Source organism: Mesorhizobium sp. M0563 (assembly GCF_040321065.1).
GTDB lineage: Bacteria > Pseudomonadota > Alphaproteobacteria > Rhizobiales > Rhizobiaceae > Mesorhizobium.
Genome location: NZ_JAMYQV010000001.1, coordinates 1 through 450,493 on the forward strand (window position 1 = coordinate 1; position 450,493 = coordinate 450,493).

Sequence of the window (450,493 nt, forward strand, 5' to 3'; positions counted from 1 at the left end):
TCGGGGCCCGCTTTTTTTTTTCTAAAACCCACACACACAACAAAAGCTGGGGGGGCGGCCCCGCCCCCCCCGGCGCGCCCCGGCCGGGGTCGGGCCCCGGGGGGGGGGGGGGGGGGGGGCCCCCCCCCCTGCCTGGGGGTGTCGCTACTTCCCGGCGAGGCCTGGAAGCGTGACCTGATAGACCAGGAACATCGTGTCGACATCGGCGCCATCTTCGGCCTTGTAGGCCGCGCCGACCTGGAAGCCGTCCTGGGTGAGAAAGTCATTGTCGTTGGCGACGAACAGGAAATAGTCGTCGGGCCGTGTTGGATCGAGGACGCTCACCACCGACATCGCCTCCCACTTCTCCGAAAGGTTGTTGCGGTCATTGGGCGCGCCATTGTGCAGCCCGAAGCGGCCGAGCTCGGTCTTGTCGTTGATGTCGATGAACGGCGTCAGCTTGGCCGGCGTCACCGAGGGATCGAGCTCACCTTTGGGCGCAACCGGCTTGTCCTTGTCGAACTCGGTGCCGGCGATGTCGGTTGCCGCCGACACATCGACGACGCTGATCTCGCGATAGAGCGAGGTGTCGCCCTTCACCCCCTGGCCGTTGCCGCTGTCGCGCGCCAGCATCAGGAAGGTCTTGTCCGACAGAGCCACGATTTCGCTCTGCGCGGCAATCTTGGTCTTGCCCTTGGCATCGGTGAACACCGGCAGCGGCACAACATATTCATGCGCAAGCTTGAGTTGGGCCGGATCCGAGGCATCGTAGACCAGCGCGCGCGTGTTCTGGCGCGTCGAAGCGGAATCGCCGCCATCCTGCCTGGGGGCCGATTGCAGCACCGCGATCAGGAACTTGCCGTCGGGCGTCAGTGCCATGCCTTCGAGGCCCTGGTTGTTCTGGCGGCCGGTTTCGGGATCCTTCGGATCTGGGTCTGCCGCGCCAGGTCCCGGATTGTTGGACGCGAAGTTCGGCGTTCCATGACGCATCGGACAAGCGCCGCCGGTGGCTGCGTTGCCGACATCAGACGCCCATCGGCGGAGAAGTGGTAGATGTTCGGACCATATTCGTCCGAGATGAACATGGTGCCGTCGGGCAGCCGCACGATCGCCTCGTTATCGAGCGCGAGCTTGCCGTTGGCTTCGGGCAGGATCGGCATGTCGTCGGTCGCTGCGCGCACGCCGTTGAGCGGATCTAGGCCGGTTGCATCGATGCCCTTGTCGTCGGTCAAAAGCATGGTGTCGGCTAGCGTTGCCTTGAGGCCCGACTGTTCCTGGCCGGCGGCTGGCACTGCACCCGGCGCGATCGGGGCGAACTCGAGGGCGATCGTGTTGAGGCGCGGACGGTAATCGGTGGTGCCGACGACATTGTAGCCGCGGTCCGGCAGCAGCCATAGCGAGCCCTTGTAGCCATCGGCGCCATGCGTCCAGCCGGCAGCGTCAATCGCCATGCCCGAGCCGGAGCCAAATGTCTCGCCGAACCTGTCTTTCTGGCTGGCCGGGATGCGGCCGACGCCGACCAGGCCCTTGTTGACGAAGTTGGCGCCGCCGACGGTCGCGGCGTTTTCTGCCAAGGCCGGACTCAAGGCGGTGAACATCGCGAGCGCGACAGCGAGGGGCGCGGTTCGGTGCAGGTTTTTCATGGATATCCTCTTTGAGACAAAGCTGCCGAAGCAGGCGTCGCATCGACATGCCGCCAGCGCTTTCCGAAAAAGGTCTAGGACGCGAACATGATACTTGCGTGACAGAGGGCGCTTGTTCCTTCGTCCCTTGTGGGAGAAGGTGGATCGGCGCGCAGCGCCGAGACGGAAGAGGGGTGCTGGACGGAGTGCATCGGTGCCGAGCTGGAGCACCCTCATCCGACCGAGCTGAGCCTGTCCTCTGGCTTGCCGAAGGCAAGACCCGTGGGCTCGGCCACCTTCTCCCCAAGGGGCCCCAAGGGGAGAAGGGAAGTGCCGCGCTCAATCGCTATCGCGCGCGATAAGCTCCAGCGGCCAGACTTCGCGGATGATGCGAGCGCCTTCGGTGCCGGCGAAGGCCGGAATCGATGCCAGCAGCATTTCGGCCAGCCGCTCGCCCATCGGCTCCAGCGCCGGGCGGAAGCCGGTCAGCGCCGGCGAAAAATAGCGGCAGAGCGGCGTGTCGACGATGACGATCACCGCGATGTCGTGGCCGGGCTTGATTCCCGCCTCGGCCAGAGCCTTGCAGCCGCCAAGCGCCATCGCGTCGTTGTTGAAGATGATGGCGCTCGGCGGGTCCTTGGAGCGCATGACCTTCGGTGTCACCGCGTAGCCGCCGGCCTCGTTGATGAAGCCGTCGGCGATCAACTCGGGGTCGAATTCGATGCCGTGCCGCCGCAACGCCTTGCGATAGCCGGCGAGGAACAGATAGCCGAAATTGAGGTCGAGCGACGGGCGGATGGCGGCGATGCGCCGGTGGCCGCGCGCGACGAGACGATCGACGGCGTCAGCTCCGGCTTTTTCGAAGTCGAGGTCGAGCGAGGGGTAGGCATCGCCGCCGGAACGGCTGCGGCCGAGCGTCGCGAACGGGAAACCGGCCTGGGTCAAATAGTCGATGCGCTCGTCTTCGCGCCGCGTCCAGGCCAGCACCACGGCATCGGCCCGGCGGGTCTCGACGACACGGCGCAGGCGCTCCTGCTGATAGTCGCCTGGCGCGCCCATCACCACGATCAGGTCGAGCCCGCTTTCGGCGAGCTTGGCCTGCAGCCCGGTCAGGAATGGAATGAAGAACGGCTCGCCATACTCCTGGTCGCCCGGATGCGGCTGCAGCATGAAGGCGATCGAATGGGTGGCGCCGCGCCGCAGGCTGCGGCCGGACTGGTTCGGTGAATAGTTCAGTTTCTTGGCCGCATCGAGCACGCGCTGGCGTGTGTCGGCATTGACGTCGGCGCGACCGTTGAGCGCGCGCGACACCGTGCCGATCGAAATGTTCAGGTGACGCGCAAGGTCGTGAATGCTGGACGCCAAAGGACAGTTCTCCCCCTTGCTTGGCTAGCACCGGCTGCTCTCCGGGCCAAGCCGACACCACGATTTTTCGCAACCGGCCAATTGACATTCTACGCCATCGGGTGTGTTCTCGTAAACGTTTACGGAAAAACATTCACGGCCCTGCCGTGAATGCCGTGAGGATCGGTCTGGAGGGGCCGAGAGGGAGGAACACTGGATGATCAATGTCGTCCTGGTCGGCTGCGGAGCGATGAGCAAGGCCTGGCTCGATGCGGCCAGGCAGATCGACGGGCTCGCCATTGTAGGCCTGGTTGATATCGACGCCGAAAGGGCGCGGGCGAGGGCGCGCGAATACGAGCTTTCCGGCGCTGTCATCGGAACCGACCTCGACGCCGTGCTCGACCAGACCAGGCCCGACGCGGTATTCGACGTGGTGGTTCCCGCCGCCCGCCGCGAGGTCGCGTTTTCCGCCTTTGCCCATCATTGCCACCTCTTGACCGAAAAGCCGCTGGCCGACAGCCCGGGCAATGCGCGTGCCATTGTCGAGGCCGCCCGCAGCGCCGGGCGCATCCATGCCGTCGTGCAGAACCGCCGCTATGTCGCCAATGTCAGGCGCATCCGGCGCTTTCTCGCTTCCGGCGTCATTGGTGCTGCGACCAGCATCCACGCCGATTTCTTCGTTGCGCCGCATTTCGGCGGTTTTCGCGAAGAGATGCGCCATGTGCTGCTGCTCGATATGGCGATCCACACATTCGATGCCGCCCGCTACATGGTGGCCGGCGAGCCGGCCGGTGTCCATTGCCAGGAGTGGGAGCCGGCCAATTCCTGGTATCGGCAAGGGTCGTCGGCAACCGCAAGCTTCGACCTCGGCGGCGGCAAGCTGTTCACCTATGCCGGCAGCTGGTGCGCGGCCGGCTTCCGTACCAGTTGGGACAGTACATGGCGTATTGTCGCCGAGCGCGGCAGCATTGTCTGGGACGGCGAGGATGGGCTGAAGGCGGAAGTCGTGCGGCCGGTCCGTGAAGGCCTGTTCGACCGCACCGAACCGATCGCCGTGCCGCCGCTCGACCCGGCCGATCGCGTCGGCGGCCATCTCGGCATCATCCAGGATTTCGTCCGCGCCGTCGAAACCGGCACCGAGCCGGAGACGCGCGGCGCCGACAACATCAAGAGCCTGGCCATGGTTTTCGCTGCGATCGAGAGCGCCGAGACCGGGCGCCGGGTCGCCATCGCTGCACAGGAAGGATCATGATGCCAAACCCGCTGCTCGACATCAGGATCGGCACAATGGTGCGGGCCAATCTCGACGACCCGGCCGCCTATGTCAGGCAGATCCTGCCGCTCGGCTTCGAGAGCATCCAGCCGTTCTTCTGGCAGACGCTGGGCGGCAAGGACATTCCGCGGCTGGCGGGCGAGATCCGCGAGGCGATCGGCGATGCCGATGTCATCGTCTCGTCGATCGGCGTGTTCGGCAATCCGCTGGAGAGCGGCGAGATCGATCGCGGCGTGCTCCAGGCGTGGGAAACGATCATCGACAACGCCCATCTGTTCGGCACCAATATGGTCAGCGGCTTTACCGGCCGCATTCGCGGCAAGCCGCTGCCCGACAGCCTGCCGCGTTTCCGCGAGGTCTGGGGACCCTTGGCCAGGCGCGCCGCCGACAAGGGCGTGCGCATCGCGTTCGAGAACTGCGCCATGGACGGCAACTGGGCCAGCGGCGACTGGAACATCGCCCACAATCCGGACGCCTGGGAGTTGATGTTCAACGAGTTGCCGGACGACAATCTCGGCCTGGAGTGGGAGCCCTGCCACCAGCTGGTCTACCTGATCGATCCGATCCCGCAGATCCGCAAATGGGCGCCGCGCATCTTCCACGTCCATGGCAAGGACGCGACGGTGCGCTGGGACGTGATCCGCGAACATGGCGTGTTCGGTCGCCTGCCGTTCGTCCAGATGCGCACGCCGGGCTTCGGCGACAGCGACTGGACAAGGGTGATCAGCGAGCTGCGGCTGGCCGGCTACAAGGGCGCCATCGACATCGAGGGCTGGCACGACCCGGTCTATCGCGGCGATCTCGAGATCACCGGCCAGGCGCGTGCGCTGGATTATCTCCAACAATGCCGGGGAGGCGCGAGCTACCTGCCGAACCCGGTGTGAGAACTCGGCCGGCGGGAGGTGCCGGCCAGGGAAAGATTGCGGCGCCTTGCCGAAGCGATCGTCGAAACCCCTCGGTTAGCGAGGGAACAAAGGGAGGATAAGTGCATGAGCATTACGATGAGAAGGACAGTTCTGCGCTCGACCGTCGCGGCGGCCGCGATGGCGCTCGCCGCCGCACTCTCGACCTTGCCGGCGCAGGCGCTCGATGCCCAGTGGTGCAAGGATGTCCATATCCGTTTCTTCGTCGGCGGGGCGGAGGGCGATGCCTTCGGCACGATCGTCTATAATGGTGCCAAGCAGGCGGCGGCCGATCTCGGGCCGAAGGTCGACTACATCTTTTCCCAGTGGGATGTCGAGAAGATGGTGCAGCAGTTGCGCGAGGCTGTCGCGGTCAAGCCCCAAGGCATCGCCATGATGGGCCACCCCGGCGACGCTTCGATCATGCCGCTGGCCGAACAGGCACACAAGGACGGTATCAAGATGATGTACCAGAACGTGCCGGTGCCGACGGTCACGGCGGCGTTCGGCGGCGGCTATGTCGGCGCCCAGCAGGAGCAGCAGGGCCGCGCGCTCGGCGCCGAGGCGGTCAAGCTGGCCGGGCTCAAGGCCGGCGACAAGGCGATCATGATCGGCCCGTTCGAAAACGAGAGCCGCGGCGCGCGCGAGCGCGGCACTGTCGCTGCCCTCAAGGAAGCGGGCGTCGAGGTCATACAGCTCTCCTCGCCGCCAAGCGGCGAATGGGCTTCCGACCCCAATCTGGCCATTCCGGTGATCACCGCGGCACTGCTCAACAATCCCGACGTCAAGGCGGTTGGCTATCCCGGCGGGCAGATGCTGGGCAACGTACCGACTTACATGCAGGCGGCGGGCAGGAAGCCGGGCGATATCTTCAACTTCGGCTTCGACACCAGCCCGCAGATCGTCGAGGGCTTCAAGGGCGGCTGGGTGCAACTGACGGCCGACCAGCAGCCGTTCCTGCAGGGATATCTGCCGATCCTCAGCCTCTGCCAGCAAGTGGTGCTGGGTCTGGCGCCGATGAACGTCGACACCGGCGCCGGTTTCGTCACGCCACAGAATTACGAGATCGTCGCCGAGCTCGCCAAGCAGGCGCTGCGCTGACCTCCCAAGCCGTCGGCCGGGATCGAGCCCGGCCGGCGGGACCGCCGGCGAAAAGGCCGGCACGCGAAAATCAAGCGAGGATCGCCATGGCCGAACGCATCATAGAACTGCGCGACATCAGCAAGTCCTATGGCCAGGTCTATGCGCTGGGTGGGGTCAATCTTAGCGTCGATCGCGGCGAGGTGGTCGGCCTGATCGGCGATAATGGCGCCGGCAAGTCGACGCTGATCAAGATCCTGTCTGGCGTGGTCAAGCCGACCAGCGGCGAGATTCTCGTCCGCGGCAAGCCGGTGACCGGATGGAACCCTGCGCGCTCGCGCGACGCCGGCATCGAAACGGTGTTCCAGGACCGGGCGCTCGCCGTGCAGCAGACGATCGTGCGCAATATCTTCATGGGCCGCGAACTCACCGGCTGGCTTGGCTGGCTGAAGGTCAACAAGGAGATCGCGGAGGCGAGCCGGCTGATGCGCGAGATCGGCTTCACCTCGAAAGTGTTCACGCCACAGTCGATCGTCGGCCAGCTCTCGGGCGGCGAACGCCAGGGCGTGGCGATCGCGCGGGCCATCTATAAGAAGGCGGAGCTGATAGTCCTCGACGAACCGACGACCGCGCTATCGCTGACCGAGACCGCCAAGGTCTTCCACTTCGTGCGCCAGGTGCGGGCGAGCGGACGCTCGATCCTGTTCATCGGCCACAACATCCACCACGTCTTCGACATCGCCGATCGCTTCGTGGTGCTGGACCGCGGAAAGGTCGCGCTCACCGCCGACCGGAGCGAGGTCAAGTCGGCCGAGGATCTGATCAATTTCATGGAAGACGTCGCCCACCCCAGCGGATTGCCGGGATTGCACGACGCGGGCGATACGGAGAGGGCGGCACGATGAGCAAGACCATGGAACCCGATCTGCAGAGCCCCCTCGGCACCACGCATGGCGAAACCGCCGGGAAAGAGTGGAGACACCCGTCCGACAATTGGCTGCGCGGGTTCATCCTCGACAACCGCGCCGCACTCGGCACGTTGGCCGTGTTCATCGTTATGATGGCGGTGTTCATGATCGCTAATCCGACGGTCTTCACCACCTGGTATCTTTACAGTTCCGTGCTGACCACGCTGCCGGTGGCGTTGTTCGTGGTGGTGCCGCTGGTCTTCGTCGTCACCTGTGGCGAGATCGACCTGTCGTTTCCGGCGACGATGGGCTTTGCCTCATGGGTGTTCGCGCTGGTCGTGCAGGCCGGCTACGACCCGTTCCTCGGCATCGCCGCCGCAATCGTCACCGGCATGCTGCTCGGCTTCCTGGTCGGCTCGCTGGTCGTCTATGGCGGGCTGTCGTCGCTGATCGCCACGCTCGGCATGAATTTCCTGCTGCGCGGCCTGATCCAGATCATCAACGAGGGCAGGTCGACCGCGCTGACCGGCCTTGCCGACAGCTGGGCCTACAAGATCTTCTCCAGCCAGCTTTACGGCATCCCGGTGCAGATATTCTGGGCCATCGCCTTCGTCGTGCTGTCGGCGCTGCTCTACAACCGCCATCGCTTCGGTGCCCAGGTCAAGGTGGTCGGCGACAATCCCGACAGCGCCCAGCAGATGGGCATCGATGTCAAGCGCGTCAGGGTGAAAGTGTTCGTCTTCGTCGGTATCGGCGCGGCGATCGCCGGCACGTTCTCGGTAATGATCAACTTCACCTGGTGGCCGACGGCGGGCGACGGATACCTGCTGCCGGTGCTGGCATCGGTGTTCGTCGGAGGCACGCCGACCTGGGGCGGCATCGGCACCGTCGTCGGCGGCGCGATCGGCGCGGTTACGGTGTCCTTCATCCAGACCGGCGTCGTCGCGGCGGGACTGAGCGGCTTCTACGTCCAGTTCTTCAACGGGCTGATCATTATCCTGTCGCTGCTCGGCCATAAGTGGAACCAAGCGCGGTATCGGTGACCGGCGGCCTCAAACCCCCGTGACAAACCCGTCCAGCACGCGTTTCTGGCCGGCCTTGTCGAAGTCGATGGTCAGCTTGTTGCCTTCGATGGCCGAGATGTTGCCGTTGCCGAATTTCTGGTGGAAGACGCGGTCGCCAACGCTGAAGGGGGAGGGCGTGTCGGCGACGGATTTGGCGACCAGCTCGCCGTCGATGGTGCGGCCCTTGATCGAGGTGCGGCCGGCACCGTAGCCCGAGTCGGTTTCGCCATAGCCGATGCGCTCGACCTGGTGACCGGAGCGCGTGCCCCAATTGCGGTCGGTCGCCTCGGTGCGGTTCGCTTGAGCGCGCTGCCAGCCCGGCGTCGCATAGGTGTTGGAGAAAGCGCCGGATTTCTCGGCGCCGGAATTGCCGCCAATGTTGTCGAAGCGCGACGCCCCGTAGGGGTTCTGTCTTCCTGCCCCTTGGCCACCACGACCGGAGGCGAAAGAACCACCGCCATAGGCGTTGCCGTAACCGCCATAGGAGTTGCCGCTTTCGGCGACCTCGACATGGGCTTCCGGCAGTTCGTCGAGAAAGCGCGACGGGATAGTCGATTGCCAGAGGCCATGGATGCGGCGGTTGGAGACGAACCACAAATGCAGGTTCTTCTTGGCGCGGGTCAGCCCGACATAGGCAAGGCGGCGCTCTTCCTCCAGGCCGGAGCGGCCGCCCTCGTCGAGTGCGCGCTGATGCGGGAACAGGCCCTCCTCCCAGCCAGGCAGAAAGACGGTCTCGAATTCGAGGCCCTTGGCCGAATGCAGCGTCATGATGTTGACGGCGTCGAGCTCGGCGTTCTGCTCGGCGTCCATGACGAGTGCGACATGTTCGAGGAAGGAGCGCAGCGATTCGTACTCCTCCATGGAGCGGATCAGTTCTTTCAAGTTCTCGAGCCGGCCGGGCGCTTCCACCGAGCGGTCGTTCTTCCACATGTCGGTGTAGCCGCTCTCCTCCAAAATGGTCTCGGCGAGCTCGGTATGCGGGGTGGTTTCCAGAGCCTTCTGCCAGCGTTCGAAATTGGCGGCGACCTCGCGAAGTGCGGCGCGCGGCTTCGGCTTCAGCTCGTCGCTCTCGGCGAGTTTTGCCGCCGCCTCCAGCATCGGGATGCGAAGGGCGCGGGCGGTATCATGGATCTGGCGGATGGTGGCCTCGCCAAGCCCGCGCTTCGGCACGTTGACGATGCGCTCGAAAGCGAGGTCGTCGGCGCCTTGCGCGACGACGCGGAAGAAGGCCAGCGCGTCGCGGATCTCGAGCCGCTCATAGAAGCGCGGGCCGCCGATGACGCGGTAGTTGAGGCCGAGCGTGACGAAGCGGTCCTCGAATTCGCGCATCTGGAAAGACGCGCGGACGAGAATCGCCATATCGTTCAAATTGTGCTTCTGGCGCTGGTAGGCCTCGATGGTCTCGCCGACGGCGCGGGCCTCCTCCTCGGAATCCCAGGCGGCGTGGACATGCACCTTCTCGTCGTCCTCGGCGATCTTCTCGGTAAACAGCGTCTTGCCGAAGCGGCCCTCATTGTGGGCGATGAGATGCGAGGCGGTGCCGAGGATGTGCGCGGTCGAGCGGTAGTTGCGCTCCAGCCGGATGATGGTGGCGCCGGGGAAATCCTTGTCGAAGCGCAGGATGTTGTCGACTTCGGCGCCGCGCCAGCCATAGATCGACTGGTCGTCGTCGCCGACGCAGCAGATGTTAACTTTGCTTTCGCTCACGGCCGCGCGCGAGCTTCGCTCGCTGGCCTCCGCGGGGGCGGCCTGGCCGGCCGACGCCCGGTCGGGCTTGCGGCCTTCGGCCGAAGAGCGCCCAATCTCCCCCGCGAGGGGGGAGATTGGCTTGCCTTGAGGCCGCTGGGCCAGCAGGCGCAGCCACATGTACTGTGCGGTGTTGGTGTCCTGGTACTCGTCGACGAGGATGTAGCGGAAGCGCTTGTGGTATTCCTTCAGCACGTCCGGATTGGCGCGGAAGATGCGGATCGGGTGACATAGGAGATCGCCGAAGTCACAGGCATTCAGCGTCTGCAGCCGCTCCTGATAGGCCTTGTAGAGTTCGCGGCCCTTGCCGTTGGCGAAGGCACGGGCATCGCCCTCGGGGATGTCGGCGGGACCGAGGCCCTTGTTCTTCCAGCCGTCGATCATCTGGGCGAACTGCTTGGCCGGCCAGCGCTTGTCGTCCAGCCCTTCCGCCTGGATGAGCTGTTTGATCAGCCGCACGACATCGTCGGTGTCGAGAATGGTGAAGTCGGATTTGAGCCCGGCCAGCTCGGCATGTCGGCGCAGCAGCTTCACGCCAATCGAGTGGAAGGTGCCGAGCCACGGCATGCCCTCGACATTGCCTTCGCCGATCAACAGGCCGATGCGCTGCTTCATCTCGCGCGCCGCCTTGTTGGTGAAGGTGACGGCGAGGATCTGCGAAGGGAAGGCCTTGCCGGTGGCAAGGATGTGGGCGATGCGGGTGGTCAAGACGCGCGTCTTGCCGGTGCCGGCGCCGGCCAGCACCAGCACCGGGCCTTCGGTGGTTTCCACCGCCAGCCGCTGCTCGGGGTTGAGGCCGTTGAGATAATCGGGCGCGTTGTTTTGATTGCTGCGGGCAGCCATGGCGCGCGCGGCGATGCCCGAGGGGGCCACGGGCCGCGCGTTCGGTTCGTCAAAAAAGGGCATGTCTTCCGAAAAGCCGGACATCTCCCCCCGAATGTAGTGATTCGGCAGCGAAAGGCCAGAAGTGTCTCCGTTTTGTTCTCTGTCCAGCCGGTAGACTCACAATCTGAATGGGTCCGCTAACCAAAACGCCGGGCTTGCGATAGGCCGGCGCCGTAAAACGCCGAGCTTGCTTGACAGGGGAGGCGGGCCGGAGAAAGTTGCGTGGGGGCAGGAACGCAATGCGGGGTTGCCCATGGACGCGTCGCGGAGCGCACCAGTCGAAGGAGCACCGTCTTGGCTGTGGTCATCACCTCCCTGATCCTTTTCCTCATCGGCCTGGCAGTTGGCGGCGGCGGCATCTGGCTCGTGACGCTGGGGGGCAGCTGGTACTATGTCATCGTCGGTCTAGCTTTCCTTGTCGCGGCCTGGCTGCTCTACAGGCGCAGATCCACGGCGCTGTGGCTCTATGCGGCGATCGTGCTCGGCACGCTCGCCTGGGCGGTCTGGGAGGTCGGCTTCGACTGGTGGGAGCTCGGCCCGCGCGGCGGCATCATCGTGCTTGTCGCGCTATGGCTGTTGACGCCATGGGCGCGGCGCGGGCTTACCGGTCCCGACGGACGCGCGCCGCTGATCCTCGCCGTGCTGGCCTCGCTTGCGGTCGCCGGCTATTCGATGACGACCGATCCAAAGGATATTGCGGGTGAACTCAACACCGACAAGGTGACGCCGACGGCCGATCTCGGCGGCAACGTGCCGGCTGGCGAATGGCACTATTACGGTCGCACGCAATATGGCCAGCGTTATTCGCCGCTCGACCAGATCACCGCCGAAAACGTTGCCAATCTGCAGCCGGCCTGGACCTATCGCACCGGCGACGTGAAAGGGCCCGACGACATCGGCGAGACGACCTATCAGGTGACGCCGCTAAAAATCGCCGACACGCTCTACATCTGCACGCCGCATAATTTCGCCATCGCCATCGATGCCGCGAGCGGCAAGGAGAACTGGCGCTTCGATCCGCAGGTCAAGCTCAACAAGGACCGCCAGCACCAGACCTGCCGCGGCGTGTCCTATTATGCCGATGCCAAGGTCGCCGCTGGCCAGCCCTGCGCCACACGCATCTACCTGCCGACATCCGACGCCCGGCTGATCGCGCTCGATGCGGCGAATGGCCAGGTCTGCCCGACTTTCGCCGAAGGCGGCACGCTGAACCTGCTCGCCAACATGCCATATCCGAAGCCGGGCTATTATTATTCGACCTCGGCGCCGCTGATCGTCGCCAACAAGATCATCGTCGGCGGCGCGGTCAACGACAATTATTCGACGCAGGAGCCGTCCGGGGTCATCCGTGCCTACGATGCCGACACCGGCGCGCTGTTGTGGAATTGGGATTCCGGCAATCCGGACCAGACGACGCCGCTGCCGCCGGACCAGACCTACACCAACAACTCACCCAACATGTGGTCGACGGCGAGCGTCGACGAGAAGCTCGGGCTGCTTTATGTGCCGCTCGGCAACAAGACGCCGGACCAACTCGGTGCCGGACGCAGCGCCAATGACGAGAAATTCTCCTCTTCGATCACCGCGCTCGATCTCAACAGCGGACAATTGCGCTGGGTGCGGCAGACCGTGCACCACGATCTCTGGGACATGGACGTGCCGGCGCAGCCGACGCTGGTCGACATCACCACGGAAAGTGGCGTGGTGCCGGCGCTGGTCGGGCCGACCAAGCAGGGCGACCTCTATGTGCTCGACCGGCGCAGCGGCGAGCCGATCGTTCCGGTCAAGGAAGTGCCGGCGCCGGGCGGCGCGATCGAAGGCGACCATACCTCGCCGACGCAGCCGGTCTCGGATCTCAGCTTCAGTCCGAAACCGCTGACCGGCGCGGATATGTGGGGCATCACCATGTTCGACCAGCTGGCCTGCCGGATCGAGCTCCGGAAGTTGCGCTATGAGGGCCGCTACACGCCGCCGTCGCTGCAGGGCTCGCTGATCTACCCCGGCAATTTCGGCACCTTCAACTGGGGCGGCGTGGCAGTCGATCCGGTCCGGCAGGTGATGTTCGGCATGCCGACATACCTGGCGTTCATCTCCAAGCTGGTGCCGCGCGCCGACGTGCCGCCGCCAGGCGACACCAAGGGCAGCGAACAGGGCCTGAACCGCAATGACGGTGCGCCTTACGCAGTGATATTGAAGCCGTTCCTGTCGCCGCTCGGCATTCCCTGCCAGGCGCCGCCCTGGGGCTATGTGGCGGGTGCCGACCTTCGGACCGGCAAGATCGTCTACAAGCATCGCAACGGCACCGTCTACGACATGACGCCGCTGCCGCTGCCGTTCAAGGTCGGCGTGCCCGGCATTGGCGGGCCGATGATCACTGCCGGCGGCGTCGCCTTCCTCGGTGCGGCAGTCGATGACTATGTGCGCGCCTATGACCTGACGACCGGCAAACAGCTCTGGCAGGCGCGGCTGCCGGCGGGCGGGCAGTCGACACCGATGACCTACACGGTAGCCGACGGACGCCAGTTCGTCGTCATCGTTGCCGGCGGCCACGGCTCGGTCGGTACCAAGCCGGGCGACTATGTGATGGCTTATACGCTGCCGAAATAGAGAAGTTCCTTCAGAGCCCGAGATGCCCTTTCAGGTCGGGTACCGATGCAAGTACCTCACTGGTCAGCTGCGGGCCGGCGGCTGCCTCGGCCTGCTGGACCAGCATCGTGCCGGCCTGGCTGATCTGTGCGAGCGTAAGGCCTGATGCCTTGAGTATGGCGACGCCGTTGATCAACGCGCCGGTCTTTTCGCCGAGAGCGCCGCCGAGCGCGCCCTCCAGCGAGGACAGGAGGCCACCACCGGAAGCTGCGCCGGGAGCCATGACATCATATTGCTTGGCCAGGGCGTCGGCTCCCGGGATTTTGGCAAAGAAGCTGGACAGAGTCGTGCCTTCCGCCTCGTGTTCGAGCACCGAGAAAATCGTGCCGGCGATCTTTTCCGTCAAAGCCTGGTTGAGACCGGATTTCTGGGAGACGGTGTTGATGATGTCCTGAACGTCCATGACCTTTCCTCAGGCTTTGGTGTTTGCGGCCGGGTGCCGGTTGACGCGGATTTTGATCAACGATCGTTTGAAGGCGGTGAAGGCAGTGAACCGCAGCGCCAGCAAAGCCATAGCGGCGAGGGCGAACCCACTTGCCAGAAGCGGGGAGGGAAAGGTCATGGGCGTAATTCCTTCGTCGTCAATCAGGCATTCTTTCCTCACCAAATGGCGCGAGCGAGGCCTAGCCTGGTAAGTTTGTTTTATATGGTGGTGCGTGCATTTAGCATTGCCACAAAGGACCAAAATTTAACGACAGTGGGGCGCGCGGCATCACGGCCCTCGTGCAGGGACGTATGGCAGCCTCACTCAGCCGTGACTGGACCAGGCAAGCTTCGGCTCTATGTTGCCGCGGGGGGCGCCGACGAGGAGCGCGCCATGACAATACCTGCCGGACCCACTGCCGCCGAGCCTGTCATTACCCAGGCGATGATCGATGCCTATGACGAATACACGCACCTGACGCTCGACCGGCGGCGCTTCATGGAGCAGTTGACCAGGCTTGCCGGATCGGGTGCGGCAGCGGCCGCGATCGCGCCGCTGCTGGCGGCGAATTCGGCCCAGGCGGCAATCGTCGCCGAAGACGATCCGCGTGTGAAAGGCGAGGACATCAGCTATCCCGGCAGGGGCGGCGAGATGAAGGGCTATCTGGTCAAGCCGGCGGACCAGACCGGCAAGCTTGGCACCGTCATCGTGGTGCACGAGAACAGGGGTCTCAACCCGCATATTCGCGATGTGGCGCGGCGCGTGGCGCTGGAAGGGTTCGTAGCGCTTGCGCCGGACTTCATGACACCGCTCGGCGGCACGCCGGACGATGAAAACAGGGCACGTGACCTGTTTTCCCAGCTCGATCCAGCACAGGTCGCCGCCAATGCCGTGGCAACCGTCACCTACCTCAAAGGCTACAAGGACGGCAACGGCAAGGTCGGCGCCGTCGGCTTCTGCTGGGGCGGCGGCACGGTGAACATGCTGGCCGTCAACGCGCCGGACCTCGCCGCCGCCGTCGCCTATTACGGCATGCAGCCAAAGGCCGAGGACGTGCCGAAGATCAAGGCCGCGCTCATGCTGCATTATGCCGGGCTCGACACCCGCACCAATGCCGGCATCGATGCCTTCAAGAAGGCACTCGACGCGGCTCATGTCGAATACTCGGTCTATGTCTATGAAGGCGCCAACCATGCCTTCAACAACGACACGTCGGCGGCCCGCTACGACAAGAAGGCGGCTGACCTCGCCTGGGGCCGGACGATCGCTTTCCTCAAGGAGAAGCTGGCCTGATCAGGTGGGCGCCGGCGCCGGTTTGTGAAGGGCGGCGCCGGCCACCACCAGCGCGATGCTGATGCAGTCGGTGAGGCTTGGCACCTGCCGCAGCACAATGACGCCGATCAACGTCGCGGTGACCGGCAGCAAAGACAGCATCAGCGCGAAGCTGGAGCGCGGCAGCCGCGACATGGCAAGCTGGTCGCAAATATAGGGAATGACCGACGAGCAGATGCCGACGCCGACCGCCGCAAACAGCAGCGGCGGCGCCGAGAAAGCCGGCAGAGCATCGGCGAAACCGATCGGCAGAACGACGAGAAGGGCGACCGCCATGGCGGCACCCAGCCCGGCGATGCCATCGCCGGCGCCGCCGCGCGCGATACGGTGGCCGAGCACGATGTAGCCAACGAACAGCGTGCCGTTGAGGAAGGCCCAGAACAGGCCGACGGGATCGCTCGACCATTTGACGTCGATCAGCAACAGGGTGCCGGCGACAGCGATTGCGAGGGCGGCGAGATTGCGCGGGCTTCTGAGGCCAACAAGCGCAACGCCGATGGTGCCGACGAATTCGATCGCCGCCACCAGCGAGATCGGCAGCCGGTCGAGCGCCAGGTAAAACGAGCAATTCATCACCCCAAGGCAGACGCCGAAAGCCACAAGCAACAACCGCGTCGAGCGATCGGCGCGGGCGAAGACCGCCCATGGCCGGGTCAATGGGGCAAAGACGAGTGCCGCGGTGGCGATGCGCAGCCAAGCCATGCCCAGCACGCCGACATGCGGGAACAGCAGCACCGCCAAGGCCGGTCCGAGATAGTGGAACACGGCGCTGACGCCGAACCAGAGATGCGGCGGGACCGCGTTTGCCAAGGTAAAGGCGGGGCCGGCGAGTGCCGGACTTGCTGCGGGGGCTTGCGTCCGATCTTGCATGGGATCAGTATCGCAGGCGATTTTTGCCATTGATATGGATGATGGCCGGGCATTGCGGCCATTTCCTTTCCGAAAGCAAGGAGCATTGCGCTGAAACGCCTTCGAAATGAAAATACCGATCTGGACCCGGCGGATCTGAAAATCCTGCGCCTGCTGGAAGAGGATGCGCGCACCAGCACCGCCGAACTGGCGCGATCGGTCGGCCTGTCGGCGCCGAGCGTGGCCGAGCGCATCAAGCGGCTGCAGGAAAGCGGTGTGATCGAGGCCTATACGGTGCGTATCAGTCCGGCGGCGCTCGGCATGAAGCTGTCGGCATGGCTGCGCATCAGGCCGGTGCCGGGGCAACTCGCTGTCGTGGCCGAAATCATCCGCGACCTACCGGAAATCGCCCAATGCGACAGGGTGACCGGCGAAGACTGTTTCATCGCTTTGGCGCATGTCGGCTCGGTCGCCGAGCTCGAGCGGGTGATCGACCGGATCATTCCCCATGCGATGACCAATACGGCGATCATCCAGTCGACGCCGGTAGTGGCACGCTCGCCGCTAGGGGCGGTGAAGCGCCCGGCCTGATGCTAGATTTAAATCTGCGACGTCAGCTCGACCGGGAAATCGTCATTGTCGGCGTCGCGCATGGCGGCGAGGCTGCGGTTGTCCAGCACCTCTGCGATCGCCTGACGCACCTCCAGCATCATGTGCCGGACCTGGCAGGTCGCCTCGTCGCAATCCTCGCAGCGCTGGTATTGTGTGCGGCTGGCGCAAGGGATCGGCGCCAGCGGCCCGTCGAGGACACGCACGACATGGCCGATCTTGATTTCGGAAGCGGGACGGGCGAGGCGGTAACCGCCTTCCTTGCCCTTGCGGCTCTGGACGAAGCCGGCATTGCGCAACTCGCCCAGGATGGCATCCAGGAATTTCTTGGGGATGTTGTTGGCGACCGCAATGTCGTTGACGAATGCGAGCTGGCCGACCGGCAGGCCGGACAGATGCACGAGAGCCTTGAGGCCGTATTTGCCTTTTTTGGTAAGCATGCCCGAGTCAACCCATTAAGCCCCAACCACCCGCATCTGGCGGCTGTTTGTGTGCAAATAATGACGGTTTGGCCGTGCGATGCCGTTCGCGCAGACAGGCCGCCCGAAGACATATTGCGCGCAAACGCGTTGATTCTTCGTAACGTTTTGGAGGGCGGGCGTCCGGAACGGGCGGAGGCCACGTTTTCGGCGAGCAAATGAAGAAAGCCGGCAAACGCCCGCTTTCAATCAGTTCACGAGGTTGCAGACGTCAGCGGCTGCCGTAAGTCTGGTCGAGCAGGCCGCCAGCGGCGAAATGCTCGGCCTGGACCTTGGCCCAGCCGCCGAAGACATCCTCCACCGTCAATAGGCGGACATCGGGAAACTCAGCCTTGTACTTGGCGGCGACCGTCGCGTCGCGGGTCCGCAGGCCGTTGCGGGCGGCGATGTCCTGGCCCTCCAGCGTATAAAGGAAGTCGAGATAGGTCTTGGCGAGGTCGCGCGTGCCATGCTCGTCGGCGATCGTGTCGACGATCGCCACCGGAAACTCGGCCAAAAGGCTGACCGAGGGCGTCACCTGCTCGAATTTGTCCTCGCCATACTCCTTGCGGACGCCGCGCGTTTCCGACTCAAAGGTGATCAGCACGTCGCCGATCTCGCGCTGCACGAAAGTGGTGGTCGCGGCGCGTCCGCCGCTGTCGAAGATCGGTACGTTGTTGAACAGCTTGGTGACGAATTCCTTCACCTTGGCGTCGTCGCCCTTGAAGGCTTCCTTGGCGTAGGCGGTGGCCGCAAGGTAGGTGTACCGGGCATTGCCGGAGGTTTTCGGATTGGGGAAGATCACCTGGACGTCGTCGCGCACGAGATCGTTCCAATCCTTGATGTGCTTCGGATTGCCGGCGCGCACCAGGAAGGAGGGCAGCGAATAGAAGGGCGAGGCGTTGTCGGGAAAATCTTTCTGCCAATCCGCGGAGATGAGACCCTTCCTGACCAGGAAGTCGATGTCGAGGACCTGGTTGAAGGTGACCACATCGGCGCCGAGGCCCTCGGCGATGGCACGTGCCTGCGCAGACGTCCCGGCATGCGACTGATCGATGGTGACGCCTGGGTGGCCGGCGACGAACGCCTTGTTGACCTGCGCAAACAGCTCGCGGCCGACATCGTAAGAAGCGTTCAGCAATTTGTCGGCCGACCAGGCTTGGGAGGATGCGAGGAACAGGCCGGCCAATGTGGCGACGCCAAGCAAAAATCGCTTCATGAAAACAAGGCTCCAATGCGTGCGCTTATTGCCGGACTATAGCGGCAAGGCATTGTGCGCGACGAGGCAGGCAGAGCGGCCGCTCCACGTTGTCGATAGAAGAAATATTCCCGCTGTGGAGGATTTCTAGTTTTTTCTTTCAGGCAGAGTCTTCCGGGCAGCTTGGCAGCGGTGCCGATGCCCTCGGCGTGCACGATGGTTCCCGGCCGGCCAACGCGATGGCGATTGCATCGCCGCGCGGTCTGGCATATACAAATGGTATATACAAGGAGCTATCGTCATGCCTCAACGCCGCCATTCAACAACCCCGCCGAAAGAGGCGAAGCTGTTTCGTAACAATCGCAGTCAGGCGGTGCGCATTCCTGTCGAGTTCGAACTTCCCGGCGAAAAGGTCTTGATCAGTCGTGAAGGCGACCGCCTGATCATCGAGCCGGTTCGCAAACCCGGCCTCACGGCGCTGCTCGCGCAATGGGCGAAAGAGCCGCCCCCCGGTTCCGAGGAGGACTTTCCCGAAGTCGAGGATATGCCTGTCAAATCCGAGGAATTTTTTTGATGCGGTTCATGCTGGACACGAACATTATCAGCGACATGATCCGAAATCCGGCCGGGAAAGCCGCCGCCGCCGCCCTGCGCGTGGGAGACGCCGCCGTGTGTACCAGCATCGTGGTCGCCTCGGAACTGCGATATGGCTGCGCCAGGAAAGAGTCGGCCAAGTTGCTCAAGAAGGTCGAGGAATTGCTGGCTGAGATTCCTGTCTTGCCGCTCGATGTGCCGGTAGATGCCGAGTACGGCGCGATTCGCGCAGAGCTGGAAGGCAGGGGCCAGACCATCGGCCAAAACGACCTTTTTATTGCTGCCCACGCCTATGCACTGGGAACTACCCTGGTGACCGCCAACACCGGCGAGTTCAACCGGATCAAAGGCCTGAAGGTCGAGAACTGGCTGGTGTAGCGCCTAAAAGAGGATCAAGCAGCCGGAAAAAGCTTCCAGCGCCGCGGCCTGAAAGCCACCCGGCTTTTCTGCGCCGCCGGATGGTCGACTGGCAACTCGATCTCGACCCGCTGGCGTTCGCCGCCGATTTCGAGCTCGACCCGCCTGGTGCCGGCGACGCGGCGGCTGGCGACAACCGTGCCGGCGATGCAGCCGTTGCATTCTTCCACCAGATCGACGTCGTGCGGGCGGAAGAACAGCGTCGCTTCACCTTGCGGTGCGTGCGGCGCGGAAAGCCCGATCGGCCGGTCGGCGATCCAGACCTGGCCGTCCTCGACCTTGACCGGGATCGAGCTCGATTCGCCGATGAAGCCATAGACGAAGGGCGAGTTCGGCGTGTCGTAGATCTCGTCGGCGGTGCCAACCTGCTCGATGCGGCCCTGGCTCATCACCACGACGCGGTCGGCAAGCTCCAGCGCCTCTTCCTGGTCATGGGTGACGAAGACCGTGGTGTGGCCGGTGGCGTCGTGGATGTCGCGCAGCCAGCGGCGCAGTTCGCGGCGCACCTGGGCATCGAGCGCGCCGAACGGCTCGTCGAGCAAAAGCACGGCCGGTTCGATCGCCATGGCGCGGGCCAGCGCCACGCGCTGGCGCTGGCCGCCCGAAAGCTGCGCCGGATAGCGTTTTTCCAGACCGGAAAGCTGAACGAGGTTGAGGAGTTCCGAGGCGCGGCGGCGGATTTCCTTCGCCGACGGGCGTGACGGCCCGTGCCGGACCTTGAGTCCGAAGCCGATATTGTCGGCGACCGTCATATGGCGAAACAGCGCGTAATGCTGAAAGACGAAGCCGACATTGCGCTCCTGGATCGACTTTTGCGAGGCATCCTCTTCGCCGAAGAAGATCTTTCCGCGGGTCGGCCGCTCCAACCCGGCAATCAGCCTGAGCAGCGTCGTCTTGCCGGAACCGGATGGCCCCAGCAACGCGATCAACTCACCCGACTTGATGTCGAGCGAAACGTCGTGAAGGGCCGGAAACCGCTCAAACTCCTTGCGCACGTTGGCAACGCGAACTTCCATACAAATCCCTTTTGTAGTTGATGCATGTCGTTATCCCAAAACCGGTTCCCACTTTTGGGCGACATGCATTTTGTCAGTGTCCGCGCGTCGCGGCGATCTCGGCGCCGTAGCGCATCTCGAGAAGTGTTTTCAAGACCAGTGTGACGAGCGCCAGGCCGGCAAGCAGCGAAGCGACGGCAAAGGCGGCGGCGGCATTGTACTCGTTATAAAGGATTTCGACATGCAGCGGCATGGTGTTGGTCAACCCGCGTATGTGGCCGGACACCACCGAGACCGCGCCGAACTCACCCATGGCGCGGGCATTGCACAACAGTACGCCGTAGAGCAATCCCCATTTGACGTTAGGCAACGTCACGTACCAGAACGCCTGCCAGCCATTGGCGCCGAGCGACAGGGCCGCCTCCTCGTCGCCATTGCCCTGCTCCTGCATCAGCGGGATCAATTCGCGGGCGACGAAGGGGAAGGTGACGAAGATGGTGGCCAGCACGATGCCCGGCACGGCAAACAGGATGACGATGCCATGCGCCTTGAGCCAGGCACCGAGCAGGCCTTGCGCGCCGAAGAGGAGTACATAGACCAGGCCGGAAATGACCGGGGAGACCGAAAACGGCAGGTCGATCAGCGTGGTCAGGAACGCCTTGCCCTTGAACTCGAACTTGGCAATCGCCCAGGCGGCGGAAATGCCGAAGACGACGTTGAGCGGCACCGAGATCGCCGCGACCAGAAGCGTCAGGCGGATCGCCGAGCGCGTATCCGGTTCCGACAGCGCCTGTGTGTAGGCCTCGATGCCTTTGGCGAAAGCTTCCTTGAAGACGATGATCAGCGGCAAGAGCAGGAAAATGCCGAGGAAGGCAAAGGTCACGATCATCAGCACGGTTCTCGCCGTGCGGCTTTCGGTCACCGCCGGCGACTGGCTTTCGTGGTGCGGCGCGTAGGATTTGATCTCCGGGTCAGCCATAGCGCTTGCGGCTCCACGTCTGCACCAGGTTGATGACCAGCAGCATCACGAAGGACAGCGCCAGCATGATCGCCGCGATCGCTGTCGCCGCAGCGTAATTATATTCCTCGAGCCTGATGACAATCAGAAGCGGTGCGATCTCGGATTTATAGGGCAGGTTGCCGGCGATGAAGATGACTGAGCCGTACTCGCCGACGCCGCGCGCGAAGGCCAGCGCGAAACCGGTGACGATGGCCGGCGCCAGTCCGGGAAGCAGGACGCGGCTGATGATCTGGAAGCGATTGGCGCCGAGCGTTGCGGCCACTTCCTCGACCTCCTTGTCGATCTCCTCCATGATCGGCTGCACGGTGCGCACGACGAAGGGCAGCCCGATGAAGATCAGCGCAATGACAATGCCGAGTGGCGTATAAGCGACTTTGATGCCGAGCGGCGTCAGCAGGCTGCCGATCCAGCCGTTCGGTGCGTAAAGCGTGGTCAGCGCGATGCCGGCAACCGCCGTCGGCAGCGCAAAGGGCAGGTCGACCATGGCATCGACGATGCGGCGGCCGGGAAAGCTGTAGCGCACCAGCACCCAGGCGACGATCGTGCCGAAGACGACGTTGACGGCGGCGGCAATGAAGGCGGTGCCGAAGCTGATTTCAAGCGCGTTGATGGTGCGGCGGTCGGTGACGATCGCCCAGAAGTCGGTCCAGCCGAGCGCCGCCGAGCGCCAGATCAACCCGGACAGGGGAATGAGGATGATGAGGGTGAGGTAGGCAAGCGAGAAGCCGAGCGTCAATCCGAAACCCGGAATGACGCTCGGCTGCCTGAACCGCCACCCCGCCTTGGCGGGTGCTGTGGTCATGTCGTCCTGATCTAAATGCTACTGGGCCGGCTTATAGATCTGGTCGAATATACCACCGTCGCCGAAATGATAAGGCTGTGCCTTCTTCCAGCCGCCAAAAAGTGGGTCGTCGATGGTGACCAGCTTGATCTCAGGCTGCTTGGCCAGGTCCTCCGCCGGCACCAGGTCGGGCTTCGAAGGGCGATAATGGTTCTTGGCGATGATCGTCTGGCCTTCCTTGGAATAGAGGTAGCTCAGATAGGCTTCGGCAACTTTGCGTGTGCCTTTGGCGTCGACATTGGCGTCGACCACTGCGACCGGCGGCTCGGCCAGGATCGAGGTCGGCGGGTAGACGATATCGAAATTGTCAGCGCCGAACTCGTCGAGCGCCAGATAGGCCTCGTTTTCCCAGGCGAGCAGCACGTCGCCTAGCCCTTTTTGCGCAAAGGTCACGGTGGCGCCGCGCGCACCGGTGTCGAGAACCGGGACATGCGCATAGAGATTGCCAACGAATCCCTTGGTCTTGGCCTCGTCGCCGCCATCCTTGGCGCTGGCATAGGCCCAGGCGGCAAGATAATTCCAGCGCGCGCCGCCGGAGGTCTTCGGATTGGGCGTGATCACCTGGACGTCATCCTTGACCAGATCGCCCCAATCATGAATGCCCTTGGGGTTTCCCTTGCGGACGAGGAAGATGATGGTCGAGGTGTAAGGCGCCGAATTGTTTTCGAATTTCGTCCGCCAGTCGGGATTGATCTTCTTCGTTTTCGAGACAATGGCGTTGATATCGCCTTCGAGCGCCAGCGTCACCACGTCGGCGTCGAGCCCGTCGATCACGGCGCGCGCCTGGGCGCCGGATCCGCCATGCGACTGCTGGATGGTCACCGTCTCGCCTGTCTCGGCCTTCCAGTGGGCGACAAAGGCCTCATCGAATTGCTTGTAGAGCTCACGCGTCGGGTCATAGGACACGTTGAGAATGGTGGTGTCGGCAAACGCGAAACCGAGCGTGCCGAACTGGACCGATGTGGCGACCAGTGCGCCGAGCAGTTTCCTGAAATGAGGTTTGGTCATTTCCGCCTCCGTTGAACTCGCGCCAAATCTACCGAATTGATAGAATTTAGATGCATTCAATGTTGCCTTTTTTGGCCTATTGAAGCAATTTTTCGCCTACTTTCGGCGATGGGAGGAACTATTTTCCCTTGCACGGGACCTGCGCTCCCGACGCGATTATCTAGAGACGGCTAGCTCTTCGGCAATGGCGGCGTCGCGTCCGAACGAGGTTTTGGCGGACTATTCGGCGGTGACGGGAAAGTTGAAGCGCTCTCTTGGAAACGGCTCGTTTTCCAGCGTGAAGTGCCACCATTCGCGTGCGTAATTCTTGAAGCCGCCGGCGCGCATCGCCTCGACAAGTTTTTTGCGGTTTGCCGCCGCTTCACTGGCGATCGGTCGGTGAGCCGTTTCGCTCGTCGGATCGAAACAGTCGAAACCGGTGCCGAAATCCAGCGTGTCGGCATCGGTCGCGCCGCAGGCCGGTTTCGGAGCGCTCTTGCGGTCCGCTCGCGTGATGGCGACATCGACCGTCGATCCGCGCGAATGGGTGGACAGTTCGCCGATATAGCCCTTGGCGATGAGATCCTTGCGCTTGACCTTTGGGTACCATTGCGGGTCCGGTGGTCCGCTCGTTTTTGTCCAGTCACCCATGTCGGAGACAGCACGCGCAGGGCGGTAGCAGTCGAACACGACCAGCGTCAGCCCTCCGGCAGCAATCGCTTTCTGCACTGCGGAAAGCGCTTGCGCCGCTTGGCTGGTGAGGACGCATACCGGCGCATCGTAACCGCTTACCTTGCGATGCAGGAAGTTTTCGAGGCCGGCATAGCGGATATCCTGCCGGATACCGGGATCGATGTCGGCCAGCCGAACAAAGCCGGCGGGGAGGGCGTCAGCAGAGGCCGAGGAAATACCGGCGGCCGAAAGCAAGGCGTAAAACCCAATCCGCTGAATCACCTGCCGGAAACTATTCAAGGGAAACTTTCACTCGACAAAAACCTTCACACTGGCCGCGCGCCCCGCCGCATCGATTACGGTCAGGGTGGAATAGCCGGCGCCGTCCGGCTGCCAGGTCGCGGTGCGCCGCCGGTCGATGCCGACCAGCGGCTTGCCGTTGGCCAGCCAGCGGAACGGTGCGCGGCCGCCTTGCAGCTTGAGCACCAGCGGCGAGGCGTCGGCCGAGGAAGTGCCGAGATCGACACGGGCGCCGTCAGGCGGAAAGACGATGGTTGGTGCAGGTTCGGTCGGCGTCGCCTGCACCAGCCCGTCGACGCCGGCGCCGAAGCGCGTCAGCGTCACCGGCAATTCTTCACGCTTTGGCCGGCGGACGCCGGACGGTTGGCTTGGCAGCGGCACGGCGGCTAGGCTGGAACGGACAAAGCCTTCGAACAGAATGGGCGCGGCCGAGACATAGCCGGACAGACCGGGCACCGCGCCGGCATCGGGGCGGCCGACCCAGACGCCGAGCACATAACGGCCGTCGAAGCCGACCGACCAGGCGTCGCGATAGCCGTAGGAGGTGCCGGTCTTGTAGGCGATGCCGCGTTGGGCGGCACCCTGGGGCGGCTTGACGCCCGACAGGATGTCCGTGATCTGCCAATTCGCCTGACCATCGAGGATGGTGGTGGTCGAGCGTTCGGTGTTCGCCGGCTCCGTGCCGTCATGCAGCGTGTGTGCCTTGCCGCCATTGGCAAGGCCGGCATAGAGTTGGACGAGGTCGCGCAGCGTCACTCCGACGCCACCGAGGCCGATCGCCAGGCCAGGCGCTTCGTTGACGGGCAGTATCGGCATCACGCCTGCCTGGCGAAAGCGCGCCATCAGCCGGGCCGGGCCGACCGCGTCGAGCACGCGGATCGCCGGCACGTTGAGCGACAATTGCAGCGCCTGCCTGATGCTGACATCGCCCTGATAGCCCATGTCGAAGTTCTTCGGCCGGTAACCGGAGAAATCGGCCGGGCTGTCCTCAATCAGCATCTCCTGCGCCACCAGGCCTTGCTCGAAGGCGAGGCCGTAGATGAACGGCTTCAGCGTCGAGCCAGGCGAGCGAACGACCTTGGTCATGTCGATCCAGCCCGAACGGCTGGCATCGAAGAAATCGGCAGAGCCGACCTCGCCAAGAATATCGCCGGTGCGGGCATCGGCCAGCACCATGGCCACCGAGAGGCGAGGGCCGAGCTTGGCGGCGGCATCCTTGGCCACCTGCTCCAGCCCTTCCTGGACACTCTTGCGGATCGTTAGTTGCAGCTTCTGGCCGGGAATGGCCTTGGGCAGCATTGCATAGGCAGCATGAGCAGCGAGCGCCGGCAAGGTCCGCCGCAGCCCCGACACATCGTCGAGCGCGGCTCGCGCGGCCTCGCGTTCGCCGAGCAGGCCTGCCGACACCATGCGGGTCAGCACGCGGTCGCGGGCGGCATGAGCGACTTCGAGGTTGCGGTCAGGGCGTCGCTTTTCCGGCAATTGCGGCAAAGCGACGAGCAGGGCCGCCTCAGAGACCGTCAGCCGCTTCGGCTCCTTGCCGAAATAGGCGAGCGAAGCGGCGCGCACGCCTTCGAGATTGCCGCCATAGGGCGCCAGCGTCAGGTAGCGTTCGAGGATCTCGCGCTTGGACAGCCGCCGTTCTATCTGGACGGCGCGCAGCATCTGTTTGATCTTCGAGCCGAGGCTGCGGCTGTCGCGCGGTTCGATCAGCCGGGCGAGCTGCATCGAGAGCGTCGAACCACCGGAGACGATATGGCCGCTGGTCGCGAACTGTCCGGCCGCACGCGCCAGTGCCAGCACGTCGACGCCTTGATGATCCCAGAAGCGCTTGTCCTCATAGGTGACCAGCATGTCGACGAACTGGTTGTCGACCTGGTCCAGGTTGGTCGCAAGCCGCCAATAGCCATCCGGCGTGGCGAAGGCCCGCAACAGCTGGCCGTCACGGTCCTGCACCTCGGTCGAGACCGTCAGCGCAGCCGGCAGCGGCGGCGGAAAAGCGCGGTCGAGCTGCCAGAGGGCGACAGCGGTGATTGCGGCGAAGGAAATGCCCGCAATGGCCGCTCGGCGGAGGAATCTTTTGGAGAGCACGGCGCCGCCCCTCATCCGCCTGCCGGCACCTTCTCCCCGTGGAGGACGGGGAGAAGGTGAATGGCCGCAACGCTGGCGACCCCCTCTCCCCGTCCTTCACGGGGAGAGGGTAAGGGTGAGGGGCGGCGCGGCATCACGTCGTTACCTGCAGTCAACCGGTCTGCGTCCCTCTCCATCGTTACGGCGCCTTGACCTCCATCATGCCGGTGGCGGTGCGGGCCGAATATTGCGGCCGGTACATGTCCTCGATCGTTGCCGCCGGGTGGGCGTAGATGCCCGGCGTCACCGCGCGCACGACGTAGGCGAGCGTGATGTTGCGGTCGCCGTCGCCGTCGTTCGGATTGAAGGCCGCGACGAAACGGTCGTTGCGGAATTCGAGATGGGCAGCATCGGTCTGCGCCAGCCAGGAGAAGTTCGTCAATTGGGCGCTGGAGACCAGGCCCGGATTGTCGATCTCGAAGCCGGCCGGCAACAGGTCGGTGATCAGCAGCCGCGAAGGCCAGGTGTTCTGCTCGTAAACCTTGAGCACGACGACATAGCGTTCGTTCTGCTTGACCTCCGTCACGTTGGCCTCTGTGCCGTCGAGCTTGTAGTAGGTACGGCTGATGGTAAAGCCGTTGCCGCCGGCCGGCAGAGGCTGGATCGGCGAGGCCACGGTGGTGACGACCGCCTGCAGCGGATTTCTGCCGGTGTTGACGATGGTCAGCGGACTGTCGGCCAGTTCGCCACCGGCGATCTGGTCCGAATAGCCGCCGGCATGCGGTGCGCCGTTGACGGTCAGCGCGATCGAATCATTGCCGGCCTTCAGCGCGCGGGCCGCCAGCAGCATCCAGGACTCGTCCTGGGTGCTGGTCCACCTGGCGTCGGCGCGTTCCCTGGTCACCAGCTGGATCAGCGCCGGCACGATGGTCGGCACCGGCTTGCTTTCCGCGGCAAGCGCCAGGATCGCCGCACCGTCACGCAGCGGCGAGCCATAGTCGGACCGGTAATAGTCATATTCCGGCGTCGACTTGGCCAGTTGCAACGCGGCCTGGAAGGTTGCCTCCGAGCGCTGCGTGTCACCGTAGAGCGCGAGAGAGGCCGCCAGTTGGGCGACGGCCATCGGGCTGGTAAAGGCTTCGAGCTGGGTGTCGGCGTAATAACGCAGATCGCCGACCGAGGCCTTCTTGTTGCGGGCAAGCACATAGAGCGCATAAGCGATCTCACTGCCGCGATCCTGGACGTCCTGGTCGTAGCCGATCGCGTTCTGCAGATTGCTCAGCGCTTGGTTCATCGCCAGGGCCGGCACGTCGTATTTCTGCTCGCGCGCCCGGGTCAGGAAATCGGTGACATAGGCGTCGAGCCACAGATCGCCGGAACCCGGACCCCACAGACCGAAGCTGCCGGCCGAGGCCTGGTAGCTCAGCACCTTGTAGATGGCGTCCTGGACGCGGCCATGCAGATCGGGGTCGCTGGCCATGCCGATGCCGGAAGCCATCTCGTTGACGTATAGAAGCGGCATGGCACGGCTGGTGGTCTGCTCAGCGCAACCATAGGGATAGCGGTCGAGCGTCATCAGCAGCGACGGCACATCGAAGGCAGCTGACTGCGAAACGCCGACGCTCACCGAAGCGCCATCGAGCAGGCTTGCCGCCAACAGTTCCTTGTCGACGCGCAGCGCGCCGCCATTGCCCTTGAGGTCGACGACCATGCGGGTGGTCACCGGCAGTTGCGCCGGGCGCACCGGCACATAGAGCGTCTGCTCGACGGCGGTGCCATCGGCATGCGCAAGCTTGATGGTGATCGAGGCGTTGCCCGCGGTCTGCGCAATCAACGGCACGGTCAGTGTCTGCCGCTTGCCTTTGGCCAGCGTCAGCTTTTCAGGCAAGGCGGCACTGCCGGTAGACAGGTCGCCCGTCGTGTCGATGGTCAGCTTGTAGTCGCCAGCGGGGCCATCGGTGTCGGCGACGTCGAGCCGCATGACGGCGGAATCGCCGGGCGCCAGGAAGCGCGGCAGGCCGGCGGTGATCACCACCGGATCGCGCACGATGACGTCTGACTGGGCATGGCCGACCGCTTCCTTGGTCCAGGCGACGGCCATGACGCGCACGGTGCCGTTGAACTGTGGTATGTCGAAGTCGATCCGCGCCTTGCCGTCGGCGTCGAGCTGGACCGGGCCGGAGAAGAAGGCGACCAGCTTTTCGGTCGGCGGACTGCCTTGCGACTGCATGTTGGCGCCATCGCCGCCAGTGCGCAGCTTGCCGGTCGTGCCCAGCGAGCCGTCGATCAGCCGGCCATAGATGTCGCGAACCTCGAGACCGAGCATGCGCTGGCCGAAGAACCAGTTCTCCGGATCCGGTACCTTGTAGTTGGTCAGGTTGAGGATGCCGACGTCGACGGCCGCGACCATGACATAGGCGTTGGTGCCGGGCTGCACGCCGGCGACGGCGACCGGGATCGACAGCTGCTGGCGCGGCATGGTCTTGTCCGGCGGCGCCAAGCTGACGGCAAGCTTCCGCGAGCCGGGATCGAGCTTCAGCCATTTGACGCCGATGGCGCGCGCCGGCATGCGCGTCTCTTGCGCATCGCCCGGCCTGAACAGCGTTGCCGTGACGTAGGCGCCGGCACCCCAATCGTCGCCGACCGGGATGTCGACGGTGCTGCCGCCGGCCGGCACGCTGGCGGTGACCGTCCTCAAGAGCTTGTCGGCGCCGATGGTGACGAGCAATTCGCCGGCAAAGTGCGGCGACACTTTGAGCTTGGCTACTTCGCCCGCCGCATAGGTGTCCTTGTCGAGCGCTATCTCGAGCCCGTCAGGCGTTTCGGTGGTCGTCGAGCTGACATACCAGCCGGCGTCGAACTCATAGCTGGTCGCCGGGCCTTCCGGATCGGCTGTCTCGATATCGAGCCGGTAGCGGCCCCAGTCGACCGGCAGCGACATGGTAGCCTCGCCATCGGCGCTCAGGTCGACCTGGCCGTTGGCCACCGCCTTGGTGAAGATGACCGGCTCATAGTTCCAGGAATTGCTCGAGCGGTACCACTGGTAGCTGCGCTCGACCTTGACCAGCGACCACTGCGCACCCTTGAGCGCCTCACGCTTGCCGTCGGGGTCGACGGCGATCAGGCTGAACTTGGCCGTGCCGCCTTGCGGCACCTCGTCGCCGTCGAAATCGGGGCGGATGCCGATCATGTGGCCCTGCGGGCGGATGCCGATATTCAGCGAGCGCTCGATCGCACGGCCGCCGGTCTCGCGCAACCGGACCGTGACCTTGGCATCGACCAGCTTGGTGGTGGATGGCAATTGATCGACGGAAACCGGGAAGGTCGCCTTGCCGTCGTCGCCGACCACCGGCAGGCCGGTGAAGGGCGTCACCGTTGGTTCGGCCGACTGTTCGTCGGCCAGACCGAAGGAATAGCCTTTGAAGCGGTCCCAGTCGCGGGCGGTCGACAGCGTCAATTCGCCTTCGAGCGCGAGGCCCGCGGCCAGCGCGCCATAGAGAAAGCGGCCGTCGACGGTGATGTTGGCGGTCTCGCCCTGGGCGATCTCCTGCTTGTCGGCGGACAGGTCGAACTCGATGCGATCCGGGACGAAGTCCTCGACCAGGAACATCTGGCTGGCAACCGCCGCCTGCTTGGGATCGGTGTGGATCGCCACTGTCCAGGTGCCGCGCATGGCGTTGGGTTCCAGCGGCAGGTCGACGGCGTGGCCGCCGGCCGATGCTCCGTCGCTGACGATGCGGCGGTCCTCGACGCCGTCGGGCCGCGAGAAGATGAAGGTGAGCGGCAGGTTCTCGACCGCCTTGGCGGCACTGTCGCGGGCAAGAGCCGAGACGTGGACGTCCTCGCCGGCGCGGTAGATGCCGCGCTCGGTCCAGGCATAGACGTCGAGCGCGCCCGGCGCCGCACGTCCGGCGACGCCGCGGTCGGACAGGTCGAACCCGGCGCGGCCCATATCGAGGAAGACGAAGTCGTCGTCGCCCTGCTTGGCCATCAGCACCGCCGGTGCCATGCCGCTGTCGCCGCGCGTCAGGCCGGGATTGAACACCGCCCGCCCTTCCGCGTCGGTGGTCGCGGTGCCAAGGATCTCGTTGTTCCTGGCCAGCAGCGTCAGCTCGGCGCGGGCAATCGGCTTGGCGGTTGCGAGCGAACGGGCAAAGACGTTCAGCCCATCCTGTCCGGTATAGGTCGACAGGCCGATGTCGGAGACGACGAACCATTGCGTGGCGTGCGAATCATAGTCGTCGCTGCGATCGTTGACGGCTTGTGCGGTCAGCACATAGACGCCGGGCTTGCGCTTCGGCAACGCCTCGTCGATGGGGAAGGAGGTGGTGACTTCCTTGTTGAGGTCGTTGGCGATGTCGAGCTGGCCTTGCCAGACCGGCTCGCCCATCTGTTCGGAGATGTTCGAAATGTCGTAGCCGTCAAGTTGGCGCAGGAACTGATACCCCGACAGAAGCTGGGCCAGCGAGCGGTCGCCGATGCGGAAGAGCTTCATTTCGGCGGCATTCATGTTGACGGTGACGACCGGTATGCCGCGGCGTGCGCCGGCGGGCAGCACGAAGCTGTCGCCGGTGAAGCGGGCCGAAGGCGCGCGGTCCTGCACGTAGATCGACAGTACCACCGGTGCCGCGGTGACCTCGCCAATGGCGGCCGGCAGGCCGGCGCGGAAGGTCACGTCATAATGCTGGCCGTGCTCGAGCCCTTCGACGCAGATCTGCTTGTCCTTGGCTTCGACGCCCTTGGGAGCGGCGTTGTCGACGGTGACGAACTGGGAATAATCGACGCCGGTCTTGACCAACTCCTCGGAGAACTGCGCGCAGATACGCGGCGCGCTGGTGTCGGCATCGACGGTATGATCGATGACGCGGAAGCCCTTGCGGGCCTTGAGATCCTGATAGGCGGCCCTGACCGCCGGCGAATTGACCAAAGCGAGGCTCGCCTCGTAGGCCTGCAGGGCCGGCCTGTAGAGGTCGCGGCGGTCAAGGCCGTCGCCGAGCAGCGCCAGCACGTCGGCGCGCGTCTTGGTGGTGCGCAGCAATTTGTAGGCGTTGAAGGCGGCGGAAGTGGCGTTCGCCGGTAGGGTCGACGGCTCCGAACTGTTGGCGGTCGGATGGACGGCAAGCGTTTCGCGCGCCAGCTCGAGCCAGAGCTGGCCATCGTCCGGCAGCACCGAAACCGCCGCTTCGTATTTGTGCATGGCCGAGCGATGATCGCCCGTCAGCGCCGACTGTTCGGCGGCGGCCCTCAGCGCCGTCAGCCCCTCTGTCGGCTTGGTGTAGGTCGGGCCGGTGAGCTTGTTGCGGTATTGCTGGGCCTGGTCGGCCATCCAGTTGGGGAAGAAGGCGAGTTCGGGTGGCGCGCCGATGTCGGGATCGCCATCGATGTTGACGACCTTGCCGGCGACGGCGCCGCCGAAGGGTTTCAACGAGTTGTAATCGGATTTAAGGAAGCACCATTTGGCCTTGAGGTTGTAGGTGAAGGCACGGCAGGCCGGGTCGCCGAGGCAGGTGGTCTTGCACTGATCGAGGCTGACATTCTGGTCGGATCTGAGATCGAAACCAAAATAGTCGGAATTATCTGATGTCACCACCCGCCGGGCTTCGGCCGCTTGCGCGACACCGCTCCAGGCGAAAAAGAGAAGGAAAAGAATGGATAGACCACGAGCCGCGCGCATTGCCATAAACCCCTCCAGACAAGTGCTTACGTCCAGAAATCTTCAAGCTTCAGTCGCGCTTGTCAACATCAGGACGCGGCAGGATCCGCCTGCCAACGGTTTGCTTTCCGGTCGGTGACCGGTAGTAGCTCCATAGGACAGGGGATCACGCTTTCTTGCGGCGACGCAGAAGGTGTGAGTTCCAAGCCCTGTCTATTTCAGCAATTGGATTGTGGCCCCTTTACGAGTGCTTCAGAACTTCATTCCAATTTTAGGTTTGCGAGCTAGGCTAGGAGCATAATGCCGGCGTATGAAAGGCAGATGTCGGGAGGAACCGCGCCACAGCGCGCGCTTTCGCGCGCCCTGCTTTTCGCTTTGTTGTGCTCGACGGCACTTGTTGCCGAAACCGGAAGTGCGGCAGCCTTCGAGATTTTCGGCATCAAGCTCTGGGGGTCGTCAAAGGACGAAGATGCCGACATCGTCGACCCACTGCGCTATGCCGTGACGATAGAAGCGCCCGACGCCGACGAGGATCTTGCCGAGAAGCTCGAAAACGCCTCGGCGCTGAAAGCCGACGAGGAACACCCGGTATCAGGTTCGCTGGGTCTTTTGGCCAAGGCGCGCAGCGACCGTGAGCAACTTGTCGCCGCGCTCTACGCGGACGCGCGCTACGAGGGTGTCGTCACCATCACTATTCAGGGCAAGCCGCTCGACGATCTGCCGCCCGATGCCGAGTTTTCCGGCCCGCAGCCGATTCCGGTGGTGATAAGCATAGCAGCCGGACCCAAATTCACGCTTGGCAACATCAGGCTGAAAGGCGATGCAGCGGGGCTGGCAAGTGCCGACTTCGGTCTGATCGCCGGCGGTGACGCCAGTTCGGGCGCCGTGCTCAAGGCCGAGGCGGCGATCGTGCGGGCACTCAAGCAAGAAGGCAGGCCGCTGGCCAAGGTGACGGGCCGCGAGATCGTCGCCGAGCACGCCGGTTCGACGCTCGACGTGACGCTCACCGTCGCGGCCGGGCCGGTCGCCGGCTATGGCGACACCACTGTCGAGGGCACCGAAAAGGTCGACCGCGATTTCACCGAATATATGACCGGCCTGAAGCGCGGCCGCCAATATTCGCCCGATGAGATCGACGATGCGCGCGACCGGCTGCTCGGGCTCGAGGTCTTCAACAGCGTGACGGTGAAGGAAGCCGACGCGCTCGACGCCGACGGCAACATCCCGATCGGTGTCCAGGTAAGCGAACGCAAGCCGCGCTATTTCGGCATTGGCGGCAGTTTCTCAAACACCGAAGGGCTGGGCCTCGAAGGCTATTGGGGGCACCGCAATCTGTTTGGCCGCGCCGAAAAGCTGCGCATCGACGGCAAGATCAGCGGCATCGGCAGCAACGACTTGACCCAGCTCAATTATAATGCCGGCGTCATGTTCGAAAAGCCGGGCGTGGTCGGGCCGGCGTCGAAATTCATTGCCAGCGTCAATACCGTGCTGGAGCACCCCGACGCCTACGACCATTTCTCGATCAAGGGCAGCACCGGCCTGTCCTACGAACTCGACAAGAAGCAGACGGTTTCCGCGCAAGTCGCGCTCGACTATTCCAGGATCCACGACGCTTTCGGCAAGCACACCTATCTGATCGCCAGCATTCCGCTGCAATATGTCTACGATAATCGCGACAGCAAGCTCAATCCGACCAGGGGCTTCAGGGTGCTGGCCTATGCCGAGCCGAGCTACGACATTTTGAGCGGGGCTGCGTTCGTCAAGCTGAAGGGCGAGGGGTCGGCCTACCAGTCGCTCGATTCGGCCTCGAAATTCGTTTTCGCCGAACGTGTCGCCATCGGCTCGATCATCGGCGCCGGTCTTCAGGATGTTCCGGCCGACCGCCGCTTCTACTCCGGCGGCGGCGGCTCGGTGCGCGGTTATGCCTATCAGGGCATCGGCCCGAAGGACAGCAACGGAGAGCCGATCGGCGGGCTTTCCTTCTTCGAGACCTCGGTCGAGATGCGCATCGCTGTCACCGACAAGATCGGCGTCGTGCCGTTCGTCGATGCCGGCACGGTGTCCACCAGGCAGGTCCCCGATTTTTCGGACATGAAGGTCGGCGCGGGTGTAGGCTTGCGCTATCTGACGGCGTTCGGGCCGCTGCGCATCGACGCGGCAGTGCCGCTCAACCGCGGCCCCGACGATCCTCATTTCGGCATTTATGCCGGCATCGGCCAGGCATTCTGATGGCAATATTCAGGCGCATCCTCCGTATCCTTTTCTACACGCTGCTCATCGTGGTGGCAGCGGCGGTGGGGGCACTCGTCGTGCTGACCAAAACCGAGCGCGGCCGCGAAAACCTTGCCGGCATCATCTCGACCATGGCCTCGACCGGCGATCGCAAGGTCACTGTCGTCGGCATCGACGGTATCTGGTCGGGCGCGCTGAGGGTCGATCATCTCGTTCTGGAGGATCGCGAAGGCGCCTGGATGGTGGCGCGCAAGGTGGCTGTCGACTGGTCGCCGCTGGCACTCCTGTCGAAGAGCTTCAGCGCCGATCGTATTGGGGCCGAGCGTATCGAGTTGGCAAGGCTGCCGGTGGCCAGCACACAGCCGAGCCAAAGCGGGGCGACCACGCTGCCGGTTTCCATCGACGTCAAGCAGCTCGACCTTCCCGAAATCGCACTCGGGCAGGCTCTGGCCGGCAGCGGTGTCGCCGAGCTGGCAGCCAAGGGAGCGCTCAAGGCGGATGCCTCGCCGCTGGCTATCGAGACCAATCTCAACATCGTTCGCCACGACGGCAAGCAAGGCACAGTCGACGCCAAAGCCCATTTCGCGCCGGCCGACAACAAGCTCGACCTCGACCTCAAGGCATCCGAGCCGGCCGGCGGCATCATCGCCAACCTGCTCAAGCTGCCGGGCACGCCGCCAGTCGACATTGTCGTTTCCGGCACAGGACCGCTCGCCAACTGGAATGGTATTGGGACCTTCGTTGTCGACGGCCGGATCGTCACCCAACTGACCGGTCGCCATCAGCTCACCGACAAGGGTCATTATGTCGAGGCCAACGGCGATGGCGAATTCGAGCGCTTCCTGCCCGAAACCCTGAAACCGCTGTTTGCCGGCAAGACCAGCTTCGACCTCGCCGGCACAGCCACCGCGGCCGGTGGCGTCGATGTCGAGCGCGCCAATATCGACAGCGGCGCCGTGCACGCGACTGCCGCCGGCATTGTCGATCCGAACGGCGCCAGCGATCTTTCGGTGAAACTCGCCGCGAAAGGGCCGCCGATCGTGCTTAGCCTCGGCAGCGAGGCACAGCCGATAACCGTGGCGATCAAGGACGCCACGGCCCGCACTTTCGGCGATGGCAAGGCGCCGATGGTGGATATCGGCGCGTCGCTGGTCTCCGTGGTGGCGGGCGGCACGCGGGTGGACGACCTGATCGGGCAAGTGCATTCTGATGGCTTCGACATCCAGAACCGTAGCGGGCCCGTCACCATCAAGCTGACGGCGGCCGGCCTGAACACCGACGTTGCGACATTGGCGCCGCTGATAACGGGAAGGGTCAGCGCCGGTCTCGCCGGCTCGGTCAGCAAGGAACAGGTCGTTGTCGACCAAGGCACGCTGCGCAGCGACGCGCTCAATGCGTCCGTGACGGCCACTGTGGCGCTGGCCGATCTGTCGATGACGCTCAAGATGAATGCCGACGCGGCTTCGGCGGCGCTGCCGCCGCAGATCAGCTCGGTTCTCGGCGAGCGTGTGCAGTTTTCCGCAACCGCGACACGCGACCCGGACGGTGCGTTCGCCGCCAACGCATTGCAGCTCACCTCCGGTACGCTTAGTGCCAGCGGCACCGCCAGTGCGCAAGGCACCGATATCCGGGCCGATATCAAGGGCACGCTCGGCGACGTGTCGGTACTGTCGCCGCTGGTCGGCGCGAAGGTCGGCGGCGCCGTCGGTTTCGCGCTGACGGCAAGCGGCGCGCGCAGCGCACCGGATTTCTCGGTTTCGGCCAACAGCGACAGCCTGACGGCGTCCGGCCATGCGGTGAAGCAGATCAAGTTGAGCGCGAGCGGCAAGGCCGACATTGCCAGCCCTGCCGCCGATGTCTCGCTGACCGGCTCGGTCGACGACCAGCCGCTCGACCTCAAGGCATCGCTGGTCACCACCGACGGCAAGCGCTCCATCAATGGACTTGCCGTCTCACTGGCCGACAACAAGGTCTCCGGCGACCTCGGGCTCGACGACAACCTGCTGCCGCTCGGCACGTTGAACCTCGATGCCGCGGATATTGCTCCGCTGGCCAGACTTGCCGGCCAAACGGTAGCCGGCGACGTGCGTGGCACGATCCGTTTCGCGAATGACAATGGTGCGCCGACGGTCGCGATCGATGCGACGAGCGCCGCGATTTCGCGCGGCGAACTGGCGGCGAAGACAATCGCCGTCAACGCTCTGGTCGCCAATTATCTCAAAGCCCCGGCGATCTCCGGCAAGATCAAGGCCGACACGATCACCTCCGGAACCACGGTGATCAGCGGCATCGACGTCGACCTGAAGCGCGATGGCGACTGGACCGGCTTTAGCGGCGGCGCCACGGTCGCCGGCATTCCGGCCAGCGCGGCCGGGCGGGTCAGGGTTGCGAACGGCATCACCAGCATCGAGCTTGCCTCCGGCGAGGCGACCATCCGCGGCATCAAGGCAGCGGTCGCGCAGCCATCGGCGCTGACAATCGCCAATGGCATGGTGAGCATAGAGAAACTGGCGCTCGGTGTCGGCGGTGGTTCGGTTGCCGTGTCGGGTACGGCTGGCCAGACGCTCGATCTCGCTGCCACCTTGTCGGCGGTGCCGGCAGCACTTGCCAATGATTTTTCACCGGGCCTCGATGCCGCGGGCACGCTCAGCGGCACCGCGCAAGTCACGGGATCGTCGGCTGCCCCAGACATTCGCTTCAACGCCCGGCTCAGCGGCGGCGAAACCAGCCAGACCCGGCGGGCCGGGCTCGGGCCGCTCAATCTCGATGCGGCTGGCCGTTTCTCGTCGGCCAGCGGCGTCGCCATCGAGCATGCGACGCTTGCCGGCGAGAAAATCTCCGGCAAGGCAGCCGGCACCATCAATCCGAACGGTGCCAGCGATTTCTCGCTCGACCTCGCATCCACCGGCCCGAGCCTGCCGCTTTCGCTCGGCAGCAAGGAGAGCCCGATCAAGCTCGAGCTGCAGACGCTGTCGCTAAAGGCGGCCGGGCAGGGCACCCAGCCGAAGCTCGACATCTCCGCGACGCTGCCATCGGCCGCCACCAATCTAGCTAAGATCGAGGGCATCACGCTTGCGCTGCACTCCGACCGCTTCGACGTGAAAGCCCGGAGCGGGCCGATCTCCGGCTCGGTGACCGCCGAAAAAATCGGCCTCGACAATCCGACCGTCGCGCCGCTGATCGCCGGCAAGGTCACTGCCAAAGTCGCCGGCAGCCTTGCCGCCGACGCTGTCATCATCGATAGCGGCACCGTGACCAGCGACGCGTTGAACAGCGGCTTCAACGGGCGGGTCTCGCTGGCCGACGGCGCCATCGATCTAAATCTCAAGGCGGATGCCGCGTCGGCGGCGCTGCCGGTAGCGGCGCGTGGCATGCTCGCCGAGCGGACGCAACTCAGTGCCGCGCTGAAGCGGGACGCCAACGGCAATGTCACCGCCAACGCGATCAGGCTGTCATCAGGCGCGCTGACCGCAGACGGGCAGGCGAGCCTTGCCGATAACAAGCTGAGCGCCGACGTCAAAGGCGCGCTGGGCGACGTCTCGCTGCTATCCAAGGATGCCAAAGGCGCTATTTCTTTCGCGCTGAATGCGCAAGGCGCCAGCACCGCGCCGTATCTGTCGCTGACTGTCAACAGCGATAGGCTTTCGGTGGCGGCGCGTGAGATCACCGGACTGAAGCTCACCGCCACCGGCAAGGCTGATGCCGCCAACCCGGCGGCGAATGTACAACTCACCGGAAATGTCGCGGGCCAGTCGCTGCAGGGTAGTGCCGTGCTGGCGACATCGGACGGCAAACGCGCCATCAACGGGCTTTTGCTGTCGCTGGGCAAGAACCGTATTTCCGGCGACCTGGCGCTCGACGATGCCTTCGTGCCGGTCGGTACGGTAGCACTGGACCTGCCCGATATCGGTCCGCTTGCTGCCCTGGCACTGGAAAAGGCCGATGGCGATGTGCGCGGCACGATCGCCTTCTCCAAGGCTGGCGCCGTGCCGCAGGTCGCCATCAAGGCGACGACGGGCTCGATCTCGCGCGGCGATGTCTCGGCCAAGGCCGTGACCATCGATGCGCTGATCGCCAACTACCTGGCGGCACCGGTGATCTCCGGAAAAATCCGTGCCGACAGCGTCACTTCCGGCGGCACGGTTATCCGTGGTGTCGACGTCGATCTCAAGCGCGACGGCGAATGGACCGGTTTCTCCGGTGGCGCCACCGTGAAGGATATTCCGCTGAAGGCCGGCGGCCGGGTCAGGGCGGTCAAGGGCACGACGACGGTCGAACTTGCCTCCGGCGAGGCGACCATTCGCGGCATCAAGGCGGCTATCGCCCAGGCCTCGACCATCAACATCGCCAATGGAGTGACCAGCCTCGACAGGCTGGTGCTCAACCTCGGCGGCGGAACGGCGACGGTCACGGGCAAGGCTGGGCAGGCGCTCGACCTCAACGCGACGCTGGCCCGCGTCCCGATCTCGATAGCCAACAGTTTTTCGCCTGGCCTCGATGCCGCCGGCTCCGTCTCGGGCACGGTGAAGGTGACGGGCGCGCCGGCCAATCCGGCCGTCGCCTTCAAGATCGACGCCACAGGCGTTCAGACGTCGCAGACCCGCGGTGCAGGTTTCGGCGGCATGGGCGTTTCGTCTTCAGGTACGTATTCGGGCAACAGACTGACCTTCGACGCCAACATGAGCGATGCCGCCGGCCTTGGCCTCAAGGGCGGCGGCACGATGACGACATCAGGCGCGCCCACCCTTGATCTCAACTTTTCCGGCAAGGTGCCGTTCGCCTTCCTCACCAGGACACTCGCCGCGCAAGGCCTGTCCTTGAGCGGCACGGCCGACGTCGATGTGCAGGTGCGCGGCCCGGCGACGTCGCCGGTGATCTCAGGCACGGTCCGTACGTCAGGCGCCCGCCTGGTCGACGCGCGCTCGGGGCTTGCGATCAACGACATCACCGCCGATGTCGCTATCGGTGGTGGCGTGGCCAGGATCAACCGCCTGACCGGCACGCTGTCGACGCGTGGCAGCCTTTCGGCCAGCGGCACCGTCGGCATCGATCCGGCTAAGGGTTTCCCAGCCGACCTGTCGGTCAAACTGGTCGACGGCCGTTATACCGACGGCAAGGTGGTCACTGCTAACCTCGGCGGCGACCTGACCATCAAGGGACCGCTCACCTCCGGGCCGGTGATTTCCGGTACCGTCAACCTGGCCAAGACCGTCATCACCGTACCCGAAAAGCTGCCCGGCTCGCTGGCCGAGCTCAACGTCAAGCACAAGAATGCGCCGGCAGCCGTGCGTGCGCAGGACAAGGCGTTGCGCCCGGCCGCTGCAAGCAGCGGTGGCGGCGGCAGTGGCCTCAACCTCGACGTCACGATCAATGCGCCGAGCCAGATCTTCATCCAGGGCAGGGGCGTCGACGCCGAGCTCGGCGGTTCGCTGCGGCTGACCGGTCCGGCATCGTCACCCCAGGCGGTCGGCACCTTCACCTTGCGGCGCGGGCGGCTGACGATCCTTGCCAAGCGGCTGACCTTCACCGAAGGCACGGTCGGCTTCTCGGGCTCTCTGGTGCCCTACCTCAACCTTACGGCGCAATCCAAGACAACCAGCGCCACCGTGACCATCGTGGTGTCGGGCGAGGCGACCAACCCGAAATTCACCTTCTCCTCGGTACCCGCGCTGCCGGAGGACGAGGTGCTGGCGCAGCTGATCTTCGGCCGTTCGATGTCGAACCTGTCGCCGCTGCAGATCGCGCAGCTTGCCGAGGCTGCCGGACAACTGGCCGGCGTCGGCGGCTCGACCTCCCTGCTGCAGAACCTGCGCAGCGCGATCGGCGTCGACGATCTCGACGTAATCACCGACGAAGAGGGCGGCACCGCCGTCTCGGCGGGCAAGTATCTCAACGACCGCACTTACGTGACGATCCAGAAGGGCGATAGGCCCGGCTCGGGCAAGGCAACCGTCGATCTCGACGTCGGGCGCGGCGTCAAGCTGCGTGGTGAGGCAACCGACGCCGGCGAAGCCAAAGGCGGTGTTTTCTATGAACGGGAATATTGAAACGGCTGTTCGCGCAGAACAGTTGGTTGCCCGAAGAACGAGCGGCGCAGCAGCAAATGTCCCGGTTTAATTGTCCGTGGAGATTTCGCGCGAAATCCCTGGCGCAGTAGCAAATTTGCGCCAAGACTGTCGTTATCGCGCGAACCGCCCTGCTTTCAAAGTTGCACATTCCTTGGCATGTTCCCAATCCGTGCCGTCTTTGACATCATGGCGCGAATGCGGAATGTTAAAAGGCAGAAAGCCAACAATGGGAGTTAGTCATGACGATCTACAAGAGTAACGGCGACCGCGTTCCCGATCACATCCTGGCCATGGCCGAAGACGCCAAGGCAGGCAAGATGGATCGTCGCGAATTTCTGGCTCTCGCCAGCGTCTTCGGTGCGTCGACGGCGATGGCATATGGCATGCTTGGCCTTGCAGACCCCACGCCGGCCAAGGCGGAAGAGGTCCAGGGCAAGAAAGGCGGCGTATTGAAGGTCGCGCAGTGGATCAAGGATCCGAAGGATCCGCGCAAGTCCGACTGGTCGGAAATCGCCAATGCCGAGCGTCAGGCGCTCGAGCCGCTGGTCAAATATACCACCGAATACACATTCCGCCCCTATCTGCTGGAGAGCTGGGACGTGAATGACGACGCTACCGAATACACGCTGCATGTGCGCAAAGGTGTCACCTGGAACAACGGCGATCCGTTCACCGCAGACGACGTCATCTTCAACCTCAAGCGTTGGGCCGACAAGAAGGCCGAAGGCAATTCTATGCCCGGTCGCCTCGGTTCGCTGGTCAAGGACGACAAGCTGGATGAGAGCGCGGTGACCAAGGTCGACGACCACACGATCAAGCTGACGCTCAGCAAGCCCGATATCGCCCTCATTCCCAACGTGTGCGACTATCCCGGCCTCATCGTCCACAAGACGTTCGACGAAAAAGGCGGCGACTTCAAGTCCTGCCCGATCGGCACTGGGCCGTTCGAGCTGGTCTCTTACGATGTCGGCCAGAAAGTGGTCTACAAGCGTCGTGAAGACAACAAGTGGTGGGATGGCGAGGTCTTCCTCGACGGCATCGAGTTCATCGACTACGGCACCGATCCGGCGGCGATGGTCAGCGCTTTCGAAGCTGGCGAAGTGCACACCAATTTCGAAACCTCGGCCGACTATGTGTCGATCCTCGACGGCATGGACCTGGCGAAGTCCGAGGTCGTCACCGCTTCGACGATCGTCTGCCGCACCAATGTGACCAACAAGCCTTACGGCGACCAGAAGGTTCGCAACGCCCTGCAGCTCGCGGTCGACAACGCTGTCGTCCTCCAGCTCGGCTACGGCAATGCCGGCACGGTTGCCGAGAACCACCATGTCGCCCCGATCCATCCGGAATACTACGAATTGCCGAAGGTTGCTCGCGACCCGGCCAAGGCAAAGGCGTTGATGGCGGAAGCCGGCCAAGCCGATTTCGAGCACGAGCTGATCACGGTCGACGAAGACTGGCACAAGAACACCGGCGATGCGATCGCCGCGCAGATGCGCGACGCCGGCATCAAGGTAAAGCGTACGGTGCTGCCGGGTTCGACCTTCTGGAACGACTGGACGAAGTATCCGCTGTCGATGACCAACTGGAACATGCGGCCGCTCGGCGTCCAGGTTCTGGCGATCGGCTATCGTACAGGTGAAGCCTGGAACGAGACGGCTTGGTCGAATCCCGAGTGGGATGCCAAGCTCAACGCTGCGCTGGCAGTTGCCGACGCCGCCAAGCGCAAGGAAATGATGAAGGATATCGAGCAGATCCTGCAGGATTCCGGCATTATCATCCAGCCTTATTGGCGCAAGCTCTACAGCCATTCGGTCAAGGCGGTGCAGAACTACAAGATGCACCCGACCTTCGAGCGCGACTACGGTAAGGTCTGGCTCGACCAGGCCTGACCGGACGATCCGGAAAGGGGCGTCTGGCCCCTTTCTCTCGCTCGTTGCATGGTCCTTGGACCGGAAGTCGGCGCAGCAAAAAGTTGCGGACTCTTCGGCCGGGGTCTGCAATAAAAAGGGTATTGCATCTGGGACTGGTCTGAAGGCTTGTTCTGCCGCTGGCGGCAGGGCACGGCTTGCAAACCGGTTCCACCCCCCAACCCGACCGGCAGGGGACCGCCATGCTTTCTTTCGTTATCAGGCGTCTCGGCACCATGGCATTGACGATGCTGTGCCTGACGATGATCGTCTTCTTCCTGGTCAATCTCGGGCCCAATCTGAAGAAGCTCGCGATCAGCCAAACCGAAATGCACACATCGGCCGAGCAGCTCGAGGCTTGGCTGGTCAATCATGGCTATCGGCAGAATTTCTTTGTCCGCTACGGACAATGGCTGGGCGTCGTGCCCAAGCAGCCGGTGACCGACCCGGCGACAGGCAAGCCAGCGCAGCGTTTCTCCTTCTGCAACGATCCGGTCGTGCCGACATTTTCCGGCATCCTGCAAGGCGATTTCGGCTGCTCGACCAAATTCAAGACGACGGTCGCCTCGAAACTCTTTCCGGCGCTCAGCGCCACCGGCATCCTGATGCTCTGCGTGCTTGCGGTTATGGTGCCGGTCTCGCTCCTGATCGGCATTCTTGCCGGCATGCGCGAGGGCTCACGCACCGACCGCACATTGTCGGTGGCGTCGATCGCCTCGACGGCGACGCCCGAATATGTTTCGGGCGTCATCTTCACCGTCATCTTCGCCTCCTGGCTCGGCGTGCTGAACGGCTCGGCGGCCTCGGCCAGCCAGGGCATCACCTTCTACAATTTCACCTTGCCGGTGATGACGCTGGCGATCTACGGCATCGGCTACATCGCCCGCATGACCCGCGCCTCGATGGTCGAGGTGATGACGCAGCAATATATCCGAACCGCCCGGCTGAAGGGCCTCTCCTTCGGCAGCGTGGTGGTAAAGCACGCTCTGCGCAACGCGCTGATCGCACCGTTCACGGTCATCATGCTGCAGTTCCCCTGGCTGCTCACCGGCGTCGTCATCGTCGAGGTGATGTTCCGCTACCAGGGGTTCGGCTACACGCTGGTCGAGGCGGCCGGCAACAACGACATCGATCTTCTGCTCGGCTGCTCGCTGGTCTCGGTGTTTATCGTCCTGATCACACAGCTCATCTCCGATGTCGGCTACGCGTTCCTCAATCCGCGCATCAGAGTTCAATAGGAGACCGGGCGGATGCAGGTCGAATATCTCAGCGCCTTCAACGTCGTACTCGGCGTGCTTACCCGCTTCTGGCCGGTCTGGATCGCTCTCGCCCTGGTGATGGGGGCGAGCTTCGGCTACAAGAAGAAGCTTGGCCTTTACGGCCAGCTTTTCGACAGCGGCGTCGGCATCGTCGGCGTCGGCATCTGCCTGTTCTGGCTGTTCACGGCGATCTTCGCATCGACCGTCGCGCCCTTCGATCCGCTCGCCCAGGTGCCGATCATGAAGGACGCGCTGCCGGGCGCGATCGAGCCGGCGTCGAAGCTTGTATACTATTTCGGCGGCGACAAGCTCGCCCGCGACGTGTTCTCCCGCATGGTCTATGGCAGCCAGATCGTGCTGATCATCGCGCCGGCGGCAACCGGCTTTGCACTGATGGTCGGCATCACGCTCGGCCTGCCGGCTGGCTATTACGGCGGCAGGATCGATACGGTGCTCTCCTTCCTCGCCAATTTGGTGCTGGCCTTCCCGGTGATCCTGCTGTTCTACCTCCTGGTGACGCCAGGCATCATGGACACGCCGATCCCCTACGCGATGGCCGGGCTGTTCTTCCTGTTCCCGATCATCTTCTTCAGCGTGCTGTTCTGGACGCGCTACAAGAACCGGCCCGACCGCCTCTATATCCTGCTTGGCCTGACGTTGGTCGTTGGCGGCTGGATCTATGCCGGCCTTGTCTTCGACGCCGATCCGTTCAAGATCATCCACATCGATCCCAACCAGCTCAACATCTTCGTGGCAGTGGTGTTCGCCTCCAGCCCGGGCGTGTTCCGCATCGTGCGCGGCCTGGTCATGGATATCAAAACGCGCGACTATGTTGCGGCGGCGCAGACGCGCGGTGAATCGCCCTGGTACATCATGCTGTGGGAGATATTGCCCAATGCGCGCGGGCCGCTGATCGTCGACGCCTGCCTGCGCATCGGCTACACTACGATCCTGCTCGGCACGCTCGGCTATTTCGGGCTGGGGCTGGCGCCGGAAAGCCCGGACTGGGGCACGGCGATCAAGGATGCCAGCCGGCTGCTGCGCTCTTTCATCCACCCGGCGCTGCCGCCGACGATCGCATTGATGTCGTTCGTGCTCGGCCTCAACCTCCTGGCGGATTCGTTGCGCGAACAGTCGATGAAGGATTGATGCCGGGAAAGATTGAACCGGGAAAGATCGATGCCGGGTTCGGCCCGACATGCCTGCAGAACAAGGATTGGAGCGACCCATGAATGAGGCAGTTCGAAATCCCGCCAAGCCGACCAATGGGCCGATCATCGAGATCGAGAACCTGTCGATCTCCTTCTTCACCCGCAAGGGAGAGATCCCGGCCGTCATGGATTTTTCCTGCACGGTCATGCCCGGCGAGGCGATGGGCATCGTCGGCGAATCCGGCTGCGGCAAGTCGACCGTGTCGCTCGGCATCATGCGCGACCTCTCGAACATCGGAAAGATCGTCGGCGGAAAGATCAAGTTCCAAGGCAAGGACATGGGAGAACTGTCCGACGAGGAACTGCGCGCCATCCGCGGCAACAAGATCGCCATGATCTACCAGGAGCCGATGGCCAGTCTCAACCCGGCGATGAAGGTCGGCCAGCAGCTGATGGAAGTGCCACTGATCCACGACAAGGTATCGAAGGATGAAGCCTATAAACGCGCGTTGGAAATGGTGCGCGCGGTGAAGCTGCCGGATCCCGAGCGCATGATGCGTTCCTACCCACACCAGCTTTCCGGCGGCCAGCAGCAGCGCATCGTCATTGCCATGGCGCTGCTGTCGAAGCCTGCGCTGCTTCTGCTCGACGAGCCGACGACAGCGCTCGACGTGACGGTTGAGGCCGGTATCGTCGATCTGGTCAAGGGGCTGGGCGAGAAGTTCGGGACCTCGATGATCTTCGTGTCGCACAATCTCGGCCTGATCCTGGAGACCTGCGACCGCATCACGGTGATGTATTCGGGCGAAGCGGTGGAGACGGGCAAGATCAAGGACGTCTTCGACCGGATGCGTCATCCCTACACGCAAGGCCTGTTCCGCTCGATCCCGTTGCCGGGCGCCGACAAGAATTCGCGGCCTCTGATATCCATTCCGGGGCAGTTGCCGCTGCCGCACGAGCGGCCGAAGGGCTGCAATTTCGGCCCGCGCTGCCACCATTTCGTCGAGGGCGTCTGCAACGCCGCCGAAATTCCGATGATCGCGGTCGAAGGCCATGACGGGCATTTCTCGCGCTGCGTACGCTTCAACGAGATCGACTGGGAGGCGCTGCCGCCTGGCGCCAAGAAAGTCAACGAGCGCGTGGTGCCCGGTGCGCCGGTGCTCCAGATCGAAGACCTCAGGAAGTACTACAAAGTCGGCGGCAGCGAAGTGTTCGGCTCGAGCGAAGGACGTGTCGTCAAGGCCAACGAGACGATCTCTTTCATGGCGCGCGAATCCGAGACCGTCGCTATCGTTGGCGAATCCGGCTGCGGAAAATCGACCCTGGCCAAGGTATTGCTCGGCCTCGAAACGGCAAGCTCCGGCCGCGTGAAGCTGGGCAACAAGGAAATCCAGTCGACCGGGATCGAGAAGCGCAGCGTCGACACCGTGTCGTCGATCCAGATGGTGTTCCAAAATCCGTTCGACACACTCAATCCCAGCCATTCGGTCGGTTCGCAGATCATCCGTACGCTGGAAAAGTTCAATGTCGGCGACACGGTGGCCGACCGCCGCAAGCGGATGCTGGAACTGCTCGATCTGGTGAAGCTGCCAAGGGCATTCGAGACGCGCAAGCCGCGCCAGCTTTCAGGTGGCCAGAAACAGCGCATCGGCGTGGCGCGGGCCTTTGCCGGCGACGCCAAGGTGGTGGTGGCCGACGAGCCGGTCTCGGCGCTGGATGTGTCCGTCCAGGCGGCGGTGACCGAACTCTTGATGGACATCCAGCGCAAGAACAAGACCACGATGCTGTTCATCAGCCACGATCTGTCGGTGGTGCGCTACATCGCCGACCGCGTCGTCGTCATGTATCTCGGCTATATCGTCGAGCAAGGCACGACCGACCAGATATTTTCGCCGCCCTATCACCCCTATACCGAGGCGCTGCTGTCGGCGATCCCGATTGCCGATACCAGCGTGGTGAAAAGGCATATCGTGCTCGAAGGCGACATTCCGTCGGCGATGAACCCGCCCTCGGGCTGCCCGTTCCAGACGCGCTGCGGCTACAAGAAACTTGTGCCGGACAATCTTTGCGAAACTACGGTGCCGCCGGTCAAAAATCTCGGCGACGGTCATATGAGCCTGTGCTGGCTGGCCGACGACGTGCTGGCAAAAATGGAGCCGGTGATTAAATTCGACAAGGAACACGCGGCGAATGAGGGCGTGCCGGATGATGCAAACCACGGTGTTGGCCCGGGCTTTGCTGGAGATCCGCCCAAGCGCCCGCATGGCAAGACTGGCAGCGTTGAAGCCGATGCCGAGGGTCAGGCAGCGGAGAATGCCGAAGCGGTCGCCAAAGCCCGCCGTCACGAGGTTCGCGACGAGGTTTCAGAGACCGGCGGCATCTCAAGCTCTGCTGATAGCGCAGTGGCACCAATCACGCCGCCGACAGTCGGCGACGGCCGCCAGGCCGAGAACGCCACGCGCAAGCCGCGCAGACCCAAGGGCGGCTAAAATGCCGCTGATGTGCTAGGGCGCGCATTGCCGTAGCTGCGCGGCGTAGTCCTGCGCCATCTGTTCGGTGGCGTGCGCATAGCGCTGCACGTCGGCGCCGCCGCGATTGCCGCGCTTATAGGCATTCCAGCCGAGATAGTAGGCGAGATATAGATTGTAGGTGTCGTTGCGGGGGACGCCGAGTGTGTCGGCGGTCTTGGAATGATACCAGCCGACAAAATCGACGGCATCGGCAAACCTGGTGCGGCGCGCCGCCCAACTGCCGGTCTCGTTCTGGTATTGCGCCCAGGTGCCGTCGAGCGCCTGCGAGAAGCCGGTGGCGCTGGAGATATGTTTCCAGGGAATGAAACCCAGCAGCTTGGTGCGCGGCGGCCGTGCATTGCTCTTAAAGCCGGATTCCTTGCGCACCGTCGCCATCAGTACTGGGACTGGCACCCCATATTTCTGCTCGGCGCGCTGTGCGGCCGCCTGCCAGTTGTCGAACCAGCCATCGTTCTGGTCGAAAACGGCGCAGACATCGTTGATGTGGTTCGGCGGCGTCGCGCAGGCCGAAAGTGCCAGCGGCACGGCAATCGCTACAATTTTACTAAAACTCGACCTACGCATTGGAAGAGCATTAGGCCGAAAACATAAAAGGAATCTTGCTGCGTTCCTTAACGGCTCATCGGCCGCTTTGGCTGGCGCTGAGCAAGTATGAACCTTCCGACATTTGTTGTCGCTTTTACCGATGTGAAATTCCCGGTATGGCGCCTTGGCTAAAATCACGCCCGCAGGTGGCGGATTCTTGACAGCCCGATCTTTGTGCCGGCGCTTTGATGCGCCGCATGAGCGAACCAAGACGCAAGCGCGGCGCCGAGCGAACGAGCAACAGGGGACCCACCGCCATCCCGCAACTGCCGCTCAGGCGGGTGACAAACCCTTATCCGCCGATGGCGATGCTGTCGGCCGACCAGATCGAGGCGATCCACCAGGCGTCGATACATATCCTGGAGAATTTCGGCATTGAGGTGATGAGCCCGCGGGCGCTGTCACTGTTCGAGAAGGCCGGGGCCAAGGTCGATCATGCCTCGATGAACGTCCGCATCGATCGCGGCATGATCGAGGAAGCGCTGAAGACGACACAGTCCAGCTACACTCTGACGCCGCGCAATCCCGCCCATGCCGTCCACCTCGGCGGCAATACCATCAACTTCACGCTCGTCGCCGGGCCGCCCAATGTGCACGACATGGAGCGCGGCCGCCGTGCCGGCAATTTGCGCGATTATTCCGATCTCGTCCGCCTGGCGCAGCATTTCAACTGCATCCACATGCTCGGCAACCAGGTCTGCGCGCCGGTGGAATTGCCGGCGAATTCCCGTCATCTCGACACCTATTTCGCCAATCTGACGCTGACGGACAAAAGCTTTCACGTCTCGGCCATCGGCCGTGGCAGGGCGCTCGACGGCATCAAGATGATGGCAATCGCGCGCGGACTGACGCTTGACGAGATGCGCGACGATCCCGGGGTCACCACGATCATTTCGGTCAACTCGCCGCGCCGCTTCGACGAGATGATGGCCGAGGGGCTGATGACGATGGCCGAGTTCGGCCAGTCGGTGGCGGTGACGCCGTTCACGCTGATGGGAGCGATGAGCCCGGTGACGCTTGCCGGCGCGCTCGCCCAGCAGAATGCCGAGGCGCTGTTTGGCGTTGTGCTGACGCAGCTCGTCCGTCGCGGCGCGCCGGTGATGTATGGCGCCTTCACCTCCAATGTCGATATGAAATCGGGCGCGCCGGCCTTCGGCACGCCTGAAAATACCAAGGCGAACATCGCGTCCGGACAGTTGGCGCGGCGTTACAAGCTGCCTTATCGCACGACACCGGGCTCAGCCTCCAATGCCGCCGACGCGCAAGGCGCCTATGAGACGCTGATGGCGCTGTGGGGCGCGGTGCTAGGCCACGGCAACCTCGTCTATCACGCCGCCGGCTGGCAGGAGGGCGGACTGACTGCATCGTTCGAAAAGTTCATCATCGACGTCGAGATGATCCAGCACATGATGGAGTTTTTGCGCCCGATCGAAGTCAACGAGGCCGAGCTTGCCGTCGAGGCTCTGGGTGCGGTTCCGACCGGCGGCCACTTCTTCGGCGAGCCACACACGCTGGAGCGCTACGCCACGGCCTTCTACCAGCCGATACTGTCCAACTGGCAGAACTACGAGGCCTGGCAGGAGGCCGGTGGGCTCGACGCCACGTCGCGTGCGACCAGGCTGTGGAAGAAGGCGCTGGAGGACTACGCCGAGCCGGTGATGGAAATCTCCAGGCGCGAGGCGCTGGAGGCGTACCTAGCCAAGCGCAAGGAAGCGATCGGGCAGAGCGAGCCTTAAGCACCACTCTTCTCGGATTCATCTTCTTCTCTTCCAGAATCATGAAACCCATCCAACTCTTTGAAATGACGAGAATCCCATGAAATCACATGCAAAGGTCGTGGTTATTGGCGGTGGCGTCGTCGGGTGCTCCGTGCTGTTCCATCTGGCCCGGCACGGCTGGACCGACATCGTGCTCCTGGAGCGCGATGAATTGACCTCCGGCTCGACCTGGCACGCGGCCGGCGGCATGCACACGATCAACGGCGATCCCAATGTCGCCAAGCTGCAGAAATACACGATCTCGCTCTACAAGGAGATTGAGGAACTGTCCGGCCAGGCGACCGGCGTGCATCTGACCGGCGGTGTGCTGCTGGCGGCGACCGAGGCGCGGCTCGACTGGCTGCGCGGCGTTGTCGCCAAGGGCCGCTATCTCGGCATCGAGCTCGAGGAGATATCGCCGGCCGAAGCCGCCGAACTGATGCCTCTGCTCGATCCCAAGCAGTTCGTCGGTGCCGTCCGCAACAAGGAGGATGGCCATCTCGATCCATCCGGCGTTACCCACGCCTACGCCAAGGCCGCGAGGAAGCTTGGGGCCGAGGTTGAGCGCTTCACCAAGGTCGAGGACATCGTGCGGCGCGCCGACGGGCTGTGGCGCGTCATTACCAACAAGGGCGAGGTGGTGGCCGAGCATGTCGTCAACGCCGGCGGCCTGTGGGCGCGCGAGGTCGGCCGCATGGTCGGGCTGGAGCTGCCGGTGCTGGCGATGGAGCACATGTACCTGATCACCGAGGACATGCCGGAAGTCGCCGCCTGGAACCAGAAGACCGGCACGGAAATCATCCATGCAGTCGACTTTGATGGCGAGCTCTATCTGCGTCAGGAGCGCGGCGGCATGCTGATGGGTACTTACGAAAAGGCCAACAAGCCATGGTCCGAGTTCCAGACGCCGTGGAACTTCGGCCACGAGTTGCTCGAGCCCGACGTCGACCGCATCGCGCCATCGCTGGAGGTCGGCTTCCGGCATTTCCCGGCCTTCCAGAACACCGGTATCAAGCAGATCATCAACGGGCCCTTCACCTTCGCGCCGGACGGCAATCCGCTGGTCGGGCCGGTGCGCGGCCTGCCGGGGTTCTGGGTGGCCTGTGGTGTCATGGCCGGGTTCTCACAGGGGGGCGGCGTCGGGCTGGCGCTGTCGAACTGGATGATCGAGGGCGATCCCGGCGCCGACATCTGGGCGATGGATGTGTCGCGCTACGGTGACTGGGCCACGATGGCCTATACCAACGCCAAGGTGCGCGAAAACTATTCGCGGCGGTTTTCGATCCGCTTCCCCAACGAGGAACTGCCCGCTGGACGGCCGCTCAAGACCACACCGGTCTATGATCTCCTGTCGGCCAAAGGCGCGCAATGGGGCGTCGCCTATGGGCTGGAAGTGCCGCTATGGTATGCGCCGGAAGGCGTGAGGGACGAGTTCTCGTGGCGGCGCTCGAGCGATTTCGAGCATGTCGCAAATGAGGTCAAGACCGTTCGAGAAGGCGTTGGCCTGTCGGAGATTTCGAGCTTCGCCAAATACAAGGTGACGGGCGAGGGCGCTGCAGCCTGGCTCGACCGCCTGCTTGCCTGCAAGCTGCCAAGGCCCGGCCGCATGACGCTGGCGCCGATGCTGAAGGAAGACGGCAGGCTGATTGGCGATTTCACGCTAGCCAATCTCAGCAGCCCAAATTCGGAAAGGGACGGCTGGTTCCTGGCCGGCTCCGGCGTCGCCGAGCAGTACCATATGCGCTGGTTCGAAGCGCATCTGCCGAAGGACGGCTCGGTCAGTATCGAAGCGCTGGGAGCAAAACTCACCGGCTTATCGATCGCCGGGCCGAGCACGCGGAACCTTCTTGAAAAGGTCACACGATCTGATGTGTCGAATACGGCCTTTCCGTTCATGGCCATCAGCAAGATGGACATCGGCATGGCGCCGTGTCTGGTCGGGCGTGTCAGCTACACCGGCGATCTCGGCTACGAGATCTGGGTGGCGCCGGAATATCAGCGCGCCGCCTATCAGGCGCTGATGGCGGCGGGCGAAGAATTCGGCATCGGCCTGTTCGGCTCGCGAGCGCTCAACGCATTGCGGCTGGAAAAGAATTACGGCTCATGGGCGCGCGAATACCGGCCGATCTATGGGCCGCTGGAGGCCGGCCTCGATCGCTTCGTCGCCTATGCCAAGGAGGCCGATTTCATCGGCAAGCAGGCGGCGCTGGCAGAGCGCAAGCAAGGCGGCAGACTGCGGCTGCGGGCCTTTGTCGTCGATGCTGTCGATGCCGACGTCATCGGCGACGAACCAATCTGGCATGGCGGCGCCGTGCGCGGCTGGGTCACGTCGGGCGGCTATGCGCATCATTCGAAAAAATCCGTCGCTATCGGCTATGTGCCGAAAGAGATTGCCGACGAAGTCGACGGTTTTGAGATCGAGCTTCTGGGCAAACGCCATGTTGCGCGCATGCAGCCGGTCCCACTGTTCGACGCGAACTTCGAGCGGATGCGTGGGTGAGGTTTCAGGCGCTGCGGCGGTTATCCAGCGCCAATGCGCCGGCGCCGGCGAATACCAGATAGAGGAAGATGAAGCAGAACGATATTGCCGCATCGCCACCATTGTTGACCGGGAAGAAGTCGCGCGGCATGTGCGCCATGAAATAGGCGATCGCCATCTCACCGCTGAGAAGGAATGCCACCGGCCTAGTGAAAAGCCCCAATACCAGCAGGATGCCACCGGCGAATTCCAGGATGGCCGCGGTCAGCGATAGCCCGCTCAGGGCGCCGGCATGGTCGCCGACGGGGAAATTGAACAGCTTTTGCGTACCATGTTCGACGAATTGCAGTGCCGTCACGAAGCGCAATGCGGCCAGAGCCTGCAGCTGATATCTGACAAGACCGTCGAAAAGCTTCATCTAAGACTCCATTTTACCCCCGAACCGGCCATAGATCATCGCCCGACAGGGGACCATTCACTTCGCATGGCCCGCCAGCCACAATCAGTGATTGGAAATGTTCCTCGTTCTTTTAATATTTTTCTCTCTAGGGTTGTATTTTAAATGCTATAGTTGTAGTGATATCCAGACACTCCAAACCATGTGGGTTCCGTTTGCCATGAGAAAAGTCGTCGTCAGCCTATTCGCCATCCTTGCAGGCACCAGCGTCGCCACGGCCGACGATGCCGGCTGTGCTGCCTTCAAATGGCCGGTGACGCGCGAGGAGGCCCTGTTTGCGGCGGCGCCCGCCGCGCAGTCCGGCGCTGACCTTTCGGTCGGCGAGGCTGCAGATGTGGCGTTGGCGCCGGTCGGCACGATCAGCTTCACCGTTCCGCCGGAACGCGCGCCGGCAGCCGGTACATTTGGCGCGATGGCGAGCGTGGCCGTGCCCCCGGAGGGAGAGCTCCAGATCAGCCTGTCTGATGAGGCTTGGATCGATGTCGTTCAGGACGGTAAAGCCGTGAAGTCGGCGGCTTTCAGTGGTATAAAAACCTGTCCGGGGATCCGCAAGAGCGTGCGCTTCAAGCTAGCCGCCGGCCCGGCGACCATCCAGCTCAGCGGCGCCAAGAAGCCCGATCTCAAAGTTTCCGTGCTGACGCCGGAATAGTTCTCAAAGAGCGTAAGGTTGGAGGGACAGCGCCCCTCTCTGTCCTGCCGGACATCTCCCCCACGAGGGGGGAGATCGGTTTTTGCTGCCGGTTTCGCCAATCGCGACGCGACGTTGCTACCGCACCGGTGCCATTAGCGCGAAATGGGCGCCTTGCGGGTCTGTGCACTGCACGATCCAGCTGCCGCCGGGGACCTCCATCGGACCCATCAGGATCTTGCCGCCATTGTCGGTGACGCGCTTGGCTGCCGCGTCGATGCCGGGCACGTTGAAATAGAACTGCCAGACCGGCATCGGGATCTGCTCGGGCTTGTTCATTATGCCGCCAACGGGCTCGCCGCCGAAGGCGAAAAGCTGGTAGACGCCCATCGGACCCATATCCATGGCGTCGCCCTTCTCCCAGCCGAACTGACTGGAATAGAAATCGGACGCCGCCTTCCAGTCTGATGTGTAGAGCTCATGCCAGCCGATGTTGCCGGGTGTCGCCAATGGTAGCGGCGGCTGGTCGGGACCGCTGGGCTGCAGGAAGTTGAACATCGCGCCTTGCGGATCGGCAACGACGGCGAAGCGGCCAACGCCCGGAATGTCGTCTGGCTCGCGGTGAACCGCGCCACCAGCCTTCTTGAGGGAGGCCGTTGCGGCATCGACATCCCTGGTGAGGATATAACCGATCCAGGCCGGCGGCATTCCCATCTTGCGCGCGTCATCGGGCAGCGTCATCAGCCCGCCGACGCCGCGCTCGCCGACATTCATGACGATATAGCGCGGCATGCCCGGCGCCCCGTCGAAAGGCTGCCCCCGCCAGCCTACCACGGCGGTGTAGAACGCCTCGGCGGCGTCGAGATCGGTGGTCATCAGCTCGTACCAGAAGAAGGGCATGGGGGACTGTGGCATTGTCCTGCTCCTTGCGGTTTTTCGATCATGCGCGATCCATTCTAGGACGATCTTCACGACGAAAATCCGACAGCCAACCAAAAAAGATGACGGCAAACCGGAAATGTTACCGGGTTGCGCGCCCTGTGGTTTTCGACTTTGCTTGCAGTCAACGAGGGGTTGTTGATCCATGCGCCGGATGTCGCTCACTTCCGAACTTGTCGCGCTGTGCGACGAGATCAGGTTGATCCATGGCAACGCTCCTGAATGCGGTTCCGTACCTGCTTCGTGACGTATATGGCCGTTTGGAAAAACATGATTATTACAGTCATGTTTGTTGAAGCTTTTCAGTCGCTTGCGCCGAAAATTGACCAATTGATAAAAAAACAAAACGTGCTAGCCTTCCCCAAAACAAGAACATGGGGAACTGACGATGCCAGAAGGCCAGTTCAAGCAAGGCATTGCCGGCGGGCGGCTTTCGCCGGAACAATACGCCGATAATTTCGCCGACCTGCATCCGCCGCTCGATCACCACGAGGCGCTGGTCGAGTCCGACCGCTGCTACTTCTGCTATGACGCGCCGTGCATGAATGCATGCCCGACCTCGATCGACATCCCGCTGTTCATCCGCCAGATTTCGACGGGCAATCCGATCGGCTCAGCCAAGACGATTTTCGACCAGAACATCTTGGGCGGCATGTGCGCCCGCGTCTGCCCGACCGAGACGCTGTGCGAAGAAGTCTGCGTGCGCGAGGTGGCCGAAGGCAAGCCGGTGCAGATCGGTCGCCTGCAGCGCTACGCCACCGATGTCGCCATGGCCGAAAACAAGCAGTTCTACAAGCGCCCCGAACCGACCGGCAAGACGGTCGCCGTGGTCGGCGCCGGACCGGCCGGGCTTGCGGCCGCGCATCGGCTCGCCCGCTACGGCCACGAAGTGACCATTCTGGAAGCCCGCCCGAAGGCCGGCGGCCTTAATGAATACGGTATCGCCGCGTATAAAAGCGTGGACAATTTCGCCCAGGCCGAGGTCGACTATGTCACGTCGATCGGTGGGATCGACATCCAGAACGGCAAGGCGCTCGGCCGTGATTACCAGCTGTCGGACCTGACCCGGAATTACGACGCGGTGTTCCTCGGCATGGGGCTTGCCGGCGTCAATGCCTTGCGAGCGGATGGCGAGGAGGCGCAAGGCGTCACCAATGCTGTCGAGTTCATTGCCGAGCTTCGCCAGGCCAGCGATCTGGCCAGCCTGCCGGTCGGCCGGCGTGTTGTCGTCATCGGCGGCGGCATGACGGCGATCGACGCGGCGGTGCAATCGAAGCTACTCGGGGCCGAAGAGGTGACGATCTGCTACCGGCGCGGCCCGGAGCACATGAACGCCTCCGAATTCGAGCAGGACCTGGCCGCTGCCAACGGCGTCATCATCCGGCACTGGCTGCAGCCGAAGCGGGTCATTGCCGATGGCGGCAAGGTGTCGGCGATCGAGCTCGAATACACCGCGATGGACGGCGACCGGCTCGTCGGCACCGGCGAGCGGCTGACACTGACCGCCGACCAGGTGTTCAAGGCGATCGGCCAGAGTTTTGTCCCGGCTGCGCTCAACGGCAGCGGGGCTTTGCTTGACCTGGAAGCCGGCCGCATCAAGGTCGACGCCGAAGGCCGCACCTCGCTGCCAAACGGCTGGGCCGGCGGCGACTGCATCTTTGGCGGCGACGACCTGACCGTCTCGGCCGTCGCGCAAGGCCGCGACGCGGCGGAAAGCATTCATCGGGCACTGACCTCGAACGGGAGGGCATGAGCATGGCAGACATCCGCAACAATTTCGTCGGCATCAAATCGCCGAACCCGTTCTGGCTGGCCTCGGCGCCGCCGACCGACAAGGCCTATAACGTCATCCGCGCCTTCAAGGCCGGCTGGGGCGGTGTCGTCTGGAAGACGCTCGGCGAAGAGGGTCCGCCGGTCGTCAACGTCAACGGGCCACGCTATGGCGCGATCTGGGGCGCTGATCGTCGCCTGCTTGGCCTGAACAATATCGAGTTGATCACCGATCGCGACCTGCAGGTCAATTTGCGCGAGATCAAGCAGGTCAAGATGGACTGGCCCGACCGGGCGATCGTCGTCTCGCTGATGGTGCCGTGCGAGGAGCATGCCTGGAAGGCGATCCTGCCGGTGGTCGAGGAGACCGGCGCCGATGGTATCGAGCTCAATTTCGGCTGCCCGCACGGCATGTCGGAACGCGGCATGGGTGCGGCGGTCGGTCAGGTGCCGGAATACATCGAAATGGTGGTGCGCTGGTGCAAGGCCAACACCCGCATGCCGGTCATCACCAAGCTGACGCCCAACATCACCGACATACGCAAGCCGGCACGCGCTGCGCTGTCCGGCGGCACCGATGCGGTGTCGCTGATCAACACCATCAATTCGATCACCGGCGTCAATCTCGACAATTTCGCACCGGAGCCGACCATCGACGGCAAGGGTTCGCATGGCGGCTATTGCGGTCCGGCGGTGAAGCCGATCGCGATGAACATGGTGGCCGAGATCGCGCGCGACCCGGAAACGCATGGCCTGCCGATCTCCGGTATCGGCGGCATCACCACCTGGCGCGACGCCGCCGAGTTCATGGCGCTCGGCGCCGGCAATGTGCAGGTGTGCACGGCGGCAATGACCTATGGCTTCAAGATCGTGCAGGAGATGATCGCCGGCCTGGAAAACTGGATGGACGAGAAGGGCCATGCCTCGCTCGACGACATCGTCGGCCGCGCCACGCCCAACGTCACCGACTGGCAGTATCTCAACCTCAACTATATCGCCAAGGCGCATATCGACCAGGACGCCTGTATCAAATGCGGCCGCTGCCACATCGCCTGCGAGGACACCTCGCACCAGGCGATCACCAGCATGGTGGACGGCGTCAGGCATTTCGAGGTGATCGAGGCCGAATGCGTCGGCTGCAATCTCTGCGTCAATGTCTGCCCGGTCGAGAACTGCATCACCATGGAGCCGCTGGCGGTCGGCGTGATGGACCAGCGCACCGGCAAGCCGGTGTCACCGATCTACGCCAACTGGACGACGCATCCGAACAACCCGATGGCCAAGGTGGCGGCGGAATAGCATTGCGAAAAAAAAGCGGCGTTCACGGGCGCCGCTTTTTTAATTTCCCTATTGCGGATAAAGATTATCCACGATAATCTATATCCATGACTAGGAGAGCGAAATGAAGCTGGGTGAGGGCGTCGAAGCGGCCATCCACTGCGCCGCGATGCTTGCTGGCGTTGATGGCGCCGCGACCATGCCGGGTGCTGCCATGGCGGAAGCGTTCGGGCTGTCGCCGAGCTATCTCCTCAAGCATCTCAACATGCTGACGGTGTCGGGCATTCTGGAATCGGTTCCGGGGCCGTCCGGCGGCTACCGGCTGGCGAGGCCGGCGGAACGCATTACGCTGCTCGATATCGTGTTGGCCGTCGAAGGGCGAGAACCGGCCTTTCGCTGCGCCGAAATCCGCCAGCGCGGCCCCGCCAGGCTCGATGCCTCGGTTTATGTCAAACCCTGCGGCATCAAGGTGGCGATGCTGAAGGCCGAGCGTGCCTACCGCGCAGCGCTCGCCGACGCCCGGTTGTCCGACATCGTTGCAGAATACACGGCCGATGCCGATCCCCGTTCGGTCGCCGCCAACTGCGCCTTCGTCGAGCGCCATCAGCGTCCGCAGAAATCAAGTTCAACCAAGCAAGCATGAAAGGCTAAAAACGATGAAAGAGAGGCTGCAATTTTTCGGCGCGGCGCCGGAGATCATGAAGGCGGTGTCGGCGCTCAACAAGGCAGTCGACGAATGCGGGCTCGAAAAAAGCCTGTTGCATCTGATCAAGCTCAGGGCGTCGCAGATCAACGGCTGCTCGTATTGCGTCGAGATGCACAGCCGCGAGGCGCGCCACGACGGCGAGAGCGAGCAGCGGCTCTATCTCGTCTCCGCCTGGAAGGAATCGCCGCTATTTTCAGAGCGCGAACGCGCAGCCTTTGCCTGGACCGACGCGCTGACCAGGATCGCCGACAACGGTGTTTCGGACGAACTCTACGCAAGGACGCTCGAGCATTTTTCGGAGCAGGAGTTGGTCAAGCTGTCGGTTGCACTCGGCATGATCAACACCTGGAACCGACTTTGCGTTCCGTTCCATGCAATCCATCCGATGCCGGCGGTCATGGCCGCTTGAGCATGGACCAGGCGCGCGGCCTGCGTCGTGCGCCTCTTTTCTGCCCAAGGACCAACAGCATGTTTTCAAGCTTTGATAGTGAGATTCTATTCGCGGCCCGCCTGCTGCTCGGCGGCGCCTTTGTCTTTGCCGGCCTGCGCAACATCCAGAACGCGGCGTTCCTGACCCAATTGATGACGACGCGCGGCGTGCCGCAGGCGCGGCTGGTGCTCTGGCTGGGGATCGTCCTGCAGACCGTCACCGGAGCACTGGTGATCGCGGGCATCTGGACCGCTGCCGCCGCTCTGTGCCTGGTGTTGTTCCTTGTCGTTGCTACGCCGATGTTCCATAATTTCTGGGATCATCAGGGTCCCGAGCGCGCGTCCCGCATCAATGGCTTTGTCGGCAACGTCGCGCTGACCGGAGGATTTCTGGCGCTGATCGCGCAGTCGCTTTGAAAGCGATTGCCGCGTAGATGTAGCCGCGTTACGCCGCATACCGCAAGCCGCCGTCGCAGGTCAGGATCTGGCCGGTGACGAAGCTGTTCGAAACCAGGAACGCGATCGCCTCAGCAACGTCCTCGGCGCGGCCGATGCGGCCGACCGGCGTCTTGCCTGCATAATCGGCAAATACCGCATGGCGCTGTTCATCAGGCAAAAAATCCCACCAGGGCGTGTCAATGACGCCCGGCGCCACGACATTGACGCGTAACGGCTTCAGCTCCATTGCCAGGATCGGCACCACGGTCAGCAGCATGCCGTTGACGGCGGCGATGCCGGCGACACCCGGCGCCGACAATTGCGCCGACACCGCCGAGATGAAAGTCACCGAGCCGCCCTTGTTCAGCGTCGGCAAGGCGGCCTGCAGGCAGGAGAGCTGCGGCCGGACCTTCTCGTCGACGCCGCCGCCGATGTCGGTCAGGTCAAGCGTTTCGAACGGGCCGAGCCCCTTGCCGCCGCTGGCGGCCAGCACCAGGTGATCGAAAGGGCCGAGATCGCTGAAAAACCGGCGAACCTCGTCCGGCTTCGCGGCATCGAAGGCAGCTTTTCCGACCGCGCCGCCAAGGCTTTGCCCTGCGTTGTCGAGCCTTTCCCGGTTGCGCCCGGTGATCGTCACCTTCATGCCCGGACCAAGCAGCTTTTTCGCGGTGGCGAGGCCGATGCCGGAGGAGCCGCCGACGACCACAGTGTGCTGCGCTTTCTCGATCATGAATTTTCTCTCTTCGATGTTGCGGAAGCCGGTGCGAGCCCGACAAGACCGAGGCTCAATTCCCGCAATCGACGTCGTGCCTTAGCGTCATAGGCTTGCGCATCGGCGCGGGATTCCCTCTGGCCGTCGAAATAGAGGCCGCTCCGCCCTTCGAGCGCCGGCGATGTGGCGAGATTGATGATGGCTTCGGCGCCGGTTTGGACCGAGCTCCAGGGTGTGACGCCCGCCTGCCGCACCATCGTGGTGTTCATGTAGCTTGCCGGATGCAGGCTGTTGACCGTGACGCCGGTGCCGTTCAGCTGCTCCGCCAGATCGATGGTGAACATGATCTGCGCCAGCTTGCTCTGGCAGTAGGCACGGATGCCGTCATAGGAGCGGGTCAGCATGACATCGTCGAAATCGATCGCCTGCTGGCCTGCCGAGGCGACGTTGACGATGCGCGCCGGCGCGCTGGCCTTGAGCAGCGGCAGCAGCTCCGTGGTGAGCAGGAAGCCGGCGAGATAGTTGACGGCAAAGCGCAGTTCGTAGCTGTCGGCGCTGACCTGTCGTTTGGCGTTGGGGCCGGCGGTGCCGACGCCGGCATTGTTGATGAGGACATCGAGTCGGCCCGTGCGGGCGCGAACAGCCTCGGCGAGGCGGCGGACCTCGGCCAGGGAGGAGAGATCGGCCACGAGCAACTCGGCTTTGCCGCCGGCGGCTTCGATCTCGGCCACGATCGCCTTGCCCCTGGTCGCGTCGCGGCCATGCACCAGGATGCGGGCGCCGCCGGCGCCGAGCCTTTGCGCGACGACACGGCCGACGCCGTCGGTCGACCCGGTGATGAGGATTGTCTTGTCTTTCAGTTCCATGTTCAGAGCCTCCATCTCATCGCTTTGAGCGGAAAGATGGGGCACCAGCCACTTGCCAAACAGTTCAAACTTTATCCTGGTATCGGTACTGCTATAATAGCGGCCATGGATTCCACCGCGCATTCCGCCGAAGACAGCCGCCGCCGCGAGCTCGGCGCCTTCCTGCGTTCGCGGCGCGAAAGGCTGACGCCTTCGGCCACCGGCATCTCGACCGGCTTACGCCGGCGCACGCCCGGGCTGCGGCGCGAGGAGGTGGCGATGATCGCCGGCGTCGGCACGACCTGGTACACCTGGTTGGAGCAGGGCCGCGACGTTCGGCCGTCGGTGGAAGTGCTGACCGCACTCAGCCAGGCGCTGCGCCTGGACGCGGCTGAGCAACGGCATCTGTTTATTCTCGCCGGCCGGCCGCAGCCGGAGCGTCGCGTCGACGCGCCGGAAAAGATCGACGGCCCCTTGCTGCACATGCTGCAGAGCCTGGTCCTGCAGCCGGCCTATGTCGTCGGGCGGCGCTGGGATGTGCTGGCCTGGAACCCGGCGGCGGCAGCCGTGTTCGGCGACTATGGCCTGCTGGAGGGCGATGCCCGCAACATCGTCCATATGGTTTTCACCAGCCCGCAGCATCGGCGCCTGCTCGTCGACTGGGAGGAACTGGCGCGCGCCGTGCTGGCGTCATTCCGGGCGGAAAGCGCGAAGTATGTCGGCGATCCGGATTTCGAGCGGTTGATTGCGCTGATGACGCGTTCAAGCCCGGAGTTCCGCGCCTGGTGGCCGCTGCGCGATGTGGCCCGCAACCTATCGGGTGTGAAGCATGTCAGGCATCCGATAGCGGGCGCCATGGCGTTCGAACATATGAGCCTGTCGATCGACGACGGCTCGGACATGAAGCTGATCGTCTACACGCCGCTCGCCGAGCAGAACTCGATCGCCAAGCTGCAGAAGCTGCTCGATGCGCTGCCGGCCGCGCGGCGCAGCGCGTGAACCATCAAGGCTAGTCTTTCGGCTTCAGCCCGTCGATGAACAGTTGCTCGAGAAACCTTGCGGCATCCTCGAAGCGGCCGTCGCCGCCGCGGTCGGGGCCGAGCACGGCGCGGACCTGGACGTCGAAATCGGCATAATGCTGCGTCGTCGCCCAGATCGAGAAGATCAGGTGCCAGGGGTCGGTGCGGGCAATCTTGCCGGCGCGCATCCAGCCCTTGATGACGTTGGCTTTCTCGTCGACCAGCGTCTTCAACTCACCTTCCAGCATCGGCATGATGCGCGGCGCGCCCTGCAGGATCTCATTAGCGAATAGCCGGCTCTCGCGCGGGAAATCGCGCGCCATTTCGAGCTTGCGCCTGATGTAGTTGCGCAGTTCAGTCAGCGGATCGCCAATGTCGTCGAGTTCGCGCAGCGGCGCCAGCCAGGTGTCGAGAAGCCGTTGCATCAGCGTCTCGTGGATGTCCTCCTTGCGGCGGAAATAATAGAGCAGGTTCGGCTTCGACATGCCGGCGGCTTCGGCGATCTGGTCGATGGTCGAACCGCGAAAACCGTTGGTGGAGAAGACTTCGAGCGCCGCCTCCAGAATGAGCTCGCGCTTTTCCAGCTGGATGCGGGTGCGGCGTGGAGCGGAGCTTTCGACCACCCCCGTCACCTCGAACAACCTTCGCTGTGAGGAGCGTCTGGACCAATTCTCTGGACCAGTTTTTCCCCGCCCTGTGGAGCGCACTTCGAAAGCCGCATTTCCGCTAGTAATCCCTTGACCGCTGATAAGGCGGTGCTAACGTTTGTCCAACCGGTCAAAAATTTGCGTAGCACGAAAACGCAGCAAAGACCAAGTGTTGGAAAGACCAAGCGTTAGCCGCACCGAAACAGGTTACAAGGGGAAGTCTTGGTCATGTCCAACCGGCTGAAAGTCACGCCGAACGATCTCAGCGCATTCTGGATGCCGTTCACGGCAAACCGGCAGTTCAAGCAGGCGCCGCGCATGATGGTGTCGGCCAAGGACATGCATTACACGACCAGCGACGGGCGCAAGGTTCTCGACGGCACCGCCGGCCTGTGGTGCGTCAATGCCGGCCACTGCCGCCCGAAGATCACCGAGGCGATCCAGAGCCAAGCGGCAGAGCTCGACTATGCGCCGGCCTTCCAGATGGGCCACCCGATCGTGTTCGAGCTGGCCAATCGCCTGGTCGACATCGCCCCGAAGGGCATGGACCATGTGTTCTTCACCAATTCCGGCTCGGAATCAGTCGAGACGGCGCTGAAGATGGCGATCGCCTATCACCGCGTAAAAGGCGAGGGCTCGCGCACCCGGCTGATCGGCCGCGAGCGCGGCTATCACGGCGTCAATTTCGGCGGCATCTCGGTCGGCGGCATCGTCACCAACCGCAAGATGTTTGGCACGCTGCTCGGCGGCGTAGATCACATGCCACACACGCATTTGCCGGAAAGGAACTCCTTCACGAAAGGCGTGCCCGAGCATGGCGCGGAACTGGCCAACGAGCTGGAACGCATCGTCGCCTTGCACGACGCGTCGACCATCGCCGCAGTCATCGTCGAACCGGTTGCCGGTTCCACCGGCGTCATCCTGCCGCCGAAGGGCTATCTGCAGAAGCTGCGCGAGATCTGCACCAAGCACGGCATCTTGCTGATCTTCGACGAGGTCATCACCGGTTTTGGCCGCCTCGGCACGCCGTTTGCCGCCGACTATTTCGGTGTCACCCCGGATATCATGACGACGGCCAAGGGCGTCTCCAATGGCGTCATCCCGATGGGCGCGGTGTTCGTCAAGAAGGAAATCCACGACGCCTTCATGACCGGGCCCGAGCATATGATTGAGTTCTTCCACGGCTACACCTATTCGGGCAATCCGATCGCCTGCGCGGCGGCGCTGGGCACACTCGACACCTACAAGGAAGAGGGGCTGCTGACGCGCGGCGAGGAACTGGCGCCGTACTGGGAGGACGCGCTGCACTCGCTGAAGGGCGAACCGAACGTCATCGACATCCGCAACATCGGCCTGATCGGCGCGATCGAGCTGGCGCCGATCGCAGGCCAGCCGACGAAGCGCGCCTTCTCGGCTTTCGTCAAGGCGTTCGAGCGCGGTGCGCTGATCCGCACCACCGGCGACATCATCGCTCTGTCGCCACCGCTCATCATTACCAAGGGCCAGATCAACGAATTGATCGACCATGTGCGCGAAGTGCTGAGGGCGGTGGACTAGATGCTCCCCAACATGTAGGGCGACGACGGGAACCGTCGTCCTAATGTGAGTAAATGAGAGGAACTTGAATGGCCGCCCCCGGCGAGAATCTGCGAATCAATTCAGACCGTTTGTGGGATTCGATAATGGAGATGGCGAAGATCGGCCCCGGCATTGCCGGCGGCAATAATCGCCAGACCGTTACCGACGAGGATGGCGAAGGGCGGCATCTGTTCAAGCGCTGGTGCGATGAGGCGGGGCTCGAAATGGGCGTCGACGAGATGGGCACGATGTTTGCCCGTCGCGAAGGCACCGACCCCAGCCTGCCGCCGGTGTATGTCGGCAGCCATCTCGATACGCAGCCGACCGGCGGCAAGTATGACGGCGTGCTCGGCGTGCTCGGCGGCCTGGAGGTTGTGCGCTCGCTCAACGATCTCGGCATCAAGACCAAGCACCCGATCGTCGTCACCAACTGGACCAACGAGGAAGGCGCGCGCTTTGCGCCGGCGATGATGGCGTCCGGGGTATTCGCCGGCGTGCTCGATCAGGCCGAAATCTATTCGCATGTCGACAAGGACGGCAAGAAATTCGGCGAGGAGCTCGAACGGATCGGCTGGAAGGGCACCGAGAAAGTCGGTGAGCGCAAGATCCACGCCTTCTTCGAATTGCATATCGAGCAGGGCCCGATCCTCGAGGACGAGGGCATCGACATTGGCGTCGTCACCCATGGCCAGGGACTGAAATGGCTGCAGGTGACGCTGACCGGCAGGGAGGCGCATACCGGCTCGACGCCGATGCCGAAGCGGCGCAATGCCGGGCTCGGCATGGCGCGGGTGATCGAGTTGGTGCACGAGATCGCCATGGACTACCAGCCGGACGCCGTTGGCGCGGTCGGCCATATGGAGGTCTATCCGAACTCGCGCAACATCATCGCCGGTCGCACCGTCTTCACCATCGACATCCGCTCACCGGAAAAGGAAGTGCTGGACGCCATGGACGGCCGCATCCGGGAAGGCATCGACACGATCTGCGAGGCGCTCGACATTAAATATCAAATCGAGCAGGTCGGCCATTTCGATCCGGTCACTTTCGACGCGGGCTGCGTCAAGGCGGTGCGGGATGCGGCGGAGCGCCTGGGATATACGCATCGCAACATCGTCTCCGGCGCCGGCCACGACGCCTGCTGGATCAACCGCGTCGCACCGACGGCGATGGTGATGTGTCCCTGCGTCGACGGGCTCAGCCACAACGAGGCCGAGGAGATCACCAAGGAATGGGCAACGGCCGGCGCCGATGTGCTGTTCCACGCGGTGGTCGATACGGCAGTGATTGTCGAATGAAGCCGCGTCGCAATCTTGACGAAGATCGGACGCTTAACGTGCTTCTGGGCTGGAAGGCAGATCAGCCTCCATTTCAAACCTCTCTCGTCGAACAATGCAGCATCGCGTTGGCAACGCCGCTGCGGAACCTTACGGGGGAGCAAATAAGGCTGCTGGTCAGCCAAGGATTCGGGCTGGAATATGTGGTCCCCAAAGCGATATCCATACTGACTGAAAACCCGTTGATCGCAGTGACGTTCCACGATGGCGATCTACTTATGAACTGCCTCAAGATTTCTCCGGAGTTCTGGATGGAAAACCAGGATCTTTGGATTGAGCTTGACGGGATCCTGCGATCGCTTGACCAAACCATGTCAGACATCGGCAAGCATCGGCCACAATTCGATTCCGCCTGGGAAATTTTGAGCGGTCAGGACGCGGGAATCGCAAGATCGAAGAAAGCTTAAGCTTGCCAACGCGGACATATAGGGGAACAAGAAAATGTCCAAAGTCATCAAGAATGGCACCATTGTCACCGCCGACCGGACGTGGAAAGCCGATGTGCTGTTCAGGCACGGCAAGATCGTCGGCATCGGGCCGGATCTGCATGGCGACCATGAGTTCGACGCCAGCGGCTGCTATGTCATGCCGGGCGGCATCGACCCGCATACCCACCTCGAAATGCCGTTCATGGGCACCTATTCGGCCGATGATTTCGAGAGCGGCACCCGCGCCGCGCTCGCCGGCGGCACGACGATGGTCGTCGATTTCTGCCTGCCGGCGCCGCAGCAGTCGCTGCTCGAGGCCTTGCAGATGTGGGACAACAAGACTTCGAAGGCTTCCTGCGATTATTCCTTCCACATGGCGATCACCTGGTGGGGCAAGCAGGTGTTCGACGAGATGGCCACCGTCGTTGACAGGGGCATCACCTCGTTCAAGCATTTCATGGCCTACAAGGGTGCGCTGATGGTCGATGACGACGAGCTGTATTCGTCGTTCCAGCGCTGTGCCGATCTTGGCGCGCTGCCGCTGGTCCATGCCGAGAATGGCGACGTGGTGGCGGCACTGTCGCAGAAGCTGCTGGCGGCGGGCAATAGTGGTCCGGAGGGACACGCCTATTCGCGCCCGCCGGAAGTCGAAGGCGAGGCGACCAATCGTGCCATCATGATCGCCGACATGGCCGGCGTGCCGCTCTATGTCGTGCATGTCTCCTGCGAGCAGGCCCACGAGGCCATCCGCCGGGCGCGCCAGAAAGGCATGCGGGTATTCGGCGAGCCGCTGGTCCAGCACCTGACGCTGGACGAGAGCGAATATTTCAACAAGGACTGGGACCATGCGGCGCGGCGCGTTATGAGCCCGCCCTTCCGCAACAAATGGCATCAGGATTCGCTGTGGGCCGGCCTGCAGGCTGGGTCACTGCAAGTGGTGGCGACCGACCATTGTGCCTTCACCACCAAGCAGAAGCGCAACGGCGTCGGCGACTTCACCAAGATCCCGAATGGCACGGGCGGGCTCGAGGATCGTTTGCCGGTGCTGTGGACGACCGGCGTCAACACCGGCCGGCTGACGATGAACGAGTTCGTCGCGGTGACCTCGACCAACATCGCCAAGATCCTCAACATGTACCCGAAGAAGGGCGCCATCGTCGAAGGCGCGGACGCCGACATCCTTGTCTGGGACCCGAAGCGCAAGAAGAAAATCACGGCCAAGAAGCAGCAGTCGGTCATCGACTACAACGTCTTCGAAGGTTTCGAGGTGACCGGCCTGCCACGCTACGTCTTCTCGCGCGGCGAACTGTCGATCGAGGAAAACGAGGTTAAGGCAAAGCCCGGCCATGGCGAGTTCGTCGCTCGCGAGCCGAACGCGGCGGTCAACCGGGCACTGTCGACCTGGAAGGAAATTTCCGCGCCGCGCAAGGTGGAGCGTACAGGCATCCCGGCGACGGGCGTTTGAGCTTGGCGAGCCACGGAGCGATCATCTCAATGGCCGCGGTGATCCTTGCCTCCGGGCCGGCGGCGGACGTCCTTGCCGGCTCCTTTGGCAATGAGGTCGGTTGCGCTGGTGTACGGCTCGGTTATCAGGACCGCGACGATTATGTCGTGCTGACCGCCGAGGGCGTCGAAACCTATGGCAGCGGCTGCGAGTTCGCACAGCCATTGACGACGACGCCTGGCACCCAGTTGTTGAGCTCCACCTGTTTCGCCGAGGGCGAGGAGGGGACGACCACAGATGTCGTCAAGGTCATCAACAAAGGAGGGGACGGTTTCTTCGTGACCATTCCCGGCCTTGAGGAGATAGGGCCGCTGAAATCATGTTCGTGACGGTGCCGATGACGGCCGCCGCCTCGACCCAGTCCTCAGGCGACCAACCCGTCCAGTTCCGGCAGCAGGACGACGCTTTCCTGTTCGTTGGGATCGGTGCGGGCAATAACCGCCGAGGCGGGGCTGTCGCTCAGATTGGCCGGCAGATGCGGCACACCGGGGGGAATATAGAAAAGATCGCCGGCCTTGACCACGATATGCTGTTCGAGCCGGTCGCCATACCAGGTATGGACTTCGCCGGAGAGCACATAGATCGCGGTTTCATGGTTTTCGTGCATATGCGCCTTGGCGCGGGCGCCCGGAGGCATGGTCAGCAGATGCATGCAGATACCGGAGGAGCCGACTGTTTCGGCGGCGATACCGGCGAAATAGCTCAGGCCCTGCTTGCCTTCATAAGAGCTTTCAGGGCGGATAAGATGGCACGTCGGTTTGGGCGACATCGGGGCAACTCCGGGCGTCTATCTGATGGGACAAGGGCACGTAGAACTGGGGCGCGTAGAACTGGCGCGAGTAGGACTGGGCGAGTGGAAAGCAACATCGGGGTAAAATCAATCGGATTCCGGCCGGTGGCGCAGTGGCCGGAAGCGACAGGCTACGGCCGATGACGGGAGCATCGCCAGCCGTTGTTTCGGCAAGCAAGCTTGGCCTGACCTTCCAGACCAATGACGGTCCGGTGCAGGCGCTGTCGAATGTCGACCTGACCATCGGCAAGGGCGAATTCGTGTCCTTCATCGGGCCCTCCGGCTGCGGCAAGACGACCTTGCTGCGCGTCATCGCCGATCTGGAGAAGCCGACATCGGGAGCCATTTCCGTCAACGGCATGACGCCCGAGCAGGCGCGCCAGCGCCGCGCCTATGGCTATGTCTTCCAGGCGGCCGCACTTTATCCGTGGCGCACGATCGAGCGCAATGTGGCGCTGCCGCTGGAGATCATGGGCCTGTCCAGGGCGGAGCAGGCGGCGCGCATCAAGCGAACCCTCGACCTCGTCAACCTCAGCGGCTTCGAGAAGAAATACCCCTGGCAGCTTTCGGGCGGCATGCAGCAGCGCGCCTCGATCGCACGGGCGCTCGCCTTCGATGCCGACCTTTTGTTGATGGACGAACCGTTCGGCGCGCTGGACGAGATCGTGCGCGACCACCTCAACGAACAACTGCTGGAGCTTTGGGAGCGGACCAACAAGACCATCTGCTTCGTCACCCATTCGATCCCCGAGGCGGTCTATCTGTCGACGCGCATCATCGTCATGTCGCCGCGCCCGGGGCGTGTCAGCGATGTCATAGAATCGACGCTGCCGAAGAAGCGGCCGCTCGATATCCGCGAGACGCCGGAGTTCCTGGCCATCGCGGCACGGGTGCGCGACGGGCTGAGGGCAGGGCACAGCTATGATGATTGAGCGGGATGAGGGTCCTCCTCTCCCCGACGGGGAGAGGGTGGCCGGAGCGAAGCGGAGGTCGGGTGAGGGGGCGGCGCCGACAGATCCAACTAAAAGAAATGTTGGGGCAACCGCTCGTGCCCGAAAGCTCCGGTTTGACGAGACCGAGGCTGAGTACCGGCTTTGGGGGGAACTGAGAGGACGTCATCTCAACGGCTACAAATTTGTGAGGCAGGTGCCGCTTGGCCTTTTCATCGCGGACTTCGTTTGTCGCGAGAAGGGTCTGATTGTTGAAGTCGACGGCAGTCAGCATGCGGATTCTCCAACCGATACGGCGAGAACTGCTTGGCTGAATGGCTATGGCTATTCCGTTCTTCGGTTCTGGAACCATGAAGTTCTGGCCGAACGTCGAGCGGTCCTTGATACGATATTGGCTTGCCTCGACGGAAAGATTTCTACCCCCTCACCCGGCCTCCGCTTCGCTCCGGCCACCCTCTCCCCGTTGGGGAGAGGAGGGCGCCAAGCGCCCGAGGATCGCTAGATGGACTCGTTTCGCGACAAGATCGTTCCCGTGACCTCGATCCTCCTGGGCGTGGTCGTCGTCTGGTACGTCATGGCCGTTGTCCTCAACGCGCCGTTCCAGCGCGATCTCGACCGCCGCGCCAATTTGACACCGGGCATTGTGGAATTCATCGGCAAGACGCTGGCACAACCGAAGCCGACGCTACCGGCGCCACACCAGGTGGCGGTGAATTTTTTCGAAAACACCTTTTTGCGCAGCATCACCTCGAACCGCAGCCTTGTCTACAATGCCTGGGTGACGCTGTCGTCGACGCTGCTCGGCTTTGCCTTCGGCACGGCGCTCGGCATCGTCATCGCCGTCGGCATCGTGCATGTGACGACGCTCGACCGCAGCATGATGCCGTGGATCATCGCCTCGCAGACCATTCCGATCCTGGCGGTGGCGCCGATGATCATTGTCGTGCTGGCGGCGGTCGGCATCACCGGGCTGATCCCGAAAGCGCTGATCTCGACCTATCTGTCGTTCTTCCCGGTGGCGGTTGGCATGGTGAAGGGGCTTCGCTCGCCCGAGCTCACCCATCTCGACCTGATGCATACCTATAATGCCAGTCCCTCGCAGACCTTCTGGAAATTGCGGGTGCCGGCCTCGGTGCCGTTCCTGTTCACCTCGATGAAGGTGGCTGTGGCCGCCAGCCTGGTCGGCGCCATTGTCGGCGAGCTGCCGACCGGCGCCGTCGCCGGCATCGGCGCCAAATTGCTCGCCGGCGCCTACTACAGCCAGACGATCGACATCTGGTCGGCGCTGGTCGCCGGCTCGGTGGTGGCGGCCTTGCTGGTTATGCTGGTCGGCATTGCTGGGCGCCTTGTCGACCGCGCCATGGGCGGGAGGCCGGCATGAGCTCGCTCCTGAGCCTTTCCTCAATCACCCCCCGATCCTGGCAAGGATATGCCGCGCTTATCCTTCTTGTCGGCGCGCTGCTTCTTTGGCCGCTCGTCAGTGCTACGCCCGGTTACGGCATGGCGACTACGGTTTTGATTTTCATTTTGCTGCTCATGGCAATCGAGGCCGACAACTTTCCACCGATGATCGGGGTGGTGTTGCTGTTCCTTGGCGCGCACGGCGCGGCGTGGATGTTGCTCGCCGGCATAACCGGCAATGAGGGCAGCGCTCGTGGCTCCTTCTATCTGCTGCTCGTCGCGGCGTGGTTTTTGGCCTGGCGCTGCGTAACGGTCTTGTCGTCGGTTCGCCCGACGTCGCGCTGGGCGTCAACCGCCTTGCGCCTGATCATTCCAGCCATCTTCGGCGCTTGGATCCTGATCATCTGGGAGGCGGTGACGCGTGGCGCCGGCATTCCCTTCATCCTGTTGCCGCCGCCAAGCGCCATCGGTGCACGCATCGTCGGCTCGCTGCCGGTGCTGGGGGCCGATGTCAGGCAGACCATCTTCAAGGCGGTGATCTTCGGCTATGTCGTGGGCAGCAGCGCCGGCTTCCTCGTTGCCATCGCCGCCGACCGTGTGCCGTTCCTGCGGCGCGGGCTTTTGCCGATCGGCAATATGGTGTCGGCGCTGCCGATCATCGGCGTCGCGCCGATCATGGTCATGTGGTTCGGCTTCGACTGGCAATCCAAGGCAGCCGTGGTCATAATCATGACCTTCTTCCCGATGCTGGTGAACACCGTCGCCGGGCTTACCGCCTCCGGCCATATGGAGCGCGACCTGATGCGCACCTATGCCTCGAGCTACTGGCAGACGCTGTTCAAGCTGCGGCTGCCGGCGGCGGCACCGTTCATCTTCAATGCGTTGAAGATCAATTCGACGCTGGCGCTGATCGGCGCCATCGTCGCCGAGTTCTTCGGCACGCCGGTGGTCGGCATGGGATTCCGCATTTCGACGGAAGTCGGGCGGATGAACATCGACATGGTGTGGGCCGAAATCGCAGTTGCAGCACTTGCGGGTTCGGTCTTTTATGGCGTGGTCGCTCTTTTCGAGAGAGCAATCACGTTTTGGCATCCCTCTGTCCGTGGTGGATAGGGGCGGTGGGTTTAGGGCGCTAACTTCAGAGGGTAAAAACATGAAAAGACTTGTTGTTTCGATGCTGGCCGGCGCGATGTCGCTTGCCGCGTTCCAGGCGGTGGCCGCGGACAAGGTGACGCTGCAGCTGAAATGGGTCACCCAGGCACAGTTCGCCGGCTATTATGTCGCCAAGGCCAAGGGCTTCTATGACGCCGAAGGCCTCGACGTCGACATCAAGCCCGGCGGCCCGGACATCGCACCCGAGCAGGTCATTGCCGGCGGCGGTGCCGACGTCATCGTCGACTGGATGGGCGGCGCGCTGGCTGCACGCGAAAAGGGCGTGCCGCTGGTCAACATCGCCCAGCCGTTCAAGAAGGCCGGCATGGAGCTGGTCTGCCCGAAGGACGGCCCGATCAAGACGGAAGCCGACTTCAAGGGCCATACGCTCGGCGTCTGGTTCTTCGGCAATGAGTATCCTTTCTATGCCTGGATGAACAAGCTTGGCCTCAAGACCGATGGCGGGCCGGACGGCGTCACTGTGCTCAAGCAGAGCTTTGACGTGCAGCCGCTGATCCAGAAGCAGGCGGATTGTATCTCGGTGATGACCTATAACGAATACTGGCAGCTCATCGACGCCGGCTACAAGCCGGAAGAGCTGACCGTCTTCAACTATTCCGCCATGGGCAACGATCTGCTCGAAGACGGGCTCTATGCGTTGGAGGACAAGCTCAAGGATCCGGCCTTCGAGGACAAGATGGTGCGTTTTGTGCGCGCTTCGATGAAGGGTTGGAAATACGCTGTCGACAATTCCGACGAGGCGGCCGGCATCGTCATGGACAATGGCGGCCAGGACGAGAACCACCAGAAGCGGATGATGGGCGAAGTCGCCAAGCTGATCGACAATGCCGACGGCAAGCTCGATCCGGCGACCTACGAGCGCACCGCCAAGGCGCTGCTCGACCAGAAGATCATCACCAAGGAGCCGACCGGCGCCTACACGACCGCGATCACCGACAAGGCGATCAAATAGAGCTATCAAGCAGGCTCTGTTGGAAGACAAAAAGGGGCGGGCGACCGCCCCTTTTTAGTGGGATGTAAAATGAACGTTACCCGCGGAAACATCCGTTCGCAAAATCGTTGTGCCGATGCATCCAACTCAAGGGTGCCACAACGGAGGTTTCCATGCGCATCCAGTCCTTCACGCCGATGCTTTCGGCGCTGGCCATTTCTGCCGCCATCTTCTCGGTGTCACCGGCTCTGGCCGAAACCGTAAAGATGACCGCGACGCTCGATGGTGCTCAGCAGAGCCCGCCCGTCACCACGAAGGGCAAGGGTACCGCCACGCTCAGATTCAACACCGCCACCAAGAAACTCAGCTGGACGGTGAGATATTCCGGCCTCAGCGGGCCGGCGAAGGCCGGGCACATTCACGGCCCGGCGGCAGAGGGTCAAAACGCCGATCCAGTGGTGCCGTTCGAAGGCAAGCTGAAGAGCCCGATCAAGGGTTCGGCGACATTGACCGATGCCCAGGCGACCGATCTTGAGGCGGGCAAATATTACGTCAACATCCACACCGCGGCCCACGCCGACGGCGAGATCCGCGGCCAGATCGAAAAGGTCAAATAGGCAGATCAAGACGACAAAACAGGGCAACCACCCTGTTTGTCAGGCCTTGTCGCGAATCTGGGTCATCGTGCGGGTCGGCGTGATGGCTTCGGGGTCGAGCCTGATCTCGACGATCGACGGCTTGCCGCTAGCACGCGCGCGCTCGAAGGCCGCCGCGAAGTCGGCGGTCTTTTCCACCGTCTCGCCATGGCCGCCATAGGCACGGGCCAAAGCAGCAAAGTCGGGGTTTTTCAGATCGGTGGCGACGACACGGCCGGGATATTCGCGCTCCTGATGCATGCGGATGGTGCCATAAATGCCGTTGTTGACTACGATGACGATGATCGGCAATCCGTATTGTACGGCGGTGGCGAATTCCTGCCCGTTCATCAGGAAACAGCCGTCGCCGGCGAAGGCGATCACGTCGCGGTCGGGGAAAAGCTGTTTGGCGGCGACCGCCGCCGGCGTGCCGTAGCCCATCGAGCCGGAGGTGGGTGCTGCCTGCGTGCCGAAACGCCGGAAGCGATGGTAGCGATGCACCCAGGTGGCGTAGTTGCCGGCGCCATTGGTGAGGATGGCGTCGTCCGGCAGCATCGTTTCGAGATAATTCATGATCGGCCCCATCTGCACGGCGCCGGGGCCGCTCTCCGGAGGCGTCGACCAGTCGAGATAGGCGGTGTGCAGCTTCGCTGCCTCCGCCGCCCACACCGGCGTTGCGGCCGGCTTGCGTTTGGCAAAGGCTTCGACGAAAGCGGCAGGCGAGGTATTGATCGCCAGCGCCGGCCGGTAGACGCGGCCGAGCTCGCCGGCGTCGGCATGGATATGGACCAGCGTCTGGTCGGGGTAGGGGCTCTTCAGCAGCGTGTAGTCGGATGACGGCATCTCGCCCATGCGGCCGCCGATCAGCAGCACAAGGTCGGCCTGCTTGATGGCGGTTGCCACTTTGGGATTGATGCCGATGCCGACATCGCCGGCATAGTTCGCGTGGAGATGGTCGAACAGCATCTGGCGGCGGAAGGAGCAGCCGACCGGCAGCGACCAGGCTTCGGCTATCGTCCGCATCCGTGCAACGGCCTGCGCATCCCAGCGCGTACCGCCAAGGATGACGAACGGCCGCTTTGCCTTGTTGAGCAGCTCGTCCAGCGCGTCGAGCTCGGCTTCGCCAGGCCGCGTCTCGACAGGGGTGTAATGCCGGGCTTCCGGTGCCTCGGCAAGGCTGGTCAGCATGTCCTCGGGCAGCGAGATGACGACCGGGCCCGGGCGGCCGGACGTCGCCACTGCAAATGCCCGTGTGACGAATTCGGGGATGCGCGCGGCGTCGTCGATCTCGACCACCCATTTGGCGATATCGCCGAAGAACCTGACATAGTCGACCTCCTGGAAGGCCTCGCGCCCCTTGGCGTGGCTGGCGACCTGGCCGATGAACAGGATGAGGGGGACCGAATCCTGCATGGCGATGTGGATGCCGGCCGAGGCATTGGTGGCGCCTGGGCCGCGGGTGACGAAGCAGATGCCGGGCCTGCCGGTCAGGCGGCCATGGCAGTCGGCCATCATTGCGGCACCGCCCTCCTGGCGGCAGACGATGGTGCGGATTGGCGAATCATGCAGCGCGTCGAGCACCGCCAGATAGGATTCGCCGGGCACGCAATAGATACGGTCCGTTCCGTTGGCTTCGAGCGCATCGACGATGAGTTGTCCGCCGGTCTTCATTTTCCTGACCTCTCCAGTTCGGCAAGGATTTCTTCGGTGTGTTCGCCGAGACGCGGCGACGGCCGTTCATAGACCAGCGGCGTGCCGGACATGACCATCGGCGCGCGCACCGAGGGCAAGAGATTGCCATGGCCGTCATCGAGGTCGAGCCGCATGCCGCGCGCGATGGTCTGCGGGTCGGCAAACATCTGGCCGATATTGTTGATCGGGCTGGCCGGCACGCCGGCTGTCTCCAGCCTGGCCAGCAGCGGGTCGCGATCGAAGACCTTCAGCGCCTCGACCATGTGCTCGCGCAGCTTTGCCCGGTTGGCGACGCGGGCGGGATTGGTGGCGAAGTCAGGGTTCGACGCCAGCTCCTCGAGGTCGACGGCAGCGCAAAACTTTGCGAACTGGCCGTCATTGCCGACCGCCAGGATGATGTGGCCATTTTTCACCGGCACCACCTCGTAGGGCGCGATGTTCATATGCGCATTGCCCATCTGCACCGGCGACTGTCCGGAGACAAGATAGTTGAGGTTCTGGTTGCCGAGCGTCGAGATCTGGGTGTCGTAGAGCGCCATGTCGATGTGCTGGCCTTCGCCGGTCTTCTCGGCATGGCGAAGCGCCGCCTGGATGGCGATGACCGAATAAAGCCCGGTGAAAACATCTGAAATAGCGACGCCGGCCTTTTGCGGTTCGCGGCCGGCCTCGCCGGTGATCGACATCATGCCGGCCATGCCCTGGATGATGAAATCATAACCGGCGCGCGGCGCATACGGTCCCGACTGGCCAAAACCGGTGATCGAGCAATAGATCAGCCGTGGGTTGATTTCCCTCAGGCTGTCATGGTCGAGGCCGTATTTCTTAAGCCCGCCGACCTTGAAGTTTTCGATCAGCACATCCGATGTCGCGACCAGCCGGCGCACCGTCTCGGCGCCCTCGGGCGTCGAGAAATCGATGGCGATGGAGCGCTTGCCGCGGTTGCAGGAATGGTAATAAGCGGCCGAAAGGTTCTCGCCGTCATGGCCGATGACGAAGGGCGGTCCCCATTTGCGGGTGTCGTCGCCGCCGTCCGGGCTCTCGACCTTGATCACGTCGGCGCCGAGGTCGGCAAGCAACTGCCCGGCCCATGGCCCGGCAAGGATGCGTGCGAGTTCGATGACGCGGATGCCTTTGAGCGGAGGCTCAGTCATGGATCACCTGGTTGATCGAAAGCGCAGCCTCTATCAACCCCGCGCGCCGCTGTCACGGCCCTTGCGATGGGCCAACCGTTACGGCACCCTCAGCACGCGGTCGGCCCAGGCGGCAAAATCCTCCATTATGATGTCTCGGTTGATCTCGTTCAGGCTTTCGTGGCGGGTTTCGGCGTAAACCTTTGAAACGAGATTCGAAAAACCCATCATGTGCATCCGGACGGCAAGATGGCTGACCGCCTTGCCGCCGTCCGAGGCCGGATCCTGCTCGCCTCCGACCAGATTGACGAACAGGTCGCGCCGCACGCCGGAAAAATTGCGGTCGCGGCCGCAATGCAGCGTCATCTTGACGATGTCCTGCCACATCGACACCGATGCGTCCCAGCCGCAGAGCGGGTCGGCGATGTATTTCTCGACTTCGGCGGCATCGCGCGACAGCCAGTCGAAGGGCGTCCGGCGATCGGGCACTGCCTTGCCCCAAGCCCGGAACGTCAGCCGGGGCAGCATGCGCGACGGCACGTCTGAGCCAAGCCGGAACTTTTCCCAGGCAAGCATGCCCAGCGCGATTTGGCCGAGCAGTCCGGCAGAGAAATTGCCGTTCCAGATCGCGGCGGCATGGATGCGCGCCGAGTTGCGGAGGACAAAGTTCAGCGCGACCGACGCGCCCAAGGAGTGACCGAAGGCGATGACCGGCAGGCCGGGCTGTTCCCTGGCGATCAGATCATGGACGGCAGCGACATCGGCGATGACCTTGGCACTTCCATCCGCATCGGCGAACCTGCCAGGTGGCGCGTCGGGCGCCTTGGTGACGCCGTGGCCACGGTGGTCGTGCGCGTAGACCTGGTAGCCGCGCGCGCCGAGGAAATCGGCGAAGCGGGCATAGCGCGCCGCGTGCTCGGCCAACCCGTGATTGATCTGGACAATGGCGCGCGGCTGGCCTGTGGCGTGTTTCACATAAAGGTTGAGCTCGGCGCCGGTCGGCGATGCCAGCATCCTCTGCTTGTCAAATGGCATGTCTCGCTCCCGTCGGCGACTGTTGGGCGACGCAGCGATCGACGTCAAGAGACGTAGGGTACCCATTCGACGCTAGTTGACAGTATGCTGTCAATATGATTACATGACAGCTTACTGTCAATTGGTCAGTAGCAGATTGGGGGTATAACTATGAAAACCACCGGGGCCATTTCGCGGCGTGCAATCTTGCTGGCGGGCTTCGCCTTCACGACGGCCACCCTGTTGCCAGGGATTGCTGCGTTCAGTCAGGAAACCAGGGAGATGACCCATGATGACGTCCACCGTTCCAGGCCCGCAAGGCCAGCTTGCCACTTATAGGATCAACGCCGGCAATGGCCTGCCGATCCTGTTCCTGCATGGAGATTGCAGCCGCGCTTCCCACTGGGACCGGGTGATGCAGCTCTCCGTCGAAGGCCGCGAGGCGGTAGCCTTCGATTTTCGCGGCCATGGCGCCTCCGCGCCGGCGCCGGACGGTGACTATGGCTATGACGGCCGTGCAATGGATGTCGGTGCCGTGGCCGACGCGTTTGGCCTGAAGCGGTTTCTCATTGTCGCGCACAGCGGCGGCGGTGGTGTGGCGCTCGCTTATGCCGCCAGCCATGCCGACCGGGTCGCAGGTGTCTTGCTCGTCGACCCGGCGACCAATCCTCGTGCGCTGCCGCAGGCGATTCGCGACGGCTTTGTCCGCGATCTGGCCGGTCCGCAAGGCCGCGATGTCCTGAACGCCTATTACACGTCGATTGCCGGCCCTAACGCGGCTGTTCGCCAGCGTGTTCTGGCCGATGTGGCAGTGGTCGATCCGGCGGCGAGGGCAGGTGTCGGCAAGGCACTGGCCGAATGGAACCCGGAGCCGGCACTAAATGCGTATCGCGGGCCTATGTTCGTATTGGCTACCGAGGCCAGTGACACTCCAGCCGCGCTCTCCCGGCTGCGCACGGACATTCCGCGCCAGATCGTGGCGGGCAGCGGCCATTGGGTGATGCTTGACAAGCCCGAGGTCGTAGCCGAAGCCGTCAATAATTTCGTCGCGACCATCGAGGCCGGCCAGAAATGACGACCAGGACCGAAGCGGCAAATGTGTTCACGGAACTCGTGCTTGCCGTGTTCAGGATGAACGGCAGTTTTCTGGATGCGGCCGACCGGCTGGCCGCTCCAACCGGGCTGACGGCAGCGCGCTGGCAGGTTTTGGGTGCGGTTTTGAAGGAGCCGAAATCCGTGGCCGACGTCGCCCGCGACATGGGTCTCGCCCGTCAGAGCGTACAGCGGCTGGCCGACATACTGGCTGCGGAGGGGCTTGCCGCCTATGCCGACAACCCAGCGCATCGCCGCGCCAAGCTGTTGTCGATAACCGATGCCGGCCGGGCAGCGGTCAAGAATATCGGCACACGCCAGCATGTTTGGGCGAACCGCGTTTCGGAGGGTATGGACGCCGACGCGCTAAAAGCCTCGCTTGATCTGCTGCGCACCTTGACAGAACGCGTGGAGGCGGGCGGATCCTGATCGACCACACGGGAACCGTCTCAATGCGCTGGCGATTGTTTTTACGGCCGACGAAAGAAATCGTAATTCTGACATGTCGCAAGTTCTAGCTTGCGGCGTGAATACGAGGAGTGCCGGAATGCGGATTTGGGCGATATGGGGGGCGGTGTTTCTTGCGTTTGCTGGCGCAAGCGCGGCGCGGGCCGATGTGAAGATGACCGGCTCTTTCGTCGCCGATGCCGCCTGTCCGGCAACGCAGGCGATCAAGAGCGGCAACAATCCCCGCAACGTCTCGACCGCGGCTGGCCAGAGTTACGATCTGCTGGCCGGCAACAAGGACGCGCCCACGCACTATCTCATCCGCGTTCCGGGCGCCGATCCGGAGCGCCGCTGGGTTAAGATCAGCTGCGGTCACGTTTCGGGCGGCAGCGCGTCGACGATACCGGCTGCACCGGCGCCTGCCGAGCCGAACAAGCCATCGGCGTCCGGAAAGCCGGAATATGTCTTCGCGCTGAGCTGGCAGCCGGCTTTCTGTGAGACCAAATCCAGCAAGACCGAATGCCGGGCGCAGACCGCCGCCGGTTTCGATGCGACCCACTTCACCTTGCATGGGTTGTGGCCGCAACCGAATGGAAATTTCTATTGCCAGGTCGCGGCAAGCGACAAGGCGAACGACGATCCGGCACATTGGCGGGATTTGCCGCCGGTCACGCTGGACCCGAATACGCGATCGGAACTCGACCAGGTGATGCCGGGCACCGCATCCGCCCTCGAAAGGCATGAATGGATCAAGCACGGCACCTGCTACGGCAAGAGTAAGCAGGAGTATTTCTCCGACGCTTTGAACCTGATGCAAGCGGTGAACGCGTCGCCGGTGCGCGATCTCTTCACCAGGAACGTCGGCAAGCAGCTGACGTCCGATCAGATCCGCAGCACCTTCGACAGCGCCTTCGGCAAAGGCGCGGGCGAGCGGGTCCGCGTATCCTGCGTGGTCGATCCTTCGAGCGGCAGGCGGCTGATCGACGAGCTGACGCTCGGCCTGGCCGGCCCGATCGCTTCGAACTCTTCGCTCGGTGCGCTGCTGCTTGCCTCGGCACCGACAGCCAAGGTGGGTTGTCCGAAGGGTACCGTCGACGCCGTCGGGTTCCAGTAAACAGGCCGAACGCGACTGTCGCCTTGCGCCGGGGGTGGTATGGTCTTGAAGGCACACATTCGTAGGGGGTGGCGATGAGTGGCATGACGAACGGGGCGCTGGCGCGGCTGGCGTTCTGGGCCAGGGGCATGACGGCGATCCGAGACGGCCATATGGAATGGCCGGGCTTTTCCTACACCGAAGTGGAGTGGGCGCGCATGACCACGCTGGCCAAACCCATCGGCGGCGGCACCTACCAATTGTTCACGCTGGTCAACGCGGCGATCTTCATCGCCATCGCCGCGCTCGGGATCTTCTGTGTCTTCCTGCCGCTGGCGACGCTGCTGTTCCCGGTATCGGCCGAAACCAGTGCGCTCAAGTTTTCGCTGCTCCTGGCGGCATGCGCCTTGCTGATCATCGGCATCGGCTTGCCGATTTCGCTGCGTCTCTCGACCGCGCTGGTGGCGCCGAAGGCAATGCGGGCCGCGCTTGTCGCCGTGCCCGGCGACCAGATGCTTGCGGCAAAAGTGTCGTGGCAGATCAACCGGATCACGCTCGTGCTTTGCGGCCTGCTGGTGCCGGGCATTCTTCTGTTCATCGCCTACGACATCGATGCCGGCCCGGTCATCGCGGCAATGAAATGGCTGGCGATCGCGCTGATGGCGGTTTCGGTTGCGATCGGCGCATGGCAGCGGCGCAAACAATCCTGATTGCGCCAATCCGAGACCAGAGTGAGCGTTACGCGCCGGCGCTGCGCTCCGGCCTGGTCCATGTGTTGCGCCCGTCTGCTTCGTTGCCACCCGGTTCGCCGACAACACGATCGCGTCCGGTCGATTTGGCCTTGTAGAGACGCTGGTCGGCCAGCGCAAAGAGATCGGCAAGGCAACGGGTCGTCTCGCTGACCGTCGAGATGCCGGCGCTGACGGTGATGTCGAACCGGCTGGTGCTCGCAGACGTCTTGACCGCTTGCCTGACGGTTTCGCCCAGCAGTCTGGCGAGCGGCTGTGGACGCCAGCAGAGGATGGCGAATTCCTCACCGCCGATCCTGAACAATTGATCTTCGGTCCCGACAAGTTCGCCAAGCAAAATCGCCAGGGCTTTCAGCACCTTGTCGCCCTCGGCGTGGCCGAAGCGGTCATTGATCGATTTGAAGTGGTCGACATCGATGATCAGCAGGCTGAGCGGCTTGGCGGTCCGTAGGCTGGTTGCCACGGAGGCCTCGCCATCGCTGTCGAAGCGACCCCTGTGCAGTAGGCCGGTGAGGCCGTCGCGACCGACGTGCTCGATCAGCGCCTCATAGCGCTCGCGATAGGTCAGCGTGTCGAAAATGTCGGAAAGCCCGCGCGGCGCCGGCACCTGCCGCGCCTCGAACCATCTGATGTAGGCGACCAGCATGGTGCTGTAGACCAAGGCCGCTGCCACCTTGGCGAACCAGCCGCCGAAGAACACCGCGACCGGCGCCCCGGTGACGAAATGCAGCGCCGTGAAAAAGCCTGCCTGGTCGAAGGTGAGCACGCACGCGACGGAGACCAGGATGCGCGTGAAAAGCGCTTTGCGCAGATATTTGCCGAGCTTTTCATAGAGCAGGATGATCAGGATGGCGTCGACGAACAGCAGCGTCGTGCCCCACACCATCAGCCAGCCCATCTCGTCGATGAAGCCGATGTCCGGAAGCTTGCCGTCGGGCAGCGGTGCGATGTCGTGCAGGCGCAGGATCAGCACGAGCCCGATCATCAGGGCATTGCCGAGCAGCAGGCCGTAGATGGGCTGGCGGACGGTTGCCGCGTCCTCCTTGATGTAGAGCAGGAGCAGCATGACCAGCTTGCCGGAAAACAGCACAGCCGAACCCGGCGACACCATGCCGAACGGCAGCGCGACGTAGAAGACGCTGGCGAGGTAGGTTTCCAGGAAATGCATAACGCCAAGGGCGCAGACAAAGACGCCGAGGCCGATGCGGCCTCTGAACCGGAAAAGCGTGACCATGATGCCGAAATAGAGAACCGCTTCGGCAAAAAGCAGGAAACTGTTCAGCACGGCCCGATCTCTCTCCCCGAAATCGCGGCTGCCAGCGATTTCCCATCCAAACACTGTTTTGACGCGGAATGGTTAACCGGAGCTTTCGCCCGGGCGCCGGCACGAAATGAAGCGGCTAAGCGTTCGCGGTGCGACCAATTCCGCCTGGGACCAAAACTGTTTGCCGTTCGGGGCCGCATCGCTTACATAGCCCCCAACTTCCATTCAATCCGACATCAGTCGACTTTTCAGGGAAAGCGCGCGTGGCACGCCAGTTCATCTATCACATGGCCGGCCTCAACAAGGCCTACGGCACCAAGAAGGTGCTCGAGAACATCCATCTGTCCTTCTACCCGGACGCCAAGATCGGCATCCTCGGCCCCAACGGCGCCGGCAAGTCGACGATTCTCAAGATCATGGCCGGCATCGACAAGGAGTGGAGCGGCGAGGCCTGGCTGGCCGAAGGCGCGACCGTCGGTTACCTGGCGCAGGAGCCGGCGCTCGATCCGAACAAGAATGTGTTCGAAAACGTCATGGAAGGCGTTGCCGCCAAGACCGCGATCATCGAGCGCTACAACGAATTGATGATGAACTATTCCGACGAGACGGCGGACGAGTCGGCCAAGCTGCAAGACGAGATGGACCGGCTCAATCTGTGGGATCTCGAGCAGCAGGTCGAGATGGCGATGGAGGCACTCGGCTGCCCGCCCAAGGAGGCCGATGTCACCAAGCTGTCGGGCGGCGAACGCCGTCGCGTCGCGCTCTGCCAGCTCTTGCTGCGCCAGCCCGACCTTCTGCTGCTCGACGAGCCGACCAACCATCTCGACGCCGAGACGACGGCGTGGCTGGAAAAGCATCTGCGCGCCTATCCGGGCGCGGTGATGATCATCACCCACGACCGCTACTTCCTCGACAATGTCACCGGCTGGATCCTCGAGCTCGATCGCGGTCGCGGTATCCCGTACGAAGGCAACTACACCAAATATCTCGAAGCCAAGGCCAAGCGGCTCAAGCAGGAAGGCCGCGAGGACGATGCGCGCCAGCGGGCGATCGGCCGCGAGCGCGAGTGGATCCAGTCCAGCCCGAAAGCCCGGCAGACCAAGTCGAAGGCCCGTATCCAGGCGTTCCAGGATCTGCTGGATGCGGCCGACAAGCGGCGTCCGAGCGATACGCAGATCGTCATTCCGCATGGCGAGCGGCTCGGCAATGTGGTGATCGAGGTCGAGGACCTGTCGAAGGGCTTTGGCGACACGCTTTTGATTGACGATCTCGAATTCAAGCTGCCGCCCGGCGGCATCGTCGGCGTCATCGGCCCGAACGGCGCCGGCAAGACGACGCTTTTCCGCATGATCACCGGCCAGGAAAAGCCCGATGCCGGCACCATCCGCGTCGGCGAGACGGTCAAGCTCGGTTATGTCGACCAGAGCCGCGACGCACTCGACCCGACCAAGACGGTCTGGGAAGAGATCTCGGGTGGCGCCGAAGTGGTCAAGCTCGGCAAGTTCGAAGCCAACACCCGCGCCTATTGCGCGTCGTTCAATTTCCGCGGCGGCGATCAGCAGCAGAAGGTCGGCAACCTGTCCGGCGGCCAGCGCAACCGCGTGCATCTGGCCAAGATGCTGAAGACCGGCGGCAATGTGCTGCTGCTCGACGAACCGACCAACGATCTCGATACCGAAACACTTGCGGCACTTGAAGACGCGCTCGAGAGCTTCGCCGGCTGCGCCGTCATCATCTCGCACGATCGCATGTTCCTCGATCGCCTGGCGACGCACATCCTCGCCTTCGAAGGTGACAGCCATGTCGAATGGTTCGAAGGCAATTTCGAGGATTACGAGCAGGACAAGATCCGCCGGCTTGGGCCCGATGCGGTCAATCCGCACAGGATGACGTATAAGCGGCTGACGAGGTAGAGTCTCGATCCGTTGCGGGCGATCGTCGTTTGGCCTAAATTGATCGGATGGAGTTGCCCATGATCACGGTCAAATTACCGCAAAAAGCCGAGAAGCTGCTGGCCGATATTGCCAAGGCCAGCGGCCGTACGATCGATCAGGTCGCAGTTGAAGCGATCCTCGAAACCATTGAGGATTGGCAGGATGCCAGGATTGCGGAGGAACGCCTGAGGGATGACGACGGCGTACGCATTCCGTTGGAAGAGGTGATCCGGAAGCTTGAACTTCGCGAAGTCGAGGAGCGGCACAAGAAACCTGCCGCTGAATGAGTTGGTAGGTCGAGTTTACGCGGCGAGCCGAAAAAGACATTGAAGGGCTTTCACCGAAGGACCAGCGCCGTGTCCTAGAATTCCTGTATCAAAGAGTTTCTGCGCACCCCAATCCAAGAGCACTCGCCAAACGGCTGACTGGGACCAAGGAAGCTTGGCGGTTTCGCGTCGGCGACTACAGAATCATTGCCCAGTTTCAGGACAGCCGGCTCGTCGTGCTGATCGGGAGATAGGCAACCGTCGCGAGATCTATCGATGAATAACAGCATAGCGGTAAAGGCAAAACCCGACTGGTCCGCCGCACTCTACCTGAAATTCGAGGATGAGCGCACGCGGCCGGCGCGCGACCTCCTAGCGCAGGTGCCAGTGCCGGAACCGCGCCGGGTGGTGGACATTGGCTGTGGGCCGGGCAATTCGACCGAATTGCTGGTCGAGCGCTGGCCGCAGGCACAGATCAGCGGCTTCGATACCTCGCCCGACATGATCGAGAAGGCGAAGGCGCGCCTGCCCGGCGTCACCTTTGCCTTGGCGGACGCGGCGACGTGGCAGCCGGCCGAACCGGTCGACGTGATCTTCGCCAATGCAGTGTTTCAGTGGCTACCGGAGCATCCGGCTGTCTTCCAGCGGCTGATAGGATTTTTGGCGCCCGGCGGCGCGCTTGCCGTGCAGATGCCGGACAATATGGGCGAGCCTTCGCACCGGCTGATGCGGGAGACCGCGGCCGAGATGCCGTTCACTGAAAAGTTCGAGCGTGCGGCCCGCGCGCCGCTGCCGCCTGTCGCGTTCTATTACGACCTTTTGTCGCCATTCTCGGATCGGCTCGATATCTGGCACACGATCTACAACCATCCGCTGGCCGATGCCGAGGCGATCGTCGAATGGGTGAAGTCGACGGGGCTGAAGCCGTTCCTCGATCCGCTCGACGAAGGCGAGCGGCAGCTTTTCCTGAAGCGCTACACGGCCAGGATCGCCGAAGCCTATCCGAAAACGGCAAGCGGCAAGGTGTTGCTGCGCTTTCCCCGTGTCTTCATCGTGGCGCGGCGTTCTGCTTAGAAACTCTTAGCTACACCCAAAAACAGCCAGCAGCGGATGCTTGACCGGCTTTCGCCGTCATGCGCATCTCGCTGGGGCAGGGATGGCGGCCCTCATGGGCCATGGGGGGTGGATGATGACACTGAAAACGCTCATTTTCGGCGGCAGCATTTGTGCGGCCGCTGTGCTTGCCTTTCGATATCGGCGCAGGCCAAGCGAGCGCGCTGCTTCACCAGCGATGACGGGTATTTCTCCTGCAGCTATCGGGCGCTGGATGATGCCGGCAGCTTTCGCATCTCGGCGCCGGGCTATCCGACTTACGTCCTGGAGATCGACGACCCGGGTTTTGCCTACGGCTATGTCAATCTCGGCCAGCGCAACGTGCCGCTGCCCGGACAATTCGTGCGCAGCAATGATGACGGTGCCTGCTGGAACAACCCGCAGACCAATACCAAGCTCTGCGCCTGGTAAAGACCCGTTCCAGGGACTTGATTTAAGCCGGCATAAACTGGCTAGGTGCAAAAAGAGGTTGCGCCGAGCTTTTGCGGCGTCGACATGAAGCCGCAACGCCTGCGCACGGGACGAACTGGAAATGCATCGCGTCATCATCAGCGGCATCGGCGTTGAAATCCCCGAAGCGTCGATCACCAATGAGGAGCTCGTCGCCAGCTTCAACACTTGGGTGGACATGGAGAACGTCCGGCGCGAGGTCTCGGGCGAGCCGCTGCTGCAGAAATCGGACAGTGCCTTCATCGTCCACGCCTCGGGCGTCCAGACCCGCCATGTCATCGAACGGGAAGGCATCCTCGACCCGACCCGCATGGCGCCGCGCTTCCCGGCGCGGCCCGACGATGCGCTGTCGCTGGAGGCCGAGTTCGGCATCGCCTCGGCCAGCAAGGCGCTCGATCATGCCGGGCTGAAGCCTGGGGATATCGACCTGGTGATCTGCTCGGCCTCGCACCATCAGCGGCCCTATCCGGCTATCGCCATCGAAATGCAGCAGGCGCTGGGCACGAGAGGCGCCGGCTTCGACATGGGGCTTGGCTGCTCTTCGGCGGCGGTCGCATTGCACATTGCGGTCAATCTGGTGCGGGCAGGGGCGCATAAACGCGTACTGGTGACGACGCCGGAGATCATCACGGGCCACCTCAATTTTCGCGACCGGCAGACGCATTTCATCTTCGGCGACGCGTCCGTGTCGATGATCGTCGAAGGGCTCGCCCAGGGCGAGAAGCGGTCGGGGCGTTTCGAGGTGCTCGACACGCGTGCCTGGACGCAGATGTCGAACAGCATTCGCACCAATCTCGGTTACTATACCCGCGCCACCCAGGACGATCCGTACATGATCGATCTGGAAGGCAATCTGATCAAGCAGATCGGCAACAAGGTGTTCAAGGAAGTCACCGTCGCCGGCCACAAGTTCATCGTCGAATTCCTGGCCGAACACGGGCTGACACCGCAAGCGATCCGGCGCTTCTGGCTGCATCAGGCGAATGCGCGGATGAATGCCATGATCCTGAAATTGTCGTTCGGCCATGACGTCGACCATGACCGCGCGCCGATGGTGCTGGAGCGCCTCGGTAATACTGCCGCCGCCGGTGCCATCATCGCCCTGTCGGAGAACCATGCCGACATGAAGGCCGGCGACTACGGCCTGCTCTGCGCCTTCGGCGCCGGCTACTCGATCGGCGGCGCGCTATTGCGCATGCTTTGACCATTTCGGCGCGAACGGAACCAGCATCGGAACGCGCCGAGCAGAGTCGCATCAGTCCGCTTGATCGGAGCATCAGCGCTTTCGACTGGACCCGATGAGCTGACCGCGGCTAATTGCGCGTATCACGCGAGGAACGAACCCATGCTGGATCTTTTTCCCGAAGCCGAAACTCCGGTCGAGATCGTCCCGGCGCGAAAGCTCACCGCCAGGGTGGCCTCGCTCTATCTCGCACCATTCGATCATTTCGAGACACGGGCGGTGGATAAGTTGCAGCTTGGCTTCGACGGCATTGAAGGCGATTTCCACGCCGGCACGACGCGGCGCTCCGGCGGACGGGAACCCTGGTATCCGCGCGGCACCGAAATGCGCAACGAACGGCAATTGTCGATCGTCGCGGCGGACGAACTGGCAATCGTTGCCGAACGGATGGGCATCGCCGAGATCAAGCCGGAATGGATCGGCGCCAATCTCCTGATCGAAGGCCTGCCGCACCTCTCGATGCTGCCGTCCGGCGCGCTGCTGTTCTTCAAAGGCGGCGCGACTGTCAAGATCGACGCGCAGAACGGGCCTTGCCGCATCGCCGGGCGATCGGTCGCCGAAAATGCCGGGATGGCCGATCACGAGGCCGGCGCGCTGCTGTTCGCGAAAGCGGCGAAGCGTTTGCGCGGCCTCGTCGCCTGGGTCGAGAAGCCCGGCACGATCACGGCCGGCGAGGAGATTTCGGTGCGCGTGCCAGAACAGTGGATTTACCGGGCCTGAAGACTAAAATCTTAGAGGATCAGGGATTGTCTGTTTGTAGTTGGCTGCTGAAACAGCTTCCAATCCATCGCCTTGTTTGGCCGTTTTCTTTGTTCGCCGCAATTTCTTCACCGCAATTCTTGCAACGATAGATGCCGGAATTCGGTGGCTTGCTGCCTGGCGACCATTCGTTGTCGTAAGCAACGCTGTCTTCTTGTGCCGCAAGCTCGGTGTTATCATAACAGTTTCAGGCGTGGCCACGTTTCATCCGCGCCTGCTTAAGGATGGCGCGCCAGCGGATCATGGCGAAGGGAATAGGCTCGTTGTTGTTGGCAATGTGGAAGATCTCGTTGTTGAGGTTCTTCAGCGAGCGCCAGAAATCATAGTCGGTGATGCGTGGGTCAGCCGCCAGCCTGTCCGCCTCGACCTTGATGTCGGTTTTCATGCACGTTCCCCGAACCGCTGCTGCTCCGCCGCCCGTATCGCAATTCGATGCGGATGGTTTTCCAACGCCGCGCTGAGTCGTTCAACGTCTCAATTCGGCTTGTTCACGTTAAAACCTCGGTAAGGTTAACGGCGGTTGGGTTGCGGTTCAAGCCGGCTTACGACGAATACCGATCGAGCGGCCGGCGCGCTCCGGCATCGGCAGGGCGGCATGGGCGGCGCGCATCGCTTCGACATTGGCAAGGACGTCGGCGGGGAAGGGCGCCACCTTCGGGCCAGCCATGTCGACATGCAGCGACAGCGTTTCAGACGTGGCGGCAAGCCAGCCGTCGACATGGCGGATTTCCTGATAGGCCCTCAGCCGCTTGTCGTCATGGTCGAGGAGTTGGAACGAGACCGTGACCTTGTGGTCGAGATGCAGCTCCTGGACGTAGCAGACATGGACTTCCGCGGTGTAGATGGTCAGCCGCCGTTCCCTTACATAGTCCATCCCCATTCCCATCATCTCGAAGGCTTCGTCGGAGCAACGGTCGAACAGCACGTTGTAATAGGCCATGTTGAGATGGCCGTTGTAGTCGATCCAGGCCTTCTCGATGTCCATGGCGCGAGAGACGAAAGGGGCGGGGATGGGCATCGGAAACTTCCTTCTCGTCATGCCGGGATGAGCGTGGACTGGACAGAGCGTGGTCGGTGAGACTACGCATCCCTAGATGCAGAACAAGGGTGGACGCTGGTCCATTCGCGGAGGAATCGATGGCTCTAAGCGACCTCAACCCGGTCGAACGCAACGAGGAAGGCATTGCCGCCGTGCTCGGCATCCTCAAGCAGCGGCTCGGCGAGCGATTCCAGACCGGCCAGGCGATCCGCGCCCAGCACGCGCACACCACGACCTATATCCCGACGCAAGCGCCGGATGGTGTCGCCTTTGCCGAGACGACGGAGGAGGTCCAGGAGATCGTGCGTGCGTGCGCGGCACATCGCGTGCCGGTGATCGCCTTTGGCGTCGGCTCTTCGCTCGAAGGTCACACCAATGCGCCGGGCGGCGGCATCTCGCTCGATACGTCACGCATGAACCGCATCATCGCGGTCAATCCGCAGGACCTCGATTGCATCGTCGAGCCCGGCGTGACGCGCGAGGACCTCAACCGGCATCTGCGCGACACCGGCCTGTTCTTTCCGATCGACCCGGGCGCCAACGCTTCGCTCGGCGGCATGGCGGCGACACGGGCGTCGGGCACCAACGCCGTGCGCTACGGCACGATGCGCGACAACGTCCTGTCACTGACGGCGGTGATGGCCGACGGCGAAGCGGTTACGACCGGAAAGCGCGCCAAGAAAAGCTCGGCCGGCTATGATCTGACGCGGCTGCTGATCGGCTCGGAAGGTACGCTTAGCATCATCACCCAGCTGACCTTGAAGCTGCAGGGCATTCCGCAGGCGATTTCGGGCGGCGTCTGCCCGTTTCCCAGCGTCGAGGCGGCCTGCAACGCGGTGATCGCGACCATCCAGATGGGCATTCCGGTGGCGCGCATCGAATTGGTCAATGCGCTGCAGATGCGAGCGATGAAGACCTATTCGAAGCTCGACTATCCGGAGAGCCCCTGCCTGTTCGTCGAGTTCCACGGCAGCGATGCCAGCGTCGCCGAACAGGCCGAGACTTTCGGCATGATCGCCGAGGAAAATGGCGGCGGCCCGTTCCTGTGGACCAGCATCGCCGAAGAGCGGACAAAATTGTGGAAAGCCAGGCACGATGCCTACTGGTCATCGCTGACGCTGCGGCCGGGCGCCAAGGGCCTGTCGACCGATGTCTGCGTGCCGATCTCGCGCTTTGCCGAATGTGTCACCGAGACCGAGGCGGATATCGCCGAGATGGGCCTGATCGCACCGATCGTCGGCCATGCCGGCGACGGCAATTTCCATGTATTGGTGCTGATGGACGTGGACGACCCGAAGGAGATCGCATTGGCGGAAAAATTCGTGGCGCGGCTCAATATGCGCGCCATCGCCATGGACGGCACCTGCACTGGTGAGCATGGCATAGGGCAGGGCAAGATCGGCTTCCTGCGGCATGAGCTCGGTCATGGCGTCGACATCATGCGCACGATCAAGCAGGCGCTCGACCCGCTGAATATCATGAACCCGGGCAAGATATTGCCGGCCGAATAGTGGAAGAAGATCCAGATGGTCCCTGGCTTGACCGCACCACCATTTGGATCGAGACTCCAAGGACCTGAGAGGCAGGCAGGCGTCACAGACGGAGGAATGGTGTCATGGCGATTTCACGCAAGGAAGAGGCTCGGGCGCTGAGCGCCGACGAACATGCTCTCGTCGAGAAGTCGCACCATCCAGCAGTGCAGCATCTTGCCGACGCCGAACTCGCCAGCCTGGTCAAGCTCCTAAGGGAGCGGCGCGACAAGGCCCAGACCGAGGCGCATCGCCGCCGCCGCGAAATGCGCGGCAAGGGTGCGCCAAAGGGCGCCGGCGCCTCGAAGGCCGATGAAGGTTCGCAGTTGAAGCTGGCGGTTCTGGCGATGACCATGCGGCGGCTCAATGGCGAGGCCGAACGCCGCCGCCAGTTGGCAGCGCGTGTTTCGCTGGTCGAGAATGCACGCAAGGCGCTGTCCATGAAGCAGGGCGCTGCGGCAGACGGTCCCGAGTTCAACACGCGCACCGCGCACAAAGGCATGCGCGCGATCGTGAGCCGGCGGCCCGAGAATCTGATCCGGCCGATGGAACTCGGCCGGCAGCGGCAGGCGGCAAAGGTGGCGCAGGCAAAGCGCGACGCGCGCTGAGTTTTCTTGGCCGCCTTCTTTTGCTCTGGAAACCTGTCTGGCGGAATTGCCTCTTTATCGACACGCTGATGCGGGTAGAGTGCGGCTGATTTTCAATCAACCGCTTCGGAGTTCATGCTCGCACGCCTGTTCGTGATCTTCGGTGGGCTTCTCGTGCTGGTGCTGTGTGCGGCGCTGGTGGTGCCTTACTTTGTCGATTGGACGGGTTACCGTGCCGATTTCGAGCGCGAGGCGAGCGCCGTCCTAGGCCGCAAGGTGACCGTGCGAGGCGATGCAACGGCAAGGCTGCTGCCATTCCCCTCGGTGACCTTTTCCAACGTCGCCGTTGCCGGCGGCCCCAACGGCCAGCCGGCGATGACCGTCGAAACCTTTTCGATGGATGCAGAACTCGCGCCATTCCTGCGCGGCGAGGTGCTGATCTTCGACATGCGTCTGGTGCGGCCGAAGGCGATGATCGACATCGCCGCCGACGGCACGGTCGACTGGACGATACGACCGTCCTCGCCCTTCGATCCTGGCCAGATCTCCATCGAGAAGCTGACGGTGACGGAAGGACAGATCGCGCTCAGCCACGCCGCAGGCGGGCGCAGCCATCTTATTTCCGAGATCAACTCGACGATCTCGGCCAAGTCGCTGGGCGGCCCCTGGCGGATGGACGGCTCCCTGTTGCTGGACGGGTTGCGGACCACGATCGCCGCTTCCACCGGCAAGGCTGAAGCGGACGGGCAAATGCGGCTCAGGCTCAAAGCCGATCCGGATGACTATCCGCTGGTCATCGAGACCGACGGCAATGTGGGCCTCGTCGAGGGCGCCGCGGTCTATTCGGGCCAGTTCAAGATATCGGGCGCAGACCAGACTGTAGCGCAGTTGCGCGGCACCGACGGCGAGGCAGTGAAAGTCAGCGCCGGCAAGCCGGATCCGGGGTTCAGGCTGAACGGCAAGTTTTCGCTCGACCACCAGGAGCTCGGCGTCGACGAGTTCCGCTTCGAGACCGGACCGCTCGGCAATCCTTACACCGCCGACGGCAAGGCTGCGGTCGACCTTGGGCTGAAGCCGCATTTCTCGATCGAGGCCAATGGCGCACAGGTGCAGTTCGACGAGGCCGTGGGGGCGGCGGCCGGTGCCGGATTGACGCTGTCCGAGCGGGTGGCGGCGCTGGAGCAGGCGCTGCTCGATCTGCCGAAGCCGACCATACCGGGCACGGTCGAGGTGAGACTGCCGGCGGTGGTGGCAGGCGACACGACGGTTCGCGACGTGCATCTATCCGCCGAACCGGCCGAGGGCGGCTGGGCGGTGAAATCGCTGGCCGCCACGCTGCCCGGCCGCGCCAAGCTGGAAGCCAATGGCATGGTCAGCGTCGAGGATCATTTTGGATTCACCGGATCGCTGCTTCTGGCTGTGGCGCAGCCCTCCGGCTTTGCCGCCTGGCTGTCGAAGGACGTCGACGAGGCGATCCGCCGCTTGCCGGCCGCCGGCTTCAAGGCAAAAGTAGATTTGAGTGAAAAGCACCAGGCCTTCAGCGATCTCGAACTCATCCTCGGCAAGGCGAAGTTCTCCGGCCGCATCGATTCCACCCAGCCCGAAGACACAAGGCCATCGGTGCTGATGCAACTGGAAGGTGGCGAACTCGACGTCGATGGACTCGCCGCCTTCGCCTCGATCTTCGTCAGCGACAAGGGAGCCAACCGCTTTTCCGACCGCGACCTCGATTTCCAGATCAAGGCCGGGCCGGTCAGCGCAGGTGGGTTGACCGCCGATAGCGTCGACACCGCGCTTAGATTGCGCGACGGGCTGCTTGAGATCGACCGCCTGTCGGTCGGCGGACTTGCCGGCGCCTCTATCAGCGCCACCGGCCGGATCAAGGACTTCCCGGCGAGCCCGACCGGCAAGCTCGACGCCTCGGTGGTCGCCGTCGACCTCAAGCCGCTGATCGACGTCGCCGTCCGGCATTATCCGGACAATGCGGTGCTGAAGGGGCTGGCGGCGCGCGCCGCTGCCTATCCGGAGCTGTTCCAGGATGCGCGTATCGACGCCGTCACGAGTGCCGCAGACAATGGCGACGGTACGACTGGACTGGCAATGAGCGCACAGGGCAGGGCCGGTGGCTCGGCCTTTTCGGCGTCGTTGTCCGGCAAAGGGGCGCTCGACCGGCCTCTCGAAGCGCCGGTGACGTTGACCTTCAATGCAAGGAACGCCGACGCCACCGCACTTCTGGCGCTTTACGGGTTGCCGGCACTGCCACTCGGCATGCTCGGCGAGGCGACCACCGACGTCTCGGCCAAAGGCACGCTTGGCGGCGGCCTGGCGACACGCTTCAGCCTCGCCGGCAACGACTTCAAAGCTAGTTTCGACGGGACAGTTGCCGACACGCCTCAGGGCGCCGCCGCAAAGGGCAAGGTCAGCCTTGAAACGGCCGATATCGAGCCATGGCTGATGACGACCGGCGTCGGCCTGCCTGGCATGGGGACCGGCATGTCGACGTCGCTTGCGGCCGATGCCGACTACGGCAATGGTCTCTTGGTGCTGAGCGGCCTCAGTGGCGCAGCCAATGAAGCGGCGGTTTCCGGTGACGTAAATATCGACGTCAAAGAGGGGCTGCCGCATCTTGCCGGCGCGCTGTCGCTGGACGAGCTGGACCTCGATCCGATGGCGATGATGCTGTTCGGCGACCAGGCCTTCCTTGTCAATGATGGGGCCTGGCCGACGGCACCGTTCAGCCAGAAATCCAGTCTGCCATTTACCGCCGATCTCGATCTGACGGCGGCGTCGCTCGCCACCGGCCCGCTTGCCACCGCCTATGACGCCGCGCTGTCGCTGCAGCTCGACCAGGAGGGTATCCGCGTTTCCGATCTCAAGGCAAAGTTCCTCGGCGGTGTGCTGAGTGGTCTGTTCGAGCTCAAGAACAATGACGGCACCGGGCTTTTCTCCGGCCAGATGAAGCTCGCCGGCGGCGATCTGGCAGCCGTGCTGCCGGAGGCCGGCATCAGCGGAAACGGCGAGTTCACGACGGCGCTGTCGACCAGCGGCAAATCGGTCGACGCGATGGTGGCGGCGCTCTCCGGTTCCGGCACGGCGACGCTGAAGGGCATGACCATTGCCGGCTTCAATCCCGATGCCTTTGGCGCATTCATTGCCAAGGCCGACGCGATAGGGCGCGATATCGACGCGTCGAAGACTGCCGGCTTTGTGCCGCAGATCGCCGCGGCGGGCAGTTTTCCGGCGCAGGACACCGATATTGCCTTCACCATCGCCGGCGGCACGCTGAGGGCGCCGCCGGTCAAATTCGAAAGCCCGGGCGCGACGCTGTCCGCCGACATCACCGCCGATCTGAATACCAGCACCGTCGATGCTAAGGGCGAGATCGCCTACCGGCCCGGCGACGAGGCGCTGGTCGGCTCCGAACCGATTTTGAATTTCAGCGTCGACGGGCCGTTCGGCGCCACCAAACGGCAGTTCGACAGCGAGCCGCTGACACAGTTCCTGACCCAGCGTGCGCTGGAAAAGGAGCAGCAGCGGGTCGAAGCCATGCAAGCCGCACTGCTCGAGAAACAAAGGCTGCGGCGTGAGGTGCGCTACTACGCTGCCCTGCAAACGGAGCGTCAAAGAGCGGCGGAGGAACTGCGCAGGCAACAGGAAGCAGCGCGGCTGAAGGCCGAGGCCGACGCCAAGGCAAAGGCCGAAGCTGAGGCGCAGGCCCAAGCCGAAGCGGAGGCGAGGGCGCAGGCTGAAGCCAAGGCGAAGGCTGAAGCGGACGCCAAGGCAAAGGCCGAAGCTGAGGCGCAGGCCCAAGCCGAAGCGGAGGCCAGGGCGCAGGCTGTAGCCAAGGCGAAAGCGGATGCAGCGGCGAAGGCCGAAGCCGAGGCCAGGGCGAAAGCCGAGGCGGCTGCAAAGGCCAAAGCGGATGCCGAAGCCAAAGCCAAGGCGGCGCAACAGGCTGCCGAGGAAGCAGCGCAGGCCGAAGAACAGCAACGCCAGAGGGCGGAAGAGGCGTTGCGGATAGCCTCGGAAGAGAAGGCAAAGCTCGACGCCGAACGCAAGGCCGCGGCGGAGCAGGCGCAGAAAGCGGAACGGGCGCCACCGGCCGCAAATAACGTGCCACCGCCAGTGCCGCCGCCGCCAAAGCTCAAGTTCGACCCCTCGTCGATCGACGATCTGCTAAAATCACTGAGTGGCGGGTGACGGCGCATCCTTTATGCGCCGCATCCAGCAAGCAAGCGCTTCAGCATCGGCTCGATCCGCCCGAGTTCGTCGAGATGAGCGGCTGACAGATCGGCGAGACTGTCGTCGGCGCGGTCGGTCAGCCGCAGCAGCACGCGGCGGTGGTCCTCCTCGTCGTGGTCCCTCGCGACGAGCCCGGCTTCGCACAGACGGTTGACCATCCGGATGAGTATCTCGAGGGCCTCTCCGACAAGCTGCTGATGGCGAACGTGTCCCATTTGCCCGTCGTCACGCGAGAAAATGCGCGGCTGGTGGGCTATGTCGGCTGGAAGGACCTGATGCGTGTCAGATCGAAGAAGCAGGCCGAAGAACGCGACCGCTCGGCTTTGCTGGGCTTCCGTATCCGGCGCAGGAAACAAGATAGCGTTGCCTGAAGGCTACAACTTGCGGCGCTTGGCCCAGTCCAGCACATAGAGCCTGAGCGCCGAGGAGAGGTTCGCATCGCGCGGGCGGCTCTCGTCGATTTCGGCGACAAGCGCGGCGAGCGTCAATTTTCGCGCGGCCGCGATGGCGACCAGGTCGTCGTAAAAAGGCTTTTCGAGCGAATAGCTGGTGCGGTGGCCGCGAATGGTGACCGAGCGCTTTTCGACCGGGCTCACGCGACCGCCCTCACACTTCAAGCATCGGATTTGTCCGAATCGCCCGATTTTTCCCGGCGATGACTGGCGACGAATTTGTCGGCCTTGTCGGCGATCAGGCGGTCGCGATCCCGGCTGGTTTTGGAACGGCCATGCAGCGCCCGGTTCTGTTCGGCCAGGCGCTCCTTCTCGGCTCGCGCCTTCTGCTTGCGTGCCTGACGGAGATTGACGATCTCGGCCATGTCACGCCGCCCGTTGGGTCACTTCTTGCGGAAGGCGTCGAGCGACACCACGTCGGCCCCCTTGGCGCCGGCGTCGGCCGCGGCAGGCTTCTTTTCCGCCTCAGCGGTTTTCTTCTTCGTCTCAGGCTTTTTCTCGGCGACGATGGCCAGCGGCTCGGGAGCAGGCTTGGCCTTTGTCTCCTGTTCAGCCGGGGTATCCGTCTTGACGTCGAATTCGAGCTCGAAGTTGACGGACGGATCGTAAAAGCCGCGTACGGCCGAGAACGGGATTTCCAGTTTCTCCGGCACGTCGGAAAACGACAGCCCGACCTCGAAGCCGGTGTCGCTCACCTTCAGGTCCCAATATTGGAACTGAATAACGATGGTCATCTGTTCGGGATAGCGTTCGCGCAGCCGCGAAGATACGCGCACGCCCGGCGCGCCGGTGAGAAATGTGATGAAGAAGTGATGGTTGCCTGGGAGACCGGTGCGCGCGACCTCGGCCAGGACCTTGCGCATGACGCCGCGCAACGCCTCCTGGGCCAGAATGTCGTAGCGGATGTGGTCGTCGGCCATGTGGCTGTCGGCTTCCGTTGAATCGTCCTGATAGCTGTAATCAAGCTTGAGCGCGGCGTAAACCGGATATAGATCGCCGGGGTGCGGAAGCGAAGCCTGTTGGCGACGATTTGATCGCCAAACGGCTTTGATCGTCAAGCGCTGGCGAGTACGCCCTGTTTGCTTGCTCGGGCCACAGGCTGCCGCTTGCCGAAGGCGCGCAGGAAGGTGCGCACGCCATTTGTCGCCGATTGCACCACCTCGTCCTCGGTCGGTGTACCGCCGAGCATGAACGTCGTCTGCAACTCGGCATTGGCAAGCGCCATGAACTGGCGCGCTGCGACATCGGGATCGTCGATATCAAGGAAGCCGGCATGAGCGAGGCGGGCGAAACGGGCGGCGATCGCCGGCCATGTCCTGCCCGGTCCTTCTTCGCGCCATTCGGCGAAGAGCTCGGGGTAGCGCTCGCCCTCGCTCTGGATCAGCTTGCGCAGGAATTTTCCGTCGCGGTTGCAGATGCAGTTGTGGTTCATCCGGACGGCAAAGGCGATGAGGTCGGCCTCGAGATCCTTCGGCCGATCGGGAAAAGTGGAGATCGTGGCAAAGATGCCGGCATTGCAACGTTCGGTGAGTTCGCGAACGATAGCAACGAAGAGTTTTTCCTTGTCGCCATGATGATTGTAGATGGTCTGGCGGGAGACGCCGGCTTCGGCGGCAATCATGTCGATATTGGCACCGGCGAAGCTTTCGCGGCAGAAGACCGAGGCGGCGGCGTCGACAATTGACATCCGCTTGGCCTCATGGCCCCGCGGCGGGAAAATGTCAGGAGAAACGTTGGCCTTCATGCAAAACTATATAGAGGTGGTTGACGAATTAGACAAGCCTGTCTAAATTTGTGGACTAACACGAGGGGGTTTCGTTCCGCAGAAGAGTCGGAACTCCACGGGATGGAACGTCCTAGGGTTACACGCCGGCCCGCGGCGGCAACCAGAATTCGAAAGAGCCTGCTATCATGAACGCCAAATTCCTCCGCATTGCGGTCGTGCTCGGCCTATTGTCCGCCATCGGCCCGTTTGCCATCGATATGTATCTTCCGGCCTTGCCGTCGATCGGCGAGGATCTGCATGCCGGCACCGCCGCGGTGCAGATGAGCCTGCTGATCTTCTTTCTTTCCATGGGCTTCGGCCAGATCGTCGTCGGACCGATCTCCGACATGGTCGGCCGCAAGCTGCCGCTCTACGGCGGCCTGGCGCTGTTCATGGTCGGCGGCGTCGGCTCGGCGCTGGCTCCCTCGATCGAATGGCTGATCGCCTTCCGCTTCCTGCAAGGGCTCGGCGCCAGCGCCGGCATGGCCGTGCCGCGCGCGATCGTGCGCGATCTGCATACCGGCACCGAGGCCGCCAAGTTGATGTCGCTGTTAATGCTGGTGTTTTCGGTGTCGCCGATCCTGGCGCCACTGACCGGTAGCCAGATCATCGAGAATTTCGGCTGGCGCGCCGTGTTCTGGACGGTGACGGGCGCGGCCGTGCTCGCCACCATCCTGCTGGCGACCTCGCTCAAGGAGACGCGGCCGGTCGAGGAGCGCGCCGGGTCGTCCTTCGGGACGGCACTTTCCGGCTACCGCTTCCTGATGGGCGACCGCAACTTCCTTGGCCTGACGGCCATCGCCGGCTTCGGCATTGCGAGCTTCTTCGTCTATCTGTCGAGCTCGTCCTTCATCCTGATCGACCATTACGGGCTGTCGCCTTCGGTCTACAGCGTGTTCTTCTCGATCAATGCGGTTGCCTTCATCGGCATGTCGCAGCTGACCGGGTTGCTGTCGGAGCGGTTCGGGCTGCAGCGCGTGGTACGCGTCGCGGTGACCGGCTATGCGACGACGATGGTGGTGTTGTTCGCGGTGATGGCCTCGGGTGTCGACCGGCTCGACGTGATGGCGGCCCTGCTGTTCGTCGGCTACGGTTTCCTCGGCCTGGTTATCCCGACCACGTCGGTGCTGGCCATGGAAGAGCATGGTGAGATCGCCGGCACGGCGTCGGCGCTGATGGGCACGCTGCACTTCGCCATCGGCGCGGTCGCCATGGGTGTCGCCGGCGTGTTCTTTGACGGCACGCCGCTGCCAATGGTGGCGGGCATCACGCTCTGCGCGGCGATCTCCTTCACGCTGGCCAAGGTAACGCTCGGCCGCAGCCGCGAAGCTGCGGAAGCGCCGGCGGAGTAAGCTTCTCCTAGCGAGACAAAAAAGGCCGGGCGATGTTCCCGGCCTTTCACGTTTGCGATCCCGGTTCAAAGCAGCCTATGCCTATATGACGGGTTCAGGACATGCAGCTTCGACATCTCAAGACATTCGTGGCGGTCGCCACCACCTTGAACATCACACGCGCCTCCGAGCGGGTTCATCTTGCCCAATCGAGCGTGACGGAACAGATCCAGGCGCTGGAAGCCGATCTGGGCACGTCGCTGTTCGACAGGTCACGGCGTGCCTTGAAGCTGACGGCGGCGGGACAGCGCCTGCTGGACTACGCAAACGATCTCCTCGACCTCGCGGACGAAGCCCGTTCCGCTGTCGCCGACGCGAGCGGCACGGTTGCCGGTCGCCTGACTGTCGGCGGCCTGGAGACGCTTTGCGTTACGCGCTTGCCAGCCTTGCTGAGCGAATTCCACCGGCGCTATCCAGACGTGGAACTGAACCTCCAGGCGGACGATAGCGGCCGGTTGCGTGCCGGCGTGGCCAGCGGGGCGCTGGACGTGTCTTTGCATTTCGGGGCCGCCCCGGTGGCGGCGCCGGAGCTGCGAAGCGAGCAGGTGGCAGAAGAAGAGCTCGTCATCATAATGCCGGCAAATCACCGGTTGGCCGGATATTCTGCCATAACGCCCGACGATCTGGCTGACGAGGCCTTCCTCGTCACCCAGCCCGGTTGCGTCTACAGGCGGATGTTCGACGAAACGTTTGCCGCAACGTTGCCTGACCGTCCAAAACTGGTCGGCGAGTTCGCCAGCATGGGCGCGATACGGGGCCTTGTTGCAGCCGGTCTTGGATGCGCGCTGGTCCCGCGTCTCGTGGGTTCTGCGGCTGACGCCAATATCGTCGTGCTGCCTTGGGTCGGAAGCAGCCCGGTGACGCCGGTCACCATGGTATGGCGCCACCGGCGCATTCAAGCGCCGGTCTTGCAACTGTTCCTCGCAATGGTTCGCGAGGTCTGGCCATCACTAGACCAATCGCTGGCCACCATCGACATGAAGCACGGTTCCGGTGATGAAGCCGTTATGCATCAGGGACGTGATAGCTTGGGCAACGTCGGCTGCCCGGCCGATCCGGCCGACGAGCAGACGCTTTGCCATGGCGTCCAGCGCAGCCGTCTTTCCGCTGCCGACGACGGCATCCCAAATCGGCGTGTCGACCCAGCCCGGCGAGACGACATTGACGCGGATCGGCGCCAGTTCGACGGCAAGCGCGTAGGCGAGTGAGCCAAGGGCCCCATTAACGGCTGCCACCACCGAGCCTTTCGCCGCCGGACGATAGGCGGCGATGCCCGAGGTCAGCGTGATCGACCCCCTGGGCGTCAGACGAGGCGCGCCGTGTTTGGCGAGAAGAAGCGGCCCGACGATTTTGGAATCCATCACTTTCCGCGCTATCGAGACGTCCATCTCGGGAAGCAACACATAGACGCCGATGATGTCGGCGGCGGTCGAGACGATGTGGTCGAGCGTACCGACGTCCTCGAACAGGCGCTGGACCTCGTCCTCGCTTGTGACGTCGGCTGCGATCGTCCTCAGCCTTTCCGGGTGAGGCAAGTGCTGCCGTGCGGCCGACAACCGGTCCTCGGAGCGGCCGACGATCGTAACCTCGGCGCCGGCAGCAAGCTGCTGTTCGGCAAGCGACAGCCCCATGCCGGAACTGCCGCCAACGATCAGGATGCGTTCGGGTTTTGGCGTGGTTTCCTGGTTCATCTTATCTCCATCAGGTAGCTCGCGGGGCGTGACCGACACGCGGCGAGAAACTGAAGCCTTGTTCGACAAAGGCAGGGGAGAAGGGAAACGGGAAGATACGAATGCTGCCATCGGAGGTTCCGATGATGGAAAGCCCTTGGGTTTTCGCCTCAGCCTGAGACGCCTCAGCCTGAGACGTTGACGATGCGCGATTTTCTGTGTAGCAGCGATCATCATGAAGATCGCAATGGTTCTTGCAGTGGTAGGAAAGCGCACGGGCAGGATGGTGTAACCATCCGGCGACAGCCACCCGTGCGCGACAAACAGGCTCCCGACGGGGCCTTTTTTTATGCCCGAAATTCTTCTTACGCCCGATTTCGGCGATGCCCCGTCAACCCATCCTCATCACGCTACGGGACAGAACCATGACAAGCGATAATTCCATTCAGGATACGAGCAACCGCATGACAGGAGCGGAGATCATTCTCCGCGCACTCAAAGACAATGGTGTGGAGCATATTTTCGGCTATCCCGGCGCGGCTATTTTGCCGATCTATGACGAGATATTCCAGCAGGACGACATCAAGCATATCCTCGTGCGCCATGAACAGGGCGCCGGCCATGCCGCCGAGGGTTACGCCCGGTCCACGGGCAAGGTCGGCGTGATGCTGGTCACGTCAGGCCCAGGCACGACGAATGCCGTGACGCCCCTGCAGGACGCGCTGATGGATTCAGTGCCGATTGTCTGTCTGTCCGGACAAGTGCCGACAACATTGATCGGCTCCGATGCCTTTCAGGAATGTGACACGATTGGCATCACGCGATCCTGCACCAAGCACAACTCTTTGGTCAAAGACGTCAATGACCTGGCGTCAGCGATCCATAGGGCGTTCCACATCGCCCAGTCAGGGCGACCGGGGCCGGTTCTCGTCGACATGCCAAAGGACGTTCTGTTTGCGTCCGGCATGTACACGCCGCCTTCGGACGTTGCTGCGCTGAAAAATTATCAACCGAAGCTGCAGGGCGACATCAACAAGATCGGCCAGGCGATAGCGCTGATGGCCAATGCCAGCCGTCCCGTTATTTATGCCGGCGGCGGCATCGTCAATTCCGGCCCGGAAGCATCGACATTGCTCCGGGAGCTGGTTCAACTGACCGACTTTCCGGTCACCTCGACGCTTATGGGCCTTGGAGCTTACCCCGCCTCCGGCAAGAACTGGCTCAAGATGGTCGGTCTGCATGGTTCCTATGAGGCGAACATGGCGATGCACGATTGCGACGTCATGATCTGTATCGGCGCCCGCTTCGATGACCGCGTGACCTCGCGTGTGGATGCTTTTTCGCCCAACTCCAGGAAGATACATATCGATATAGATCCGTCCTCGATCAACAAGAACGTCCACGCCGATATCGGCATACAAGGCGATGTCGGCAATGTTCTGGGTGACATGGTTCGTCTATGGCGCGCATTATCTCAGAAACCGGATGGAAGTCGCCTTCAGGACTGGTGGAGAAAGATCGCCGCCTGGCGCGCACGCAATTCGTTCTCCTATGAGATGAACAACGACGTGATCATGCCGCAATATGCGGTGCAGCGCCTTTACGAGCTGACGAAGGATCGCGACACATACATCACCACTGAAGTCGGCCAGCATCAGATGTGGGCGGCCCAATTCTACGGCTTCGAAAAGCCGAACCGCTGGATGAGTTCGGGCGGCCTGGGGACGATGGGTTACGGCCTGCCGGCGGCGCTCGGCGTGCAGATCGCTCATCCGGACAGCCTCGTCATCGATATCGCCGGCGACGCGTCGGTTCAGATGACCATGAAAGAGCTGTCGACGGCAGTCCAGTACGACGCGCCGATCAAGATATTCATCCTGAACAACGGATATATGGGCATGGTTCGCCAGTGGCAGCAAATCCTTCATGGCAACCGCCTCGCGCATTCCTATTCCGAGGCCTTGCCCGATTTTGTCAAATTGGCCGAGGCGTTCGGAGCGGTCGGCCTGCGCTGTGACAAACCAGCCGACCTTGACGATGCGATACAGGAAATGATCGACGTGGACCGGCCGGTGCCCCTCGACTGTCGTGTTGCCAAGCTCGCCAATTGTTTTCCGATGATCCGGACGGGCAGAGGGCACAATGAGATGCTGTTGCCCGATGAGGCTACTGGTGAAACATTCGCCGGTGCGATCGACGCGGTCAGCCAGGGGCTGGTATAAACGCCGCGGCGTCTTGAGCGTATCAGGGCGCATAAAAAGCCCAGCCGGCGAGGCCTGCAGCTGCACATATCAAAAAAGGAAGAAATGGAGGTTTCTGTTGCCAGGTACCTCCGAACCCCGCCTAGAAGTGCGAACCACTAGGGCTTGAATTGAAGCTATCGCACCGCTTACGCGGCGAGACGTGCTTCCGCATAGTTGTCGTTGGCAACTATAAGTTTAGCCCGATAACGGTGGTACAATGCCGGGCAAAAGTACGATCTTTACACCTTCGTCGATCCTATTTCGCCCCCAGCAAAAGCCGCTCTTGAGCAGCGGTTTTTGGTGGAGGCGCCGGGTACCGCCCCCGGGTCCGAACGGCTTATTTCATCGCCTGTTTATCACCATAGTCGGTCGAGCCGACGAGGCGAATATAGGGACTGGCGGTGGAAAATGAAAGGCCGGAATGCCACTTTCGTCCGTGTCAAAGTGGATCATCAAGGGGTTGACTTGCAGCCGGTCTCAACCGAAGCTTTGTGGCGGTGAGGAGACCCAGCGCACAGTTGCGGCAGCGCGCCACAATCCTCATCGACCGGATCCCGTGGCGCCGACGAGGGGAAATTCGATGGCCGATTATCTCGCAGACGTAAAAAAATATGATGCGGGGGCGGATGCCGACCCGGTCGCCAAGATCGTCAAGCATCTGGGCATCGCGCTCAGGAACCGCGATTCCTCGCTGGTGTCCTGCACCGACCCGGAGGAACTGAAGCGGGTCAGGAACAGCTGGGTCGCTGGCAAGCTCGGTGTCACCGACGGCGCCAAGGCGGATGCGGCTATCGAAAAGACCTGCAAGGCGATGGCGGCCGACAACAGCAAGAGCCGGGTGACGTTCTATTATCTTGTCGCCAAGGATCTGGGCATGCTCGGCTCGCTCTGAACAAACTCGCCGCTGATGCTGGCGAGGCTTCTGCTGGAATTGTCTCGCTTTGCTGTGTTCGGCCGACGGTCATTCGGCTATGATGGCTGACAACCCGAATCGGACCGGAGCCGATGCGCCAGTATCTCGACCTTCTGAAGCATGTGCTGGAAAACGGCGCAGATCGCGGCGACCGTACCGGCACCGGAACACGCTCGATATTCGGCTACCAGATGCGCTTCGACCTGGCCCGCGGCTTTCCGGTCACCACCACCAAGAAGCTGCACCTCAAGTCGATCATCCATGAGCTTTTGTGGTTCCTGGCCGGCGACACCAACATCAAATATCTCAACGATCACGGCGTCTCGATCTGGGATGAGTGGGCCGACGAGAATGGCGATCTCGGCCCGGTCTATGGCAAGCAATGGCGTTCGTGGCCGGACGGCCATGGCGGCGCCATCGACCAGATTGCGAATCTTCTGAAGGAGATACGCAAAAATCCTAACTCGCGGCGGCTGATCGTTTCGGCGTGGAACCCTGCCGAGGTAGAGGCCATGGCGTTGCCGCCCTGCCACTGCCTGTTCCAGTTCTATGTTTCGGAAGGCAAGCTTTCCTGCCAGCTCTATCAGCGCTCCGCCGACATCTTTCTCGGTGTGCCCTTCAACATCGCTTCCTATGCGTTGCTGACGCTGATGGTGGCGCAGGTGACCGGATTGAAACCCGGCGATTTCATCCACACGCTCGGCGACGCGCATCTTTACTCGAACCATTTCGAGCAGGCGCGCGAACAATTGCGGCGTACGCCCAAGGCGTTGCCGACGCTATGGATCAATCCCGAGGTGAAGGATCTCTTTGCCTTCGGCTTCGAGGATTTCCGGCTCGACAACTATTTCGCCGACGCGACGATCAAGGCGCCGATCGCGGTTTAGCACCCTACCTGACTGTGCATATCGAAATTGCCTACTGCGGCTACGCCCTCGGACGTTGTCAGCATCCATCTTGATCGACCGACGTCTGTGGTGCGCGCAACAGAGTCCGTGCGATATTTTCTTCGACCTCGATACCGCTGTATCTAAGGAGGTTATCGCAGGCGGAGAAAACCGCAGCTCAGAATGCCGTCGCCTGGTAAAGAGCCTTTCCTTGTTATGTTCACATGGATATATCGATGGACGGCTTCGGGCGATCCGAGACGAGGAGAGTTCATGCTGGCGCGCAAAGGTTCGACGACGATTGCCATCGCGGGTCTCGCTGCCATGCTGATGGCCGCGGTGCCGGCGGCCCATGCCGATGACAAGGTGGTCGTGTTTGCCGCGGCGAGCCTGAAGGACGGGCTCGATGCCGTCAACAAGGCCTGCGAGGCCAGTGTCGGCGAGGCGGCAACCATTTCCTACGCGGCGAGCTCGGCGCTGGCCAAGCAGATTGAAAGCGGCGCGCCGGCGGACGTGTTCATCTCGGCCGATCTCGACTGGATGAAATATCTTTCCGACAAGGAGCTGACCAACCCCGACACCGAAGTGAAATTGCTCGGCAACCAGATCGTGCTGATTGCGCCGCAGGATTCCAAAGTTGAAACCAGGATTGAAAAGGGTTTCGATCTTCCCGGGCTCGTGGGTGACGGCAAACTTGCCATGGGCGATTTCAAGGCGGTGCCGGCAGGCAAATACGGCAAGGCGGCGCTCGAATCGCTCGGTGTCTGGTCTTCCGTCGAAGGCAACGTGGCGCAGGCCGAGAATGTGCGCGCCGCCCTAAAGCTGGTGTCGACCGGCGAGGCAGCACTCGGCATCGTCTATGCCACCGACGCGCATGCCGAGCCTGGCGTGAAGGTGGTCGGCACTTTCCCGGACAATACACATCCGCCGATCATCTATCCGGTTGCCCAGCTTGCGGATTCGAAGGGCAAGGATACTCCGGCATTCCTGAAATGCCTGCAATCCGCCAAGGCTGGCGAACTCTTCAAGGCGCAAGGTTTTACAATCCTCGCGCCGAGCAACTGACGAACGGCCCTGACCATGAGCTGGCTGCTGGATCTCGCTCCCGACGAATGGAATGCGGTCCGGCTGTCCATCAAGGTGGCGACCGTAGCGATGATTGCCAGCCTGCCGCCGGGCGTAGCAATCGCCCTTGTGCTCGCCCGCGGCCAGTTCTGGGGCAAGACACTGCTCAACGGGCTGGTGCATCTGCCGCTGATCCTGCCGCCGGTGGTGACCGGCTATTTGCTGCTTTTGAGTTTCGGCAAGCGCGGTCCGGCCGGCGCTTTCCTGGCCGAGCATTTCGGCATCGTTTTTTCCTTCCGCTGGACGGGCGCCGCGCTCGCCTGCGGCGTAATGGGTTTTCCGCTGATGGTGCGGGCGATCCGGCTGTCGATCGAGGCGGTCGACCGTAAAATCGAGGCGGCCGCCGGCACGCTCGGCGCCAATCCATTATGGGTGTTCGGCACGATCACGCTGCCGCTGATCCTGCCCGGCCTGATCGCCGGTGCGATCCTCTCCTTCGCCAAGGCGATGGGCGAATTCGGCGCGACGATCACCTTTGTCTCCAACATTCCGAACGAGACGCAGACGCTGCCATCGGCGATCTACACTTTTACGCAGGTTCCCGGCGGCGACGCCGGCGCGCTCAGGCTGACGCTGATCTCGATCGTCATCTCGATGGCGGCACTGGTCGCCTCGGAAGTGCTGGCGCGACGCGTCGGCCGGCGGATGGACATCGAATGACGGTTCAGGTCGACATCAGCCACCGGCTTGGCGATTTCGCCGTCAATGCCCGCTTCGAAAGCGCCGGGCGGCTGACTGCGCTGTTCGGGCCTTCCGGCTCCGGAAAGACGACGCTGATCAACCTGATTGCCGGGCTGATCCGCCCCGACAAAGGCCGTATCGCGGCCGACGGCCGTGTGCTGGTCGATAGCGATGCCGGCTTGTTCATGCCGAAGCACAAGCGGCGGATCGGCATGGTGTTCCAGGACGCGCGGCTGTTTCCGCATATGAGCGTGGCGAGCAATCTGCGCTATGGCCGCTGGTTCACGCCGGCTGCTGAGCGCTACGCGGATATCAATGGCGTGGTCGAACTGCTCGGGATCGGCCATTTGCTCGACCGGCGGCCGGCAAAACTCTCCGGTGGCGAGAAGCAGCGCGTGGCAATCGGCAGGGCGCTGCTTGCCAGTCCGAAATTGCTGCTGATGGACGAGCCGCTGGCGTCGCTCGACGAGGCGCGCAAGGCCGAGATCTTGCCTTATATCGAGCGGCTGCGCGACGAGACGAAAATCCCGATCGTCTATGTCAGCCACTCGATCGCCGAAGTGGCGCGGTTGGCGAGCGACGTCGTGGTACTGATGCAGGGCAAGGTCGCTGCTTCCGGTCCAACCGGAGCGATCATGCAGCGTCTGGATCTATTGCCGGCCGAAGAGCGCGGCGAGGGCGGTGCCGTGCTGGATACCGCGGTTCTGCGCCACGACGAGGCGTTTGGCATGACCGTGCTTGGCTCGGCGGCGGGCGAGATCCGTGTGCCGCTTCTGGCAACGCCGGTCGGTGCGCCGGTGCGCGTCCGCATCCGCGCCCGCGACGTGATGATCGCCACCGAGCAGCCGGTTGGCCTCAGCGCGCTCAACATATTCCCGGGCACGATCATGGCGATAAAGCCGGGCGAAGGGCCTACGGTCGAGATCGGCATCGACTGCAATGGCGCAACCGTGCTTGCCCGCATCACCGAACAATCGCGGCAGACGCTAGGGCTCCAGCTTGGTCGAAAGGTCTTCGCGGTGGTCAAGACGGTGAGCTTCGACCGGGCGAATACCGGCGCCGGCCTGCCCGCCGAGGCGGATGGGTGAACGGCCGATGATTCGCTATATCGTTTTGGAATAGCGGTATCGCTGGAGAACTTGTAGAATGGTGTGACCGCGGAGGAGCAAATGCCGTCGCTGAGCTTGCGGATAAATCTCGATCCAGATGGCCGCATCGGGCCGGGCAAGATCGAGCTTCTGGAACAGATCGCTGCCTTCGGCTCGATTTCGGCCGCGGCGCGCGGCATGGAGATGTCATACAAGCACGCTTGGGATCTGGTCGAGGACATGAACCGCGTGTTCGGCAAGCCGCTGGTTGCGGCACAGACGGGCGGCAAGAAAGGCGGTGGCGCCCAATTGACGTCGGTCGGGCTTGCGGTGGTCAGCCGCTTCCGCGCCATCGAGCGGGCTGCGTCTTCAGCAGCGGCGGCGCATATGGAGGCGCTGCAGGCCGAGATCGATGCTGCGTGAACTCGGCGGAATTCATGCCGCGCTCAATCCCTGTCACTCCTCAGGCTCGCCCGGCTTGCGCAGCAGATAGGTGTCCATGATCCAGCCTTTTTTCCGGCGTGCCGCCTCACGGATGCTGACGATCTCGTCGCCGACGTCGCCAATCCGGCCCGAGACGACGATCTCGTCGGGTGTGCCGAGATAGGCGCCCCAGTGGACACTAACGTCCTTGTCGGCCAGCGTGTTGAAGGCGCATTTGCCGTCCAGCATGACGATGGTGCTGCCGGCGTTTTCGGGCAGACCTTCCTCGACGAGCCGGCGGCCGGTGGTGATCAAAATGGCGTCGCCGATGCGGTTCAATGCCATTTTGTGACTGGCTGCGAGTGCCTGGATGGCGGTAATGCCAGGGATGACCTCCAGTTCGAACGCGACATTGCCTCTGAGGCGCACGCGCTCCAGGATACGCAGCGCGCTGTCGTAGAGCGAAGGATCGCCCCAGATCAGGAAGGCGCCGCAGCCATCTTCGGGGAGTTCGCCGCGAATCAGGCCTTCATAGATCGCGGCGATCGCCTCGTGCCAGTCGTCGACGGTCGAGCGGTAGGAAGGCGCCGGCTCGGCGCGCACCGGCACATCGAATTCAACGCGGCGCGAGTTCGGATTGATGACGAAGCGGTCGCAGATCTGGCGGCGCAATTCGGCGAGATCGTTCTTCTTCGCGCCCTTGTCGGGGATGAACAGCACGTCGGCCCGATTGAGGCCGTTGATGGCCTGGACCGTCATGTGCTCCGGATTGCCGGCGCCGATGCCGATGACAAGAAGCTTGCGCATGAGCGAACTCCTGCCCGATCGAGACCGGCGTGTCTAGACCGACACGACAAGCCGGCACGCGCCGGCGCGTTTGCCGAAAGGCTTTGAAACGCCACATTGAACGGCTAGAGTCATGTTGGCATTTTCGCCGGGGGAGTTTCCATGTTCCGTTACGTCCTGACCGCAGCCTTGGCGCTCTCGGCTACGCCCGCACTCGCCAATGATTCGGTCGCCGAACTCGGCACCGGTGGGCTGATCCTGTCGCGCAGCGATGCGGTGGCGATGGAAAGCGAGGATCTCTACATCTCGCCGGAAAAGGTGACGGTCGATTACGTCTTCCGCAACAACACCGACAAGGATGTCGATGCGATCGTCGCCTTTCCGATGCCCGACATCGAAGGCGACCCCGAAGAAATACCGGCGATTCCCGAGGCGCAGAGCGACAATTTCCTCGGCTTCGAAGTGACGATCGACGGGGTGCCGGCAAAGCCGCAGCTCGAGCAGAAGGTGTTCGCGCTCGCCATCGACATCGGCGCCGACCTGGAGGCGCAGGGCGTGCCTTTCTATCCATTCGGCGATGCGGCCAAGGCAGCGCTGGCAAAGCTGCCGCAAGCGGTCACCGACGACTGGGTCAACCGCGGCATCATCATCGAAGACACTGCCGATGACGGTTCGGGCATGAAGACCTTCTATACGCCGTTCTGGCAATTGCGCTCGACCTATTGGTGGCGCTCGACCTTTCCGGCCAACAAGGCGGTGCATGTCTCGCATCGCTACAAGCCGAGCGTCGGCGGCACCTCCTCGGTCAGTCTCTTCTATGACGGCCAGTTCCAGGGCCAGTATGCCGCCTACAAGACCCGCTACTGCATGGATGACACGTTCGAGAACGCCGTGCGCAAGGCAGCCAAGGACGATCCCGACGGCTACCCCAAATATTTCGAGAACCGCATCGCCTATATCCTGACCACGGGCGGCAACTGGGCGTCGGGAAACATCGGCACGTTCAAGCTGACCGTCGACAAGGGCGATCCGAAGAACCTGGTCTCGTTTTGCGGCGAAAACGTCAGGAAGATCGGACCGACGACGTTCGAGATGAAGGCGCAGAACTTCTACCCCGAGCGCGACATTGACATATTGCTGCTGGAGCCATCCGATGGCGGGAACGGCGGCTGATGGACCTCGCGATCTACGTCGCCATCGCCGAGAACGGCGTGATCGGGCGCGAGGGTGGGTTGCCGTGGCGGCTTTCCACCGATCTCAAGCGGTTCAAGGCCGATACGATGGGCAAGCCTATCATCATGGGCCGCAAGACCTATGAAGGCATCGGCCGGCCGTTGCCGGGCAGGCTCAACATCGTGGTGACGCGGGACAGGGCATGGCGCGCCGAGGGCGTAGAAGTCGCGCACTCGATCGAGGACGCAATCGCGCTGGCGACGGTGCGCGGGCGCTGCATGGCAGGCGCCGACGAGATCTGCGTCATCGGCGGCGGCGAGATCTATGCTCAGGCGCTGCCGCTGGCCGATCGGCTGCACGTCACCCATGTGCTGGCCGCGGTCGACGGCGACGCTCATTTCCCGCCGATCGACCCGGCACTGTGGCGGATAGTCCACTCACAGGAGGTTGAGGCCGGTGAGAAGGACAGCCATGCGACACGCTATTCGGTTTACGAGCGGCGCCGCGATGTGAATTGAAGACGACAAAGCGTCGCGACAGGTCTAAATGGACCCAAAGGCGGACTGTGACGGCAGCCGATCGCGTTGAAAGCGTGCCGTTGCATCCCTATAGAAGAATAATATTGGATTTTGCGCCGGTGAGCCGGCGCTTGAGGGAATTCCAAGCGAAAGGACATTCATGCCCTGGAACGACAAGAGCGGCGGCGGCGGCCCGTGGGGCGGCGGCAACAATCAGGGACCTTGGGGACAGGGACCCAAGGGACCCAGCGGCCCGCAGGGCTCGCCTCCTGATCTCGAGGATATCATCCGGCGTGGGCAGGACAGGTTGCGGCGCGCACTGCCGGGCGGCGGTGGCGCGAGCCCGGCGGTGTTCGGGCTGATTGCTGCGGCGCTGGTGGTGCTGTGGGCGTTCAAGGCGGTCTACACCGTGCAGCCCGACGAAGTTGCGGTGGAGCTCAGGTTCGGCAAGCCGAAGGCGGAACTCTCGCAGCCTGGCCTGCATTTCCATTGGTGGCCCATTGAAACGGTCGAGACCGCCAACATCGCCGAGCAGCTTGTCAGCATCGGTGGCGGCAGCACCAGCGGCAATGGTCTGATGCTTTCCGGCGATCAGAACATCGTCAACGTGCAATTCTCTGTGGCCTATCAGGTTTCCGACCCGAAGGCCTATCTGTTCGACGTGTCCGACCCCGGCGGCATGCTGCAGCAGGTCGCCGAAAGCGCGATGCGTGAAGCGGTCGGCCGGCGCCCGGCGCAGGACATTTTCCGCGACGACCGGCAAGGAATTGCGGCGTCGGTGCGTGAGATCATCCAGACGACGCTGGACGGCTACAAGGCCGGCCTCAACGTCAACGCCATTTCGATCGAGGATGCCGCGCCGCCGCGCGAGGTGGCGGACGCGTTCGACGAGGTGCAGCGGGCCGAACAGGACGAGGACAAGTTCGTCGAGCAGGCCAATCAGTATTCCAACCAGAAGCTCGGCCAGGCGCGCGGCGCTGCCGCGCAGATCCGCGAAGACGCGGCCGCCTACAAGAACCGGGTCGTGCAGGAGGCCGAAGGCGAGGCGCAGCGCTTCATCTCGGTCTATGACGAATATGCAAAGGCGCCGGAGGTGACGCGCAAGCGGCTTTACCTGGAAACAATGGAGAGGGTGCTGAAGGATTCGAGCAAGGTCATCGTCGAGCAAGGCAATGGGCAAGGGGTCGTTCCCTACCTGCCGCTGCCCGCATTGCAGCAGAAGGCGCCGGCACCGGCCGCCGGAGGAAACCAGTGATGGCCAACCGTCTTCCCGTCATTGCGGTCATCGCCGCGGTCATCCTGTTCCTGCTCTATTCGTCTGTCTTCGTCGTCAATGCGCGCCAGCAGGCGCTGGTGCTCAGGTTCGGCGAAATCGTCGACGTCAAGAACCAGCCAGGCATCTATTTCAAGGCGCCGTTCTCCTTCTTCGATGCCGACACCGTGCAGCTGATCGAAAACAGGGTCCTGCGCTTCGACCTCGATAACATCCGCGTCCAGGTTTCGGGCGGCAAGTTCTATGAGGTCGATGCCTTTATCGCCTATCGTATCTCGGATCCGCGCGTGTTTCGCGCCGCGGTCTCCGGCCAGATCGAACTGGCCGAGGCCCGGCTGAGGACGCGTCTCGACGCCGCCTTGCGCCGCGTCTACGGCCTGCGCGACTTCGAGGCGGCACTCTCGGAAGAGCGCGCCGTGATGATGCGCGAGGTACGCGATCAACTGAGGCCCGACGCCACCTCGCTTGGCCTGCAGATCGAGGATGTCCGCATCCGCCGCACCGATCTCACGGCTGAGGTCTCGCAGCAGACCTTCGACCGCATGAAGGCCGAACGTCTCGCCGAAGCCGAGCGGCTGAGGGCGCGAGGCAATGAGGCAGCGCAGCGGATCAGGGCCCGCGCCGACCGTGAAGTGGTGGAAATCGTCGCCGAAGCGCAAAAAGAGTCTGAAATCCTGCGTGGTGAAGGTGAAGCCCAGCGCAGCGCGACGTTTGCCGGGGCCTATCAGCGCGATCCGGCCTTCTTCGATTTCTATCGATCGATGAATGCCTATGGCACGGCGCTGAACAGCACCGGAACGACGATGGTGCTGTCGCCGAATTCCGAGTTCTTCCGCTTTTTCCGCGACCCGAACAGCAAGGAAACGCTCGCGGCACCGGCGGCACCACCGCCAGCGCCGCCCGCTCCCGCCGCGCCAGCGGCACAGCCAGGCACCGGCCAGTAGGGCCGGTGCAGGGGAAGCCGGCGTAATGGAGGATTTATCCTCTGGCGGTAGCCGTAGCCGCAAACGTGCCTTATTTCTTGCCAACATGACGCGACGCGGCGTTTTTGCCGAAGCGCTTTTTTAGAACACCCGGAGGCCTTTCGATGACATCCACCACCCTTCTGCGTGCAGCGAGGCGGACGTTCATCGCCGGGGCCGCTGCGCTTCTGGTCGGCGCCGTTGCCGTTCCGTCGTTCGTGACGCCGACAGTGGCAGCCGACGGGCCACCCTCGGTTGCCGATCTCGCCGCCGGCCTGCTCGGCGCGGTGGTCAACATCTCGACTTCGCAGACGGTGAAGGGCACGGAGGGTCCGGGCGCCGTGCCGATGCCGCAGCTTCCAGAAGGCTCACCCTTCCAGGACTTCTTCGACGATTTCTTCAAGAACCGCGGCGGCGACAAGGGCGGCGGCGGGCAAAAGGTGCAGTCGCTGGGCTCCGGCTTCGTGGTCGACGCCGAGCAGGGCATCGTGGTGACCAACAACCACGTCATTGCCGATGCCGACGACATCGAGGTGAATTTCTCCGACGGGGTGACGCTCAAGGCGACGCTGGTCGGCACCGACACCAAGACCGACGTCGCGGTGCTGAAGGTCGATCCGAAAGGGCACAAGCTGACAGCGGTGAAGTTCGGCGATTCCAATACGATGCGTGTCGGCGACTGGGTGATGGCGATCGGCAATCCGTTCGGTCTCGGCGGCACGGTGACGGTCGGCATCGTCTCGGCGCGCAATCGCGACATCAATTCCGGCCCGTATGACGACTTCATCCAGACCGATGCCGCGATCAACCGCGGCAATTCCGGCGGACCGCTGTTCAACAGCAGCGGCGAGGTCATCGGCATCAACACGGCAATCATCTCGCCGTCGGGAGGCTCGATCGGCATCGGCTTCTCCATTCCGTCGCAGCTCGCCTCGGGCGTCGTCGACCAGCTTCGCCAGTTCGGCGAGACGCGGCGCGGCTGGCTCGGTGTGCGCATCCAGCCGGTGACCGACGACATTGCCGAAAGCCTGGGCATGGCGACCGCCAAGGGCGCGCTGGTCGCCGGCGTCATCAAGGGCGGACCGGTCGACAACGGCACCATCCAGGCCGGCGACGTCATCATCAAGTTCGACGGCAAGGACATCCATGAAATGCGCGACCTGCCGCGCGTCGTGGCGGAAAGCCCGGTCGGCAAGGCGGTCGACGTGATCATCGTGCGCGAGGGGGTCGAGCAGACCGTGAAGGTGACGCTCGGCCGACTCGAGGACGGCGAAAAGCTTGCCAGCGGCGGTGAAAACGGCAACACCGACCAGGACGATGCCGACAAGGCGCCTGCCGTTTCGACGGCTGCCGTGCTTGGCATGACGATCGGCGAGCTCAACGACGAGACGCGCACGAAATTCGGCATCGCCGCCGACGTCTCCGGCGTCGTCGTGACCGACGTCACCAAGGATTCAGCCGCTGCCGAACGCGGCATCCAGCCGGGCGAGGTGATCACCGAGATCGCGCAGGAATCGGTCGCCACGCCCAAGGACGTCATGGACCGGATCGGCGCGCTGAAGGAGCAAGGGCGCAAGAACGCGCTTTTGATGCTGGCGTCGAAGACCGGCGAGCTGAGGTTTGTGACAATCCGGATGGATTGAGTCCGGAAGAGCCTGTAACACTCTGATCTTGAAAAGAAAAAGGGCGGCTAGCGGGCCGCCCTTTTTCTTGCTTGCCAGTCTGTGCGTGACAGCCTGTAGAAGACATGTCGCCTGAGTGCGGTGTGGCTGTCCGGAACGCCGGGATGGTCGAAATCGGAGGCCGGGTCGGCGATCATGTTCAGGCGCTCCATGACGGCAGTGGACCGGCTGTTATCCTTGACTGCGAAGGACACGATTTCGTCGAGGCCAAGTCTTTCAAAGCCATAGGTGAGCCAGGCATCGGCTGCTTCGGTGACATAGCCGCGGCCCCAGAATTCGGGTGCCAGCCGCCAGCCGATCTCGATCGTGCCGGGCGGCAAGAATGGCAAATGATCGGTTCGGGTTATGCCGACGAAGCCGATGCATTCACCTGTGGCTGTGATCTCAGCGGCCGCGAAGCCGAAGCCGTTGCGATCGATAGCGGCGCGCAACTCCTCCATCTTGGCATCCGACTGGGCACGGTCGCGCCGAAACGGAAAGAATTCCATGACGCGCTCGTCGGAATTGATGCGATGGAAGAGCTCGCGGTCACGATCTTCCCAGTTGCGCAGGATCAGGCGTTCGGTGCGGATCGGCGTCACTCGACAAATTCCTCCCGGCGATAACCCTGCAGATAAAGCAAGGCGGTGAGGTCGCCGTGGTCGATGCGGATCTTTGCCTCGGCTGCCACGGCCGGCTTGGCGTGCAAGGCGACGCCGATGCCGGCAAGACGGATCATGTCGAGATCGTTGGCGCCGTCACCCACGGCAATGGCATCGGCAGGCGTCAGGCCGAGGCGGGCGGAAATCTCGATAAGGGCTTCGGCCTTGGCGGCGCGGCCGAGGATCGGCTCGGCGACCAAGCCGGTGAAGCGGCGATCCTGCTCGATCAGCCGATTGGCGCGATTTTCGTGAAAACCGAGCAATGCTGCGATGCGGGTGGTGAAGATGTCGAAACCACCGGAAATCAGCGCCGTCCACGCGCCGTTGGCCGCCATTGTCTGGACGAGCGTGCGACCGCCGGAGGCAAGCGTCAGGCGATTGTCGATGATGCGGTCGATGATTGCGGCATCGAGACCCTTAAGCAGCGCCACGCGCTCGCGCAAGGCCGGCTCGAATGCGATCTCACCGTTCATCGATCGCGCCGTGATGGCGGCGACGCGATCCTTGACGCCGATCTCGTCGGCAAGCTCGTCGATGCATTCCTGCTCGATCATCGTCGAATCCATGTCGGCGATCAGGACCTTCTTGCGCCTGTTCTCAGCCGGTTGGACGGCCACGTCGATGGGTTCGGAAGCAAGCGCGGCATGCAGGCGGGCCGTTATTTCGGAAGCTTCGGCGGTCTCCGGCAAATCGAGCTCGCAGGCGATGCCTTCGGCCAGCCAGCGAACAGCGCTTGCGCCGACAGACCCAGACGCCATATTCGCTAGCGTCGGCGTCAATGCGCGGCCGGCGGGATGGGATAGAAGCGTGGCGATCAGCATCGAAAATTCCAGCGGACAGGCGGGCGAAGGCCGCGTGAAGAACGCGATCCTGATAGCCGGGCCGACCGCCAGCGGCAAGTCGGCGCTCGCACTCGACCTCGCCGAGCGCAATGGCGGTGTCATCGTCAGCACCGATTCCATGCAAGGCTATTCGGTGCTCGACGTGCTGACGGCGCGGCCGGGTGCTGCCGAACTCGCCCGCGTCCCTCACTTTCTTTATGGACACGTCGATCCGTCCACCGCCTATTCCACCGGCGCCTGGCTGCGTGATGTCATGAAGCTGATCGACGACGGCACGCTTTCGGCGCGGCAAGTGATTTTCGTCGGCGGTACCGGGCTTTATTTCCGGGCGCTCACGGAAGGTATTTCGGAGATGCCCGACATTCCGCAGTCGATCCGCGAGCGCTGGCGCTACGAGCTGCAAGAACAGGGCGCTGTGAGATTGCACCGCATCCTGTTGCGCGAGGATTCTGCGGCCGGCATGATGCTGAGGCCGACGGATGGCCAGCGCATCGTGCGGGCGCTGGAGGTGCTCGACGCGTCGGGCCGCTCCATCCTGGACTGGCAGGCCGCGCGTGGCCAGCCGTTGATCGACAGGAGCAGCGCGCGCTTTTTCTTCATCGAGCCGGAGCGGGCGGCGCTGGTGGAGCGGATCGATGCCCGCTTCGACCGCATGCTGGACAAAGGGGCATTGGACGAGGTGAAGCAGCTTTCGGCGCTCGGCCTCGATCCCGACCTGCCGGCGATGAAGGCGATCGGTGTTCGCGAGCTTCAGGCCGCGCTGGCCGGCGCCATCAGTTTTCCCGAGGCTATCGAGCGTGCGAAGATCGCGACGCGGCAATATGCAAAGCGGCAGGCGACCTGGTTCAGGCACCAATTGGGTCCGGAATGGCACAGGTTGCGTCCCGGTGAGGGGATCAACTGGGTGATCTCACCCCCTCCTTCGAGCGCAACCTGAAAAGTCGACATCGAAGGGACATTTCGCGTTGAAGTTGTCCAGGTTAACTGTCCGTAAGCTCCCGCATGCCATAAGATCGATAGGAACTTTTCAACGGGGAGCAGATGCATTTCCACAAGGCGGAATCAGCGTTTTTCGTCTTTATTTTTGTGATCCTGGCCGCCGGCCTGGTGACGCTTTACGCCTATGGACTCCTGCAAACCCTGGCGGCCGACATTAGCAATACGCCTTCGGAACTCGATGAAATCGTCTATCTCAACAAGCTGCTGTTTGCGATCGGCGTGCTGCTGGCGACTGCGCTGTTCTTCGGCATTTTCTTCATCTATCCGCTGATCCGAAAGCAGGCGACGGAAGAAGGCAAGCTGCGCGCGATGACAGTTTCACTCAGTGCGCGCTCGGAGACGCTGGAGCATGCGGCGCTGACCGACAGCCTCACCGGCATGCAGAATCGGCGCTATTTCGACGATGCGCTGAAAGAATATCTCGAGGAGTTTCGCCGCATCGAAAAACCAGTCGGGCTGATGATCCTCGATCTCGACCACTTCAAGCAGGTCAACGACAGCCACGGCCACGATGTCGGCGACGAGGTGTTGCGGGCCGTCGCCAACTGTCTCAAGGACATGACACGCTATCACGACGTGGTGGCGCGCCTGGGCGGCGAGGAGTTCGCGGTGGTCACGCCCAATATGGACGCCGAGCTGCTATCCAAATTCGCCGAGCGCATCCGCAAGGCGATCGCCAGCATGTCGGTGCTGACAGGCAATGTCCGACTGAAAATCACCACCAGCGTCGGGCTTGCCGTCTGGGACCGCAAGGAAACCGCCGAGGAGTTCTATCGCCGCGCCGACCGCCAGCTCTATGAGGCAAAGAGGCAAGGCCGTAACCGCGTCTGCGCCTGAATCCCGTCATTAAATTCGTGATGCTGGCCGTCTAGTGCCGTTTTCTGTGCTTCCGGTGCTCGCAGACCGACGTCGCCAAATAAGCTGAGACGGCGCCTTGCAAGGCTTGTGGGAGATAGAGGTGTTGCCGTGATCAAATCCGACCTCTCCGATCTTTACCGAGGCTATATTGCATGTCTGAACAAGCAGGATTGGCCAAATCTGGGGCAGTTTGTTCATGATGAAGCGATCCACAACGGTCGGCCGCTCGGATTATCCGGGTACCTCGAAATGTTGGAGAGAGACTTCGATGAAATTCCGGACCTTTACTTCGACATTCGGCTATTGGTTGCCGATCCGCCTTATATAGCGAGCCGGCTAAGCTTCAACTGCACCCCAAGGGGAACGTTCCTTGGGCTCGATGTAAGCGGGAAGAGAATTTGGTTTACCGAGAACGTATTCTATGAGTTTCAGAGAGGGAAAATTCGCCAGGTATGGTCCGTTATAGACAAGGCAGCCATCGAAGTTCAGCTTTGATGGTTGCCGACGCACCGATGAGGTCTGCCTAAACGTCGCTCGGCTCAATCGTTCTGGGGACGCAGGCCGAAGGTCGCCGGCTTGAGGCCGTAGCGCAAGTCGAAATCCTCGTCCCGCTGGGTACGTACGGCCGGCGGTTTGCGATAGTCGGAATCGCCGGCCTGCCGGCCCGGATCAATGACTTCCGCGAACGGCATTGCCTGTTGTGGTCTAGGCACGTTGCGCAGCCGTTCGACGATCGCAACGAGGTCGACATCGTTGCCGGTTTCGGAGGGCAAGGCGTCCTCGCGCTTGGCCGTGCCGGGGATCAAATCCTCGGAGAGTTTTTCGAATTTCATCCGCATCGTCGTCGCCACGCCTTCTCCGAAGGCAATGGCCTCGCGCTGCCCCATGGAAGACAGGAACGCCAGCGTCGAAGCCGAGGAATCGGCGATCGCCGAGCGGATGATCGCCTGGTCCTGCTCATTGGCGAGCCGCATGGCGAAGAACGTCGAGCACTGCGACAGGATGGTCGGATCAAGCTCGCCCGGGCGCTGGGTGACGACGCCGAGATAACAGCCATATTTGCGGCCTTCCTTGGCGATGCGCGACAGCGCGTGCCGGGTCGGCGCGAAACCGAGGCGCGGATCGGCCGGCATATAGCGATGCGCTTCCTCGCACAGGAAGAGCAGCCGCAAGCGGCCTTCGCTCCACAACGCCAGGTCGAACGCCAGCCGCGCCAGCACCGAGCATACGGAATTGACCACCTCGGACGGCATACCGGCCATTTCGAAGCAGGTCACCGGGCGGCCGTGATGCGGCACGCGGAAAATGTTGCCGATCGTCTCGTGAATGGTGTCCTCGATCAGGCGCGAGTTGAACATGAAACGGTAGCGCGGATCGGATGCCGCCGATTCGACACGTGTCTTCAGTGACCTGAGGGTTGGACGATCGTTCTTGCTTTCTAGCAATCCCATGCGTTCGTCGACCAGCTTGATGAGGTCGGCAATGCGATAGGGTACCGGCGCGTCGGCGGTCAGCGCGTCGGTGCTGCGCCGCAGGTAGTTGCCGGTGTTCGGATTGCGATAGAGGTTCTTGGCCGCGGGAATGAGATCGCGCAAGGCGTCGACCTCTTCCGGCACCGTCTCGCGGCCGCGAAACAGCACCTCGGCGAATTCCTCGAGTTTGAACATCCAGAAAGGCAGGTCGAGCGTCGTCGAATCGACCCTGAAGCAATATTCGGGCAAGGACGCGGCGAACTCGTTGTGTGGATCCAGGATGAGCACGCGCAGGTCGGGCCGGGCGGCGATCGACTTGCGCAAGAGCAGCGAGACGGCGGTCGATTTGCCGACCCCGGTCGTGCCGACAATGGCGAAATGGCGCGCCAGCGTATCGTCGATGGCAATATTGGCGTCGATGGCCTCGTCCTGCGACAGCGTGCCGATGGTAATCGAATGACGCCCGGCGAGATCGTAGACGGCCTGCAGGTCGCGGCTGCGGATACGATGGGCAATGGCGCCGATATGCGGATAGGTCGTGATGCCACGGTCGAACACCGGCTTGGCGCCGGGTTCGGCACCGTCGCGCACCTCTCCGATCAATTCGATGCTGACCTCGATCGGATTCTGGCCCTCGCTGCTCCAGGCGCGATCCGACTTGCCGATTTCGTAAACCAGGCCGACGGTTCGTGATGTGCCGAGATTGATCGAGATCATCTTGCCGACGCTCCATAGGCCGGTGACCGTGCCTTCGATATCGTCGGCATAGGCGCTGATGGTGGCTCGCGCGCCATCGCATTGCACGACATTGCCCAGAATCCGCTTGTCGTTCTGCTCCGCCCTGCGGCGCTCCAGCAAAGTCGGTTCACCAATGGAGGTTTCGCGTTCGACGAGCATGGACAGGCCGATCCCCTTTTCCCAAACAATGAGCCTAGGCGAACGGCGTTAAGGTGGGGTGAGGCCGGATGGTTTAGCGGACGTTAAGCGGTTTGCGAAAACTGGACGAAACGGCCGTTGCCGGAGCGCGTGATTTCGCTATAGTGGATGAATGGATAATATAGCGAACGATATCTCATCGATTATCGGCAGAAGGATACACGCCGAAAGGGTGGCTCGCAGCTGGTCTCTCGCGGAACTGGCGGAGGAGTCCGATGTCTCGAAAGCCATGCTGAGCACGATCGAGCGCGGCATGACGAGCCCGACGGCGGCGCTTCTTGTGCGCATTGCGGCCGCGTTCGGCATGACGCTTTCCACTTTGATCGCAAGGGCGGAGTTGCAAGGCGGTGGCCTGCTTCGCGAACGTGACCAGCCGGTCTGGCGCGATCCGTCTACGGGTTATGTGCGGCGGCACCTTTCGCCGGTTTCGGACATGCCGCTCGAACTGATCCGGGTCCAACTGCCGGCGGGCGCCAAGGTGAGCTTCCCGGCGGCCTCCTATGCCTTCATCAGACAACAAATCTGGCTGATCTCCGGGCAGCTTGAATTCATCGAGGGCGACGTCGTTCACAGGCTCGAGCCCGGCGACTGCCTGGCGCTCGGCGCGCCATCCGATTGCGTCTTCCACGCTCCGGGACCGGACGCCGCCGACTATCTGGTTGCATTGGCCAGGAGCTGAGACGATGGCGCGCCGTCCGAAACGCTCCGACAATGGCGGTCCGCCGCTCGACGACTACGACGGTCCGCCTTGGGGCAAGGGAGACCCCTATATCTTTCTTGCCTGGCGGACCGCCCATGCCCAGGCATGGAAAGTGCCGAGCCGCGAGATCATGCTGATGCGGCTGGACAAGGCCGAGCGGCTGGGCCTGACTTATGAGGAATACACGCTCGAACTGCTGGAACGCGGGCGACATCTGCAAGAGGAAGACGCCGAGCGCATCGGGGAAATCCGCCGAGCCAGGAAGCGGAAGCGGACCAGTCATTTCGGCTAACGGTGCAGGCCATGCTGCCGCTCGATGCACTGCCGTTCCCGTTGCACACAGAGGAGACCACATGGATTCAATAGAAATCAACCTGCTCAGCAATACTGCCGGAACGAAAAAAATGCTGGTCGATTTGCTGATCGGCACGGTTGCCGCCGGCGGCTCGGTCAGCTTCATGCATCCCTTGGCGCCGGAGATGGCCGCAGCCTTCTGGAACAAGTCGCTTCAGGCGGTCAACAGAGGCGAAAGGGCGGTGCTCGGGGCCTGGAACGGCGAGGCTCTGGTCGGCACCGTCACCTTGCTGCTCGACTGCCCTCCCAACCAGCCGCACCGGGCCGAGATCGCCAAGCTGATGACCCGCCTCAATTATCGCGGCAAGGGCGTCGCAACCCGCCTGATGGAGGCGGCGGAAGCCGTTGCCATGGAGAAAGGCCGCACGCTGTTGGTGCTGGACACGGCAAAAGAGGAAGGGGCTTCCGGCCTCTATGAAAAGCTCGGCTTCACGCTGGGCGGCGAAATACCAGATTATGCGATGAAGCCGCATGGCGGGCTGACAGGCACCCTCATCTACTGGAAGCGCATTGGTACAGTCTGATCCTGCCCGCGCACATTCGCCGTTGACAGCACCATCAAACCAATTCTATTGTCCGCGACCATGAAAACGGCACTCATTCTCGTAGGAAAGCGCGTGGGCAAGGCGGTGTAACCGCCAGGCGGTGACCTCCCATGCGCAAGACACAGGCTCCCTCGGGGGCCTTTTTTATTGCCCGAAACACGACTAAACGACCAGCAATCGCCCGATGGCGAACAGTACGGGACCAGACCGATGAGCAGTGGACAGAATGAGCGGCGCGAAACGCCAAGAACCGAGATGACTGGCGCCGAAATGGTGGTGCAGGCGCTGAAGGACAATGGCGTCAAGCATGTTTTCGGCTATCCGGGCGGCGCGGTTCTGCCAATCTACGATGAAATCTTCCAGCAGGACGAGGTCGAGCACATCCTCGTTCGCCACGAGCAGGGCGCTGGCCACGCGGCGGAAGGCTATGCGCGCTCGACCGGCAAGGCCGGCGTCATGCTGGTGACCTCCGGGCCGGGCGCGACAAACGCGGTGACGCCATTGCAGGATGCGCTGATGGATTCGATCCCGCTGGTCTGCCTGACCGGCCAGGTGCCGACCTCGCTGATCGGCTCGGATGCGTTCCAGGAGTGCGACACGGTCGGCATCACGCGGCCCTGCACCAAGCACAACTGGCTGGTGAAGGACGTCAACCAGCTCGCGGCAACGATCCACGAGGCCTTCCATGTGGCAACGACAGGGCGCCCCGGTCCGGTCGTCGTCGACATCCCTAAGGACGTTCAGTTCGCCAAGGGCATCTATGTCCCGCCGCAGACGGCGCCGCGCACCAGCTACCAGCCGAAGGTCCAGGGCGACCTGGAGAAGATCAAGGCGGCGGTCGAGCTGATGGCCGGCGCCAGGAGGCCGATCATCTATTCGGGCGGCGGCGTCATCAATTCCGGCCCGGAGGCGAGCCATCTGCTGCGCGAGCTGGTCGACCTGACCGGCTTCCCGATCACCTCGACGCTGATGGGCCTTGGCGCCTATCCGGCGTCGGGCAAGAACTGGATGGGCATGCTCGGCATGCACGGCACCTACGAAGCGAACATGGCGATGCACGATTGCGACGTCATGCTCTGCATCGGCGCGCGCTTCGACGACCGCATCACCGGGCGGCTGACAGCGTTTTCGCCGAATTCGAAGAAGATCCACATCGACATCGACCCGTCTTCGATCAACAAGAACGTCCATACCGACGTGCCGATCATCGGCGATGTCGGCCGTGTGCTGGAGGATCTTGTGCGACTGTGGCGGGCAACCGCCAAGGCCGACAAGAAGGCGCTTCACCCGTGGTGGGAGCAGATCGCCAAATGGCGCGCGCGCGATTCACTCGCCTACAAGATGAACCATGAGGTGATCATGCCGCAATATGCCGTCCAGCGGCTTTATGCGCTGACCAAAGACCTCGACACCTACATCACCACCGAGGTCGGCCAGCACCAGATGTGGGCGGCGCAGCACTATCATTTCGAGAAGCCGAACCGCTGGATGACCTCCGGCGGGCTGGGCACGATGGGCTACGGCCTGCCGGCCGCGCTCGGCGTGCAGATCGCGCACCCGGATGCGCTGGTCATCGATATCGCCGGCGACGCTTCGGTGCAGATGACGATGCAGGAGATGAGCGCGGCGGTACAGCACGAGGCGCCGATCAAGATCTTCATCCTCAACAACCAGTACATGGGCATGGTGCGGCAATGGCAGCAGCTGCTGCACGGCAACCGGCTGTCGCATTCCTATACCGAGGCGATGCCGGATTTCGTCAAGCTCGCCGAAGCCTATGGCGGCCACGGTATTCGCTGCGACAAGCCGGACGAGCTCGATGACGCCATCAAGGAGATGATCGCGGTCAAGAAGCCCGTCCTGTTCGATTGCCGCGTGGCGACGCTCGCCAACTGCTTCCCGATGATCCCGTCCGGCAAGGCGCATAACGAGATGCTGTTGCCTGATGAGGCGACCGACGAAGCTGTCGCCAACGCGATCGACGCCAAGGGCAGGGAACTGGTGTAGCCTGGTTCAAGGAAGCTGTGCGGAAACAGCAGATTAGCACAAAAGTTTGAAATCGAGATTCATGTCATGAACGCACAGTTGCAACCGACCGGCTCCGCCTATTTCATCGCCAAGGAGACGGAAAAACCAGAGAACCACACGCTTTCGGTCCTCGTCGACAACGAGCCGGGCGTGCTTGCCCGGGTCATCGGCCTGTTCTCCGGACGTGGCTACAACATCGAGAGCCTGACGGTCTCGGAAACCGAGCACGAAAAGCACCTGTCGCGCATCACCATCGTGACGCGCGGCACGCCCCACGTGCTGGAGCAGATCAAGCACCAGCTCGAGCGCATCGTGCCGGTGCATCGTGTCGTCGATCTCACCGTGCGATCGCAGGAATTCGGACAGGAGCGGCCATTGGAGCGGGAGCTCGCGCTGGTCAAGGTCGCCGGCACCGGCGAATCCCGCGTCGAGGCGCTCAGGCTCGCCGATGCATTCCGCGCCAGCGTCATCGACGCCAACACCGAGCATTTCATCTTCGAGATTACCGGCAAGGGCTCCAAGCTTGATCAGTTTATCGCCATCATGAAGCCGCTCGGGCTGGTCGAAATCTGCCGTACCGGAGTGGCGGCGATGAACCGCGGCCCGCAAGGGATGTAGTCATCCAGCTTGGCTCTATCTCGTCGCTTTGCCACCGATCGCATTGAATAGGGGAACGGCATGACATTCGACGCATTCTTCGCCCTGCTGGTCTATGCCTTCGTGACCTCGATCACGCCGGGTCCGAACAATTTCATGCTTTTGGCCTCGGGTGTGAATTTCGGCTTGGTCAAGACCGTGCCACACATGCTCGGCATCGGCTTCGGCTTCCTCGTGCTGTTGCTTGCCGTAGGCTTCGGGCTTGGCGCCGTGTTGACGGCCTTTCCGGTGCTGCATACCGGGTTGAAGATCGCCGGCGGCCTCTACCTGCTTTATCTGGCCTGGAAGATCGCCATGTCGCGCTCGCTCGGCGGCGAAGGCGAGGCGAAGGGCCAGCCGATGCGCTTCGTCGAGGCTGCGGCTTTCCAGTGGGTCAATCCTAAGGCCTGGGTGATGGCGATTACGGCCATGGCCGTCTATACCAATCCGGAACGCCCGTTTGTGTCCGTGGTGCTGATCGCGGCCGCTTTCGCCGTCGTCATGCTGCCGAGCATTTCGACTTGGGCCGGTTTCGGCATGGCGCTGCGCGGTTTTCTGGCTGATGCGGTGCGGCTCAAATGGTTCAACATCGCCATGGGCGTGATGCTTGCGGCGACGCTGTGGCCGATGCTGCGTTAGCTGCCGTTTTATTGTGCACTGCACATTAAATCTTCGTAATGACGGCTTTTGGCCCTTTTTCGCCTTCGGCATCCTCTATTATCTGGCAAAAGCGCGGCAAGAGGCTGCGAGTTGAGCTAGACTGCGGCCACCGGATAGCGGCGTGTCGGATCGAGAGGCCTATTGTCGATGCGCGGAAAGATCGTATTTGCGGTGATTGCTGCAGCCTGCGTTGCCGCGGCGGCGTGGCTTTATCATTCGCCCACCGCAATGAGCGGTCTTCAGCAGATGCTGTCGGCGAAGCAGACGACGGCGGCGGCGGACAAGCCCGCTGCAGCGGCAAATGCCGCGCGTTCGACTTCGGTGGTTGCCGCCACCGCCTCGACGGCCGATTTCCCGGTCCGGCGCTATGCCATCGGCTTTGTGTCCTCTCCCGCCGTGGTCAGCATCAACGCACGGGTCTCGAGCCAGATCGTCGCAATCGCGGTCAAGGACGGACAGATGGTGAAGGCCGGCGACCTTCTGTTCTCGCTGGACGATCGCTCATTGAAGGCCCAATTGGCACGCGATCAGGCGACGCTCGCAAAAGACCAGGCGCTGCTTGCCAGCGCCACGGCCGATCTTCAGCGCGCCAAGAATCTCGTCGCCAGGCAGGCCGGAACACAGCAGACCTATGATCAGGCCGTCGCGGCGCAGAAATCCGCCGCGGCCACCGTCGACGCCGATAAGGCGACGATCGATGCGGACGAGGTCCAGCTTGGCTTTGCCACGATCAAAGCGCCGATTTCCGGCAGGCTTGGCGCGGTCAGCGTCGCGGTCGGCGACCTCGTCACCACCAGCAACGGCAGCAGCACGTCGACGCCGCTGGTGACGATCACGCAGGTCGACCCGCTGCAGGTGAACTTCAATCTTCCGGAAAGCGATCTTGCCTTACTGCACAAGGCGCTGGCGGCGCCGCAGCAAGGCGCGGTGACGCTGACCAAGGACGGCGGCCCGAAGCCGATCGGCAAGGGAACGCTGGATTTTGTCGACTCCAGCGTGGACACGGCATCCGGCACGATCGCAACGCGGGCCAGCGTGCCCAACACCGATCTTTCGCTGTGGCCGGGCCAATATGTCAATGTCGTGCTCGATGCCGGCATCATGCCGCAAATGACGTCCGTTCCGACGGTCGCCGTCCAGCCCAGCCAGAAGGGCCCGTTCGTCTATGTGATCAAGCCGGACAACACCGTTGAAATGCGGCCCGTGCAGGTCGCGCTGACAGAAGGCGCCAACACCGCGATCAGCCAAGGATTGAAAAGCGGCGAGCGTGTCGTCGTCGAAGGCCAGACCAAGCTGAAAAACGGCGCGGCGGTGCGCGAAGGCAAGGCCTCGACCGGTACCGGCGACCAGGCGACTCCGAAGGTCGCGGAGGCCGACAGGACGGGCGGAACACAGCCATGATTTCCGAATTCTGCATCCGCAGGCCCGTCGCCACGCTGCTCATGTCGTTCGCCTTGGTTCTGGGCGGGCTATTTGCTTACAAATTCCTGCCGGTCGCGGCGCTGCCAAGCGCGGAATTTCCGGTTGTCAATGTCTCGGCCTCGCTGCCTGGGGCCTCGCCGGAAACCATGGCGACCTCGGTGGCAACGCCGCTGATCAAGCAGTTTGCCACTATCGCCGGCATCGATTCGATCTCGACGACCAATTCGCTCGGCACGACCTCGATTGCCATTCAGTTCGTGCTCAACCGCGACATCGATGCAGCCGCCGCCGATGTGCAGGCGGCGATCGCACGCACGCAACGACAATTGCCGCCGGAGATGACCAGCCCGCCGAGCTATCGCAAGGTCAATCCAGCCGACGCACCGATCCTGCTGATGTCGCTGGTCAGCGACACCATTCCGCTGACCGATCTCGATGCCTTTGCCGAGAATGTGATTTCGCCGTCGCTGTCGACGATCGACGGCGTTGCGCAGGTTTCGATCTACGGCCAGCAGAAATATGCCGTCCGCGTCCAGATCGATCCGACGGCGCTCGCCGCACGCGGCATCTCGATCGACCAGCTGCAGACGGCCATTGCCTCGGCCAACAGCAACACGCCGCTCGGCGTGCTCAAGAACAACAAACAGCAGTTGACCATCACGGCGAACACGCAGCTGACCAATGCGGCGGGATTCTCCAACATCATCATCGCCACCAAGAACGGCCATCCGGTGCGGCTCGGCGAGGTGACCCGCGTCATCGATTCGGTCGAGACCACGACGACGGCAAGCTGGTATGACGGCACCCGCGCCATCATCATGGCGGTGCAGCGTCAGCCGGATGCCAATACCGTCGATGTCGTCGACCGCGTCAAGGCGATGCTGCCTTCCTTCGAGGGTCAGATGCCGGCAGCTGCGAGCATCCAGTTGCTCAACGATCGCTCAACATCGATCCGCGAGGCGGTCGACGACGTGCAGTTCACGCTCCTGCTCACTATCGCGCTGGTGGTGATGGTGATCTTCCTGTTCCTGCGCCGGGTGACGGCGACGGTGATCCCGGCCGTGGCGGTGCCGATTTCGCTCATCGCCACTCTGGGCGTGATGTACCTGTTCGGCTTTTCCATCGACAACATCTCGCTGATGGGACTGACGCTGGCGGTCGGCCTTGTCGTCGACGACGCCATTGTCATGCTGGAAAATATCTTCCGGCATATGGAGGAGGATGGGCTCTCGGCAATGGAGGCGTCGCTCAAGGGCGCCCGCGAAATCGGCTTCACCATCATCTCGATCTCGATCTCGCTGGTCGCCGTGTTCATTCCCGTGCTTTTGATGGGCGGCGTGATCGGGCGCATCTTCAACGAGTTCGCGGTGGTGGTGACGGTCGCCATCCTGGCGTCGATGTTCGTCTCGCTGACGCTGACGCCGATGCTGTGCTCGCGGCTGTTGTCGTTATCGAAAGCCGAGCAGAAAGCAGCGCACGGCGCGGACCATAGGCAAAACGTCTTCATGCGGGGCTATGACCGGCTGCTGACATTCTGCCTGCGCCACAATTTCCTGGTTTTCCTTGTCTTCCTGGTAACCGCCGGGCTGTCGGTGTGGCTGATCCAGATCTCGCCGAAGGGCTTCTTCCCGCAGGAGGATATCGGCCAGGTCTCGGTGACGACCATCGCGCGCCAGGACATCTCCTTCGACGCCATGGTCAAGTTGCAGGGGCAAGTGGCTGATGTCTTCTCCCATTCGCCCTATGTCGCGCATGTCGGCTGGTCGGCGGGCAGTGGAAACAATGCGCTCAACCAAGGCCAGCTGTTTGTACAGCTGAAAGACAAGGACCAGCGCCCCAATATCGACAAGGTGCTTGCGGATCTGCGGCGCCAGCTTGCCAATGTGTCCGGCATCGAAACCTACATGCAACCGGTGCAGAACCTGCGGCTCGGCGCGCGCGCTTCGGCGAGTGCCTACCAGCTTGCCGTGCAGGGCCTCGATACCGGCCTGACGAATGTCTGGGCGCAAAAGTTGACGGACGCGATGGCTGCCGATCATGGCGCCTTCACCGATGTCACCAATGACCTGCAGAACAACGCGTTGCAGGCGACGCTGGTGATCGACCGCGACAAGGCAGCGACGCTTGGCGTCGATACCGACACGTTGCGCTCCAGCCTCTATGGCGGTTTCGGCACCCAGCAGGTGTCGACCATCTTCGGTTCGGCCGACAGCTATAAAGTGGTCATGGAGCTCGACCCGAAGATCGAGTGGTCGCCCGAACGGATGCTGGCGATCAAGGTAAGGACGGTCAGCGGCAGCCTGGTGCCGCTCGGTGCGTTCGCCCGTGTCGATCGGACCGCCGGCGCTTTGACCGTCAATCAGCTCGGCCAGCTTCCGGCAGTGACCATTTCCTACAATCTGCCGCAAGGCGTGGCCCTCGGCGACAGCGTGAGCCACATCAATGCGCTGAAGGACAAGATCGGCATGCCGCCGACGATCTCGACCGCCTTCTCGGGCACGGCGAAGACGTTCCAGGATTCGCTTTCCAACCAGGGGCTGCTGATCGGCGGCGCGATCCTGACCATCTATATCGTGCTCGGCATGCTCTATGAGAGCTTTATCCATCCGCTTACCATCCTGACCGGGCTTCCGTCGGCGGTGCTCGGCGCGCTGGTGGCGCTGCGGCTGGCGGGGATGGATTTGTCGGTGATCGCGGTGATCGGCATCCTGATGCTGATCGGCATCGTCAAGAAGAACGGCATCATGATGATCGACGTGGCGCTCGAGCTCAGGCGCGAGGGAATGTCGCCTGTCGAATCCATCCACAAGGCCTGCCTTATGCGCTTCCGGCCGATCATGATGACCACGCTTGCCGCGCTGATGGGTACCATCCCGATCGCGCTCGGCACCGGCGCCAGCGCGGAATTGCGCCAGCCTCTCGGCGTGGCGGTGGTCGGCGGCCTTGTCGCCTCGCAGGCACTGACGCTGTTCGTCACGCCCGTTATCTACGTCTACATGGAACATTTTTCCGGCTGGCTCGTCAGCGTATGGGCGGGGCACCGGGGCGAGCCGAGCCCGGTCGAGGCGGTCGACCAGCCGTCACTGTTCGACGACGAGGAAGAACCGGTGCCGCAGAAGGCGGCAGCCGAATAGCACTGGGCCAAGCCGTGGTGCTTGCGGCCGGAGGTCCGCGATCGTAATTTGATGCCATGCTGCACAATCACGACCACGACAACGAGCTTGATGCTTTTGCGGCGCGTGTGCGCGCACTGGAGACGATTCTCACCCGCAAGGGGCTGATCGATCCAGCGGCGATCGACGTCATCGTCGATACCTACGAAACCAAGGTCGGGCCGCGCAACGGCGCAAAGGTGGTGGCGAAGGCCTGGGTTGATCCCGGGTTTGCCGCATGGCTGAAGCGTGATGCGACGGCGGCCATCGAATCGCTCGGCCACACCGGCCGGCAAGGCGAACACATGCAGGCGGTGTTCAACACGGCCGACACGCACAACCTCGTCGTCTGCACGCTATGCTCCTGCTATCCATGGTCGGTGCTCGGCCTGCCGCCGGTCTGGTACAAGGCGCCGCCCTACCGTTCGCGCGCGGTGATCGATCCGCGCGGCGTGCTCGACGAATTCGGGCTGACCTTGCCGGCGACGACGGCAATCCGGGTGTGGGATTCGACCGCCGAGCTGCGCTATCTGGTGGTGCCGATGCGGCCCAGGGACACAGAGGGCTGGGATGAGGCACGGCTCGCCGATCTGGTGACGCGCGATGCCATGATCGGCACGGCGCTGGCGCGGGAACCGGCATGAACGGGCCGCAGGATCTCGGCGGCCAGATGGGTTTCGGGCCGGTCGCGCCTGAACAGGACGAACCCTATTTCCATGCCGATTGGGAAAGGCGGGCGCTGGGCGTGACGTTGTGCGCCGGCGCCATGGGCGCCTGGACCATCGACGAGAGCCGGCACGCGCGGGAATCGCTGCACCCGGCCGACTACTATGCGTCGAGTTATTACGAAATCTGGATCAAGGCGCTGGAGGTGTTACTCAAACGCCATGGTTTCGTCAGCGACCGCGATCTGGCCAGGGGCGATGCGGTCGACCCGGCAGCGACACCCAAGCGGGTCCTGAAGGCGCAAGACGTTTCGGCGGTGCTGGCCAAGGGCGGGCCTTGCGACCGGCCGGTCGCCGTCCCGCCGCGATTCAAGGCAGGCGACCTCGTGCGAACCAAGAACTTTCATCCGACCGGCCACACCAGGCTGCCGCGTTACGCGCGTGGCAAGCGAGGCGTCATCGAGGCCATGCGTGACGGCTTCGTTTTTCCCGACACCAATGCGCACGGCCAGGGCGAAAACCCGCAATGGGTCTATACGGTGGCCTTCACCGGCAGCGAAATCTGGGGCGAGGGCGCCGACCCGACACTTGTCGTGTCGATCGATGCCTGGGAGAGCTATCTTGAAGCGGCGTGAGACGGGCTCAGTCGCCATCGCGCTGCCCGCCGGTGTCGAGGCGCCAGTCTTCGCCCAGCCGTGGCAAGCAGAGGCCTTCGCCATGACGGTGGCGCTACACGACAACGGGCTGTTTTCGTGGAGCGAATGGGCGGACGCCTTGTCGGCCGAGGTGAAGCGGCCGGGCGCCGCGCGCGACGGTCATGACTATTACAAGCACTGGCTGGCCGCGCTAGAAAAGCTGCTTTCGGCCAAAGGCGTTGCCGGTAGGAGCGACGTCGACAGCCTTGCTGCTGCCTGGGAACGGGCCGCGCATGCTACGCCGCATGGCAAGCCGATCCTGCTGGAGAACGATCCACAGCGGGCTGGGTAAGCTGTCGTCGCCCGGCGTTGTTCTCTTTACGTTCCTCTTCGTCGCTGATAGCCTGGCCCTGTCGCAGCAGCGTAATTGCAGGCGATGAAGTTGATGGTGACGGCAGTCACCTTGTCTTTCCCTCGCGAATCCGGTCTGTCGCGCTGATGGAATTCTCCCCTCAACAAGACGAGGCGCTGAAGGCGGTGGCCGGCTGGTTGAAAGCCGGCAAGCCGCAGCTGTTCCGGCTGTTCGGCTATGCCGGCACCGGCAAGACGACGCTGGCGCGCTATTTCGCCGAGCATGTCGACGGCCAGGTGCAGTTCGCCGCCTTTACCGGCAAGGCGGCGCAGGTGCTGCGTTCCAAGGGCGCGGTCAATGCCCGCACAATCCATTCGCTGATCTACCGGCCGAAAGGCGAGGAATCGGTAGCGGACGAGGTGACCGGCAAAACCTCGATGTCGCCGACCTTTTCGCTCAACCGGCAGAGCCCGATCTCGCGGGCCAAGCTCGTCGTCATCGACGAATGCTCGATGGTCGACGAGCAGCTTGGCCGTGACCTGATGAGCTTCGGCACGCCGATCCTGGTGCTTGGCGATCCCGGCCAGTTGCCGCCGATCTCCGGCGGCGGCTTCTTCACCGACCATGAGCCGGACATTCTGCTCACCGAAATCCATCGCCAGGCGCGCGACAACCCGATCATCCGGCTTGCGCTCGATGTGCGCGAGGGCCGCGAGTTCATGCGCGGCGACTATGGCGCGGCGCAAGTGATCGGCAAGGAAGACGTCACCCAGGAATTGGTGCTGAAGGCGGACCAGGTGCTGGTCGGCACCAACCGCACGCGCCGTCGCTATAATCAGCGGCTGCGCGAGCTGAAGGGGTTCAACGCCGATTATCCGCAAGCCGGCGACAAGCTGGTCTGCCTGCGCAACGATCCAGCCAAGGGGTTGCTCAACGGCTCGCTGTGGAAGGTGATGACCTCGTCGCGCGAGACGGTCAAGCCCGGCATCAATCTGCTGGTCTCGCCGGAGGAAGACGATCCGGATCGCGGCGTCGCCAAGATCAAACTGCTCAAGGCGGCGTTCGAAGATCCGGACACCGACATTCCCTGGCAGCAGAAGAAGCGCTTCGACGATTTCGATTATGGCTACGCGCTGACCGTGCACAAGGCGCAGGGGTCGCAGTGGAACGAGATCGTGCTTTTCGACGAAAGCTGGGCATTCAAGGAAACCCGGCAGCGTTGGCTCTACACCGCCATCACGCGCGCGGCCGAACGGCTGACGATCGTCCGATAGGGCGGCCGTATCAGCGCTGGGCGATCGGTCTGGCGCCAAGCCATTCCCAGGCGGCGGTTTCGTCCTTAGCCTCGAAATGCCGGAGTTCGATAGGCAAAGAGGCTGGCAAGAAGGCTCTTGCCTCCGCTATCCAGTTCGGCTCACCGACCGCCGCGCAGCGGCCGATATGCTCCACCGCGTGAGCTATGCCCTGTTCGATCGTCTCGTCCGATACGTCGGTCCAGTCGACACCCTCATGATCGATCAGGCGCACCAGCACGTCGATTTTCGTGTGCAGCGCGTAGGCTGCCTCCAGCAATCCGAACAGGTTTTCGGCATCAGCCGCTGCGACATGGCCGACGACATCGATGGCGAAGAGGTCTTCGCGATCGGTATCGATGCGGCGGATCGCCGGCACGGCATCGAGAAAATTCAACAGGAAACTCCTTGCGCTCGATTTTCTTCATTCCCCTGGAACACCTGAAACCCTCTGTCTGTTCCCCTTAAAGGCGCTATAGATGCGCGCCGAGATCAGCCTGGAACCGTGCAAATGCCTGCAAAGCTTTCCGTCAACCTCAATGCCATCGCCATGCTGCGCAACCGGCGCGACCTGCCGTGGCCAAGCGTGACGGGGCTCGGACGCATCGCCCTTGCCGCCGGTGCGCATGGGCTGACGGTGCACCCGCGACCCGACGAGCGGCACACCAGGCATTCCGATCTGCCTGAGATCAGGGCGCTGATCGACGACGAGTTCCCGAGTGCGGAATTCAACATCGAGGGCTATCCGACCGAGGAGTTCCTGGCGCTTGTGGAAAAGCATCAGCCGGAACAGGTGACGCTGGTGCCCGACGACCCGGTGCAGGCGACTTCCGACCATGGCTGGAACTTCGCCGCCGGGGCTGCGTTCCTGACACCGGTCGTCAAGCGCCTGAAGAAGGGAGGCTTTCGCGTATCGCTCTTTTCCGATCCGGATCCCGATGGCGTGAAAGCCGCTCGCGACACCGGCGCCGACCGGATCGAACTCTACACGGGTCCATATGGCAGCTATCATTCCGATTCGGCAAAAGCGGCGAAGGAATTGGAGAAATTGGGAAAGACGGCGGATGCCGCACTTGCTGCAGGGCTCCAGGTCAATGCCGGGCACGACCTTGTGGTGAGCAATTTGCCGGCACTGGCCAGGCGCATCCCGGCATTGGCCGAAGTGTCGATCGGACATGGGTTGACAGCCGATGCGTTGGAGTATGGCATGGCCGCAACGGTCAGGCGGTTTCTGAAGGCTTGTGGCTGGTAGAGAGAGGCGAGCCGATAGGCCGTGCGTTCCCGGCATGGCAGCGCGTCCTTTCCATCCCCGCAGCATAGAGCACCGCACGTCTATGGGAGTGTCGTCCATGGCCCTTGCCAACGCTGGTAGCGAGGCAGAACCCATCGAGCAATCCAGCCACTCCACAGTCGAGCAGCACAGTACCAAGGTGCTGATGCTGGGCGCGCTGGGCGTGGTCTACGGCGATATCGGCACCAGTCCAATTTACGCGTTTCGCGAAGCGCTGCACGCATCGTCGGGACCGGTCGCCCGCAACGACGTCCTCGGCGTGCTGTCGCTTATCGTCTGGGCTCTGACGATCATCGTCACGATAAAATACGTCGCCTTTGTGCTCAGAGCCGACAACAAGGGCGAGGGCGGCACGCTGTCGCTGATGTCGCTTGCGCGCAGCGCTTATCCCAATGGAGCCAAGCTCATCCTGGGGATCGGGCTCTGCGGCGCGGCGCTGTTTTTCGGCGACGCCATTATAACGCCGGCCATCTCCGTGCTTTCGGCGGTCGAAGGCCTGGAAGTGGTGACCCCGACGCTGGAAACTTACGTGGTTCCGATCACGCTGATCATCCTGGCAATGCTTTTTGCCGTGCAACGCTTTGGCACCGGCAGGGTGGCGGCCGTGTTCGGACCGGTGACGGCAGCGTGGTTCCTGGCGATCGGCGCCGCCGGGGTCTACCATCTGCTGGACGACCCGTCGGTCCTGCTGGCGATCAATCCCTATTACGCGGTCGCTTATCTGGCCAATACGCCCACCGGCGCTTTCGTTACGGTCGGGGCGGTGTTCCTGGCGGTCACCGGGGCCGAAGCCCTCTATGTCGATCTCGGTCATTTCGGGCGCAGGCCGATCGTGCTGGCGTGGTTCTCCGTGGTGTTCCCTTGTTTGCTCCTCAACTATTTCGGACAAGGCGCGTTCGTTCTGGCCAACGGCGGCAAACCCACCAATCCATTCTTCCAGATGCTGCCCGATTGGGCGCTGATGCCTATGGTTGGGTTGGCCACGGCAGCGACGGTGATCGCCAGTCAGGCGGTGATCTCCGGCGCTTTCTCGCTGACCCGCCAGGCGGTGCAGCTCAATCTGCTTCCGCGCATCGAGGTGCAGCATACGTCCGAAATGCAATCCGGCCAGATCTACATGCCGCGCGTCAATCTGGTGGTTGCGCTGGGCGTGATGTTGCTGGTGGTCGGCTTTGGCGGTTCGAGTTCGCTGGCTTCCGCCTATGGCATTTCGGTGACTGGCGAAATGCTGATGACAACCATCCTGCTGTTTGTCGTGATGCGGTTCCGGTGGAAATGGCAGCTTGCACTGGCGGCGGCGCTCACACTGCTGTTTGGCACGATCGATACCGGATTTTTCCTCGCAAACATCGTCAAGATCCTCGAAGGCGGGTGGGTCTCGATAACAGTCGCTTGCGCCATGGGGCTGATCATGTCCACATGGATCCGCGGCACCCGCTATTTGTTCGACAAAACCCGCCGGAACGAGATTCCGCTGGATTTCCTTGCCGGCAATCTGCTGAAGAAGAAGCCGCATCTGGTGTCGGGCACCGCAGTGTTCCTGACCAGCGATCCGCTGAGCGCGCCGACCGCGCTGATGCACAGCCTCAAGCACTACAAGGTGCTGCACGAGCAGAATGTCATCCTTTCGGTGGTGACGGCACCGCAGCCGGTTGTGCCCGACAGCGAGCGCGTCAAGATGGAGACGGTCAACGAACTGTTCATGCGGGTGACGCTGACCTTCGGCTATATGGAGCAGCCCAACATCCCGCGTGCGCTGGCGATCTGCCGCAAGCAGGGCTGGAAGTTCGACATCATGACGACATCCTTCTTCCTGTCGCGGCGCTCGCTCAAGACCTCGCCCAATTCCGGCATGCCGGTCTGGCAGGACAAGCTGTTCATCGGCCTGGCGCGCACGGCGGCCGATGCGACGGAATATTTCCAAATCCCGACCGGACGGGTGGTCGAGATCGGGACGCAGGTGGCTATTTGAAAACGTGTCCGTTGCGACATTCCAGGTAGTCTGCCGATGGGACTGAGTCTGCCAAGTCGTGGAGGACTCGCAATATCGGGACGGAGCCATTACGTGACGGCACTTGATATTGCAGCGCAGCAAGCGTAGAGCACCGCCCGCTTATCGGAGTGTCGTCCATGGCCCTTACCAATGCTGGTAACGAGGCAGAACTTGTCGAACAATCGAGCCATTCTGAGGTCGAGCAGCACAGCACCAAGGTGCTGATGCTGGGCGCACTCGGTGTGGTTTACGGCGATATCGGCACCAGCCCGATCTATGCATTCCGAGAGGCGTTGCATGCATCAGCCGGTGGCAACGTCGCCAACCGTGGCGACATCCTGGGCGTACTCTCGCTGATCATCTGGTCGCTGACGATCACCGTCACCATCAAATACATCATGTTCGTGCTTCGTGCCGACAATCGCGGCGAGGGCGGGGTGCTGTCGCTGATGGCGCTGGCGCGCAACAGTTTCCCGACCCGCTCGGCGGTGATCCTCGGCATCGGCATCGTCGGCGCGGCGCTTTTTTTCGGCGACGCAGTCATTACGCCGGCGATCTCGGTGCTGTCGGCGGTCGAAGGCATGAATGTCGTCACGCCGACATTCCAACCCTATGTGGTGCCGCTGACGCTGGCCATCCTGGCGATCGTGTTTGCGGTACAGCGGTTCGGCACCGGCGGCGTAGGATTGGTGTTCGGGCCAGTCACGGCGCTATGGTTCCTGGCCATCGGCCTTTCCGGCATTAACCACATCATCGCCGATCCGGAAATTCTGCTGGCAATCAGCCCGCATTACATCGTGTCGTTCCTGGTCAACTCGCCCGACGTCGCCTTCGTCACGGTTGGTGCGGTCTTCCTCGCCGTTACCGGCGCCGAGGCGCTCTATGCCGATCTCGGCCATTTCGGCCGCAAGCCGATCGTGCTCGCCTGGCTGGCAATCGTGTTCCCTTGTCTGTTGCTCAACTATGTCGGGCAAGGCGCCTTCGTGCTGGCAAATGGCGGCGTTGTCGGTCATCCATTCTTCGAGATGAACCAGGGCTGGACGCTTATTCCGATGGTCGTGCTGGCGACGGCGGCGACCGTGATCGCCAGCCAGGCGGTGATCTCCGGCGCTTTTTCGCTGACCAGACAGGCGGTGCAGCTCAATATGCTGCCGCGCTTCGTCATCCAGCACACGTCGGAAAAACAGTCGGGCCAGATCTATCTGCCGCGCATCAACCTGATGCTGGCGCTGGTGGTGATGTTGCTGGTGGTCGGCTTCGGCGAATCCAGCCGCCTGGCCTCGGCCTACGGTATTTCGGTGACCGGCAACATGCTGGTGACGAACATACTGCTTTTTGTTGTAATGACGCGCATCTGGAAATGGCCGCTCGGCGTCGCGGTCGCCCTGATGGCGGTGTTCGCCTTCGTCGATACCGGCTTCTTTGCAGCCAATATAGTCAAGGTGTTTGAAGGGGGCTGGTCCTCGCTTGCCATTGCCGCGGTTATTGTGCTGACCATGTGGACCTGGATCCGCGGCACCCGCTATTTGTTCGAAAAGACCCGCCGGAACGAGATTCCGCTCGATTTCCTTGCCGGCAATCTGCTGAAGAAGAAGCCGCATCTGGTGTCGGGCACCGCAGTGTTCCTGACCAGCGATCCGCTGAGCGCGCCGACCGCGCTGATGCACAGCCTCAAGCACTACAAGGTGCTGCACGAGCAGAATGTCATCCTTTCGGTGGTGACGGCACCGCAGCCGGTTGTGCCCGACAGCGAGCGCGTCAAGATGGAGACGGTCAACGAACTGTTCATGCGGGTGACGCTGACCTTCGGCTATATGGAGCAGCCCAACATCCCGCGTGCGCTGGCGATCTGCCGCAAGCAGGGCTGGAAGTTCGATATCATGACGACATCCTTCTTCCTGTCGCGGCGCTCGCTCAAGGCCTCGCCCAATTCCGGCATGCCGGTCTGGCAGGACAAGCTGTTCATCGGCCTGGCGCGCTCGGCGGCCGATGCGACGGAATATTTCCAGATCCCGACCGGACGCGTCGTCGAGATCGGGACGCAGGTGGCTATTTGAACAAGCGGCCATGCCCTTCGAAGGGCACGGCCATTTGTGAGGCTCAGTTCACCAGAGCCGCCTTGTTTGCTTCAAGAAATTCCTTCAGCGGCTGCGGCTTCCTGCCGGACAGAGTCTCGACCGCGTCGGTCACCATGCCGATCCGGCCGGAGCGGGTGTTGGTATCGAAGGAAACGATCACGGGCGCAAAAGCTTCGGGAACGCCGGCTGCCTTCAATCCCTCGGTCAGCGCTTCATCCGAAAGCTGGACAACGTCGATCGGCTTGCCGGTGACCTCGGTGACGAGGGCTGCAATCTCGGCCATCGTGTGGGCCTTGGGGCCGGTCAGCGTGTATGTCGTGCTTTCGGTTGCGCTCGAAGCGAGGCCGGCGGCAATCGCGGCAGCCATATCGTCGCGCGCGCCGTGGGCAATGCGGCCGTCTCCAGCGGACGTGTACCACTGCCCAGAGGCGATGGCGTGCGGCAGCGCCAGGAACAGGTTCTCCTGATACCAGCCGTTGCGGAAGATGGTGGAGGGGATACCGCTCGCCTTGATCGCCTGCTCGGTGCCGTGGTGATCGGGCGCAAACAGCACCGGCGATCCTGGCTCCGGATTGGGCATCGATGTGTAGAGCAGATGCGAAACACCCGCGCTTTTTGCGGCGGCGACCGCGGTCTCATGTTGCTTCAGGCGCTTGCCCGGAATGGCGAGCTCGTTTGTCGAAATGATCAGAACCCTGTCGGCGCCGGTAAATGCACTGGCCAACGATGCGGTGTCGTCGAAGTCGACCGTCCTGATGGTGACGCCTCGGGCTGCCAGATCGGCCAGATTTTCCGGATTGCGGGTAGCGGCGATGATGCGCTGAGGGGAGACCTTGAGCGTGTCAAGCAGATGATTGATGACGCCGCGGCCAAGCTGGCCGGAGGCGCCGGTGACGAGAAGGGTGTCGGTCATGAAAGGTCCTGACGTTGCGCCGGAGCGGCGGGTGCATATGTTAGTCTCAAAAAGAGACCAGCACTAAAATAGGAATTGACCCATCCTCGTAAAGAAGGCAGTTTTGCGGGAGGTAGGCACAGCCAGGGAACCAGCCATGGACGGCAAGATCGTCAATCTGAGATCGAAGCTCGAGATCTACAAAGCAGGCAGCGGTGGCGGAAACCTTGCGGATTGCCCGGTTCGCGACGTGATCCAGGGCATAAGCAACAAATGGAGTTCGCTGCTGATGGAGGCCTTGGCCGAGAAGCCGTACCGCTTTGGCGAGTTGCGGCGCCTCGTGCCCGATATTTCACAGCGCATGCTCACCCAGACGCTGCACGATCTGCAGCGCGACGGCTATGTGCATCGCGAGGTTTTTCCGACCAAACCGCCGAGCGTTGAATACAGCCTCACCGATCTCGGGCGCTCGATGTTTGGACCCTTGCACCAGCTGATCCAATGGGCCGAGCTCAATCACGGCGCTGTACGCGAGGCGCGGAAGGTTTTCGATGCTGCCGAAGGCTGAGTCTCAAGGCCGAGACAGCGGCTTGATTTAGCGACAACGTTGAAGGATTGTCCGGCCTGGGTCGGGTTCGGGCAAATGGGCAATTCTCTGGACATCGCGATTGCCGGCGCGGCGATCAGTTACGCGCTCATCGGAACGGACGTATCGATACTGCGCTGAAGGCTTGCGTCCGCGACAGGCTGGTGGCCAGTGGCAAGCATTCCGCCGGAAACGAATATCCTTGCCTCGATGATTACAGGCACTGTGATCAATCCATTCAAGCCGATCGGGCTTGCGGAAGCCCGGTGGCCGGATCGTTTCGGCGGATGATTTCCGAAAAGTGCGAGCCCTTCGCCTGTAGGAATGTATGGAGGCGTTGCGGATAATCGGGAGCGACCGCGTCCTTCACGGATGGGCGTTTGCGCAACGCCTCGCGCCACACCTGGACATGCGGCTTTCCGTCCAGGATGCCGAAATCGCCGATCCGGTCGAAGACGTCGAAATAGCGGAAAATCGGCCCGTAGACCGCGTCGACCAGTGAAAAGCGCTCACCGGCGAACCACGGCCCAACCGCGCCATTCGCCAGTTCCACTTCCAGGCGATCGAACATCGCCGATAGCGCCTCGCTTTCGGCGAGCAACGCGGCTTCCGTAGGCGCTGAATAGAAGCGGCCGATGGCATTGAGGATTGCCGAGCCAAACTCGATCCAGGCGCGATGTCGGGCACGGGCATAGGGATCGGTGGGATGCAGCGGATTGGGCTGGGTTTCCTCGAGGAATTCGAGGATGACGAGCGATTCGAAGATCACCGTTTCCTGGCCGTCATGCTCAACGCGAAGCAGCGGCACCTTGCCGAGCGGCGATATCGCCTTGAACCAGGCAGGCTTGTTGGCGAGATCGACGGCGATGCGCTCGAACGGCACGCCCTTTTCGCGAAGCGAAATCGCCGCGCGCTGCACATAGGGACAAAGATGGTGGCTGACGAGGATGAGCTTGTCGGTCATCTCACTCTCCCCAGACATAGTTCAAGGCGCCGTTCTCGACGCGGGTGGAGAGGAACATCAGGCGGGAGCCCTTCGGCGCTGGGCCTTCGAGGCGATCACCGTTCGCCATGTCGAACGAGGCGCCGTGCCATTGGCAGACGAGCTTGCCGTCCTTGCAGTCGAGCGGGCCACCGAAGTGCAGGCAGACGTTGGCGGCGGCGCGGATACGCTCGCCGCTGCGGTAGACATGGACCTCGCGGCCGAAAAACGGAGCGATCAGGCTGCCTGTTTCCGGAATGTCGGCGATCCTGCAGATTTCATGCTTCATCGGAATTGCCTTTCATGATTGATGCGATTGCATCTATATAGATGCATTTGCATCGATCGTCAAGCTTGATGCAGTTGCATCTATCGCCTACGATGTAATCATGACCGGGATTCCTTCACCTCCAGCAATCAAAGCCTGGGCCCGCCTGATGCGGGTTTCGCGCCAGTTGTTGGAAAGTGCCGAGGACGCGCTGAAGGACAGTGGCCTGCCGCCGCTTGCCTGGTACGACGTGCTGCATGAGCTTGCCGAGGCGGGCGAGGGCGGATTGCGGCCGTTCCAACTCACCGAGCGCACCCTGTTTGCGCAATACAACATCTCGCGGCTGCTGGCGCGGCTCGAAGCCGACGGGCAGGTCGAGAAGCTTCCAGTTGCCGATGACGGCCGCGGGCAAACCATCCGCATCACCGGCAAGGGGCGCGAGACGCGCCGCCGCATGTGGGTCGTCTACGGCCGCTCGATATCGGAGTTGGTCGGCTCCCAGCTTTCCAACGATGATCTGGACACGCTGTCGGCTCTGCTTGGGCGCCTGCGAGATCCGCCCGCCCTGGCGTGACACGCCTTCGTGCCGAAGATGGCGCGGATCTGCGAGGTCAGGCACTGCCCCAAAGGAATGCCAATGTCGCCAGAACCCCAAGCCCGACGCGGACCAGATGCAGATTGCCCCATTTGACGATCATTGTCCGAGCCTCAGGATTGACGGTGTTAGCGTCCATCACCTCCAGCAGCCGATTTGCCGGCATCATCACCAGCAGCGTCCATGGCCAAGGCAGGATGATCAGCACGGCGCCGGCCAGATAAGCGAGATTGCCGGTCTGCCACCACGCGACGAGGCCCAGAATACAGGCGATGACGGCGATCGAGGCCTGCATGGCGGCGCCGCGCTTGTAGAAAGGCTGCCATTCCTGCAGCAATGCTTTGTCATCGAGGCGAAGCCGCGCCGGCTGTTCGGCGACGCTGACGTAGATAGCCGCGCCTGCAAACACAGCGGCAACGGTCAAGGCAAGCAATCCGGCGAGCATGATCCGTGTCTCCCGTAATGCCCCGCATGGAGCAAGCTACAGAAATAAAGGCTTGCGCCGGGTCGGGCAATACGCCATAAAGCCGAACCGTAACGTACGGTACGCTGTCGAGTTCATATCTGAACTGCGGGTGAGTTCGCCTCCTGAGGAAAGACTGTGTTGCACGCTGTGACCGACATCGACACCAGCGAGACGCTGACGGAGCGGCAGAAGGCCGTGCTCGACGCCGCCCTTCGCCTGCTGGTCGAAGAGGGCGATCAGTTGACCATGACCGCCGTGGCGCGGCGGGCGAGCTGCTCGAAGGAGACGCTCTACAAATGGTTCGGCGATCGCGACGGGCTGTTGACGGCAACGGTGCAATGGCAGGCGTCCAAGGTGCGGGTAGTGCCGGTCGACCGCAAGGGACTCGATCTTGCCTCGCTGACGGCGAGCCTCGAACGCTTCGCTTCGGACTGGCTCAGGGTAATTTCGAGCGACACCTCGATCGCGCTGAACCGGGTGGCGGTCGGCCATGCTAGTTCGGGGAAGGACGATCTCGGCGCCATCGTGCTGGAGAACGGCCGCTTCGCGCTGGCCAGGCGGCTGAAGCCGGTGCTGGAGGCAGGCAAGGAAGCTGGTTTCCTCGAGTTTTCCGAGGCTGAGATGGCTTTCCGCACCTTTTTCGGGCTGGTCGCCCGCGACGTGCAGATCCGCCTGCTGCTCGGCGACCGGCTGGAATTGACTGATGCGGCGATCGGCGGCGATGCCGTCCGGGCGACGCAGCAGTTTCTCGCTCTTTACGGGGCAAAAACCGGGCCGCAGGGCCTCTGAATTCAAAACGGGAAGGAAGAAAAATGCGTGTCTATTACGATCGCGACGCCGATCTCAACCTGATCAAAGGCAAGAAGGTTGCCATCATCGGCTATGGCAGCCAGGGCAGGGCGCATGCGCTCAACCTCAAGGATTCCGGCGTCAAGGATATCGCCATTGGCCTCAAGGCCGGCTCGGCGACCGCGAAGAAGGTCGAGGCCGACGGGCTCAAGGTGATGAGTGTGGCCGATGCCGCCAAATGGGCCGACCTGATGATGATGGCGACGCCCGACGAGCTGCAGGCCGACATCTACAGATCAGAGGTCGCGCCGAACATCCGCGACGGCGCGGCGATCGCCTTCGCCCACGGCCTCAACGTGCATTTTGGCCTGATCGAGCCAAAAGCCTCGGTCGACGTCGTCATGATCGCGCCAAAGGGCCCGGGCCACACGGTGCGCGGCGAATACCAGAAGGGCGGCGGCGTGCCGTGCCTGGTCGCGGTCAACCAGGACGCTTCGGGCAATGCGCTCGATTTGGCGCTCTCCTACGCCTGCGGCGTCGGCGGTGGCCGTTCGGGCATCATCGAGACCAATTTCCGCGAGGAGTGCGAGACCGACCTGTTCGGCGAGCAGGTGGTGTTGTGCGGCGGTCTGGTCGAGTTGATCCGCGCCGGTTTCGAGACACTGGTGGAAGCGGGCTATGCGCCGGAAATGGCCTATTTCGAGTGCCTGCACGAGGTCAAGCTAATCGTCGACCTGATCTATGAAGGCGGCATCGCCAACATGAACTATTCGATCTCGAACACCGCCGAATGGGGCGAATACGTCTCGGGTCCGCGCATCATCACCGCCGAGACCAAGGCCGAGATGAAGCGCGTGCTCAAGGACATCCAGACTGGCAAGTTCACCTCGGAATGGATGCAGGAATACCGCGCCGGCATGTCGCGCTTCAAGGGCATCCGCCGCAACAACGACAGCCACCAGATCGAGGAAGTCGGCGCCAAGCTGCGCGCGATGATGCCGTGGATTTCCAAGAACAAGCTGGTCGACAAGGCCAAGAACTGAAGGAAATCCACGTTCGTTTCGTTACGCGTCCTCGGGCTTCGCCCTGCGGGCGCGTGGGAATTTCCAAGAACAAGCTGGTCGACAAGGCCAAGAACTGATCGCAATTTCATTGTCGATCAAGAAAGCCGGCGGAGCGATCCGCCGGCCTTTTTGCGTTGATTTCTCAGCAGGCGCGCTATTCCCGCTGTCGTGGTATGCGTGTGCAGGGCATGGCACAAAATGGCCAAGGGGGTGAGCGTTGGAACTCAAATTTCTGTTGGTCGGGTTTGCCTGCGCGGTTGCCGGCATGCTGTCCCTCGTCACCTTGCTGAAGTGGTGGGAGGTGAGGGCGGTCAGCCGCTGGTCTCCGACGCAGGGAAAGATCATCTCGTCGCGGGTCGAGGCTCGCGAGGTGACCAGTTCGGGATCCGGTTCGGACAGCAGAGGGTCGACCGAGATGCGCAACTTCCCGGCGATCACCTTCGAATACAAGGTGAACGGCAAGAAGTTTCGCAGTTCGCACTACAGCGTGCAGGAGAACCTTGGAAACTTTGCGGTGGCGGAAACCCTTGCGAAATTTCCAAACGGGGCCGGCGTAACCGTCTTCTACAATCCGGCCGATCCAGCCAAGGCCGTGATCGAACGCACCATGCCCGACGGTTCCTTCAAATTCATGGTCCAGCTTTCGGCCGGGTTGGTGGTCGGCGCGCTGGTATTGGTCTTCTCCGTTGGCGGCGTCCTGGAAGCGATCCGGCCGTTTTTGCCCAAGCCGCAGAACCTCGGCGCCGCGGCCCTGCTGCTTTTCATGGGATTGTTTGTCCTGCGCATGGGCTTTGCCCAGAAGTCACTTGCGGAACAGGCGGCCAAATGGCCCATCACGGCAGGACGCATCGACGCCTCGGGCCTGCAGAAATTCGAGACCCGCGACAGGTCCGGAGGCGGCTATCGGCCTTGGCACACAGTTTTCAAATCCCGCATCGTCTACAGCTATAGCGTTGCCGGCCAGCGCTACGCCGCCGATCGCATCGCTTTCGGCGCAAACGTGACGGCGTCGCTGCCGAGCCTCGTCAGCGGTCAATCACAGCGCTACCTCGAGGGCGACAAGGTCGAGGTCTACTACGATCCCGCCAATCCGGCTGCAGCCGTTCTCGAATGCAGGGTGCGTGGGCTTTGGCTACTGTGGATCTGCGCCGCTGGCTTCCTTGGTGGAGCCGCGCTTCTGGTAGGCGTAATCTGAAGCTGCTGTTCTAGATGCTGCATATCCAGCGGAAGAAGGCACCTGTCGTCAGCATCTGACAAGAACTCCGCTGTCGAAGCCAGGCCAGGTCAATCTCACCGTCGTGCCATTGCCAACGATATGGACGAGACGCGAGAACGGCTCTTCGATCGTGGGATCAGAACCGTAGCATTGGCTGGCCCGCGCCACCCAGCCCGTGGATATCTTGCGAAACGTTGCGTGTTCGCAGCCGAAAGCAGGAACCGACAGTGCCTCAGGGTACAATGTGTAAACAGTCTGGCGTTGAACATCCGCGACGGCGGTACAGTTCGATCTGTCCCCGGACCATGTGCCCACATAGGGTTCCGTGGCAAAGGCGCTGCCGCACGAAAATGTTAAGATCGAAATGAGCATCAAGAGATTTCGCATCATCGATTTCTTTCTTTCGACCGGGCCTCGGGTCATGCTAAAGCATCGATGCTTAAACTTCACAATGCTGCTGCTCCAGGGACTCAAATGATCATCCGCAAAGCAGCAGCTATTTTTCTGAGCATGCTGAGCCTGTTGCAAGCAGCGAACGCGACAGAATGTTCGCTCAGCCACGCGACCTATCGCGAGCCGCGTTCGGGAGCGACGATACAGTTCCGGCCCATCGACCGCGAACCGGCCGCGCTGACGACAGAGGTCTTTTCGCTGATCGTGCCCAATACCCCCATTCGTCTGCCATCGGACATCACCTGGACCAATGGCAAGTACTCGTTTCCTGTGGGGACGATTCGGCACACCTGCAACGACGACGATCGTGAGGCGGGTCTCGAGGACGGCACCGGGCTGTGCAGAGTGTGGGATGGGCAGGTCTATGCGTTCAACGCAGGCGGTGCCGAGCAGTTGAGCTCCCTCGAAGCCTCGCCGGCACCAACAGGGTTGCTGCTGCCTGACTTTGGCGCGATTTTTACCGAATGGCCCGATTTCGCCAAAGCCAACCCCGATGGTTCAGCCTGGGATGCCTTTACCTTGACGGGTTGCAGCGATGAATAGCAAGAGACTGCCGGCCTGCATCTGCGCCCTGCCGGTCCTTCTGGCTATGGCCATCGGGGCGCGTGCCGACCAAAGCAAGCCGTCGCGTCCGCCTGTCGACAAATGCACCTGGGAACGGCTGGCGGACAGAGATGTCGGGCTGGCTGCCTGGGTACAGCGCTGCGATTTCGGATTCCGCCAGATCCATTTCGAGCTTGGCGGCAATGCTCTTGCCATCAAATACAGCGATGGCGGGCCGGCCGATCCCGTCGTCGAAGTCTTCAATATGCTGCCGGGCGAGGCCGCTGGCGCCGCGTTGCAGCGAATATACTCGCAGAAGACCGAGAAGGCTGTCAGCACACGTGGCGTGCTCATGCCTTACACCGAAGGGGTCACGCCCACGGGCACCCTGCGGTATGTCTTCAGTCCCGATGCCGTTTATCTCAGTGAATTGAAAGCCGTTGCAGACCCTGACGAGGTCGGCGAACCGCCATGCGGCGAATGGGGCGAAGCCCCGGACGGCATTCAGTATTTCGAGGTACAATCACCCGAGCTGCGAAAGCTTCTGTTCATTCGCGTTGGCCAGGAGGAGCCGCTGTTTGACGAGCAGACACTGCAAGTCCTGCCACCCGGATAGGGCCGGGAACCTCAACCGTAGTGCCAGCTGGGCTTTGGTTCGGTGCCGGTGAACATCACCCCAATTCGGTCCTCGCGGCGCCAGCGGACCTCCGCCTTGTAGGCAATGCCGTAGGTTGGAACGTAGAGCAGGAACTCATCGGGCACGCGCGCGTCGATCGAGACCTTCAATTCGGCACCGCCGGCATGCATGTTGCGCAGCGTGCATGTGACCTCGGAGTTGGTCATGCCGGTCAGGATCGCCGCGCCCTTCAAGACGCGCTGCCGGCGTTTGTCCCTCTGTTCGTCCTCGGCCATCGTACGCAATCCAGCGATCTTTCGCGTCTCGGGCGTTCTGATCGGGAGGATTATTAGACCTGGCTGATAAAAATAGCGTTATCGCTGGTGGAGGCTGGACGATTTTCGCGATTCCTGGCTGAAAGAAAAAGGCGCCGCGAAGCACGGCGCCGAATGATGCTTGTTGTCGGCCTGCTCAGCTATAGGGCGAATAGCATTGCTGGCGCGGGCCGTTGTAGGGCTGGAACGTGTTGTCCCAGGCGCGGTACGACCGGTAGCGATTGTAACACCATTGGACATGCGCGCTGGACAGCCGCTGTGTCCGGTAATAGCGCCGCGGTGGCGGCGCGTCGTAGTAGTTGTAGTTGTTGTACAGGCTGCCAAGGCCGAGCCCCAGGCCCAAGCCAAGAATCGCGGCGCCCGCACCACCATCATCATAGTAGCCGCCACGGTAATGGCGGCGATGATGGCGCCTACGCCAGCTGTCGTCCCAGCCGCCATTGTCCCAGTGTCTCGAAAAATGACGGCCGCGGAAATTGTTGGACCGCCATCTCCAATCATTGTCGCCGTGCCATTGCCGAAAGCCGCGATGGCGCCAACGCCAGATCTGCCTGTCGTTGCCGCCTGCCCAATCTTCACGAATTTGCACGATGTCGGCGGCATTGCCCGCCACCGGCAGCAGGGGTTTGGGCATCGGCCCGGCAAGCGAGGGGGCCGAGAGGCCGGCTATCAGACCGAGGGCCATCAGCCCGGATCTGACGGAAGATAAAAAGAGCGGTTTCATCGCACTCTCCTAAGATTCAGGCCCCACGCCCAGAATACCCAGGGAAGAGCCCATTCATGGAACTTTCCATCTGAACGGAGGATGAACAAAAAAGGTTCCATCAACCATGACGAGCGCGCGGTCAATCGGGGCCGCCTGGGTTCTACGCCCTTGTTTTCGAGCGCGCTTGCGGGCAAAGGTCAAAGCCATGTCGCTGCGCCTTGCCACATTCAACGTCGAAAACCTGATGAACAGGTTTGATTATTCCGGATACCGCAATCAGCTCAACGAAGATCGCACGCTGGCGCTTTTCGACATCCAGAGCGAGGCCGAATACAAGATGCTCGAGCAGGCGCGGGCGATCGCGCAGTCTGACGACACGCGGCAGTTGACGGCACTGGCGATCGCGGCCACCCGCGCCGACATCATCTGCATGCAGGAGGTCGACAATATCGAGGCGCTGAGGGCCTTCGAATATGGCTATCTGTTCAAGATGGTGGGGCAAGGCTACCGGCAGAAATACACCACCGCCGGCAATGATTCGCGCGGCATTGACGTCGCCGTGATGATGCGCAACGAGACCGCGCAGGGCCAGCCGATCGAATTCGTGCGTATGACCAGCTACGCCTATGTCACGTTCGAGCAATTCGGGCTGCACACGGCGGAATTGGCAGCGCTTGGACATCAGGCCAATGAACGCATCTTCCGGCGCGACTGCCTGGAAATCGATCTGACGGTGGCTGGCGCGCCGTTGACACTCTATCTCGTGCATTTCAAGTCGATGGGCTCTCCCCGCAACGGCCTCGACGGCCGTGAAGCAACAATGCCGCTGCGCATCGCCGAGGCGCAAGCGGTGCGGCGGATCATTGAGGAGCGCTTCGGCAAGGACCATGCCGCCGACAAACGCTGGGCAATCTGCGGCGACATGAACGACTACCGGCAGCGCGTGAAGATTACCGGCGATGCCGTCGACGGCTATCGCTTCGAGGTCATCGACGAGACCCGGTCCTGCATCGACGTGCTCACTGCCGGCGGTTTTTGCGAAAACGCGGTCGAGCGGCGGCCGGAAATGGATCGCTGGACTTTCTATCACACGCGCGGACGGGAAGAGCGGCATCTCTGCCAGCTCGACTACATCCTTTTGTCGAGGGCGCTAGCCAGGCAGAACGCCACCGCCGTTCCCGATATCATCCGCAACGGCCAGCCCTGGCGGACCATATTTCCGGCGGGCCAGGAGGTCGAGCGCTTTCCACGCGCCGGGTGGGACCGGCCTAAGGCATCCGACCATTGCCCGGTAGCAATTGCCCTCGACATGGCGTGAGACACGCGTGAGTTTCGACCTGCCGCGCAACGTCATCCTGCCGGTCGATGCCATCGACGTCAGGCTCGATCCCGGCCCACATCCGTTCGAGCGCGATAATGCCGAGGCGATCGCCGCAAACTGGCGGCGTGAGACCGCAGCCAAGCCGGCGCTTTTTGACGGCACCGTGGTGCTGCTTTCCGCTCTCAGCTATCGCGACAATCGCCTCGTCGGCCGCTGCCATGCGGTGCGTTATTCGACCTTCATGCTTTGGCGCAGCAATAGGCAGGTGCCTGGCGCCGAACATGCCTACGCGCACGCCATGCTGGTCGCCGGCGACAACGCGTTGGTGGCGATCCGCATGGCGCCGCATACGGTCAATGCCGGGCGCGTCTACTTCGCCGCCGGTTCGTTCGAGCCAACCGATTTCCACGACGGCCTTGTCGACGTCGACTTCAACATGATCCGCGAGGTGCGGGAAGAGACCGGCCTCGACCTATCAGGTGCGGCACGCGGCAGGCACCATTACGCCCTGTCGACGGCAAGCGGCACGGTGATCTTTCGCCGCTACCGCGAGACGGCCTCCGCCGACGACCTGGCACAGCGGATCAGCGCTTTCGTCGCCGCCGAGTCAGAGCCTGAAATCGAAGGCCCCGTCATCATCCGCAATGCCGCCGATCTGCCGGACGGGCTGATGCCGCATATGAGACCGCTGATCGAATGGCACTTTGCGAGCGAGCAAGGCTTCCGACTCTAACGTCGTAGCCTGCCTTCAATAGCCTTGCGGTCGTTGCGGGCGGCGACAAAATACAACAGCACGCCGAGACCCAGGAGCGCCCCCATCGCCGTTCCCATCGTCTGCCCAATTACCTGCTGGAAGTCAGCGGTGACGCGATCGGGATTCTCCATCCCATAAAGGATCAAATTCCACCAAAGCCCTGCCAAGGCGGCTTCGACGATCACAATCGCCAGAGCCAGTCGCGCTTTCTTGCTCATCCATTGTTCCCCCTTAGTCCCCAACAGCATTGTTATCATTGCAGAATGTGCTGCGACAAGGGCAGGTTGCATAAAAAATCGGCAGCGTCTGGAGGCGACACTTGCTGCAACGCCTACTCATGTCTCAGCGCGTCGATCGGGTTAAGCCGCGCGCCGCGCAGCGCCGGGAAGAAGCCGAACACCATTCCGATCAGCGCGGAGAAGCCGACCGCAAGCAGGATGACCGCCGGGCTTGGCGCAAACGGGATCGTCAGCGTCAGCGAGGCAAGGCCGGCAAGCGCCAGGCCGATCAGGATGCCGATGATGCCGCCAAGCAGCGACAGCACGGTTGCCTCGACCAGGAACTGGATGAGGATATGCTTTTCGTGGGCGCCGATGGCGAGCCTGATGCCGATCTCGCGCGTGCGCTCGGTTACCGACACCAGCATGATGTTCATGATGCCGATGCCGCCGACGAGCAGGCTGACGCCGGCGACGGCGCCGAGCATGCCAGTCATGGTGGTGGTCGCGCTGGCCATGGCATCGGCGATCTGGGTCATGTCGCGGATCGAGAAATCATCGTCACGGTCGGGCGTGATGCGGCGTGTGTCGCGCAAGATGTCCTCGACGCGCTGCTGCAGCACCGTGGTCAGCGTACGGTCGTCGGCGGCGACATAGATCGAGTCGATGTCGCGATTACCGGCAATGCGACGCTGATAGGCGGCAAGCGGCATCAGCACGACATTGTCCTGGTCCTGGCCGAAGCCGGTATAGCCCTTCGGTTCGAGCAGGCCGATGATCTTGCAGGAGGTGCGGTTGACGCGGATGATCTCGCCTTCGGGATCGCCGGCGCCGAAGAACTGCTGGCGCACCGTCTCGCCGACGAGGCAGACGCCGGTGCCGGAGCGGGTTTCCGAATCGCTGAAGGGGCGGCCCGAGACCAGCTTCCAGTCGCGGGCATCGAGATAGGCGCTGTCGGTGCCGGTGACGCCCGAGGTCAGGCTTTCGGTGCCGAAAATGACGCGCACCTGCTTTTGCGACGCCGGCGAGATGGCGCGCGCGCCGTCCAGGTGCGCGACAAGCGCGACGAAGTCCTTGTCGGCAAGAGGCCGGACCACCTGGTCGAGCCCTCCCGGGCCGCCGGGTCCGGCCGGCCGGCCGGAACGAATGACGAGCAGGTTGCTGCCGAGCTTGGAAATGTCGGACTTGACCTTCTCGGTGGTGCCCGAGCCGATGGTCAGCATGGCGATAACGGCGGCGACGCCGATGACGATGCCGAGCAGTGTCAGGAACGAGCGCAGCACGTTGCGGCGGATGGAGCGGAGCGAGAGGCGAACGGTTTCCCAGATCATGGCTAGGCCATCTCGAGATTGGCTGTGTCCGAGGCGACATGGCCATCGAGGAAACGGATCGTGCGCTGCGCACAGCCGGCAACATCGGCTTCGTGCGTGACCATCGCGATGGTCAGACCGAGCTCGGTATTCAACTGCGTCAGGAGCTCCATGATCTCGTGCGTGCGGGCGGTGTCGAGATTGCCGGTCGGTTCGTCGGCGACGAGCAGCGTCGGCCTGGTGACGATGGCGCGCGCGATCGCCACGCGCTGCTGCTGGCCGCCGGACAGCTCGGCCGGCGTATGATGCTCGCGGCCGATAAGGCCGACCTCGGCAAGTGCCTGCATGGCCAGGCCGCGGCGCTCGCGGGCACCGACGCCGCGATAGATCAGCGGCAGTTCGACATTCTCGGCCGCCGTGGTGCGCGGCAACAGATTATAGCCCTGGAAAACGAAGCCGACATAAAGATTGCGCAGCTGAGCACGGCGGTTGCGGTCGAGACGGCCGGCGTCGATGCCTTCGAAGCTGTAGGTCCCGGCCGTCGGCGTGTCGAGGCAGCCAATGATGTTCATGGCCGTCGATTTGCCCGAGCCGGACGGGCCCATGATGGCGACGAATTCGCCGCGCCTGATGGCGAGGTCGACGCCGGCCAGCGCATGCACCCGGGCTTCGCCCTGGCCATAGCTTTTGCAGACCTTGTCGAAGCCGATGAGGGTCGCGCCGGATGCCACGATCAGCTCCTCTGCTGCGAGGCGGTAATGACTTGCGCGCCTTCCTCGAGGCCGGAAACGATCTCGGTCAGTTCGCCATCTGTCGAGCCGACCTTGACGTTGACCGGATGCGGCCGCCCATTCTCCAGCACGTAGAGCGTGCGCGAGCCGTCGGTGGGCTTCGTCGCCGCCTGGCGCTGGCGGTTGCCTCCGGGGCGTCCCATGCGGCCAGTGAACAGGTCGGTGAGGCTCCAACCGCGCTCCGCCGTCTGCGCCGGCCGGTAGCGGAAGGCGATGGACGGCACGGTTAGCACGTTTTTGGCCTGCTTGGTGACGACCGAGACGGTGGCGGTCATGCCGGGCCGCAACAGAAGCTCGCTGTTGTCGACATCCAGCCTTGCATCGTAAGTGACGACGCCGTCGGTAGTGACCGAGGCATAGGAAATGTCGCGGATTTCGGCGTCGAATGGCCGTTCAGGGAACGCATCGACGGTGAAGCGCGCATGCTGGCCGGGTTTGACGGCGCCGATGTCGGCCTCGTCGACCGCAGCCTTCAGCTCCATGTTCTTCAGATCCGCTGCGATGACGAACAGCACCGGCGCCTGCAGCGACGAGGCGACCGTCTGGCCGGGGTCGACCGAGCGCGTCAATATGATGCCGTCGATGGGAGCGTAGATGGTGCTCTTGGCAAGATCCGTCTGCTGTGCCTTGAGATCGGCATTGGCCATGGCGAGGTTGGCTCTGGCGATATCGAGCGCCGCCTTCGAGCGGTCGCGCGTGGCGGTTGCCGCTTCAAGCGACTGGTCCGTCGCCATGCCGCGCTTGGTCAATTGCGCCGCGCGCACCAGGCCCTTTTCGTTTTCGGCCAGGGTCACGGTGGCGTCCTCGACGCTCGCCGCCGCCGCCTTGGCGGAGGCCTGGGCGCGCTCGATCTGGACCTCCAGCTTGGCAGTGTCGAGCGCGGCCAGCACATCGCCCTTCTTCACCAGCTGGTTCTCGTTGACCGAGACCGAGCGGACGACGCCGGAGAGTTCGCTGGAAATATCGACCTGGGTGAGGGGCTGCAGCGTGCCAGTAGCCGAAACCGCGACGGTAAGATCGGCCATGGCAGCCAGTGTCGTGGTATACTCGATCTTGGCGGGCGAGCCCGCGTACCACTCATAGCCGGCAAAAGCCGCGGCGACGGCAAGCAGTGCGAACACTGCGTAAAGCCAACCGCGACGGCGTTTTGTCTTCAGGCCCTGGTGGTCAAGCCCGAGCGCCGTCTCGATGGCGGAAGTGGAATCCGTCTTTGGCAGATTGACAATCTGGTCCACGCCGGACCCCTATGTTCAGTGATGTCCCATCAGTGCACAAATCAGGCCTAATGGTTCAAAATTCAAATTAAATTTCGCTCATGTTGGGAATGAGGCAGAGGACTTACTGAAATGCAGAAGCGGAATTACTTGCTTTACGACGTATTCACCACCACCCGGCTGGCCGGCAATCCGCTGGCCGTGGTACTCGACTGCGACGGGCTGGACGTTGCGGCGATGCAGGCGGTGGCGCGCGAGTTCAACCTGTCCGAAACCGTCTTCGTGCTGCCGCCCGACAACCCGAAGCACCGGGCCCGCATCCGAATCTTCACGCCTGACTATGAAATGCCGTTCGCCGGCCACCCAACTGTCGGCTCGGCGATAGCGCTCGCCGAAATGGCGGGAGAGGCCGCCGGCATCTTCGTGCTCGAGGAGAATATCGGGCCGGTGCGCTGCGCTGTCAGCAAGCACGATGGTTCGACCTTCGCCGAGTTCGACCTGGCAAAACTGCCGGCGCAGCTGGAATTGTCGGCCGATCCCGAGGCCATCGGCGCGGCCCTTGGCCTTGGGCCGCACGAGATCGGCTTCGAGAACCACCGCGTTTCATTCTGGTCGGCGGGCGTGCCCTACGTGACCATCCCCGTCGCTAATCTGGAGGCGGCTGCCCGGATCAGGCTGGACAACCAGGCGTGGTCGGAACTGGCACCACGCAAAAGCGAATGGGCCTTCGCCAGCCCCTATGTCTATTGCCGTGAGACGGTGCACCACGACAGTGCCTTCCATGTCCGCATGATGGTGCCCGGCAATCCGTCCTACGAAGACCCGGCGACCGGCTCGGCGGCGGCCGCGTTCGCCGGCGCGATCATGCATTTCGACGGCCCGACCGACGGCGTTTCACAACTGTGGATCGAGCAGGGGCTGGAGATGGGCCGGCCTTCGCGCATTCGCCTCGAACTGAATGTCGAAGGTGGCAAACTGACGGCCGCCCGCATCGGCGGCCATGCGGTCAAGGCGGCGGAAGGCAGGCTTTTCATCTGACCATGTGCGGCACTTGGGCAATTTGTCGGTAAATGAATCGGCAGGGCTGGACATGGCGGATGTCGGCGGCTATATGCCCGCCAACGCCGGTTTTTCCGGCCGAGTGGGTGCGTAGCTCAGTTGGTAGAGCAGCTGACTCTTAATCAGCGGGTCCACAGTTCAATCCTGTGCGCACCCACCAAAAATCTCCAGGATTTGGTGGAAAGACCTTAACGAGCCGCGGCGCGAGACGGCGTTTTGCCGTCGCACATGTCCGCCAGCGGCTGGTCGACTCGCCCGACTATTGGATAGTGGGCCTCAGATAGGTCAGGATTGCTCGCGTTATGGCTATCACGCGGTCGACGTTATCGAAGTTTGTTTTGCTTTTGCCAGCGATCCATTCGAGTTCAGGATGCCTGGGCAGTCGAAGTGCATGGCATAGCGCCTCGCCCGAGAGACCGCCCAGTCCAAAGGATGTAGGTTCATCGTCTGCGTAGTAAGGGAAGCGAAAATCCAGCCGGATCGGCCCACCATATCCAAGCTTTAGTTTCATCCCGACTAGAACCTCGTGGCCAAAAGCATCTTCCATCATGCCCCTAAAGCTGAGGTCACGAAGAAAATAATCGTGTGACGGTCTATCCAGCCCCATGGAACTCCACAGTCTCCACGTGTGTGCTTTAACTCCTTGTAATTCGTAAGTTTTCTGATCTCGGGGGTGAGGCGCGTGGGCGGATCCGCGTAGCCGGTCTCTTCTCTCCACTCCTCAGCCGCGTTGCGAAAACCCTCAAAAATCCGGACGGTTTCTGGATCCGCGGGTTCCTTGGAAAAGTAGGAAATCCGCTTTTGAGAAATCATCTTGCATAGGTCCTCGACCGAATGGCCTGATCGTTCAGCCCAATCCTCCGTGGCCAACATCCATGGTGAACTGTATGTGAGCCCCGCAAAGGCCCCAGCCTTCCGATCGAAATCGCGGACAATTCGCGCATAGATTTCGCGAATGCCATGCTTCGGGTCACGAAAAGGATATAGCGGTTCATTCATCGCAGCCGTCTGGTCCTTACTTCTCCGAAACACCAGCCTCGGCAAAACTTGCCATGCGGACATGGCATTCCAATGCCGAGCGGACGATGTTGACCGCCAGGCAGGCGCCGGAGCCTTCGCCGAGACGCATGCCGAGATCGAGCAGGGGCGGCAGGCCGAGCGCCTCCAACAGGCGGCGGTGGCCGGACTCGGCCGATACGTGAGCGGCCATGGTGTGGGCAAGGCCGGCGGGATGCAGCGCTGCCAAGGGTGCTGCGGCGGCGGTGCAGACGAAGCCGTCGAGCAGCACCGGCACGCCCAGGTGGCGCGCCGCCAACGTTGCGCCCAAGATCGCCGCAAGCTCGCGGCCGCCGAGGGTGGCCGCTAGCTTCAGCGGATCGGCCAGCGCCGTGGCGTGGCGCTTGAGGCCGGCCTCGATGGCGACGATCTTTCGCACAAGGCCGGCATCGTCGACGCCGGTGCCACGCCCGGTCCATCTTTCCGCTCCGCCGCCGAACAGAGCGGTCGAGATGGCCGCCGCCGGCGTGGTGTTGCCGATACCCATTTCGCCGAAGCAGACAAGGTCGAGTTCCCTGCTGATCGCGTCGTAGCCTGCCGAGACGGCGGCGAGGAAGGCCTCGTCGTCCATCGCCGCGTCTTGCGTGAAATCGCCGGTCGGACGGTCGAGGTCGAGCGGGATAACATCGAGATCGGCGCCGGCGATGCGGGCAAGCTGGTTGATGGCGGCGCCGCCGCCGGCGAAATTCGCCACCATCTGCACGGTGACTTCCGACGGGAAGGCCGACACGCCTTGCGTGGTGACGCCGTGGTTGCCGGCGAAGACGAAGACCTTGACGCGGTCGAGCTTTGGCATGTCGCGGCCCTGCCAGCGCGCCAGCCAGGCGGCTATCGTCTCCAGTCGGCCGAGGCTGCCTTGCGGCTTGGTCAGCGTGTCCTGACGGCGGGCGACGGCATTGGCCGCGGTGTCGCTGCCGTTGGGCAGGTCAAGGCAGGCGGCGCGCAGTTCATCGAGCGATTTGAAAGGCATGGGGACAAAATCTCCGAAACAGAGTCAGGAAAGGGAAACGGAAGCGACGATCAGGATTGCGATCTCGCCGAGCTGCTGGAGGGCACCGACAGTGTCGCCGGTCTGGCCGCCGATCTGGCTGATGCACAGCGCGCGGAAGGCGGCAAACAAAAGCGCAAGCAGGATGAGCGCGAAGATAGCAGCGCCGAACCCAAGCGCCAGCAGCGCGACCGCACCGAGTACGGCACCGATGCCAGCGGTCTCAGTCGTAACCAAGCCTGCTTCGGCCGAGAGGCCGTCGCTGCGAGCCGGCGGCAAAAGGTGCATGAAGGCGCCGAGCAGGCCGCGCGAAGCGGCATGCGCGGCTATGAGGGCCCAGAACACGTAGACCGGGCCGGCGAGTTCGGCGAGCACGGTCCAGCGGATCAGCAGCGAGACAGCAAGTGCACAAGCGCCGTAGGCACCGATGCGGCTGTCGCGCATGATCTCCAGCTTTCTGTCGCGTGTCTTGCCGCCGCCAAAACCGTCGGCGACATCCGAAAGCCCGTCCTCATGCAGACAGCCGGTGGCGAGCAAGATCGCGGCAAGGGTCAATGCGGCGGCAGACCCTCCGGCCAGGCCGAGCCTTGTCCCGATGGCGTAGACCAGCGCACCGGCCAGAGCGACGGCGAGGCCGGCCACGGGCGCCGCCCAGATCGCGGCAGCAAGGCTACGGACGCGGAAGTCGGTTCTCGGCAGCGGCAGCCGGGTGAAGAAGACGAGGCAAAGCGCGATGTCCTCGAAAATCTGCCGTTGCGAGGCCTTCATCCACCCCTCGCAATGGCATGGAAGAAGGTGCCGCTGACATGGCCGCGCCGGTAGCCGGAGGCGCCGAGCGGATTGCCTTGCCCATCGGCGAGGTCGGCCAGCGGCTCGTCATTGCCGGTCGCGATCATCTGCGCATAATGGAATTCGTGGCCGCGGATCAGCGTGCCGTGGCTGCCGAGCGGGCACCCGGAACGCAGCCGCGCCTCGCGGTAGCCGAGATTCATCTTGCGCTTGGCGAAGCTGGTCGAATGACCGAGCAGGCCAAGCATTCGATGCGTCTCGCCCGACGCGTCCTCGAGCGCCTCGCCGAGCACCATGAAGCCGCCGCACTCACCATGCACCGGCCGCGTAGCGGCGAACCGCGCCATGCCGGCTCTGAAATTCGCCGCGGCGGCGAGGCGACCGGCGTGAAGCTCGGGATAGCCGCCGGGCAGCCAACAGACATCGCAATTGTCGCCTGGTGCTTCGTCGGCGAGTGGCGAGAAGGGAATAATCTCGGCGCCGGCCTTGCGCCAATGCATGGCGACATGCGGATAGAGGAAGCTGAAGGCGGCGTCCTCGGCAAGTGCAATGCGCTGGCCGGGGGGCGGCAGCGCGTCGCCGAAATTGCCCGGCGCGGGCGTGAATGGCGCCGCCAGCGCCATGATGGCGTCGAGGTCGAGCGAGCGCTCGACCATGTCGGCCAGCCGGTCGAGGTGCGCCATCAGATTCTCATATTCGCCGGCCTGGACGAGGCCGAGATGGCGTTCGGGCAGGTTGAGCGAGGGATCGCGCAAGATAGCGCCGACGACAGGCAGCCCGAGTGCCTCGATGGCATCGCCGCATAGCCGGCCGTGGCGCTCGCTGCCGAGCCGGTTGAGCACGACCCCCGCCATGCGCACATCCGGATCGTAGGTGGCAAAACCCTTGGCGACGGCCGCTGCCGTGGTCGACTGGCCGGAAACGTCGAGCACCAGCAGCACCGGCAGGCCGTAGAGCCGGGCAAGGTCGGCAGCCGAGCCGGACCGTCCTGGAGCAGCCGGAATCCCGTCGAACAGGCCCATGGCGCTTTCGAGAAAGATAAATTCGGCATCCTCGTTCGCTTCACCAGCCAGCGCGTTGAGCAGGGCAGGCGGCATTGCCCAACTGTCGAGATTGACGCCGGACAGGCCGGTGGCTGCGGCGTGGAAGCCGGGATCGATATAGTCCGGGCCGGATTTGGCGCCGCGCACCTTCAGGCCGCGCCGGGCGAGCGCGCGCAGAATGCCGATGGTGACGCTGGTTTTGCCCGAGCCCGAGCGCGGCGCGCCGATGATGATGGCGCGGGTCATGACTCACCCGCCAATGCCGCGCGCATCGCGACGATGCCGCCAACGACGATCAGCGCCGGCGAGGTCAGACCGGCGGCCGCTGCCTCTTCCGCAATGGTGGCGAGCGTGGCGACGACGATCCGTTCCTGCGGTGTCGTCGCAGCGACAATTACCGCGGCGGGCGTCGAAGGCGCCAGCGCGCCCTCAAGCAGCGAGGCGGCGATCAGCGGCAGATTGGCCATGCCCATATAGATGACCACCGGCTGGCCGGTACGGGCGATGGCCGCCCAGTCGAGATCGTCATCGGTGCCGGCGGCGTGACCGGTCGCCAGGATCAGCGCCTTGTTGATGCCGCGCATGGTGCCGGGAATGCCGGTGGCGGCCAGCGCGCTGAGGCCGGACGTCAGGCCAGGCAGGATGTGGAACGGGATGGTTTCCCCGGCCAGCGCCAGCGCCTCTTCGCCGCCACGCCCGAAAATATAGGGGTCGCCGCCCTTCAGCCTGACGACGCGCCGGCCCTCGCGCGCCAGCCGGACCAGCAGAGCGGTGATGTCGTCCTGCTTCATCGATGGTTTGCCACCGCGCTTGCCGGCATAGAACAGTTCCGCGCCCTCGGCGACGGCGACGACTTCGGGCGAGACCAGCGCGTCATAAACCAGCGCGTCGCACTGTCCGAGGGCGGCCAGCACTTCCAGCGTCAGGCAGCCGGGATCGCCAGGGCCGGCGCCGGCCAGCCAGACATGTCCGGGCTCCAGCTGGCGCGGCTTGAAGTTCAGCCGGGTGAGCGCCTGCTCGACAGTAGTGTTTCTATTGCTGCCGCTCACGATCCGTCTCGTCCGCGAAAACGCCGCTGGTAGTGGGCGTCGTAAAGTGAACTTTCACTAAAATCTTCCGCCGCCAGCGAGCGGCCGACGAAGATGATCGCCGTGCGTTCCATAGGATCCGCGCCTAGCTGCGCCTCAATGGTCGCCAGCGTGCCGGTCAACACCCGCTCGTCCGGCCAGGAGGCGCGGAAGACGATCGCGACTGGGCAGTCGGCGCCGTAGTAGGGCGTCAGCTCGGCGACGACGCGGTCGACAGCGTGGATGGCGAGGTGGATGGCGAGCGTGGCGCCGGTGCGGCCGAAGCCGGCCAGTGTTTCTCCGGGCGGCATTTTCGAGGCGCGGCCGGAGATGCGGGTCAGCACCAGGCTTTGCGCGACTTCCGGAATGGTCAGCTCGCGGCGCAGCGCGGCGGCCGCGGCGGCAAAAGACGGCACGCCCGGCGTCAGCGTGTAAGGGATGCCGTGCTTTTCCAGCCGGCGGATCTGCTCGGCAACGGCGCTCCACACGGAAAGGTCGCCTGAATGGAGGCGGGTGACATCATGGCCGGCCGCGTGGGCTGCCAGATATTCGGCCTCGATCTCGTCGAGTGACATCGGCGCGGTGTCGATCAACATCGTTCCGGGCGCGCAGTGCTGCAACAGCTCCGGCGCGACGATCGATCCGGCATAGAGGCAGACGGGACAACTGCCGAGCAGACGGCTCCCGCGCAAGGTGATCAGATCGGCGGCACCCGGGCCGGCGCCGATGAAATGGACGGTCATACCGCATCTCCGCTGATGGCGATGGCGCAGGTGACAGCACCGAGCACGGTGCGTGGTCCGAGCAGTTTTGCGCCTTTGCCGGCGGCGGCAAGCGCGGAGGCTTCGGAAACCGACGGCGTGCCGGCGTGCTCCTGTGATAGGTTGGAGTGGCTGGTTGTAGATGCAGCTTTGAGTTCGTCCTGCTCGACAACGATCACCGGAAGGCGGAGTTCGCGTCCGGCGGCGAAGATTGCCGCTTCATCCTGCTTGAGAGACGCGGTCGCGAGCGCCGAAAGCGCGGGCAGGGCAAGCCCGTGCGCCTCCAGCGCGGTTTCTACCGCAGCAAGCACGTCGCGTGCGCTGACGCCTTTGCGGCTGCCGATGCCCGCGACCATCATGGCTTCACCCAGCTCCATTGGGTGACCGGCATAGCCGGCCGCCAAGCCTGCATCGAACCGACCGGCGAAGCACGGGATATGGCGATGCGGGTGAGCTCGCCGCCGAGCGCAGCGTGACGGGAAAGCAGCAGTGCCTCCATCTCCAGCGTCACCGCGTTGGCGACGAGGCGGCCGCCGGCGGGTAAGGCATCGATGGCTCTTTCCAGCACGCCGGCATCGCTGCCGCCGCCGCCGATGAAGATCGCCGCCGGCGTTTCCAGTCCGGCAAGAGCTTGCGGTGCCGAACCTTCAACGACGGCGAGACCGGGAACGCCGCAGGCCGCGGCGTTGTGTCGGATGCGCGCGGCGCGGGCCGGATCGGCTTCGACGGCGATGGCGCGCATGGAGGGATGCGCGAGCATCCATTCGACGCCGATGGAGCCGGAGCCGGCGCCAATGTCCCACAGCAGTTCGCCGCGCCTTGGCGCGAGAGCGGACAGGGTGACGGCGCGCACTTCGCGCTTGGTGATCTGGCCGTCGTGCTCGAACAAATGATCGGCAAGGCCCGATGTCAGTGGCAGGACGCGTGCTTGCGGGGTCGAATCAACTTCGATTGCGAGCACGTTGAGTGGGTTGATCTTTTCGAGGTCGAAAGCGCCGGCGTTCGCCGAGCGCAGCCTTTCGTTCTGCCCACCCAGCGCCTCCAGAACCGTCAACCGCGAGGCGCCGAAGCCGAGTTCGGTCATGAGACGGGCAATCGCTTCCGGTGCATCGCTATCCGAGGTCAGCGCCAGAATGCGGGTGCAAGGATGCAGCAACGGCCGGATCAGGTCGAGCGGGCGGCCATGCAGCGAAATGGTCTCGACGTCCTGTAGCGCCCAGCCCAAGCGTGAGGCGGCCAGCGAGAAGGCCGAGGGCGCGGGGATCACCCGCATATCCTCCGCCGCGACCTTGCGGGCGAGGGTGACGCCGACACCGTGGTAGAAGGGATCGCCGGAGGCCAGCACGCAGACGCGTCTGCCGGAGAGCGCCAGCACGTCGCGCATTTCGGCATCGAAAGGCGTCGGCCAGGCGCGCGCTTCACCTTTGGCGAGCGATGCGACGAGGGCCAGGTGGCGCTTGCCGCCGAAAACGAATTCGGCACCCGCGATCAACTGCTTGGCCTCGTCGCCGAGACCCGCTACACCGTCCTCGCCGATGCCGATGATCGTGAGCCATTTTGGAGTGAGCACGGCGGCGCGCGGACCTTCAGCAGGCATGATGACCCACCGCATTCTGATCCTCGGCGGAACCACCGAAGCCCGGCAGGTGGCCGGAATACTCTCGGTGCGCTCCGATCTCGCGATTACGCTGTCGCTGGCCGGCCGCACTGAAAACCCGGCCGCGCAAGGCGTGCCGGTGCGGGTTGGCGGCTTTGGTGGCGTCGACGGGCTGGCGTTGTATCTCCACGAGACGGACGTCGACCTGCTGATCGACGCCACGCATCCCTATGCGGCGCAGATCTCCGCCAATGCGGCGGAAGCAGCGCGCCGATCCGGCGTGCCGATCGTTGCGCTCAAGCGCCCAGGCTGGGAGCCTGCCGAAGGTGACCAGTGGACGCTGGTCGACGGTGTTACCAGCTCGGTGACGGCGCTGGGATCGGCGCAGCGCCGCGTGTTCCTGGCGCTCGGACGGCAGGAGATCACTGCCTTCGAGGCTGCACCCCAGCACCACTATCTCATCCGTAGCGTCGATCCGGTCGAACCAAGACTTACTGTGCCCGACGCGACCTATCTCTTGGCGCGCGGGCCGTTCCAGGAGCCGGACGAACACTCGCTGCTTCAAGAGCACCGCATCGATGTCGTCGTTTCCAAAAACAGCGGCGGCGAAGCGACCTACGGCAAGATCGCCGCAGCGCGGGCGCTCGGCATCGAGGTGGTCATGATCCGCAGGCCGGCGTTGCCGGACGTCACGTCGGCTGAGACGGTCGAATCTCTTGCCGCGATGGTCGATCATTTTCTGGTCGGTCATGTTCTTGGGCCCGCTGCCGACCGTGGCGTATAGACCAGCGCTGGCTTTTCACCGCGCTTGATGATCCGGGTTTCCGGCGAGCCGATGATGATGCAGGTGGCCATATCGGCCTTTTGCGCGTCGGCTTCCGCCAGCAAGAAAACTTCGATGCGCTCGTCGGGACGGCCGGCGGCGCGACCGAAGATCACCGGCGTGGTGCCGGGCAGGATCGCGGCAAGGCACTCGAAGGCGCGGCCAAGCTGCCAGGGGCGTGCCTTGCTGATCGGATTGTAGAGTGCGATGACGAAGCCGGCGCCCGCTGCCGCCAGCAGGCGCAGCTCGATCAAATCCCACGGCTTCAGATTGTCTGACAGCGAGATGGCGCAGAAATCATGGCCGAGCGGCGCGCCGATGCGGGCGGCGACGGCGAGCATGGCGGTGATGCCAGGCACGATGGCGATGTCGACCGCGCGCCACTCGACCGGCCCCGCCTCGATCGCCTCGCAGACGGCCGCCGCCATGGCGAAGACGCCGGGATCGCCGCCCGATACGACCGCGACATCGTGGCCTTCCGCAGCCTTCAGCAGCGCGTCCCTGGAGCGCGTTAGCTCCTCGCGATTGTCGGAAGCGACGCGAATCTGGTCGGGACGCAGATCAAGCCGGTCAAGATAAGGCTTGTAGCCGTAGAAGAATTTCGCCTCGGCGACGGCCCGGCTCGCTTCCGGCGTCACCTGGTCGGCGTTGCCAGGCCCCAGGCCGATGACGGTTAGGCGGCCGCTCATGCTTCGGCTCCCAATGCGCTTGGCCGCCCCGACCAGCCGGCGACCAGCACGATGGCGAAATAAGGCGCCTGGTCGTCCTTTTTGTCGGCGAGCCGCATCGAGACGCCGCCCGGCATGGTGCCGCGCTCGACATAGATGGCCCGTGCCAGCTTGTCGGTCGCCTCCAGCGCACGCCTGATCTTGGGCAAGTTGCGGCCGACCTTCATGATTACGGCGGCATCGGTGTCGGCGAGGCGGCGCGTCAGCTCGAATTCGCTCATCGTGCCCGGCAACACAGTCAGCACGTCGTCGCCCTGGACGATCGGTAGGCCGGTCGCCGACCAGCAGCCGGACATGGCGGTGACGCCGGGAATGACTTCGGTCGGAAAGCGATGCGCCAGCCTGACATGCAGATGCATGTAGGAGCCGTAGAAAAGCGGGTCGCCTTCCGAGAGCACCGCAACCATCCTGCCGGCGCTGAGGTGCTCGGCAACCTTTTCGGCCGACTGCTCGTAGAAATCGGTGATCTGCGAGCGGTAGTCGCCGTGGTCCTTGTCGAGCTCGGTGGTCACCGGATAGAGCAGCGGCAACTCTATCAAATCAGCGCGAAAATGGGCTCCGACGATGGCGCGCGCGTTGCTGTTGTTGCCGCGCTTGGCGAAATGCGCAACGACATCGGCCTCCGCCAGCGCGCGCACTGCCTTCAGCGTCAAAAGTTCTGGGTCGCCAGGACCGGTGCCAACGCCGACCAGCCGACCTCTTACGATCGCATTCATAGGCCCGGCCTCGCCAAAGCGTTGAGCGCGGCGGCGGTCATGGCGCTGCCGCCCAGCCGGCCGCGCACGATGGCGAAGGGCACGCCATAGGAATTTTCGGCCAGCGCATCCTTCGATTCGGCGGCACCGACAAACCCGACCGGCATACCGATGATCGCCGCCGGCTTCGGCGCACCATCGCGCAGCTTTTCCAGCAGATAAAACAGGGCGGTCGGCGCATTGCCGATCGCGACAACCGAACCCGCCATGCGCTCGCCCCACAGGTCGATCGCCGCGGCCGAGCGGGTGTTGCCGATTTTTCTCGCGATGTCGGCGGTCCGCGGATCGCGCAGCGTGCAGGTCACTTCGTTGCCGGCCGGCAGCCGCGCGCGCGTGACGCCATGCGAGACCATCTGTGCGTCGCAGAAAATCGGCGCGCCGGCGCTCAACGCTGTGCGCGCGGCGGCGACGAAATCGCTGGAGAAAACGAAATGCCGCGCAGCCTCGACCTGGCCGCAGGCATGGATCATGCGGATGGCGACATCGGCCTCGGCTTCGGAAAAGCGCGACAGGTCGGCCTCGGCGCGGATGATGGCGAAGGAGCGCTCATAGATCGCCGTGCCATCATGAATATAGTCGTAGGTGATGGGGTTCTGGGCGGGCATGCTCATTCCTGTCGGTAAGCTTTGACGACGCCGGCCGTGCCAAGCCTTGCCAGACAGGCGGCGGCAGTCTCGCCTCGAAGTCGTTTTCTGCGGATTGCCGCTGCAATGCCGCCGATGCCGTGCGCAGCGTCGTCCCCCGGCCTGTATCCGGCGGGCAATGCCTTAGCCGTCCCGTCCACGACAAGTCCGGCTCCGTTTTCGCCGCCGACCAATGTCAGCGCCGCCGGACCGGCATGGGCGCAGCCCTTGGCGCAGCCGGAGATGTGCAGCGTCAAGGAAGAATCGAAGATGTCGCGGTTTTCGAGGGCGATGATCTCGGCGATTTCGCGCGTCGCGATGCGGCCAGAGGCACAGGCGGGAGCACCCGGGCAAGCGGCGATTTTCGTGCGCGGGTCGGCGGCGTCGGTGACGAAGCCGAGGGTTGCGGCGGCTTGGTGGAGCGGCGGGCAGGCCGCTGGCGCGAGGCCGAGGAAAACCAGCGCGCGGCCCGGCGCTAGGCGGATTTCGGTGGCGCCAAGGGCCAGCGCGCTCTGCGCGAGAGCGATGATCTGGTTCGCCGGCATGCTGCCGAAGGGTAGGCCGATGCCGAGGGCGGTTCCGGCTGCAGCCAAGTCGAAAACTCCGATGGGCCGGCGATCCTTCGCGCCCCCCTCTGTCCTGCCGGACATCTCCCCCACTTGGGGGGAGATCGGCAGCTTCGCCGGTGGCTCACTCTTAGCATCCTTATCGATTGGCGAAAGCTGAGATGAGGGCGCAATCTCCCCCCAAGTGGGGGAGATGTCCGGCAGGACAGAGGGGGGCGCGAAGGATCGCCAATTTGCTAGAGATCTCAGCTGTCTTTCTGTCAAATCCCGCGCATGGGCATCGCGCCCCTTTTCGGCAACCATCCTTAGGATCGCAACGGCGATGTCGCAGGCCGCATCTTCCTCGGCCATAATGAGTAGGATCGCAGTCTGACCGTCGCCGGCGATAGCCACCTGCCATTGCGTCCCCGCATCGGTCCGCACCGCAGCCAGCCTGGCATCGGCCGTCACTGCATCCAAGGTCAGCTGTCCGCCACCGTCGACAATCACCGAGACCTTCGGGCCAAGACGCTGCGTGACGCCGGCGCCCTCGATTGCCGCCCGAATCCGCTCCGCTAGCGGGCGCGGATCGGCGATTTCCTCCGGGTCGAGCCCGGCCAGCGGACCAGTCTCGACCGGCACGCCGGTGCGAACGGCAACACCCAGCGCATCGACCTCCATCGCCAGCAGCCGGGCGCTTTCGGGCGTCAGGCCGCGTATCTGCAAGCTGCCGCGGGCGGTCACTTCCATAATGCCGTTGCCGTGGCGCAGGGCGGATTCGCAGAGTCCGATCAACGACTTCGGCAACAGTCCTCCAGCGACCGGATTGAGCCGCACCAGCAGCCCGTCGCCGGTTTGCATCGGTGCCGACAAAGCAGGGCAGGCGCTGCGTCGGGAGAAAGCGTTCATGCCGCCACCCCAAGCGCCTGGGCTTCGGCAATCAGTGCGGCGAGATCGTCATCGATCGAATTGCGCAGCGGATGCCACAGACCGCGCCGTCGTGCCGACATGAAACGTTCGGCCATGACCTTCGCCGCCGACGGGTTCTCGCGCAGGATGAAGGCGCGGACAACGGGGTCGCCCAGATAGGCGTCGTGCACGGCCTCGATCAGCGCGCCAGATATGGCATGAGTGGTCTCGGCAAAGCCGACAAGCCGGTCGACCGTCTCGGCGAATTCCGAGGCGCCGCGCGGCCCGTGGCGCATCTGGCCGGCAATGAAGCGCGGATTGACGGCGCGTGCCCGTACGACGCGGGATACGGCGTCCCCAACCGAGCGTGGCTTGGGCTTTTGCGGATCCGTGGTGTCGAGCACGATCACGTCAGCGTTTTTGCCGAGCGCGGCAAGCGCTGCCGAAAAGCCGCCGATAAAGGCGACGTCGGCCGAGCCTTCGAGGATGTCGCGGCCGGGATCGTCGCCGGTATGAACCAGAAGGTCGGCCTCAGCGATGCGGCCCTCAAAAGCGCCGGGCGCCGAAATGCCTTCGCCCTCGGCGCCGCCATAGGCATGCGAGGTGGCGGCGAGATAGGCGCGGCCGATCTCTTCGCGCGCGGCCCAGTCGCCGCTTGATAGCAAGTCCTCGATGCCGGCGCCGTAAGTGCCGGGCGAGGTGCCGAATATGCGCGGGCTGATCTTGCCGTCTGCACGGGTTCTCGCCGCCAGCGGGTTTTCCGAATCGTCCTCGTCGCGGGTCGCGACGGCGTTGGCGGCGGCATCGATCAGCGCGATCTGGGTTGGGAACATGTCGCGGAACAGGCCGGATATGCGCCAGGTGACGTCGACGCGCGGGCGGCCGAGCGTTGCCGGCGGCAGCACCTCGATGCCGGTGATGCGGCCGGTGGCGGAATCCCATTGCGGCCGGCAGCCCATCAGCGCCAGGCCTTGCGCGATCTCCTCACCGCCGGTGCGCAGCGAGGCCGAGCCCCAGAGGTCGATGACCAGCGAGCGCGGCCAGTCGCCATGCGATTGCATGTAGCTGCGGACGACTTCTTCCGCTGCCACCTTGCCCAGATCATAGGCGGTCGGCGTCGGCATGGTGCGTGGGTCGGCGGTAAACAAATTGCGGCCGGTGGGCAGCACATCGCGCCGGCCACGCGCCGGTGCACCGGCCGGACCGGCGGCGACATGGCGGCCGTCGAGGGCCGCGATGAGTGCTACTTTCTCGGCTGCCGCACTCTGCTCGCGCAAAGGATCGGTTTCGCCCTCAGGCGAGCGACCGTAGATATGCAGGCCGTCCTTGATGGCGAAATCCTTGAGATCGCAGAGCCAGGCGTCGATGCGGCGCAAGGCTTCGTCGGCTGCGTCGGTCCTGGCGACGCCGGCCTCTGAGGCGAGGCCGGTCTTTTCCGCAGTCTCGACGATCAGCTTCGCCAGGCGGTCGCGGCGGCGGCGGTCGAGCCCGTCGGCCTGGGCATATTCGTCAACCAGTCGCTCGAGTTTATGCTGCTCTTCGTCCAGCCCGGCGCCGGTCAGCGGCGGCGGCAGATGGCCAAGCGTGACGGCGGCAATGCGTCGCTTGGCTTGTGCTGCCTCGCCGGGGTTGGAGACGATGAAAGGATAAATGACGGGCAGGGGGCCGGTGACGATTTCGGGAAAGCAGTTTTCGCTGAGCGCCACGGTCTTGCCGGGCAGCCACTCCAGCGTGCCGTGGGCGCCGACATGGATAATTGCATGGATGCCGAGCGACTTACGCAGCCACAAGCCAAAGGCGATCAGTGCATGGCGCGGCGGCAGTGTCGGGTCGTGATAGTCGGCGCGGCGGTCGGCTGAGCGCCCGCGATCAGGGGCGAGGGCTACGGTGATATTGCCGAAGGTGGCGGCGCGGAAGGGGAATTTTGCGGTGGTGGGCGCTTGGACACCCCCCTCTGCCCTGCCGGACATCTCCCCTTCAAGGGGGGAGATTGGCAGTTCGGCTGCCGGCTCTCCCTTAACGCCCTTGGTAGTTGGCGAAAGCAGAGACAACAGCGCAATCTCCCCCCTTGAAGGGGAGATGTCCGGCAGCACAGAGGGGGGTGCCTCGCGCGAACCTGTCTCATCATCCGTATTCCCCCATGCGGCCTCCACCGCAGCGATGGCCGCCGGCGGCAATTCCTTCGAGAAGGTCAGATAATCCTGCAAAGCCAGTCCCTGGTCGGCTGGCTCCAGCACCTCCAGCAACTGACGCGGCGTTTGCGGAATCCCTTCAACGGCGTAGCCCTGTTCGCTCAGGTCGTGCAGCATCGCCAGCACGCTGGACGGCACGTCGAGACCGACGGCATAGCCGGTGCGGCCGGGCGCGCTCGGATAGTCGGGGATCAGGATGGCGAGCTTGCGCTCCGCACGCGGCGTCCGCTGCAGACGCACGAAGGCCTCGATACGGTTCGCGACCTGCGCCACGCGGTCAGGCTCTGGCCGGTTGGCGAAGGCGCGGAAGGCCAATGCCGGATCGATCTCGCTTTCGCTCTTGAAGGAAATGGCGCCGGCCAGGATGCGGCCGTCGAGCTCGGGCAGGACGACATGCATGGCAAGGTCGGCGGGCGCCAGGCCGCGCTGGTTGTTCTGCCAGATGTCGCGGCGGGTGGTCGCGACGACGACCTGGAACACCGGCACTCCGGCGCGGTCGAACAGCGTCTCGACGCCGGGTTCGGCGCCCGAGGCGAAAGCTGTGGCGGTGATGATGGCGGCAGGGTTCAGCGCGGCAAACGCGGTTTCGACAAAGGCGAGCGATGCCGGGTCCTTGAGGCTGGAGACGAAAATAGGCACGGGAACCATGCCGCGTGCGCCCAGCGCTTCGAAAAGCGCGTCGATGGGCGCGACATCGGCGGCGAGCAGCATCGAGCGGTAGAACAGGATGGGGATGATGGGGGCGGGTTCGGCGGACGGTAGGTTTAGGCTGCGTTCCGTCGCGCCCCCCTCTGTCCGGCAGGACAGAGGGGGGCGCGAAGGAATGCCGACGCTTGATAAGTCCATTCTTTCTATAACGCCGCGTCCCGGCTCGTAAAATCCCGCCTTTGGCACGCTGACAGGTTCAGCGACCGCCGCACCCGATCCGGCGAGACTTGCCAACCTCTGCACCAGCGCCGTCATATTCGCCGGGCCACCTTCGCGGAAATAGTCGAGCAGACCATCAAGTTCCTGGCGCGGCAGCGTCGAGCCTTCGATCAGCCGCAAATCCTCGTCGTGGCTCTCGCCCGGTAGGAGCGCCAGCTTAATACCGCGATTTCGCGCGACAACGGCAAGCTGGTCGCAGCCGTAGCGCCACCAGTCGTAACCGCCGAGGATGCGGACCAGGACGACCTTGGCGTGGCGGGCGACGCTGTCGATCCAGAGGTCGACGGACATCGGGTGGCGCAGGTCGCGCAAGGCGGCGAGCCGCATCGACGGCAGGCGGTCCGCATCTGCCTTCCACGCCGCCGCCAGCCCGGCGAGGTCGCTGTCGGTGAGGGACAGCGCCACGACATCCGCAGGCGTTTGCCTGAGATCGACAGGCTCGGCGAGATCGTCGAGCGAGGCGGATGTGGTGGTGAGGATGTGCATCGCGGCTCGTACCTGGGATCAGCCGGCGAGGATACGCTCGATCGCCGGGCGGTTCAGCCCTTTCAGGCCGATGACGACGAGGCGCGAGCGGCGATCGTCTTCAGCGGTCCAGGCGCGGTCGTAATAGTGGTTGACGCGCGGACCGACGGCCTGCAGCAAGAGCCGCATCGGCTTGCCGCCGACGTCGACGAAACCCTTGACGCGCAATACGTTTTCTTCCTCCGCCGCCGTGGCGACGCGTTGTGCCAGCTCGTCCGGGTCGGACACCGACGCAATGTCGATGACGAACGAGTCAAAGTCGTCATGTTCGTGGTCGAGCTCGTCGTCGTGATGGGTCTTGCGGTTCTCGATGTCGTCCTCGACGGCGAGACCAAGGCCGAGCAGCACCGACGGATCGACCTTGCCTTGCGAGGTCGGCACGATCTTCACCGCCCGCGCAACATGCTTGCCGATGACGGCATTGGCGCGCGCCGCGCCGGCTGCGTCCAGCAGGTCGCTCTTCGACAGGATGATCAGGTCGGCACAAGCGAGCTGGTCTTCGAACACCTCCTCGACAGGATCGTCATGGTCGAGCGTCTCGTCCTGCGCGCGCTGCGCCTGCAGGGCGTCCATGTCGTTGGCAACGCGGCCATCAGCCAGCGCCGGCCCGTCGACGACGGCGATGACGCCATCGACCGTGACGCGGCTTTTCACCGACGGCCACTGGAAGGCCTGGACCAGCGGCTTGGGCAGGGCCAGCCCGGACGTCTCGATCAGGATGTGGTCGACCTTCGGCGTCAGCGACAGGATCTGGTCGAGCGCGGGGACAAAGTCGTCGGCGACAGTGCAGCAGATGCAGCCATTGGCCAGCTCGACGATGTTTTCCTCGGGGCAAGTGTCGATGCCGCAGCCCTTCAGGATCTCGCCGTCGATGCCGATATCGCCGAACTCGTTGACGATGATGGCCAGGCGCTTGCCTTTGGCGTTTTCGAGCAAATGGCGGATCAGCGTCGTCTTGCCGGCGCCGAGAAAGCCGGTGACGACGGTGCAGGGGACGCGCGAAACGTTGGCGGCCGAATCTGGGGAAGTCATATCAAGTCCTTCAAAAGGTCGAGGGGAGGGATGCGGGCAACCAAGCCGCGCTTCAGGCAATCGGGACGGCCGCGCCACGGAATGAGGCCGTCCGTCGAAGTAGCGAACAGCTTTGCCCCCGTCACCAGATCGGTGCCGCTGGTCGTGGTCAGGTCGCCGAAGACATAGCTCCAGCAGCCGTCGCGCAGCATCGCGGCGCTGAGCCGGCGCTTGCAATTGCCGAGGCATTCGACGGTGCGGATTTTAATGTTTTCGCTGGAAGCGGCGCGGCGCGTGTGCTCGGCGAGCAGTTCGCCGGCGCGGGGATAAGCGTCCGAACCGGTCTCGTCACGGCAGGACGAGCAGACGATGACGGTAACGCCGGCCGGGGAATCACCATGGCCGGACAATAAATCCGCTGTCTCAGCCGGAAAACTGCTGTCGCGTTCCAAATCAGGCTCCTTGCCCGGAAAACCCGCCAGGCGATCGGATTCTTATGTCCTAGACGGCAGGTCTCCTGGCTCGCGGGTCATCGCCTGGGTGCCGCCTTCCCGGGAATATCCCAGTGGTTTTCGGCCTTGGCTCGTCGCTTACAGTTGCGGGGACAGCCGCGGATTTGAAATCGAGATTTCGCACCGCATTCCCTCTTGGCCCTTGCCGTTGCGGGCAGGGGACCGTCTGGAACGGATTTAGGCTTGTGAAGGCAGTCGTGTCAACGCACGTCTATGACGCGGCGATATCTGCGAGCGGCTGGCCGAGGTCGCCGGCAGCCGTCACCTCGATGCGCTCGAGCCCGAGCCAACCCTGCATCTGCTTCAATTCCTCGAAAAGGGCGGCGGCAGTTTGCGGCGGGGCGCCGGGCTCCGAATAGGCGGCATGGACGCGCAATACGCCGGCCGGGCGGTCGGCCCTGAGGTCGACGCGCCCGACGATGCTGTCGCCGAGCAGGAACGGCAGCACATAATAGCCATACTGGCGCTTTTCGGCCGGCGTGTAGATCTCGATGCGGTAGTGGAAGTCGAACAACCGCTCGGTGCGCGACCGCTCGAAGACGACGGGATCGAACGGCGCAAGCAAGGCGCGCGCCTCGATCCTGCGCGGCAAACGGGCGTCCTTGTGGAGATAGGCTGTTTTGCTCCAGCCTTCGACGCTCACCGGCAACAGGTCGCCAGCCTCGACCAGTTCCTCGATGCGGCCCTTGATGTCGGCGGGCGAGAGGCGGAAATAGTCGCGCAGATCGCCCGCCGTGGCGACGCCATGGGCGCGGGCGGAGATGCGCAGCAGTTCGCGGTGGGCGTCCGCGGGGGACGGAACTGGCAAAGCGAGTACCGTTGGCGGCAGCACGCGCTCCGGCAGATCGTAGAACCGCTCGAAACCACGCCGGTGCGCCGTGGTGATGCGGCCCGCCCAGAACAGCCATTCGAAGGCATGCTTGGCATGGCTCCAGCCCCACCAGCCGCCCGAGCCCTTCTGGCCTTCGAAAGCCGACGCCGCGATCGGGCCTCGTTCAGCGACCTCGCGATAGATGTCCTCAATGTAGGCGGCGTGCTCGCGGCCCCATTTTGCCAGTCCGCTGTACATTTCCTCGCCGCGCTCGGCCCGCCGCATGCGCCAGCGCATCAGCGGATAGGTCTCGACGGGCAAGAACGAGGCTTCATGCGCCCAATATTCGAAGACCATGCGCTTGCGTGTCACCGCGGCGTCGTCGAGCAGCGCCAGCTTGTAGGGGCCAAGCCGCGAATAGAGCGGCATATAATGGGCGCGAACCACGGCGCTGACGGAATCGATCTGCAGCAGGCCGGTACGTGCAAGCACCCGGGCCAGATGCCGGCGGTCAGGCGTGCCGCTGGGGCGCGGGTCATTGAATCCCTGTGCCGCAAGCGCAATGCGACGGGCCAGGGCAAGCGAGATTTTTTCCTTCATGAAGGCGGTATCCGGACGATGTTAGACAGAGAAAATGACCTGCGATTCCGCCCCATGCTAGCAAGGTTTTGGCGGTATCTATGTCAGGAGAGAAAAGTGGAGTGAAAAGTGAAGGAAATCAAACAGGAGCGGATCGGACCAGTTTTCCCGGATATGCCGTCCAGCACCGCGATTTGAACAAGGTTTGACTTGCTTCGCCGAAAGCGCTGCGCTAACCCTCGCCGCGTTGCAGCATAGAGCCCCCTTAAAACGGTTCAGTGGTTAATCTGTCACGCTTCCGCAAGTGGGTCCGGTGCTGTAATCAGAGTGGATTGGCCGCCAACGGAAAACTGCAGCATGAACGCACTTTTAGGTTCGTACCTGCCCATCGTCCTGTTCATCGGCGTGGCGCTGGTCGTCGGCCTGGCGCTGCTCGCCGCACCGTTCCTGGTGGCTTACCGCAACCCCGATCCGGAAAAGCTTTCCGCCTATGAGTGCGGCTTCAACTCGTTCGACGACGCCCGCATGAAGTTCGACATCCGCTTCTACCTGGTGTCGATCCTGTTCATCATCTTCGATCTGGAGGTGGCCTTCCTGTTTCCTTGGGCAGTGTCGTTCAGTCAGATCGGCATGCTCGGTTTCTGGTCGATGATGGTGTTTTTGGCGGTGCTGACCATCGGCTTTGCCTATGAATGGAAAAAAGGAGCGCTGGAATGGGATTGAACGACAGTTCCGGCACGCTCGTCGCGCCGAAGCCCAAGGGCCTCATCGACCCCAACACCGGCAGACCGGTGGGGGAGGATGATCCGTTCTTCCTGGAGATCAACAACGAACTCGCCGACAAGGGTTTTCTCGTCACTTCGACCGAGGCGCTGATCACCTGGGCGCGCAGCGGCTCGTTGATGTTCATGACCTTTGGCCTCGCCTGCTGCGCCGTCGAGATGATCCACACCTCGATGCCACGCTACGACAGCGAGCGTTTCGGTGTCGCGCCGCGCGCGTCTCCGCGCCAGTCCGACATCATGATCGTCGCCGGCACGCTGACCAACAAGATGGCGCCGGCGCTGCGCAAGGTCTACGACCAGATGCCGGAGCCGCGCTACGTCATCTCGATGGGCTCCTGTGCCAATGGCGGCGGCTATTATCATTATTCCTATTCGGTGGTGCGCGGCTGCGACCGCATCGTGCCGGTCGACATCTACGTGCCCGGCTGCCCACCGAGCGCTGAAGCGCTGCTCTACGGCATCCTTCTGCTGCAGAAGAAGATCCGCCGCACCGGCACGATCGAACGGTGAGCGGCATGACCCAGGCGTTGAATGACCTCTCGACCTATCTTGGCGAGAAGCTGACCGGCCGGATCGGCGAAGCGGTGCTCGCCTATGGCGAACTCACTATCTCGGTCGAGCCGCGCGACCTGATCGAGGTGGTGACCTTCCTGCGCGACGACCCGAAATGCCAGTTCATTTCGATCATCGACGTTTGCGGCGCAGATTATCCGTCGCGGGCAAAGCGCTTCGACGTGGTCTATCACCTGCTGTCGCCGAGGCAGAATATCCGCATCCGCATCAAGGTCCAGGCCGACGAAGAGACGCTGGTGCCGTCGATCACCGGCATATATCCCGGCGCGGACTGGTTCGAGCGCGAGACCTACGACCTCTATGGCGTGCTGTTTTCGGGCCATCCCGATCTGCGCCGGATCCTGACCGACTACGGCTTCGAGGGCCATCCGCTGCGCAAGGACTTTCCGCTGACCGGCTTCGTCGAGGTGCGCTACGACGACGAAGCCAAGCGCGTCATCTACGAGCCGGTCGAGCTCAAGCAGGAATTCCGCAATTTCGATTTTCTGTCTCCGTGGGAAGGTACGGATTACGTGCTTCCGGGAGATGAGAAGGCAAAGCAGTAAATGGCTGAAACCTCCGTTCGCAACTTCAATATCAATTTCGGCCCGCAACACCCTGCTGCGCATGGCGTTTTGCGCCTTGTGCTGGAGCTTGACGGAGAAGTCGTCGATCGCGTCGATCCGCATATCGGGCTTTTGCATCGCGGCACGGAAAAGCTGATCGAGCACAAGACTTATCTGCAGGCCGTGCCCTATCTCGACCGGCTCGACTATTGCGCGCCGATGAACCAGGAGCATGCCTTTGCGCTCGCCGCCGAGCGGCTGCTCGGTATCGAGGTGCCGAAGCGCGGGCAGCTTATTCGAGTTCTCTACTCCGAGATCGGCCGCATTATGTCGCACATCCTCAATGTGACGACGCAGGCGATGGATGTCGGCGCGCTGACGCCGCCGCTCTGGGGTTTTGTCGAGCGCGAAAAGCTGATGGTGTTCTATGAGCGCGCCTCGGGCTCGCGCATGCACGCGGCCTATTTCCGGCCGGGCGGCGTCCACCAGGACCTGCCGCAGAAGCTGATCGAGGACATCGGCAAGTGGATCGACCCGTTCCTGAAGTCGGTCGACGACCTCGACGCGCTTTTGACCGGCAACCGCATCTTCAAGCAGCGCAATGTCGACATCGCTACCGTCTCCCTGGCCGACGCTTGGGCCTGGGGCTTTTCCGGCGTCATGGTGCGCGGCTCGGGTGCGCCGTGGGATCTGCGCAAATCGCAGCCCTACGAATGCTATGCCGAGCTGGACTTCGACATTCCGATCGGCAAGAACGGCGACTGCTTCGACCGTTATCTGGTGCGTATGGAAGAGATGCGGCAGTCGGCGAAAATCATGCGCCAGTGCGTCGACCTGTTGCTCGGTAAGGAGGGCAGCGGGCCGGTGTCTAACCTCGACGGCAAGGTGGTGCCGCCGAAGCGCGCGGCGATGAAGCGCTCGATGGAAGCGCTGATCCATCACTTCAAGCTCTACACCGAAGGCTACCGCGTTCCGGCCGGCGAGGTCTATGCCGCGGTCGAGGCGCCGAAGGGCGAGTTCGGTGTCTATCTCGTCTCCGACGGCACCAACAAGCCCTACCGCTGCAAGCTGCGCGCCCCCGGCTTTGCGCATCTGCAAGCGATGGACTTTTTGTGCCGCGGCCACATGTTGGCCGACGTCACCGCCGTTCTCGGCTCCCTCGACATCGTGTTTGGTGAGGTCGATCGGTGAATCGCATTCTGAGCCTCATGTTAATCGTCATTGCTGTCGCAATGCACCCTGCATATGCAATCGAGTGCGGAGCGTCTATCGATGCTTCCGATCTTGTGAAGCAGCACTTCAAGCTGAGCTACGTCACGCTTGGCATGCAAGAAAGTGCGACAGCAGAATCCGCCGATGTCGATGCTTTCTATTTCAAGAGAGATACATGCGAGTGTAGCGTCGCAGCGCCGGATGGCGCGAGTTTCTCTAAGGCGGAGGTATCGGCAGCCGCTTCCGGCAAAACAGGGTTCGCGCGGCTTGTTGCTCGCTTGGCTGGTAAATCCGGCGTTTGCCCGCCTGTCATGACAAATTCGCCGACTTTCCAATGTTTCGACGGTACGGCGAAACTTTGTAAGGAGGCCGCAGCAAGATGACGAACCTATACGTCTTTGGTGAGGTCGATCGCTAAATGTCAGTCCGCCGTCTCGCAGAAGCCAGCCTCCAGCCAGCCTCCTTCGCCTTCAACCGGGCGAATGCGGCAGCGGCGAAGCAGTGGATCAAGCAATATCCGAAGGGGCGCGAGCAATCCGCGATCATCCCCTTGCTGATGCTGGCGCAGGAGCAGGAAGGCTGGGTGACCAAGGCGGCGATCGAGACGATCTCCGACATGCTCGGCATGCCCTATATTCGCGGGCTAGAAGTCGCCACCTTCTATACGCAATACCAGCTCAATCCGGTCGGCACCCGCGCGCATGTCCAGGTCTGCGGCACCACGCCCTGCATGCTGCGCGGCTCGGAATCGCTGATGGATGTGTGCCGCTCGAAGATCCATCACGACCAGTTCCACACCAACGACAAGGGCACGCTGTCGTGGGAGGAGGTCGAATGCCTCGGCGCCTGCGTCAACGCACCGATGGTTATGGTCTTCAAGGACACATACGAGGATTTGACGCCGGAGCGGCTTGCCGAGATCATCGACCTCTATGACGCCGGCAAGGGTGCTTCGGTGACGCCAGGACCGCAAAACGGCCGCGTCACCTCAGAGCCGGCCAGTGGCCTGACGACCCTCAAGAGTGAAAAGGCGATCCTGAAGGCGACCCGCGACCGGGAAACCAGGGCGGCGACCAAGGCCGCCAAGGAAGCGGCGCCGGCGGCTGCCGCCGCAGCACCCGCGGCGCCGGCCCCGCCAGCCGCTTCTGCCGCGCCGGCGCCGGTTGCGCCCTCGAATGCCAGCAAGCCGAAGACCGACGCTGTCGAGACCAGTCCGGCGCTGAAATCGCCATCGGCGACAAAAGTCGCGCCCGCGGCGGAAAAGGCGGCGAGCGTTGCAGCGCCGCTGCATTCGGCCGCCAATGCCAACAAGGCCGAGCCGCAGGTCGAGGACGTCTCGAAACAGCGCAAAGGCCCCAAGAACAAGGCCGAGCCGGCGTCTGCTTTCAAAGCGCCGGAGGCCAAGGTTAAACCGGCGAAGACTGCCGCCAAGGCGGCCACGCCGTCGCCCGGAAACAAAAGCCGGCCGACCGGCAAGAAGCCGGTCTGAGGAACGAGCAATGCTTCAGGACAGAGACCGCATCTTCAACAATATCTACGGCCGCTTCGACAAGTCGCTGGCCGGCGCCATGGCGCGCGGTGCCTGGGACAACACGCCCGGCATCATCGCCAAGGGGCGCGAGTGGATCGTCAATGAGATGAAGGCCAGCGGCCTGCGCGGACGTGGCGGCGCGGGCTTCCCGACCGGGCTGAAATGGTCGTTCATGCCCAAGCAAAGCGACGGCCGGCCGAGCTATCTCGTCGTCAATGCCGACGAGTCCGAGCCCGGCACCTGCAAGGACCGCGACATACTGCGCCACGACCCGCACACGCTGGTCGAAGGCTGCCTGCTTGCGGGCTTCGCCATGGGCGCGGTCGCCGCCTACATCTATGTGCGCGGCGAGTTCATCCGCGAGCGCGAGGCGCTGCAACGCGCCATCGACGAGGCCTATGCGGCCAAGCTGATCGGCAAGAACAACACCTCCGGCTATGATTTCGACATCTACATGCATCATGGCGCCGGCGCCTATATCTGCGGCGAGGAAACGGCGCTGCTCGAAAGCCTCGAGGGCAAGAAGGGCCAGCCACGGCTTAAGCCGCCATTTCCGGCCAATGTCGGCCTCTATGGCTGCCCGACGACGGTCAACAATGTCGAGTCCATCGCTGTCGCGCCGACCATCCTGCGCCGCGGTGCCGCCTGGTTCTCGTCCTTCGGCCGGCCCAACAATGTCGGCACCAAGCTGTTCTGCATCTCCGGCCACGTCAACAATCCGTGCACCGTCGAAGAGGCGATGTCGATCCCGTTCCGCGAGCTGATCGAGACGCATTGCGGCGGCATTCGTGGCGGCTGGGATAATCTGCTGGCGGTCATTCCGGGCGGAGCGTCGGTGCCGCTGGTGCCGGCCGAGCAGATCATCGACGCGCCGATGGATTTCGACGCGCTGCGCGACCTGAAATCGGGCCTCGGCACGGCAGCTGTCATCGTCATGGACAAATCGACCGATATCGTGAAAGCGATCGCGCGGCTTTCCTATTTCTACAAGCACGAAAGCTGCGGCCAGTGCACGCCCTGCCGTGAGGGCACCGGCTGGATGTGGCGGGTGATGGAACGGCTGGTGCGCGGCGAGGCGCAGAAGCGCGAGATCGACATGCTGCTCGATGTGACCAAGCAGGTCGAGGGCCACACGATCTGTGCGCTTGGCGACGCGGCGGCATGGCCGATCCAGGGCCTGATGCGACATTTCCGCGGCGAGGTGGAGCGGCGCATCGACGAGTTTTCGCGCAACGCACACCGCGCCGAACCGGTGCTGGCGGCGGCAGAATAGAAGAATTCAAAAATGCGGGCGAATGTCCGAGACGAGGAAACGAGCGCGGGGCAGACGGAAACGACCAGGAGACCACCTATGTCGCTGTTTTCGACACCCGACGATTTTACGCCCGATATGGACCCGTTGTTGAAGATGAACCAGGATCTGACCAGGATGATGCCGAAGGAGATGGCCAATGCCGTCAATCTCCTGGCGCATCCTGTCGCGAGTGCGGCGGCGATGGCGGCACTCGGCATCGGTCTTGCCAACCACGCCTTTGGCATCTGGATGGGCGTGCTTTCGGGCGCGGCCGAAACTTCGCAGCGGCTTTGGCAGCCGGTCGCCGAGGATTTCGAAGCCAGGACGGAACGCTTTTCCGCGACCGGCAAAAGCTCCTCGACAAAGGCGCGCGCAGCGACCAAAACCCTGATTGCCGAGGCGCAGTCCTTCGCCAATGACGTGACCGACATTGCGACGAGCACCGCGGCGCGGAGCTTGGCGAATGCGAGCACCGTTGCAGCGGATGCCTCGGCCGGGCTGATGCCGGAAGATTTCAAGCAGCCCAAAGCGATGGACCGGCCAGCTGAGCCGGCCGACCTCAAGGCGATATCGGGCATCGGGCCGAAACTGGAAAAGGTGCTGAACGGCCTTGGCATCTGGACATACGCCCAGATCGCCGCGTGGACGCCGCAAGAGATCGCCTGGGTCGAAGATTACCTGTCGTTGAAGGGCCGCATCGGCCGTGACGGCTGGATCGGTCAGGCGGCCGCGTTGGCCGGGGTCAAAAAGTGAATTCAATATCGTGCGCGGTCTCGGCTGCGTCCGGAAGGAAAGATTGCGGAACGTCCGCAGGGGTTTGAGGCGAAATGGCAAAGCTCAAGGTCGACGGGAAAGAGATCACTGTACCCGACCATTACACGCTGCTGCAGGCGGCCGAGGACGCCGGCGCGGAAGTTCCGCGCTTTTGCTTCCACGAGCGGCTGTCGATCGCCGGCAATTGCCGCATGTGCCTGATCGAGGTCAAGGGCGGGCCGCCCAAGCCGCAGGCGTCTTGCGCCATGGGCGTGCGCGACCTGCGCCCCGGCCCGAACGGCGAGCCGCCGGAAATCTTCACCAACACGCCGATGGTCAAGAAGGCGCGCGAAGGCGTGATGGAATTCCTGCTGATCAACCATCCGCTGGATTGCCCGATCTGCGATCAGGGCGGCGAGTGCGACCTGCAGGACCAGGCGATGGCGTTCGGCGTCGATTCCTCGCGCTACCACGAGAACAAGCGGGCGGTCGAAGACAAGTATATCGGGCCGCTGGTCAAGACGATCATGAACCGCTGCATCCATTGCACGCGCTGCGTCCGCTTCACCACCGAGATTGCCGGCATATCGGAACTCGGTCTGATCGGCCGCGGCGAGGATGCCGAGATCACCACCTATCTCGAAAGCGCGATGACTTCGGAACTGCAGGGCAATGTCATCGACCTTTGCCCGGTCGGTGCGCTGACTTCCAAACCCTACGCCTTCCAGGCACGGCCGTGGGAACTGACCAAGACCGAATCCATCGACGTCATGGACGCCGTCGGCTCGGCGATCCGCGTCGATAGCCGAGGCCGCGAAGTGATGCGCATCCTGCCGCGTACCAACGAGGCGGTGAACGAGGAATGGATTTCCGACAAGACCCGCTTCATTTGGGACGGCTTGCGCACGCAGCGCCTCGACCGGCCCTATGTGCGCAAGGACGGCAGACTGGCCCCCGCAAGCTGGGCCGAGGCTTTTGCCGCGATCAAGGAAGCGGTGTCGAATGCCGCACCCGAAAAGATCGGTGCCATTGCCGGCGATCTTGCCGCCGTCGAGGAGATCTACGCGCTGAAGCTTCTGATGGCTTCGCTTGGCTCGAAGAACACCGACTGCCGCCAGGACGGTGCCGCACTCGATCCGTCGCTCGGCCGGGCGAGCTATGTCTTCAACCCGACCATCGAAGGCATCGAACAGGCCGATGCGGTGCTGATCATCGGCGCCAATCCGCGCTTCGAGGCGTCCTTGCTCAACGCCCGCATCCGCAAGCGCTGGCGGGCCGGCAATCTGCCGGTCGGCGTCATCGGCGATGTCGGCGATACGCGCTATGATTACGAGCAACTCGGCGCCGGGCCGGAATCGCTGAAGGATCTTGCCGATGGCAACGGCAAATTCTTTCAACTGCTGAAGAAGGCGACGCATCCGCTGATCATCGTCGGCCAGGGTGCGCTGGCGCGTCCGGACGGCGCGGCCGTGCTCGGCCAGGCGGCGAAGCTCGCCGTCGCCGTCAACGCCGCAAGGGCCGACTGGAACGGCTTTGCCGTACTGCACACCGCGGCGGCGCGGGTCGGCGGCCTCGATGTCGGCTTTGTGCCGGGCGAGGGCGGCAGGAACGTCGCCGGCATGCTGGGCGAGACCGATGTGCTGTTCCTGCTCGGCGCCGACGAAATCGACATGGCCAAGACCGGCGGCGCTTTCGTCGTCTATATCGGCACGCATGGCGACAAGGGCGCGCATCGCGCCAACGTCATCCTGCCGGGTGCCGCCTATACCGAGAAGTCGGGCACCTTCGTCAACACCGAAGGCCGCGTGCAGCAGACCAACCGGGCCGGCTTCGCGCCCGGCGAGGCGCGCGAGGACTGGGCGATCCTTCGGGCACTGTCGGATGTGCTCGGCAAGAAGCTGCCGTTCGATTCGCTGCCGCAATTGCGCGCTAGGCTCTATGCGGAATACCCGCATCTTGCCCGCATCGACCATGTCGCGGCCGGCGACCCGGCCGACATCGCCAGGGTGGCCAAGCTCGGCGGGCGGCTGAACAAGGGCACCTTCACCTCGCCGGTCAAGGATTTCTACCTGACCAACCCGATCGCGCGGGCTTCCGCGGTGATGGCCGAGTGCTCGGCTTTGGCGAAGAACGGCTTCAGGCAGGCGGCGGAGTAGACATGGACACCTTCTTCTCCTTCTACGTGCTGCCGGCGCTGCTGATCCTTTTGAAGTCGGTCGTGCTGATCGTCGTTCTGTTGATCTTCGTCGCCTATGTGCTTTACGCCGACCGCAAGATCTGGGCGGCGGTGCAATTGCGCCGCGGACCGAACGTCGTCGGCCCATGGGGCACGCTGCAGGCCTTCGCTGACCTTTTGAAATTCGTCTTCAAGGAGCCGGTGATTCCGTCCGGCGCCAACAAGGGCGTTTTCCTGCTGGCGCCGCTGGTGTCGGCGGTGCTTGCGATCTCAGCCTGGGCGGTGATCCCGGTCAATGAGGGCTGGGCCATCGCCAACGTCAATGTCGGCATCCTCTACGTCTTCGCCATCTCCTCGCTCGAGGTCTATGGCGTGATCATGGGCGGCTGGGCGTCCAATTCGAAATACCCGTTCCTCGGTGCGCTGCGCTCGGCGGCGCAGATGGTGTCCTACGAAGTCTCCATCGGTTTCGTCATCGTCACCGTGCTGCTTTGCGTCGGCTCGCTCAACCTGACCGATATCGTTTTGTCGCAGCAGGATGGGCTGGGCACGAGGATCGGCCTGCCCAATACCTTCCTCGACTGGCATTGGCTGTCCCTGTTTCCGATGTTCATCGTCTTCTTCATCTCGGCGCTGGCGGAAACCAACCGTCCGCCCTTCGACCTCGTGGAAGCCGAATCGGAACTCGTCGCCGGCCATATGGTCGAATATTCCTCGACGCCGTTCCTGTTGTTCTTCCTGGGCGAATATGTCGCCGTCGTCCTGATGTGCGCACTGGCCACCATCCTGTTCCTTGGCGGCTGGCTGCCGCCCTTCAATTTCGCGCCGTTCACCTGGGTGCCGGGGCTGATCTGGTTCGTGCTCAAGGTCTGCCTGGTGTTCTTCATGTTCTCGATGGTGAAGGCGTTCGTGCCGCGCTATCGCTACGACCAGCTGATGCGGCTCGGCTGGAAGGTCTTCCTGCCGATCTCGCTGTTCATGGTGGTCGCCACCGCCGCCTTCCTCAAGATCACGGGGTTTGCCTGATGTCAGCATTGTCCCAGGCCGCCAAGTCACTGCTATTGCAGGATTTCGTCAGTGCTTTCTTCCTGTCGATGCGCCAGTTCTTCGCGCCGAAGGAGACGATCAATTATCCGCATGAGAAGGGGCCGGTCAGCCCGCGCTTCCGTGGCGAACATGCGCTGCGCCGCTATCCGAACGGCGAGGAACGTTGCATCGCCTGCAAATTGTGCGAGGCGATCTGCCCGGCGCAGGCCATTACCATCGAAGCCGGCCCGCGCCGCAATGACGGCACGCGGCGCACCGTGCGCTACGACATCGACATGGTGAAATGCATTTATTGCGGCTTCTGCCAGGAAGCCTGCCCGGTCGACGCTATCGTCGAGGGGCCGAATTTCGAATTCGCGACGGAGACGCGCGAGGAGCTTTATTACGACAAGGACAGGCTTCTGGCCAATGGCGACCGCTGGGAGCGTGAACTTGCGCGCAACATCTCGCTGGATGCGCCTTACCGCTGATATTTGACGCATGGACGGGGCGAGGGGCCTCGTTTAAGGAACACGCAACTTGCCGGCCGGAGGCGGTGGCAAAAAACAGGACGAATGTCCTGTTCGGACAGGAAACCCGGGGGAACCCATGCTGAGTGGACTAGAGGCGGCCTTTTTCTACCTCTTCGCCTTTGTCGCGGTGGCGTCGGCGTTCATGGTCATTTCGGCGCGCAATCCTGTGCATTCGGTGCTGTTCCTGATCCTGACCTTCTTCAACGCCGCCGGCCTGTTCATGCTGACCGGCGCCGAGTTCCTGGCGATGATCCTGCTCGTCGTCTATGTCGGCGCGGTTATGGTGCTGTTCCTGTTCGTCGTGATGATGCTCGACGTCGATTTCGCCGAGATGAAGGAAGGCGCCCTGCAATACGCGCCGATCGGCGCGCTGGTCGGCCTGATCCTGGCAGCGGAGTTGATCATCGTGCTCGGCGGCTACACATTTGCGCCGAAACTGGCGGCGACGGTTTCGAAGCCCATCCCGGACCTGGCCGCGCGCTCCAACACGGCGGCGCTCGGCGACATCCTCTATACGGATTACCTCTATTACTTCCAGGTGGCGGGGCTGGTGCTGCTGGTCGCCATGATCGGCGCCATCGTGCTGACGCTGCGCCACAAGCCGGGCGTCAAGCGGCAGTCGATCGCCGCCCAGGTCGGCCGCACGCCGGTAACCGGAGTGGAAATCCGCAAGGTCAAGACGGGCGAAGGAGTCTGAGATGGTCGTCGGCATCGCGCACTACCTGACCGTATCGGCGATCCTGTTCACGCTCGGCGTGTTCGGCATCTTCCTGAACCGTAGGAACGTCATCGTCATCCTGATGTCGATCGAGCTGATCCTGCTTGCGGTCAACATCAATTTCGTCGCCTTTTCGGCGGCGCTCGGCGATCTGGTCGGCCAGGTGTTCGCACTGTTCGTGCTGACCGTCGCGGCGGCCGAGGCGGCGATCGGCCTTGCCATTCTCGTCGTCTTCTTCCGCAACCGCGGCTCGATCGCGGTTGAAGACGTGAACATGATGAAGGGTTGACGGAACCACCATGTATCAGGCCATCGTCTTCCTTCCGCTGCTCGGCTTCCTGATCGTCGGCCTGTTCGGCACCTCGCTCGGCGCCAAGGCTTCCGAATACATCACCTCCGGCTTCCTGGTGATCGCGGCTGTGCTGTCGTGGGTCGCCTTCTTCTCGGTCGGCTTCGGCGGCGGCGAGGTGTTCACCGTGCCGGTGATGCGCTGGATCCAGTCGGGAGGCCTCGAAGCGTCGTGGGCGCTGCGGATCGACACGCTGACCGTAGTGATGCTGGTCGTCGTCAATACGGTGTCGGCGCTGGTCCACATCTATTCGATCGGCTACATGCATCACGACCCGGACCGGCCGCGCTTCTTCGCCTATCTGTCGCTGTTCACCTTCGCCATGCTGATGCTGGTGACGGCCGACAACCTCGTGCAGATGTTCTTCGGCTGGGAAGGCGTCGGTCTGGCCTCCTATCTGCTGATCGGCTTCTGGTACAAGAAGCCGTCGGCCAATGCGGCTGCGATCAAGGCCTTCGTCGTCAACCGCGTCGGCGATTTCGGCTTCGCGCTCGGCATATTCGGCGTGTTCGTGCTGTTCGGCTCGGTCAATCTCGGCACTATCTTCGCCAATGCAGCGACCTTCATTCCGGCCGAAGGCGCGCAGCAGGGTCCGGCCGTACTGACCTTCCTCGGCTATGCGCTTGACAAGCAGGCTGCGATGACGGTCGTCTGCCTGCTCCTGTTCATGGGCGCAATGGGCAAGTCGGCGCAGGTGCCGCTGCACACCTGGCTGCCTGATGCTATGGAAGGCCCGACGCCGGTCTCGGCACTGATCCATGCCGCCACCATGGTGACGGCAGGCGTGTTCATGCTGGCGCGGCTGTCGCCACTGTTCGAGCTGTCGCATTCGGCGCTGACCGTGGTCACCTTCATCGGCGCCTTCACCGCCTTCTTCGCGGCGACAGTCGGTCTCGTCCAGAACGATATCAAGCGCGTCATCGCCTATTCGACGTGCTCACAGCTCGGCTACATGTTCGTGGCGCTCGGCGTCGGCGCCTATGGCGCGGCGATCTTCCATCTGTTCACGCACGCCTTCTTCAAGGCGCTACTGTTCCTCGGCTCGGGTTCGGTCATCCACGCCGTCTCCGACGAGCAGGACATGCGCAAGATGGGCGGCCTGAGGACGCTCATCCCGACGACCTACTGGATGATGGTGATCGGCACGTTGGCGCTGACCGGCGTCGGCATCCCGGTGACGATCATCGGCACGGCCGGTTTCTTCTCCAAGGACGCCATCATCGAAGCCGCTTTTGCCAGCCACAATGCGGTCGCCGGGTTTGCCTTCATATTGCTGGTCATTGCCGCCTGCTTCACCTCCTTCTATTCCTGGCGGCTGATCTTCATGACCTTCCATGGCGAGCCGCGGGCCAGCCATGAGGTGATGCACCATGTCCATGAATCGCCGCCGGTCATGCTGGTGCCGCTGTTCATTCTGGCGGCAGGCGCCCTGTTCGCCGGCGTGATCTTCCACGGCGCCTTCATCGGCGAGGGCTATGCCGAATTCTGGAAGGCGTCGCTGTTCACGCTGCCTGACAACCACATCCTGCACGAGATCCACGAACTGCCGCTTTGGGTCGAGCTGGCGCCGTTCATCGCCATGCTGATCGGCTTTGCGATTGCCTGGCAGTTCTATATTCGCGCGCCGGCAATGCCTCGGAGCGTCGCCGCCAACCATCGCCTGCTCTACGCCTTCCTGCTCAACAAATGGTATTTCGACGAGCTCTACGACTTCCTGTTCGTGCGGCCGGCAAAGCGCCTCGGCAGCTTCCTGTGGAAGACCGGCGACGGCACTATCATCGACGGGCTCGGGCCGGACGGCATCTCGGCGCGCGTCGTCGACGTCACCAACCGCGTCGTCAAGCTGCAGACCGGCTATCTCTACCACTATGCCTTCGCCATGCTGATCGGCGTTGCCGCACTCGTCACCTGGATGATGCTCTGATGACCGCCTGGCCGATCCTATCGCTGGTCACCTTCCTGCCGCTGGTTGGTGTGCTGCTCATCCTTTTCGTGCGCGACGACAGCGACAATGCGCGCCGCAACATCCGCGCCATTGCGCTGTTCACGACCGCCTTCACCTTCGTGGTTTCGCTGTTCATCTGGACCGGCTTCGACAATTCGCAGCCCGGCTTCCAGTTCGTCGAGAAGATTGCCTGGCTGGATTCCGGCATCTCCTACCATATGGGCGTAGACGGCATCTCCATGCTGTTCGTCATCCTGACCACCTTCCTGATGCCGCTCTGCATCCTCGCCTCGTGGGAATCGATCGAGAAGCGCGTCAAGGCCTATATGATCGCCTTCCTGCTGCTCGAGACGCTGATGATCGGCGTGTTCTGCGCGCTCGACATCGTCTTGTTCTACGTCTTCTTCGAAGCCGGCCTGATCCCGATGTTCATTATCATCGGCGTGTGGGGCGGCAAGCGGCGCGTCTATGCCTCGTTCAAGTTCTTCCTCTATACGCTGGCCGGCTCGGTGCTGATGCTGCTCGCCATCATGGCGATGTTCTTCCAGTCCGGCACCACCGACATCCCGACGCTTCTGACCCACAACTTCCCGGCCAATATGCAGACCTGGCTATGGCTTGCCTTCTTCGCTTCCTTTGCGGTGAAGATGCCGATGTGGCCGGTGCATACCTGGCTGCCGGACGCCCATGTCGAAGCGCCGACCGCCGGCTCGGTGATCCTGGCCGCCATCCTGCTCAAGATGGGCGGATATGGCTTCCTGCGTTTTTCGCTGCCGATGTTTCCGATCGCCTCCGAAATGTTCGCGCCGCTGATCTTCACGCTCTCCGTCATCGCCATCATCTACACCTCGCTGGTGGCGCTGATGCAGGAGGACATGAAGAAGCTGATCGCCTATTCGTCGGTCGCCCACATGGGCTTCGTTACCATGGGCATCTTCGCGATGAACCAGGAAGGCGTCCAGGGTTCGATCTTCCAGATGCTTTCGCACGGCCTGGTCTCAGGCGCGCTGTTCCTCTGCGTCGGCGTCGTCTACGACCGCATGCACACGCGTGACATCGACGCCTATGGCGGGTTGGTCAACAACATGCCGAAATATGCAACCGTGTTCATGATCTTCACCATGGCCAATGTCGGCCTGCCCGGCACCAGCGGCTTCGTCGGCGAGTTCCTGACCATGCTCGGCGTGTTCCGGGTCAACACCTGGGTGGCGTTCTTCGCCGCCACCGGCGTCATCCTGTCGGCGGCCTATGCGCTCTGGCTCTACCGCAAGGTGATCTTCGGCGCATTGACCAAGGAAAGCCTGAAAGGCCTGCTGGACCTGTCGACACGCGAGAAGGTGATCATCTATCCGCTGGTCGCGCTGGTCATCTTCTTCGGCGTCTATCCGGCGCCGATCTTCGACGCGACGGCCGAATCGGTCAAGGCGCTCGTCACCAATGTCACTGCATCCATCGGCGCCGCGCAGACCGCGGCGGCGAACTGACTGGGGTTTTGCGAACCATGACGCCGGACCTTCTCTCCAGCCTGTCGCTCTCGACGCCAGAGCTGATCCTCGCCATCGGCGCCTTGGCGCTGTTGATGCTCGGCGCCTATTCGCGCGCCAACACCACCGTCACAGTGAGCGGCCTTGCCGTCGCCGTGCTGGTGATCGCTGGCGCCTGGCTGATCTTTTCCCCGGGGCAGGGCAACGCCTATGGCGAAGCCTTCATCCAGGATCCGTTCGCCCGCTTCATGAAGGTGTTGGCGCTAATCGGCTCGGCGGTGACGCTGGTCATGTCGGTCCGCTTTGCCCAGGCGGAGCATTTCGACAAGTTCGAATATCCGGTGCTGATCCTGCTCTGCACGCTCGGCATGATGCTGATGATCTCGGCCAACGGCATGATCGGGCTCTATCTCGGCCTCGAGCTGCAGTCGCTGGCGATCTACGTGCTGGCGGCGATCAACCGCGACAGTCTGCGTTCGACCGAGGCCGGCCTGAAGTATTTCGTCCTTGGCGCGCTGTCGTCGGGCATGCTGCTTTACGGCATCTCGCTGGTCTACGGCTACACCGGCAATACCGGCTTCCAGGAGATCGCCGCGGCGCTGAGCGGCGGCGAGCGCCAGCTCGGCCTCGTCTTCGGCCTGGTTTTCGTGCTGGCCGGCCTTGCCTTCAAGATCTCGGCGGTGCCGTTCCATATGTGGACGCCCGACGTCTATGAAGGTGCGCCGACGCCGGTGACGGCTTTTCTGGCGGCGGCACCCAAAATGGCGGCGATGGCGCTGATGGTGCGCGTCACCATGGGCGCCTTCAAGCCGATCGCCGCCGACTGGCAGCAGATCATCGTCTTCATCTCGATCGCGTCGATGGCGCTCGGCGCCTTTGCGGCGATCGGCCAGACCAACATCAAGCGGCTGATGGCCTATTCCTCCATCGGCCATATGGGCTATGCGCTGGTCGGCCTTGCCGCCAACAGCCAGGACGGCGTGCGCGGCGTCGCCATCTACATGCTGATCTACCTGGTGATGACGCTCGGCACCTTCGCCTTCATCCTCGCCATGCGGCGCAAGGAGGGCAATGTCGAGCAGATCAGCGATCTCGCCGGCCTGTCGGCGACCAACCCGATCATGGCGACGATCCTCACCATCCTGATGTTCTCGCTGGCCGGTATCCCGCCGCTCGCCGGCTTCTGGGGAAAATGGTACGTGTTCCTTGCCGCCATCAATGCCAATCTCTACGCGCTGGCGATCATCGGCGTGCTGGCCTCGGTGGTGGGCGCCTATTATTATCTGCGCATCATCAAGATCATGTGGTTCGACGAACCGGTCGGCGGCTTCGTTCCGATGGCGACCGAACTGCGCGTCGTGCTCGGCGTCTGCGGCGCCTTCGTGCTGTTCTATGTGCTGATCGGCGGCCCGATCGGAACCTATGCCGCTGCCGCAGCCAAGACCTTCTTCTGACGGAATGACATTCAGGCTGGCTCCAACCGCGGCTTCGGAAGGGTTCCGGCTCGAGGCGCACGACACGGTCGGCTCCACCAATGCGCTGGCGCTGGAGCACGCGCGGGCCGGCGATCCGGGCAAGCTCTGGGTCGTCTCAAAAAAGCAGGAAGCCGGGCGTGGCCGCCGTGGCCGCGCCTGGGCGACGCCCGAAGGCAATCTGGCAGCGACGCTGCTGGTGATCACCAACACCGAGCTTCGGCTTGCCGCGACGCTCGGCTTCGTTGCCGGACTGGCGCTGGCCGACGCGCTCGACGCTGTCGTGCCGAAGGGCAGGATCGCGATCGGCCTCGATGGTGCGAGCCAAGGCAAGAACCGTTTCGAGCTGAAATGGCCGAACGATGTGCTTGCCTCGGGCGCCAAGCTCGCCGGCATCCTACTGGAATCGGCGATGCTGGAGGGGGGCCGTTCCGCAGTGGCTGTCGGCATCGGCGTCAATGTGGTGGCTTATCCCAGGGATTTGCCCTATCCAGCGACGTCGCTCAACGCGCTGGGGTCTGCTTGCGATGCCGAGACGCTGTTTCTGGCGCTGTCGGATGCATGGAGCGAGAATGCTCGGCTGTGGAACGAAGGGCGTGGGCTTGCCGCCGTCAGGCAGCGGTGGCTGGCGCGTGCGGCGGGGCTTGGCGGGCAGGTTGCTGTCAGAATTGACGGTAATGTGGTGCGCGGCACCTTCGAGACCATTGACGAGGACTGCCGTTTCGTGATCCGCGACGATGAAGGTTCGGTTCTGACGATCGCCGCCGGCGACGTGCATTTCGGCGCGGTTGCCTCGGCCGGCGGTTGACTGGCCAATACGTTTGACTGGCCTGTATTTGACCAGCTTGAATTTGACCGGCCCAAGAGTTTGACGGGCAAGGAAGGAAAGATCATGGCGAAAGCGGAAAACGCCGAACTTGTCTTCGTGCCGCTCGGCGGTGTCGGTGAGATCGGCATGAACTTCGCCCTCTACGGCTATGGCCCGGCCAATGCGCGCGAATGGATCGTCGTCGATGTCGGCGTCACCTTTCCCGATGCAACCCTGCCCGGCGTCGACCTGGTGCTGCCCGACACGCGCTTCATCGAGGAGAATGTCGCCAATCTGCGCGGGATCGTCATCACCCATGCGCATGAGGACCACTACGGTGCGCTGCACGACATCTGGCCGAAGCTCAAGGCGCCGGTGTGGATGACGCCGTTCAGCGCCGGCCTGCTGGAAGCCAAGCGGCAGGGCGAGCAAGGGGCGCCGAAAATTCCGGTGACGATCTACCGGGCCGGCGAGAAATTCACCGTCGGTCCGTTCGAGATCGAGGCCATCCCCGTCGCGCACTCCATTCCCGAGCCGATGTCGCTGGCGATCACCACTCCGGCCGGCGTCGTCATCCATACCGGCGACTGGAAGATCGATCCGGCGCCGACGGTGGGGCCGATGACCGACGAGTCACGCTTCCGCGCCTATGGCGACAAGGGCGTGCTGGCGCTGATCTGCGATTCCACCAATGCGTTGCGGGAAGGGGAATCGCCGTCCGAAGTGGCGGTGGGCGAGGGCATCAAGAGCGTCATCCAGAACGCCAAGGGCCGTGTCGCCGTCACCAGCTTCTCCTCCAATGTCGGGCGCATCGTCTCCATCGCCAAGGCAGCGCGGGATGCCGGCCGCCAGTGCCTGGTGCTTGGCCGCTCGATGAAGCGCGTCATCGATGTGGCTGATGAACTCGGCTATATGGACGGCTTGCCGGAATTCATCGCCGAGGAAGATTACGGCTTCATCCCGCGCGAAAACCTCGTCATCATCTGTACCGGCAGCCAGGGCGAGCCGCTTGCCGCACTCGCCAAGCTGTCGCGCGACGAGATGAAGTCGGTGGCGCTGACTGCCGGCGACACGGTGGTGTTTTCCTCGCGCACCATTCCCGGCAATGAGAAGGCGATCCTCGAGATCAAGAACCGCCTGATCGATCTCGGCATCAAGATCATTGAGGACGGCGATGCGCTGGTGCATGTCTCCGGTCATCCGCGCCGCAGCGAATTGCGCAAGATGTATGAATGGGTGCGGCCGCAGATCGGCGTTCCCGTGCATGGCGAGGCGGCGCATCTGGTGGCGCAGGGCTCGCTGATGTCGACGTCCGGCATCGGCCAGGTGGCGCAGGTGCGCGATGGCGACATGCTCAGGCTCTATCCGGGTGCGGCTGCGATCATCGACCAGGTGCCGTTCGGCCGCATCTACAAGGACGGAAGGCTGGTCGGCACCGACCAGGCGATGGGCATTCGCGACCGGCGCAAGCTGTCCTTCGCCGGCCACGTCGCCGTCAATGTCGTGCTCGACGACAAATACGAACTCGCCGGCGATCCCGATCTCGTCGCCATCGGCGTCGCCGAGGCCGATGGCAGCGGCGAGAGCCTGGAAGACCTGATGATCGATGCGGCAATCGGCGCCGTGGACTCCATCCCCCGCCAGCGCCGAAAAGACCTCGACCTGGTCCAGGAGGCGGTGCGGCGCGCGGTGCGCGGCGCGGCCAACGAAGCCTGGGGCAAGAAGCCGCTGGTGACGGTGTTCGTCACGCGGTAAGGGAATAGGGGAGTAGGGCAGTACGGCAGTAGGGGAGAAAGTAGTTTTCCCTACTCCCATACTGCCCTATTGCCTTACTGCCCTAAGGACGCAGTCAATGCTCGGACGCCTCAACCATGTCGCGCTTGCCGTGCCGGATCTGGCTGCGGCGGCGGCGGCCTATCGGGATACGCTTGGCGCCCGCGTGACCGCGCCGCAGGCGCTGCCGGAGCATGGCGTGACGGTGGTGTTCGTCGACGTCGGCAATACCAGGATCGAGTTGCTGGAGCCGCTCGGCGAAGGCTCGCCGATCGCGGCATTCCTCGAGAAGAATCCGTCCGGCGGCATGCACCATGTCTGCTACGAGGTTGACGACATTGTTGCGGCGCGCGACCGTCTCAAGGCCAGCGGCGCGCGCGTGCTGGGCGATGGCAATCCGAAGACCGGCGCGCATGGCAAACCTGTATTGTTTCTGCACCCCAAGGACTTTTTCGGCACGCTGGTCGAACTGGAGCAAGCATGAGCTGGGTCTCTTTCATCGCCCTGTTCTTCGCCACATGGTGGGTGGTGTTGTTCGCCGTCCTGCCGTTCAGCATGCGGACGCAGGACGAGGACCAGGATGTGACGCTGGGTACGGTTCCGAGCGCGCCGCGCGGACCGCATATGGTGCGCGCCGCACTGCGCACGACGATCGCCACACTGGTCCTGATGGGCATCTTCTACGGCATCACGAGAGGGCTTGGTCTCGGCATCGACGACATCCCGCACATCGTGCCGGATTTCAACCAGAGCCCAGCGCATTAGCCGGCTACCCAATGCCTGCTATCCAAGACCTATGCCGACGCCCTGAAATCAAGCTCAGCCAGCAAGGTCAACCCAAGTAAAGGCCGTGGGCCGGATTTGGGCTGACGCAACGTCATGTAGTTTGGCAATCTGTCTTGCTAACCAAATGATTGCACAAAAAAAATGCAAGGCGCGAGGCCTTGCAATTTAAACGCGTCCGATCTGTTTCCGGTGTCCGGCGGCAGCGAGTTACCGCGCCTAGATCGCATCCTCCCAAGACTTTGACCGCGTAGGAGGGCAGATTTTTCTCCGCCCTCTCGGTTATCGGGGCACACTAGCCTAAGGCGGGTGAAAATGTCACGAAGAATTTTGCCCGGAAACAGGCAATCTCGTGCTGCAGTGCACAATAGTACGGCAGGCGTTGCTTGCGAAACGCCCAGCAAGCCGTGTGCGGCAATTGCGGCGTCTGTGCAGCGCCTGGGCCGGGTTTCCATTCCGCCATGAAATGGCTATGAAGCCGGGGCAAGCAAGCCTGCGCTGCGCCGATTCCGGCGCCGCCATCCTCTCTCACGGACCAGTTCATGCGTTTGTCGCGCTATTTCCTGCCCATCCTCAAAGAAAATCCGCGCGAGGCCGAGATCGTCTCGCATCGGCTGATGCTGCGCGCCGGCATGATCCGCCAGCAGGGGCAAGGCAGCTTCTCCTGGCTGCCGCTCGGCAAGCGGGTACTGGACAAGGTCTGCCGGATCATTCGCGAGGAGCAGAATCGCGCCGGCGCGCTCGAAATCCTGATGCCGACCATCCAATCGGCCGAGCTGTGGCGCGAAAGCGGCCGCTACGAAGACTACGGCAAGGAGATGCTGCGCATCAAGGACCGGCAAGATCGCGACATGCTCTACGGCCCGACCAACGAGGAGATGGTCACCGAGATCTTCCGCTCCTACGTCAAGTCCTACAAGGACCTGCCGCTCAACCTCTATCATATCCAGTGGAAGTTTCGCGACGAGGTGCGCCCGCGCTTTGGCGTCATGCGTTCGCGCGAATTCCTAATGAAGGACGCCTATTCCTTCGACCTCGATTATGAAGGCGCCAAGGCCGCTTATAACCGTATGTTCGTGTCCTATCTCAGGACGTTCACGCGCATGGGGCTGCAGGCGATCCCGATGCGCGCCGACACCGGGCCGATCGGCGGCGACCTCAGCCATGAGTTCATCATCCTGGCCGACACCGGCGAGAGCCAGGTGTTTTGCCATCGCGACTATCTCTCGCTTGATGTACCAGGGGCGAATACCGACTTTTCGAATGACGCCGAGATTGCCGAGATCGTCAAGACATGGACGACGCCCTATGCCGCCACCGACGAAATGCATGACGAGGCGGCATGGGAAAAGCTCTCCGAAGCCGACAAGGTCTCGGCGCGCGGCATCGAGGTTGGCCATATCTTCCATTTCGGCGACAAATATTCCAAGCCGATGGGCGCCAAGGTGACCGGGCCGGACGGCAAGGATCATTTCGTCTCTGGCGGTTCCTACGGCATCGGTCCGTCGCGGCTGGTCGCGGCGACTATCGAGGCCAGCCATGACGATAACGGCATCATCTGGCCGGAAGCGGTGGCGCCGTTCGACATCGGCCTGATCAACATGAAGGCTGGCGATGCCGAATGCGACCGCGTCTGCGGTGAGATGCATGCCGCCTTTGCCGCCGCCGGCAAGGAGGTGCTCTACGATGACACCGACCAGCGGCCGGGAGGCAAGTTCGCTACCGCCGACCTGATCGGACTTCCGTGGCAGGTGATCGTGGGGCCGCGCGGCGTCGCAGCCGGCGAGGTCGAGATCAAGAACCGCAGGACCGGCGAGCGCGAGACGCTGCCGATCGGCGACGTGAAAAAGCGTTTCGGTGCCGCCGCATGAACGAAGCGGCAGCAGCCAAACCTTCGGGGGCAGGACCCTTTTCCGGCTTTGAGCGTATGGTTGCGTGGCGCTATCTGCGCTCGCGCCGCAAGGAGACGGTGATCTCGGTCATCGCCTCGATCTCCTTCCTCGGCATCATGCTGGGCGTTGCCACGCTGATCGTCGTCATGGCGGTCATGAACGGCTTTCGCGCCGAACTGCTGACGCGCATCCTCGGCGTCAACGGGCACCTGATCGTGCAGCCGCTCGACATGCCGCTGGAGGACTATGCCCAGGTCGCCGGCCGCATCAACGGCGTGCCCGGCGTCAAATACGCCATTCCGCTGATCGACGGGCAGGTGCTGGCGCAAGGCAATGTCGGCGGCGGCACCGGCGCGCTGGTGCGCGGCATACGCGGCGAGGACCTCGGCAAGATCACCATCGTCGCCAACAACATCAAGGAGGGCTCGATCGTCGGCTTCGACACCGGCGAGGGCGTCGCCATCGGCAGCCGCATGGCCGAGAATCTCGGCCTTGTGCTTGGCGATACGATCACGCTGATCTCGCCCGAGGGCGACGTCACGCCGCTCGGCACGACGCCGCGCATGAAGGGCTATCCGGTCACCGCGATCTTCGAGGTCGGCATGTCGGAATATGACAGCTCCATCGTTTACATGCCGTTCTCGGAAGCGCAGCTTTATTTCAACATGGACGGCCGGGCGCAGACGATCGAGATCTACACCGACAATCCCGACAATATCGACGCGCTGAAGCCGAAGGTCGAAGAGGCGGCGCAGCGGCCGATCAGCCTTGTCGATTGGCGGCAACGCAACAAGACGTTCTTCGACGCGCTGCAGGTCGAGCGCAACGTCATGTTCATGATCCTGACGCTGATCGTGCTGGTGGCGGCGCTCAACATCATTTCGGGCCTGATCATGCTGGTGAAGGACAAGGGCCACGACATCGCCATCCTGCGCACCATGGGAGCGACGCGCGGCGCGATCCTGCGCATCTTCCTGATGACAGGCGCTGCGATCGGCGTTGTCGGCACCATCGCCGGCGTGCTGCTCGGTATCTTGATCTGCCTCAACGTCGAGCGCATCCGCCAGTTCTTCTCCTGGCTGGCCGACGAGCGGCTGTTCAATCCCGAGCTTTATTTCCTAAGCCAGCTGCCGGCCCGCATGGATGCCAGCGAGACGATCTCGGTCGTTCTCATGGCTTTGGCGCTGTCGTTCCTGGCGACACTGTTTCCGGCGTGGCGGGCGGCCAGGCTCGATCCGGTCGAAGCGCTGAGGTACGAATGATGGCCGAGGCCATTATCGAGCTGAAGAGCGTCGAACGGCACTATGTGCAGGGGCCGCGCAAGCTGACCATCCTGAACGGCGCCGATTTTTCGCTTAAGCGTGGCGAGATGGTGGCGCTGGTGGCGCCGTCGGGCACCGGCAAGTCGACGCTGCTCCACACCGCCGGGCTGCTGGAACGGCCGGACGCCGGCGACGTGATCCTGGCGGGGCGCGCCTGCGGCCGGCTTTCCGACGACGAGCGCACGGCGATCCGCCGCAACGATGTCGGCTTCGTCTACCAGTTCCATCATTTGCTGCCTGAATTCTCGGCGCTGGAAAACATCATGATGCCGCAGCTGATAAAAGGGCTGGCGCGCAAGGAGGCGGCCGAGCGGGCGGCGCAATTGCTCGACTACATGCAGATCGGCAAGCGGGCGCAGCATCGCCCTTCCGAGCTCTCCGGCGGCGAGCAGCAGCGCGTCGCCATTGCGCGCGCCGTCGCCAACGCACCGCTGGTGCTTTTGGCCGACGAGCCGACCGGCAACCTCGACCCGGTGACTGCTTCCTATGTGTTCGAGGCGCTGGCAGCGCTGGTCCGGCAATCCGGCCTGGCGGCGCTGATCGCCACCCATAATCACGAGCTTGCCTCGCGCATGGATCGCCGCGTGACGCTTGCCGACGGCAAGGTCGTCCCGCTTTAGGGTGTGCTAAGACCGAGGTGATGCCGGCCTGCGAACTGGCGTGCGCCGTCCGGCTATTTTTCGTGCGCGCTCTCGGCCCGAAACCGTCGGCAATCTGCCTCTCAACCCTTTCTTAACCCTGCCGAAATTGACCGCACGCAATTCCGGCCATGCCGGGATTGCGATCGTTGACATTCGAACAAAACTAGAACAAAATACGAACATACTAACAACAGGAGAGAGCTATGACCGATCTTGTTCAGGATGTCGTCTCGCTGGTGTGCATGAGCACGTTCCTCATTTCCATGGCAATCTGGATCGGCGCGATGTGAGGATGCGCTGAAAGACATGGCTCGAACGCTGACGACCCGTTCTTCGCGGAGGCGAGGGGCGCAGCGTAGGACTACGGTCTTCAGTGAGGTTCTGTCAGCCGACTTTGCGGGCCGCCTCGACCTGCAAAGGCGCTGCCGGGCCGAAGACATCTTCGAAGGCTGATTTCAGCGCCAGGTCGAGATCGGCCATTGTTACGGGAAGGCCGAGATCGATGAGGCTGGTGACGCCGTGATCCTGGACGCCGCACGGCACGATGCCGCTGAAATGGCCGAGATCCGGCTCGACATTGATGGCAATGCCGTGGAAGCTCACCCAGCGCCTCAGCCTGATGCCGATGGCAGCGATCTTGTCCTCGGCGACCGAGCCGTCGGGCAAAGCGGGGCGATCCGGCCGCACCACCCAGACGCCGACGCGGTCCTCGCGGCGTTCGCCGCGTACGTTGAAGGCGGCCAGCGTGCCGATGATCCATTGTTCGAGTGCCGCGACGAAGGCGCGGACATCCTCGCGCCGCCGCTTGAGGTCGAGCATGACATAGGCGACGCGCTGGCCCGGCCCATGATAGGTGTATTCGCCGCCGCGCCCGGCGGCAAAGACCGGGAAGCGGTCCGGCTCGATCAGGTCCTCGAAACGGGCGCTGGTGCCGGCGGTATAGAGCGGCGGATGCTCGACCAGCCAGACCATCTCGCCAGCCGCGCCGCTGCGGATTGCTTCGGCGCGCGCCTCCATCACGGCGAGCGCATCGGGATAGGCGGTGAGCCCGGGCTCAATGCGCCATTCGACCGGCGCCGAGCCGGGCGAGGGCAGGAACGACGTGGCGATCTGGCTGCGTTCTGTCATGATATCTCGTCTCGCCCCTCATATGGCGGCAATCGGTACAAACGTCCAGTTCCGGGCACGTTCGGCGCTTTGCAGAGTTAAGCCGATATCCGGCCGATTATTGCTGGCCGCGCACTTGTTTCACCGGAAACGATTTGCTACACGCCGCGGGCCGGTTCGTTCTGGCTCCTACCACGTGCGGTCGTGGCGGAATTGGTAGACGCGCAGCGTTGAGGTCGCTGTGGGGCAACCCGTGGAAGTTCGAGTCTTCTCGACCGCACCATTAAATTCGCTCGACCGCACCATTAAATTCGAAAGCGCCCCGTTGAGTTCGAGCACGGCAAAGAGCGTCTTTGTCAGGCGCGAGGCTTTTTTGCCTGCGATCGCGAGTTTGGCCGATGCGAAAACGCCATCGGCGCGTAGCCATATATGCGGTTTGCGTGGATAATTATTCGCGCACCAGGCGTCCGGTTGCCCACCAGATCACAGATACAGCAGCGATCGATACGTAGCCGTCCAGGGCATAGTGCCATCCAGTGTACACCGATCCGTACAGGATCAGGGCTGCAAACGCCCAACCCAGAGCGCCCAGCCAGAGATTGATCGAGGACAGCAAATAGGCGTTCAGTGCGGCAAAGGCGACATGCATGCTTGGCATGGCCGAGATGCCGCCGCCAAGGCTTGGCCGGCCACTCCGGTAAGCCATCAGGAGATATGCTGCGGGTTCCCGCACCATGTAATTATGGTCCAGTCTGTCCAAGGCGGCATTCAATCCGTGGAAGCGATCCACGCCAACAAACTGGTGGTAGTAAACCGGCCCGACCGATGCCAGCGCCAAAGCCAAGACAGTTCCGAGGATGCACAACGTCAGCGCTGCCGCGCTAAGATAGCGGATGCGCGCAATCTCGTCCGACCAGAGCGCCACGAAAAGGATGGTGCCGAACCACTGGTAGAACCAAATGACTTCATAGCTGTTGAAGACGACGAGCGACCACCCGTTGCTGTCGAGCTTATGGGCGATCTCCCACGGCGGCATCCCGTGCAACCATTCATCAGCGTCGGCTAACCAGTGGTCGGCATAGTATGGGACGACGGACGGGATGGCGATCTTGTAGGTGGAGAACGCGGTCAAGCTGGCAAAGAAGAACAGCAGCACCAACAGACAGCCGCGCCAGCGCCCTTGAACCAAATCCAGGGCGTAGCGAACCGGTTGCCGTCGGCCATGGATGAGCGCGGCACAACAGACGCCACCGATAAACAAGACCGGCATGCCAATAAGAAACTTGTGAGAATAGATTAGGGCTGATGTACGGAATACTTCTGGATATAGTGCAGATGCACCTAACACGTACATTGCCATAAACAAGGAGAGGCGCAATTGCCATATGGCTGAGGGCCTGTGGCGAGAGGCTTCCGTAGTTAGGGCCAAGCCAATTTACCCGTTCTTAATGTTTCGCCGCAGAGACATATACACCGATAAGGTAAAAACCTTGCCGTCAGGTTTACTTTTCCCCGGTGGTCGATACCTGCCGGCTCGCATGCGGTGGATTGATTCCCTGAGCAATCTTGCATCCGCATTGCTGCCCATGCCCCGCGCGAAGGAATTACCCCGGAGCCTCGGGCCGAACCGGCCCGTTGCTTAAACACAGGCCCGCCACTCCCTCGGTTGACCTATCATAAGTTGTAGCTTATCATAAGTCATGGTTTATGATTACGCAGGAATGGTGGCCTTGGCCGATCCGACACGCCGCAAGGTGTTCGAGCTCATCGCCGATCGGCCGCGCTCGGTCATCGATCTGACGCGGGTGCTTCCGGTCTCGCAGCCGGCGGTATCGCAGCACCTCAAAGTGCTGAAGGAAGCCCGACTGGTCCGTGCCGAGCCCAAGGGCGCCAGCAATATCTATCATCTCGACCCGCATGGGCTCGGCGAGATGCGCGCCTGGCTCGATCGCATGTGGGGCGATGCGCTCGACGCCTTCAAACGGGAAGTCGACAACAGCAAGGAGAAGAGGAAATGACGACCATGATCAAGCCCGCACCGGTCAGGAAGTCGGTGACCGTGGAGGTGCCGCTCGACAAGGCATTCGATGTGTTCACGACAGGGTTCGGACGGTGGTGGCCGGCTTCGCACTCGATCGGCAAATCCGCCCTGACGACCGCGGTGATCGAACCGAAAGCCGGCGGCCGCTGGTACGAGATCGGCGAGGATGGGTCAGAATGCGATTGGGGCGAGGTTCTCGCCTGGGATCCGCCGTCGAGGCTGACGCTCGCCTGGCGTATCGGGGCCGACTGGCGCTACGATCCGGCATTGCTGACCGAGGTCGACATCCGCTTTGTCGCGCTCGGCGAGAATTCGACGCGGGTGGAACTCGAGCACCGGCTTCTGGAGAACATGGGCGAGACCGCAGAAGCAGCGCGCCAGGCCTTCGAATCGGAGCGTGGCTGGAGCGGTGTCCTTGGCGCCTACGCGGCTGAGGCCAAACGCTACGCTGCCTGATCGGCAGGCCTCTAAGCCCGATATCCAGCGAGGCCGTCGCACCGTCGGCCTCGCCTCATTCCCGGTGCAGCATATGCCGTTCTGCCCGACCACCGGGACTGTTGTTGTTGGGCGACCGATTCCCCGACCGGGGCACACCACACCTGGCGTTGTCGCGGACTGCCCGGCGGTTGGTCGGCGGCGATGGCAGAGCTGGATTACCGGTGCTTCTCGACGAAAGCCTTGCAGGCGGGTGACAACTGCTCGATCATGCTCTGAAGGTCGCATTTGCCGATCGGTGTCATTGGGCAAAGCCGTTTGTAGTCAGGCTTGCATTCCTTGCCCTGAAAAGATTTGAAGGCCTTTGCATCGGCGGTAATCGGGTTCAAAAGTATTCCCGAACAAACCAACGCAAGACTGGTAAACAGATACTTCCCCATAAACACCCTCCCTTTATTACCGGTAATTATAGAGATGCTAAATTAGAATCCTCTAATTATCAATCTTGAATTATCAATCTTGGGCAACCGGCAGCTCGCAAGGTCGCCTGATATCCGTCGGTTGCGCACAGAGAGGCCGATGCTCAAGCCAAATCGCGCCGCCGCTCCATCCTTGTGTTTGACCATGATCTTTTCGGAAAACCGGTTTCCACTTTTCAGGATCATGGTCTAGACCTGACAGGCACCTTATCCGGAAATCCGATGGCGGGAGGCGCTGGTGGAAGGCCAGGACGAACACATGACCGGCGCCAGGGCCGCTGAGGAGCGCCGCGCCGACATCTATGACGAGGACGGCGTCATCCTGTCGTCGTTTCTCACCCAGATCGGTGCCGCGATCGCCGATCGCGATACGCTGACGCTGAAGCGCGAAGTCGACGATCTGCACCAGTCGGAACTCGGCCACCTCCTCGAGGCGCTGCACCCGGAACAGCGCCGCGCCCTGGTCGAATTGCTGGGCAAGGATTTCGATTTCTCCGCGCTGACCGAGGTCGACGAGGCGATCCGCCGTGACATCGTCGACAATCTGCCCAATGCGCAGATCGCCCAGGCGGTGCAGGAGCTCGATTCCGACGATGCCGTCTACATCCTCGAGGACCTCGACCAGGAGGACCAGGACGAGATCCTGTCGCAACTGCCGTTCACCGAGCGGATCAGGCTGCGGCGCTCGCTCGACTATCCCGAAGAGACCGCCGGCCGCCGCATGCAAACGGAGTTCGTCGCGGTGCCGCCATTCTGGACGATCGGCCAGACCATCGACTACATGCGCGAGGACAACAACCTTCCCGATCGTTTCAGCCAGATCTTCGTCATCGATCCGAGCTTCAAGCTGCTCGGCGCCATCGACCTCGACCAGATCCTGCGCACCAAGCGCTCGGTCAAGGTGGAAGAGGTCATGCATGAGACCAGGCATGCCATCCCGGCCACCATGGACCAGGAGGAGGCGGCACGCGAATTCGAACAATACGATCTTCTGTCCGCTGCCGTCGTCGACGAGAACGAGCGGCTGGTCGGCGTGCTGACCATCGACGACGTCGTCGACGTCATCCAGCAGGAGGCCGAGGAAGATCTGCTGCGCATGGGCGGCGTCGGCGACGAAGAACTCTCGGACAGCATCCTTTCGACTTCGCGCTCGCGTGTGCCGTGGCTGCTGGTCAACCTTTTGACGGCCTTCCTCGCGGCTTCGGTGATCGGCCTGTTCGACCGCACCATCGAGCATATCGTGGCGTTGGCGGTGCTGATGCCGATCGTCGCCGGCATGGGCGGCAATGCCGGCTCGCAGACCATGACCGTCACGGTGCGGGCGCTGGCGACGAGGGACCTCGACATCTACAATGCCGGCCGCATCATCCGCCGCGAAATCGGGGTGGGCTTCATCAACGGCATCATCTTCGCCATTCTGATCGGCATCGTCGCGGCTGCCTGGTTCCACGATCGCAATCTCGGCGGCATCATCGCGGCGGCGATGATCATCAACATGTTCGTGGCGGCTCTGGCGGGCATCCTGATCCCGCTGCTGCTCGACCGCTTCAAGATCGACCCGGCTGTGGCTTCGGCGGTTTTCGTCACTACGGTCACCGATGTCGTCGGTTTCTTTGCCTTTCTCGGGCTTGCCACATGGTGGTTCGGCGTAGGCTGAACGGCACCTCAATTGACTTTTACGTAAATGCCATGCGAGGCTTTGGAAGGTGCCTTGTCCGCCGATTCTGGTACGCGCCTGGATGCCGGCGGCGCCGGCCAGTTGGAACTCGCGGCGTGGCCGGGGCATTGGAGTGGCGATGCGGGAATATTATTCGATCACGGAGCTGACCCGCGAATTCGACGTGTCGACGCGGACGTTGCGCTTCTACGAGGACGAAGGGCTGGTGCAGCCGGTAAGGCGCGGCCGCACCCGGCTGTTCCGTCCGTCGGACCGGCATCTCATCCGCCAGATCATGCGCGGCAAGAGGCTCGGCTTCTCGATCAACGAGATCCGCGAAATCATCCAGATGTACAGGGAGCCGCCCGGCGAGGTCGGCCAACTCAAGCTGATGATCAAGCGCATCGAGGAAAAGCGCGAGGATCTTCGCCAGAAACGCCGCGACCTCGAGGAGACCCTGGCCGAGCTCGACCAGGCCGAGGAATCCTGCGTCGAGCGGCTGGTTGAACTCGGCGTCACCACGTAAGCGCGGTGTCAGCCCCGGCTCAAATCCAGCGCCGCACCCTTTTGGCGTAGTCCCGGTACTTCTTGCCGAATTTGGCCGTCAGCACCTTCTCCTCGCTCTCGATCGTCAGCTTCTGCGTCAGGAACGCCGCGATGACCGCGAGCGGCAGGAACCAGGCGATCCCCGAGACAAAGGCGAGGCTGACCAGCAGCAATGTGTTGGCGAGGTAGATCGGGTTGCGGCTGACGGCGAAGGGTCCGGTGGTCACCAGATGGTCCGGCACGCCGTTGGGGTTGAGCGTCGTTTTGGCGCGGATCATGGTGCGGATCGCGGTGAACCAGAGCGCGGCGACCGCCACCAACCCCACAAGGCCGGCGGCGAACAGGATGTCGCCGAGAAGATCGCCGATCCACGGCAGTGGATAGAAAAACCCTAGCGCGACGCTGACGATGATGGCGGCGACATAGATCAGCGGCGGCCATGGGATGTGCCCCAGCTTCGGCTGCCCAGGATTTTGCTGCACGGGTTTCGGGTGACTGTCGGTCATTGTTGTCCTCCCTCGATTAGCGCGTTCTCGGTTCCGCCGTCTCGGTTTGGGCGGTGCAGGTGCCGGCGAGCTCGCCAATATGCGCCTTCCACTCCGGGGACTGGTCGTTGCTGTAGAGCCGGTCAAGCGAGGCTTCGCCCTGGAGAGTGTCCAGCATGCAGGCACAATAGCTGGAGCAGAACTCGGTGTCGCGCGCCTGCTCGCAGGATATTTGGCAGGATTTCAGAAAGTTCACCTCCCTGCTTTCGACCCGCGCCGGCATGAATTGCGAAAACAGCCAGACCGAGCCGATCAGCAGCGGCTGATGGATCAGATAAAAGGCAAGGCTGTGCCGGCCGATGAAGACCAGCGGGTTTGCCCAGCGGCCTGGCGTCATGGCCGACAGACGGGTCAGCACGCCGGAGGTGGCGGCGAGTTTGGTAACCGCGATGCCGGCAAGCACGGCGCCGAACCAGGGCAGCAGCGGAACATAGTCGTTGGAGTGCGGATTGGTCGCCGATAGACCGACCCACCACAAAGCCGGATGATCGAAGGCCTCGGATCTGAGGTAGAAGGGCGCCGCGATGACAAACGCCGCGACAAGCAGTGTCAGCAGCGCCGGCAGCCGCAGGAACGCCAGGCCGAGCAGGCTGGCGAGCGCGATCTCGTGCAATATGCCGAAAAAAACGAAGCCGTCGGGCGTGGCGATTCGGGTGACCAGCGATATTGCGAGAGCCGCCCCGGCAACCATGGCGAAGCGCTTCCAGAAGCCTGTCCAGCGGATTTTCTTGCCATGGGCGAGATAGAGGCTGACGCCGACCAGGAACAGGAAGCTCGAGGCGATGCAGCGCGCGTAGATTTTCCACCAGCCGAAGGCGGTGAGGCCGGGATCGGTGTAGCCGAAAAATTCGAGATCCCAGGTGAAATGATAGCTCGCCATGGCAAGCAAAGCGATGCCGCGTGCGATGTCGATGGCGGCGATGCGCTTCGCCTTCGGTTGATCCTGAACGGCGGTGGTCGGCGTGGCGATGCTCATCGGTCTCGCTGTCTTGGTTCAGCCCCGGCAAGACGACTATCACGGTTGCCACCGTCAAAAGAAGCAGTCCTCGCGTCGCGTTGGCGCGGGTCAGCATTAGAACTCGCTTTAGGCCAGAGCCGGAAAGCCTTTGGCCGGCTTCGCTTTTTGCCGTGAAGGCGTCGGTTTCCTGTTACCCGGCCAGGAATCGCCGCGGCAGATTTGTGCTCCAAACCCTGCTTTGGGCGATTCTGCTTCGGGGAAAGCAATGGCTACCCATGTGCGCCATCCTATCTGGCTTGCGGCCTTGCGGCCGGCGGATGCACGCACCTTCGCCTCGCTTTATGCGGTCGAATCGTTCGCGCGCGCCACCGTCTCCAGCGTCATCCCGATCCAGGCCTATGAGATCCTGCACAACGAGCAGATCGTCTCGATCCTCTACACGGTCGTGGCAATGCTCGGCCTCTCGGCGACGCTGTTCATGCCGATGTTGATCCGGCGCTTTGCCCGGCGCTGGGTCTATACCGCCGGTGCCTGCCTGCTGGCCGTCGGCTCGCTGTTCTTCGTCACTCATACGCTTGCTGGCCAAACGGTCGGCATGCTCTGCCGCGTCATCGGCGCCAGCGCGCTGGCGATCACGCTCAACCTCTACATCATGGACCACATCCGCAAGACCGATTTCATGCAGGCCGAGTCGCTGCGCATGGCGTGGTCGATGCTTGCCTGGACCGCCGGGCCGACGCTCGGCATTTTCCTCTACACGCGTTTCGGCATCTATGCCGCGCATAGCGCGGTGGCCGTCTTCGCCATGGCCCTGCTGGCGCTGTTCTGGACCTACCGGCTTGGCGACAACCCGTCGATCCGCCCGGGCAAGACGCGGCCGGTCAATCCGCTGGCCAATATCGGCCGCTTCGTCGCGCAGCCAAGGCTGAGGCTGGCCTGGCTGATCGCCTTCGGCCGTTCCTGCTTCTGGACGACGTTCTTTGTCTATGGGCCGCTGTTCATGGTGATCACCGGCGAGGGCGAGCTCGCCGGTGGCCTCTTGGTTTCGGCCGGCAATGCGCTTTTGTTCATGGCCATCTTCTGGGGCAGGGCGGGAAAGCGTTTCGGCGGCCGGCGCACCATGACGTTTGCCTATTTCGCCATGTCGGCGACGCTGCTGGCGGCCGGCGCCGTCGGCGAGGCCGCGCCGCTCGTCACCGGCGCGTTGCTGCTTTGCGGTGCCTTCTTCACCATCGCGCTCGATGCGCTGGGCTCGACCGCGTTCATGCGCTCGGTGCGCTCGTATGAGCGGGCGCAGATGGCGGCGGTCTACCGCACCTATCTCGACTTTTCCGAGCTGACGCCGCCGCTGGTCTATTCAGTGGTGCTGGCGTTCTTCGGCCTGGGCGCGGTTTTCGCGACGCTCGGCCTGCTGGCGGCGGTCTGCGGCTTCGTCACTTGGCGCTATCTGCCCAAATCGCTTTGATGTTCAAGCGCCGCATGCCGCTCGCGCACCCAGTTGTGGAAGCGGTGCAAATCATATTCCTCGGGCATCAGCACGCCGGCCTTATGGCGCATCGAGCGCAGGCCCTTCTGGTTGACCTCGCAGATATCAGCGTCTTCCTCCAGCACCTGGGTACCGAAGGCGACGATGTTGTCGATATCCGCAGCCGGATCGACGAGCGCTTCGGGCGAAAAAAGCCATTCGGCGGTGAGTTCGGTCTGCTCCGGCCCAAGCGGCACCAGCCGCACGGTCCTGACATAGTCGACATGGCCGACGACGAACATCGACGGCAAGTTGGTGGCATAGGTCTGCCCGGCAGCACGCTCGGCCGGCGTCAGGCTCGAAAAGACCGAGCCGTGGACGCGCCCGTCGCGCGACCAGGTTTCGGCCCCGGCCCGCAAGCCGCCGGCAAATTCCGGCGCGTCATTGTCGGCGTGGCGCGCCCATTCGGGGTCGTCGTGCCGGCCCATCAGGCCGCGGCCATAGATCGGCACCAGCCGCGACAGGTCCTTGTGGACGCCAGGGCAGTGCAGGCACTCGTTGAAGTTCTCCCAAAATATCTTCCAGTTGCAGTTCATAACCTTGCGCAGCACATGGCCGCTCAGCAGCGTTTCCAGCGGCCAGTTGGCGAGGTTGCCGGATGCCGGATCGAAGGATGTTTCAGCCGAACCGGCAGCGTCTTCCGCGAGGTTGACGAAAACGAAACCGCTCCACACCGACAGTGCTACGCGGTAGAGCGGATGATCGGCCTTGTCGAAACCGTCCGGCAGCGATTTCGATGGCACGCGCACCAGATCGCCGCGCAGCGAATAGGACCAGGCGTGGTAGGGGCAGGTGATGAGCCGCGCCTTCAGCCGTCCTTCGCTCTGCTGGCAAAGCTGCGAGCCGCGATGCCGGCAGGTGTTGTGGAAGGCGCGCAATTCGCCGGTCTCGTCGCGCAGCACGACGATCTCCTGCGTGCCTATGCGAAACGTCCTGAATGCCAGCGGCTGGGCAAGGTCGGCCTCGCGGCAGACCAGCAGCCAGTTGCGATACCAGATGGCCTCGAGATCGCGCTGATAGCCTGCGATGTCCCAATAGGCCGATGACGGCAGCGTCGGCTCGGCCTGCGTCAGGCCGTTATAGGGACCGCGCTCATTCGGGCTGGGTTGCATGCCGGCTTCCTCCCCATCCGCCAGCCGACACCCGGCTGTGAGAATTGTCAATTGCGGCGCCGGCCGGCGAGCTTGGCGAGGCGGCGCATTCGCCACACGATCCGGCGGAATTTGGTTTGCCGGGCGCGGCGATTCTGCCTATAGTCGCTGATGTCGTCGGTTCCGTTTGGAACCAAGAGGGAATGCGGTGCGGGCGAAATTCTTGCCCAATGCCGTGGCTGCCCCCGCAACTGTGTGCGGTAGTCCTCTCCATATGCCACTGAAGATTTTCTTCGGGAAGGTGGGGAAGGGCGCTGATCCGCGAGCCAGGAGACCTGCCGGCGACAGGAAACTGACTTCTATGCCCTCGGGTGGAGGGCGAAAGGACAAGACATGAATACCGCTTCCGTCTCGCTCGGCGCTTCCGTCTCCTCGCAGTCGCGTTTCATGCAGCTGGCGCTTGCTGCATTCCTCGGCATTTTCGTCATGGGCTTTGTCGGCTTCTCGCACATCGATGCGGTCCACAATGCCGCCCACGACTATCGCCACTCGATGGGCTTTCCCTGCCACTGACAAGGGGCTGACATCATGACACTGTTTCGCAACGTCGTGTTCATCGCGGCGATCGCAGGGCTCGTGGCCGGCGTCGTTCTCGCCTGCATGCAGGCCTATGCCACGGTGCCGCTGATCCTGAAGGCGGAAGTCTACGAACAGGCCGGCGGCGGCCATGACCATGCCGCGGCACCTGCGGCACCGGTCGAAAACGCCGGGGGCACGATGGCTATAAGCAGCGCCGCGCCGGCACCGGCTGAAGCAATGGCTCCGGCGGAGGACGAAGGCTGGGCGCCGGCCGACGGTTTCGAACGCTTTGCCTTCAGCGTCGTTGCCAATATCGTCACCGGCATCGGCTTCGCGTTGGTCCTGGTTGCGGTTTCGGAGTTCGCCGGCGGCATCGGCAATTGGCGCCAGGGCCTGTTCTGGGGGCTTGCCGGCTTTGCCGTGTTCACGCTGGCGCCGGGCCTCGGCCTGCCGCCGGAATTGCCGGCAATGCCGGCGGCCGACCTTGTCCAACGCCAGATCTGGTGGTGGGCAACGGTGGTGGCGACCGCCGCCGGTCTCGGCCTGCTCGCCTTCCGCAGATCGCTGCCGCTGGCGGTCCTTGCCGTGGCGTTGATGGTGGCGCCGCATATTGTCGGCGCGCCGCAGCCCGACAGCTTCGAGACGACAATCCCGGAAGGCCTGCATCATCAGTTCGTGGTGGCGGTGACGCTGACCAATCTGGTGTTCTGGCTGGTGCTCGGCGCGGTCGTCGGCGTGGTGCGCGGCCGCTTCACCGGCACGGCGACCAGCCTGCGCGACAGCTTTGCCTGACCGCGCTGCCGGGGCGCTGACCCTGATCATCGGCGGTGCGCGCTCCGGCAAGAGCGTGCATGCCGAGAGGCTGGTGAGTGCCTGTCCGGCGCCATGGAGCTATATCGCGACGGCGCAAGCCTATGACGAGGAGATGCGCGAACGGATCGCGCTGCACCGCTCGCGCCGCAGCGCCGGCTGGACGACCATCGAGGCGCCGCTCGACCTTGCCGGCGCGATCGAGGCACTGCCTGACGGCCAGCCGGTGCTGATCGATTGCCTGACGCTGTGGCTGACCAACCATATGCTGGCCGAACATGATGTCGAGGCCGAATGCCGAAGGCTGGCAGATGTGCTGTCGCGGCCGCGTGGACCCTGGTTCGTGGTGTCCAACGAGGTCGGCCAGGGCATCGTGCCGGAGAATGCGCTGGCAAGACGGTTTCGCGACGCGGCCGGCCGGTTGAACCAGGACGTTGCCGCCGTCGCTGACACCGTGCTTTTGATGGTGGCGGGGCTGCCGCTCAGGGTGAAATGACATGGCTGATACCGACCACATCGATCCCAAGGACGAGGAACGCCACCGCGCGAAGATGGCCAAGCGCAAGGCGGTGCAGGACGCCGAGGTTGCAGCCAAGACGGTCGAGAAAGGGCTGTTGATCGTCAACACCGGTCCGGGCAAGGGCAAGACCACGGCCGCCTTCGGGCTGGCGCTCAGAATGCTCGGCTACGGCAAGCGCGTCGGCGTCGTCCAGTTCATCAAAGGCAAATGGCACACCGGCGAGAAGGATGCTTTTGCCTGCTTCGGCGACCGCGTCGTCTGGCACGCCATGGGCGAGGGCTTTACCTGGGAAACGCAGGACCTGAAGCGCGACATCGCGGCCGCTGAGGCCGCCTGGGCCAAGGCGCTCGAGCTGATGGCCGAGCCGTCGATCAGCCTCGTGGTGCTCGACGAACTCAACATCGCGTTGCGCTACGATTATCTCGACCTCGAAAAGGTGGTCGCAGCGCTGAAGGCGCGTCGCGAGGGCCTGCATGTCGTCGTCACCGGCCGCAATGCCAAGCCGGTATTGGTCGAGGCAGCCGATCTGGTCACCGAGATGGGCGTGACCAAGCACCACTTCTCCGCCGGCGTGAAGGCGCAGCAAGGGATAGAGTTCTGAGGGGTTTGGCGATCGGGGAAGGGCGTTTCGGAGCAGGCGGCGCCGGCGAAGCTGCCGATCTCCCCCCTTGTGGGGGAGATGCCCGGCAGGGCAAAGGGGGGCACTGTCCCTCGGCCTGTCAGTCGGAGACAACTACGTCGTCAGACCGTCATTAGCAGGTGAACGGTCAAGAGGCTGGCGATCCTTCGCGCCCCCCTCTGTCCTGCCGGACATCTCCCCCGCGAGGGGGGAGATTGGATGGCGCTTCGGATTTCGCCAACCTCGAACGTCAAAGGCAGGGAATGAGAAGCGCAAAGCTGGGGCGATTATTCTTTGGGCACAGCAATTTTGTTCTTGCTTTGTGCCGGCAGCTATGGTACTAATCTCGCTATGGTGCTAACTGGCTCCAACGACCCGCCGCTTGGCGGGTTTTTTGTTTCCGCTCGATCTCGGGCGCAGGTCACGCCAAGATAACAACCACTGCGATCACCCCGAACAGCGCGATCAGCAGTAAGTCGGCGACCCGGTAAAGTTTCAGCGCCCGTCGGATGTCGGTGCTCTCGATATCGTCGCGGCGGCCGCCTTCGCCCATCAACGCGTCTTCGACCATGACGCCGTCATAGGAACGGGGGCCGGCGAGCGCCAGGCCGAGCGCACCGGCCATCGCTGCTTCCGGCCAGCCGGCATTGGGCGAGCGGTGTTTTTTCGCATCGCGCCGCACAGCATGCCAGGCGGCTTTGGCATCGGCGCCCTTGACCAGGAAAGCGGCAAGCACGATCAGCAGCGCCGTCAGCCGTGATGCCGGCAGGTTGATCCAATCGTCGAAGCGCGCCGCTGCCCAGCCGAAGGCCTCGTGGCGCGGGGTGCGGTGGCCGATCATCGAATCGGCGGTGTTGGCGGCCTTGTAGGCGACGCCGCCGGCGAGCCCGCCAACGCCGATCCAGAACGCCGGCGCGACGACGCCGTCGGAGAAGTTCTCGGCCAGGCTTTCGATCGCGGCGCGGCAGACAGCGGCCCTGTCGAGCTTTTCCGGGTCGCGGCCGACGATCCGCGAGACGGCAATGCGGCCCATGTCCAGTCCGCCGCTGTCGAGGGCGTCGGCCACCGCTTCGACATGCTCGGCCAGGCTCTTCTGCGACAGCAGCGACGTCGCCAGGATTGCGATGACCAACAAGCCGAGGGGAATGCTCCAAAGCATGGCTTCGATCCAGAAGGCGAGGGCGGCCGGCACCAGCACGATGACCAGCAGCGCGAAGACGCCCCAGCGGCGACGCTGGGCGTCGGAATCAGTGGCGCGGTTGAGCCTGCGGTCGAGAAAGGATATCAGCCTGCCGAACCAGGTGACGGGATGGCCAATGGCATCGAAGAGCTGGGCCGGGTAGCCGAGTACAAGTTCGATGGCCAGCGACAGGAAAGTGATCAGGATCGACATGAAGTCTCTTGATGGAGTGACGGCGGCAGTGGACCACGGCGGAAGCCTTGGCCGGGCGAGGGCGCTTTTCGCTCACGCGCCGCTGCCTTTCGTCGACCTCTCGACCGGGATCAATCCGCACTCCTACCCGCTTTTCGATTTGCCCGCCACCGCCCTGTCGCGATTGCCGGAAGCAGCGCGTGCCCGTGAATTGGCCGAAGTCGCGGCAAGCGCCTATGGCGTGCCGTCGGCGGCGAATGTCGCAGCGGCGCCCGGCACGCAGATCCTGTTGCCGCGCGTCGCTTCGCTGGTCGGCCCAGGTAAGGCGCTGGTGCTCGGGCCGACTTATGCCGAGCATCGGCGGGCAGCGGCGATCGCCGGCCATGCAGCGGCTGAAGTCGATGATTTCGAAGCCTTGGCGGCGGCCGACCTTGCCGTCGTCGTCAATCCCAACAACCCGGACGGGCGCGTCGTCGAGCGCGAAAGGCTGCTTCGACTTGCCGCAAAATTGCGCGCCAGAGGCGGGCTGCTGGTCATCGACGAGGCCTTCATGGATGTCGGCCCACGCAGCGAAAGTCTCGCTGGCGACGTCGACCAGGGCGGCATCGTCGTGCTGCGCTCGTTCGGCAAGTTCTTCGGCCTGGCCGGCCTGCGGCTTGGCTTTGCATTGACCGACGCGCTGACGGTCGAGCGGCTGCAGGCGCAATTCGGGCCATGGGCGATTTCCGGGCCGGCGCTCGAATATGGCATAAGGGCGCTTGCCGATACCGGCTGGCAGGCCGGGATGCGGCGCCGATTGGCCGAGGATGCCGCACGGCTCGATGCGCTGTTCGGCCGGTTCGGCGTGCCTGTCGCCGCTGGCACCGCGCTGTTCCGCTATATCAGGCTGGCGAACGCCGCCCGCCTGTTTTCGGTGCTCGGCCAGCGCGGCATCCTGCTTCGGCATTTCGCCGACCGGCCGGATGTGTTGCGCGCCGGCCTACCGGGAGCCGACGAAGAATGGCGGCGGCTCGAATCAGCGCTTGCCGGCTGGGCCTCGCGGCGCGACGATGATGCCAAGGGAGAAACGATCCAATGATCCATGTCTGCTCGCTGTCCAAAGTCGAGGAAACGGTGACGAAGACCGGGGCCGGGCGGCTGCTTTCGCTGCTCGCTGCCGGCACGGAGGTGATGCGGCCGGCCTCGATCACCAGGGAAAACCATCTGCACCTAGTCATGCACGACATTGCGGTAGCGCAGGAGGGCATGACCATGCCGGGCGAGGAGCATGTCTTGAACCTGCTCGATTTCGCCCGCCAATGGGATCGCTCGCGGCCGCTGGTGGTGCATTGCTATGCCGGCATCAGCCGGTCGACCGCCTCGGCCTACATTATCGCGGCAGCGCTGGCGCCGAAGCGCGACGAAGCCGAACTGGCCAAGACGCTGCGCGCGCTGTCGCCCACGGCGACACCCAATCCGCGGCTGATCGCAATTGCCGACGCACTGCTCGAGCGCGACGGCCGCATGAGCCGCGCCATCGAGGCGATCGGGCGCGGCGCCGAAGCGTTTGAGGGCACGCCGTTTGCGCTGAGGATCGAGGGCTAGTTACGCCAGCCAATCCGCCAGTTTTGCCTTGCGCACGTCCTTCAGCAAGCTGATGAAGCCGTCGGCCTGATGCTCGGCGGTGAGCCGGCCTTTTTCGGCGGTTGCAATGCTGGCGTCGCCGACCACGCCATTTGGGTTGAGGTCGCTGGCGATCCAGGCGAAGGCGTGCGTTCCGGTGTGGCGCAGCAGCGAAAATTCCTTTTCGGCGCGCGCAACCTTGGAGACGAAATTGTCGGCCTTGGCCATGTCGACGAGGTCGGGCCGGAAGTGCAGCATCAGCGAGGTCTCGACGTCGCCGCCATGAATGCCGTGGCGGTCTTCGAGGTCGGTGTACATGCCGGCCGGCCGGCCAAACCGTTGCCAGCTGGTCTTTACCGCCAGCATCTTTGCCCGCACGCGCAATTCGCGGGTGACGATGCCCATGATCTCCTCATTGCCGCCATGCGAGTTGACGACAATCAGTTTTCGCACGCCGGCGCGTGCGACCGACAGGCCAAGTTCGGTCCACGCCTCGACCAGGGTCGTCGCCGGCAGAGTGAGGGTGCCGGGCGCATGCAAATGCTCGTTCGACTTGCCCACCGCCTGAACCGGCAGGATGCGGATGTCGAGATCGCCGGGCAGGCGCGCGATCACCGTTTCCAGCATGCCGTTCATGATCGAGGTGTCGGTCGAAACCGGCAGATGGGGCCCGTGCTGCTCGATCGCCGCCAGCGGCAGAACGGCAATGGTCGCCTCAGGATCGACGGTCGCGTATTCGGTGGTCCGGTAGTCACCCCACCATACGCGTTTTTTTGTTCCGGCCATTTTTTACCTCGAAGAGACTGGATGCGCGCTTGATGAGGGGCGGCACCAACCTTTGTCGTGTAACTTGAGATCATCGGCCTGTCGATTCCAGCCGCTGGCCAGCGCTCCTCAACCCGCCGCGATGACCTCGATCTCGACCTTAAACTCCGGCCGGGCAAAGCCGGACACGATCATCAGCGTCGAGGCCGGCGCCGGACTGGCGAACAGCCGGTCGCGAACCTCCATATAGGGCCGCAGGAAGGCGCGGTCGGTGACGTAGGCGTTGATGCGGACGATGTCGGACAGGCCGAGCCCGGCCTCGCCGAGAATCGCCGCTATGTTCTGGAAACAGAGCTCGGCCTGTGCGCCGGCCTCCTCGGGGATCTGGTCGTCCGCTGTGATCGCGACCTGGCCCGAACACAGCACCAGCCGCTTGCCGGGCGGCAGCTCGACGCCATGGCTGTAGCGGGCGAAGGGCGGCTTGATCGACTTCGGCGTGAGAAATTTGAACATGGCAATCTCCGTTCACGGCAGCGTAAAGCTGGATGTAGGCGGGCATCAAGATGGCGGTGCATGTCACGAGGGCGATTGTGGACAGGCGATCAAAAAATAGGCACGATGCCTTCCGTACAGCATGACCCGTCCGGCCTTCGCGCCGCCATTGCACAGGCGGGCATTGCACAAGCGGGCGGTCCCGACGCAACGCGCCGGTGGCATGTGTCTTGCTTCTTGAAACAATGGTGTCGAGCCCGGCGCGTGATGCGCCGGAGCGAACAAAGGGTGGTGTGGATGTACGGAAGACTCAAGATTTCGGCGGGCGTGATCGTGCTGCTTGGCGCAGGTACGCTTGCCGCGGCAGCGAACGAAAAAGTCACCTTCGGCACCAACTGGCTGGCCGAGCCGGAACATGGCGGTTACTACCAAGCCGTGGTGGATGGTACCTATGCCGCATGCGGCATCGACGTGACGATCATGCAGGGCGGCCCACAGGTCAGCGGCCGGCCGCTGCTGCTCGCAGGTAAGATCGATTTCTACATGGGCGGCAATCTGCTGTCGGCCTTCGATGCCGTGCAGCAAGGCATACCGATGCGCGTCGTGGCCGCCGACTTCCAGAAGGACCCGCAGGTCATCATGTCCCATCCCGGCCAGGGGCTGGACAAATGGGAAGACCTGAAGAACGCCGACCAGTACATCCTCGGCGACGAAGGTGCGCAGACCTTCTTCCAGTGGATGGTCACCGACCTCGGCTTCGATGCCGCAAAACGCGTGCCCTACACTTTCAACCCGGCTCCGTTCATCGCCAACAAGAAGTCGATCCAGCAGGGCTACGTCACCTCGGAGCCATTCGCCGTCCAGAAGCAGGGCGGTTTCACGCCGAACCAGTTCCTGCTGGCCGACTATGGCTGGGACACATATGCAACGACGGTCGAAACCATGCAGGAGACGGTCGACAAGCGGCCCGAGGTGGTCCAGTGCTTCGTCGATGGCTCGGCCAAGGGCTGGTACAATTATCTCTACGGCGACAACAAGGCCGCCAACGAGATGATCAAGAAGGAAAATCCGGACATGACGGATGAGCAGATCGCCTTCTCGATCGAGCAGCTGAAGAAGTTCGGCGTGGTCGATTCCGGCGACAGCGAAAAGCTCGGCATCGGCGCCATGACCGATGCGCGCATCCAGAGTTTTTACGACAAGATGGTCAAGGCCAAGGTAACACCGGCGGGCATCGACATCAAGAAGGCCTACACGCTGGCCTTCGTCAACAAGAGCGTCGGGCTCGACCTGAAGAAGTAGGCCGTGAAGCTGGAGAAAGTGGCGCAACAGCCAGGAAGCGTATCGGGGCCGACGCTGTTGGCGCTGCGTGGCGTCGGCAAGGTGTTTTCCAACGGCGTCACCGCGCTCAGCAATGTCGAGCTGACGATCCGGGAAGGCGATTTCCTCAGCCTGCTCGGACCGTCGGGCTGCGGCAAGTCGACGGCGCTGCGGCTGATTGCCGGCCTGTCGACGCCGACCTCGGGTGTGCTCGACTGGCGCGGCAGCGGCGCCCTCGATCGTTCAAATATCGGCGACCGCTCGAATATCGGCTTCGTCTTCCAGGAGCCGACGCTGCTGCCCTGGGCCGATGTCTTCGACAATGTCTGGCTGCCGCTGCGGCTGAAGGGTGTGTCGCGGGCCAAGGCGGCGCCGGCGGTGATGGAGATGCTGGCGCGGGTTCACCTGACCGGATTCGAGAATGCCGTGCCGCGCGAATTATCAGGCGGCATGAAGATGCGCGTCTCGATTGCCCGCGCCATGGTGACCAAGCCGCGCATTCTGTTGATGGACGAGCCATTCGCCGCACTCGACGAGATCACCCGCTTCAAGCTCAACAACGATCTTCTGGAGCTATGGCAGGATGAGCGTTTTACCGTCGTTTTCGTCACTCACAGCGTCTTCGAAAGCGTTTTCCTCTCCAACCGCGTCGTCGTCATGGCGGCGCGGCCGGGCCGGGTGTTTGCCGAGCTTGCCGTCGATGCATCCTATCCGCGCGACGAGGCGTTTCGCACCTCGCCCGATTATGCCGCGCTCTGCCGCCAGGCATCCGACGTGCTGATCGGCGCCATCAACTCAACTGCCGGACCGCATCATGACGGCCATTGAAGAACAAGTCCTGGCGCTCGACCCGGAGGAGGCGCGCCGCGTTCGCCAGGAGCGCTTCGAGCGCATCGGCAGATGGCTGCTGCCGCTGGCAATCATGATCCTGGCGATCTGGCTGTGGGACCGCGTCTGCGTCTGGAACGACATCCCGAAATACATCCTGCCGCGTCCCGGCGTGGTGCTGCAGACGCTGCACGACGATGCCGGGCTGCTGTTCTCCTCGCTGCTGGTGACGCTCAGGATCACCTTCTTCAGCCTGCTCCTCGCCGTGGTCGGCGGCGTCGGGCTGGCGGTGCTGTTCGCGCAGTCGAAATGGGTGGAGATGTCGTTCTTTCCGTTCGCCGTCGTGCTGCAGGTGACGCCGATCGTCGCGATTTTTCCGCTGATCAACATCTATGTCGACAACCAGACGACAAAGCTGCTGCTTTGCGCCTGGATCGTCGCCTTCTTCCCGATCCTCTCCAACACCACGCTCGGCCTCAATTCCGTCGACCGCAATCTGCGCGATTTGTTCAAGCTCAACGGCGCCACCCGCTGGCAGCAATTGCGCTATCTGCGGCTGCCGGCGGCGATGCCTTATTTCCTCGGCGGGCTGAAGATCGCCGGCGGCCTGTCGCTGATCGGCGCGGTGGTGGCCGAGTTCGTCGCCGGCGCCACCGGCCAGTCGTCCGGCCTCGCCTCGCGCATAATCGAGGCCGGCTACCGGCTCAACGCGCCGAGGCTGTTCGCGGCGCTGATCCTGATCTCGCTCACCGGCATCCTGATCTTCCTGGTGCTGTCGCTGATTTCGCATCTCATTTTGCGGCGCTGGCACGAGAGCGCGCTGAGGCAGGAGCGGTGATGGTGGACAGCGCCGCCTTGATACCAGCTTCTGGTTCCTACCATCTCGCCAAGGTTCGGCTTCATGCCTCACTGACGCCGGGCTTTTCTGGAGCCTTCGATACCGACGGGTTTGGGCTCGCGGATATCGCCATCGCCGATGGCAAGATCTCCGGGATTACGGCGCATCGATCCAACGCACAGGCAGGCGCCATCGACCTCGGCGGCCGGATCGTCTTGCCGTGCTTCGTCGACTGCCACACCCATATCGACAAGGGCCATATCTGGCCTCGAAAGCCCAATCCCGACGGCACCTTCATGGGCGCGCTGAACGCAACGGGCGCCGACCGGGCGGCGCGCTGGAGCGCCGACGACGTTGCCCGCCGCATGGATTTTTCGCTGCGCTCGGCCTATGCGCATGGCACCAGGGCGCTGCGTACGCATCTCGACAGCGTTGCGCCGCAGGAAGAGATCTCCTGGCCGGTGTTCGAGACGATGCGGGAGAAATGGCGCGGCCGCATCGAGCTGCAGGCGGCCTGCCTGCTCGGCATCGAAGGCGTGCGCGACAGGAAATGGTTCGAGAGGCTGGCCAAGCGGGTGGCTGCCGCCAAGGGCGTGCTCGGCGTCGTCACCTATATGGTGCCGGACCTCGAGGAACTGCTTGACCAGGTGTTTGCGCAGGCGATCAAGCATGGCCTCGACCTCGATTTCCATGCCGACGAGACCGACGATGTCTCGGCGATCTCGCTCAAGAAGATTGCCGAAGCCGCCCTCTGGAACGGTTTTGACGGGAACATCCTGGTCGGCCATTGCTGCTCGCTGGCGCGCCAGCCCGATCTCGAGGTGCTCGACACGCTGGACAAGGTCGCCAAGGCCGGCCTGGCGGTGGTGTCGCTGCCGATGTGCAATCTCTATCTGCAGGACCGGCGCGGCGACAACACCACGCCGCGCTGGCGCGGGGTGACGCTGCTGCACGAGATGAAGGCGCGCGGCATTGCCGTCGCCGTCGCCTCCGACAATACGCGCGACCCGTTCTACGCCTATGGCGATCTCGACATGCTGGAGGTCTATCGCACGGCGACGCGCATCCTGCATCTCGACCATCCCGTCGCTGACTGGCCGCAAGCGGTAACAGCGACGCCGGCCAAGGTGATGCGGCTCGATGGTTTCGGCACGCTTGCCGCCGGAGGGCCGGCCGATTTCGTCGTCTTCAAGGGGCGAAGCTGGACGGAATTGCTGTCACGGCCCGAATCGGATCGCATCGTGGTGCGCGACGGCCAGGCGATCGAACGCCAGCTGCCCGACTATGCCGAACTCGATGATCTGATGGTGGAATGATGGATATTGCGGCGCTCAAGCGCGACCTGGACGGCCTCAAGGTCGACGACCATCCGGCGATCGTCCAGCAGAAGAGCCGCGACTTCTACTGGTACAGCCCGGTGCTGAAGCAGCAGCTCGAGCATGTCACCGGCGACCTGATCGTGACGCCGAAAACGGAAGACGAGGTCGTCCGCGTGCTCGCCGCCTGCCACCGGCATGGCGTGCCGGTGACGCCGCGCGGCAGCGGCACCGGCAATTACGGGCAGGCGATGCCCCTGTCCGGCGGCGTCGTGCTCAATCTCGCCGAGATGAACGCGATCAAGGCGATCGCGCCCGGTCGTGTCGTCACCGGTCCCGGCGCCGTGCTCGCCGACATCGACAAGGCGACTCGGGCGCATTCCGGCCAGGAGCTCCGCATGTCGCCGTCGACCTACAACACGGCATCGATCGGCGGCTTCGTCGCCGGCGGCTCCGGCGGTATTGGCTCGATCCGCTGGGGCGGCTTGCGCGACCTCGGCAACGTCATCCGGCTGAGGACCGTGACGATGGAGGCACAGCCCCGCGTCATGGAGCTCACCGGCGAGGACGTGCTGAAAGTGATGCACGCCTACGGCACCAACGGCATCATCACCGAAGTCGAGATGCCGCTAACCGCCAGTTATGACTGGATCGACGTCATCGTCAGCTTCGACGATTTCATGGATGCGGCCGGCTTCGGCAACGATCTCGCCATCCAGGACGGCATCCTGGCGAAGCTGATCACGCCGATAGCAGCACCCATCCCCTACGATTACTTCAAGCGCCACCAGCGGTTTTTCCGGCGCGGCCAAAGCATCGTCGTCCTGATGATCGCGCCGCATGCGATGGATGCCTTCGTCGCCTTCACTGCGCGCAGTAAGGGCGAGATCGTCTTTCGCGCCGATAAGGAGGCCGATCTCAAGGGGCTGCCGCCGGCCTATGAGCTGACCTGGAACCACACCACGCTGCGCGCCATCCGGGTCGACCCGACGATCACCTATCTGCAGACCCGCTACCCGTCGCCGGACCACCTCGGTCACGTCAAGGCGATGGTCGAACGCTTCGGCGACGAGGTGCCGGCGCATCTCGAATTTATCCGCTTCGATGGCGCCATCGGCATCGCCGGATTGCCGCTGGTGCGCTTCACCACGGCGGAGCGGCTGGACGAGATCATCCGCATCCACGAAGACAATGGCTGCTGGATCTTCAACCCGCACCGCTACACGCTGGAAGAAGGCGGCATGAAGCAGACGGATGAAGTGCAACTGGCTTTCAAGCGTGAGACCGACCCGCAAGGGCTGCTCAATCCGGGCAAGATGATCGCCTGGGAAAACCCGGACTATGATTATCGCTCAGGCAAGTCGTTCCTGTTCAAGGGGCTGGAGAAGACGGGTTGAACGTCCTCGTCCTCTACGCTCATCCGGTCGAGACCAGCTTCAATGCCGGCCTGCACCGGACCATCGTCGAGCGCCTGAAGGCCGCCGGCCATGTCGTGGACGACTGCGATCTCTATGCCGAGGGTTTCGATCCCAGGCTGACGCGGGCCGAACGGCTGTCCTATCACGACGAACGCAGCGACGGCGATCCGGCGTCGCCTTATGTCGAGCGCTTGCTGTGGGCCGAGGCGCTGGTGCTGTCATTTCCGGTGTGGAACTTCGGCTATCCGGCCATTCTGAAAGGCTTTTTCGATCGCGTCTTCCTGCCCGGCGTGTCGTTCAAATTGGTTGACGGCAAGGTGCAGCCGTCGCTGCACAACATTCGCAAGGTCGCCGCGGTCGCCACCTATGGCGGCAGTCGGTTCCGCGCCATGCTGATGGGCGACCCGCCGCGCAAGCTGGTCAAGCGGGTGCTGCGTGCGACCATCAAGCCCGGCGGCTCGGTTTCCTACCTCGCGCAGTACTCGATGAACCTATCGACCGACGAGAGGCGGACGAGGTTCGTGGCGAAGGTCGCGGCCGAGATGGATGCGTTCTGAGCTACATCCGCACTCGCTCGGCCTTCGGATCGTACATCGGCTTGAGCGAGGCCTCGGCGGCAAAGCGCTCGCCGGCGATCTCGATCTCGTAGGACGACGACAGCACATCCGCCTCGCTCTCACCCTTGCAAGGCACGTAGCCAAGCCCGATTGCGCCGCCGAGATGATGGCCGTAATTGCCCGAGGTGATCGGACCGACGATCTTGCCGTCGCGCAGGATCGCCTCGTTGTGGAAGAGCAGCGGCTCGGGGTCGTTCAGGCGGAACTGCACCAGCCGGCGTGACAGGCCGGTTTCTTTCTTCTTCAGCACCGCATCGCGGCCGAGGAAATAGCTCTTGGCCGTCTTCACGGCGAAGCCAAGGCCGGCCTCCAGCACATTGTCTTCGTCGGTGATGTCGTGGCCGAAATGCCGGAACGCCTTTTCGATGCGGCAGGAGTCCAGCGTGTGCAGGCCGCATAGCTTCAGACCGACATCGGCGCCGGCCTCTTCTATCGCCTCGAAGACGTGGGCGGCCTGATCGGTCGAGACATAAAGCTCCCAGCCGAGCTCGCCGACATAGGTGACGCGGTGGGCGCGGGCCAGGCCCATGCCGATCTCGATCTCCTGAAACGTTCCGAACGGATTGTTGTCATTGGAGAAATCATTCGGGCTGACCTTTTGGATCAGCTTCCTCGAATCCGGGCCCATCAGGCAAAGCACCGCTTCGGCAGCGGTCACATCGGTAATGACGACGAACTCGTCGGCAAGATGTTTTTTCAGCCAGGCCAGATCGCGCTGCAGCGTGGCGCCCGGCACGACGAGGAAGAAGGCTGTTTCGGACAATCGCGAGACGGTCAGATCGCTCTCGATACCGCCGCGCTGGTTGAGCATCTGGGTGTAGACGATCTTGCCCGGCGCCACGTCCATGTCGTTGGCGCAGAGCCTTTGCAGGAAGGCGCAGGCGTCGCGGCCTTCGACGCGGATCTTGCCGAACGAGGTCATGTCGAACAGGCCGACGCCGTTCCGGACCGCCAGATGCTCCTCGCGCTGGTTGTCGAACCAGTTCTGCCGTTTCCACGAATAGCGGTATTCGCGCTCCTGGCCGGGCCTAGCGAACCAGTTGGCGCGCTCCCAGCCGGCGACCTCGCCGAACACCGCGCCGCGCGTCTTCAGGTGCTCGTGCAGCGGCGAACGCCTCACGTTCCGCGAGGTTGCCATCTGCCGGTAAGGAAAATGATCGGCGTAGAGCAGGCCGAGCGTTTCAGAGACGCGCTCCTTGAGATAGCGGCGGTTCTTCTGGAACGGCTGGGCGCGGCGGATGTCGACCTCCCAGAGATCGAACGGCGCCTCGCCGTCATTGATCCATTGCGCCAGCGCCATGCCGGCGCCGCCGGAGGAGACGATGCCGATCGAATTGTAGCCGGTCGCCATCCAGTAGCCGGAAAGCTCCGGCGCCTCGCCGAGATAATAACGGTCGTCGGGGGTAAAACTCTCTGGGCCGTTGAAGAAGGTGTGGATGCCGGCGGTGGCCAGCATCGGCATGCGGTTGACGCCCATTTCGAGGATCGGCTCGAAATGGTCCATGCCCTGCGGCAACTGGTCGAAGCAGAACTCCTCGCTTATGCCGTTCATGCCCCACGGCTTGGCCACCGGCTCGAAAGCGCCGAGCATCATCTTGCCGGCATCTTCCTTGTAGTAGGCGCATTCGTCCGGCACGCGCAGCACCGGCAGGCGGGAGAGCCCCGGGATCGGCTCGGTGACGAGATAGAAATGCTCGCAGGCGTGCAGCGGGATGGTGACGCCGTTCTGGGCGCCAAGTTCGCGTGCCCACATGCCGGCGCAGTTGACGACGATATCGGCTTCGATCGTGCCTTGCTCGTCGCCTTGCGCCCAGGAGACGCCGGTGACGCGGCCGGCCCTGGTATGAACCTTGGTGACCTTCACGTTCTCCAGGATGGTCGCACCGCGCTGACGTGCGCCCTTGGCCAAGGCCATGGCGATGTTGGCCGGATCGCACTGGCCGTCGAGCGGCAGATGCACGGCGCCGACAACATCCGAAACATTGAGATGCGGGTACATCTCCTTGACTTCACCTGGCGAAATCTCGCGCACGTCGACATCGAAGGCGCGGGCGAGAGACGCCTGCCGATAGATCTCGTGCTTGCGCTCCTCGGTAAGCGCCACCGTGATCGAGCCAACCTGGCGCATGCCGGTGCCGACATCGGTCTCGGCCTCGAGCTTGACGTAGAGATCGGCCGAATACTTCGCCAGCCGGGTCATGTTCTGCGAGCCGCGCAGCTGGCCGATCAGGCCGGCAGCGTGCCATGTCGTGCCCGATGTCAGCTGCTTGCGCTCGAGCAGAACGATGTCGGTCCAGCCGAGCTTGGCCAGATGATAGGCGACCGAGCAGCCGGAGACGCCGCCACCGATGATGACCGCCCTTGCTTTGGGAGGAATGGCCTTGGTCGGTATGGTTTTGGCGGGCGGCGAGTTCATGCGGCTTCGCGGCGGTAGCTGGAGGCGAAGCGGCGCAGGCGCGTGGCAGCCTCCATCAGCACCGGCTCAGGCTGGCAGAGGCTGAAGCGGATGTGGCCGGCTGCAGCTTCGCCGAAGCTCGAGCCGGGCATGACGCCGACCTTCTCCTGGTCGAGGAACGCCCAGGCGAATTTCTCATCGTCCGGCTCGATCGCCGATATGTCGAGCATCACGTACATGCCGCCCTCGGAGCCGCGCACGGTGATGTTGTTCATGCCGCGCATGGCATCGAGAACGACGGCGCGCCTTGCGGCATAGCGCTCGGCGATCTCCTTGACGCCGTAGCCGTTTTCGAGCGCCTCGGCGCAGGCGAGGCTGATGAAGGCCGGCAGGCCGTAGGTCATCACCAGATTGAGGTCGGTCAGCAGCGAGACCATTGGTTCGGGCCCGGTCAGCCAGCCCATGCGCCAGCCGGTCATGCCGTGGCTCTTGGACATCGAATTGATGACCAGCGTACGTTCGGCCATGCCGGGCAGCGAGCGTGGTGAGACGTGCTCGCCGCCACCCAGCGTCCAGTAGACCTCGTCCGACAGCAGCCATAGGTCATGCTCGCGGCAGATCTGCGCCAGCTCTTCCAGGCGCTCGCGCAAATAGACGGCACCGGTCGGGTTGTTCGGCGTGTTGATCAGAATGGCGCGGGTGTTCGGCCGTAGGGCGGCGCGGATCTCGGCGGCGCGCGGCTGAAAGCCATCCTCGGCGGGTGTCTCGACGACGCTGAACGCGGCGCCCGCCGCGCTGAAGGTATTGGGATAGGTGGCGTAATAGGGCGCGACGACGATGGCATGGTCGCCCTGGTCGAGAACAGCTTGAATAGCTGCGTAAAGCGCGGCCTGCCCGCCCGGCGTGGCGATGACCTGGTCGGGGCTGGTCGCAACACCGGTGCAGAGCGTCGAGGCCGCCGCCATCGCCTTGCGCAGCCGCGGAACGCCGGCAAGTGGGGTGTAGTGGTGATTGCTGGCGCGGACCGCCGTCACGCAGGCTTCGATCGTCTCGCTCGGCGTGTCGAAATCATGGTCGCCGACCGACAGCATGATGATGTCCTCGCCGGCCTGCTTGCGCGCCCAGGCAGCGGAATGAACCTCCCAGCCATCCTTGCCCGAAGGCACGATGCCGGAAATGCGCGATGATGGCCTGGGCATTATGCTACTCCCGAAATTTCGTAGCCGGCCTGTTCGAGCCGGTCGCGCAAGGCGGCGATGTGGGCCGGTCCGACTTCGCAGCAGCCGCCGACGATGCCGGCGCCGGCCTCGACCCAGCCGATCGCCTGGCCGGCATAGGCGTCCGGATCGAGGTCGTGGCGGGCGTGCAGCACTTCGACGGTGCCGCCATGCTTGAGCGCCTCGACCGAGGTGAAGCCATTGGCATAGGCGCCGACCGCACCGCCGAGAGCGATCAGTCCGGGCAGCGCTGCAGCGATCGCTTCGGGCCGACAGCAATTGATCAGCCGGGCCGCGACGGGTAGGCCGTCAAGAGCGCCCGACGCCGCCGCAATGGCTTCGCCGCTGCGCAGGCGCGGCATGCCGTGATCCGCGAGCGTCCACGACACCCAGACAGGCTTGCCGCTTTCCGATGCCGCGGTGACGGCGGCGCGCGCCTCTTCGGCCGACGCCATGGTTTCGCACAGAAACAGATCGACGCCGTCCGCCTGCTCGGCAACTATACGGCGATAGATGTCGAGCGTATCCTGGAAGGATATCGTCAGCGCCGGCGCATAGCTGCCGAACAGCGGCGACAGGCAGCCGGCGATCGCCGCGTCGCCGGTCTGGTCGCGTGCTTGCCTTGCCAGTTCGATGCTGCGCTTCTGCAAAGGCTTGAACAGCTCTTCCGCGCCCTCGCGCGCCAGCCGCTCCGGCGTTGCGGAATAAGTGTTGATGGTGATGACGCGGGCTCCGGCGCGGATGAATTCCGCATGCAGGTCGCGCACCAGATCCGGTTCGTCGATCAGCACCCTGGCCGACCAGAGCGGCGTCGGCTCGGAGCTGCTGCGGCGGACCAGCTCCTGGCCCATGCCGCCATCGGTGAGGATGACTTTCTTCATGCTTTGAGCCTCTCGTTCTTCGGATCCCATAACGGCTCATCCTTCTGCACGATCGCCCGAAAACGTTCGCCGAAGATATCGACCTCGACCGCGGTTCCCGGCTCGGTGAGGTCGGCGCGCAGCATGCCGAGCGCGATCGACTTGTCGATGCGATGACCCCAGCCGCCGGATGTCGTCTCGCCGACGATCCGGCCGTCATGCCAAAGCGTCGACATGTAAGGTGTGTCGCAGTCGCCGGGATTTTCGACGACCAGCGTGACGAAGCGTTTCTTGACGCCTTGCTGCTTTTCGCTCTGCAACGCCGCCTTACCGCGGAAGTCGGGCTTGTCCCATCTGACGAAGCGCTCCAGCCCGCCCTGCAGGATCGAGTAGTCGGTCGACAGATCGCCCTTCCACGTACGGTAGCCTTTTTCGAGCCGCAGCGAATCCAGCGCGTACATGCCGAATGGTTTCAGGCCGTGCCTCTGGCCGGCCGCCCAGACAGCGTCGAAGATGACTGCGGTATCGTCGACCTTGCTGTGGATTTCCCAGCCGAGCTCGCCAGCGAAGGATACGCGCACCAGCTTGGCCCAGCGCCCGGCGATCGATGTTTCCTGATGCGTCAGCCAGGGCAGGGTGAGGTCGGCCGCGCAGAGTTCGGCGAGGATGTTTCGCGAGTTGGGTCCGGCGAGGATCTGGGTCGAATACTCTTCTGTCCGGTCAGTCAACTTGAACGTCGCGTCCTTCGGCATGCGCGATTTCAGCCATTCGAAATCGTGCCACTGCGCCACCGCGGCGGTGATCAGCGTCATGTGATCTTCGTCGTGACGCACCACCGACATCTCGGTGACGACGCGGCCCTTGTCGTCGGCAAAGTAGACGAGGCCGATGCGGCCGGGTTTCGGCACCAGGCCTGTCACCTGGAGGCTCAGCCATTCGGCGGCACCCGGACCGTCTAGATTGAACCGGGAAAATCCCGGCAGGTCCAGAATGCCGGCGGCATCGCGGACGGCGAGGCATTCCTCGCGCACACGATGCTGCCAGGGGCCGTCACGGCGGAAGGTCAGCGTGGATTGTTCGGAGATGTCGTCGCCTGGCTTCGCATACCAGGTGGCGCGTTCCCAGCCATTATAGGCGTCGAACCGGGCGCCGAACGCCTTGATGCGGCCGTGGAGCGGCGACAGCTTGCGGTCGCGCCCAGCCGGCCAGGCGTGGCGCGGGAATTGGATGGCATACTCGTTGCCGTAGATCTCCATGCCCTTGGCGACGCAGTAATCCGGCGCCGACGCAAAGGCGGTGAAACGGCGTGGATCGCAGGACCACATGTCCCATTCGGTCTGGCCCTCGGTCACCCACTCGGCCAGCACTTTGCCGGCGCCGCCGCCCTGGGCGATGCCGAAGGTGAAGACGCAGGCCTCGAAGGCGTTGGGCACGCCAGGCATCGGGCCGATCAGCGGGTTGCCGTCCGGCGCATAGGGGATCGGCCCGTTGATGACCTTGGACAGCCCGGCGGTGCCGAGGATCGGCACGCGGGCGACGGCATCGGCCAGGTAATGTTCCAGCCGGTCGAGGTCGTCGGGAAACAGCTGGAACGAAAAGTCGTCCGGCATCGGGTCGTTGTGGCCGACCCAATGGGCGCGGCAATTGCGCTCATAGGGGCCGAGGTTCATGCCGTTCTTTTCCTGGCGCAGATAATAGGACGTATCGACGTCGCGCAGCAGCGGCAGCTTCTTGCCTTGTTCCTTCGACCACGCCGCCAGTTCGGGGATTTCCTCAAACAGGATGTATTGATGGCTCATCACCATCATCGGCACCTCGCGGCCGAACATCCTGCCGACTTCGGCGGCGCGGTAGCCGGCGGCGTTGACGACGATCTCGCAGCGAATCTCGCCTTGCGGCGTCTCGACCACCCACTCGTCGTTCTCGCGGCGCACGCCGGTGACCGGGCAGAAGCGGATGATCTTCGCACCCATGTCGCGCGCCCCCTTGGCCAGCGCCTGGGTCAATTGCGCCGGGTCGATGTCGCCGTCGCTCGGATCGTAGAGCGCGCCCTTCAGCTCATGCGTTTCGATGAAGGGGTAGCGGCGCTTGATCTCGTCGGGGCCGACGACATTGATGTCCATGCCCTGATAGCGGCCCATGCCCTTGGCGCGCTGGAATTCCTGCATACGCTCGATCGTATGGGCGAGCCTGAGCGAGCCGGTGACGTGATAGTTCATGGGATAGCCGACCTCGTCGGCCAACCGGCGATAGAGCTCGGTCGAATAGCGCTGCATGTTCATCAGCGACCATGACGAGGAGAACGTCGGCACGTTGCCGGCGGCATGCCAGGTCGAGCCGGAAGTCAGCTCGTTCTTCTCCAGAAGCACGCAGTCGGTCCAGCCCGCCTTGGCGAGATGATAGAGCGAGGAGGCGCCGACGGCACCGCCTCCGATGATCACCACGCGTGCCGTGGTCGGCAAACTGGCCATGTTCTTCTCCAGATCAATAGACGGGCGGCGAAACCACCCAGATCACCACAGCCGGTTCCGCTCCAGGATTGCGCCAGCGGAACGGCTTGCCGTCAAAGCGGAAGGAGTCGCCTGCTCCAAGCCGGTGCCAGACGCCGGCAATTTCGATGTCGAAGCTGCCGGACGCGACGTAGCCGGCTTCCTCGGTCGGCCGGCGGGCCTCGGTCTTCAGCTCGGCACCGGGGGCGAAGACCGAACGCAGCATCTCGAAGCTACCGCCGAGATCCGGCGACAGAAGCTCCTCCACCAGGCCGGAATCGCTTGTGCCAAGGGTGCGCCGGTTGCCGGCGCGCACGACCACGCCGCGTTCGGTCTCGACAGGCACGTCATGGCTGAAGAACAGGCTGACCGGCACGCCGAACAATTCGGCGAAGGCCCTGAGATCGCCGAGCGACGGGATCGACAGGCCGCGCTCGACCTGACTGACCCAGCCGACGGAACGGCCGAGCTTCAGCCCGATTTCGGCAAGCGTCAGGCCGCGCGCCTTGCGCAACGCGCGAATGTCGCCGGCCAGCAGCCGTTCGCCGTTATCTTGTTCCGGTGTTGCGGCGGTTGAGGGCAAAGCCATCCCTGTCTCGATGAAAAATTCCCAGCAAATTTCATGTGACCGCAGGTCTGTGAAAAAATCAAGATGATTTTCATGAACCCACAAGATTTACTTGCGCCATTTTGACGGTTCAGGCAAAGGCTCGGCACACGAGCGGCGAGTGGGGCGTCCGGTCGAGGCGGATAGGGCGTCGAGCGTTCATAGAAACTCGCCAGGATGCTCCATCACTTCTAGTCGGCGCATGATCCTTTCCGGAAAAGCCGGGTTCCAGGATTATGCGCAAAGGGACGGCCCATGCTGGAAAACAACTCCCGGATTGCGGTGGCGATCGTCGATGACGCGATCACCTCGCGCAGGTCCGTACGCGCCTTCTTGCCCGACATGGTCGACGACGACACCATCCGCGATATTCTCGCCGTTGCTGCGCGCGCGCCCTCGGGCACCAACATGCAGCCCTGGAAGGTCTATGTGACCAAGGGCGAGGTCAAGCAGCGCATCACCGACGCCATCCTCAGCTCGGGCATCCGCGCCGAAAAGGCCGAGTGGGACGAGTACCGCTACTATCCCGACCAGTTCTTCGAACCCTATCTGACGCGACGGCGGGCCAACGGCTTCGGCCTCTACGGCGTGCTCGGCATCGGCCGGCGCGAGGTCGACAGGATGCGTGCGCAACACGACCGCAATTTCGTCTTCTTCGATGCGCCGGTCGGCTTGATCTTCACCGTCGACCGGCGGCTGAACAAGGGGTCGTGGATCGACTACGGCATGTTCCTGCAGAACATCATGGTCGCGGCGCGGGGCAGGGGCCTACACACCTGCCCGCAGGCCGCCTTCGCGCCCTATCACCGGCAGATCAGGCCCGTGCTCGACATTCCCGACGAGGAGATCGTCGTGTGCGGCATGGCGCTCGGCCACGAGGATACGTCCAAGCCTGAAAATGCCTTCCGCACCGATCGCGCGCCGCTGGAAGAGTGGGTGACGTTCGCCGAGTAAGGTGAAGACGCGCCGTCTAGCTACTGCACTTCGTAGCCGACTTCCTCGCTGGCGTGGCAGAGTGCCTTCCAGAACGAGCGTGCGAACGAGCGGAACACATAGATGTCGAACTGATCGGCGCCGGTGCGCTGGATCTGGGCGAAGACGTCGTGATGCATGGTTGAGCGGCCGGCGCCGATCGGGAAGGCCGGCAGCGCGAAGTCGATGGCGAAGAATTTTGCCAGGACCCACTCGGCCTTTGGCCCGGCGATACGGATCGCGGTGCGGCCGTGCGAAAGGTCGGTCACCGTACCGATGGACGGAGTGACGACGTCGGCAAAGGCCGATGCCAATCCCTCGGCCTCATCGACCATTGTGAACTTTCCCGGCGCAAAGCCGAACACCGACCTGACGCCGTCCGTGACACCGCCGCCGGCGCCGTCGGGCAAAGCCAGGCCGGTAACAGTGCGGATGCCGGCCATCAACGCCTTCTCCTGGCCGGGCCAGGCGGCGAGCTGCAGGATCGAACCCGGCCTGGTTTCGGAGAGGATGATTTCGACACCGTGCTCGAAATTGCCATGCGAGCCTGGATGCAGCACCGGCTCAAGCGGTGATTGGCGCTCAACCATGCATGCGGCTCCCGTCCGGATCGAAGAAATGGTTGGAGACGATCTCGACCGGCCCGAACCGGTTGCGCAACGGGTCGGAGACATAAGCGCGCGTGCCGCGCCGCGCCTTGCCGCCCTTGACCAAGGCAAGCGCTATATATTTGCCGAGCGCCGGCGAATAGCAGCAAGCGGTGATGTGACCGAGCGAGCCGTGCGGATTGGCTTCGTCAAGCTCCTCGACGATGTGTGCGCCGCCGTTTAGCGGCTGGTTGTCGAGCGAAACAATACCGACGAGTTCCAGGCGGTCGGGCGCGATCAGCCCCTCGCGATCCATCATCGCCGAACCGATAAACGGCTTCTTCTTCGACAGCATCCAGTCGAGATGCAGGTCGCGCCCCGTGGTACGACCGTCGATCTCGGCGCCGGTGACGTGGCCCTTCTCGATGCGCAGGGTGCCCAGCGCCTCCAGTCCGTAGGTCACCAGCCCGAACGGCTTGCCGGCTTCGATCAGCGCCTCCCAGACATGGGTGCCGTAACCGGCGCCGGAATAGACCTCGAAGGCCATTTCGCCGGAGAAGGACAGCCGGCAGATCATCACCGGCACGCCGGCGATTTCGCCGTGGACGATGCCCATGAAGGGCAGGGCGGCATTGTCGACAGCGGTGCCGCTGACGCAAGCAGCCAATATCTGCCTGGCGTTCGGCCCGCCGATGGCGGCACCGGCCCATTGGTCGGTGACCGAGGTGACGTGGACCTTCAGCTCCGGCCAGATCACGTCGAGAAAATACTCCAGATGCTGCATTACCTTGCCGGCATTGGCGGTGGTGGTGGTCATCAGGAAATCCTGCTCGCCAAGCCGCCAGGTGGTGCCGTCGTCGAAGGCGAGGCCGTCCTCGCGCAGCATTAGCCCATAACGCGCCTTGCCGACAGCCAGCGTCGAAAACATGTTGGTGTAGACGCGGTCGAGGAATTCCGCCGCGTCCGGGCCTTGCACCGCGATCTTGCCCAGTGTCGAGACGTCGACAATGCCGGCGCTCTCGCGCGTGGCTCTCGCCTCGCGCACATAGGCCTGCTCGATCGTTTCACCGGGATGGCCGTAGATCATCGGCCGGTACCAGAGGCCGGCCGAATACATGGTGGCGCCGTTGGCGACGTGCCAGTCATGCATCGGCGTCAGCCGCTCGGGCTTCAGATCGCCGAAGCGTTCGGCGGCAAGCGAGCCGATCGACACCGCCGAAAAAGGCGGACGAAAGCGCGTCGTGCCGACCTGCGGGATCGGCTTGCCCAGCGCCTCGGCCATGATGGCGAGGCCTGGTATGTTGGAACTCTTGCCCTGGTCGGTCGCCATGCCGAGCGTGGTGTAGCGCTTCAGATGCTCGGCCGAGACGAAGCCTTCGCGATGCGCCAGCCGCACGTCGTCGGCCGTCACGTCATGCTGGAAGTCGACGAAGCTTTTTCCTGCGGCCTTGATCTCGAACACCGGTGCCGGATCGGGATCGCCAGGTGCTGCCCCGACGGCAGGCAAGGCCGCCGGCGTGGCTGTTGCGCCCGCAGCGGAAAGGCCGGCGGCGCGACCTTCGGCGATCGCCTCGGCGGTGGAGAAACTGCCGGTGAAGGCGCCGGCGCCGATCCATTGCCGTGTTGTCGGTTTCGGCGGCAGGAACGCTTGTAACGCTTCGTTCCATTCCGCTTTGGCTCCGGCCTGGCTGGCCAGATGGATGGTCGGCGACCAGCCGCCCGACATCAGCAGGCAATCGGCGTGGATGCTGCGCGCATCGCCGGAAAGCGCACCACTGGCCATGTCGAAGCGCTGCACCTTGAAGCCGGAAAGCGCCTTGCCGCCCTCGGTGGCTATCACCGCGTGGCCAGAAAAGATCTCGGCTTCGGTCTCGCCGGCCAGCTTGCGCATTTCGCTCGAAAGCTCCGGGCGCGCGTCGACGATGGCGACGACCGCGGCACCGGCCTTCTTCAACGCCAGTGCTGCGCGATAGGCGCTGTCATTGTTGGTGAACAGCGCGACCCTGTGACCCGGCAGCACGCCATATTCATTGGCATAGCGCTCGGCCGCATGCGCCAGCATCACGCCTGGCCGATCATTGCCAGGAAAGACCAAGGGACGCTCCAGGGAGCCGGTGGCCAGCACCACCGATTTGGCGCGGATGGTCCAGTAGCGATGGCGCGGCTCGCCTTTGTCCGGCGTTTCCTTATGGTCGGTGACGCGTTCGATCGCGGCAAGCGTGTTGCCGTCGTAATAGCCCCAGACGGTGGTGCGCGGCAGCAGGCGAACATTGTCATGGCCTTCAAGCTGGCCGGCGGCGCGCGCCGCCCAATCGGCGGCCGGCATGCCATCGATCGTCTCGCCCGACCAATTGGCCGAGCCGCCGAAATGCGGCTCGAGCTCGGCCAGGATGACGCGTGCACCCTGATCGGCGGCCGCCCTGGCGGCCATCAGCCCGGCCGGGCCGGAACCGACTACCAGCACGTCGCAAAACGCGTTCATGCGTTCGTAGCGCGCCGTATCGGGAGCCGTGCCTGCCTTGCCCAGGCCGGCGGCACGGCGGATGAAATGCTCGCAGAACATCCAGAAGCGCGTGCCCTTCAGCGGACCGACCACGGGTCCCATGAAGGTCTTGTAGTAGAAGCCGGCCGACAAAAGCTTGCCGCCGAGCTGGTTGATGGCATTGACGTCCCAGGCAAGCGAGGGGAAGCGGTTCTGGCTCATTGCGGCCAGCCCGTCATAGATCTCGACCATGGTGGCGGGAATGTTCGGCTCGCGAACCTCGCCCCTCAACACAGTCACGAGCGCGTTTGGCTCCTCGACGCCGGCAGTCAGCACGCCGCGCGGGCGGTGATATTTGAACGAACGCCCAAACAGGGTGACGCCGTTGGCCAGCAGCGCCGAAGCCAGCGTGTCGCCGGCATGGCCGGTATAAGGCGCGCCGTCGAAGGTGAAGCGGATGGTCCGCAGCCGGTCGATGCGGCCGCCGGTCTCGGTACGGCGCGGGCTCATGACTTGTCCTCGGCCCTGTGCCGCGCAACCGAGTTGTGGTCGCCGCGCGCGAAGGCAGTGCTGGAGATCTCGTGCGTCAGCGTGTTGCGCACCACCCTGAGATGGGCGCGGCAGCCGCCGGAATGCTGCCAGATCTCATTGTGGTCGCCGGCGGGGTTCAGCCGGTCGTAGACATAAGCGTTCCAGGCGTCGAGGTTTTGCGACGCGGGCTGTGGGCGCTGGCGATTGCCGTCGCCCTGATAGGTGAATTCGATAACGTCGCGCGGGCCGCAATAGGGGCAGGTGATGAGCATGGATCTCTTAAACTTCTCGTTTGACCATGATCTTGTCCGAAAACCGGTTTCCACTTTTCGCTGACGCGGACCTGCGGTTCGGGATCATGGCCTAATGCAGCCGGGGCGTGGCGCCCTGGCCCTTGTCGTCGATCACCATGCCACGGTAAAAGCGGTCGAGCGTGAAGGCCGCGTTGAGATCGTGCGGCTCGTCCTTGGCAATGGTCCAGGCAAAGCACCAGCCGGAAGCCGGCGTCGCCTTGAAGCCGCCATAGCACCAGCCGCAGTTGAGATACATGCCCGGCAGCGGACCGGTGGTGATGATTGGCGAGCCGTCCATCGACATGTCGCAGACGCCGCCCCATGAGCGCAGCATGCGGACGCGGGCGAGCCCCGGGAACAGCGCCAGCATCTCGCTCATCACCTCATCGACGATCGGCAGGCTGCCGCGCTGGGCGTAGCTGTTGTAGCCGTCGAGGTCGCCGCCATAGACAAGGCCGCCCTTGTCCGATTGCGACATATAGAAATGGCCCATGCCGAAGGTCAGGACCGTATCGATAAACGGTTTCAGCGATTCCGTAACGAAGGCCTGCAGCACGTGGCTCTCGATCGGCATTGTCTCGATGCCGGCAAGCCGCATGACCCGCCCGGTGCTGCCGGCCACCGCGACCGCTACCTTTTTAGCGCGGATTTCGCCGCGGGTCGTCGTGACGCCGGTGATGCGGTCGCCGTCGCGCAGGAAGCCGGTGACCTCGCAGTTTTCGACGATGTCGACGCCGCGGCGATCTGCGCCACGCGCATATCCCCAGGCGACCGCATCGTGGCGGGCGGTGCCGGCGCGTCGCTGCATCAGGCCGCCGACGATCGGGAAACGCGCCGTGGCGGAGACGTCCAGCGCCGGCACCAGGCGGGCGATCTCCGCCGTGGTCATCAGTTCCGCGTCGACGCCGAGATGGCGCATGGCGTTGCCGCGCCGGGCATAGTCGTCGAGCTGAGCAGGTGTGTGGGCGAGGTTCAGGCAGCCGCGCTGCGAGAACATGACGTTATAGTTGAGGTCATGCGACAGGTTCTCCCACAGCTTCATCGAATGTTCGTAGAAGCGCGTGTTGGCGGGCAGCAGGTAGTTGGAGCGGACGGCCGTCGTGTTGCGGCCGACATTGCCGGAACCGAGCCAGCCCTTCTCCAGCACCGCGACATTGGTGATGCCGTGCTCCTTGGCGAGATAGTACGCGGTCGACAGGCCATGGCCGCCGGCGCCGATGACGATGACATCGTAGGACGCCTTCGGGTCGGGCTTGCGCCAGGCCGGCCTCCAGTCCTTGTTTCCGGTCAGCGCGTTCTTGAGAAGCGAAAAGGCCGAATATTCCGCCATTCTTATTGTCATCCATTTCAGGCTTGGCGGCAGACTATAGAGCAGGCGGCCAACGCAAAGCCAAGATTGCGCCATCGCTTTTCGACTCCCCGACTTCGATTGGATATGGCCGACTTCGAAAGCGGGCCGTCAGGGACGGCTTGCCCCCAGATATGTCGGTCTTTATCAAGAGCGGGCCTTTAGAACGCCTTATCGCCCGTGAGTCGCCAGACAATCATGTTTTTCCGACTGCTCCGCTTCGTTCTGGTCCTGATGCTTGTCGCCTCGGCGCCGCTTTCGTTGCGAGCGGTGGCGCAAGGGCTTGGCCAGGCGCCCGCGGGACTGGTCAGTGATCAGCAGAAAATCCTCCAGGACCTGACGACGAAGACCGACAATCTCGAAACGAAGTTCCAGCAGGACGGCGACGATGACGCCAGCCTTGTCGATATTCGGCTGCAGCTGGAAGAAATGTCGCGTGCCTCGCTCAACAGCGCGCTCGCTTTCCGGCCGCGGCTGAGCGAGATCAACAGCCGGCTAGAGCAGCTAGGCCCGCCGCCGGCCGCGGGCCAGCCGGCCGAGCCCGATATCGTGACCGGCGAACGCCAGGCGCTGGCCTCCGAAAAAGCCGAGATCAATGCCGTCATCGCCACGGCGCAAAACCTGTCGATCCGCATCAGCGGGCTGATCGAGAAGATCGGCAATATGCGCAGCGAGCTTTTCCGCAACCAGCTCACCAAGCGCTACGTGCTGTCCGATGCATTGAGCCCGGAGGTCATTTCCGATGCCAACAACGAATTTACCAGTTTCTACAAGGCGGTGTCGTCCTGGCTGAGCTTTGCCTTCAAGTTCAAGTTCCAGGCCGTTCTTGCCGCGGCCTTGATGGCGCTTGCCTTGGCCGCCGTGCTTTTCGTCGGCGGGCGGCGCCTGTTCGGCCGTGTGTTCGAAGCGGACCCCTCGGTGGAGGATCCCTCCTATCTCAGCCGGCTGTCGGTGGCGTTCTGGTCGACATTGCTGCCGACGCTGGCAGTCGGCGTCTTCCTTGCCTCGACCATTTTCTTTTTCAATTATTACAACGTCTTGCGCGGCGATATCGGCATCTTCCTGAATGCGCTGGCTGCCGTTGTCGCGGGTGTGTTCTGCGTCAACCGGCTGACCAATGCGGCGCTTGAGCCGCGACTGCCGAACTGGCGTCTGATCCCTGTCGAAACCGGCCCGGCGCGCTGGCTGGTGCGGCTGACGACGGCCATGGCCGTCGCCATCGGCATCAATTATTTCCTGTCGGTCGTGAACGACAAGATGGGCTCGCCGCTGTCGCTGACCATCGCCAGAAGCTTTGTCGCCACCATCATCGTCGGCGTCATCCTGATCCTGATGGGCCTGCTGAAGCCGTTCAAGGCCGCCGACGGGATCTGGCGGCCGTGGCCGGCGTGGCTGCGTTACACCGCCGTGGCGCTGGGGCTGTTCACCATCGCGTCGGCGCTGTTCGGCTATATCGGCCTTGCCATGTTCGTCTCGGTGCAGGTCGTGATCACCGGCACCATCCTGGTCACCGCCTATATCGGCTTCCTGTCGGCGCGGGCGATCGGCGAGGAAGGCGGCTTCGCCAATAGCTCGATCGGCCGTTGGCTATCCGCCAATTCAAGCTATGAGCCGACCGCGCTCGACCAGCTCGGCCTGGTCGTCAGCGTCGCCATCAACGTGATGATCGTGCTGGTGTTCCTGCCGCTGATCCTGTTGACGTGGGGCTTCCAGCCCGGCGACATCCAGGCTTGGGCCTACAAGCTGGCAACGGGGCTGACCATCGGCTCGGTGACGATCTCGATCACCGGCATCCTCTCAGGCGTCGTTGTCTTCATCATCGGCTATTTCCTGACGCGCTGGTTCCAGGGATGGCTGGACGGCTCGGTGATGGCGCGCGGCCGCGTCGACACCGGCGTGCGCAATTCGATCCGGCTGGCGGTCGGCTATGCCGGCGTCGCCGTCGCGGCACTGGTCGGCATCTCGGCCGCCGGCATCGACCTCTCCAGCCTCGCGCTGGTCGCCGGTGCGCTGTCCCTCGGCATCGGCTTCGGCCTGCAGAATGTCGTCTCGAACTTCGTCTCGGGCCTGATCCTGTTGGCCGAGCGGCCGTTCAAGGTCGGCGACTGGATCGTCGCCGGCGACATCAGCGGCACTGTCAAGAAGATCAGCGTGCGCGCCACCGAGATCGAGACGTTCCAACGGCAATCGGTGATCCTGCCCAATTCAAACCTGATCAACAATGCGGTCGGCAACTGGACGCACCGCAACAAGCTCGGCCGCGTCGACATCAAGGTCGGCGTTGCCTATGGTAGCGACGTCAAGCACGTGCATGGCGTCCTTTTGGAGATCGCACGCAGCCATCCGCTGGTGCTGAAGAACCCGGAACCCTTTGTGCTGTTTTCCAATTTCGGCCCGGCCGCGCTCGAATTCGAGATTCGCGTGTTCCTGGCAGACGTTCTTAGTGGCAATATCGTCCAGAACGACATCCGCTTTGCAATCTTCGATGTGTTCGCCGACCAGCATATCGAAATTCCGTCGGCGCCGCGCGCCGTCGTCGAGACCAAAAAGCACGAGGCGTGGCCGATCGACGACGACAAGATCGAAGTCGAATTCGCCGAGCGAGAGCAAGCAAAAGCACTGGCAGTGGCGGAGGCGAAACGTCTCGCCAAGTCGGGACGCAAGGTGCGGAAGCCTGATCCTGACTAGCTGTTTGGAGCTTGCCTTCAAGCCTTCGGAAACCAATTGCGGCATGAATGCGGCATTCAGTTGCCGTTCAGCTTGCATTGCATATAAGCTCACCTGCAAACGGCGAGAATGCCTTGCAAAATGCAACAGAGGCGGTGGCAACACCGATACTGCAAAATGTGGAAGTCTCTCGTCGCCGCCATCGCTTTTCTGGCCGTGGGCGGTTCGGCCCATGCCGCCAGCGCGGTCAACAAGGACGCTGAGACCCGCACGCTGATCGTGACCGAAGGCGGCGGCAAGACCGAGCTGGCGCTGGCCGCCGGCGAAACCGTGGAATTTTGCCCGAGCGGCTGTTTTGTTACCTTGCCGAATGGCGACCTCGAGGCGCTGACCGGTTCGGAGACCATTGAGATCTCGGGCGGCGTCGCGCGCATCAAGTAAAGTCGACGCCATGATTTTTTGAAGGCCGGGCAAACGCCCGGCCTTTTATTTGCTTCCGGTAATCGGCGATGAAGGTATGCACTTTTCTTCGAAGCTGCGCAGGACGGGCTCTAGCAGCGCCTTCGTACTGAGCAGGGCGAAGGCGTAGGTCTAACTGCATTCGACGGGCTGGTGGCGCGGGCTTTTTTGGCGATGTCGCAAACAGGCTGCAAGCGCGGCGCGGCGCCGCCCTATAGTCTGGCGCAATAGCATCTTGGAGTCGCGGGCAATGGCAGGGTTTCCGGAAAAGGCGAAGGTCGTCATCGTCGGGCTTGGCGGCATCGTCGGCGCATCGGTCGCCCATCACCTGATCGAGCGCGGATGGGACGATATTGTCGGCATCGACAAATCAGGCATCCCGACGGATATCGGCTCGACGGCGCATGCCTCCGACTTCTGCTACACGACCAGCCACGATTTCCTGTCGTGCTGGACGACGCTCTATTCCATCGATTTCTACGAAAAGATGGGCCATTACGCGCGCATCGGCGGCCTCGAGGTCGCCCGCGTCGGCGACGACGCCCGCATGGCGGAGATCAAGCGCAAGATCGCCTCGGCGAAGGCCTTCGGCACACGCGCCCGCCTGATCGATCCCGCCGAGATCAAGGAAAAATTCCCGCTGATCGAAGAACAGATGGTACAGGGCGGCCTGTGGGATCCCGACGCCGGCCTCGTCATCCCGCGCTCGCAGACGGTCGCCGGCAAGCTGGTCGACCAGGCGGAAGCCTCCGGCAAAGTCAGGGCGTTTGCCAATACCTCCGCCAAGTCGCTCGTCATCGAGAACGGCCGCATCAAGGCCGTGGTGACCGACCGCGGCACTATCGAAGCCGACTATGTCGTGGTCTGCACCGGAATCTGGGGACGGCTTATTGCGGAAATGGCGGGCGAGGACCTGCCCGTGATGCCGATCGACCATCCGCTTACCTTCTTCGGGCCGTACACCGAGTTCGCCGGCACCGGCAAGGAGATCGGCTGGCCGCTGCTGCGCGACCAGGGCAACTCGGCTTACATGCGCGATACCGGCGATCCCAAGACGGCCGAAGGCGGGCAGATCGAGTGGGGCTACTACGAAGAGACCAATCCGCGCCTTTGCCATCCGCGCGACATTCTCGAGAAAAACGAGGCACGGCTTTCGCCGTCGCAGCGCGATCTCGACATGGAGCAGATCATGGCGCCGCTCGAGCGCGCCATGGAACTGACGCCGATCCTGGGCGAGTTGGGCTACAATGAGAGCCATTCCTTCAACGGCCTGCTGCAGGTGACGGCGGACGGCGGCCCGTCGATGGGCGAAAGCCAGAAGGTCAGGGGCCTCTGGTATGCCGTTGCCATCTGGGTCAAGGATGGCCCGGGCATGGGCAAGCTCATCGCCGACTGGATGACGGACGGCCGCACGGCGATCGACCACCACGCCATCGACTATTCGCGCTTCTATCCGCACCAGACGAAAGAGCAGTTCATCTGGGACCGCTGCACCGAAACGGCGATGAAGGTCTACAACCCGGCGGTGCATCCGCGCGAACCCTTCTCCAAGGCCCGCAATGTCCGCCGCTCGCCCTTCTGGGAGCGCGAGAAGGAACTCGGCGGCTATTTCATGGAGCTCGGCGGCTGGGAACGCGCCCATGGCTACGCCGCCAACGAGCATTTGCTCGAGAAATACGGCAACCGGGTGCCGATGCGTCAAAACGAGTGGGACAACCGCCATTTCTGGCGCGTCTCGAATGCCGAGCATCTCGCCATGAGCGAGGATTGCGGCATCGTCAACCTGTCGCATTTCGCCATGTACGACGTCGAAGGCCCCGATCACGTCGCGCTGATGGAATGGCTGTGCGCGGCAAAGATCGGCGGCGACGGCAATATCGGCAAGGGCATCTATACCCATTTCCTCGATGAGGAAGGCATGGTGCGCGCCGACCTGACCGTCATCCGCATGGCCGACCGCTGCCGCGTGATCGACGGCGCCGATGCCGGACCGCGCGACTTCCAGTACATGCGCCGGACGGCAGAAGACAAAGGCTTCGACGTTACCGTCACCGACGTGACCGAGAAGTACGTGACCGTCGGCATCTGGGGTCCGAATGCGCGGGCGGCATTGAGCAAGGTCGTGGAAAATCCCGACGGACTGACGCCGGAGAATTTTCCCTTTGCCGCCATCAAGCCTGTCAGGATCGCCGGCAAGGACGTGACCGCCTTCCGCATCTCCTATGTCGGCGAGCAAGGCTGGGAACTGCATATGCGCTACGAGGACGGCCTGGCCGTCTGGGACGCCCTGCGGTCGACCGGCGTAATGGCCTTTGGCGTCGAGACCTATGCCAACAGCCGCCGCATGGAGAAGAGCCTGCGCCTGCAGAACGCGGATCTCTTGACCGAGTACAATCTGCTGGAGGCTGATCTTGCCCGGCCGAAGGTCAAGGAGGCCGATTTCTGCGGCAAGGCAAAGCATCTGGAATATCGCGCCCGGGCGCATCAGCCGGCCATGCTTTGCACCCTTGTGATGACGGACAATACCGATTCCAACGGCGTTCCCCGCTATCCGGTCGGCACGATGCCGGTGATGGACCCGCAAACCGGTGAGACGCTGGTCGACGAGCTCGGCCGTCGGTCGTTCACGACCTCGGTGGCCTATAGTCCGACCCTCGGCAAGAATATCGCGCTCGCCTACCTGCCCTGGGCTTATTGCCAGGAGAGCCGCAAGTTGAGCGTCGAATATTTCGGCGAGAAATACCCGGTCGAAGTGGCCGCCGTCGGCTACAGGCCGCTCTACGACCCGGAGAACCTCAATCCGCGCAGCTGAACTTAGAGACGTGCTCGCAAAAACGTGACTGGAACAGCCGCGCTCTCGGCCGGGCTTTCCTCTTTGTCGGTCGTCGATTTTAGCTTACCGTGCGGCATGTCTGCTTTTGCCTGTGCAAGACATCTCGTCTCGGGTGCCGCCGCGCTGGCGTCGGTGCTATGGCCGGCGGCAATCTCCCGCGCCGCCGAGCCGGTTGACGTCGAACTGGTGCTGGCAGTCGACGTGTCCTTGTCCATGTCGCCCGACGAGCTCGAAATCCAGCGCCACGGCTATGCGGCGGCGCTGACGCACGACGACGTGCTGCAGGCAATCGGCGACGGCGCTCACGGCAAGATTGCCGTCACCTACGTCGAATGGGCAGGCGCGACCTGGCAGCAGGTCGTTGTGCCGTGGACGGTAATCGCCAACCGTGCCGACGCCGAGCGGCTGGCAGCGCAGCTTTCCGCTCATCCGCCGGCCAGTGCCAGGCGCACCTCCATCTCCGGCGCGCTGGAATTCGCCAGCGATCTGTTCGCCGAAAGCGGCTTCCAGGGCGTCAAGCGGGTGATCGACATTTCGGGCGACGGCCCCAACAACCAGGGCGCACCTGTCGACATCACCCGCGACGCCGTGATCAAGCAGGGCATCACTGTCAACGGCCTGCCGCTGATGACCAAGGGCGGCGGGTTCAGCAGCGCTTACGATGTCAACAATCTCGACCGTTACTACAGCGATTGCGTCATCGGTGGGCCGGGTTCCTTCATGATCCCGGTCAATGACTGGACGCAGTTTCCGGAGGCCATCCGCCGCAAGCTGGTGCTTGAGCTTGCCGGTCCGGCCTCGCCGCAGCGAGCGGCGGAAGAGGCGGCGCATCCGCCATTGGTCTTGGCACAGGACAGCCCCGTCACCGACTGCCTGGTCGGCGAAAAAATGTGGCGCGACCGCAGCTGGATGTACAACACGCGCTAATGGCGAAGTTTGCTGCCGGCGGTGAGATACCGCAGTGCAGCATCGGCTTCATTGACAAGCCTGCGGGCGTCTGTGACACAATTCCGATCCGAACAAAAAAGGGGAACCGACATGAACAGGATCGGAATTCTTGCCACAGGCTTGACGCTTGTCGCTGGGTTGTGCGCGCCGGCGATGGCCGCCACATCGGTCAGCATCGGCATCAGCGGATGGACGGGCTTTGCGCCGCTGACGCTCGCCAAGCAGGCCGGCATCTTCGAAAAGCATGGCCTCGACGTCACCTTGAAGAAGGTGCCGCAAGCCAGCCGGCCGCTCGCCATCGCCAGCGGCGACTTGCAATGCGCCGCCACCACGGTCGAGACCTGGCTGGTCTGGAACGCCAACGGCGTGACGACCAAGCAGATATTCCAGCTCGACAAATCCTACGGCGCCGACGGCATCGTCGCCCGCAACGACATCAAGACCGTTGCCGATCTCAAGGGTAAGTCGGTTGCGTCATCGGCGCCGGGCACGTCGCCCTATTTCATGCTGGCCTGGGTGCTCAACAAGAACGGCATGTCGACCAAGGACGTGACGGTCGTCAATCTGGAGCCGGATGCGGCGGCGCAGGCGTTTCTTGCCGGACAGAACGATGCGGCAGTCACCTACGAGCCGTTCATCTCGGCGGTGCGCGAAAAATCCGACCAGGGCCATATCCTTGTGACCACTCTCGACTATCCGATGGTGCTCGACACCGTCGGCTGCACGCCGGAGTTCCTCAAGGCCAATCCGGATGCGGCCAAGGCGCTTGCCGACAGCTATTTCGAGGCACTCGCCCTGATCAAGAGCGATCCGGCGAAATCCTATGAGACCATGGGCGCCGACGTGAAGCAGTCGGCCAAGGAGTTCGAAGAGTCGGCCAAATATCTGAAATGGGCGGACAAGGCCGAAAACAAGCAGTTCTTCACCAAGGAGTTCCAGGACTTTTCCAAGACCGCTGGCGAGCTTCTGCTGCAGATGGGCCTGATCAAGGAAGCGCCCGACGTCTCGACATTGGCCGACACCAGCGCCGTCGCCGACTGACCGGCAGGATTGTCGCCCGGCGGCGGTGCCCTGCGCCGCCGCTTTTTCATTCAGATCAAAGGACGGTTGACGATGCCGCGCCCCTTGCATCCGGTCTCGCCCGGCATTCGAACCGTGCTCGGCATCTCGTTCTTCGTGCTGTTCGTGGCGTTCTGGGCGTGGATCACGCTTGGCGGCCACGTCAATCGCATCTTCCTTGCCGATCCGCTTTCGATGCTGAGAGACGGCTGGCGGCTGCTGGTCGAGGACCGCTTCTGGCTCGACATCCTCATCACCATCTGGCGCGTCTTCGGCGGGTTTCTGATGGCAGCCATCGTGGCCGTCCCGCTCGGCATCGTGATGGGCGCCTGGAAGCCCGTGGAGGCGTTCCTGGAGCCGTTCGTCTCCTTCGCCCGCTATCTGCCGGCATCGGCCTTCATCCCGCTGCTCATCCTGTGGGCGGGCGTCGGCGAACTCGAAAAACTGCTGGTGATCTTCGTCGGCTCGGTGTTCCAGATCATTCTGATCATCGCGGTCAAGGTCGGCGGCACACGGCGCGACCTGGTCGAGGCGGCCTACACGCTGGGCTCGTCCGACAACGGCATCGTGCGGCGCGTGATCATGCCGGCCAATGCGCCGGAGATTGCCGAGACCCTGCGCCTGGTGCTCGGCTGGGCCTGGACCTATGTCATCGTCGCCGAGCTGATCGGCTCGTCGTCGGGCATCGGTTACATGATCATCAACAGCCAATCGCGGCTGGCGACGGGGCAGATCATCTTCGGCATCATCGTCATCGGCCTGATTGGGCTGTTGTCCGATTTCGCCTTCAAGGCGCTCAACCGTTGGCTGTTTCCATGGAGCCTGGCGTGAGCAAGCTTCTTATTGAAGGCGTCTCGCGCACGTTCGCCGGTGTCGGCGGCGGGCAGCCGGTCCAGGCGCTGATGCCGATCGATCTGGCGGTCGCCGCCAACGACTTCATCACCATCCTCGGGCCGTCCGGCTGTGGAAAGTCGACGCTGCTGAGGATCGTCGCCGGCCTCGAAGCGCCGAGTGAGGGCCGCGTGTTGCTCGACGGCAGGGTGGTGGACCGGCCGGGTCCAGACCGTGGCATGGTTTTTCAGTCCTATACACTGTTTCCGTGGCTGACGGTCGCCGAGAACATCGCCTTCGGCCTGCGCGAACGCGGAATGGCCGACCGCGAGCGCAGCGACATCGTCGCGTCCTATGTCGATCTCGTCGGGCTGAGAGGTTTTGAGAACCATTGGCCGAAGCAGCTTTCCGGCGGCATGCAGCAACGCACGGCGATTGCCCGGGCACTGGCCAACGATCCGGAGATCCTGCTGCTCGACGAGCCGTTCGGCGCACTCGACAACCAGACCCGCGGGCTGATGCAGGAACTGCTTCTCGGCATCTGGGAGCGCCGGCAAAAGACGGTGCTGTTCGTCACCCACGACATCGAGGAGGCGATCTTCATGGCGTCGCGCGTGGTGGTGATGACGGCGCGGCCCGGCCGCATCAAGTCGGATGTTGCCGTCGACCTGCCGCATCCGCGCCACTATACGCTGAAGACCAGCCCGGAGTTTTCGGCACTGAAGGCGCGGCTGACGGAAGACATCCGCGTCGAGGCGATGCGCACGGCCGAAGCGCTTTAACTCGGTGGACTTTCTTCAGCTGATGGCTCGGATCAAGCCGCCAGAAGCTGCTTGCGGTCGACGCGTTCTTGTTGCGGCGAGCGGGCATAGAGTTCGCGATAGCATTTGGAGAAATGCGAGGCGGAAACAAAGCCGCAGGCGACTGCCACTTCGACCACCGGCAACGACGACTGGATCAGCAGGTGCCGGGCGCGGTCGAGGCGGATTTCCAGATAGTAACGGGCAGGGGAGCGCCCCATCTCGGTGCGGAACAGGCGCTCGATCTGCCGTCGTGACAGGTCGACATGGTCGGCGATCTCGATCAGCGAGAGCGGCTCAGAGAGATTGGCCTCCATCAGCTCGATAATGGTCAGAACCTTGGAATTCTGCACGCCGAGACGGGCGCGCAGCGGCAGGCGCTGGCGGTCGGTCGGGCTGCGCACGCGATCGGTCAGCACCTGCTCGCAGACGCGGTTGACGAGGCTCTCGTCGAAATCGTCGCCGATCAGCTTCAGCATCATGTCGAGCGCGGCGGTGCCGCCGGCGCAGGTGTAGATGTTCTGGTCGATCTCGAAGAGGTCGGCGAAGACATTGGCCTTGGGGAACGCCTCGGAAAAGCCCGGCAGGTTCTCCCAATGGATGGCGCAGCGCTTGTTGGACAGCAGGCCGGCGGCGGCCAGGATATGCGCGCCGGTGCACAGGCCACCGACGGCAACGCCGCGATTGTACTCCTCGCGCAGCCAGGCAAAGGCCGATTTGTTCTGGTAGCGCTCGACATTGATGCCGCTGCAGACGATGGCCATGTTCGGCCGGTCCGGTCCGGACATTTTCTTGCGCTCTTCCTCCAGCGAGGTGTTGACGGCGCATTCGACGCCATTCGAGGCGCGCACCGGCTTGCCGTCGATGCTGGCGAGCCGCCAGCGATAGGCTTCATAGCCGAGCATGCGGTTGGCCGAACGCAACGGATCAAGCGCCGTCGCGAAGGCGATCATGGTGAAATCGGGGATCAGGAAGAATACAAACGATCGCCGGATCGGGTGCTTTACGACGTTCACGGGTAGATCCTCACGCTGCAATGGCGCGAACAGGATGTCGCGATCAGCATAGCGACATCAGGAAAAACGTTTCCTGTCAATTGGCTAGATGGCAACGGAAAGACTTTATTTGCGACATGGGTCGCAAATGGGCAATCGCTATGCGGCGAAGGGCACAACGTGCCGCCGGATTGTCCAAACGAGCCGAACAGTCTGCGCACACGAAAACGCCGCCTCGGCAAAGCCGAAGCGGCGCTGGATCGACTTCGAAGCAGCGCTAGGCTGCTTCTGCCAAGATTTGCTGTTTCAGGCGACAAAGCCGAGGCGCGCGGCGGCCATGGCACCGGTCTGGCCAGGCATGGTGTTAGCCAGGCGCTGGCGCTCGAGCGCGGTCGTCAGGTTCATTTCGCGGCGGGCAAAGAGGCGGGCAAAAAGCTTCATGATCATCTCCATTCGGTTGCTCAGACGGGTCGCCTTCGCTTGATGGAGTGGGGCAGCTCGTTTGTTGATGATGATATAGGCTTAGGTGAGGGGAAACTAAATCGCAAAAGCGAAGCACTTGATATGAAAAGCGACACGGAATGCGACAAATTTGGGCATTCTGCCCAGGATTTACGATTATTTACAACGTGTTGATTGCCGGCGCGGGCTGCTATGCGACTTGCTCATATGCGTCATGCGGCGGCGACATGGCTCGGGGAAATCATTTGAATACAAACAAAAAGGCCTGCCGGGCTGATCTGCGCGGCAGGCCTTCAGCTGTTGATACACACGGTTACTTTGCTCCGGCCCAAGATCCCACACCATGGCGAGTGCCAGTCTTGGCATCGGCAGCTTCGGGCCAGCCGATATCCTTCTGCAGTTCAATCGGCAGCGCGCGGATGGCGCGTTCCGTCTGGTAGCGGGCACGGGCCTCGCTGAACTCGGTCGCGATCCGACCGATGGATGACAGGATAGACATCTCATTCTCCTTCGCGTTGGGCCGGGATTGTCCCGGCGCTTGCAGCGTCAGGCGGTACACCGGGTTTGTTTCAGCTTCATTTCGTGTCGATTGCAGGTCCGTGTCATGGTTGTTTCGGGACCACTTCTACGTGTCTTGCCTTCGATGGAGTTGACTATCCTCCCAAACTGATGTTCAATCAAACGAAATGGAATGATGGTTTGCATCAGAAAAATTGAAGGTCGCTCCCCATGAACGCCCCACTCAATCATCCACTGCCGCTGCTCGATCTCGATGTTCTGCGCACTTTCGTCGCAATCGCCGAGACCGGCAGTTTCACCACTGCGGCCAATGCGGTCTTCCGCACGCCGTCGGCCGTCTCCATGCAGATCAAGAAGCTGGAGGACATTCTCGGCCGCTCGGTGTTCGCGCGCGACGCCCGTTCGGTGACGCTGACCACCGATGGCGAGATGCTGCTCGGCTATGCGCGCCGGCTGCTGTCGATCAATCGCGAGGTGGTGTCGAAGTTCATCATTCCAGACATTGTCGGGGTGGTGCGGCTCGGCTCGCCGGACGATTACGGCGAACGTGTGCTGCCGCATGTGCTGAAGCGGTTCGCACAATCGCATCCATCGATCGCAGTCGACGTCACCATCGACCAGAGCGTCAATTTGCGCCGGCGCATGGACGACCGGGCGCTCGACATCACGCTGCTCACCAACTCCTACAAGACCAGCGCGATCGGCGCCGAAGTGCTGCTCACAGAGCCGATCGTCTGGGCCGGTGCCAAGGGCGGTTGCGCGCATCTGCGCGAGCCGCTGCCGGTCTCATTGTGGGAAGAGGGCTGTGCCTGGCGGGCAGGGGCATTGGAGGCGCTTGGCCGCGAGGGCCGCAACTACCGCATCGCCTATATGAGCGCACACACGGCCGGCCAGCGCGCCGCGATCATGGCGGATCTTGCAGTCGCGCCGCTGCCGAAATCGTTCCTCGGCAGTGACATGGTCGAGTTGTGCCCGAAGGACGGTATGCCTGACATCGGCACCTACAATCTCGCCATGGTGGTGACGCCAGACGCCAGCGCGCCGGTGAAGGCAGTCGCCGACCATATCCGCGCGACGTTTGAGATGTTCAGGGAAACTGGGAAGTTCTGACCCAAACTACGACCTGAGCGGCGCAACCAGATCGCGAGGGGTTCCGTCGCGGTCTGTCCTCTGCAGCGACAACACGCCTGCCGTGGCATGATAACTGTCAGTTTCGTTGGTCAAGAAGGCCACTATACTGTCCCGCGCGCGTCGCGCCTCCGGCATGTCGATCAACGGCCAGACATGGAACATGCCTTGCTCGTGGACGACCTCAATTTCGACGCCGGCCGCGCGTGCCTTTTCCGCGAAGATCAGATTGTCGGGGGTGAGCAGATCGCGTGAACCGGTCAGCAGCAGCGTTTTGGGCAGCACCGACAGGTCGCCGTAAACCGGGCTGATGCGCCAGTCGGTGGGATCTATACCGGCGCTGTAAAGCCGGATCGCCTCGCGGCCGCCAGCAATGCCCAGCCACGGATCGTTGCGTTCAGCCTCATACATTTCTGGGTTGGCGAGCGACACGTCGAGGCCGGGCGAAATCAGCACGTGGCGTGATGGCAAGGGCAGGCCGTCTTGCGCAGCCATCATGGTCAGCACGACGGCCATGTTTCCGCCGGCGGAATCGCCCATGAAGATGATGTCATTCGCCCCGGTTTCGCCGAACATCTGGCGGTAGACGGCGCCGACCATGCCGAACATGGCGTGGAAATCGTGTTCGGGAGCAATGGGATAGATCGGCACAGTGATGCCGAACCCGAGACGGTCGGCCATGTCCGCGATCAGCCGCCAATGATAGGGTGTGATTTCAAAGACGTAAGCGCCGCCGTGCAGGTAGAGAATCCGCCTCCGCTCGCCAGCCTTGGGCGCGATCTCGTAGACGGGGAAGCCGCTGATCGTGCGGGTTGTGATCTCCAGGCGCGACTGCAGCGACGCAGGCGGCTGATGGTTTTCAGTCTTGCGCGCATAGGCGATCCAGCGCTGCAGGTTCTCCGGGCTGGAAAACGCCTTCTTGCGGCTGTACCTGAGGACGAACGACACGACGTGGCTTTTGAGGCTGAGCATACAGATACACGGACTTCGGCTGAGCCGACTAAGAGAACCCCCGACTATTTCGAAGATTGTGTCGCCACCAAAAAAGTCAAGATTTATGCGATCTCAACACGGTGGTTTGATCCCGGCCGGCGACAAAGCGTCCGGCCTATGGAGTCCCTGACCCAGCGGCGCAGCTCAACGCCGGGGCAGTAATGCGGCGCGCAGCCAATTGCTGGGTGCAGCCGGAGCCGCATTGCGGCCCCGGCGAATACCGAGCAGCTTGCATTTGTCGGTGAATTTCATCCGCGCTGCATGCCCCAGCCGACCGAAAGCTGCTTTTTGCTCGATCGCGGCGACACCGGCCAGCCAATGTCCTTCTGGATCTCAGGCGGCAGGCTGTTCAGGATGCGCAGCGACTTGCGCGCTTCGCGTGCTTTCTTGAAGGCCGCACCATAGCGGCCGAGGCTTTCGAACATCGACATCTTGATCTCCTTTGGAGCGTTGCGGTGGCCGGAAACTGGTTCTGCCTGCCGTTCGATGCCGGTTAAATGCACCGCCTATGTATCTGGCGGATTTCACGAAAACGCGATTTCGTTTCCAGATCGGCGCGATCTGGAAACATTTGCATACAAATGAAAATGGAAGGTATGACAGGCCTAGCGGGGGCGAGTCATCCCCGCCCGCGCCGCGCGGCGTGGCCTTCGCGCGAACGCCGCCGCGGGGCGGCGTCGCCGGCAATGCCGTCTTCGCTCACCGTCTTGCGCGGCGGCAGTTTGACCGCCGCCGAAAGCTTGGGGAACGGGTCGATCTTGTTCGGCAGCGCCATGGCGTAGACGAAATGCTCCTGGAATTTCGGCTCCAGGGCCGTCTCAATCTTCTCGATCCTGCTGACGGTTTCCTCGATCTCGCGGCGATAGCCGCGGTTCAACAGCGCCATGCGGGCACCGGCGCCGGCCGCATTGCCAACGGCCGAGACCTTGTCGAGGTCGCAATCCGGGATCAGGCCCAGCACCATTGCGTATTTCGGGTCGATGAACGAGCCGAATGCACCGGCGAAGTGGATGCGGTCGACATGATCAGTGTGCTGCTTTTCCATCAAAAGCTTGGTGCCGGCATAAAGGGCGGCCTTGGCAAGCTGGATAGCGCGCACGTCGGTCTGGGTGATGGTGATCTTGGGCCCGCCTTCCTTCAGCACATAGGAGAAGGTGCGGCCGTTGGCGACGACGCGCGGCGAGCGGGCGCTCAGCGATCCGTCGACGACACCGTCCTCGGAGATGACGCCGGCGAGATACATCTCGGCGACTACCTCGATGATGCCGGAGCCGCAGATGCCGGTGACGCCGGTCGCCTGCACGCTGTCGAGGAAGCCCGGCTCGTCGGACCAGAGTTCCGAGCCGATGACGCGATATTTGGGCTCCAGCGTTTCGGGATCGATACGGACGCGCTCGATGGCACCCGGTGCGGCGCGCTGGCCGCCGGAGATTTCCGCGCCCTCAAAGGCCGGGCCGGTCGGCGAGGATGCCGCCACGACCCGCTGGCGATTGCCGAGCACGATCTCGGCATTAGTGCCGACATCGACGATCAGCATCATTTCGTCCTGGCGGTGCGGCCCCTCCGACAGCGTCACCGCCGCCGCATCGGCGCCGACATGGCCGGCAATGCAAGGCAGCATATAAAGCCTGGCGCCCTGGTTGAGCTTCAGGCCGATATCCGATGCCTTGATGTGGACGGCGCCGGAGATCGCTAGCGCGAAGGGAGCGCCGCCGAGCTCGGTCGGATCGATGCCGAGAAACAGATGGTGCATGATCGGATTACCGACGAAAACGGAATCCAGTATGTCGTTGCGCTGGACGCTGCCTTCGGCGCAGACCTTGTCGACGAGGCCCGAAATGGCCTCGCGCACGGCGACTGTCATGCCTTCGCGGCCGTCCGGGTTCATCATCACGTAAGAGACGCGGCTCATCAGATCCTCGCCGAAGCGGATCTGCGGATTGGATGTACCCGACGAGGCGGCGACGCGGCCCGATAGCAACGACACCAGATGCATCGCGATCGTGGTCGAGCCGATATCGCAGGCAAGCCCGTACGCCTCGTTCTTGAGGCCTGGCCACAAGGCGATGACCCGTGCGGTCTCGCTGTCGGTGTCCTTGTGGATGGCGGCGGTCGCGGCCCAGTTGCCTTTGCGCAAAATGCCTTGCACCTGCGGCAACAGATGGAAATCGAAATCGAGGCTCTTGAGGCCCCAGTCCTTCATCAGCGCGATTTTCAGGCGGTCGAGGTCGCCGAGCGGCTTGTGCATGTCGGGTTCTTCGATCTCGACATAGCACATGCGGATTGCCGCATCGCGGGCGATGACCCTGGTGTCGGCGTCTTTGCGGATGGTTTGCGCGTTGATGACGGTGTCCTGCGGCACGTCGACGACGAGATCGCCGAGAATCTGCGCCGAGCAGGACAGGCGGCGGCGTTCGGGCAGCCCACGAACGCGCTCGTAGCGCTCTTCCTTTGCGCCCTTGGGCGAGATGTGGTCGTTGGAGGAAACGATCTTGTGCTTGGCGAAATTGCCTTCCTGCACCTCGATCTGGCAACGCCCACAAGTGGCACGCCCGCCGCACACGCTCTCGACATAGACACCGAGCTGGCGTGCGGCATCCAGCACCGGCGTGCCGACCGGAAACCGCCCGCGCTTGCCAGACGGCATGAACAGCACGAGCGGATCGGTGATGTTGACGGGAGAGTTCATACGTTCCAGACTTTACTTTCTACGCTGCTCAGGTCTTGGCCGCGGCAGCGATGCCGCAGTGTTTCGGTTCCTCCCCAGTCCTAGGCCCCATATCGTGTCGGCCAAGCCATGGCTCAACCCCGGGCCATCCGCGCTTCGCGGCCGCCGCGCCTGCGTCCGCCATTGCCATTGCCATCGCCCGGCGCGTTGACCTGCGTCCGGGCGGCAACGGCCTGGCCGCCTTCGGCAGGCTTGTAATCCTTGTAGGTCCTGATCCAGTTGGTGCAGTTCTCATCGGTGCCGTTCAGCACATTGGCGCCACGCACCGCTTCCATTTCCTGCGGCCGCACCGGGTTCATGATCGCCGAGGTCATGCCGGCGCCGATCACCATCGGAATGAAGGCGGCGTTGATGCCATGACGGTGCGGCAGGCCGAACGAGATGTTAGAGAGGCCGCAGGTGGTGTTGACCTTGAGCTCCTCGCGCAGGCGGCGTAGCAGTGCAAACACCTGGCGGCCGGCATCGCCCAACGCGCCGATCGGCATGACCAGCGGGTCGACGACCACGTCATGCGCCGGAATACCGAAGTCTGCGCAGCGCTGAACGATCTTCTTGGCGACGGCGAAGCGCACGTCGGGGTCCATCGAAATACCGGTCTCGTCGTTGGAAATGGCGACGACCGGAACGTTGTATTTCTTGACCAGAGGCAGGATGGCCTCGAGCTTTTCCTCCTCGCCAGTGACGGAGTTGACCAGCGGTCGGCCCTTGGCGACTTTCAGCGCCGCTTCGATCGCCGCGGTCACCGAGGAGTCGATCGACAGCGGCAGGTCGACCAGGCCCTGCACGATCTCCAGGGTCTGCACCAGCAGGCCGGGTTCGGTCTCGTTCGGGTTGACCGAGGTGACGCCGGCATTGACGTCGAGCATGGTTGCGCCGCAGGCGGCCTGTTCCAGCGCATCCCTGATGACGGTCTCAAAATTGCCCGCGATCATTTCGGCGGCCAGCTTTTTGCGGCCGGTCGGGTTGATGCGCTCGCCGATCACGCAGAAGGGCTGATCGAAGCCGATGATGATTTCTCGTGTCGCCGAGGCGACGATGGTCCGGGTCATGAAATCTCTCCATCGTGATATAAAGAGTTCTTTATATCGTTATCTGTTTCCGATCAAGCGAATGCTGACGATTCGCGCTGTCAATGCGCGGTCTTGACCATGTCGACCTGGGTTTCGGTGAGGTCGTCATGCAGTATGTGGTCGAGCCGGTCGGCAACGAGCTGGTCGTCGCGGCGGATTTCGCGCTTCCACGGCCGGCGGCCCTTCAGCACGCCGGACTCGTCGACGATCTCGGCGACATACTCTTCCTGGCGATAGGCCATCACATGGACGCCGGACACACCTGGAATTTCCTTCACCTCATTGATGATGTCGATGCAGAGCTGCTTGCCTTCCTTCTTCTGATCCTGAGCGCCTTCCAGGCGCTTGACGATCTGATCGGGAATGTGAATGCCCGGCACGTTTGAGCGGACCCATCTGGCCGTCTTGGCCGAGGCCAGCGGCCCGACGCCGCACAGGATGAAGCATTTCTCGGTATAGCCGAGATCGCGAACCTTCTGCATGTAGGTGCGGAACATCGGTACGTCGAAGCAGTACTGGCTCTGCACGAACTGCGCGCCGGCGGCGATCTTCTTGCCCAGCCGATAGGGCCGGAAATCAATCGGCGGCGCGAACGGGTTGATGGCCGCGCCAAGGAAAAGCTGCGGCGGCGTCGTGAGTTTACGGCCGGACAGGAATTTTCCGTTATCGCGCATGATGCGGCAGGTTTCGAGCAGCGACATGCAGTCGAGATCGAACACCGGCTTGGCGCCGGGCTGGTCGCCGGCCTGCACGCCGTCGCCAGTCAGGCACAGCATGTTGGCAACACCCATCGCAGCACCCCCAAGCACGTCGCCCTGGATGGCGATGCGGTTCCGGTCGCGGCAGGCGATTTGCATGATCGGGGCATAACCCATGCGGGTCAGCAGCGCGCAAATACCGACCGACGACATGTGGCAGTTGGCCCCGGAAGCGTCGACGGCATTGATCGCGTCGACCCAGCCGTCGAAAATCCTGGCGCGGTTGTAGACGTCTTCCGGATCGGCGCTGTCGGGCGGATTGAGCTCGGTCGTCACTGCGAACTCGCCGCGCCGCAGGACCCGCTCAAGCCGGCCGCGCGAGGTGTGACCGGGCAGGGGATCGAGCGGCAAATGGATGCCGGCCGGATTCTCGTCTGGCTGACGGCCGATCATGCCGACGCTCCGGTGTTCGTAGTATTCTGGGCCGCATTGCGGGCGGCCGCGGCCTGCGCGGTCACCCGCAGCCAGGCGGAGGTTTCGCGCAAGGACTGATCCACCGGCTTCTGCACGTCCAAAATCTTGTCGCCATGCACCATGTTCTGCGAGCCTTCCCAGGCCTTGACCCAGACGCAAGGCATATCAGGCTCGACCTCGCAATTGCCGTTGGCGCGCACACCGCCGCAAGGGCCGTTGCGCAATTGCTTAGGGCAGTTCATCGGGCACGACATGCCGGTCGAGGAAAGAATGCACTGACCGCACATGCGGCAGTCGAACATGAAGCCCTTGACGCGCTTCTCGACGAATTTCACCGGCCCTTCGACACGGCTGTAGCCGATGCCCTTCCATAGCGGGTGGAGAGTCAGGAACATGTCGGCGAATTTGGCGTAGAACCATTCGAGCAGCCGCGAATGCCGCACCGACCAAAGCCGCACCGCAAACGAGCGCTGCACGCGCCGCTGCGGCGACACGTCAGCCGGCTTGTAGTCGGATTTCGGCGCCGCCTTCTTGACGATTGTCGCCTGGGTCACGCCGGCTTGAGCCGTCGTCACCGGCATTGATTGGGGATCAGACATTTTCTTTGCCGCCCGCCTTGACCAGAGCGACCAACCGCTCACGGTCGTATTTCGCATCGAGCTCCTGAAGAGCCTTCTCGGCCTCAACTTCAAGATCGTCACTGACTGGGACGGGCTCTGCCTTGCGCCATTCGGCAAGATAGTCGTCGGTGCCGCCGGCGCCGGTGCGCATGGCGCACATGTCGATCGCCTCGGTGAAGCGCAACGGCAGTTCGCGCTTGGCGTTCTGCCGGCCCTTCTTGATGATGACCTGGGCGGGGATGTCGCGCCAGTAGACGACGATCAGATCGGCCATGAATTCCTGCTCCTGGAGAGCGCCGCGCGTCCAATCGAACGCACAAACGATGCTCTACCACCTAACTCCGTTGCATCGTGCCCTGCGAAGATCGATTCCGATCCTTTGGGCCGATGCAGTGGTTTCGAGCATTGCCGGAAGCGCTGTTGGGCTGCTTGTTATGGGACGACGCGGGGGCCTTCAAAAGCGACGCAATCGACGGCCGCGGCCGAAAGCGGAGTCTCTTCCAGCACTGGTCAGCCGGCGCGGCCATCGAAGCTGCCGACCAGTTTCCTGTGGAAGCGCATGTAACCTCGTTCGGTCGTGCGTAAATGCTCCGCGATGATCGCATGGAAGCGCGGCAGGCGATGGAAGGGAACGGCCGGATAGGAATGGTGCTCGGAATGGTACGGCATGTTCCAAGCCACGAAGCGCACCAGCCTTGAGGTGAAGGTGGTGCGAGTGTTCTCGAGCATGTTGGCGACATGCGGGCACAATGCATGCTCGGCCAGCAGGTAGGCCCGCAAAAACGGCTGTCCGACCAGCACCGGCACGATCCAGACCCACAACAGCAGCGCCGACTGTGCGGCGAGCGATCCGGCCAGCAACACCGCATAGCCGATCAGGAACAGCCGCGCTTCAAAAACCACCTTGCCGCGGCCCTTTTCCGGCACAAAGCCGTCGCGGTTGCGGCCCGCCGCATTGGTTGCGAACACACGAGCCATGCCTATCCAATAGGGGCCGCCGGACAGATAGCGCAGATATTGGCCGATGGTCTCCGGCTTCGGGGCCATCAGTTCGGGGTCGTTGTCCGGGTCGTGGGTGTGGCGGTGATGGGCGAAATGGAAATAGCGGAACCATGCGGGCGGCAGCAGGATCAAGAAGCCGGCCACGGCGGCAACAGCGCGATTGAGCCACGCCGTTCTGAACGCCGTTTCATGGATGGTCTCGTGCAACAGCGTGAAGAAGAAGACGATCAGGATCCCCTGCGGCAAGACGAGAAGCGGCCAGAACGGGATGCGGGCGGCGATCAGTGCGCCCAGCACGACAACCAGCCCGCCATGGACGGCCAGCCGGACAATGCCTGGCCCGTCGACCCGGGCGGTGAGGTCGCGACGTTCCTCAACCGAAAGGCCGGCAATGATGGTGCGGTGGTCGATGTCGCTCATGATGCAATGTTAGCGGCGGGTGGCTGTCGGGTAAATCGGCGCGCGTGTCACCAGACGCCGTTTCTTATCCCGGTCCAGAGATAGAACCAGACCGTCGGATGATACCATTGTCTCGAAGGCAGACCGGGATCGACCGTGCCGAGCTTGCCGGCCAGCGCATCCCTGACCGCCTCGACGCAGATGTCGCGCGAGAATGCCGCCTGCCGCAACGCGTAGCTTGAAATAGTGTCGCTAGGTTGGGGTTTGCCGCGTGCCTGCCGCAACACCCCGCCAGTGTCGACGCCGGCGTCGACCAGATGCACGGTGGTGCCGAAGTTTTCCGCATCGCCTGAAGCCAGCGCCCAATAGCCGCCGTTCATGCCACGATATTTCGGGGCGATGCCGGCATGGTAGTTGAGGACCGGGCAAGGGATTTTCGCCAGCGTCTGCCGCGACAGCAAGCGGCAGCCGGCGAGCAGCACGACACCCGGCTGGATTTTCTCGATCGCCTGCAGGCACTCCGGCGCGTTGGCCGACGAGACCTGGACGATCTTTTGCCCAGGCTTCGGTTCGGTTTGCAGCTTTTGCTCGGCGGCGAGCCGTGCTGCGTGGCCGGCGAAGAAGCGCTTGCCGAGCCGGGTCAGCATCATCGTGCCGAGTTGACCGATGGCCGAGGTCCAGCCTTGCCGCCGCGCCCGCCCGAGAAGCAATTGTTTTTTGGATTCAGGGGTTTCGAGGATGACGCTGACAGGCGCGAGGTGGTCGGCGATGGCGTTGACGATCGCCCAGATATGCGGGCCGCCTTCGGTGACGACGACGATCGGCCGTTGGTTTGTTTTCGACCGTGCCATGCTTCGCGACCCCCGCAAAGAGCTGTTCTTTGTGCGCGAATGCTAGGTTGACCGGGTTAACCCTTGGTGATCGGGGGCGGGCTCAGCGCTTGAATTCGAGGATGTCGAGCTTCGATTCGTAGTGGGGCGCCGGGAACTCGATGCGCCATTCGCTGGCGCTGTGGCGGAAGGCATAGCCGACCTGATCGCTTTCCGGGCCGCTGCCGTAGGGCTTTGCCGGATCGTCGTTGACGTAGAAGGAACCTAGATAGATCGCGCGTTTCTCGCCATCGTCGAAGAAGCGGCCCTTGGTGCGCTGCGAACCGGTGATCTTTTCCAGTCTCCAGCCGGAACCGTCGTCGCTCACCTTGCATTTGAACCAGCCATAAATGACGAGCGGGCTCAATCCGCCGGCCTTGATGGTGCGGCATTGCCAATTGCCGGTCAGGTCCTTGTCGGAGAAGGAAACCAGCGGCTTTGCCAGCAAGGCGTCGAGCTGCTTGACCTCGGCGGGATCGCCGGCCTTCGCCTCATCAAGCGCTGCCTTGCGCGTCTCGCCATATTTGTCGAGGCGCGCCTTGTCGGCAGCGGTGATCAGCTTCTGCACTTCGCCATCGGCGAACGCGGGCAACGCCAAGCAGAGGACAGCTGCTACGGCAAACATAAGGCGAGCGATCATTGGTGGCGTTTTCCCTTTTGATGACTGGAGCAGCCTGTTTTCTTGTCTGGCGCATACCTTAATGTTTCGCCGCGCTCTGTCATCCTTGCTTGAGCATCGACAGCAGAAACGAGGTGGAAAGAATGCGGATCTTGCTGACGGGATCGTCGGGTTGGCTGGGCAGGGCCTTGGCGCCACGCCTGCGGACTCTCGGCCATGACGTCACTGGCCTCGATCCCGTCCCATCCTCGGAAACGCGAATCGTCGGCTCAGTCGCCGATCGCGACCTGGTCATGAGGGCGGTCGAGGAGAACCGCATCGAGGCCATCATCCATAGTGGCGCGCTGCACAAGCCTGACATCGAACATCATCGCAACGAGGATTTCGTCGAGACGAATGTGCGCGGCACGCTCAACCTGCTCGATGCGGCGGCAACTTTCGGCGTTCAGCGCTTCATCTTCACGTCGACGACATCGCTGATGATTACCCAGGCCATCCGCGCCGGCTTGCCCGGCAGGGCGGCTTGGCTAACGGAAGACATGTCGCCTGAACCGCGCAACATCTACGGCGTGACAAAGCTTGCGGCGGAACATCTTTGTCGGCTCTACCATATCCAGTTCGGCCTGCCGGTGATCGTACTGCGCACCGCCCGCTTCTTTCCCGAAGCAGACGATATGGCGCATGTGATCGAACAGTCGGACGCCAACACCAAGGCCAATGAGCTGTTGTTTCGCCGGCTGACGGTGGAGGATGCTGCCGACGCCCACATCGCTGCCTTGGAGAAAGCGCCGCAATTGGGCTTCGACACCTTCATCATCTCGGCACCGACACCTTTCCAGCCCGACGATTGCGCGGCATTGATCGCCGACGCACCGTCGATCGTCGCGCGCTATTTTCCGGATTATCCGGCACTCTACTTGAAGAAAGGCTGGACGATGTTTTCGTCGATCGACCGGGTCTACGATGCGTCGCGGGCGAGGGACCGGCTGGATTTCGTCTGCAAGACGAGCTTTGCCGATGTGCTCGCTGGGCTCGAAGCTGAAGAAAACGGTGCCTAAAGTGTCAGGCCAGGGCTGAGGCCCCAGCTAGTTCCTTCGTCAGGTCGCCGTAGCCGGTCGAGCGGCGCTCATAGGCGAGGCCGAGCATTTTCGCCGCCTTTTCGGCGACCTTGTCGAGTTCCGGGTCGTCGGTCTGGGCGATGTAGATCAGCTTCTCGTAATTGCCGAAATAGTCCTTGATCAGCTCCGGGTGCTTGTCGAGGCCGAGCGGCTTCATGAAGAAGGCATCGAATTGCCGGCAGAGGAAATCGGTCATGTAGAACGACATCATGTCGTCATCGGCAACCTTCGCATAGGCATCCATGCCTTGGTAGAAGGCAAAGCAATGCGGCCCGGCCATGCGCTCGACGCCATGCTTCTCGCAGATCCGGTCGAGCAGGCCACCCGTGCCGCAATCGGCATAGCCGACGAAGATGTGTTTGTAGCCGTCAGCCCTGGCCTTGGCGATTGCCTTGTCCATGGCCGGCGCAATGCGGTCCGGATAGAAATGGAACTCCGCCGGGAGGCAGGTCAGGTCGAGATGGTCGAGCCCGAGCTGCTCCTTGACCGCCAGAACTTCGCGCGCAATCATCCCGCAGGCGATGACGAGCAGCCTGTCGCCTTGATCGGATTGTTGTTTTCGCGCGGTAGTCATGGAACCAGTCTAATCCATCTTCGTTGCTGTCCAGCGAATTTATATTCTGAGGGAGACACCAATCATGAAATTGTTCCGCGTTGCGCCAATCGCTATTCTCGCCTGCGCCCTGGCTGTTTCGGCCTGCGCCAACACGGTGCGCGGCGTCGGAAAGGATATCAAATCCACTGCGAAGGCGGTTGACGATACCGTCAAGAAACCCTGATCTGCACGATTTCAAACATTTGGGAATAAAAAAGCCGCACTGCAAGGCGCGGTTTTTCTCGTCGGTGCCGAATTTATTGACTCAGGCCGAAGCGCGGACGTTGTGCTTGCGCTTCATGAAGTCCTTGGCGGTCTCGACCGCCACCGCGGCGTCGCGGCAATAGGCGTCGGCGCCGACGGCTTTGCCGAATTCCTCGTTGAGCGGCGCGCCGCCGACCAGCACGACATAATCATCGCGAATGCCTTTTTCCTTCATCGTATCGATGACGACCTTCATGTAAGGCATGGTCGTCGTCAGCAGGGCCGACATGCCGATGATGTCGGGCTGATGCTTTTCGATGGCATCGAGATATTTTTCGACCGCATTGTTGATGCCGAGGTCGATGACATCGAAGCCGGCGCCTTCCATCATCATGCCGACGAGGTTCTTACCGATGTCGTGGATGTCGCCCTTAACGGTGCCGATCACCATCTTGCCCTGCTTCGGCGCGCCGGTGGCGACAAGCAACGGACGCAGGATGAACATGCCGGCCTTCATCGCGTTGGCCGACAGCAGCACTTCCGGAACGAACAGAATGCCGTCGCGAAAATCCTCGCCGACGATGCGCATGCCTTCGACCAGAGCCTCGGTCAGCACCTTGTAAGGCGCCCAGCCGCGCTCGAGAAGGATGTTGGTGCCTTCCTCGATTTCTTCCTTCAACCCATCATAAAGGTCGTCGTGCATCTGCTGCACCAACTCGTCGTCGGAGAGTTCCGAAAGGATGATCTCGTCGTCGGCCATTTTTTCTCAGGCTCCTTGCCGGCTGCAACTATCGCGGCAGCTTAAAAATATCGCGCCATTACCTAACCCGCGCGGGCCAGTTGTCCATAGCTGATTTGCGACTTCCCGCAAAACGAAAGCGACCGTAAATCTCTTGGAATTCTTGTCGATTTTGCGACAGGCGTTGGCGCTGGCGGGCCGTTTCGAATAAGGTGCATGGCTACGATCCGGCCAGAGACCGCAATATGCGGCTGCAAATGGATTTCAGGCCGGAACAAGAGCCCGGCCAAAGCAAATCAGGCCAGAACGAAAGCCAGGGAAGAACGATTATGAGTGAGAACGCGCCGGTCGATCAGGAAGCGTCAAACGCACGGCGCGGGCGCGCTGCCAGCGGTGGCGCCGCAGCGCGCCGGGCTGCACGTTCGGGCGGCGGCCCCGGTACACAGCTCACCTATATCAAGCGCAAGATCAACGTCTATGAAGTGCTGGACGAGGAAGGCCTGGCGCTGATCGAAAAGAACACCGACACGGTGCTGGAAGAGATCGGCATCATCTTCCGCGACGACGCCGAGGCACTGCAGCTTTGGAAAGAGGCGGGCGCCGACGTCAAGGGCGAGCGGGTGCATTTCCCCAAGGGCCTCTGCCGCTCGCTGTTGAAGACCGCTCCGTCCGTCTATACCCAGCACGCCCGCAACGGCGAGCGCTCGGTGCAGATCGGCGGCAACGCGACCGTGTTCGCGCCGGTCTATGGACCGCCCTTCGTGCGCGATCTCGACGGCGTCAGGCGCTACGCGACGATCGAGGATTTCCGGAATTTCGTAAAACTTGCCTATATGGCGCCATCGATCCACCATTCGGGCGGCACGGTTTGCGAGCCGGTCGACGTGCCGGTCAACAAGCGCCATCTCGACATGGTCTACAGCCATATCAAATATTCGGACAAGCCGTTCATGGGCTCGGTGACCGCGCCCGAGCGCGCCGAAGATACGGTGGCGATGGCCAAGATCGTGTTTGGTGACGATTTCGTCGAGAACAACACGGTGTTGACCAGCCTGATCAACGCCAACTCGCCGATGGTCTTCGACGAGACCATGCTGGGAGCGCTGAAAGTTTACTCGCGCCATAACCAGGCGTGCATCGTCACGCCGTTCATCCTTGCCGGGGCGATGAGCCCGGTGACGGTCGCCGGCACACTGACCCAGGTTTTGGCCGAGGTTCTGGCCGGGGCGTCGTTCACACAGCTGATCCGGCCGGGTGCGCCGGTACTGTTCGGCACCTTCGCCTCGTCGATCTCAATGCAGTCGGGCGCGCCGACCTTCGGCACGCCGGAGCCGTCGCTGGTCTCCTATGGCGCCGCCCAGCTTGCTCGCAGGCTCGGGCTGCCGTTCCGCACCGGCGGCTCGCTTTGTGCTTCGAAAATCCCCGATGCGCAGGCGGCCTATGAGAGCGCCAACACGCTGAATTCGACGATCCTCGCCGGCACCAATTTCGTGCTGCATTCGGCCGGCTGGCTCGAGGGCGGGCTCGCCTCCTGCTACGAAAAGTTCATGATGGATATCGACCAACTCGGCATGACGCAGAAGTTCTCCGAGGGTGTCGACCTGTCGGAAAACGGTCAGGCGATGGATGCCATCCGCCAGGTGGGTCCGGGCAGCCATTACCTCGGCTGCGATCACACCCAGGCCAATTTCCAGACCGCGTTCTACCGCTCCAACATCGCCGATAACAATTCCTACGAGCAGTGGCTGGCCGAAGGCGAAAAAACCGCGCCGCAGCGCGCCAACGAGCTCGCCCGCCGCTGGCTGGAGAGCTACGAGGCGCCTTATCTCGACCAGGGCATCGACGACGGGCTGAAGGACTTCATCGCCAGGAAGAAGGCGTCGATGGCCGACGCCTTCACCTGAAAGGAGCCCGAATCAGGCGGGGCTAAAGTCGCCAACATCATCCACAAGGAAGTCTGGCGGAGCGCCTTCTCCGACCCGGACAAGAAGGGATGATTCTCGAGCGCGGCATGGTCGAAACCATCGCGGCCGCGCTTTCCGCCCACGGCCTCATCCTGCGCGGCGGCTTCAATTTTGCGGGCGGTGAGGGGACACCTTCCGGTCTCTCCGGCGCCGCCGCCAGATCCGTCCTGCTGGTGGGGCAGGCAGGCGCCGCACCTTGGCCGCACTTCCTGCGCTGGTTGGAGAAACAGTCACAGCCGATCGACGATTCGCTCGACAGATGGTCGCGCGGAGTGATCGGCGCTGTGGCCGAAAAATTCGGGGCACGCGCGGTGTCACCGTCCGACAGGCCTTATCTGCCGTTCCAGCAATGGGCGATGCAGGCGGAGGGGCTGAAGCCGTCGCCGCTCGGCATCCTCATGCATCCGCAATACGGGCTCTGGCATGCCTATCGCGGCGCGCTGTTGTTCGAGAACGAGATTGCGCTCCACGAACGTCGCGACGTGATTCACCTTTGCGACACATGTTTGGAAAAACCTTGCCTGAAATCCTGTCCGGTCGCGGCTTATTCTGCGGATGGTTTTGTGCATGAAACCTGTCTGGCGCATGTGCGTGGGCAAAACGGCGGACCTTGCCGGACCGGCGGCTGCCTTGATCGCAACGCCTGTCCTTACGGCATCGATTATCGCTATCCGGCCGAGGTTCAGGCCTTTCACATGGCAGCATTCGCGCGCTAGCCAGACAAGACCCCGCTGCACGCAAAGACGTCGACCGTTCCGATCTCAGGATTTTTGGCCGAAAGCCAGCCCCGCCGCGTGAAAGAGACCCATCAGCAGCACCCCGATGGCACCAGAGACCAACGAGACGATGGGATACTGTGCGAAGTTGGCCCCGTACGCGAAGAGGGCCACCACGAAGCTCGCCCAGCCGGCTATCAGATTGGGCACGGCGGAGTTACCGAAGACGCACGGGTAGGAACCCTTGGTTATCCCACTCACGAAATGTGGGACGCCATTGGCGCCAAAAACACCCGCGAAAAAAGCAAGGAATGCCGTCAGCCACATATGAGCTCCGTCCCTTGGCAAATTGAAGCGCGCCGTTCACTTCAGGCCGCCATAGCATGGCAGGCAGTCGGCGAAATTGTGCACAAAGCCAGCGTAAAGCAACCCCGATACGCATTTGTGAACGTGGCGGCTCCACATAGTGCCTTCGATGCAGCCGGCGCCGAACGCCACTGGGAGCGGCTGACGATGCTGTTTGCGGAGACGCTCGGCCAAGGCGCGCCAACCATTACGACGTGACTGCCCGCCAAAAAATTCTTCCCATCACCCAAGGAATCGCCATTAGCCTTCGTCCAACAGGCAAATGATGGCGATGATGCTGGACGAAAGCGAAGCCTCCGACGCCGAACTGATCGGGCGGGCGAAGGGCGGAGACAGGGGTGCTTTCGGCAAGTTGCTCGAAAGGCACTACGGTTTCGTCTATCGCGCCGCCTATCGCTGGTGCGGGAAAAAGGCCGACGCCGAGGATATCGCCCAGGAAGTGTGCGTTCGGCTCGGCCGGGCGATCCGCGACTATCACGGCAGCGGCGCCTTCACGACGTGGCTCTACACCATGACGCTGAATGCGGCGCGCGACATGATGCGCAAGACCGCCCGCGATACGGCCAAGACCGAGGCCTATGGCGCCTATGCGCTGATTTCGGGGGAAACCTCGTCCGAGGCGGAAGACCCGGTCGAGGCGCTCTGGGCAGCGGTGCGCAAGCTGCCGGACAAGCAGCGCGACGCGGTGCTGCTGGTCTATGGCGAAGGGCTGAGCCACGCAGCCGCCGCCGAGGCGATGGCGATCTCGGAGACGACGGTTTCCTGGCACATCCATGAGGCGAAGAAACGGTTGAAGACGCTGATGCGTTCAGCCGGGGAAGTGTGACCATGGTCGACGACAAGCAACTGAACAGGCTGCGCGATATCGCAGCACCGGCGCCTGACGCGGATGCAAAGGCGCGTGCCCTCCAGGCCGCGCTGCGCGCCTATGACATGGAAGAAAAAACTTTACCGGCCGCCCAAGGATCGGCAGGCGGGCTTCGTCTCACAGAGCGAGCACAAAGGCTCTGGAGCGAAATCATGCAAAAGAAACTCTTCGCCACGCCGGCCATTGCCGGGCTCGTTGCCCTGCCGATCGCCGGATACGCCACCATCTATATGCTTGGGGAATCCAAATTCGGCGGGCCCGAATTCGGCGGCGACGATAAGATCACCGAAACGCTGGCTGACAAGCCGGCGACCGTCAAACCGCCGGTTGTTGCCGAAGCAGATAAGCAGAAGAAGGCGGACGCCGACAGCGAAAGCCGCGACGCCGGCGAGGCGCTTGTGGCGCCGACATCGCCGCCGAAAGCGGAATCGACCGCGGTCGGCGGGTTGACGCAGCAGGATGTGCTCACCCGCAATGCACCCGAACCGGCGCAGAGCGGCGAGTTTGCGCTGGATGGCGGTGCAAACTCCGTGGCTCCGGCAGTCGATGGTGGCGCGCGGGTCGGACGCATGCCTGGCACGGTTGCCGAGTCCAAGCTGATGGCACAGCAGCCTGCCGCTGCGCCGGCCGACCAGATGCTGCCGCGAGAGGAAAACCGTGACCGGGTCGAGGATTTCAAGACCAATCCGGTGCATGCCGCACACGAAGACCCGGTCTCGACGTTCTCTATCGATGTCGACACCGCTTCCTATTCCTTCGTCCGGCGCTCGCTGAAGGAAGGTTTTATCCCGCAGGCCGATACGGTGCGCGTCGAGGAGATGGTCAACTACTTCCCCTATGACTGGAAAGGCCCGGACTCCGCCTCGACGCCGTTCAACTCGACCGTCAGCGTCATGCCGACTCCGTGGAACGAGCACACCAGGCTGATGCATGTCGCCATCAAGGGTTTCGACGTGAAGCCGGCCGAGCAGCCCAAGGCCAATCTGGTCTTTCTGATCGATGTGTCGGGCTCGATGAACGAGCAGGACAAGCTGCCGCTCCTGCAGTCGGCCTTTCGGCTGCTGGTCAACAAGCTGAGACCCGACGATACCGTCTCGATCGTCACCTATGCGGGCGATGCCGGTACCGTGCTGGAGCCCACCAAGGCTTCGGAAAAGGACAAGATCCTCGCTGCCATCGACAACCTGACATCCGGCGGCTCGACGGCAGGCGAGGCGGGCATCAAGGAAGCCTACAGGCTGGCGCAGAAATCCTTCGTCAAGGACGGTATCAACCGGGTGATGCTCGCCACCGATGGTGATTTCAATGTCGGCCAGACCGACGACGACGACCTGAAGCGGCTGATCGAAAAGGAGCGCAAGACAGGTGTGTTCCTGTCGGTGTTCGGCTTCGGCCGCGGCAACCTGAACGACCAGATGATGCAGACCATCGCCCAGAACGGCAACGGCACCGCCGCCTATATCGACACTTTGGCGGAGGCCGAGAAGGTGCTGGTCGAGGATGCCTCCTCGACACTGTTCACCATTGCCAAGGACGTGAAGATCCAGGTCGAGTTCAACCCGAACAAGGTCTCGGAATACCGGCTGATCGGCTACGAGACCCGCGCCTTGAACCGCGAGGATTTCAACAACGACCGCGTCGACGCCGGCGAGATCGGCTCAGGCCATTCGGTCACCGCGATCTACGAGATCACGCCTAAGGGCAGCGGCGGCGAACAGATCGATCAGCTGCGCTATGGCCAGGCCTCGGTGAACAATGGCGGTGTCGCCAATGCCGACGAATATGCCTTCGTCAAAATCCGCTACAAGCTGCCGAACGAGGACACTTCGAAGCTGATCACCACGCCGGTGACGTCAGCCAACGAGGTGGCGTCGTTCGACCAGGCCAGCACCGACCAGCGTTTCTCCGTTGCCGTCGCTGCCTTCGGCCAGAAGCTGCGCGACGAGGATGCGACCGCGAAGTTCGGCTACGACAAGATCATGGAGATTGCCACCGCCGCCAGAGGAGCCGACCCGTTTGGGTACCGGTCCGAGTTCCTCTCGCTTGTGCGCCTTGCCTCGGCGCTCGGCGGTAACCGGTAGTGGCAATGATGGCCGGTTTCTTTCAGATGGGATCGTTCTGACAGGGGGAACCGGCCTACGGGCGGGTGAGGCAGGCCGGCGAGGGAAACCTTGCCGGCCTTTTTTCGTGGCTGCACCGCTTCGCGGACCGCGTCGCAGCCGAAAGCGTCAGGCGCGTCCGCGGCGCCGTTCGCGGCGGGCTTCGCTGGTCTCGGCGACGTTGACCGTCGCCTGCTTGTTGCGCATCGGGCCGATGCGTTCGACGATCTGCTCGACGGTCGGGCGATCCGACCTGGTGTGCGCATCGAGCGCCTTGCGCATGGCGGCAAGGTGCTGGAACGAGGTACCGCAGCAGCCGCCGACGATCTTGGCGCCGGCATCGACGGCCAGGCGCACATAATCGGCCATCAGCTCGGGCGTGCCCGAATAGTAGATCTCGGCACCGCGAAATTCGGGGATGCCGCAATTGCCCTTGACGATCACCGTTGCCTCGGGCTTCGCCTCGGTCATGTCGAGCAGCGAAGCGAGAATATCGGAGGCGCCGACACCGCAATTTGCGCCGACACCGAGCGGCGTCTGCGACAGGCCGTCGACGACACCGTGGATGTCCTTCGGCAGCAGCCCCATCATGGTGCGGCCGGCGGTGTCGAAGGAGCCGGTATAGGTATAGGGCAAGCCGACGCGGATGGCGGCTTCGGCGGCGGCACGGATCTCGTCCGGCGCCGACATGGTTTCGATCCAGGCGACTTCGGCGCCGCCGGCCTTCAGGCCCTCGATCTGCTCGGCAAAGGCCTCGACCGCCTCGTCATAGGTCATGGCGCCGAGCGGCACCAGCAATTCGCCGGTCGGGCCGACTGAGCCGGCCACGATCACCTTGCGGCCGGCCTTGCCGGCGACGGCGCTTGCGATCTCGGCGGCGCGCTTGTTCAGTGCGTGGACGCGGTCCTGCGCATGGTGCAGCTTGAGCCGATGGCGGGTCCCGCCAAAAGAGTTGGTCAGGATGATGTCGGCGCCGGCATCGACAAAGTTCTGGTGCAGGCTGGTGATGGTGTCGGGCGCGGTCTCGTTCAAGAGCTCAGGAGCCTCTCCGGCCTCAAGGCCCATCGCGAACAGATTGGTGCCGGTGGCGCCATCGGCGAGCAGGACGCCCTTTTCGGCAAGCAGAGCGTCGATCGGATTGGTCATGTGAAATACGCCTTCCCGGAAGAATAACTGAGATAAGGATATAAAGAATTCTTTATGTGCCGTCAATGTCGACACGGAGAGCAACCGGTCAAAATCGCATCTCCGCCAGCTTTCGTGTGAAGCTGGCCGCTTCATGCGCGTTGACGTCCGCGGCACGGATCAGATTGTCGAAATGGCTGGTCAGGATGCGGATCGGCTGCGTGGCGTTCAGCACCAGATACATGTCGCCGACGTAAATGGCTGCGCGATAGGGCCCGAAGATGGTGTACGGGATCGAATAGCGCATCCGCCCGTCATAGAGAAACAGGCGGAAGGTGGGATAGAGGTCGTCGAGTAGCGTCGCCATGTGCAGGAGCTGCTGGTGGCGGTCGGCCTCCGGAAAGCGGTCCCACACGCCCAGCCCGCGCGCGAAGATCTCCAGCGTGTGGCGCGGCATACAGACTTCCATGTCGGTTTCGGGCCGTCGGTTGTAGTCGATGCGGTACTGCGTTTCGCCGGCCTGTGCCTCGCGGCTCTTGTTGGCGATGACGGCTTCATAGTCGACAAGCGCCTCGGTGCGCAGAAGATCGGGAATGCCGGCCGGGACGTAGCGGATTTTCGTTCCCGCCGCCTCGGCATGCCAGCGAGCCAGCAGCGTGCGGTCGAAGCCGTCCGGCGCCTCCTCGATCTCAAGGCTCTCGCGGATTTCACCGGTGACGCCCTCGTCCTGGCTGAGGCCGAGCAGCCAGTCGAGCGAGACTTTGAATTCGGCGGCGATGTTGAGCAGCGTTTCGGCGCGGGGAAGGCGGGTCGAGGCGCCGGAGAGCAGCTGCGACAGCGCCGAACGGTCGATGCCAACCGCGGCGGCGAAGGCCGACTGGTTCAGATCGGACCTTGTCAAGAGCATTTTCAGGCGCTCGCGAAAGATCGTCGACAGGTCGCGCTTGTCCAAATCGCCACCCCACCCGATAGGAGGAAAAATTTGCGCTGAAGCCGCGAACGCGGAGCTTCAGGCGTAAATGAATCCGGTGCGTTGTTTACAATGCATAACATATGCAGCTGAAAATGCGCAATCGCAACAGTTTGTGCGCTTTATCGCGTTGCAGCAATGCAACGCTCCTGACACAATGCTGTCAGGAATCAAACGGGTTCCGGCGACTGGAAGGCAGTGGTCGATAGCATGACGAGCATGGGCAACAGGCGACATGGCGCGGCGACCATCGAATGGCCGACGGTGTTTCTCGCACTTTTCTGCTACGGCGGCTGGCTCGCTACCGGCTTTCTGCTCTGGCCATCCTACCCGCTGTTGGCGCTCGCCCTTCTGGCCCTGATTGCGGCGCTGCAATCCTCGCTGATGCACGAGGCCCTGCACGGCCACCCAACCCGGAACGCGCGGCTCAACGAAGCCGTTGTGTTCCTGCCGATTGGCCTTGTCTGGCCGTTTCGCCGGTTCAAGACCATTCATCTGCGCCACCATGCAGACGAGCGCCTGACCGATCCGCTCGACGATCCCGAAAGCTATTACAAGGCGCTCTGGCAGCACGAAGAGCTGCCGTCGGCTATGAAGTTCCTGCTGAAGGTCAACAACACGATGCTCGGGCGTTTGGTGCTCGGTCCGTGGCTCTCCTGCATCGGCTTCTTCATCGACGACGCCAGGCAGGTTGCCGCGGGCGACAATTCCATCTGCAAGGCATGGCTGCTGCATGCGATCGGCCTCGCCGTAGTGTTGCCTGTCGTGCAGTTCGGCTTCGGCATGCCGTTGTGGCTCTACATACTGGTGCCGGTGTGGCTTGGGCAGTCGCTGATTTCGATCCGCACCTACGCCGAGCATCAATGGTCTGAACATCGGGAAGGCCGCACGATCATCGTCGAGCGCTCGCCGCTGTCCTTCCTGTTCCTCAACAACAATCTGCATTTCGTCCATCACAAGAGCCCGACGGTGGCCTGGTACAGGCTGCCGAAGCTGTTTCGCGACCGCCGCGACGAGTGGCTGCGGATGAACAATGGCTACGCCTATCCGAACTATTTCGCGCTGCTCAAGGCCTATGCCTTCAAGGCGAAGGAACCGATCGTCCATCCCGTGCTGCGGCGCATGCCGGAACCAGGACGCGCGTTCAAGCCGCGCGTCAGGGCACGCAGCCTCAATGGGCTTGGCAGCGCACCGGTACCCGCCGAGCCGCCGAAGGAATGATCCTCGCGGCATTGCAGGCGCTGCCGCGCGGGCAACGCTTTCCTGACCTTGTCAATTTCCCTGCATAACGGTCAAATCCCGGCATGAGCGAATTCATTGCGGCTTTGCCGATGTACGACTGGCCGGAAGCGCGGGACGAGGTCGACGCAGAATGGGCGCGGCTGCGCGATGCTTTCAGACAAAAAGGCATCGATGCGCCGGAGACGATTATCCGCCGCAATGGCGATTTGCCCCCGGTGCCTGGCGGTATTCGCGACGATAAGGGAAAACTCATCGCGCCCGATCCGGCGACATTGCCGCTGGACGAACTGGATTTTCACCGGCTCTGGCTGCACCCGGCGCTGCTCTTTGCGCAAACCTGCTGGGGACCGATGGAACTCGGCCTGTCGCAGCGTGTCCACCTCGTCGGCCAGCCGCGCTACGACGCCTTTGAGGGCGGACAGGGCGAACTCTATTCGAGCGCCATCGTCATGAGGGCGGGCGAGGCACCGCCGGCAAGGTCGCCGGCCGACGGCGGCGCCGTCATTCCGCTCGATCAGCTTCGCGGCAAACGTTTCACCTTCAACAGCCTCGATTCCATGTCGGGCATCATCGCGCCGACACGCGACCTGCAAGCACTGGGCGAGAGTTTGGATATCTTTTCCGCGCTGAGCGAAAGCTGGGGGCACCGCGCTTCGATTGTTGCTGTTGCCGAGGGCAGGGCCGACGTCGCGGCGATCGACTGCGAGAGCTGGGCGCTGGCGCAGCGTTTCGAGCCTGCAGCGCAGAAGATGACGGTCGTCGGCTGGACAAGGCGGCGCAAAGGATTGCCGTTCATCACGGCCAGCAGGACGCCGGAAACGATCGTCGCCATGATGCGCGAGGCGATCGAGGCGCTCACATAAAGCGCGTCGCGTCCGGTCGGCCTCATGCGACGCGCTTTAAATTCTTGTTTTACGCATGTCGTTATCGCAAAACCGCTGCACACTTTTGCGCGACATGCATTAGGTTCGCTCAGCCCCCAAGCAGCCGATTGTCGAGCGGATAGGTCGAAAGCTTCTCGTTGCCGGTGTCGGTGATCAGGATCTGTTCCTCGATCTTGACGCCTTCGTAGGCGCCAAGCCTGCCGATGTAGCTCTCGACGCACAGCACCATGCCTGACACAAGCACGCCGTCCGGCGTGTCGTCGGTCCAGTCGCCGGCATGCGGCAATGTCGGGTATTCGTCGGCCAGGCCGACGCCGTGATAGAGCACCCCGTAGCGCGCCGGGAAGCAGTCTCCCGGCGGCACCGACGAGCCCTCGACGAGATCGCGGAAGGATATGCCCGGCCGCATCAGTTCGGTGTTGTGGGCGATCTGGTCGGCAGCGATCTGAAACAGGTCACGCTGTTCCTGCGACGGCGGCGCGTCACCGCAAAGCCAGGTGCGCGACAGGTCGGCGCAGAAGCCGTAAGGACCGATCAGGTCGGTGTCGAAGGCAACGAGATCGCCGGCCTCGATCGTCCGCGACGAACACTCCTGGAACCACGGATTGGTGCGCGGACCCGACGACAGGAGCCGGGTTTCGATCCATTCGCCGCCGCGCGCGATGTTGCCGCGATGGAGTTCGGCCCACAATTCGTTCTCGGAAATACCAGGTCTCAGCGCCTGCTCCATCTCGCCCATCGCCGCCTCGCAAGCGACGATCGCCCGGCGCATGGCAAGGATCTCGTCGGGCGATTTGATCAGCCGCGCATTTTCCATCACCGCCTCGCCATTGCCGGTCGAAATGCCGAGACGGGCGAGTTCCTCGATGCCCTCGGGATTGATGTGATCGACCGCGATACGGCGATTGCCGCCGCCATGTTCCAGTACCAGCTCGGCGATGCCGGCTGCCCAGCGGCGGACTTTTTGCCCGGTCAACTCGCCGCTGTAGAGATACGCCCACGACACCGCCGGCCGCACCTCGTCGACGACGCCGGAATGGTCGGAAAGGTGCTCACAGGAAAAATAGTCGAACAGTACCACCGGCCCATCGGTGGCGACGAAACAATGCCTGGTCGGATTGTGCGCGACCCAGAGCTGCATGTTGGTCGCATCGGTCGCGTAGCGGATGTTGACCGGATCGTAGAGCAGGGCTCCCGCATAGTCGCGGCGCTTCAGCTCGGCGCGGATGCGCTCGAGCCGGTATCGGCGCATGGCGCGCAAGTCAGGAGCGTCAATACCCGCCGCCTGCCACTCGGCTTCCGCCAGCGCACCATAGCCCAGCAGATGCTGGTTGAGTTCAGCGGCCTTCAGGCGCGATTTTTTGCGCAGCGCATCGATCGAGTCCTCCGGCTCGAACGGCATGATCTTGCGATGATGACGGGGCCGGTCAGTCGGATTCCTGTCCACCCTCGACTCCTTCGCCAGCGCCTTCCTTGGGCGCCATGGCTCCTTCCATTCTCTTCAGTCGGACGAATGCGCCGGGCCGGGCGGACTTGTCGGTGCCACGCAACAGCGGAACCATGATTTGCCGCGGTTGGCCGTCCGGCTCATAGCCGGCCGCTTTGAGCTGGTCCAAAATGACCGGCCGCGGATCGTCGTGATCAAGCCAGACGAGTACGGCCGGCCCCCGCATCAGCGTTTCGAAATTAGGCACTTCCTGGTCAAGTGCGACCAGTTTTTCGTCGACCAGCCGCAGGTTGCCGACCCATGCACCGTCGGATATTGCAGTTTTCACCGGTCCGTCCGCGGTCAGTTGGCGATAGAGGGCCGGGTAATCCAAGCGGATCATGCGGGAGAGGCCACTGGTCCCGTTTATCTGGACGTACCAAGTGGCGGGCGCGAGCAACACGGCGATGATCGCTCCAGCCGCGATCACCAGGAGCTGCGCATTCCTGCCGCGCGGCGCCAGCCGTTCCATAGTGGCGACGATGGCCAGCGGCAACATGAACAGGACCGGCAGCAGCCAGCGGTCCTTGACAACCGTCACGCCGGTGGCCAGCACAAGTATTGCCAGCATAGCCAAGCCGAGCGCCAAGCTACGCCACAACAGAATTTCCCTGGCCGGACGTTTCGGGTGCCGCTCGGAGAAACGGAACTTCGCCACCCCGAAGGCCAGCGCGGAAACGAGCACCGGCAAGACCGCGAAATTGAAGGTCCCCATGACAAACTTGCCGGCGCCGACAAAGGCCGCCGCGATGCGCCCTTGTTGCGGGTCTATTCCGAACTTCTCGCCTCTCGACAATAAATCGGCGGGATGCATGAGGCTCCAATAGGTGGTTGGTGCCAGCACCAATATCGCGACCGCTATGCTGATTGCGAACTTTGGATCAAGGATGGCGCTGCGCAATTCGCGCAGCGACAGCGCTGCCGCAACAAGGGCCACCACGAGGAAGACATCGTTATACTTGGCAAGAATTGCCGCCGCCGTGGCCAGGCCAAACGCCGCATAGGCAATCATGCTACGCCGCTCGAGAAGATAGGCCATGGTGAGCAGGAGCAGCGAGCAGAAGCCGACGACGGCGACGGAATGCGACAAAGCGCGCTGCGATTCCCAGACGACCTGCGGGATCGTAAACAGGCCGAACATGGCCGCCGCCGCTGTCGCCTTGGTGTAGCCGAACCGCCGCATGGCGGCGAACACGCTGCAGGCGGCGAGGAACAGCACTGAGTATTTGACGAGCTTCAGCGTGAAGATACTGGTGCCGAAAACATGCGCGGCCAGCCAATTGATCCAGGTGTAGAGAGGTGGTTGCGAGCCGCCATATCCAGCCCAGAGATACGGTACATAGATCAGCTGCTCCGCATCGTCGATGCCGACGCCGGTTCCCGCCCAAGAGCTCAACAGGGACAGTATGATGGTCTGCAAGGCAAAATAAGCCGCGACCATGACGATCGCCGCCGGGAAGGGGCCGATCCGTCCCTCGGCCAGCCACTCGGCCCATTTCATGTCGTACTTCAAGGAAGTCTCATCGCCCCTGCCGGCACAGTTGCCGGCTGGGCTAGCATGAAGAGCGTGCTCCGCACAATGCGACCGGCTGGCTGCACCTACGTTCGCATCTTTTCGCCACTCGGATCGAAGGGCGGCTCGACGTTGATGCGCGCCGACCGCCGGTGTCCAAGGATCTCGATCTCGAACAGCCCGGCGCTCTCGTTTTCGGCAAGCACTGCCGGTACGTAGCCTTGCGCCATCGACTTCTCGACATAATGCGCATAGCCGCCGGAGGTGACCCAGCCGACCACGCGCCAGTTGCCGTCGACAATACCGCGCACGGCAGACGCGCCTTCAGCGGCGTTCGAGCCGCGCACTTCCTTGCCGCCCGCGTCGAAGCGCGGCGCGCCATAGCCATGCGGCTTTTCTACCGTGCCGAAATCCTTGTCGCCGACCTTGGCCCAGATCGGCTCGTCGCCCATGACGTCGGCATCCGCAGCATCGACGATAAAGGAAACGCGGCGCAGCTTCGGCCCTGCCGCCTGTTCCTTGGCCGCTGCCTCGCGGCCGATGAAATCGTTCTTCTCCAGCTTGATAAAGCGGTCCATCGAACCTTCGAACGGTCCGTAGATCGGACGTAGCTCGCGGAACCAGGTCGGAAAGTTCTTTTCAAGCCGCATCGAGAGCAGGGCGCGCATGCCGAAATCAACAAGTCCGAACTCTTCGCCGGCCTCGTTGATCGCCTTGTAGACCAGACGCTGATAGGCCGGCGCCATCCAGATCTCATAGCCGAGATCGCCGGTGTAGGTGATGCGGTTGACCATGCAGGGCGCGCCGCCGACCGCCATCTCGCGGAAATCCATGAAGCGGAAGGCCTTGGTCGAGATGTCGACGTCGACCAGTTTCTGCAGCAGGTCGCGCGATTTCGGCCCGGCGATGGAGAGGCCAACCAGCGTCTGGTCGAAGCGGTGGATGCGCACCTCCGACGCCCTTGGACCGTCCTTCGGCAGATGCTTCTCGAACCAGCGCATGTGATATTTTTGCGCGGCCGAAGAACCCCAGATCATGAAGCGTTCTTCGCCCGCCTTGGCGATGGTGAAGTCGCCGATCAGTCTGCCGAACTCGTTCAGCATCGGCGTCAGCACGATGCGGCCGGTCTTCGGCATGCGGTTGGTCATCAGCCGGTTGAGGAAATCCTCGGCCCCAGGTCCGGAGACTTCGTATTTGGCGAAGTTGGCGATCTCGGTGACGCCGACCCTCTCGCGGGTGGCGCACACTTCCTCGCCGATCGCGCCGAAATCATTCGAGCGGTGGAAGGACACGATGCCCTTCGGCTCCGAGCCTTTCGGCGCGAACCAGAGCGGGGTTTCGAGACCCCAGCTGTCGCCCATGACGGCGTTGTTGGCGAGCATGGTGTCGTAAAGCGGGGTCGTCTGCGCCGGTCTTGCCGCCGGCAATTCCTCGTTGGGAAAGCGGATGGAGAAACGGCGCGAATAATTTTCGCGCACCTTTGCGTTGGTATAGCGCAGCGTTGCCCATTCGCCGAAGCGCGCAACGTCCATGCCCCAGACGTCGAAGCCGGGGTCGCCATGGACCATCCAGTTCGACAGCGCCAAGCCGACGCCGCCGCCTTGGCTGAAGCCGGCCATGACGGCGCAGGCGCACCAGAAATTGGTCAGGCCCTGCACAGGGCCAACGAGCGGGTTGCCGTCGAGCGCGAAGGTGAAGGGGCCGTTGATGATCTGCTTGATGCCGGCTTTCTCGATGCCGGGAAAATGCTTGAAGCCGATCTCGAGCGACGGCGCGATGCGGTCGATGTCGGGCTGCAGCAGCTCGTGGCCGAAATCCCATGGCGTGTTGACCGGCGACCACGGCTTGCAGGCTTTTTCATAGGTGCCGAGCAGGATGCCGTTGCGTTCCTGGCGGGTGTAGATCTCGCCCTTGAAATCCAGCACGCCGATCATCTCGCGCCCAGTCGACTTGTTGAATTCCTCGACTTCCGGCATCGGCTCGGTCAGGAGATACATGTGCTCCATCGCCAGCACCGGCAGCTCGACGCCGACCATGCGACCGATCTCGCGCGCCCACAGGCCGCCGCAGTTGACGACATGCTCGGCTTTGATCGTGCCTTGCTCGGTGACGACGTTCCAGGTGCCGTCGACCTCCTGCGTCAGTTCGACGACGCGGTTGCGCAGCACGATCTCGGCGCCGAGCTTCCGGGCGGCTTTGGCATAGGCGTGGGTGGTGCCGGAAGGGTCGAGGTGGCCCTCGACTGGGTCCCACATAGCGCCGACGAAATTCGTCTCGTCCATCAGCGGGAACATCGCCTTGGCTTCGGACGGCGTGATCAGTTCGGTGTCCATGCCGAGATAGCGGCCCTTGGCATGGGCGAGGCGAAGGAAGTCCATGCGCTCGGGCGTGTCGGCCATCATGACGCCGCCGGTCAGGTGCAGCGAGCAGGATTGGCCGGAAATCTCCTCGATCTCCTTGTAAAGCTGCACCGTATAGGCCTGCAGCTTGGCGACATTGGGATCGCCGTTCAGCGTATGAAAGCCGCCCGCCGCATGCCAGGACGAGCCGGAGGTGAGCTCCGAACGCTCGATCAGCATGATGTCGGTCCAGCCGGCCTTGGCCAGATGATAGAGCACCGAGCAGCCAACGACGCCGCCGCCGATAACAACCGCTTTTGCATGAGATTTCATGAAGATAGTTCCGTTTTTGAAGAGATTGAATCGAGTGAGCGGGGCGCGAAAACAAAGCGGAGATCGAATACAGCGATGTTTTCGGCCAGCCTGCCATCAAGCGCGGCAAGAATGGTTTCACAGACGGAAGTACGATGTTTCAGGACGTCATGGCTCCAAAGACGCAGGATCGAGTAGTCTTGGGCGCGCATGAAATCATCGCGGCGGCGGTCATATGAACTGCCGGCGTGCTGTTGTCCGTCGACTTCAACAACAAGCCATTTTTCGCGGCAGACAAAGTCTGCAAAAAAGGCGCCGATGGAGAACTGACGCGTAAAGCGATAGCCGCCAAGCTTGCGCGCCTTTAGTTCAGGCCAAAGCAGTGCTTCGGCCTGATTGCCTGCTTGCCGCAGGCTACGCGCTCGCTGGGTTGTGCCTGTTTTGCGGCGGCTGCGCGTTTCATGAACGGCTTCCCCCACTCCGTCGCCGCTTCGCGGCGCCACCTCTCCCCCCTCCGGGGGGAAAGGAAGGGCGCCAACTGGAATCGTTTCGCGCCCTTCCTCTACCCCGTCGATCGGGGGAGAGGTGTCGAGCGAAGCCCGACGGAGTGGGGGTCGACTACTCATCAGATGATCAGAAATCGGTCGGGGCGCCGCCTTCGGCCCGGCGCTTGTCGACGAAAGCATTGAGCTCCTCGCGGATCGCCGGGTCCATATAAGGCTCTTCATAGGAGGCCAGCCGCTCCTTCCAGACGCGATTGGCTTTTTCGAGCGCGGTCGGTGACCCAGCCTCCGCCCAACTCTCGAAATTGCGCCAGTCCGAAATGATCGGCGCATAGAAGGCGGTCTTGTAGCGGTCCTGCGTGTGCTGGGTGCCGAAGAAATGGCCGCCGGGGCCGACCGACTGGATGGCGTCGAAACCGAGCGCCTCGTCGGAAAGATCGAGCGGCGTCAGGAACTCGGCGACCATCTGCAACAGGTCTATGTCGAGGATGGTCTTCTCATAGGAGCAGCGCAGGCCGCCTTCGAGCCAGCCGGCGGCATGCATCATCAGATTACCGCCGCCCTGGATGGCACCCCACAGCGAGAACACGCTTTCATAGGCGGCTTGCGCGTCGACGGTGTTGGCGGCGCAGGTGTTGGAGGTGCGGTAGGGGATGTTGTAGCGGCGGGCGAGCTGGCCGCCGACCAGCTGCGCCTTCATATATTCCGGCGTGCCGAAGGCCGGCGCGCCGGACTTCATGTCGACATTCGAGGTGAAGCCGCCGTAGCCGACAGGCGCGCCCTTGCGCACCATCTGTGCGAAGGCGATGCCGGACAGCGCCTCGGCATTCTGTTGCACCAGCGCGCCGGCAATCGTCACCGGTGCCATGGCGCCGGACAGGGTGAACGGCGTCACGACGACCACCTGACCCTTGCTCGACATCTGGATGATGCCTTCCATCATCGGCACGTCGAGCTTGAGCGGCGAATTGGTGTTGATGATGGTGAATACCGACGGCTCTGCGAGCAGTTGCTCGTGGCTAATGCCACGTGCGATCCTGGTGATCTCGATGCCGTCGACGTTGCGCTCCTTGCCGAGCGAATAGATGTGGAACATTTTGTCGGTCAGCGTGGCGAGGTCACGGATGCATTCGAGGTGTCGCACGGACGGATGGATGTCGATCGGCTCGACCGGATAACCGCCCGTGCAATTCAATATGTTGTGCATCTGCGCAAGCTTGAGAAAGTTGCGGTAGTCCTGCTGGTTGCCCGGCCGGCGGCCGCGGTCGACGTCGGAGCAATTGGGTGCCGACGCCATCATCGAGATGATCAGATTATCGCCACCGAAGCGCACATTATGCGCCGGGTTGCGGGCGTGGATGGTGAATTCCGGCGGGCAGTGCGCAACCAGTTCCAGGATCATGTCGCTGTCGAAGCGCACCCGCTCGCTGCCTTCGCGGACATCGGCGCCATGCGCCTTCATGATGCGCCGGGCTTCGTCATGCAGCACGTCGACGCCGATTTCCCGCAGCACCCGCAGAGAGGCGAGGTGGATGGATTCCAGCTCGTCGTCGGAAACCAGCCGGGTCGGCGTCAGCGGGTTCTTCAACTGGCGAAACGGCGGCTGCTCGAACACCGCCGATCCGCCGGCACGCTTCCCCGCGCGGCCGCCGCGACGGGCGCGGTCGTTTGCCAGTGCCGGTTCGGCGGGCTGAAGGGCGGCGGTCATGATAGTCCTCGTACGCTGCGGCAATGCGGCGGCATAATGGACTGCCGGCCGTCCGGCCATTGCGGAGGCGGCGACCACTAGGACGAGGGAAGCGACATGCCCTGGGGGCAGCCGGCGGGATCGTCAGCCTCTTGATCGCGTTCCGGCTGGCGCAAGCGGTTTTCGGTGCCGGTGCTTACTGCGACGGAACCGAAACGCTAATCCTGCATCATGGACCGGGCGGAACAGAACAGCGGCGAGGCAGTGCAATGGGCGGCGATCACCGGCGTGATCGCGACTGTCTCGGTGTTCGCCATTGCGCAAGGGCTGAGCTACCCGCTGTTGAGCTTCATCCTGCAGCGCCAGGGCGTCTCGCCGGCCATGATCGGCCTGTCGGCGGCAATGACGCCGATCGGCTTCATCGTCTCCTCGCCGTTGGTTCCAGCGCTGGCGCGCCGTTTCGGGGCCGGGCGCACCGCGCTTACTTGCGCGGCACTTTCCGCGCTGGTGCTGGCGCTGATCGGCTGGACGCAAAATGTCTATCTGTGGTTTCCGCTGCGCTTTTTGATCGGTGGGGTCACCAACCCGCTCTACGTGCTGAGCGAAGTCTGGGTGATTGCACTGGCGCCGCCAGCACGCCGCGGCCGCGTCATGGGCATCTATTCGACGATCATTTCGGCGGGCTTTGCGGCGGGGCCGCTGTGCCTGCTTGCGGTCGGCACCGTGGGATGGCCGCCGTTTCTGGTCGGCATCGGCGCATTCCTGTTTTGCGGCGCCTGCCTTGCCTCGGTGCTGGCACGGCTGCCGAGGGTCGACGAGAGCGGGCACCGGGTTTCGGTGCTGGGATTCGTGCCGCAGGCGTGGCTGCTGTTGTCGGCGGTCGTGGTGGCCGCCGGTTTCGAACAGGCAGTGCTCGCCTTGCTGCCGGTCTACGGAACGCATTACGGCATCGCCGAAGCGCGCATGTCGGCGCTGCTGTCGGTGATGATCGCCGGCAACATCGCTATGCAGGTGCCGCTCGGCCTGTTGGCGGAACGACTGACGGCGCGGCTGGTGCGGTTCATCTGTGTGGCGGTGACGGTGCTCGGATGCGTGCTGTTGCCGGTTCTCATCGAGACGCCGCTCATATGGCCATGCGTCTTCATCTGGGGTGCGGTTTCCTACGGCATCTACACGATGTCGATCATCGAGCTCGGCGAGCGGTTCACCGGCTCGGCGCTGGTCGCCGGCAACGCCGCCTTTTCGCTGATGTGGGGCGTCGGCGGCATCGCCGTGCCGCCGCTGGCGGGCGGCGCCATGGATGTTGTTGGCGCAGGCGGCCTGCCGCTCACGCTTGGCGCCATTTGCCTGGCGCTGGGGCTTGTAACGGTCATTCGAAGGCGGATGGTGTGAATGCCTGAAGTCGCCGTTCTGACGCAATGACTTGAATATTAGCGGCCCCGTGTCGATCTTGGCGATGCCGACGCCCGACTCAACCGGAGACCTCATGACCAAATTGAACAGCCAGGCCCAACCGGATCCGGCGGCCGAAGATCCCTTCCTCTGGCTGGAGGGCAGGACTGACCAGCGAGCGCTCGACTGGGTTCATCGCCAGAATGAAATCACTGTCGCCGAATTGCAGGGTGACCCGTCCTACCAGGCAACGTTCCAGACCGCGCTCGACCTGATGACGGCCGAGGATAACATCGCCGTCGGGGCCGCTATCAACGGCCATGTCTATAATTTCTGGCAGGACCGCACGAACGTACTCGGCCTCTGGCGGCGCACCACCGTCGCGTCCTACAAGACCGACAAGCCGGATTGGCAGACGATCATTGACTTCGACAGTCTGGCGGCGGAAGAGGGGGTGAAATGGGTGTTCAGCGGCGCCAGCCGGCTTTACCCCGATTTCAGCCGCTGCCTGCTCAGCCTGTCGCCGGATGGCGGCGATGCCAGCGAGATGCGCGAATTCGATATCGAAAGCAGGTCCTTCGTCGAGGGTGGCTTTCGTGCTCCCGCCTCGAAATCGAACTTCAGCTGGCTGGACGAGGACACGGTCATCGTTTCCGCCGCCTTCGAGGAGGACGACAAGACCCAGTCCGGCTATCCGCGCGTGGTCAAGCTCTGGCGGCGCGGCACGCCACTGGAAGCGGCGATGCCGATCTTCGAGGCGCTGAAGCAGGATCTCGCCGCCGGCGGATCCGTCGAATTCGACGGTGACAGGCGCCACGTCTTCCTGGCCCGGACGCTCGACTTCTTCGCCTCGCACAGTTTCCTGCGGCTGCCTTCTGGCGAGAACCGGCGCATCCCGTTGCCGGACGACGTCACCGATACGGCGCTGTTCAAGGGCCAGCTTGTCTTCGGCGTGCGTACCCCGTGGACGGCGCCGGACGGCACGCTGTGCAAGCCCGACGGGCTCTATTCACTCGATTTCGAGCGCTGGATCGAAACCGGTCTGTTCGGATCCATCGATATCGTGCTCGAGCCGGCGCACCGTGTCTCGATCGCCGGCATCGCCCGCACGCAGGCCCGGCTGTTCATCAATTTGATGGACAATGTGCGCGGCAAGGTCATCGCCGGCGAGCGCAGCGACAGCGGCTGGGAGTTCAAGCCCGTTGCATTGCCCGAAAACGGCAATGTCGGCATCAGCCATGCCGAGCATTTCGGCTCCAGCGTCTCCTTCTCCTTCACCGATTTCCTGACGCCGAGCTCGATCATCTGGTCGGACGATAATGCCGCGGCGCTGGCAACGGTGAAGTCGCAGCCGGCGCGCTTCGATGCGTCGTCCCTGGTCTCCGAACAGTTCGAGGCGCGCTCGAAGGACGGCACGATGATCCCGTACTTCGTCGTCAGGCGGCGCGACCAGGACGGGCCGGTGCCGACATTGCTTTACGGCTATGGCGGCTTCGAAGTGCCGCTGCTGCCCGGCTATGCCGGCGTGCGCGGCAGGCTGTGGCTGGAGAAGGGCAATGCCTATGTGCAGGCCAACATCCGCGGCGGCGGCGAGTTCGGCCCGAACTGGCACCAGGCGGCGCTCAAGGCCAATCGCCAGAATGCATTCGACGATTTCGCAGCGGTGGCGCAAGATCTGGTCAAACGCGGCATCGCCACACCGGCCACGCTGGGCATCCAGGGCGGTTCGAACGGGGGCTTGCTGACTGGCGTCTCGCTGACGCAACGCCCGGAATTGTTCGGCGCGGTGATCATCGACGTGCCGCTGCTCGACATGCTGCGTTACACCGAGCTGCCGCCCGGCGCGTCATGGATGGCCGAGTATGGCGATCCGGCGAAGCCGGAAGAGGCAGCTTGGCTCGCCTCCTATTCGCCCTACCAGCATGTAGACACGGATGCAGCCTATCCGCCGGTACTGCTGACGACCTCGACTGCCGACGACCGCGTCCATCCCGGCCATGCCCGCAAGATGGCGGCGCGGCTGCAGGCGGCGGGCCATGGCAAGACGCTGTTCTTCGAAGAGACCGAGGGCGGGCATGGCGGGCGCGGCGATCGGCGGCCGCAGGCCGCACAGGCGGCGATGAAGTACGTCTTCCTGCAGCGGGCCCTGACTGGCACCAATTGACCGACATCGCTTGACCGGTACGGCTTGAACTGAGGGCTGGAGGCAGCCTAAGGTACATGCATGGCTCGGCTGGCGAAATCGGGGTGCGCATTTGGGGTGGCGGTGACGCCGTCGCCGCGCACGCTTCGCGCCGAGCTGTTGCGGCTGTGCGCCCGTATCGGCTATTCGCCGCCCGCTGTCCTCTAACGAATCCGCCCCGGCGCGAAAGCTGCCGGATTGGTTCAAGAGGAAAGACCAGACATGACCTACCAGAATTATTCGCTGAAGCAGCTTCAGCAGATCGATGCCGCGCATCACCTTCATCCGTTCACCGACCACAAGGAGATGCGCGAGAGCGGCTCGCGCATCATCACTCACGCCAACGGTCCGTTCATCTACGATGCCGAAGGGACGGAAATCCTCGACGGCATGGCCGGGCTATGGTGCGTCAATGTCGGCTACGGCCGCGACGAGCTTGCCGACGCCGCCTACGCCCAGATGAAGGAATTGCCCTACTACAACTCCTTCTTCAAATGCTCGACGCCGACGCCGGTTCTGCTGTCGAAAAAGCTGGCGGAGATCGCGCCAAGGCACATCAACCAGGTGTTCTACGGCTCATCCGGTTCGGAGGCCAACGACACGGCGCTGCGCCTCGTCCGCCACTATTGGGTGCTGGAAGGCAGCCCCGAGAAGAACCGCATCATCTCGCGCAAGATGGGCTACCACGGCTCGACCATAGCCGGTGCCTCGCTCGGCGGCATGGATTTGATGCACAACCAGCTCGGCGGCGCCGTGCCCAACATCGTCCATGTGATGATGCCCTATGCCTATGAGCTGGCACTGCCCGGCGAAAGCGACCATGATTTCGGCCTGCGCGCGGCAAAAGCGGTCGAGGACGCGATCCTCGAAGCTGGCGCCGACAAGGTCGCCGCCTTCATCGGCGAGCCGGTGATGGGGGCAGGCGGGGTGAAGATCCCGCCGATGAGCTATTGGCCGGAAGTGCAGCGCATTTGCCGCAAATATGATGTACTGCTGATGCTGGACGAGGTTATCACCGGCTATGGCCGCACCGGCGAATGGTTCGCCGCACAAGCCTTCGACGTCGAGCCCGACACCATCACCACGGCCAAGGCGCTGACCTCCGGCTATCAGCCGCTGTCGGCGCTGCTTGTCGGCGACCGCATCGCGGCGACGCTGGTCGAAAAGGGCGGCGAATTCTATCACGGCTACACCTATGCCGGGCATCCGGTGGCCTGCGCGGTGGCGCTGAAGAACCTCGAGATCATCGAGCGCGAGGGCCTGATCGAGCGCGTCAGGAACGACACCGGGCCTTACTTCGCCAAGGCGCTGCAGGAACGTTTCGGTGGGCATGATCTGGTTGGCGAGGTGCGCTCGTTCGGGCTGATGGGGGCGATCGAGATCGTCAAGGACAAGGTGACCAAGGAGCGCTTCCTGCCGGCCGGCAGCGCGGCGGTGATGGTTCGCGACCACGCCCTTGCCCAAGGCATGATGCTGCGCGCCACCGGCGACACGATGATCCTGTCGCCGCCGCTGATCTGGACGCGCGAGACGATCGACATGGCCTGCGACCGCATCGCCAGGGCGCTCGACCTGGCCGAAGCAGATTTGCGCAAGCGGTAAGATGGAACGATCGCCGGGCGTCCGGTAATCGGGCGCCCGGAGTTTGAATGCCGCTTTATGGCGAAGAGTTCGCCAGGCGAGGCTGTTGGCAGTATCGACGACCACGCGTGATCACTGGCCCGCCTTGACACCGATGACGTGCCCCTTCGCGTCAGTGACCAACATCCCTTTCGATTGGTCCAAGATCACAACAATGTTGCCGAAAGGATCGCGGACACGGGCGCACCGCCCGACCGAGATCTCGAATGGCGGTTGCACAGCCTCACCGCCGGCGGCCAAGAATTCCTCAAACGCGTCGTCCACGTTATCGACCAGGATGTCGGTCTCGGGACCGATATGAAGATGGACAACCAGCTCCGCATCGGTTTCAGGCAGCGCAAAGCCGGCGGCTTCATCGTCCCGCCAAACGAGCGCATGACCGAGACGATCCCCATAGAACGATACGGCTGCATCGAGGTCGCTCACGCGCAATAGATGATTATCGAGCTTGCGGAACAATGGTCTTTTTCGAGGCTCGTGCGCCATTGCGGGACCTCAATATGTGAAGAGATTCGTGCGGCCGTATAGCCTCTAATGAAATAGTCTTCGCGACTATGTCTGCAACTGGGTTGCCTTCAAGCTTTCGAGCCCGCTCGGTGGAAATGGTAGCGAGCCGAAATTCATGTGGGGGTCGTGAGCGGAAATTCAAACTGAGACAGCACCGAAGGGCCGCATCAGCGACGCGGCAATCGGAATATAGCTCCGACGACATGGCGAAAACGCAAAAACCGCGCTCCATCGGAACGCGGCTTTGCCAGATACGCATGGTGCTTCGCCAACAATACACTTGCGAAACTTACGGCGAAACTTACGGGCTCCGGTACGCGAGACCTGATCCGGAGCGCCGGGCGGATGTCCGCCTCGCAATCCGTTTTAAACGCACATCGTTACTGCAGGGTTAGCAAGAGCTTAAGCAAACCTAAATTTGCCGACTTTCCGCTTTGGGCAGATCGAAAACTATGAAATTTGACCTTACGCAGGGTCACCGCGCAGGAAATTGATGATGCCGGAAAAATCCGCGCCGGCATTGCCTTGTGCGTTGAACAGCGCATAAAGCTGGGCTGCCTCGGCGCCGAGCGGCGTTGCCGCACCGACGCTCTGTGCGGCCTCCTGCGACAGTTTCAGGTCCTTCAGCATCAGTGCCGCTGCAAACCCGGGCTTATAGCCATTGTTGGCGGGCGATGTCGGCACAGGGCCGGGCACCGGGCAGTAAGTGGTCAGCGACCAGCACTGGCCGGACGAGGTCGAGGCGACGTCGAACAGCGCCTGGTGCGACAGGCCGAGCTTTTCCGCCAGCACGAAGGCCTCGGCAACGCCGATCATCGAAATGCCCAAAATCATGTTGTTGCAGATCTTCGCCGCCTGCCCGGCGCCGTCGTCGCCGCAATGAACGATGCGGCCGGCCATTGGCTTGAGGATCGGTTCGGCCTTGGCGAAGGCGTCCTTCGAACCGCCGGCCATGAAGGTCAGCGTGCCGGCCGCCGCACCGCCCGTCCCGCCGGAGACCGGCGCGTCGATCGTCAGCAATCCGTGCTTGGCCGCGGTGGCATGGGCCTTTCGCGCCGACTCGACGTCGATGGTCGAGGAATCGATGAACAACGCGCCTTTTTTCGCCTTGGCCGCGATGTCTGCGTAAACCGACAGCACATGCTTGCCGGCCGGCAGCATGGTGATGACCGCATCGGCATCCTTTACCGCCGCAACGGCATTGGCCATGATGACGACGCCGTGCTCCCTGGCGATGACGAGGTTTTCCGGCACCAGGTCGAAGCCGTGCACGGCATACCCGGCCTTGACCAGGTTGGCGGCCATCGGATTTCCCATATTGCCGAGGCCGATGAAGGCGATGGTGGTCATAATGGCACTCCGCGGTTTGGGTAAGGCAGGCAGTAGGCAGTAGGCAGTAGGCAGTAGGCAGTAGGCGACCTATTCGGGCGCAAGTTTGCTAATAAGTTGGCGAAGCATTTTTCCGATGCCCTCGGTCGCTAACAGTACGTGATAAGCTTGGTCATGCGTGGCAAGGCCAATGCGTTCAGCGATCTGAAGGTGTGTCTCGAACTCCTTCAACGATCCTTGGGCTATCCTGAGAAATTGCTGATAGGAGCCTCTGTTGTCTCGACCATAACCTTCCGCGATGTTTGCAGGAATAGAGGTTGCTGAGCGGCGAATTTGGCTGGTCAACCCATACAATTCTTCTTTTGGCCATGCCTTGGTCAAGGAGTAGGTGATGACGGCCAGATCCATCGCCTGCTGCCATACGATAAGATCCTTGTACGAATTGATCTTGCCGGTCATCTTCCTGCCTACTGCCTACTGCCTACTGCCTACTGCCTACTGCCTACTGCCTTACCGTTCGATCAGCGCGCGAGCGATGATGACGCGCATGATCTCGTTGGTGCCTTCGAGGATCTGGTGGACGCGCAGGTCCCGTACCAGCTTCTCGATGCCGTAATCGTGCAGATAGCCATAGCCGCCATGCAGCTGCAGGGCGTCATTGGCGACGTTGAAGCCGGTGTCGGTGACGAAGCGCTTGGCCATCGCCGACCATTTTCCGGCATCCGGCGCCTTGCGGTCGAGCTTCGAGGCGGCGGTGTAGAGGAAGATGCGTGCTGCCTGCAATTCGGTCTCCATGTCGGCGAGCTTGAACTGCAGCGCCTGGAACTGGTTGATCTTCGAGCCGAAGGCCTTGCGCTCGGCGGTGTAGGCGAGAGCCTTGTCGAGTGCCGATTGCGCGCCGCCGAGCGAACAGGCGGCGATGTTCAAGCGGCCGCCGTCGAGCCCGGCCATGGCGATGCCGAAGCCGGCGCCTTCTGCCGACAAAAGGTTTTCCGCCGGCACCTTGCAGTCCTCGAAGACGACCTGGCGGGTCGACTGCATGTGCCAGCCCATCTTGTGTTCGTTGGCGCCGAAGGAAAGGCCGGGCGCATCGTTCGACACGACGAAGGTGGAAATGCCTTTCGGCCCGTCGGCGCCGGTGCGCGCCATGACGACATAGAGGTCGCTGTCGCCGGCACCGGAGATGAACTGCTTGGCGCCGTTCAGCACATAGTCACTGCCGCTTTTGACCGCGCGCGTCTTCAGCGCCGCCGCATCCGAGCCCGAGCCCGGCTCGGTCAGGCAGTAGCTTGCCAGCCATTCCATCGAGGTCAGTTTGGGCAGGAAGCGCCGGCGCTGCTCGTCGCTGCCGAAGCGGTCGATCATCGATGCTGCCATGTTGTGGATCGAGATGAAGGCGGAAAACGCCGGATCGGCACGCGAAAGCGCCTCGAAGATCAGCACGGCGTCGAGCCGGCCGAGCCCCGAGCCGCCGACATCGTCGCGGACATAGATGCCGCCAAGGCCGAGCGGGCCGGTCTCGCGGATCACGTCGGCGGGGAAATATTTGTTGCGATCCCAGTCGAGTGCGTTCGGCGCCACACGATCGGCGGCGAAGGCCTCGGCCATCTCTTGGATGGCGCGCTGGTCCTCGTTGAGTTCGAACTGGCTGGTGCCCGCATCGACAGCGGCGTCCATGGCGTGCTCCCTGATGTTTCCGGCCTGCTGGCCTGTCGTTTTTGGCTTTGCGCGCCGTCCAATCTAGACCAATGATGCCGCCGCGCAACCCGACCGTCTGCGCAGCCGCTGTGTGCGAATGCGCTTTGGAGCAAAGTGTGACGACAAATTTCGACGAACTGCTTGGACGCTTCCATGCCTATCTCCAGACGTTCGATGATGCGCTGGTGCGCGACGCCGTGGCCCGAATCGGCTGGGACATGCCAAGCCGGCCGCTCGAACCGCATGCACTGCCTTGTCTCGTCCTGCTCGACCGTATCGTCGAACTCGCTCCCGCTGCGGCCAAGCCGCTGGTTCGGCTGGTTGCGGAGCGTCGCGGCGATCTGCACTGGGGCCAGACCTACAGCGAGGCGGATTTCGGCAAGACATTCATCGACAACTACGGCTGGCTGGAGGTATTCAGCACGCGCGGTCATTTCGTCAATGAAGAGGTCGCGGCCGGCCTGCTGATCCTTGGGCCCGACATCGTCTACCCCGATCACCACCATGTCGCGGAGGAGATCTACGTCCCGCTTACCGGCGGCACCGAATGGCGCATGGGCGATGGCGGTTTTCGCCTTCGAGCGGCGGGCGAGGTGATCCACCATGCCTCTGACGTCAGCCACGCCATGCGCACCGGCAAGGAGCCACTGATGGCGCTCTATCTCTGGCGCGGCGGGCCACTGGCAGCCAAGTCGACGATCACCGGAACCGTTGCGCAGGGCAGGGACTGATATGGCCAAGGCGATCATGCTGCAGGGCACGGGTTCGGATGTCGGCAAGACGGTGCTCGTCGCCGGTCTTTGCCGCGCGGCGAAGAAGCGCGGCTTGAAAGTGCGGCCGTTCAAGCCGCAGAACATGTCGAACAACGCGGCTGTCGCCGATATTCCAGGCGTTTCAGGTGGCGGTGAGATCGGCCGCGCCCAATGGCTGCAGGCGATCGCCTGCGGCGTGCCGCCCACCATCCACATGAACCCGGTGCTGCTCAAGCCGCAGACCGATGTCGGCGCTCAAGTCGTCGTGCAGGGCAAGGTGTTCGGCGAGGCGCGGGCGCGCGACTACCAGGCGCTGAAGGGCCGGCTTATGGATGCGGTGCTGGACTCTTGGGCAAAGGTCGGCGAGGGCGCCGATCTGGTCATTGTCGAGGGCGCCGGCTCGCCGGCCGAGATCAATCTCAGGAGCCGTGACATTGCCAATATGGGCTTTGCGACGCGCGCCGGCGTGCCGGTGATCCTGGTCGGCGATATCGATCGCGGCGGCGTCATCGCCTCGATCGCCGGCACCCATCTGATCCTGCCGGACGAGGATCGGCGAATGATCGTCGGCTATCTCATCAATAAGTTCCGTGGCGATGTCTCGCTGTTCGATGACGGCATCGAGGCGATCGAAAAGTTCACCGGCTGGCGCTGTTTTGGCGTCGTGCCGTGGCTGAAGGCGGCGGCGCGGCTGCCGTCGGAGGATTCCGTCGTGCTCGATCGGTTGGCGTCCGGCGAGAAGCGCGCGCTGAAGATCGCCGTGCCGATGCTCTCGCGCATCGCCAATTTCGACGACCTCGACCCGCTCAAGGCCGAACCGCAGGTCGAGGTGGTGTTCGTGCCGCCTGGCCAGCGCTGGCCGCAGGATGCGGGTCTGGTGGTCATTCCCGGCTCGAAGTCGACGATCGGCGATCTCGTGAAATTCCGCGAGAACGGCTGGGACCGCGACCTTGCCGCGCACAGGAAACGCGGTGGCCACATCGTCGGCATTTGCGGCGGCTTCCAGATGCTCGGCCATAGCGTGCGCGATCCAGACGGCATCGAGGGCAGCGTTACCGAGACGCAAGGCCTCGGCCTGCTCAACGTCGAAACGGTGATGGAGCCGGAAAAGACAGTGCGCAATGTCAGCGCGCGCTCGGTGCCGTTCGATCTGCCGCTCGAGGGCTATGAAATCCATCTCGGCCGCACCACCGGTCCGGACACGCTGCGGCCATCCGCCGTTATCAACGGCGTCGATGACGGCGCCATCTCCGCCGACGGCAAGGTGTCAGGCACCTACATGCACGGGCTGTTTTCCGCCGACGCCTTCCGGGCGAAATTCCTCGAAAGCCTCGGCGTCAAGGGCGGCGGCATCGACTACCGCGCCGAGGTCGAACGGGCACTGGACGAGATCGCAGCCGAACTGGAAACCCACCTCGACTGCGACGCGATTTTCGGGCTGGCGCGTTAGCTGGCGGCTTCGTCAGCCTTCGGCCAGTAGGTGCCGAACGACCAGACATTGCCTTCCGGATCGCGGCAGATGAATTCGCGGCTGCCATAGTCGCGGTCGGTGAGCTCTTCCAGAATCTCGGCGCCGGCGGTTTTTGCCCGAGCGTATGCCGCGTCGGCGTCAGCGACCGCGACATAGATCGACTTGCCGCCGCCCGAGCCGGGCGCGCCGACCATCTTTCCATAGGCATCGTCGCGGGCCGTGCCGAGCATGATGATCGAGGAGCCGAATGCGAGTTCGGCATGGTGCACCACGTCGCCTTCGCCATAGCGGGCGCGGACGCTGAAGCCGAAGGCCTCGCATAGCCAGTCGATCATTTTGCCGGCATTTCTGTAGCGCAGCGCCGGGTAAAGCCGCGGTGCTTCGGTGGTGTTCGGCATGGCTGATCTCCTTCGCTGTGTTGGTCGATCAACCCAGTCTGGGCGAAGGCCGGTCGCGCGTCTTGAAGAAATGTTACCTCACGGCGACAGTCGTCGGCGTGACGCCTGCGAGGTCGCGAAACTCGCGCACCAGATGCGCCTGGTCGGCATAGCCGCAGTCGGCGGCGATGTCGGCCCAATCGCTGTTGGCCTTTCTCGACAGGCAAAGCGCGTGGTTGAAGCGGACGATGCGCGAGAGCGTCTTGGGTCCAACGCCGACCGCGTCCGAAAATTTTCCGGCGAGATGCTTGCGGCTCCAGCCAAGCTTTTCGGCCAGCGTCGAGATGCGGGTCCGACCACTCGTCGAGACGATCGTCTCATAGGCCCAGACAATTTCGGCTTGAGTGCCGTCTGTGGTTGCCAACCGGTCGGCGACGAAGGCCTCGGCGATGGCAAAGCGTGAGCTCCAATCCGGCGCATTGCCAAGCCTTTCGCGAAGCGCGACGCCTCCAGCGCCGAGCACGTCATCCAGGCCGACCATGCGGTCGGTCAGTTCGCTCATCGGCCGGCCGAAGAAGCGACGAGCGCCAAGCGGGGTGAAATTGATCTGCACACAACAGGCGCCGCCGAAGGATTCGATCACCACCGGCCCGGCGTAGAGGCCGGCGGCAAAACTGGCGAAGCGGTCATTGTCGCCGGGGTCCCTGCCGAGCCCGATGGCAAAGGGTTCGGCAAAGCTGATGACCAGCGGCACGGTCAGCGAGGCATATTCGATGGCGCGGAAATGGCCTGGCATGGTTTCGCGAAAGCCGCATATGTCGGTGACGGCGCCCTGAAGCCGATGACTGGGCGCGCGCCGCACCATCTCGAACCGATCGAGCCCTGGGCCGTCGTGGCGGCTGCCGTCTTCGCTGGCGGGCATGTGCTTTCCCTCGTCCAGGAATTCTAACAGACCATCCTGCAGAATCAAAAGCGCCCGGCTTGTGGCCGGGCGCTCCGAGTTGCCTGAGATTCTGAATTGTCTGGACGTGTTTAAGCGCCGCGCATCAGGCAGCCGGCGGCCAGCACGATGTAGGCGATGACGACAATCCACGCGGCATTCAAAGGGATGAACGCAAGAACGCCAAGCGCGGCGAGAACGCCGATGATGGCGATGACAAGGGATATGATGAAAATAAGCTGGGTAGGCGCACTGAGATTCATGTTCGGTCCCTCCTCAACATGATTCGTACAACGGCATACTATCAGTCGCGCGGTCACACACCAATGAGCGCAGCGGGCTTGCCGGATTGGCCGGCAGTTTTATGGGAGTGGCCAGAACGGTGCCGCGAGTTCGATCACGAAGGGCAATCGCTTCAGACGAATGACAGTTTCCAAATTGTGGCGGAGACCACCAATTGTCGATGTCGCCGCCGCCCCTCATTGCCCTGCCGGGCATTTCTCCCCGTATAGTGACGGGGAGAAAGGGCTGGTCGCAACGTCGGCGCCTTTTCTTGCAGCGTCTGCGATTGGCGAAACCGGTGACGAGAGCGCCCTCTCCCCGTCACTAAACGGGGAGAGGATGCCGGCAGGCAGGTGAGGGGCAGCGCCAACGCCCTAAAGGGGTGAGGAGACGAATTCAAAACCTGAAGCGATTGCCCAGTTCCACCCTTCGCACCCCGTTTGCGCAAAGCCGATTCCGCGCTACCTTCCCGACGAATCGGAAGGGGCTGATGGCGATGGGATTGCTGGACCAGATACGCTCGATCTTCGACGGCGATCCCGGCGTGCGCAAGGTCGCAGACGATCCGGTGCTGTCGGCGGAACTGCTGATGCTGTTCCGCATGATCCTGGCCGACGGATCGGTCAGCGAAAGCGAAATGACAGCCTTCAGGCGTATCTGCCGGGAAGCCTTCGGCATTCCCGAAACCAGCATCGACAGCGTTATCGAATATCTCAACGAGTTCGGCTACGAGACCAACAGCTCGCAGGCCATCGCTCAGTTTCGCGACCTCGACATCGAACGGCGCAAGCTGCTCGCCCGCCATATGGCCGAGATCGCCAAGGCCGATTCGCAACTTGCCGGGAGCGAGATGCAGCTGTTACGCCGCACCCTCGACCTGCTCGAAATCAGCCCTGCCGATGTGGTAAAGCCGCAAGGCTGAGGCATCGGCTGACTACGATTGCCGACGTTCTGAACGTCATTTTGTCTGAGCCGATGGTTGCATCCTGCTGCCCACTCGCAGCATCGACGCCTATCTCCGTTTCAAGATTACCGGAAGGGACTGTCAGGAGTCTGTGCGCGGGGCCGGTTTCATCATTGGTTGACGAACCCTTCGCCGAAGAGGACAGTGAACAGGATAAAAGTGCACTGTCACTGCTATTCCGCTACTCCGTCATAGATATAGGACGAGGTGCCGAGGTCAGGATCGGGGCCGACAGCCGGTATGCGCCCGCAATCTTTTGTTTTAAGTTAAACTATCCACTATTCTGACACCGTCGGCGCCAATTAGTTAATCACCTTATTCTATAGCATTGTCTACTATGATTATGTTGTCCGCGCCATCATAGACAAAGCTCTCCGGAGAAGGGCCGTGCTCAACTACTCTTGATATGCGAATCTCAGATCTGTCAGAGAATATAATGGAAACCCACTGGGAGTCGGTGACAACGTCAATAATATTGATAGACTCCATGTATGCTCGGATAGAGCATGAAATTTTGGTGTTTACTGCGATGGAACCTCTCTCAAATGCGATCATGATACTGCCGTTTTGGTACTTAATGGATCGAAATTCTTTTCCAATGAGATTTTCCTTTAGGTAGCCCATATGACGTTTATCCTATCGCGTTCAGTTTGGAATATGTGCGAATTGATGTTCCCTTGAACTCGCCCCCCGGGAGGTACCAAAAGTTGGCCCCGGTGTAAGGGTTCGAGATTGTCTGGCAGGACTTGAATTGCCCGGGTTTGTCGCGTTCATCATTCTCAGATTCGTCGTTTCCTTGGTCCGGCAGCTTTGCTCCGCGTTGCGTCAAGCGCTTCACTTCGTGCGGCATTCATGCAAGCCCGAATGCCAGGACAAGGAAGCCCATCGCTCCGAACCCCGGCGTGGATGACGATCCCGGCCCATGTGCTGCGACGCCGCTGGACGATGTAGGGCAGCAGCAACGTGATCGGCACAAGGGTCGACAGGACTTGCCAGGGGAAGGCAGCGTGGAACAGCAACCACATTATCCCGTTGACCAGCCACGCCCACCCCCCGAAGGCAACCTCTTGCCGCGGCAGTGCGACACCCCGCCAGACAAACTCTTCCCCAGCGATGTTCAGTGCAAAAAACGGCAGCCACGCGCCGAGAATCCAGTACCGCCCAGGACCTAGTGGCTCGAAAGCCATGAACGAGGGATGAAGAGTCTTCCCGTCTTGCAGCATCCGGAGCGCGGCGCTGATGCCGCCGGTCAGCACGCTGACAGCCGCCAGCCCTCCAACAGCCCATAGCCAGTCGCCGCCATTCATAGTGCGAAGCCACAGCCGCGCGCCCCACGGCACCAGCCTTCCTTGACGCCGCTCTCGATGCAATAGCAGGGCAGCCGTGAGAATCAGGGGGCCAAAAAGGATGATGCTTGCGGCCAAGAACCACATCACCACAGTCTCAGCCCCGCTAGCGGAGACAAACGCTGGGACGGCTACCCGCGTGACCAGGAACAGCAGCAGAGCACCCGCCCCGAACAGCGCAGCAGAGCCGCCCAGGCCCAGTGGAGGAGGCTCAGGCCCTTCGCGCGTTTCAGAACTGTTGGCTGTCAATAGCCGTTCTCCCGCCCGTGCGCCCAACGAATTAGCCGTGCCACGAAGCTGCTCACCCCTGTTCTTGCAGCCGTTTCGCAATTGCCCGATGCAAATCGGGAGCGGCGGCGACCAGCGCCTTGGCGGCTTCGGATTGCGGGTGGTCGAGCACTTCGCTCGTCCTGCCGCGCTCGACGATCTTGCCGTCATGCATGACCATCACTTCGTCGGTGATGGCGCGGGCGACGGTCAGATCATGGGTGATGAACAGATAGGCGATGCCGAGTTTCTGGTTGAGTTCGGCGAACAAATCGAGGATCTGCGCGCGGATCGAGACGTCGAGCGCCGAGACCGGCTCGTCGGCGACGATCAGCTTCGGCCGGGTGATGATGGCGCGGGCGATCGACAGGCGCTGGCGCTGGCCGCCCGAAAACTCGTGCGGATATTTGTCCATGTCTTTAGGCGACAGGCCGACCTCGTGCAGCGCATGCGCCACCATTTCGCGCCGCGCGGCGGGCGCCGGCTTCTTCTCCAGCACATGCAGCGGCTCGGCCACCAATCTCTCGACCTTCTGGCGTGGGTCGAACGAACCATACGGGTCCTGGAACACGACCTGCATGTCGCGCCGCGCCGGCTTCAGCTCCGCCTCGCTCTTGCCGGTGAGGGTGTCGCCACGGAAGCGGATCCCACCGGCCGTCGGCTTGTCCAGCGCCAGGACCATGCGGGCGAGCGTCGACTTGCCGCAGCCGGAGCGCCCCACGAGCGCCACCGACTGGCCGGGCGCCATCGAGAAGGAGACATCGTCGACGGCGCGGATGGGAGCTGCCGGTTTCAACAGCGATATGCGCCGTCCGGGATAGTCCCGCGTTACGTTCGCTACCTGAAGCAGCGGTTTGGCTGATCCGCTGTCATGCGTGCGGGCTCGCGCCGGCAAATGCATCGAGGCCTGCGCCAGTTGGCGCGTGTAGGGGTGAAGCTGTTCAGATAGCGTGCGGGCCGTGTCGCCGGCCTCCATCACCTCGCCATGGCGCAGGATGGTGATGCGGTCCGCCATCTCCGTCACCACGGCGAGGTCGTGCGAGATGAGCAGAAGACCCATGCGGTTTTCCGCTACGAGGTCGCGCAGAAGGTCGAGGATCTGCGCCTGCAGCACCACGTCGAGCGCGGTCGTCGGCTCGTCGGCAATCAGCAGCTTGGGTTTCAGCGCACAGGCAATGGCAATGACGACGCGTTGGCGCTGGCCGCCGGAGAGTTCGTGCGGATAACGCGACAGCGGGAATTGTGCGGCCGGCAGGCCGACCCGGTCGAGCATTTTTCGCGCCCGTTCCTCGGCGTCGGCGCGGCTTGCCCTGGTGTGCCAGCGAATACCCTCGGCGACCTGCTCGCCGATGGTCTTGACCGGATTGAGCGCCGTCATCGGCTCCTGGAACACCATGCCGATATCGTCGCCGCGCAGCGCGCACATCTGGTCCTCGCTGGCGGCAAGGATGTCGATGCCGTCGAAGGTGATGCGTCCGCTGGTGTGCGCCGCCCAGGGCAGAAGCTGCATGACGGTGAGCGCCGTCATCGACTTGCCGGAGCCGGATTCGCCAACGAGCCCCATCACTTCGCCCGGCGCGACGGAAAGTTCGATGTCTCTGAGGATACGGGTGCTGCCGATGGTCAGCGACAGCTTGTCGATTTCGAGCAGGCTCATCGCTGCCGCCGCGATTTCGGATCGAGAATGTCGGCAATGCCGTCGCCAAGCAGGTTCAGGCCAAGCACGGTGACGATGATCGCCATGCCCGGAAAGATCGCCATCCAGGGCGCCACCACCATGCGGGTCTGGGCGTCGAACAGCATGCGGCCCCAGCTCGGCATCGGCGGCTGGGTGCCCAGCCCGACATAGGAAAGCCCGGCTTCGGCCAATATGCCCAGCGCGAACTGGATGGTGCCTTGCACCAGCAGCAGCGTGGCGATGTTGGGCAGCACATGTTCGATGCTGATCAGCGTCCTGCTTTTGCCGGCGGCGCGGGCGGCGAGGATGAATTCGCGCGGCCAGATCGCCAGGGCGCCGGCCCGGGCGACGCGCGCGAACACCGGGACGTTGAAGATGCCGATGGCGATGATGGCGTTGAACGCGCCCGGCCCGAAGATGGCGGTGATCATGATTGCCGAAAGCAGCGCCGGAAAGGCGAAGACCAGGTCGTTCAGCCGCATCAGCACGTCGTCGGCGATGCCGCCGCGCGCCGCGGCAAAGGCGCCGAGCGGCACGCCGATGCCCATGCCGATGCCGACCGCCACCAGCGCGACGGCGATCGAGTTGCGGGCGCCGACCATGATCATCGACAGGATGTCGCGACCGAAATGGTCGGTGCCGAACCAGTGCGCCAGCGATGGCGCCTGGGTCTTGTCGGAAATGACCAGCCTGGTGACATCGTAAGGCGTCCAGAAGAAGGAGAGGATCGCGACCGCAGCCACCAGCGCGGTGATGACGAAGCCGGCGAGGAACGAACGGTTTTTGAACGCCTTGGCCAGGATGCCGGCAAGGTTCTCGTCGGGGATGTCGATGTGCAGCGTCATTGCCGGCCTCTCAGGCGCGGATCGACCACCGCATAGGAGAGATCGACAACGAAATTGACGACGATGACGGCGGCGACCAGCAGCATGACGACGCTCTCGACCACGATCAAGTCACGCTGGTTGATCGCCTGGAACACCAGCCGGCCGAGGCCGGGCAAGTAGAAGACGTTCTCGATGATGACGGTGCCGGCGAGCAGGAAGGCGAATTGCAGGCCTAGAATGGTGACCACCGGGAGCATGGCGTTGCGCAGTGCGTGCCGCCACAAGACAATACGATAGGGCAGGCCCTTGGCGCGGGCGGTGCGGATGTAGTCCTCGCTCAGCACTTCGATCAGCGCTGAACGGGTGACCCGGGCGAGGATCGCCGCCTGCGGCAGAGCGAGTGCGATTGCCGGCAGGAGCAGCGATTTCAGCGCCGGCCAGACGCCGGCGCTCCAGCCGGGAAAGCCGCCGCCAGGCACCAGCCGCAGCCAGACGGCGAAAAGATAGATCAGCATCAGCGCAAACCAGAAATTGGGCACGGCGACGCCAAGCTGGGCGGCGCCCATAGCGATCGTGTCGCCGGCCCGGCCGCTACGGCTGGCGGAAAACAGCCCGACCGGGATGGCAATGACGGTGGACAGCGCCAGCGCCATCAACGCTAGCGGCAGCGACACGACGAGGCGCTCGCGGACCAGATCGATGACCGGCACCGAATAGGTATAGGAACGGCCGAAATCGAGGCTCAGCAGCCCGCCGGCCCAATGCAGATAGCGCAGCACGACGGGAGCGTTGAGGCCCATCTGGTTGCGCAGCAATTCGATCTGGTCGGCGCTGGCGTTCAGGCCAAGCATCAGCCGTGCCGGGTCGCCGGGAATGATCTCCAGCACGGCAAAGACCACCATCGAGGCCAGAACCAGCGTGACGACGGCGATGGCGAGGCGCTTGAGGAGGTAGGCGGTCATGGACGTTGAGGAACCGCTGTGTTGCCGGACGCAAAAACCGGGCGAAGCTTGCGTTCCCGCCCACCCCCCTCTGTCCTGCCGGACATCTCCCCCTCAAGGAGGGAGATTGGCAGTTTCCACGCTGACACTGTCCTTGCAACGCTAGTGGTTAGCGAAAGCGGCGATGAGGGCTCGATCTCCCCCCTTGAGGGGGAGATGTCCGGCAGGACAGAGGGGGGTGTGACGGAGTGCAACTTTCGCCCTTCTGTCAGCGGCTCAATCCGTCCACTTCACCTTGGTCAGGTCGTTGGCCTGGATCGGGGCGTTTTCCCATAGGCCTTGCAGTTTGGCGTCCCAGACGCCGACCTTCGGCAATTCGTAGAGGAAGCCGACCACGGCGTCATCGGCCAGAACCTTCTGCGCCTCGCCGAGCAGCGTCATGCGCTTGGCCTCGTCGGAGGTAAGGTTCAGCTCGTCGATGATCTTGTCGAAGGCCGGATTGTCGTAGTTGAAGTAATAGTCCTTGCGCGAATAGATATCGATGTCGTTGGGCTCGGTGTGGGAAACGATGGTCAGGTCGTAATCCTTCTTGGTGAAGACCTGATCAAGCCACTGCGCCCATTCGACAGGGATGATCTCGAGGTCGATGCCGATTTCGCGAAGCTCGGAGGCGATGATCTCGCCACCAAGCCGCGCATAGGAGGGCGGCGGCAGCTTCAGCGTCGCCTTGAAGCCATTCTCCAGGCCGGCTTCCTTCAGCAACTCCTTGGCCTTGTCCACATTGTGCGGATAGAGGCCGGTGAGGTCGACATAGGCCTTGCTGGCGGGCGACATGTGCGAGCCGATCGGCACGCCGAGGCCGGCCGAGGCGCCGTCGATGATCGCCTTGCGATCGAGCGCAAAGGAAATCGCCTGCCTGACCTGCAGCTTGTCGAAGGGCGGCTTCTTGTTGTTGATCGACAGGATGGTTTCGCCCTCGGTCGAGCCGATCACCACCTTGAAGCGCGGGTCGTCCTTGACCTGGGCGACACTGTCAGGATCGAAGAACGGAAAGGCCTGGATGTCGCCGGAAAGCAGCGCCGGAACGGCGGCGGCGGCGTCCGGAACGATGCGGAACTCGGCCTTGTCGAGGAACACCGGGGCGCCCCAGTAATTGTCCGACTTGACCAGCGTGATCGATGAGCCCTTGGCCCAGTTCTGGAACTTGAACGGGCCGGTGCCGATCGGTTTTTCCTTGTTGGTGTCGGCTGTCTCAGGCGCGACGATCACCGCGTCGCCCCAGCCCATATTGTAAAGGAACGAGCCTTGCGGGTTCTTCAGCGTGACCGTCACCGTCGCGGGATCGACGACCTCGACCTTGCCGATGGCGGCGAACAGGCCCTTTTGCGCGTTGACGGAATTGTCGGCGCGGGCACGATCGAGCGAGAATTTCACGTCGTCGGCGTTGAAGTCGCTGCCGTCATGGAATTTCACGCCTGTATGCAGCTTGAAAGTGTAGACCTTGCCGTCGTCGGAAATGCTCCAGCCTTCGGCGAGATCGGGCAGCACTTCGCCGTTCGGTCCGATGCGGGTCAGGCCCTCGAAGACATTGGCGTAGAGCACCTCGTCGATCGCAGCCGCGGCACCCGCGGTCGGATCGAGATGCGGGGGTTCGAGCGGAATGCCGATGACCAGGTCAGTTCGCGCGGCCATCGCCGAGGTTCCGGCGGCCAACGCCAGCGCCGCTGCGGCCAGAATGGTTTTCCACAATTTCATCGTGCAACTCCCCATATGCTAAAACACGTGCTGAAACCCGGCGGATAGAAGCGTGAATTCGCCGCCGAGTAAATTGCGTTTCGTACCGTCCGCCGCCGCCGGGAGGAATGTTTTTCCGCCCATGGCCGGATCATTGCGGGCCGGCCCCCCTCAGCAGAACGCCGAGGCCGATGGCCATCACCTTTGCCGAGTCCAACATATCGGCAATGCCGACCCATTCGTCGGGTCGGTGGGCAAGGTCGAGAATGCCCGGCCCATAAGCGATGCAGTCATAGATGTGGCCGATGCGGGCGACGTGTTTCTGGTCGTAGGTGCCGGGCGAGATCACGTAATCCGGCTCGCGGTCGAATATCTCCATGATGCCTTGCGCGACCGCCTTCACCACCGGTGCGTCGCGCTCGGTCATCAGCGGCAGCACTTCCATCAGATCGCGGATTTCGTAATCGAATTTCTTGCGCTCGCGCTTCAGCCGCTCGAGGATATCGATCACTTCGCTTTTGACCGTGCCGAGATCCTCTTCGAGCAGGAAACGGCGGTCGATGGTCAGCCGGCAGGAATCAGGCACGTTGGGCGAGGGCAGGCCGGGCCGGAAATCCTCCGTCTGGCCGCCATGGATCGAGTTGATGTTCATGGTCGAGCGTTTTGCGCCTTCGGGCACGACCGGCATGCGCGTCATTTTGCGGTCGAGCACCGGAAACAATTCGTCCTCGAAGGCCCGCAGCACGGCGCCCATATGGCGTACCGCATTGTCGCCGAGGAACGGCATCGAGCCGTGCGCGATCTCGCCTTTGGTCTCGATCTCCGCCCACCAGACGCCGCGATGGCCGAGGCAGATGCGGTCCTTGTTGAGCGGCTCGGGAATGATGACGTGGTCGACCTTCGGCCTGGAGAAATAGCCGAGCTTGGCCAGATGGGCGACGCCGCCAAAGCCGCCGGACTCCTCGTCGACCGTCCCCGAAATCTCGATGGCGCCGGGAAAATCGGGAAAGACCTCCATGAAGGCTTCAGCGGCGATGATCGAGGCGGCAAGCCCACCTTTCATGTCGCAGGCACCGCGGCCATAGACCTTGCCATCCCTGACGATGCCGGCGAACGGATCGAGGCTCCAGCCGTCGCCGGGCTCGACCACGTCGATATGCGAATTGAAGTGCACGCAAGCACCCGGCGCGCGGCCATCGAAGCGGGCGACGACGTTGACGCGCGGATAACGGTCAGTGTCGCCGGGCGTGCCTTCGGCACGGATGAATTCGATCTCAAAACCGCGCTTCTTCAGCCGCGCGCCGATAAATTCGGCACACGGCTGATAGGCTTCGCCGGGCGGGTTGATGGTCGGAAAGCGGATCAGATCCGCGGCCAGCGCAACCAGATCATCGGCTCGGTCATCGATCGCCTTGAGGAGCCGTTCGTTCGGTTCGTTCATTCGGCGAATTGAGCAGCGGATGAGGCGGTTTTGCAAGCCCGATGGCGAATTGCGAGGCGATTGCGTGTCGTTACGGCAACTATTGCGGGAAATCGTTCAAATTCGCTGCTTTGGATTGGTGAAATCGTCAGGGAGTAGGTGTTAGCTCGCTGGCTTGCCATCAAAATGCTGGAGAACAGCGTGAGGGCAGGCAGGCAAGGGGCATCAAAGGGGTTTGATCGCATGAAAAACACTGTTCTCATGGCAGCAGCATTGGTAGCGATGCTGTTCGGTTCGTCGTTCGAGGGCCGGGCGGCCAGCCTGGTCGCGAACATTGATATTTCCTCACAGACGATGACGGTAAGATACGGGCTTTCGTATTACCGGTGGAGCGTTTCCACCGCCCGCAAAGGCTACATCACGCCGCGCGGCAGCTATCGTCCGCAGCGGACGGCCAGGATGTGGTATTCGCGCAAATACGATATGTCGCCGATGCCCTATTCGGTGTTCTTCCGCGGCGGCTATGCCATCCACGGCACCGGTGCCGTCCGGCAATTGGGGCGCCCGGCATCGCATGGCTGTGTGCGCCTCCACCCCAGCAACGCCGCGGCCTTCTATTCGATGGTGCGCAAAGCCGGCTTCGGCAACACGCGGATCCTGGTGACGAATTAGGCCTGTCACTGGGCCCGAAAATAAAAAACCCGCCGGAGCGGCAGGTTCGTCGGCGCCAAGTAGCACCATACCGAAGTTAGTAGCATAGCTGCCGGCACAAAGCAAGAACAAAATACGTCAGTAGCGGAAAATGTTTGCTATGATTTCCGCTCAGGCGGCTTTGTCGCGCAATTTCAACGGCCGCCGCTTTCTGCGCTTGCTGATCTCCCAGCGCTTGTGGAACCACATCCACTGGCCAGGGTCTTCGCGCACCCAGCGCTCGACCACATCGTTGAGAAGCTGAGTGGTGGCGGGGACGTCGACATTGCCGCCTGCGGTGCGCGGCAAGGTGAGCTTGTCCTCGATCTCGAGCCGGAAACGATTGTTCGGCAGGCGCACGCAGCGCGCCGGATAGACATCGCAGTCATAGTGCCGCGCCAGGGTGCCGAGAACCCGGTTGCTCTCGCAGGGGCGGCCGAAGAACGTCGTTTCGAGCCCGCCCGTGAATTTCTGGTCGACCAGCACGCCGATATTGCCGCCTTTCTCGAGGACGGCCGCAAGCGCGAACGAGGCGCCGGTCGAAGACGGCAGCAGCGATCCCATGCTCGAGCGGCGGGTCGAGAGGATGTAATCGGCTAGGTAAGGATTGTTGGGCGGGCGAAACAGTGCCGTGATGTTCATGCCGAAAGTGGCGGCCGCGACAGGCAGCAGCTCGAAATTGCCGAGATGCCCGGTAAAGACGATATGCGGCTTGTCCTCGCCGGCGATGCGCACGAAATGCTGCTCGCCCTTGACCTCGACGCGGCCCGGCTTTGTCGCAGCGGGATCATAGTCGAATAGGGCATCGAGGAAGATATATTCGGCGGCGAGGCGAGCCATGTTGCCCCACATATCGGAAGCGATCGCCTCGATCTCGGCATCGCTTTTTTCCGGATAGGCCTTGCGCAGATTGTCGACAGCAACTTGATGGCGCTGCACCCAAGGGCCGATGCGGCGGGCGGCGCGGTCGGCGAAATTGAGCGCCCGGTCGGGCGGCAGCAGCCGCAGCGCGGAGATGATGATCATCGCAACCCGCGCGACCAGCCAGTAGTTGAACTGGCGAAGCCGCCTGCCATAGCGGAATCCCAGGTCCCTGCGGATCTTCCTGAAAGCGTTGCCGATCATTCTCAGCCGACGCGCAGGATGATCTTGCCGAACACGTCGCGGCCCTCCATGCGCTTCAGCGCGGCATCGATGCCGTCGAAACCGACCTCGGTGTCGATCACCGGCGCCACCAGACCTGCCGCCATCTTCTGCATGGCGTCGGCCATGTTTTCCATGCGGCAGCCGAACGAGCCGAGCAGCTTCAGCTGCTGCTGGAACAATTGCATCAAATTGATCTGCGTCGACACGCCGGAGGTCGAGCCGCAGGTGACGAGCCGTCCGCCGCGTTTCAGGCACAGCATCGAAGCGGCAAAGGTGTCGGCGCCGACATGCTCGAACACCACGTCAACGCCCCTCTTCTTCGTCAGCTTGCGCACGACGCCTTCGAAGCGGTCGTCGCGGTAATTGATGACGTGGTCGGCGCCGAGCGCCTTGGCCTTGTCGATCTTTTCGTTCGAGCCGACGGTGGTGATGACCGTGCAGCCCATCTTCTTGGCCAGCTGAATGGCGGCTGAGCCGATGCCGGAGCCGCCGGCATGGACCAGTATCGTCTCGCCGGGCTGCAGCCGGGCATTGTCGAACAGCATATGCTCGACCGTGCCGAAGGTAACCGGCGCCACCGCCGCGCCGATCTCGCTCACGCCGGGCGGCGCGGGGACCAGAAGGCGCGCCGGCAGGTTGATCTTTTCCTGCGCAAAGCCGTCGAGATGGAAGCCGTGCACGCCCGAAACATGCTCGCAGAGATTGTCGCGGCCTTCGCGGCAGGCGCGGCAAAGACCGCAGGTGCGGGCACCGTAGATCGACACCAATTGCCCGGGCACAAGGCTGGAAACGCCGGGGCCGACCGCCTCGACCTCGCCGGAAGCCTCGGCGCCGACGACCAGCGGCAGCTTGCGCTTGGCAAAAGCCATGCCGCGCCAGCCCCAGACGTCGATGTGGTTCAGCGCCACGGCCTTGATGCGCAGCGTCACCTCGCCGAGCGAAGGCGGCGGCGGTGGTGGCAGGTCCACCGTTTCAAGCCGGCGATCCTCGATAAGTTGCAATGCGCGCATGCCAGATCCCAGGTTGCGCATGACCCGAGAACCGTTTCGGAAAGGACCATGCGCACGACAACAGTGCTAGAGCGGAACGGTCGCTTAGACCGGTTCCCGCGCCATGACAAGGCAGGTGTTCTGGCCGCCGAAGCCGAAGGAGTTCGACAGGACCGTGCCGACCTCGGCGTTGCGCTTGGTGTTCGGCACCACGTCGAGCACGATCGCCGGGTCGGGATTGTCGTAGTTGATGGTCGGCGGAATGACGCTTTCGCGCATCGTCATCAGCGAAAATGCAGCCTCGACGGCACCGGCTGCCGATAGGGTATGGCCGATCATCGACTTGTTCGACGAGACCGGCATTGACGAGATACGCTCGCCGAACACCGTCGACAGCGACAAATGCTCCATCTTGTCGTTTTCGGGCGTCGAGGTGCCATGGGCGTTGACATAATCGATCCCGTCCTCGCTCAGGCCGGCATCGGCAACGGCGGCGCGCACCGCCGCGATCGCCGGCGAACCGTCCGGCTTGGAGCGGGTGCGATGGAAGTCGTCGGCCTTTTCGCCGCAGCCGCGCAATATGCCGAGAATGGTGGCGCCGCGGGCAAGTGCTGCCTCCAGCGATTCCAGCACAAGGGCGCCCGAGCCTTCGGCCAGCACGAAGCCGTCGCGATCCTTGGAGAACGGCTTGGATGCCTTTTCGGGGATGTCGTTATGGGTGGAGAGCGCCGACAGAAGCGAGAAGCGGATCAGCGCCTCCGCGGTTGCCGATCCGTCGGCGCCGATCGACAGCGCCCGGTCGCATTCGCCGCGGCGGATCGCCTCGACGCCGAGCTGGATCGCCGTGGCGCCCGAGGCGCAGGCGGTCGACAGCGTGATCGGCAGGCCGCGCGTGCCGAAACGATCGGCAAGCCGGTCGGCGATCGAACCGAACTGGGTGGTCTCGAAAATGTCGAGTTCCCTCAGGCCGCGCGCCACCCGCAGGAGCCTCTCTGCACCGGTATCGTGCGTGTCGGAATTGTAGAGCGAAAAGCGCTCGCTCCAGTCGAGTTCGACCGGCGGCGAAGCGAGGAAAAGCGGTCCGCCGAAATCGCCGGCATCGAGGCCCGCCTCCGACATCGCTTCCCGGGCGGCGGTTTCGGCAAGCTCATAGGTGAGGAGACTGGCGCCCTTGGAACTCGACGGCAGGAAATCGACCATGCCGGAGATGCGGGTGTTGAGATGATCGACCGGGAAGCGGGTGATCGGATGGATGCCGGACTTGCCGGATGTCAGCGCCGCCCAATTATCGGCCTTGCCGACACCGAGCGAGGTCACCACGCCGATGCCGGTGACGGCGACGATCGGCCTGCCCATGTGGTCGTTCAGATTGGCCATTTGTTGTCCAAAAACCTGTTTCTCTTGGAGCATCGGATCGCCCGAAAACCGCGTCACGTTTTCGGTCCGATGCTCTAGGCGGCTTTGATCAGCGCCATGCCCTCGAATTGGTGATAGCCGATCGCCGTTGCAAGGACGGTCTTCGGGACGCCGGCAAACGGTTTTTCGACTGTGGCGTCGAAGACAGGGTAGGCGGCCTCGCGGTCGACAGCCAGGGCCGCCAGCGCGACGGCGAAGGGGAACTGCGCTTCCTTCATGTGGCCGGTGAGCGTCGAAAAGCCGCGTGCGGCGATCGCCGGATTGGCCTCGAGCGCCGATTTCTCGGCGGCGGTCGCGGCATGGGCGCCCGAAGCGCCGGAGATCGCCAGCAACTCGCCGTCCGGCAATGCGGCTTGCTTCAGCAGCATGGCGATCTCTCCATCGAGTTCGCCCCGCCGGCGCCTGGCGCGACCGGACAGGACCGGGCCAAGTTCCGCATAGATCTTCCGGCCACGGCTTGTCGCGTGCTCGCGCTGCTCCAGGACGAGAAACGCGCCGCCGGATCCGGTCACCACGCCGCCGCCCTCGGCACCTTGCCTCTGCCAGACCGGCCGCCACGGACCGCGATGCAGGTAGCCGGCCAGTTCATAGCCGAGCAGCATGTCGGAATGTTCGGTCTGGAAAGCGCCGCCGACCAGTATATGCGTCGACTGACCGGAACGGATGCGCGCGGCCGCGGTCTCGACGGCGGCGACGCCCGCACCTTCCTCGCCCATGAAGGTGCGCGACGACCCCGTCACCTTGTGGACAATCGAGATGTTGCCGGCGAGCAGGTTGGAAAGCTGTGCCAGAAACAGCGTCGGGCGCAATTCCGTGGTCAGCTTCTCGTTGAGCAGCACGTCGCGGTCATTGCGGCTTTCCGATGCCGCGAGAATGGCCGCGTCGACCGCTTCGTCGCGCTCGCCGCCGCCGGCGGCCACCACCATGTCCATGGTCGCGCAGAGTTCGTCATTGCCCTTGATGCCGGCATCATCGAGCGCAAGGCCGGCCGCATAGGTGCCGAGCCTCTGCCAGGTCTCCATCTGCCGCTGGTCGCCACGCTTGGAGATCTGCAGGTTCCAGTCGACCTCCGGCAGCGGGTGGACTGTATAGGGCGAGAAGCGCGAGGCCTCCAGAACCGGCTCAAGGCGCGGCTGGACGAGCTTTTGCCAATGCGCATCCGGACCCTCGCCCAGCGACGAGACTAGGCCGATGCCTGATATGACGACGTCGTGGGGGTTCATGGGCGGCTGTTCGGGTGAAGGCGCGTCAAGCGCTGTGCTTACGTGGCGTTCTTGGCGGCGACGAGCGCGTCGATCTTGGCGCACAGGTTCTTCATGACGAAATAGTCGTCGGTCGACGCCTTGCCGTCATTGACCTCCTGCGTCCACTTTTCCAGCGGCACCTTGATGCCGAATTCCTTGTCGATGGCAAAGACGATGTCGAGGAAGTCGAGGCTGTCGATGCCGAGATCGTCGATGGTGTGGCTTTCGGGCGTGATCGTCTCGATGTCGATCTCGCTGGTGTCGGCGATGATCTTGGCGACTTTGTCGAACGTGGTGGACAAGGGCTTTTCCTTCGATTGCGGGCGGAATCTGTCCGCATGTGTTTTGGGCTGTCTAGTCGGTTTTTCCGGGCAGGAAAAGGCCTGATACGCCCGGCGCAGATGGGATTGCTGCCCAGGCAGAGCAAGATGAGATCGGAATCCAACCGCGGCTTCTCGTGGCAGTGGCATTTCGGCAACACCTATCTCGCTCGACGCGAGGAGCGACCGGCCCGGTCAGAAGGTGACGCGGCCGAGCACGCGCAGGCCGTCGCCTTGCGGCTCGACGACCACGGCTTCGCCTTCGCGCGGCGAGATGCCGGTCAATTCCTTGATGTTTTCGAGATGTGTGACCATGACCAGATTGTCTGACCCGGAATAGCCGCGGATCTCGGCCAGGATCGCGGCGATCTGGGTGGCCTTCTCCTTCTCGCCGGTCTTCAGCAGGTCAAGCGGTTCGAACGGCTCCGGCTCGCTTTCGAAAGCGATGCGGGCGGTCTCGAGGCAGCGGCAATAGCGGCTGGACAGCACGCGCTCGACCGGTGCCGCGCGGGCGCCAAACAGCGCGCCGATCTTGCGCGCCTGTTGCTTGCCGCGCTCAGAGAGATTGACCTGGGTCGCGCATTTGCCGAGGTCGAAATTGGCCGCATCGGTGGTGCCGGTGACCATGGCATGGCGAAGCAGGACCACATGCCCGCCGTCGCGGAGCAGCGCCCAGCCGGCTTCCGTCGCATGGGCTGTGGCGGAAACGGCAAGCAACAGCAGCGCCAGCACAAATCGAAGCATCAGACATCCTTTCGGGTGACCGGCAGGCAGGTCCCCGGTGACCGGCATATAGGGACGGCAAAGCCGGCTGAAAGACAAGCCGAGTGCAACCTGCGGCCGAGACGCCTATTTCTTCGCTATCTGCTTCTTCACCAGATCGATCTTGCGGTCGGTCAGCGGGATGGGGAGTGTGTAGCCGGCTTCGGTAAAGCCTTGCTTGGCGTTCTCGAAGAATTCGATCGCCTTTTGGTATTCGGCATTGCCGCCGCCATAGCTGCCGCGGTTCCAGTGGACGTCGCCGAGATTGTTCTGCTCGAAGGCCCATTGCATCGGCTGGCCTTCGCGGGTGAAGACCTTGAGCGTCGCCTCGAAGGCGGCTTCGGCGTCGTCCAGATATCTGCCGGTCCGTTCGAGATTGCCGAGATTGATCAGGCTCATGCCGATGCCGTTCTGCGCGTTTGCCCAATCGACGGGCGAGGTTTCGAAGGTCAGCACCTCCAGCGCCGCTCGGCGCGCGGCGATCGAAGCGACCAGTTTGCTGGTGTCGGCCTCGCTCATGCTCAGCCATTGCAGCGCCGAGCCGAGGCCGGCCTGCGCCAGCGCCCATTGCCGCGGCGTCGTCTCGCGCTTGTATTCGCGCAGTGCATCGCGATAGGCCTCGATCGCCGCCTCGTAGTGCACCGGCTTGTCGGTCACGCCGCCGAGCAGTTGCAGCGTGTTGCCGAGATTGTAGTGGGTCATCGCCCAGTCGAGCGGAAACTCCTTCTTGGTATAGACGCGCCGTGCCGCCCGGTATGCAGCAGCCGATTGCTCAAGCCTGGCAGGATCGCGCGTGCGCTGGCCGAGCGTCTGGTAGATCGAGCCGAGATTGTTCTCCGCCGAAGCCCAATCCGTTGGAAAACGTTGGCGTGTGAATATGGTCAGCGCGTCGCCATAGGCAGCAGCCGCCTCTTCGAGCAGGCCGGTTCCGAGATCGAAACGGGCAGCACTGCTCAGCGCGTTACCCAGATTGAGACGGCTGCTTGCCCAGGAGAGCGGGAAGGTGTCGCGTGTGCGGATTTCGAGCGCGGCGCGGAATGCCGCGGCTGCCTCGTCGATTTTTGCCTTGTCGTTGCGTTGCGTGCCGAGAGACACCAGCGTGTTGCCGAGATTGTTCTGGACCATCGCCCACTGAACGGGCGCCTTTTCGCGCGTGTATTCTTCAAGCGCCAGCCGGTAGGCGGCCTCGGCCTCGGTCAGGCGCGCGCCGCCCGGTTCGCGTTCCGAAAGCGCGTAAAGCGCAAGGCCAAGGTTGCTTTGCGAGGCGGCCCAGTCCAGCGGGACTTTGCCGCGCGGCCGCTTCTCCAGCGTGGCGCGCATCGCCACCACTGCCTCGTTCAGGCGTTTCGGGTCGCTCTCGCGTTCGCCGATCTTCAACAGCACATTGGCCAGGTTATTCTGGGCGGCCGCCCAGTTGAGATCATCCTTCTCGCGCTCGAACACGGCAAGCGAATCGCGAAAGATTTTCGCGGCCTCTTCCAGCCGGTCGATTTGGCGCTCGCGCTCGCCGATCGTCTGCAGCACCACCGCCATGTTGTTGCGGGTGATCGCCCAATCGCGGTTCTGCTCGCCATTGGCGATGAAGCTCAGGATGACGCGGTAGGCGTCGATGGCGTGCTGCAGCGCTTGCCTTTCGCCGGTGGCGTCGCCATGCGCGTTAAGCGCTTCCGCCTCCTGGTTCTTGTAGTTCCACCCCAGCCTGTCGTCCCATTTCTCGACCAGCGAGAAGGCCTTGCCGTAATCGTTGGCGGCGGACAGATAGTCGAAGACCAGCGCCGAAGCGTCGGCGCGCCTGGCATAGATCGCCGCGTCGGCAAGACGCTTCTGCCTGACCAGATCCTCTGCCTGGTCGACCACGCCGCTGGTCTGCTCGACCCGGCGCACTGCCTTGTCGAGGAAGTTGCGCGCAGTGACGATAGCGCCCTGGCCGATCGCTTTGTCGGCCGAGGCGACGAGGCGGCTGATCTCGGGGTCGTCGGTGCGCAGCGCGTTGCGCTCGGAGATCATCTTCTTCAGGCGCTCGGCCTGAGCATCGAGCAGTTTTTGCAGGTCGGTGGGGTCCTCCGGCATCTTTTCGGTGCCGAGTGCCTTCAGCACGCCATAAAGCGCGTCGAGCGGCACGCCATCCTGCAGCGAGGCCAGTTCGACCTGTGCCCGCTTGGGGTTCGGCAACTCGGCGATCGTCAGCAGCAATTGCCGCCGCTCGCCAGTGATCAGCCCGTCGTCGCCGGTCGGTTCCTGCGGTGCAACGCCGAAATAGAGCAGCCGGCGCAGGCTTTCATTGACCCATGGCCGCTGCTTTGCCTTGGTGTCGAGATAGACCTCCTCGGTCACCATGCGCATGACCGAGCCGAACTCCGTGCCCTTCATCGCCGCGAGGTGGCGCAGAAGTGCCGCTGCGTAGGGGCTGTTTTCGCCGACGATGCCGTCGAGTGCCGGCCGCCCCGGCTCGGCGGCAAAGCCGATCACCGTTCCCAGATTTTCCGTCGCGGTCGCGTTTGCCAGTGCCCTGGCACCGCGCACCGGCTCCAATCCGCCGGCGCTGACCGGCGAGGCCGAGGCCGTCGGCGCCCGGCGCAGCACCGCATCCGCCGGAAACGGGTTGGTGCGGCAGGCATCGAGCAGCATGATCGTTACCGGCACGGTCGTCTTCAATTCGTCCATGACAGCGGAGATCGGCACCAGGGCCTGATCGGCGTCCTTCAATGAAGAAACGTCGGCGTCGACCGGCACCAGATAGTTTTCGCCGCCGGCCTCGATGCCGTGGCCGGAATAGTAGATCAAGGCGACGTCGGCGTCCTCGGCATCCTCGGCGAAACGCTCGAGGTCGCGCTTCAGCTTTGCCGCGTCGCGGTCGGTGACGCTGCGCGCGTCGAAGCCGAGATCGGTCAGCATCTTGGCGATGTCGCGGGCGTCGTTGGCGGGGTTGGGAAGCGCCGCTATGTGCTGGTATTTCGACTGGCCGACAATCAGCGCCACGCCCTTGAGGCTCTCCGGCTCCGCGGCATGAGCCGAGGTCACCACGAGGCAAAGCATGGCGCCGACGAAAGCCGTCAGCCACGCCTGCTTGAAGAAGTGCTGATTTCCGACAAGGCCCATTCGCCGCGTGTCCCCCGACAACCCTGTATAGCGCTGCCATCCAACCATGAGCAAATTCGGGCAAGATCCGAGCGGCCGGATTGTTGGCTGGTACATTCGCGAGGGAAGGGCGATTGCGCCGCCGCCGGGGCTCGCCTATCACGGCAAAAATGTCTCCGCTTACCGAAACCGTCCTCTTCGTCTTCAGTCTCGTCGGGCTCGGCTATCTTGCCGGGCTTACCGGCTATTTGAAGCCGGCGAGCGGCGAGGGCGTATCCGAATTCGCCATCAACGTGGCAATGCCGCTTTTGCTGTTCCAGACCATGGTAAAGGCGGATTTCCATGGCGTAGCGCCGTGGTCGCTATGGGGCGCCTATTTCACGGCGGTGGCGCTCACCTGGGCCGCCGGCCATCTGGTCACCACGCGCATCTTCGGACGAGACGCCCGCGCCGGCGTCGTCGGCGGCGTATCGTCGTCCTACTCCAACGTTGTCCTGCTCGGCGCGCCCTTCATCATCGGCGTGTTCGGGCCGGCCGGGTTCGAAGTGCTGTCGCTGCTCGTTTCCATTCACCTGCCGGTGATGATGATGGCCTCGATCATCCTGTTCGAGATGTTCGGCCGCGGCGGCAGCGAGCCTGTGCATCCGCTCCGCGTCATCACGAGCTTTCTCAGGAGGGTATTCATCAACCCGCTGATCATCGGCATACTGGCCGGGCTGGCGTGGCGCTTCACCGGTGCGCCGCTGCCAGCGCTTGCGACGCGGTTGAGCGACGCGCTGGCCGGCACGGCCGCCCCGGTGGCGCTGTTTGCCATGGGGCTAAGCCTGCGCCGTTTCGGTATTTCCGGCAATGTCCGCCCGGCGCTGGCGCTGTCGGCGCTGAAACTGTTCCTGATGCCAGCACTGGTTCTTTGCCTGGTCTGGCTGATCGGCCTGCCGCCATTGACCGCCAAAGTGGCGGTCATGGTTGCGGCGTTGCCGTCCGGCATCAATTCCTATCTCATTGCCGTGCAGTTCAACACCGGCCAGGCGCTGGCATCGAACCAGATGACCATCGCCACCGCCAGTGCGGTCGTGACCACTGCGTTTTGGCTGACAGTGGTCGTCCATATTTTTGGATAGGAGCCCGGCGGGATCGCTCTCGCTTTGGCTGGCCTAAACCCTATATGCCATCTTGTGATTGCTTGCGGGGCTTGCCCTGGGCTAAGAGCAGTGGCTCTAGCGATGCTATCGCGCACGTCCATTCACGAAATCAGCGACCGGCCCGCCAGGTGCCGAACGGAGGCGAGATCATGCTTCAGAAAACCAGCCATTTCATGCGGCAGGCCAATCTCATCAATGGCGAATGGGTGCAGGCCGATTCAGGCCAGACGGTCGACGTCAACAACCCTGCCACCGGCCTCAAGATCGGCACCGTGCCGAAGTCGGGCAAGGCCGAGACCCGCCGCGCCATCGAGGCCGCCGACGCTGCCTTCAAGACATGGCGCAAGACCACCGCGCTCGAACGCTCGAAGCTGTTGCGCAAGCTGCACGACGCGATGATGGACAATCAGGACGTGCTGGCCGAACTGCTGACCATCGAGCAGGGCAAGTCGCTGTTCGAATCGAAGGGCGAGATCGGCTCGGCCGCGTCCTACATATTGTGGTTCGCCGAAGAGGGCCGCCGCACCTATGGCGACGTCGTTCCGTCACCCTGGGCGGACCGCCGCATCCTGGTGACCAAGGAGTCGGTCGGCGTCATCGCCGCCATCACGCCATGGAATTTTCCATCCTCGATGCTGGCCCGCAAGCTCGGCCCGGCGCTTGCCGCCGGCTGCACGGCCGTGGTCAAGCCGGCGTCGCAGACGCCTTATTCCGGGCTTGCCTGGGGCGCGCTTGCCGAAGAAGTCGGCTTCCCCAAAGGCGTGATCAACATCCTGACCGGCGCCGCCGGCGAGATCGGCGACGAGATCTGTGCCAATCCGCTGGTCAAGAAGATCACCTTCACCGGCTCGACCGAGGTCGGCAAGATCCTGATCCAGAAGTCGTCGGTGACCGTCAAGAAAGTGTCGATGGAGCTCGGCGGCAATGCGCCGTTCATCGTTTTCGACGACGCCGATCTCGATCGGGCCGTCGCTGGCGCCATCACCGCCAAATACCGCAATTCCGGCCAGACCTGCGTCTGCACCAACCGCTTCCTGGTGCAGGCCGGCATCTATGACCGGTTCGTCGAAAAGCTGGCTACTGCGAGCAACGGGCTGAAGGTCGGTTCCGGCCTCGAAGACGGTGTCCAGCAGGGACCGCTGATCGATGAGAAGGCGGTGGAGAAGGTCGAGGAGCTGATTGCCGACGCTACTGCCAAAGGCGGCAAGATCGTCGCCGGCGGCAAGCGCCACGCGCTCGGCGGCTCGTTCTTCCAGCCGACGGTGATCGCCAATGCCACGCCGAAGATGCGCTTCATGAAGGAAGAAATCTTTGGCCCGGTGGCGCCGGTGTTCAAGTTCGAGACCGAGGAAGAGGCCGTAGGACTCGCCAACGATACCGAGTTCGGGCTGGCCGCCTATTTCTACACCGGCGATCTCGGCCGCGCCTTCCGGGTCATGGAAGGGTTGAAATACGGCATGGTCGGGGTCAATGAAGGGCTCATCACCACGCCTGAGGCGCCGTTCGGCGGCGTCAAGGAATCGGGCCTCGGCAAGGAAGGCGGCCATCAGGGCATCGAGGATTATCTCGACACCAAATATGTCTGCATCGGCGGACTTGGTCTCTAGAAGCCTCATACGGTAATACCGAAAACGATCCTGGGCCGCTTCGGAAAGGCCAGGCTGGCGTCGATCGAGCAACGAACTTGCGAGCATGGCGATGAAGGACGGCGAGGTTTTCGGCACGACGCAGGCGGGCGAGGAAGTCCGCCGTTTCACCATCCGTGGCGGCGGCCTTACCGCCAACATTATCGGCCTGGGCGCGATCATCCAGGATCTGCACCTGGCCGGGCACGAGGCGCCATTGGTGCTCGGGTATGATCGTTTCCAGTACTATGAGACGGATAAGGCCTTCTTCGGCACTGTCGTCGGGCGCTACGCCAACCGTATCCGCGACGGCCGCTTTACGCTTGCCGGCAAACGCTACCAGACCGAGCGCAATTTCCTCGAAAAGCATACGCTGCATGGCGGTTCGCAAGGTTTTTCGCGACGAGCCTGGGCGGTTTCGCTGCATGGCAGGGATTTTGTCACGCTGACCCTGCATGACCCCGACGGCACGATGGGCTTTCCCGGCGCGCTCGACGTGACCTGCACCTACCGGCTGAAGATCCCCGGCACGCTCAGCATCGAACTGACCGCCACCTGCGAGGAGCCGACGCTCTGCAACCTCACCCAGCATTCCTATTTCAACCTGGATGACGGCGGCGCCGGCGACATTCTCGACCACCGGCTGATGCTGAATGCCGGCGCCTATATTCCTGTCGACGCCGATTTGATTCCGACAGGCACGGTCAAGCCGGTCGACGGCACACCTTTCGACTTTCGCCAGGCGCGGCCGCTGCGCATGGAGACCGAGGGCGAACAGCTCCCCTACGACCAGAATTTCTGCCTTGCCTCGACGCGCGGGCCGCTGAAGCAGGCATCATGGGCGCAAGGCGCGAATTCCGGCGTCGAGATGGAGCTCTGGACCACCGAGCCGGGCGTCCAGCTCTATACCGGCCAGTATCTGGCGCCGTCTTCGCCTGGTTTGGGCGGCCGCCAGTACAAGCCTTTTTCAGGCTTCTGCCTGGAACCGCAAATCTGGCCGGATGCGCCCAACCGGCCGTATTTCCCGCAAGCCACGCTGTGGCCGGGCCAGATCTACCATCACGTGACGGAATACCGGTTTAGGCTGCCTTAGGGCATGACCCCCGGAAACCGGCATGGTTTTGCTGCGCTGACCTCCGGTTCGGAAAGGATCATGCAAATTCAAAGTGTTATAGCGTCCTTTGCGCGTCCAATGACGCGCGGCGCTCTGGAGTCAAAACGCAATCACTCTGAACGACCGACTTCGAACCCTCTCGGACCTTTGACGCCGAGAGCCCTGACGACGCAAGTTGACCCTGAGCTGCCCTTCGTCAGCCCATTTCACTGCGCGATAGCCGACATTCGCGGCACTCGGCACTGACCCCTTGCTGACCTTCTCCAAGACCAGCCCCAAGCGCAAGTCGTGGCCCCAGTGGGGACAATCGACAGGCGCGATCACCCTATGTAGCTGCTTGGCGATCGAGCCTCGAAGTCAACCTGATAGACTTTTGAAATGGGCGGCATAAAATTCGCTTTTCTGCTTTCAATGAAAGCAACGCGAAATGGCCGAAGAACGCGCCCAACGCCGCCTTGCCGCCATATTGGCTGCCGACGTGGTGGGCTACAGTCGACTTCTGGACCTGGACGAGCAAGGAACGTTGGCCGCTTTAAGGAGGACGAGGAAGGAAATCCTCGAACCACTCGTCCGCGACCGTCATGGCCGTATTGTGAAAGTGATGGGTGATGGCGTTCTGGTCGAGTTCGGAAGCGCGGTGAACGCCGTGTCATGCGCCGTGGACCTTCAGAAGCGGATGGCGGCCGCAAACGAGGGTGTGACCGCCGACCGGAGAATCTACCTGCATATCGGCATCAATCTGGGCGATGTCGTTGTCGAGGACGGCGATCTGTTCGGCGACGGCGTCATTGTCGCAGTGCGGCTCCAGGCAATGGCCGGGGCAGGAGATGTCTGTGTGTCCGGCAGCGTCTACGACCAAGTCAAGCGGAAGCTCGATTGCGGCTTCGACGAACTTGGTCCGCAAGCGATCAAGAACGTCACCGAACCAGTGTCTGTCTACCGGATCCGGCTGTCGACCGCATCGGACGATGGCGGGCTCGCGGAGAAAGCGCCTCTGCAGCTCCCCGCCAAGCCCTCCATTGCCGTCCTGCCCTTTACGAACATGAGCAATGATCCGGAGCAGGAGGCATTTGTCGATGGCCTCACCGAAGACTTGATCACGGATCTGTCGAGGACAAGCGAGTTGTTCGTCATCGCCAGCAACTCGGCATTTGCATACAAAGGCAGGCACGTGGATGTGCGTCGCATCGCGCGAGAACTGGGAGTTCGCCATCTTCTTGAAGGTAGTGCACGGCGGGCCGCTGGACGGGTGCGTATCAACGCCCAACTGATCGACGCGATCGCGGGTGACCACCTTTGGGCCGAAAGATTCGACCGGAGCCTAGAAGATATCTTCGCCGTTCAGGACGAGGTGACCGGCAAGATTGTCGAGGCTCTGGTTGGCCGCCTGACCACCGCGCCGGCGCGCAACAGACCGAGCAACCTGGAGGCCTATGATCTCTGTGTGCGTGCCCGGGCCCTTGGCCTGCAAACGGCGCTCACCGCGAAAGAGGCCATTTTGCTGCTGAACCGGGCAATCGCGCTCGACCCGGAATACGCGGAGGCGCACCGTTGGCTGGCACTCAACCTCTGGCTGGGCTGGGAGTTCTGGGACGAACCGATGGACCCCAACCGCGCAAGAGCGCTCGCCGAAGCACAGCTGGCGGTCGAACTCGACCCGAACGACGCCGGGAACAGATGGGTATTGGGCGTCATACTGGGACATGAGAGTCGCTGGGTGGAATCGGATGCCGAATTCGATGCTGCCCACGAGCTGGACCCCAACCACGCCGACGCTTGGGCGATGCGGGCCGAGTTGACGACTGAAAAGGGGCGACCTGCCGAAGCCATAGAGCAGGTCCGCAGGGCACTGCGACTCAACCCTCACCCGCCCGGTTGGTATTACTGGATGTTGGGCCAGGCCCAATATGCCATGGGCGACTACGAATCCGCGATCCAAACGCTGCGCAGGCCCGAAACCTATCGCACGACTTCACGACGCCTGCTTGCAGCAAGCCTTGCGCAACTTGGCCGTTTGGAGGAAGCGCGCTGGGAGGCGAAAATGTTCATGATAAGCAATCCGCACTTCACTATCCGGCACTGGTCGGATTCGCAGCCATTCCCAGCCGAAGACGTGCGCCGGCATATCGTGGAAGGTTATCGCATGGCGGGGCTGCCAGAATGACTGTCATTGGTTATACCTTCGGCCTGCTGTCGACAGGCGTCCCAAGGCTGCCGCAGCAGCGAACATTTTGGTCTTCTGACGGAACGAAATTCGCCATATCGTGCGTTTGTTTCGCCTCATGGTGTGCTTGAACATGGCCAGTGAAGACTTTCGGCACCGGATAGCGCGACGCGAGGACCTCGCCTCCATGATTGCGCTCATGGATGCAGCGATCTCCGAACTCCAGAAACCGTTTCTCGACGATGACCAGATCCGATCCAGCCGCGCAATCATGGGGCTGGACACGCAGCTTGTCGATGATGGCACCTATTTCGTCGTGGAGCACGCCGGCGTCCTGGCAGGCTGCGGTGGCTGGAGCCGGCGCACGACCATGTATGGTGGTGATCAGTCACCGGGACGCAACGCGGCACTGCTTGATCCAGCCACGGACGCGGCGCGTATCAGAGCCATGTATACGCATCCGGACTTTGTCCGGCGAGGCGTCGGCCGCCTGATCCTTTCGCTGTGTGAACGTGCCGCTAAGGCTGAGGGCTTCCGCCGTGCCGATCTGGCAGCCACGATGGCAGGAGAGCCGCTCTATCGAGCCTGCGGCTACCAACCCGCCGAGAAATTCGTCGATGACCGTGGCGGCGCTCCGGTTCCGATCCTGATGATGAGCAAGACGCTCTGAGCTACGCTCAAAGGCCACTCGCTCGCGGCCGGCACTCGCTCCGGCCAGTATGGCAGGAGGAGGATGCTGGAGATTGAACCAGGCCATCTCGAACGAAACAGTACTTCGCCTGTACTTCCGCTCCATGGTCGAGTCGCGACCGACGTGGAGGTTTTCGGGAACGTCTCGAGATGGCGCATGTGGTCGGGTGGCGCGTTGAGTTTAACCGGATCAAACGACTATCCGCTTCGGGTCCGCATCAGGTCGTAGCGAGAACGAGCGCAATGCTGAAGCGCCATGATTGTCAGCAAATGGCGCTCTGTGCTCATTCCCGCCGACTAATTCAAACGGCAAGTTCCGCCCATCTGGGCCATTGGCGGCAGCCAGTCTGATTGAGTTTTGACCCTAATCCTCAAACGCCGCCCTCAGCGTTTCGAACGTCGCAAACACGCCCAATGCAGCGCCCTCGGGATTCTTGGTCGGTGGCAGAGCTTCAGCTATCCGGCGCACGAAGGTCGTCTCAGAACCGGCTGGAGCGTTCTTTCGGCTGAGGCGACTTCAAGCCCTGACAGGAGCATTCCGGATCAGCGGGAAGTCGCGCGGCGGTCTCCAGCGCGACCCGCGAGGCTGTCATGGAGAGATTGGGCAGCACGTCCTCCTGCAGCAGTTTCTGGCGATTGCGATCCATATAGTCGTTGAAGCCCGCCGTCACGAATGCGCAAGGCACGAAACACGCGCCGATCTCGCGCGACAAGGTCGCCTCAGGGGCGATGGAATGGTTGAGGACATCCGCACCCATGCCCCGATACGCCAAGGCTTCGGCTGGCGTTGTCAGCCGGGGCCCATAACAATGGGCAGCCACCAACTGCTGTTCGATGCCGTAAACGCGGCATTCGGCTGGCCAATGACGGCGGGCCGTTTCGACCAGAACCGCCGCACATCTTGGACACACGATTTGCTTGCCCGAACAGTCAAAGCTCTGGCGGTCAGGAAGCAGTGAAAACGGGGTCTGCGTCAGTTCAATGATGTCGGCGGTCACCACCATGTCGCCCGGCTGGATCGCCTTGTTGACGGCGCCTACAGTCGAGCAGGCGAGAACTTGCCGTACACCCGCCCGCATCAACACCCAGAACGCGCGGCGATGGCAGGAATGGTCGATACGGTCGCGGGGATTGCCGTGCGAATACATGCACAACGCGCGCTTCGCTCTCCCTTCGGCTGTGATCGACGCATCGAACTCGAGCAACTTCCAGTTGTCGGTGCGACCGAAAGGCGTTTCAAAACTCATGTCGCGCCGCAACGTGCGCACACCATCGAATTCGACATCTTCCGGGAAGGCAAGCCCCCAGTTTGCCGACCCGGTGATGATGGCCAACCCTACCTGAGGGATGTCCGTCGAATGATCCGTCAGATCGTCGGCTGCATGGTGATTGGTGGGCATGTTTCCAGTCTCGGTCAGGATTTTTGGCGAAGGGTCACAATCAGGACCACGGCCACCACGATGACGGTCCACAATGTCGAGATCGCCGCAATGGTCGGATCGATCTGATCGCGCAGCGACAGGAACATAAGCTTCGGCATCGTGCTGTTGCGACCGCTTGCGATGAAGATCGAAATCACAGACTCGTCGAGCGAAGTCAGGAACGCCATCAATGTCGCCGACAGCAAGCTGATCCGAAGTTGCGGAACGATTATTCCGCCAATGGCTCTGGCCCAGTTTGCACCGAGGCTGCGCGCCGCCTGGACCTGGTTCCAGTCAAAGCGGGCGAGAGCCGGCAGCAACACAATGCAGGCGACCGGAACGGCCAGCACCACATGTCCGACCAGCACACCGAATAGCGTTCCGATCAGATGTTGTGCAGCCAAGACAAAGAAGAGACCGATCGCAAGCAGGATACCCGGGGTGATCGAGGGGGTTAGCAGGACGCTCTGGATGATCGCAGCGGTTTTTCCGCCCAGCCGATTCATTGAAATGCAGGCGAGCAGCGCAAACGGCACCGCGATCAACGCCGTCAATGTCCCAAGGATCAAACTCGTTCTGAGCGCAGCCATCCACGTTGCCGAGCCGAAGAAGTTCTCATACCAACGCAACGAGTAGGCGTGCGGCGGAAACTCGAGGAGATTCGACGCCGAAAAGGAAAGCGGCACCACCACGAGCGTTGGCAGCATCAGAAATGCCATGACAAGAGCGGCAAAGCTCCAGAGCAAAATGCGGGCGAGCCTGTTTTGCGGATAGGCTTCAAGCATAGGGGGCTTCCACTGTGTTCTGGGCCACCAGGCGGCGTGCCGCCAGCAACATCACACCGATCAGCGCCATAAGAGCGAGGAGCAGAATGCCCAGGACGCTCGCCGACCCCCAGTCCTGAAAGGTCGATAGTGTACGCTCGATCCGGGTAGAGAGAGGATTTACCTTGCCGCCGCCAAGCACCGCCGGCGTGATGAAAAAACCTATGGCGTAGATGAGGACGATGATCGAACCGGAGAAGATGCCGCCCGCCGATAGCGGCAAAATGACTGTGCGGATGACCTGCCTGAGAGTGGCTCCCATGCTCGCTGCCGCGCGAATGAGATTTGGGTCGATATCGCGCATCGCAGCATAAACAGGCAGCAGAAAGAGTGGCAGCATGTAGTGCACCATGCCGATGAGCGTTCCGGTGAAGTTGTAGACCAGCGGCAATGGCTCCGCCGTCAGGCCTGAACCGGTCAACGCCGCGTTGATCAGGCCATCGCGCCGCAAGAGCACGAGCCAACCATAGGTACGCACCAGAATGGAGGTCCACAGCGGCAGCATGACGAACGCCATCAGCACGTTGGCCACCCTTGGTCTGACGCTGGCCAGAGCCAGCGCCAGAGGGATGCCGAGAAGAATGCAGGCCGCCAGCGTACCCAAGGACAGTTCGAGGGTCGTGACGAGCGCCGACCACGTCAGTCCGCTCGAAAGGACCTTCTGGTAATTGCCGACCGTGTACTCACCCCCGGTGGTCAGGAAGGATTGCCGGATGATCCAAAGGATGGGCAGTATCGCCGCCAGCCCAACGATGAACAGCGCCGGGAGCGAAAGCGAAAGAAAAAACCGCCGCTCGCGCCGTGCATCCGCCGCGAGCGCCGGATCCCGGACGACGATCACGCCATCGCTCCCGGTATCGCGTGAACCTTCGCTGCTGGTGCATATGCAGTCATCCGCTGACCGGCGGCAAGCTCGGCGCAGCCGCCGGCCAGCGCTGCCGGAATGCAGACAAGAACCTCTTGCCCACCGTCAAGCGCCAGCGTCAAAAGCCAATTCTCGCCGCGGAACGCTTTGGCGCGCAGTATTCCTTCGAGAGCCACTCCGTCTCCCCCGACGAGCTTCGCATCAAGATGGAAGCTTTCGGCGCGGATCATCAGAGTTTCGCGTGATGGTTCGGCGCCGTCGATTCTGCGTGCTGAGCCTGGCGCCACAATGTTAGCCTCGCCCATGAACTCCGCGACGAAGCGGGTCGATGGACGATCATAAATCCGCTGCGGCGTATCTATCTGCTGGATGCGGCCAGAATTCATCACCGCAATCCGGTCAGACATAATCAACGCTTCGCGCTGGTCATGGGTCACATAGATTGTGGTGATCCTTAGATGATCATGCAGGCGCCGGATCTCATACTGCATGGTCTCGCGCAGATTCTTGTCGAGCGCCGACAGCGGCTCGTCCATCAACATCACGCGCGGTTCGAAGACGATAGCCCGCGCCAATGCCACCCGTTGACGTTGGCCGCCGGATAGTGCGGCAACATTGCGCTCCGCCAGGCCATCCAGCTTCACGCGGGCCAAGGTATCAAGCGCCCGCTGACGCGCCTCCGCTCTCGGTATCTTGCGCAGCACCAGCGGATACGCGACGTTCGCCAGGACATTCATGTGGGGAAACAGGGCGTAATTCTGGAATACTATGCCAATGTCTCGTTTGTTGGGCGGCAGGCGGGTGATGTCTCGATCGCCCAAGAGAAGTTTACCGGAATCCGGCCGGACAAAACCGGCCAGAGCCATGAGTAACGTGGTCTTGCCCGATCCCGATGGCCCTAGCAGCGTGAGGAATTCGCCAGCCTGAATGTCGAGCGAAACATCATCCAGTGCGACGTAGGATCCATAAGCCTTGTGCACGCTTTCGATGGTGATCGCGAGCGACTTCATCATGTGCTCCAGCCTTAAGGCGCGTCGCCTTCGACCGGCCTCACGCGACACGCTTTAGGTTGTTGTTTTCATGCATGTTGTTGTCGCAAAACCGCTGCACACTTTTGCGCGATATGCATTAGAGCTGAGAGTCAGCGGGCCATCATTTCATCGAAGGCTCTTTGGGCAGCCTCGCCATTCTTGACCCACCATTCTGAATTCGAAAACACCGACGTGCCAGCATTTTCAGGCGCGGTCGCAAGGGTCTTCAGACGGTCCTCGGGAATAAGGCCACCCTCATATGCCGCAGGATTGACTGGGCCGTAGGCAATGAAATCGGTCAGCTTCGCAACTCGCGCAGGCTGCGTCATCGCTGCGATGAGCTTCATCGCGGCTTCCTTGTTCGGCGCTCCCTTCGGCACCCCAAGGCAGTCCGTGCCGATGACCGAACCCTTGAACGTGTAGTCAGCCGCGCCGCCATCTGCTTTCACGGTTTGAGCCCGTCCGTTCCAGGTAATGACCAAATCCGCCTCACCATCTTTCAGCAACTGCGCGGACTGAGCTCCCGAGGTCCACCACACGGCGACATTTGGTTTGATCGCTTCAAGCCGGTTGATGGCGCGCTCTAGCCCTTCCGGCGTGCTGAGCACGGAATAGACGTCCGCGGGTGCCACGCCATCGGAGAGAAGCGCGATCTCGATCGAGTCTTGCGCATTGGCGCGCAACGCGCGCCGGCCAGAAAATTTGGCAACATCCCAGAATTCCGCCCACGTCTTCGGCGGGTTCTGGCCATAGGTCTTGGTGTTCCACGACATGACGGTGCCGTAGGAGTCGAACGGATAGCAGTAGTCGGACTTCGCACCCTCCGGCACGGATTTCGGATCGATGATCTTGTAGTCGAGTGGCTCAAGCAGCGATTGTGCGGCCGCCTGGGCACCTTCCGGTGAGCCCAGGTGAATGACGTCGGTCGTGACCGCACCCGATGTGACCTGCATCTTCAAGGCGGCTAGGCCGTCGCTTAGGGTCTCCTCGCGGACATCATAGCCGAGCTCTTTTGCAGCAGGCCCCCACATGGCTTCCTTCATGGCGTTGCCATAATCGCCACCTGCGGTCGTGATGGTGACTGTTTGCGCATGGACGGGCAAGGCAGCCGAGATTGCGAATGCTGTTAAGGAAATGCGTAGCCAGGACATAGGTTCTCCTCCCCAACTTTATCCAAATGTCGCTCAAAAGTGCCATTATTTTGTAATCGTAACGTTACGATTGCATCTGAATGCGCTGGAGTCAAGCTGCTTCCTGCGGGAGTTTGGATTGACCGGGATGTCGAATCCGGTAACGTTGGCGGTCAGCAAAATCAGCCGGCGCTTTCGCAAACGAAGTCGGGCGAACAATGGCCAATCTAAAGCAGATCGCGGCGGAACTTTCCCTCTCGGTGACCACGGTATCCCGCGCTCTGAAGGATGGGCCGGAAGTGCAGCCCTCGACCATAGCCCGCGTCAAGGAGGCGGCTAAGCGGGTCGGCTATTTACCAAATCATCATGGTCGCGCGCTCAAAACCGGTCGAACGCAGACGCTGACGGCAGTACTCCCGATGGAGACACGAGATCATCTGTCCGATCTGTTGAAGCTTCCTTTAATCGAAGGCATGACGTTGGCGGCGCGGCAAGCCGGTTATAGTCTGTCCATCTATTCCACCACTCCCGACGACGATCCCGTCGAGAGTGTGGAGCGGCAACTCCAGGCGCGCAGCGCAGACGGCCTGATCATCACACGCCTGGTGTCGGCTGATCCGCGCGTCAAGCTGCTGCTGGATAAACGCATGCCATTCGTCGCGTTTGGAAGAACCGACCTTGATATCGCGTATCCTTATGTCGATGTCGACAATGAACAGATTGCCTACGAGGCGACCCGGCGGCTCATGGATAAGGGCTGTCGACGCATTGCGCTGCAACTTCTCGTTCCGGAGGACCAAGCGAGTGCCATGCGTCTTTCCGGGTATGGAAGGGCAATGGCCGAGGCCGGTATTCCGATCGACCAATCGCTGATCGGTCATGGCATGTTCACCATGGAATCGAGCGCAGGCTGGTTCGATCGCTTGCTGGCGTCATCAGATCCGCCGACGGGCTTGGCGTGCGCCAACGAACTGGGCCTTCTGGGAGCGTTGCACGCCCTCGGCAAGCGGGGTCTTACACCAGGCCGCGACGTCCACATCGTCACCCGTGACAGCACGCGGCTGGCACGTTTCCTGCCGGCAAAGATCGGAGTTCATTCCGTGGATATGGCGGGTGTTGGACGCAAACTTATCGAAGTCCTGGAGAGCCGGATCATCAATCCGCTTGGGCCGGTGGAGACAGTCTTGGTGCAAGGCAGATTCGAGCCGGCCGAATAGTCCGGGCTGCCGTCAGGGGGCCACCTCGTCTTGAACCGGCCGGATCAGCGCCTTTGCGGCAGCTGCTCCCGCTGCAAGGATGCGATCCGACAATTCCGTCCCTTCCAGGGCGCGGGCCAGTTGAAGCGCGCCGATGAGCGTTGCAAACACACCCAACGCAACGCCCTCTGGATCATTGGTCGGCGGCAGAGCGTCGGCTATCTGACGCACCAGGGATTGGGCGCGTTCGGCATAGAGGGCCCGCGTTTCAGGCGGCTGCCGCGCTATTTCCGGCAGTAGCGCGGCCGAAGCGCAGCCCTTTCCAGGATTGTCCCGGTGCTCGGCCGATAGATATGCCCCTATGGCCATTTCCGGACCGCCGGCGGCCAACGCTTCCTGCACTTGCTGCGACTGCGCGTCCAGGGCCGCCGCCACGCTTTCACGGACGAGCTCCGCCTTGGACTGAAAGTGCGGATAGAAGGCCCCGTTCGTCAGCCCGGCGTCGCTCATGATGGTCGCCAGCCCGGACGCCGCGATGCCGTCAGATCGAAAACGTTCGGCGGCGACCTCCATGATCCGGCTGCGTGACGCGTCTTTTCGGCCCTTTTCGTAGCGCATGTCTTCTTTCCTGCCCTGCTATTGCATTATGCTCATAATCTGATATTACGACCATAATTCAATTCGTGGAAATAAGCTAGACCTCTCGAACCTGGAACATCAAAAATGAATGGGAATTCTGAAAAAACCGCAATCGTGACCGGAGCCTCCTCGGGCATTGGCCGCGCCAGCGCCGAGGCCTTGGCGCGGGCGGGGTTCACTGTCTTTGGCACAAGTCGCCGCAAGACCAGTAATGGCCCGGAAGGGGTGACCATGCTGGCATGCGACGTGACCGATGATGCGGCCGTCACTGCGCTCGTTGCCACCGTGCTCGCGCAGACCGGCCGGATCGATCTCCTGGTCAACAATGCCGGTGTCGGCCTGCTAGGGGGTGCCGAGGAATCCTCGGTCGCACAGGTACAAGCCCTGTTCGACGTCAATCTGTTCGGCGTCATGCGGATGACCAACGCAGTATTGCCGTCGATGCGGCGGCGCGGCCAAGGGCGCATCATCAATATCGGCTCCATTCTGGGATTGGTACCCGCGCCATACTCAGCGCATTACTCGGCAGTCAAGCACGCGCTCGAAGGCTATTCGGAATCGCTCGACCACGAGGTGCGCGCCTTCAACGTCCGCGTTTCCGTCATCGAGCCGGCATTCGTCCGCACCGTCTTCGACCAGAACGGCATCGAGCCGGATTCGCTGTTGAAGGAATACGATCGGGCTCGAGCCGGGCTCAAGGCGTTGCTGGGCGATGTGATGCCGATAGCCGATCGGCCGGAAGTGGTGGCGAATGTGGTCGTCAAGGCGGCGACCGATGCCCGTCCGCGACGGCGTTACACCGCTGGCAAGGCAGCGCGCCAGGTCAGCCTGCTGCGCCGCTTTGCCCCCGCGGGGATGTTCGACAAGAGCCTGCGCAAGCAGTTCCGCTTGCCGGTCTGAACAACAGAGCCAGGGGATTTCGCGCATATGCGACTAGCAACCACAACACATTTGGTCAGGCCCTTGTGCGCAAACTCATCCTGGCTGGCACGGGGCCGGCCGGTGGCGAAGGCATCGACAAGGTGACGCCGCTGACGATCGTGGACATGATCAAGGGCGCGCTGACTTTGCGGGATCCGAAATACTATCTCTTCTTCACAACGACGCCGAATGGGCGCCGCGCCGCAAACGCATTTCTGCAACGGCTGAAAGAGCGCCGGTCCAACCGGGACAAGGCGGTATCGCTGAGCGCCTTCGGCGCGCAACTCAAGGCGATCAAGGCCTACGGACTCCAGGCGCCGCAAGACCTGAGCGCTATCCGCATTCCCACTTTGGTTGCGAATGGCGACCAGGACAGGATGGTGCCGAGCAGCAATACCTACGATCTCGCCGGGCGTATCCCAGGGGCGCATCTGGTTATCTATCCGGATGCCGGGCATGGCGGGGTAGTTCAGAACTACGCCGATTTCGTCCCGAAAGCCCTGTCCTTCCTCGAGGCTGAGGTCTTGCCGCAGGGCGGCCATGCAACTGAAAACGTTCGGCTTGTTTTGTCGCGGAACACCAACAGACATTCTTAGAAAGTAACTGCCATGAAGGCATTCGTTGTCGATAAATATAATAAAAAGGGCCTTCTGCGGCTGGCCGAAATGCCGGAGCCGCAGCTCCAGGACAGCGATGTCCTGGTCGAGGTTCATGCCGCAGGGGTGAACCTGCTCGATTCCAAGGTCAGAACCGGAGAATTCAAGCTCATCCTGCCCTATCGCCGGCCCTTCATCCTGGGCCATGACGTGGCTGGGAAGGTTATCCGCGTGGGATCGAAAGTCCGCAAGTTCAAGGCCGGCGACGATGTCTATGCGCGGCCGCGCGATGGCCGGATTGGGACATTCGCCGAGTTCATCGCCATGGATGAAGCCGATGTGGCCTTGAAGCCTGAGAATCTCAGCATGGAAGAGGCGGCCTCGATTCCCCTGGTCGGTCTCACCGCCTGGCAGACGCTTATCGACAGGGCAAACCTGAAGAAGGGACAGAAGGTCTTCATCCAGGCTGGTTCCGGGGGCGTGGGAACATTCGCTATTCAGTTGGCCAAGCACCTCGGCGCGACCGTTGCGACAACCGCGAGCGCGTCGAGTGCCGATCTGGTGAAAAGTCTCGGCGCCGATGTTGTCGTCGACTACAGGCAAGAAGACTTCGAGAAGGTTCTGTCGGGCTACGATGTCGTCTTGAACAGCCAGGACGCCAAGACGCTCGAAAAATCCCTGAGCGTGCTGAAACCGGGTGGCAAGCTCATCTCCATCTCGGGTCCACCGGATTCCGAGTTTGCCAGGGAAAAGGGACTGAATTTTATGCTGAGGCTGGTGCTGCGCTTCCTGAGCCGCGGAATTTGGGCCAAAGCCAAGCGCCGTGCCGTGCAGTTTTCGTTCCTTTTGATGTGGGCGCAGGGCGATCAGCTGAGCAAAATCACCTCCCTAATCGAATCCGGCGCGATCCGCCCGGTTCTGGATCGGGTCTTTCCATTCGAAGCGACCAATGAGGCTCTGGCCTATGTCGAAACAGGACGCGCCAAGGGCAAGGTCGTCATCAAGGTCAGATAGCAGTTGCCTCGAACGCAGCCCTGAGCGTCTCGAACGGCGCCAGGGCGCCGCGCACCTGTACGACGGCGGCGGCGACGCGATGGGCGCGCTGCACCGCCTCAGTCGGCGCATGGCCGGCAAGGCGGGCGGCGAGATAGGCGCCATTGAAGGAGTCGCCGGCGCCGGTGGTGTCGACCGGGGTGGCGACGTGTACCGCCGGCACGGTTTGCAAGGTTCCGTTTTGCGCGATCAGCGCCGGTTCCTCGCCGTTCTTGACGACGACCTCGCCGACCAGCTTTCGCAGCCGTTCGGCTGTTTCCTGCGGTGTCGTATCACCAAACAGCATCTGCTCGTCGGGAAAGGTGGGTAGCGCGATGTCGGCGACGGCGAGCGCCTCGAGGATCGCGGCCTGCGCTTCCTCGCTTTGGCGCCACACCCGCGGCCGGTAATTGGGATCGAAGGCGATCAGCGAGGCGGCCGCGCGCGCCTTGGCCACGGCCGTCAGCAGTACCTTGCGCGCACCCTCGTCGAGGATTGCCAAAGTGATTCCGGAAAAATAGACCAGCGCCTGGTTTTCAAGGCTTTTCTGTAAAGCGGCTGGGTCCGAAGCCAACTGCCTCGCGGCCGCATCGGCCCGCCAATAGGTGAACGAACGTTCGGCGCCGGTCAGCGTGATCGCATAGAGGCCGGGGCGGGCGCCCGCTATCACCGGGCTGGCGCCGACGCCGATGCCGTTTTCGGCGAGGAATTTGATCTGGTCGCCCGAGAACGGGTCGTCGCCGAAGGCCGAGACATAGGTCGCCGGCCGCTCGCCGCTCAAGGCATGCAGGGCCCATAAAGTGTTGAACGTGTCGCCGGCAAAGCCCATCCGCCAGTTCGGCCCGGCCTGGCCCGAAAGCTCGAGCATGCACTCGCCGATCGAGGCGACGCCGTTTCCTGCCATGAAGTACTCCTCCATCCGTGCAATTGCGGTGCTGTAGCTTTTTGCGGCCGGCAGCGCCATGCTTGGCGACGGCGGATTCTTGCGCTGGGCGCGATTTCCCACAGGGGCGTGGGACGCGACTGCCCAGCGAATCGTTATCCGCAGAACAGGAATGGGTTTGGCATCGTTATGGCGTTATCTTCTTGGAGGCTTCGGCCTGGCTGCCTTGCTCGCCGGTGTGCTGGCCGTCGTCTATCTGACGGCGCCGCATGCGCCGCAACCAAGCTCGGACGTCGGCCGTTCAAGGACGACGGCGAACAAGCTGTTCGTGGCGACTTTCGAGCCCGAGAAAGGCGTCATCCGGCAGGGCGAACTGGAGTCCTGGCTGCTCACATTGAAAACCGTCGAGGGTGCGCCGGTGGAAGGTGCTGCGATAACGATTTCCGGCGGCATGCCGCAGCACAAGCACGGTCTGCCGACCAGCCCGCAGGCGACCGATTACCTCGGCGAAGGACGCTATCGCATCGACGGCGTGAAATTCACGATGAGCGGGTGGTGGCAATTGCATTTTGCCATCTCCGCCGCGGCCGGTTCGGACACGGTCGTCTTCAACGTGGTGCTGTGAGCCAAAGATGAGCCGGTTTTCCAGTCTTCTCGCGTTGGTGATGGTGGCCGTGCTCGTCGGCTGCGGCAGGCCGGAATTTTCCGACGCCGAGAAGCAAACCGTCGCCTCATTGGCGCTGTCCAGGCTGCCGCCGCTGAAGCCCGACACCACCAATCGCTTTGCCGACGTGCCGGCCGCCGCGGCACTCGGTTCGACGCTGTTCTTCGACACCGGGATGAGCGGCGGCGGCACCGTATCCTGCTCGACCTGCCACAAGATCGACCGCCAGTTCCAGGACGACCTGCCGCAAGCGGTCGGCGTCGGCCGCACCAACCGGCGTACCATGCCGCTGGCCGGCGTCGCGCATGATCCCTGGTTCTTCTGGGACGGGCGGCGCGACAGCCTGTGGGCGCAAGCACTGACGCCGCTCGAAAATCCGCTGGAGCAGGCCGGCAACCGCGCCGCCTTCGCGCATTACATCAAGGCCCGTTTCGGCGAGCGCTACGAGCGCATCTTCGGGCCGCTGCCGGACCTTTCGGGTGTGCCGGCCAATGCCAGCCCGCTCGGCACCGATGCCGAGAGGGCGGCCTGGAACGCCATGCCGGAGGCGCAAGCCGAGGAGGTCAATCGCGTCTTTGCCAATATCGGCAAGGCGATCGCCGCCTTCGAGCGCTCGATCGCGCCGCCGCAGACACGCTTCGACCGTTTTGCTACCGATCTTGCGGTGGGCGCCGAGCCGCAAGGCGACGCCGTCTTTTCGCCGGAGGAAATCCTCGGCCTGAAGCTGTTCATCGGCAAGGCCAATTGCGTGACCTGCCACAACGGCCCGCGTTTTACCGACGGCAGTTTTCACAACACCGGCGTGCCGCCTGTCGCGGGCCTGCCGCCGGATCGCGGCCGCGTCGACGCGGTGGCGCAGGTCGAGGCCGATCCGTTCAACTGTTTCGGCACCTTTCGCGACGGTGATGCCAGCGCCTGCCGCGAGTTGCGCTTCATGGTCAAGGCCGGGCCGGAACTCATTCGTGGGTATAAGACGCCGTCGCTGCGCGGTGCCGCCACCCGGCCGCCCTACATGCATGCCGGGCAGTTTTCCTCGCTGGACGAAGTGGTGGCGCATTATTCCAAGGCGCCGGCCAGTGTCGAAGGTGTATCCGAGATCCACCCGCTGCAGCTTTCGGACCGCGAACGCGCGGCTCTGGTGGCGTTTTTGAAGACGCTGGCGGAGTGAGGCCGGGTTTGTGTGCGACAAGAGCGGACCACCGTCTTGGGCCGCCAAATAACGTTGACACGATGCAGGGTCGCTGCTCATGATAACCAAGGCGCAAAGTGCGATACCTCAGGCTGTGGGAGGATAAAATGCAGCCACTTGAAATCGACGCCAAGCCTCAACCTGTTTCAATTGACCCCGCCAAGACCGCAGTTCTCGTCGTGGACATGCAGAATGACTTCGGCTCGAAAGGCGGGATGTTCGACAGGGCCGGAATCGACATTTCCGGGATTCAGCGGGCTGTCCGCCCCACCGCCCATCGCGTCGGATGCACCCAGGAGCAATCATGACGCCTCGATCACGCTCGTGCAGACGCTCTTTGGATGGACGTCGTCGTCCGCCCATTTTCTGAGGGCGATCGAAGAGCAATTCCAGGAGCGCCTTCAACGAGCCGGATGACCTGGCGAAGCCCTTGAGCGGCTAGCGGTCCTTCACCGTCTCCATCGCCACGAAGGTCGAGGTCTGGGCGACGTGCGGCAAGGCTGAGATGCGTTCGCCGAGCACGCGGCGGTAGGCGGCGATGTCGGTGGTGCGGACCTTCAGCAGATAGTCGAAGCTCGATGCCATCATGTGGCACTGCTCGATCTCCGGCACCGTCTGCACGGCGCGGTTGAAGGCGTCGAGCGCGGCCGAGCGGGTGTCGGACAGTTTCACCTGGACGAAGGCAACATGGCCTTCGCCCATGCGCTCACGGTCGATGATCGCCTGGTAGCCCCTGATGAACCCGTCCTTCTCCAGCCGCTTCACCCGCGCCTGAACCGGCGTCTTCGACAGGCCGACTTTTGCCGCCAGTTCCGACATGGAAAGCCGGCCGTTGCTGCCCAGGGCCGACAGGATGTTCCTGTCGATGCGGTCCAATTGGTCTTCTCCCATCGGATTCCTGGTCGAATTGGAGGCGATCAGCCCTAATGATAGATCAATCGATCTGTTCTGTCGATTTCTTTGGACCGACTGGAGTCGCTACTTATGTTAGCTTGCGCCATTCGGTCCGGTGACCGCCGGCCCGCTCCCTTGTGCTCGTTCTACAGGTCCGCCATGCCAGCGCTCGACACCATCCGCCAGCAGATCCGTGCCAATTATTTGCCCGACGAAGACCAGGCGGTGAAGCGGCTGGCCGAGGCGGCCGGGCTGTCCGTGCAAGACCGCAAGGCGATTTCGGCCCGTGCCGCCGATCTGGTGCGGGCGGTGCGCGGCTCGTCCGATCCCCGGCTGATGGAAGTGTTCCTGTCCGCCTACGGCCTCTCGACCAAGGAGGGCGTGGCGCTGATGTGCCTGGCCGAGGCGCTGCTGCGGGTGCCCGACACCGAGACGATGGACGACCTCATCGCCGACAAGATTGCGCCGCACGACTGGTCGGCGCATTCGGGCGGTTCGAGTTCGATCTTCATCAATGCATCGACCTGGGCGCTGATGCTGACCGGCCGCGTGCTCGACGAAGGCGAGGGCGGCATCGAAGGCACGCTGCGCGCGATGGTGCGCCGGCTGGGCGAGCCGGTCATCCGCAAGGCAGTCGCCGCCGCCATGCGCGAGATGGGCGAGCAGTTCGTGCTCGGCCGCACCATCGCCGAGGCCGTCAGGCGCGGCCGGCCGATGACCCAGAAGGGCTATCTCTATTCCTTCGACATGCTGGGCGAAGCGGCCCGCACCGAGGCCGACGCGTTGCGCTATCTCAAGGCCTATGCCGACGCCATCTCTTCGCTCGATGCCGGCGCCAACGGCCCCGACATCCGCCAGAACCACGGCATTTCGGTAAAACTGTCGGCGCTTCATCCGCGCTATGAGGTGACACAGAAGGAGAAGATGCTGCCGGTGATGGCCGAGCGGCTTTTGTCGCTGGCACTGGCGGCGCGCCATTCGCGCATGGGACTCAACATCGACGCCGAGGAAGCCGACCGCCTCGATTTGTCGCTCGACGTCATCGAGCGGGTGTTGGCCGAGCCGGAGCTTGCCGGCTGGAACGGTTTTGGCGTCGTCGTCCAGGCCTATGGACCGCGCGCCGCCTTCGTCATCGACTGGCTCTACGCTCTGGCCAGGAAATACGACCGCAGCATCATGGTGCGGCTGGTCAAGGGCGCCTATTGGGACACCGAGATCAAGCGGGCGCAGACGCTCGGGCTCGACGGCTATCCGGTCTTTACCCGCAAGGCCAACACCGACGTCTCCTACTTGGCCTGCGCGAAGAAGCTGTTGTCGATGACCGACCGTATCTATCCGCAATTCGCCACTCACAATGCCCACACCGTCGCCGCCATCCTGTCGATGACGACGGAGCGCGATACATTCGAGTTCCAGCGCCTGCACGGCATGGGCGAAGCGCTGCATGAGACGGTGCGGCGGGCCGAAGGCACGCGCTGCCGCATCTATGCGCCGGTCGGCGCGCATTCCGACCTGCTCGCCTACCTGGTCCGCCGGCTGCTGGAGAACGGCGCCAATTCCTCCTTTGTCCACCAGCTCACCGACGAGGAGGTCGAGCCCGAGGACATTGCCCGCGACCCGCTCGAAACGGTGGAGAAACAAGGCCCCGCCGCCAATCCGGCGATCGTGCCGCCGTCGGCGATCTTTGGCCCCGGCCGGCGCAACTCCAAGGGTTTCGATATCACTGACACGCTGACGCTGGCGGCGATCGACAAGGCCAGGGCCGAGTTCGCCGGGCCGGAGCGCTGGCACGCCAAGCCGGTCAGCCGCGCCGCCGGCTACGGCAAGCAGCGTCCGGTGGTCAATCCGGCAAAACCTTCGGAAGTGGTCGGCACGGTCAGCGAGGCCGGCGCCAAGCAGGTCGAGACCGCCGTGCGCATCGCCGTCGAGGCACAACCGGCATGGGCAAGACACCCCGTCGCCGAGCGCGCCGCCATCCTCAACCGGGCGGCCGATCTCTATGAGGCGAACGCCGTCGAGTTCTTTGCGCTCGCCGCCCGCGAGGCCGGCAAGTCGCTGGCCGACGGCGTTGCCGAGGTGCGCGAGGCGGTCGATTTCCTGCGCTACTATGCGGCCGAGGCCGCCAATGCCGAGGCGGGCACCGAGGCGCGCGGCGCCATCGCCTGCATCTCGCCGTGGAATTTTCCGCTCGCCATCTTCACCGGGCAGATCGCGGCGGCACTCGTCACCGGCAATTCCGTGATCGCCAAGCCGGCCGAGCAGACGCCGCTGATCGCTTTCCGCGCTGTCCAACTGCTGCGCGAGGCCGGCGTACCGGAAGACGTCATCCAGCTTCTGCCCGGCGACGGTCCCTCGGTCGGCGGCCCGCTGACCGCCGATCCGCGCATTGCCGGCGTCTGCTTCACCGGCTCGACCGATGTCGCCAAACTGATCGAAAAGCAGCTAGCCGAGACCGCCGCGCCCGACGCCATGCTGATCGCCGAAACCGGCGGCCTGAACGCCATGATCGTCGATTCCACGGCGCTGCCTGAACAGGCGGTGCGCGATATCCTGGCCTCCGCCTTCCAGAGTGCCGGCCAGCGCTGCTCGGCACTGCGCATTCTCTACGTGCAGAAGGACGTCGAGAAGAAGATGCTGGAGATGCTGAAAGGCGCTATGGAAGCGCTCAGCCTCGGCGACCCCTGGCGGATCTCGACCGATGTCGGCCCGGTCATCGACGACGAGGCACAAGCGTCGATCCGCGACTATTGCACGAAAATGGGCCTGCAGGGCCGGCTGATCGCCAAGCTCGAAGCGCCGAAGGACGGCCGCTTCGTCGCGCCGCACGTCTTTCGGGTCAAGAGCATCGAGGAGTTGGAACGCGAGGTGTTCGGCCCGGTGCTGCACGTCGCCACCTTCGATGCCGACGAGATCGATGCGGTGATCGCCGCGATCAACCGCAAGGGCTACGGCCTGACCTTCGGCCTGCACACCCGCATCGAAGGCCGCGCGCAGCATTTCGTCGACGGCATCCATGCTGGCAACATCTACGTCAACCGCAACCAGATCGGCGCCGTCGTCGGGGCGCAGCCCTTCGGCGGCGAGGGGCTTTCCGGCACCGGACCGAAGGCGGGCGGGCCACATTATCTCCGGCGTTTCCGCAAGGGGCCGGAGGCCGGCACCCATCTTGCCGAAGGCCGCAAGGTGACGGCGACCGAGCTCGCCGACAATCTGCCGGACCCGGCCTTTGGCGGCTGGTCGACGCGGCCGGATCGCGTCGCCATCCTGAGGAAACATCTGCGCGGCAAGGGTGCCGCGGCCATCGGTGCCGCCGCCGGCATCGATTTCGGCCAGGTCGACCTGCCCGGGCCGACCGGCGAGGCCAACACGCTGTCGCTGTCGCCGCGCGGGCGCGTGCTGTGCCTCGGTCCCGACGCGGATACCCTGCTTGCGCAGACGATCCAGGCGCTGGCCGCCGGCAATGCCGTGCTCGCCGTCGCACCTGGCGCGCCTGCGGCACTGTCGGCGCTGACCGGCAAGGGCCTGCCGCTGGCGGCGATCGACGGCCGTCCGGACCCGGTCGAAGCGCGCTCGCTGCGGGTCGATGTCGTCGCCTTTTCCGGTACGCCCGAGGCCGCGCGCATCGTGCGCAAGGTCATCGCCGACCGCGCCGGCCCGATCGTACCGCTGGTCAGCGAAGTGTATTATCCGGCCGCCTATGCGCACGAGCGCGCCGTCTGCGTCGACACCACGGCGGCGGGCGGCAATGCCAGCCTGCTGGCCGCGGCATAGGGTTTCGCCAGGGCTCGCTCATCGCGGGCAGGGCGGCGCCGACTCTGCGTGGGGACGGTCGCTACCTGATACCGAGCGGCACCTCGAACTGCCAGGCCGAGCGACCGGCTCCGTCTGGAATCGGGGGAAACGGAGAAGCCCGGCGGACCGCGTCGAGAGCGGCCTTGTCCAGCGCGGCAACGCCTGAACTGCCCGTCAGCCTGGCCGACCGGACGCTGCCGTTCGAACCGACGGTAAAGGCAACCGTGGCTGTGCCCGTGGCGCGCGTGCGTGTCGAATTGAAGGCCCGCACCAGCTTTGATCGGATCTTGCCGGGGTAGTTTGTGACGGCTGCATTGCCGATGCCGGACTTGCCGCCCCTGCTGGCAGTCAGGATCTTGCCGTCCTTCTTGCCGTCGGCCGTGCCGCGCGCGACATCCATTTCGTCACGGCCGCCGGAGCCGGTCTTTTTCTTCTTGGAATCGGCTTTGGCAAGTGCCTTGCCCGCCTTCTTGCGCGAGACCGGCTTTTCAGGCTCGTTTGGTTCGGCTTTCCTGGCCGGCTTGTTCTTTGCGGTTGCCTTCTTCGGCTGCTTGGGCTTCGGCCTTTCCGGCTTCGGTTCTTCCGCCGCGACGACGGTCTCGACCGTCTGAACCGTTTCGGCCGGCGCCGGGTCGGCTGGTGCCGGAGCACTCGTCTCGGCAGGATCGGCCCTTTCGACCGTGCTGACTGGCGGCGGCACGGCATTGTCGTCAGTGGGCACCAGCCTGTCGGTCGCGAGAATGTCGGGCGATGGATCCGGGCGCGCCGGCTCGACAGGCTGGGCAGGCGCGGGCTCGGGGCGATCGGCAAGAGGAGCAGTCTCCGTGACGGCCTCGCTAACCGGCTCGACCACATCTTTTTCCGATGCTTCCGCCACATCGGTGACCGGCTGGAGCGCCTCCTCTGCCGCGGTTGCCTGTGCCTCGACCGTTTCGACGGGCTTGGCGTCGAGCATGGTCACCATCGTTACGTTGGTCACTTCCGGGTCGTCTCCGACATCGCCGGCCGCCTGCTGCGGATCGGCGCCGAGCAGCATTTCGCCTTGCTGGTCGGCACCTTCGATGCTTGGCCTGTCGTCCGGCAGGGTGAGAAAGGCCAGCGCCACCGCTGCGTGAAATGCGCAAGAGCAGGCGATCGCCACCGTCCAGTTGTGGCGCCGCTGCATCTGTCGTGCCTGCCGCAATGGCTCCGCCGGCACCGCAGTCAATTCGCCGTCGGCATCGGCGATGCAACTGTCTTCCGGTCTGTCGCGCGGCGAAACATGCAGCACCCCGCGAGGGATGGCGAAATCGGGATCGTCCGGTTCCGGCGGCAGGAAACCGGCCAATGGCCACGCCAGGGTGTTTCGGGCGAATGCCGGTTCCAGTCCCAAATTCAGACCCCGAAGGCGATGCCGGTCCTGGTCTGCGTCTTCAGCCCGCGCATGCAGGCATTCGGCTCAGCGCCGGCGCATTCCGTGGCGCTGTTGATCAACACGCGGCTGACCTTGCCGCAATCGGTGCCGGCAAGGTCGAAACGCGTCACCTTGGTCTTGCCTGCAGGCAGCAGCCGGTCGACGACGCCGGCCTCGTTGAACAACGCGATCTCGAACGCCGCCTTGGAAAGACCGGCGCCGAGATTGTTGGTGACCACGAAGGTTAGGCGGCAGCCCTTGTCGGATGGCTGCGCGCCGTTCAGCTCGAGGATCAGCGCCGGCGCTTGCTGCTGTGTCCATGCCGGAGCCGCCGCAAGCGACATAGCCACCGCCGCGGCCAACAGACGAAGGGATGCTGTCACGCCTTGCCTCATCGTCAGCCTCCAAACCGCATGGTCGCCGCCAGCTTCAGGGTGACGCCGGGCTCGTAGACGATACTCGTGGTCGACGCGTTCAGTGGGTTGGCGTATTTGACGTCGAACAGATTGTCGGCGCGGAAATCGACCTTGAAATTGTCGGTCGCCTGGTAGCTGGCGAAGGCATTGACCAGCGTATAGTCCTTGGCCACCGCGTTGCCCTGCGGCTTGCCGTTGTATTGCACCTCGCCGCCGACAGTCAGCCTGTCCTCGAGGAAGCGAAAGCCGAGTTGCCCGGTGACCTGGGAGGAGGGGACGGTGACAAGGTCCGCCCGCTCGCCTTCATAGGAAATCGTGTGGCCATCGGTGAACGACGCCGAAAGCCCGGCAAAGCCCCAGGCTGCGTCATAGACGCCCTCCATCTCGAAGCCGTGGATCTTGGCCTTGGCGAAATTCTGATACTGGAAGCAGATCGGGATGCCCGGACCGAACGGGCAGCCGCTGGTCGGGTCGAACGCCGATAGCGTCACGCCGTCGATGTAATCGTCGACATTGTTGTTGAAATAGGCCGCCTTCAGCCGCAGCGCGTCGTCGGCCTCGATGACGCCGTTGGTGCTGTAGTTGACGCCAAACTCCACGGTCTTGCCGGTTTCGGGCTTGAGATTGGGATTGGGGAGGAACGGGAAGCTGACGCCTGCCGGATGATTGCCGCTGATCAGGGTCTCCGATAGCGAAGGGGAACGGTAGCCTTCTGCGTAAGTGCCGTAGAATTGCAGGCCGGAAAGGCTGGCGCTTGCGAAGGGCGAAATGCCCACTGTGATGCGTGGCGACAGCCGGTCGCCAGAGGTTTCGCCGACATCGCTGTCTAGCTTGTAGCTGTCGTAACGCAGCCCGGCGATGACCTCGAGCCAGTCCCAGGTGAGCTTGTCCTGGACGTATGCGCCGGAGACGTTTCTATCGCCCGAGGGCGTGTAGAAACTGTCGCCGCCCGCCGTGCCGCCTGTCTCGACATCGTCGCCAACCCAGTCGCCGCCATAGGTCAGCTCATGCGCGATCCCAACGGTCTCGAATCTCGACGTGTTCCAGATGTCGATGCCGGAGGTGCCGATGTCGAACATCGATTTCGAACCCGCCGGCAAAACCACGGGCAGACCGGTGACCGGATCAAACCGGTTTTGCGCCACAAGGGTCGTCAGATCGAGCTTGGTCTTGTTGTAAGAGGCGTTGATGTGGAGATCGAGCCAGCTCTTGTCTTCGTCGGTGATGTTGTAGCGGGCCGTGAAGGTATTCGCCTTCAGGTCGGCGTCGTTCACCGGCGCGCTGCCGCTGGTCTCGGTCCATCCGTCGTTCGAGCCGATCCAACCGAGCTTCAGCTCGCTGTTTTCGCTGGGGCGGATGGTCGTCTTGAGGAGGCCGCTCAAGACGTCGAAGCCAGTGCCCGCTACAGTGTCGCCGCCGCCATGCTTGTAGTCGTCATAGTCGCGGTAGACGATGTTGCCGAGCACGTCCCAGTTCTCGTTTATCCGGTAGGCGCCGGTGGCGCTGGTGGTCCAGCCTTCACCGTTGGTTTCGTAACGCCCGGTCGCGGATGCCGCCCAGGTCTCGTCGGGCTTGAGGAAATCCTGAGCATCCTTGGTATCGAAAAAGACGACGCCGCCGATCGCCCCGGAGCCGTAGGTATTGGCGACCGGACCGCGGATCACGTCGACGGATTTGATCAATTCGGGATCGATGTAGAAGGTCGATTGCGTGCCGTGATCCGAGCGCTGGAAATTCTGGCGGGCACCGTCGACGATGACGGAGACGCGGCCGAAGTCCTGCAGGCCGCGGATGTTGATGCTGGAGCTGACACGCCTTGCGTCGGCCTGGACGGCGACACCCGGCACACCGAACAGCATGTCGTTGGGCGTCGTCGCCATGCGGCGCTCTAGCTGTTCCTCGTCGACATGGCTGGCTGAAGCAAGCGACTCGATCGCCGTCTCGCCGGTGCGGCTGAGGATCAGGATCTTGTCGAGCAGCGTGGCACCCGCCGGGGCGGGCTTTGCCTGTTCTGGCGGTTGAGACGGGTCAGTCTGCTGCTGGTCGGCTGCCGGTTGGGCAGCCTGCTGGGCGCCGGCCGGTGCGGCGAGCAGCGGGATCGCCGCCGCGCCGGCCAGCAACGCGGCCATTTTGCTTGCCGTCGACCCCACTTTCCTTACCGTCGACCAGTGTGCCAGTCCGCTGCCCGCCGGCCGTCCCCAATTCGCCAACCCCATGCTGCAACTCCAAGAATCCATGTTCGATGCTGGCTGGCTTGGGGCTCGCTGGCATTTTTCATCGCGTCCGGCGTCTTAAATGTTGACTCATTTACTCCGGTATTGCACTGCTAGATAACATGACTATTCGAGTCAAGAATTGAATCGGCATTTCACGCAGGCGCCGAGCCAGATGCCCGGCACAGAACAGGGAGCGAACCCATGAACACGCACAATCCCAGCGACTTTCGCCATCGCGTCCGCCGTTCCGACGAAAATTCCGTCCGTTTCGAACGGGTCCAATCGGCCGTGAGAACGCTGTCCAGCAACACGCTGTTCCAGGGCGAGCACGAGATCGGCATCGAACATCACGGTGCGCTGTATCGGCTGAAGATCACCCGGCAGGGCAAGCTCATCCTCAACAAGTAGGTGGTGGAAATGGACCAGCGCGTAAAACCCGCCCCGCACGAGATCCGACGGGCACGGGTAGACAATCCGAAAATGCGCGAGCGCGACCTCGCCGCCCAACTCGGTATTTCGGAGGCCGAACTGGTCGCCGCGCATTGCGGCGACGGGGTCGTGCGGGTCGAGCCGCGTGTCAACGACCTTTTGACTGGTCTCGAAGCTGTCGGTGAGGTGATGGCGCTGACCCGCAACGAAAGCGCGGTGCACGAGAAGATCGGCGTCTACGACAAGGTCGTCACCGGCAATCACAATGCCATGGTGCTCGGCGAAGACATCGACCTGCGCATCTTCCCGAAAGTCTGGGCGCACGGCTTTGCGGTGGAAAAGCGCGACGGCGCCGACATCCGACGCAGCCTGCAGTTCTTCGACGCCGCAGGCGAGGCGATGCACAAGGTGCATCTCAGGCCCGCATCCAACCTCTACGCCTATCAGAAGCTGGTGGCCGGGCTGGAATCTCCGAACCAGGAACCGACGGTGGCGATTTCAGCGGGCGCGGCTGACGACGAGATCGAGACTGTGGACAATTCGGCCAGCGTCGAGGATCTGCGCGACCGCTGGAGCCAACTAACCGACGTGCATCAGTTCTTCGGCATGCTGAAGACACTGAAGCTCAGCCGCCGGCAGGCGGTGCGCTTGGTCGGCCAGGATTATGCCTGGCTGGTCGATAACGATGCGGTGAGCGCCATGTTCAACCACGCCGCCGCTGGCGCCATGCCGATCATGTGCTTTGTCGGCAATCGCGGCTGCATCCAGATCCATTCCGGCCCCGTCGCCTCGATCAAGCCGATGGGACCATGGCTCAATGTGCTCGACGAGACCTTCCATCTGCACCTGCGGACCGACCACATCGATGAGGTCTGGGCCGTGCGTAAGCCGACCAAGGACGGCCATGTCACGTCGCTCGAAGTCTATGGCACCGACGGCAAGATGATCATCCAGTTCTTCGGTAAGCGGCATGAGGGCGAAAGCGAGCGCGAAGACTGGCGCTTTCTGGCCGAAAACCTGCCGCGTATCCCAAGCCCGACCGCAGCCTGAGGAAACGATGATGGCTCTTTTCTCCAGGCTGGTCTCCAGGTCGGCGCTTGGTCCTGCGGCCGCTGTTTTCCTGGCGTTCGCCGTGCTGATGCCGGCTCAGGCCGCCGAAGGCATCGCGACTTTTGCCGACCGCTCGAGGATCGTGGCCATCGGCGGCTCGATCACCGAGATCGTCTACGCGCTCGGCGAACAGGATCGCCTTGTCGCGCGCGATTCGACCAGCCGCTATCCGCAAGCGGCGGCGGAACTGCCGGATGTCGGCTACATGCGCCAGCTGTCGCCGGAGGGTGTGCTGTCGGTCAATCCGTCGGGTATATTGGCCCTGCACGGAAGCGGACCGAAGGAAGCCGTCGACGTGCTGAAGAAATCGAGCATCCCGTTCATCGAGGTGCCCGAGCGCTATGATAATCAAGGCATTCTGGAAAAGATCCACATCGTCGGCAAGGCGCTCGGCGTCGAGGCCAAGGCCGATGCCCTGGCAGCCCAGATCGACGCCAAGCTGAAGGCAGCCGAAAAGCAGACCGCCTCGATCAAGGAGCGCAAGCGCATCCTGTTCGTGCTGTCGATGCAGGGCGGCAAGCTGCTTGCCGCCGGCAGCGACACCGCAGCCGACGGCATCATCAAGCTTGCGGGCGGCATCAACACCATCGACGGCTTTGCCGGCTACAAGCAATTGTCGGACGAGGCAGTCATCACCGCTAGGCCGGACGTGATCCTGATGATGAACAATGCCGGACCGGCCACCGCGGATGACGAATTGTTTTCGAACCCTGTCGTGGCTTCGACGCCGGCGGGTGCCGCCCGCAAGCTGATCCGCATGGACGGCGGCTATCTGCTCGGCTTCGGCCCGCGCACGGCCGACGCTATCCACGATCTCGCCGTCTCGCTCTATGGCGGCCAGGTCACGGATTGAGCGCGATGGCCGATCATTCGATCGCTGATGCGGCGGGCATCATGGCGACGGCAGCCGAGGGTGACCGTTCGCGGCGCGCCCGCCTCGTCATCGTGCTGCTCTGCGTCGGGCTGGCTATCGCCGTGCTGTTGTCACTGACCTCCGGCGCATCCGATGCCTCGGCCATCGGCGTCATGCACGACTGGCTGTTCGGCGCGTTGCCCGGCGACGCGGCATTGAGCGCCCGCGACCATGTGATCATCCATGACATCCGTCTGCCGCGCGTCATTCTGGGCGTACTGGTCGGCGCATCGCTTGCCGTCTCCGGTGCCGTCAGCAGGGTTTGTTCCGCAATCCGCTGGCCGACCCCGGCCTGATCGGCGTTTCGGCCGGATCGAGCCTCGGTGCGGTCGCCGTCATCGTGCTTGGCTCGACCATGCTGGCGCCGCTGACCTCGGCGCTCGGCACGCTGGCTCTGCCGCTGGCTGCGTTCTGCGGCGGGCTGGCGACGACATTGCTGCTCTATCAGGTCGCGACACGGCAAGGCCGGACCTCGGTCGCCACCATGCTGCTCGCCGGCATCGCGCTGGCGGCGCTTGCCATGGCGCTGACCGGCATCCTGATCTTCATGGCCGACGACCGGCAATTGCGCGACCTGACCTTTTGGCAGCTCGGCTCGCTGGGCGGCGCAACCTGGCAAAAAATCGGCTCCGTCGGGCCGATCATCGTGCTGGCGCTGGCGGCAATGCCGTTCCTGGCGCGCGGCCTCAACGCGCTGGCGCTTGGCGAGGCGACGGCCGGCCATCTCGGCATTCCGGTGCAGCGGCTGAAATACACCGCGATCGTCGGCGTCTCGGCAGCGGTCGGCGCGTCGGTCGCCGTCAGCGGCGGCATCGGTTTTGTCGGCATCGTCGTGCCGCATTTGCTGCGCCTGCTGATCGGCCCCGACAACCGTTACCTGCTGCCGGCATCGGCGCTGCTCGGCGCCGCGCTGCTGCTGTTGGCTGACGCCGTTGCCCGCACCATCGTTGCCCCGGCCGAATTGCCGATTGGGATCGTCACCGCGGTCGCCGGTGCCCCGTTCTTCCTGTGGATCCTGCTGCGCAAGCGCGGCGTCATCGACCTGTGAAAGTTTGCCTATGATCGAAGCGCGCGATGTCTCGGTGGCGATCGGCGGCAAGCGCATTGTCGCCAATGTCGATTTCGAGGCGCGGCCGGGCGAAATCGCGGCCATTGTCGGCCCCAACGGTTCGGGCAAGACGACCTTCCTCAGAGCACTGTCGGGCGATCTTGGCTATTCGGGAGAGGTCACCATCAACGGCCGCAATCTATCGGCGATGAAGCCGGTCGAGGCGGCGACGGTGCGCGCGGTGCTGCCGCAGGCGACGACGCTGTCCTTCCCGTTCACTGTGCGTGAGATCGTCAGGCTGGGCCTGGTCGGCGGGCGCTCCGGCGCGCTGCCCGGCGAGGACCAGCGCCTGCCCGAACGCGCGCTGGCGCGCGTCGACCTCGACGGTTTTGCCGGCCGCTTCTACCAGGAATTGTCCGGCGGCGAGCAGCAGCGCGTGCAGCTTGCCCGCGTACTCTGCCAGGTCTGGGCGCCGGTGCTCGACGGCAAGCCGCGCTATTTGTTCCTCGATGAGCCGGTGTCCAGCCTCGACATCAAACACCAGCTGATCATCATGGACATCGCGCGTGATTTCGCCAGACGGGGCGGCGGCGTGGTCGCCATCCTGCACGACCTCAATTTGACGGCGATGTATGCCGACCGGATTTTCGTCATGCATCGCGGCAGGCTCGCCGCTACAGGTTCGCCGCAACAGGTACTCAGCGACGAGCTGATCGAAAAGGTCTTCGATTGCCGGCTGAAGGTCGGCGTGTTGCCGGCAGGAAACATGCCGTTCGTTTTGCCGCAATCGGCAGCTTAGGCAATCAGAAAAATCAGGCGGCCGGCGCCCGTTGCACCAGCATGTCGATGCCGAGCAGGTGTCGCACATTCGGGCGCGCCGCCACCAGATCGGCGATCGTGTAGCGCGACAGCACGGCGAAGAAGGCGTTGAGCGCTTCGCGCAATGCCGAATTCAAGGCGCAGCTGTCGACCAGCGGGCATTCGGCGGCGTCGTTCTCGAAGCACTCGGCCATGGCAAAGCTTTCCTCCGTCACCCGCACGACATCGAACAGGCTGATCGTTTCGGCCGCGCGACCGAGCCTGACGCCGCCATTCCTGCCGCGCACCGTTTCGATCAAGCCGTTTTCGACCAGTGGCTGCAGGATCTTGAACAGGAAAAGTTCCGATACCGAATAGGCGGCGGCGATCTCGGGGATGCGGCTCAGCCGTTCGGTATTGGCGGCGCAATACATCAGAATGCGCATGGCGTAGTTGGTCTGACGGGTAAGCCGCATTGTGTCCTCACATAGCAGTGGTTGGGGTCAATATGGCCTATAGTTTGGAACAATTCCAGACTGGCGCTGCATAATAGATGAATTCAGGCGTCAAGTTTGCATGCGCGATTGCGCGCACCGGGATCAGCGGCGCGCTTTCTGTGGGAAGCGACATTAGATAAGTTCGCATGATCGATCAGGAGCGGCCCACCATGTCACGACCAGCCCCGGTTCTTGCATCCGTCGCGTTCGCCCGGTTCGACACCGACGCCGATGCCAAGCTTTCGGCGCTCAGGCGCACCAAGTTCGCTGCCACTGCAGCACTTGCGTTTTGCGTGCTGATCTTTGCGGCGGCGAAATCGTTCGAGAGCCGGCATGCGTGGTTGGGCTTTGTTGCCGCTTTCGCCGAGGCAGCGACGATCGGCGGGCTGGCCGACTGGTATGCGGTGGTAGCGCTGTTTCGGCGGCCACTCGGCCTGCCGATCCCGCATACGGCTATCATCCCGGAGAACCAGAACCGAATCGCCGACAATCTCGGCCGCTTCATCGAGGTCAATTTCCTGGCGCCGGAGCCGGTGCGCGAAAAGCTCGCCGAAGTCGATTTTTCCGCGCTGGTCGCGGACTGGCTGGCCGACCCGAACCGCGCCGCCGACCTGTCGCGTTTTGTCGGCCGGCTGGTGCCGCAGACGCTGGCGGCGGTCGAGCAATCCGGACTGCGCGGCTTCGTCACCAGCCGTATGCTGGAGCAGATCGAAAAGGTGCCGCTGGCGCCGCTCGCCGCCGAGTTGCTGTCGGCGCTGACTGACGATCGCCGCCACCAGAAACTATTCGACGAGTTCACCAAGGTGGTCGGCCGCTTCTTGAGCGACGAGCAGGCGCTGGCGACGATGCGCGAGAAGATCCGCGAGGAACTGCCGTCGCTGTTCAACCTGTTTCGCGCCGACGCCTATCTGTTGAAGAAGATCGTTGCGTCGGCCGGCTCGCTGCTCGATGAAGTGCGCGCCGATCCGCACCATCCAATGCGCGCCGAATTCGACCTTTTCGTCGCGACTTTCGTCGAGCGGCTGAGGACATCCAAACAATATGCCAGGCGCGCCGAAAAGCTGAAGCGAGATTTCCTCGCCCGGCCGGAACTCAGCGCTCTGGCCGGCGACATGTGGGAGAGCCTGCGGCTGTTCATCGAGCAGGACGCCAAGGCGCCGAATTCGATGATCCGCGACCATCTCGCCACCATGTTCGTCGAGGTCGGCCGCCATCTTGCCGACGACGCGCAGATCAGGGCCGACATGAACCAGGGGTTCATCGTGGCGCTGGCATCCTTCGTCGAAAGCCAGAAGAGCGGCGTGTCCAAATTCATCGCCGACCAGGTCAAGCGCTGGGACCTCGCGCAACTGACAAGGCTGATCGAGATGAACATCGGCAAGGACCTGCAATATATCCGCTTCAACGGCATGATCATCGGTGGCCTTGCCGGGCTCGTGCTCTACACCGCCGAACGGCTGTTTCTCGTCGGCTGACCTCGTCCGAATGGACCGCTGAGCTTCGCTGCACTATCTTCCGTGCAGTGGCGGCGTTCACGGCAACAGGGGGAGAGTACCAGCATGGCAAAACGACCGGATTCCGAGTCCTTTATCGACATGTTCGGCAAGTTCGGCCGCGACCTGAAGCTGCCGAATGTCGATGTCGAGGCGATCCTCGCCCACCACGCCAAGAACCTGGAAGCGCTGGAGAAGTCGGCCAGGGCGAGTGCCGCCGGAGCGTCGGCGCTGTTGTCCAGGCAACGCGAGATGCTACAGGACACGCTGCGCGAAATCACCGACATGGCACAAAACTACAGGGCGCCCGGCAATCCCCAGGAAATGATGCAGAAGCAGGCGGCGTTCGCCAGGAGATCCTTCGAGACCGCGCTGAAGAATGCCGGCGAGATGGCCGAACTGGCGAGGGCGTCCGGCACCGAATCCATCGAAATCCTGCGCAGCCGCATCAAGGAGGCGATGGAGGAGATCCGCGCCGGCCACGACAAGAAATAAGCTGTTCCCCAGCAGCACGCTTGCCGGCGGCGAAGACTGGCGGTTCGCGGCCGAAGATTATGGGCTGGAATCGCACTGGCGAATTGACAGGGGCGGCCCGTCGTGGTCCGGAACAGGCAAGCGATCGGGAAAGCAGGAATGACGCAGATACGGCCCACGACGCCGCCGACCTTCGAGCAACTCAGGGCGATGGCCGGGCAGGAATTAGGCGTCTCGGACTGGACGCTGGTCGATCAGCACCGCATCGACCAGTTTGCCGAATGCACGGGCGATCATCAATGGATCCATGTCGATCCCGAGCGGGCGAAGCGGCAAAGCCCGTTTCGCACCACGATCGCGCATGGCTATCTGACCCTGTCGATCATCGGCGCGCTGGCGCTTGAGATGGGCATCGTACCCGAAAACACGCAGGCCGCTTTCAACTACGGTTTCGACAAAGTGCGTTTCGTGGCGCCAGTCAGGGTCGGCTCGCGAATCAGGCTGCGCACCACGCTGTTGTCGATGGAAGACAAAGGCCCGGGGCAATATCTGATGAAGGCTTCCAATACGGTCGAGATCGAAGGCGAGCAGAGGCCGGCGCTGACCGCCGAGACGCTCGTCATGCTTTACGCACGCCGCAAGCGGGCCGGCACCTGAGAGACCGTTTGGAAACTCTACTCTGGCGGCCATCTGATCGCGTTTTCTGCGCTTCCGGCCTTCGCCGGCCGAAGCACCGATCAGCGGTCGTGGCAGTTAAGGCTACGGCCGGCGTAGGCCGGTGCTCACGGACCTAAATGTCCGCTGCGCTCCGGTTCTCGAAACCACCACCATATGACTCGCCAGAGCGAATTTCGAAACAGTCTCCGAGGACACGGGCTCAGACAGGCGTGCGGCGGTGCAAATCAGCGCGACATCGCCTGTTCAAGCGCCCTGAAAATCCGGTCGTCTCCGGACTGGGCGACGTTGAAGCGCATGAAACGGCTGGCCGACCGAGACAGGCTGAACGCATTGCCGGGCGCAAGCACGACGTTGGCCGACAAAGCGTGACGGGCGACATCCGCGGCATCTATCCCCTCCGGCAGCCTGCACCACAAAAACATGCCGGCCGGCTGATCTATCCATGGCACGATGCCGATGGCCTTCAGGCGGGCGCTGGTTTCTTCCACGGCGCGCGAGAGCCGCGCGCGCAGCAGATCGACGTGCTTGCGATAGAGGCCGTCCTTCAGCAGCGTCAGCACCAGTTCGGATGCAAGCCGCCCGCTGCCAAAGGACGTGGCGATCTTGAGATCGGTCAATCCTTCCATCCAGTCGCGAGGAGCGGCGATGAAGCCGCAGCGCACCGATGCCGAAAGCGTCTTGGAGAAGCTTCCGATATGGATGACCCGGCTGAGACCGTCGAAGGCCGCCAGCCGGGGCGCGGGCGTATGTTCGAAATCGGCGAAGATATCGTCCTCGATAATCGTCAGCCCCGACTGGTCGGCGAGCTTCAGCAGCCGATGGGCGGCGACGGGCGACAATATCGCGCCGGTCGGATTGTGGAGCGCGGAATTGGTGATGTAGAGGCGCGGCCGGTGCTCGTTCAGCGCTTGCGCGAACAGCTCGATGTCCGGCCCCGAGCGTGTGTAGGGAACGCTGATCACCTTGGCCCGATGGGCGCGCAACAGGGCATGGAAGTTGAAATAGCAGGGATCGTCGACCAACACGGTGTCACCCGGTTCGAGCAGAAACCTACACAGCAGGTCGATCGCCTGGGTGCCCGATTCCGTCAGCATGATCTGGTCCGGGGAGGCTTCGATACCGTGCTCGGCCATGCGCCGCGCCAGCAGATGGCGCAGCGCCGGCAAGCCGAGCGGCGTGCCGTAATCGGTCAGCGCGGCATCGTCGGCGCGGGCCATGGTCCGCAGTGCGCGGCGCAATCCGGCCCCGGGCATCCATGCGGCCGGCAACCAGCCGCAACCGGGTTTGAGCACATTGTCGCCAGCTTCCAGCGATTGGCGCGAGACCCACAGCGGGTCGACAGCACGGTCAAGCCTGGGGCCGATCTCGGCCAGTGACAGCGGAGCCAGCGATCCGGCGGCATAGAAACCCGAGCCCGGCCGCGAGCGGATCATGCCTTCCGCCGCAAGACGCTCATAGGCTTCGACCACGGTGGATTTGGAAACCTGCATGGCCTTGGCGAAAGCCCGGATCGAAGGCAGCCGCATTCCCGGTGTCAGGCTGCGCGCGGCGATCCTGTGCCTGATCGTCGCCATGACGGTTTCGACAAGCGTCCGGCTGCCCTCATCTGTTGTCGTCTGCTCGTCCATCCGTACTGCTCAGCCTACCATGACGGTTTTGTCGAACTGTACCTCATTGTCTCTGGCGGAGCCATACGCCCGGCCCGATAGAGGGCGAAACGAGCGGGGCATCGATGGACAAGGCGGTGAGTGGTGGGGCGGCGAGTAGCTGGGCGGCGAGCGGCTGGGTCAACGGGTTCATAGGCGTGCTGATCTTCAGCGGTTCGCTTCCGGCGACGCGCGTGGCGGTGATGGATTTCGATCCGGTGTTCGTGACGGTCGCCCGTGCGGCTTCGGCGGGCATTCTCGGCCTCGCGCTGCTGCTCGTTTTTCGCCAGAAGCGACCGGAGCGGCAAGATCTGTTCTCGCTGGCGATCGTCGCGCTTGGCGTCGTGGTCGGCTTTCCCCTGCTGACAGCGCTGGCGCTCAAGCACATCAATTCGGCTCACTCGATCATTTTCGTCGGCCTGTTGCCGTTGGCGACCGCGATCTTCGGCGTGGTTCGAGGCGGTGATCGCCCGAAACCGGCGTTCTGGCTGTTCTCGTGTCTCGGCAGCGCCCTTGTTGCCGGTTTTGCAGTGACGCATGGCCTCTCGGTCTCGCCGCTCGGCGACATCTTGATGCTGGCCGCCATCATCGTGTGCGGATTGGGCTATGCCGAGGGAGCGGCGCTGTCGCGCAAGCTCGGCGGCTGGCAGGTGATCTCGTGGGCGCTGGTGCTGTCGCTGCCGGTCATGCTGGCGCTGACGTTCATCACCATGCCGCCGTCGCTCGAAAGTGCCGGCAGGGGCGCGTGGATAGGTTTGGCGTATGTGTCGCTGTTCAGCATGCTGATCGGTTTCGTGTTCTGGTATCGCGGCCTGGCGCAAGGCGGCATCGCCGCGGTCGGGCAGCTGCAACTGCTGCAGCCTTTCTTCGGCCTTGGGCTGGCGGCAGCGCTGCTGCATGAGCAGGTCAGTCCCGCCATGATCGCCGTCACCGCCGCCGTCGTGCTTTGCGTCGTCGGCGCCAAGAGATATGCGAGATAGGTGCGCCGGCGCAGTCTTGAACTCGATACAATCGCGTCCAGTTGATACCAAGAGCTGCCGACCTGGCGGAACGGCGTCTCCGAGGCGCCGAATCGGCCAGCGTGGCGCAAGGCGCGAAGTGGGCCTTGCGCGGCGTGGAGAAAAAGGGGCAATTTTGGTGCCTGGGATCCAGAAGATACGCTTGTCCTCGGGTGGCGAGGTGGCCGTCCGGACGGCTGGTGATGCTTCCGAACCCGCGCTCGTGCTGCTGCACGGCTTTCCTAGCTCGTCGCGGACGTTTCGCGACGTGATCGCGCCGCTCTCCGGCAGCGTCTATGTCGTGGCGCCGGACCTGCCGGGCTTCGGCGCATCCGATCTGCCGCCCGAGCCGTCGTTCGACATGCTGGCCAGCGCGATTGAAGAGCTGCTCTCGCGTCTCAACGTTGGCCGCAGGTTTCTCTATTTGCATGATTTCGGAGCCCCGGTAGCGCTTCATCTCGCCATGCGCGCCCCGGAACTCGTCGAAGGCCTTGTCGTCCAGAATGCCAATGCCCACCGCTCCGGCTTTGGTTCGCAATGGGCAGACACATTGGACTTCTGGGCTGAGCCGAATGCGGCGAATGAGCAGGCCGCCACCGCCCATCTCACCCTCGAGGGAACCCGCGACCAGTACGTCGCCGGCCTGCCAGCCGAGATCGCGGCGCAGATCGATCCAGGTGGTTGGATTGAAGACTGGCGGGTCATGTGCCTGCCGGGACGACTTGATCTGCAGAAGGCGCTCATTGCCGACTACGGCCGATATGTCGACCGGTTCGCGGCGGTGGCTGATTATCTGGCGAAGCGTCAACCCCGAGCGATGCTTCTTTGGGGTCGCCACGATGCCTTCTTCGACATTGCAGAGGTTCAATCGTGGCTTATGGATCTTCCCCGGATGGAGGCCCACGTCTTCGACGCAGGCCATTTCCTTCTGGAGACGCATGCGCTCAGGGCTGCTGAACTGATGCTGGAGTTCGTCGCTGGCGGCTCAGCTAAGCGCGCTGGCCGCGGCGACCAGAAATAATCGCAATGATCAAAGCCGCCACCACCAGGGCCGTCGCGACCTGGAAAGTGACCTGCATGCCGCGTGCGGCTGCCGCAGATGCCAATACCTGCCGACCGGTGCCTTCGCCTCCGCCAGCCGATGCGAAGGCAAACACCGCGCCCATCACCGACGCACCGGTGATCAGGCCGAGATTGCGCGACAGATTGAGCAGGCCGGAGACGACGCCGCGCTGGTCGGACGCGACGCCGGTCATCACGGCTGAATTGTTGGCGGTCTGAAACAGGCTGTAGCCGGTGCAGACGATGATGATTGGCACGACATAGCCGGCAATACCGAATTCCGCCTGCGACAGAATGAAGATACCAATGGCGAGATCGAGCAGGCCGACGATCATCATCCGGTGCGCCCCGAAACGATCGACCAGGCGTCCGGCCGGCAGCGCCGCCAAGGCCGTAACCAGAGGGCCGGCCGACAGAACCAGCCCGACCATGGCTGCGTCCAGCCCAAGCGCGCGCGACAGATAGAATGGCGCGACCACCAGCGTCGCCATCATCACGGTGGCGACGACCAGGCTCATGGCGAGGCTTGCGTTCAAGGCGCTATCGCGGAACCTCGCAGGCTGGATCAAAGGGTTCTCGGCGCTTGTCTGCGCAATGACGAACAGCAGGCCACCCACGGCAGCGGCAATCAGCAAGCCGACATTGAGAGAACCAAAACTGCCGCGCCCAAGGGTCATGGCGAGCGCATAGGCGGCTAGCGTCAGCGCGAGCAAAGCCGTGCCGATGCCGTCGAAACCGCGGCGATCCGGTTCCGCTGACTTTTTTCCAGCCGGCAGGACGCGACGGGCGAGCGCGAAGGCCAGCGCCCCCAACGGCAGATTGATGAGGAAGATCGCTCGCCAGCCGAGACCGGCGATCAGCAGTCCGCCAAGCGAGGGGCCAAGCGTGGTGCCGATCGCGGACATGGCGCCGAGCAGGCCCATGGCGCTGCCGGTTTTTTCCCGGGGAACCGTGTCGGCGATAAAGGTCAGCGTCAGAGCCATCATGACGGCCGCGCCGAGCCCCTGTGCCGCCCTTGCGGCAATCAGCAGCCAGAGCGTCGGCGCGAGCCCGCAAAGCACCGATGCGAAGGTGAACAGGCCAATGCCGCCGAGCAATAGCGGGCGGCGGCCGAATATATCGGCGAGTCGCCCGGCGCTGACGATCAAGGTGGTGATGGCGAGCAGATAGGCAAGAACGACCCATTGCACGAGCTGGAACGATGCGCCGAATGCCTGCATCAGCGATGGCAGCCCGACGCTGGCGATGCTGGTGGCGAGCGACGACAGCAGCGTTGAAAGCGACAGGCTGGCCAACGCCCATCGGGCCGAGCGGACGCTCACCGGGGCCGTTTCATTCCCGATCTTTTCAGCCCCGGCCTTTTCAGCCCAGCTCTTTTCAGACCAAGTCTTTTCAGCGGTCGATGCCACGGTGAACTCCTCTGCCGGCAAGCCCCCAAAATCGGAGCTGTCGGAAGCTATTCCTCTGCTTGATGTGGCGGAAGGCGCAGTATTTGCATCTTATTCGTGCATGAAACGCCACGTCACCGCTGAGCTGTGTTATGGTCCTTCCATGTCGTCACCCGATCTCAATCTGCTTGTCGCCCTCGATGTGCTGCTGAGCGAGGGCAGCGTCGCCCGTGCTGCCGCGCGGCTGCACCTCAGTCCGTCGGCGATGAGCCGGACGCTGGCGCGGCTGCGCCAAGCGACAGGCGATCCATTGCTGGTCCGGGCCGGCCGTGGCCTGGTTGCGACACCGCGCGCGCAGGAATTGCAGCAGCAGGCAGGCCGCGTCGTGCAGGAAGCTGAAGCGCTCCTGCGCCCGGCCACCTTGCTCGACCTCTCATGCCTCGACAGCGTTTTTACGCTGCGCGCCAATGAAAGCTTCGTCGAGGAGTTCGCGCCGCGTCTCGTCGCCCGTATCGAAGCGGATGCGTCTGGCGTGCAGCTGCGTTTTGCGCCGAAATCCGACAAGAACGACATGTCGCTGCGTGACGCAGGGATTGATCTCGAAATCGGGGTTGCCGGTGAAACGAGCCCTGAAATGCGTATTCAGGCGCTGTTTCGCGACCGCTTCATCGGTGCGGTGCGAATGGGCCATGAGCTGAGCGAGGGTCCGGTGACGCCGGCCCGCTATGCGGCCGGCCGCCACATCAGCGTTTCGCGGCGTGGTCGCGAAAAAGGCCCGATCGACGAGGCCTTGAAACTGCTGGGTCTCCAGCGGACGATTGTGTGCATGGTTTCCAGCTTCTCGGCCACGCTCGCCATGGCGCGCGCCTCCGATTTGATCGCCAGCGTCCCCGAGCGGCACACGCTAGGCGCGCGCACGGGCATGTTCAGCTTTCCGTTGCCGGTCGACGTTGCCGAGGTCACGATCTCGATGCTCTGGCATCCGCGGCTCGACGCCGATCCGGCGCAACGCTGGTTACGCGCCTGCGTGCGGGAAGTCTGCGCCTTTCTCCGCTAATCCAGAGTCGGGTCGCTGATCTAGAATCGGGTCACCACGCCGATGCCGATGCCTTCGAAGCCGCCCATAGCCATCAATGCGGCCGGCGCTTCCTCGAGGCTGATCTTCTTGCCGACCAGCAGTTCGGGCTTAAGCTTGCCGGTGCGGATCATCTCCATCATCGCCTGATAGCGGAAAGCCTGCATGCCGTGGCTGCCGCGGATCTCGAGCTCGAAGGCGATCACCTTGTCCATCGGTATCTGCGGCCTGGCATGCTCGCCGAGCATCAGGCCGACCTGCACATGGCGGCCGCGCCGGCGCAGGTTCGCGATCGAGTTGAACGACGTCGTCGGATGGCCGAGCGCGTCCATCGACATATGCGCGCCGCCATTGGTGATCTGCTTGACTGCCTTGACCACGTTCGGCGTCTTTGCCGCGTTGATCGTCGCCACCGCGCCGATCGTTTTGGCGAAGTCCAGCTTCTCGTCGGTCAGGTCGATGGCAACGACATTGGCGCCCATGGCGCTGGCGATCATGATCGCCGACAGGCCGACGCCGCCGCAGCCATGCACGGCCACCCATTCGCCGGGCGTCACCCGGCCCTGGTCGACGATGGCGCGGAACGAGGTGACGAAGCGGCAGCCGAGGCTGGCGGCGGTGGCGAATTCCATCTCGTCGGGCAAGCGCACGAGATTGGTGTCGGCGTGGTCGATGGCGACATATTCGGCGAACGAGCCCCAAGCGGTGAAGCCGGGCTGGAACTGGTGCTCGCAGACCTGGTGGTTGCCCGAGGTGCATTCGGAGCAGCGGCCGCAGCCGACGGCGAACGGCACGGTGACGCGCTCGCCGGTCTTCCAGCGGGTCACCTGGCTGCCTGTGGAGACCACGACGCCTGCCAGCTCGTGGCCCGGCACATGCGGCAGGCGGATGCCGTCGTCGTGGCCCATCCAGCCATGCCAATCGCTGCGGCAAAGGCCAGTCGCCTCGACCTTGATGACGACGCCTTCCGGCGAAGGCGTCGGATCCGGCACGGTCTGGATCGTCGGCGCCTCGCCGAATTTTTCGAAGACGACGGCTTTCATCGGCAGTTCCTCATCACTTCATGCAATTTGCGGTCTACTCGGCATCGATCTGGTTCTCCGGCGCCGCCTTCTGGAACGCCGGCAGCGCCATGCAGGCGGCGTTGATGCGCGCGATCGTCGGGTAGGGCGTCATATCGACGCCGAAACGGGCATTGCTGGTGACCTGTGCGACCAGGCAGATATCGGCTAGCCCCGGCGTGTCGCCATGGCAAAAGGTCTTTGTCTCGGGCGAGGAAGCCAGAATCTTTTCAAGCGGCTGGAAACCTTCGTTCACCCAATGCCGGAACCAGTTGGCGACGTCCTGGTCGCCGGCGCCGAACAGCGTGCGCAACGAGGTCAGCACGCGCAGATTGTTCACCGGATGGATGTCGCAGGCGATCATCTGCGCCAGCATCCTGACGCGGGCGCGGCCAGGCGCATCCTTGGGCAGCAATGGCGGCTCGGGCGTGGTCTCGTCGAGATATTCGATGATCGCCAGTGATTGCGTCAGCAGCGTGCCGTCGCCCAGGATCAGAGCCGGCACCAGACCTTGCGGATTGACCGCGAGATAGGCGGGTTCGAGATGCTCGCCGTGGCGCAGATGATGCGGCACGTATTCGTAGGCGAGGCCCTTCATCTCCAGCGCGATCCGCACCCGGTAAGACGTCGAGGAGCGGTAGTAATTGTGAAGGACGATGTCGCTCATCGGATCACGGGCCCGGTTGGCCGATGGTCAGCTCGATTTCGCCGATGCCGTCGACGCCGCCGGTGATCTTTTCGCCCGGCCCGACCGCGCCGACGCCGGCCGGCGTGCCGGTGAAGATCAGGTCGCCGGGCTTAAGTTCTACCGCCTCGCTGCAAATCGAGACGATGTCGGGAACCGGCCAGATCAGTTCGGCGAGGTCGCCGTCCTGCCTGATCTTGCCGTTGACGGCGAGCCAGATACGGCCCTTTTCGGGATGGCCGGATGTTTGTGCCGGAACCAGCGGGCCGCAGGGCGCCGAACGGTCGAAGGCTTTCGACCAGTCCCACGGTCGTGCCGCCTTCTTCGCCTCGTCCTGAAGGTCGCGGCGGGTCAGGTCGACACCGACGCCGTAGCCCCAGACATGGTTCAGCGCCCGCTCGCGCCGGATGCGGAAGCCGGCTCCGCCGATCGCGACGACTAGCTCGATTTCGTGATGCAGGTTTTGGGTCAGCGGCGGGTAGGGGATGATCGTGCCCGAACCGACCGCCGCATCGACCACTGCGTCGCCTGGCTTGGTGAAGAAGAAGGGCGGGTCGCGCTCATCATTGCCGAGCTCGCGGGCATGGGCGGCGTAGTTGCGGCCGACGCAGAAGATGCGACGCACCGCAAAACGCTGCGGCGAGCCGGCGACGGCCACCGACGGGGTTGCGGGCAGGGGGAGGGCGAAGTCTGTCATGCACTGTCTCTGCTTCAGTGAATCTGTCGCCGGCACATTCGGCCGATTTGGATCACCGGGCAAGGCATTGCATTTCAGAAGAGCTACGCCCCGCCGCGCGGCGCGGCCTGAATTTAGTCGCTCGTGTCCTCGTCCGTGCCCTGGCGGGCGGGCTCGGAGAGCCTTGCGTCCGAAACCAACCACTCAGCCACGATCAGCCCGTGAGGCGCGCACGAAACAACGTGGAGCCGTCCGTCAGGCGCGACCTGGAGATATCCCGGAATCCAGCCTCGGTCATCCATGCGCGATACTGACCTTCAGTGTACGATTCGCCGTGGCGATAGAGGTTCAAGAAGGTGACATTCAGAAAGACACCCTCAGGCGGGCCGAGGCGGTCGTCATCGACGACACCCCACCCCGCAATTGCGATCTCGCCTCCGGGTGTGAGGCAACGCGCCGCGTTCAGGATCGAACTGCGCGCCTGGTCCGGCGGAAGGACCTGGACGACGGCCTTCAGGATCGCCAGGTCGTGCCGACCGATCGATGGTGCGACAGTTATGTCCCCCTCTTCGACAACCACGTCGTCGGCACCGTATTCTGACAGGATATCTGGCGCGACCGCTGCCACCGTTGGGAGTTCCATCAGCGTCGCCGCAATCTGCGGCCGCCGCTCGCGAAGTCCGACGAGAATGGTCCCGGAGCCCCCGCCGATGTCGATCACCGAACCGATCGCAGAGAGGTCCATCTCCCGGGCCAGATGTCGGCCGAAAATCACCCCGCCCGGTGCGAGCAGGCGGCTGAAGGCCGCCGCGGCCTCGGGCCCCGCTTCGGAAAAGTCGTGCAGCGCAGCCGGCCGGTTCTGTCGCAGCGACTCTGCGGTCAGCAGGTCGGCTCCCCAGAGCTCGCGCAGGAGCGCATGATCGCCGCCGCGGTAGGTCGGTTTGGACGCGTCGAGGAAGGCCGACGCTTCGGCTCCATTGCGAAATTGACCATCCTTGACTTCGAGGAGACCGATGCTGGCGAGCGCGTAGAGGAGCCGCGACAGACGATCGGGCTCGACTTTGAGCGCGGCCCCAAGGCTGTCGGCAGTCACCGCGCTGCCGCCGAGCCGGGTGAAGATGCCGAGGTCCAGCCCGGCGCGAAGCGCCAAGGCGGGGGGCACCGCTGCGATCAGGTTGTCGATCCGATCAGAATCCACCATGCCACATTCCCTTCCGCGATCCAGAACCGACTTTGAGCTCAACTTGCTGGTTACACCGCATATGTGACACTTCCGTTCGGCATGTCCGTCCACCAGTTTGGTGACAGACCCTCTCTTTATCGAAGGAGAAACACAAGGCCTTCCACCGGCGCCGGCGACAATGGCCTCTTCCGTTCGAAGGAGATCGAGGCGGCGCTCGCCGGAAGCTTCGTGGCCTCGGCACTGGCCGGCGTTAAAGTCGCGGCGGATAATTTGATGAGCGACATGAATGGTCGGCCGACTACCGCGCCAGTCTCGTGGCTGCCGCCAACGCCTGAGACCACCGACCTTCGGTTTTGGGGAAGGGGCCTTAACGGCCCTTTTCTGTCCGTCCCGTACTTCGGGCGTGTCGTTATCTCGCACTTGCACAAAGTTCTGGTGCGCTGCAATATAGCTGGAGGAATGCGGCCTCCAGCCCGCCTTTCGCAGAAGGGACCGGCATGACGGACATCTCCGCGGCGCGTCTTGTCGTGTCCAGGCCTGTCGCCGATAGCTCGGCAAGAACCAGGCTTGCCTATCTCGACGGCTGGCGTGGCCTGTCGATCGCGCTGGTGCTGATCGGCCATTTCTTCCCCGTTCCCGGCATCAATCTCGGCGTCCTGGGCGTCGAATTCTTCTTCGTGCTCAGCGGCCGGCTGATGGCCGAGATCCTGTTCGTCGAACACTATCCGCTGAAGAAATTCTTCAAGCGCCGGTTCTCCCGCATCTACCCGGCACTGATGGTTTTCGTCGTCGCCGCGGTGGTTGCCTTGTCCGGCACATTCATCGCCTTCAAGTGGAAGGCGGCGCTGACGGCGCTGACGTTCACTTACAACTACGCCGGAATTCTCGTCACCCGCGCCGGCGCGCTCGACCATATCTGGTCGCTCTGCGTCGAAGAGCACGCCTATGTCATCCTGGCGCTGATCGGCGTCGTCGTCTCGGGGCAGTCCCGGGTCATCGTGCTGCTCGGCGCATTGTCGGTGCTGGCCATGGCAAACGGCGCCATCTCCTACTGGGTGCTCGGAATAGGCTACGAGTCCACCTATTGGCGCACCGACGTGCACATCGCCTCGATCCTGCTGTCAGCGGTGATATGCCTGCTCAAGGCCGACGACAGGCTGCCGGCGCTGCTCAAGGGCCCACATGTCGCCCTGGCGGCCGCTGTCGTGGCGGTTCTAGTGTTCATGGCTGCCGTGCCAACCCCGATCCACTATCTGGTCGCGGTGCCGCTGTTGGCCCTCGCCGTCAACTCGCTCGACTTCAGCAGTTGGTACCTGACCGGGTTTCTATCCTCCCGGCCGATGACGATGCTGGGGCTGTGGTCGTATTCGCTCTATCTTTGGCAGCAGCCCTTTTATCAATTCGTCGACATACAAGGCAGTTCGCCGTGGCTGATGTTGGCGGCGGCGTTCGCTTGCGCTCTGTGCAGCTACTACATCGTCGAAAAGCCGACCCGCTCCTGGCTGAACCGCAATTGGTAGGGCGAGGCGGCTGCCGTTCAGCCGGCGATCCGTCTTAGATAATACCGCACGGCTTTCTTGCCGCCGTGGATTACCGCGTCGCCCACTTCCATGAAGCCGAGTGCCGCGTGGAAGGCGTCCGAAGCCGGATTGGGTGGCTCGGCATTGACCTCGCAAGTGACGATCGCCTGGCCGGCGCGTGACGCCTGCTCGAACAGATCCTCGTACAGCCGGCGGGCATGACCCCGGCCGCGCGCATTGGCGCCGACCACGACGCGATCGACATAGACGAAGCGCGGATAGCGCTCGCGAAACCACAGGAAATTCGGGCTGTCGTAGCTTGCGTCCTGGTCGAAGGTCATGATGAAGGCTTCGAGTGCACCGATACGGCGCGCGTAAAACGCTTCGCCAAGCAGGAAGGAAAGGCGCTCAGGTTCGAGCCATGATAATTCCGCAGCGTGCTCGTTGTTGAGCGCGAGGATTGCGGGCTCATCCCGCGGCAAAACCAGCTCGATCGGCAATCGCGTTTCAATCATTTTCTTTCTTCTGTCTTCCAGGATCATGCCCGGGCAGCGGCGATGGTCGCCGCCACCAGTACCTCGTCGGTCACGGTGTTGCGGTATTCGCGGTCGAGGTCGGTGCCGCCCATACCGACTTTCGGGTTGCGATAGCGCATGGCGCTCGGCACGTCCTTGAGCGCGGCGAAGTGCATTTCGCTCACCCCGGTTTTCCTCCGCACCTCGGCAATGTTCTGCGGGTCAAGCCCGCCGCAGCCGAGGATGATGATGCGGTCGCCAGCCTGCCTGACCAGATCGGCGAGCAGGTCCGCGCCCTCCAGCGCCGTGTCGCGCTGGCCGCTGGTCAGCACACGGCCGACCTTGCAGCGGATCAGCGATTCCAGTGCCTCGGTCGGGTCGCGGGTCATGTCGAAGGCGCGGTGGCAGGTGACGTTCAAGCTCCCCGCTGCCTGCGCCAGTTCGCTCATGCGCTGCTCATCGATCGTGCCGTCGGCAGCGAGGCAGCCGATAACGACACCGGCGACGCCAAGCTCGGCAAGCGCTCGGACATCGGCGAGCATCGAACGATATTCGGCCTCGCTATAGAGAAAATCGCCGCCACGCGGCCGCACGATGACGTGGAACGGGATCGTCGCTAATTCAAGCGCCGTGCGCACGGTGCCGAAGCTCGGCGTGATGCCGCCCTCGACCAGGCTGGCACAGAGCTCGACACGGTCGGCACCGGCGGCTTGCGCGGCCAGCAGGCCGTCTATGCCTTCGACGCAGATCTCGATCAGCGGCAGGCGAGGGCGTTCGGTCTCGGTCATGGGCGATCCGTTGATGATTTCAGCTGGCCAGCGGTAGCATCGGGCACGGTGCCTTGAAAGCCGGAAGTGTGGGCTCAATGTGCTTGCGGGCGCGCCTGCCATTCCGCCGCTTGACACATTCATAACTTAAGCGTTATACGTAACTCATAGCTGATGGGTTATTGGTTCTCATGGAGAGCGCGTTGTTGAATAGCCCAGCCAAACCGCAAACAACGGGTCCCAAGTCATGACTGAAGCAACCACAATCGAAACCAAATCCATTGTCGTCGAGCGTCTGATCCCGCATGCGGCTGAAAAGATATGGCGCGCACTGACCGTGCCGCATCTGGTTGCCGAATGGCTGATGGAGAACGACTTTGCGCCTGAGCAAGGCCATCGCTTTACCTTTCGCGCGACGCCGGTGCCTGGCTGGTCCGGCGTGACGAACTGCGAGGTGCTGAAGATCGAGCCGCCACGCCTGCTCGCCTACAGCTGGGGCGACGGCACCGAATCCGACAGCGGTCTGAAGACCGTGGTGACATGGTCGTTGACGCCCGAAGGTAAAGCGACGCGGGTGCGCATGGAGCATTCCGGGTTCCGGTCCGAGGACGAGCGCGGCTACATCGGCATGGGAAGCGGTTGGCCGCGCATTCTCGAGCGGCTTGAGCGGGTGACTGCCTGGCAAAGCTGAATATCCCGGCGCTCGCCTTGCCGCAACGCGGCGGCCGGCGAACTGACAGAACCAAGAAATATCGAGACCCCGGATGTTCGTCGTCCGGGCTTGAGAAAACACGCCCGAAGGAGACCACTATGCAAGCACGATTGAAAAACCCGGTGATGCTCATTCCTGGCGCTCTGCAGGCGCTGCTCGCGCTGGACAAGTCGACGGAAACGGCCGATCTGTCCTATGTGACGCGCAAGCTCGTCCATTTGCGCGCCAGCCAGATCAACGGATGCAGTGTCTGTATCGATATGCATGCACGCGAATTGAAGAAGGCCGGTGAAAAGGATGAGCGCGTCTTCACCGTGTCGGCCTGGCGGGAAACACCTTACTTCACCGACGCCGAGCGCGCCGCGCTGGCGCTGACCGAGGCGGCGACCCGGTTAGCCGACCGGCCAGACCCGGTGCCGGATGCGGTCTGGGATGAAGCCGCCCGGCACTATGACGAAAAGGCGCTTGCCGCACTGGTCGTCCAGATTGCCCTGATCAATGCGTTCAACCGTCTCAACGCAACCACCAGACAGATGGTCGGCGCCTGGGGCTGAACGGGGCCGGGTTCTCGCAAAGCCACATCAGATCCGCAGCTTGTGAGAATTCGCGCGCACGAAGTCGATGAAGGCCCGCAGCTTCGGCGGTACCAGGCGGCGGCTGGGATAATAGAGGTGGAGCGGCTCGTAAGCGGGACAGAAAGGCTCCAGCACCTTGACCAGCGCGCCTGAGGCAAGAAGCGGCGCGGCGAGCCCCTCGACCGCGAAGGCGAGGCCAAGCCCTTGCGCGGCAGCAGTAATGCACAGCGGAAGCGTGTTCACGACCAGACATGCGTCCGGTGTGAAAGCGACTTCGCGTTCATCCACGGTGAACTCCCAGGGCGAGATCGCGCGGGTGCGGGTGAGGGCGAATGCGATGCAGCGATGGGCGGCGAGGTCGGCCGGCCGCTTCGGCGTGCCGTTGCGCGCCAGATAGTCCGGGCTGCCCACCACGACCATCTGCAGGGGCCCGCCCAGGCGCGCGCCGATCATATCTTTCTCGAGAAGCTCGCCGATGCGCAGGCCGGCATCGAACCCCTCGGCGGCGATGTCGACGAAGCTGTCGTCGAAGATCAGATTGAGCCGCACTTCTGGATAAGCATCCATGAACGGCCGCATTAGTGGCTCGATCAGCAGCGGGGCGGCGATCCAGGGCAGGCTGAGGCGCAGCGTGCCGGCAGGACGATCGCGGGTCTCGCGCAGCGCCGCACCAGCCGCCCAGATGTCTTCGGCTGCCGGGCGCACATGGTCGAGGTATTGGGCGCCAGCTTCGGTCAAGCCAACGCTGCGGGTCGTGCGGTTGAGCAGCCGCACCCCCAGGCGCTCCTCAAGTCCTTTGACCGCCTCGCTCAACGAGGCCGGAGCGACGCCGAGCTCGGCGGCGGCGCGGGTGAAGCTCCTGGCCTCCGCAACTTTTACGAAGGCGACGATGCCGCTGAATTGGTCGAGGCGCATTGTAAGGTTTTTCCAAATAGCCCTGTCGAACTCTACTGGTTTTTCCGGTGAACAAAAGGCGTCATGTTGGGCTCGACGAACGGGCCTCGCTGTTGCGAGGGCCCGAACGGGCAAGGAGACAGGACCGATGACCAGGCTCGCTTCACTCGCCGCCGGCGCTCTTCTGGCGGTGTCTGCCGCCCCGGCGAATGCCGGGCCGCTGGAGGACAGCAACATCCAGCTCATCAAGGACTACTACGCAGCTTACGCGACCGGCAATCCTGAGGCCGTGCGGCCCTTCCTCGCGCCCGACATCGTGTGGCGCATTCCCGGTCATCATCCGCTCGCCGGCGACAAGCGCGGGCCGGACGAGGTGGTCGCCTTTTTCCGCGGCCTGGCCGATGGCAAGTTCAAGGCCGAGCCGATCTTCTTCCAGGCGCAGGGCGACCTCGTCGTCGATGTCCATCGCGGCTGGTCGAATGTCGGCTCAGGTCCCGAGATCGACCAGCTCTATGCGCTGATGTTCCGCATCAAGGGCGGCAAGATCGCCGAGGCACAGAATTTTTTGACCGACATGTATCAGTCGGACGCCTTTTACTGGGCGCATTACCCGCTGAAGCCATTGCCCGGCCGACTGGCTGGCGAGCGCTGAGACGGCGGTCTTTCTTGCAACGCGCCGCGCTTCTCACTCCAAGCCAAAGGAGACTTGCGATGCTTAAAACCCTGACACTTGCTGCAGCAACCGCCGTGGCGCTCGCCGCCTCCAATGCCTTCGCCGCACCGCGCATCGAGCGCGTCGCTTTCGCCTCGAACGGTGAGCAGATCGTCGGCGAGCTCTATCTGCCGGAGGATCTGGACGCGGCGAAACTTCGGCCCGCGCTGGTCGTGACCGGCGCCTGGATGACGGTAAAGGAACAGATGCCGGCCCGCTATGCCCGCGAGATGGCCGACCGCGGTTTCATCGCCTTGACCTTCGATTTTCGCGGCTGGGGCGAAAGCGGCGGCGTGCGCCGCCAGTACGAGGATCCTAACGCCAAGATCGCCGACATCGAAGCGGCGGTCGCCTATCTCGCGACCCGGCCCGAGACCGATCAGGACCGCATCGGCGGGCTCGGCATTTGCGCCAGCTCCGGCTACATGGTCACCGCTGCGGCCGAAAACGTCGCGATCAAGTCGGTCGCCCTCGTTGCGCCCTGGTTGCAGGATGCCGAAGGGGTCGAGCAGACCTATGGCGGCGGGGACGGTGTCGCCAGGCTCGAGGCCGCGAGCGATGCGGCCGAGGCGGAATATCGCCGCACCGGCAAACAGGCATTCCTGCCCGCTGCTAGCTTGACCGACGAGCGCGCGGTCATGTTCAAGGTGCCTTACTACACCGAACCCGATCGCGGCATGCTCCCGGCCTGGCGCAACGAGGCCGATCCCGCCTTCTGGCGCGGCTGGTTGAGGTTCGATGCAATCCAGGCTGCTCCGCGCCTGCACCAGCCTTTTCTGATGGTGCATAGCGAGGCGGCTGCCATTCCGCAGGGCGCGCACAAGTTCTACGCGCGGCTGACCAGTTCCAGGCAGGAGATGTGGCTAGACAATGTCACCCAGTTCGATTTCTACGATCGTGCCGCGCCGGTGAAGGCGGCGAGCGATGCCGTCGCCGCGCACTTCCGCGCAACGCTGGGCGGTGCAGGGGAGGCGGGACAATGAGCCTCGTCACCCGCCGGTATGTCTTGGCCTCGGCGGTTTCAGCCGCGATGATTTCCGCCATCTCGGCGCCCGCCTCGAGCGCTCCGGGAGATGCGCTGACGGTCGAAGACAGGATCGTGATCGCCGAGGCAGTTGCCGGGATCGGCCTCTATGCCGATCTGCGTGAATGGAACCGGGTCAAATCCTATTTCGCGGCCCGTGTCACGACCGACTATACCAGCCTCTTCGGCGGCGAGGTCACGACCAGCGGCCGCGACTCCCTGATCGCCCAATGGCAAGCGCTGCTGCCGGGCTTCGACGCCACCCAGCACCTCATCACCAACGTCATTGTCGAAGGCGCGGATAAGCATGCGGTTGCACGCAGCCATGTCCGCGCGACCCACTGGATCGGTTCCCGGTTCTGGACGGTCGGCGGCAGCTATCTACACCGGCTGGTGCGGACGTCGGAAGGTTGGCGCGTCAAGGCAATCTCCATCCGCCGCTTGTACGAAGAGGGAGATCGCGCCCTTTTGACCGCCGCTGCCGACCGGGTGAAGGCGGAGGCCAAATGAGTGTTCGGATTTGCGCATGCCCAGTCGCGCGGCGAGGTTGCTCGGAGCAACGGCAACGTGAATATTGATCGAATGTCGGGGCAGGCTTGGCGCATGCGGCATTAGTGCCGCCAACCGCGGAGACAGGACATGACCCTTTCACTGCAGGAGGTTTCCGATCGGCTTGAGATCGAACAGCTGCTTGCTCGCTATTGCTACGCTGTGGACGATCGCGACTGGGAAGCCTATCGGAAAATATTCACGCCCGACGCCGTGCTTGACGACACTGTAACAGGTGGAATCAGGAGCGGTGTGGATGAGCATGTTGCTTATATGAAAGGCGCCCTATCGAAGATATTGATCTCGCAGCACGCCATTTCAACAATCCTTCTTGATCTCCGAGGGGATGAGGCCAGCGCGCGCGTGCATTGTTCATGCCCGATGGTGGTCGACCTCGGCGAAGGCAAAAGGCAGGTCTTCTTCCAAGGGCTCTGGTATCGCGACCGCGTCATACGCACGTCCGAGGGCTGGCGCATAAGTGAACTTGTCGAGGAAGGCTATTGGAATCACAATTTGCCGGAGGGGTTCACGTTCTGACGTCTGTTACGCGCTGTGCTGGATCCGCCACGGACGCTGTTTTCAGACGTGGCAGCTACTGGCGCAACACGGTGTTCTTGGTGCCTTCTTCGACCTGGTCGATGACCAGCAGCTTGACCGGATCGGCGCCGACATTGGTGGCCTGATGCCACTGCCCGATCATCTCGATGATGAAATCACCTGATTTATAGGTGTTGCTCTTGCCGGTTTCGACGTTGGTGACCTGAAGCGTGCCGGCCTCGACATAGGCATAGCGCGGAAACGGATGCTTGTGGACCGGCAAAGTGGCGCCCGGCGCGATCTGATAGGCCGAGACCAGGACCTGCACGTTCTTCTGCGGCAGCGTGATCGGCTGGCCGGACGCAGTCTCGGTGCGAGAGGCAAGCGGGGTCACGACAACCGGCGTCCCGCTGGCGTCCAGCGCCTGGGCGTTGTTTGCAAACAGTGCAGCCGCGAGCAGCAGCGTCGGCGCCAAGATTATTCGCATGATTCCCCCCGAGCTGCGTCAGCATTGCGCAGCACGCATTGGCGCGCAAGCTTGTCTGTTGAGGAGCGCCTTATCCAGCTCTTCTAAACATGCCCGGCGTCATGCCATGCATGGCCCGGAACGTACGGGAGAGATGGCTCTGGTCGGCGAAACCTGCCGCGATAGCGGCGTCGGCGAGGCCAAATCCCTGTTCGATCAGCGCGCTCGCCCGGCGCAATCGCCGGTCGCGGATATAGGCCACCGGCGTCAGGCCGATCGCCTTGTTGAAGTCGCGGATGACCTGGAACCGGGTCACGCCACCCGCACCGGCAAGCCGCTTGAGGTCGAGCTGCGAGCCGAGCTCGCTTTCGACAAGGTCGCGATAGAGCGAAAACCTCCGCTGCGATCCGGAGCTTTCGACCTCCTCGGCCTGTCCGCTCGAGTCGCCATGCCGAACGATCAGCCGTCGCAGCGCCACGAGCAGGGACGTCTCGGCCGTCATTGTGTCTGGGGATGTCGAGCCCTGGTGTGCGGCCGTCAACGCTGCGGCGAGATTGTTGTCTTCGATAGTCGCGCGCGAAAACACCGGAGCGCCGTGCCAGCCGAGTTCGCGGGCAAGTGCGGTCATCAGCGGCACCGAGGGATAAAACGTCCGGTAGGCCCAGCCTTCGTCCGCCCCGCGTTCGCCGTCATGCCACTCCTCTGGATTGACGACGGCAATGGCGCCTGCCGGGGCGAGAACGCTTTGACGGCCGATGCGAATCCGCTCGCAGCCGGAGGTGATCAGGGCGATCACATAGGTCGGGTGTGTGTGCAAGTCGTAGCGGTGCCGAGTGAAGCGCGCTTCGAACAGGCCAAGGTCGGGGAAGCACGGATGGCGCCAGTATTTCCCGGTCTCCGCCGCTTGGTTTGTCTTTGCCATAGTCAATCCGGTTCAAGACGCTTTTCGTCGGGCCTTCTATGGCAGCAGGATCAAGCCACGCCGCCCATTGCCGGCGTGAGAGGAGGTATCATGTTGCATAATGACCCCATCGCCGCGCTGACACCAGAGGTCATAGGCTGGCGGCACCATATCCATGCCAATCCGGAGCTCGGATTCAATGAATACGAAACGGCGCGTTTCGTTGCAGAGAAACTGCGCTCCTTCGGCCTCGACGAGGTGCATGAAGGGATCGGCGGCACCGGGGTCGTCGGTGTCCTGCGCAGCGGTGGCGGCACACGCGCCATCGGCCTTCGCGCCGAGCTCGACGCGCTTCCGGTGCTGGAGAAAACCGGCTTGCTCTATGCTTCGAGGAGAGAGGGCGTGATGCATGCCTGCGGCCATGACGGCCACACCGCCATGCTGCTCGGCGCTGCCAAATTGCTCAGTCAATCCTGCGCCTTCGATGGCGCCGTCACTTTCATCTTCCAACCGGCCGAGGAGAACGAAGGCGGCAGCATGCGCATGATCGAGGACGGCCTGTTCAAGCGCTTTCCCGTCGAGGCGGTCTATGCGGTCCACAACTGGCCGGGCGTCAGGCTGGGGACGATCGCGGCCCGTGCTGGTGCGCAGATGGCGGCCGTCGACAATTTCGAGCTGACTTTCGAGGGTCTTGGCGCGCATGCCGCGATGCCGCAGCTCGGCGATGACCCGATCCTGGCAGCGGGCGCCTTCGTGCAAGCCGTCCAGCGCATCGTCAGCCGCTCGGTCGACCCGCAAAGCGCGCTTGTCGTCAGCATCACGCAGATCCATGGTGGCAATGTCGGCAACATCGTGCCGGGCAAGGTCTGGCTGCAAGGCACCTGCCGCTTCTTCGAGCCCGGCCTTTCCAACCACTGCGAGACGCTGATCGGCGAGATCGCACAAGGCATCGCCGCCGCGCATTCGCTCAAGGCAAGGTTCGACTACCGGAAGGGCTATCCGCCACTGATCAACACCGCGGACGCGACGGCCCGCGCCGTCGAGGCGGCGGCATCCGTCGTCGGCCGGGAGAATGTCATGACCGAGTTCAGTCCCAGTCTCGGCTGCGAGGATCTCGCTTTCATGATCCGTGAGGCGAGCGGCTGCTATGCGTGGATCGGTGCCGGCGAGGTCGGCCCGGGCGAAGGCCTGCACGGCGACCGCTACGTCTTCAACGACGAGATCGTGCCGACGGTGATGCGCTACTACGTCAACCTCGTCGAGCAGACGCTTGCCGGCAAAGTATCTGAGCTGAAATGAAGACGTCGGTCTGGGGGCCGCAGGTATTTCCCAAGTCTCGGCAAGCTTTGCAGAGGAGATAATCGACTACGTCAGAGACCCGCTATCGCAGGGCAATAGCGGGCCTAGTCCTTCTCCAGCAGTTTTTCCGGCGTGATCGGCAGCTCCCGGATCCGCTTGCCTGTAGCGTCGAAGACGGCATTGGCAACCGCTGCGGCAACGCCGGTGGCGCCGAGCTCGCCGATGCCCTTGCCGCCAATCGGGCTGGCATGCTCGTCCACCTCGTCGACGAAGTGGATAATGATATCGCCGGGAATGTCGGCGTTGACCGGAATGGCAACCCCTGAAAGGTTCTTCGACAGGAACCGCCCGAGCACCGGTTCGTGCCTGCTCTGCTCCATCGCCGCCATGCCCCAGCCCCAGATGATGCCGCCCGTCATCTGGCTGCGTGCGGTGCGGGGATTGACGATGCGGCCGGCGCTGTAGCTGCCGACGGCGCGACGAAGCCTGAGCAGGCCGAGCCCCGGATCGACGCCGACCTCCATGAAAATCGCGCCGAAAGTGCGCATGGCGAGGCCTTTGCCATGCTGCACCGGATCGAACGAGCCGGAGCCGATGATCTCGCCGATGTCGGTATGACTCATCACGTCGGCGATCGTCTGACCGCCGGCAGCGCCTTTGCGGCGAATATGGCCGTCTTGCATCTCGACCTCGTCGGGCGGCAGATTGGCAAGACGGGCAAGCTGCGAACGTGCATCTTCGGCGGCTGCGAGCACCGCCGCGCCCACCCCCATGGTCGACGATGAGCCATAGGTCGGACCCGCCTCCGGCAGCTGTGTATCGCCCATTTCCAACTCGATCCTCTCCATCGGCAGGCCCAGGACATCGGCTGCGATCTGCGGAAAGATGGTGAGTGTTCCGGTCCCTATATCCTGGGTGCCGGTGCGGATGAGCACCGTGCTGTCCCTGTGCAACCTGACCTCGGCTGCAGGCGTCGGGTGGCGGAAACAGCCCATGCTACAGGTCGCCATGCCGTAGCCGATCAGCCAATCGCCATCGCGTTGCGGCTTGCGCGGGCGCTCGCGCCAGCCGAACAGGCGGGCGCCTTCCTCATAGGCCTCGCGCAGCTTCTTCGACGACCAGGGCTGGCCGGTGGCCGGATCCGTGTCCGCATGGTTGATCAGACGCAGGTCGAGCGGATCGATGCCGAGGCGGTGGGCGAGCTCGTCCATCGCGCTTTCGAGGGCCCAGGTGCCGGGACCCTCGACCGGCGCGCGCAGCGCCGTCGGCATGGCGACGTTCGCGCGCTCGACGCGCTGGCTGAGACGCATGGCCGGCGTGGCGTAGAGACCCTTCGAGGCTTCGGTGGCGAACTCGACGAAATCGTCGGTGACGGTGGTCAGGTTGACCACGTCCTGTTGCACGGCGGTCAGCTTGCCCGACTTGTCCGCCGCCAGCACGATCTTCTGTGCCATGCGCGGCTGATAGCCGAGACAGGAATAGGCATTGGCGCGGCTGAGCGCCAGCCTGACCGGGCGCTGCATGATGCGCGCCGCGGCGGCGGCCAGCACCTGGTGCGGCCAGATCCAGCCCTTGCCGCCGAAGCCGCCGCCGGTATGGCGGGAAATCACGCGGACCTTCTCGGCCGGGACAGTCATGCGGGCGGCAACCACCTGGCGGACACCGTAGACGTGCTGCGTGGCGTCGTGCAGCGTCAGCTCTCCGTCGTTCCACTCGGCGAGCGTCGCCGAGGGCTCCATGGCGTTGTGATGGCGCGACGGCTGCAGGTAGACGGCTTCGACCATGGCGGCTGCGTTGCTAAGCCCGCGGTCGACCTCGCCCTTCGTAAACGTCGGCTCCAGGAACAGAAAGCCGCTCTCCCTCGGCACGACCGCAGCCTTGTCGATTGCGGTCCATTCGGGGGGTGCCGGCAATTCCGGCTCGGCGAACTCGTAGCGCAACGCGACGCGGCGGGCGCCGGCCTCCGCCGCCTCCAGCGTCTCGCCCAGCACAATGGCAAGCGGTTGGCCCTCGTGACGTATCTCGTCGCTCTGCATGGGCATGAAGCTCTGCGCCGCCGGCGGACCTTCGGCTTGCTGCGTCTGCGTATCCGGCTCGGCCCTTGGCGATGCGAACCGGCCGAATTTGGGCATGTCCTCATGCGTGAGCACGCGCACGACGCCTTCCTCGGCGACCGCGTCGTCGACCATGATCGACGTCACGCGGCCGGCGGGAACGGGCGCGGTCACCAGCACTGCATAGAGCAGGTCGGGGGCAAAATAGTCGGCCGCATAGCGGGCGCGGCCGGTAACCTTGACGCCGCCGTCAGGGCGGGCAACAGGCTGGCTGATCATCATGACGGCATCCTCGCTGCTCTTTCGATCGCCCGCAAAGCGGCGGTCTTGGCCAGTTCGATCTTGTAGGCGTTCTGCGACAAGGGACGCGCTTCGGCGAAGGATTGCTCGATAGCGGTGCTCAACGCCTCGCGATCGCCGACATCGGCACCGGCGAGCCGCTCCTCGGCGGCGCTCAGCCGCCACGGCCGCAGCGCGACGGACCCCAGCGCCAGGCCAGCCCGACGAATGGTCCGGCCGTCCATCTCCAGCACCGCGGCGGCGGAGACGATGGCATATTCGTAGGATTCGCGCTCGCGCACCTTGAGGTAAGCCGATCGCGGCGCCGGTGCCGGCAGCTCGATTGCCGTGATCAGTTCGCCTTGCTGCAACACATTGTCTGCCTCGGGCCGCGTGTCGGGAAGCAGGTGGAATTCGGCTGCCGGAATGCGCCGGCCGCCGCTGCGGTGCGCGGTGACGATGACTGCATCAAGTGCTGCCAGTGCCACCGCCGGGTCGGATGGCTGGGTGGCGATGCAATCCTCGGTCCAGCCGAATATCGCGTGATTGTCGTTGATGCCATGCAATGCGGAGCAACCGGAGCCGAGCTGACGTTTGTTGCACGGCAACTGCTCTTCGGCACGGAAATAGGCACAGCGCGTCTTCTGCAGCAGATTGCCGCCGATCGTTGCGAGGTTTCTCAGTTGCGGCGACGCCGCGTTGAGGATCGCCTGGCTCAACACCGGATAATCGCGCATGACCAGCGCATGCTGTGCGACATCGTTGAGATGCGTCAGCGCGCCGATCTTCAAGCCGCCGCCGGGCAGTGCCTCGACCTGATCCAGCCCGTCGAGGCGGGAGATATCGATGATCCGCGTCGGCTCGGCAATGCCAAGGCGCAGCCAGTTGAGCAATTCGGTGCCGCCGGCGAGAAAGGCGCTGTCCGGCGCCGCACCTGCCGCGATCGTTTCGCCCAGGCTATCGGCACGCGCATAGACGAATGGGGTCATTGGCTCGCCCTCCCGGCCGCTGCACGCACCGCCTCGACGATTTGCGGATAGGCCGAGCAGCGGCACAGATTGCCGCTCATCCATTCGCGGATCTCCGCGTCGGAGCCGGTATGTCCCTCCTCGATCAGCGCCGCCGCCGACATCACCTGCCCGGGCGTGCAGAATCCGCACTGGAAACCATCATGATCGATGAACGCCTGCTGCACGGGATGAAGCGCATCGCCGTCCGCCAGGCCCTCGATCGTCGTGACCTCGCGTCCCTCGGCGGACACGGCCAGTATCATGCAGGCATTCACACGCCGTCCGTCGAGATGCACGGTGCAGGCGCCGCACTCGCCGAAATTGCATCCCTTTTTCGTTCCGGTCAGATGAAGCCGCTCGCGCAACAGGTCGAGCAGCGTGACGCGGGGATCGAGATCGGAAAGGCTGTGGTCCTCGCCGTTCACCCGCAATCGCAGTAGGTGCCGATCGTGGAAGTCCATTGGGGGTACCTCGAAGCACATGCCGTCCTAGTCGCAGGGACTCGTCCAGCAATCAGCCGCCCACCTGTCGAGGCGAAATAGGGCGGTCGATTTCGGGGGAAAGGCACTGCCGGTCACGGAAGGCGAAAAACGTTTGGGACCCCGCACGGGATGGGCTGAGAATGCCGCGCCGCAAAAAGTGCACCGTCACCGTAATTCGTGGCCGCCTGTGTATCCTGCTGGCCACCTGTGCTGCATTCAAGTTAGTGAAATACGCAATCAACGAGCTAAAAGATTGATATGATGCCAGGGTTAACCGTTTCGTAGCCTAGGCGCGGCTCAGACTTGTTTTTGGGGATTGCGCCGGAGACAGTTCCGGTTGAACGGTAATCCACCTCTGTCTCCCTCTTTTTCTTGATCGTGCCTGACAAATCGGCACAAGGTGGCGTTATCCCTTTTCTGGCTACCACCTTTTTCTCGTGCGCAACGGCGGCGGTGGATCCGGCAATCACAATTGCCGCGCACACGATGGCCAATCTCATCGAATTTCCTCCCCAAGCGCCGGCCTAAGCCGCGGTCGATCTACCGACGCTGGGGCCGAAGCTCAGGTCGGCATCTTGGCCGAAGCGCATTATCACCGAGCCGATTGGCTCTGGCGCGTTATCAGCCTCTTTCAGGTAAAGCGTCTTCCTTCATTTGAGTGAAATCGAGCGATGGTTTCCCTTCGAACGCAGAATTACGGTGACAGTGCGCTTTCGCTACATTGGCCCGCTGCGGGCCTCAGCTGGGTTAACCAGCTTCCTGGGCGGAGCATGGGCCTGCTCAATTGTGTTTTGACTATTTGGCTGCACGGGCGCGTAAAATATCCGGTTCGCCCAGTTGTGGGCGGACTAACTCAGGGAGGATAATGTTATGAAGATGAATCGACGTAATGCTCTCGCCCTTGGTGCCACCTCGTTGTCGACCCCGCTATTGGTTGCATTGCCGACTCCGGCAGCGGCCAAGACCTACGGTCCGACTGATGGCAAAGAGATTTTTCCCGGCGTTCGGCTCGTCGAACTGGGAACACGAGACTCCCATATCAAGGGGTACAAGAAAATCGCGATGGAAGACGTCGTGTATCAGCCAAAGGGGTCTAGCCCGCTGGGGGATGTCATGGCCGACGACATGGTCTGCACGGTCACTGAAGGCGAGCTGCAGGTCACGGCCGGGGATATGCAGTTCACAGCCAAGGAAGGCGATGTATGGAGCTGCGGCAAGGGTAGCACGAAGGAGGCTGCTACGAACAACGGGACAGTGGTCGCCGTGATGCGGGTGATTAACCTCAAGGCTGAATAAAGCCAAGTTGGCGATCGTGGGCGCAATCCGCGCCCGGGTGGAATCTTGCGGGTTAGCGATCTAACCGGCCAGCGCCATTCCAGTGCCAACGCCGATGGCAGAGGCCCATTAGAAGCTTCCCGGCCAGATCGATGGCCAAGACGCGGATGGCTCCCCAAACGTCTGCACGGGGGGCCTTATCGCGCTGGCAAGATCGTCAAACGTCGTTTCCATTCCTGGAGTCTAGATCAACACCGGGAATCTCTGAATTCCCCTGTTTGTTGTCCGCTAAATTCAGCATGTCAACGCAGCGGCTTCTTGCGCTTCGGCGGCCTGTACTTCTCGACCAGCCTGACCTTATCAATATCGCAAGCATCATTCGAACGAACACTTTTCGTCCACGAGGAGGGAAGGGAATGCGGTCGGTGGCGCTCTCAATACCTACACATAGCCGGCCGTCAGCAGTGGTGACGATGGCACAGTTCGCGGAGCCGGTTGCCGTTAAAAAATGTCGCGTTCGCGGAAGATATTTCGGATAACGCACCCACCTAGAAAGTACGGCAACTGCTTTCCTTGTGCCTCGCATAAGGCCTCAGCTGGGTTAACCAGCTCCCTGCGCGTCATTTGCCGATATAGGCGGCCAGCTCGTCAGGCGTCCCCATGGGAAAGGCCTGTTTCAGATGGTCGAGGAATGCGGAGACGCGGGCGCTCAGCAGCCGCCGAGAGGGATAGAGCGTCCACAGGGCGATGTCGGGTCGATCGAGATCCCCCCAATGTACCAGTGTTCCGTCCGCCAGATCATGGCTCACCAGCGACACAGGTAGGCGCGCCGCGCCGACGCCCGCTCGTACCGCATCCCGGACCATGATGAGTGACGACAGCGCAAGGACCGGCTCGATCGCGATTGTTGACCGGCCAGTGGGCGTCTTCACGTCCCAAGCCCCTCGATCGGCTGTCGAACGCATGACGGCCGGGGTCGCCAGACCGTCCGCCGGCCGGGCGAGGTGAGGACTTGCCACGACCACCAGTCGATCACGCAGAAAGGCTCGCCCAACGAGGCTCTCATCCGGATCCGGATTGACCCGGATCACCAGGTCAAATCCCTCTTCGATCATGTCGACGGCGCGGTCTTCGGTCGTGACCTCGAGCCTTACCTCCGGGTATTTCAGGGCGAAGCCGGCAGCGATCTTCCCCATCGCGGTCTGTGAGAACAGCACTGGGGCGCTGATCCGCAACCTGCCTCGCGGCCTTTCGCCGCCTGAGGCGATCGCGGCCGCTGTCTCTTCGAGCTCGGAAAGCAACCGGCCCGCGCGCTCGAAAAGCGCACGTCCTTCTTCCGTCAGCTTCAACGCGCGGGCGCCACGCTCGAACAGCCGTAGATCCAGACTGGCCTCCAACTCCGCCACGCGTCGGGACAAGGTTGCCTTCGGGCGCCCGGCAGCGCGGGCGGCCTTACCGAAGCCCCCGTGGCGGGCGACCAGATTGAAATCGGCAAGGGCAAGTAGATCCATATGTTCCACCAATGAGACGGCGTGTCCAAATATAACGCCTACCGACACAAATGTGGATCACTAATTTCTGAGCAGCCATCCGGCTCAACTCAGGAGTAACCCCATGACCATTCTCGTTACCGGCGCGACCGGCAATGTCGGCCGCAACGTAGTCGAACAGCTCGTGAAGCGTGGCGCCCATGTGCGCGCTTTGGTTCGCGATCCCTCCAAGGCCAATTTCCCCACTGGCGTAGATGTCGTGCAGGGCGACCTGCTCGATGTCGATTCCCTGCGCAAGGCGTTCTCCGGCGTCTCCACCCTTTTCCTGCTGAACGCGGTGGTGGCCGACGAATACACCCAGGCGCTGGTAGCGCTGGCCGTTGCCCGTGAGGCCGGCATCGAGCGGATCGTCTACCTGTCGGTGATCCACAGCGACATCTACGTCAATGTGCCGCATTTCGCGGGCAAGTTCGGCGTCGAGCGGATGATCGAACAGATGGAGCTCAACGCCACCATCCTGCGGCCCGCCTACTTCATGGACAACGACATCACGATCAAGGACGTGGTGATCGGCTACGGCATCTATCCGATGCCGATCGGAGCCAAGGGCATCGCCATGATCGACGCGCGGGACCTGGGCGAGATCGCCGCGATCGAACTCCTCCGCCGTGAGCAGGCCGCCGCGCCGCTCCCGCTCAATCGCATCAACCTGGTCGGCCCCGACACGCTGACTGGCACGGACGTCGCAGCGATCTGGACGGACGTCCTCGGTCGACATATCGCGTATCCCGGCGACGACACCGCCGGCTTCGAGCAGAACCTGCGGCAGTTCATGCCGAGCTGGATGGCGCTCGACATGCGCCTGATGGCCGAGCGCTTCCTCACGGACGGCATGGTCCCCGATGCCGGCGATGTCGATCGGCTGACCGCGCTGCTGGGCCGGCCGTTGCGCTCCTATCGCGACTATGCGGCCGCAATTGCCGTCTGAGCCCCATCACCGACGTTCTGTCCAGGAGACATATCATGATTTACTCGACCGCTACCGTTCCGGTGAATCCCCGAGGCGAGACCAAGCTGACCCGTGCGCAGATATGGCAGGGCCTGGAACTCAAGGCGCGCGACGCCCGCCTGTTCCTGCCCGCAGGCCTCTGCACCCGTTGCGACGTCGTGGAGGAGAGCGCGACCCACTTCGTGCGCGAAGCTATGATCGCCGGTACTGATCTGCGCGAGATCGTGACGCTTGAGCAGGAAGCAAGGTCACCTTCTTCCAGGCGACCGGTCCGCGCGAAGGCGCGGAAATCGCCTTCATAGCTAGTGGTCGGGTCATTCACATCAGTTGCGCCAACGGCAATTGCAACCAGCTGGTGAGCGAGCTGCTTTATAAGCACGGACGAAACGCAAAGCCAGTCCGTCAAAACGCGGGTGTAGATGACGTACTGCTTCACGGCTTTGTCCAGTTCAAGCGTTGTGCCTGACAAGGTGGTGGCCGAAGCATTGTCTAACGTCAACGTTCGTTGTGCTTGACAAGAACCGCAAGATTGAATGGAGGGGCACTGTTTGGTCTGACGGCGAGCCGAGTAGCGACGAGCCTCGCATGGGCCTGGTCCATCCCGCCAAAGTCGAAAGTAGGGTGTTCGTTGCGGGAACGGAAGGTCGACGCTGCGGAAGGGGGCATGGGGTCTTCGCGCGAGCGGGTTATCCGATCCCCCGCTCAGAAATTTCTACCAAACATTCCTGACGGTTACGGCCCGAGCATTGTACGGTTCTTACATCCTGTTGATGTCGGTCAGGGAGAGAGTACTGTCGTCTCTTCGGCGTGCCCCTCGGGGATGGTCGGATGAGTGTCGTTCAAAGTGTCAGTCCAATTCTACATCAGGCTATTGCTGCACTCCTGAACGGGGCGGCTCGCGGAGACATTGTCTCGATCAAGGCTGCAATAGAACGAGTCCGCGTGACTGCGCCTAATCTGCGGGCATCTGACGAAGAGCTAACTGAGGCTATCCTTGAGGTAGCTTCCGCCACTGGCCTGTTCGTGTGTTTCGACGGCCGGGAGTAGCTCTCAGCCACGCGCCTCACTAATCCGCCTAACGTTCCCCCCCAGCATTCCAGGAATTTTGCTCATTGTGGCCCCGCGAGAGGGGGCGCGCGGTCCTGCTTGATCTTCGTAATTAGCAGGAACAAATCCGCTCGCGGTGCAGTTCGGTCCTTTTAAGCATGCAGGCCCGAACATGGCTGAAATCGATAAAGCCAAACAGAAGGTTATTGCCGAAGTTGTGCGGCGGTGGATCACTTCAGAGGTAATCCGCAATTACCTTCGCAACCTGCTAAATCTGCCTGTAGAAAGGGGAACTGCCGGCTGAGCAAAGGTATTTGCTGGAGGAACTTGATAGGGCCGACAAAGAGTGACGTATGGCCCCCCACTGGTTCAACCCTCCGGTCCCCGTCAAGACACAGCGTACCGGGATCATTCGCAACGTCAACAACGCCGAGACAGCCGGCGAGGAGCTGATGAAGTGGACCAAGCGTGGCCCTTGCTGGGACCTCGCGGTGCGCGTTTGCATGGCCGTGATATTCGACGAGATGGAACCCGAGGAGGCCCGCAAAGCATTCCTGGCTGCCGCGATGGAGGAGGGGACGTTAATTCCCCCAACGACAAATAGCTAAATTGTTTTGCGGTATAAGGTTCTATGTGTCTCTGACCAACACCGCCTTCCAGAAAGGAGCCCGCCGCCGGTGAGGGACAGGCGACGGACCCCCTCAGCGGCTGCATCCACGAAGACTCGACCGCTGCAAGTTCTAACCCCGCGAGGGCCTACATCGTTCCCTACAACCTGGGTTGGTCGGCAGGCTTGTGCCGCTCTAAGTTCCCCTTATGGCAACCCATTGGTTCTCCCCTCCGGTTCCTGTGACGACTGACCGTGCCGGTATGACCCGGAACGTGAACAACGTCGAGGCAGCCGGACAGGAGCTGATGAAGTGGACCAAGCGTGGCCCCAAATGGAACCAAGCGGTGCGCGTCTGCATCGCCTGCATTTCCGACGAGATGGAACCTGAGGAGGCACGAAAGGCATTCTTGGCTGCTGCCGAGGAGGAGGGGTGCTGCGCTCGTCTGATTAGGGCCGAATGTGCCAGTTACCCGAGCCCAGTTCCCAAACATTCCTGATCCCTAATGCAACCATTCCCTGATCTCCGAGTTGCGCGACAGGCGGGGAACCTCGGCCGACATGACAAAGCGCGACAAAGCTGGGCATAAGTCCCTTGCGGACGCCGTTCGGCAGTTGATCGGAACCGAAGACAATCGTCGTCATGTACAGAAGCTGTTTGGGCCAGTCGAAACAGAGCTAACCCCAACCCTAGCTTCATTACTTGAGGCGATTGGTAAGGCCAGAGACGACGAAACTCCCTAGCCGCTCTAAGTTCAGCCTCATGGCAACCCTCGGCATTGGCGCCGACTTGCTGGAGCTTTTCATGAAGGCCCGCGATGCAGGCTGAGCCGGACGAGGAAGATCAGCGCTGACCTACCGTTCCAGGGCGGGCCTCGGGTAAGGCATTTCAGATTTAAAAGGAAGGTCGGTTAATACCCCTCGGCGTCAGGCTTGACAGCGGTCCCATGTCGATTGTGAGTGCCGCCTTCCTCCTCTATGCGCGTGATCTCGCCGGCAAGCTCGATCTGCTGACCTCTCTTGATCTTGGACGTGCTGTCCACGATGCAATGCGGGAAGCCGTAGCTCGGAATCGAGACGCTTGTCCGGTCCTCAGTGACCCGCCTACGTATCGTGGCCGTGATCGCAACCAGTGCCCCGCGCCAGACGCTTGAGTCTGGAGCGGACGGTGCCTAGTCAAGATATTGCTAATATACATTCGGCCTGCAAGCTTCGCCGTTGGCGAGGCGGCCCAGCGGCTTGGTTGCGGGGGGGACGGCAGCTAGAGGCCGCTGGGCCTTGACGACCAGCGAGCTTAAGAGGAGGCCCTGTGCTGGCTGGTCAAAACCTTGCGCTTAGGGCAACGGAAAAGCATCATTCGAACGAACACTTTTCGTCAACGAGGAGGGAAGGGAATGCAATCGGCGGCGCTTACCCATTACATAGCCGGCCGTCAGCAGTGGTGACGACTGACACAGTTCGTGGAGTGGCGAGCGGAATCGTCGCTCAGCAATTACATTCTTCCACGATAGGGAATCCCAGACGCAGTGACCATGGTCTTGGCGTTGTCAAAACCGTGGTGTCAGCCAAAACAATGAAAACGCCGGAGCCTCTACGCCTTTGAAAAATATTGGCTTCCCGGGCCGGACGAAACTGCGAACTATGAGCTGCCGATTCCTCTCAAAACTGCGCCGCAGCCCGCCATCAAGACTCGCAAGCGTGACCGGGAGCGCGCCGTGCGCCTCCGATCAACCGGTGGGCCAAAACCATCTTTGAGGCAACGGGCAGTCGCACTCGCGAAGGAACGAGGCGTTGTGCGCACACACGATCTCACAGACATCGGCGTTCCCCGCTGTTATCTAACCCGGATGTGCGAGGGAGGGGCCGCTAATCAAGGTTCGCTATGGAGTCTACTGAGCAGCAGACGGGGAGGCGGCATAATTACCTTATGCGCGCCTGTCGGAACAACGTGATTGCGGCAAGGAGCGGACGTTGCCCCGCCTATGCGGCTTGCTCACTCTAGCGTCGGGGCGGTCCGCAGACCGTTGAATCGAAAAATCGCTACGAAGCCCACGGGCAGACCTTAGCCTCCCGCGCTGAGCATTTCGACGATTGTTAAATCCAAAGAATCACCACAGGACGGTGGCCGTCGAGCGAGTTTTTAGCAGCCCATTTCCGCAGCCTGTTAATGTGCAACTTGGGAAGCTGCCGACATCAATTCCTCGGGATTCGGCGCTCTGAAGGTGTTGAGGCCATCCTCCAGAACTTCAGTGAAGTTCCAGCGTACGATGCCCGCCCGGTCGATTAGGAACTGACCGACAAGCTGCGCCTGGCTGGAAGCCATCGCCTGCTGATCGACTTCCGTAATCTCATAACCTTCCTTCTTGTTAAGAAATTCATTCATTGCCATGACGTCCATAGGCTCGGGCAACTCGCCCGGGAGATGGAACGGTATCGCCATGACCGTGTCCATCCCGACCTCGCGCAAGCCGAAAGCACGGTGCGAGGCTCGCTCCGGGTCGGATGCGGCGAGAAGATCGGGTGCCGGGTGGTAACGGAAATAGAGCCGCGCCCGCTCGACCGGCGTATTGACCACAGCCAGGCATTCGACGCCTTTCTCACGCAGGGCCGGCTTAAGTTGCGCCATCGCCGCGACATGGCGCCGGCAGAACGGACAGTGCAGGCCTCGGAACAAACCGATCAACAACGGGCTACGGCCTCGAAAATCATCGAGCGCGATCTTGCCTTCGCGTGAGATCGCATTGAGCACAACATTCGGTGCCCGGTCGCCCGGCTGCAGCGGGCGGTCAACACTACTCGTGGACATGGACAACCTCCTCGCCCTGGGTCAGTCAGGGAAGCAGCACACCTAGCGTTTCGGAGGCGATCAAGTGCTGGGGGCGAAAGCTTCCTGTGCCAAGGCAATAGCTTTCGACCTCTGCCATATTGCCGAGGTCGAGATTACGCGCGTTGCAAGCCCATCATAACACGAAAAAGCATCTGCGTCGCCAGTCCTGCGATCGGCTTGCGAAGAATAGGCGGGGCGGGCGAGGCCGCTATTCTGCGCTTGATTTCATCTGTCCTCGATGCTCTGACACGAGATCGAAGCGTAGGGAAAAATCGCACGCCGGCGTGCAAAATCGCGACTTGGCGTAGAAAAGGCGATGGCTCCCCGGGCCGGATTCGAACCAGCGACCAACCGGTTAACAGCCGCTCCTAAGATAGCCAACCAGAGCACATTACCGGTTGGTCAGCGGCCAACGTACCCCTTTATTTGCAAGGTGTTGCGTTTTACAATTGCACATTAGCGCACACTAGGGCTACATAGACAGGCGGGGTGATTTGTAGCCCCGATGTAGCCCTCGGGAGATCGAAGTGCCCAAATCCTCACTGTCAGATTTCAAGATGAAGAACCTCAAGGCGGCGGAGAAAGGGAAGCGTTATGACGTGATGGACGCTGATGTCCGAGGCTTTGGCGTTCGCGTGAACGACAAGCGCGAGCGGGTGTTTATCTTCTACAGCCGTTTCCCCGGCAACCCTGCGCCGCAGCGCAGGAGCATCGGCGAATACCCGGCCATGACGCTGGAGGAAGCGCGCGGGAAAGCGTCCTCATGGCGGGATCTGATCAAGCGCGGGATCGACCCGAAGGACCAGGAAGAGGAAGCGCGGCGAAAGGCCGAAGCCGAAAAGCGGGAGCGGGTGAGGGGCGCCGCAGATCGTCGCCGCAAGCAATTCGAACGTGTTCTTGTCCGCTATATCAAAGCTCGCCGCCGGGACGGCATTCGCAAGGTTGAGGAAGACCGCAACGACTTCAAGCGCGAATGCCTGCCAGCGTGGCGAGGGAAGGCCGTAGGGGATATTCAGAGCGTTGACGTGATGGCGGTGCTGGAAAAGATCAACAAGCGCGGCGCGACCCGGCAAGCCCTGAATATGGCGCAGAAGATCGGCACGTTCTTCAGCTGGTGCGTTGACGACGAGTTGATTACGGCCTCGCCATTCCGGGCCAAGAAAGTCCGCACCATGATCGGCGAGAAGGTTTCCCGGGACAGGGTGTTGACCGATGCCGAGATAAAGGCGCTGTGGACGGCGACCGACGGCACGGCCAAGGGCCTGGGTGCTGTTGAGTGTGCCGTCTATCGGCTTCTGCTGTTGCAAGGCCAGCGCCTCAACGACATCGCGCAAGCGTCATGGTCTGAAATCGACCTCGATCGCAAAACCTTGACCGTGCCTGCGGCGCGCTTCAAGTCCGGCCGCGATCATGTCGTGCCGCTCACCGACGAGGCTATCGAGATCATTGGCAAGTTGCCGCGGTTCAAAAAGTGCAACTGGCTATGCTCGCTCGACGGACAGCATCCGGTGACGATCGGCCACAAGGTCAAGCTGCGGATCGATGCAGCCATGCTCGCCGCGCTGCGAGAGGAAGATCCCGACGCCAAACTGCCAGCATGGGTCAACCATGACATCCGCCGCACGGTTCGCACCCGGTTGTCCGAGCTCGACGTGATGGACGAGGTTGCCGAGGCTGTCATCGGGCACGTGCCTACAGCGCTCGTCAGGACTTATAACCAGTCCGACCGGCTCAAGGTGAAGCGAGACGCTCTGACGCGCTGGGAGGGCGCCCTTGCCGCCCTGACAGGCCGCGAGAAGGTTTCGAACGTTGTCGCGATGTCGGCGAGGGCCGCGTCATGAGTGAGTGGACACCCTACGGCGAGGCTTTGGCGCTTGTGAGGTTGCGGCTGTCGCTCGATGAGGCTGCGGCTTCTGATCTGCTGCTCAATGCGATTGATGATGACCAGCATGTTTTGTCGCGCATCAGGCCGGATGAAATGGTTGAAGCCATGGACGGCCAGGCGCTCTATGAGCGGGAACGCGACCTACTGTTGAAGTTCCTCACAGACCGGCCGTTAACGCCAGAGCGGAAGCTTTACCCTTTCACCATCGACGTGTTGCGAGCATCGTTTGACGACTGGACGGCTGGCTTGCTCAATCCGCATCACAAGGCCGAACCGCAGATCCTCGAAACTGGTTTGCCTGGAGCGCCAGAAAAGGGCCGGACGTATATTCTACGCGAGTTTGACCGGCGCCGCGAGGCAGGCGAGACGCTTGACAGCTTGGCCGGTGAGGTGAGGGCAATCCTGAATTGGTTTGCCAAGGCCCACCCCGACGCAGAACGCCCGCTGCCAACTTCCACCGAAAATCTGCTGCGAAAGCGGTTCAGAGAGGCCATAAAACAGGGCATATAATTATCGTTTTATGCCGAGTTTTTGTGTCTCAGCGGATTGGCGACCTTGGAGTGGTCTACACACCACACAAGGGCCAACACCATGCCTCTTATCCCACTCAACGAATTGCCTGCCAAAGGCATTACCTACTCCAGGAACTACATCGACCGGCTGATCAAGGAAGAGCGGTTCCCGAAACCCGTCTTTCTCTCGCCGCGCCGCCGCGCCTTCCTCGAATCCGAAATCGACGCCTGGATCAAGGCCCGCGTCGACCAGCGTGACGAGGTGGCATCATGACCGGCTTCGATCACTCGCACTCGGAAGCCATCGAGGCCGCTGCGCAATGGCTCTCCAAGACAAGCCGCGACCGCGTGAAAGAGCCAATCATCCCGCTCTTGCGCAAGCGCTTCGGCATCACTGTTGCCGGAGGCTTGCGAGGTTTGCCGTCAAGCCAATCTGCGGAGGGGGAGAGCAGCATGAAGACCCCTATGCACCTGCGCACCCTAACCGATCTTCCTTCAGTGGCGAGGCATTTGGTCTACCGGTGGCGTGATGGAGTGCGGCACCCTGGTCTCGGCCGCGAAATCCAAGAAGCGTTCCCAGCGTTGACCCTAGACGAGTTCAACGCCGCAGCGGACATGGCTTGGTCTTCCCTCGACGATAGCGAAAGGGAGGTCGCAAATGCTTCCTGAAAAGCGAAAGCCGATCCTGGCAGGGACCGGCTCTCTGGAATTTGGAAATGCAGGCAGCGCTTCCAATTCAGATATTAGCGAAACCCTGCTGCATGTTCAAGCAAGCAGAATTTGGCATCGGTTCGCCGTGTCCCCGCCAGTTGCTCGCGTCTGCGCCGAACACGCCTTCGGATGGAGGGCGGCATCATGAACGAAACTGTTCCGGGTGCCGTCGTTGCCGCTGTCCGTGTAACTCGCTTCAGCCTGCTCGACGCGCAGTTTCGTCTCGATGACGCCGACTACGAATGCATGCTGCTCGACAGCTTGGTCGGTGGTTCTGCCGCGCTTTTGGCCGAATGGGCGGGCCGACGAGTGCCGCAGGACCCCGACCCGCGCAGATTGTGGAACCCCTGCGACCCATCGTCGGGGTATGTGCCCGAATGGATGACCGAAGCCGCAATCGAATGGCGGCTGTCGAAACGGAGGAGCTACTGATGCAGCTCCGACCCGATCCTGTCGACGACGCCGCTATCTGGGCGACTGCCCATTGGTGGACAGCGGCGCGACCGCTGCTGCCCGTGCTCGTGCGAAAATTCAAGATTTCAGAGGAAGACGCGATGCGAGCCATCCGTGCGGCTTTCGATGCGATTACGAGGGCAACCAGATGAACTACAGTCACACAGACCCAATCGTGGCGCGCATGGACGATTCCAACCGCAGTTACGGCCCCGAACTGACGGCGCCGAAGCCGACCCGCATCCGCCTCATTCCGTTCGATGAAATCAAGCTAGGCAAGGAGCGCCGGTATCTCGTCAAGGGGCTGATTCCCCGCGTCGGCCTCACGGTCGTGTGGGGTCCGCCGAAGTGCGGGAAGAGCTTCTGGGTATTCGACCTCTTGATGCATGTCGCCCTAGGTTGGGAATACCGCGGGCGGCGCATTCAACAAGGCCCTGTGGTCTACTGCGCCTTCGAAGGTCAGAGTGGCTTCGAGGCACGCATAGAGGCGTTCAGGCAGCGCTTCCTCACAGAAGAGATGGACCGTGTCCCGTTCTACCTGGAGCCCGTCCAGCTAAGCCTTGCCCGTGACCACAAGGCCCTAATCGGGGCGATCCGGCATCAGCTTGGCGATACCAAGCCCGCGGCTGTCTGTCTCGACACTCTCAACCGATCGCTGGAAGGGTCAGAAAGCAGCGACGAGGATATGACGGCATATATCAGGGCGGCGGATGCCATCCGCGAAGCCTTCGAATGTGCCGTAATCGTCGTGCATCACTGCGGCATCAACGGCGATCGCCCACGCGGCCACACGTCACTCACGGGCGCTGTGGACGCGCAGTTGGCCGTGAAGAGAGACGCAGCCCGCAATGTCGTCGTCACTGTGGAACTCGTCAAGGACGGCGCCGAGGGTGACATCCTGGCCAGCAAGCTCGATGAGGTGGAAGTAGGGCTAGACGAGGACGGCGACGTTATCGCGTCATGCGTCATCGTCCCGACCGAGGCGGCGGCGGCAGAGCAGAAACAGAAACTGACCGCCAAGCAACAGAACGCCATGTCGGCGCTACACCATGTCGCTGCCGAACGCGGATCACCACCACCCGCAGACTTCAGCCTTCCCAAAGGGCTTGTCGCTGTGAATGCCGATGCATGGAAGGAAGAACTGTTCAGGCGCGGTGACCTCGACAAGGAAGCAGCCAACCCGCGCACGGATTTCAGACGCCTCAAGGAACAGCTGAAAGCCCGCTCACTCATCGGCGAACGGGATGAACTCGTATGGGCAGCATAGGCAGGTGTAGCAGTGTAGCAGTGTAGCACCCTTTAAGGGGGGTGCTACGCTACGCTACAGCAAACTGCCCGTAGCAGTGCTACAGAGTGCTACGCTACGCTACAGGTGCTACACCTCTGTTTTGATTGATAATCGGGGGCAATTACCCGCCTCAATGCATACAATCCGAGCGCGTTTTTTCTTCGCAGCGTCTGAGGCTCGAAAAAGAGCGCACATTAGCGCAAACCGGCTACAAACCGGTTGTTCCCATGGCCTGAAATCCTTGCAAATCAAGCGTTTCTGCTGCATCCTCGCGCAGGTTGATTTGATTAGGGCTACACTAGGGCTACAAAGTGCAGGCAGATACCGGCGAGATGGAAGGCGAAACCCCTACGAAGGGTGGCGGCAAGCTGCGGCTTCGGACGCTGGCTGACCTCGACAGCCGGACTCGCGCCGCCCGTGCTGTTCTCGATCGACGCGACGCCTTCGCGGCGGACCTTGGCGGCAGTGACAACCTTTCCGTAATGCAGCGCGAGCTTATCGACTCCGCTGCCTTCTTGGGCGCCTTGCGCGAGGATGCCGCAGCATCGTGGCTGTCGGGCGAGCCGATCGACGCGAGCGAGTTCGCGGGCATCTGCAAATCCCAACGCCAGATCATTGCCGATCTCGGCTTGAAGCGCGTGGCGCGCGATATCACCGACCACCTCGAAGACTACAGGCGCACGGCATGAAGACGCTGCTGGACGCGCTGGACGATCCAAAGCTGTTCGCGCCATGGTTCAAGAACAATGCGACGTGGACAGCGTGGCGTGCCTTCCTGGCTGCTCTGTTCGGGCTTCCTCTGTCCGAAGCCGAGTTGGCAATCTTCACCGCGTGCACGGCACGGCAGAACGCCCCCACTGCCGCCGCCAAAGAGGCTTGGCTGATCATCGGCCGACGCGGCGGCAAGTCGTTCATCATGGCGCTGTGTGCAGTGTTCCTTGCCTGCTTCCGCGACTATCGCGCATTCCTGACCCCAGGAGAGCGCGCCACCATCCTCGTTATCGCGGCCGATCGGAAGCAAGCCCGCGTGATCATGCGCTATGTGCGCGGCCTACTGACCGGAGTTCCGGCCCTCAAGAAGATGATCGAGCGTGAGGCGCAGGAGAGCTTCGACCTGACCAACTCGACCACTATCGAGGTTGCAACCGCCAACTTCCGCACCGTGCGCGGCTACACGCTGGCCGCTGCCCTTGCAGACGAGGTAGCATTCTGGCGCTCGGATGACAGCGCCAGCCCTGACAAAGAGGTTCTGGACGCTCTCCGGCCGGCCATGCTCACCATCCCGAATGCGATGTTGCTGTGTGCCTCCAGCCCATACAGCCGCCGTGGAGTGCTCTGGGATGCTCGCCAGAAGCACTACGGCCACGATGGCGCACCGCTGGTCTGGCAGGCCTCCACCCGCACGATGAACCCCTCTGTGCCCCAGGCAGAGATCGACAAGAAGTATGAGGAAGACCCTGCAGTCGCAGCCGCTGAATACGGCGCAGAGTTCCGATCAGACCTTCAGGCGTTTGTCGACCGTGAGGCCGTCATAGCCTGTGTGGACGCTGGCGTGCGGGAGCGCCCATTCATGCGCGAATGGGAGTATGTCGGCTTCGTCGATACGTCTGGTGCCGGTGCAGACGCCTTCAGCGTGGCCATTGCCCATCGGGAGAACAAGACCGCCATCCTCGACGTTGTGCGGGAGGTCGTGCCGCCATTCTCGCCGGAGGCGGTGACCGAAGAGTTCGCCCTGCTGCTCAAGTCCTATCGGATCACCCGCGTGTTCGGCGACCGCTATGCAGGCGAGTATCCCCGCGAGCTCTTCCGCAACAAGGGCATCAACTATGAGCTTTCGAACAAGTCGCGGACCGACATCTACCGGGACACGCTGCCTCACATCAATTCGCAGTCGATCGCGCTCCTCGACGACAAGAAGCTGATCAACCAGCTGATCGGTCTGGAGCGCCGCACCCGCGTCGGCGGCAAGGATCTGATTGACCATGCGCCGGGCGGGCATGACGACCTCTGCAACGCCGCCTGTGGCGCGCTTGTCAAGGCATGGGAGGGCGGCGACGGGCGAGTCCCGGAACGGCTCTATGGACCTCGGCCGAAGCCCGTATTTTACGACCCGCTGGAGATGATGCGATGAGCGACACAACGAACCCATTCGTCCGCGACAAGGACGGGAAAATCCCGAATGTGACCGCGATCGCCACTCTCTGCCGGGCTGATCCGCGCAAGGCGATCCTGCTTTGCAAAGAGGCTGGCGAAAAGCTGGACGCCTGGTTTCCGATGAACCCGAAATGAGGAAAGACCGATGACCACTATGCTTTTGTCTGCCCATTCCGCGGTGCTTCACGGCGCCCGCACGTCTGCCGAGTTCGCCGCCGTGATCTCTGCGCTCGATACTGATCTGAACGCGGCGATTGCCCGCAAGGCGGAACTCGAGAAAGCCGAGGACAAGGCCATTTTTGGCGATGGTGATCTTGCTGAGGTCCGCGCGGCGATCGCCGACTGCAATTCCGCGATCGGCCTGCTTGAAAAAGCCATCGAAGGCGCTGACGTTCGCCGCGCCAAAGCTGCCAAAGACGAGGCTGAGATCGATATCGAGGCCCTGGGCAAGGATGCGAAGGCAAAAGCCGCCGAGCTCTCCAAGCGGTGGCGCAAGGTCTACGTACACATTGAGGCGTTGCGCGCCGAACTGTTCGAATGCGATGCGCTCAAGCGGTCCCTGGTGGCAACCGACGGCGAGTTTGAGAAGGCCAGGCGGCCCGATCTGCGCATCAATCTTACTGCCGTTCGCCGCGAAGCGATGGCCGGTCCAAGGGCATCCATCCCAGCACGGTTGAGCCGGCCCGCTGTGCAGGTCGACAAGCTGCTGACCTCGTTCCTGTGCCTGGGGGGCGTTCTCGACGGCCGCGCCGCCGCTCGCAACAAGGTCGACGGCGTGTCGTCCAAGTCTGATTTCCATCATCCGGAGCAGGGGGCCTGAGCATGCAAGAAAACGCCGTTGCTGGCCAAACCTACGGGTTCCAGTTCTGCGGACACTGCCTCGGCGCTGTCATCCCGAACGGCAGCGACATGATGGTCGATCCTTCGCTGGAGATTCGGCCGCTGGACGTGGTTGCGGTGTTGCTCGATCCCGATGCAGGCGGGGCGTTCGCCGGGTTCATCAACGGCATCGGCGCCGGCGGCTTCATGGGTGTCTGCAAGATCTACCTGGGCTCGCACGTGTCGCACCAAGGCGAGATCATCCACCTCGTCGCGCAGTTGAACCCGCCGGTGATTTCACCGATTCCGGCCAGTGCGATCGAGGCAATGCATCGGTGCGCGGAAGCGGGCATCCTGAGTGGGTCTGCCCCACTCACCCCCGAGGATCTGGCGGCGATCGAGCTGCTGATCCCATTCGTCACGAGCGGCAACGCCCGATCGCCGATCAATCCGTCCTGGCAGCCGAAGGAGTACCCGCAATGACCGTTCATCCGCTTCAACTTGTAGGAGGCATGACCATTTCGGCGATTCCGGACATGGCCAAAGTCGTCTTCAGCCATGGCCTGACGAGCACTTTCAGGGATGGATTTATCCCCCTGGTGACGAATTTCCGCACGTTCAAGCTGGCGGCACAGGAAGTGAAGGACGCCGGTACAGCGCTCGACATGGTTTTGGATAGTCGGGTTATGGCTATGCAAGACATTACCGATGAATTTGGCCGGCATACGGCCTTTGAGAGGGGTCTCACTGCCCTGTCGTCACGCTTTGGCGTGGTTTCCCTTATGGCTCCCTGGAATGCGTGCCTGAAGCAGTTTTCTGGGCTCATCACCATGACGAACATCATGCGCGCCTCTCAGCGGGTCGTTGAGGGGAAAGCCAGCGCACGTGACATTCGCAGCCTCGCATCGTCCGGCATCGATGCCGACCTAGCTAGAAGGATCAGCTTGGAGTTCGCCATTTATGGTGACGAGCAGAACGGCATTCTACTAGCCAAGGCTGGTGATTGGGACGATGCCGGCGCGCGCGAAGCCTTCCGCACCGCTGTCGTCCGCGAAGTAGATCGGATCATTGTCACCCCAGGGCAGGATAAGCCGCTCTGGATGAGCACTGAGCTTGGGAAAACCGTCGGTCAGTTCAAAGGTTTTGCCGTTTCGAGCATGCAGAAAACAATGCTTGCGGGTCTCCAGCAACGGGATGCGGCGACCCTCAACGGGGTGCTGCTCTCGCTGGGTCTCGGAGCGCTTACGTACTGGGCGAAGGAAACCATCGCTGGCCGCGTAACTTCGGAAGATCCAAAGGTCTGGGCTGTTGAGGCGCTGGATTGGTCTGGGCTCGTCGGCTGGGCAATGGATGCCAACGGGGTGCTGGAGAAGGCCACCAGGGGCAAGGTAGGCCTGTCCTACTTCACCGGTAAGGAAATCTCGCGCTACGCCTCAAGGAACACCGCTGGCGCCCTGCTGGGGCCGACGCTCGACGCCGCGTCCGACCTCTTCCAAATCTCCGGGGCCATTTCGGCCGGCGACTTCAAGCAGAGCGATCTTCACACCGTCCGCAAGCTGCTGCCCATCCAGAATCTTTTCTTCCTACGCACGCTGTTCGACCGGGTCGAGGCCGCCACAGGCGACGCCTTGGGCCTGCCCGACGCTGCTGCGGCCAAAGCCCGATAGGAGCCCGTTTTCATGGCCCGTCCCGCGACTGCCGCTGTCCGTCTTCTGACCGGCGAGAGAGAGCCTGTCCGCCTCGCCACGACCGGCCCGATCGGGGTCGAAGCCGGCCGCTTGCTGACGATCGATGGCGTGCTGACTGAGGTTGGCGACCGCATCTTGGTCAAGGACCAGGACGATGGCACGCAAAACGGCATTTACACGGCGAGCGAAGGCGAATGGTTCCGCGCCGCCGACGCCCGCACCGCACGCACCTTGCAGAAGGGAACGACGGTTCGCACCCAGCTCGGGGCGGTCAATGCCGACCGGATGTTCATATTTACGTCTGATGAGCCGGTGATTGGCACTGACGACATTGTCGTGACCTTCGATGCGTCGGATCATTCCAGCTTCGCCACGCTGACCGACACGCAGACCCTCACCAACAAGACGCTGACCAGCCCGACGATCAATGGCGGTACGATCGCAACCGCCACGCTGACCCTGAAGCAGTCGGCAGCCCCAACCCCGACCGCAGAAGGCGATATCCAGTGGGACACAGACGACGATCGTCTAGTTGTTGGTGACAGCGCTTCCCAGGCGGTATTTTCGAAGAACCCGGCGACGACGGTCGACAATACCGTTCCGCGCTTTGACGGCACGAAGGGCGCCACGCAGACCTCAGGCGTTACGATCAGCGATGCCGACCTTGTGACAGCGGCCGGGGGCTTTTATGTCGGCTCGGCTCGTGTCGGCGGCGCCCCCGAAGCGGTGATGGAAGATCAGAAATCCTCCGGGACGGATGGGGGAGCTTTCACTTCCGGTGCCTGGCGCGCGCGCGACCTGAATACTGAGGTGCGCGACGCGTCCGCGCTTGTCTCCATTGCGGCAAACCAGTTCACGCCGACTGTGGCCGGCTGGGTCGAGTGGTCCGCTCCAGCAAGCAACGTGGGCATTCACCAATCACGCCTTTACAACGTCACTGACAGCACGGTGGCTGGGACCGGGACGGTTGAACGTTGCCCCGGCTCCGCTGACACGTCGACCCGATCGTTTGGCGGGGCCGCTGTTGTTGCTGGGAAAGCCTACCGCATCGAACACCAATGCGCGACCACTCAAGCCGCCGGGTTCGGATTGGCTGGCAGCTATGGGACTGAGGTCTACACCCGCGTCAATTTCTGGAGGACGACATGAAACGCGCCCGCATCATTGATGGCGTGGTGGATTCGATTTCGTACGATCTGCCCTATTTCGAAGGCGGCCCAGAGCCGGGATGGACAGAGGTTCCCGACGATGTTTTCGCCGGCTTTTCATTCGATGGTGAGAATTTCACCGGCCCAGAGCCAACGCCGCCACGTCGTCAGACAGTTCTGAAATCGGTCGTGCAGGCGAGGATAATCGACGCCGGCATGATGGCTTCCGCCTACACCGCCTTGACACAAAACCCGGTCTATTTCGCCCGCTGGTTTGCTCCCGATCGACCCGAGGTCTACTGCGACGACCCTGACGCCATCCTGCTAGTCACGGCTCTTGGCCTCGACCCTGACGCGATTCTCGCGGCTATCGTTTGAAAGAAGCTAAAAATCCGGCAACGTCACCGTGCCGATTCGATTTTCCACGGCGAGCCTTAGCCGAGGTAGGCCAGATAAAGATTCCTAGCGAGGTGCTGTTCCTCAAGCGGAACATTAGTACATCCTAATGATTGTCTGTGTGAGCAGCGGGCATGCACCGTTGCCGCTGTAGATCGGAGCCCCAAACCCGATCGGGCCCGCGCTCTCCGCCAGAGGCGCGGGCTTTTCAGTTGACAGCCCGTAAGGCCGTGGCCCGAAGAGCGGGACGACTCCAAACAAGGCGTTACCCGGTTTTCACAGTGGATCATTCCTCTACGGCTAGGGCTAGCATTGGCGTTTTTAGTGACGCGCTTGGGAACAAGGGCCAGATAGCGAAGTTAGCAGCGTAAAAAGTTTTCTCCTATGGCTGACGAACACGATAGCGCGCCGAACAACGTTGAAATCGTCGTTCTACGCTTGGTCAAAGAGACCGGCATTACCGAAGAACAGGCCCGAGAGCTTATCTTCTTCCTCGGGCTCAATTGGGCATCGCTCGTACGAGAGGCTCGCTTTCTGACCAGAAAACGCTAGCCGGGTTTGACACCAGACCCAACACCTACAGCAAGGCAAGGGACGGGCGATGACAGATAAGCCAGCGAAAACCTACATCGTGAGCATTTACGAGAAGCCTCATTGGCGCACCGTGCTAACCACGAAGGATAAAGCCAAGGCGGAGGCTATGCTGAAACAGATCGGCAAGACCGGCCAGATCGAGGAAATCATCCCGCAAGTGATGCGGTAGACGACGGCGGTGGCGTTCTAATCGATCCGTCTTACGCGCCCCTTGTCGAGCCGGAACACTCCGTCGTTTCCGCCTTGATTCTCAAAGTCGGTCAGCAGGTCGTCCCATATTCCGAGGAATTCCCCGCAGTCGTCGCAAACGATCCGAGTTTCCGGTTGGGCGCCATCCGGAATTCTCAGCCTTATCGTGAGGCAGTAAGGGCATTCGAGACGATGGTTGAGATACACTTGGGTCATCAGTAGAGAATGCACGCTGCAATGCGCGTTTTGCAAGATGGTCCACACACATATGGATTAGCGCAGCCTCACGCGTGGCCCGTCTTAAGTTCGCACGTGGCAGGCTTCGCCATGCCCTCGCTGCAGGATCTTTGGGATGAGAGTTAGCGACCAGTGGCAAGGGATCAGCATTCAGGAATATAATCCTCCCGTTGCGGCGCGCCCTTCAACGGAGATCGCCATGCCTCGAAAGACCCTCGCCGACACTCTGGCCGCCCGCGAAACCATCTACGTCAATTGTGCGCACCCGATGTGCTGCAAATCGACGAAGCTCGACATCCAGGCGTTGATTGACAGGCTCGGCCGTGACCACGGCTCGATGCATGACGACCTGGTCGGGCTCTTTGTCTGCTCAAATTGCAAGGCTGCCGGTCGTGACCGCCGGCAGGTGTTCTTCACATGCATTCCTGACTACGAAGGCCAGCAGCGGGCGCGCAATCGCGGTTGGAAGCCAACCTTCGAACGAGGGGGCTGAAGGTGGCCGGCGCCGCTTGGGGGGGGCGGGGTAGATTGCCTGCAGGGCGCCGGCCGGGCGGGTTGGGGCCCGCCGCCGTTGACACTACGGAGCTTGGGGAATTCGAGTAATTCCGTGATCGCGGAATTTTCCCTATGCACTGCCGTCCGTCTCACCATCACAGCGCTGGCACAAAGCGCCCGCCAGGACGCGAGGGGCGCTTCCCGGCTGTAGGACAGCGGCCGACCGCGCCGCGCGTGCTGGCGAGGCTCTATACGCGTCCGCTCCCTGCGCTTGCGCCATCATATCAGATAAGCCTAATGTAAATCATGAACCGGCCATTGAGCGGGCGCGCCGCCCTCGGGTTGGGCGCTATTCAGTTGATTGTCGATCACGCAAAGGGAGGACGAGATGAGACCGGTTAAGTCATTTGCATTTGCTGCTGTGCTGCTTCTTTCGTCTGCATTGTCTGCGGCCGCCCAGTCGGCTCGCGAGGACATCGAAGCGGCGCTGCCGAAATTCACGGAGGCCTTCAACAGCGGAAACGCGGCGGCAGTGGGTCAATTGTATACCGAGGACGCTGCCTTGCTGCCGCCCGACGGCAAGCGCATTGATGGCCGCAAGGGCGTGGAAGAATTCTGGCAGGGCGCGATCAAAGGCGGGATGAAGAATCTCACCCTGAAGGCGCTGGAAGTGGAAGAGAGCGCGAACCTCGCTTACGAAGTTGGTGCATTTACGCTCGATGTGCCGAGCAAAGGCGGCGCCCTCTCCACCATTGCGGGCAAGTACATCGTCGTCTGGAAAAAGGGCGACGACGGGACATGGCGCCTGCATCGGGACATCTGGAATTTAGGTGCGGCCCAATAGGGTTGGTTTCCAGGCCCTCATCGACTGCCTTGGCGATCACAACGGCTGCATGCTTGGGATCTGATGCTCTATAGCCCAGCCCTGTCGAGAGGTTGTCATTGCGCATCTTTATGGCAGCTTAGGAATGATGCTAATCTTCCCTTGTTCCTGCAATTTTCGGAGCAACTGGTAGCGCTCCTGAAACATCTTCTCGACGTCGGAATGGGTATGAACAATGGTGACCCCGCATTGAGGGCAGCCGAAGATCAAATTCCCTCTGAGCCACTTCCCTGTTTTCGAGAATTCGTCGCCGTTCTTGCACTTGATCGCGAAATTCTGCGAATCCATATCTTCGGCCAACTGCAATTTTGCCACGTAACTTCCTCTCCAGCACCTCGCAGGGTTCTAAGGATGCGCAAATTTGCGCACCCACGCAAGCTCGCCCCCGCAAGGCGTGCTTAAGGCTTAGCGGCTTCCCCGACGTAGTGTTCGAGCAGACCCTTGAAATCTTGGCTCCTTTGCTCGTCACTCTGGACATAAATCAGCAAAAGCAGCCCAGCCCCGCAAAGCAGGGCACCAACAATTTTCAGCGCATCGATCATTTCTTGAGCCTCACACCGGCGCCGCCGCCATTCTCCGGGATGAACTCGACGCCGGCCGCTTCGAGGGCTGTCTGAAGATCGAGCAATGTGCGGTCATATGGCGCCCGCTTCCCAGCTTCGAAATTTGCAATTGTCGCCTTCGCCACCTTCGAAGCCATCGCCAGTTGATCTTGCGACCATCCGATAAGCGCTCGGCCGGCCCGGCATTGAGCAGACGAAATTCCCATTTTAACTAAACCTTGCATTAAAGATGTTGACTTCATTAATCGGTTCAGCCTTATACCATTAGTGTAATGTTATCGCAAACGGAGGAATATCCAATGCCGAACACCACTGTTCGGGCAGCCGCCGAAGGCATGCCCGATGTAAGCCGCCGCCGCCTTCTGCTTGGCCTCGCGGCTGCGTCAACTGCCGCCGCTGCCCTCACCGTGGCACCGCCCGCGCACTCTGCCACACAGGCAGAAAATCCGGACTTGATCCGTCTCGGTGATGCGTTGCCGCTTATCGAAGCTGAGTACGTCAAGGCTCACATACGTGAGCGCGCCGTTCTGGCTGAATGGTCGCCTCGTTGGCCACTCGCTCCAGCCTGCCTCATCGATGAAGGCGACGAAGTAGACCGCAAACTATCGGGCTGGGCATTTGAGGCGACTAACTGTTACGGCGAAGTTCGTTCACAAAAAATCGCGAGCGTCCTTAGTCTGGGCTTCGGTATTGAGTTGGCGCGACATGTCCTCAAGGGCAAGGCCATCGACAAGCGCAAGATCCGGGGGCTCGACCGGCGGGGATGGGAAGGCAGTCTTGCTCAATCCCTGAAACTTCGGAAAACGGCAGCGGCGCTCGAAACTAATCGCGCTCGCATCAAAAAGGCCTCTGGTCTTGCTTCGGCCAAAGCTGAAACCAAGGCGGCATTCGATCGTTTCGCCGAAACCGTCAAGGAAACCATGGGCCATGAATGCGCCACCATGGACGGCATGGTCATCAAGGCATTGGCGCTCGACGCGTGGTCGAGGCATGCCGACAGGTACGACGTGTTTTTGACGCAGGGCGCCAGCACGTGGGGGCAGCAACTCGCCGCCTCGGTGCTTCGTTTGGCAGGGGAGGCATGACGATGGCCGACGCCAAGGAAAAGACGACCTTCCACGACCTCGAGCCGCTGATCTGCGATGCCGATAATATGATGGACGTTCTCGTCAACATGTTGGATCAGACCGGCCTTACATCCAACGACGAGGTGCTTACTAACCGGGATCGGGAGCTGATTTCCTTCATGGTCAACGTTGCAGTTGATATGACAAAGAAGGTGAGGACGGCTTATTATGCCATTGAAGGAAAGGCATCATGACCGCACCTTCGGACGACCTCAACGACCTGCAATCCGATATCGGGAACCTGCACCATCTGCTTGAAGTCCTCTATGATCAAAGCACGGAACAGGAGTTCGAGCGCGACGGTAAAAGAAACGTCTTGGCTGACCAACTATGCGCGCTGGCGATGATCGCCCGCGACCTCGCCGAACGCATGAACGAAGCGGCGTCCGCCTGTCTTAGCAAAGCGCTCGCCGACAGCAGGGCGATGAAAACGGAGGCATGAGCCCTTCGCGACTGGAGAATGCCAAAGCCCGCTGCCTCACGGTGGCGGGCTTTTTATTTCTGAGAATGACAAATCAAAAGCAGGCCTTGGCCCCCTCGATCGTGTCGACGCGATCGATACAGTCCGACACTCGCCGCGCCTCGGCCTTTTCGGTCTCCACCTCTTTGTAGGCCGAGTTCAGAAGATTGAACTTGTCGACGAGCTCATTGTATTTTCTGAGCTGGGTATCATAGGCGTCGACGGCGACATCGAACTTCGACTTGCACACAAACCCCTTGTAGTCGCAGGTGTAGGAATCGAAGCAGATCGATTCCTTGGAAACGCATGTGGCGCTGCTCTTGCAGACGACGGCGCCGTAATCCAGGCAGGCCGGCTCACCAAATGAGCAAGAGAAGGATTGGCCGGCTAGGCTAGGCAAGACCCAAAAGAACGATGCACAGAGCGCACCCGTGGCGCTGACAAGCCGGCGCATGTGACCCCCTCGTCTTGCCCTAAAAAATAGACCCCAGGCCGCGGCCGATCGCAAACAGGATCGCTGACGTAAGAACTTGCGTCGCATAGGTCATAGCGGTGTACTGGACGACCCCGACGCGCTGAAACATCCCAATCGTCGAGGTCGATCGCATCCAAAAATAAACGAGCGTTCCGAGGACGGCTAAGCCCAGTACCGCGTACCAACTCAATCCGGAAAACCCGGTCCAGACGATCGCAATCGCCAGCACCAACGCTGCAAGTTCTGCCATTCTGCTACCCCCCAGCCGCACCGACGTCGCGTCGACCCTATCAATAGTGGCATGAAGGCGCAGGATTGCAAGGAGTGCTCATGCTTCGGGGGAATAGTCCTCAGGTCGAAGCAGCATGGGGGAGGAAAACCAAAGTTCCTTAAATTCGTTCATAGGGCCGGTCCAAGGTTCCCATTTGTCCATTGCTCGCAGAATCGACAATCCGGTCTCGAAGGCGACTAACGCTCTCGTTTCTGGCGGCCTTCTGTGTTTAAGCCAATCGCGCGTCTCATTGAGACGAGTGATCCACTCCTTGCTTTCTTGTATCGGACGGTTCGGATTGTCGCGGAGGATTGACCAAAGGCCCTCCGGTTTGTCTGGCGCCATGCCCTCGGCCGCACCGGCCAACGTTACCGCCGCGGCAAACTGCCCAGCATGGAACGCAGCGATCGCAGCTTCGATCTGTTGAACCGCTGCTTCTTGCTTTGTCACGGTGAAGACTCGGTAAAACGGCCGCTTCTCTCTCATGATGTAGCCCTAGATGTAGCCCTAATGGCAAACTGCCTGAATTCGAGCAGTTTCGGTTTTCGGCTAAGTTCTTGAAATTATTGGCTCCCCGGGCCGGATTCGAACCAGCGACCAACCGGTTAACAGCCGGTTGCTCTACCACTGAGCTACCGGGGAACAGAGGCTCTCATGTGAGTGGGGCAGCCTATAGCAAACCCGTTTCGGCTTTGCAAAGAAGCATTTCGCATTTTTTCGGTGCTTTTTGGCGCAGGGCTTTCTGGCAATGGCCGGCGAGCGCCCTCATATGAGCTGTCTCTCGCCTGTCGGGGAACGGAAAAGGCCGTTGCGGCTTTCTCCGGCTGATGGTGCTACTGATGCAAACGGATCGACATTTCACATGACGGCAATGAGCGACGAACAGCCACCGGCCCGGAAAATCTCGGTCTTCGGCCGCCAGTTCACCATGCCGCGCTCGCGCGGCCTCAGGATTGCGATCGGCGTCGTGCTGATCATCGGCGGCATTCTCGGCTTCCTGCCGATCCTTGGGTTCTGGATGGTGCCGATCGGATTGCTGGTGCTCTCCTACGAATTCGCATTGGTGCGCCGTCACCGGCGCCGTTTCGTCGTCTGGTGGGAGCGGCGGCGGCGGCCGGACTGAGATTGCCCTGCTGACGCGCCGCTAGCCGGAAAATGCCGGAGGACGGCGTGCTCCGCCTATGCATTAGCTTCTGCATTACCGAGGTTGGTCGAAGCAGCTTTCCAGGCGTTCGCAAAGCTCCTTGAGGACGGCGGTGGCCGATGCCAGCCGCGCACGGTCGCGCGGTGGCAGGCTGTTTGCGCCTTCTATGCTGAGGCGGTCGATGGCATAGCGCACAAGCTCTGCAGACTGCGACAATCCGCGCGGTGTGCCGTCTTCCGTAGCTGCTCGACGCATGGCGGACCCTCCTATCTGCCCAACGTGGCCGCCGGTATCGGGTTCCTCTCGCCGAGAATCGTGCTTAACGATAAGCTAATATGTTATTGCTAGCATGGTATTGCGTTGATAAGCAGTGCCTCGATGTCGGAAGAACCGGTGGGAATGCATGGTGGCCGCTTGACGGCATTTTCGCCGCAACCTATTGGAGCCGGGTGGAACGCCGGGAGCAATGAGGCCTCGTGGCGGAGTGGTTACGCAGAGGACTGCAAATCCTTGCACCCCGGTTCGATTCCGGGCGAGGCCTCCAATGCCCGAGCTCCCGCGCGTCAGCGCCAGGGGGCTTCAGTTCCGGTCGAAACAGCCGCGGCCTCTGCGCGGCAAGCGGATGGTTGGAACATGAGCGCTGATTTTGCCGAACGCCGGGTGAAGATGGTCGACGGCCAGATCCGCACCACCGACGTGACCAGCGCGCCGTTGCTCGAGGCGATGCTTGTCGTGCCGCGCGAGGCCTTTGTCGGCGCCGGCCAGCGCGATCTCGCCTATATCGATGAGGACATCCGTATTGCCGATACGGCCGATGGCCCGCGCTATCTGATGGAACCGTCGCCATTGGCCAAGCTGATGCAGCTGGCCGATATCGGCCCAAGCGCTTCGGCACTCGATGTTGGCTGCGGCACCGGCTACGCGGCGGCGATCCTGTCGCGGCTGGCAAGGTCCGTGGTCGCGCTGGAAAGCGATCCGGCGCTGGCCGAAACCGCCACTTCGACGCTTGCCGCGCTGGGTTGCGGCAATGTCACGGTGGTCCAGGGGCCGCTGCCGCAAGGCCATGTTGCCAAGGCGCCTTACGACGTGATCCTGTTCGGCGGCAGCGGCGGGGAGGTGCCGGCGGCGCTGTTCGACCAGCTTGCCGAAGGCGGCCGACTCGTCGCCGTGGAGGGGCAGGGCAATTCGGGCGTAGCCCGGCTTTTTTTTAAGACTGGAGGGGTTGTAACGGGAAGACGCGCATTTAATGCGGCAATTAAGCCACTACCTGGATTTGAACGCATTCCCGCCTTCGAATTCTGAGTGATTTTGCCTTGCAGCGAAGGCGTTGTCATGATCGCTTGCGTTTGAACAATCGTTGCTGATCTGCATAACCGGGTGTTTCTTGGGGGCTTTCAGCGGGGGAACGATAAAAAACGCGGCGCCGGCTGATCAGAGGAGAAGCCAGCGTGGCGCAGTTCCCGTGCAAAACGAATGAGGGAATATAACGTGCCGTCTGTACGCAAGTTGCTTTTTACCGCTGTCCTCGTTTCGGCGACCGCGCTTTCTCCAATGGTCGCCTCGGCCGAAACGATCATCGGGGCCCTTTCAAAGGCCTACCAAAACAATTCCTCGCTCAATTCGACACGCGCCGGCGTCCGCGTCACCGACGAGGGCGTTGCAATCGCCAAGTCCGGCTGGCGCCCGACCATCACCGGTTCCGCGGACATCGACTACACCAGCACCCACGTCAATGGTACCAGTCGAACCGCGCGCATAACTACCGGCAACTTTGGCGTCCAGATCAATCAAACCCTGTTCGACGGCTTTCAGACCAGGAACAATGTCGCGGCCGCTGAAGCGCGGGTCAGCGCCTCGGTCGAGAGCCTGCGCAACACCGAAGAAAACACCCTGTTCAACGCGGCAAGTGCCTATATGGACGTCATCCGCGACCGCCAGATCGCGGTGCTGACCGAACAGAATCTGCAATTCCTGACCGAGCAGGCGCGTGCGGCGCGTTCGCGCTTCGAGGTCGGCGAAGGCACGCGCACCGACGTCGCGCAAGCCGATGCTTCGCGCGCCTCCGCGGTGGCGCAGTTGAGCGCCGCCCGCGCGACGGCGCTGGCAAGTGCTGCGACCTATCGCCAGATCGTCGGCGACGAGCCGGGCAGGCTCAGGCCGGCTTCGCCGCTGTCAAAGCTGTTGCCGTCGAGTCTCGATGCAGCGATTGCGATCGCATCGGCCGAACATCCGGCCATCCTCGCCACCGAGCATCTGGTCGACGCGGCGGCGTTTTCGGTTAAATCGGCCGAAGGCGCGCTGCTGCCGCAGCTTTCGGCTAGCGCCGGCGTTTCCGGCGACTATCGCAACACGGTTCCGGGCGTCCTTGGGGCATCGCAGGATGGTACAAGGACGTCGGCGAACATCGGCGCGACACTGACCGTGCCGATCTATTCCGGCGGACGGACCTCGGCGACCGTGCGCCAGAACAAGGAATCGCTCAGCCAGGCGCGGATCGAAGTCGACGTGAGTCGCGACCAGGTGCGCCAGGCCGTGACATCGGCATGGACGCAATATACCGCCGCGCAGCAAAGCGTCACGGCCAACCGGCAGGTGGTCGCCGCCGCGCAGCTTGCCTTGAACGGCGTCATCGAGGAGCGCAATGTCGGCCAGCGTACCACGCTCGACGTTCTCAATGCGCAGGCGACCGTCATCACTGCCAAGATCAATCTTGCCAGTGCCGAACGCGACGTGGTGGTGGCAAGCTATGCCATCCTCTCTGCGGTTGGCCATTTGTCGGCAGACCGCCTTGCGCTCAATGTGACGAAGTACAGGCCGGAAGAGCATTACAACGCCGTCAAAGACAAGTGGATCGGCCTGCGCACGCCGGACGGCCGCTGATCGCCAGGCCGTGTTTTCAGCCCGCGCTCGAACGACGCGCGGGCTTCCACTCCCGACCCTAATCTGTTGAAATCCGAGATGTCGCCAGATTGGGGATTCTCGCAGGGCGTTCCGTCGGTTACGCTGTCGCCATGATTCGAATCCGGCATTGCCGGACAGGAAATCTGAGAACGAGTCACAAGGGCGGCGGATGTGACGATGGCGACGGCAAGCAGCGTACAGCGCGAACCTTCCATGGAAGAGATACTGGCTTCCATCAGAAGGATCATCGAGGACAGCGATACCGGCCGCAAGCAGCCGGGCGACGCGGACGAGCTGCGCCAGGATCTGCAACCGGCGCCGGCAGCCGGGCGGGCAGCGGAGGGCGATGCGTTCCGTTCCGAACTGCGCGGCGGACTGGAGATCGCCAAGCCGGCCACGCGGGCCGAGGTGCAGCCATCATCCGCGCCCGTCTATGCGCATACGGAAGTGCGTCCCGGCCCGGCAAAAGCGCCGGTCACTCTGGCTGAGGTGAACACCGCTCCCGAACCACCCGCAAAGCCGGATCGGCCTGCGACGGCCAAGGCTGCCGAGACGACGGACACCATCATTGCCGATTGGCGGCGCGAGATCGCAGCGGTCGGCGACGCGATGGCCAAGCCGGACCGGGCCGAGCCACCCCGGACGCCGGACGCCGGGCCAAAAGCCGAGGTTTTCGAAGACGAGGCGACTGCTGGACCTGCGCCGGAGCCTTCTGAAAATGGGCCGCAGTCTTCGGAAAGCGGCCTGGAACCTTCGAAAATCGGCCCGGGACCTTCGAAAATCGGCCCGGGACCTTCGAAAATGGGATTGGCGAGTTCGGCGGCCAGCGAGGCGCCGTACTCTCGGCCGGCGATCCTTTCGGAACATACGGGGCGGCAGGTTGCCGCCGCCTTCGGCGAGCTTTCAGACGCATTTGCCAGCCGCAGCAAGAAGACCTTCGACGAGATGGCCGAGGAGATGCTGCGGCCGATGCTGCAGGACTGGCTGGACAACAACCTGCCGACGCTGGTCGAGCGGCTGGTGCGCGAGGAAATCGAGCGCGTCGCGCGCGGCGCGCAGTAAGTTCAGAAACCAGGACCAAAGGCTGTCTCCAGGCGGCGTCTTTATTGAGTTTGGACGCCACCCCTCCGGTGTCGAAATCGCCGCTGCCCCTCATCCGCCTGCCGACAGGCGCCATCGGCGAAGCATCCAATCTTCCCCCTTGCGGGGGAGATGCCCGGCAGGGCAGAGGGGGGTGCTGTCCCTCCGGCCTCTCAACGATCGCAGCTACGCCTGCAGGCAATTGAATTTCCGAGATTGGGGAAGACAGACGTCGAAGGTGGCGATCCTTCCCACCCCCCTCTGTCCTGCCGGACATCTCCCCCGCAAGAAGGGAGATCGGATGACGCTTTGGCTTTCGCCAACCACCAGTGCTGCAAGGCAGGGCAATGAGGGGCAGCGCAAACCTGAAGCGATTGCCTTGCAACGTCACTTCCGCGAGTTGCACCTAACCATCCCGGCGCTATCTATCGGCCATGCCGCCCTTGCGGTTGACTTGGCAACAACCTTCCGATTTACACCGGACCACAAATTCCGGACAGCGCGGACCGTTTTCCCATGCTCGAAAAGACCTACGACGCCAAAGCCGTCGAGCCGAAGATTGCCAGGATTTGGGAAGAGGCCGACGCGTTTCGGGCCGGTGCCGGCGCCGGGGAGGGGGCTGAAGCCTTCACCATCGTCATCCCGCCGCCGAACGTCACCGGCTCGTTGCATATGGGCCATGCGCTCAACAACACGCTGCAGGACATTCTGGTGCGCTTCGAGCGCATGCGCGGCAAGAACGTCTTGTGGCAGCCGGGCATGGATCATGCCGGCATCGCCACGCAGATGGTGGTCGAGCGCCAGCTGATGGAAAAGCAGATCCATCGCCGCGACCTGACGCGCGATGAGTTCATCGACAAGGTGTGGGAGTGGAAGGCCGAGTCCGGTGGCGCCATCCTCAACCAGCTGAAGCGGCTCGGGGCCTCGGCCGACTGGAGCCGCGAGCGCTTCACCATGGACGAGGGCCTGTCGAAGGCAGTGCTCGAAGTGTTCGTGACGCTCTACAAGGAAGGGCTGATCTACAAGGACAAGCGCCTTGTGAACTGGGACCCGAAGCTGTTGACCGCCATCTCGGATCTCGAGGTCGAGCAGCAGGAGGTCAACGGCAACCTCTGGCACTTCCGCTATCCGATCGAAGGCATGACCTTCGATCCGGAAAATCCGAAGACCTTCATCACCGTTGCGACGACCCGCCCCGAGACGATGCTGGGCGATACGGCTGTCGCAGTCCACCCCGACGACGAGCGTTTCCGGCATCTCGTCGGCAAGAACCTCATCCTGCCGATCGTCGGCCGCAAGATCCCGGTGGTGGCGGACGAGTATTCCGATCCCGAAAAAGGCAGCGGTGCGGTCAAGATCACACCGGCGCATGACTTCAACGATTTCGAGGTCGGCAAGCGCCACCGGCTGCCGGCGGTCAACATCCTCACCGTCAATGCGGCGGTGAGCCTCAAGGACAATGAGGACTTTCTGGCCGGGCTGGAAGTGACGCCGGAGCGCCAGGCCGTCTGGGACGGCCTCGATGGCCTGGACCGTTTCGATGCGCGCAAGAAGATCGTCGAGCTGATGGAGGCGGGCGGCTTTCTCGAAAAGGTCGAGCCGCATCGCCATGCGGTGCCGCACGGCGACCGCGGCGGCGTGCCGATCGAGCCGTTTCTGACCGACCAGTGGTATGTCAATGCGGCGGAACTGGCCAAGCCGGCGATCGCCTCGGTGCGCGAGAGCCGTACCAATTTCGTGCCCAAAAACTGGGAAAAGACCTATTTCGACTGGATGGAGAACATCCAGCCCTGGTGCATTTCGCGCCAGCTCTGGTGGGGCCACCAGATCCCTGCCTGGTACGGGCCGGACGGGCATGTCTTTGTCGAAAAGACCGAGGAAGAAGCGCTCGGTGCCGCCGTCGAATATTATCTGGCGCTGGAAGGGCCGTGGAAGGCCTGGGTCGAGGACAAACTCGAGAATTTCCAGCCTGGCGAGATCCTGACCCGCGACGAGGACGTGCTCGACACATGGTTCTCGTCGGCGCTGTGGCCGTTCTCGACGCTCGGCTGGCCGGACCAGACGCCGGAGCTGAAGACCTATTACCCGACCGACGTGCTGGTCACCGGTTTCGACATCATCTTCTTCTGGGTCGCCCGCATGATGATGATGGGCCTGCATTTCATGGACCAGGAGCCGTTTCATACCGTTTATGTGCATGCGCTGGTTCGCGACAAGAATGGACAGAAGATGTCGAAGTCGAAAGGCAACGTCATCGATCCGCTCGACCTCATCGACGAATATGGCGCCGATGCGCTGCGCTTCACCTTGACGGTGATGGCAGCGCAAGGGCGCGACGTTAAGCTCGATCCGGCCCGCATTGCCGGCTATCGCAATTTCGGCACCAAGCTGTGGAACGCGACGCGCTTCGCCGAGATGAACGAAGTGGCGCGCGACGACGATTTCTGGCTGCAGGACGCCAAGCTGGCGGTCAACCGCTGGATCCTGACGGAGCTGACGCGAGCCGCGCGCGACATAACCGACGGCATCACCTCGTACCGCTTCAACGAGGCGGCGGGTGCTGCCTACCGGTTCGTCTGGAACCAGTTCTGCGACTGGTACCTGGAACTGCTGAAGCCGGTGTTCATGGGCACCGACGAGGCCGCCAAGGCCGAGAGCAGGGCATGCGTCGCCTTCGTGCTGGACGAGATCTACAAGCTGCTGCATCCGATGATGCCGTTCATGACCGAGGAACTGTGGGCCGAAACCGCCGGCGAAGGCAGGCAACGGCCGTCGCTGCTTTGTCATGCGGCTTGGCCGTCGCCCGACTTCGAGGACGAGGAGGCCGCCGCCGATATCAACTGGCTGGTCGATCTCGTCTCCGGCATCCGCTCGGTGCGTTCGGAAATGAACGTGCCGCCGGCAGCGATCGCGCCCCTGATGGTGATCGGTGCCAATGAAACGACCCACCAAAGGCTTGAGCGCCAGGCATCGGCCATCAAGCGGCTGGCGCGGGTCGGCGACATCTCGCTGGTCGATGCGGCGCCCAAGGGCTCCGCCCAGATCGTCGTCAACGAGGCGACCATCTGCCTGCCGCTCGGCAGCCTGATCGACGTTACAGCCGAGGCAGCGCGCCTGCAGAAGGAACTTGCCAAGGTGACCGAGGAAATTGCGCGGCTTTACAAGAAGCTGTCCAACGAGAAATTCGTCGCCAACGCACCGGACGAGGTGGTGGAGGCCGAGCGCGAAAAACTCGCCGAATATCGCGAGGCGCAAGAGAAGCTTTCGGTGGCATTGACGCGGGTGCGCGATGCCGGCTGATCGAACAAATTGGGCCGGCTGATAGAGCAAATTGGGCCGGCTGATCGAGCAGATTCGCCGGGTCACGAATCTGCTTTCCAGATGGGCTTCCTGCCACGAAAACAGGCATTCCGCAGCGTAAATCTTGAGGCAAACTGAATGTTTTTGCCCCATTGTTGCCATAATGTAACAATGGGTGGCTGCGCACGCGAAATGCCCAGTTTTGTCGTGATTTTAGGCGATTTTCCCGATTTTTCTCATTGATTTGTACCGAGCCAGCCATTTTCCCGCCTTGTCGAGAAGGCCGACACCTTGTCGGAAATGCGTTCGGCCAGGGTGTACATGTACGCACGGCGAATTCGTTGTTGCGCCATTAACCTGAATTGGTTCTAGCTTGATGGAATGACATTCGGGGAGGAGATTCATGTGTTATTCGCGTCTGAAAGCGCTGCTGGGCGCAGCGGCCTTTTCGCTGGCTTTGGTCGGGACGGCGCACTCCGGAGGCTTTGACCGGGGCGGCGTCAACATCGACCAGCTGTTCGACGCGGCGCCATATTCGTTCGATGCAGGCGTCACCTATGTTTCGCCCCAACGCACGCTCAAAAATGTGCAGCGTCTGGACGGCTCGGGGCTGTCGACGTCGGCGGTGGATGTTGGTGGCGACTATGCGGTGCCGCATGTCGGCATCAAGGCCAACATCTTTGAGCCCGTAGACTGTCTTGCCACCTATACCAGACCGTATGGTGCGGACGCAAATTTCGGCATGAACAACGCCTATTCGCCGACAGCGGTCAAATACTCCGTCGACACAGACGATTTCGGTCTCACCTGCTCTTACAAGGTGAACGTCGGCAAGGGCGCCATACGATTCATTGGCGGTGTCTCCTACCAGCAGGTCGACGCGTTTCTGTCCCGCCAGACACTGCTCGCCTTCGGCAATACCGGCCTCGGCGTCTTCAAGCTGTCCGACGAGGCATGGGGTTGGCGTGCGGGCGCAGCCTATGAGATCCCCGAGATCGCTCTGCGCGCCAGCCTGATGTACTCTTCCAGCTATAAATATGACGGGCTGTCGGGAACGGTCGACACGACCGGCTTCAGGGGCGCCTTTCCAGCGGATCTGGTTCCTGGCTCTACCGGCGTGTACCCAGTCTCGGCGTCGGCCGAGATACCTCAGGCTCTGGAATTCAAGCTGCAGAGCGGTATAGCTCCTGGCTGGCTGGCCTTTGGTTCCATCCGCTGGCAGGAGTGGAGCAAGCTTGGCGTCATTGCCATCAATGGCGTGCGCAGTCCGGTAACCGGTGCTCCCTCGCCCGTTTCATTCGACCTGCTTTATCGCGACGGCTGGACGATCACGGGCGGTATCGGTCACAAGTTCACCGACCAATTGTCGGGCGTGGTTTCGCTGACCTGGGATCGCGGCACCTCGACGACCTCCGGCTATCAGTCGGATACCTGGGCCGTGGCCAGCGGCGTCTCCTATTCGCCGAACGACCAGGTCGAGGTCAGGCTCGGCGGCTCGATCGGTGTGCTGACGAGCGGGTCATCGACTTTCAGCGGTGTCGGCGACGTGGCAAATGCCGTCACCTATACCTACGGCAACGACCTACTTCTCGCCGGTTCGGCTTCCGTCAAGATCAAGTTCTAACTACAAATTTTTAAACGACAAAACGGCCGGGCACTGCCCGGTCGTTTTGTTGGGTGCGTCGTTCGGCATCCGGCCAGCGCAGCAACCGGCGCACGTGATGTTCGCTGCTGTAATTGTGACGTTTTGGCAACAGTTTCTGAACAACCCTCGCGCCACCCGGCCGCCTGGGAACATTGCCCATTTCCCGCCATAAACCCGGCGCACCTCGAACTTGTCTCGGGACACGCGCCAAAAGGCTAGGCGAAGAGACAGGCCGCACCGCCCGCGGCAAGGACGAGTATGGACGCCAGAGCGATCTCCAAGGCCAAGCTGCCAAGCCGTCACGTGACCGTTGGTCCCGAGCGGGCGCCGCATCGCTCCTACCTCTATGCGATGGGGCTGTCGGCGGCCGAGATCGCGCAGCCGCTGGTTGGTGTCGCCACCTGCTGGAACGAGGCCGCACCTTGCAACATCTCACTGATGCGCCAGGCGCAAGTGGTCAAGAAGGGCGTGGCGGCCGCCAAAGGCACGCCGCGCGAATTCTGCACCATCACCGTCACCGACGGCATCGCCATGGGCCACCAGGGCATGAAGTCGTCGCTGGTGTCACGCGAGGTCATCGCCGATTCAGTCGAGCTTACCATGCGCGGCCATTGCTACGATGCGCTGGTCGGCCTGGCCGGTTGCGACAAGTCGCTGCCCGGCATGATGATGGCTATGGTGCGCCTCAACGTGCCGTCCATCTTCATCTATGGCGGCTCGATCCTGCCCGGCAGCTACCGTGGCCGGCAGATCACCGTGCAGGACGTATTCGAGGCGGTTGGCCAGCATTCGGTCGGCACCATCGGCGACGCCGAACTGCTAGAAATCGAGCAAGCCGCGTGTCCGTCGGCCGGCTCCTGCGGCGCCCAGTTCACCGCCAACACCATGGCCACCGTCGCTGAGGCGATCGGCCTGGCGCTGCCCTATTCCTGCGGCGCGCCGGCACCCTACGAGATGCGCGACCGCTTCAATTTCGCTTCCGGCGAAAAGATCATGGAGTTGATCGCAAGGAACATCCGCCCTCGCGACATCGTTACTATGAAAGCGTTGGAAAATGCCGCGACCGTGGTCTCGGCCACCGGCGGCTCGACCAACGCGGCGCTGCATCTGCCGGCGATCGCGCACGAAGCCGGGATAAAGTTCGACCTTTTCGACGTGGCCAGGATATTCGAAAAGACACCCTACATCGCCGACCTCAAGCCGGGCGGCAAATACGTCGCCAAGGACATGTTCGAGGCCGGCGGCATTCCGCTCTTGATGAAGACGCTGCTCGACCATGGCTATCTTCATGGCGATTGCCGGACGGTGACCGGCCGCACTTTGGCCGAAAATATGGAACATGTTTCCTGGAATGACAGCCAGGATGTGGTCCGTCCCGCCAACAAGCCGATTACCCAGACCGGCGGGGTCGTGGGCTTGAAGGGTAACCTTGCCCCCGAAGGCGCGATCGTGAAGGTCGCAGGCATGGCGGAACTCAAATTCTCGGGTCCGGCGCGCTGCTTCGATTCGGAAGAGGAATGTTTCGACGCGGTTACGCGCCGTAACTATAGCGAAGGCGAGGTTCTCGTCATCCGTTACGAGGGTCCGCGCGGCGGCCCGGGCATGCGCGAAATGCTGTCGACGACGGCGGCTCTCTACGGCCAGGGCATGGGCGGCAAGGTGGCGCTCATCACCGACGGGCGTTTTTCTGGCGCGACGCGCGGTTTCTGCATCGGCCATGTCGGGCCGGAAGCGGCCGTCGGTGGCCCGATCGGGCTTCTGAAAGACGGCGACTTGATCTCGATCGATGCGGTGAACGGCACGATCGAGGTTGCATTGTCCAAAGCCGAACTGGCGGCGAGGGCAAAAGCATGGAAGGCGCGCACGACCGACTATCAGTCGGGCGCGATCTGGAAATACGCACAGACGGTCGGATCTGCCCGCGACGGCGCGGTCACCCATCCGGGCGGTGCCAAAGAAACACACTGCTATGCGGACATCTGAGTTGTTGAGGTCGTCTGTCCTTTCGGCACTGGTTGCGCTCGCCACGTTTGGCGCGACCTTAGGCGCCGTCGGCCAGGCCATGGCCTTCGACGACAAGGTGTTCGACGACAAGACCGGCGTGAAGCCGCAGTCGAGCCCGTGGGCGGTGTTCCAGTTCGGCTTTTCCGCTTACAAGAACGGCCATAAGGAGCAGGCCGCGGAAGCCTACAAATATGCCGCCGAGAACGGCCAGATCGGCGCCACCTGGAAGCTTGCGCGCATGTATGCCGAAGGCGATGGCGTGGCGCGAGACGACTACGCGGCGTTCAAGTTCTTCAGCGAGATCGTCGACCAGGACGTCGAGCCCGGTTCGCCCGAGGAAAGCTATGTTTCGGACGCGCTGGTGGCGCTTGGCGACTATCTGAGGAAAGGCATTCCCGGCAGCCCCGTCGAGGAGAACGAGGTGGCGGCCCAGGAATATTACATGCGTGCCGCCGCCAACTACCGCAATCCGAACGCCCAGTTCGAGATGGGCCAGATGTTCCTCAAGGGCGAGGGCGGCGTCAAGGCCAGCGTCAAGCAGGCCGGACGCTGGTTCCAGCTGGCGGCCGAAAAGGGCCATGCGGGCGCGCAGGCGACGCTCGGCAACCTGCTTTTCCAAAGCGGCAAGATCGTCCGCGGGCTGGCGATGATGACCGCGGCACTCGAACGAGCCTCACCCGCCGACCAGCCATGGATCCGCGGCATGCAGGAAGAAGCGTTTGCCGCCGCCGGCGAAGCCGACCGTCGCACCGCGATTTCGCTGGCCGACGACATCCTGACCAAGGGTGGCGGCGACCAGTAGGCCGGCGGGATTTGTCGATTTAAATCAGTTCTCGGTCGGTTTCGCCGGCACGCCGCCGGGCGCCGGTGTTGATATCGGCGTGCCTTGCAGATGCGGGGCCAGTGTGTTCTCCGGGCAGCCGTCCCGCTGCTTTGTCCAGGACGTGTTGTTGAGCACCATCTCGCAGCGGGCGAGGTGGCTTTGTCCGGCAAGTGTCAGGCAGGCCATTTGACCGATCTGGAACGATTTGCCATTGGCAAGGCATAGCGGAGCGGCAACGGCCGGCATCGCGCCAAAAGCGAGCGCCGCGGCACACGTGCAAAGTGCAAGTCGGATAGTCATGGGAACCCCAGCCACCATGATGATTTCTCATCAAGCGCGCGATTTGTGGCGATAAGAGGTCAACTTCTCAATGTGCCGCCGGACAGCAGCTCCGATCAGGCCGGCCGCAGCGCCAGATCGATCGCCACCGGCACATGGTCGGAGGGTTTTTCCCAGGCGCGCACCTGTTTTTCGATCGAAGCCGAGGAAAACCAATTGGCGGCTTCGGGCGACAGAAGCAGGTGGTCGATGCGGATGCCGTTGTTCTTCTGCCAGGCGCCGGCCTGATAGTCCCAGAACGTAAAGACGTCGGGGGCGTCGGTGACGGCACGCACGGCTTCGGTGAAGCCGAGATTCTTCAGCCGCCGGAACGCCTGCCGCGTTGCGGGCTGGAACAGCGCGTCGCTTAGCCAGTTTTCCGGATATTTCGCATCGGCCGGCTCAGGAATGACATTGTAGTCGCCGGCCAGGACCAGCGGCTCTTCCAGTGCAAGCCGCTCCTCGGCCCAGCGCTCCAGCCGCGTCATCCAGGAAAGCTTGTAGGAGAACTTCTTCTCGTCGTCGATTGGGTTGCCGTTCGGCAGATAGATAGAGGCAACCCGCAAGGCGCCCTTGTCGGTCGAGAACACGCCTTCGATGAAACGCGCCTGCTCGTCGGCATCGTCGCCCGGCAAGCCGCGATTGACCTCGTCGAAACGCAGCTTCGACAGGATGGCGACGCCGTTGAAGCCTTTTTGGCCGTAGGTCTCGACATTGTAGCCGAGCGCCTCGATCTCGGCGCGAGGAAATTGCTCGTCGACCGTCTTGATCTCCTGCAGGCAGGCGATGTCGGGCGCGCTTTCCGTCAGCCAATGGGTCAAATTGCCGATGCGGGCGCGGACGCCGTTGATGTTCCAGGTGACGATTTTCATGACGTCCTCGATAGGCTGGTGGTCCGGAGACTAGCGATCCGGCGGGTGACGTTCGACAAGGCCGATCGTATTGCCTGCCGGGTCCTTTAGGAAGGCCATCCACTCGCTTTCCCCCGCCTGGCCGAACAGGCCTTCGGTGTCGCGATGGACGAGCGCCGGCGGCGCGGTGAAGGGAACACCGGCGGCCCTTGCCGAAGCGTGGAACTCTTCGAGGTCCGATATGTCGAGATAGACGGTGCCGGCCGGCAGGCCGTCGGTGAAAAGCAGGCGCACGTCACCTGCCATGATGAAGGCGATGCCTGGAGGATCGAAACGCGCATGCAGACTCATGCCGAGCACCTCGCGCCAGAAGGCCAGCGTTGCGTCGAGATCGCGTCCGGCGGAAAGCGCGATCTGACGGACCGCGCCGATGTCGGGCATTTCTAGATCGAGAAGCTGGTGCCGCAGCCGCAGGAGGCGACCGCATTGGGGTTCCTGATCTGGAACGACTGGCCCATCAGATCGTCGACAAAATCGATCACCGAGCCGCCCATATAGACCAGCGACAGGTCGTCGATCAGCACGGTTGCGCCGTCCTTCTCGATGGCGACGTCGTCATCATTGCGCCTATCGACCAGATCGAACTTGTAGGAGAAGCCGGAACAGCCGCCGCCCTCGACCGAGACGCGCAGGGCCGTCTTGCCGGCTTCGCTCGCCACGATCTTGGCGATCCGCTTGGCGGCGGCGTCGGTCATCTCGACTTTCATGGCGGTCTTGGCATCAGCGCCCATGGGCGTCACCTTGCTTTCGGTTTCGTATGATAGGTATGAAGCGCGACGGGGCAAGTCAACTGCGGCATACGCTATGACCAACGAGTTGGGCGACATCGGATTCGGCTATCGGCCGCGCGCGGCCTATGCCAGCGACCCGGCGAAGTCGCGCGGCCGGCTGTTCGACGAGGTGGAAAGCCCGACGCGCACGCCGTTCCAGCGCGACCGCGACCGCATCATCCATTCGACGGCGTTCCGCCGGCTGAAGCACAAGACGCAAGTGTTCGTCGCACACGAAGGCGACCATTACCGCACAAGGCTGACGCATTCGATCGAGGTGGCGCAAATTGCACGCGCTCTGGCGCGGGCACTGCGCGGCGACGAGGACCTGGCCGAGGCGGTGGCCCTGGTGCACGACTTCGGCCACACACCCTTCGGCCATACCGGCGAGGACGCGCTGAACGAGAAGATGGCCGCCTGGGGCGGCTTCGACCACAATGCGCAATCGCTGCGCGTGGTGACGCGGCTGGAGCGGCGCTATGCCGAGTTCGATGGGCTGAACCTCACCTGGGAAACGCTGGAGGGGCTGGTCAAGCACAATGGCCCACTGACCGATGCCAAGGGCAAAGGGCTGAAGGGGCCGGTGCCGCAGGCGATCCGCGACTATTCCGAACTGCACGACCTCGAGCTCGACCGCTTCGCCGGTATCGAGGCGCAGTGCGCGGCGATTGCCGACGACATCGCCTACAACACCCATGACATCGACGACGGGCTGAGGGCAGGGCTGCTGACGCTGGACATGCTGGAGGACCTCTCGCTGCCGGGGTCGATCCTCAAGGGGGTGCGTGAGCGCTATCCGGCGCTCGATGACGTACGCACCGGCCACGAGCTGATGCGCCGGCAGATCACTATCATGGTCGAGGACGTGATCGTCTCGACGACGGCCAATCTGGCGCGCATCAAGCCCGACAGCGCCGAGGCGGTAAGGGCGGCCGGCGAGACGATGGTGAGCTTCTCCGCCGAGACGGCCGTATCGGAAAAGGAGCTGAAGGCCTTTCTCTACAAGCATCTCTATCGGCACGCGGAGGTCATGCGGGTGCGCGCCGACGCCGACCAGATCGTCAGGGACCTGTTCGACGTCTATTTCGCCGATCCGCGCGCCATGCCGGATGGCTGGCGCGAAGGGCTCGATCGGGCGGAGGATCGCGTCAAGGCGCGCAGTGTTGCCGATTTCCTGGCTGGCATGACGGACACTTATGCACTCAAGGAACACAGGCGTTTGTTTGACCATACGCCGGATTTGAGCTAGGGCGGGCGCGATTTTGCCGGCCAACGAGCCGGATCCCTGCAAAACCGTCAGAGCCATAGCAATGAACATCTTCGCCGATTTCAACGCGCGAATCATAAAGGCCGTCGAAGCGCTTGATTTGAAAGACAAGGATGGCGTGCCGCCGGATCTGTCGCGCATCGCCGTCGAGCCGCCGCGCGATGCCAGCCATGGCGATCTCGCCACCAACGCTGCCATGGTGTTGGCCAAGCCGACCGGCCAGAACCCGCGCGCGCTGGCCGAAAGGCTGGCCGAGGCGCTGCGCGCCGACGAGGATATCGCGGCCGCCGAGATCGCCGGCCCGGGCTTCGTCAATCTCAAGCTCAAGGACGACTTCTGGCAGGCACATCTGACGGCGCTGCTCGGCGAGGGCCGCAATTACGGCCGCTCGACAGTCGGCGGCGGCAAGAAAACCAATGTCGAGTATGTCTCGGCCAACCCGACCGGGCCGATGCATGTCGGCCATTGCCGGGGTGCCGTGGTCGGCGACGCGCTCGCCAACCTGATGGCCTTCGCCGGTTACGACGTGACCAAGGAATATGTCATCAACGATGCCGGTTCGCAGATCGACGTGCTCGGACGCTCGGTCATCCTGCGCTACCGCGAGGCGCTTGGCGATGAGATCGGCGAGATTCCGGCCGGGCTTTATCCAGGCGACTATCTGATCCCCGTTGGTCAGGCGTTGGCCAGCGAATTCGGCCGCTCCCTACTGCAGATGCCGGACGAGGAGGCACTTGCCATCGTCAAGGACAGGACGATCGACGCGATGATGGCGATGATCCGCGAGGATCTGGCGCTGCTCAACGTGCATCACGACGTCTTCTTTTCCGAGCGGACGCTGCATGCCAACAATGCGAAGAAGATCCGCTCGGCGATCAGCGACCTGACGCTGAAGGGCCACATCTACAAGGGCAAGCTGCCGCCGCCCAAGGGCGAGAAGCCGGACGAGTGGGAGGACCGCGAGCAGACGCTGTTCCGCTCGACCGCGGTCGGCGACGACATGGACCGGGCGCTGGTCAAGTCGGACGGTACCTTCACCTATTTCGCTGCCGATGTCGCTTACCTCAAGGACAAGGTCGATCGCGGCTTCGTTGACCTGATCTATGTGCTTGGCGCCGATCATGGCGGCTATGTGAAACGGCTGGAAGCGCTTGCCCGGGCGATTGCCGGCGACGAGGTCAAGCTTACCGTGCTGCTTTGCCAGCTGGTGAGGCTGTTTCGCGCCGGTGAGCCGGTGCGCATGTCGAAGCGGTCGGGCGAGTTCGTGACCTTGCGTGAAGTGGTCGAGGAGGTCGGCCGCGACCCGATCCGCTTCATGATGCTCTACCGCAAGAACGACGCGCCGCTCGATTTCGACTTCGCCAAGGTGACCGAGCAGTCGAAGGACAATCCCGTGTTCTACGTGCAGTATGCCTCGGCGCGCTGCCATTCGGTGTTCCGGCAGGCAAGCGAGCAATTGGGCGAGGCCATGTTCGACCGCAACCAGCTGGCCGCCGAAGTGGCTTTGCTGACCGACGAGGGTGAGATCGGCCTGATCAGAAAGCTTGCCGAATATCCGCGGCTGATCGAAGCCGCGGCGCTCGCGCTTGAGCCCCACCGGCTGGCATTCTACCTCTACGAACTCGCTTCCAGCTTCCACGGACACTGGAACCGCGGCACCGATAATCCTGACTTACGTTTTGTTAAGGTTAACGACCGACAATTGACGCATGCCAGACTAGGGCTGGTGCAGGCTGTTTCGGACGTTTTGACGTCCGGCCTGACGCTGATCGGAGCCAATGCGCCCACCGAAATGCGTTAGGTTTGAGTAAAAAACCTGTCACCTTTTGCCCACATTGCGCTGGTAAGGGCCAACCCTACGCGACGTCCATGGCGTCCGAATGAGTGCGAGTTCGGGAACAATAATGGCAGACAGAACCCAGCTGAGAGCAGCCGACCACAACGACATCGCCAACGATGATCCGTTCGCGGAACTGACCAGGATCATGGGGTTCGACCCGCGCCAACCGGTCAAACCGCAAACGCCGGCCCAGCCGAAAGCCGCTGCCGCCGGGCCGCCGGAGGGCGAGGCCGATTTCGACATCGATCTCGAGAAGGAGTTGATGGGCGAGTTCGGCGCCGACGCCAATGACAATGCTTCCCCTGTCGAGCTTCGCGAGCCGGCATCCGAACCGGCTACCACGGATGGGATGGAGGACGCGCTTGCCGCCTCGTTCGAACAGGATTTCGCGTTCGACGACAGTGCGGTGGATGATGCTGCTCCTGTTGCGGCCGCTCCTGTTGCCGCCGACGAAATTGCCTCCGGCCCCGAAAGGTCGTTCGCTCCCGCTGTCGAGTCGGAGTTCGACGACGAGTTCGATAACGCCGTCGCCGGCTCGCTCGAAGACGTGTCGCCGTTCGAGGACGACTTGTCGAGTGACGACGAACTTGCCGGCCCTGTCGACCAGGATTTTCGGCTCGACGACGATGTGACGGGCAAGATCGGGGCGACGGGCGAGGACGGACCTAGGGCCGCAGCCGATGCATACGCGCCGGTCGACGAGCCCGCCTTCGACGACGAGCCTGCCTTCGACAATGAGTTCGACAACGCCGTGGCCAACTCGCTCGAAGACGAGCTGATGCTCGAAGAGCATGAGCCGATGGAGCAGGCCGTCGCCGTTGAAACCGCCGCGCAAGCCGCCGCGCCTGCGTTCGATGACGAGTTCGACGATGCCGTTGCGAGCTCGCTCGAAGACGAGCTGATGTTCGACGAGCAGGAGCCGGCGGTCGCCGCCCCGGCATCCCCGGTTGAGGCGGCCGATGAGAATTTTGCCGGCCATTTCGATGATGCCATGGCCGACGTCGACATGGACTTAGACGTTCGCCCGAACGAGCCTGCCGAAATCGAAGAACCAGAGGCCGTCGAGCTTTCCGGCACGGCTGCTGAAGCGGCGTTCGACGACCATTTCGATCTGGGCCTCGACGATGCGCTTGCGGAGGACGTCGAAGAGCCCGTGGCGCAGGTTGCGGCCGAACCAGTGGCGCCGGCCGCTGTCGTCCCGACAGCCCCAGTGGCTGAGGAACGCAGCCTGGAAGACGAGCTGAACGCGCTGCTGGGTGCAATGAGCACACGGCCGGCACAAGCGGCCAACGAACCTCAGACAAGCCAGCAGCCTGCCCAGAAGCCTGTGATGGCTGCTGCTCAGCAGCCCGTGGCGCCCGCAATTCAGGAGCCAGCAGTGGCTGCTGAACAGCCCATGGTGGCGGCTGAAGACGTCACCAACGAACCGGTGCATCCTGTCGACGAGCTGGATTGGGAACTCGACGAGCACGAGCCCGCTGAGCCGCAGCAGTCCAGTGCCGCCGATGATGCCGATCTTGGCAGTGTCCTCTTCGATGAGCTTGAAGGCGAGGATTTCGGTGTTGAAGCCGCTGCCGGACCTGCGGATGATTTGGACAATGATGCGCTCGATGCCGATTTCGCCAGGAATATCGGCCTGGATCATGACTCGGCCGACAAGAGTGCCGCAGCTGCTTCCGAAGAAGATCCGCTCGATGCGCTGAACTGGCTGACGACACGCGCCACGCCGCCCGAGCCGGCCCGCTCGTGGAGCCGCGTGACGCCGGTCGCACAGCCTCAGCCCGCTTTTGCAGGCCAGCCGGTGGCTTCGGCGCGTCCGGCACCACCGCCGCAGCCGGCTGCGGCGCCGTCCTATCGGGCCGCACCGGTCGAAGAGGCGCCGTCCTATGAAGGCCAGGCATCCCGTGAAGAGAGGCCGTCCTATGAAGATCGGCCCGCCTACACGGAAGCTGCACCAACCTCGCATCAACAGCCTTCCGCGTATGACGAGATGCCCGATGTCGAGACGGTCGACGTGCCCGAGCGCGTCGTGGCGCTGGCGGACGATCTCGACATTCCGGAGCTCAACTTCGACGATGACGAGCCGGTGGCGCCCGCCTACGACGATCTTGATGCCGATTTTGCCAGCCTTCTCACCGAAATGAATGCCACGGATATAGCGCCTGCCCCGGTGCGCAGTGCTGGCTATGACGATGAATACGATGCGGGCTTTGCGTCTGGTTATAAGCAAGATCGTGGCGAGACGCGCGCCTATGGCGCCAAGCCTGCGGAAGCCCCCGTCAGCGCGGCGGCCGCTTCCTATGCCGATGCAGCGGACGGTTTCGATCTGGGCCCATTGCCCGGTGGCCAGCCGGTTTCGCAAGCCGACGATTTCACCTTCGATGAGCTCGACTACGATCCCGAACTGGACGACGAGATGTCGGTCCCGGGCCTCGCCGAACGCGAGGCCGAAAGGCGGCCGCGCAGGCGCGGGCTGCTGATAGGAGCGATAGTCGGCGCGGTGGCGATCGCCGGAGGCCTTGGCGCCTTTGCGTTGACCCTCGGCGGCAAGAGCGACGGCGATGCGCCGGTTATCGTCAAGGCCGACAACAGGCCGATCAAGATCAAGCCGGAAAATCCAGGCGGCGCCGTCGTGCCGAACCAGGACAACAAGGTCTATGACGCTGTGGTCAAGGGCGCCAAGCCCGCCGAGCCCGTTCAGCAGAAGCTGGTCACCAACACCGAAGAGCCTGTGGACCTGAAAGCCAACGAACCGGAGAGCCGCGTCGTCGATCTTTCGCCCAATGACCCCGACGCCGCGGACGATCTCGACGCGCCCGGCACAGTGGCGTCCGACACCAACGCCTCTGGTATCAACGCGCCTGATACCAACGCGCCTGACACCGATGCGCTTGGCGCCAATGCCGCTGGCGGTACCGAAACTGCCGCCGCACCGGCGCCCAAGTCCGAGGATCGCATCGCGCAGGTTCTGCAGGAGGCCGAGAAGGGTGCCAACCCCGAGATCGTCGCCGTTGCGCCGCGCAAGGTACGGACCATGGTCGTGAAACCTGACGGCTCGCTGGTGGCGCGCGAGGATCCGGCGCCTGCCGCCCCGCAGATGGCTGCTGCCGAGCCGGCAGATCCGGCGCCGCAGCACGTGGCTCCGTCGGCCCAGGCCGACGCCGCCGCGCAGACTGGCACCGTGCCCCTGATCGAGCAGATGACAAGTGATCCGAAGATTGGCGATCAGAAGATTGGTGACCAGCCGAGTGGCGATCAGGCGAGTGGCGATCAGGCCGAAACCACCAAGCTGCAGCCGGCGCCCAAGCCCGACACCAAGGCCGAAGCCAAGGCCCAGCCCTCAGCCAGCAAGCAGTCCGCCAACACCCCGGCCACGGTCCCAGTGGCGCCGCAGCGTCCGTCCGACCAGCCGGTCGACGTAGTCGGCGAAGTCAAGCCCGATCAGGTTGCTTCCATCGATCCGGCCGCGGCCGGCGCTGGTTCGTGGTCGATACAGATCGCTTCGCAGCCGACAGTCGAAAGCGCCCAGTCGACTTATCAGGATCTGCAGCGCCGCTACGGCAGCGTGCTTTCCGGCCGCACCGCCAACATCGTCAAGGCCGAAATTGCCGGCAAGGGCACCTTCTACCGCGTCCGCGTTCCAGCGCAGTCGCGCAACGAGGCGATCAAACTGTGCACCAGCTACAAGGCTGCCGGCGGCAATTGCTTCGTGTCCCACTAGCGGCACCAAAAACCTCTCGAAAAGCCGGCGCTCGCGCCGGCTTTTTTGCGTGAACGGAAATCCCTGGAGGCAATTGCGGGCGATTCCCTTTGTCGGCGCGAAGCTCTAAACTGTTCCGCATGACCGAATCAAAATCCATGATCCTCGGCTGCGCCGGGAAATCACTGACCCGCGACGAGATCCGTTTCTACCGCAACGAATGCCCGTGGGGTTTCATCCTGTTTGCGCGCAATATCGGCGAAACCGAGCAGATCCGCGATCTGGTCGCCGCTATGCGCGACTGCGTCGGGCGTGCGGACGCGCCGGTGTTCATCGACCAGGAGGGCGGCCGGGTGCAGCGCCTGCGGCCGCCGCTGGCGCCGAACTATCCGGCTGCCGGCGCACTCGGCGCCTTATGGCGCGACGACCATGACGCCGGCACCCGTGCCGCCTGGCTGATGGCGCGGCTGCATGCCTTCGATCTGCTGCGCTACGCCATCACGGCGGATTGCCTGCCGGTGCTCGACGTGCCGATCGAGGGCGCCAGCGACGTCATCGGCGCACGCGCCTATGGCAAGGAGCCGCGCGCCGTCATCGAATTGGGTCGCGCCGCGGCGGAAGGCCTGATGGCGGGCGGCGTGCTGCCGGTGATGAAGCATATTCCCGGCCATGGAAGGGCCTTCGCCGACACGCATTTCGAACTGCCGACCGTCGACGCCTCGATCGGAGACCTGCAGCGGCATGATTTTGCCCCGTTCAGGGAGCTCAACCATTTGCCGATGGCGATGACGGCGCATGTCGTCTATAGCGCGATCGACCCGAAGAACCCGGCCACGACATCCGGCAAGGTCATCGAAAAGATCATCCGCGGCGAAATCGGCTTCGACGGCCTGTTGATGAGCGACGACACCTCGATGAAGGCACTTTCTGGGGATTTCCCGTCAAAGGCGGCCGCTATCCTTGCGGCGGGCTGCGATCTGGTCCTTCACTGCAACGGCGTGTTTGAGGAGATGGCCGGCATTGCATCGCGAACGACCGGACTTGAAGGCAAGTCGTTTGAGCGCGCGGAGCGGGCGCTGACCTATATCAGGAACCGTGACGTAGCGGACGAGACCGAGATTCGGGCCGAATTTGCCAGTTATTTCGACGCGGTGGCCTAGCATCAAAGGAAGCGAAGTGGCGGAAACATTGGACCTGAAGGCCGGCAAGGTCGCACCGATGGACCGTCTGTGGGCCGAGAACGACGATTCCCGGTTGACCGGCGATCCCGCTTTGGTCGTCGATGTGGCCGGTTTCGAAGGTCCGCTCGATCTTCTGCTGCATCTTGCCCGCAACCAGAAGGTCGACCTGTCGCGCATCTCGATCCTGGCGCTGGCCGAACAATATCTGGCCTTCGTCGAGAAGGTGAGGGCGCTGCGGCTGGAGCTTGCCGCCGACTATCTGGTGATGGCGGCATGGCTGGCCTTCCTCAAGTCGAAGCTCCTGATCCCCAAGCAGCCCGGCGACGAAGGCGAAAGCGGCGAGGAACTGGCGGCAGTGCTGCAGTTCCGGCTGAAGCGGCTGGAGGCGATGCGCGACGCGGCGGCACGGCTGGTCAACCGCAACCGGCTCGGACGCGACGTGTTTGCGCGCGGCATGCCGGAAATGGTCATCGTCGAGAAGCGAAATGCCTATTCGGCCTCGCTCTACGATTTGTTGACCGCCTATGCCCAGCAGCGCCAAAAGCAGGCGGTCACCAATGTGACGATCGCCAGGCGCGGCGTGTGGTCGCTCAAGGATGCGCGTGACGTGCTGATCAGGCTGATCGGGTCGCTGCGCGACTGGACGGCGCTCGACAGTTTCCTGGTCGAATATCTGGCCGGCCCGGAAGAGCGGCGCACCGCTGTCGCCAGCTCGTTTGCCGCAACGCTGGAACTGGTGCGCGAAGGCAAGATGGAGATGCGGCAGGACCAGGTGTTCGCGCCGCTTTATCTGCGCGGCCGCGCTCAAGCCATCAAGATAGTCGAGGTGACACCATGAGCGAACGCGCCAACGCTTCGGTCATTCCGTTCAAGGTCGAGGACGACGCCGAGCAAGGCGCGGTTGCCGAGAACCCGGCACAAAACCAGGGGCAGAATTTGTCGCAGAATCCCGGCGAGCGGCTGCATATGGCGGAGGCCGTACGGATGGCCGAGGCGATCGTATTCGCCAGCGCCGAGCCGGTCAGCGAAAAACAGCTCACTTCGCGGCTGCCCGACGGCATCAACATTGCCGCGGCGATGGCCGAACTGCAGCAGATCTATGCGCGGCGCGGCGTCAATCTGGTGCGCGTCGGCGATGCCTGGGCCTTCCGCACCGCCGGCGACCTCGCCTTCCTGATGAGCCGCGACACGGTGCAGCAGCGCAAGCTGTCCCGCGCTGCCCTCGAAGTGCTGGCGATCATCGCCTACCACCAGCCGGTGACGCGCGCCGAGATCGAGGACATCCGCGGCGTCGAGACGTCAAAGGGGACGCTCGACACGCTGATGGAGACGGAATGGGTGAGAATGCGCGGCCGGCGCCGCACGCCCGGCCGTCCCGTCACCTACGGCACGACGGACATTTTTCTCGACCATTTCGCACTGGAGGAGATCCGCGATCTCCCCGGCATGGAGGAATTGAAGGGTGCAGGATTGCTGTCCGGCCGCATGCCGTCGAATTTCTCGGTGCCGCTGCCGCCGGCCGACCCCGATGCGCTCACCGACGACGAGGATCCGCTGACCGACATCGACCTCGAGGAACTCGGCCTTTTGACGCCGCGCGTCACGGACGATTGAGCCGAGCGCCATCTTTAAGCCACAGCCAGGATGGAACTGCGCCGATTGGTAGCGGGCCGCCGTGCCGAAAGTGCGTGACTTCGGCCACTCATTCATGAACTCTGTCGCAGTTCTGTTTGAATCCGAACCCGAAAGCGCATAGATCAGCGTCTGGGAAACCGTTCGAGAGAGATTTGCTATGGGTTCATTTTCGATTTGGCACTGGATGATCGTTCTGGTGATCGTGCTGCTGGTCTTCGGCCGCGGCAAGATCCCCGAGCTGATGGGCGACATGGCCAAGGGCATCAAGAGCTTCAAGAAGGGCATGGCCGACGACGAGACTGCCGAGGACAAGCGCACCGTCGAACACCGTTCCGACGAGACCGTGTCGGTACCGAAGGAAAAGGCCAGCAAAAGCTGAGCCCAAAACTTTGGTTGGCCAAAACTTGAGTCGGCCTGAAACTTGAGTCGGAACGTATAGCCATGTTCGAAGTCGGCTGGACCGAGATGCTGGTGATCGCGATCGTCATGATCGTGGTCGTCGGGCCCAAGGATTTGCCCAACATGCTGCGCACCTTCGGCCGCACAACGGCGAAGCTGCGCGCCATGGCGTCGGATTTCCAGCGGCAGTTCAACGACGCACTGAAGGAAGCCGAACTCGACGACGTCAAGAAGTCGGTCGATTCGCTGAGAAGCCTCAATCCGGCAGCCGAGATCAGGAAGCAGCTCAATCCATTCGAGCAGGCCGCCGCCGACGTCCGTTCCGGCGTCGATGCCGTGATGAAACCCAAGCCGGCGGTCGAGGCCGCCTCGACAGAGCAGGCAGCCGAGCCGCTGAAGAACGGCGCGACGACGATGCCGGGCGTCAGCCCGCCGGAGCCGACGCCGGCCACGCCGATCTTTCCGGCGATGACGGACGAGTCCGTCGTGGCGCCGGCAGTAGAGGCGCAAACGACTGCAGCGGCCGTGCCGCAAAAAGCGCCGGCGGCAAAGAAGAAGCCGGCGCCCGCGAAAGCCGCGGCTGCCGTGCCGGCCAAGCCGGCAAAGGCCGCTGCGCCAAAGGTCGCCACAAAAGCTGAGCCGAAAGCGCAGTCATCAGCAGCGAAGAAGCCGGCGGCAGCAGCGAAGAAGCCTGCGGCAGCAACGAAGAAGCCGGCCGCCACGAAAACGGCGGGAGCCGCCAAGTGAGCACTTCGGACACGGAAAAGGACGAGATCGAAAAATCGTCGGCTCCGCTGATGGAGCACCTGATCGAGTTGCGCCGGCGGCTGATGTGGTCGATCGGCGGTTTTTTCGTTGCTTTTCTTGTGTGCTTCTTCTTCGCCAAGAAGCTGTTCAACCTGTTGGTGATCCCGTTCAGATGGGCGACCCAATGGGCCGGGCTCGATCCGCACAAGGTCGAGCTGATCTATACGGCGCCGCAGGAGTTCTTCTTTACCCAGGTCAAGCTCGCCATGTTCGGCGGCATGGTCATCGCTTTTCCGTTGATCGCCACGCAGATCTACAAATTCATCGCGCCCGGCCTCTACAAGAACGAGCGCAATGCCTTCCTGCCGTTCCTGATCGCCTCGCCGATCCTGTTTCTGATGGGCGCGTCGCTGGTCTATTTCTTCTTTACGCCGATGGTGATGTGGTTCTTCCTCGCCATGCAGCAGACCGGCACCAACGACCAGGTGCAGATTTCGCTGCTGCCGAAAGTGTCCGAATATCTCAGCCTGATCATGACGCTGATCTTCTCCTTCGGCCTGGTGTTCCAGTTGCCGGTGGTGACAAGCCTGATGACGCGGGTCGGCATGCTGTCGTCGCAAGGGTTGGCCGAGAAGCGCAAATGGGCGATCGTCATCGCCTTCGTCGTGGCGGCGGTGCTGACGCCGCCCGACCCGATGAGCCAGATCGGCCTCGCAATTCCGACGATCCTGCTCTACGAGGTCTCGATCTGGTCGGCTCGCTTGATCGAGCGCAGCAAGGAGCGCGACCGTGTCGCCCGCGAAAAGCAGGACGCCACGGAAGAGGTGGCCGAAAAGCCGGCGGACGCGTCGTCGACGTAGGTGGGGTTACTGGCTGGCATCTTTCTTCCGGCCGCAGCAACTTTGTTCTTGCTTTGTGCCGGCAGCTATGCTACTAATCTGGGTATGGTGCTGATTCGGCGCCGACGACCCGCCCTCCGAGGCGGGTTTTTGTTTCAGGTTCCTTTCGACCAAATGTTGCGAGTGCTGCCTACCTGAGGTCGGCGGGACAGCGCCCCCCTCTGTCCTGCCGGACATCTCCCCCACTTGGGGGGAGATCGGCAGCTTGGGCGACGGCTTGCTTTTTCAGCGCCGGAGATTGGCGAAAGCCGCTATGACGGCCAATCTCCCCACTCGTGGGGGAGATGTCCGGCAGGACAGAGGGGGGCGTGAAGAAACGCCAGGCTTCACATCTTGCATCGATCAGGGATGCGGTTTACGCCCTCTGGTCTTTGTTTTGGGCATTTCGTTGTCCCGAAACCGCTGCGCCGAGGACGAACAGACCATGCTTGACATCAAATGGATTCGCGACAACCCGAAGACCCTTGTAGAGGCGCTTCAGAAGCGCTCGTGGTCGGCCGGGGAGGCGCAGTCCACGGTCGACGATCTGATCGCCGCGGATGAGGCGCGGCGCGAGCATCTGACCGAGCTGCAGACCAAGCAGGAACGCCGCAACGCCGCATCGAAGGAGATCGGCAATGCCATGCGCTCGGGCGATGCCGCCCTTGCCGAACGGCTGAAGGCTGAGGTCGGCGAGATCAAGGCCTTCATCCAGAACGGCGAGGCGCGCGAACGCGAGCTCGACAAGGCGCTGAACGACGCATTGGCGGTGCTGCCCAACGTGCCGTTCGACGATGTGCCGGTCGGCAAGGACGAGCACGACAATGTCGTCAAGCGCGTCGTCGGCAAGGCGCCGACCCGCCCGAACTGGGTGAAGGAGCACTTCGAGATCGGCGAAGCGCTCGGCATGATGGATTTCGAGCGGGCGGCAAAGCTTTCCGGCTCGCGCTTCACCGTGCTGACGAGCGGGCTGGCGCGGATGGACCGCGCGCTCGGCCAGTTCATGCTGGACCTGCACACGACAGAACATGGCTATGAAGAGATTCAGCCGCCGCTGATGGTACGCGATGAAATTCTGTTTGGCACCGGGCAATTGCCAAAGTTCGAGGAAGATCTCTTCAAGACGGAAGGCGAAGCGCCAAGGGAAGGTACTGTTCATTTTGGTCCTGAGGATGGCGACCCGAACGTGCTTGCTCAGCTTTTCAAAATGGTCGCCAACCGCCAAAAGCGCTCTGACATACAGGCGCTAATTCAGAAGATTTGGCACGGAGACCCAAAACGGCAGCGAGAAGTCGAAGAGCATTTTCTGGGCAGGCGTTCGTTTTGGCTTATCCCCACTGCCGAAGTGCCGCTCACCAACCTTGTCCGCGAGGAAATCACGCCGCACGAAAGACTGCCGCTGCGCTATACTGCGCTGACGCCGTGCTTCCGCTCGGAAGCTGGCTCGGCCGGGCGCGATACGCGCGGCATGCTGCGTCAGCACCAGTTCTACAAGGTCGAGCTGGTGTCGATCACCGACCAAGACTCGTCGATTGCCGAGCACGAGCGCATGACCGAATGCGCCGAGGAGGTGTTGAAGCGGCTCGGCCTGCCGTTCCGCACCATGACGCTGTGCACCGGCGACATGGGCTTTGGCGCGCGCAAGACCTACGATATCGAGGTCTGGCTGCCCGGCCAGAATGCCTATCGCGAGATCTCGTCGTGCTCGGTATGCGGCGACTTCCAGGCGCGGCGCATGGACGCCCGCTACAAGGACAAGGACGGCAAGGGCAATCGCTTCGTCCACACGCTGAACGGTTCGGGCACCGCCGTCGGCCGCGCTCTCATCGCCGTCATCGAAAATTACCAGAACGAGGACGGCAGCGTAACAATTCCTGAAGCGCTTCGGCCTTACATGGGCGGCCTGGAAAAGATCGAATCGAAATAATGCGCATCCTTCTGACCAACGACGACGGCATCCATGCCGAGGGCCTTGCATCGCTCGAACGCATCGCCCGCACGCTGTCAGACGACGTCTGGGTGGTGGCGCCGGAGCAGGACCAGTCCGGCTATGCGCATTCGCTGTCGATCTCGGAACCGCTGCGCCTGAGGAAAATCGGCGAAAAGCACTTTGCCGTGCGCGGCACGCCGACCGATTGCGTCATCATGGGGGTGAAGAAGATCCTGCCCGAACCGCCCGACCTGATCCTGTCCGGCGTCAATTCCGGCGCCAACATCGCCGACGACGTCACCTATTCGGGCACCGTCGCCGGCGCCATGGAAGGCGCGCTGCTCGGCGTGCGCTCGATCGCCATCAGCCAGGCCTATTCCTATGTCGGCGAGGACCGCGTCGTTCCCTATGAGACAACCGAGACGCTGGCGCCGGCGCTGCTTCAAAAGCTCGCCGCCATGCCGTTGCCGGATGGCGTGCTGCTCAACGTCAATTTTCCGAATTGTGCGCCGGGAGAGATCGCCGGAACTGTGGTCACTTCGCAGGGCAAGCTGGTCCACAGCCTGTGGGTCGACGAGCGGCGCGACGGGCGCGGCCTGCCTTACTACTGGCTGCGCTTCGGCCGCGAGCCAGTCGAGGGCAAGCAAGGCAGCGACCTCCATGCCTTGCGCAATCGGCTGGTGTCGGTGACACCGCTGCAGCTCGATCTCACCGCGCATGAAATCCGCGATCAACTGGCCAAGGCGCTCGCATGAACTTGAATCACGCTGCAACGGTCGACGAACGCGAAGGTTTCGCTGCCTTCCTGCTTCGCCTGCGCGGCAGGGGCACGGTGCCGAAGGCGCTGATCGCCGCCTTCGAGGCGACGCCGCGGCGCGGCTTCCTGTCGGCCCACTTCCATTCGATCGCCTGGTCGGACCGCATGCTGCCGATCGAATGCGGCGAGGCCATCGAAGGCGCCGACCTGCAGGCGGCGGTGATCGCGGCACTTGCTATCGAACCAGGCAACCGCGTGCTCGAGATCGGCACCGGGTCTGGCTACACAGCGGCAGTGATGTCGCGGCTTGCCGCGCGGATCGTCACCATCGACCGTTACAAGACGCTGGCCGAACAGGCCCGGCAGCGTCTCGAGGCACTCGCCATCGGCAATGTCATCGTGCGCCAGGCGGACGGTTCCAACGGGCTAGCCAACGAAGCGCCGTTCGACCGCATCGTCGCCTGGGCGGCCTTCGACAGCCTGCCGCGCTTTCTCCTCGACCAATTGTCGAGCGGCGGCATCGTCATCGCGCCGATCGGACCCGACGAGGGCGAGCAGGTGCTGGCCAAGCTGACCAAGGTCGGCAGCCGCTTCGAACGCGAGGATATCGGCCTGGTGCGTCTGCAGCCGATCCTGCGCAGTGTCGCGGCGGTGATTTGATATCCTAACCATCGGCCGCTTGGCGGCAGCCGAAGCCTGGTGCTTCGTCATCCTGGGGCGCAGCGAGGAGCGGAGCGACACAGCGCAGACCCTAGGATCCATGCCACGCCCTTGAGGCGTTGCAAGGGTGCAGAATTCTGCTCCGCCGCATTCTTCGGCCAATGTCACGGAATGGATCCCAGGGTCTCCGCGACGGAGCTTCGCTCCTGCTCCGCCCTAGGATGACGAAGCTGAGAGCCTTCCTCGAAACATTTTAAGAAAATTTGCGTCTGATTCTACAGGTTTAACCGACCGGTAACATTAACGCGCTTTAATCAGGTTCAGTTGTACCGGGTCTGTGCGGGTTAGTGCGATGCAATTCAGTGTTTTGAAGGCAAACGGACGCAATCTGGCGCGTGGCTGCGCCGTCCTCATGATTGCAGGCGCTGCGACGGGGTGTAGTTCCCAGGTGGCGCGGTTCAACAGCGTCGACGACGTGTTCACCGCCTCGACCAACAACCAGCGCGCCATCATCGACAAGCAGGATGCTGCCCAGCCCTATCCGGGCGATGTTGCGGCCGCGCCGATCGACGGCAGCCACACCCAGTCGGTCAGCCGCTCAAGCCTCGAACCGGTTACGGCGCAGCAATTGCCGCCGCCGGCTCCCGCCCTGGCACCCGCCGCTCGCCCGGTGCGTACCGCTGTCGCGCCGGCCCTGGCGCCTGCCGCTCCTCGTGTCGACAGGACGGCAACCGGCACCGTCGCTCCTGCGGCAAGGCCGTTCAAGAACGCCGAGCCCGACGCGCCGCGCGTGGCGACGGCCGCCGGCGCACCGCATGCAACCGAGATCGTCGTCAAGGACGGCGAGACCATTTCCGGCCTGTCGCGGCGCTACGGCGTGCCGGCCGACGCCATCATGAAAGTGAACGGGCTGAGCGCGACCAAAGGGCTGAAGACCGGCCAGAAGCTCGTCATCCCGGCCTATGCGTATTCGAGCAACGGCGCCGCGCCGAAAGTCGCCGACGCCAAGCCCGCGAACGGCACCAGGCACGACCAGCCGGCCGATGCGCCGGAGAAGGTGGCCGTGCTGCCGCAGCAGCCGAAGGTCAGGGAAGGCAAGTCCGCCGCGCAGGTGGATGCCTCGGCTGCCGCAAGCCAGCCGAAGGATGGAAAGGCCGCGCCAAAAACTGCTTCGGCGACGGCCAAGCCGGCCGGAGCCGGCGGCACCTACACGGTTCAGCAAGGCGATACGCTGTCCGCCATCGCCAGGAAGACCGGCGTCGGCGTCGTTGCGCTGAAGCAGGCGAACGGCATGCAGGATGGACTGCTCAAGATCGGCCAGACCCTGAAAGTGCCGGCAGGCGGAACCGCTGTCGTCGCCAGTGCGAAGCCGGCAAAGGTCGATCCGGTGACGACGGCCACCACCCAGCCGCCGGCCAAGGGCACGCCGACGCAGACGCTCGCCTCCTACACGCCGCCGAAGAAGGACGCGAAAGTCATCCAGCAGGCCGAGGACGACGATGCGGTGGCGCCGGATGCAACCGGCATCGGCAAGATGCGCTGGCCGGTGCGCGGCCGCGTGATTTCCAGCTTCGGCGGCGGCAAGGACGGCGTCGACATCGCCGTGCCTGAGGGGACGCCGGTCAAGGCAGCCGAAAACGGTGTCGTCATCTATGCCGGAGACGGCCTCAAGGAATTCGGCAACACAGTGCTGGTGCGTCACGAAAACGGTCTGGTCACCGTCTACGGCCATGCCAGCTCGATCGAGGTGCAGCGCGGCCAGAAGGTCAAGCGCGGCCAGGAAATCGCCCTGTCCGGCATGAGCGGCACCACCGACTCGCCGAAACTGCATTTCGAAGTGCGCAAGAACTCGGCGCCGGTCGATCCGTCGGGTTATCTCGAATAGAGAAAAATCCGATTTTGCGGGCCGCCTGACCTTCAGCCCGCCGAGGAAGTCCGCTCCGCAAGGTGCGGGCTTCTTCTGTTGCCAGTCCTTGAGCGGCTAGTCCTTGAGCGATTTTCCGAGCCGGCCTGCCAGATCCTGGGTGAACTGCCAGGCGACGCGGCCCGAACGGCTGCCGCGGGTCGTCGCCCATTCCAGCGCCTCGGCGCGCAGCGTCTCGGGATCGATGGCCAGATCATGATGGCGGACATAGCCATCGATCATGTCGAGATATTCGTCCTGCGAACATTTGTGGAAGCCAAGCCACAGGCCGAAGCGGTCCGACAGCGAAACCTTCTCCTCGACCGCTTCCGACGGGTTGATCGCGGTCGAGCGCTCATTGTCGATCATGTCGCGCGGCAACAGATGCCGCCGGTTCGAGGTGGCATAGAAGATGACGGTGGCCGGGCGGCCTTCGACGCCGCCTTCAAGTGCTGCCTTCAGCGATTTGTAGGATGTGTCGTCATGGTCGAATGACAGGTCGTCGCAAAACAAGATGAAGCGAAACGGCGCTGCCTTCAGCAGGCCCATCAGCTTCGGCAGCGTGTCGATGTCTTCGCGGTGGATCTCGATAAGCTTGAGCGGCACGTCGGGCTTCGCCGAAGCGTTGACCGAGGCGTGTACCGCCTTGACCAGCGACGATTTGCCCATGCCGCGCGCGCCCCATAACAGCACGTTGTTGGCAGCGTAGCCGGAGGCGAAGCGCTCGGTGTTGTCGACCAATATGTCGCGGACGCGGTCGACGCCGCGGATCAGGCCGATATCGACGCGGTTGACCTTGCGCACCGGTTCCAGATAGCCGGGATCGGCCTGCCAGACGAAGCAATCGGCCTCGCGGAGGTCGGTTTGAGGCACCGGCGGCGGGGCGAGGCGGGCGACCGCCTCGATCAGGCGGTCGAGCTTCTGGTGCAGGATATCGATAGGGCTGTCGGTCATCTCTTGTCTTTTTGTTTCGCGTTTTGTTTCGCGTTCAGGACGGTGCGGTAGGGCAACCTACCTGATTTCAGCGGTTTCGAAACTCGTCCCAAGCATTTGTTCGGGCATGATCTTTTGCGAAAACCGAGCATCGCTTTTCGTGATCACCCTCTAACACGGCTCACCAGGCCGGAAAAGCAGCCGATTTGCCCGGCAGCGCAGTTGCATTGGCAACGTTACCGACTATATTCCGGCCAAATTTGGCGGGGCCGCCTTGCGGCTGTTTTTCAAAGTTCAGGAGTACCTCGATGTTCGTGACACCGGCATACGCCCAAGGCATCGGCGGGGACTCGTCCGCAATGTTTATCCAGATCGTGCCGTTTGCTCTGATTTTCGTGATCATGTATTTTCTGATCATCCGGCCGCAGCGCACGCAGCTGAAGAAGCGCGGCGAGATGCTGGCGGCGGTTCGCCGCGGCGACACCGTTGTCACCGGCGGCGGCTTGGTCGGCAAGGTTACCAAGGTGATCGACGACAACGAGCTCGAGATCGACCTTGGCGGCGGCACCAAGGTGACGGCGCTGCGCTCGACGCTTGCCGACGTGCGCGTCAAGGGCGAGCCGGTGGCGAACCAGAACGCCAAGAAATAACCGAATTGTCGGCGGAACGATCCGCCAGTACGCCCTGACGGACGACGCCATATGCTTTATTTTTCGCGCTTCAAGATGATCCTGATCTGGCTGGCCGTGGCCGCCACAGTGGTCCTCGCTGCGCCCAACCTTTTTTCCGCCAGCACGCTGGCCAAGCTGCCCGACTGGGTGCCGAAGCGGCAGATGACGCTTGGCCTCGACCTGCAGGGCGGCTCGCATATCCTGCTCAGGATGGATCCGAACGATCTGATCAAAGATCGGCTGGAGACGACGCGCGACGAAATCAGGACGCTGCTGCGCGATGCCAAGATCGGCTATACCGGCCTTGCCGGAACGGGCCGCACGGTGCAGGTCCGCATCACCGATCCCGCACAGATCGAGGCTGCCAAGAAGGCGTTGAAGACGTTGACCGATCCGGTGGCGGCCGGCTTGTTCAGCGGCGGCTCGATCCAGGAGATGACGCTGGATGATTCCGAGCCCGGCCTGCTCAAGTTCACCGTCACCGATGCGGGCATCAAATATCGTACTTCGGCAGCGCTGACGCAGTCGATCGAGGTCGTCGGCCGCCGCGTCAATGAACTCGGCACGACCGAGCCGATCGTGCAGCGGCAAGGTGACGACCGCATCCTGGTGCAGGTGCCGGGTCTCCAAGACCCGCAACGGCTGAAGGAAATTCTTGGCCAGACCGCCAAGCTGACCTTCCAGATGGTCGACCAATCGATGCCGGTGCAGGACGCGCTGAACGGCCGTCCGCCGCCGGGATCCTCGGTGCTGTATTCGCAGGACGACCCGCCGGTTCCGTATCTGATCGAGAACCGCGTCATCGTTTCGGGTGAAAACCTCGTCGATGCCCAGGCGACGTTCAACTCCCAGAACAACGAGCCGGTTGTTTCGTTTCGCTTCGATTCGAAAGGGGCGCAGCGGTTCGGCCAGGCGACATCACAGAACGTCGGCAAGCTGTTTGCCATCATCCTCGACAATCAGGTGATTTCGGCACCGCAGATCCGCGAACCGATCCCCGGCGGCACCGGCCAGATATCGGGGAATTTCACCGCTGAGAGCGCCAACGACCTCGCCGTGCTGCTGCGCGCCGGCGCCTTGCCGGCGACGCTGACGGTGATCGAGGAGCGCACGGTGGGCCCTGGCCTCGGACAGGATTCCATTCATGCCGGCAAAGTCGCCGGCATCATCGGTTCGATCCTGGTTGTGGCGTTCATGTTCGTCGCCTACGGCTTCTTCGGCTTCCTCGCCAACATCGCGCTGGCGGTGCATGTGGCGATGATCGTCGGGCTGCTGTCGCTGCTTGGAGCGACGCTGACCTTGCCCGGTATCGCCGGTATCGTGCTGACCATCGGCATGGCGGTCGATTCCAACGTGCTGATCTATGAACGCATCCGCGAGGAGCGACGTGCCGGCCGCTCGGTCATCCAGGCGATCGATACCGGTTTCAGCAAGGCGCTGGCCACAATCGTCGATTCCAACGTCACCTCGCTGATCGCGACCGTGGTGCTGTTCTATCTCGGCACCGGGCCGGTGAAGGGCTTTGCCGTCACCTATGCCATCGGCATCCTGACCACGGTCTTCACCGCCTTCACCTTCACCCGCCTGCTGGTGTCGATCTGGCTTCGCCGGGCCCGTCCGAAGGAGTTGCCGCGGGCGCCTGTGACTTTCGTTCCGCCCGGAACGAAAATTCCGTTTATGGGCATCCGCCGCTGGACGTTCACGCTGTCCAGCGTGCTTTCAGTCCTGTCGGTCGTCGGGTTCATGACCATCGACATCAATTACGGCATCGATTTCAAGGGCGGCTCGCTGATCGAGGTGCAGTCCAAGACCGGCAATGCCGATCTGGCCGACATCCGCGGCAGGCTGACGGAACTCAATATCGGTGAGGTGCAGGTTCAGCAGTTCGGCGAGCCGAACGACGTGCTGATCCGCGTCGGTACGCAGGAGGGCGGCGAGAATGCCGAGCAGACCGTCATCGACAAGGTGCGCGGCGAACTGCAAGACCAGTACGATTTCCGCCGCGTCGAAGTGGTGGGGCCGACGGTCTCAGGCGAGCTTGCCAAGCAAGGCACCATCGCCATGCTTGTCGCGCTGCTCGGCATCCTGATCTATGTCTGGTTCCGCTTCGAATGGCAGTTCGCGGTCGGCGCCATCGTTGCGACTGTGCACGACGTGGTCATGACGATCGGCTTCTTCGTCATCACCGGCCTGGAATTCAACCAGTCGTCGCTGGCGGCGATCCTCACCATCATTGGCTATTCGCTCAACGATACGATCGTCGTCTATGACCGCGTTCGGGAGGATCTGCGAAAATACAAGCGAATGCCGCTGCCGCAACTGCTGAACAACGCCATCAACGAGACGCTGTCGAGGACGACGCTGACCTCGGTGACGACGATCCTGGCGCTGCTGGCGCTAGTGCTGTTCGGCGGCGAGGTGATCCGCTCGTTCACCATGGCGATGCTGTTCGGCGTCGTGTTCGGCACCTATTCGTCTATCTTTATTGCCGCGCCGCTGCTCATTCTGTTCAAGTTGCGGCCGCAGGCCACAGCGTCGGACGAGGAAAAGCCGGTGGGCGGCGGCAAAGCCATAGCCACCTGACGGCCCGCCGCACGGCTTGCCGCGCCAGTTAGAATCGGACCACTAGTGGCCAAAGGCATCGTCATCCGCGAGGCGCATTTCCCCGGCCGCGCACCGATCGAGGCTTACGGCAATGGCGGCTTCCGTTTTGCCGACATGTCGCATCGCGGCTCGTTGCTGTGTCTGCCTTCGGGCATCTATGGCTGGGAACCGGCCGATCCGCTGGCGCTGACGGCAGCGGATTTCACCAAGCTGTTCAACGAGGCCGACAAGGTCGAGATCCTGCTGGTCGGCAGCGGCAAGGATCTGAGGCCATTGCCTGCCGCGCTGCGTGCTGCGCTGAAGGAGGCAGGCATTTCCGCCGATCCGATGTCGACCGGGGCGGCCGTGCGGACCTACAATGTGCTGCTGGCGGAAGACCGCGCCGTGGCCGCAGCACTCATCGCCGTCGACTGACGTGGCCGAAAACACCAATATCGTCATGGAAGCGGTGCGTGCCGCCGACCACGACCGCTATCTCACCGCCCTCTATGCGCCCGAAGACAAGCGGGACGCGCTGTTTTCGCTCTATGCCTTCAACGCCGAAATCGGCGGCATCCGCGATCGCATCCGCGAAGCGCTGCCGGGTGAAGTCCGGCTGCAATGGTGGCGGGATGTCATCGCCGCCGAAGAGGATGGGGCGGGGGTTGGCCATCCTGTGGCGGACGCGCTGAAGGCGACGATTTCCGCTCACCGCCTGCCGAAGGCGGCTTTCGAGAATATGCTCGAAGCGCGCATATTCGATCTCTATGACGACCCGATGCCATCGCGCACCGATCTCGAAGGCTATTGCGGCGAGACTGCCGCCGCGCTCATCCAGCTTGCGGCGATGGTGCTCGACCCGGTCGAAGCACCGCGTTTTGCCGAACTGGCCGGCAGGGCAGGTTGTGCGCAGGCGATGACCGGTCTGCTGCTTCTGCTGCCGCTGCATCGCAAGCGGGGACAGTGCTTTGTCCCGGCCGACATTTTGGCTGCGGCGGGGTCGTCGGCGCGAGAATTCGTCAGCGGTGATGGCGGGCCAGCCGCGGAACGCGTCGTTGCCGCGATGATCGCTCTGGCACGGGAGCATCTTTCCGCCTTCGAGCAGGGGGCTTCCGCTTTGCCGGTTTCATTGCGTCCGGCGTTTCTGCCGCTGGCTCTGTCGAGCGCCTACCTCGACAGAATAGAGAATGCCCGCCGCTCGCCTCTCAAGGATGTGGCTCGGCTCTCAGCCTTGCGCCGGCATTGGCTTTTGTTCCGGCGCGCCACGCAAGGCTGGCCGGCCGCATAGAGGCTGCCGCGTAACCAACCCGACAGTTATTCCGCAGCTTCCGCCCGAAAAGGCAACCCCAGCCATTCGCGGCAGTCGGCAAGCGCGCGCGATGTCACCGCGTGCCGCTTGGCGACCGTCTTGTCCTTGCCGCGCAGCCGCTTGCCCTCGATCTTTGGCGCGTCCACCGGCGGGAACAGGCCGAAATTGACGTTCATCGGCTGGAAGGAGCGCTTTCCCGGCTCGTCATCGGAGACAATATGGCCACCGGTGATATGGTTGAGCAATGCGCCGAAGGCGGTGGTCAAGGGCGGCAGCGACGGTGTATTGCTAAGCCTTTCGGCGGCGGCAAAACGCCCGGCAAGCAGGCCGATGGCGGCACTCTCGACATAGCCTTCGCAGCCGGTGATCTGGCCGGCAAAACGCAAGCCGGGCCGCGACTTCAACTGCAGCGAAGCGTCGAGCAGCGTCGGCGAATTGATGTAGGTGTTGCGGTGCAGGCCGCCGAGGCGGGCGAATTCGGCGTTTTCCAGCCCGGGAATGGTGCGGAATATGCGCACCTGCTCAGCGTGCTTCAGCTTGGTCTGGAAGCCGACCATATTGTAGAGCGTGCCCAGCGCATTGTCCTGGCGAAGCTGGACGACGGCATAGGCCTTTACAGACGGATTGTGTGCATTAGTCAGCCCCATCGGCTTCATCGGTCCGTAGCGCAGCGTCTCGACGCCACGCTCGGCCATCACCTCGATCGGCAGGCAGCCGTCGAAATAGGGCGTGCCTTCCCATTGCTTGAATTCGGTCTTCTGGCCGTCGACCAGCGCCTGTACGAAAGCAAGGTACTGCTCCTTGTCCATCGGGCAATTGATGTAATCCTTGCCGGTGCCGCCGGGGCCGACCTTGTCGTAGCGCGACTGGAACCAGCAGATATCCATGTCGATCGTGTCGAAATGGACGATTGGAGCGATGGCGTCGAAAAAGGCGAGCGCGTCGGCGCCGGTCACTTCCGCGATCGACTGGGCGAGCGAAGGGGCGGTCAGCGGGCCGGTGGCGACGATCGCCTGGTCCCAGTCCGCCGGCGGCAGGCCAGGCACTTCCTCGCGCCGGATGGTGATGAGTGGGTGCGCTTCGAGCTTTCTGGTGACCGCTTCGGAAAATCGGTCGCGGTCGACGGCCAGCGCACCGCCGGCCGGCACCTGGTGCGCGTCGCCGGCGCTCATGATCAGCGAACCGGCGAGCCGCATTTCGGCATGCAGCAGGCCGACGGCATTGGCTTGCGCGTCGTCGGAGCGGAAGGAATTGGAACAGACGAGCTCGGCCAGCCCGTCGGTCTTGTGCGCATCGGTGCCGCGGACGGGACGCATTTCATGCAGGATAACCGGAATGCCGGCTTCGGCCGCCTGCCAAGCAGCTTCGGAGCCGGCGAGACCGCCACCGATGACGTGAATGGGATTTGTGTTCATGAGCGCCGAAATAATCCCTTGGCGCGGCGATTGCAATTACACGAATCAGCCGCGCTGTTGCCGCCACGCGCTGCAATCGTCTACTATTGCGAATGGGTGGGAGTCTCGGGGTCTTTGCCAGAGCGACATTTCTGACAGTCGTGATCGCCGTGGGCGGATCAGCAGCGGCCGGCGAACCGGCCGCGACGGCTTCCAAGCGGATCCCCATATGCCATGGTTACGGTTGCAACTATCGCACGACGCTGGCGCTTGGCCCCAGTGACGGTGCGCGTTTCCGCTCTATCCTGCGTGCGGGCGCGGGTTCGCCCCAGGCCGAGCGCTCCGCTATTTCGAAGGCCGTCCGCTATTTCGAACAGCGCATTTTCCAGGCCATCGGCGTCCGCGACCAGCCGCAGTCGAAATTCGGTGCATCGCGCGTCAGGGGCCAGATGGATTGTGTCGACGAATCGACCAATACGCATGCGTTGCTGGTCTATCTTGCCGAGCGAAAACTGCTCAGGTTTCATAAGGTCGAGGACAAGGCCTCGCGAGGCCTGTTTGTCGACGGGCGCTATCCGCATTGGACGGCGGTGATCAGCGACCGCGGCGGTACAGAATGGGTGGTGGATTCCTGGTATGCGCCGATGGGCGGCGCGCCGGATATTTTTCCGCTGAGCCAGTGGAAGAAGCGAGGCGTGCTGAAGAGCGGCGCGCTGGACTGACGACGGGGACGTCCCGCCAAAAACGGCTCCCAGGGCGTTTCGAGCCTGAAAACAACAACACCCGCCGGGGGAGGAGGTCCTGCGGGTGTCGTTTTGTTGGCCGATCCTCGGGAGGAGGTGAAGATCGACCGTATTCGTCATCGCCGGGGAGGAGGTCGGCTTTGACGAAATTCCTTTCGCCATTTGAAAGGGCGCGAAACCCTTCTTAGAAACAACGCCCGCCGGAGGAGGAGGTCCGGCGGGCGCCGTTTTTGTGGTCAACCCTCGGGAGGAGGTGAAGGCTGACCGTATCCGTCAGGGTCGGGGAGGAGGTCGACCCTGGCGAAATTCTGCTGGTTAGATCGCCCTGCGAGCGACCATCTTGATCTCGTCGCGGACGATGCCGAGATCATTGAGCTGGCGGTTTGACAGGCGACCCAGCTCGGTAACCGTCTCGCGGTAGACGCGCCAGTTACGATAATTGCGGATCAGGTTCATTGTCGTTCTCTTTCAAAACTGGTTCGGGCCATTTGCGGTCCGAAAGGATTAGACCGCCTTGCGGGCGACGTAGTGGATGTCGCCGCGGCTGATGCCTAGGTCGGTCAGTTCACGGGTGCTCAGGCGGCTCAGCTCAGAAACGGTGTCCCGGTAGCGGCGCCAGTTGCGATAGTTGCGGATCAGGTTCATGGTATTCTCGTTTCGTCTTTCTTTCGGATCATTCCGTCTTTGTGTGCGCCGTGAAGATAAGAGGGGTCATATCGATTTAAAAGCGCTATTGGTGCATGGCAGCAATGCAAATTGTGCATTGCAGCATTAACGCGCGTCCAGTTTTCTGCCCAGATCGGAAAATGCCGTTAGGTCAAACGCTTGGGCGGACGAGCTAAAAGGGCTAAACAAAGGGGGAGGGGCATGGCGAGCTATTCGTCACGGGTCAGGTTGGATATCGCACGATGGCAGCAGGCCGGCCTGATCGACGCGCCGACAGCCGACGTGCTGACGCGCGACGTCGAGGCCAACGAACGCAAATCGCTGAGCTTCGGCTCGATCCTGGCGATGATGGCGGCACTGTTGTTCGGCGCGGCCATCCTGATCTTCATCGCCGCCAACTGGGAAGTCATCCCGCGGCTGGTACGGGTCGCAGCACTCTTTGCCGTTATCCTTGCCGGCTATGTCGGCGGCGCGGTGCTGAAAATGCGTGACCATGCGGCGATCGGCGAAGCGCTGTGGATCGTCGCGGCAGCAGCGTTCGGCGGATCGATCGCGCTGATCGGCCAGATGTACCATTTGTCTGGCGACGAGGCCTCCGCCGTGGTCACCTGGGGCGCCGGCACGGCGCTGGCGGCGGTGGCGCTGCGCTCGAACCCGCTGACCGTCGCTGCCGTCGGCATCGCCGATGCCTGGCTGTTCCTGAAAGGCTTCGATTATCGCGCGGAATTCCCGCATCTCTTCGTCGTCATGGCGCTGGTGCTGTTTGCCGTTTCGTTCTGGACGCGCAGCCAGGCGGCGCGCCACCTGATCATCCTGTCGGTGCTGTTCTATCTCGTGCTCCTGGTGACGCGGTACGACACGCTGCAAGTCGCTATCCCGCTCGTTGTCGCGTCGGTGCTGCTTTTTATCGCTGCGATCTTTGCTGCCCGGCCGGTCGACAGGATCTTGCAACTGGGTGGCAGGCTGCCCCTGCACGCGCTGATCGGCTTTCTCACCGGCCTGGCGATGATCCAGTTCGAACTGGCGGATGAAAGCAGCTACAGCAGCGGCTTCGCCATTGCCTCGGCTGTTGCGCTGGCCGGCATCGTCGCGGCGATCGTGCTGGGCGGCCGGGAGAGCCGGGGACTGCGCTGGGTTGCCTATGCGGGCTTCGCCTTCGAACTCGCCATCATCTATGTGGTGATGCTGCAATCAATGCTCGACACGGCAGGCTTCTTCCTTGCGGCGGCGGTGCTTCTCGCCGTTCTTGCTTTCATTATCATCCGCATAGAAAAGCGCATGAACGCTCCGGATATGACAGGTGCAGCAGCATGATGACCGGCAAAAGACTGATCATCTCGGCGCTGGTCCTGGCGCTCGTCCAGATCGGCTTTCTGAGTTGGATCATCGCCGGACGCGCGGCGATCCTGCGCGACGGCAAGCAAGTCCTGCTCAGGGTTGAGCCGATCGATCCGCGCGATCTCTTGCGTGGTGACTACATTCTGCTCGGCTACGACATTTCGCGCATACCGGTGAAGCTGATCGGCAACATTCCACCCGGCAAGCTGGCGAGTGACGACACGCCGATCGTGGTCAGGCTGAAGCCGGGCGCCTACGGCTATTGGGGTCCGACCGCGGCTTGGTTCGGGCAAGCGCCGGTGCCGGCAGCATCCGGTGAAGCCGATATCGTCGGACACGTCTCCGAGGGCTCGGATCTCAGCGCAGCCACGACGATCGCGCCGGATTACGGCATCGAGCGCTTCTATTTGCCGGAAGGCGAGGGGATGGCGATCCAGAACGACATGCGGGTGCGGCCGTTCGGCATCCGCGTCGCGATCGCGGCCAACGGCACGGCGCAGATCAAGGCGCTGGTGGACGGCGACAAGACGCTGTTCGAGGAGCCGCTCTATTGAAGCGTGGAAGAATCTAGGTGTCGGCGCTCGGGGGATCGAAATGGTGCGCCATAGTGGCGCCTGTCCTCCTCCGCCAAGGCTTCGGAGGGCACTCCTTCGTCTAACGAGCTTCGAGCGGCCTGCCACCCGAAGCTCGAAGAGCGAAGGGTGGTGCGGATGAAGGGACTCGAACCCCCACGCCTTTCGGCACTGGAACCTAAATCCAGGGCGTCTACCAATTCCGCCACATCCGCATTGCCCGGCCAATCCCATGTAGCCATCATTCTGTCAATGTCAGAGCCCACATCGGCATCATTGGCCGGAATGCAAAGATGGTTGAAAATCAGCGTCGCCTGTGACAAAAGGCGTGTCGAATGTGACGGGACGCGACGATCCGCTTCTGCAGAATGTGATAAGAAGTAGGAAAAACAAAGACTTATTCACATTTTGGAGCGTATTTCTGGAGGATTTGTGCCGCGTTGGGCGGACAAATCGCCAAGTCCCGCACCAAAAGCCATTCCCGGCAAGATCATACCGGCAGGCTGTGAACGGCAGGGGCCGTTTGACGGCCTCATTGGTGGAAACAAAGGTTTTATGATGCAGGTCACCGAAACGCTCAACTCCGGTCTCAAGCGCGAGATCAAGATCACCGTGCCGGCCGGTGACATGGAAGCCAAGCTGATGGCGCGGCTTTCCGACGCCAGGAACAAGGTCCGCATCAACGGCTTCCGCCCCGGCAAGGTGCCGGTGCAGCATCTGCGCAAAGTCTATGGCAAATCGTTCATGGCCGAAGTGGTCAACGAGATCCTCAACGACTCGACCCGTTCGATCATCACCGGGCGCGGCGAAAAGGCTGCCATGCAGCCCGAAGTGATCATGACCGAGGACGAGAAGGAAGCCGAGAAGATCCTGGCCGGCGGCGCAGATTTCGAGTTCCGCCTGAACTATGAGGTCATTCCGCCGATCGAGATCAAGGATTTCTCCGACATCAAGGTGACGCGTCATGTATTCGAAGTGCCTGATGAGGAGATCGATGAACAGGTCAAGCGTGTCGCCGAGTCGGCGCGCACTTATGAGCCGAAGACCGGCAAGGCCGCCGAGGGCGACCGCGTGACCCTCGATTATGTCGGCAAGATCGACGGCGAAGCCTTCGGCGGCGGCGCCGGCACCGATCAGCCGCTGGTGCTCGGCTCGAAGGAATTCATCCCTGGCTTCGAGGACCAGCTGGTCGGCAGCAAGGCCGGCGACGAGAAGCAGGTCACGGTTACCTTCCCGGAAAACTACCAGGCGGCGCATCTGGCCGGCAAGGAAGCCACTTTCGACGTGACCGTCAAGGAAGTGTCGAAGCCCGGCGAACTTGAGATCAACGACGAGATGGCCAAAAACCTCGGCCTGGAGTCGCTGGAGCGCCTGCGCGAGGTGGTGCGCGGTCAGATCGAAAATCAGTTCGGCTCGATGACGCGCCAGAAGGTCAAGCGCCAGTTGCTCGACCAACTCGACGCCGCCTACTCGTTCGAGGCGCCGTCCAAGCTCGTCGAGGCCGAATTCAACAACATCTGGAACCAGGTCAACCGCGATCTCGAAGCCGCCGGGCGCACCTTTGCGGACGAAGAGACGACGGAAGAGGAAGCGCGTGCCGAATATATGCGGCTTGCCGAGCGCCGCGTGCGTCTCGGCCTGGTTCTCGCCGAAATCGGCGAGAAGGCCGGCGTCACGGTGACGGACGAGGAATTGCAGCGCGGCCTGTTCGAGCAGGTGCGTCGCTATCCGGCCAACCAGCAGCAGGAAGCCTTCGAATTCTATCGCAACAATCCCGAGGCGCTGAATACGTTGCGCGCGCCGATGTTCGAAGAGAAGGTGGTCGACCATCTGCTTGGCCAGATCTCGGTCACCGACGTCAAGGTCAGCAAGGAAGAGCTGCTGGCCGACGACGAGGATACGGAGACGACCAAGGCCAAGCCGGCGAAGAAGGCGGCTGCGAAAAAAGCCGACACCAAGAAGGCCGACGACGACGCTGAAGAGCCCAAGAAGAAGGCTGCGCCGAAGAAGAAGGCCGCCAAGGAGGCTGAATAACGTCCCTGCTGAATTCCAAAAGGCCGCCTTCTCGAGGCGGCCTTTTTCGTTGTGGCGCGGGCGCAACGGATTTCACGCATCTGACGGTCGAGGTGGCGATACGAAGCTTTGATGATTATCTGCGCTGGGTTGCGGATCGCAGCGGTTGTTGGAGGCATCGTTGAGACAGTTCTTCGGTATCGGAAGCGTGGTCGCGGCGGCGTTCCTGCTTGCGTCGGTCTACGGCATCGCCCAGGCTGACACGGTTCTCGACAACTGGCGGTTCGACAAGACCAGCGACGGTCTTGTCACCGCCTCGCTTTACGCTACCAACAAGCTCATCACCGGCGGCGGCGCATTGAGCTACAGCCCGGTATTGACGATTGCCTGCCGGACCGCCGGCGAACCGCGTTGGAGCGAATGGCTGCAGCTGAGCGATACTGTTTCCGCCAGCCGAACCATCGCCATGTCGGTGACTGTCGACCAATCCGGCAAGCTCAACGAAAGCTGGTCGGTCGGCCCGCGCAGCAGGATGCTGGTGCGCGACGGTGCCGACGGCATCAGGCGACTGATTTCCGCGGACCGGCTGCTGCTGTCCTGGCGGTTCGGGCTGCTGTCGGGGCGCGGCAAAGCCGAGTTTGACCTCGCCGGAGTTGAAGAGGCGGTCGGCCGGATCGCCACCACCTGCAACACCAAATTGCCTTGAGCAGATTGTCCGCATGAAACCTTTGCATGGCCGAACTCTACCTGCCGGCCGCGTTCCGTGGTATGTAGGTGCCGCAACTCCAGGCAGTGGATATCCGTTCTGCCATTCAAGAGCGCATGCCAGCGGACTAGATGTCGGCCTGTGCAGGTCAGCCAGGGCAAATTGGCGATCAGGGAGGAAATGCCATGCGTGCCATTGTGTTTTTTATCATCATGTCGGTCGCGACCGTCATCGCCGGCCCCTCGTGGGCTCAGGATGCCGCGGCGGGTGAGAAGGTCTTCGCCAAATGCAAGGTCTGCCACGTCGCGGACAAGGATCAGAACAAGGTCGGTCCGTCGTTGAACGGCGTCATCGGCCGAACGGCCGGCACGCATCCGGGGTTCAGCTATTCCAAGGCGATGACCGAGGCCGGCAAGTCCGGCGTCAAATGGGATGAGGCCACGCTGACGAGCTACCTTCGCGATCCCAAGGCGATGGTCAAAGGAACGAAGATGGCGTTTCCCGGCCTCAAGAAAGACGAGGACATCGTCAATGTCATTGCCTATCTGAAGCAATTCTCCAAATAACGCGGCTCTTCCGCCGGATCTTGGTATCGCAAACAGGTCGAGGCATAGCCTCGGCCGCAATCTGCCGGCAGTGTCGGTGGGGAGGGCGGCTTGTTGCAAAAAAGACATTGGCCGGCTAGGCTGCCGTTCCCATCGGTGGTCGTCTGAATGTCGACTGAAGAAAGCCGTCTCAAGGATACCGGCATCCGCCTCTCGGAGGCGACGGCGGGTGATTTCCTTGCGCTTTTGAAACCACGGGTCATGGCGCTTGCCGTGTTTACTGCGTTCGTCGGCCTGATGATGGCGCCCGGCGTAATGAATCCAGTTATCGCCGTAATCGCCATCGGCGCAATTGCGGTTGGAGCAGGGGCGGCCGGCGCGCTCAATATGTGGTACGACGCAGACATAGACGCCTTGATGTCTCGCACGTCCAAGCGACCAATTCCGTCAGGCCGCGTCACGCCTGGCGAAGCTCTCGGCTTCGGCTTGGTGCTTTCCGCACTGTCGGTCATGACGCTCGGCGTGCTGGTGGGATGGCTTGCCGCATCGCTGTTGGCGTTCACCATCTTTTTCTATGTCGTTATCTACACGATGTGGCTGAAACGCTCGACGCCACAGAATATCGTCATAGGCGGCGCGGCAGGCGCCCTTCCTCCGGTGATCGGGTGGGCGGCTGCAACCGGCGCAATCGGCATCGAAAGTGTCATTCTGTTTCTGATCATTTTCCTCTGGACGCCGCCTCATTTCTGGGCGCTGGCCCTTTTCAAGGTCGGCGACTATGCCGCGGCGGGCATCCCGATGATGCCGAATGTGGCCGGCCAGCACTCGACCAGAAAACAAATCTTCGCCTATTCGCTGGTCTTGGCGCCAATCGGCGTGCTTCCTTGGGCCTTCGGCTTCGCCAGCGGATACTACGGCACTGCTTCAGCAGCGTTGGGCGCAGGGTTCATTTGGCACGCCTGGAAGGTCCTCGTCGCCGACAAGGAGATGAAGCCGGCAAAGGCGTTGTTTGCGTATTCGATTGTCTATCTTTTCGCGATCTTCGCGGCGCTGCTTGCCGACACCATTGTAATGCGAGTGGTCGCGTCAGCCGGCTATTGAGCCCGGCTAAAAACATCACGTTGGCAGAGCACAAAATCCCAGCAACAGCAGAATAACGATGCCAAGGCCGAGTATGAGAACTGTCCTTCCATCCATGACCTTCACCTTCGTCTAGAAGAGCATATCGAAGAAAGGTGTCCAGAGCTAGTCGGGCTACCCGGGACCTCTTACCCCCGGGGGCCTTCGTACAAAGCGCGACAAGTCCCCCGCATGAGAGTATATTGATCATGGTGCAGGTCGCGGTTTGCGTGGCCAATCACGCAGAACGGCAGCACCGTAAAACGCGACCTTACCGGACCCGGTCTGGAGGAATGGTCATGGCAAGTTTTCACGTGATAGCAGGCGCCAACGAGACGCTGGAACACACCAGAATTCGAAAAATCGGTGTCTCCGATCTTTTTGATGCGCTCAGGCGTGGCGTCGATGATTTCATGGTCAAGCCGTCGCACATCGTTTTTCTCTGCCTGATCTACCCGCTTGCGGGGGTCGTGCTTGCCGTCTGGACATCAGGCAACAACACGCTGCCATTGTTGTTTCCGCTTGTGTCCGGCTTTGCGCTAATTGGTCCGTTCGCGGCGATCGGCCTCTATGAGATCAGCCGGCGACGGGAAGCCGGGCTCGATGCCTCGTGGAGGCACGCCTTTGAGGTCAGAAGTTCTCCGGCGCTGCCGGCTATTGCGGCGGTCGGCATCATGCTGCTTGCGATATTCATCGCCTGGCTTTTGACGGCCCAGATATTTTACCAGACCGTGTTCGGCCCGGCGCCGCCGCAATCGCTGTCCAGCTTCATCAGTGATATATTCGCCACGGGACGCGGCTGGACACTCATCATCCTGGGTCACGCCATCGGCTTTGTGTTCGCCGCGGTTGTGTTGTGCACCACGGTCGTCGCATTCCCGTTGTTGCTCGACCGCGATGTCGGCGCCTACGAAGCCATCCACACCTCGGTGCGCGTTGTCCTGGCCAACCCGATCGTGATGGCAGTGTGGGGCCTTATTGTCGCCGTCGCCTTGATCATCGGCTCGCTGCCAGTGTTCGCCGGGTTGGCGGTCGTGCTGCCGATCCTTGGTCATGCCACCTGGCATGTCTATCGGAAAGTTGTCGAATCGCCGCCGGCTACCAGACCGTGAGCTGAAAAACCTGTCCTCCGCACCGAGCGCCGGTGCGGGGAGGGTGGGGCAGAGCTTTCAATAGGCGGGGTGGCTGAAACGGGCCTGGCGCGCGTCTTTTGTCAGGTCGCGGAAATCCTTGCCGCTCACATGCACCAGCGTCCTATGGTCACCGCCCTCGAAATAGATTTCGGGAGCGTCGCCGAGGCTTTCATCGAGGACCACCGGCACATCATAGGCAGCGCCGATCGGCGGCACAGCGCCGACATCGCAATCGCCGAACAACGAGACCACCTCGTCTTCGGAGGCAAGTCCAAGAGGCTTGTCCATAACATCCTGCAATGTCGCGAGTTCTATCCTGTGCGTGCTTGGAACCACGGCCAGCGCGTAGCCACGGTCGTGGTGAACGACCACCGATTTGGCCATTATGCTGCCAGGCACATGTGCCGCAATGGCGGATTGTCTGCTTGTCGCCGTGCGGTGATGCTCGACGGTGTCGTAGGAAATGCCTTTCTTATCGATGAAGTCCTTCAGTCTGTTTGCGATGGTCATCTTGGGCGCCCCTTGCTGGTGTTCGCGACGCATGTGGAAACGCCGGCATCGCCTGTCGTTTCCGATACCAACAGAAATGGTCCAGCCGTAGATTGTTTCAAGGCGAAGGCTCCAGAACAGGACGGCCTGGATCCGGATTGCATGTCAGGGCCCGGCCCCGAAAAACGCCATTCGGGTGAGAAGGGTGTAGTCCGCTTCGAAGACCATCAGCGTCACGAATACCAGCACCAGCACCGGCGGCAGGATGATTGCATATGTCAGCGCCAGCCGTTCCCAGGCCATGTGCATGAAGATGGCGACGATCAGCCCTGCCTTGAGGATCATGAAGATCAGGATCAGCGACCATCTGAGATAGCCGTGGAGCCCGAAATAGTCGACCAGATAGGAGCAGGTGCTGAGGATGAACAGCCACGCCCAGACCACCAGGTAGAGCTTGATCGGGTGCTCCTGATGAACCTCCGTAGGGGTAACGCTGGTCGCCGTCGCATCATGCGTACGGGCGCTGTCGAGCGTGTGTTGTCCAAGGCCATTTGCGGTTGCTTCAGCCATGTCCTGCCTCTCACCAAAGATAGAAAAATGCGAAAATGAACACCCAGACCAGGTCGACGAAATGCCAGTAGAGCCCCATGATTTCGACGTTTTCGTAGCGGCCCCTCCGGCTGGTGAAGAAGCCGGGCCGTCCGACGTCGTAGTCCCCGCGCCAGACCTTTCGCGCCACGATGATCAGGAAAATCACCCCGATCGACACATGTGTGCCGTGGAAGCCGGTGATCATGAAAAAGGATGCGCCGAACTGTGCAGCGCCCCACGGATTGCCCCAAGGCCGCACGCCCTCGGTGATCAGCTTGGTCCATTCGAAGGCTTGCATGCCGACGAAGGTCGCGCCGAGTGCCGCGGTCAAAAGCATCAGGACTGCCGTCTTGCGGCGGTCGCGGCGGTAGCCGAAATTCACCGCCATGGCCATCGTTCCGCTGCTCGAGATCAGGACGAAGGTCATGATGGCGATAAGGATCAATGGAATGTCGGAGCCGCCGATGCGCAGGGCAAAGACCTCGCTCGGATTGGGCCACGGCACGCGTGTGGAGATACGGTCGGTCATGTAGGAGAGCAGGAAGCAGCCGAAGATGAACGTGTCGCTGAGCAGGAAGATCCACATCATGGCCTTGCCCCAAGACACGTTTTTGAACGCCCGCTGATCCGAGGACCAGTCGGCGGCGATGCCTTGCCAGCCTGCGGGCCGCGGCCCCGTTCGGCCGATGTGGGTCAGTGTCGTCTCAGCCATCCGCCCGTTCCTCCTAGGTCAGCAACCCTCGGCAAATGTCGATTAAAGTCGAAGCCCAGCCGGCCAGAAGAGCGAAGATGGCGAGCCAGACGAAAAGCAGGAAATGCCAGTACATGGCGCACAGCTCGACGCTCAGCCGAAGCCGCTGCGGCCGCGCACCGTTCCAGGCACCGACGGTCGTTCTGCCCAGGCCGACCAGCCCTCCCAGTATATGCAGCCCATGCATTCCCGTTAGCAGGTAGAAGAAGCTGTTGGCCGGATTGGACGCCAGAAAATAGCCATCCGCGCTCAGTTCCCGCCATGCCATAAGCTGTCCAACCAGGAAGGCGAGCGCCGTGAGTCCAGCGGTGGCGAGGCCGAGCCTGACCATGTCCACTTGACCCTTGCGCGCCGCGAGCGAAGCGCACTGCATGGCAATGCTGCTCAAGACCAGTACGCCGGTATTAAGCCAGAGCAGAGGCGGGATGGGCAGCGGCTGCCAATCCGACAGCGCCATGCGCATGAAGTAAGCACTGGTGAACAGCGCGAACAGACAGCCGACGACGGCAAGGAAGACGCCGAGACCGATCTTTGCGGTCGGAAGCGCCGATCGGTCCAGGGCGACAAAATCCCCGACCAAACCTTGCTCGAGCCACGGCCTCGTCATTAGCCGCTGATGCGAGAGCCACCACCCAGCAATGCCGGCGATCACGAGCAGGAAAACCAGAATGACGCTCATGCCGGCTCCCTGGAAGGTCCGAAGGAGCCCGGAACGTTTTGCGGTATGAAGTCCTCCTTGGCGCCCGGTACGCTGTAGTCATAGGCCCAGCGATAGACGATCGGCAGATCCTTGCCGAAATTGCCATGGCCCGGCGGTGTTTCGGCCGTCTGCCACTCGAGCGTCGTTGCCCGCCACGGATTGCCACCAGCCTCACGGCCATGGCGGATGCTCCAGATGAGATTGAACAGAAACACGATCTGGGCAAAACCGACGATAAAAGCCATGATGCTGATAAACGAGTTGAGGTGGTGGGCCGATTCCGTCATCACCGTCATATCGGTCAATTCGTTGTAGCGCCGCGGCACGCCCATCAAGCCGAGATAGTGCATGGGAAAGAAGATCAGATAGGCGCCAAGGAAGGTGACCCAGAAATGGAACCGGCCCAGCGTCTCGTTCAGCATCCGACCGGTGACCTTCGGATACCAGTGATAGATCGCGCCGAAGATTACGATGATCGGGGCGACCCCCATGACCATATGGAAATGGGCGACGACGAACATCGTGTCCGACAGCGGAACGTCGACGACGACATTGCCGAGGAATAGCCCAGTCAACCCGCCATTGACGAAGGTGACGATGAAGGCCAGGGCAAAAAGCATCGGTATGGTGAGGTGGATGTCGCCACGCCACAGCGTCAGCACCCAGTTGTAGACCTTGATGGCTGTCGGAACCGCGATGATCAATGTCGTGGTGGCGAAGAAAAAGCCGAAATAGGGATGCATGCCGCTGACATACATGTGGTGCGCCCAGACCACGAAGCTCAGTGCGCCAATGCCGACGATGGCCCAGACCATCATGCGGTAGCCGAAGATGTTCTTGCGCGCATGGGTGCTGATCAGGTCGGAGACGATGCCGAAGGCCGGAAGCGCCACGATGTAGACCTCAGGGTGGCCGAAGAACCAGAACAGATGCTGGAACAGGATCGGGCTGCCGCCGCCATGCTGCAATTGTTCGCCCATCTCGACGATCGCCGGCATGAAGAAGCTGGTGCCGAGCGCCCGGTCGAGCAGCATCATCACGCAGGCGACGAACAGTGCCGGGAAGGCGAGCAGCGCCATGACGGTGGCGGTGAAAATACCCCAGACGGTGAGCGGAAGGCGCATCAGTGTCATGCCGCGCGTGCGGCCCTGTAGCACCGTCACGACATAGTTCAAGCCGCCCATGGTGAAGCCGATGATGAACAGGATCAGCGAGACGAGCATCAGGATGATGCCCCAGTCCTGGCCGCCTGGCGTACCGGTCATGATCGCCTGCGGCGGATAGAGCGTCCAGCCGGCACCTGTCGGTCCGCCGGGGGCAAAGAAGCTCGACACGAGGACCAGCACGGCCAGGAGATAGATCCAGTAGCTCAGCATGTTGACATAGGGAAAGACCATGTCGCGAGCGCCAACCATCAGCGGGATCAGATAGTTGCCGAAGCCGCCCAGGAAGAGTGCGGTGAGCAGGTAGATCACCATGATCATGCCGTGCATGGTGATGAACTGGTAGTAGGCTTCCGGGGTGATGAAGTCGAACGTGCCGGGGAAGCCGAGCTGCAGCCGCATCAGCCAGGACAACACCAGCGCCACCATGCCGATCGCCGTCGCGGTCGCCGAATACTGGATGGCGATGACCTTGGCATCCTGCGAGAAAACGTATTTCGTCCACCAGCTGTGCGGATGGTAAAGTTCCATTTCCGCGACTTCGGCCGGCGGTACCGCATCTGCAGGTGTGATATCGACCATAGGAACACCTCCGTGCCCTTTTCGGCCATGCCCGACAGTTCGGGCCTGCCGCAATCTTTTCAATGCCGACGGCGCGCCGTCGTTCCGGCGTCTACTCTGCCGAGCCCATCTGTTGGGGCGCGGACAGCTGCGCAAAAGTCTGCTGCTGGCCAAGCCACGCCAGATAATCTTCCTGCGTATCGACCATGACCACGCCATGCATCATCGGATGCCCTTGGCCGCAGAGTTCGGCACACAGGACCTGGAAGGTTCCGGTCTTGGTCGGAGTGAACCAGAAATAGGTGACTGAGCCCGGGATCATGTCCATCTTGGCGCGGAATTCCGGCACGTAGAAATCGTGCAGCACATCGATCGAGCGGAGCAGCATCTTGACCGGTTTGCCAACCGGCAGATGCAGGTCGGCCGCTTCGACCACGACGTCGTCCTGGCCGTTGGCATCAGCGGCGATGACACCGAGCGGATTTTCAGCGTTGACGTCGCGAGTGTCGGATGTGCCGAGCTTGCCGTCCTTGCCGGGCAGACGGAAACTCCATTGCCATTGCTGGCCGACGACTTCGACCTCGGTTGCATCGCTCGGAACGTTGACGAAGCGGCTCCAGACGAACAGGCCGGGAACCAGCAAAGCCGTGACACCGACGGCAGTGACGACCGTCAGCCAGGATTCGAGCCGCCTGTTCTCAGGTTCATATGCCGCCTGATTGCCTTCCCGATGACGGAAGCGGAAGACGCAATAGGCCATGAAAAGAACCACGGCGGCGAAGACGACGCCGGTGATCCAGAAAGTTATGATGATGGTGTTGTCGATATAGTCCCAGTTCGAGGCAATCGGCGTCCACCACCACGGGCTCAGGAAGTGGAACAACACCGAGCCCACGACGATCAGAACGAGTACAAGCGCAACGGCCATGTCCCGTTTCCTCCCGGTATTCCAAGCGGCGCAAAGCCGTCTCGGGAAATACCAAGTGCATCATAACTTGATTTGCGATGAAAATTCTAGAGCCGGCGGTGGGAAGGGCAAAAATACCATTTCTCGGTGCTGGCGGTCCTTCGGTTCGGCGGTGATCAGCGGTAGCGCGCGGCAAACATCGTCAGCGTCGAGTAAACGGCAATGGCGAGCATGCCGAATGTGCCCGGAACGGCGATCGTCGGGGATCGTCGCGCGCAGGGTTCGATCCCCTGCTCGACCGACAGCTCGACGAAGGGAGTGGAGCCCCTTTATTGGCCGGCAGATGTCACCCGCCAAACTGTGTTGCCGACGTCGTCGGCGATGAGCAGGGCCCCGGTTTTGTCGACGGCCAGGCCGACAGGCCGGCCGCGCGCCTTGTTGTCCTTGTCCAAGAAGTCAGTCACCACGTCCTGTGCGGCGCCACTCGGATGGCCGCGGCTGAATGGTACGAACACCACCTTGTAGCCATTGAAGCGCGTGCGGTTCCAGCTCCCGTGCTCGCCAACGAAGGCGCCGGCGCGATACGCCTGGGGGAGGCTGGTTGCCGTGTAGAAGGCCAATCCCAGAGGGGCGACGTGGGAGCTCAGCGCATAATCCGGAACGATCGCTTTCGCGACCAGGTCCGGACGCTGGGGCATGACTCGGGGATCGAGATGCTGGCCGTAATAGCTGTATGGCCACCCGTAGAAGCCGCCGTCCTTTACCGACGTCAGATAATCCGGCACGAGATTGGGGCCGAGCTCGTCGCGCTCATTGATCACGGCCCAGAGCGCCCCGGTCTGCGGCTCCCAGCTCAGGCCATTCGGATTGCGCAAACCGCTGGCGAAAATGCGCGACCTGCCGGTAGCCCTGTCCACCTGCCAGATCGCGGCGCGGTCCTTCTCCGCCTCGATGCCGTTCTCGGCCACGTTGCTGTTCGAGCCGATGCCGACATAGAGCAGCGAGCCGTCCGGGCTTGCCACCAGGCTCTTCGTCCAATGGTGGTCGATCGGGCCGCCGGGCAGGGCGGTGAGCGGCGTTCCGGGCGCGGTGATCTTGGTGTCGCCGGTGGTGTAGGGATAGCGAACAATGGAATCAGTGTTGGCAACGTAGAGATCGCTTCCCACCAGCGCCACGCCGAAGGGCGAGCTCAGGTGGTCGAGGAAGACGCTGGTCAGCTCGGGCTTGCCATCGCCATCGGCGTCGCGCAGCAAGGTGATGCGGTTGCTTGGGCCGCTGTCGCCGCCCGAAGTGACCCACGATTCGATCCAGCCCATCACCAAATCCTTGGGCCGTTTGATCGGTTCGCCGCCCGGCGCCTTGGACTCGACCACCAGGACGTCGCCATTGGGCAGCACATAAAGTGAGCGCGGATGCTGCAAGCCGTTGGCAAAAGCCTGGATCTGCAGCCCCTGCGCGACTGTCGGCTTTTCGTCGTTCTTCCATCCTACCACGGAAGCGAGATGCATGGGCGGGAAGAAATATTGGATCGGCTCCGGCAGGTTTGGATTCGGCCCTATCTGACTGCTGGGATCCGGGTCGTTGCCGCTGCACGCTGCAAGAGTGATCGCCGCAGTGCAAGTAAGGATGGACGCCGCGATGCGCCCGGCCTGTCTGATGGAGCTTGCTACGCGCATCAATCCGCCACTCCGACGTGATGCCGGTACACCATGGACCAGCCCAGCCAACCAGTGAAGATGAGGATGAGCACGACAACCGCCGAGAGGATCAAGCCGGTGGGAACGATGGAGGTCCATGCATCGCGGGTGTGCACGAGCATGTTGATCACGGACAACACCAGCGCCAGCAGATTACCGAGCACGTGCGGCCAGGCAGGGGGCTGTGCCCTTATCAGCGGATTAGCCAGAAAATCGATCAACCCCACGATCGCTGCAAGGCAGCCCATGATCACGCCGACGGTAACCAGCCAAGCAGAGAAGTCCGCCCACATCATTTCCGCTGTTCGCCAATAGGCCAGATCCGTCAGCAAGGTGCCGACGAAGCAGGCGATCGGAAACGGCACGAGCATCGGATGAATGGGATGTCCCGCAATCCTGGCCGTCGAACGCGGATTGTCACCGACCATAATGCGCAATCCTTCTCAGATCTCGTCCAAACAAACTGGCATCCGGCCTCTGGGCGGCTGTTGCCGAGAGGCCGGCAGACGAACCATCGATCCGTCAGGCCCAAAAGGGCGCTGGCTGGCTGCGCCTGTTAGGCGGCGGACTGGGTCGGCGGGTTCTGGTACATCATCCAGAGCTCGATCGCGGCCAGGACGGCAACCAGAATGCCGATCACGACATGCACGGTCATCGCCGTGGTCGCCTGGAATCCAAGCACCCAGGGCGATACGAGAACCCACAGTCCGACGACCAGGTTCACCCACTCTTCCCAGACGGCAAATGCCGCGAGAGCGGCAATCGAAAGCACGACAATCAAGATTCCGCTGCCGAGGGCGTTCTGCGTCTGCGGGCCTGCCGCAAAGGCGAAGATCCAGGGAGAGAAGAACAGAATTGCCCCAAGGATCAGGTTGGCTACGTCACAGAGCCTGGCGTTTGTCCACTGGTTCATGGCATCCTCCATAGGGAGCGTTTATGGCTCCCGAGTTCGGCAAGGTGGTGCCTGAGTCCGGCGAGATGCGCCCGAAGCCGCTCACTCCGTGTTACGGCAGTGCCCTTGCCCGGCCGGAGTTCCGCATCTGGCGGTACTCCAGCCAAATCCGGCTATCTAACTGAATTCCGGGCTTTATGTTCCATTCGGCACCGGCACGCCTGGATCACTTGATGGTGATCGAGCGATCCAAAGCCGCAGTGGACATGGTCAGCGGCGACGTGCCAGCGGCGCGGACAGGCTCATTCTTTTCTCGATCCGGTGAAAACATTGGTCGTGGATCGCAGTTCTTGAAGACGAGACGCTCTTGCTCGTCTTGATTGCCGCCGAAGCTTGTTTGAGAGGCGACCGGTCCGGATTGACGCGCGATACTTTCGCTGCAAAGGTATCTTAACGACTTGTTTACCATGCGTCAGTCAGGGTTGGGGGGAATTTGGAACCGTTTCTGGGTGCGAACCGCCTTAATTGGGATGATCGGGCCGAACTGCACTCGACCGACACAACGGGCAGCTACCACATCGAGAATGTGCTGGCAGGCGGATCCAATCTCTATGAGCTGGAAACGCGCGAGGTCGGCGATATTGCCGGCAAGGATATCGTCCACCTGCAGTGTCACATCGGCCTTGACACAATCAGCTTGAAGAATCTTGGTGCGGGCAGCGTGACCGGCCTCGACTTTTCACCCGCGGCGATCGCGGCGGCGCGGGATTTCGCTGCGAAGGCAGGCACCGACGTGCGTTTCGTGGAAGCGCCACTGTTCGAGGCGGTCGAAGCCCTGGGCCGGACCTTTGACATCGCTTACGTTACCTGGGGTTCGGTAAACTGGCTGGACGACGTGTTCCGTTGGGCGCGGGTGGTTGCCGATCTCCTGCGACCCGGCGGCCGGCTCTACATGGCAGAGGGCCATCCATTGATGTTTCAGTGCAATCGAAAGGCCGCGGCTCTGGAGTTGAAGCACGACTGGCGAACGCCGATAGCTCGGCCGCTCGCCTGGAACGAGGAACTGACCTACACCGGCGATGACCGCATCTTGAAGCATCCTCGCTATTATGAGTGGATCCATCCGATCAGTGACGTGGTGAACGCGCTGATTTCAGCTGGTCTGACGCTCGATTTTCTCAATGAGCATGACACGGTTTCGTGGCAGCACTTTTCATTTGCAGTGCGGGCCGGCAAGGATATGTACGGCCTGCCAGAGAACTCTCCCAAGATACCGATGGCCTATTCCATTGGCGCGACGAAGCGGAGCGTCGGCAAGATACCATATCTTGTGTCTCACAAGTCGATTGAGGGCCACTAGCCCAAGGTCAACGCTCTTGACGTACTCGGGTCGGAGCATCGAGGTGTGCAATGGCGCTCGTGTCTGCGGTCTTCCGAGCAAGGCTGATCTCGTTTCATGTTGGTCCGCTTCATGCAGCCTGCCTTCAACATCGCGCGGGCGGTGGTGTCGATGTCGACATAACAGCCGGCGTCAGCCATCGGAAAATGCGAAATTTTTCAGGAATGTGAAGGTCAAATTAAACATTGAACGCTAATATTCCTCATCGGGTCGACCCGAGAACCTGAAATGGCAATTGAGGAATCGCCTATTGGCTTTTTTCCGCGCTAGGTTCGGCGGCATTAAGGAGGCCGTCTTTTCGTCGGCAAATATTCCGGCGGCGATCGCGTTTGTCGTCATCCTTATCAGCGCAGCGTTCGCGGAGCACCAGAACAAGATCGTCTCGGACCAGGCCGTCCGTGCGGACGTGCTGACCAAGGTCAACCTCATCCGCGCCAAGCTCGAAGGCAATATCAACGGAAACCTTCAACTCGTGCATGGACTGGTCGCTGCGGTCGTAACCGAGCCCTATATGGGACAGCAACGCTTCGCTTCGCTGGCGAGTAATCTGTTTGGCGCGAACTCGCAATTGAACAATATTGCCGGCGCGCCCGATCTGGTCGTTTCCCTGATGTACCCGATGGAGGGTAACGAGCAGGCGATGGGCCTCGATTACCGCAAGAACGAGCGGCAGCGTGCGGCTGCGCTAAGGGCGCGAGACGAACGCAAGCTGGTGCTTGCCGGTCCCGTCGATCTGAAGCAGGGAGGACAAGGCTTTATCGGTCGCTTTCCGGTTTTCGTGCGGAGCGCGGGCAATACGGAAAGGTTCTGGGGCATCATTTCCGCCGTTGTCGACGTGCAGCGTCTCTATCGGGCGAGCGGGCTGCTTGACGACGATCTCGGGATTGACATAGCGCTGATCGGCAGGGACGCTCTCGGCCAAAATGGAGACCAATTCTACGGCAATGAGCGGATCGGCAAAAGCGATCCGGTGACGGCCGACGTTTTGCTCCCGTCCGGTTCGTGGCAGATCGCGGCCATTCCCAAAAATGGCTGGCCTTCGACGCCAAGTAACGCATGGTTGTTGCGCGCGATCATGGCGACGGCCGGGGCCTTGGTTGTGTTCCCCTTCCTGGTCACAGGTCGCCTGATCGGCGAAAGACAGCGCAATTATGCGGAATTGCGTCGATTGTCACGACGCCTGGAACTCGCTCTGGAAGCCTCGGCTATTGGGGTTTGGGAACACGATCTCGCGACCAACGAGCTTACGTGGGATGATCGCGTAAATGAAATATATGGCAAATCAACCGGGGAGCACCGGGGCTACATAGACTGGGCGGGTGCAATCCACCCAGATGATTTGGCTACCGCCAACGCAGATTTCGACAGCGCGGTGGCCAGCGGACGACCCTATTTGTCGGAGTACCGGATTGTGCGTCCGGATGGCGAGGTCCGTCATGTCCGGTCCAAGGCGATCGTTTACCGGGTCGCAAACAACACTCCAAAAATGATAGGCGCGGAATGGGACGTTACAGCCGATGTCCTGCTGAACCAGGATCTGGTTCGAGCAAAACAGCTGTCCGAGTCGAAAAATGCAGAACTCGAGTCGGCCAAAGCGCGCATAGAGCACATCGCGCTTCATGACTCGTTGACCGGCTTGCCCAACCGGCGTTACCTCGACCAGGTACTGGAAGATTACGCGGCAAACGCCAGGCGCTCAGGCGGGCATGCGGCACTGCTTCACATCGATCTGGATCGGTTCAAGCACATCAATGATACGCTGGGCCACGCCGCCGGTGACGCAATGTTGGTTCACGCGTCAACAGTCCTCAGATCGAAGGTCGGCGACGAGGGATTCGTCGCCCGCATCGGGGGAGACGAATTCATCGTTCTGTGCGTGGTGCGCGACGATACCAAGCAACTGGCGCTGCTCGCTGACCGCGTCATCAGCCAGATGCGCGAACCGGTCTACTACCAGGGCCATCGATGCCGTTTTGGTGTCAGCGTGGGAATCGCAGTCGACAACGGAAAAAATATCGAAGCCAAACACCTGCTGGTAAACGCCGATATCGCGCTTTACCGAGCAAAGAGGCGTGGGCGCAATCGATACGAATTCTTCACCGACGCGATGCAAAGCGAAATCGTCGATACAAAGCGGATTGCCGACGAAATTCTCGGCGGCCTTGAGCGCAACGAGTTCATCCCCTTCTACCAGCCCCAATTTGACGCAAAGACGCTCGAAATCGTGGGGGTTGAGGCGCTGGCGAGGTGGAGACATCCAGAAAAGGGTATTTTGGCGCCCGATGTCTTCCTGAGAATTGCGGAAGAACTGAATGTGGTCTCGATCATCGACCAAGCCATATTGAAGCAGTCGCTTTTGGACTTCAAAGAATGGTCCGCTGCGGGACTCCACATTCCGCGGGTATCGGTCAATGTTTCGGCGCGACGCCTTCAAGATGAGGAGCTCATCAAGAGCTTGCGAGAACAAAATATCGAAAAAGGGACAGTTTCATTCGAGCTTGTTGAGTCAATTTTCCTGGACGAGAACGACGACCTTGTCACCTGGAATATCGAGCAGATAAAAGAACTCGGGATTGACATCGAAATAGACGATTTTGGTACTGGTTACGCTTCGATAGTCAGTTTGCTCAAGTTGCAGCCTCGCCGGCTAAAGATAGATCGGCAGCTGGTCACCCCAATCGTCAAATCGCCGCAAAGAAGGCAGGTTGTCTCGTCAATCATTGACATCGGCAAGTCCTTGGGTATCGAGGTCGTGGCGGAAGGTGTCGAGACGATGCAGCACGCACGGATACTCAAAGGCCTGGGCTGCGACATGTTGCAGGGTTATGCCTTCGGCTACGCGCTCGATTCCGACGGACTAAAGGCCTTTGTTCGATCCCGGCGGCTGCGCACAGCCAGCTGAGCGCCAGTCCCCGCATTTACCGGCGCGATCGGCGTTGAGCGTCGCATCAATATGCGCGTGGCAGGCCAGGCCGGTAACAATAAGCCTCAAATAAGCAGCAGGCCCTTCATGCTGGAGTGGCCTTTCCTGCCGATGATGATGTGATCGTGAACGGCAATGCCAAGCGGTTTGGCCGTCTCGATGATCAGCTTGGTCATCTCGATGTCGGCGCGCGACGGCGTCGGATCGCCCGATGGATGATTGTGAGCCAGAATAATCGCCGTCGCCGAGAGCTCCAAGGCGCGCCTGACCACCTCGCGCGGATAGACCGGCGTGTGGTCAACGGTGCCGACCTGCTGCACCTCGTCGGCGATCAGTGCGTTCTTCTTGTCGAGGAACAGGATGCGGAACTGCTCCCGCTCCTCGAAGGCCATGACCGACCGGCAGTATTCGAGAACCTGCGTCCAGGTTGACAAAAGCTCGCGGCCGGCGATCTCGCCGCGCGCCATGCGCTGCGCCGTTGCAGCAACCACCTTCAGGTCGAGCGCCACCGCCGGGCCGATGCCCTTCACCTCCTGCAGGCGCTCGACGGGCGCGCCGAGGACCTCGGCCAATGTACCGAAGCGTGCCAGCAATGCCTTGGCGACCGGCTTGGTGTCGGCGCGCGGGATCAGCCGAAACAATAGAAGCTCGAGCAGTTCGTAGTCGGGGAGGGTGTTGGGGCCGGCAGCAAAGCGTTCG

Annotated in this window: 428 protein-coding genes, 5 tRNA genes, 1 other RNA gene, 6 pseudogenes and 2 riboswitches (1 of these 442 cut by a window edge); of the genes and pseudogenes, 254 read left to right on the forward strand and 186 right to left on the reverse strand. The window is 62.8% G+C overall.

Annotated elements, in window-relative coordinates; translation table 11 throughout:
* Positions 1-144 precede the first annotated feature (144 nt).
* A pseudogene (locus NKI50_RS00005) lies at positions 145-1,622 on the reverse strand (esterase-like activity of phytase family protein).
* Positions 1,623-1,940: 318 nt separating this feature from the next.
* Positions 1,941-2,966: a LacI family DNA-binding transcriptional regulator gene (locus NKI50_RS00010; protein WP_352589918.1), complete on the reverse strand. Its 1,026-nt coding sequence runs from the start codon at positions 2,964-2,966 to the stop codon at positions 1,941-1,943.
* Positions 2,967-3,162: 196 nt separating this feature from the next.
* On the opposite strand from NKI50_RS00010, the gene NKI50_RS00015 reads away from it, so the two are divergent.
* From NKI50_RS00015 to NKI50_RS00035, 5 genes are all read left to right on the forward strand, one after another.
* On the forward strand, positions 3,163-4,197 hold the full coding sequence (locus NKI50_RS00015) for a Gfo/Idh/MocA family protein (protein ID WP_352482907.1): 1,035 nt from the start codon (positions 3,163-3,165) through the stop codon (positions 4,195-4,197).
* Positions 4,194-5,102 (forward strand): sugar phosphate isomerase/epimerase family protein, encoded by a 909-nt coding sequence (locus NKI50_RS00020; RefSeq protein WP_352589921.1) that lies wholly within the window; start codon positions 4,194-4,196, stop codon positions 5,100-5,102. Before NKI50_RS00015 ends, NKI50_RS00020 begins: the two co-directional genes overlap by 4 nt.
* A 105-nt stretch (positions 5,103-5,207) precedes the next feature.
* A complete protein-coding gene (locus tag NKI50_RS00025; protein ID WP_352589924.1) occupies positions 5,208-6,221 on the forward strand; it encodes a substrate-binding domain-containing protein in 1,014 nt (337 codons plus the stop codon).
* Positions 6,222-6,307: 86 nt separating this feature from the next.
* Positions 6,308-7,105: an ATP-binding cassette domain-containing protein gene (locus NKI50_RS00030; RefSeq protein ID WP_352589927.1), complete on the forward strand. Its 798-nt coding sequence runs from the start codon at positions 6,308-6,310 to the stop codon at positions 7,103-7,105.
* Positions 7,102-8,151, forward strand: coding sequence for an ABC transporter permease (locus tag NKI50_RS00035; RefSeq protein WP_352589930.1), 1,050 nt, complete (start codon positions 7,102-7,104; stop codon positions 8,149-8,151). Before NKI50_RS00030 ends, NKI50_RS00035 begins: the two co-directional genes overlap by 4 nt.
* Before the next feature lie 9 nt (positions 8,152-8,160).
* On the opposite strand, the gene NKI50_RS00040 is transcribed toward NKI50_RS00035, so the two are convergent.
* Positions 8,161-10,845 carry an ATP-dependent helicase gene (locus NKI50_RS00040; protein WP_352639759.1) on the reverse strand — a complete coding sequence of 895 codons (2,685 nt, stop codon included), beginning with the start codon at positions 10,843-10,845 and terminating at the stop codon, positions 8,161-8,163.
* 252 nt (positions 10,846-11,097) lie between these two features.
* On the opposite strand from NKI50_RS00040, the gene NKI50_RS00045 reads away from it, so the two are divergent.
* Positions 11,098-13,410: a glucose/quinate/shikimate family membrane-bound PQQ-dependent dehydrogenase gene (locus NKI50_RS00045; protein ID WP_023721155.1), complete on the forward strand. Its 2,313-nt coding sequence runs from the start codon at positions 11,098-11,100 to the stop codon at positions 13,408-13,410.
* 10 nt (positions 13,411-13,420) lie between these two features.
* Here NKI50_RS00045 and NKI50_RS00050 read toward each other — a convergent pair whose 3' ends face one another.
* Both NKI50_RS00050 and NKI50_RS00055 read right to left on the reverse strand, forming a co-directional pair.
* Entirely contained in the window at positions 13,421-13,852 is a 432-nt protein-coding gene (locus tag NKI50_RS00050) for a hypothetical protein (protein WP_023721154.1), read from the reverse strand.
* 9 nt (positions 13,853-13,861) lie between these two features.
* Positions 13,862-14,011 carry a hypothetical protein gene (locus NKI50_RS00055; RefSeq protein ID WP_023721153.1) on the reverse strand — a complete coding sequence of 50 codons (150 nt, stop codon included), beginning with the start codon at positions 14,009-14,011 and terminating at the stop codon, positions 13,862-13,864.
* Between the two features lie 255 nt (positions 14,012-14,266).
* Here NKI50_RS00055 and NKI50_RS00060 point away from each other — a divergent pair, with 255 nt between their 5' ends.
* Entirely contained in the window at positions 14,267-15,166 is a 900-nt protein-coding gene (locus NKI50_RS00060; RefSeq protein WP_023721152.1) for a dienelactone hydrolase family protein, read from the forward strand.
* Here the strand turns inward: NKI50_RS00060 and NKI50_RS00065 are convergent, their stop codons facing one another.
* Entirely contained in the window at positions 15,167-16,075 is a 909-nt protein-coding gene (locus NKI50_RS00065) for an EamA family transporter (protein WP_352639757.1), read from the reverse strand. It abuts the gene before it with no gap.
* A 90-nt stretch (positions 16,076-16,165) separates the two neighbouring features.
* On the opposite strand from NKI50_RS00065, the gene NKI50_RS00070 reads away from it, so the two are divergent.
* Positions 16,166-16,645 carry an Lrp/AsnC family transcriptional regulator gene (locus NKI50_RS00070; RefSeq protein ID WP_023721150.1) on the forward strand — a complete coding sequence of 160 codons (480 nt, stop codon included), beginning with the start codon at positions 16,166-16,168 and terminating at the stop codon, positions 16,643-16,645.
* An 8-nt stretch (positions 16,646-16,653) separates the two neighbouring features.
* On the opposite strand, the gene NKI50_RS00075 is transcribed toward NKI50_RS00070, so the two are convergent.
* Positions 16,654-17,103, reverse strand: a complete 450-nt coding sequence (locus NKI50_RS00075; protein WP_006202816.1) for an RrF2 family transcriptional regulator — start codon at positions 17,101-17,103, stop codon at positions 16,654-16,656.
* Positions 17,104-17,353: 250 nt separating this feature from the next.
* Positions 17,354-18,340, reverse strand: a complete 987-nt coding sequence (locus NKI50_RS00080; protein ID WP_023721149.1) for a sulfate ABC transporter substrate-binding protein — start codon at positions 18,338-18,340, stop codon at positions 17,354-17,356.
* Between the two features lie 280 nt (positions 18,341-18,620).
* On the opposite strand from NKI50_RS00080, the gene NKI50_RS00085 reads away from it, so the two are divergent.
* The gene (locus tag NKI50_RS00085; protein ID WP_023721148.1) at positions 18,621-18,893 is read left to right on the forward strand and encodes an AbrB/MazE/SpoVT family DNA-binding domain-containing protein; all 273 of its coding nucleotides are present in this window, start codon (positions 18,621-18,623) and stop codon (positions 18,891-18,893) included.
* Complete coding sequence (locus NKI50_RS00090; RefSeq protein WP_023721147.1) at positions 18,893-19,291, forward strand: type II toxin-antitoxin system VapC family toxin; 399 nt, start codon at positions 18,893-18,895, stop codon at positions 19,289-19,291. The genes NKI50_RS00085 and NKI50_RS00090 overlap by 1 nt, the downstream gene beginning before the upstream one ends.
* Before the next feature lie 14 nt (positions 19,292-19,305).
* Here the strand turns inward: NKI50_RS00090 and NKI50_RS00095 are convergent, their stop codons facing one another.
* The 7 genes from NKI50_RS00095 to NKI50_RS00125 all read right to left on the reverse strand — a co-directional run bounded on the left by NKI50_RS00095 (position 19,306) and on the right by NKI50_RS00125 (position 31,896).
* Positions 19,306-20,346, reverse strand: coding sequence for a sulfate/molybdate ABC transporter ATP-binding protein (locus NKI50_RS00095; RefSeq protein ID WP_352482922.1), 1,041 nt, complete (start codon positions 20,344-20,346; stop codon positions 19,306-19,308).
* Between the two features lie 73 nt (positions 20,347-20,419).
* Positions 20,420-21,304 (reverse strand): sulfate ABC transporter permease subunit CysW, encoded by an 885-nt coding sequence (gene cysW / locus NKI50_RS00100; protein ID WP_023720881.1) that lies wholly within the window; start codon positions 21,302-21,304, stop codon positions 20,420-20,422.
* Positions 21,297-22,148: a sulfate ABC transporter permease subunit CysT gene (gene cysT / locus NKI50_RS00105; RefSeq protein ID WP_023720880.1), complete on the reverse strand. Its 852-nt coding sequence runs from the start codon at positions 22,146-22,148 to the stop codon at positions 21,297-21,299. The genes cysW and cysT overlap by 8 nt, the downstream gene beginning before the upstream one ends.
* Positions 22,149-22,166: 18 nt before the next feature.
* Positions 22,167-23,195: a sulfate ABC transporter substrate-binding protein gene (locus NKI50_RS00110; RefSeq protein ID WP_023720879.1), complete on the reverse strand. Its 1,029-nt coding sequence runs from the start codon at positions 23,193-23,195 to the stop codon at positions 22,167-22,169.
* 219 nt (positions 23,196-23,414) lie between these two features.
* On the reverse strand, positions 23,415-24,101 hold the full coding sequence (locus tag NKI50_RS00115; protein WP_023720878.1) for a M15 family metallopeptidase: 687 nt from the start codon (positions 24,099-24,101) through the stop codon (positions 23,415-23,417).
* Between the two features lie 54 nt (positions 24,102-24,155).
* Positions 24,156-26,252 (reverse strand): penicillin-binding protein 1C, encoded by a 2,097-nt coding sequence (gene pbpC / locus NKI50_RS00120; protein ID WP_031194520.1) that lies wholly within the window; start codon positions 26,250-26,252, stop codon positions 24,156-24,158.
* A 163-nt stretch (positions 26,253-26,415) separates the two neighbouring features.
* Positions 26,416-31,896, reverse strand: a complete 5,481-nt coding sequence (locus NKI50_RS00125; protein ID WP_352639751.1) for an alpha-2-macroglobulin family protein — start codon at positions 31,894-31,896, stop codon at positions 26,416-26,418.
* Between the two features lie 273 nt (positions 31,897-32,169).
* Between NKI50_RS00125 and NKI50_RS00130 the strand changes: the two genes are divergently transcribed.
* The 6 genes from NKI50_RS00130 to NKI50_RS00155 all read left to right on the forward strand — a co-directional run bounded on the left by NKI50_RS00130 (position 32,170) and on the right by NKI50_RS00155 (position 46,978).
* Entirely contained in the window at positions 32,170-34,098 is a 1,929-nt protein-coding gene (locus tag NKI50_RS00130; RefSeq protein ID WP_023720875.1) for an autotransporter assembly complex protein TamA, read from the forward strand.
* Positions 34,098-40,148, forward strand: a complete 6,051-nt coding sequence (locus NKI50_RS00135) for a translocation/assembly module TamB domain-containing protein (RefSeq protein WP_352714995.1) — start codon at positions 34,098-34,100, stop codon at positions 40,146-40,148. The genes NKI50_RS00130 and NKI50_RS00135 overlap by 1 nt, the downstream gene beginning before the upstream one ends.
* Positions 40,149-40,408: 260 nt before the next feature.
* Positions 40,409-42,061, forward strand: a complete 1,653-nt coding sequence (locus NKI50_RS00140) for an ABC transporter substrate-binding protein (protein WP_023720874.1) — start codon at positions 40,409-40,411, stop codon at positions 42,059-42,061.
* A 221-nt stretch (positions 42,062-42,282) separates the two neighbouring features.
* Positions 42,283-43,317: an ABC transporter permease gene (locus NKI50_RS00145; RefSeq protein ID WP_023720873.1), complete on the forward strand. Its 1,035-nt coding sequence runs from the start codon at positions 42,283-42,285 to the stop codon at positions 43,315-43,317.
* Between the two features lie 12 nt (positions 43,318-43,329).
* Positions 43,330-44,487 (forward strand): ABC transporter permease, encoded by a 1,158-nt coding sequence (locus NKI50_RS00150; RefSeq protein WP_352482929.1) that lies wholly within the window; start codon positions 43,330-43,332, stop codon positions 44,485-44,487.
* Between the two features lie 79 nt (positions 44,488-44,566).
* Entirely contained in the window at positions 44,567-46,978 is a 2,412-nt protein-coding gene (locus tag NKI50_RS00155) for a dipeptide ABC transporter ATP-binding protein (protein WP_023720871.1), read from the forward strand.
* A gap of 15 nt (positions 46,979-46,993) precedes the next feature.
* Here NKI50_RS00155 and NKI50_RS00160 read toward each other — a convergent pair whose 3' ends face one another.
* Positions 46,994-47,584, reverse strand: coding sequence for a transglycosylase SLT domain-containing protein (locus tag NKI50_RS00160; RefSeq protein ID WP_352639747.1), 591 nt, complete (start codon positions 47,582-47,584; stop codon positions 46,994-46,996).
* Positions 47,585-47,802: 218 nt separating this feature from the next.
* Between NKI50_RS00160 and NKI50_RS00165 the strand changes: the two genes are divergently transcribed.
* Together NKI50_RS00165 and NKI50_RS00170 are read left to right on the forward strand one after the other, a co-directional pair.
* Complete coding sequence (locus tag NKI50_RS00165) at positions 47,803-49,341, forward strand: trimethylamine methyltransferase family protein (RefSeq protein ID WP_352639745.1); 1,539 nt, start codon at positions 47,803-47,805, stop codon at positions 49,339-49,341.
* Positions 49,342-49,420: 79 nt separating this feature from the next.
* A complete protein-coding gene (locus tag NKI50_RS00170; protein WP_352639743.1) occupies positions 49,421-51,862 on the forward strand; it encodes a GcvT family protein in 2,442 nt (813 codons plus the stop codon).
* A 4-nt stretch (positions 51,863-51,866) separates the two neighbouring features.
* Here NKI50_RS00170 and NKI50_RS00175 read toward each other — a convergent pair whose 3' ends face one another.
* Positions 51,867-52,259, reverse strand: a complete 393-nt coding sequence (locus NKI50_RS00175) for a DoxX family protein (RefSeq protein WP_352639741.1) — start codon at positions 52,257-52,259, stop codon at positions 51,867-51,869.
* A 181-nt stretch (positions 52,260-52,440) separates the two neighbouring features.
* Between NKI50_RS00175 and NKI50_RS00180 the strand changes: the two genes are divergently transcribed.
* On the forward strand, positions 52,441-52,947 hold the full coding sequence (locus NKI50_RS00180) for a hypothetical protein (RefSeq protein WP_031194518.1): 507 nt from the start codon (positions 52,441-52,443) through the stop codon (positions 52,945-52,947).
* Between the two features lie 117 nt (positions 52,948-53,064).
* On the opposite strand, the gene NKI50_RS00185 is transcribed toward NKI50_RS00180, so the two are convergent.
* Positions 53,065-53,841: a VOC family protein gene (locus NKI50_RS00185; RefSeq protein WP_023720865.1), complete on the reverse strand. Its 777-nt coding sequence runs from the start codon at positions 53,839-53,841 to the stop codon at positions 53,065-53,067.
* Between the two features lie 412 nt (positions 53,842-54,253).
* On the opposite strand from NKI50_RS00185, the gene NKI50_RS00190 reads away from it, so the two are divergent.
* The 5 genes from NKI50_RS00190 to NKI50_RS00210 all read left to right on the forward strand — a co-directional run bounded on the left by NKI50_RS00190 (position 54,254) and on the right by NKI50_RS00210 (position 58,465).
* Positions 54,254-55,618 (forward strand): NAD(P)-dependent oxidoreductase, encoded by a 1,365-nt coding sequence (locus NKI50_RS00190; RefSeq protein ID WP_352715003.1) that lies wholly within the window; start codon positions 54,254-54,256, stop codon positions 55,616-55,618.
* Between the two features lie 2 nt (positions 55,619-55,620).
* Entirely contained in the window at positions 55,621-56,934 is a 1,314-nt protein-coding gene (gene preA, locus NKI50_RS00195; protein ID WP_023720863.1) for an NAD-dependent dihydropyrimidine dehydrogenase subunit PreA, read from the forward strand.
* A 103-nt stretch (positions 56,935-57,037) separates the two neighbouring features.
* A complete protein-coding gene (locus tag NKI50_RS00200) occupies positions 57,038-57,556 on the forward strand; it encodes an RrF2 family transcriptional regulator (RefSeq protein ID WP_023720862.1) in 519 nt (172 codons plus the stop codon).
* A 13-nt stretch (positions 57,557-57,569) separates the two neighbouring features.
* Positions 57,570-58,028, forward strand: a complete 459-nt coding sequence (locus NKI50_RS00205; RefSeq protein ID WP_352547038.1) for a carboxymuconolactone decarboxylase family protein — start codon at positions 57,570-57,572, stop codon at positions 58,026-58,028.
* 59 nt (positions 58,029-58,087) lie between these two features.
* Positions 58,088-58,465, forward strand: a complete 378-nt coding sequence (locus tag NKI50_RS00210; RefSeq protein WP_023720860.1) for a DoxX family protein — start codon at positions 58,088-58,090, stop codon at positions 58,463-58,465.
* A 28-nt stretch (positions 58,466-58,493) separates the two neighbouring features.
* Here NKI50_RS00210 and NKI50_RS00215 read toward each other — a convergent pair whose 3' ends face one another.
* Together NKI50_RS00215 and NKI50_RS00220 are read right to left on the reverse strand one after the other, a co-directional pair.
* Positions 58,494-59,216, reverse strand: a complete 723-nt coding sequence (locus NKI50_RS00215) for an SDR family oxidoreductase (RefSeq protein WP_023720859.1) — start codon at positions 59,214-59,216, stop codon at positions 58,494-58,496.
* Positions 59,213-60,064, reverse strand: coding sequence for an SDR family NAD(P)-dependent oxidoreductase (locus NKI50_RS00220; protein ID WP_352482942.1), 852 nt, complete (start codon positions 60,062-60,064; stop codon positions 59,213-59,215). Before NKI50_RS00220 ends, NKI50_RS00215 begins: the two co-directional genes overlap by 4 nt.
* 105 nt (positions 60,065-60,169) lie before the next feature.
* Here NKI50_RS00220 and NKI50_RS00225 point away from each other — a divergent pair, with 105 nt between their 5' ends.
* Positions 60,170-61,042: a helix-turn-helix transcriptional regulator gene (locus tag NKI50_RS00225; protein WP_023720857.1), complete on the forward strand. Its 873-nt coding sequence runs from the start codon at positions 60,170-60,172 to the stop codon at positions 61,040-61,042.
* 10 nt (positions 61,043-61,052) lie between these two features.
* Here the strand turns inward: NKI50_RS00225 and NKI50_RS00230 are convergent, their stop codons facing one another.
* On the reverse strand, positions 61,053-61,685 hold the full coding sequence (locus NKI50_RS00230; RefSeq protein ID WP_352639735.1) for a TetR family transcriptional regulator C-terminal domain-containing protein: 633 nt from the start codon (positions 61,683-61,685) through the stop codon (positions 61,053-61,055).
* Between the two features lie 252 nt (positions 61,686-61,937).
* Here NKI50_RS00230 and aptA point away from each other — a divergent pair, with 252 nt between their 5' ends.
* The 5 genes from aptA (at position 61,938) to NKI50_RS00255 (ending at position 66,885) form a co-directional block, all read left to right on the forward strand.
* Positions 61,938-63,266, forward strand: a complete 1,329-nt coding sequence (gene aptA / locus NKI50_RS00235; RefSeq protein ID WP_023720855.1) for an omega-aminotransferase AptA — start codon at positions 61,938-61,940, stop codon at positions 63,264-63,266.
* A 68-nt stretch (positions 63,267-63,334) separates the two neighbouring features.
* Entirely contained in the window at positions 63,335-64,585 is a 1,251-nt protein-coding gene (locus NKI50_RS00240; protein WP_352715010.1) for a Zn-dependent hydrolase, read from the forward strand.
* Positions 64,582-65,031, forward strand: coding sequence for a contact-dependent growth inhibition system immunity protein (locus NKI50_RS00245; protein WP_352495154.1), 450 nt, complete (start codon positions 64,582-64,584; stop codon positions 65,029-65,031). The genes NKI50_RS00240 and NKI50_RS00245 overlap by 4 nt, the downstream gene beginning before the upstream one ends.
* Before the next feature lie 34 nt (positions 65,032-65,065).
* Positions 65,066-66,517 (forward strand): dihydropyrimidinase, encoded by a 1,452-nt coding sequence (gene hydA / locus NKI50_RS00250; RefSeq protein ID WP_023720852.1) that lies wholly within the window; start codon positions 65,066-65,068, stop codon positions 66,515-66,517.
* Positions 66,518-66,546: 29 nt separating this feature from the next.
* Positions 66,547-66,885, forward strand: a complete 339-nt coding sequence (locus tag NKI50_RS00255; RefSeq protein ID WP_031194515.1) for a hypothetical protein — start codon at positions 66,547-66,549, stop codon at positions 66,883-66,885.
* Positions 66,886-66,920: 35 nt separating this feature from the next.
* On the opposite strand, the gene NKI50_RS00260 is transcribed toward NKI50_RS00255, so the two are convergent.
* Positions 66,921-67,325 carry a cupin domain-containing protein gene (locus NKI50_RS00260; RefSeq protein ID WP_023720850.1) on the reverse strand — a complete coding sequence of 135 codons (405 nt, stop codon included), beginning with the start codon at positions 67,323-67,325 and terminating at the stop codon, positions 66,921-66,923.
* Positions 67,326-67,486: 161 nt separating this feature from the next.
* Here NKI50_RS00260 and NKI50_RS00265 point away from each other — a divergent pair, with 161 nt between their 5' ends.
* From NKI50_RS00265 to NKI50_RS00290, 6 genes are all read left to right on the forward strand, one after another.
* Positions 67,487-68,278, forward strand: coding sequence for an ABC transporter ATP-binding protein (locus tag NKI50_RS00265; protein ID WP_023720849.1), 792 nt, complete (start codon positions 67,487-67,489; stop codon positions 68,276-68,278).
* Complete coding sequence (locus tag NKI50_RS00270) at positions 68,271-68,798, forward strand: endonuclease domain-containing protein (RefSeq protein ID WP_023720848.1); 528 nt, start codon at positions 68,271-68,273, stop codon at positions 68,796-68,798. The genes NKI50_RS00265 and NKI50_RS00270 overlap by 8 nt, the downstream gene beginning before the upstream one ends.
* A complete protein-coding gene (locus tag NKI50_RS00275) occupies positions 68,799-69,677 on the forward strand; it encodes an ABC transporter permease (protein ID WP_023720847.1) in 879 nt (292 codons plus the stop codon). It abuts the gene before it with no gap.
* Positions 69,674-70,810 carry an ABC transporter permease gene (locus NKI50_RS00280; protein ID WP_031194513.1) on the forward strand — a complete coding sequence of 379 codons (1,137 nt, stop codon included), beginning with the start codon at positions 69,674-69,676 and terminating at the stop codon, positions 70,808-70,810. Before NKI50_RS00275 ends, NKI50_RS00280 begins: the two co-directional genes overlap by 4 nt.
* A gap of 40 nt (positions 70,811-70,850) precedes the next feature.
* Positions 70,851-71,822, forward strand: a complete 972-nt coding sequence (locus tag NKI50_RS00285) for an ABC transporter substrate-binding protein (RefSeq protein WP_023720845.1) — start codon at positions 70,851-70,853, stop codon at positions 71,820-71,822.
* A gap of 152 nt (positions 71,823-71,974) precedes the next feature.
* A complete protein-coding gene (locus NKI50_RS00290) occupies positions 71,975-72,418 on the forward strand; it encodes a CHRD domain-containing protein (protein WP_023720844.1) in 444 nt (147 codons plus the stop codon).
* A gap of 39 nt (positions 72,419-72,457) precedes the next feature.
* On the opposite strand, the gene NKI50_RS00295 is transcribed toward NKI50_RS00290, so the two are convergent.
* The 3 genes from NKI50_RS00295 to NKI50_RS00305 form a co-directional block, all read right to left on the reverse strand.
* On the reverse strand, positions 72,458-74,107 hold the full coding sequence (locus tag NKI50_RS00295) for a thiamine pyrophosphate-binding protein (RefSeq protein WP_023720843.1): 1,650 nt from the start codon (positions 74,105-74,107) through the stop codon (positions 72,458-72,460).
* Complete coding sequence (locus NKI50_RS00300) at positions 74,104-75,279, reverse strand: CaiB/BaiF CoA transferase family protein (protein ID WP_352639729.1); 1,176 nt, start codon at positions 75,277-75,279, stop codon at positions 74,104-74,106. The genes NKI50_RS00295 and NKI50_RS00300 overlap by 4 nt, the downstream gene beginning before the upstream one ends.
* A gap of 78 nt (positions 75,280-75,357) precedes the next feature.
* On the reverse strand, positions 75,358-76,293 hold the full coding sequence (locus NKI50_RS00305; protein ID WP_352495159.1) for an alpha/beta fold hydrolase: 936 nt from the start codon (positions 76,291-76,293) through the stop codon (positions 75,358-75,360).
* A gap of 268 nt (positions 76,294-76,561) precedes the next feature.
* Between NKI50_RS00305 and NKI50_RS00310 the strand changes: the two genes are divergently transcribed.
* The 4 genes from NKI50_RS00310 to NKI50_RS00325 all read left to right on the forward strand — a co-directional run bounded on the left by NKI50_RS00310 (position 76,562) and on the right by NKI50_RS00325 (position 79,614).
* Positions 76,562-77,347: an alpha/beta fold hydrolase gene (locus tag NKI50_RS00310; protein ID WP_352715016.1), complete on the forward strand. Its 786-nt coding sequence runs from the start codon at positions 76,562-76,564 to the stop codon at positions 77,345-77,347.
* Positions 77,344-77,793 carry a MarR family winged helix-turn-helix transcriptional regulator gene (locus tag NKI50_RS00315; RefSeq protein ID WP_352482959.1) on the forward strand — a complete coding sequence of 150 codons (450 nt, stop codon included), beginning with the start codon at positions 77,344-77,346 and terminating at the stop codon, positions 77,791-77,793. Before NKI50_RS00310 ends, NKI50_RS00315 begins: the two co-directional genes overlap by 4 nt.
* A 118-nt stretch (positions 77,794-77,911) precedes the next feature.
* Positions 77,912-78,925 carry a ribonuclease T2 family protein gene (locus tag NKI50_RS00320; RefSeq protein ID WP_352715019.1) on the forward strand — a complete coding sequence of 338 codons (1,014 nt, stop codon included), beginning with the start codon at positions 77,912-77,914 and terminating at the stop codon, positions 78,923-78,925.
* Positions 78,926-78,999: 74 nt separating this feature from the next.
* Positions 79,000-79,614 (forward strand): hypothetical protein, encoded by a 615-nt coding sequence (locus NKI50_RS00325; protein ID WP_352639726.1) that lies wholly within the window; start codon positions 79,000-79,002, stop codon positions 79,612-79,614.
* A 28-nt stretch (positions 79,615-79,642) separates the two neighbouring features.
* Here NKI50_RS00325 and NKI50_RS00330 read toward each other — a convergent pair whose 3' ends face one another.
* Positions 79,643-80,938, reverse strand: a complete 1,296-nt coding sequence (locus tag NKI50_RS00330) for a GGDEF domain-containing protein (RefSeq protein ID WP_352639725.1) — start codon at positions 80,936-80,938, stop codon at positions 79,643-79,645.
* Between the two features lie 242 nt (positions 80,939-81,180).
* On the opposite strand from NKI50_RS00330, the gene ettA reads away from it, so the two are divergent.
* From ettA to NKI50_RS00365, 7 genes are all read left to right on the forward strand, one after another.
* Positions 81,181-82,830, forward strand: coding sequence for an energy-dependent translational throttle protein EttA (gene ettA / locus NKI50_RS00335; RefSeq protein ID WP_023720834.1), 1,650 nt, complete (start codon positions 81,181-81,183; stop codon positions 82,828-82,830).
* Between the two features lie 59 nt (positions 82,831-82,889).
* Entirely contained in the window at positions 82,890-83,138 is a 249-nt protein-coding gene (locus tag NKI50_RS00340) for a DUF6290 family protein (RefSeq protein WP_023720833.1), read from the forward strand.
* Between the two features lie 38 nt (positions 83,139-83,176).
* The gene (locus NKI50_RS00345; protein WP_352639793.1) at positions 83,177-83,371 is read left to right on the forward strand and encodes a type II toxin-antitoxin system RelE family toxin; all 195 of its coding nucleotides are present in this window, start codon (positions 83,177-83,179) and stop codon (positions 83,369-83,371) included.
* Between the two features lie 22 nt (positions 83,372-83,393).
* Positions 83,394-84,191 (forward strand): trans-aconitate 2-methyltransferase, encoded by a 798-nt coding sequence (gene tam, locus NKI50_RS00350; protein ID WP_352482967.1) that lies wholly within the window; start codon positions 83,394-83,396, stop codon positions 84,189-84,191.
* Positions 84,192-84,299: 108 nt separating this feature from the next.
* Entirely contained in the window at positions 84,300-84,641 is a 342-nt protein-coding gene (locus NKI50_RS00355; protein ID WP_352482968.1) for a hypothetical protein, read from the forward strand.
* A 121-nt stretch (positions 84,642-84,762) separates the two neighbouring features.
* A complete protein-coding gene (locus NKI50_RS00360) occupies positions 84,763-85,884 on the forward strand; it encodes a beta-ketoacyl-ACP synthase III (protein ID WP_352639723.1) in 1,122 nt (373 codons plus the stop codon).
* 141 nt (positions 85,885-86,025) lie between these two features.
* The gene (locus NKI50_RS00365; RefSeq protein WP_352495167.1) at positions 86,026-86,643 is read left to right on the forward strand and encodes an MOSC domain-containing protein; all 618 of its coding nucleotides are present in this window, start codon (positions 86,026-86,028) and stop codon (positions 86,641-86,643) included.
* Between the two features lie 3 nt (positions 86,644-86,646).
* Here NKI50_RS00365 and NKI50_RS00370 read toward each other — a convergent pair whose 3' ends face one another.
* From NKI50_RS00370 to NKI50_RS00380, 3 genes are all read right to left on the reverse strand, one after another.
* Positions 86,647-86,883, reverse strand: a complete 237-nt coding sequence (locus NKI50_RS00370) for a hypothetical protein (protein WP_352715025.1) — start codon at positions 86,881-86,883, stop codon at positions 86,647-86,649.
* Positions 86,870-87,067: a hypothetical protein gene (locus NKI50_RS00375; RefSeq protein ID WP_023676715.1), complete on the reverse strand. Its 198-nt coding sequence runs from the start codon at positions 87,065-87,067 to the stop codon at positions 86,870-86,872. The genes NKI50_RS00370 and NKI50_RS00375 overlap by 14 nt, the downstream gene beginning before the upstream one ends.
* Positions 87,068-87,214: 147 nt before the next feature.
* Entirely contained in the window at positions 87,215-87,700 is a 486-nt protein-coding gene (locus tag NKI50_RS00380) for a thioesterase family protein (protein WP_023720828.1), read from the reverse strand.
* Positions 87,701-87,819: 119 nt separating this feature from the next.
* Here NKI50_RS00380 and NKI50_RS00385 point away from each other — a divergent pair, with 119 nt between their 5' ends.
* The 3 genes from NKI50_RS00385 to NKI50_RS00395 all read left to right on the forward strand — a co-directional run bounded on the left by NKI50_RS00385 (position 87,820) and on the right by NKI50_RS00395 (position 94,037).
* Positions 87,820-89,232 carry an FAD-binding oxidoreductase gene (locus NKI50_RS00385; protein ID WP_352639721.1) on the forward strand — a complete coding sequence of 471 codons (1,413 nt, stop codon included), beginning with the start codon at positions 87,820-87,822 and terminating at the stop codon, positions 89,230-89,232.
* 104 nt (positions 89,233-89,336) lie between these two features.
* A complete protein-coding gene (locus tag NKI50_RS00390) occupies positions 89,337-89,858 on the forward strand; it encodes a hypothetical protein (RefSeq protein WP_352482975.1) in 522 nt (173 codons plus the stop codon).
* Between the two features lie 114 nt (positions 89,859-89,972).
* Complete coding sequence (locus NKI50_RS00395; protein ID WP_352715030.1) at positions 89,973-94,037, forward strand: AsmA family protein; 4,065 nt, start codon at positions 89,973-89,975, stop codon at positions 94,035-94,037.
* Between the two features lie 11 nt (positions 94,038-94,048).
* Here the strand turns inward: NKI50_RS00395 and NKI50_RS00400 are convergent, their stop codons facing one another.
* Positions 94,049-94,294, reverse strand: coding sequence for a winged helix DNA-binding protein (locus NKI50_RS00400; RefSeq protein ID WP_352482977.1), 246 nt, complete (start codon positions 94,292-94,294; stop codon positions 94,049-94,051).
* On the opposite strand from NKI50_RS00400, the gene NKI50_RS00405 reads away from it, so the two are divergent.
* Positions 94,178-94,450, forward strand: coding sequence for a CBS domain-containing protein (locus NKI50_RS00405; protein ID WP_352482979.1), 273 nt, complete (start codon positions 94,178-94,180; stop codon positions 94,448-94,450). The two genes, NKI50_RS00400 and NKI50_RS00405, sit on opposite strands and share 117 nt — an antisense overlap.
* A 3-nt stretch (positions 94,451-94,453) precedes the next feature.
* On the opposite strand, the gene NKI50_RS00410 is transcribed toward NKI50_RS00405, so the two are convergent.
* The 4 genes from NKI50_RS00410 to NKI50_RS00425 form a co-directional block, all read right to left on the reverse strand.
* Positions 94,454-94,675 (reverse strand): ribbon-helix-helix domain-containing protein, encoded by a 222-nt coding sequence (locus NKI50_RS00410; RefSeq protein ID WP_023720823.1) that lies wholly within the window; start codon positions 94,673-94,675, stop codon positions 94,454-94,456.
* A gap of 17 nt (positions 94,676-94,692) precedes the next feature.
* On the reverse strand, positions 94,693-94,896 hold the full coding sequence (locus NKI50_RS00415) for a DUF4169 family protein (protein ID WP_023720822.1): 204 nt from the start codon (positions 94,894-94,896) through the stop codon (positions 94,693-94,695).
* An 18-nt stretch (positions 94,897-94,914) separates the two neighbouring features.
* On the reverse strand, positions 94,915-95,451 hold the full coding sequence (locus tag NKI50_RS00420; protein WP_023676707.1) for an SspB family protein: 537 nt from the start codon (positions 95,449-95,451) through the stop codon (positions 94,915-94,917).
* Between the two features lie 134 nt (positions 95,452-95,585).
* A complete protein-coding gene (locus NKI50_RS00425; RefSeq protein ID WP_352639714.1) occupies positions 95,586-96,275 on the reverse strand; it encodes a TetR/AcrR family transcriptional regulator in 690 nt (229 codons plus the stop codon).
* Between the two features lie 167 nt (positions 96,276-96,442).
* On the opposite strand from NKI50_RS00425, the gene NKI50_RS00430 reads away from it, so the two are divergent.
* Positions 96,443-97,648 carry a multidrug effflux MFS transporter gene (locus tag NKI50_RS00430; protein WP_023720819.1) on the forward strand — a complete coding sequence of 402 codons (1,206 nt, stop codon included), beginning with the start codon at positions 96,443-96,445 and terminating at the stop codon, positions 97,646-97,648.
* A 101-nt stretch (positions 97,649-97,749) separates the two neighbouring features.
* A pseudogene (locus NKI50_RS00435) lies at positions 97,750-98,571 on the forward strand (LysR family transcriptional regulator); the annotation flags it as partial.
* Between the two features lie 66 nt (positions 98,572-98,637).
* Here the strand turns inward: NKI50_RS00435 and NKI50_RS00440 are convergent.
* The gene (locus tag NKI50_RS00440; RefSeq protein WP_031194509.1) at positions 98,638-99,378 is read right to left on the reverse strand and encodes an SDR family oxidoreductase; all 741 of its coding nucleotides are present in this window, start codon (positions 99,376-99,378) and stop codon (positions 98,638-98,640) included.
* A gap of 404 nt (positions 99,379-99,782) precedes the next feature.
* Here NKI50_RS00440 and NKI50_RS00445 point away from each other — a divergent pair, with 404 nt between their 5' ends.
* The gene (locus tag NKI50_RS00445; RefSeq protein ID WP_352715035.1) at positions 99,783-101,579 is read left to right on the forward strand and encodes an acetolactate synthase 3 large subunit; all 1,797 of its coding nucleotides are present in this window, start codon (positions 99,783-99,785) and stop codon (positions 101,577-101,579) included.
* An 83-nt stretch (positions 101,580-101,662) separates the two neighbouring features.
* Here NKI50_RS00445 and ssrA read toward each other — a convergent pair.
* Positions 101,663-102,018: a transfer-messenger RNA gene (ssrA, locus tag NKI50_RS00450) on the reverse strand.
* 162 nt (positions 102,019-102,180) lie between these two features.
* On the opposite strand from ssrA, the gene NKI50_RS00455 reads away from it, so the two are divergent.
* From NKI50_RS00455 to NKI50_RS00480, 6 genes are all read left to right on the forward strand, one after another.
* Complete coding sequence (locus tag NKI50_RS00455) at positions 102,181-102,492, forward strand: DUF2853 family protein (RefSeq protein WP_352715038.1); 312 nt, start codon at positions 102,181-102,183, stop codon at positions 102,490-102,492.
* A gap of 113 nt (positions 102,493-102,605) precedes the next feature.
* Positions 102,606-103,400 (forward strand): thymidylate synthase, encoded by a 795-nt coding sequence (locus tag NKI50_RS00460; RefSeq protein WP_352482986.1) that lies wholly within the window; start codon positions 102,606-102,608, stop codon positions 103,398-103,400.
* 273 nt (positions 103,401-103,673) lie between these two features.
* Positions 103,674-104,465 carry a molybdate ABC transporter substrate-binding protein gene (gene modA, locus NKI50_RS00465; protein ID WP_352639709.1) on the forward strand — a complete coding sequence of 264 codons (792 nt, stop codon included), beginning with the start codon at positions 103,674-103,676 and terminating at the stop codon, positions 104,463-104,465.
* Between the two features lie 15 nt (positions 104,466-104,480).
* Positions 104,481-105,185 (forward strand): molybdate ABC transporter permease subunit, encoded by a 705-nt coding sequence (gene modB / locus NKI50_RS00470; RefSeq protein ID WP_352482989.1) that lies wholly within the window; start codon positions 104,481-104,483, stop codon positions 105,183-105,185.
* Complete coding sequence (modC, locus tag NKI50_RS00475) at positions 105,182-106,294, forward strand: molybdenum ABC transporter ATP-binding protein (protein WP_352639707.1); 1,113 nt, start codon at positions 105,182-105,184, stop codon at positions 106,292-106,294. Before modB ends, modC begins: the two co-directional genes overlap by 4 nt.
* Before the next feature lie 81 nt (positions 106,295-106,375).
* On the forward strand, positions 106,376-106,717 hold the full coding sequence (locus NKI50_RS00480) for a winged helix-turn-helix domain-containing protein (protein ID WP_023676697.1): 342 nt from the start codon (positions 106,376-106,378) through the stop codon (positions 106,715-106,717).
* Positions 106,718-106,750: 33 nt separating this feature from the next.
* Here the strand turns inward: NKI50_RS00480 and cobF are convergent, their stop codons facing one another.
* On the reverse strand, positions 106,751-107,524 hold the full coding sequence (cobF, locus tag NKI50_RS00485; protein ID WP_352639705.1) for a precorrin-6A synthase (deacetylating): 774 nt from the start codon (positions 107,522-107,524) through the stop codon (positions 106,751-106,753).
* A gap of 141 nt (positions 107,525-107,665) precedes the next feature.
* Between cobF and NKI50_RS00490 the strand changes: the two genes are divergently transcribed.
* The 5 genes from NKI50_RS00490 (at position 107,666) to NKI50_RS00510 (ending at position 113,072) form a co-directional block, all read left to right on the forward strand.
* Positions 107,666-108,676: a DUF4424 domain-containing protein gene (locus NKI50_RS00490; protein WP_352715041.1), complete on the forward strand. Its 1,011-nt coding sequence runs from the start codon at positions 107,666-107,668 to the stop codon at positions 108,674-108,676.
* Complete coding sequence (locus NKI50_RS00495; protein ID WP_292664361.1) at positions 108,676-109,194, forward strand: dihydrofolate reductase; 519 nt, start codon at positions 108,676-108,678, stop codon at positions 109,192-109,194. Before NKI50_RS00490 ends, NKI50_RS00495 begins: the two co-directional genes overlap by 1 nt.
* Before the next feature lie 160 nt (positions 109,195-109,354).
* On the forward strand, positions 109,355-110,449 hold the full coding sequence (gene hflK / locus NKI50_RS00500; RefSeq protein WP_023720809.1) for an FtsH protease activity modulator HflK: 1,095 nt from the start codon (positions 109,355-109,357) through the stop codon (positions 110,447-110,449).
* Positions 110,449-111,411: a protease modulator HflC gene (gene hflC / locus NKI50_RS00505; RefSeq protein WP_023720808.1), complete on the forward strand. Its 963-nt coding sequence runs from the start codon at positions 110,449-110,451 to the stop codon at positions 111,409-111,411. The genes hflK and hflC overlap by 1 nt, the downstream gene beginning before the upstream one ends.
* Positions 111,412-111,554: 143 nt before the next feature.
* Complete coding sequence (locus tag NKI50_RS00510; protein ID WP_352715045.1) at positions 111,555-113,072, forward strand: DegQ family serine endoprotease; 1,518 nt, start codon at positions 111,555-111,557, stop codon at positions 113,070-113,072.
* Between the two features lie 47 nt (positions 113,073-113,119).
* Here NKI50_RS00510 and NKI50_RS00515 read toward each other — a convergent pair whose 3' ends face one another.
* Complete coding sequence (locus NKI50_RS00515; protein WP_352639698.1) at positions 113,120-113,692, reverse strand: GNAT family N-acetyltransferase; 573 nt, start codon at positions 113,690-113,692, stop codon at positions 113,120-113,122.
* A complete protein-coding gene (serB, locus tag NKI50_RS00520) occupies positions 113,689-114,510 on the reverse strand; it encodes a phosphoserine phosphatase SerB (protein WP_352495198.1) in 822 nt (273 codons plus the stop codon). The genes NKI50_RS00515 and serB overlap by 4 nt, the downstream gene beginning before the upstream one ends.
* A gap of 49 nt (positions 114,511-114,559) precedes the next feature.
* On the opposite strand from serB, the gene miaA reads away from it, so the two are divergent.
* The 3 genes from miaA to NKI50_RS00535 all read left to right on the forward strand — a co-directional run bounded on the left by miaA (position 114,560) and on the right by NKI50_RS00535 (position 116,946).
* On the forward strand, positions 114,560-115,531 hold the full coding sequence (gene miaA, locus NKI50_RS00525; RefSeq protein ID WP_352715048.1) for a tRNA (adenosine(37)-N6)-dimethylallyltransferase MiaA: 972 nt from the start codon (positions 114,560-114,562) through the stop codon (positions 115,529-115,531).
* A gap of 104 nt (positions 115,532-115,635) precedes the next feature.
* Positions 115,636-116,430 (forward strand): GGDEF domain-containing protein, encoded by a 795-nt coding sequence (locus tag NKI50_RS00530; RefSeq protein ID WP_023720804.1) that lies wholly within the window; start codon positions 115,636-115,638, stop codon positions 116,428-116,430.
* 129 nt (positions 116,431-116,559) lie between these two features.
* Positions 116,560-116,946 carry an ester cyclase gene (locus NKI50_RS00535; RefSeq protein WP_023720803.1) on the forward strand — a complete coding sequence of 129 codons (387 nt, stop codon included), beginning with the start codon at positions 116,560-116,562 and terminating at the stop codon, positions 116,944-116,946.
* A 44-nt stretch (positions 116,947-116,990) separates the two neighbouring features.
* Here the strand turns inward: NKI50_RS00535 and NKI50_RS00540 are convergent, their stop codons facing one another.
* Entirely contained in the window at positions 116,991-118,820 is a 1,830-nt protein-coding gene (locus NKI50_RS00540) for an ATP-binding protein (RefSeq protein WP_352639694.1), read from the reverse strand.
* Positions 118,821-118,971: 151 nt separating this feature from the next.
* Here NKI50_RS00540 and NKI50_RS00545 point away from each other — a divergent pair, with 151 nt between their 5' ends.
* From NKI50_RS00545 to NKI50_RS00600, 12 genes are all read left to right on the forward strand, one after another.
* Positions 118,972-119,538, forward strand: a complete 567-nt coding sequence (locus NKI50_RS00545) for a helix-turn-helix domain-containing protein (protein WP_352639693.1) — start codon at positions 118,972-118,974, stop codon at positions 119,536-119,538.
* A gap of 4 nt (positions 119,539-119,542) precedes the next feature.
* Positions 119,543-119,851, forward strand: a complete 309-nt coding sequence (locus tag NKI50_RS00550) for a hypothetical protein (RefSeq protein WP_352547049.1) — start codon at positions 119,543-119,545, stop codon at positions 119,849-119,851.
* 61 nt (positions 119,852-119,912) lie between these two features.
* Positions 119,913-120,437: a GNAT family N-acetyltransferase gene (locus NKI50_RS00555; RefSeq protein WP_023720799.1), complete on the forward strand. Its 525-nt coding sequence runs from the start codon at positions 119,913-119,915 to the stop codon at positions 120,435-120,437.
* Positions 120,438-120,668: 231 nt separating this feature from the next.
* Positions 120,669-122,465: an acetolactate synthase 3 large subunit gene (locus NKI50_RS00560; protein WP_352495182.1), complete on the forward strand. Its 1,797-nt coding sequence runs from the start codon at positions 120,669-120,671 to the stop codon at positions 122,463-122,465.
* A 66-nt stretch (positions 122,466-122,531) separates the two neighbouring features.
* A complete protein-coding gene (gene ilvN, locus NKI50_RS00565) occupies positions 122,532-123,104 on the forward strand; it encodes an acetolactate synthase small subunit (protein ID WP_023720797.1) in 573 nt (190 codons plus the stop codon).
* Between the two features lie 60 nt (positions 123,105-123,164).
* A complete protein-coding gene (locus NKI50_RS00570) occupies positions 123,165-123,761 on the forward strand; it encodes a LysE family translocator (protein ID WP_023720796.1) in 597 nt (198 codons plus the stop codon).
* Positions 123,762-123,929: 168 nt separating this feature from the next.
* Entirely contained in the window at positions 123,930-125,183 is a 1,254-nt protein-coding gene (locus NKI50_RS00575; RefSeq protein WP_023720795.1) for an efflux RND transporter periplasmic adaptor subunit, read from the forward strand.
* The gene (locus NKI50_RS00580; protein ID WP_352547052.1) at positions 125,180-128,338 is read left to right on the forward strand and encodes an efflux RND transporter permease subunit; all 3,159 of its coding nucleotides are present in this window, start codon (positions 125,180-125,182) and stop codon (positions 128,336-128,338) included. The genes NKI50_RS00575 and NKI50_RS00580 overlap by 4 nt, the downstream gene beginning before the upstream one ends.
* A gap of 56 nt (positions 128,339-128,394) precedes the next feature.
* Positions 128,395-129,000, forward strand: a complete 606-nt coding sequence (nthA, locus tag NKI50_RS00585; protein ID WP_023720794.1) for a nitrile hydratase subunit alpha — start codon at positions 128,395-128,397, stop codon at positions 128,998-129,000.
* Positions 128,997-129,656 (forward strand): nitrile hydratase subunit beta, encoded by a 660-nt coding sequence (gene nthB / locus NKI50_RS00590; protein ID WP_352639691.1) that lies wholly within the window; start codon positions 128,997-128,999, stop codon positions 129,654-129,656. The genes nthA and nthB overlap by 4 nt, the downstream gene beginning before the upstream one ends.
* Positions 129,643-130,008: a nitrile hydratase accessory protein gene (locus NKI50_RS00595; protein ID WP_352483010.1), complete on the forward strand. Its 366-nt coding sequence runs from the start codon at positions 129,643-129,645 to the stop codon at positions 130,006-130,008. Before nthB ends, NKI50_RS00595 begins: the two co-directional genes overlap by 14 nt.
* Positions 130,009-130,154: 146 nt before the next feature.
* Positions 130,155-131,282, forward strand: a complete 1,128-nt coding sequence (locus NKI50_RS00600; protein ID WP_352639689.1) for an ATP-dependent DNA helicase — start codon at positions 130,155-130,157, stop codon at positions 131,280-131,282.
* Positions 131,283-131,292: 10 nt separating this feature from the next.
* On the opposite strand, the gene NKI50_RS00605 is transcribed toward NKI50_RS00600, so the two are convergent.
* Positions 131,293-131,697, reverse strand: coding sequence for a SpoIIAA family protein (locus NKI50_RS00605; RefSeq protein WP_023720790.1), 405 nt, complete (start codon positions 131,695-131,697; stop codon positions 131,293-131,295).
* A 114-nt stretch (positions 131,698-131,811) separates the two neighbouring features.
* Here NKI50_RS00605 and NKI50_RS00610 point away from each other — a divergent pair, with 114 nt between their 5' ends.
* The 3 genes from NKI50_RS00610 (at position 131,812) to NKI50_RS00620 (ending at position 136,641) form a co-directional block, all read left to right on the forward strand.
* Entirely contained in the window at positions 131,812-132,552 is a 741-nt protein-coding gene (locus NKI50_RS00610) for a pyridoxine 5'-phosphate synthase (RefSeq protein WP_023720789.1), read from the forward strand.
* A gap of 97 nt (positions 132,553-132,649) precedes the next feature.
* Positions 132,650-134,563 carry a potassium transporter Kup gene (locus NKI50_RS00615; RefSeq protein ID WP_352639685.1) on the forward strand — a complete coding sequence of 638 codons (1,914 nt, stop codon included), beginning with the start codon at positions 132,650-132,652 and terminating at the stop codon, positions 134,561-134,563.
* Positions 134,564-134,721: 158 nt separating this feature from the next.
* A complete protein-coding gene (locus tag NKI50_RS00620) occupies positions 134,722-136,641 on the forward strand; it encodes a potassium transporter Kup (RefSeq protein WP_352495185.1) in 1,920 nt (639 codons plus the stop codon).
* Between the two features lie 43 nt (positions 136,642-136,684).
* On the opposite strand, the gene NKI50_RS00625 is transcribed toward NKI50_RS00620, so the two are convergent.
* Positions 136,685-137,575, reverse strand: coding sequence for an SDR family oxidoreductase (locus NKI50_RS00625; RefSeq protein ID WP_352589614.1), 891 nt, complete (start codon positions 137,573-137,575; stop codon positions 136,685-136,687).
* 136 nt (positions 137,576-137,711) lie between these two features.
* Between NKI50_RS00625 and NKI50_RS00630 the strand changes: the two genes are divergently transcribed.
* On the forward strand, positions 137,712-138,122 hold the full coding sequence (locus NKI50_RS00630; RefSeq protein WP_023720786.1) for a winged helix-turn-helix transcriptional regulator: 411 nt from the start codon (positions 137,712-137,714) through the stop codon (positions 138,120-138,122).
* A gap of 256 nt (positions 138,123-138,378) precedes the next feature.
* On the opposite strand, the gene NKI50_RS00635 is transcribed toward NKI50_RS00630, so the two are convergent.
* A complete protein-coding gene (locus NKI50_RS00635; protein WP_352639681.1) occupies positions 138,379-139,104 on the reverse strand; it encodes a glutathione S-transferase family protein in 726 nt (241 codons plus the stop codon).
* Between the two features lies 1 nt (position 139,105).
* Positions 139,106-139,411, reverse strand: a complete 306-nt coding sequence (locus NKI50_RS00640) for a Rieske (2Fe-2S) protein (protein WP_352495187.1) — start codon at positions 139,409-139,411, stop codon at positions 139,106-139,108.
* Positions 139,412-139,511: 100 nt separating this feature from the next.
* Between NKI50_RS00640 and NKI50_RS00645 the strand changes: the two genes are divergently transcribed.
* Entirely contained in the window at positions 139,512-139,964 is a 453-nt protein-coding gene (locus tag NKI50_RS00645; protein WP_352495188.1) for a MarR family winged helix-turn-helix transcriptional regulator, read from the forward strand.
* A 37-nt stretch (positions 139,965-140,001) separates the two neighbouring features.
* Here the strand turns inward: NKI50_RS00645 and NKI50_RS00650 are convergent, their stop codons facing one another.
* Positions 140,002-140,430, reverse strand: coding sequence for an anthrone oxygenase family protein (locus tag NKI50_RS00650; protein ID WP_352639680.1), 429 nt, complete (start codon positions 140,428-140,430; stop codon positions 140,002-140,004).
* A gap of 156 nt (positions 140,431-140,586) precedes the next feature.
* On the opposite strand from NKI50_RS00650, the gene NKI50_RS00655 reads away from it, so the two are divergent.
* The 5 genes from NKI50_RS00655 to NKI50_RS00675 all read left to right on the forward strand — a co-directional run bounded on the left by NKI50_RS00655 (position 140,587) and on the right by NKI50_RS00675 (position 145,132).
* On the forward strand, positions 140,587-141,240 hold the full coding sequence (locus NKI50_RS00655) for a TetR/AcrR family transcriptional regulator (protein ID WP_352639678.1): 654 nt from the start codon (positions 140,587-140,589) through the stop codon (positions 141,238-141,240).
* 23 nt (positions 141,241-141,263) lie between these two features.
* Positions 141,264-142,283 (forward strand): ketol-acid reductoisomerase, encoded by a 1,020-nt coding sequence (gene ilvC, locus NKI50_RS00660; RefSeq protein WP_352639676.1) that lies wholly within the window; start codon positions 141,264-141,266, stop codon positions 142,281-142,283.
* Between the two features lie 238 nt (positions 142,284-142,521).
* Positions 142,522-143,499: a DUF3592 domain-containing protein gene (locus NKI50_RS00665; protein WP_352639674.1), complete on the forward strand. Its 978-nt coding sequence runs from the start codon at positions 142,522-142,524 to the stop codon at positions 143,497-143,499.
* Positions 143,500-143,994: 495 nt separating this feature from the next.
* Positions 143,995-144,516, forward strand: coding sequence for a hypothetical protein (locus NKI50_RS00670; protein ID WP_352590038.1), 522 nt, complete (start codon positions 143,995-143,997; stop codon positions 144,514-144,516).
* A complete protein-coding gene (locus tag NKI50_RS00675) occupies positions 144,509-145,132 on the forward strand; it encodes a hypothetical protein (RefSeq protein WP_352639672.1) in 624 nt (207 codons plus the stop codon). Before NKI50_RS00670 ends, NKI50_RS00675 begins: the two co-directional genes overlap by 8 nt.
* Positions 145,133-145,143: 11 nt before the next feature.
* Here NKI50_RS00675 and NKI50_RS00680 read toward each other — a convergent pair whose 3' ends face one another.
* Positions 145,144-145,428: a PilZ domain-containing protein gene (locus tag NKI50_RS00680; protein ID WP_352639671.1), complete on the reverse strand. Its 285-nt coding sequence runs from the start codon at positions 145,426-145,428 to the stop codon at positions 145,144-145,146.
* Positions 145,429-145,603: 175 nt separating this feature from the next.
* Positions 145,604-146,191: a BA14K family protein gene (locus NKI50_RS00685; RefSeq protein WP_352483023.1), complete on the reverse strand. Its 588-nt coding sequence runs from the start codon at positions 146,189-146,191 to the stop codon at positions 145,604-145,606.
* A 187-nt stretch (positions 146,192-146,378) separates the two neighbouring features.
* Between NKI50_RS00685 and NKI50_RS00690 the strand changes: the two genes are divergently transcribed.
* Both NKI50_RS00690 and NKI50_RS00695 read left to right on the forward strand, forming a co-directional pair.
* The gene (locus NKI50_RS00690) at positions 146,379-147,491 is read left to right on the forward strand and encodes an endonuclease/exonuclease/phosphatase family protein (protein WP_352715062.1); all 1,113 of its coding nucleotides are present in this window, start codon (positions 146,379-146,381) and stop codon (positions 147,489-147,491) included.
* Between the two features lie 7 nt (positions 147,492-147,498).
* Entirely contained in the window at positions 147,499-148,227 is a 729-nt protein-coding gene (locus NKI50_RS00695) for a hypothetical protein (RefSeq protein WP_023720772.1), read from the forward strand.
* Here the strand turns inward: NKI50_RS00695 and NKI50_RS00700 are convergent.
* From NKI50_RS00700 to NKI50_RS00715, 4 genes are all read right to left on the reverse strand, one after another.
* Complete coding sequence (locus NKI50_RS00700) at positions 148,224-148,466, reverse strand: hypothetical protein (protein ID WP_023720771.1); 243 nt, start codon at positions 148,464-148,466, stop codon at positions 148,224-148,226. The two genes, NKI50_RS00695 and NKI50_RS00700, sit on opposite strands and share 4 nt — an antisense overlap.
* A 113-nt stretch (positions 148,467-148,579) precedes the next feature.
* A complete protein-coding gene (locus NKI50_RS00705; protein ID WP_352639668.1) occupies positions 148,580-149,797 on the reverse strand; it encodes an ABC transporter permease in 1,218 nt (405 codons plus the stop codon).
* Between the two features lie 2 nt (positions 149,798-149,799).
* Positions 149,800-150,507, reverse strand: coding sequence for an ABC transporter ATP-binding protein (locus NKI50_RS00710; protein ID WP_352495192.1), 708 nt, complete (start codon positions 150,505-150,507; stop codon positions 149,800-149,802).
* A 2-nt stretch (positions 150,508-150,509) separates the two neighbouring features.
* Positions 150,510-151,802 carry an efflux RND transporter periplasmic adaptor subunit gene (locus NKI50_RS00715; protein ID WP_352639666.1) on the reverse strand — a complete coding sequence of 431 codons (1,293 nt, stop codon included), beginning with the start codon at positions 151,800-151,802 and terminating at the stop codon, positions 150,510-150,512.
* 111 nt (positions 151,803-151,913) lie between these two features.
* Between NKI50_RS00715 and NKI50_RS00720 the strand changes: the two genes are divergently transcribed.
* Positions 151,914-152,819 carry a PhzF family phenazine biosynthesis protein gene (locus NKI50_RS00720; protein ID WP_352639664.1) on the forward strand — a complete coding sequence of 302 codons (906 nt, stop codon included), beginning with the start codon at positions 151,914-151,916 and terminating at the stop codon, positions 152,817-152,819.
* 105 nt (positions 152,820-152,924) lie between these two features.
* Positions 152,925-153,000, forward strand: a tRNA-Lys gene (locus NKI50_RS00725).
* Between the two features lie 386 nt (positions 153,001-153,386).
* Here NKI50_RS00725 and NKI50_RS00730 read toward each other — a convergent pair.
* The 8 genes from NKI50_RS00730 to cbiE are packed head-to-tail and all read right to left on the reverse strand — an operon-like array spanning position 153,387 to position 160,141.
* On the reverse strand, positions 153,387-153,839 hold the full coding sequence (locus tag NKI50_RS00730; RefSeq protein ID WP_352639644.1) for a hypothetical protein: 453 nt from the start codon (positions 153,837-153,839) through the stop codon (positions 153,387-153,389).
* Between the two features lie 16 nt (positions 153,840-153,855).
* Positions 153,856-154,866, reverse strand: a complete 1,011-nt coding sequence (gene cobT / locus NKI50_RS00735) for a nicotinate-nucleotide--dimethylbenzimidazole phosphoribosyltransferase (protein ID WP_352639642.1) — start codon at positions 154,864-154,866, stop codon at positions 153,856-153,858.
* Positions 154,867-154,890: 24 nt separating this feature from the next.
* Positions 154,891-155,652, reverse strand: a complete 762-nt coding sequence (gene cobS / locus NKI50_RS00740) for an adenosylcobinamide-GDP ribazoletransferase (RefSeq protein WP_352639640.1) — start codon at positions 155,650-155,652, stop codon at positions 154,891-154,893.
* Positions 155,649-156,962: a cobyrinic acid a,c-diamide synthase CobB gene (locus NKI50_RS00745; RefSeq protein WP_023720764.1), complete on the reverse strand. Its 1,314-nt coding sequence runs from the start codon at positions 156,960-156,962 to the stop codon at positions 155,649-155,651. Before NKI50_RS00745 ends, cobS begins: the two co-directional genes overlap by 4 nt.
* Positions 156,959-157,765 (reverse strand): uroporphyrinogen-III C-methyltransferase, encoded by an 807-nt coding sequence (gene cobA / locus NKI50_RS00750; protein WP_023720763.1) that lies wholly within the window; start codon positions 157,763-157,765, stop codon positions 156,959-156,961. Before cobA ends, NKI50_RS00745 begins: the two co-directional genes overlap by 4 nt.
* A complete protein-coding gene (gene cobM / locus NKI50_RS00755; RefSeq protein ID WP_352639638.1) occupies positions 157,762-158,526 on the reverse strand; it encodes a precorrin-4 C(11)-methyltransferase in 765 nt (254 codons plus the stop codon). Before cobM ends, cobA begins: the two co-directional genes overlap by 4 nt.
* Positions 158,523-158,903, reverse strand: a complete 381-nt coding sequence (locus NKI50_RS00760; protein WP_023720761.1) for a cobalamin biosynthesis protein — start codon at positions 158,901-158,903, stop codon at positions 158,523-158,525. The genes cobM and NKI50_RS00760 overlap by 4 nt, the downstream gene beginning before the upstream one ends.
* Complete coding sequence (cbiE, locus tag NKI50_RS00765) at positions 158,900-160,141, reverse strand: precorrin-6y C5,15-methyltransferase (decarboxylating) subunit CbiE (protein WP_352483035.1); 1,242 nt, start codon at positions 160,139-160,141, stop codon at positions 158,900-158,902. The genes NKI50_RS00760 and cbiE overlap by 4 nt, the downstream gene beginning before the upstream one ends.
* Before the next feature lies 1 nt (position 160,142).
* On the opposite strand from cbiE, the gene NKI50_RS00770 reads away from it, so the two are divergent.
* Positions 160,143-160,925 carry a cobalt-precorrin-6A reductase gene (locus NKI50_RS00770; RefSeq protein WP_023720759.1) on the forward strand — a complete coding sequence of 261 codons (783 nt, stop codon included), beginning with the start codon at positions 160,143-160,145 and terminating at the stop codon, positions 160,923-160,925.
* Here the strand turns inward: NKI50_RS00770 and NKI50_RS00775 are convergent.
* The 8 genes from NKI50_RS00775 to NKI50_RS00810 all read right to left on the reverse strand — a co-directional run bounded on the left by NKI50_RS00775 (position 160,889) and on the right by NKI50_RS00810 (position 171,102).
* Positions 160,889-161,653 (reverse strand): precorrin-3B C(17)-methyltransferase, encoded by a 765-nt coding sequence (locus NKI50_RS00775; RefSeq protein WP_352715072.1) that lies wholly within the window; start codon positions 161,651-161,653, stop codon positions 160,889-160,891. The genes NKI50_RS00770 and NKI50_RS00775 overlap by 37 nt on opposite strands.
* Positions 161,650-162,408 carry a precorrin-2 C(20)-methyltransferase gene (locus tag NKI50_RS00780; RefSeq protein ID WP_352715075.1) on the reverse strand — a complete coding sequence of 253 codons (759 nt, stop codon included), beginning with the start codon at positions 162,406-162,408 and terminating at the stop codon, positions 161,650-161,652. The genes NKI50_RS00775 and NKI50_RS00780 overlap by 4 nt, the downstream gene beginning before the upstream one ends.
* On the reverse strand, positions 162,405-163,058 hold the full coding sequence (locus tag NKI50_RS00785; RefSeq protein ID WP_352483039.1) for a precorrin-8X methylmutase: 654 nt from the start codon (positions 163,056-163,058) through the stop codon (positions 162,405-162,407). The genes NKI50_RS00780 and NKI50_RS00785 overlap by 4 nt, the downstream gene beginning before the upstream one ends.
* Positions 163,055-164,524, reverse strand: coding sequence for a precorrin-3B synthase (gene cobG / locus NKI50_RS00790; protein WP_352483040.1), 1,470 nt, complete (start codon positions 164,522-164,524; stop codon positions 163,055-163,057). Before cobG ends, NKI50_RS00785 begins: the two co-directional genes overlap by 4 nt.
* A complete protein-coding gene (locus NKI50_RS00795) occupies positions 164,521-168,129 on the reverse strand; it encodes a cobaltochelatase subunit CobN (protein WP_352639631.1) in 3,609 nt (1,202 codons plus the stop codon). The genes cobG and NKI50_RS00795 overlap by 4 nt, the downstream gene beginning before the upstream one ends.
* A gap of 18 nt (positions 168,130-168,147) precedes the next feature.
* Positions 168,148-169,200, reverse strand: a complete 1,053-nt coding sequence (gene cobW / locus NKI50_RS00800; protein WP_023720753.1) for a cobalamin biosynthesis protein CobW — start codon at positions 169,198-169,200, stop codon at positions 168,148-168,150.
* A complete protein-coding gene (locus tag NKI50_RS00805) occupies positions 169,197-169,631 on the reverse strand; it encodes a DUF1636 family protein (protein ID WP_023720752.1) in 435 nt (144 codons plus the stop codon). The genes cobW and NKI50_RS00805 overlap by 4 nt, the downstream gene beginning before the upstream one ends.
* Positions 169,632-169,669: 38 nt before the next feature.
* A riboswitch (cobalamin riboswitch) is annotated at positions 169,670-169,873 on the reverse strand.
* Between the two features lie 29 nt (positions 169,874-169,902).
* Positions 169,903-171,102 (reverse strand): winged helix-turn-helix domain-containing protein, encoded by a 1,200-nt coding sequence (locus NKI50_RS00810; RefSeq protein WP_023720751.1) that lies wholly within the window; start codon positions 171,100-171,102, stop codon positions 169,903-169,905.
* 336 nt (positions 171,103-171,438) lie between these two features.
* On the opposite strand from NKI50_RS00810, the gene NKI50_RS00815 reads away from it, so the two are divergent.
* The 23 genes from NKI50_RS00815 to NKI50_RS00925 all read left to right on the forward strand — a co-directional run bounded on the left by NKI50_RS00815 (position 171,439) and on the right by NKI50_RS00925 (position 194,675).
* A complete protein-coding gene (locus NKI50_RS00815; RefSeq protein ID WP_023720750.1) occupies positions 171,439-171,804 on the forward strand; it encodes an NADH-quinone oxidoreductase subunit A in 366 nt (121 codons plus the stop codon).
* Complete coding sequence (locus NKI50_RS00820) at positions 171,795-172,376, forward strand: NuoB/complex I 20 kDa subunit family protein (protein ID WP_023720749.1); 582 nt, start codon at positions 171,795-171,797, stop codon at positions 172,374-172,376. The genes NKI50_RS00815 and NKI50_RS00820 overlap by 10 nt, the downstream gene beginning before the upstream one ends.
* A 5-nt stretch (positions 172,377-172,381) precedes the next feature.
* Positions 172,382-172,984, forward strand: a complete 603-nt coding sequence (locus NKI50_RS00825) for an NADH-quinone oxidoreductase subunit C (protein WP_023720748.1) — start codon at positions 172,382-172,384, stop codon at positions 172,982-172,984.
* A complete protein-coding gene (locus NKI50_RS00830; protein ID WP_023720747.1) occupies positions 172,985-174,175 on the forward strand; it encodes an NADH-quinone oxidoreductase subunit D in 1,191 nt (396 codons plus the stop codon). It abuts the gene before it with no gap.
* The gene (locus tag NKI50_RS00835) at positions 174,172-174,579 is read left to right on the forward strand and encodes a hypothetical protein (protein WP_352483044.1); all 408 of its coding nucleotides are present in this window, start codon (positions 174,172-174,174) and stop codon (positions 174,577-174,579) included. The genes NKI50_RS00830 and NKI50_RS00835 overlap by 4 nt, the downstream gene beginning before the upstream one ends.
* Positions 174,580-174,614: 35 nt before the next feature.
* Positions 174,615-175,685 carry an NADH-quinone oxidoreductase subunit NuoE gene (nuoE, locus tag NKI50_RS00840; protein WP_352496386.1) on the forward strand — a complete coding sequence of 357 codons (1,071 nt, stop codon included), beginning with the start codon at positions 174,615-174,617 and terminating at the stop codon, positions 175,683-175,685.
* 10 nt (positions 175,686-175,695) lie between these two features.
* Complete coding sequence (gene nuoF, locus NKI50_RS00845; RefSeq protein WP_352483047.1) at positions 175,696-177,000, forward strand: NADH-quinone oxidoreductase subunit NuoF; 1,305 nt, start codon at positions 175,696-175,698, stop codon at positions 176,998-177,000.
* A 78-nt stretch (positions 177,001-177,078) separates the two neighbouring features.
* Positions 177,079-177,774, forward strand: a complete 696-nt coding sequence (locus NKI50_RS00850; protein ID WP_352483048.1) for a helix-hairpin-helix domain-containing protein — start codon at positions 177,079-177,081, stop codon at positions 177,772-177,774.
* Between the two features lie 74 nt (positions 177,775-177,848).
* Positions 177,849-179,930, forward strand: a complete 2,082-nt coding sequence (gene nuoG / locus NKI50_RS00855; RefSeq protein ID WP_352483050.1) for an NADH-quinone oxidoreductase subunit NuoG — start codon at positions 177,849-177,851, stop codon at positions 179,928-179,930.
* Positions 179,931-179,932: 2 nt separating this feature from the next.
* Entirely contained in the window at positions 179,933-180,976 is a 1,044-nt protein-coding gene (nuoH, locus tag NKI50_RS00860; RefSeq protein ID WP_352483051.1) for an NADH-quinone oxidoreductase subunit NuoH, read from the forward strand.
* Positions 180,976-181,467: an NADH-quinone oxidoreductase subunit NuoI gene (gene nuoI, locus NKI50_RS00865; RefSeq protein WP_023676622.1), complete on the forward strand. Its 492-nt coding sequence runs from the start codon at positions 180,976-180,978 to the stop codon at positions 181,465-181,467. Before nuoH ends, nuoI begins: the two co-directional genes overlap by 1 nt.
* 118 nt (positions 181,468-181,585) lie before the next feature.
* Positions 181,586-182,206 (forward strand): NADH-quinone oxidoreductase subunit J, encoded by a 621-nt coding sequence (locus NKI50_RS00870; protein WP_352483053.1) that lies wholly within the window; start codon positions 181,586-181,588, stop codon positions 182,204-182,206.
* Between the two features lies 1 nt (position 182,207).
* Positions 182,208-182,516, forward strand: a complete 309-nt coding sequence (gene nuoK / locus NKI50_RS00875) for an NADH-quinone oxidoreductase subunit NuoK (RefSeq protein ID WP_023676620.1) — start codon at positions 182,208-182,210, stop codon at positions 182,514-182,516.
* Positions 182,517-182,526: 10 nt separating this feature from the next.
* The gene (gene nuoL, locus NKI50_RS00880) at positions 182,527-184,500 is read left to right on the forward strand and encodes an NADH-quinone oxidoreductase subunit L (protein WP_352639623.1); all 1,974 of its coding nucleotides are present in this window, start codon (positions 182,527-182,529) and stop codon (positions 184,498-184,500) included.
* On the forward strand, positions 184,500-186,005 hold the full coding sequence (locus tag NKI50_RS00885; RefSeq protein ID WP_352715083.1) for an NADH-quinone oxidoreductase subunit M: 1,506 nt from the start codon (positions 184,500-184,502) through the stop codon (positions 186,003-186,005). The genes nuoL and NKI50_RS00885 overlap by 1 nt, the downstream gene beginning before the upstream one ends.
* 17 nt (positions 186,006-186,022) lie before the next feature.
* Entirely contained in the window at positions 186,023-187,459 is a 1,437-nt protein-coding gene (gene nuoN, locus NKI50_RS00890) for an NADH-quinone oxidoreductase subunit NuoN (protein WP_023720737.1), read from the forward strand.
* 4 nt (positions 187,460-187,463) lie between these two features.
* A complete protein-coding gene (locus NKI50_RS00895; protein ID WP_023720736.1) occupies positions 187,464-188,285 on the forward strand; it encodes a biotin--[acetyl-CoA-carboxylase] ligase in 822 nt (273 codons plus the stop codon).
* A gap of 84 nt (positions 188,286-188,369) precedes the next feature.
* Positions 188,370-190,040 (forward strand): ribonuclease J, encoded by a 1,671-nt coding sequence (locus tag NKI50_RS00900; protein ID WP_023720735.1) that lies wholly within the window; start codon positions 188,370-188,372, stop codon positions 190,038-190,040.
* A 97-nt stretch (positions 190,041-190,137) separates the two neighbouring features.
* Positions 190,138-190,542, forward strand: a complete 405-nt coding sequence (gene mce, locus NKI50_RS00905) for a methylmalonyl-CoA epimerase (protein WP_352483057.1) — start codon at positions 190,138-190,140, stop codon at positions 190,540-190,542.
* Positions 190,539-190,823 carry a DUF1467 family protein gene (locus NKI50_RS00910; protein WP_023720733.1) on the forward strand — a complete coding sequence of 95 codons (285 nt, stop codon included), beginning with the start codon at positions 190,539-190,541 and terminating at the stop codon, positions 190,821-190,823. Before mce ends, NKI50_RS00910 begins: the two co-directional genes overlap by 4 nt.
* A gap of 560 nt (positions 190,824-191,383) precedes the next feature.
* On the forward strand, positions 191,384-192,712 hold the full coding sequence (proS, locus tag NKI50_RS00915) for a proline--tRNA ligase (RefSeq protein WP_352639618.1): 1,329 nt from the start codon (positions 191,384-191,386) through the stop codon (positions 192,710-192,712).
* Entirely contained in the window at positions 192,709-193,995 is a 1,287-nt protein-coding gene (locus NKI50_RS00920) for a lipoprotein-releasing ABC transporter permease subunit (RefSeq protein ID WP_352483059.1), read from the forward strand. The genes proS and NKI50_RS00920 overlap by 4 nt, the downstream gene beginning before the upstream one ends.
* The gene (locus NKI50_RS00925) at positions 193,992-194,675 is read left to right on the forward strand and encodes an ABC transporter ATP-binding protein (RefSeq protein WP_023720730.1); all 684 of its coding nucleotides are present in this window, start codon (positions 193,992-193,994) and stop codon (positions 194,673-194,675) included. The genes NKI50_RS00920 and NKI50_RS00925 overlap by 4 nt, the downstream gene beginning before the upstream one ends.
* A 405-nt stretch (positions 194,676-195,080) precedes the next feature.
* Here the strand turns inward: NKI50_RS00925 and lipB are convergent, their stop codons facing one another.
* Entirely contained in the window at positions 195,081-195,824 is a 744-nt protein-coding gene (gene lipB, locus NKI50_RS00930) for a lipoyl(octanoyl) transferase LipB (RefSeq protein WP_352483062.1), read from the reverse strand.
* A gap of 177 nt (positions 195,825-196,001) precedes the next feature.
* On the opposite strand from lipB, the gene NKI50_RS00935 reads away from it, so the two are divergent.
* Positions 196,002-196,086: transfer RNA gene (locus tag NKI50_RS00935), tRNA-Leu, on the forward strand.
* A gap of 165 nt (positions 196,087-196,251) precedes the next feature.
* On the opposite strand, the gene NKI50_RS00940 is transcribed toward NKI50_RS00935, so the two are convergent.
* Positions 196,252-197,073: a phosphatase PAP2 family protein gene (locus tag NKI50_RS00940; protein ID WP_023720728.1), complete on the reverse strand. Its 822-nt coding sequence runs from the start codon at positions 197,071-197,073 to the stop codon at positions 196,252-196,254.
* A 430-nt stretch (positions 197,074-197,503) separates the two neighbouring features.
* Here NKI50_RS00940 and NKI50_RS00945 point away from each other — a divergent pair, with 430 nt between their 5' ends.
* Positions 197,504-197,821, forward strand: a complete 318-nt coding sequence (locus NKI50_RS00945; RefSeq protein ID WP_023720727.1) for an ArsR/SmtB family transcription factor — start codon at positions 197,504-197,506, stop codon at positions 197,819-197,821.
* The gene (locus NKI50_RS00950; RefSeq protein WP_031194498.1) at positions 197,818-198,300 is read left to right on the forward strand and encodes an SRPBCC family protein; all 483 of its coding nucleotides are present in this window, start codon (positions 197,818-197,820) and stop codon (positions 198,298-198,300) included. Before NKI50_RS00945 ends, NKI50_RS00950 begins: the two co-directional genes overlap by 4 nt.
* A gap of 197 nt (positions 198,301-198,497) precedes the next feature.
* On the opposite strand, the gene NKI50_RS00955 is transcribed toward NKI50_RS00950, so the two are convergent.
* Positions 198,498-198,719, reverse strand: a complete 222-nt coding sequence (locus NKI50_RS00955) for a hypothetical protein (protein ID WP_156948157.1) — start codon at positions 198,717-198,719, stop codon at positions 198,498-198,500.
* Positions 198,720-198,996: 277 nt separating this feature from the next.
* Between NKI50_RS00955 and mgtE the strand changes: the two genes are divergently transcribed.
* Complete coding sequence (gene mgtE, locus NKI50_RS00960; RefSeq protein ID WP_023720724.1) at positions 198,997-200,415, forward strand: magnesium transporter; 1,419 nt, start codon at positions 198,997-198,999, stop codon at positions 200,413-200,415.
* 139 nt (positions 200,416-200,554) lie between these two features.
* Positions 200,555-200,941 carry a MerR family transcriptional regulator gene (locus tag NKI50_RS00965; RefSeq protein ID WP_023676566.1) on the forward strand — a complete coding sequence of 129 codons (387 nt, stop codon included), beginning with the start codon at positions 200,555-200,557 and terminating at the stop codon, positions 200,939-200,941.
* Between the two features lie 19 nt (positions 200,942-200,960).
* Here NKI50_RS00965 and NKI50_RS00970 read toward each other — a convergent pair whose 3' ends face one another.
* The gene (locus NKI50_RS00970; protein ID WP_352483066.1) at positions 200,961-201,467 is read right to left on the reverse strand and encodes a methyltransferase family protein; all 507 of its coding nucleotides are present in this window, start codon (positions 201,465-201,467) and stop codon (positions 200,961-200,963) included.
* A 16-nt stretch (positions 201,468-201,483) separates the two neighbouring features.
* On the reverse strand, positions 201,484-202,482 hold the full coding sequence (locus NKI50_RS00975) for a heparan-alpha-glucosaminide N-acetyltransferase (protein WP_352483067.1): 999 nt from the start codon (positions 202,480-202,482) through the stop codon (positions 201,484-201,486).
* A gap of 247 nt (positions 202,483-202,729) precedes the next feature.
* Here NKI50_RS00975 and NKI50_RS00980 point away from each other — a divergent pair, with 247 nt between their 5' ends.
* Positions 202,730-203,929 carry an MFS transporter gene (locus NKI50_RS00980; RefSeq protein WP_023720721.1) on the forward strand — a complete coding sequence of 400 codons (1,200 nt, stop codon included), beginning with the start codon at positions 202,730-202,732 and terminating at the stop codon, positions 203,927-203,929.
* Here the strand turns inward: NKI50_RS00980 and NKI50_RS00985 are convergent.
* Positions 203,908-205,101 (reverse strand): aromatic ring-hydroxylating oxygenase subunit alpha, encoded by a 1,194-nt coding sequence (locus tag NKI50_RS00985; protein ID WP_352715090.1) that lies wholly within the window; start codon positions 205,099-205,101, stop codon positions 203,908-203,910. The two genes, NKI50_RS00980 and NKI50_RS00985, sit on opposite strands and share 22 nt — an antisense overlap.
* Positions 205,102-205,241: 140 nt before the next feature.
* Positions 205,242-205,437: riboswitch (cobalamin riboswitch) on the forward strand.
* Between the two features lie 36 nt (positions 205,438-205,473).
* On the opposite strand from NKI50_RS00985, the gene NKI50_RS00990 reads away from it, so the two are divergent.
* The 4 genes from NKI50_RS00990 to cobO are packed head-to-tail and all read left to right on the forward strand — an operon-like array spanning position 205,474 to position 207,590.
* Positions 205,474-205,653, forward strand: coding sequence for a CbtB domain-containing protein (locus NKI50_RS00990; protein ID WP_023720718.1), 180 nt, complete (start codon positions 205,474-205,476; stop codon positions 205,651-205,653).
* A gap of 15 nt (positions 205,654-205,668) precedes the next feature.
* Positions 205,669-206,451, forward strand: a complete 783-nt coding sequence (locus NKI50_RS00995; RefSeq protein WP_023720717.1) for a CbtA family protein — start codon at positions 205,669-205,671, stop codon at positions 206,449-206,451.
* Positions 206,444-206,965, forward strand: a complete 522-nt coding sequence (cobU, locus tag NKI50_RS01000) for a bifunctional adenosylcobinamide kinase/adenosylcobinamide-phosphate guanylyltransferase (protein WP_352483069.1) — start codon at positions 206,444-206,446, stop codon at positions 206,963-206,965. Before NKI50_RS00995 ends, cobU begins: the two co-directional genes overlap by 8 nt.
* A gap of 1 nt (position 206,966) precedes the next feature.
* The gene (gene cobO, locus NKI50_RS01005) at positions 206,967-207,590 is read left to right on the forward strand and encodes a cob(I)yrinic acid a,c-diamide adenosyltransferase (protein WP_352483070.1); all 624 of its coding nucleotides are present in this window, start codon (positions 206,967-206,969) and stop codon (positions 207,588-207,590) included.
* A gap of 439 nt (positions 207,591-208,029) precedes the next feature.
* On the opposite strand, the gene cbiB is transcribed toward cobO, so the two are convergent.
* Positions 208,030-209,001, reverse strand: a complete 972-nt coding sequence (gene cbiB, locus NKI50_RS01010; protein ID WP_352639615.1) for an adenosylcobinamide-phosphate synthase CbiB — start codon at positions 208,999-209,001, stop codon at positions 208,030-208,032.
* On the opposite strand from cbiB, the gene cobD reads away from it, so the two are divergent.
* Positions 209,000-210,058, forward strand: a complete 1,059-nt coding sequence (cobD, locus tag NKI50_RS01015) for a threonine-phosphate decarboxylase CobD (RefSeq protein WP_023719901.1) — start codon at positions 209,000-209,002, stop codon at positions 210,056-210,058. The genes cbiB and cobD overlap by 2 nt on opposite strands.
* On the forward strand, positions 210,055-210,564 hold the full coding sequence (locus NKI50_RS01020; RefSeq protein ID WP_023719902.1) for a tyrosine phosphatase family protein: 510 nt from the start codon (positions 210,055-210,057) through the stop codon (positions 210,562-210,564). The genes cobD and NKI50_RS01020 overlap by 4 nt, the downstream gene beginning before the upstream one ends.
* Here the strand turns inward: NKI50_RS01020 and NKI50_RS01025 are convergent, their stop codons facing one another.
* Together NKI50_RS01025 and NKI50_RS01030 are read right to left on the reverse strand one after the other, a co-directional pair.
* Positions 210,565-211,368 carry a creatininase family protein gene (locus NKI50_RS01025; RefSeq protein ID WP_023719903.1) on the reverse strand — a complete coding sequence of 268 codons (804 nt, stop codon included), beginning with the start codon at positions 211,366-211,368 and terminating at the stop codon, positions 210,565-210,567.
* A 108-nt stretch (positions 211,369-211,476) separates the two neighbouring features.
* Complete coding sequence (locus NKI50_RS01030; RefSeq protein WP_352640494.1) at positions 211,477-211,860, reverse strand: RidA family protein; 384 nt, start codon at positions 211,858-211,860, stop codon at positions 211,477-211,479.
* Positions 211,861-212,136: 276 nt separating this feature from the next.
* Here NKI50_RS01030 and NKI50_RS01035 point away from each other — a divergent pair, with 276 nt between their 5' ends.
* From NKI50_RS01035 to NKI50_RS01060, 6 genes are read left to right on the forward strand one after another with little or no spacing between them, the layout of a single operon-like run.
* Positions 212,137-213,141, forward strand: a complete 1,005-nt coding sequence (locus NKI50_RS01035; protein ID WP_023719905.1) for an ABC transporter substrate-binding protein — start codon at positions 212,137-212,139, stop codon at positions 213,139-213,141.
* Positions 213,142-213,144: 3 nt separating this feature from the next.
* Positions 213,145-213,987, forward strand: coding sequence for an ABC transporter ATP-binding protein (locus NKI50_RS01040; protein ID WP_023719906.1), 843 nt, complete (start codon positions 213,145-213,147; stop codon positions 213,985-213,987).
* Positions 213,974-214,825: an ABC transporter permease gene (locus NKI50_RS01045; RefSeq protein WP_352640493.1), complete on the forward strand. Its 852-nt coding sequence runs from the start codon at positions 213,974-213,976 to the stop codon at positions 214,823-214,825. Before NKI50_RS01040 ends, NKI50_RS01045 begins: the two co-directional genes overlap by 14 nt.
* A gap of 17 nt (positions 214,826-214,842) precedes the next feature.
* Positions 214,843-216,141, forward strand: a complete 1,299-nt coding sequence (locus NKI50_RS01050) for a cytosine deaminase (RefSeq protein WP_352640499.1) — start codon at positions 214,843-214,845, stop codon at positions 216,139-216,141.
* On the forward strand, positions 216,141-217,538 hold the full coding sequence (locus tag NKI50_RS01055; RefSeq protein ID WP_352715289.1) for an FAD-binding oxidoreductase: 1,398 nt from the start codon (positions 216,141-216,143) through the stop codon (positions 217,536-217,538). Before NKI50_RS01050 ends, NKI50_RS01055 begins: the two co-directional genes overlap by 1 nt.
* Complete coding sequence (locus NKI50_RS01060) at positions 217,535-218,116, forward strand: NAD(P)H-dependent oxidoreductase (protein WP_352484508.1); 582 nt, start codon at positions 217,535-217,537, stop codon at positions 218,114-218,116. Before NKI50_RS01055 ends, NKI50_RS01060 begins: the two co-directional genes overlap by 4 nt.
* 1 nt (position 218,117) lies before the next feature.
* Here the strand turns inward: NKI50_RS01060 and NKI50_RS01065 are convergent, their stop codons facing one another.
* The 5 genes from NKI50_RS01065 to NKI50_RS01085 are packed head-to-tail and all read right to left on the reverse strand — an operon-like array spanning position 218,118 to position 225,726.
* Entirely contained in the window at positions 218,118-220,592 is a 2,475-nt protein-coding gene (locus tag NKI50_RS01065) for a GcvT family protein (protein WP_352715098.1), read from the reverse strand.
* Complete coding sequence (locus tag NKI50_RS01070; RefSeq protein WP_023719911.1) at positions 220,589-221,770, reverse strand: pyridoxal phosphate-dependent aminotransferase; 1,182 nt, start codon at positions 221,768-221,770, stop codon at positions 220,589-220,591. The genes NKI50_RS01065 and NKI50_RS01070 overlap by 4 nt, the downstream gene beginning before the upstream one ends.
* Positions 221,770-222,669 (reverse strand): homocysteine S-methyltransferase family protein, encoded by a 900-nt coding sequence (locus NKI50_RS01075; RefSeq protein ID WP_352590136.1) that lies wholly within the window; start codon positions 222,667-222,669, stop codon positions 221,770-221,772. Before NKI50_RS01075 ends, NKI50_RS01070 begins: the two co-directional genes overlap by 1 nt.
* The gene (locus NKI50_RS01080) at positions 222,666-225,119 is read right to left on the reverse strand and encodes a GcvT family protein (protein WP_352715102.1); all 2,454 of its coding nucleotides are present in this window, start codon (positions 225,117-225,119) and stop codon (positions 222,666-222,668) included. Before NKI50_RS01080 ends, NKI50_RS01075 begins: the two co-directional genes overlap by 4 nt.
* Before the next feature lie 13 nt (positions 225,120-225,132).
* Positions 225,133-225,726, reverse strand: coding sequence for a helix-turn-helix domain-containing protein (locus tag NKI50_RS01085; protein WP_352484512.1), 594 nt, complete (start codon positions 225,724-225,726; stop codon positions 225,133-225,135).
* Between the two features lie 273 nt (positions 225,727-225,999).
* On the opposite strand from NKI50_RS01085, the gene NKI50_RS01090 reads away from it, so the two are divergent.
* Positions 226,000-226,698 carry a nitroreductase gene (locus tag NKI50_RS01090; protein ID WP_352640490.1) on the forward strand — a complete coding sequence of 233 codons (699 nt, stop codon included), beginning with the start codon at positions 226,000-226,002 and terminating at the stop codon, positions 226,696-226,698.
* Positions 226,699-226,718: 20 nt separating this feature from the next.
* Here the strand turns inward: NKI50_RS01090 and NKI50_RS01095 are convergent, their stop codons facing one another.
* The 4 genes from NKI50_RS01095 to NKI50_RS01110 all read right to left on the reverse strand — a co-directional run bounded on the left by NKI50_RS01095 (position 226,719) and on the right by NKI50_RS01110 (position 231,939).
* A complete protein-coding gene (locus NKI50_RS01095) occupies positions 226,719-227,306 on the reverse strand; it encodes a sarcosine oxidase subunit gamma (protein WP_023719915.1) in 588 nt (195 codons plus the stop codon).
* On the reverse strand, positions 227,299-230,295 hold the full coding sequence (locus tag NKI50_RS01100; RefSeq protein WP_352640489.1) for a sarcosine oxidase subunit alpha: 2,997 nt from the start codon (positions 230,293-230,295) through the stop codon (positions 227,299-227,301). The genes NKI50_RS01095 and NKI50_RS01100 overlap by 8 nt, the downstream gene beginning before the upstream one ends.
* A complete protein-coding gene (locus NKI50_RS01105) occupies positions 230,292-230,588 on the reverse strand; it encodes a sarcosine oxidase subunit delta (protein WP_023719917.1) in 297 nt (98 codons plus the stop codon). The genes NKI50_RS01100 and NKI50_RS01105 overlap by 4 nt, the downstream gene beginning before the upstream one ends.
* Positions 230,589-230,679: 91 nt before the next feature.
* A complete protein-coding gene (locus NKI50_RS01110; RefSeq protein ID WP_352640488.1) occupies positions 230,680-231,939 on the reverse strand; it encodes a sarcosine oxidase subunit beta in 1,260 nt (419 codons plus the stop codon).
* A 216-nt stretch (positions 231,940-232,155) separates the two neighbouring features.
* On the opposite strand from NKI50_RS01110, the gene NKI50_RS01115 reads away from it, so the two are divergent.
* From NKI50_RS01115 to NKI50_RS01145, 7 genes are all read left to right on the forward strand, one after another.
* A complete protein-coding gene (locus tag NKI50_RS01115; protein ID WP_352484517.1) occupies positions 232,156-234,645 on the forward strand; it encodes a mechanosensitive ion channel family protein in 2,490 nt (829 codons plus the stop codon).
* 156 nt (positions 234,646-234,801) lie between these two features.
* Positions 234,802-235,065, forward strand: a complete 264-nt coding sequence (locus tag NKI50_RS01120) for a hypothetical protein (protein WP_023676533.1) — start codon at positions 234,802-234,804, stop codon at positions 235,063-235,065.
* A 268-nt stretch (positions 235,066-235,333) separates the two neighbouring features.
* Positions 235,334-237,895, forward strand: coding sequence for a GcvT family protein (locus NKI50_RS01125; RefSeq protein ID WP_352715106.1), 2,562 nt, complete (start codon positions 235,334-235,336; stop codon positions 237,893-237,895).
* A 96-nt stretch (positions 237,896-237,991) separates the two neighbouring features.
* Positions 237,992-238,843, forward strand: a complete 852-nt coding sequence (locus NKI50_RS01130; protein WP_023719921.1) for a DUF1194 domain-containing protein — start codon at positions 237,992-237,994, stop codon at positions 238,841-238,843.
* Between the two features lie 111 nt (positions 238,844-238,954).
* On the forward strand, positions 238,955-239,905 hold the full coding sequence (locus NKI50_RS01135; RefSeq protein WP_352640486.1) for an ABC transporter substrate-binding protein: 951 nt from the start codon (positions 238,955-238,957) through the stop codon (positions 239,903-239,905).
* Between the two features lie 72 nt (positions 239,906-239,977).
* Positions 239,978-240,754: an ABC transporter permease gene (locus NKI50_RS01140; RefSeq protein ID WP_352484520.1), complete on the forward strand. Its 777-nt coding sequence runs from the start codon at positions 239,978-239,980 to the stop codon at positions 240,752-240,754.
* On the forward strand, positions 240,751-241,536 hold the full coding sequence (locus NKI50_RS01145; RefSeq protein WP_352640485.1) for an ABC transporter ATP-binding protein: 786 nt from the start codon (positions 240,751-240,753) through the stop codon (positions 241,534-241,536). Before NKI50_RS01140 ends, NKI50_RS01145 begins: the two co-directional genes overlap by 4 nt.
* A 32-nt stretch (positions 241,537-241,568) precedes the next feature.
* On the opposite strand, the gene NKI50_RS01150 is transcribed toward NKI50_RS01145, so the two are convergent.
* From NKI50_RS01150 to NKI50_RS01160, 3 genes are all read right to left on the reverse strand, one after another.
* Positions 241,569-242,507 carry a GlxA family transcriptional regulator gene (locus NKI50_RS01150; protein WP_302895626.1) on the reverse strand — a complete coding sequence of 313 codons (939 nt, stop codon included), beginning with the start codon at positions 242,505-242,507 and terminating at the stop codon, positions 241,569-241,571.
* Between the two features lie 348 nt (positions 242,508-242,855).
* The gene (locus NKI50_RS01155; protein ID WP_198030510.1) at positions 242,856-243,002 is read right to left on the reverse strand and encodes a hypothetical protein; all 147 of its coding nucleotides are present in this window, start codon (positions 243,000-243,002) and stop codon (positions 242,856-242,858) included.
* Positions 243,003-243,324: 322 nt separating this feature from the next.
* Positions 243,325-243,510 (reverse strand): hypothetical protein, encoded by a 186-nt coding sequence (locus tag NKI50_RS01160; protein WP_023719925.1) that lies wholly within the window; start codon positions 243,508-243,510, stop codon positions 243,325-243,327.
* Between the two features lie 230 nt (positions 243,511-243,740).
* On the opposite strand from NKI50_RS01160, the gene NKI50_RS01165 reads away from it, so the two are divergent.
* Positions 243,741-244,640, forward strand: a complete 900-nt coding sequence (locus NKI50_RS01165; protein ID WP_023676521.1) for a LysR substrate-binding domain-containing protein — start codon at positions 243,741-243,743, stop codon at positions 244,638-244,640.
* Between the two features lie 6 nt (positions 244,641-244,646).
* Here the strand turns inward: NKI50_RS01165 and NKI50_RS01170 are convergent, their stop codons facing one another.
* From NKI50_RS01170 to NKI50_RS01215, 10 genes are all read right to left on the reverse strand, one after another.
* On the reverse strand, positions 244,647-245,630 hold the full coding sequence (locus NKI50_RS01170; RefSeq protein ID WP_352640484.1) for an alpha/beta hydrolase: 984 nt from the start codon (positions 245,628-245,630) through the stop codon (positions 244,647-244,649).
* A 269-nt stretch (positions 245,631-245,899) separates the two neighbouring features.
* Positions 245,900-246,082 (reverse strand): hypothetical protein, encoded by a 183-nt coding sequence (locus NKI50_RS01175; RefSeq protein WP_023719927.1) that lies wholly within the window; start codon positions 246,080-246,082, stop codon positions 245,900-245,902.
* 188 nt (positions 246,083-246,270) lie between these two features.
* The gene (locus NKI50_RS01180) at positions 246,271-248,340 is read right to left on the reverse strand and encodes an ASKHA domain-containing protein (RefSeq protein ID WP_352640483.1); all 2,070 of its coding nucleotides are present in this window, start codon (positions 248,338-248,340) and stop codon (positions 246,271-246,273) included.
* Positions 248,341-248,453: 113 nt separating this feature from the next.
* Positions 248,454-249,428, reverse strand: coding sequence for a methyltetrahydrofolate cobalamin methyltransferase (locus NKI50_RS01185; protein WP_023719929.1), 975 nt, complete (start codon positions 249,426-249,428; stop codon positions 248,454-248,456).
* An 80-nt stretch (positions 249,429-249,508) separates the two neighbouring features.
* On the reverse strand, positions 249,509-250,600 hold the full coding sequence (locus NKI50_RS01190) for a methylenetetrahydrofolate reductase (protein WP_023719930.1): 1,092 nt from the start codon (positions 250,598-250,600) through the stop codon (positions 249,509-249,511).
* Positions 250,597-251,220: a methylenetetrahydrofolate reductase C-terminal domain-containing protein gene (locus tag NKI50_RS01195; protein WP_352640482.1), complete on the reverse strand. Its 624-nt coding sequence runs from the start codon at positions 251,218-251,220 to the stop codon at positions 250,597-250,599. Before NKI50_RS01195 ends, NKI50_RS01190 begins: the two co-directional genes overlap by 4 nt.
* Positions 251,213-251,515, reverse strand: a complete 303-nt coding sequence (locus NKI50_RS01200; RefSeq protein ID WP_023719932.1) for a virulence factor — start codon at positions 251,513-251,515, stop codon at positions 251,213-251,215. Before NKI50_RS01200 ends, NKI50_RS01195 begins: the two co-directional genes overlap by 8 nt.
* Before the next feature lie 236 nt (positions 251,516-251,751).
* Positions 251,752-252,663, reverse strand: coding sequence for a fatty acid desaturase family protein (locus NKI50_RS01205; protein WP_352640481.1), 912 nt, complete (start codon positions 252,661-252,663; stop codon positions 251,752-251,754).
* Between the two features lie 47 nt (positions 252,664-252,710).
* Complete coding sequence (locus NKI50_RS01210; RefSeq protein WP_352640480.1) at positions 252,711-253,493, reverse strand: formyl transferase; 783 nt, start codon at positions 253,491-253,493, stop codon at positions 252,711-252,713.
* Between the two features lie 82 nt (positions 253,494-253,575).
* Positions 253,576-254,151: a DUF4893 domain-containing protein gene (locus tag NKI50_RS01215; RefSeq protein WP_352640479.1), complete on the reverse strand. Its 576-nt coding sequence runs from the start codon at positions 254,149-254,151 to the stop codon at positions 253,576-253,578.
* 122 nt (positions 254,152-254,273) lie between these two features.
* Here NKI50_RS01215 and NKI50_RS01220 point away from each other — a divergent pair, with 122 nt between their 5' ends.
* On the forward strand, positions 254,274-255,188 hold the full coding sequence (locus tag NKI50_RS01220; RefSeq protein WP_352640478.1) for an NAD-dependent epimerase/dehydratase family protein: 915 nt from the start codon (positions 254,274-254,276) through the stop codon (positions 255,186-255,188).
* A 4-nt stretch (positions 255,189-255,192) separates the two neighbouring features.
* On the opposite strand, the gene NKI50_RS01225 is transcribed toward NKI50_RS01220, so the two are convergent.
* Positions 255,193-255,822 (reverse strand): DUF1638 domain-containing protein, encoded by a 630-nt coding sequence (locus NKI50_RS01225; RefSeq protein ID WP_023719937.1) that lies wholly within the window; start codon positions 255,820-255,822, stop codon positions 255,193-255,195.
* Between the two features lie 64 nt (positions 255,823-255,886).
* Here NKI50_RS01225 and NKI50_RS01230 point away from each other — a divergent pair, with 64 nt between their 5' ends.
* A complete protein-coding gene (locus tag NKI50_RS01230; protein WP_023676507.1) occupies positions 255,887-256,027 on the forward strand; it encodes an entericidin A/B family lipoprotein in 141 nt (46 codons plus the stop codon).
* Between the two features lie 81 nt (positions 256,028-256,108).
* On the opposite strand, the gene NKI50_RS01235 is transcribed toward NKI50_RS01230, so the two are convergent.
* Positions 256,109-256,807: a cobalamin B12-binding domain-containing protein gene (locus NKI50_RS01235; protein ID WP_023676506.1), complete on the reverse strand. Its 699-nt coding sequence runs from the start codon at positions 256,805-256,807 to the stop codon at positions 256,109-256,111.
* Positions 256,808-257,115: 308 nt separating this feature from the next.
* Between NKI50_RS01235 and NKI50_RS01240 the strand changes: the two genes are divergently transcribed.
* Both NKI50_RS01240 and NKI50_RS01245 read left to right on the forward strand, forming a co-directional pair.
* Positions 257,116-258,690 carry a trimethylamine methyltransferase family protein gene (locus NKI50_RS01240; RefSeq protein WP_023719938.1) on the forward strand — a complete coding sequence of 525 codons (1,575 nt, stop codon included), beginning with the start codon at positions 257,116-257,118 and terminating at the stop codon, positions 258,688-258,690.
* An 89-nt stretch (positions 258,691-258,779) separates the two neighbouring features.
* Complete coding sequence (locus NKI50_RS01245) at positions 258,780-259,466, forward strand: hypothetical protein (RefSeq protein ID WP_031194270.1); 687 nt, start codon at positions 258,780-258,782, stop codon at positions 259,464-259,466.
* Positions 259,467-259,511: 45 nt separating this feature from the next.
* On the opposite strand, the gene NKI50_RS01250 is transcribed toward NKI50_RS01245, so the two are convergent.
* The gene (locus NKI50_RS01250) at positions 259,512-259,793 is read right to left on the reverse strand and encodes a hypothetical protein (RefSeq protein WP_031194271.1); all 282 of its coding nucleotides are present in this window, start codon (positions 259,791-259,793) and stop codon (positions 259,512-259,514) included.
* A 304-nt stretch (positions 259,794-260,097) separates the two neighbouring features.
* Here NKI50_RS01250 and NKI50_RS01255 point away from each other — a divergent pair, with 304 nt between their 5' ends.
* Entirely contained in the window at positions 260,098-260,658 is a 561-nt protein-coding gene (locus NKI50_RS01255; RefSeq protein WP_023719942.1) for an RNA polymerase sigma factor, read from the forward strand.
* A 2-nt stretch (positions 260,659-260,660) separates the two neighbouring features.
* Positions 260,661-262,781, forward strand: a complete 2,121-nt coding sequence (locus NKI50_RS01260) for a vWA domain-containing protein (protein ID WP_352715114.1) — start codon at positions 260,661-260,663, stop codon at positions 262,779-262,781.
* Positions 262,782-262,928: 147 nt separating this feature from the next.
* Here NKI50_RS01260 and bmt read toward each other — a convergent pair whose 3' ends face one another.
* Both bmt and NKI50_RS01270 read right to left on the reverse strand, forming a co-directional pair.
* Positions 262,929-263,945: a betaine--homocysteine S-methyltransferase gene (bmt, locus tag NKI50_RS01265; protein ID WP_023719944.1), complete on the reverse strand. Its 1,017-nt coding sequence runs from the start codon at positions 263,943-263,945 to the stop codon at positions 262,929-262,931.
* A gap of 88 nt (positions 263,946-264,033) precedes the next feature.
* Positions 264,034-264,876 (reverse strand): helix-turn-helix domain-containing protein, encoded by an 843-nt coding sequence (locus NKI50_RS01270; RefSeq protein WP_023719945.1) that lies wholly within the window; start codon positions 264,874-264,876, stop codon positions 264,034-264,036.
* Between the two features lie 228 nt (positions 264,877-265,104).
* On the opposite strand from NKI50_RS01270, the gene NKI50_RS01275 reads away from it, so the two are divergent.
* Positions 265,105-266,115, forward strand: coding sequence for a fatty acid desaturase (locus NKI50_RS01275; RefSeq protein WP_352715117.1), 1,011 nt, complete (start codon positions 265,105-265,107; stop codon positions 266,113-266,115).
* An 83-nt stretch (positions 266,116-266,198) separates the two neighbouring features.
* Positions 266,199-266,999, forward strand: coding sequence for a phosphate/phosphite/phosphonate ABC transporter substrate-binding protein (locus NKI50_RS01280; RefSeq protein ID WP_023719947.1), 801 nt, complete (start codon positions 266,199-266,201; stop codon positions 266,997-266,999).
* A 109-nt stretch (positions 267,000-267,108) separates the two neighbouring features.
* Here NKI50_RS01280 and NKI50_RS01285 read toward each other — a convergent pair whose 3' ends face one another.
* From NKI50_RS01285 to NKI50_RS01305, 5 genes are all read right to left on the reverse strand, one after another.
* Positions 267,109-268,422, reverse strand: a complete 1,314-nt coding sequence (locus NKI50_RS01285; RefSeq protein WP_352640497.1) for a M24 family metallopeptidase — start codon at positions 268,420-268,422, stop codon at positions 267,109-267,111.
* A gap of 25 nt (positions 268,423-268,447) precedes the next feature.
* Complete coding sequence (locus tag NKI50_RS01290; protein ID WP_352495951.1) at positions 268,448-270,019, reverse strand: glycosyltransferase family 39 protein; 1,572 nt, start codon at positions 270,017-270,019, stop codon at positions 268,448-268,450.
* A gap of 86 nt (positions 270,020-270,105) precedes the next feature.
* The gene (locus NKI50_RS01295; RefSeq protein WP_352715120.1) at positions 270,106-272,691 is read right to left on the reverse strand and encodes a GcvT family protein; all 2,586 of its coding nucleotides are present in this window, start codon (positions 272,689-272,691) and stop codon (positions 270,106-270,108) included.
* Positions 272,688-273,149, reverse strand: coding sequence for an endonuclease domain-containing protein (locus NKI50_RS01300; RefSeq protein ID WP_051409687.1), 462 nt, complete (start codon positions 273,147-273,149; stop codon positions 272,688-272,690). The genes NKI50_RS01295 and NKI50_RS01300 overlap by 4 nt, the downstream gene beginning before the upstream one ends.
* 154 nt (positions 273,150-273,303) lie before the next feature.
* Positions 273,304-274,881 (reverse strand): trimethylamine methyltransferase family protein, encoded by a 1,578-nt coding sequence (locus NKI50_RS01305; RefSeq protein ID WP_352590172.1) that lies wholly within the window; start codon positions 274,879-274,881, stop codon positions 273,304-273,306.
* 210 nt (positions 274,882-275,091) lie between these two features.
* Between NKI50_RS01305 and NKI50_RS01310 the strand changes: the two genes are divergently transcribed.
* From NKI50_RS01310 to NKI50_RS01320, 3 genes are all read left to right on the forward strand, one after another.
* Complete coding sequence (locus NKI50_RS01310) at positions 275,092-276,252, forward strand: MFS transporter (RefSeq protein ID WP_352590175.1); 1,161 nt, start codon at positions 275,092-275,094, stop codon at positions 276,250-276,252.
* A 94-nt stretch (positions 276,253-276,346) separates the two neighbouring features.
* Positions 276,347-278,416 (forward strand): prolyl oligopeptidase family serine peptidase, encoded by a 2,070-nt coding sequence (locus tag NKI50_RS01315; protein WP_352484534.1) that lies wholly within the window; start codon positions 276,347-276,349, stop codon positions 278,414-278,416.
* 240 nt (positions 278,417-278,656) lie between these two features.
* Complete coding sequence (locus NKI50_RS01320) at positions 278,657-280,036, forward strand: aspartate aminotransferase family protein (protein WP_352715124.1); 1,380 nt, start codon at positions 278,657-278,659, stop codon at positions 280,034-280,036.
* 111 nt (positions 280,037-280,147) lie between these two features.
* Here NKI50_RS01320 and NKI50_RS01325 read toward each other — a convergent pair whose 3' ends face one another.
* The 4 genes from NKI50_RS01325 to NKI50_RS01340 form a co-directional block, all read right to left on the reverse strand.
* Positions 280,148-280,534, reverse strand: coding sequence for a VOC family protein (locus NKI50_RS01325; protein WP_352640474.1), 387 nt, complete (start codon positions 280,532-280,534; stop codon positions 280,148-280,150).
* Positions 280,535-281,047: 513 nt separating this feature from the next.
* A complete protein-coding gene (gene mmsB, locus NKI50_RS01330; RefSeq protein ID WP_352484536.1) occupies positions 281,048-281,932 on the reverse strand; it encodes a 3-hydroxyisobutyrate dehydrogenase in 885 nt (294 codons plus the stop codon).
* Between the two features lie 69 nt (positions 281,933-282,001).
* Entirely contained in the window at positions 282,002-282,370 is a 369-nt protein-coding gene (locus NKI50_RS01335) for a four helix bundle protein (protein ID WP_352640472.1), read from the reverse strand.
* A 51-nt stretch (positions 282,371-282,421) separates the two neighbouring features.
* A complete protein-coding gene (locus tag NKI50_RS01340) occupies positions 282,422-283,588 on the reverse strand; it encodes an isobutyryl-CoA dehydrogenase (protein ID WP_352715127.1) in 1,167 nt (388 codons plus the stop codon).
* Between the two features lie 137 nt (positions 283,589-283,725).
* Between NKI50_RS01340 and NKI50_RS01345 the strand changes: the two genes are divergently transcribed.
* Together NKI50_RS01345 and NKI50_RS01350 are read left to right on the forward strand one after the other, a co-directional pair.
* A complete protein-coding gene (locus tag NKI50_RS01345) occupies positions 283,726-284,340 on the forward strand; it encodes a dimethylsulfonioproprionate lyase family protein (RefSeq protein ID WP_352640470.1) in 615 nt (204 codons plus the stop codon).
* A 1-nt stretch (position 284,341) separates the two neighbouring features.
* Entirely contained in the window at positions 284,342-285,811 is a 1,470-nt protein-coding gene (locus NKI50_RS01350) for a cobyric acid synthase (protein WP_352547275.1), read from the forward strand.
* On the opposite strand, the gene NKI50_RS01355 is transcribed toward NKI50_RS01350, so the two are convergent.
* The 3 genes from NKI50_RS01355 to NKI50_RS01365 all read right to left on the reverse strand — a co-directional run bounded on the left by NKI50_RS01355 (position 285,808) and on the right by NKI50_RS01365 (position 287,412).
* Positions 285,808-286,230, reverse strand: a complete 423-nt coding sequence (locus NKI50_RS01355; protein WP_352640468.1) for a VOC family protein — start codon at positions 286,228-286,230, stop codon at positions 285,808-285,810. The two genes, NKI50_RS01350 and NKI50_RS01355, sit on opposite strands and share 4 nt — an antisense overlap.
* Positions 286,231-286,303: 73 nt before the next feature.
* Positions 286,304-287,131, reverse strand: coding sequence for a helix-turn-helix domain-containing protein (locus NKI50_RS01360; RefSeq protein WP_352640467.1), 828 nt, complete (start codon positions 287,129-287,131; stop codon positions 286,304-286,306).
* A 110-nt stretch (positions 287,132-287,241) separates the two neighbouring features.
* The gene (locus NKI50_RS01365; protein ID WP_023676480.1) at positions 287,242-287,412 is read right to left on the reverse strand and encodes a hypothetical protein; all 171 of its coding nucleotides are present in this window, start codon (positions 287,410-287,412) and stop codon (positions 287,242-287,244) included.
* 509 nt (positions 287,413-287,921) lie between these two features.
* Between NKI50_RS01365 and NKI50_RS01370 the strand changes: the two genes are divergently transcribed.
* Positions 287,922-288,353, forward strand: coding sequence for a tellurite resistance TerB family protein (locus NKI50_RS01370; protein WP_023719964.1), 432 nt, complete (start codon positions 287,922-287,924; stop codon positions 288,351-288,353).
* Between the two features lie 821 nt (positions 288,354-289,174).
* On the opposite strand, the gene NKI50_RS01375 is transcribed toward NKI50_RS01370, so the two are convergent.
* The 6 genes from NKI50_RS01375 to NKI50_RS01400 all read right to left on the reverse strand — a co-directional run bounded on the left by NKI50_RS01375 (position 289,175) and on the right by NKI50_RS01400 (position 296,629).
* A complete protein-coding gene (locus NKI50_RS01375; RefSeq protein WP_023719966.1) occupies positions 289,175-289,990 on the reverse strand; it encodes a CPBP family intramembrane glutamic endopeptidase in 816 nt (271 codons plus the stop codon).
* Positions 289,991-290,042: 52 nt separating this feature from the next.
* Positions 290,043-291,665, reverse strand: a complete 1,623-nt coding sequence (locus tag NKI50_RS01380) for an ABC transporter ATP-binding protein (RefSeq protein WP_352640466.1) — start codon at positions 291,663-291,665, stop codon at positions 290,043-290,045.
* The gene (locus NKI50_RS01385) at positions 291,662-292,531 is read right to left on the reverse strand and encodes an ABC transporter permease (RefSeq protein ID WP_352640465.1); all 870 of its coding nucleotides are present in this window, start codon (positions 292,529-292,531) and stop codon (positions 291,662-291,664) included. Before NKI50_RS01385 ends, NKI50_RS01380 begins: the two co-directional genes overlap by 4 nt.
* Positions 292,528-293,475 carry an ABC transporter permease gene (locus NKI50_RS01390; RefSeq protein ID WP_352495965.1) on the reverse strand — a complete coding sequence of 316 codons (948 nt, stop codon included), beginning with the start codon at positions 293,473-293,475 and terminating at the stop codon, positions 292,528-292,530. Before NKI50_RS01390 ends, NKI50_RS01385 begins: the two co-directional genes overlap by 4 nt.
* A gap of 255 nt (positions 293,476-293,730) precedes the next feature.
* Complete coding sequence (locus NKI50_RS01395) at positions 293,731-295,209, reverse strand: ABC transporter substrate-binding protein (RefSeq protein ID WP_023719970.1); 1,479 nt, start codon at positions 295,207-295,209, stop codon at positions 293,731-293,733.
* 130 nt (positions 295,210-295,339) lie between these two features.
* A complete protein-coding gene (locus NKI50_RS01400; RefSeq protein WP_352640464.1) occupies positions 295,340-296,629 on the reverse strand; it encodes an acetylornithine deacetylase/succinyl-diaminopimelate desuccinylase family protein in 1,290 nt (429 codons plus the stop codon).
* A 222-nt stretch (positions 296,630-296,851) separates the two neighbouring features.
* Between NKI50_RS01400 and NKI50_RS01405 the strand changes: the two genes are divergently transcribed.
* Positions 296,852-297,280 carry a L,D-transpeptidase gene (locus NKI50_RS01405; RefSeq protein ID WP_023719972.1) on the forward strand — a complete coding sequence of 143 codons (429 nt, stop codon included), beginning with the start codon at positions 296,852-296,854 and terminating at the stop codon, positions 297,278-297,280.
* A 150-nt stretch (positions 297,281-297,430) separates the two neighbouring features.
* Here the strand turns inward: NKI50_RS01405 and NKI50_RS01410 are convergent, their stop codons facing one another.
* The 7 genes from NKI50_RS01410 to NKI50_RS01440 form a co-directional block, all read right to left on the reverse strand.
* Entirely contained in the window at positions 297,431-298,423 is a 993-nt protein-coding gene (locus NKI50_RS01410) for a lipid A biosynthesis lauroyl acyltransferase (RefSeq protein ID WP_352640463.1), read from the reverse strand.
* Positions 298,424-298,425: 2 nt separating this feature from the next.
* The gene (locus NKI50_RS01415; protein WP_352640462.1) at positions 298,426-299,454 is read right to left on the reverse strand and encodes a zinc-binding dehydrogenase; all 1,029 of its coding nucleotides are present in this window, start codon (positions 299,452-299,454) and stop codon (positions 298,426-298,428) included.
* An 84-nt stretch (positions 299,455-299,538) separates the two neighbouring features.
* A complete protein-coding gene (locus NKI50_RS01420; RefSeq protein ID WP_352640461.1) occupies positions 299,539-300,810 on the reverse strand; it encodes a beta-ketoacyl-ACP synthase in 1,272 nt (423 codons plus the stop codon).
* Between the two features lie 74 nt (positions 300,811-300,884).
* Entirely contained in the window at positions 300,885-302,072 is a 1,188-nt protein-coding gene (locus tag NKI50_RS01425) for a beta-ketoacyl-ACP synthase (RefSeq protein WP_352495968.1), read from the reverse strand.
* Positions 302,073-302,110: 38 nt separating this feature from the next.
* Complete coding sequence (locus NKI50_RS01430; protein ID WP_023719977.1) at positions 302,111-302,395, reverse strand: acyl carrier protein; 285 nt, start codon at positions 302,393-302,395, stop codon at positions 302,111-302,113.
* 213 nt (positions 302,396-302,608) lie between these two features.
* On the reverse strand, positions 302,609-303,157 hold the full coding sequence (locus NKI50_RS01435) for a histidine phosphatase family protein (protein WP_352640459.1): 549 nt from the start codon (positions 303,155-303,157) through the stop codon (positions 302,609-302,611).
* A gap of 105 nt (positions 303,158-303,262) precedes the next feature.
* Positions 303,263-306,274, reverse strand: coding sequence for a caspase family protein (locus NKI50_RS01440; protein ID WP_352640458.1), 3,012 nt, complete (start codon positions 306,272-306,274; stop codon positions 303,263-303,265).
* A gap of 149 nt (positions 306,275-306,423) precedes the next feature.
* Between NKI50_RS01440 and NKI50_RS01445 the strand changes: the two genes are divergently transcribed.
* The 5 genes from NKI50_RS01445 (at position 306,424) to NKI50_RS01465 (ending at position 312,968) form a co-directional block, all read left to right on the forward strand.
* Positions 306,424-307,374 carry an AEC family transporter gene (locus NKI50_RS01445; protein ID WP_352640457.1) on the forward strand — a complete coding sequence of 317 codons (951 nt, stop codon included), beginning with the start codon at positions 306,424-306,426 and terminating at the stop codon, positions 307,372-307,374.
* A gap of 170 nt (positions 307,375-307,544) precedes the next feature.
* A complete protein-coding gene (locus NKI50_RS01450; protein ID WP_352640456.1) occupies positions 307,545-309,002 on the forward strand; it encodes an NAD-dependent succinate-semialdehyde dehydrogenase in 1,458 nt (485 codons plus the stop codon).
* 85 nt (positions 309,003-309,087) lie between these two features.
* Positions 309,088-310,113 (forward strand): aldose epimerase family protein, encoded by a 1,026-nt coding sequence (locus NKI50_RS01455; RefSeq protein WP_023719983.1) that lies wholly within the window; start codon positions 309,088-309,090, stop codon positions 310,111-310,113.
* 448 nt (positions 310,114-310,561) lie between these two features.
* Positions 310,562-312,298 carry an adenylate/guanylate cyclase domain-containing protein gene (locus tag NKI50_RS01460; protein ID WP_023719984.1) on the forward strand — a complete coding sequence of 579 codons (1,737 nt, stop codon included), beginning with the start codon at positions 310,562-310,564 and terminating at the stop codon, positions 312,296-312,298.
* A gap of 100 nt (positions 312,299-312,398) precedes the next feature.
* Entirely contained in the window at positions 312,399-312,968 is a 570-nt protein-coding gene (locus NKI50_RS01465) for a GNAT family N-acetyltransferase (RefSeq protein WP_352609116.1), read from the forward strand.
* 499 nt (positions 312,969-313,467) lie between these two features.
* On the opposite strand, the gene NKI50_RS01470 is transcribed toward NKI50_RS01465, so the two are convergent.
* The 5 genes from NKI50_RS01470 to NKI50_RS01490 all read right to left on the reverse strand — a co-directional run bounded on the left by NKI50_RS01470 (position 313,468) and on the right by NKI50_RS01490 (position 318,232).
* On the reverse strand, positions 313,468-314,388 hold the full coding sequence (locus NKI50_RS01470; protein ID WP_352640455.1) for a phosphorylase family protein: 921 nt from the start codon (positions 314,386-314,388) through the stop codon (positions 313,468-313,470).
* Positions 314,389-314,402: 14 nt separating this feature from the next.
* The gene (locus NKI50_RS01475; protein ID WP_023719987.1) at positions 314,403-315,194 is read right to left on the reverse strand and encodes an ABC transporter permease; all 792 of its coding nucleotides are present in this window, start codon (positions 315,192-315,194) and stop codon (positions 314,403-314,405) included.
* The gene (locus NKI50_RS01480) at positions 315,187-316,074 is read right to left on the reverse strand and encodes an ABC transporter permease (protein ID WP_352715138.1); all 888 of its coding nucleotides are present in this window, start codon (positions 316,072-316,074) and stop codon (positions 315,187-315,189) included. The genes NKI50_RS01475 and NKI50_RS01480 overlap by 8 nt, the downstream gene beginning before the upstream one ends.
* Positions 316,071-317,108 carry an ABC transporter ATP-binding protein gene (locus NKI50_RS01485; protein ID WP_352715292.1) on the reverse strand — a complete coding sequence of 346 codons (1,038 nt, stop codon included), beginning with the start codon at positions 317,106-317,108 and terminating at the stop codon, positions 316,071-316,073. Before NKI50_RS01485 ends, NKI50_RS01480 begins: the two co-directional genes overlap by 4 nt.
* Before the next feature lie 131 nt (positions 317,109-317,239).
* Positions 317,240-318,232: an ABC transporter substrate-binding protein gene (locus tag NKI50_RS01490; protein WP_352715141.1), complete on the reverse strand. Its 993-nt coding sequence runs from the start codon at positions 318,230-318,232 to the stop codon at positions 317,240-317,242.
* A 245-nt stretch (positions 318,233-318,477) separates the two neighbouring features.
* Between NKI50_RS01490 and NKI50_RS01495 the strand changes: the two genes are divergently transcribed.
* Positions 318,478-319,476 carry a LacI family DNA-binding transcriptional regulator gene (locus NKI50_RS01495; protein WP_023719991.1) on the forward strand — a complete coding sequence of 333 codons (999 nt, stop codon included), beginning with the start codon at positions 318,478-318,480 and terminating at the stop codon, positions 319,474-319,476.
* A 12-nt stretch (positions 319,477-319,488) separates the two neighbouring features.
* On the opposite strand, the gene NKI50_RS01500 is transcribed toward NKI50_RS01495, so the two are convergent.
* On the reverse strand, positions 319,489-320,073 hold the full coding sequence (locus NKI50_RS01500) for a TetR/AcrR family transcriptional regulator (protein WP_023719992.1): 585 nt from the start codon (positions 320,071-320,073) through the stop codon (positions 319,489-319,491).
* A 105-nt stretch (positions 320,074-320,178) separates the two neighbouring features.
* Between NKI50_RS01500 and NKI50_RS01505 the strand changes: the two genes are divergently transcribed.
* The 3 genes and pseudogenes from NKI50_RS01505 to NKI50_RS01515 all read left to right on the forward strand — a co-directional run bounded on the left by NKI50_RS01505 (position 320,179) and on the right by NKI50_RS01515 (position 322,625).
* Entirely contained in the window at positions 320,179-320,994 is an 816-nt protein-coding gene (locus NKI50_RS01505) for an oxidoreductase (protein WP_352495973.1), read from the forward strand.
* A 62-nt stretch (positions 320,995-321,056) separates the two neighbouring features.
* Positions 321,057-321,533, forward strand: a pseudogene (locus NKI50_RS01510) (alpha/beta fold hydrolase); the annotation flags it as partial.
* Between the two features lie 90 nt (positions 321,534-321,623).
* Positions 321,624-322,625 carry an NADP-dependent oxidoreductase gene (locus NKI50_RS01515; RefSeq protein ID WP_352715144.1) on the forward strand — a complete coding sequence of 334 codons (1,002 nt, stop codon included), beginning with the start codon at positions 321,624-321,626 and terminating at the stop codon, positions 322,623-322,625.
* On the opposite strand, the gene NKI50_RS01520 is transcribed toward NKI50_RS01515, so the two are convergent.
* Complete coding sequence (locus tag NKI50_RS01520; protein WP_352715147.1) at positions 322,618-323,547, reverse strand: sugar kinase; 930 nt, start codon at positions 323,545-323,547, stop codon at positions 322,618-322,620. The two genes, NKI50_RS01515 and NKI50_RS01520, sit on opposite strands and share 8 nt — an antisense overlap.
* A gap of 157 nt (positions 323,548-323,704) precedes the next feature.
* Here NKI50_RS01520 and NKI50_RS01525 point away from each other — a divergent pair, with 157 nt between their 5' ends.
* From NKI50_RS01525 to NKI50_RS01535, 3 genes are all read left to right on the forward strand, one after another.
* Positions 323,705-324,151: a FixH family protein gene (locus tag NKI50_RS01525; protein WP_023719997.1), complete on the forward strand. Its 447-nt coding sequence runs from the start codon at positions 323,705-323,707 to the stop codon at positions 324,149-324,151.
* Positions 324,152-324,158: 7 nt separating this feature from the next.
* Complete coding sequence (locus NKI50_RS01530) at positions 324,159-325,358, forward strand: cytochrome-c peroxidase (protein WP_352640449.1); 1,200 nt, start codon at positions 324,159-324,161, stop codon at positions 325,356-325,358.
* A gap of 128 nt (positions 325,359-325,486) precedes the next feature.
* Positions 325,487-325,687, forward strand: coding sequence for a hypothetical protein (locus NKI50_RS01535; RefSeq protein ID WP_031194293.1), 201 nt, complete (start codon positions 325,487-325,489; stop codon positions 325,685-325,687).
* Positions 325,688-325,817: 130 nt separating this feature from the next.
* On the opposite strand, the gene NKI50_RS01540 is transcribed toward NKI50_RS01535, so the two are convergent.
* Entirely contained in the window at positions 325,818-326,270 is a 453-nt protein-coding gene (locus tag NKI50_RS01540) for an Lrp/AsnC family transcriptional regulator (protein WP_352484209.1), read from the reverse strand.
* A gap of 162 nt (positions 326,271-326,432) precedes the next feature.
* On the opposite strand from NKI50_RS01540, the gene putA reads away from it, so the two are divergent.
* Positions 326,433-330,044 (forward strand): bifunctional proline dehydrogenase/L-glutamate gamma-semialdehyde dehydrogenase PutA, encoded by a 3,612-nt coding sequence (gene putA / locus NKI50_RS01545; RefSeq protein WP_352484210.1) that lies wholly within the window; start codon positions 326,433-326,435, stop codon positions 330,042-330,044.
* A 61-nt stretch (positions 330,045-330,105) separates the two neighbouring features.
* Here the strand turns inward: putA and NKI50_RS01550 are convergent, their stop codons facing one another.
* From NKI50_RS01550 to NKI50_RS01560, 3 genes are read right to left on the reverse strand one after another with little or no spacing between them, the layout of a single operon-like run.
* Positions 330,106-331,392, reverse strand: coding sequence for an energy transducer TonB family protein (locus NKI50_RS01550; RefSeq protein ID WP_352495976.1), 1,287 nt, complete (start codon positions 331,390-331,392; stop codon positions 330,106-330,108).
* 47 nt (positions 331,393-331,439) lie between these two features.
* A complete protein-coding gene (locus NKI50_RS01555; protein ID WP_352495977.1) occupies positions 331,440-331,853 on the reverse strand; it encodes a hypothetical protein in 414 nt (137 codons plus the stop codon).
* Between the two features lie 2 nt (positions 331,854-331,855).
* A complete protein-coding gene (locus NKI50_RS01560) occupies positions 331,856-334,003 on the reverse strand; it encodes a TonB-dependent hemoglobin/transferrin/lactoferrin family receptor (protein WP_352495989.1) in 2,148 nt (715 codons plus the stop codon).
* Positions 334,004-334,291: 288 nt separating this feature from the next.
* Between NKI50_RS01560 and hemP the strand changes: the two genes are divergently transcribed.
* The 5 genes and pseudogenes from hemP to NKI50_RS01585 all read left to right on the forward strand — a co-directional run bounded on the left by hemP (position 334,292) and on the right by NKI50_RS01585 (position 338,389).
* On the forward strand, positions 334,292-334,498 hold the full coding sequence (hemP, locus tag NKI50_RS01565) for a hemin uptake protein HemP (protein ID WP_352495978.1): 207 nt from the start codon (positions 334,292-334,294) through the stop codon (positions 334,496-334,498).
* Between the two features lie 9 nt (positions 334,499-334,507).
* Positions 334,508-335,569: a hemin-degrading factor gene (locus NKI50_RS01570; protein WP_352640447.1), complete on the forward strand. Its 1,062-nt coding sequence runs from the start codon at positions 334,508-334,510 to the stop codon at positions 335,567-335,569.
* Positions 335,570-335,579: 10 nt separating this feature from the next.
* Positions 335,580-336,482 carry a heme/hemin ABC transporter substrate-binding protein gene (locus NKI50_RS01575; RefSeq protein WP_352715295.1) on the forward strand — a complete coding sequence of 301 codons (903 nt, stop codon included), beginning with the start codon at positions 335,580-335,582 and terminating at the stop codon, positions 336,480-336,482.
* A gap of 5 nt (positions 336,483-336,487) precedes the next feature.
* Positions 336,488-337,590 (forward strand): annotated as a pseudogene (locus tag NKI50_RS01580) (FecCD family ABC transporter permease).
* A gap of 10 nt (positions 337,591-337,600) precedes the next feature.
* Positions 337,601-338,389 (forward strand): heme ABC transporter ATP-binding protein, encoded by a 789-nt coding sequence (locus NKI50_RS01585; RefSeq protein ID WP_023720009.1) that lies wholly within the window; start codon positions 337,601-337,603, stop codon positions 338,387-338,389.
* Between the two features lie 13 nt (positions 338,390-338,402).
* On the opposite strand, the gene rirA is transcribed toward NKI50_RS01585, so the two are convergent.
* Positions 338,403-338,864 (reverse strand): iron-responsive transcriptional regulator RirA, encoded by a 462-nt coding sequence (rirA, locus tag NKI50_RS01590; RefSeq protein WP_023720010.1) that lies wholly within the window; start codon positions 338,862-338,864, stop codon positions 338,403-338,405.
* 191 nt (positions 338,865-339,055) lie between these two features.
* Here rirA and NKI50_RS01595 point away from each other — a divergent pair, with 191 nt between their 5' ends.
* From NKI50_RS01595 to NKI50_RS01605, 3 genes are all read left to right on the forward strand, one after another.
* Positions 339,056-340,360 (forward strand): DUF445 domain-containing protein, encoded by a 1,305-nt coding sequence (locus NKI50_RS01595; RefSeq protein WP_023720011.1) that lies wholly within the window; start codon positions 339,056-339,058, stop codon positions 340,358-340,360.
* Positions 340,361-340,444: 84 nt separating this feature from the next.
* Positions 340,445-340,873 (forward strand): phasin family protein, encoded by a 429-nt coding sequence (locus tag NKI50_RS01600; RefSeq protein ID WP_023720012.1) that lies wholly within the window; start codon positions 340,445-340,447, stop codon positions 340,871-340,873.
* Between the two features lie 138 nt (positions 340,874-341,011).
* Positions 341,012-341,509 (forward strand): MaoC family dehydratase, encoded by a 498-nt coding sequence (locus NKI50_RS01605; protein WP_023720013.1) that lies wholly within the window; start codon positions 341,012-341,014, stop codon positions 341,507-341,509.
* Between the two features lie 245 nt (positions 341,510-341,754).
* Here NKI50_RS01605 and NKI50_RS01610 read toward each other — a convergent pair whose 3' ends face one another.
* Complete coding sequence (locus NKI50_RS01610) at positions 341,755-343,158, reverse strand: aminotransferase-like domain-containing protein (RefSeq protein ID WP_352643871.1); 1,404 nt, start codon at positions 343,156-343,158, stop codon at positions 341,755-341,757.
* Positions 343,159-343,262: 104 nt separating this feature from the next.
* Here NKI50_RS01610 and NKI50_RS01615 point away from each other — a divergent pair, with 104 nt between their 5' ends.
* Both NKI50_RS01615 and NKI50_RS01620 read left to right on the forward strand, forming a co-directional pair.
* Complete coding sequence (locus tag NKI50_RS01615) at positions 343,263-344,156, forward strand: DMT family transporter (RefSeq protein ID WP_352643872.1); 894 nt, start codon at positions 343,263-343,265, stop codon at positions 344,154-344,156.
* 181 nt (positions 344,157-344,337) lie between these two features.
* Entirely contained in the window at positions 344,338-345,195 is an 858-nt protein-coding gene (locus tag NKI50_RS01620; RefSeq protein WP_023720016.1) for an alpha/beta fold hydrolase, read from the forward strand.
* On the opposite strand, the gene NKI50_RS01625 is transcribed toward NKI50_RS01620, so the two are convergent.
* Complete coding sequence (locus NKI50_RS01625; RefSeq protein WP_031194301.1) at positions 345,164-346,579, reverse strand: MFS transporter; 1,416 nt, start codon at positions 346,577-346,579, stop codon at positions 345,164-345,166. The genes NKI50_RS01620 and NKI50_RS01625 overlap by 32 nt on opposite strands.
* Positions 346,580-346,787: 208 nt before the next feature.
* Between NKI50_RS01625 and NKI50_RS01630 the strand changes: the two genes are divergently transcribed.
* On the forward strand, positions 346,788-347,681 hold the full coding sequence (locus NKI50_RS01630) for a LysR family transcriptional regulator (RefSeq protein WP_352495984.1): 894 nt from the start codon (positions 346,788-346,790) through the stop codon (positions 347,679-347,681).
* Positions 347,682-347,701: 20 nt separating this feature from the next.
* Here the strand turns inward: NKI50_RS01630 and NKI50_RS01635 are convergent, their stop codons facing one another.
* From NKI50_RS01635 to NKI50_RS01650, 4 genes are all read right to left on the reverse strand, one after another.
* A complete protein-coding gene (locus NKI50_RS01635; RefSeq protein ID WP_023720018.1) occupies positions 347,702-348,742 on the reverse strand; it encodes a zinc-dependent alcohol dehydrogenase family protein in 1,041 nt (346 codons plus the stop codon).
* A 34-nt stretch (positions 348,743-348,776) separates the two neighbouring features.
* Complete coding sequence (maiA, locus tag NKI50_RS01640) at positions 348,777-349,427, reverse strand: maleylacetoacetate isomerase (RefSeq protein ID WP_352484220.1); 651 nt, start codon at positions 349,425-349,427, stop codon at positions 348,777-348,779.
* A 4-nt stretch (positions 349,428-349,431) separates the two neighbouring features.
* Complete coding sequence (locus NKI50_RS01645) at positions 349,432-350,142, reverse strand: fumarylacetoacetate hydrolase family protein (protein ID WP_023720019.1); 711 nt, start codon at positions 350,140-350,142, stop codon at positions 349,432-349,434.
* Between the two features lie 193 nt (positions 350,143-350,335).
* The gene (locus NKI50_RS01650; RefSeq protein WP_352715155.1) at positions 350,336-351,322 is read right to left on the reverse strand and encodes a methyltransferase; all 987 of its coding nucleotides are present in this window, start codon (positions 351,320-351,322) and stop codon (positions 350,336-350,338) included.
* A gap of 479 nt (positions 351,323-351,801) precedes the next feature.
* Between NKI50_RS01650 and NKI50_RS01660 the strand changes: the two genes are divergently transcribed.
* The gene (locus tag NKI50_RS01660; RefSeq protein ID WP_023720021.1) at positions 351,802-352,824 is read left to right on the forward strand and encodes an acyltransferase family protein; all 1,023 of its coding nucleotides are present in this window, start codon (positions 351,802-351,804) and stop codon (positions 352,822-352,824) included.
* A 17-nt stretch (positions 352,825-352,841) separates the two neighbouring features.
* On the opposite strand, the gene NKI50_RS01665 is transcribed toward NKI50_RS01660, so the two are convergent.
* Both NKI50_RS01665 and NKI50_RS01670 read right to left on the reverse strand, forming a co-directional pair.
* A complete protein-coding gene (locus NKI50_RS01665; protein WP_023720022.1) occupies positions 352,842-353,339 on the reverse strand; it encodes a GNAT family N-acetyltransferase in 498 nt (165 codons plus the stop codon).
* Positions 353,340-353,362: 23 nt separating this feature from the next.
* Complete coding sequence (locus NKI50_RS01670) at positions 353,363-354,127, reverse strand: copper homeostasis protein CutC (RefSeq protein WP_023720023.1); 765 nt, start codon at positions 354,125-354,127, stop codon at positions 353,363-353,365.
* A 226-nt stretch (positions 354,128-354,353) separates the two neighbouring features.
* On the opposite strand from NKI50_RS01670, the gene NKI50_RS01675 reads away from it, so the two are divergent.
* Together NKI50_RS01675 and NKI50_RS01680 are read left to right on the forward strand one after the other, a co-directional pair.
* Positions 354,354-354,797, forward strand: a complete 444-nt coding sequence (locus NKI50_RS01675) for an SRPBCC family protein (protein ID WP_023720024.1) — start codon at positions 354,354-354,356, stop codon at positions 354,795-354,797.
* A gap of 119 nt (positions 354,798-354,916) precedes the next feature.
* The gene (locus NKI50_RS01680; protein ID WP_023720025.1) at positions 354,917-355,372 is read left to right on the forward strand and encodes a carboxymuconolactone decarboxylase family protein; all 456 of its coding nucleotides are present in this window, start codon (positions 354,917-354,919) and stop codon (positions 355,370-355,372) included.
* 27 nt (positions 355,373-355,399) lie between these two features.
* On the opposite strand, the gene NKI50_RS01685 is transcribed toward NKI50_RS01680, so the two are convergent.
* Positions 355,400-356,308, reverse strand: coding sequence for a LysR family transcriptional regulator (locus tag NKI50_RS01685; protein ID WP_352484223.1), 909 nt, complete (start codon positions 356,306-356,308; stop codon positions 355,400-355,402).
* A 127-nt stretch (positions 356,309-356,435) separates the two neighbouring features.
* Here NKI50_RS01685 and NKI50_RS01690 point away from each other — a divergent pair, with 127 nt between their 5' ends.
* The 4 genes from NKI50_RS01690 to NKI50_RS01705 all read left to right on the forward strand — a co-directional run bounded on the left by NKI50_RS01690 (position 356,436) and on the right by NKI50_RS01705 (position 359,109).
* Positions 356,436-356,939: a nuclear transport factor 2 family protein gene (locus NKI50_RS01690; RefSeq protein ID WP_023720026.1), complete on the forward strand. Its 504-nt coding sequence runs from the start codon at positions 356,436-356,438 to the stop codon at positions 356,937-356,939.
* A 59-nt stretch (positions 356,940-356,998) separates the two neighbouring features.
* Positions 356,999-357,982 carry an alpha/beta hydrolase gene (locus tag NKI50_RS01695; RefSeq protein WP_023720027.1) on the forward strand — a complete coding sequence of 328 codons (984 nt, stop codon included), beginning with the start codon at positions 356,999-357,001 and terminating at the stop codon, positions 357,980-357,982.
* The gene (locus NKI50_RS01700) at positions 357,979-358,533 is read left to right on the forward strand and encodes a nuclear transport factor 2 family protein (RefSeq protein WP_352643195.1); all 555 of its coding nucleotides are present in this window, start codon (positions 357,979-357,981) and stop codon (positions 358,531-358,533) included. Before NKI50_RS01695 ends, NKI50_RS01700 begins: the two co-directional genes overlap by 4 nt.
* A 129-nt stretch (positions 358,534-358,662) precedes the next feature.
* Entirely contained in the window at positions 358,663-359,109 is a 447-nt protein-coding gene (locus NKI50_RS01705; RefSeq protein WP_023720029.1) for a nuclear transport factor 2 family protein, read from the forward strand.
* A 55-nt stretch (positions 359,110-359,164) separates the two neighbouring features.
* Here NKI50_RS01705 and NKI50_RS01710 read toward each other — a convergent pair whose 3' ends face one another.
* Both NKI50_RS01710 and NKI50_RS01715 read right to left on the reverse strand, forming a co-directional pair.
* Positions 359,165-359,596, reverse strand: coding sequence for a cupin domain-containing protein (locus NKI50_RS01710; RefSeq protein WP_023720030.1), 432 nt, complete (start codon positions 359,594-359,596; stop codon positions 359,165-359,167).
* Positions 359,597-359,666: 70 nt separating this feature from the next.
* Positions 359,667-360,497 carry an AraC family transcriptional regulator gene (locus tag NKI50_RS01715; RefSeq protein WP_352484227.1) on the reverse strand — a complete coding sequence of 277 codons (831 nt, stop codon included), beginning with the start codon at positions 360,495-360,497 and terminating at the stop codon, positions 359,667-359,669.
* A 90-nt stretch (positions 360,498-360,587) separates the two neighbouring features.
* Between NKI50_RS01715 and NKI50_RS01720 the strand changes: the two genes are divergently transcribed.
* Positions 360,588-361,775, forward strand: coding sequence for an amidohydrolase (locus tag NKI50_RS01720; protein WP_352643193.1), 1,188 nt, complete (start codon positions 360,588-360,590; stop codon positions 361,773-361,775).
* A gap of 104 nt (positions 361,776-361,879) precedes the next feature.
* On the opposite strand, the gene NKI50_RS01725 is transcribed toward NKI50_RS01720, so the two are convergent.
* The 4 genes from NKI50_RS01725 to NKI50_RS01740 form a co-directional block, all read right to left on the reverse strand.
* Positions 361,880-364,111: a xanthine dehydrogenase family protein molybdopterin-binding subunit gene (locus tag NKI50_RS01725; RefSeq protein ID WP_352643191.1), complete on the reverse strand. Its 2,232-nt coding sequence runs from the start codon at positions 364,109-364,111 to the stop codon at positions 361,880-361,882.
* Positions 364,108-365,097 (reverse strand): FAD binding domain-containing protein, encoded by a 990-nt coding sequence (locus NKI50_RS01730; RefSeq protein WP_352643189.1) that lies wholly within the window; start codon positions 365,095-365,097, stop codon positions 364,108-364,110. Before NKI50_RS01730 ends, NKI50_RS01725 begins: the two co-directional genes overlap by 4 nt.
* Positions 365,094-365,579 (reverse strand): (2Fe-2S)-binding protein, encoded by a 486-nt coding sequence (locus NKI50_RS01735; RefSeq protein WP_031194306.1) that lies wholly within the window; start codon positions 365,577-365,579, stop codon positions 365,094-365,096. Before NKI50_RS01735 ends, NKI50_RS01730 begins: the two co-directional genes overlap by 4 nt.
* Positions 365,580-365,845: 266 nt before the next feature.
* A complete protein-coding gene (locus NKI50_RS01740) occupies positions 365,846-366,100 on the reverse strand; it encodes a hypothetical protein (protein ID WP_352495399.1) in 255 nt (84 codons plus the stop codon).
* 370 nt (positions 366,101-366,470) lie between these two features.
* On the opposite strand from NKI50_RS01740, the gene NKI50_RS01745 reads away from it, so the two are divergent.
* Positions 366,471-366,896 (forward strand): hypothetical protein, encoded by a 426-nt coding sequence (locus tag NKI50_RS01745; RefSeq protein WP_023720037.1) that lies wholly within the window; start codon positions 366,471-366,473, stop codon positions 366,894-366,896.
* A gap of 599 nt (positions 366,897-367,495) precedes the next feature.
* On the opposite strand, the gene NKI50_RS01750 is transcribed toward NKI50_RS01745, so the two are convergent.
* Positions 367,496-368,386 carry a LysR family transcriptional regulator gene (locus NKI50_RS01750; protein ID WP_352643186.1) on the reverse strand — a complete coding sequence of 297 codons (891 nt, stop codon included), beginning with the start codon at positions 368,384-368,386 and terminating at the stop codon, positions 367,496-367,498.
* A 103-nt stretch (positions 368,387-368,489) separates the two neighbouring features.
* Here NKI50_RS01750 and NKI50_RS01755 point away from each other — a divergent pair, with 103 nt between their 5' ends.
* The 5 genes and pseudogenes from NKI50_RS01755 (at position 368,490) to NKI50_RS01775 (ending at position 371,528) form a co-directional block, all read left to right on the forward strand.
* Positions 368,490-369,353: an SDR family oxidoreductase gene (locus NKI50_RS01755; RefSeq protein WP_352643184.1), complete on the forward strand. Its 864-nt coding sequence runs from the start codon at positions 368,490-368,492 to the stop codon at positions 369,351-369,353.
* A gap of 35 nt (positions 369,354-369,388) precedes the next feature.
* Positions 369,389-369,666, forward strand: a pseudogene (locus tag NKI50_RS01760) (AtaL-like protein); the annotation flags it as partial.
* Between the two features lie 927 nt (positions 369,667-370,593).
* Positions 370,594-370,725: a hypothetical protein gene (locus NKI50_RS01765; protein ID WP_280940424.1), complete on the forward strand. Its 132-nt coding sequence runs from the start codon at positions 370,594-370,596 to the stop codon at positions 370,723-370,725.
* A gap of 49 nt (positions 370,726-370,774) precedes the next feature.
* The gene (locus NKI50_RS01770; protein ID WP_023720040.1) at positions 370,775-371,029 is read left to right on the forward strand and encodes a DUF982 domain-containing protein; all 255 of its coding nucleotides are present in this window, start codon (positions 370,775-370,777) and stop codon (positions 371,027-371,029) included.
* Positions 371,030-371,237: 208 nt separating this feature from the next.
* Positions 371,238-371,528 carry a DUF982 domain-containing protein gene (locus tag NKI50_RS01775; RefSeq protein ID WP_023720041.1) on the forward strand — a complete coding sequence of 97 codons (291 nt, stop codon included), beginning with the start codon at positions 371,238-371,240 and terminating at the stop codon, positions 371,526-371,528.
* 1,664 nt (positions 371,529-373,192) lie between these two features.
* Here NKI50_RS01775 and NKI50_RS01780 read toward each other — a convergent pair.
* Entirely contained in the window at positions 373,193-373,834 is a 642-nt protein-coding gene (locus NKI50_RS01780; RefSeq protein ID WP_287212788.1) for a peroxiredoxin-like family protein, read from the reverse strand.
* 548 nt (positions 373,835-374,382) lie between these two features.
* Between NKI50_RS01780 and NKI50_RS01785 the strand changes: the two genes are divergently transcribed.
* From NKI50_RS01785 to NKI50_RS01865, 17 genes are all read left to right on the forward strand, one after another.
* Positions 374,383-375,696: a tyrosine-type recombinase/integrase gene (locus tag NKI50_RS01785; protein WP_352715162.1), complete on the forward strand. Its 1,314-nt coding sequence runs from the start codon at positions 374,383-374,385 to the stop codon at positions 375,694-375,696.
* On the forward strand, positions 375,693-376,250 hold the full coding sequence (locus NKI50_RS01790; RefSeq protein ID WP_352715165.1) for a hypothetical protein: 558 nt from the start codon (positions 375,693-375,695) through the stop codon (positions 376,248-376,250). Before NKI50_RS01785 ends, NKI50_RS01790 begins: the two co-directional genes overlap by 4 nt.
* Positions 376,251-376,331: 81 nt before the next feature.
* On the forward strand, positions 376,332-376,526 hold the full coding sequence (locus NKI50_RS01795; RefSeq protein WP_352715168.1) for a helix-turn-helix transcriptional regulator: 195 nt from the start codon (positions 376,332-376,334) through the stop codon (positions 376,524-376,526).
* Positions 376,523-376,921 (forward strand): hypothetical protein, encoded by a 399-nt coding sequence (locus NKI50_RS01800; RefSeq protein WP_352715171.1) that lies wholly within the window; start codon positions 376,523-376,525, stop codon positions 376,919-376,921. The genes NKI50_RS01795 and NKI50_RS01800 overlap by 4 nt, the downstream gene beginning before the upstream one ends.
* A 186-nt stretch (positions 376,922-377,107) precedes the next feature.
* Positions 377,108-377,395 (forward strand): hypothetical protein, encoded by a 288-nt coding sequence (locus NKI50_RS01805; protein ID WP_352715173.1) that lies wholly within the window; start codon positions 377,108-377,110, stop codon positions 377,393-377,395.
* 169 nt (positions 377,396-377,564) lie between these two features.
* A complete protein-coding gene (locus NKI50_RS01810; RefSeq protein WP_352715176.1) occupies positions 377,565-378,683 on the forward strand; it encodes an AAA family ATPase in 1,119 nt (372 codons plus the stop codon).
* Between the two features lie 353 nt (positions 378,684-379,036).
* Positions 379,037-379,393, forward strand: a complete 357-nt coding sequence (locus tag NKI50_RS01815) for a hypothetical protein (RefSeq protein ID WP_352715179.1) — start codon at positions 379,037-379,039, stop codon at positions 379,391-379,393.
* Positions 379,390-380,835 carry a terminase large subunit domain-containing protein gene (locus tag NKI50_RS01820; RefSeq protein ID WP_352715182.1) on the forward strand — a complete coding sequence of 482 codons (1,446 nt, stop codon included), beginning with the start codon at positions 379,390-379,392 and terminating at the stop codon, positions 380,833-380,835. Before NKI50_RS01815 ends, NKI50_RS01820 begins: the two co-directional genes overlap by 4 nt.
* Positions 380,832-380,993 (forward strand): hypothetical protein, encoded by a 162-nt coding sequence (locus NKI50_RS01825; protein ID WP_352715185.1) that lies wholly within the window; start codon positions 380,832-380,834, stop codon positions 380,991-380,993. Before NKI50_RS01820 ends, NKI50_RS01825 begins: the two co-directional genes overlap by 4 nt.
* Before the next feature lie 19 nt (positions 380,994-381,012).
* Positions 381,013-381,678 (forward strand): hypothetical protein, encoded by a 666-nt coding sequence (locus tag NKI50_RS01830; RefSeq protein ID WP_352715188.1) that lies wholly within the window; start codon positions 381,013-381,015, stop codon positions 381,676-381,678.
* Positions 381,679-381,680: 2 nt separating this feature from the next.
* On the forward strand, positions 381,681-382,160 hold the full coding sequence (locus tag NKI50_RS01835; protein WP_352715191.1) for a hypothetical protein: 480 nt from the start codon (positions 381,681-381,683) through the stop codon (positions 382,158-382,160).
* On the forward strand, positions 382,157-383,344 hold the full coding sequence (locus NKI50_RS01840; RefSeq protein ID WP_352715194.1) for a hypothetical protein: 1,188 nt from the start codon (positions 382,157-382,159) through the stop codon (positions 383,342-383,344). Before NKI50_RS01835 ends, NKI50_RS01840 begins: the two co-directional genes overlap by 4 nt.
* A 12-nt stretch (positions 383,345-383,356) precedes the next feature.
* On the forward strand, positions 383,357-384,514 hold the full coding sequence (locus NKI50_RS01845; RefSeq protein ID WP_352715196.1) for a hypothetical protein: 1,158 nt from the start codon (positions 383,357-383,359) through the stop codon (positions 384,512-384,514).
* Positions 384,511-384,891: a hypothetical protein gene (locus NKI50_RS01850; RefSeq protein ID WP_352715198.1), complete on the forward strand. Its 381-nt coding sequence runs from the start codon at positions 384,511-384,513 to the stop codon at positions 384,889-384,891. Before NKI50_RS01845 ends, NKI50_RS01850 begins: the two co-directional genes overlap by 4 nt.
* A 619-nt stretch (positions 384,892-385,510) precedes the next feature.
* A complete protein-coding gene (locus tag NKI50_RS01855) occupies positions 385,511-385,672 on the forward strand; it encodes a hypothetical protein (protein ID WP_352643767.1) in 162 nt (53 codons plus the stop codon).
* Between the two features lie 372 nt (positions 385,673-386,044).
* Positions 386,045-386,422 carry a hypothetical protein gene (locus NKI50_RS01860; protein ID WP_352715201.1) on the forward strand — a complete coding sequence of 126 codons (378 nt, stop codon included), beginning with the start codon at positions 386,045-386,047 and terminating at the stop codon, positions 386,420-386,422.
* A 390-nt stretch (positions 386,423-386,812) separates the two neighbouring features.
* Positions 386,813-387,268, forward strand: a complete 456-nt coding sequence (locus tag NKI50_RS01865; RefSeq protein WP_352715204.1) for a YybH family protein — start codon at positions 386,813-386,815, stop codon at positions 387,266-387,268.
* 108 nt (positions 387,269-387,376) lie between these two features.
* On the opposite strand, the gene NKI50_RS01870 is transcribed toward NKI50_RS01865, so the two are convergent.
* The 3 genes and pseudogenes from NKI50_RS01870 to NKI50_RS01880 form a co-directional block, all read right to left on the reverse strand.
* Complete coding sequence (locus tag NKI50_RS01870) at positions 387,377-387,622, reverse strand: hypothetical protein (protein ID WP_352715207.1); 246 nt, start codon at positions 387,620-387,622, stop codon at positions 387,377-387,379.
* Between the two features lie 83 nt (positions 387,623-387,705).
* Entirely contained in the window at positions 387,706-387,849 is a 144-nt protein-coding gene (locus tag NKI50_RS01875; protein ID WP_352715210.1) for a hypothetical protein, read from the reverse strand.
* Positions 387,849-388,076 (reverse strand): annotated as a pseudogene (locus NKI50_RS01880) (helix-turn-helix domain-containing protein); the annotation flags it as partial. The pseudogene NKI50_RS01880 and the gene NKI50_RS01875, both read right to left, overlap by 1 nt.
* A gap of 93 nt (positions 388,077-388,169) precedes the next feature.
* Between NKI50_RS01880 and NKI50_RS01885 the strand changes: the two are divergent.
* The 3 genes from NKI50_RS01885 to NKI50_RS01895 are packed head-to-tail and all read left to right on the forward strand — an operon-like array spanning position 388,170 to position 389,439.
* On the forward strand, positions 388,170-388,955 hold the full coding sequence (locus NKI50_RS01885) for a hypothetical protein (RefSeq protein ID WP_352715213.1): 786 nt from the start codon (positions 388,170-388,172) through the stop codon (positions 388,953-388,955).
* A 2-nt stretch (positions 388,956-388,957) separates the two neighbouring features.
* On the forward strand, positions 388,958-389,191 hold the full coding sequence (locus NKI50_RS01890) for a hypothetical protein (protein ID WP_352715216.1): 234 nt from the start codon (positions 388,958-388,960) through the stop codon (positions 389,189-389,191).
* The gene (locus NKI50_RS01895; protein ID WP_352715219.1) at positions 389,188-389,439 is read left to right on the forward strand and encodes a hypothetical protein; all 252 of its coding nucleotides are present in this window, start codon (positions 389,188-389,190) and stop codon (positions 389,437-389,439) included. The genes NKI50_RS01890 and NKI50_RS01895 overlap by 4 nt, the downstream gene beginning before the upstream one ends.
* Before the next feature lie 73 nt (positions 389,440-389,512).
* Here the strand turns inward: NKI50_RS01895 and NKI50_RS01900 are convergent, their stop codons facing one another.
* The 4 genes from NKI50_RS01900 to NKI50_RS01915 form a co-directional block, all read right to left on the reverse strand.
* Entirely contained in the window at positions 389,513-389,911 is a 399-nt protein-coding gene (locus NKI50_RS01900) for a hypothetical protein (protein WP_352715221.1), read from the reverse strand.
* 19 nt (positions 389,912-389,930) lie between these two features.
* Complete coding sequence (locus tag NKI50_RS01905; protein ID WP_352715224.1) at positions 389,931-390,182, reverse strand: hypothetical protein; 252 nt, start codon at positions 390,180-390,182, stop codon at positions 389,931-389,933.
* Between the two features lie 78 nt (positions 390,183-390,260).
* The gene (locus tag NKI50_RS01910; RefSeq protein ID WP_352715227.1) at positions 390,261-390,689 is read right to left on the reverse strand and encodes a hypothetical protein; all 429 of its coding nucleotides are present in this window, start codon (positions 390,687-390,689) and stop codon (positions 390,261-390,263) included.
* An 81-nt stretch (positions 390,690-390,770) separates the two neighbouring features.
* A tRNA-Asn gene (locus tag NKI50_RS01915) sits at positions 390,771-390,845 on the reverse strand.
* A 220-nt stretch (positions 390,846-391,065) separates the two neighbouring features.
* On the opposite strand from NKI50_RS01915, the gene NKI50_RS01920 reads away from it, so the two are divergent.
* The gene (locus NKI50_RS01920; protein WP_023676401.1) at positions 391,066-391,326 is read left to right on the forward strand and encodes a hypothetical protein; all 261 of its coding nucleotides are present in this window, start codon (positions 391,066-391,068) and stop codon (positions 391,324-391,326) included.
* A 75-nt stretch (positions 391,327-391,401) separates the two neighbouring features.
* On the opposite strand, the gene NKI50_RS01925 is transcribed toward NKI50_RS01920, so the two are convergent.
* On the reverse strand, positions 391,402-391,602 hold the full coding sequence (locus NKI50_RS01925) for a hypothetical protein (protein WP_352643778.1): 201 nt from the start codon (positions 391,600-391,602) through the stop codon (positions 391,402-391,404).
* A gap of 215 nt (positions 391,603-391,817) precedes the next feature.
* Between NKI50_RS01925 and NKI50_RS01930 the strand changes: the two genes are divergently transcribed.
* From NKI50_RS01930 to NKI50_RS01965, 8 genes are all read left to right on the forward strand, one after another.
* Positions 391,818-391,891: transfer RNA gene (locus NKI50_RS01930), tRNA-Cys, on the forward strand.
* An 89-nt stretch (positions 391,892-391,980) separates the two neighbouring features.
* A complete protein-coding gene (locus tag NKI50_RS01935) occupies positions 391,981-392,649 on the forward strand; it encodes a protein-L-isoaspartate O-methyltransferase family protein (protein WP_352715230.1) in 669 nt (222 codons plus the stop codon).
* Between the two features lie 186 nt (positions 392,650-392,835).
* Positions 392,836-394,227: a TolC family outer membrane protein gene (locus NKI50_RS01940; RefSeq protein WP_023720047.1), complete on the forward strand. Its 1,392-nt coding sequence runs from the start codon at positions 392,836-392,838 to the stop codon at positions 394,225-394,227.
* Between the two features lie 198 nt (positions 394,228-394,425).
* Positions 394,426-395,310: a PopZ family protein gene (locus tag NKI50_RS01945; protein WP_352640576.1), complete on the forward strand. Its 885-nt coding sequence runs from the start codon at positions 394,426-394,428 to the stop codon at positions 395,308-395,310.
* 534 nt (positions 395,311-395,844) lie between these two features.
* The gene (locus tag NKI50_RS01950) at positions 395,845-398,628 is read left to right on the forward strand and encodes a valine--tRNA ligase (RefSeq protein ID WP_352640577.1); all 2,784 of its coding nucleotides are present in this window, start codon (positions 395,845-395,847) and stop codon (positions 398,626-398,628) included.
* Between the two features lie 403 nt (positions 398,629-399,031).
* Complete coding sequence (locus NKI50_RS01955; RefSeq protein WP_352482115.1) at positions 399,032-400,252, forward strand: OmpP1/FadL family transporter; 1,221 nt, start codon at positions 399,032-399,034, stop codon at positions 400,250-400,252.
* Between the two features lie 279 nt (positions 400,253-400,531).
* Positions 400,532-402,256 (forward strand): dihydroxy-acid dehydratase, encoded by a 1,725-nt coding sequence (gene ilvD / locus NKI50_RS01960; protein WP_352640578.1) that lies wholly within the window; start codon positions 400,532-400,534, stop codon positions 402,254-402,256.
* A complete protein-coding gene (locus tag NKI50_RS01965) occupies positions 402,243-403,079 on the forward strand; it encodes a tetratricopeptide repeat protein (protein WP_023678939.1) in 837 nt (278 codons plus the stop codon). Before ilvD ends, NKI50_RS01965 begins: the two co-directional genes overlap by 14 nt.
* Before the next feature lie 24 nt (positions 403,080-403,103).
* Here NKI50_RS01965 and NKI50_RS01970 read toward each other — a convergent pair whose 3' ends face one another.
* From NKI50_RS01970 to erpA, 4 genes are all read right to left on the reverse strand, one after another.
* Positions 403,104-403,418: a hypothetical protein gene (locus NKI50_RS01970; RefSeq protein ID WP_023720051.1), complete on the reverse strand. Its 315-nt coding sequence runs from the start codon at positions 403,416-403,418 to the stop codon at positions 403,104-403,106.
* A gap of 77 nt (positions 403,419-403,495) precedes the next feature.
* Complete coding sequence (xth, locus tag NKI50_RS01975) at positions 403,496-404,290, reverse strand: exodeoxyribonuclease III (RefSeq protein ID WP_023720052.1); 795 nt, start codon at positions 404,288-404,290, stop codon at positions 403,496-403,498.
* A gap of 30 nt (positions 404,291-404,320) precedes the next feature.
* Entirely contained in the window at positions 404,321-404,710 is a 390-nt protein-coding gene (locus NKI50_RS01980) for a VOC family protein (RefSeq protein ID WP_352495391.1), read from the reverse strand.
* 2 nt (positions 404,711-404,712) lie between these two features.
* Positions 404,713-405,060, reverse strand: coding sequence for an iron-sulfur cluster insertion protein ErpA (gene erpA / locus NKI50_RS01985; protein ID WP_352467016.1), 348 nt, complete (start codon positions 405,058-405,060; stop codon positions 404,713-404,715).
* 73 nt (positions 405,061-405,133) lie between these two features.
* Between erpA and NKI50_RS01990 the strand changes: the two genes are divergently transcribed.
* The 13 genes from NKI50_RS01990 (at position 405,134) to NKI50_RS02050 (ending at position 421,978) form a co-directional block, all read left to right on the forward strand.
* On the forward strand, positions 405,134-406,348 hold the full coding sequence (locus tag NKI50_RS01990) for a deoxyguanosinetriphosphate triphosphohydrolase (RefSeq protein ID WP_352495390.1): 1,215 nt from the start codon (positions 405,134-405,136) through the stop codon (positions 406,346-406,348).
* A 61-nt stretch (positions 406,349-406,409) separates the two neighbouring features.
* Positions 406,410-408,167 (forward strand): arginine--tRNA ligase, encoded by a 1,758-nt coding sequence (gene argS, locus NKI50_RS01995; RefSeq protein WP_352495389.1) that lies wholly within the window; start codon positions 406,410-406,412, stop codon positions 408,165-408,167.
* A 103-nt stretch (positions 408,168-408,270) separates the two neighbouring features.
* Positions 408,271-411,927, forward strand: a complete 3,657-nt coding sequence (locus NKI50_RS02000) for an SPOR domain-containing protein (RefSeq protein WP_352640581.1) — start codon at positions 408,271-408,273, stop codon at positions 411,925-411,927.
* Between the two features lie 119 nt (positions 411,928-412,046).
* A complete protein-coding gene (gene nagZ / locus NKI50_RS02005) occupies positions 412,047-413,066 on the forward strand; it encodes a beta-N-acetylhexosaminidase (RefSeq protein WP_352640583.1) in 1,020 nt (339 codons plus the stop codon).
* A 58-nt stretch (positions 413,067-413,124) separates the two neighbouring features.
* Positions 413,125-413,925 (forward strand): segregation and condensation protein A, encoded by an 801-nt coding sequence (locus tag NKI50_RS02010; protein WP_352640662.1) that lies wholly within the window; start codon positions 413,125-413,127, stop codon positions 413,923-413,925.
* On the forward strand, positions 413,922-414,701 hold the full coding sequence (gene scpB / locus NKI50_RS02015) for an SMC-Scp complex subunit ScpB (protein ID WP_023720059.1): 780 nt from the start codon (positions 413,922-413,924) through the stop codon (positions 414,699-414,701). Before NKI50_RS02010 ends, scpB begins: the two co-directional genes overlap by 4 nt.
* Positions 414,702-414,879: 178 nt before the next feature.
* Positions 414,880-415,101: a twin-arginine translocase TatA/TatE family subunit gene (locus NKI50_RS02020; RefSeq protein ID WP_023678929.1), complete on the forward strand. Its 222-nt coding sequence runs from the start codon at positions 414,880-414,882 to the stop codon at positions 415,099-415,101.
* Positions 415,102-415,163: 62 nt separating this feature from the next.
* Entirely contained in the window at positions 415,164-415,868 is a 705-nt protein-coding gene (gene tatB, locus NKI50_RS02025; RefSeq protein WP_023720060.1) for a Sec-independent protein translocase protein TatB, read from the forward strand.
* On the forward strand, positions 415,865-416,728 hold the full coding sequence (gene tatC, locus NKI50_RS02030; RefSeq protein WP_023720061.1) for a twin-arginine translocase subunit TatC: 864 nt from the start codon (positions 415,865-415,867) through the stop codon (positions 416,726-416,728). The genes tatB and tatC overlap by 4 nt, the downstream gene beginning before the upstream one ends.
* 463 nt (positions 416,729-417,191) lie before the next feature.
* A complete protein-coding gene (serS, locus tag NKI50_RS02035) occupies positions 417,192-418,673 on the forward strand; it encodes a serine--tRNA ligase (RefSeq protein WP_352640585.1) in 1,482 nt (493 codons plus the stop codon).
* Complete coding sequence (gene surE / locus NKI50_RS02040) at positions 418,673-419,431, forward strand: 5'/3'-nucleotidase SurE (protein WP_352640587.1); 759 nt, start codon at positions 418,673-418,675, stop codon at positions 419,429-419,431. Before serS ends, surE begins: the two co-directional genes overlap by 1 nt.
* The gene (locus NKI50_RS02045; RefSeq protein ID WP_352640589.1) at positions 419,428-420,093 is read left to right on the forward strand and encodes a protein-L-isoaspartate(D-aspartate) O-methyltransferase; all 666 of its coding nucleotides are present in this window, start codon (positions 419,428-419,430) and stop codon (positions 420,091-420,093) included. The genes surE and NKI50_RS02045 overlap by 4 nt, the downstream gene beginning before the upstream one ends.
* Before the next feature lie 352 nt (positions 420,094-420,445).
* Complete coding sequence (locus NKI50_RS02050) at positions 420,446-421,978, forward strand: peptidoglycan DD-metalloendopeptidase family protein (RefSeq protein WP_352640591.1); 1,533 nt, start codon at positions 420,446-420,448, stop codon at positions 421,976-421,978.
* Positions 421,979-422,074: 96 nt separating this feature from the next.
* Here NKI50_RS02050 and NKI50_RS02055 read toward each other — a convergent pair whose 3' ends face one another.
* Both NKI50_RS02055 and NKI50_RS02060 read right to left on the reverse strand, forming a co-directional pair.
* Positions 422,075-422,950, reverse strand: a complete 876-nt coding sequence (locus NKI50_RS02055) for an ATP-binding protein (protein ID WP_352640593.1) — start codon at positions 422,948-422,950, stop codon at positions 422,075-422,077.
* Between the two features lie 160 nt (positions 422,951-423,110).
* Positions 423,111-423,332 carry a hypothetical protein gene (locus NKI50_RS02060; protein ID WP_210164500.1) on the reverse strand — a complete coding sequence of 74 codons (222 nt, stop codon included), beginning with the start codon at positions 423,330-423,332 and terminating at the stop codon, positions 423,111-423,113.
* Here NKI50_RS02060 and yajC point away from each other — a divergent pair.
* From yajC to NKI50_RS02080, 4 genes are read left to right on the forward strand one after another with little or no spacing between them, the layout of a single operon-like run.
* Positions 423,238-423,579 carry a preprotein translocase subunit YajC gene (gene yajC, locus NKI50_RS02065; protein WP_023678921.1) on the forward strand — a complete coding sequence of 114 codons (342 nt, stop codon included), beginning with the start codon at positions 423,238-423,240 and terminating at the stop codon, positions 423,577-423,579. The two genes, NKI50_RS02060 and yajC, sit on opposite strands and share 95 nt — an antisense overlap.
* Positions 423,580-423,630: 51 nt before the next feature.
* Positions 423,631-426,183, forward strand: a complete 2,553-nt coding sequence (secDF, locus tag NKI50_RS02070; RefSeq protein WP_352586940.1) for a protein translocase subunit SecDF — start codon at positions 423,631-423,633, stop codon at positions 426,181-426,183.
* 45 nt (positions 426,184-426,228) lie between these two features.
* Positions 426,229-426,618: an Mth938-like domain-containing protein gene (locus tag NKI50_RS02075; RefSeq protein ID WP_352640595.1), complete on the forward strand. Its 390-nt coding sequence runs from the start codon at positions 426,229-426,231 to the stop codon at positions 426,616-426,618.
* 25 nt (positions 426,619-426,643) lie between these two features.
* The gene (locus tag NKI50_RS02080) at positions 426,644-427,471 is read left to right on the forward strand and encodes a phytoene/squalene synthase family protein (RefSeq protein WP_502897761.1); all 828 of its coding nucleotides are present in this window, start codon (positions 426,644-426,646) and stop codon (positions 427,469-427,471) included.
* 26 nt (positions 427,472-427,497) lie between these two features.
* Here NKI50_RS02080 and trmFO read toward each other — a convergent pair whose 3' ends face one another.
* Entirely contained in the window at positions 427,498-428,907 is a 1,410-nt protein-coding gene (gene trmFO / locus NKI50_RS02085; RefSeq protein ID WP_352715240.1) for a methylenetetrahydrofolate--tRNA-(uracil(54)-C(5))-methyltransferase (FADH(2)-oxidizing) TrmFO, read from the reverse strand.
* Positions 428,908-429,056: 149 nt separating this feature from the next.
* Here trmFO and NKI50_RS02090 point away from each other — a divergent pair, with 149 nt between their 5' ends.
* A complete protein-coding gene (locus NKI50_RS02090; protein ID WP_245278626.1) occupies positions 429,057-429,608 on the forward strand; it encodes a hypothetical protein in 552 nt (183 codons plus the stop codon).
* Positions 429,609-429,944: 336 nt separating this feature from the next.
* Here the strand turns inward: NKI50_RS02090 and NKI50_RS02095 are convergent, their stop codons facing one another.
* The gene (locus NKI50_RS02095) at positions 429,945-430,085 is read right to left on the reverse strand and encodes a DUF1127 domain-containing protein (RefSeq protein WP_023678914.1); all 141 of its coding nucleotides are present in this window, start codon (positions 430,083-430,085) and stop codon (positions 429,945-429,947) included.
* A 48-nt stretch (positions 430,086-430,133) separates the two neighbouring features.
* On the reverse strand, positions 430,134-430,274 hold the full coding sequence (locus tag NKI50_RS02100) for a DUF1127 domain-containing protein (RefSeq protein ID WP_023720174.1): 141 nt from the start codon (positions 430,272-430,274) through the stop codon (positions 430,134-430,136).
* 222 nt (positions 430,275-430,496) lie between these two features.
* Between NKI50_RS02100 and NKI50_RS02105 the strand changes: the two genes are divergently transcribed.
* Positions 430,497-431,609: a DUF2157 domain-containing protein gene (locus NKI50_RS02105; RefSeq protein WP_352715244.1), complete on the forward strand. Its 1,113-nt coding sequence runs from the start codon at positions 430,497-430,499 to the stop codon at positions 431,607-431,609.
* Positions 431,606-432,187 (forward strand): GDYXXLXY domain-containing protein, encoded by a 582-nt coding sequence (locus tag NKI50_RS02110; protein ID WP_352495383.1) that lies wholly within the window; start codon positions 431,606-431,608, stop codon positions 432,185-432,187. Before NKI50_RS02105 ends, NKI50_RS02110 begins: the two co-directional genes overlap by 4 nt.
* A 148-nt stretch (positions 432,188-432,335) precedes the next feature.
* Here the strand turns inward: NKI50_RS02110 and NKI50_RS02115 are convergent.
* Positions 432,336-432,420, reverse strand: a tRNA-Leu gene (locus NKI50_RS02115).
* A 343-nt stretch (positions 432,421-432,763) separates the two neighbouring features.
* Between NKI50_RS02115 and tig the strand changes: the two genes are divergently transcribed.
* From tig to NKI50_RS02140, 5 genes are all read left to right on the forward strand, one after another.
* Complete coding sequence (tig, locus tag NKI50_RS02120) at positions 432,764-434,239, forward strand: trigger factor (protein ID WP_352495412.1); 1,476 nt, start codon at positions 432,764-432,766, stop codon at positions 434,237-434,239.
* Positions 434,240-434,399: 160 nt separating this feature from the next.
* Positions 434,400-434,924 carry a hypothetical protein gene (locus NKI50_RS02125; protein WP_352482143.1) on the forward strand — a complete coding sequence of 175 codons (525 nt, stop codon included), beginning with the start codon at positions 434,400-434,402 and terminating at the stop codon, positions 434,922-434,924.
* 212 nt (positions 434,925-435,136) lie between these two features.
* Entirely contained in the window at positions 435,137-435,490 is a 354-nt protein-coding gene (locus tag NKI50_RS02130; protein ID WP_502896297.1) for a c-type cytochrome, read from the forward strand.
* A 147-nt stretch (positions 435,491-435,637) separates the two neighbouring features.
* Positions 435,638-436,570: a heme o synthase gene (locus NKI50_RS02135; protein ID WP_352495382.1), complete on the forward strand. Its 933-nt coding sequence runs from the start codon at positions 435,638-435,640 to the stop codon at positions 436,568-436,570.
* Positions 436,571-436,887: 317 nt separating this feature from the next.
* Positions 436,888-437,700, forward strand: coding sequence for a DUF2189 domain-containing protein (locus NKI50_RS02140; RefSeq protein ID WP_352482145.1), 813 nt, complete (start codon positions 436,888-436,890; stop codon positions 437,698-437,700).
* A 57-nt stretch (positions 437,701-437,757) separates the two neighbouring features.
* Here the strand turns inward: NKI50_RS02140 and NKI50_RS02145 are convergent, their stop codons facing one another.
* The 10 genes from NKI50_RS02145 to NKI50_RS02190 form a co-directional block, all read right to left on the reverse strand.
* Positions 437,758-438,231 (reverse strand): aminoacyl-tRNA deacylase, encoded by a 474-nt coding sequence (locus NKI50_RS02145; protein ID WP_023720166.1) that lies wholly within the window; start codon positions 438,229-438,231, stop codon positions 437,758-437,760.
* A 144-nt stretch (positions 438,232-438,375) separates the two neighbouring features.
* On the reverse strand, positions 438,376-438,780 hold the full coding sequence (locus NKI50_RS02150) for a cytochrome C oxidase subunit IV family protein (RefSeq protein WP_023720165.1): 405 nt from the start codon (positions 438,778-438,780) through the stop codon (positions 438,376-438,378).
* Positions 438,781-438,790: 10 nt separating this feature from the next.
* Positions 438,791-439,513 (reverse strand): heme-copper oxidase subunit III family protein, encoded by a 723-nt coding sequence (locus NKI50_RS02155; protein WP_352482147.1) that lies wholly within the window; start codon positions 439,511-439,513, stop codon positions 438,791-438,793.
* A gap of 13 nt (positions 439,514-439,526) precedes the next feature.
* Positions 439,527-440,231, reverse strand: a complete 705-nt coding sequence (locus tag NKI50_RS02160; protein WP_352482148.1) for a cytochrome c oxidase subunit 3 — start codon at positions 440,229-440,231, stop codon at positions 439,527-439,529.
* Complete coding sequence (gene ctaD, locus NKI50_RS02165) at positions 440,228-441,997, reverse strand: cytochrome c oxidase subunit I (protein ID WP_023720163.1); 1,770 nt, start codon at positions 441,995-441,997, stop codon at positions 440,228-440,230. The genes NKI50_RS02160 and ctaD overlap by 4 nt, the downstream gene beginning before the upstream one ends.
* A gap of 91 nt (positions 441,998-442,088) precedes the next feature.
* Positions 442,089-442,904, reverse strand: coding sequence for a cytochrome c oxidase subunit II (coxB, locus tag NKI50_RS02170; RefSeq protein WP_023720162.1), 816 nt, complete (start codon positions 442,902-442,904; stop codon positions 442,089-442,091).
* A 308-nt stretch (positions 442,905-443,212) separates the two neighbouring features.
* Positions 443,213-444,559, reverse strand: a complete 1,347-nt coding sequence (locus tag NKI50_RS02175; protein ID WP_352495411.1) for a PQQ-dependent sugar dehydrogenase — start codon at positions 444,557-444,559, stop codon at positions 443,213-443,215.
* Positions 444,559-445,008, reverse strand: a complete 450-nt coding sequence (locus NKI50_RS02180) for a DUF2231 domain-containing protein (protein ID WP_023720160.1) — start codon at positions 445,006-445,008, stop codon at positions 444,559-444,561. The genes NKI50_RS02175 and NKI50_RS02180 overlap by 1 nt, the downstream gene beginning before the upstream one ends.
* A 128-nt stretch (positions 445,009-445,136) precedes the next feature.
* Complete coding sequence (locus NKI50_RS02185; RefSeq protein WP_051409696.1) at positions 445,137-445,493, reverse strand: SPW repeat protein; 357 nt, start codon at positions 445,491-445,493, stop codon at positions 445,137-445,139.
* 205 nt (positions 445,494-445,698) lie between these two features.
* Positions 445,699-445,941 carry a hypothetical protein gene (locus NKI50_RS02190; protein WP_156948109.1) on the reverse strand — a complete coding sequence of 81 codons (243 nt, stop codon included), beginning with the start codon at positions 445,939-445,941 and terminating at the stop codon, positions 445,699-445,701.
* Between the two features lie 24 nt (positions 445,942-445,965).
* Between NKI50_RS02190 and NKI50_RS02195 the strand changes: the two genes are divergently transcribed.
* Together NKI50_RS02195 and NKI50_RS02200 are read left to right on the forward strand one after the other, a co-directional pair.
* A complete protein-coding gene (locus tag NKI50_RS02195) occupies positions 445,966-446,832 on the forward strand; it encodes a class I SAM-dependent methyltransferase (protein WP_352495377.1) in 867 nt (288 codons plus the stop codon).
* A gap of 361 nt (positions 446,833-447,193) precedes the next feature.
* Positions 447,194-449,773 carry a bifunctional diguanylate cyclase/phosphodiesterase gene (locus NKI50_RS02200; RefSeq protein ID WP_352482301.1) on the forward strand — a complete coding sequence of 860 codons (2,580 nt, stop codon included), beginning with the start codon at positions 447,194-447,196 and terminating at the stop codon, positions 449,771-449,773.
* 86 nt (positions 449,774-449,859) lie between these two features.
* Here the strand turns inward: NKI50_RS02200 and radC are convergent, their stop codons facing one another.
* A protein-coding gene (gene radC, locus NKI50_RS02205) for a RadC family protein (RefSeq protein ID WP_023720155.1) crosses the window boundary here: on the reverse strand, positions 449,860-450,493 show its 3' portion. Its footprint extends 113 nt past the window's final position; 634 of the gene's 747 nt are visible here — the last part of the coding sequence; the start codon falls outside the window, past its right edge; the stop codon is at positions 449,860-449,862.

Coding starts and splice junctions, on each gene's coding strand:
- NKI50_RS00015 (WP_352482907.1), top strand. CDS start 3,163: ATGATCAATGTCGTCCTGGTCGGCTGCGGAGCGATGAGCAAGGCCTGG.
- NKI50_RS00020 (WP_352589921.1), top strand. CDS start 4,194: ATGATGCCAAACCCGCTGCTCGACATCAGGATCGGCACAATGGTGCGG.
- NKI50_RS00025 (WP_352589924.1), top strand. CDS start 5,208: ATGAGCATTACGATGAGAAGGACAGTTCTGCGCTCGACCGTCGCGGCG.
- NKI50_RS00030 (WP_352589927.1), top strand. CDS start 6,308: ATGGCCGAACGCATCATAGAACTGCGCGACATCAGCAAGTCCTATGGC.
- NKI50_RS00035 (WP_352589930.1), top strand. CDS start 7,102: ATGAGCAAGACCATGGAACCCGATCTGCAGAGCCCCCTCGGCACCACG.
- NKI50_RS00040 (WP_352639759.1), bottom strand. CDS start 10,845: ATGTCCGGCTTTTCGGAAGACATGCCCTTTTTTGACGAACCGAACGCG.
- NKI50_RS00050 (WP_023721154.1), bottom strand. CDS start 13,852: ATGGACGTTCAGGACATCATCAACACCGTCTCCCAGAAATCCGGTCTC.
- NKI50_RS00055 (WP_023721153.1), bottom strand. CDS start 14,011: ATGACCTTTCCCTCCCCGCTTCTGGCAAGTGGGTTCGCCCTCGCCGCT.
- NKI50_RS00060 (WP_023721152.1), top strand. CDS start 14,267: ATGACAATACCTGCCGGACCCACTGCCGCCGAGCCTGTCATTACCCAG.
- NKI50_RS00065 (WP_352639757.1), bottom strand. CDS start 16,075: ATGCAAGATCGGACGCAAGCCCCCGCAGCAAGTCCGGCACTCGCCGGC.
- NKI50_RS00075 (WP_006202816.1), bottom strand. CDS start 17,103: ATGCTTACCAAAAAAGGCAAATACGGCCTCAAGGCTCTCGTGCATCTG.
- NKI50_RS00080 (WP_023721149.1), bottom strand. CDS start 18,340: ATGAAGCGATTTTTGCTTGGCGTCGCCACATTGGCCGGCCTGTTCCTC.
- NKI50_RS00085 (WP_023721148.1), top strand. CDS start 18,621: ATGCCTCAACGCCGCCATTCAACAACCCCGCCGAAAGAGGCGAAGCTG.
- NKI50_RS00090 (WP_023721147.1), top strand. CDS start 18,893: ATGCGGTTCATGCTGGACACGAACATTATCAGCGACATGATCCGAAAT.
- NKI50_RS00095 (WP_352482922.1), bottom strand. CDS start 20,346: ATGGAAGTTCGCGTTGCCAACGTGCGCAAGGAGTTTGAGCGGTTTCCG.
- cysW (WP_023720881.1), bottom strand. CDS start 21,304: ATGGCTGACCCGGAGATCAAATCCTACGCGCCGCACCACGAAAGCCAG.
- cysT (WP_023720880.1), bottom strand. CDS start 22,148: ATGACCACAGCACCCGCCAAGGCGGGGTGGCGGTTCAGGCAGCCGAGC.
- NKI50_RS00110 (WP_023720879.1), bottom strand. CDS start 23,195: ATGACCAAACCTCATTTCAGGAAACTGCTCGGCGCACTGGTCGCCACA.
- pbpC (WP_031194520.1), bottom strand. CDS start 26,252: ATGAGGGGCGGCGCCGTGCTCTCCAAAAGATTCCTCCGCCGAGCGGCC.
- NKI50_RS00125 (WP_352639751.1), bottom strand. CDS start 31,896: ATGGCAATGCGCGCGGCTCGTGGTCTATCCATTCTTTTCCTTCTCTTT.
- NKI50_RS00130 (WP_023720875.1), top strand. CDS start 32,170: ATGCCGGCGTATGAAAGGCAGATGTCGGGAGGAACCGCGCCACAGCGC.
- NKI50_RS00135 (WP_352714995.1), top strand. CDS start 34,098: ATGGCAATATTCAGGCGCATCCTCCGTATCCTTTTCTACACGCTGCTC.
- NKI50_RS00140 (WP_023720874.1), top strand. CDS start 40,409: ATGACGATCTACAAGAGTAACGGCGACCGCGTTCCCGATCACATCCTG.
- NKI50_RS00145 (WP_023720873.1), top strand. CDS start 42,283: ATGCTTTCTTTCGTTATCAGGCGTCTCGGCACCATGGCATTGACGATG.
- NKI50_RS00150 (WP_352482929.1), top strand. CDS start 43,330: ATGCAGGTCGAATATCTCAGCGCCTTCAACGTCGTACTCGGCGTGCTT.
- NKI50_RS00155 (WP_023720871.1), top strand. CDS start 44,567: ATGAATGAGGCAGTTCGAAATCCCGCCAAGCCGACCAATGGGCCGATC.
- NKI50_RS00160 (WP_352639747.1), bottom strand. CDS start 47,584: ATGCGTAGGTCGAGTTTTAGTAAAATTGTAGCGATTGCCGTGCCGCTG.
- NKI50_RS00165 (WP_352639745.1), top strand. CDS start 47,803: ATGAGCGAACCAAGACGCAAGCGCGGCGCCGAGCGAACGAGCAACAGG.
- NKI50_RS00170 (WP_352639743.1), top strand. CDS start 49,421: ATGAAATCACATGCAAAGGTCGTGGTTATTGGCGGTGGCGTCGTCGGG.
- NKI50_RS00175 (WP_352639741.1), bottom strand. CDS start 52,259: ATGAAGCTTTTCGACGGTCTTGTCAGATATCAGCTGCAGGCTCTGGCC.
- NKI50_RS00180 (WP_031194518.1), top strand. CDS start 52,441: ATGTGGGTTCCGTTTGCCATGAGAAAAGTCGTCGTCAGCCTATTCGCC.
- NKI50_RS00185 (WP_023720865.1), bottom strand. CDS start 53,841: ATGCCACAGTCCCCCATGCCCTTCTTCTGGTACGAGCTGATGACCACC.
- NKI50_RS00190 (WP_352715003.1), top strand. CDS start 54,254: ATGCCAGAAGGCCAGTTCAAGCAAGGCATTGCCGGCGGGCGGCTTTCG.
- preA (WP_023720863.1), top strand. CDS start 55,621: ATGGCAGACATCCGCAACAATTTCGTCGGCATCAAATCGCCGAACCCG.
- NKI50_RS00200 (WP_023720862.1), top strand. CDS start 57,038: ATGAAGCTGGGTGAGGGCGTCGAAGCGGCCATCCACTGCGCCGCGATG.
- NKI50_RS00205 (WP_352547038.1), top strand. CDS start 57,570: ATGAAAGAGAGGCTGCAATTTTTCGGCGCGGCGCCGGAGATCATGAAG.
- NKI50_RS00210 (WP_023720860.1), top strand. CDS start 58,088: ATGTTTTCAAGCTTTGATAGTGAGATTCTATTCGCGGCCCGCCTGCTG.
- NKI50_RS00215 (WP_023720859.1), bottom strand. CDS start 59,216: ATGATCGAGAAAGCGCAGCACACTGTGGTCGTCGGCGGCTCCTCCGGC.
- NKI50_RS00220 (WP_352482942.1), bottom strand. CDS start 60,064: ATGGAACTGAAAGACAAGACAATCCTCATCACCGGGTCGACCGACGGC.
- NKI50_RS00225 (WP_023720857.1), top strand. CDS start 60,170: ATGGATTCCACCGCGCATTCCGCCGAAGACAGCCGCCGCCGCGAGCTC.
- aptA (WP_023720855.1), top strand. CDS start 61,938: ATGTCCAACCGGCTGAAAGTCACGCCGAACGATCTCAGCGCATTCTGG.
- NKI50_RS00240 (WP_352715010.1), top strand. CDS start 63,335: ATGGCCGCCCCCGGCGAGAATCTGCGAATCAATTCAGACCGTTTGTGG.
- NKI50_RS00245 (WP_352495154.1), top strand. CDS start 64,582: ATGAAGCCGCGTCGCAATCTTGACGAAGATCGGACGCTTAACGTGCTT.
- hydA (WP_023720852.1), top strand. CDS start 65,066: ATGTCCAAAGTCATCAAGAATGGCACCATTGTCACCGCCGACCGGACG.
- NKI50_RS00255 (WP_031194515.1), top strand. CDS start 66,547: ATGGCCGCGGTGATCCTTGCCTCCGGGCCGGCGGCGGACGTCCTTGCC.
- NKI50_RS00260 (WP_023720850.1), bottom strand. CDS start 67,325: ATGTCGCCCAAACCGACGTGCCATCTTATCCGCCCTGAAAGCTCTTAT.
- NKI50_RS00265 (WP_023720849.1), top strand. CDS start 67,487: ATGACGGGAGCATCGCCAGCCGTTGTTTCGGCAAGCAAGCTTGGCCTG.
- NKI50_RS00270 (WP_023720848.1), top strand. CDS start 68,271: ATGATTGAGCGGGATGAGGGTCCTCCTCTCCCCGACGGGGAGAGGGTG.
- NKI50_RS00275 (WP_023720847.1), top strand. CDS start 68,799: ATGGACTCGTTTCGCGACAAGATCGTTCCCGTGACCTCGATCCTCCTG.
- NKI50_RS00280 (WP_031194513.1), top strand. CDS start 69,674: ATGAGCTCGCTCCTGAGCCTTTCCTCAATCACCCCCCGATCCTGGCAA.
- NKI50_RS00285 (WP_023720845.1), top strand. CDS start 70,851: ATGAAAAGACTTGTTGTTTCGATGCTGGCCGGCGCGATGTCGCTTGCC.
- NKI50_RS00290 (WP_023720844.1), top strand. CDS start 71,975: ATGCGCATCCAGTCCTTCACGCCGATGCTTTCGGCGCTGGCCATTTCT.
- NKI50_RS00295 (WP_023720843.1), bottom strand. CDS start 74,107: ATGAAGACCGGCGGACAACTCATCGTCGATGCGCTCGAAGCCAACGGA.
- NKI50_RS00300 (WP_352639729.1), bottom strand. CDS start 75,279: ATGACTGAGCCTCCGCTCAAAGGCATCCGCGTCATCGAACTCGCACGC.
- NKI50_RS00305 (WP_352495159.1), bottom strand. CDS start 76,293: ATGCCATTTGACAAGCAGAGGATGCTGGCATCGCCGACCGGCGCCGAG.
- NKI50_RS00310 (WP_352715016.1), top strand. CDS start 76,562: ATGATGACGTCCACCGTTCCAGGCCCGCAAGGCCAGCTTGCCACTTAT.
- NKI50_RS00315 (WP_352482959.1), top strand. CDS start 77,344: ATGACGACCAGGACCGAAGCGGCAAATGTGTTCACGGAACTCGTGCTT.
- NKI50_RS00320 (WP_352715019.1), top strand. CDS start 77,912: ATGCGGATTTGGGCGATATGGGGGGCGGTGTTTCTTGCGTTTGCTGGC.
- NKI50_RS00325 (WP_352639726.1), top strand. CDS start 79,000: ATGAGTGGCATGACGAACGGGGCGCTGGCGCGGCTGGCGTTCTGGGCC.
- NKI50_RS00340 (WP_023720833.1), top strand. CDS start 82,890: ATGATCACGGTCAAATTACCGCAAAAAGCCGAGAAGCTGCTGGCCGAT.
- tam (WP_352482967.1), top strand. CDS start 83,394: ATGAATAACAGCATAGCGGTAAAGGCAAAACCCGACTGGTCCGCCGCA.
- NKI50_RS00360 (WP_352639723.1), top strand. CDS start 84,763: ATGCATCGCGTCATCATCAGCGGCATCGGCGTTGAAATCCCCGAAGCG.
- NKI50_RS00365 (WP_352495167.1), top strand. CDS start 86,026: ATGCTGGATCTTTTTCCCGAAGCCGAAACTCCGGTCGAGATCGTCCCG.
- NKI50_RS00375 (WP_023676715.1), bottom strand. CDS start 87,067: ATGAAAACCGACATCAAGGTCGAGGCGGACAGGCTGGCGGCTGACCCA.
- NKI50_RS00380 (WP_023720828.1), bottom strand. CDS start 87,700: ATGCCCATCCCCGCCCCTTTCGTCTCTCGCGCCATGGACATCGAGAAG.
- NKI50_RS00385 (WP_352639721.1), top strand. CDS start 87,820: ATGGCTCTAAGCGACCTCAACCCGGTCGAACGCAACGAGGAAGGCATT.
- NKI50_RS00390 (WP_352482975.1), top strand. CDS start 89,337: ATGGCGATTTCACGCAAGGAAGAGGCTCGGGCGCTGAGCGCCGACGAA.
- NKI50_RS00395 (WP_352715030.1), top strand. CDS start 89,973: ATGCTCGCACGCCTGTTCGTGATCTTCGGTGGGCTTCTCGTGCTGGTG.
- NKI50_RS00400 (WP_352482977.1), bottom strand. CDS start 94,294: ATGGGACACGTTCGCCATCAGCAGCTTGTCGGAGAGGCCCTCGAGATA.
- NKI50_RS00415 (WP_023720822.1), bottom strand. CDS start 94,896: ATGGCCGAGATCGTCAATCTCCGTCAGGCACGCAAGCAGAAGGCGCGA.
- NKI50_RS00420 (WP_023676707.1), bottom strand. CDS start 95,451: ATGGCCGACGACCACATCCGCTACGACATTCTGGCCCAGGAGGCGTTG.
- NKI50_RS00425 (WP_352639714.1), bottom strand. CDS start 96,275: ATGAAGGCCAACGTTTCTCCTGACATTTTCCCGCCGCGGGGCCATGAG.
- NKI50_RS00430 (WP_023720819.1), top strand. CDS start 96,443: ATGAACGCCAAATTCCTCCGCATTGCGGTCGTGCTCGGCCTATTGTCC.
- NKI50_RS00440 (WP_031194509.1), bottom strand. CDS start 99,378: ATGAACCAGGAAACCACGCCAAAACCCGAACGCATCCTGATCGTTGGC.
- NKI50_RS00445 (WP_352715035.1), top strand. CDS start 99,783: ATGACAAGCGATAATTCCATTCAGGATACGAGCAACCGCATGACAGGA.
- NKI50_RS00455 (WP_352715038.1), top strand. CDS start 102,181: ATGGCCGATTATCTCGCAGACGTAAAAAAATATGATGCGGGGGCGGAT.
- NKI50_RS00460 (WP_352482986.1), top strand. CDS start 102,606: ATGCGCCAGTATCTCGACCTTCTGAAGCATGTGCTGGAAAACGGCGCA.
- modA (WP_352639709.1), top strand. CDS start 103,674: ATGCTGGCGCGCAAAGGTTCGACGACGATTGCCATCGCGGGTCTCGCT.
- modB (WP_352482989.1), top strand. CDS start 104,481: ATGAGCTGGCTGCTGGATCTCGCTCCCGACGAATGGAATGCGGTCCGG.
- modC (WP_352639707.1), top strand. CDS start 105,182: ATGACGGTTCAGGTCGACATCAGCCACCGGCTTGGCGATTTCGCCGTC.
- NKI50_RS00480 (WP_023676697.1), top strand. CDS start 106,376: ATGCCGTCGCTGAGCTTGCGGATAAATCTCGATCCAGATGGCCGCATC.
- cobF (WP_352639705.1), bottom strand. CDS start 107,524: ATGCGCAAGCTTCTTGTCATCGGCATCGGCGCCGGCAATCCGGAGCAC.
- NKI50_RS00490 (WP_352715041.1), top strand. CDS start 107,666: ATGTTCCGTTACGTCCTGACCGCAGCCTTGGCGCTCTCGGCTACGCCC.
- NKI50_RS00495 (WP_292664361.1), top strand. CDS start 108,676: ATGGACCTCGCGATCTACGTCGCCATCGCCGAGAACGGCGTGATCGGG.
- hflK (WP_023720809.1), top strand. CDS start 109,355: ATGCCCTGGAACGACAAGAGCGGCGGCGGCGGCCCGTGGGGCGGCGGC.
- hflC (WP_023720808.1), top strand. CDS start 110,449: ATGGCCAACCGTCTTCCCGTCATTGCGGTCATCGCCGCGGTCATCCTG.
- NKI50_RS00510 (WP_352715045.1), top strand. CDS start 111,555: ATGACATCCACCACCCTTCTGCGTGCAGCGAGGCGGACGTTCATCGCC.
- serB (WP_352495198.1), bottom strand. CDS start 114,510: ATGGCGTCTGGGTCTGTCGGCGCAAGCGCTGTTCGCTGGCTGGCCGAA.
- NKI50_RS00530 (WP_023720804.1), top strand. CDS start 115,636: ATGCATTTCCACAAGGCGGAATCAGCGTTTTTCGTCTTTATTTTTGTG.
- NKI50_RS00540 (WP_352639694.1), bottom strand. CDS start 118,820: ATGCTCGTCGAACGCGAAACCTCCATTGGTGAACCGACTTTGCTGGAG.
- NKI50_RS00545 (WP_352639693.1), top strand. CDS start 118,972: ATGGATAATATAGCGAACGATATCTCATCGATTATCGGCAGAAGGATA.
- NKI50_RS00550 (WP_352547049.1), top strand. CDS start 119,543: ATGGCGCGCCGTCCGAAACGCTCCGACAATGGCGGTCCGCCGCTCGAC.
- NKI50_RS00555 (WP_023720799.1), top strand. CDS start 119,913: ATGGATTCAATAGAAATCAACCTGCTCAGCAATACTGCCGGAACGAAA.
- NKI50_RS00560 (WP_352495182.1), top strand. CDS start 120,669: ATGAGCAGTGGACAGAATGAGCGGCGCGAAACGCCAAGAACCGAGATG.
- ilvN (WP_023720797.1), top strand. CDS start 122,532: ATGAACGCACAGTTGCAACCGACCGGCTCCGCCTATTTCATCGCCAAG.
- NKI50_RS00570 (WP_023720796.1), top strand. CDS start 123,165: ATGACATTCGACGCATTCTTCGCCCTGCTGGTCTATGCCTTCGTGACC.
- NKI50_RS00575 (WP_023720795.1), top strand. CDS start 123,930: ATGCGCGGAAAGATCGTATTTGCGGTGATTGCTGCAGCCTGCGTTGCC.
- NKI50_RS00580 (WP_352547052.1), top strand. CDS start 125,180: ATGATTTCCGAATTCTGCATCCGCAGGCCCGTCGCCACGCTGCTCATG.
- nthA (WP_023720794.1), top strand. CDS start 128,395: ATGCTGCACAATCACGACCACGACAACGAGCTTGATGCTTTTGCGGCG.
- nthB (WP_352639691.1), top strand. CDS start 128,997: ATGAACGGGCCGCAGGATCTCGGCGGCCAGATGGGTTTCGGGCCGGTC.
- NKI50_RS00600 (WP_352639689.1), top strand. CDS start 130,155: ATGGAATTCTCCCCTCAACAAGACGAGGCGCTGAAGGCGGTGGCCGGC.
- NKI50_RS00610 (WP_023720789.1), top strand. CDS start 131,812: ATGCCTGCAAAGCTTTCCGTCAACCTCAATGCCATCGCCATGCTGCGC.
- NKI50_RS00615 (WP_352639685.1), top strand. CDS start 132,650: ATGGCCCTTGCCAACGCTGGTAGCGAGGCAGAACCCATCGAGCAATCC.
- NKI50_RS00620 (WP_352495185.1), top strand. CDS start 134,722: ATGGCCCTTACCAATGCTGGTAACGAGGCAGAACTTGTCGAACAATCG.
- NKI50_RS00625 (WP_352589614.1), bottom strand. CDS start 137,575: ATGACCGACACCCTTCTCGTCACCGGCGCCTCCGGCCAGCTTGGCCGC.
- NKI50_RS00630 (WP_023720786.1), top strand. CDS start 137,712: ATGGACGGCAAGATCGTCAATCTGAGATCGAAGCTCGAGATCTACAAA.
- NKI50_RS00635 (WP_352639681.1), bottom strand. CDS start 139,104: ATGACCGACAAGCTCATCCTCGTCAGCCACCATCTTTGTCCCTATGTG.
- NKI50_RS00640 (WP_352495187.1), bottom strand. CDS start 139,411: ATGAAGCATGAAATCTGCAGGATCGCCGACATTCCGGAAACAGGCAGC.
- NKI50_RS00645 (WP_352495188.1), top strand. CDS start 139,512: ATGACCGGGATTCCTTCACCTCCAGCAATCAAAGCCTGGGCCCGCCTG.
- NKI50_RS00650 (WP_352639680.1), bottom strand. CDS start 140,430: ATGCTCGCCGGATTGCTTGCCTTGACCGTTGCCGCTGTGTTTGCAGGC.
- ilvC (WP_352639676.1), top strand. CDS start 141,264: ATGCGTGTCTATTACGATCGCGACGCCGATCTCAACCTGATCAAAGGC.
- NKI50_RS00670 (WP_352590038.1), top strand. CDS start 143,995: ATGATCATCCGCAAAGCAGCAGCTATTTTTCTGAGCATGCTGAGCCTG.
- NKI50_RS00675 (WP_352639672.1), top strand. CDS start 144,509: ATGAATAGCAAGAGACTGCCGGCCTGCATCTGCGCCCTGCCGGTCCTT.
- NKI50_RS00680 (WP_352639671.1), bottom strand. CDS start 145,428: ATGGCCGAGGACGAACAGAGGGACAAACGCCGGCAGCGCGTCTTGAAG.
- NKI50_RS00685 (WP_352483023.1), bottom strand. CDS start 146,191: ATGAAACCGCTCTTTTTATCTTCCGTCAGATCCGGGCTGATGGCCCTC.
- NKI50_RS00690 (WP_352715062.1), top strand. CDS start 146,379: ATGTCGCTGCGCCTTGCCACATTCAACGTCGAAAACCTGATGAACAGG.
- NKI50_RS00700 (WP_023720771.1), bottom strand. CDS start 148,466: ATGAGCAAGAAAGCGCGACTGGCTCTGGCGATTGTGATCGTCGAAGCC.
- NKI50_RS00705 (WP_352639668.1), bottom strand. CDS start 149,797: ATGATCTGGGAAACCGTTCGCCTCTCGCTCCGCTCCATCCGCCGCAAC.
- NKI50_RS00720 (WP_352639664.1), top strand. CDS start 151,914: ATGCAGAAGCGGAATTACTTGCTTTACGACGTATTCACCACCACCCGG.
- NKI50_RS00730 (WP_352639644.1), bottom strand. CDS start 153,839: ATGAATGAACCGCTATATCCTTTTCGTGACCCGAAGCATGGCATTCGC.
- cobT (WP_352639642.1), bottom strand. CDS start 154,866: ATGCCTTTCAAATCGCTCGATGAACTGCGCGCCGCCTGCCTTGACCTG.
- cobS (WP_352639640.1), bottom strand. CDS start 155,652: ATGAAGGCCTCGCAACGGCAGATTTTCGAGGACATCGCGCTTTGCCTC.
- NKI50_RS00745 (WP_023720764.1), bottom strand. CDS start 156,962: ATGACCCGCGCCATCATCATCGGCGCGCCGCGCTCGGGCTCGGGCAAA.
- cobM (WP_352639638.1), bottom strand. CDS start 158,526: ATGACCGTCCATTTCATCGGCGCCGGCCCGGGTGCCGCCGATCTGATC.
- NKI50_RS00760 (WP_023720761.1), bottom strand. CDS start 158,903: ATGATGGTCGCGGGCATCGGCAGCCGCAAAGGCGTCAGCGCACGCGAC.
- cbiE (WP_352483035.1), bottom strand. CDS start 160,141: ATGCCTGCTGAAGGTCCGCGCGCCGCCGTGCTCACTCCAAAATGGCTC.
- NKI50_RS00770 (WP_023720759.1), top strand. CDS start 160,143: ATGACCCACCGCATTCTGATCCTCGGCGGAACCACCGAAGCCCGGCAG.
- NKI50_RS00775 (WP_352715072.1), bottom strand. CDS start 161,653: ATGAGCGGCCGCCTAACCGTCATCGGCCTGGGGCCTGGCAACGCCGAC.
- NKI50_RS00780 (WP_352715075.1), bottom strand. CDS start 162,408: ATGAATGCGATCGTAAGAGGTCGGCTGGTCGGCGTTGGCACCGGTCCT.
- NKI50_RS00785 (WP_352483039.1), bottom strand. CDS start 163,058: ATGAGCATGCCCGCCCAGAACCCCATCACCTACGACTATATTCATGAT.
- cobG (WP_352483040.1), bottom strand. CDS start 164,524: ATGAACGCTTTCTCCCGACGCAGCGCCTGCCCTGCTTTGTCGGCACCG.
- NKI50_RS00795 (WP_352639631.1), bottom strand. CDS start 168,129: ATGCACATCCTCACCACCACATCCGCCTCGCTCGACGATCTCGCCGAG.
- cobW (WP_023720753.1), bottom strand. CDS start 169,200: ATGACTTCCCCAGATTCGGCCGCCAACGTTTCGCGCGTCCCCTGCACC.
- NKI50_RS00810 (WP_023720751.1), bottom strand. CDS start 171,102: ATGAAGGAAAAAATCTCGCTTGCCCTGGCCCGTCGCATTGCGCTTGCG.
- NKI50_RS00815 (WP_023720750.1), top strand. CDS start 171,439: ATGAACGCACTTTTAGGTTCGTACCTGCCCATCGTCCTGTTCATCGGC.
- NKI50_RS00820 (WP_023720749.1), top strand. CDS start 171,795: ATGGGATTGAACGACAGTTCCGGCACGCTCGTCGCGCCGAAGCCCAAG.
- NKI50_RS00825 (WP_023720748.1), top strand. CDS start 172,382: ATGACCCAGGCGTTGAATGACCTCTCGACCTATCTTGGCGAGAAGCTG.
- NKI50_RS00830 (WP_023720747.1), top strand. CDS start 172,985: ATGGCTGAAACCTCCGTTCGCAACTTCAATATCAATTTCGGCCCGCAA.
- nuoE (WP_352496386.1), top strand. CDS start 174,615: ATGTCAGTCCGCCGTCTCGCAGAAGCCAGCCTCCAGCCAGCCTCCTTC.
- nuoF (WP_352483047.1), top strand. CDS start 175,696: ATGCTTCAGGACAGAGACCGCATCTTCAACAATATCTACGGCCGCTTC.
- NKI50_RS00850 (WP_352483048.1), top strand. CDS start 177,079: ATGTCGCTGTTTTCGACACCCGACGATTTTACGCCCGATATGGACCCG.
- nuoG (WP_352483050.1), top strand. CDS start 177,849: ATGGCAAAGCTCAAGGTCGACGGGAAAGAGATCACTGTACCCGACCAT.
- nuoH (WP_352483051.1), top strand. CDS start 179,933: ATGGACACCTTCTTCTCCTTCTACGTGCTGCCGGCGCTGCTGATCCTT.
- nuoI (WP_023676622.1), top strand. CDS start 180,976: ATGTCAGCATTGTCCCAGGCCGCCAAGTCACTGCTATTGCAGGATTTC.
- NKI50_RS00870 (WP_352483053.1), top strand. CDS start 181,586: ATGCTGAGTGGACTAGAGGCGGCCTTTTTCTACCTCTTCGCCTTTGTC.
- nuoK (WP_023676620.1), top strand. CDS start 182,208: ATGGTCGTCGGCATCGCGCACTACCTGACCGTATCGGCGATCCTGTTC.
- nuoL (WP_352639623.1), top strand. CDS start 182,527: ATGTATCAGGCCATCGTCTTCCTTCCGCTGCTCGGCTTCCTGATCGTC.
- NKI50_RS00885 (WP_352715083.1), top strand. CDS start 184,500: ATGACCGCCTGGCCGATCCTATCGCTGGTCACCTTCCTGCCGCTGGTT.
- nuoN (WP_023720737.1), top strand. CDS start 186,023: ATGACGCCGGACCTTCTCTCCAGCCTGTCGCTCTCGACGCCAGAGCTG.
- NKI50_RS00895 (WP_023720736.1), top strand. CDS start 187,464: ATGACATTCAGGCTGGCTCCAACCGCGGCTTCGGAAGGGTTCCGGCTC.
- NKI50_RS00900 (WP_023720735.1), top strand. CDS start 188,370: ATGGCGAAAGCGGAAAACGCCGAACTTGTCTTCGTGCCGCTCGGCGGT.
- mce (WP_352483057.1), top strand. CDS start 190,138: ATGCTCGGACGCCTCAACCATGTCGCGCTTGCCGTGCCGGATCTGGCT.
- NKI50_RS00910 (WP_023720733.1), top strand. CDS start 190,539: ATGAGCTGGGTCTCTTTCATCGCCCTGTTCTTCGCCACATGGTGGGTG.
- proS (WP_352639618.1), top strand. CDS start 191,384: ATGCGTTTGTCGCGCTATTTCCTGCCCATCCTCAAAGAAAATCCGCGC.
- NKI50_RS00920 (WP_352483059.1), top strand. CDS start 192,709: ATGAACGAAGCGGCAGCAGCCAAACCTTCGGGGGCAGGACCCTTTTCC.
- NKI50_RS00925 (WP_023720730.1), top strand. CDS start 193,992: ATGATGGCCGAGGCCATTATCGAGCTGAAGAGCGTCGAACGGCACTAT.
- lipB (WP_352483062.1), bottom strand. CDS start 195,824: ATGACAGAACGCAGCCAGATCGCCACGTCGTTCCTGCCCTCGCCCGGC.
- NKI50_RS00940 (WP_023720728.1), bottom strand. CDS start 197,073: ATGCCGGTCTTGTTTATCGGTGGCGTCTGTTGTGCCGCGCTCATCCAT.
- NKI50_RS00945 (WP_023720727.1), top strand. CDS start 197,504: ATGGTTTATGATTACGCAGGAATGGTGGCCTTGGCCGATCCGACACGC.
- NKI50_RS00950 (WP_031194498.1), top strand. CDS start 197,818: ATGACGACCATGATCAAGCCCGCACCGGTCAGGAAGTCGGTGACCGTG.
- NKI50_RS00955 (WP_156948157.1), bottom strand. CDS start 198,719: ATGGGGAAGTATCTGTTTACCAGTCTTGCGTTGGTTTGTTCGGGAATA.
- NKI50_RS00965 (WP_023676566.1), top strand. CDS start 200,555: ATGCGGGAATATTATTCGATCACGGAGCTGACCCGCGAATTCGACGTG.
- NKI50_RS00970 (WP_352483066.1), bottom strand. CDS start 201,467: ATGACCGACAGTCACCCGAAACCCGTGCAGCAAAATCCTGGGCAGCCG.
- NKI50_RS00975 (WP_352483067.1), bottom strand. CDS start 202,482: ATGAGCATCGCCACGCCGACCACCGCCGTTCAGGATCAACCGAAGGCG.
- NKI50_RS00980 (WP_023720721.1), top strand. CDS start 202,730: ATGGCTACCCATGTGCGCCATCCTATCTGGCTTGCGGCCTTGCGGCCG.
- NKI50_RS00985 (WP_352715090.1), bottom strand. CDS start 205,101: ATGCAACCCAGCCCGAATGAGCGCGGTCCCTATAACGGCCTGACGCAG.
- NKI50_RS00990 (WP_023720718.1), top strand. CDS start 205,474: ATGAATACCGCTTCCGTCTCGCTCGGCGCTTCCGTCTCCTCGCAGTCG.
- NKI50_RS00995 (WP_023720717.1), top strand. CDS start 205,669: ATGACACTGTTTCGCAACGTCGTGTTCATCGCGGCGATCGCAGGGCTC.
- cobO (WP_352483070.1), top strand. CDS start 206,967: ATGGCTGATACCGACCACATCGATCCCAAGGACGAGGAACGCCACCGC.
- cobD (WP_023719901.1), top strand. CDS start 209,000: ATGAAGTCTCTTGATGGAGTGACGGCGGCAGTGGACCACGGCGGAAGC.
- cbiB (WP_352639615.1), bottom strand. CDS start 209,001: ATGTCGATCCTGATCACTTTCCTGTCGCTGGCCATCGAACTTGTACTC.
- NKI50_RS01020 (WP_023719902.1), top strand. CDS start 210,055: ATGATCCATGTCTGCTCGCTGTCCAAAGTCGAGGAAACGGTGACGAAG.
- NKI50_RS01025 (WP_023719903.1), bottom strand. CDS start 211,368: ATGGCCGGAACAAAAAAACGCGTATGGTGGGGTGACTACCGGACCACC.
- NKI50_RS01030 (WP_352640494.1), bottom strand. CDS start 211,860: ATGTTCAAATTTCTCACGCCGAAGTCGATCAAGCCGCCCTTCGCCCGC.
- NKI50_RS01035 (WP_023719905.1), top strand. CDS start 212,137: ATGTACGGAAGACTCAAGATTTCGGCGGGCGTGATCGTGCTGCTTGGC.
- NKI50_RS01045 (WP_352640493.1), top strand. CDS start 213,974: ATGACGGCCATTGAAGAACAAGTCCTGGCGCTCGACCCGGAGGAGGCG.
- NKI50_RS01055 (WP_352715289.1), top strand. CDS start 216,141: ATGGATATTGCGGCGCTCAAGCGCGACCTGGACGGCCTCAAGGTCGAC.
- NKI50_RS01065 (WP_352715098.1), bottom strand. CDS start 220,592: ATGAACTCGCCGCCCGCCAAAACCATACCGACCAAGGCCATTCCTCCC.
- NKI50_RS01070 (WP_023719911.1), bottom strand. CDS start 221,770: ATGCCCAGGCCATCATCGCGCATTTCCGGCATCGTGCCTTCGGGCAAG.
- NKI50_RS01075 (WP_352590136.1), bottom strand. CDS start 222,669: ATGAAGAAAGTCATCCTCACCGATGGCGGCATGGGCCAGGAGCTGGTC.
- NKI50_RS01080 (WP_352715102.1), bottom strand. CDS start 225,119: ATGGCCAGTTTGCCGACCACGGCACGCGTGGTGATCATCGGAGGCGGT.
- NKI50_RS01085 (WP_352484512.1), bottom strand. CDS start 225,726: ATGGCTTTGCCCTCAACCGCCGCAACACCGGAACAAGATAACGGCGAA.
- NKI50_RS01090 (WP_352640490.1), top strand. CDS start 226,000: ATGCTGGAAAACAACTCCCGGATTGCGGTGGCGATCGTCGATGACGCG.
- NKI50_RS01095 (WP_023719915.1), bottom strand. CDS start 227,306: ATGGTTGAGCGCCAATCACCGCTTGAGCCGGTGCTGCATCCAGGCTCG.
- NKI50_RS01100 (WP_352640489.1), bottom strand. CDS start 230,295: ATGAGCCCGCGCCGTACCGAGACCGGCGGCCGCATCGACCGGCTGCGG.
- NKI50_RS01105 (WP_023719917.1), bottom strand. CDS start 230,588: ATGCTCATCACCTGCCCCTATTGCGGCCCGCGCGACGTTATCGAATTC.
- NKI50_RS01110 (WP_352640488.1), bottom strand. CDS start 231,939: ATGGCGGAATATTCGGCCTTTTCGCTTCTCAAGAACGCGCTGACCGGA.
- NKI50_RS01115 (WP_352484517.1), top strand. CDS start 232,156: ATGTTTTTCCGACTGCTCCGCTTCGTTCTGGTCCTGATGCTTGTCGCC.
- NKI50_RS01120 (WP_023676533.1), top strand. CDS start 234,802: ATGTGGAAGTCTCTCGTCGCCGCCATCGCTTTTCTGGCCGTGGGCGGT.
- NKI50_RS01125 (WP_352715106.1), top strand. CDS start 235,334: ATGGCAGGGTTTCCGGAAAAGGCGAAGGTCGTCATCGTCGGGCTTGGC.
- NKI50_RS01130 (WP_023719921.1), top strand. CDS start 237,992: ATGTCTGCTTTTGCCTGTGCAAGACATCTCGTCTCGGGTGCCGCCGCG.
- NKI50_RS01135 (WP_352640486.1), top strand. CDS start 238,955: ATGAACAGGATCGGAATTCTTGCCACAGGCTTGACGCTTGTCGCTGGG.
- NKI50_RS01140 (WP_352484520.1), top strand. CDS start 239,978: ATGCCGCGCCCCTTGCATCCGGTCTCGCCCGGCATTCGAACCGTGCTC.
- NKI50_RS01150 (WP_302895626.1), bottom strand. CDS start 242,507: ATGATCGCCTTCGCGACGGCGCTTGATCCGTTGCGTTCGGCCAACCGC.
- NKI50_RS01155 (WP_198030510.1), bottom strand. CDS start 243,002: ATGGAGATGATCATGAAGCTTTTTGCCCGCCTCTTTGCCCGCCGCGAA.
- NKI50_RS01160 (WP_023719925.1), bottom strand. CDS start 243,510: ATGTCTATCCTGTCATCCATCGGTCGGATCGCGACCGAGTTCAGCGAG.
- NKI50_RS01165 (WP_023676521.1), top strand. CDS start 243,741: ATGAACGCCCCACTCAATCATCCACTGCCGCTGCTCGATCTCGATGTT.
- NKI50_RS01170 (WP_352640484.1), bottom strand. CDS start 245,630: ATGCTCAGCCTCAAAAGCCACGTCGTGTCGTTCGTCCTCAGGTACAGC.
- NKI50_RS01175 (WP_023719927.1), bottom strand. CDS start 246,082: ATGTCGATGTTCGAAAGCCTCGGCCGCTATGGTGCGGCCTTCAAGAAA.
- NKI50_RS01180 (WP_352640483.1), bottom strand. CDS start 248,340: ATGAACTCTCCCGTCAACATCACCGATCCGCTCGTGCTGTTCATGCCG.
- NKI50_RS01185 (WP_023719929.1), bottom strand. CDS start 249,428: ATGACCCGGACCATCGTCGCCTCGGCGACACGAGAAATCATCATCGGC.
- NKI50_RS01190 (WP_023719930.1), bottom strand. CDS start 250,600: ATGATCGGCCGTCAGCCAGACGAGAATCCGGCCGGCATCCATTTGCCG.
- NKI50_RS01195 (WP_352640482.1), bottom strand. CDS start 251,220: ATGTCTGATCCCCAATCAATGCCGGTGACGACGGCTCAAGCCGGCGTG.
- NKI50_RS01200 (WP_023719932.1), bottom strand. CDS start 251,515: ATGGCCGATCTGATCGTCGTCTACTGGCGCGACATCCCCGCCCAGGTC.
- NKI50_RS01205 (WP_352640481.1), bottom strand. CDS start 252,663: ATGAGCGACATCGACCACCGCACCATCATTGCCGGCCTTTCGGTTGAG.
- NKI50_RS01210 (WP_352640480.1), bottom strand. CDS start 253,493: ATGGCACGGTCGAAAACAAACCAACGGCCGATCGTCGTCGTCACCGAA.
- NKI50_RS01215 (WP_352640479.1), bottom strand. CDS start 254,151: ATGATCGCTCGCCTTATGTTTGCCGTAGCAGCTGTCCTCTGCTTGGCG.
- NKI50_RS01220 (WP_352640478.1), top strand. CDS start 254,274: ATGCGGATCTTGCTGACGGGATCGTCGGGTTGGCTGGGCAGGGCCTTG.
- NKI50_RS01225 (WP_023719937.1), bottom strand. CDS start 255,822: ATGACTACCGCGCGAAAACAACAATCCGATCAAGGCGACAGGCTGCTC.
- NKI50_RS01230 (WP_023676507.1), top strand. CDS start 255,887: ATGAAATTGTTCCGCGTTGCGCCAATCGCTATTCTCGCCTGCGCCCTG.
- NKI50_RS01235 (WP_023676506.1), bottom strand. CDS start 256,807: ATGGCCGACGACGAGATCATCCTTTCGGAACTCTCCGACGACGAGTTG.
- NKI50_RS01240 (WP_023719938.1), top strand. CDS start 257,116: ATGAGTGAGAACGCGCCGGTCGATCAGGAAGCGTCAAACGCACGGCGC.
- NKI50_RS01245 (WP_031194270.1), top strand. CDS start 258,780: ATGATTCTCGAGCGCGGCATGGTCGAAACCATCGCGGCCGCGCTTTCC.
- NKI50_RS01250 (WP_031194271.1), bottom strand. CDS start 259,793: ATGTGGCTGACGGCATTCCTTGCTTTTTTCGCGGGTGTTTTTGGCGCC.
- NKI50_RS01255 (WP_023719942.1), top strand. CDS start 260,098: ATGGCGATGATGCTGGACGAAAGCGAAGCCTCCGACGCCGAACTGATC.
- NKI50_RS01260 (WP_352715114.1), top strand. CDS start 260,661: ATGGTCGACGACAAGCAACTGAACAGGCTGCGCGATATCGCAGCACCG.
- bmt (WP_023719944.1), bottom strand. CDS start 263,945: ATGACCAATCCGATCGACGCTCTGCTTGCCGAAAAGGGCGTCCTGCTC.
- NKI50_RS01275 (WP_352715117.1), top strand. CDS start 265,105: ATGACGAGCATGGGCAACAGGCGACATGGCGCGGCGACCATCGAATGG.
- NKI50_RS01280 (WP_023719947.1), top strand. CDS start 266,199: ATGAGCGAATTCATTGCGGCTTTGCCGATGTACGACTGGCCGGAAGCG.
- NKI50_RS01285 (WP_352640497.1), bottom strand. CDS start 268,422: ATGCCGTTCGAGCCGGAGGACTCGATCGATGCGCTGCGCAAAAAATCG.
- NKI50_RS01295 (WP_352715120.1), bottom strand. CDS start 272,691: ATGAAATCTCATGCAAAAGCGGTTGTTATCGGCGGCGGCGTCGTTGGC.
- NKI50_RS01305 (WP_352590172.1), bottom strand. CDS start 274,881: ATGACCGCCGCCCTTCAGCCCGCCGAACCGGCACTGGCAAACGACCGC.
- NKI50_RS01310 (WP_352590175.1), top strand. CDS start 275,092: ATGGACCGGGCGGAACAGAACAGCGGCGAGGCAGTGCAATGGGCGGCG.
- NKI50_RS01315 (WP_352484534.1), top strand. CDS start 276,347: ATGACCAAATTGAACAGCCAGGCCCAACCGGATCCGGCGGCCGAAGAT.
- NKI50_RS01320 (WP_352715124.1), top strand. CDS start 278,657: ATGACCTACCAGAATTATTCGCTGAAGCAGCTTCAGCAGATCGATGCC.
- mmsB (WP_352484536.1), bottom strand. CDS start 281,932: ATGACCACCATCGCCTTCATCGGCCTCGGCAATATGGGAAATCCGATG.
- NKI50_RS01335 (WP_352640472.1), bottom strand. CDS start 282,370: ATGACCGGCAAGATCAATTCGTACAAGGATCTTATCGTATGGCAGCAG.
- NKI50_RS01340 (WP_352715127.1), bottom strand. CDS start 283,588: ATGGACGCCGCTGTCGATGCGGGCACCAGCCAGTTCGAACTCAACGAG.
- NKI50_RS01350 (WP_352547275.1), top strand. CDS start 284,342: ATGGCCAAGGCGATCATGCTGCAGGGCACGGGTTCGGATGTCGGCAAG.
- NKI50_RS01355 (WP_352640468.1), bottom strand. CDS start 286,230: ATGCCGAACACCACCGAAGCACCGCGGCTTTACCCGGCGCTGCGCTAC.
- NKI50_RS01360 (WP_352640467.1), bottom strand. CDS start 287,131: ATGCCCGCCAGCGAAGACGGCAGCCGCCACGACGGCCCAGGGCTCGAT.
- NKI50_RS01365 (WP_023676480.1), bottom strand. CDS start 287,412: ATGAATCTCAGTGCGCCTACCCAGCTTATTTTCATCATATCCCTTGTC.
- NKI50_RS01370 (WP_023719964.1), top strand. CDS start 287,922: ATGGCGATGGGATTGCTGGACCAGATACGCTCGATCTTCGACGGCGAT.
- NKI50_RS01380 (WP_352640466.1), bottom strand. CDS start 291,665: ATGAGCCTGCTCGAAATCGACAAGCTGTCGCTGACCATCGGCAGCACC.
- NKI50_RS01385 (WP_352640465.1), bottom strand. CDS start 292,531: ATGACGCTGCACATCGACATCCCCGACGAGAACCTTGCCGGCATCCTG.
- NKI50_RS01390 (WP_352495965.1), bottom strand. CDS start 293,475: ATGACCGCCTACCTCCTCAAGCGCCTCGCCATCGCCGTCGTCACGCTG.
- NKI50_RS01395 (WP_023719970.1), bottom strand. CDS start 295,209: ATGAAATTGTGGAAAACCATTCTGGCCGCAGCGGCGCTGGCGTTGGCC.
- NKI50_RS01400 (WP_352640464.1), bottom strand. CDS start 296,629: ATGAACGAACCGAACGAACGGCTCCTCAAGGCGATCGATGACCGAGCC.
- NKI50_RS01405 (WP_023719972.1), top strand. CDS start 296,852: ATGAAAAACACTGTTCTCATGGCAGCAGCATTGGTAGCGATGCTGTTC.
- NKI50_RS01410 (WP_352640463.1), bottom strand. CDS start 298,423: ATGATCGGCAACGCTTTCAGGAAGATCCGCAGGGACCTGGGATTCCGC.
- NKI50_RS01415 (WP_352640462.1), bottom strand. CDS start 299,454: ATGCGCGCATTGCAACTTATCGAGGATCGCCGGCTTGAAACGGTGGAC.
- NKI50_RS01420 (WP_352640461.1), bottom strand. CDS start 300,810: ATGGCCAATCTGAACGACCACATGGGCAGGCCGATCGTCGCCGTCACC.
- NKI50_RS01425 (WP_352495968.1), bottom strand. CDS start 302,072: ATGAACCCCCACGACGTCGTCATATCAGGCATCGGCCTAGTCTCGTCG.
- NKI50_RS01435 (WP_352640459.1), bottom strand. CDS start 303,157: ATGCTTCGATTTGTGCTGGCGCTGCTGTTGCTTGCCGTTTCCGCCACA.
- NKI50_RS01440 (WP_352640458.1), bottom strand. CDS start 306,274: ATGGGCCTTGTCGGAAATCAGCACTTCTTCAAGCAGGCGTGGCTGACG.
- NKI50_RS01445 (WP_352640457.1), top strand. CDS start 306,424: ATGTCTCCGCTTACCGAAACCGTCCTCTTCGTCTTCAGTCTCGTCGGG.
- NKI50_RS01450 (WP_352640456.1), top strand. CDS start 307,545: ATGCTTCAGAAAACCAGCCATTTCATGCGGCAGGCCAATCTCATCAAT.
- NKI50_RS01455 (WP_023719983.1), top strand. CDS start 309,088: ATGGCGATGAAGGACGGCGAGGTTTTCGGCACGACGCAGGCGGGCGAG.
- NKI50_RS01460 (WP_023719984.1), top strand. CDS start 310,562: ATGGCCGAAGAACGCGCCCAACGCCGCCTTGCCGCCATATTGGCTGCC.
- NKI50_RS01470 (WP_352640455.1), bottom strand. CDS start 314,388: ATGCCCACCAATCACCATGCAGCCGACGATCTGACGGATCATTCGACG.
- NKI50_RS01475 (WP_023719987.1), bottom strand. CDS start 315,194: ATGCTTGAAGCCTATCCGCAAAACAGGCTCGCCCGCATTTTGCTCTGG.
- NKI50_RS01485 (WP_352715292.1), bottom strand. CDS start 317,108: ATGAAGTCGCTCGCGATCACCATCGAAAGCGTGCACAAGGCTTATGGA.
- NKI50_RS01495 (WP_023719991.1), top strand. CDS start 318,478: ATGGCCAATCTAAAGCAGATCGCGGCGGAACTTTCCCTCTCGGTGACC.
- NKI50_RS01500 (WP_023719992.1), bottom strand. CDS start 320,073: ATGCGCTACGAAAAGGGCCGAAAAGACGCGTCACGCAGCCGGATCATG.
- NKI50_RS01505 (WP_352495973.1), top strand. CDS start 320,179: ATGAATGGGAATTCTGAAAAAACCGCAATCGTGACCGGAGCCTCCTCG.
- NKI50_RS01515 (WP_352715144.1), top strand. CDS start 321,624: ATGAAGGCATTCGTTGTCGATAAATATAATAAAAAGGGCCTTCTGCGG.
- NKI50_RS01520 (WP_352715147.1), bottom strand. CDS start 323,547: ATGGCAGGAAACGGCGTCGCCTCGATCGGCGAGTGCATGCTCGAGCTT.
- NKI50_RS01530 (WP_352640449.1), top strand. CDS start 324,159: ATGAGCCGGTTTTCCAGTCTTCTCGCGTTGGTGATGGTGGCCGTGCTC.
- NKI50_RS01535 (WP_031194293.1), top strand. CDS start 325,487: ATGCAGCCACTTGAAATCGACGCCAAGCCTCAACCTGTTTCAATTGAC.
- NKI50_RS01540 (WP_352484209.1), bottom strand. CDS start 326,270: ATGGGAGAAGACCAATTGGACCGCATCGACAGGAACATCCTGTCGGCC.
- putA (WP_352484210.1), top strand. CDS start 326,433: ATGCCAGCGCTCGACACCATCCGCCAGCAGATCCGTGCCAATTATTTG.
- NKI50_RS01555 (WP_352495977.1), bottom strand. CDS start 331,853: ATGAGGCAAGGCGTGACAGCATCCCTTCGTCTGTTGGCCGCGGCGGTG.
- NKI50_RS01560 (WP_352495989.1), bottom strand. CDS start 334,003: ATGGCCGCGTTGCTGGCCGGCGCGGCGGCGATCCCGCTGCTCGCCGCA.
- hemP (WP_352495978.1), top strand. CDS start 334,292: ATGAACACGCACAATCCCAGCGACTTTCGCCATCGCGTCCGCCGTTCC.
- NKI50_RS01570 (WP_352640447.1), top strand. CDS start 334,508: ATGGACCAGCGCGTAAAACCCGCCCCGCACGAGATCCGACGGGCACGG.
- NKI50_RS01575 (WP_352715295.1), top strand. CDS start 335,580: ATGGCTCTTTTCTCCAGGCTGGTCTCCAGGTCGGCGCTTGGTCCTGCG.
- NKI50_RS01585 (WP_023720009.1), top strand. CDS start 337,601: ATGATCGAAGCGCGCGATGTCTCGGTGGCGATCGGCGGCAAGCGCATT.
- rirA (WP_023720010.1), bottom strand. CDS start 338,864: ATGCGGCTTACCCGTCAGACCAACTACGCCATGCGCATTCTGATGTAT.
- NKI50_RS01595 (WP_023720011.1), top strand. CDS start 339,056: ATGTCACGACCAGCCCCGGTTCTTGCATCCGTCGCGTTCGCCCGGTTC.
- NKI50_RS01600 (WP_023720012.1), top strand. CDS start 340,445: ATGGCAAAACGACCGGATTCCGAGTCCTTTATCGACATGTTCGGCAAG.
- NKI50_RS01605 (WP_023720013.1), top strand. CDS start 341,012: ATGACGCAGATACGGCCCACGACGCCGCCGACCTTCGAGCAACTCAGG.
- NKI50_RS01610 (WP_352643871.1), bottom strand. CDS start 343,158: ATGGACGAGCAGACGACAACAGATGAGGGCAGCCGGACGCTTGTCGAA.
- NKI50_RS01615 (WP_352643872.1), top strand. CDS start 343,263: ATGGACAAGGCGGTGAGTGGTGGGGCGGCGAGTAGCTGGGCGGCGAGC.
- NKI50_RS01630 (WP_352495984.1), top strand. CDS start 346,788: ATGTCGTCACCCGATCTCAATCTGCTTGTCGCCCTCGATGTGCTGCTG.
- NKI50_RS01635 (WP_023720018.1), bottom strand. CDS start 348,742: ATGAAAGCCGTCGTCTTCGAAAAATTCGGCGAGGCGCCGACGATCCAG.
- maiA (WP_352484220.1), bottom strand. CDS start 349,427: ATGAGCGACATCGTCCTTCACAATTACTACCGCTCCTCGACGTCTTAC.
- NKI50_RS01645 (WP_023720019.1), bottom strand. CDS start 350,142: ATGACAGACTTCGCCCTCCCCCTGCCCGCAACCCCGTCGGTGGCCGTC.
- NKI50_RS01650 (WP_352715155.1), bottom strand. CDS start 351,322: ATGGTGGATTCTGATCGGATCGACAACCTGATCGCAGCGGTGCCCCCC.
- NKI50_RS01660 (WP_023720021.1), top strand. CDS start 351,802: ATGACGGACATCTCCGCGGCGCGTCTTGTCGTGTCCAGGCCTGTCGCC.
- NKI50_RS01665 (WP_023720022.1), bottom strand. CDS start 353,339: ATGATTGAAACGCGATTGCCGATCGAGCTGGTTTTGCCGCGGGATGAG.
- NKI50_RS01670 (WP_023720023.1), bottom strand. CDS start 354,127: ATGACCGAGACCGAACGCCCTCGCCTGCCGCTGATCGAGATCTGCGTC.
- NKI50_RS01675 (WP_023720024.1), top strand. CDS start 354,354: ATGACTGAAGCAACCACAATCGAAACCAAATCCATTGTCGTCGAGCGT.
- NKI50_RS01680 (WP_023720025.1), top strand. CDS start 354,917: ATGCAAGCACGATTGAAAAACCCGGTGATGCTCATTCCTGGCGCTCTG.
- NKI50_RS01685 (WP_352484223.1), bottom strand. CDS start 356,308: ATGCGCCTCGACCAATTCAGCGGCATCGTCGCCTTCGTAAAAGTTGCG.
- NKI50_RS01690 (WP_023720026.1), top strand. CDS start 356,436: ATGACCAGGCTCGCTTCACTCGCCGCCGGCGCTCTTCTGGCGGTGTCT.
- NKI50_RS01695 (WP_023720027.1), top strand. CDS start 356,999: ATGCTTAAAACCCTGACACTTGCTGCAGCAACCGCCGTGGCGCTCGCC.
- NKI50_RS01700 (WP_352643195.1), top strand. CDS start 357,979: ATGAGCCTCGTCACCCGCCGGTATGTCTTGGCCTCGGCGGTTTCAGCC.
- NKI50_RS01705 (WP_023720029.1), top strand. CDS start 358,663: ATGACCCTTTCACTGCAGGAGGTTTCCGATCGGCTTGAGATCGAACAG.
- NKI50_RS01710 (WP_023720030.1), bottom strand. CDS start 359,596: ATGCGAATAATCTTGGCGCCGACGCTGCTGCTCGCGGCTGCACTGTTT.
- NKI50_RS01715 (WP_352484227.1), bottom strand. CDS start 360,497: ATGGCAAAGACAAACCAAGCGGCGGAGACCGGGAAATACTGGCGCCAT.
- NKI50_RS01720 (WP_352643193.1), top strand. CDS start 360,588: ATGTTGCATAATGACCCCATCGCCGCGCTGACACCAGAGGTCATAGGC.
- NKI50_RS01725 (WP_352643191.1), bottom strand. CDS start 364,111: ATGATGATCAGCCAGCCTGTTGCCCGCCCTGACGGCGGCGTCAAGGTT.
- NKI50_RS01730 (WP_352643189.1), bottom strand. CDS start 365,097: ATGACCCCATTCGTCTATGCGCGTGCCGATAGCCTGGGCGAAACGATC.
- NKI50_RS01735 (WP_031194306.1), bottom strand. CDS start 365,579: ATGGACTTCCACGATCGGCACCTACTGCGATTGCGGGTGAACGGCGAG.
- NKI50_RS01740 (WP_352495399.1), bottom strand. CDS start 366,100: ATGAGATTGGCCATCGTGTGCGCGGCAATTGTGATTGCCGGATCCACC.
- NKI50_RS01745 (WP_023720037.1), top strand. CDS start 366,471: ATGAAGATGAATCGACGTAATGCTCTCGCCCTTGGTGCCACCTCGTTG.
- NKI50_RS01750 (WP_352643186.1), bottom strand. CDS start 368,386: ATGGATCTACTTGCCCTTGCCGATTTCAATCTGGTCGCCCGCCACGGG.
- NKI50_RS01755 (WP_352643184.1), top strand. CDS start 368,490: ATGACCATTCTCGTTACCGGCGCGACCGGCAATGTCGGCCGCAACGTA.
- NKI50_RS01765 (WP_280940424.1), top strand. CDS start 370,594: ATGGCTGAAATCGATAAAGCCAAACAGAAGGTTATTGCCGAAGTTGTG.
- NKI50_RS01770 (WP_023720040.1), top strand. CDS start 370,775: ATGGCCCCCCACTGGTTCAACCCTCCGGTCCCCGTCAAGACACAGCGT.
- NKI50_RS01775 (WP_023720041.1), top strand. CDS start 371,238: ATGGCAACCCATTGGTTCTCCCCTCCGGTTCCTGTGACGACTGACCGT.
- NKI50_RS01780 (WP_287212788.1), bottom strand. CDS start 373,834: ATGTCCACGAGTAGTGTTGACCGCCCGCTGCAGCCGGGCGACCGGGCA.
- NKI50_RS01790 (WP_352715165.1), top strand. CDS start 375,693: ATGAGTGAGTGGACACCCTACGGCGAGGCTTTGGCGCTTGTGAGGTTG.
- NKI50_RS01795 (WP_352715168.1), top strand. CDS start 376,332: ATGCCTCTTATCCCACTCAACGAATTGCCTGCCAAAGGCATTACCTAC.
- NKI50_RS01800 (WP_352715171.1), top strand. CDS start 376,523: ATGACCGGCTTCGATCACTCGCACTCGGAAGCCATCGAGGCCGCTGCG.
- NKI50_RS01805 (WP_352715173.1), top strand. CDS start 377,108: ATGAACGAAACTGTTCCGGGTGCCGTCGTTGCCGCTGTCCGTGTAACT.
- NKI50_RS01810 (WP_352715176.1), top strand. CDS start 377,565: ATGAACTACAGTCACACAGACCCAATCGTGGCGCGCATGGACGATTCC.
- NKI50_RS01815 (WP_352715179.1), top strand. CDS start 379,037: ATGGAAGGCGAAACCCCTACGAAGGGTGGCGGCAAGCTGCGGCTTCGG.
- NKI50_RS01820 (WP_352715182.1), top strand. CDS start 379,390: ATGAAGACGCTGCTGGACGCGCTGGACGATCCAAAGCTGTTCGCGCCA.
- NKI50_RS01825 (WP_352715185.1), top strand. CDS start 380,832: ATGAGCGACACAACGAACCCATTCGTCCGCGACAAGGACGGGAAAATC.
- NKI50_RS01830 (WP_352715188.1), top strand. CDS start 381,013: ATGCTTTTGTCTGCCCATTCCGCGGTGCTTCACGGCGCCCGCACGTCT.
- NKI50_RS01835 (WP_352715191.1), top strand. CDS start 381,681: ATGCAAGAAAACGCCGTTGCTGGCCAAACCTACGGGTTCCAGTTCTGC.
- NKI50_RS01840 (WP_352715194.1), top strand. CDS start 382,157: ATGACCGTTCATCCGCTTCAACTTGTAGGAGGCATGACCATTTCGGCG.
- NKI50_RS01845 (WP_352715196.1), top strand. CDS start 383,357: ATGGCCCGTCCCGCGACTGCCGCTGTCCGTCTTCTGACCGGCGAGAGA.
- NKI50_RS01850 (WP_352715198.1), top strand. CDS start 384,511: ATGAAACGCGCCCGCATCATTGATGGCGTGGTGGATTCGATTTCGTAC.
- NKI50_RS01855 (WP_352643767.1), top strand. CDS start 385,511: ATGACAGATAAGCCAGCGAAAACCTACATCGTGAGCATTTACGAGAAG.
- NKI50_RS01860 (WP_352715201.1), top strand. CDS start 386,045: ATGAGAGTTAGCGACCAGTGGCAAGGGATCAGCATTCAGGAATATAAT.
- NKI50_RS01865 (WP_352715204.1), top strand. CDS start 386,813: ATGAGACCGGTTAAGTCATTTGCATTTGCTGCTGTGCTGCTTCTTTCG.
- NKI50_RS01875 (WP_352715210.1), bottom strand. CDS start 387,849: ATGATCGATGCGCTGAAAATTGTTGGTGCCCTGCTTTGCGGGGCTGGG.
- NKI50_RS01885 (WP_352715213.1), top strand. CDS start 388,170: ATGCCGAACACCACTGTTCGGGCAGCCGCCGAAGGCATGCCCGATGTA.
- NKI50_RS01890 (WP_352715216.1), top strand. CDS start 388,958: ATGGCCGACGCCAAGGAAAAGACGACCTTCCACGACCTCGAGCCGCTG.
- NKI50_RS01895 (WP_352715219.1), top strand. CDS start 389,188: ATGACCGCACCTTCGGACGACCTCAACGACCTGCAATCCGATATCGGG.
- NKI50_RS01900 (WP_352715221.1), bottom strand. CDS start 389,911: ATGCGCCGGCTTGTCAGCGCCACGGGTGCGCTCTGTGCATCGTTCTTT.
- NKI50_RS01905 (WP_352715224.1), bottom strand. CDS start 390,182: ATGGCAGAACTTGCAGCGTTGGTGCTGGCGATTGCGATCGTCTGGACC.
- NKI50_RS01910 (WP_352715227.1), bottom strand. CDS start 390,689: ATGAGAGAGAAGCGGCCGTTTTACCGAGTCTTCACCGTGACAAAGCAA.
- NKI50_RS01920 (WP_023676401.1), top strand. CDS start 391,066: ATGACGGCAATGAGCGACGAACAGCCACCGGCCCGGAAAATCTCGGTC.
- NKI50_RS01925 (WP_352643778.1), bottom strand. CDS start 391,602: ATGCGTCGAGCAGCTACGGAAGACGGCACACCGCGCGGATTGTCGCAG.
- NKI50_RS01935 (WP_352715230.1), top strand. CDS start 391,981: ATGAGCGCTGATTTTGCCGAACGCCGGGTGAAGATGGTCGACGGCCAG.
- NKI50_RS01945 (WP_352640576.1), top strand. CDS start 394,426: ATGGCGACGGCAAGCAGCGTACAGCGCGAACCTTCCATGGAAGAGATA.
- NKI50_RS01950 (WP_352640577.1), top strand. CDS start 395,845: ATGCTCGAAAAGACCTACGACGCCAAAGCCGTCGAGCCGAAGATTGCC.
- NKI50_RS01955 (WP_352482115.1), top strand. CDS start 399,032: ATGTGTTATTCGCGTCTGAAAGCGCTGCTGGGCGCAGCGGCCTTTTCG.
- ilvD (WP_352640578.1), top strand. CDS start 400,532: ATGGACGCCAGAGCGATCTCCAAGGCCAAGCTGCCAAGCCGTCACGTG.
- NKI50_RS01965 (WP_023678939.1), top strand. CDS start 402,243: ATGCGGACATCTGAGTTGTTGAGGTCGTCTGTCCTTTCGGCACTGGTT.
- NKI50_RS01970 (WP_023720051.1), bottom strand. CDS start 403,418: ATGGTGGCTGGGGTTCCCATGACTATCCGACTTGCACTTTGCACGTGT.
- xth (WP_023720052.1), bottom strand. CDS start 404,290: ATGAAAATCGTCACCTGGAACATCAACGGCGTCCGCGCCCGCATCGGC.
- NKI50_RS01980 (WP_352495391.1), bottom strand. CDS start 404,710: ATGCCCGACATCGGCGCGGTCCGTCAGATCGCGCTTTCCGCCGGACGC.
- erpA (WP_352467016.1), bottom strand. CDS start 405,060: ATGGGCGCTGATGCCAAGACCGCCATGAAAGTCGAGATGACCGACGCC.
- NKI50_RS01990 (WP_352495390.1), top strand. CDS start 405,134: ATGACCAACGAGTTGGGCGACATCGGATTCGGCTATCGGCCGCGCGCG.
- argS (WP_352495389.1), top strand. CDS start 406,410: ATGAACATCTTCGCCGATTTCAACGCGCGAATCATAAAGGCCGTCGAA.
- NKI50_RS02000 (WP_352640581.1), top strand. CDS start 408,271: ATGGCAGACAGAACCCAGCTGAGAGCAGCCGACCACAACGACATCGCC.
- nagZ (WP_352640583.1), top strand. CDS start 412,047: ATGACCGAATCAAAATCCATGATCCTCGGCTGCGCCGGGAAATCACTG.
- NKI50_RS02010 (WP_352640662.1), top strand. CDS start 413,125: ATGGACCGTCTGTGGGCCGAGAACGACGATTCCCGGTTGACCGGCGAT.
- scpB (WP_023720059.1), top strand. CDS start 413,922: ATGAGCGAACGCGCCAACGCTTCGGTCATTCCGTTCAAGGTCGAGGAC.
- NKI50_RS02020 (WP_023678929.1), top strand. CDS start 414,880: ATGGGTTCATTTTCGATTTGGCACTGGATGATCGTTCTGGTGATCGTG.
- tatB (WP_023720060.1), top strand. CDS start 415,164: ATGTTCGAAGTCGGCTGGACCGAGATGCTGGTGATCGCGATCGTCATG.
- serS (WP_352640585.1), top strand. CDS start 417,192: ATGCTTGACATCAAATGGATTCGCGACAACCCGAAGACCCTTGTAGAG.
- surE (WP_352640587.1), top strand. CDS start 418,673: ATGCGCATCCTTCTGACCAACGACGACGGCATCCATGCCGAGGGCCTT.
- NKI50_RS02045 (WP_352640589.1), top strand. CDS start 419,428: ATGAACTTGAATCACGCTGCAACGGTCGACGAACGCGAAGGTTTCGCT.
- NKI50_RS02050 (WP_352640591.1), top strand. CDS start 420,446: ATGCAATTCAGTGTTTTGAAGGCAAACGGACGCAATCTGGCGCGTGGC.
- NKI50_RS02055 (WP_352640593.1), bottom strand. CDS start 422,950: ATGACCGACAGCCCTATCGATATCCTGCACCAGAAGCTCGACCGCCTG.
- yajC (WP_023678921.1), top strand. CDS start 423,238: ATGTTCGTGACACCGGCATACGCCCAAGGCATCGGCGGGGACTCGTCC.
- NKI50_RS02060 (WP_210164500.1), bottom strand. CDS start 423,332: ATGATCACGAAAATCAGAGCAAACGGCACGATCTGGATAAACATTGCG.
- secDF (WP_352586940.1), top strand. CDS start 423,631: ATGCTTTATTTTTCGCGCTTCAAGATGATCCTGATCTGGCTGGCCGTG.
- NKI50_RS02080 (WP_502897761.1), top strand. CDS start 426,644: ATGGAAGCGGTGCGTGCCGCCGACCACGACCGCTATCTCACCGCCCTC.
- trmFO (WP_352715240.1), bottom strand. CDS start 428,907: ATGAACACAAATCCCATTCACGTCATCGGTGGCGGTCTCGCCGGCTCC.
- NKI50_RS02095 (WP_023678914.1), bottom strand. CDS start 430,085: ATGAACCTGATCCGCAATTATCGTAACTGGCGCGTCTACCGCGAGACG.
- NKI50_RS02100 (WP_023720174.1), bottom strand. CDS start 430,274: ATGAACCTGATCCGCAACTATCGCAACTGGCGCCGCTACCGGGACACC.
- NKI50_RS02105 (WP_352715244.1), top strand. CDS start 430,497: ATGGCGAGCTATTCGTCACGGGTCAGGTTGGATATCGCACGATGGCAG.
- NKI50_RS02110 (WP_352495383.1), top strand. CDS start 431,606: ATGATGACCGGCAAAAGACTGATCATCTCGGCGCTGGTCCTGGCGCTC.
- tig (WP_352495412.1), top strand. CDS start 432,764: ATGCAGGTCACCGAAACGCTCAACTCCGGTCTCAAGCGCGAGATCAAG.
- NKI50_RS02130 (WP_502896297.1), top strand. CDS start 435,137: ATGTCGGTCGCGACCGTCATCGCCGGCCCCTCGTGGGCTCAGGATGCC.
- NKI50_RS02135 (WP_352495382.1), top strand. CDS start 435,638: ATGTCGACTGAAGAAAGCCGTCTCAAGGATACCGGCATCCGCCTCTCG.
- NKI50_RS02140 (WP_352482145.1), top strand. CDS start 436,888: ATGGCAAGTTTTCACGTGATAGCAGGCGCCAACGAGACGCTGGAACAC.
- NKI50_RS02145 (WP_023720166.1), bottom strand. CDS start 438,231: ATGACCATCGCAAACAGACTGAAGGACTTCATCGATAAGAAAGGCATT.
- NKI50_RS02150 (WP_023720165.1), bottom strand. CDS start 438,780: ATGGCTGAAGCAACCGCAAATGGCCTTGGACAACACACGCTCGACAGC.
- NKI50_RS02155 (WP_352482147.1), bottom strand. CDS start 439,513: ATGGCTGAGACGACACTGACCCACATCGGCCGAACGGGGCCGCGGCCC.
- NKI50_RS02160 (WP_352482148.1), bottom strand. CDS start 440,231: ATGAGCGTCATTCTGGTTTTCCTGCTCGTGATCGCCGGCATTGCTGGG.
- ctaD (WP_023720163.1), bottom strand. CDS start 441,997: ATGGTCGATATCACACCTGCAGATGCGGTACCGCCGGCCGAAGTCGCG.
- coxB (WP_023720162.1), bottom strand. CDS start 442,904: ATGGCCGTTGCGCTTGTACTCGTTCTGATCGTCGTGGGCTCGGTGTTG.
- NKI50_RS02175 (WP_352495411.1), bottom strand. CDS start 444,559: ATGCGCGTAGCAAGCTCCATCAGACAGGCCGGGCGCATCGCGGCGTCC.
- NKI50_RS02180 (WP_023720160.1), bottom strand. CDS start 445,008: ATGGTCGGTGACAATCCGCGTTCGACGGCCAGGATTGCGGGACATCCC.
- NKI50_RS02185 (WP_051409696.1), bottom strand. CDS start 445,493: ATGAACCAGTGGACAAACGCCAGGCTCTGTGACGTAGCCAACCTGATC.
- NKI50_RS02190 (WP_156948109.1), bottom strand. CDS start 445,941: ATGGTAAACAAGTCGTTAAGATACCTTTGCAGCGAAAGTATCGCGCGT.